This window comes from Wolbachia endosymbiont (group A) of Ancistrocerus nigricornis (genome assembly GCF_947250785.1).
Classification (GTDB): domain Bacteria; phylum Pseudomonadota; class Alphaproteobacteria; order Rickettsiales; family Anaplasmataceae; genus Wolbachia; species Wolbachia pipientis.
The window spans coordinates 519,042-980,414 of the sequence record NZ_OX366348.1 but is presented as its reverse complement, the minus strand read 5'-3'; the positions used below and the strand labels follow the sequence as shown (position 1 = coordinate 980,414).

Sequence of the window (461,373 nt, the reverse complement as noted above, 5' to 3'; positions counted from 1 at the left end):
GTCCAAAAGACGCATCCTATATAAAACAGCAAGGATTCTATACTGATCTGGTTTGTTATTGCTGCTGAGCCCATGAGCGATCCCATATTGAAGGTAAACCCTAAGAACAATTGTGGCCACCAAACATACCGCTTTAATAAAGGGTAAGTAGCTATCATACACATTGAGATTATTCCAAGTATGAGTGTAGTTTTATTAGTTAATAATAAGATTACCAGGGCAATAGACAGTAGCAGTGAAAGTAAAGCCAAAGCCTGCTTTATGTTTAATGCACCACTTGCAAGTGGCCTATATTTTGTTCGTTCAACGTGCGCATCTATTTTTCTATCGAAGATATCATTGATTATGCACCCTGCGGGTCTCATTAAAAATGCACCTATAGTAAACAAAACAAGGAGAAAAAGAACCTGATACGATAGAGAAGTTGAGGCTAAAAGAATACCGCTCAAACTGGGAAATAGCACAAGCCACAAACCCGTTAAACTGTGCAACCTCATTAATGAAAAGTAACGATTGAAATGCATTAATTAAGTGTGATTATGTAATATTTTGCTTACATTAACAAAATTATCGAACGCTAAGTCAGGCTTGAAAACTAGTTCAGGTATAAATCGCAAATCAACATAACACAGTATAGATTTACGTATTGACCATGCAGATTGGTTCATTTCATTAACAACGGTGTTAAGATCACAATTATTCTCAGAAGGATCTCCAGTGCGTCTTTTTTCTGGATCTAAGTAGTCAGCTACTTGAATATTCAATGAAGATAACACAATATATACATCTGCTTTTTTCAAATCTTTACTTAATTTTACGTCAGATACCGCTACATTTTTATTGAACACCTTACCTTCCATTAGAACTCTTGATATTGCTCTATGCAATACCGATGCTATCTTTAGGTTTCTAATTTCCTTTTTCATATCCAGCTACTATAACACCCTTTCTTCTTGCACTAATTGATAAGCTTCCAAAATATCTCCAACTTTAATATCGACATTACCCTCTAGTGATACTCCGCATTCAAAGTTTACACCTACTTCTTTAACATCATCTTTAAATCTACGTAGTGCTTTTAACTTTCCTTCATGCACCAATTTGCCACCACGCATTACCTTAATTAAAGAATCTTTTTTTATGACTCCATCACTTACATAACATCCAATGATATTACCAGCTTTAGATACATTAAATATTTGCCTTACAGATGCAGAACCAACACGAACCTCTCGTGTAACAGGCTTTAACATTTTAGTTAAATACATTCTCATGTCGTCAATGAGCTCGTATATTATGTTATAAGTATGTATTTCTATACCTTTTTGTTTTGCCAAGTCCCTTATTTTTGAGTCCACTTTTACATTAAAAGCTAAAATTACTGCACTTGATGCTTCTGCAAGCAGCACATCTGAATCTGTTATCCCTCCTACTGCTTTGTGTAGGATATTTAATTTCACTTGGTCTTTACCGAGTTTATCAATTGAACTTGATATTGCTTCAATAGAACCAGTTACATCGCACTTTAAAACTACAGATAGTTCTTCTGTTTCGCTGTTATTACGACTGAATATATCTAAATTATTGTCGCCCAAATCTTCTTTCTTTTTCTTGATTAACTCTAGCCTGTATTCAACAATTTCACGCGCCTGCTTTTCAGAATTTACAACAACAAATTTATCTCCAGCATTTGGTACACCATTTAGACCAGTAATTTCAATTGGAGCAGAGGGTAGTGCTGCTTTTTCTCTTTGACCAAGGTGATTAACCATACTACGTACTTTACTGTATGTTGTACCAACTACCAATATATCACCAACCTTTAACGTTCCTTCCTCAACTATCAATGTAGCTGATATTCCTTTCGCTTTATCTATTTTGGATTCTATTACCCATCCAAGTGCTCGACAATCTTCTATTGCTTCTAGCTTCATTAATTCAGCGATTAACAAAATCGTCTCTTCTAGTTTATCTAAATTAGTTTTCTTTTTTGCTGATACTGGCACAATCATAACATCACCACCAAGCTCTTCAGGAATGAGATCATATTGAGGTAAGCTACTCATTACTTTCTCCACATCACCAGGCTCAGATTTATCAATTTTATTAATAGCAACTATAATAGAAACATTTGCTGCTTTTGCATGATTTATTGCTTCAACTGTTTGTTTCATGATTCCATCGTCAGCTGCAACTACTATTACAACTATATTAGTAATATTGGCACCACGTGCACGCATCGCAGTGAACGCTTCATGTCCTGGTGTATCAATAAAGGTAATTTTTTGCTTATCTTTTGTCGTTATTTGATAAGCACCTATGTGTTGAGTTATGCCACCTGACTCTCTTTCTGCAACATTAGATTCACGAAATGCATCGAGCAATGAGGTTTTACCATGATCGACGTGTCCCATAAAAGTGACGATTGGTGGTTTAGGTTTTTTAGGCAGGCTTTCTCTGCCTTCTATAAAAAATAAATCTTTTTCTCTGTTGGTATCGCTCACTCGTTTAGCCGTATGATTAAATTTTTCCACTATTTCACATGCTATATCTGGATCCACCAGATCATCTACTCTATAACTCTCACCGACTTCTTCTTTGAACATTTTTAGCACACTCTTGCTATCTTCTGCCATGCGAATAGATAACTCCCTGATAGTTATTTTGTCTGGTATAATAACTTCTCTTGATATATTTTTACCCTTAGTAAACTTTGACTTTCTACCTCTTATACCAAACCTTTGCTTAAATACAGGGGGTTGTTCAGTTTTTTCATCTATTGCCTGTGCAATTACCAGTTTAGAATGCTTAGAATATATATCTTTGTTGACTTTAAAAGACTTTTTATCGTTGTCCTCATGGTCAATACTATCTTCTTTTGGTTCAACTAAGTGGGTATTACTTAAAACTTGCTTATTTATTTCCTTAGATAAAGCGTCCGCTTCATTTTTCTCGTCAATCTCTTTATTGCTGTCTTCTTTTGCTGTTTTCTCTTTTTCTTCTCTCTGATTTCTTTCTTTCAGCAAAGCAGCATTCTGCACAGCATTAATGCGAAAAATTTGTTCTTTCTCTGTTAAAGAACATAATTTACTCTCGTCAAATAAATTATGTTCTTCTGCATCATGAGATTTTTTTCTTCTTTTTTTTACTACTGTAGCTCCAGTACTTGGGCTAGCTGAAGAGTTTAAATTGAGGTCTAATTTAAGCTTGCTTAAACCTTGGAGCGTTAATTTTTTATCACTGATATCTTCATTATTCATATTATTTTATTATATTAATCCAAGCTTTTTACGTGCTTCTATGATTATTGAATCTACTGTATCTTTTAGATCTTCTTTGCTATCGGATGAGGAAGAGAGTATGCTGCAAAACTCATAACTTGATAAATCTGCTATGTCCTCTAAAGTCTTAATATCATGCTTACTAAGAGCAATTTTATTGTCTATTGATAAAGTTAAATTGATTACATCATCCTCCATACCTAAACTTTTTAGCTCTTCTATTTTTCTATCATTTTCTGCTTTCAGGTACTTATTTGCTCTATTGTGAAGTTCGTTTGCAATATCTTCATTAAAGCCCTCTATTGAAGCAAGCTCTTTAATTGAAGCGCTAGATATGTCTTCTACACTTGAAAAACCTTCTGTTACCAATAGCTGACCCATAATCTCTTCTAAGTTTAAAGCTTCAGCAAATAAAGCTGAACATTGACTAAGTTCTTTACTTCGCCTTTCTGATTCTTGCTGAGTGCTTAATATCTCAATTTTCCATCCAACAAGCTCTGAAGCTAATCTTACATTCTGGCCCTTTTTTCCTATCGCTAAACTCAATTGATCTTCAGCAACTATTAACTCTATGCAATTTTCATTTTCATCAATAATAACCTTCGATACTTCTGCAGGAGTAATGGCTTTAATAACGAATTGACCCAAATCTGAGGAGTAATTTATAACGTCAATTTTTTCACCATTTAATTCGTGTATAATAGTTTTTATTCTATCTCCCTTAACTCCAACACAAGCACCTACTGGATCAATGTTCTTGTCGGGAGAGAAAACGGCAACCTTAGACCTTGAACCAGCATCTCTAGCTATACCTTTAATTGTCACTAATCCGTCAGCAATTTCTGGTATTTCTTGATTTAATAATGCCTCCAAAAAGCCTTCATGAGTCCTAGAAAGAATAATTTGACGTCCATCATCAGAGCGCTTAACAGTCTGTATGTAAGCTTTAACCTTATCACCTTCACGAAATGATTCACCACCAGTTAAATTTCGCAATGGAAGATATGCCCTAGTGCCATTTATGTCTATAATAAGATCTGAATATTCTACTTGTTTAACAATACCATACCTTATTTCTCCCACTTTATCTTTAAACTCCTCATATTGCTTTTTTGACTCTTCATCTTTAATTACTTGAGCAATCTTTTGCTGGGCAATTCTTGCTGAAGCAAGATCAGTGTTAAGAGAGAGCAATTCACTAACAGTATCTCCAACTTTTGCATCTCCTTTTATTAATTTAGCTTGTGTAAGCGTAATTGATTCACACTCAGTATTCTCTTTTTCATTTGATTCATCATCAATAACTTTTAGTTTTCTATATGAAGTAACTTTGCCTGTGTTTCTATCTATATCAACTACAATTTTACTTTTGCTACCATATTTTTGATGAGCCACTGCTTCTATAGCACTTTCTAGTGCCTTTATTACAACATCAAAATCTAAACCTTTTTGAAGTGAAAGCTCTCCTGCTGTTTTTATTACATCAAGGCTTCCAACTATGTTATTCTTGTTACTTTTCTGCTTAACACTGCTTTTACGATTAGCAATCATAATAAATAAATCCAATGTAATTAGTTATAATTATAGCTCCAACGGGCAAAGAACACTATCTTAAATGTTAAATGATTGCTAATTTAAGTCAAGTTTTTTCATGTTTTTGTATAACAAGCAACGCAGGAGTAAAGAATAAAGTTAAAACCGTTGCAGCCAATATTCCACTTGCTATGGTTGTTGAAATGTCAACCCACCACTGGCTTGATGGAGCATCATATGTGATTTGTAGCGTAAAAAAATTGATATTTAACCTGGTAATCACCGGTATTAAACCAAGAACTGTGGTTGCAACGGTAAGCAATATTGGCCTAACGCGAGAAATTGCAGCGTTTATTACACATCGCTTGATGTCATTTTTGTGTACCTTAATTTGATGATGAAAGGCATCAAGCAATAGTATGTTATTATTCACTATAATTCCTGCCAAAGCAATTATCCCCACTCCACACATAACAACTACGAAAACTTGTTGGATAAGAAAGAAAACAAAAAACACACATGTTGTGGATAAAAACACTGCTGTCATTACGATAAATGTATGGTATACATTATTAAACTGTGTCACTAATACCAATATCATTAGTGTAATCGCTAATATAAAAGCCTTTAACAAAAATGCTCCTGATTTTTGTTGATCTTCTTTGTCGCCTTTAAAATCAATTTTTACTCCCTTGTCCCAATCCTGGGCAATAGAATTCTGAATGAACTTTACTCTTTCATCAACAAGATAGCCAGTATCAACGTCAGCAGAGATTGTCACTGTGCGTAATCCATCAATCCTGTTTAGTTTGTTTACCTTTTTTTCGGGAGCATATTTTACTATGTTGCTCATAGGATACGGGCCATTAACTGTATTGATAAAAAGATTGTCTATAGTCTTCATATTGCGGTCCTTTCTGGGGAAACGGAGTACAATATCGATTTCTTCATCCGTGTTATTTGGTCTATATTTTCCAATCAATACTCCATTTGTAACCATCTTTATAAAATCGCCAATGGTTGCAACACTTACTTCAGAGCTTGTAGCCTTACTCTTATCAACACTCATATTCCACTCTATTTCAGGTGCTGATCTGCTATCTTGAATATTTATAAACCCGGATGAAGGTTGGTTCATAATTTCTAGAATTTTCTCTGCTGCTAAATTCAAACTGGATACACTCCCGCTGAGGTTAATTTGTATTGGCTTGTCAGCCGACGGTCCTGGCTTTTCCTCTTGAACATTAATTATTATTCCTTTCATGTCTTGCACACTGCTCCTTATATCATTTAGTATGTGCTTAGCTTTGCGCCTGAAGCGCCAATCCATAAGTTCTAGTTGTATTCTGGCGATAACGTTGTCTGAAAATGCTCCTGATCTAGCATAAGAAACATGAATTTCTTTTTCAATGCTCAAAATGCGTTCTTCCACTTCTTTGAGTATCAGATCTCGTTCTTTGGCTGATAAGCTTTCTTTTGCTTTAACACTGATTAAAATATTATCTGAATCCACTTTCGGAAAAAACTTTACTCCAGGACCAAAAGTAAAGTACAGCACACTAAATGAAAACAAAACGAATACAGTAGCACATACGAATTTTTTAGGATGATCCAAAACCTTCTCTAGCATGCGTACGTAAGCTCTTATTATAGGCCCAGCATTTTTTATTTCACCACTTTCTATAGCACTCATTTTTTTTATTTCTTTTTTTGAAGTTATCGAAGGCTTACCAAATATTGCACCAAGTGTTGGTATAAAAACCAAAGCCATAATGAGCGATCCAGTCAAAGTTAGGATTATTGTAATTGGTATGTACTGCATGAATTTACCAACAGTATCAGGCCAGAATAATAGAGGAAAAAACACTGCTAATTTAGTTAACGTTGATGATAGAACCGGATAAAACATATCACGAACTGAAGTGTAAAAAGCTTCTACTTTGTCCATTCCGCAGATCATCTTTCTATCGGCATATTCGCTGATCACAATTGCATCATCAACCAGCATGCCAACAGCCATAATTAAACTGAAGAGCACAACGATATTTAAGGTTATACCCATAAAGTAAAGAGCTATTATCCCAATGAGAAAGGAACCGGGTATCGAGAGTGCCACAAGAATAGCAATCCTTGTTCCCATAGAAAGCATCATTATGATCAATATTAACAACACAGCAAATATTATGCCGTTTTCCAAGTCATCAAGCACATCGCGGACGTTTTTTGACTGGTCGTTTAAGTACACCACTTTTAAATTTTCAGGTAATTGATCTTTTGCCTTATCCATTAAGTATTTTACTTGATTTACTGTGTCTATTATGTTTTTTCCGTTACGTTTTGAAATTCCTAGCACGACACTAGGTAATCCATTAATGCGAGCAAATCCTTGGTGATCCTCAAACCTAGGGTATACTTTTGCTATATCTTTGATTCTCAAAACTGCATCGCCTTGAGATCTAATAGGAATATTCATAATATCTTCTATATCTTTTAATAACCCTGATATTTTAATCGAATATTTACCGGTATCATTTTCCAGTGACCCAGCTCCCACTAGTCTGTTATTGCTTGATATAGCTTGGAATATTTCGTTTAATTGAATGTTATATTTTGTTAGAACTGTGGGCTCAACTATCACTTCCACTGTTTCTTTACGCATACCTGCCACTTCAACTTTGAGAACATTTGGCAGAGATTCTATTTCTTTCTTTAGCTTGCGTGCTATTTCAGTTAAGGCTCTTTCTGGCAAATTACCAATTAAGCCGACATTGAGTATCGGAAATAAGCTCAAGTTTATTTCATTGATTATCGGAGATTCCGCTTCAACAGGTAACTTCGATTTTATGTTTGAAAGCTTTGAACGGACATTATCGAGCACTTCTTTATTATCATACTCTGTTCCAAATTCGAGTATCATGTGAGCACCATCATTAGTTGCAAAAGCTCTCAATTCTCTTACACCTTCGATGGATCTTAGTTCATTTTCTATAGGAAGCACTAATAGCTTTTCACTATCTTGAGCAGAAATCCCAGGAAGTCCAACAAACACGCTGATTATAGGAATCTGTATACCAGGATTGCTTTCCCTTGGCATTTTTACATAAACGTATGAACCGAAGATAAAAATTACTATAAGTAATAATACCACCGCCCTGTTTCGCTCTATGAGTAAGCTCTGCATGTTGAATGTTAGCTGAATATGTGCGTTTGTACAATATTATAGTCGAGATACATTGCATATTAATTAATCCTTGTGTAGCTTTAAAACTTTACGCAAATAATTAAAATTTTTGCAAAATTGCAAGTATAAGAAAATTTCTGTATAATAATTCTAGAGCAGTATTTGAGAGGTTATTATGGTGGCAATTCTAAATATAACAAAAGGCAAAAATAAAGTTATTGTGTCTGGATTAGCTGGAGCTTTATCAGCTTTAATATTTTTAACAGCAATCCACATTGCCGCAAAGATAGCCATTATCGTTTCTGCTGCTGCAGTTACTTACTTATTACTTTCGCTGATTCATAAAATAAGAACTAAAAAAGAACAGCCTGCTGAAATTACTGGTGTTTCAGGAGATGAAGGTGAAGAAAAAGGTACCGTAAAAGAACCAAAAAGAACTGAAACTGAGCTAGCAGAAGAGCGCATGGAGAAAGGATCACTTGGTGGCCCTATAAATGCGTTTGGCGAACCAATTCTTGATGAATTTAAGAACACTGAAGGCAGTCATTCTGCTGATTATACAAAAACTATGGTAGTACCTGAGAAAATTATTCTTGACATGTCAGATGATAGAAATCCTGCACAAAATAACTCTAGCTCTATAAAGAATCAGATGAAATCTCTCCCTGAACACATGGATGTATCTGGTAATCCACTTCCTGAGCAGCCACCGAGCAACCTTACCAATATAGGGCTTGGATCATCTAAAAGTACGCAGAAACTATCTGCTGCAGACTTGCTATTACAGTATGGGAATGTAAATAATGATGTGAGGAAAGTGCTAGAATGGCCAATTACCTCAAAGGAGTTTAATGGGTTAGGGTTTAACAGGTAGTTGCTATATCAAACTCTCCATCTTATATTGAGGATCAGATGCGATGCCATACACTCTATTTGGCGGAGCAATTTTGTTCTCTATACCAAAAACTATACCTTCAATTATTGCTGTGAGTACTTTTTCAAGGTTACAATCTGTTCCAGGAACACGGTGCTCTAGGCGGCATCTTTTGGAATCGTTGCCAAAATAGGGAATTCTTATCGCAGCAGTTCTGTTATTTACTCCCCAACTAATCGTAGTTGGAGTGTGAATATCCGGATACTGAAATCTTAAATATGAATCATCATTTGGAGCAAAAAACAACATATGTTTTTTCATCATTGCACATAATCCACCAATACTATGAATCAGATAGTCACTGTACTTTTGCTCATTGATATAAAATAAGTTACCGTTATTTGAATTCACGAGATTAACATGCACATTTAATGCACTGCCTGCTCTATCCAAATAAGGCTTTGCTTTAAAAGAAACATTCCCACCTAGTTTTTGTGCTGTTTCAGTAAGTGATTGTTTTGCTAACTCAAAATGCTTAATTAAATTGTAGGAGTTCGTATAACAACCACTTTTTATCTCATACTGATGTGTAGAATTCTCCTTCTCGCAAGAAAATTCAAGAGATGCTATTTTATTTTTGATGCTATTCAGAAATAAGTATTCTTTTTCTATTCCTTCAATGTAAAACTCTAGTTCAATACCGAATACAGCATAACAACTCAAATTACTTAATATAATCATAAATTTGCTTCAGTAAATCTATATTAGGTTAGCTATATTTATATGAATACTTTACTTATTTGCCAGTAAATTTAACATCTTATTTATACATAATGTATTACTGTTTTTAATAGCATGCTTCTAATCCTCGATACAAGCGACATTTACAAATTTTTCATTTTTTTGAAATAAAAATGATCAATTTTAATGTTTTTATACCCTTTACAACCCATCAAAAAATCACCATAATTTTTAGTATGTATTAAGTAGTATTAGCTTTTCATTTTGCAGTAAGCTATTGATTATCTTATATTTTTCTAATTATTGCTTTTTTCTTGGTGTGGTATATGAACTTAACTAGCCCTAAGGTTTCTACTATGTTTTTTGATCAGATTATTACAGTAACGGATCACAATGTTACTTGGGAAAAAATCCAAAATTGTCTTTATAATCTTTATGGAGAAGCAACATATAATAGCTGGCTGAGTTCACTAAAATTTGTCAGTAGCAGAAATGGGGAAGTTCTTTTATCCGTGTCAACAAGGTTTATAAAAGAGTGGATTACAGTTCATTACATGAAAAAAATATTATCATTATGGCAAAGCGAAGATAAAAGTATACGTTCTATTGATATTCAAGTAATTGAGGAGAGGAATTCAAATTTTAATGTTATACTAAAAAACAGAGAGGAAAGTAATCATAATCTTGGTTCGCCGCTGGATCCAAGGTTCACCTTTGATAATTTTGTAGTGGGAAAGCCAAATGAATTAGCATTTACGGCGGCAAAGCGTGTGGCAGAATCTATAGATCCAATATTAGGCAGCAATCCTTTGTTTCTATATGGTGGAGTGGGACTTGGTAAAACACATCTAATGCATGCTATAGCTTGGCACATAGTCAATTCCCCATCAGCAAAAAGAAAAGTGGTGTATTTATCAGCAGAGAAATTCATGTACCAATATATTACAGCGCTGCGAAGCAAAGATATTATGTTATTTAAAGAGCAATTTAGATCAGTAGATGTATTGATGGTAGATGATGTGCAATTTATCAGTGGTAAAGATAGTACACAAGAAGAATTTTTTCACACTTTCAATGCATTGATAGACCAAAATAAACAATTGGTTATATCAGCTGATAGGTCTCCTAGTGATCTTGATGGAGTGGAAGAAAGAATAAAATCACGACTCGGTTGGGGGTTGGTGGCAGATATTAATAAAACAACTTTTGAATTAAGGCTTGGTATATTGCAGGCAAAAGTGGAGCAGATGAATATGTATGTTCCGAAAGATGTCCTAGAGTTTTTAGCAAGGAACATAAAATCTAATATAAGAGAATTAGAAGGAGCATTAAATAAGGTTACCCATACCTCATTAATTGGAAGAAGTATGACGGTAGAATCAGCTAGTGAAACCCTAATCGATCTTCTTAGGTCAAATCATAGGTCAGTCACAATAGAAGAAATACAAAAGAAAGTAGCTGAATTTTTCAATATAAAGGTTGCAGATATGCAATCCAATAGAAGGCTTCGCAGTCTTGCAAGGCCAAGACAAATAGCTATGTATTTTGCCAAAAAATTTACGCAAAAAAGCCTACCAGATATTGGGAGAAACTTTGGTGGCAGAGACCATGCTACTGTTATACATGCAGTAAAACAAGTAGAAAATTTTATAAAGACCGACTCAAAATTTGCTGATGAAATCAATCGATTAAAAAAAATGTTTAAGAGGTTGTCCGGAAACTAGTAAATTCAAGCATATTCCCTCTTTAACATAACCCTACTCATAGCTAGGTATATGAAATTCTCAGTGGATGTTGTGAGTAAATCATACTCCTTCGATAGCCTTCTATTCCTATTAACCCAAGCAAAAGTCCTTTCTACAACCCATCTTCTTGGCTGTACTTTAAACCCTTGTTCTCTTGTTGGTAGTAGCTCAGGTGGCGTATCTTTGTGCACCCAAAATCTACATGGAGGCCTTTTAACAATTTCAATATCTATGTCATATTCTTCCTTTATGTGATTCTTTAAATTTCTTCCTTGGTATCCCATGTCAGCCCACATTTTTTTAACTTTAGTATATTTTGTTCTCATATTGTTTAATGCTATTTTAATACCATCTCTATCATTTTCGTTAGCAGCGCCTACGTAACAACCTAGTATAAAACCCTGAGTGTCTGTAATTATATGCCTTTTTCTACCCTTTACTTTTTTACTTCCATCATAGCCTTTGATCCCCCCTTTTCTGTAGTCTTTACAGATTGACTATCTACTATACAGGCACTCGGCTGCTCATTCCTTCCTATTTTTCTTCTACTATATTTTGTAATTTCATAATTCATTTTCTCAAAAATTCCCTGCTTCTTCCATTGCCTGAACTGCTCATACACAGTCTTCCATAGCGGAAAATCATTTGGTAAATACCGCCATTGACACCCTGTACGCAATACATAGAAAATTGCTTCTAATATTTCTCTTTTGCTATACTTTGGCGGCCTTCCTCCTTTCTTGTATGATACTCTGAAGTGTTTTTCTATTCTTGCCCATTCCCTTTCGCTTAGATCTGTTGGATACTTTTTTCTCATCTTTACCCCGTACTAAAATTTCAGATATTATAGCCTTTTACTTGTTTCCGGACAACCTCTAAGTAGCGTTTTTAAAATAGCTAATAACAAATCCTAAAATGAATCGACTATAGTTTTAATCCGTTTAAGTTTAAAATCTTCTGTTAGCTTCGCAGAATACATTTCCTTATTGTGTTGATTATAGAAGGTAAATTCGTGATCATCTAAATTTAGTATTGCAAAGCCAAAGCCAAAAAAGTTTCTAACCTCGTGTGCTAAGTAGTTTTTACCATTTGAATAGTCAAATTCTACATTTTGATAAACAGATTCTTGATCTTGAGCGTGTAATGATGCACCACCGTTTCCAACTATAATTTGGTCTGGAACATTATCCATTAATAAAATCTGGGCTATATGAATGTGGCCAGAAATTATGGTAGTAACATTGCTTGGAAATTTATCTCCAAAAGCTTCGATTTGTGTAAGATTACCATGGCTTTTTAATGTCAAAAATTCTTTTTTTGGAGATCTCCAAAGCGGTTTATGAGTTAAAAACCACATGGGCTTGTCAGAACTATTTTGTATCAATTTATCAAATTGCCTCTCAAAAGCATCAATTGTGCTTTGGGTTGTAAAAATATCCTCACCGGATGAAGAGTCGAAGATAAAAAATTTCATCGGTCCAGCATCTAAGGACCAACTAGAAACGAAGTTTCCACATTTTTCAGACGAAAAGGGGTATGAATCTAGATACCTGAACCATCCTTCATAAGCTCTATCACAACTCTCATGGTTTCCACGAACAAAAAGGAAAGGGGATTGTGATAAAATATCCTTTGCAGGCTCAAACCAATCAGCGTACCAAACTTCTTTATTATATCCATAAATATCGCCACACTTTTTTGTATTTCTACATTTTGTTTGTCTATAATGATAATCACCAACATGGATAATTAAATCTGGTTTATGAAGGGCGATTGAATCTAAATTTTTTTTTAAAGGCCAGCTATCTACCGAATTACATTCCTGCTGAAATAACATATTTATTCTACAGCCCGTGTCACCAATGAAAGCAATTTTATTAACCTTTTTTGGTAATATAGGAACCCGTAGATCCTCAATACTAATGTTTTTGGCACTTGTTTGTACTGTCAGTTCACAAACTGTTTCGTTATGATCACCATTGTTAATTGAGCTGCGATTCAGCATTTCTGTTTCCTCGCCATCAACATAAACAATGGGACACATGTCATTGTCCGTAATTGCGCGTATGCTTAGTTTATTTTCTGGGATAACTTGAGACCATGTGTATAATATTTGTGCATGGACGAAATGAAAGCTAGTTATAAGAGAGAGAGCTAAAAAAATAAAGATATTAGCTATATTCATTTGTATAAAAACCTAAGTTAAAAATTAGTAGTAAGGGTATCTTAAATGATTAAAATTTATAATCACAAAATTCATAATCAAATTATACAAACAATTTCTAAATTATTCTAGTATCAGATTGACACTCTAGATGAAAAATTCTAAAATGATTAAGTAATTTAAAATAATTATATAAAAACTAGAATATAGTGCGGCCGTGGTGGAATTGGTAGACACGCAGCGTTGAGGTCGCTGTGGCTCATAAGGCCTTGGAAGTTCAAGTCTTCTCGGCCGCACCAGTTTTTATCGCTGTTTAATATGGGTAAAAATGTTTATAGGAAATCAGAGTAGCAATAAGGTAGAAAGAGCTATCAGCGAAATCAGGCGCGGTCGGCCAATTGTAATATATGATGAAAGTAATTACCTATTGTTTGCTGCTGCTGAGGCTTTAGAAAGAGATTTATTTAATCAATACAAGCTTACATCAAGTAATGTATATGTTACTTTAACTTCAAGTAAGGTAAAATACATATCTCAGAATAAAGAACATAACAGCAAACGTCTGTTGGTGAATAATTTTGATGAACTGCTCTATTTAATAAACTGTTCAAAGGAAGATTGCATAAAAGAGTTGCAATGCTCAAAGACAATAGATGAATGTGCTATTGCCTTGCTTAAGTTCTCAGAATTATTGCCATACGCGTTAGTGGCTGATATGACTTTTGAGAATAACCATGAAATGCGAAATTGGTGCGAGAAAAATGACGTTATTGCACTGGACACGTCATTCATAAATAATTTTCAAGAAAATCAGGATGTATATGAAGTGTGCAAAACATCATTATTTTTAAAACAGACTCAAGAAGTAAATATCATATCTTATAGAACCGAAAGTGGTGGAAGAGAACATCATGCAATTATCATTGGCAATCCAGATAAAGATGACGAACCATTAGTGAGAATTCATTCTTCGTGCTATACGGGTGACTTGTTAGATAGCTTGTCATGCGATTGCAGAAGTCAGTTACATCAAGCAATTCAAATGATAGCTGACTCTGGAAGTGGTATTATATTGTATTTGATGCAAGATGGAAGAGGCATTGGTTTAACTAATAAGTTAAGATCGTACAGTATGCAAAGAGGACATAATCTTGATACTGTTGATGCAAATAGAATATTGGGTTTTGAAGATGATGAAAGGAGTTTTGCTGTTGCAGCTAAAATGCTTAAGAAATTGAACATTAACAAAATCCAATTACTTACAAACAATGATAGGAAATTGTCAGAATTGGAAAGTAGTGGTATAGGAGTTACAAAGTGTCTACCACTTATTGTGGAACGTAATAAATATAACGATTCATATATGGAGACAAAGTTTGGTAAATTAGGCCATAGATTAAGAGTTTTTTAGCTTTTTTGCTGTAACTACTTTGTTAATTTGCTATGTTTATTAACATAAGTTAAGATTTTTAGGAATACTAAAATGCTAAGATTTTTTAAGCGAGAAAAAAATACTGAATCCTTAGATAAGGATATAAATTGGAATTCAAACCGCTACAGCACAGTTATTGCTCAAAGGAATATTCTACTTTTATTTGCATTAATATTATTAGCAACGATCTCTATCAGCATATTAGTCATATTTAAAATTAGCACAAGTAGCACTATTGAGCCATTTGTTATAGAAATTGACAAGAAATCAGGAATAGTGCAATTGGTTGATCCTGTCACAGTAAAACAGTATTCTGCAGATGAAGCGCTAAACGATTATTTTATTTCAGAGTATATAAAAGCAAGGGAGGTTTTTGATCCATATCATTATAATTATAACTATTATACAAAGGTGAGGTTGTTTTCCTCACCTAATGTGTATAATGAATTTAGAAATTATGTAGGATCGCAGAATATGGATGATCTTTTTAATTTATATTCAGATACCAAAAGTGAATTTAAAATTCGCTCAATTCAAAAGTTGGGTAACGATGCTCTTCAGGTGAGATTTTTTGTGGAATTTACACGGAAAGATGGAAGTTCTACGAGAAAAAATAAGATAGTTATTATGTCATATAGATATGCATCGCTTGAAATGGATGATCAGCAAAGATATATTAACCCATTAGGATTTCAAGTTATTTCATATAGAGTAGATGATGAATATGTATAGGATATTATTAGTTTTAGCTTTACTTGTAAGTGGCAATTTAAACGCATCCATTAATTATAATGAGCCTATTTCTATAGATAGTAGAATAAAGACTTTTGTGTATAGCCCTAATGAAGTATTTACGGTGGTTTTTAGTCAGGGTTACTATTCTTATATTGAATTTGCGGAAGGAGAAAAAGTTAAAAATATCGCTGTTGGTGATGCATCAAGTTGGAAAATTAATCCTTATGACAATAAATTGCTTATCATGCCATTTGAAGTTAGTAGTCGCACTAACATGATTATTACGACAACTAAAAAAAGAAATTACATTTTTGATTTAATCTCAAGGCCAAACTACGATAAATACCCGGATACTGATGCTAAGAAAGTAGATCACGATTATTCTGCTGAAAAGGATATATCTTACGTAGTACGTTTTTATTATCCTCAAGAAGAAGGTGAATTTGATGTTGATTTAGATGAGGTTTCTTTACCTACTCAAATGCAATATACTACAGACAAGCTAGAAAAAATAATACAAGAAAATGATACGAAGTACAATTATACATATATTGATGAAGGTGGTAATGCGGATATAGTTCCGATCGAGTTATTTGATGATGGTTATTTAACCTATTTAAAATTTAGAAATAATAATAAAATACCTCAGGTTTTTGTAGAAGGGGAGGATAAACCTTGTAAAAGGCTGTTATTTGATGATTATGTTATAATAAAAGGAGTACATAAAAAGCTATTTATGCGTTATGAAGATGGTGAAGTTGAAATTATAAATAGGTCACTTTAGCTGTGGTACATGCAATATGAATAAAGAAAGGCGTAACAATTCAGAAGATGAATCAGAAATAGAGAATAAGGTAGTAACAGTTGGCTCTAATCAAGGTCATAGGGCATTGATGGTCATTATTTTAGTGCTTCTGGCTGGTGGAGTGTATTATCTCTATTTTAGTCCTTCTCCTAAAGAGGGTTCAGAAGTTATTAAAAAAGAGGAAACAAAGCAAAACGTTCAAGAATTGAAAGGAAAGTTGGAACAAGTTCCAGATAATGTAATGGTTCCTGAAAGAATAATAACTGATCCCTTACCACCCTTACCTCCTCTTCCTACACCACTAATCATACCAGAAATAAAACAAATTAGAAAAGAAGAAGTGATGAAAAAAGAAGAAGAGAAACCAAAAGAAACTCCTGTGTCAAATATACCTATTTTGCCAAAGCAAAATTTTCCTTCTAGTAATGTTATGGGCAATTTACCTACCTCGTTTCCTACAATAGGGGGTGGCGGTTATCCTAGAGACAGACGTAGTGCACAGATGTTGACAATTTCAGGTGGTAGTGGAGAGAACAAGGCTGCTGATGCTATTTTATCCGACACTTCAGCACAATCGAGCAAAGCTACCAGAGTAGGAAAGCTTGGTTTAATGATTACTCAAGGTAAAATTATTGATGCTGTTCTTGAAACTGCAATAAACTCTGATCTGCAAGGAATGCTGCGTGCTATGGTGAGTAGAGATGTTTATGCAGAAACTGGTGATACAGTTTTAATACCTAAAGGCTCAAGATTGATAGGCAGTTATTCATTTGACTCGAATGTTGCTAAATCTCGTGTAAATATAAACTGGAATAGAGTGATTCTGCCACATGGAATAGATATTGCAATCTCATCACTTAGTACTGACGAGATTGGTAGAGCAGGAATAGCAGGAATAGTTGATAACAAAATAGTAAGTGCGTTATTCTCTTCGGTGACACTTGCTGGTGTTTCGATTGGTTCTGCTGTTATAGGGCAAAAGGCTTCTAATCTTGTTGATACGCTAACTGTCAGAGATGCAGTAAAGTCTATCACTGCAACCGAAATAGATTTTTCTTCTCTCCAACTCATTATTGACCCAGAAAAGAAGATATCTAGTGACAAATGGAAATTAGGCCTTGGGGCTATCGGAAGAATTCGGAGTGCCAAAAGCAGACAAGATTTACTAAAAATAATGAAAGAGGAAATAGCAAAAGCACTAGGAATTGAAGAAGACGAGGTAAATATAAGCCTGGAAATTGTAAATCAACTGTTAGAACAAATTCAAAGAAAAAGCAAGCCTGTTTATGATGAAGCAATCGGGAAATCAATCGAGGATTTTTCTAAAGATATGCGGGATGTAGTGGGCAGATATACAGATAAAAAACCAACTATTTATGTTGATCAAGGCACTGCATTGAAAGTATTTGTTAACCAAGATACAGTATTTCCTCCACAGGCAATATTAAATCAATGAAATGAACTATGCTGCACTTGATACATATTTGGAGCCATTACAAGGCATATTTCAAGAAGAAGGCGTAAATGAAATATCAATAAATAAGCCAAAGGAAGTATGGATTGAAAATCGCGGTGAAATAAGGTGTGAAAAATTAGAAGTATTCGATCTTAACCATTTGAAATCTCTTGGCAGACTGATTGCTCAAGCTACAGAACAAAAACTTAGCGAAGAAGCGCCGTTACTTTCGGCAACATTACCAAATGGTTATCGTATACAGATAGTATTTCCGCCAGCATGTGAACCTGATAAAGTAGTCATGTCGATTCGTAAGCCTTCTAGCATGCAGTTAGCACTCGATGATTACGAAAAAATGGGGGCTTTTTCTGAAACTGTTACAGAAGCAACTGATAATCCAGTTGACCGTCATTTGGATTTATTGTTAAGGCAAAAAAAAATAAAAGAGTTTTTAGAATACGCTGTAATAAGTAAGAAAAATATTATAATTAGTGGTGGAACTTCCACTGGTAAGACTACTTTTACTAATGCTACTTTGCGTGCTATTCCAGATGAGGAAAGAATTATTACTGTTGAGGATGCAAGGGAAATCGTTTTGAACGATCATCCCAATAAAGTCCATCTAATTGCCTCTAAAGGAGGGCAGGGCAGAGCAAAAGTAACCACTCAAGATTTGATAGAAGCGTGCTTACGTTTAAGGCCAGACAGAATAATAGTTGGTGAGCTCCGTGGAGCGGAAGCTTTTAGTTTTCTTAGGGCGATAAATACTGGTCACCCTGGATCAATATCAACCCTTCATGCGGATAGTCCAACAATGGCCCTTGAGCAAATAAAACTGATGGTTATGCAAGCAAACCTTGGCATTCCTCCAGACCAAATTATACCATACATTAGAAATGTGATTGATATTGTTATTCAGCTAAAAAGAACCGGTGGGGGCAAAAGAAGCATTTCTGAGATATTATTTACTAGATCTGCGAGCGAAAATGCTTAAATTTATACATAAGTTAAGGAAGAGTAGTTTATGAGTAATGGAAATCACCTACGTAATATTCTCATAGGAGGTGTAGTAGCTTTTAGCGTACTTGAGTTTTGCTTCTATCTATCTGGTATATTGTTTGTTCTGTTTGCTGGTGGTCCGGATGCTGTGGATTTTAAGGCAATTAATCCTAGTTTGACGCCTTTCCCTCAAGCTCTTTGGCCAACGATTTTTGATCATATACAATATTGTTGGCATCATCCAGAGTTATATAGCTTTGAGCTCAAAATCACATTAATTATATCTTCTGCACTGCCTATCATTGTTTTAATGATTATCTTATGGAATTTAAGAGAAAGGATAATTGAGTGGCGACCATTTAAAAAGAAGGAATCACTTCATGGAGATTCGCAGTGGGCATCAGAGAAAGACATACGAAAAGCAGGATTAAGAAGCAAAAAGGGATTATTGCTTGGTAAAGATAAAAGAGGATACTTCATTTCTGATGGGTTTCAGCATGCATTGTTATTTGCACCTACAGGTTCTGGTAAGGGTGTTGGCTTTGTAATTCCTAATTTATTATTTTGGACTGACTCGGTAATTGTACACGACATAAAATTAGAAAACTATGAAATAACAAGTGGTTGGCGAGAACGACAAGGACAAAAAGTATACGTATGGAATCCAGCGCAGCCAGATGGAATAAGTCACTGTTACAATCCATTACAATGGATTAGTGAAAAACCTGGGCAGATGGTTGACGATGTGCAGAAAATAGCTAACCTAATCATGCCTGAACAAGACTTTTGGCAGAATGAAGCAAGAAGCTTATTTGTTGGAGTGGTATTATACTTACTTGCTGCACCAGAGAAAGTTAAATCTTTTGGTGAAGTTGTGCGTACGATGCGTAGTGATGACGTGGTTTATAATCTTGCTGTTGCTCTTGATACAATGGGTAAAATACTACACCCTGTAGCATATATGAATATTGCAGCTTTTTTACAAAAAGCTGATAAAGAAAGGTCAGGTGTTGTATCAACCATGAACTCATCACTTGAATTGTGGGCAAACCCATTGATTGATACTGCAACTGCGTCAAGTGATTTTAATATTCTAGATTTTAAAAAGAAGAAAATTACAGTTTATGTTGGTTTAACTCCTGACAACTTGACTAGGCTCAGGCCTTTAATGCAGGTTTTTTACCAACAGGCAACTGAGTTTTTATGTAGAAAATTGCCATCGGATGACGAGCCTTATGGCGTATTGTTTTTAATGGATGAGTTTCCTACACTTGGAAAAATGGAGCAATTTCAAACAGGTATTGCATATTTTCGTGGTTATCGAGTTAGGTTATTCTTAATTGTTCAAGATACTGAGCAGCTCAAAGGAATATACGAAGAAGCAGGGATGAACTCCTTTTTGTCAAACTCGACTTACAGAATAACTTTTGCAGCCAATAATATTGAAACAGCTAATTTAATATCGCAACTTATAGGAAACAAAACTGTACAACAAGAATCGTTGAATAAGCCTAAATTTTTAGATTTAAATCCTGCTTCAAGGTCATTACATATCTCTGAAATACAGAGAGCATTGCTATTGCCTCAAGAAGTTATTATGTTGCCACGTAACGATCAGATAATTTTAATAGAGTCGACTTACCCAATTAAATCAAAGAAAATTTTGTACTACAGTGATACCACCTTCACAAGAAGGCTGCTCAAACAAACTCGTGTGCCTACACAAGAACCATATGACCCAAACAAAGTTCTTTCTGCCGCTGCGAGCAAAGATAAGGTTAATAACGAGGGGAATAATGTTCTTGAGGGACCTAATTCAGTTGATTATCCTGCTGAAACTAAAACCGAAGATGCAGTATATGATGAATCAGATGAATTTGCAGACGAAGATATTGATGATGAAGATATCGACGATAAGTTTGAAGATGATGACGAGGAAGATGAGGATAGGAGCGATGATGGGTTTGATGACGAAGAAGAGGAGGATGAATTTGAAGATGAGGATAAATTAAAAAATGACGAGAAGTAAGGTTAACTTTGCCTATTTTTAGCTCAGAAAAGTGCAAGTTATGCAAATAATTAGGTTTTTCATATTAAGCCATTTTTAATTAATTAGTATTAGATTAGCTATTTTAACTAGGGGAGTAATAATGATTAGTAAAAAAACATTAGCGGTTACAGCATTTGCTTTATTGTTGTCACAACAATCTTTTGCAAGTGAAACAGAAGGGTTTTACTTTGGTAGTGGGTATTACGGTCAATATTTAAATAACACAAGCGTACTAAAAACAAGCACTACAGGTATCAAAAATTTGTCTATAAATGACAGGGGTGCTCAGAACACAGAAGGTCAGTCACTAAGTGAGTATAAAGGAGATTATAATCCACCTTTTGCTGCAAATGTGGCATTTGGTTACACAGGAGAATTGGGTAACAACAGCTATAGGGCTGAATTGGAAGGGATGTATTCTTCTGTAAAAGTGGATAATATTGGTTTAACAAGTAGCCAAATAACTGTTTCATACCTAAAGGAGACTGGTGAGGATCCTAATAAAGAAACTTATCTCTATAGTGCTGCAGTTAGTAATGACCAAATTGAGAACATATCTGTAATGGCAAATGTTTATCATCATTGGAAAAGTGACCGTTTCTCTTTTTCTCCTTACGTTGGTATTGGGATCGGTGCAACAAGAATGACGATGTTTGAAAAACCGTCAATAAGACCCGCAGGTCAATTAAAAGCTGGCTTTGACTATCGCATAAACGAAGATGTAAATATGCATATTGGATATAGAGGTTTTGGTGCTATTGGTAGCGATATTAAGCTTACAGCAAAAAGGTTAGGACAAGTGGTAGACGACCCTAATAATGATAAAAAAAAGAAGCTTAATCCTAGCTCAGGTAGCAAAGTAACTGAGGAAATAAATATAGGTAATCAACTATTTCACACACACGGTATAGAGGCTGGTCTTACTTTCCATTTTGCCAGCAAAGCTTAAACATGTTGCCCTTTAAAAAATGCATAAAACCGTTCCTGTCGTCCTATGGCTTGACCATAGGATCTAGTTAAATATAGATCCAAGTAGTCACGCTACTTGGATGACTAGGTAGAGGGTACTGGGATGATATAGGATAATATGGGATGAAGGCAAAAAAACATTAGCTATGTTCTTTTCACAACAATGCATCTCTTCATTCCCGCTAAGTCATATACATATTCCTGAAAAGCTAATTCGTATGAGGGGATTATTTTGTCAATATTGCTTTGATCTTCACCTATCTCCAATATCGCAAACCCATTTTTTTTAAGGCACTTTCTCAATATTGGAAAAATGCTCAAGTAACAGCTCAAACCATCAATACCACCATCAAGGGCAATTCTTGGTTCCTTTTGCACTTCAGCTTGCAAGTCTTTCAATTTGCTTCTTTTAATATATGGAGGATTACTGATTATAAGATCGAATGAACCTCTGCACTCTGTCCACGAACTTGGAAATATTTTGGCTCTGCTGAGAAGATCATGTTTTTTTGTGTTCTGATAGGCAACTTTATATGCTTCCAAGCTTTTTTCAAAACCGACGCCAACAGCATATTCATACTCACTAAGTACGGATATCAATAAACAACCTGTGCCTGTACCAAAATCTGCAATTTTTAGTTTCTGTTTTTTGTTTGGGTAATATTTTAACACTGCTAGGATTATTGTTTCACTATCTGGCCTTGGATCTAAAACATGCTGGTTAACTATAAAATTTTTACTCCAGAATTCACGATTACCTATTATTTGCGATATTGGATATCTTTCCGCTCTTTTTTTTGTTAATTTCCAAAATAAAAGTTCTTTCTCCATCGGCACTTGATCAGCATGGTTCACAATTATAAATGATCTTTCCACTCCAAGTACGTGCTGCATGATGATTTCACAATCTAAATGTGGTGATTCAACTTTATGTGACGATAATAACTCCGATCCTTCTTGAATTAAAGTGCTGATTGTTTTCATTATTCTAAAAATATGTTTCTTTCAGCCAAAAATAGCAAGATGAGCTTCCAGTTTAGGGTAGCTGCACTAAATCCCAGTGTCAAGCACGCAGCTGTACGAACATTGCAATTTGCAGATCCAAGTAGCTTGACTACTTGGATCCAGCTAAGTTGGTGAGCATAAAAGTATAGCTAATGCGAGCTTTACGTCATACCGTCACGGTATCTCTAGATTCCGCTAACACGTAGCGGGACGACGAGGTCAGGGTTTCATCCTAGTACCTTCTCCTGTCATCCCAGTGCCCTGACTACTTGGATCCAGGAAAAAGAATGGTGTCATCCAAGTAGCCTCCCTCCCCTGTCATCCCAGTGCCCAGACACTGAGATCCAGAAAAGTTTGCTTGTAAGCAAGCAAACTAGCACAGAAAGTGGTTACAACATTTTCGATGAGATTATATGGAAAACTGGATTCCAGTGTCAAGCACTGGAATGACACCTTCCTGCCCAGTTCATGTTGCCATAAATATTAAGAAATTTACCAAGCAAAAAAAAGGCAAAAGAAGCCCTAGTCATTGTCTATTTTCAGTATTGGCGTTTTTTAAGTCTTAAACACTGCAATTTAGCTGCTTTTAAATGCAACTCACCTTAGTTTAAATGTTTAAGAAATTTACTAAGCAAAAAAAAGGCAAAAGATATCCCGTATTAGCTAGTTGTCACTCTCTAATCCTGCAAATTGGCGTACTATACTGTCTTAAACGCTTTATAAGCGCGTTTCAGCTTATATAGGTAAAAACCCAGAAATGTTGTGAAGAAGTAAAGTGTGCATAGTGCAAAAAATTAAAAATAAGACGCCAATTACGTAATACTGTTGTCATTTAATCTGCACAGATTGAAGATAAATGAATACCTTCAGTACCATGATAATGGGGCTGGCGAAGGGTGTCAAGTAAGTTTTTTCGTTTCTACTGAATGACAGTTGTGGCTTGGGAGGTAGTGCAAGAAGTCTACTGATGGCTTTCAAGGCAGTTGAGCTTAATTATTAGAGTAGTAATGTTTATTTTTATATTGACTATTGAGGTTTATTATTTTATAACTAAAAACTTAGTTATTTTAATGAGCTTGAGTTTATAACATATGCCTACGATAAATCAATTAATACGTAAGGGTAGATTAGGATTGACCCATAAGAAAAAGGTACCAGCTTTGGGAGAAAGCAACCCTCAAAGGAGAGGTGTTTGCACTAAGGTGTATACTACAACTCCTAGAAAGCCTAACTCAGCACTCCGTAAAGTAGCCAGAGTAAAAATTAGTGGGTATGGTGAAGTGACGGCTTATATACCTGGTGAAGGTCATAATTTACAAGAACACTCTGTTGTTTTGATACGTGGTGGGCGGGTTAAAGATTTGCCAGGTGTGCGTTATCACATAATAAGAGGTGCCCTTGATCTGCGTGGTGTGCAAAATCGAAAGAAAGCTCGTTCAAAATATGGTGTAAAGAAATCTGGTTAAAGTTTATGGCTCGTCGGAATAAAGCAAAAAAAAGAGAAATAAGTCCTGATTCGCGTTACGGCAGTGTTTTGCTGATGCGTTTCATTAATACAATCATGAAATGTGGTAAAAAATCTACTGCAGAAAAGATTATCTATGACGCTTTGTCTTTAGCTGAAAAGAAAATAGGCGAAGGTGGGTTATCAATTTTTGAGACAGCAGTAGGAAATGTTACTCCTTCTATAGAAGTGCGTTCTCGACGCATTGGTGGTGCAACTTATCAAGTACCTGTTGAAGTTCGACAAGATAGAGCGGTTTCTTTAGCGTTAAGGTGGATTGCTAAAGCAACTTCTGCTGCTCGAAAAAAGAGTGGAAAAACCACTGTTGATTGTTTGCAATCTGAAATACTGGATGCTTATAATAAACGCGGTGGTGCGTTTAAGATGTGCGAAGAAAAATATAAAATGGCTGAAGCTAATAAGGCATTTTCTCATCTTCGTTTTTAATGTTAGCTAATTAATTGTGATATGGAAATTGGAATATCTAAATACAGAAATATAGGGATAATGGCTCACATAGATGCTGGTAAGACTACCACAACAGAGCGTATTTTATTTTATACTGGTAAGCAAAATAGAATTGGTGAAGTGCACGATGGTGCAGCTTCTATGGATTGGATGGAGCAGGAAAAAGAGCGTGGTATTACAATCACATCTGCTGCAACAACATGTTTTTGGAATGATCATAGGGTCAATATAATAGACACTCCTGGTCACGTTGATTTCACTATTGAAGTTGAGAGATCTTTAAGGGTTTTGGATGGTGCAGTTGCTGTATTTGATGGAGTTGCTGGAGTTGAACCTCAATCTGAGACAGTGTGGCGTCAAGCTGATAAATATAGCGTTCCTCGTATCTGCTTTGTTAATAAGATGGATAGAATAGGGGCAAATTTTTATCGATGTGTTGATATGATAAAGACGAAGCTTGGTGCAGCACCTTTAGTTATTCATTTACCAATAGGGAGTGAGAAAGATTTCAAAGGTATAATTGACCTTATTTCTATGAAAGCCATTATATGGCAAGAAGAAACGTTGGGCGCTAAATTTTCTTATGAAGATATTCCTTCTGATTTGCTTGATAAGGCTCAAGAATATCGAAATCTTTTATTAGATGCTGCAGCTGAGATGGATGATGAAGCGATGAATACTTACTTTGAGTCTAATGATCTGCCAGTGGATTTACTGAAAAAATGCGTGAGAAATGGGACCATTAAAGGAAAATTTGTTCCTGTGTTATGTGGATCAGCTTTTAAAAATAAAGGCGTACAACCACTTTTAGATGGTGTGGTTGACTTTTTACCTTCTCCTATTGATGTTGATGTAATTGTTGGAATTGATCCTAAAGATTCAGAAAAGAAAATTGAGGTCAAACCTTCAGAAAAAGAGAAATTTGTTGCTCTTGCATTTAAAGTGATGACGGATAAATTTGTAGGCAGCTTGACGTTTATCCGTATTTATTCTGGTAAATTAAAGTCTAAATCTACCGTTTCAAATGCGTTAAAAAACGAAACTGAAGGGATTGGCAGAATGTTACTTATGCATGCAAATAACCGAGAAGATATAACTGAGGCTAGGGCTGGAGATATAGTTGCTTTAGTTGGGCTAAAGAAAACAACCACCGGAGATACTTTATGTTCTGTTGATTTTCCTATATTATTGGAGCGTATGGAATTTCCTGAGCCTGTTATTGAAATTGCTGTAGAACCTAAAACCACTTCAGATCAGGAAAAATTAGGTATTGCTCTAAATAGGTTGGTTGCAGAAGATCCTTCTTTGAGAATGTCAGTAAATGCGGAAAGTGGCCAGACTATATTGAAAGGCATGGGTGAGCTCCATCTTGAGATTATTGTTGATAGAATGAAGCGCGAATTTAACGTTGAGGCTAACGTCGGTGCTCCTCAGGTTGCATATCGTGAAACTATCACTAAATCTGTTGAAATTGATTACACTCATAAAAAACAATCTGGTGGAGCTGGTCAGTTTGCTAAGGTTAAAATAAAATTTGAACCTCTTGAGCCTGGTTCTGGGTTTCAATTTGAAAGTAAAATTGTAGGTGGTGCTATTCCAAAAGAGTATATTCCTGGGGTAGAAAATGGCTTGGAGTTGATAAAAGAAGGTGGTATAATTTCGGGATTTCCGTTGATTGATTTTAAGGCTACCCTTCTTGATGGTGCTTTTCATGAGGTTGATTCTAGTCCTTTAGCTTTTGAACTTGCTGCTAAAGGTGCTTTTAAAGAGATGGCAAATAAAGCTGGTCCAAAAATGCTGGAGCCTATAATGAAAGTTGAAATCATTACTCCTGAAGAATATATGGGTGATGTTATGGGTGATATAAATAGTAGAAGAGGAAATGTTGCTGATATGCTCGATTTAGGTAATAATAGTAAAATAATTACTGCTTCGGTACCTCTTGCAAATATGTTTGGTTATATCAACGTTTTGCGTTCTATGTCTCAGGGAAGGGCGCAGTATAGTATGCATTTTTCTTGTTATGAGCAAGTGCCACAATATGTGGTTGATGAGTTAAAGTTAGAGTATAATTAAGGGTAATAATTATGACAGCAGTAGTGGAAGTATTTGGAAAGCCGCATGTAAATGTGGGAACAATAGGACATGTGGATCATGGGAAGACGACGTTAACAGCGGCGATAACGAAGCATTATGGAAATTTTGTAGCGTACGATCAGATAGATAAAGCGCCAGAAGAAAGGAAGAGGGGGATAACGATAGCAACAGCGCATGTTGAGTATCAGACGGAAAAAAGGCATTATGCACACGTTGATTGTCCTGGACACGCTGACTATGTAAAGAACATGATAGTAGGTGCAGCACAGATGGATGCGGCGATATTGGTAGTGTCGGGGGTTGATGGGCCAATGCCACAAACGAGAGAGCATATATTGCTGGCGAAGCAGGTAGGTGTTGGATATATCGTGGTGTATATAAATAAAGCTGATGTTGCTGATGCTGATATGATAGATTTAGTAGAAATGGAAGTGAGGGAATTACTGAGTAAATACGGATTTCCAGGGGATGAAGTGCCTGTGGTGGTTGGTTCAGCGCTCAAGGCGCTGGAGGATGACAGCAGCGAATATGGAAAGAAATCAATAGATAAATTGATGGAAAAGTTAGATGAATATGTAGCGGTTCCACCAAGGCCTGTGGATTTACCATTTTTATTGCCAATCGAAGATGTATTTTCGATATCGGGGCGAGGAACAGTGGTAACAGGAAGAATAGAGAAGGGAGAGATAAAGACGGGAGAAGAGATAGAGATAATAGGTCTGAAAGCGACGCAAAAGACGATATGCACAGGTGTTGAGATGTTTAAGAAGTTGCTGGATAAGGGAAGTGCAGGACTCAATGTAGGAATATTGTTAAGAGGAACAAAAAGAGAAGAAGTGGAGAGAGGGCAAGTATTAGCGAAACCGGGGACGATAACACCGCATAGAAAGTTTAAGGCGGAGGTTTATATATTAAAGAAAGAGGAAGGAGGAAGGCATACACCATTTTTTGCGAATTACCAGCCACAGTTTTATTTAAGGACAACGGATGTAACTGGGAGCATAAAATTGCTAGATGGGAAGGAGATGGTAATGCCAGGAGATAATGTGAGTGTAGAAGTAGAATTGCAAGTACCGATAGCAATGGATAAGGGATTGCGTTTTGCGATAAGAGAAGGCGGTAGAACTGTTGGTTCTGGTGTTGTTTCTGAAATTTTGGAGTGAGAGTTTGAGTTATAGGAGTGTAGCTCAATTGGTAGAGCGCTGGTCTCCAAAACCAGAGGTTGTAGGTTCAATTCCTATCGCTCCTGCATTAATGTTGTGGTGGAAATGTTAAAAAGTTTGTGTGGTTTTTTCTGTGATATAAAGCAAGAAATACGAAGAATTGCTTGGGTAAAGAAACAGGAGGTGTTGTCATCTCTATTTGTTGTAATGATTGTTATATTATGCTTTTCGATTTTCTTCTGTTTTGTGGATTTTATGTCTCTTTACGTAATTAAGGCTTTATTTGGAATTATTTATGGAATGTGAATATAAATGGTATATCATTAAAGTTGATTATGGATATGAGCAAAACATACGCGAATTGGTAAGTAATGCTGTTTATTTTAAGGAAGTGTTTATTCCTTATCAAACGGTATGTAATTCAAAGTCTGATATAAAAGAATTATGTGAAGTGTATGTATATATGCATCTGTGTGATGAAAGCAAAAATATTTTGAATCAAACGCCTGGATTCTGCAGTGGCGAATCTGGTGATTTTGAGATGATTTCAGATGATGAGATAAGTTTAAAGTGTAAAGAATTTAATAGATATAAATGGTATATCTTGAGAGTTGCTTCCAATTGTGAAGAGAAAGTGCGCCAACATATATTGGAAAATTCTATGAGATTGGGTGTTAATGATTACTTTAAGGAAGTTTTTATTCCATATGAAGAGCTAAGTGAAGTAGAGTTGAAATCTAAGAAAATTGCTACACGAAGGAAATGCTTTCCTGGTTATGTCTTTTTATACGTGAATTTATGCGATGAAGTATTGAATTTTATCAATAATATACCAAAATCTCTTAAGGTTTATGGATTTTTGAAAAACGGTAATATTCCAAAGGTGATTTTGGATGATGAGATTCACTCAATGTGTAATGCACTTTATAATGCTCAAGAGACAAAGAAGTTAGGTTATGGTTATGAAAAAGGTGAAAAAGTGAAAATTAATGATGGTCTTTTTCAAAATTTTACTGGTAAGGTAAATATGGTAAACGATGAGAAAAAAATTATTAATGTGGAAGTATCGATTTTAGGTAAGCCGACAATAATAGAGCTTGATCTGGCTCAAGTAGAGAAAATAGAGGATTAATTATGAGTGTTATAGTTGCTAAGATTAACTTACTTATGGAAGCTGGGAAAGCAGTTCCAGGACCGAAAATTGCTTCAGTACTTGGTCCACGTGGTATACCTGTTCCTAAGTTTTGTGAAGCTTTTAATAAAGTTACTAGTGCTGCTAACGCTAATTATAAAGTAGGCGATTTAGTAACAGTGCGAATTTCCATAAAGGATGATCGCTCTCATGATTTTACTGTCAGCGGTCCGCCTGTGGCTTATTTACTTAAGCAGGAGGCTAAATTAAGTAAAAGTTCTGGTAATCCTGGTAAAGAATTAGTGGCTAAATTACCTATGTCTGCTATAATTAAAGTAGCAAAGTGCAAGATGGTTGATATGAAAGTGGATAATGAAGATTCAGCAGTGAAAATGGTTGTAGGCACTGCAAAATCTATGGGTATAGAAGTTGTGGAAGGTTAGGTAAATGAATACATATAATGATAATCCTAAGCAGTGTTTGAAGAAGATTGTTGAGTCTGCTTCAGCAAAATTTAATGAATCAGTTGATATTGCGGTCAATTTAGGCGTAGATTCACGTAAATCTGAAGAGCAGGTGCGTGGTACAGTAGTTTTGCCTAAAGGTATCGGGAAGAATATTAAAGTAGCTGTTTTCGCTCAAGATAAACATTTATTAGAAGCTGAAAAAGCTGGTGCTGATATTGCAGGAGGAGAGGATTTAGTTGAAGAAATAAAAAAAGGTAGAAAGTTAGATGTTGATTGGTGCATTACTACTCCTGATTTTATGGCAAAAATCACTCCTATTGCAAAAGTATTGGGTGCTAAAGGGCTGATGCCTAACCCTAAATTTGGTACTGTGACTTCTAACATTGCAGAAGCTATTAAAACCATTAAGTCTGGTCAGGTAAAATTTAGAACAGATAAAAATGGTGTTATTCATGGTAAATTAGGAAATATTAAATTTGATATTGATGACTTGCTAGAAAATTTAAAAGCCTTTCTTAAAGTAATTAAAGATAATAAACCTATTTCTGCGAAAGGAATTTACTTTAAGAGTGTTTTTTTAAATTCAACTATGGGTAAAGCTTATAAGATAGGCAAAGTGGAAGATATAATTTAAGGGAGTGATACCGTGAAGCGTAAAGATAAGGATGAATTTATACAGAGCACAATAAACGTATTTGTAAATAATGATTTCTTGATATTAGTAAATTTTAAATCTATAAATGCTAATGATTCATTAACTCTGAGGAATAGTCTGAAGTCTATAGCAGGTGGGGTATTAGTAGTTAAAAACACTCTAGCGCGCTTGGCTTTGGAAAGGACTGGTAAATTCTCTTATTTATCAGGCAAATTTTCCGGTCCTGTTGCTATTATATACTCTAGTGGCATAGTAGAAGCTGCAAAATTAATAGTTGATTTTACTAATGCTAACAAAGAAAAAATGTCTGTGATTTGCGCAGCTCATTTAAATGAATTGTTAACAGTGGAAGATGTTAATAAACTGGCTAAGTTGCCTTCTCTGGATGAATTGCGTGTTAAAATTATGCGTTTAATATCTTATGATATTCCTGCTCGGTTAGCGTTGTCTATTAATTCATCTTCTATGAGGCTTATGAGAGTTTTGGATTATTATAGTTCTAAAAAATAAATTTGTTGTTAAGTAAGGTGGTAATTATGAGTAATGTAACAAGTGATTTGGTTGATAAAATATTATCTTTAAACCTATTAGAGGCTTCTGAACTTGTAAAAGTTTTAGAAGAGAAAATAGGGTTGCCTGCTGGTTCTTTTCTTGGTGGAGCTGTTGGTGCTGGGGCGCCTATTGGTGATAATGCTGCTGCTCCTGCTGCTCAAGAAAAAGCTGAGTATAAAGTTGTGATTAAAGAAATTGATGCGAGTAAAAAAATAGGAGTTATTAAAGCTGTGAGAGAGGTTAATTCTACATTGGGTTTAAAAGAAGCAAAAGAGTTGGTTGAATCTTTACCTAAAGATTTGACTGCTAATGTTCCTAAAGACGAAGCAGAAAAAATCAAGCAAAAACTTATTGAAGCAGGAGCAACTAAAGTGGAGCTTGAATAATATTTAATGTATTAATTTTATATTGATATAGCTCTTTTAATTAGTTTGGGGTATTTTAATGGTTGATTCTTCTTATATGTACGCTTCTGGTGCTTTTGTTCCTAGAGTTTCTTATTCTAGGTCGATTGATTTAAAAGATTCTTTATTGGATTTGGTTAAGGTTCAAAAAGAATCATATGATTCTTTTACTCCTAAGAATAAGGGTAATGAAAGACTTGAAGTTATCTTTCATACAATCTTTCCAATAAATGATCCTTTGCGTAGGGCTACTATTGAGTTTATAAGTTGTAGGGTAGATGATCCTAAGTATGATGAATCTGAGTGTATAAAGCGTGGTGTAACTTTTTCTGCTCAGGTTATTGCTTCTATACGTCTTGTTGTTATGCAGGATGGTATTTCTCTTGATGAATATAAATCGATTAAAGAGAGTGGAGATCATTCTAAACTTGCAACCGTTGTAAAATCTATAGAAGAGCAGAAAGTCCACTTTTGTGGGTTGCCTATGATGACTGATAAGGGCACTTTCATCATTAATGGTGTGGAAAAAGTTATCGTCTCACAAATGCATAGGTCTCCTGGTGTATTTTTTGATAGCGATAAGGGAAAAACTTACAATTCTGGTAAATTGATCTATTCTGCTAGAATTATTCCTTATAGGGGTTCTTGGCTTGATATTGAATTTGATGTTAAAGACCATTTGTATTTTCGTGTTGATAGAAAAAGAAAATTGCCAATTTCAGTTTTATTAAAGGCGTTGGGTCTATCAAATAATGATATACTCGATAGATTTTATGAGAAAATAAAGTATGTAAAACATAAAGATGGTTGGAAAGTGCCTTTTGTTCCTGATAAATTTAAAGGAGTGAGGCTGCCTTTCGACTTAATGGATATTGAAGGTAATGTGCTGCTTAAAGCTAACGTTCGTATTACCTCAAGACTAGCTAAAAAGCTATATGATAATGAATTGAAAGAGTATCTGGTTCCGTTTAATTCTATATGTGGTTTATTCCTCGCAGAAGATTTAATGGATAGTGCTAGCTCTACGAAAATTTTATCTGCTGGTGAATCTATAAAGCTGGAAGACATAAAGAAGCTTGAGTTATTATCTGTAGATGAAATATCAGTGTTGAACATAGATAATTTGTTTGTTGGACCTTATATATTAAATACGCTTTTCTTAGATGAAAACATGTCTTATCAGGATGCACTATATGAAATATATAGAGTTTTGCGTCCTGGTGAAGTTCCTGTTTTAGAGATAGTAGAAGAGTTTTTCCGTAATCTTTTCTTCAGTCCGGAATATTATGATTTGTCTAACATTGGTAGGTTGAAGCTTAACTCTTACCTTGGATTAAATTATGATGAGGATTTAACTGTTTTAACGCATGAAGATATTATTGAAATTGTGAAAAAAATAGTATTGTTACGTGACGGTCAAGGATCTGTAGATGATATTGATCATTTAGGAAACAGAAGAGTAAGATCAGTTGGAGAGTTTATAGAAAATCAATTTAGAACTGGGTTGTTGAAATTGGAACGCGCAATAGTTGATTCTATGTCCACTTCTAGTTTAGATAAAGTTTCTCCATCTGATTTTATTAATCCAAAAGTGTTAACTAATGTCTTAAGAGATTTCTTCAATTCTTCTCAATTATCTCAATTTATGGATCAGACTAATCCGTTATCTGAAATAACACATAAAAGAAGGTTATCCGCGTTAGGTCCTGGCGGTTTAACAAGAGAACGGGCAGGATTTGAGGTGCGTGATGTTCATCCAACTCATTATGGAAGAATTTGCCCTATTGAGACTCCTGAAGGGCAAAATATAGGGTTAATCAACAGCTTAGCTATATACGCGCGTATTAATAAATATGGTTTCATTGAAAGCCCTTATAGAAAAGTAGTCAATAGGGTTGTTACTGATCAAATTGAGTATCTTTCTGCTATAGACGAAGGCTCACATCATATAGCTGACACTAGCGTAAAGCTTGATGAAAATAATTGCTTTGTTGATGACATGCTATACTGTAGATATGCTGGTAGCTTCGTCATGGTAAGTAGCGACCAAGTTAGTTACATTGACGTATCTCCTAAGCAGGTAATATCAGTTGCAGCTTCCTTGATTCCATTTTTAGAAAATGATGATGCTAATAGAGCATTAATGGGCTCAAATATGCAACGTCAGGCCGTACCTTTATTGAAGCCTACCGCTCCTCTGGTTGCTACTGGTATGGAGTCTTTTGTAGCTTCTGGCTCTGGTGCTGTAGTTTTAGCAAAACGCGATGGCATAGTTGATAGTTCTGATAGTAACTCTATAGTTATACGTGCTTTTGATAAAGAAAGGGTTAACTACTTGGACGTAGATATTTATCATCTAAGGAAATTTCAGCGTTCTAACCATAATACTTGTATTAATCAAAGACCGCTAGTGTGCGTAGGTGATTATGTTAAAAAGGGTGATGTAATAGCTGATGGTCCTGCAATTAACAGTGGTGAGTTGGCGCTTGGTAAAAATTTGCTAGTCGCTTTTATGTCTTGGCAAGGTTATAATTTTGAAGACTCTATTATTATTTCTAGTGAAGTTGTTAAAAAAGATCTCTTTACTTCTATTCATATAGAAGAATTTGACTGTGTTGTACATGATACCCCTTTAGGATCAGAAAAAATAACTCGTGCTATACCTGGTGTTAATGAAGAAAATCTATATCACTTGGATGATAGTGGTATAGTGAAAATTGGTACAAGAGTTGGTCCAGGCTATATTCTGGTAGGTAAAGTTACACCTAAACCTTCTCTTTCATTGCCTCCTGAAACGAAGTTATTAATGACAATTTTTGGTGAAAAGTCATTCGATTGTGCGGATTCCTCTTTATATACATCTCCAGATGTTGAAGGGACAGTAATTGATGTACAAGTCTTTACACGCAGGGGGGTTGAAGAAAATGAAAGGGCATTACTCATCAAACAAAAAGAGATAAATGACTTTGAGGAAGAGCGAGATTATATAATCAATGTTACTAGTGAATATTTCTATGATGAACTGAAGAAACTTCTTATTAATTCTGGTTCTCAAGATCGAGAAAAATTTGACTCTATTGAACGTGAGCAATGGTGGGGTATAGGATTAAAAAACCAATCCATTTCTGAGCAAGTTAAGAGCTTAAAAAAAGATTTTGATGAAAAAGTATCACATGCAATAGCACAGTTTAAGCGAAAAGTAGAAAAATTACATGAAGGTTATGACCTGCCTCAAGGTGTGTCGATGTCAGTAAAAGTTTTCATTGCTGTGAAACATAGTCTGCAACCAGGGGATAAAATGGCTGGTAGACATGGAAATAAAGGTGTGATTTCTCGAGTTGTGCCAGTGGAAGATATGCCTTATTTGGAAGATGGTACTCCTGTTGATATTATTCTTAACCCTCTTGGTGTTCCTTCACGAATGAATGTAGGGCAAATACTGGAAACGCATGTAGGTTGGGCTTGTAGAAAATTAGGGGAAAAGGTAAGTAATATTCTCGATGAGATCAATAAGATCAAAAGTGCTTTTTGCAAGGGAATTAGGTCCCTTAACGATGATAATTTTACACAATTTGCAGTAGCATACCTTGATAATAAAAAAATTGAAAATATTGATGATGATGAAATAACGGCTTCTGTTTTAAATACACCTAATAAGAATGCACTAAATGACGAGTTGAATGAGTTAGTAGAGAACTATTTGAACTCTTGTAAAAGTTCATACAGCAATTTACGTAACTTCCTGATTGAGGTTTATAGCTATGGCAGTAACGTATCTATCTGTAATGATATTCGTAATATTAGTGATAATAATCTCATTGAATTTGCACGCAAATTACGTGATGGCGTTCCTGTTGCTGCACCTGTATTTGAGGGTCCAAAAGATGAACAAATAGCAAAATTATTTGAACTTGCTGGTTTAGATAACTCTGGACAAGCTGTATTATATGACGGTTGCAGTGGTGAAAAATTCGACCGCAAGGTTACAGTTGGTTACATGTACATGCTTAAGTTGCACCACTTGGTTGATGGTAAAATTCATGCGCGTTCAGTAGGGCCTTATAGTTTGGTTACTCAACAACCTCTTGGAGGAAAATCTCATTTTGGTGGTCAGCGTTTTGGTGAAATGGAATGTTGGGCATTACAAGCCTATGGTGCTGCTTATACTTTGCAGGAAATGTTAACTGTGAAGTCTGATGATATTAATGGTAGAGTTAAGATTTATGAATCGATAATAAAAGGTGACAGTAATTTTGAATGTGGAATTCCTGAATCCTTTAATGTGATGATAAAAGAACTACGTTCTTTATGTTTAAATGTAGATTTAAAGCAAAATGATGTAGTGATTGAAGATATATCTCACACTAACATTGCACAACCTTTTAATGAGGTTAGCATATCGATTGCTAGCCCTGAAAGTATTAAGCGTATATCTTGTGGTGAGATAGAAGATGTTTCAACTGCAAATTATCGTACGTTCAAAGTTGAGAAAGGTGGATTATTTTGCCCCAAGGTTTTTGGCCCTGTCAATGACGATGAATGTTTATGTGGAAAATACAAAAAAAGAAGACACAGAGGTCGCATATGCGAAAAATGCGGAGTAGAAGTTACATCTTCTAAAGTAAGAAGAGAAAGGATGGGTCATATAGAGCTTGCATCTCCTGTTGCTCATATATGGTTTTTGAAATCGCTTCCTTCAAGAATTGGAGCATTATTGGATATGTCTCTCAGAGATATTGAGAATATTTTATATAGCGATAATTATATCGTAATAGATCCTCTTGTTTCGCCTTTTGAAAAAGGTGAGATTATTAGTGAAAAAGCTTATAATGAAGCTAAAGATAGCTATGGGATCGATAGTTTTGTAGCTATGCAAGGTGTTGAAGCTATAAGAGGGTTGCTAACGCGCCTTGATTTACATGAAATTAGGAAGGATTTAAGACTAGAATTAGAATCTGTTGCTTCTGAGATAAGAAGAAAGAAAATTATAAAGAGATTGCGTATTGTTGAAAACTTCATTAAATCTGGAAATAGGCCTGAGTGGATGATACTTACAACTATACCTATTTTACCACCTGATTTGCGTCCTTTGGTATCGCTTGAGAGTGGTCGTCCTGCAGTTTCTGATCTGAATCATCATTATAGGACTATTATTAATAGAAATAACAGGTTGAGGAAATTGTTGAGCTTAAATCCTCCTGAGATTATGATTCGTAATGAAAAAAGGATGTTACAAGAAGCAGTTGATTCTCTTTTTGATAATAGTCGTCGTAATACTTTGGTAAATAAAGCTGGTGCTGTTGGATATAAAAAGTCCATTAGTGATATGTTAAAAGGAAAACAGGGTCGTTTTCGCCAGAACCTCTTAGGAAAAAGGGTAGACTACTCTGGACGTTCTGTAATAGTTGTTGGTCCAACTTTGAAACTAAATCAGTGTGGATTACCAAAAAGAATGGCTCTTGAACTATTCAAACCTTTTGTTTACTCAAAGCTTAAGATGTATGGTATGGCTCCAACTATTAAGTTTGCTAGTAAGTTGATAAGAGCAGAAAAACCAGAAGTTTGGGATATGCTTGAAGAGGTAATAAAAGAGCATCCTGTTTTGTTGAATAGAGCGCCTACGCTACATAGACTTGGTATTCAGGCTTTTGAGCCAATCCTTATTGAAGGCAAAGCAATACAGCTTCATCCGCTTGTCTGTACGGCGTTTAATGCTGATTTTGATGGTGATCAAATGGCAGTGCATGTGCCAATTTCATTGGAAGCTCAGCTTGAAGCTAGGGTGTTGATGATGTCCACTAATAACGTTTTAAGTCCTTCTAATGGCAGACCGATTATAGTTCCTAGTAAAGATATAGTACTTGGTATATATTATCTGACTTTACAAGAACCTAAGGAAGATAATTTACCATCTTTTGGTGCTTTTTGTGAAGTTGAGCATTCCTTGAGTGATGGTACTTTACATATTCATTCTAGTATAAAGTATAGGATGGAGTATATTAATAGCAGCGGTGAAACTCACTATAAAACTGTTTGTACAACTCCTGGCCGTTTAATATTATGGCAAATTTTTCCTAAGCATGAGAATCTAGGCTTCGATCTAATAAATCAGATATTAACAGTCAAGGAAATAACTGGTATAGTTGATTTGGTATATCGTAACTGTGGTCAAAGTGCTACAGTGGCATTTTCTGATAAATTAATGGTACTTGGCTTTGAGTATGCCACATTTTCTGGTGTCTCTTTTGGTCGTTGTGATATGGTTATACCTGAAACTAAAGCTACACATGTTGATCACGCGAGGGGTGAAATTAAGAAATTCTCTATGCAATATCAAGATGGGCTAATAACTAGAAGTGAGAGGTATAACAAGGTTATAGATGAATGGTCTAAGTGTACGGATATGATAGCTAATGATATGTTAAAAGCAATATCTATATATGATGGAAATAGTAAGTACAACTCAGTGTATATGATGGTTAACTCTGGTGCAAGGGGTTCTACTTCACAGATGAAACAGCTAGCAGGAATGCGAGGGCTCATGACCAAACCTTCTGGTGAGATTATAGAAACACCTATAATTTCTAATTTCCGTGAAGGATTGAACGTATTTGAATACTTTAATTCTACTCACGGTGCGCGTAAAGGTTTAGCTGACACTGCACTTAAAACTGCAAACTCTGGATACTTAACTCGTCGTTTAGTTGATGTATCTCAAAATTGCATAGTTACAAAGCATGACTGTAAAACAAAAAATGGTCTTGTTGTGAGAGCTACAGTTGAAGGAAGTACTATAGTTGCATCTCTAGAGAGTGTTGTGCTGGGTAGAACAGCCGCAAATGATATATATAACCCAGTGACAAAAGAATTATTAGTAAAAGCAGGGGAATTAATTGATGAGGATAAAGTAAAGCAAATCAGCATTGCAGGTCTTGATGTTGTAAAAATTAGATCGCCTTTAACTTGTGAAATAAGTCCTGGTGTATGTTCTTTATGTTATGGAAGAGACCTTGCAACTGGTAAAATTGTTTCAATAGGTGAAGCAGTTGGTGTTATAGCTGCTCAATCTGTTGGAGAGCCAGGTACTCAGTTAACGATGCGTACTTTTCATATAGGTGGAGTAATGACTAGAGGCGTTGAATCCTCGAATATTATAGCTTCTATTAATGCTAAAATAAAGTTAAACAATAGTAATATAATTATAGATAGAAACGGAAATAAAATTGTGATAAGCCGTTCCTGTGAAGTCGTGTTGATTGATAGCCTTGGTAGTGAGAAGTTGAAGCACAGTGTACCTTACGGCGCTAAGCTTTATGTAGATGAGAGTGGGTCAGTAAAAATTGGCGATAAAGTTGCGGAATGGGATCCTTATACATTGCCTATTATCACGGAGAAGACTGGTACAGTGTCTTATCAGGAATTAAAAGATGGAATTTCGATCACTGAAGTGATGGATGAATCTACAGGAATATCAAGCAAAGTAGTAAAAGACTGGAAATTGCATTCTGGTGGAGCTAATTTACGTCCTCGTATTGTGCTGCTTGACGATAATGGTAAAGTAATGACACTCGCAAGTGGCGTTGAAGCATGTTATTTTATACCAATCGGTGCAGTGCTCAATGTACAAGATGGCCAGAAGGTTCATGCAGGTGATGTTATTACAAGAACACCAAGAGAGTCAGTTAAAACTCGTGATATTACTGGTGGTTTACCGAGGGTTATAGAGTTATTTGAAGCACGTCGTCCTAAAGAGCATGCTATTGTTAGTGAGATAGATGGCTATGTAGCGTTTTCTGAAAAAGACCGTAGAGGAAAACGCAGTATATTAATTAAACCTGTAGATGAACAAATTTCTCCAGTTGAATATTTGGTATCAAGAAGTAAGCATGTAATAGTCAATGAAGGTGACTTTGTACGTAAAGGTGATCTATTGATGGATGGTGACCCTGATCTCCATGATATTTTACGTGTGCTTGGGTTAGAAGCTTTAGCGCACTATATGATTTCTGAAATACAGCAAGTTTATAGATTGCAGGGTGTTCGTATAGACAATAAGCATTTAGAGGTGATCTTAAAACAAATGCTACAAAAAGTGGAAATTACTGATCCTGGTGATACTATGTACTTGGTTGGCGAAAGCATTGACAAGCTGGAAGTTGATAGGGAAAATGATGCTATGAGTAACTCTGGCAAACGGCCTACTCATTATCTTCCTATTCTGCAGGGGATTACTAGGGCAAGTCTTGAAACTAGCTCCTTTATTTCTGCTGCCTCTTTCCAAGAGACAACAAAAGTACTTACAGAAGCAGCATTCTGCGGGAAGAGTGATCCTTTAAGTGGATTAAAAGAAAATGTTATAGTAGGAAGATTAATTCCTGCTGGTACAGGTTTGATTATGAATAAGATCAGAGCACTTTCACTTTGTGATAATGTGGATAAATATGAAAAATATTTTGATATTGAAACTTATGACGAGGAATGGTTGATGGATAATGGTTGTCATTTACACTCTGGTGAGGAAGAGAGCGTAGTGGCATACGATCAGTCGAATTGAGTACAGCTAGTGTGTCTCTTGACCAAAAAAGCCAATAATATTTTCTTTCACTTCTGTGCTATCTGTCATGTTATTTACTCTCACACGAAATTCAGATGAGCCTTGAAGCCCGCTACTGTACCAACCTATGTGTTTGCGGGCCATCTTTATTCCTGTGTCATTTCCATAGTACTCAAGAATATTGTCGTAATGCTCGAGTATGATGCTTAATCTCTCTGAAGCTGTTGGCTCAGAAGTTTCACTTCCACTGAGAAAGTTCATTGCTTGATTAATCAGCCAAGGTTTACCGTAGGCACCACGACCTATCATCACTCCGTCTGCTCCAGATTCTTTGAGAGCATTCTGAATATCATTTAAATTTTTAATATCGCCATTTACTATAACTGGAATTTTCACTTGCTCTTTAACATTTCTAACGAATTTCCAATCTGCTTGACCATTATAAAGCTGCGCTCTTGTTCTTCCATGCACAGTGATCATTTTTGCTCCTAAGTCTTCGGCAATTTTCGCAAGTCTCGGGGCATTGCGATTTTCATCGTTCCATCCAGTGCGCATTTTCACCGTAACTGGCATATTCACTGCTTTGACCACAGCTTCAATTATCTCAGCGGCTTTTTTCTCATCACGCATTAGCGCTGATCCTGCATAACCGTTTACAACTTTTTTAACAGGGCAACCAAAGTTTATGTCTATAATTTTTGCTCCCATGTCCTCGTTTAATTTTGCAGCCTCCGCCATAACATCTGGCTCACACCCAGCAAGCTGCACAGCAGTTAATGCATCGACTTTTGCTTTTTGCAAACTCTGGCGAGTTTGCATAATCATAGCTCTGCTTGCGATCATCTCTGAAACTAACAAACTTGCACCAAGTTTCTTCACAATACTTCTAAACGGATAATCAGTCACTCCAGACATTGGAGCTAAAATAACTGGAGAATCAATTGTCAAATTTCCTATTTGGAGGGGCATAAGGTCAATGGTAATTTTTCATTGATTACATAATGCAACACAAACTTGCATTCTCCCTTGAAATAGAAGACTGAGATGTTTTCGTCCTTGGCGGACGCTTACGATTTCTTAGATCTTCCTTACATTTCTCATCTTCCATAAGCGCTCTTGTAAATTCTTCTCTTTTCTCATTCAAATCAAATTTATATTCTGATAACTTTTTGTCAATTTCGTCAAATGATTTGTCTTCGTTAAGCATTTGTGTAATTTTATGAGCATTTTCTAACGCAAATATTCCACAGTTATACCCGTCACTTTGCTGCTTAGTTGGGGAAATTCTTATGTCTAATACCCATTCCTCTTTTTGCAGTTCTCTTTTAACAATATTTAGCACATTATCTGGCAATTGATTACCAAATGAGTCACAGTAATAAGCTCTAAATTTTTTATCACCTGCATCAAGTTTAATAACCAAAGTTACCCAATGATTGTTGTTAATATGAAGAACCGAAGTAAATATCAATTTAGAATTTTGTTTTAATTCACCTCTATAATTCTGAATAAATTCTTTTGTGAGTTCGTCCCAACCATTAGAATAGCTAGGAGCAAGAAAATAGACATTATTATTACTATGTTCACTTTGTGAGTACCCATACACAACTCTTGCAATATGTGTAATGTCATCATCACATAACCAGTAAGCATAATTTCCTCTGTTTGTCTGATGCACAAGAGTGTCCAAATTTTCATGAAACTCTTTACCACCCAAACCACTATCTTTTGAAGCAATAGAAATTCTGCAACTACTGTTCTCTGAAACAGTTGACCCATCTTCATTATCTGGTCCAGGAAAAATACCACTATCCTCATGTGGAGTTTTTTGCTCACCTTGACTTGCTCTTTTTCCATTAATATAACCCTTCGCTAAGTAAAATAAAGGTTCAACAACCATTTTGTATGCTACTGTAAGAATTGTTCCCATTAAAACCCAAACTACGGGGTTAGAGATGAGCATAGCAAGTGGAAAGGTCAATAGAGGGGATCCTATTACCGCCCCTAAACAGCCAGCAGCGAATGTGGCTGCTAGGCATACACAAGCAGCGTAGATAAGGAATTCCTCACCAGCAAAGTAAGTGCTCTTTTTCTGATTATTTTTTGTAATGCCCAACATACTACACCCTATGAACGCTAAGTTAATTAAATTTAAACAAATTCTAACAAAAAAATCAACCATAATAATTTTAGTAGTATGAGAATATATTGAATATTAAGAGCTTTTGGAGTACAGTAACAATGTTAGTAATAGCACAATATATGCACGATATAGAATATATACGCAAAAACCCTGAAGGATTTGAAAAGGCAATGAAAAGCAGGGGAATTAGAGAATCTACTGCGGAAGAGATATTAGAAATCGATCACGAGAAAAGATCATTAACCACTAAACTGCAGGATTTGAATAGGCAGCGCAATGAAATCACAGAGGAAATAAAAAAGCTTAAAATGAGCAAGAGCCCCTGTGAAGAGCAAATAGAGTTGTCAAAAAGCATCACAAATGAGATAGAGGCAATCAGCTTAAAAGAACAAGCAGAAAAGGATAAGTTAGTGAATGTTTTATCTAACTTGCCGAATATTCCTGCGCAAGATGTGCCAATAGGCGCAGATGAGAACTCTAATTTAGAGGTGAGAAGATATGGAGGAAAAAGACAGTTTGATTTTGTACCAGAATCTCATTATGAACTCGGAGAAAAATTAGGTTTAATGGACTTCGAACAAGCGGCGAGAATTTCCGGATCAAGATTTACGATATTAAAAGGACAGTTAGCTAAGCTTGGACGAGCGCTAATAAATTGTATGCTTGAAATGCATGTTAATGAATTTGGCTATACTGAGGTGTACCACCCGGCTTTGGTGAAAAACGAAGCTATGTATAATGTTGGTCAGCTACCGAAATTTTCTGACGATTCGTATTTAACTACCGACGAATTGAGGTTGATTCCCACAAGTGAAGTGTTTTTAACAAATTTAGTTGCTGACAAAATAATGGAAGAAAAAGAACTGCCTATTCGCTTTACTGCATATTCGGAGTGCTTTCGTAAAGAAGCAGGTAGTGCAGGTCGCGATACCAGGGGCATGATAAGGCAACACCAATTTGGTAAAGTGGAGTTGGTAAGCATCACAACTGAAGACCAATCAAATGATGAGCTTGAGCGTATGACGAGTGTTGCTGAAGAGATATTAAAAAAATTAGAATTGCCATACAGAGTAATGCTGCTTTGCAGTGGCGATATGGGTTTTGCTGCACAAAGGACTTATGACATAGAGGTATGGTTACCTGGGCAAAATAAATATAGAGAAATATCAAGCTGCTCAAATTGTGGTGCATTTCAAGCAAGAAGGATGAACGCTAAATACTCTTCAGAAACTGATAAAAAGATGAAAAAATATATTCACACTTTAAACGGCTCAGCTTTAGCTATAGGAAGAACGATTATTGCCATAATGGAGAATTATCAAAATTCTGACGGGTCGATTGCAATACCAAACGTGTTGCAAAAATACATGAGTAATGATACTGTTATAAGCAAATAATAATTTTGACATATAGAAAAGCGAGGAAATAAAGATGAAGGTTCTGGTTATAGGTTCTGGTGGGCGTGAGCACGCTCTACTTTGGGCTCTAAAAAAATCTCCTATCTTGACTGAGTTATATGTAACTCCTGGTCGCCAAGCTATGAAAGATCTTGGGGCTCTTGTGGATGTAAATATTCAAAATTCAGTGGATGTTACACAATTTTGCAAGAGAGAAAATATAGAGTTGGTTGTTATTGGTCCAGAACAACCAATAATTGATGGGCTTGCTGATGATTTAGTTGCAGAGGGAATAAATGTTTTTGCTCCAAGTCAAGCAACTGCAAAACTTGAGGGATCGAAGTCTTTCACCAAGGGACTATGTAAACGATATGGTATACCAACTGCCAAGTACGAGTGTTTTGTTGATGAAGGGTTAGCTAAAGATTTTGTACGTAGCAATAAAATAAAGTTTCCACTTGTAGTGAAAGCAAATGGAATTGCAGCAGGAAAAGGGGTGGTTATATGTAATACAGAAAGCGAAGCTTTTTCAGCAATAGATTCAATGCTAGTGGAGAAAAAATTTGGTGAATCAGGTGAAGAAATAATCATAGAAGAATTTTTAATTGGAGAAGAAGTAAGTTTTTTTGCTCTTATTGATGGGTTGAAAGTAGTAACTCTTGGGTGTGCAAAAGATTATAAGAGAGTTGATGAAAGTAATGAAAGCCAAAATACTGGAGGTATGGGGTCGTACTCATCACCTTCAATTATAAGTAAGGACATGGAGCAAAAAATTATCCAAAAAATAATATACCCTACAGCTCAAGCATTGGTTAACATGGGTACGTCTTATAAAGGAGTACTCTTTGCTGGTTTAATGATTTGCAAAGATAGCCCAAAACTTCTCGAGTATAACGTTAGATTCGGTGATCCAGAAACGCAATCTATATTACCTAGATTTGATTCAAATTGCGATTTGTTAAAATTGATGTTGTCAGTTGCAGAAGGAAAGTTAAATGTCAAAATGGTGGAACTTAACAACAAATCTACAGTTTGTGTAGTTGTTGCAAGTAAAGGCTATCCGGGTGATTATCAAAAGGGAGAAGTAATTAAAGGATCAGATAAGATTGAAAGCATTCCTGGTGTGTTGGTGTTTCATGCTGGTACTAAATTCGATGAAAGTGGTAACTTAGTTTCCGATGGCGGAAGAGTGCTAAATATAGTAGCAGAAGGGAGCACTATAGAGGAAGCCAAAAGTAAGGTGTACTCAGCATTAAATTTTTTAGAATGGCCAGGGGGCTTCTTCAGATACGATATCGGTAGTTAATGTTAGCTGTCGGTTAGCAGGTGGTTCACAGAAACGAAAAACTTCCTTGACAAACTCCGCCAGCCCCCTTATCATGAAACTGAAGCTATTGTATTTGCTTTCGCCAATCTGCAGATTAAAAGGTAAGGATTACTTAATGTATCGGCGTCTTATGTTCAATTTTTTGCAGTATATAGATACTGTATGTCTTTACAAAACTTCATCTACATCTAGATTTTTATCTAAATAAGCTGAACGCGCTTATAAAGCGTTACAAGACATCAAAAAATGCCAATACTCGACAGAGATAGTAAAAGACTAGCTAATTCGGGGATTCTTTGTCTTTTTTTCTGCTTGGTAAATTTCTTAAACATTTGCAGCATAGGTTAGTTGCAATTAAAAGCAGCTAAATCTTGCTTGTCAAGCGTTTAAAACATAAAAAACGCCAATATTTTAAAGCAGATAATAACCCCAGGGCTTCTTTTGCCTTTTTTTTCATTTGGTAAATTTCTTAAATATTTATGGCTAAACGACAATCGTCATCCCGCAGCGGGATCTAGAGATACCGCGGCGGTATGACGTAGGGAAACCTTTCTTGGGTTAGCTATAAAACTAATCAGCATCTTGTTTAGCACATATAAATTAAGTTTCACAAATATAGTGCTAAACCTTGAAAATATGTTATAGCTACTTCTTCCAATTTAGTGGTGGGTTTTGACAGTACACATGTTATTTTACTAGCTACCAACTCAAGTGTCACAGAAGTTGCAATCATTTTAAATGTCACAGAAGTTGCAATCACTGCATTTATATTCTGTACTTTAACATTTACTCTACTTTCTATTAGAGGCTTTACCCCCCTTACATCATTACGTACAGCAGTATGATTTATTTCATTTTCAATTCCACTACTATGCTGCAACAAGATATCCCCATTAACTTTTATTTCAACATTTTTGTCACTACTACCATTGTTAAAATTTAATCCCTCATCTCTTCTACTTTGTCTTTTTTCTTTTAATTTTAATTCAGTTTCTCTTTTATCAAGGGTAGGAAATGGGATGTGAGTTTTTTCCTGACCATCTTGATTTATAGCTCTTGTTGTATTAAAAGCTTCGTTGCTTTTACATGATATTGTATAAGTAAGTGGTGTGTAGATTTTTTCTTCACTATCTGGATATTTTATAGTTATTGTTGCATTAAGAATGTCTTTCAGAATATCATTTTCTCTAGCTATGTCTAAAATTTTTTGAATAACTTTGCGATCATGTAATGCGGCAAGTAACTTATCAGTTACTTTTTGATTATTTTTATGTTTTATGGTTATTGTTGTGTTAAGAATGTCTTTCAGAATACCGTTTTCTTTAGCTACTCTTAACATTTTCTCAACAGCTATACTATCTTTACGTAGTATAGCATAAGCAAGTGGTGTGCAAGTTTCTTCCTGACCATCTGGATATTTTATAGTTGTTGTTGCGTCAAGAATGTCTTTCAGAATACCGTTTTCTTTAGCTACTCTTAACATTTTCTCAACAGCCATACTATCTTTACGTAGTATAGCATAAGCAAGTGGTGTAACAGTTACTCTCCGACCATCTAGACATTTTATAGTTATTGTTGCGTTAAGAATATCTTTCAGAATACTGTTCTCCTTAGAGATTTTTAAAATTTCTTCAATAGCTATACTATTTTCACGCAGTATAGCATAAGCAAGTAGTGTGTAAGTTACTTCCCGGCTATCTGAATGTTTTATAGTTGTTGTTGCGTCAAGAATGTCTTTCAGAATATCGTTTTCTTTAGCTACTCTTAACATTTTCTCAACAGCTATACTATCTTTACGTAGTATAGCATAAGTAAGCGGTGCGCAAGTTTCTTCATGACCATCTGGACATTTTATAGTTGTTGTTGCATCAAGAATATCTTTCAGAATACCGTTTTCTTTAGAGATTTTTAAAATTTCTTCAATAGTTTTGCTATTTTTACATGATATAGCGTAAGTAAGCGGTGTGTAAATTTCTTTCTGACCATCTAGATATTTTATAGTTGTTGTTGCGTCAAGAATGTCTTTCAGAATATCGTTTTCTTTAGAGACTTTTAAAATTTCTTCAATAGTTTTGCTATTTTTACATGATATGGCGTAAGTAAGCGGTGTGTAAATTTCTTCTTGACCATCTAGATATTTTATAGTTGTTGTTGCGTCAAGAATATCTTTCAGAATACTGTTCTCTTCAGCTGCTACTAGAATTTCTTTAATAATTTTGCCATCCTCCCAGAACATAGCATGAGCAAGTGGTGTGTAAGTCACTTCCCGGTCTAGATATTTCATGGTTGTTGTTGTGTTAAGAATATCTTTCAGAATACTGTTCTCTTCAGCTGCTACTAGAATTTCTTTAATAGCTTTGCTATCCTTCCAGAACATAGCATAAGCAAGTGGCGCGTAAGTCACTTCCTTGTTATCTGGATATCTTATAGTTGCTGTTGTGTTAAGAATATCTTTCAGAATACCGTTCTCCTTAGAGACTTTTAAAATTTCTTCAATAGCTATACTATCTTCATATAGTATAGCATAAGCAAGTGGTGTAACAGTTGCTCTCCGACCATCTGGATATTTTATAGTTGTTGTTGCGTTAAGAATATCTTTCAGAATACCGTTTTCTTTAGAGACTTTTAAAGTTTCTTCAATAGTTTTGCTATTTTTACATAATATGGCATAAGTAAGTGGTGTGCAAGTTTCTTCCTGACCACCTGGATATTTTATAGTTGTTGTTGCGTCAAGAATGTCTTTCAGAATACCGTTTTCTTTAGCTACTCTTAACATTTTCTCAACAGCTATACTATCTTTACGTAGTATAGCATAAGCAAGTGATATAATAGTTGATTCTTTACCCCGATGTTTACTTACTTCCGTAGTAAGAATCCTTTGTTTTTCCTTTTCAGATATTTTTTCTAGTTCTTCAGCAATGCTACTTTTTTTGCCTTCTATTTTTGATGCTAATTTTAAAATACTTTTTTCATCTTTCTCTTTCAATTTCGAATCGTTTACCTGATGAGTCATTTTTTTTCTCAAGGTCTTTCTTATTAAACTAAGCATAACATTTTCTCTCTTCGTGGTTATAATATTTGCTTTTATGAATCAGTTGTGTTGATAATGTATTAATTGCATAGTTCAGACATTGTTTTATAAAGCAAAATTTTAGTAGACCACCTTACAAGAACGTTTCTTGCTAATTCTGAATCCGAAAAAAGGACGCAGTAAAGTTATTTGTAAGGGAAGAATGAAACTTGTAGCTATAGCTAAACTGACTTACGATAATTTGAAAAACCGTCATCCCGCTGCTTGTTAGCGGGATCTAGAGATACCGCGGCGGTATGACGGTTCGCAGTGGTATGACGGTTCGCGGCGGGATGACGATAAGCTCGTCATCCCGCTACATTAATATTGTATTAATAAAAACTTAATAATAATCCTTAATAATATATGAACTAACATGTTTGCAATTTCGTATGACAGAGGAAACAAAAGATGGATATGCTTCCTTATACGTTGCAATTCAGGAAGGTAATATTGAAGCTGCAGAACTACTAATAAAATGTGGCACAAAGGTCAATGATCATTATGAACGCAATCGTACGCCACTGCATATTGCCATCGGACGCAAACAATTAGAAATAGCAAAATTGCTGATAAAAAATGGAGCAAACGTTAATGCAAAAACTCAAAATCATGGTAAAGATGATCTAACACCAATGCACTTTGCAGTTTTTGCAAATACGCCAGAATTTATAGAATTACTAGCTAGCCATGGTGCATTGATTAATGAAAGAGAAAGTACCGAAGGGTATACTCCTCTTCACTTTGCTGCTTTATATGGGAACAAAAATATAATACAAGCCTTAATTGATAAGGGACAAGATATTGAAGATGTGGACAATAATGGGCGAACAGCTCTGTTTTTAGCTGCTAGGCAGTGCACTGAAGCAGAAGATGATAGCAGAATAGAAATTATCAAGTATTTGATAGACAAGCTCAAAGCAGATGTAACAAAGAAAGACAATAATAACAATGCAGTACTCTTTCCTGCCGCTAATAATTGCCCTGGAAAAGTGGTAGAATTCATCATTGAGCAATATATAAAAATCTTTGAGTTAGAGAATTTTATCAACCACAAAAATAATGATGGAATGGATGCTTTGGATATTGCGCTGAATAGTGGAAACGAGAAAGCTATTGAAGTATTAAGATCATATGGAGCAGATATCAAGAATAAGGTAGATGGTAGCATTCAAAAAATTACTGCAGAAAAACCAAGTAGTACCCTAGACAGAGCAGAAAGTGCAGAGGTAGCGCCTCCAATTAAGCAAAGAGTATAAAGCTTTTTATAAAGCGATTATAAATTTCAGTAAGTTGCAGAGGCTCTACAATGGGAAGTGTAGTATGTTAGCAGATACAAATGACTAGATAAATTATATTTCATTAAAGTCATTTATCTTGAAACATAAGCAGGATTTTGTATAGTTGTTTCAATTTGGGTCTGTATATTGAAACAACGCGTGAAAATGACAGGTCATTGTACAAGAGGTATCTAATTCACCGACAAGAATGCTAGATAAAGACACTTACATTTCAATTATTTCACAATTTCTGTATAATCTTAAAAACTCAATTAGTGCGTTATGAAGATAATAATAGGTAATGCTAGTAAGGAATTAGGGGAATCAGTAGTTAACCGGCTAGATGTTCAACCATCCTCTGCTTGGATATCAAAGTTTACCGATGGTGAGGTAAATGTAGAAGTAGCAAATGATCTATATAATCAAGAAGTATATATAATACAATCTCTTTCTCCCCCTGTGAATGATAATCTTATGGAGCTTCTGCTTATAATTGATGCAGTAAATAGATTAGGAGCCAAAAGGATAGTAGTAATTATCCCTTATTATGGATATAGCAGGCAAGATAGAATTATCAAGAACAATAATGTGCAGTCTGCTTTAAGTGCCAAATTAGTTGCAAATCTTATTCAAACTGCAGGTGCAAGTAGCGTTGCAGTTATTGATTTGCACTCAAGTCAAATTGAAGGATTCTTTGATGTACCGATAACTAATTTGAACTGCTTTGAAGCATTTGTTGACTCTATACACACGGAAAATTTGGCAATTGTTGCACCTGATGTTGGAGCAATTGGTAGAGCACGTGCTTTTGCAAAGACTTTAGAGGAAAAGTACAAGATAGGGTTAAGTGATAAGGTTATTGTAGTAGATAAATATAGGGAGAAAGCAGGCACATCTCAAGTAATGAACATAATAGGAGAAGTTGCAAACAAAAATTGTGTCATTGTTGATGATATAGTTGACTCTGGTGGAACATTGTGTAATGCAGCTCTTGCTTTAAAAGGCCACGGAGCAAAGTCCGTAATTTCATGCATCACACATGGCGTGCTTTCAGGAAGTGCAGTTGAGAAAATCTCTTCCTCTTCTTTAGATAAATTAGTGATTACGGATACCATACTTCACAAATTTGAAAAAACTGGTAAAATAGAAGTTGTTTCGGTCGTAGATATTTTAACTCACTTTATCCAAGGAGGTAAAGATGCCAGCTAAGTCAACAGAAGACGTTATTACTTCACTAATAGAATTTGCAAATAAGAGAAAAATAACAATTACCAAAGAAGAAATGCTTAAAATTGCACAGCTTGTAAGGATTAAGTTATCAAATGACGAGATTGATCACTACTCCAAAGAACTGACAATGCTGGATTGGATACATGATACTTTATTGCAAGTTAATACTGAAGGTGTTTCTCCTATGCGTTATGGCAGCATAGACAAGGACATTCATGTACGCGATGATGTTATAAATTCTCAAAACATTAAAAAAGAGATATTGTCCAATACAAAACCTGAGCATGGGTATTTCGTAGTGCCAAAGGTTATAAGCAATTAAAGTAAAATAAGGCTCATATCAAATCTATAATAGATCTACTTTCAAAAATAAGACCAATCCGGTAAAGAAGCATTTGTGGGAGTGGAAACCATTTTTTGATTTTTCTTTACTAAGTCTACTAAATATAGTTTAGAGTTGCTTGGTGATTCTGTTCTTGTAAAAATGATTTCTCTACCATTTGGTAACCATGCCGGGGATTCAATTTTATGCCCCTCTGAAAGCAGACGTTCTTCTTTGCCATCTGGCTTCATAACTCCTATGTAAAATTTTCCTGACTGAATCTTTGTAAAAGCTATCAGATCTCCTTTTGGCGACCAAACAGGCGTAGCATATCTTCCACTTCCAAAACTAATTCTTTTAGGTTTTTTACTTTTGTTAGTAAAATCGATAACGTACAGTTGCTGACTCCCACTTATATCAGAACTAAAAGCCATATACTTTTGATCTGGAGAAAAAGAGGGAGAAGTGCTTATAGCTGAACCTTTAGTAATTTTTTTTGTTCGTTTACTACTTAAATCCAAAGATAATATATTCGTTTCACCACCCAATGAGTGGGAAATTAAAAGAGATTTACCATCGGGAGAAAATCTTGGTGCAGAAACAACTCCTTCAAATGCGCTGATTATTGATTCAGTGTTATCTTTTAAATTTTTTAATATTATATAACTTTTACCATTTGCGTACGAGATATAAACAATGCCCTTTCCATTTGGTGAGAATCTCGGTGTTGACACAAATCTATCGCCATTTGTTAAGTATTTTATATTACTTCCATCTTGATTCATCACAGCAATTTTACGCACAGATTTGTAGTTGCTATCTTTTTCTTCAGCGATATACGTGATTTTTGTGTTGAAGTGCCCTTTCTCACCAATTAATCTATCATGTATCACATCCGAAACGAGGTGACCAATTTTTCTCCAGTCTTTTGCTGGAAAAACAACTGACTGAGTAAGTAATTCTCTTTTTGTAAAAGCGTCAAATAAACGAAATGATAGCTCTAATGCACTACCAGATATTTCGCTTAAACTTACTGTGACTACAGTATCGCTTTTCCAAGATTTAGATTCAGCTTCCGCGCCACGTTTTACATTAAATAAGCCACAATTAGATAAATTTGTTCCTATTACCTTTGCAATATTTTCGCTTAATTCGCTTTCCAACGCTGTTTTACATGTACATTTAGATACAACAAGACCAATGTTACCAACACTGCTTTTTTTTATATCAACATATAAAGCAGCTTTTGTAAAATAAGGAATAAATAACGAAATAAATAACACCAGATGAACGAATAGCTTCATTCATTTCATACCTGTTCTATCTGAACCTCAATTATAGGCCTTTTTAGTAAATATTCCTTTAAGATACTCAATATTGAACTTTCAATCTTATTTTTAATTTTTTTTGTTGGCTGCAAACTAAACAACGACTCAACTTTCTTGACAATTTTCTGTATGGTAGCTGCATCTTCTAGCACTTCAAAAACACCAGGTACAAATACTTTTGGTTTAGCAAGCAATTTATTTTTCTTGTTTACAACTGCTGTTACCACAATAACTCCGGCATCTCTCATTCTTTTACGCATTTTTATAACACTGCTCTCCGGATGACGTAGCAACATACCATCAATACCAAAGTAGTCAACATCAATTGAATCAACCTTTTCTCCGTTCTCCAAATTAACAATATCACCTGGTGCAATCATTATTGCTTTTGCCACACCGCACTCTTTAGCAAATTTTACATGTGCATGCGTGTGAATATATTCGCCGTGAACTGGAATAGACATCTTCGGTTTTATTAAAGAATACATTTCCTTTAGCTCTTCTCTTGTTGGATGCCCAGAAGCATGAACATGCTCTGTTTTTTCAGTAATAACTTCTACCCCCATCTCAATAAAGGCATTGAGCATGTTGTGCGCACGAGTTTCATTTCCAGGAATGATTTTTGACGAAAAGATCATGGTATCACCTTTCTGCATTTTAAATGCTTGATGACTCTTAGCAGCAAGTCTTGCGGTAGCTGCCAGTGGCTCACCTTGACAACCTGTGCAAAGTAGCACCAGTTCTTCCCTTGGAAAATTTACTGCTTCCTTTGCTTCAAGAAACTGAGGAGAATCAGTTAAATAACCACTATCTTGCGCAACTTTCACTATTCTCCATAAAGATCTACCAAGTAAAACTACTTTTCTATTTAGTGCTTTTGCAGCTTGGCTTATCGTTTCAATTCGTGCCACATTTGAAGCGAATAGCGAAACAGCAACTAATTTTTTAGACCGCTTTATTATGTTATAAATATTATTATAAATTTCACCTTCTGACTCAGGGTGATGCTTGCTTAATATATTGGTTGAATCGCAAATTGCTGCAAGCAGGTCACCTTTATCGCCAATTTCTTTTAGACGCTCCATATTAGAAGTTAATCCAACAACAGGTTTTGGATCAAATTTCCAGTCTCCGGTATGGAGTGCACTACCCATTTCAGTGCTAATTAATATTGAATTTGCCTCAGGAATTGAATGAGTTACATTTATAAACTCGACGGTAAAAGGACCCAAATTTATGCTGCCATTTATGTCTACCTCTTTCACAGGCACTATACCTTCCAATCGAAATTCTTTTAGTTTCTCTTTAAGAAAATTAACCGTAAACTTTGTTGTATATATGGAGCACTGCAACTCTTCCCACAAGTGGGGCACTGCACCGCAGTGGTCCTCATGTGCATGTGTAATTATTATTCCAAGTAAATCTTTTTTTCTTTGAGCAATAAAATCTATATCAGCAATGAGCAGCTCAACACCTGGCATAGTTTCATCTGCAAAACCAACACCAAGGTCGATCATAATCCACTTACCTTGGTAATGATATAGGCTAACATTCATCCCGATTCTTCCTACTCCCCCAAGCGGAAGAAATAAAAACTCATTTTTGTTTATATTCATTAAATTTAAATTATTAAAACCTGAGAATAGCAAAACTTCGACCTTAAATAAAGAAATTTATTGCTTTTACATAGTTTTAAGGAACTAAGAAGTTTCTGTTGGCTAATAATAACACTATTGTTAAGTTTTCCATTAATAAGGTCAAAGAATTGCAGGATTAAATGAAAACCCGTAAACAGTTACCCCTTTATGTCATTTAGCAGATTTCTTATTTTTTTTTTACTTTACTAAAAAACCCTTCAGATTGCTGTTGTACACTTGCATTTTCCTCTTCTTCAAGCGCTTTTAATAGTTCAATTTGCTTTTTAGTTAAATTTTTTGGATTTAAAGTCTCAACTATTACCTGTACGTATAAATCACCACGAGCATGTGAGTTCATATATGGCATACCCTTTTCCCTACAACGTAGTTTGGTACCAGTTTGAGTGCCTTCAGGGACCTTTACTTTTATTTTAGCTCCATCAATTGATTGAATATCGATTTCACCACCAAGCACTGCTAGTGTCATTCTTATAGGCACTTTACAGTGTAAATCTGCTTTATTTCTAGCAAAGATTTTATGGAAAATTATTTTCACGTATACGTATAAATCTCCACTTTTTCCACCTTTTGTTCCAGCTTCTCCTTTACCACTTATCCTTACCTTAGCTCCTTCTTCTATGCCTTTTGGAATTGAAACGGATATATTTACTTCATCTCTTCTACGTCCACTTCCACCACATTTCTTACATTTGTTTTGTATTATTTCTCCTTCCCCATAGCATGTAGTACATGTTCTTTCGATGGTAAAAAAGCCTTGTTGAGTTCTAATCCTACCGCTTCCCTGGCATGTGTGGCACTGAACTGGTTTAATTGCTCCTTCGCCACCTGTGCCTTGGCATGTATCACATTTTACATTTGTCACATAATGTATAGGCGCTTGTATTCCTTTAAATGCATCTTCTAAGGTAATTTCAAGATCATAACGTAGGTCTGCTCCAGATACTCCTGTTGTACTTCTTTTTGCTCTCGATCTACTTGCACCACCACCGAATCCTCCACCAAGGAAGTCATTGAATATGTCGCTAAAATCTCCTGCAGAGCTAAAGCCTTGAAATCCACCAGAAGCACCTTCGTGGCCATAACGGTCATAGCCTGCCCTTTTCTCAGAGTCAGACAGAACTTCATATGCAGCTGTTACTTCTTTAAATTTTTCCTCTGCTTCTTGATTGCCAGGATTTCTATCAGGATGATATTTTAATGCTAATTTTTTATACGCTTTTTTTATCTCATCAATACTGGCATTTCTGCCTACTTCCAGCAGATCATAGTAGTCTTTTTTGCTCATATATAATAGTTTAGTGCTTAACCTTTAAAGATAGGTATTACATATATTAATTTCAAGTGTGACTTCTGTTTCCTATAAAATGTGGTGCACCCTGAGCGACTTGAACGCCCGACCTTTTGATCCGTAGTCAAATGCTCTAATCCAACTGAGCTAAGGGTGCTTTCACAAAGTTAACTTTAGCAGGTTTTGTAGCTTGATTCAATTAATTTGGCTAAAAATAAAACTGTTAATTTTTACCACGCATGAACCACTCACAATTCCCAGGGAGAGTAAGGAGGTGGTGCATCACGAGAAGAATATCCATAACCATACACTTGTTTAAGATAGCTATCTACCGCTCTTTCAGCTTTCTCGATATTTTCTGATTCTTCCTCATGCTTCATATGAAAAGCTAAAACACCAGCAAAACATACGAGAGAATTAACGCCAAGGATAGCTAAACCCCACACTGGTAAGACTGGGTAAACAGCACAAGCTACCAAAGCTGCCAAAGAAACAACGCCAACCGCAAATTCTATATTTCTGAACGTTTTAAATTTACTATCCAGGTAATCTATTTTTTCTTCTTTTCTAGCCACTTTTCTGCTGCTGTTATACCAAAAACACATACCAGCATGGAAAGCAACACACACAACTGCAGCTACTATACCCAAAGCTAATAGCTTTCTACTGTCTTCTGATTCTTTTTTATTCTCTTTTCTCCCTTGATGAGTGGTATTACCATTGTTAATATTCGTTATATTATTAACCGTAGTGTGACCACGTCCACCGAATAAAGAATCCATCCAGCATTGTAATAGCAAATAATCCCAAAAGTCTAAACCTCTATTGTGTACATGTATATGTGTAATCTGAGAGCCTGTAGGTTGTGCGTTATTCCCTGCGTTATATTGATCATTTCTGCTTCCTGTATCGTGCCTATTGCTTGAATTTGGATGTGTAAATTCTTCATACACATTTTTAAAATTCTCCTTGCTCCAAGTTAAATTCAGTGTATTATCACAATACTGTAGAAACCATTCAATATTATTATTATTACCTAATTTCTTTATATAGGCTAACGCATACCTTTTTAAAACACTATTACTTGCTACCATAAATACCCTCTTAAGTTAAGATTAAATTAATAAATATTTATTATAACAGGATAACGTCTACTTGTCAACTTGATCCTGATTCAAGTATCCGTTCAGAGTGTGGCAGAAGAACTTATTCAAATAAAGTAGGTGGTAAAATATAAACATTTTATAAAGTGAAAAATGGACTTTTCAGACCACTGCCGAGCTAAAAAAGCCCTGAAAAACGTGATACTTAGGCCACTTCTTGCTTAAGCTGTACAATTTCAGCTTGAGAAAGGCCAGTGGATTCAGCTATTAAATTAACAGATACACCAGCTTTAAGTAAATTTTTTGCAACTTCGATTTTTCCTTTCTCTATACCTTCCTCAAGTTTGTATTCAAGAATGGCTTCTTCTTTCCGCAGATCCATTATTCTTTCTTCATATGCTACTAAATCTTTTTCATTCCAGCTAAACCTGTCTAATTCATCGTAGGCTAACTTTATTATTGGTGATTTTTCTGCTATATTCCTTAGGTCTTCATCTGTAGTTTCATCTGCATACTGTTGTCTAAGTGAAGAAGGTCGCCCCTCCTCACTCGACTTCAAAACCGTACGTGAGACTTTGCGCCTCATACGGCTTCTCTCTAATTTGGTGCTTGTCATGCACACCTCCTGTGTAATTCATCGTGACAATGCCCATGTAACAAAGATAAATTTTTGATCATATTGTTTCGTCTATTCCGGTCTTTATGATGTATTTCTATTATATCATCACTTTCAAACCATAGTCTACAATTACCGCATTTACTTTGTTGTAACTTCAATAGTTTTATTACTCTCGATGGCTTATCTGGTATTTCTCTAAGACGATTACCCCAATATACCCAATCACCATCATATGGAGATCTGGTTTTTTGCACTTTGATATGTCGTTTAATAACATGATCGCTGTGTATAATAAGATGTATCTTGTTACTTGTCATAAAACGCCAGTTATCGTTATTATACTTTTTAAAGTATTTTCTTTTTATCCAGCATTTCCCTTTGTTTGGGTGCCTAAAGACTGCCCACTTCCAGAGCTTTCTATGTATAGTATTATCCAATGAGCTAAAGATTTTACATGAAACTACCGAAGAGTAATATTGACTCCATCCTCTGTTTATTGGATTGAGATTCCTTATTATTACTTCCTGTGGCGCCCCACGCATTTCTCTAAGTTTATGTTTAATAGCAAATGTATGCTGCTTTATAGAATTACGACTTGGTTTTATTAATAATGTGTAACCTTTTTTACTTTCTTTTGTTGGATATTGTCTTATTGAAAATCCAAGAAAATCAAATCCTGGTTTTGTTTCGTCAATGGTTCTTAATGTATGAGAAATTCTTGTTTTAGAGGGCTTTAATTTTAGTCCAATGGTTTCTAACCATTCTTCAACTAAAATTTTTGCTTTAAGAATAATCTCTTCGTTTTCATGTATGATGACAAAATCATCACAGTAGAAAATTACACTAATAGACTTTTGCGCGTTTTTATGCGATATCCTACCATATTTTCTTTTCATGCATTGAAAGAGTTCGTTTGTTAATGCTTTTTTGACATGTTGCTCTAATCCGTGTAATGCAACACAAGCTAGCAACGGTGCCTCCTTGAATTGTACCACGTTTTGTGGATTGAAACTTTCCATCTTCCATAACGCCTGCCCTTAACCATCTTCTTATGATTTTCTTTAACGTTGGTGTGGTTTTCAAGCAGTTTATTATGGTTAATATTGTCAAAACATCCAGAAATATCAGCATCTAATACATATGCTGTTTTCTGTTTTAGCACATCAAATATGGCTTCAATTGCATCATGACATGATCTACCAGGTCTAAAACCATAAGTGTTTGGCTCAAGTTTTTCCTCCCATTCTGGTTCTAAAGCCATTTTTACAAGTGTTTGTGATATAGTAGGTATACCAAGCGGGCGATGCTCCGATGGCTTACCAGGTTTTGGGATTCAGACGCGTCTTGATGGCTTTGCTTTTTCTTTTATATCTAAAGAATATGATAGTTGTAATCTTTCTTTTTGATTAAGATTAGCCTTTCCATCAATACCTGCAGTCTTCTTCCCCCTATTGTCCTGTGTTACTTTCCTAACAGCGAGTGTTTTTGCACTTGTTGATTTGAGCAATAATTTTTGAAGATTATGCATCTTTTTGATATCATTACATTTAGAGGCTTGGTAAATTCGTTTTTGTAGCTTAAATGAAGATTTCTTCAGCTTTCGCCAAGGAATTCCATTCCATTCATACCTAGCTTTTTGCTGGTCCATAACATATTCACTACTATTCACCACTTTACCTTCCAAATTAAAGTGTTTACGTCTGCATATCCCAGATATTACTTTGGGCATTAGCTTCTTAAACAATCCTTCCACATAGCAGCTTGTGGTTGGCTACCTACTTATATTTAATGAATATAAGAGCTTTTATGTGGTTACTCCGTTCCATAGCTTCGTTTCACGTTAAACTTAGATTCCTACTATTTGCCGGAAGCTGGGAACATCAATAACTAAAGTCTTCAATCTTTAGTTCCCCTTTTGCTTCGTACCATTTTGGTCTATGCGTAGTTCAACCTCTTTTCGCATACTATGCTTTGACGACAATTCAAACATAGGTTCCTCTCGTAATCATATCTAACTCTGTTTGCAGGGATTCACCATGAGGTTTAGTGTTACCTGCTTTTATCTCATGCTTGCATCCCAAAGGTTGCCATCCTTTGAAATGTGAGACATACATTATCCCCGATGTCTAGGGAAGATGGAATTTAACCATCACAAAACCACGGCTTTCCGGGTTGCACTGAAGAAAAATAACCAACGATCCACTATGCTTTCTAGCTGTTCTTCCTTATTCTTAGGAAATTTAGGTAGTTCAATAAATACAAATTGAAAATCTTTTAAGTCATGCTCATTGGTTTTCTCATCTCTTATAGTGTGGCTGGATATATAATCAAGCTTATCAGGAAATAAATTACAATTAGAGATAGCAATAAAGAAAACCTTCTTTAAATCAATGTACTTACCAGATTTATCAGCTTGCCTTGAGTAAGCCTTAGCAGCATATAGTTGAGCTCGTTTCTCAAAACCTTTATCACGAGCAAACTGGTCAGGTAAGGAAGCAGTATTACTACTACTCCCTCCCTTAGAAACCTTACTATTACCCACAAATATGAGGTTCATGAGCAAGTCTCCATCCTTCTGCTAGATCAAAGAGACGTCTCCACCCTTTCCAAAGAGTAATTGGTCCTGGTTTTGGGTCGCTTTTTCTTGCTAAATGACCTCCAAGTTCACGAAACGGCTTCTTTTATAGTAGGGGCTATATTTGGACATGGTTTCCTGTGTATTTTAACATATAAAACTTTCCATTCTTCCTCAGCTAATAAGGCAGTACATAGTAATGTTGGGTTAGTTCTTGCAATTGATGTAATAAAGAAAATTCTCCAAGCAATAATGCTCATGACTGTTAAATACCTCATTAATCTTTCTGCTGTTCCAAGTCTACATTCCTCAACTTTGAGACCAGATTTTAAAATCTTATGCAATATCTCTATTTTCCATCTCAAACAATACCAACTAACTTTTTCAACAGCTTCTTCAAAAGTACTGACCGGAAAAAAGCATCCACTCTAGAGGACTTGCTTCGGGAGGAGAGTTTTTTTCAACAACATGAATTGCGTGAAGTTGTAGACTCTGTCGGTTTATATTTTATGTGACCTTCTTTACATTTTATATGGCCTTCATGTGATAAATTTTCCGAATCTAATTTCTAAAAACGCTGTCCTTTTTTGCTTGTTATCTCTAGCAGGGATTTCAACTTCTACTTTTCCAGCGCAAGGGAGGCCTTGGATAAAAGACCATAATTTTTGCTTGTTCCTGGTATGCATGAATTTTTTATTTACATTTCTGTTGTGGCGAGCTCTTACTAAAATTGCTGAGTTAAGATTATGTGCAAGTTCAAAAAAATCATGCATATCTGCTTCTCTGTCACATACAGTTATAGCTTCGGTTTGGGCCAGATCTATAATATTATTTGTTTTCTTTAAACTTTCTAGCCATTTCATACTTTCTTTATCCTCAATATGAACGTTGTTACGATGGCTCTTTAGTCTTTTTTCTTCTTCAGAAATGAGTTGCCTCGAGTAAATCTTTTGATCCAGTATTCCCAGCTTCCGTACTAACAGCAAGGGCTGTATGCATTACTGCTCCTTTTCCAGCAATAGTTCCCAATCCGCTTATGGCTTGAGTATGAAATATAAGTTGTATCTTGAATCACAAGAATTCTTTTATGAGCTTTTGTTCTTTCAACTGTTTTATCAATGTGTGAAGCTAGAATATCGACTTCTTTTACGTTCTCATTTTGAAAAAAACGTTATGCTGCTTTTGCTTCTGACCAACTTCCGCATGCCTCATTAATTGAGCTTTCAGGTAAACTTATCAAACTATCAGCAATCTTTACTAATCGGTCAGTTAATCTTTTATCTCCAAGTACAGCATCTCCAAATTCATTTTTAGCCCATTCATTACTCTCGTTTGCCATTTTTATACCCTCAATATTTGCAAACTTTAATATTGTAATACTTTATTTATAAGTACATTTATATTTGTGGGTAATAGTAAGATTTGATATGCTGCCAACACTTATGTTCAAATTAAAAATGTCATTTATGATACTAGCCACTTCACGCTTTGAGTTTTTGTAAAATCCGCTGAGTGCTGCAATTATAGACTTAACCCTTGGACCAAATGTATCTGGCGTAACACCTTCTGGTAACTTGCTACTTTTTCTTTTTCTGCATCTCCAACAACGACCATGTTCCAATTACTACATAAGGCCTAATTTCCGGAAGATCAACTTTTTGGTGAACATAAGGTTTTTCGCATATTACAAGCTCTCCTCCGCATTCGCAAATATTAGGCAACTCTATTTTTACTACTTTATCCGCTTCCATTGTGGCATGAAAATTTCCTTTATGCCCAACCTGATCGCCAACATTCCTTTCGCTTTTTGGCTTGTCCTTTTTTGTTTTGTACAATTCTTTAGAGCTCGGTAGAGATGAATTTTTCGAGTTTAAACCAAGCCTTTCCTTTAATTCAGCGTTCTCTATCTTTAAAGCTTTATTTTCTGCTTTTAAGTTTTCTATCTCTGCTTTCAGTTTTCCTATTTTTTGCTGTAAATTTTTGCAAAGTTCTAAAAGGTTTACCACATTACCTCACTTTTGCTCTATGATTATCTTTATTATCTTGCTTTGTCTACCTTATTCTACCACTCCGCTGAACGGATACAATTTACTAAACAGAAAAAAAGGCAAAAGAAACCCTAGGGTAGCTAGTTATTCACTATCCATTTTTTAAGTTGGCGTTTTTTAATGTTTTAAATAGCGCGTTTCAGCTTGTGTAGGTAAAAACCTAGAAATATTGTGAAGACATAAGGTGCACATAGTGCAAAAAATTAAAAATAAGACGCCAACTACGTTGTTTTCTTGCTGTTTAATCTGTACAGATGAAGATAACTGAATACCTTCAGTTTCATGATAAGGGGGCTGGCGAAGGGTGTCAAGCAAGTTTTTTCGTTTCTATTTCCAATAAAAGTTTGTTATATGGTTATGCAAGAAGTCTATTATAAATGAAATGAATGTGAAAAATATCTTGTTAGCACTTTTAGTACAAATGATATTCAGTTTGCCGCTATTTGCAGCTGATCCTGTTTTGCTCAACTGCATTAAAACTCCGGAAATATATGACCTTGATGCAAGGCCAAAAAATTTTAGCTCTTCAAACAATTTAAGAAGGAAACCTGGTTCTCCAAATAGTGCAATAGGGGAATTAATACACATAGTGGGTAGAATTACTGATATAAACTGCTTACCAATACAAAATGCTGTAGTTTCTATATGGCACGCGAATTCACGCGGCGTGAACCATTACGATAAGAATATAGAGGATGATCTGAATTTTGCTGGATCAGGAAGGTTTGTAGTGAATAATCTTGGCTATTATAATTTTATTACGATAGCACCTGGTAAAATTGGTGATAGAGCTCCACATATCAACTTTCTAGTTCAACATCCGGATTTTCCAGAATTCACAACGCAAATGTTTTTTGCTGACCATAATTGCGATAATTGCGCTGATCCTGTTCTTGAAGATTTTGTTAGTAATGGGCTTGCAAGCCTTCTCATAACACCATTTACTTACAGTGATCAGGTCATAAAAACCTATACGTTTAACATTACCTTGGGCGGATATAATAAGTTCTCTAATAAAAGATAAAAAACCTTGCATGTAAGGGAGTCCATAGTAAACTTAAGTGTTATTGTACTTAGGATTTATATGAAAAATATCTTACTGATGTTTTTGCTATGTTTTATGTACAGTTTACAATTATTTGCAACGGAGATACCAGCAATGAAAATAACAATTTCTAAAATTTCGCCCGATTTTAAAACAATAGTAATGGGTTTATTTGAAGACAACGAAACCGTAAATGATGGCGGAGTTTTGCAAGGGAAACAGGTCATAGATAATATAAAGCAATTTAGCGATTTCAATGGAAGTTTTGGTGAATTTTTCTCTACTGCTTTGCCAGAAGAAAAAAATGTTATAGTTGTTGGACTGGGTAAGAAGGATGAATGGAATGAAAATAAAGAATTAAATATTGGTGGTAAAATATATTGTGAGCTAAGCAGATTAAAAATTAAAAAAGCAGCGGTTTTAATCGAAGGTAGTGCAGCAAATGTTGCATATGGTGCGTTTCTGCGTAGTTTTAAGTTTGATAAGTATAAAACTAAAAAGGATGAGAAAATTACAGAGGTAGAGGAGATTACCGTATTAGTAAAAGATGAACAATTAAGTAATGCTGAAAGATCATTTGAGCACTTAAGGCAAGAAGGTGAGAGTATATTCCTTGCGCGCTCTTTTATAACAGAGCCTCCTAACATTCTATATCCAGAATCCTATGCTGATCATATAAAAAAAGAACTTACTAAGCTTGGCCTTGAAATCGAGGTGCTTGATAAAAAGCAGATGGAAGAGAAAAAAATGGGAGCCTTGCTTGGAGTTGCACAAGGAAGTAGTAAAGAACCAAAATTAGTAGTGATAAAATGGAATGGAGCTTCTAAAGAACAAAAGCCTATAGCTTTTGTTGGTAAAGGTATAACGTTTGACACTGGTGGAGTATCACTCAAACCTTCACGTGGTATGGAGTCAATGAAATATGACATGGCAGGCTCTGCTACTGTGGTTGGGGTGATGCATGCTTTAGCAGGACGAAAAGCAAAAGTAAATGCGATCGGTGTGGTCGCACTTGCAGAAAATGCAGTGGGTGGTAATGCTCAAAGACCAAGTGATGTAGTAACTTCAATGTCTGGACAAACAATAGAAGTGTTGAACACCGATGCAGAAGGAAGGCTCATACTTGCAGATGCTTTATGGTATACGCAAGATAGATTCTCACCAAAATTTATGATTGATCTTGCAACTTTAACTGGTGCTATAGTGGTTGCACTTGGAAATAACGAATATGCTGGTCTTTTTTCAAATAATGATGAATTAGCAAACCGTCTGATTGATGCAGGAAATGAAGTAAATGAGAAGTTATGGCGTTTTCCTATGAATGAAACTTATGACAAAATTATTGATTCACCGATTGCTGATGTTCAAAACATCGCTCCTGCAGGCTCTGGTGGAGATAGCATAATGGCTGCACAGTTTTTACAGCGTTTTGTGAATGAAACTTGCTGGGCACATTTAGATATCGCAGGCACTGCTTGGCACGAGAAAGGTACTGACATTTGTCCAAGAGGAGCAGTAGGTTTTGGTGTAAGGTTACTTAATAAGTTGGTTGAGAAGTACTACGAAGCCAATGATTAAAGGTCTTTATACTGGATTTATGGCTTAGCTACATGAACGTTTATTTTCGAGGCGCAGCAAATGAAAGTAGCTGATACATATTTCTTTTTTTCTGGATTCCAGTGTCAGCTACTTTCATGACACCCTGACAACCGTCATCCCGCTACTTGTTAGCGGCTGAGATACCGCGAATGAATCGCGGTATGACGGTTCGTGGCGGCGTGACGATAAGCTCGTCATCCCGCTGCTTGTTAGCGGGATCTAGAGATACCGCGGCGGTATGACGTAGGACTGCTGTCATCCCAGTGCCCAGACACTGGGATCCAGTTGAGCTATTTCAACAAAAATACTGCATTTTGAGATGAACGTTTATTTTCACCAGATTATTTACAAGTATAACAATTAAAGTCTGGATTCCAGTGTCAAGCACTGGAATGACACCGTCTTGGATGGAAACCAGTGTTGGCTACTCGGATGACATCATAGGGGCGCTGGGATGACACCCTGACAATCGTCATCCCGCTGCTTGTTAGCGGCTAAGAGATACCGCGGCGGCATGACGTAGGGAAACCGTTTTTTGGGTTAGCTATAACAGTAGTCAGGAAACAATAGCTTAAAAAGAGACTTAGTGTTAAATTTCTAATAGATTACTTATAAAAATAAATCTTATGGAAAGCAGAGCTAAGGCTTGGTTCATTTGGCTGATTAGTAACTTGGTTGTTATATTCAGCAACATGCAGATAATTTATACCTTTATAAGTGTAAATCTCGAAAAGGAACTTGGACTTACAATCGCGCAAGTTGCACTGGCTAATTCAGCATATACTTGGACTTTCGCCATCTTACAATTTTTTAGTGGAGCAACGTTTAATGTTTTTTCCAGTAAAAAAATTTATTTTTTCTCGTTATCAACTATGATCTTGGGGTTTTTTGTCCTTATTAATAGTGACAATTTCTCCCATTTGATTTTGTCTCAAGTGTTGATTGCAACTGGAGCATCATTTGGTTTTATTGGTGCTGCTCACACAAGTAGCATATGTTTTTCCGCTGCCCAATTTGGACTAATGTTTTCACTAGTGCAGACAATTTCAAGCCTTTCTGCTTTGGTAATTCAAATACTGTTCTCTAACTTGCTTGCCGAAGATGCATATTGGAAAAATCTGATTGTATGCATAATACTATTTGGTGTGTTGATATTTGTACTTACGCTTTTTTGTCCAAACACACTTCCAGAAAGCAGCTCAGAAAAGCGCACAATAAAAAGCTCTATGAAGACAGTAATGTGCTCTATATTAACAGTGCTAAAATTAAGAGATATCTGGATAACTTCAGTGGTGGGTGCTATTACTTTTGGAACATTTTTAGCACTTAATACCTTGTGGGCTCCAAGGTTACTGGGCAACTCAGAACTCAATGCAATGGAGTCAGGTATAGCAACTGCAATACTATGGCTTGGTCTTGCAGTTGGTGCTCCAATTGCAGATCGAATCTCAAACTTATTTAAAAATAGGAAACATGTAATTTCTGCTTTTGCTTTATTGCAAGGCGTCTCAATTATTATTTTACTATACAGCCATTTAACAGTCCACGTTGTGTACTTTTGTATGTTAATGTTCGGGTTTTTTGCGGGAGGACATATGCTTAATTTTACTGTCGGCAGCGAGATTGTGAAACGAAAATACATCAGCACATCATCATCCATTATCAATGGATTTATGTTTATTGGCAGTGGAGTTATAGTGTCAATGTTAGCACTTTTTACAGATCATAAAATGGCACTTTTTGCAATATTTGCGATATTGATAGTTGCCGGTATTTTAAATTATGCAACAAAAGAGACATACTCTAAAAAATAAAGTAGCTGAATCTCGATTCGATTGCTATATTATATTTACGTATTGTAATATTTATCAATAATGGATCACGTTACAACAAAAGACACAACAGTAACTAAGGCAACGATAGCTGGAGATATAAACCAAGAAATAGGATTATCAAAGGAAGACTCTGTTTCGATAATAAATGATATATTGGACGAAATAAAGACAAGCTTGGTAAAGGATGGAATAGTAAAAATATCGTCATTTGGAACATTCTTGGTTAAGAAAAAGAAGGAAAGACCAGGAAATATACCAAATACATCGGAGAAAGTGATGATTGAGGCAAGAAATTCAGTTTCTTTTAGGCCTTCAAAAATTATAAAAAAATCAATCAATAATTAATGAACAAGGAAAAATTATTTTATACGATTGGGGAAGTAGCTGAAGAGCTACATTTGGAACAGCATGTTTTGAGATTTTGGGAAGGTCAATTTCATCAAATTAAGCCTACAAAGCGTAAAGGAAGAAGGCTATATGATCGCAAGTGTATAGAGGCCATAAAGAAAGTAAAATACATGCTATATGATAAAGGATATACAATAAAAGGAGTGCAAAAAGAATTTGGTAATGATATAAAAGTCACAAAGAATTTGTTGCAAGAACTCACCGATTTGAGGGACTATTTAACTAGTAAAATAAATAACGAGGAAAGTAACAAGCAGGCGTGAAACACTACGTCTCGCTAAAATTTTGGAGTTTTGTGAGAGTTTAAAATGTGGCATATAGCCTCATTTCTTATGTTATTAGCAATATTAATAGGCTGTGGCCTGCAAAAACCTGCACCTGTGCTGCTTAAAGGCGAAGAATTTTACGGAAAAAGAGATCTGGAATATACAAGAGAGTACCATTTAATTAGGGAGCCTTCAGTGCAAAAAGAAAGTAGAAAAGCCATCATAAATAGGATATACAAAGATAACAATAATACACAAAATGTGGGGGTAAATTGTAAATTTGTAATGCCAGTTAAAGGTTCAGCTACCTCTTCTGATGAAATGTGTAAGGATGGCATAAAAATTGCTGCTCAAAATGGAACGAACGTAGTTTCCTCTGCACCAGGCAAAGTGATATATGTAGGCAAAGGGCTGAGATGGTATGGGAATTTAATTATAGTGGAACACAAAGATAATTACATGACTGTGTACTCCTATTTAAAAAACATACATGTTGAAATTGGCGATAAAGTAAAGCAAGGTCAAGTAATTGGATCTGCAGGTAAATCAAGCACACAAGATAAAGATCCACAGATGTGTTTCACAATACGACATAATGGCCAAGCGGTTGATCCTTTGATGCATATGAACTGTAATTGAATTTGGATTTATATGAAATATGATTTTAAAAGTGTTGAAAAATTTTATCAAGATAAATGGGATTTTTCTGTAAGCAAGAGTGGTAAACAAGAAAAGTGTTACGTGTTGGAAATGTTTCCATATCCATCTGGTAAAATTCATATGGGACACTTACGTAACTATGCAATAGGGGATGTGATAGCGCGTTACAAGAGAGCTAATGGATTTGAGGTTTTGCATCCAATTGGCTGGGATGCGTTTGGATTACCAGCTGAGAATGCAGCAAGGGATAACAATATTAGCCCCGAAACATGGACAAAAGAGAATATAGATAATATGCGTACACAGTTGAAATCTATAGGTCTTTCTTATAATTGGGAGCGTGAACTCTCCACATGTGAGCCTGATTATTACAAACACGAACAAAAATTTTTCCTGGATTTTTTAAAGCATGGGCTTGCCTATCGAAAAGAATCATGGGTTAACTGGGATCCAGTGGACCAAACAGTGCTTGCAAATGAACAGGTGGTTGATGGAAAAGGATGGCGATCAGGTGCAGTTGTTGAAAAACGTAAGTTGTTCCAATGGTTTTTAAAGATTACTGATTTCGCTGAAGATTTACTCAAGTGCCTGCAAAGTTTGAAAAATTGGCCAGAAAAAGTCAAAACAATGCAGGAGCGTTGGATAGGAAAATCTGAAGGAGCAACTATAGAGTTTGAAGTAGTTGGCCTGAATAAGAAATTAAAAGTTTTTACAACTTATCCTCATACTTTGTTTGGGGCTTCTTTTTGTGCAGTGGCAGCAGAGCATCCTATTGTGCAGGATTTAAAGAATGGTTCTTCTGTTGTCATCCCAGTGCTTGACACTGGGATCCAGGAAATAAAATCAAAAAGAGAGAACGATGAAAAAATAGGAGTTTACACCGGATTAAACGTCAAACATCCATTTCTTGATAAGGAATTGCCGCTTTACATAGCGAATTTTGTGTTGATGGAATATGGGGAAGGCGCGATTTTTGGTTGCCCTGCACATGATCAGCGTGACTTTGAATTTGCACAGAAATATAATTTGCCGATAATTCCCGTTATTTCTTCAGCCCACTTAGGTGTCATTCCAGCGCGTGACCAGAATTCTTACAATGGATCCCAGTGTCAAGCTACTCAGATGACAAAGGAGGCGTATACTGGAGACGGGACAATGTTTAACTCCGAATTCTTAAACGGATTAATGGTTAGTGAAGCAAAGGAAGCCATAGTTAAAAAATTTGAAGAAAAAAAAATAGGCAAAAAAACAATAAACTATCGTTTGCACGATTGGGGAGTTTCAAGGCAGCGTTATTGGGGATGCCCTATACCTATCATATATTGCAAAGATTGCGGAACTGTTCCAGTGCCAGAAAAAGACCTTCCTGTAGTTCTACCAATAGATGTAGAATTTACAAGTGGTGGCAATCCGCTGGATAAGCACCCAACTTGGAAATTTGTTGATTGTCCAAAGTGCGGAAAGCAAGCAGAGCGTGAAACTGATACATTCGACACCTTTTTTGAATCTTCCTGGTATTTTGCTGCATTCTGTAGTGAAGATAAATCAATAGACAAAGATGCATGTAATCGTTTTATGCCTGTTGATTATTATATAGGTGGGATAGAACATGCAATTCTGCATTTGCTTTATTCAAGATTTTTCTGCCGTGCTTTAACCAAATGTGGCTATTTTGATATTAAAGAGCCTTTCTCTACTTTAATCACTCAAGGAATGGTCTGCCATGCAACTTATAAAGACGAAAATGGTAAGTGGCTATTTCCCGCAGAAGCAAAAGAATTAATAGCGCGAGGTGCAAAAGTTCAAGTGGGCAAAGTTGAAAAAATGAGCAAATCGAAAAAGAATACAGTTGACCCAAACTTTATCATAGAAAAGTATGGTGCTGATACTGCTCGCTTGTTTGTGTTGTCCGACACTCCTCCGGAGAAAGATATGGAATGGTCCGATGATGGCGTGGAAGGTTGTTCTCGTTATGTAAATAAATTGTGGCGTATGGTCATGCAGCTAAGACCTGTAAATATACACTATGATAATGAAAATGTTATGGGTGGACTTCTAGAGTACAGAAAAAAAATTCATAAACTCTTACACGGACTTACAGATGACTTGGAAAACTGCAGATTAAACTGTGTAGTGGCAAAATTTCGTGAGATGACGAATTTAATAGCTGAAATAGACGTAAAAACTGGAAAATCTCTTATTGATGAAGGTATATGTATATTAATCAGAGTAATCGAACCATTCATACCACATCTAGCTGAAAGCCTATGGCAAGAAATAGGAGGTCAACCTTGGCCAAAAGCTGATGAATCATTATTAGTTGACGATACGGTAACTATAGCAGTGCAAATCAATGGAAAATTACGTACAACAATCAAGGTGGCAATTAACTTACCTCAAGAAGAATTGAAGAAAATAGCGATAGACTCTGTGTCCAGTAAGATCGATCAAAGCAAAGTTCGCACTGTATATGCTGTACCAAATAAGATAGTAAATATAGTTATATAAAAGACCTGAGTAGTACGTTTTATATAATCTGATTTTATGGCTATACTTTTTTTGACATGTAGTTATATCTTTTTTAATATAAAGGATATATACTTATGCATTATATATTTTTTTGTATGAGGAGTTATATGAAAATAAAGAGATTGTGCGTTTTGGCTGTGTTGCTTACTTCATCTCTAGCAGGTGCAGCTAGTAATAGTGCAAGTAAGTCAGAAGATAAGTACTATGCAGGTTTAAACTTTGGTGCTGGTTGGGGTGGTGGCTTTAAAATGAAACCTGGTGTTGTTCTTGGTTACCATTATGACCAAAACTCTAAATTTGAACTTGAGGTTCTCAGTAATATTAAGTCATTAAAGAGCATAGGAGCTAGCTTATTGGCAAACTACCGCTTCTATCCTGACCTTGATATTGATCCCGTTAAACTATATGTCAGCGGAGGTTTAGGAGGATATCTCCAAATAACACCTTTTGGCTTTGGTGTTAGTGATACAGTTGATGGTGATGGCAATAGTTCACAAGAAGAAAAAGAAAAGGAAGAAGAAACACAAGGTGCTCCAGAATCAGGTGGTGAAGCTGCTGGTTCATCTGTAGTAGATAAAATACTGAGTTCTATTTCCTATAAACTAAAGTTAGGTGTTGATTATGAAATTACTCCGCAGATAATTGGTGCAGTTGGTATGACCATAGGTGGGCAACTAAGTGGTATAAAAGCAAAACAAATACCAGATGCAACTCTAGAGATAGGGGTACGTTATAATTTTTAATGCTGCTACTTAGTTCATAAAGGTAGAGACGATGTTGAGGATGAAATAAACAGCATTAAAAAAAATCCGAAAACGTATTTTCGAATATGGTTTTGAACGCTAGCTATAGATTAGAAAAATAACAAGAAAAAGGGTAAACATACTGTAATTGCTGTTGAATGATGGAGTCCATTATTTTAGCACGAAGTAACGAATTCAGTAGAATAAGTTCTTCAAAAATAATTTAAACTTTTATTAGTAGGAGCAGTCTCATGGAATATTATAGCGATCTCACTAAAAGAAACTTTTATAAGTATCGTTGATGAGAAAGGAAAAATTGTTAAGGAAGAAGTTGTTGCAAGAGAAAGTAAGGCAATAGCTGAATTTTTTCTTGGTCAAGGCAAAAATGACCTTACCCAGAAAAAGTGGAGAGAAAGTGTGGAATGTTTTTTACAAAAAGAATGATGCATCAAATTGTTCTGGAATGCAATAGTTAATAGTGACGTTGTTTGTTATAAAAAATTTCTATGTATTCAAATATTGCAGTTCTAGTTTGTTGAGCAGAGTGTTGTGAAGTATCAATAAGTATTTCTCTTTTCAATGAGCTAAAGAAGCTTTCTGCAACAGAATTGTCGTAACAACAGCCTTTATTACTCATCTATATTCTTTACAGCTAAGAGATATTGATACCCTTGCGCAGTATATTGTGAACCTTGGTCACTGTGCAGCAGTAGATTTTTAACAGGTTTACGCCTATTAATGGCCATTAATAAAGAGTTCATAACCAATTGTTTATTTATTGCACTACTCATTAACTACCATACGTGAGAATTATTGCTGCCAAATATAGCCATCCCTCCTTGGTTTTGATGTAAGTAATCCCATACTTTATTTGGTTGATCAACAATAAAGTTTTGATCTAGTATATTGGGAGCTACAGCTCTATTATCTGTTTGTTGTTTTTTAATTTTAAACTTTCTTCTCAGTATAGCCCTGATGTCATTTTTCTGCATAATACTTTGCACCGTTTTCAAATTGCAACTTTTACCCAAAGCCTTCAATTCAGCATGAATTTTAGGAGCTCCATATCTACATTTAGAAACTTGATATATTTTTTGAATAGCTTCGAGTAGCTCTTTATTTGCTGATTCTCTACTGCTTATTTTTCTTGTGGTCCACTTATAGTAGCCACTAGCAGAAAATCCTACATAATTCCTGTACTTTATAGCAGTTACTATATAAAAAAATATTTTACTCTTTTTGACTGGCCAGGGCTTTTTTTTAAATGTCTCTTTCCCTTGTTACTCTTGCTTTGTAAATCAAACCTCTCTTTGTCGTAAGGAGCCATGTTACCTCTACCTGGAAATGCATTTGCCGCTGACTTTTTTTCGTTATATTTCTTCATCCATTTTCCTAATAAACCACCCTTTATTCCTAAATCTCTTGCTATTTTTGTAATTGTTTGACCTGCCTTTCTTTGTTCATTTGCCAGTTTAACAGCTTCCAATTTGAATTCTGCCGTATATTCTCTTACCATTTCTAATCCTCCAAAATTTTATTTTACCCAAAAAAACTCTTTTCTTTCTCTCCACTTTTTCTGGGTAAGGTCAAACAATGACTATGCAAAAAACCTAATAACATGTATAATCTATAAATAATTTCTGAGGTAGATTGTGAAACTAGGTGTTAATATCGATCACGTTGCAACCCTCCGCAACGCACGCGGAACTTCTTATCCAGATCCATTGAAAGCAGCAGAAATAGCCATTGACGCTGGAGCAGACTTTATTACTGTACACTTACGAGAAGATAGAAGGCATATTAGAGATGAAGACGTATTTAACCTAAAAAAAAGCATTAGCACTGAGCTAAATCTTGAAATTGCAGCCACGGAAGAAATGCTTGAAATAGCAAAAAAGGTAAAACCCTATTCGATTAGTATAGTACCAGAAAAAAGAGAAGAATTAACAACCGAAGGTGGCCTGGATATCGTGAATATGCACAGTAAACTTTCTAGTATAATAGAGGAAATGCATAGCTCTAGCATAAAAGTCTCACTGTTTATCGATCCAAATATTGATCAACTAAAATATCTTGAAAAGCTAGGGACAAAACCTGACATAATAGAAATTCACACAGGGGATTACTGTGATAATCCATCAGAAAAAAAGTTACAGTTAATTACTAATGCTGCAGAGTACGTCAATAAATTAGGAATAGAATGCCACGCAGGACATGGCATAACTTATAAACACGCTAAGAAGATGACAAGAATACCTCACATCTCAGCTCTTAACATAGGCCACTATTTAATTAGCGAAGCTGTATTTTACGGCTTACACAGCGTAGTAAAAACAATGAAAATGACAATGTCTAACTAACTGCTGCTTTTTCCTTCTCATTTAAAATACTTAAAAGAGTTTGGCTTGCTTTAAATTTTACCCTTGTCTTTTTAGGAACAGTCATGATCTGACCACTTTGGGGGTTACGACATTGTTTTTCCTGACTGATAGCAGTAGAAAATGTTCCTATTCCATGCAAACGTATTTCACCTTTCCCATGCAGCTCATTCTTTATTATTTTAATAAACGCATCATGAATCTTGCTCAAATCAGATTTTGTTATATCTATATTCTGACTAGAACAATCTTCCTTTAATTGTTTTATTATATCTTCTTTACTCATAAATTACCTTAATATTGAAAAAATCACATAAATAGCATATTATGTTGACACCGATAGTCAACTAAATTCATCACAAAAATAGAGGATATCATACATTTTTGCAAATATTTGTATAATACTTACAAAAAAACACCCCTATAAAATAACTATCTCTTAGAAAATTGACACTTTTTCCGAGCTTTATGTTGACCATATTTCTTACGTTCAACAACACGTGAATCTCTAGTTAAGAACTCACCATTACGTAGTATAGAATGCAAATCTTGGCTTACACTACTTAAAGCTCTGCTTATTCCATGAGCTAGAGCACCTGCTTGACCAGATAGCCCTCCACCTTTTACAGTTGCAAATACATCGTATTTATCTAATGTGGAAGTTGCAACAAATGGCATTTTTACTATTTGGCACACTGACTCTCTTTTAAAATAAGAAATTAGATCGCCTTTTTTGTTAACACTAAATTTTCCACTCCCCGGCTTTATCCATACTCTTGCTACAGATTCTTTTCTTCGGCCTGTAGCATATAAACGACCAAGCGAATCAACTGCTGATTTAATTGTCTTTTCTGACCAATCATTGTTATTTATTGTAGAACTCTTCATTTTTACTCCATTACTTTTTATTTTTACGATTCAAAGAGGCAAAATCTATCTTTTCAGGTTGCTGTCCTTGATGCTTATGCTCTGAACCAGAATAAACATACAAATTTTCAAAGCGTCTACGTGCCATAGGCCCATCATCAAGCATCCTTTTCACTGCCATTTCTATTACACGCTCAGGAAATTTGCCATTTAAAATATTATCTGGAGTAGTTTTCTTCAAACCACCAGAATAACCTGTATGCTTATAGTAAATTTTATCTTTAAGCTTCTTTCCGGTGAAATGCACCTTTTCTGCGTTGATAATAATTACATTATCGCCACAATCCATATGAGGTGTATACTCAGGTTTATGCTTTCCACGTAATAGTGTCGCTACAAATGCTGCAAGCCTCCCTACCACTAATCCTTCTGCATCTATGACAAACCACTTTTTATTGATTTGTTTCTCCTTTAAGAAAAAAGTCTTCATTATTTGATCCAACAATAGTAAACTATGATATACTTAATTTCTCAATAGTGTCAACAATATTAGTTATTGATTATTAAAGTAATTTATGTTAGTAATTGAGCTGCGCAACCAATATGCATAGGAATTAGAATGTTTCGATTGATTATCACACTTGCGATCATTTTTAATACTATAAGTTGCTATGCAACCGATGTGGGAGAAGTGATAAGCAAAGCCATCAAAAATAGCTCAAAAATAAAGTCTCAATTTTACCAATATAAAAGCGCAGAAAAACACTATAAATCTTCTGGGTTAGCTGGATTTTTACCTGACATTAATTTGCAATACAATTTCGATAGTAACTTTAATCTTGATACATCTGAAAAAAAACTTACATTGCGCCAGAAATTAATCGATGGCGGTGGTACCTTTGCCACATTCAGTCGATCAAGCCATCTTCTCAAAGCAGAAAAGATGCGATTTCAGCAATTAAAACAAGAGCTTGCACTTAATGCTGTGAAAGCATATGTTAATGTTTTACAAAAGACAGAAATATTAAAGCTCAGAGAACATAAAGAACGCGTTTCTTTGGAACATTTGTCAGCTATGAAAAAACGCTTTTCCCTTGGAGAGGTAACCAATGCTGAAGTTTTGTTAGCAAAAGCAAAATTTTCGTCTTCTATATCCGAAAGAGTTGATGCTGAAGGTAAATTAAAGTTGGTAAATATTGCTTATTATCATTTGATTGGCGAAGATGCTGATGACCTTTCTGAAGCTAATGATAAACTACCTTCTGTTCCAGAGCTAAATGAATGTTTACAGTTAGCAAAAACCAATAATTTATCTCTAAAAGCAGCAGTTTATCAAAAAAGAGCAGCCGGAATGGAAGTGATTGCTGAAAGCTCTAAGTGGCTTCCTTCTTTAAATCTAAGTGCAAGCAAAAATTTTGGGGAGGATGGTATGAAGGTAGACAAACTATTAGAAAATGTTCATGTAGTTTTTACTCTTGATGTTCCAATCTTTAAGAGAGGAGTTAATGCTTTTGGTGTCAGTAAAGCTAAAATGGATGCAAAAAAATCTACCTACGATTATTATGAAACGGTAAAAAATATAGAACAAGCAGTTGTAAATGCTTGGAATAATGTGTTGACAGCAAAGGCCATTATCAAAGCAAGTCAAGAAGCGGAAAAAGCAGCAGCTCTAGCATTGGAAGGAGTTGAGCAAGAAGTAAACTTAAATTTAAAGAGTACATCTGACCTTTTGGACACTGAAGATGCATTATTTAAAGCACGTTCAGACTTAGTTGAAGCAAAAAGCAATTATGTGATTAGTGTTTACAACTTGCTTTTTATGATAAATAGTATAAACCTCTAAATTTAATGGTATTAGCACTATGCATGATGAACAAGGTAATCAATCTGTAAAAGATATCCTAGAAGATATAAAAAAAGCTATATCGGGTAAAAACGCGAGTAACGATAAAGCAGAAATAAAGGATGAAAATGATGATGTGCTATACCTTGAGGAAGAGTATCCAGAAGAAATAGAAGAAGATGGCAAAAAAGAAAATAATGAAAAAGAGGACATTGATAATGATGACCAAAGTGAGGAAATGGCTTGCAACAATAACCAATTTAATGGCCATAGCTACAATTCAGAAGAAAAAAAAGATATTTATTTGTACGATAATATCCAAATGAGTAATAACAAAGCGAGTAATAGCGGCTTACAAGCGCAAAATAACGATCATCTAATTTTAAAAGAGAATATGGAAGAGATCAAAGCGTTGCTTGGAAAAATGCAAAACGAATTACAGCATAAACAACAAAAAAAAGCGAACCTTACTGTTGAAGAATTAGTTACATCTCTTTTAAAACCTCAGCTCTCAGAATGGCTGAATAAATATCTACATGCACTGGTAAAAGAAGTAGTTGAAAAAGAGCTTAAAGATATAATCAATAATAAGTAGGGTATTAGCAATAAAAACTAGAGTAAAGACGGCTAGAGGCAGAAAACTATCTTCAACAAGGTGGCTACATCGTCATTTGAATGATCAGTATGTGCAAAAAACTAGCAACGATGGTTATAGGTCACGCTCAGCATATAAGCTGGTAGAAATGGATAACAAATTTAAATTATTCCAAGAAGGGCAAAAAATTATTGATCTTGGTGCTTCTCCTGGTGGATGGTCACAAGTTGCATCTCAGAAAGGTGCAAATGTGGTTGCTCTTGACATAAAACCAATGAACGCAATTAATGGAGTAGAGTTTATACAATGTGATATTATCAATGAGTTTGAAATTTTAAGAGAAAAATTCAAGGATCAAAAATTTGATGTAATTTTATCTGACATGGCGCCCGAATCTTGTGGTTTAAAATCGTTGGATCATATCAGAATTATGCTTTTATGCGAAGCAGAGCTCAATTTTGCAAAGCATTTCTTGAGTCATGGTGGCACGTTTGTAGTAAAAATTTTCCAAGGAGAATCTGACAAAGATTTTTGTAACGAGCTAAAAAAAATGTTTAAAACAGTAAAATACTTTAAACCAAAGTCAAGTAGATCTGAATCTACAGAAATGTATTTGGTAAGTTTAGGCTTTATTGGCAGCAAACCTTCTATATAATATTAATCTAGGTAGTCCGCAGAAACAAAAAACTTGCTTGACAAACCTCGCCAGCCCCCTTATCATGAAACTGAAGCTATTGTATTTGCTTTCGCCAATCTGCAGATTAAAAGGTAAGGATTACTTAATGTATCGGCGTCTTATGTTCAATTTTTTGCAGTATATAGATACTGTATGTCTTTACAAAACTTCATCTACATCTAGATTTTTATCTAAATAAGCTGAACGCGCTTATAAAGCGTTACAAGACATCAAAAAATGCCAATACTCGACAGAGATAGTAAAAGACTAGCTAACTCGGGGATTCTTTGTCTTTTTTTCTGCTTGGTAAATTTCTTAAACATTTGCAGCATAGGTGAGTTGCAATTAAAAGCAGCTAAATCTTGCTTGTCAAGCGTTTAAAACATAAAAAACGCCAATATTTTAAAGCAGATAATAACCCCAGGGCTTCTTTTGCCTTTTTTTTCATTTGGTAAATTTCTTAAATATTTATAGCTAAACGACAATCGTCATCCCAGCGGGATCTGGAGATACCGCGGCGGTATGACGGTTCGCGACGGCATGACGAGTTTCTATATATCTTTCGAGGGTTAATTATGAAAAAAATTCAAGCTATAAACGAGTTGTACAGTAGCATTTATGAAGCACTAAAAGCAAACTCTGATTTAAGGAAATATGTTACTAACATTTATGACTACTTACCTAAACAGGTCACCATTCCTTACCTGAGATTGCGTGTAGTGAATTATAATAACCTGCATATGCTGTCCAATTTTGCTACAAAGGCAAGATTTTCATGCGACATATATACTTATCATATAGACAGTATGTTTGCCATTATAAGGCATATTCACTTGATACTTAAGAGCATTGAAGGTTTTAATAATGAGGCCATTTTAGAAAGTAATTGTGCTATGGATCAGCACGATGAAATTTTACATTCAACAATTAATTTTGATATTTTAATAAAAGGAGGTGATAATGAGCAAATTACAGCTAAAAATTAAAGATCATGACAATAATTTTATTGTGTTAAATAATATAAGAAACCTAAGGTTTACTTTGCGTAATAACAGAGAAGAGGTGAAAGATATTTCTTCTTTTGGCTGGAGGAAAGTGCTCGATTGTGCTGGAAGCAGACACATTACGATAAAAATTAATGGAATTTTAGACTCTGTATTAGCTGATGAATTATTACGTAATTCTGCTATGCTAAACTCTAATAATGATTATGAAATTAGTTTTAATGCTAAGGAAAAGATAAGGCTTAGGTGTTCAGTTGAATTGTATGAGAGGTATTATGATCCTGTTACTTTTGACAGCTTTACTGTAGTTTTAACTAGTGCTGAAGTTGTAAACGCTTTTCATTAATGTTAATTTAATTTTTTCATATACAATAATAACTGGTGAGAATTTTAACTAAATTAAAAAAAATCATGAATGACGAAAACCTTTTCGAGGAAGACGGTGATAATATTGAAGAAAATAACGATGATAAAAGAGAGAGAAGTTTAGAAAATGAAAATCAGCAAAATCAAGAAGAACAACACAAAGAGGAAGATAAGCAATACATAATACAGTATATTCAAGACTATTTGAAAGTTTTTGAGGATATTCTAAATCAGATCGACGAAGGAATTGATAATTCGGATAGTTACGAAAGGACTATGCAAATAAAGCGAAGCATAGACAGGCTCATAGAGACTTTATATAGTCAGGCTGCGTCCGAAGATATTGATGCAGAATTTGAAACTACCAAACACACTCGCGATAAATCAGAATCTATGAAAAGAGTTAGAGAGAAGAGAAGAAAGCAAGTGATAGAAGAAGTATTAAGTAGCATGTTTGCCCAGCAACAAAAGGAGCTAATGAACGCTAAACACTTAAGTCATGGACATGAAACAGCAAAAGATGGGGATGTCCACGAAGCAAAGGAAAAAGTGAAGTCTTCAATCAGGGGAGTGTTGTTTTCGGTGATTGCTCATAGGATGGATCCAAGAAGGAGGGCAGGGGAAACTGCTGACGGTAACGAAAAGCAAGCTCATATATATGGCAGGGAAGCAGTTGGTGGAGCTTTAGGTGCATTGTTAAAAACGTTTTTAACAGCAGTTATTGCCGTTGTGCGTGAAATTGCTAAGCCACTTCAGAAACCGGAAACATCTTTTGCAAAACAAGTTGAAGAAAGCAGAAACTCAGATTCACAAAAGGGTCGATCTGTGTAGATTTCTCCTTGTAATAATCTTTCGATTCTACTGTCTGTTAATTCAAATTAGGGTTATAAAATTTTAGAAGCCAGCTCTTATATAACCAATTTATAGCAAGAAATTACGATACAAAAATCAGCGTCCGTTAGAAAATAAACATAACACAGGGTGATAGAGTTGCCTCTATCCATAAGCGTCAGTTAAGCTCAAAATTGTAAGCTTAAAATATGGTTGAATAATTATTAATAATAGTATATAATTATTAACGTTTTTCAGGCATTTTTGTTATGGGTGCGCCAAGTAAGCGTTTAGAATACAGTTGGTGAAAATCCAACTTAGGCAAAGTCTAGCCAACAGCCTAGAACAGACCATTATGCTGCGTGAGGTAACGAGCGTAGTAAAGCTAATGGAATGGACAATATAGGGTGCAATGAAAATTGACCTTACCCAGAAAAAGTGGAGAGAAAGTGTGGAATGTTTTTTACAAAAAGAATGATGCATCAAATTGTTCTGGAATGCAATAGTTAATAGTGACGTTGTTTGTTATAAAAAATTTCTATGTATTCAAATATTGCAGTTCTAGTTTGTTGAGCAGAGTGTTGTGAAGTATCAATAAGTATTTCTCTTTTCAATGAGCTAAAGAAGCTTTCTGCAACAGAATTGTCGTAACAACAGCCTTTATTACTCATCTATATTCTTTACAGCTAAGAGATATTGATACCCTTGCGCAGTATATTGTGAACCTTGGTCACTGTGCAGCAGTAGATTTTTAACAGGTTTACGCCTATTAATGGCCATTAATAAAGAGTTCATAACCAATTGTTTATTTATTGCACTACTCATTAACTACCATACGTGAGAATTATTGCTGCCAAATATAGCCATCCCTCCTTGGTTTTGATGTAAGTAATCCCATACTTTATTTGGTTGATCAACAATAAAGTTTTGATCTAGTATATTGGGAGCTACAGCTCTATTATCTGTTTGTTGTTTTTTAATTTTAAACTTTCTTCTCAGTATAGCCCTGATGTCATTTTTCTGCATAATACTTTGCACCGTTTTCAAATTGCAACTTTTACCCAAAGCCTTCAATTCAGCATGAATTTTAGGAGCTCCATATCTACATTTAGAAACTTGATATATTTTTTGAATAGCTTCGAGTAGCTCTTTATTTGCTGATTCTCTACTGCTTATTTTTCTTGTGGTCCACTTATAGTAGCCACTAGCAGAAAATCCTACATAATTCCTGTACTTTATAGCAGTTACTATATAAAAAAATATTTTACTCTTTTTGACTGGCCAGGGCTTTTTTTTAAATGTCTCTTTCCCTTGTTACTCTTGCTTTGTAAATCAAACCTCTCTTTGTCGTAAGGAGCCATGTTACCTCTACCTGGAAATGCATTTGCCGCTGACTTTTTTTCGTTATATTTCTTCATCCATTTTCCTAATAAACCACCCTTTATTCCTAAATCTCTTGCTATTTTTGTAATTGTTTGACCTGCCTTTCTTTGTTCATTTGCCAGTTTAACAGCTTCCAATTTGAATTCTGCCGTATATTCTCTTACCATTTCTAATCCTCCAAAATTTTATTTTACCCAAAAAAACTCTTTTCTTTCTCTCCACTTTTTCTGGGTAAGGTCAGTCTTTAGGCACCCAAACAAAGGGAAATGCTGGATAAAAAGAAAATACTTTAAAAAGTATAATAACGATAACTGGCGTTTTATGACAAGTAACGAGATACATTTTATTATACACAGCGATCATGTTATTAAACGACATATCAAAGTGCAAAAAACCAGATCTCCATATGATGGTGATTGGGTTTATTGGGGTAAACGTCTGAGAAAAATACCAGATAAGCCATTAAGAGTAATAAAACTATTGAAGTTACAACAAAGTAAATGTGATAATTGTAGACTATGGTTTAAAAGTGATGATACAATAGAAATACATCACAAAGACCGGAATAGACGAAACAACATGATCAAAAACTTATCTTTGTTACATGGACATTGTCACGATGAATTACACAGGAGGTGTGCATGAAAAGCTCCAAATTGGAGAGAAGCCGTATGAGGCGCAAAGTCTCACGTACGGTTTTGAAGTCGAGTGAGGAGGGGCGACCTTCTTCACTTAGACAACAATATGCAGATGAAACTACGGAAGAAGACTTAAGGAAAATAGCAGAAAAAGCACCAATAATAAAGTTAGCCTACGATGAATTAGACAGGTTTAGCTGGAATGAAAAAGATTTAGTAGCATATGAAGAAAGAATAATGGATCTGCGGAAAGAAGAAGGCATCCTCGCTAAAAAACTTGATGAGGGAAAGATTGAAGGAAATATTGAAGTAGCAAAAAACCTACTTAAGGCTGACATCTCTATTGATATTATCTCTCAGACAACCGGCCTTCCTCAAGCTGAGATTAAACGACTTCAGGAAGAAATCACCTAAAAGGCTAATGATCAACGAAAAAATTGTAAGAGAGAACTTAAAAAAAGTCATAGAGCAAAAAAGCGGTAAAGATGTGATCGCTCTTGGCATAATATCCTCAATTATTATTAAAGGTCAAGATGTTGGTTTTGTGCTTGAAGTTGCCGTTAACACGCAAGCAAATGAAGAATTAAGAAGAAATTGTGAGCAAGCTGTTAAAGCTATACCGGGGGTGACAAAAGTGACCGTGGTTGCTACTTGTCAAAAACAAACTGGGCAACAAAAAGCTAAATTACATATCGAAGGAGTGAAAAATATAATCGTTGTGGCCTCTGGTAAAGGCGGTGTGGGCAAGTCCACAGTTGCGCTAAATCTTGCTCTCTCATTAGCAAAGTTAAAACACAAAGTTGCGCTGGTTGATGCAGATATATATGGTCCTTCAATTCCTAAAATGCTTGGCGCTGAAAAATTAAAGCCAGAAATACAGGATAGTAAAGCAATGCCTATAGAAAAGTATGGACTGCATACTATTTCAATTGGCTATTTTATCGATAAAGATCGTGCAGCAATATGGCGCGGACCTATGATTACAAAAGCACTTTATAGTCTGCTAATGGGAACAAAATGGTCCGATATAGAGTATTTGATAATTGATACACCACCTGGAACTGGCGATGTGCATTTAAGTCTTATGGAAAATTTTAACTTAACTGGGGCGATAATAGTTTCAACTCCACAGGAGCTCTCTTTAATCGATGCTCGCAAAATTTATGATATGTTTACAAAGCTCAGCGTACCGGTTATTGGCATTGTAGAAAATATGAGTTATTTCATTCAAAGCGGCTCAAAAATATACATATTTGGAAAAGACGGTGCAAAAAAAATGTCTGAGGAGCTGGGCATCAAACTTCTAGGCAGAGTTCCTCTAGATCCACAAATATGCCATGCTTCTGATTGCGGAAATCCTTTAATGTTAAGTGAGGATTTGGCAGAGATTTATGAAGACATTGCTCAAAGTATAGTTAAACAATAGAATAAGCGTGAGAAACATGCGAATCAAAGTCCTCTTTTGTTAGTTACAAAATAGACTGCTTGCATAACCATTATTTACATGAAAAATTAGCAGCTTTTGTCATTCCAGCGCGTGACGCTGGAATCCAGAAAAAAAGAAGAATGGATCCCAGTGGGCTTTGTTGCATCGCTCTTCGGATAGTAGGTAACGCACAATAAATTTATGAAGCTATCTCAAATTTAGCCATACCAATATCAGTGAACTTATTGAGCAAATAGCATTTAACAAGTAGTTCCTTCTCTCTATTTGTCTCAGATTTATTCCTAAAACTAAACCCGAATGTTTGTTTCAGTCGCGAGAAAAAACTTTCTATATAAGATCTTTTTCCATAACTCATCTCTTTTTTCCACTTCTTTATACTATCTTCATCATATGACTTTATGAGCTTGACTGCAGAATTTCTCTCAGCCATATAGTCTAACTTTGGATGCTCTGCTGCGTTGTTTTTCGGAGGAATTTTCGTTTTTATACCATATTGATTACACAGCTTATAGAGCTTTTCTCTGTCATATGCCCTATCTGCATATAGTACTTTTATGACATACTGAAAATCGACTTCTTTTAGCAAATCACAAGCTCCATAGTGATCAGAGTAGACACCGTTACTGTATTTTACAGCTATGGCTTTTTTGCTGTTTGTATTCAACATTACATGCAATTTTCTTGTCTGTTCATAGCTGCGATACTTTCTATCTTCGCTATTTTCTTTGCTATGACCAGGAGTGTTGTTGTATATACTAATTCCTGTACTGTCTATAGCAATTTCGATATCTTCCATATTATTTTTATCAATTCTGCAATCATTGATCTTAATATTGAGTTTCTTAAACCTTCTTGATGATTGTGAATAGCTGATAACTTGCAAATTTTTCCCAATTTGCTCAAGGTATCCTGCTATAAACCCAACTGTTTGCCTCAGGCCTATTCTAAATAAACAAGTTATTATGTGCACCAAAATTACAACTTTATCGCTATAAATATTGTTGCCACCTGGTATTTTTGGACCATTCTCGTACCACTTTTCTATGGCTTCGTTGATATAATGAAAAATATTTCCTCTTTTTTCTAGAAATTTGTTATATTCGCTATGGTTACTGACCCTCATTTTTTGTGGCATATTTTTTCTTTCAAGGTTAAATGGCTATTTTATAATGAATTTTGTCAGTAGCCACCAGATTTTTTCAGTTGCTATGCAACAAAGCCATCCCAGTGTCAAGCACTGGGATGACACCTTTATGTTTGAGGCAAAACCGGCCATAGCATTTAACACACTGCCTTCGCAAAATGTTCGTACAGTTGTTCGTTACGTGCTGGAATGACAAGGTGGAGTGTCTTTAGATGTCATCCAAGTAGCTGACACTGGGATCTAAAAAATTTAATTTATATATAAAGTTTGTTTAAACTATTTTCAAAACAGATAAAATATAATTTTACAATTAGCGTAAATAAAATGAATTATGATGTAATCATTTCAGGTGGTGGGTTACTTGGTCTTATTACTGCCATTGGCCTCAGTTGTGACTCTGTGTCTGTAGCTGTGATTGAAAAAAATAGTCTACCACGTGTAGTAGATGACAACCGAGCATTTGCTATTTCTCAAGGTTCGAAAAAAATATTGGAAAAATTAGGGATTTGGCAGTTTATAGAAAGCGAAGCTGAGCCAATACTTGATATATGCATATTAGATGCGGTTACTGTGCATTACAATCATAAAATGGTTGGTGAAGAACCAATGGGTTATGTTATTAACAATGCCACTATATGGAATGCAATCAACAATAATTTTTTGAATAAACTAAATATATACTCTCCACATTCCTATAAAACAATTGCTTGTGATTCAGGATATGTGGAAGTTATTCTTGATAATAACCAGGAATTAATATCATCGCTACTTATCTGCGCTGAAGGCAAGAACTCTAAACTACCAGAGTTATTTTCTATACCGACAGCGAAATTTGATTATAAACAAAGTAGCATAGTATTTAATGTAAAGCATGAACTGCATCACCAAAACTTAGCTGTAGAGCGTTTTTTTCCTGGCGGTCCATTTGCAATTCTACCGATAAAGGATGGCTATACTTCTTCGATAGTTTGGACAGAAAAATCTGGAATTTCAAAAATGCTAATGGATCTGTCTGAAGAAGAATTTATTATAGAGCTTAAAAAAAGATTTGGTTCTTATTTAGGAAAGATAAAACTAGAGGGTGAAAGAAAACTTTATCCTTTAAGTTTTGTTTTCGCAAAAAAGTTATATAAGGGTAGAGTTTTGCTTATCGGCGATGCAGCACATTCAATTCATCCAGTTGCAGGTCAAGGGCTTAATCTTGGAATTAGAGATGTAGAAAGTATTATAAAGCACGTAGTTGCCGCAAAAGCATCTGGTATTGATGTTGGCAGTAGTTATTTATTAAAGAAAATTTCACGTAACAGATACTTTGATAATTTTACAATGGCGCTTGCAACTGATGGATTAAATAGGATGTTTTCCAACAGAATATTCTGCGCTAAAGCACTAAGAAATCTTGGCTTGATTGCAGTTGAAAATTCAAATTTCCTCAAAAAACGCTTCATTCGGCATGCTATGGGATTTATATAAATCACTATTTTATAGCTAATGCAAGTCAGGTTTCCCACGGCATACCGCCGCGGTATCTTGGCCGCTAACACGTAGCGGGATGACGAATGTATCTGTTCAGCAGTTGTGTTAAAAGTCAATAGAAAAATTGATGTAGCTGTGGATAAGTACTTTTATCTGTATAAACGTGCTTATCCACAGCTATACTGGCTCTTAGATAGAAACAGACAGAGAGTTATATTCCTCAGTAAAAACCCTGTCATCTCTGACTAAAGAGTTAGCAAGAATAAGCAATTTCCTCATGGCAGCAGTGGAAGCAATTTTATATGGCTTTTTATATTGACTATATAATCTAGTAAAGAAAGGTTTGATATAGGAATTAGGGGGGTAGGGGGGGATGTATGGTCCCAGAGTGTGATGGTATGATAAAATATGAGAAAACAATACCATCAAAGGAGGAATTATGGGACAAATATTACATGGGTGCGCCAAAACAACAGAGACAATTCGTAGAGCAATACAAAATAGTAAAGAGAGCATAGCAAAACTCTCCAGGTACTATAACCTTAATCCAAAAACTATCATTAAATGGAGAAAACGGTCTTTTGCCAAAGACGCTGATATGGGTCCGAAGCATGCAAGATCAACTGTTTTAACTTTAGAAGAGGAGGCTGTAATTGTTGCATTTCGTAAGCATACTCTATTGCCATTAGATGATTGTCTCTACGCTTTGCAAACCTCAATCCCACACTTGACTCGCTCTAGTCTACATCGTTGCTTACAGAGGCACAGCATTAGCAGACTACCAGATGTTGATGGCGAAGTTAAACCAAAAAAGAAATTCAAACAATATCCTATAGGCTATTTCCATATTGATATTGCAGAAGTCAGAACAGAAGAAGGAAAGTTATATTTGTTTGTTGCAATAGATAGAACATCCAAATTTACGTATGTTGAGTTGCATAAAAGTGCTACAAAACCTATAGCTGCTGAGTTTCTACGTAATTTGATTAAAATTTTACCATATAAAATCCACACTATTTTGACAGATAACAGTGTACAATTTACCAACCAAAAACGCCATAAATACGCTTTTCAACATATATTTGATAGAGCTTGTGAAGAAAATGACATTGAACACCGTCTAACAAAAGTTAGCCATCCTTGGACAAATGGGCAAGTTGAGCGTATGAACAAAACTTTAAAGAATGCCACTGTTAAGAAGTATTACTATCAGTCTCACCAGCAACTCAAAGAGCATCTTTATGACTTTGTTATGGCCTACAATTATGCTAAAAGACTCAAAACTCTTAAGGGTCTTACACCTTTTGAGTTTATATCTTTACAGTGGACAAAATCTCCTGAATTGTTCATACTAAATCCACACCATCACACTCTGGAACCATACACTTCCTGTGTTTCGTAATATTATACAATCAAATTGATAAAAGCTGTATTATCTCCTTGCAGCATTAAGTGTATATTTTTTGCTATTTTTTCCACTAAGGGAGTAACATTATCAAAATTTGAAAATTTTGATAACACATAATCTGCTAAGCTTCTTTGATCTTCAGGTCTACCCACTCCAAATCTCAAGCGCCAATAATCGTTGCCAATAAAACTATCTATGGATTTAAGTCCATTATGTCCAGCAGAGCTACCACCTTTCTTTATTTTTATTCTTCCAAGTTCCAAATCAGCGTCATCGTGTATGACAACAATATTATCTAGCGATAATTTGTAAAAATTTCGTATTTTTGCAACAGGGATGCCTGAATTATTCATAAATGAATAAGGCTTTATTAACATGATTTTATTATCATTAATTATGCCAGAGGTTATTAGATAATCGGCTTTTTTAGAGAACGACTGGAAATTCCAATATTTGCAAATTGTATCAACTACGATGAAGCCGATATTATGATAAGTTAACTCATATTGACCACCAGGGTTACCAAGCCCAACTATCAGGTGCACTATTCCTCTGTTTCTGCTTGAGGTTCTTCAACGTCACTATCGGCAGCAGAAATTGTAACAATGGTAAAATTTTCTTCTTCATGAGCTACAAACTTAACACCTTCTGGTAATTTTACATCATTAATATGTATAGACTGGCCAATCATTTTACCGGATAAATCAACTTCAATAACCTGAGGTATTTTATCAGGAGAGCATTTAACAGCAATAGAACGACACAAAACATTAAGCACTCCACCTAATTTGATTCCTGGAGCTTTACTTTCATTCACAAATGATAGAGGTATGTCTATTTTAATTTCACTGCCTTTATCAACAAACTGAAAATCAACATGTTGCACAGTATCCTTTACTACATGCAATTGGATATCGCGAACAAGAGCATATTCCTTTTTGCCCGAAATATTCAGCTCTATCAAATGTGCAGAAAGAGAGCCTGACTTATATTGCTTTGTGAATTCCTTTGCAGACAATGTCAAATTTACATTATCATGGCCCTTTCCATATATGATTCCAGGGATGTTTCCTTTCTTCCTTAGAGAATGCATCGCTTTTGTTTTTGTTATATCACGTAACTCTGCATTAATTGTTACTATTTCCTGTTGCGTCATCGGTTACTCCTATTCAGCTAATCCTTTTAATATAATTTAACAATAATATAACATAAAAATATTTATTTCAAACTTCATTCTTTCATACTAATTGTTTGTGAAAGGATTTATTTAGATATATATTTAAGCTTATTTAACAAGAACTATGGGCATTGACGATAAAGTAGTTTTTAGGATTTATAGACCAACAAGAACTGCAACACAATCTGGTTTAGGTAATACAAATTTCTGGCACCTGAAAATTGAATCTGGCTCTTACTACATTGAACCTTTAATGGGGTGGGTTGGCTCAAAAGATCCAAAAAAACAGATTGTATTAAAGTTTGATTCTCTTGAAAAAGCAGTATTCTACGCAAAAAAACGCAACGTTAAATACATAATTGAAATGCCAAAAAATGTTAAGAGGCTGCCAAAATCTTACGCAAGCAATTTCATACTAAAGTAAGTTGCACAACAAATGGTGTTATGCAAGTAGCTGACACTGCTCTCCTTTGTCATCCCAGTGCCCAGACACTGGGATCCAGGAATTTTATTAAGTTGGTAAGCATAAAAATAGCTGTTTTACGTTAAAATACAATGTTTTTGATGATTATGGAAAGGCTGGATCCCAGTGTCAAGCACTGGGATGACACCATTTGTTGTAAACTCACTTTTACTCTATGGTTATACTACCTTGCCGCTATCCTGAACGGATACAAAGTAAGTTTTATTGTGATGTGCTCATCTGTAAAAAATAAGACTTAATCTCACTGTTGATCATGGATTTTAAGTTGTGCTAACACACTGCGGCCATTTAAAGAGTCAAGATTTTTAACCTGGCTAGCCAGTATTAAAGAGTTATTTTTCAGGTATTTCTTTACAAGGCTTGCAAGTCTTTTTGGATTATTTAAATAGCTCCACTCTGCTTGTAAAACTTTTATATCACTTTGTACTAAATTAATTTCACTTTTTATTTTTATTAGCTCTCTATTTAACGACTGAACATGTAATTTTACCTTAAATAGTCCTACAATGCTAAGAAAAAACATAACTATTGAGATGATGCAGAAAGTTCTCACGACAACCTCTGTATAGCTCTTAGTTTTGCTGAGCGTGAACGCGGATTTGCACTTACTTCTTCTATACTTGCTTCGATCACTTTTTTATTTAGCAGAGAGAATGTCTTGCAATCAGTAGCACATAAATCTTTAAAAAAAGTTTTGACTATACGATCTTCTAAGGAATGAAAGGTGACGACAATTAATTTGCCATTCTCACTTAAAATCTCAGATGCAGCTTTAATACCCTTTTCAAGTTCTCCCAGCTCATCGTTTACCCATATTCTGATTGCCTGAAATGTTCTGGTTGCAGGATCAATTTTGCTTTTTCCACGGAACACCACAGAACGTACAATGTTCGCAAGCTCAAATGTAGTTTTGATAGTTTTCTTCTTCCGTGCACTTACTATTGCTCTTGCGATTTTGCGAGAATGATGCTCTCCTCCGTAGTTATATATAGTATTTGCGATTTCTTCTTCGCGTAAAGCATTAACAAACGTTGAAGCGTTTATATAAGAAGAGTTATCCATACTCATATCGAGTGGACCATCATGTAAAAATGAGAACCCTCTATCTCCGTTATCAAGCTGCATAGATGAAACTCCGATGTCAAAGACCACTCCATCCACTCCGTTTGATGTCATTCCAGCGCGTGACCAGTTATTTTTTCCAGTATCAAGTACTGGGATGACAGGAGATGGCTCAACGCTGCTTAGTATACTTTTAATATTACTAAACTTCTCAATGAATAGTTTTATTCTATCGGGATATCTAACGCTTAAATCATCATAAAACTTAGTTACCGTTTCATCTCTATCAATTGCATATACCTTGCAATCAGCTGACTCCAATATTGCTTTGCTATACCCTCCAGCTCCAAATGTGGCGTCCACGTATATGCCACCATCCTGCGGTGATAGTAGTGATAGCATCTCTTTTAACAAAACTGGAGTGTGTGTCATATCAAAAAATTTAAGTACAGTTGGTGTAGATATCCTACTCTACTCTACTCTTCACATCAATTTTATTTATGTACATAGATTTTCTTGCCAAAATATGGTATCTTATCGGAATATATGAGCAATAATATTAAAATCAAGGTTTAATATTGTTAATATAATATTCACATAACGTTCACATTTTTTTTTATATATAAGATCAAACAGGCTATAGGGAAATTATGCAGCAAATAACAAAAGTAATATTTTCAAGTTTGATTTGTAACACTTTATTGTGGTATGACCACATGCTTTTTGGCCACTTAATAAACATAATAGGTGGTGTGTTTTTTCCATCGGATGATCAACTAACCAGCGTATTGAAGGCTTTTGGAGTGTTTGCAGTGGGTTTCTTAATGAGACCAGTCGGTGCTGCTATATTTGGTCACATTGGTGATAAACATGGCAGAAGAGTTGCCTTATTGCTCTCGATTATATTAATGACTTTATCAACCGTATTAATTGCTTTTGTTCCAGGTTATCAAAGCATTGGAATACTAGCGTCAATGCTGGTAGTGTGTTTAAGATTATTGCAGGGTATATCTCTTGGAGGAGAAGCAGGAAATGCACCATTTTTAATAGAACATGCTCCTAAAAACAAAAAAGGATTTTTTGGCAGCATTGAGGTATTAAGTGCAATTCTTGGTTCAATATTAAGCCTGATAGCGGTACTCATATGCAAAAAAGTATCTGATTTTGAATCTTGGGGGTGGAGATTACCTTTCATTTTCAGTTTAGCAATGGGATTAATTAGCATATATATGAGGTATATACTTGATGAAAGCCCAGAGTATAAAAGACAAAAAAATCCGTCTAAATTGCCACTAAAAGAGTTATTAAACAATTACAAAAAGCCTGTTCTAATATCAATAGGTATTGACTTGGTTGAAAATGCGTCTCTCTATATATATTTGGTATTTTTCAATGTGCTTACGAATAAAATATTAACAGTAAATACTCATTTTAATCATATAGTGGAAATACTGAGTCAAATTGCGCTCGGAGGATTGACAATATTATTTGCTATACTTTCTGATAAGGTAGGAAGAGAAAAAGTTATGAAATTTGCATTTATAGCTTTTGTAATAGTAAGTTATCCAGTTTTTTCAATGTTATGTAGTGGCAATTACTTGCTGGCACACATTCTTTTTATAATTCCAATAGCTGCATCGCTTGGTCCTGTCAGTGCACTTATGTGCGAATTATTTCCAACAAAGGTTCGGTACAGTGGATTTGGTTTATCAAGAAATATAGCTGCTGGATTTTTTGGCGGCCTTGCACCATTTATATGCACAACAATTATCAAGGTTACAGGACAAGAGACTTCAGCTAGTTTTTACATGATTTTCTGTGCATTAATTGGGCTAGTTGCTATATCGCAAATTAAGGGTGAGCTTTCTTCAAAATCACACAAAGTAAACCAAGTATAGTTGCAGTATAGCAGAATTTAAAAAAATCTAATTATAAGGTGGGAAATGCCAATTCTTAGGTGATAATGTGAATATTTCAGCACCATCTTTTGTCACTCCAAGTGTATGCTCAAATTGAGCAGAAAGTGAAAGATCGCGTGTTGTTACTGTCCAGTCATCGAGTTTACTGAGCAGAGTCTCATGTTTTCCAGCATTAATCATTGGCTCTATTGTAAAAAACATACCTTCCTTTAAGACAAGATCTTCATCTTGATCATAGAAATGCACTACATTTGGTGGAGCATGAAAGACTTTTCCTATACCATGTCCGCAGTAGCTGCGTACGATAGAATATCCAAAATCTCTAATATATTTCTCTATAGCAAGCCCTATTTCATTTAACTTATTGCCGGGCTTAACTTGTTTGATTGCTTCCATCAACGCATTATAAGTAGCATCACATAAACGTTTTGCTTTGATTGATGGTTTGCCAACCCAAAACATGCGACTTGTATCACCATGCCAACCATTTAAAATCACCGTGACATCAATATTTAAAATATCTCCATCTTTAAGCGGTTTATCATCGGGAACACCATGGCACACAACTGCATTTTTTGAAGTGCAAATTGATTTTGGATACCCCCTATAGTTTAGTGGTGCTGGAATTGCACCTGCATTAATTATAAAGTCATGGCATAGATCATTTAATTCATTGGTTGTCACCCCTACCTTTACGTACGGTGCAATGAAATCAAGAGTTTCAGCAGCAAGCCTGCCAGCCTTGCGCATAAATTCAAAATCTTCTTGTGAGTGTATAGTTATGTTCATATTTTCCATGTCTTATTGTAATTGGTACGCTTACTCGCAAGTACATAAACATAATAATTTTACATATTATAAAAATAAGTCCTATGGATCCTAGTGTCAAGTCATTTGTATGAAAGGTGGTAAAACAGAAATCTAGACTGTAACTTTTGATTTAACCCAATTATACAATTTACTCATTTTACCATCCTGACCTAAAATACCAGAATTATTTTTATAAAAAGTGTCAACTATTAGCTTTATAGAGCCTATAGCAGCAGAAAATACAGGATTTTTATCATATTCGCCATCAAGACCGCTACAAGACTCAGGGCACCCAATTCGAACTTGCTTATTGAATATATAGCCTGCAATTTCCTTCATGCTTGTGAGTTGACTAGTTCCACCTGTGATCACTACTTTATTAATTGGATCTTTCTGCTCTTGAAATTGCTCTCTTACCATTTCAAGTATTTCTTCAACTCTTGGTCTTATGATGTTAATAAGCTCAGATTTGAATACTTGAGTAGGTTCATCATTTTCGTTGTTTTGCATTGTAATGTACTCATTCTCATCTATTGAAGTTACGATAGTGCTGCCATACAGTATTTTTATATACTCTGCACGTTCTATGCTTGTGCATAGCCCGTAAGCAATATCTCGAGTGATATGAACACCACCAATTGGAACGCTGCTTGCATACACAAGTTTCCCTCTTTTGAAAATTCCAATTGCAGTGCACCCACCGCCTATATCAACAATAGCAGTCCCGAGCTCTTTTTCATCTCCACTCAGACAGGCAAGACCTGCAGAATATGCAGAAGCAATACAACCTGCCATATTTAATCCACCATTATTGGTAATACAGTTTTCAATATTGGTAAGCGCTGGACGCGAAGCAGTGACAACATTAACATCAGCAGATAGTCTTTTTCCGTACAATCCACCAACTTCTTTTATGTCAGTCATGTCATCTAAGTGATATTTTAGTGGTATATTGTGAATGATAACATTGTCTTCAATATATTTCTCAAATGTTTGAAAAACTACACGTCTTATATCACGCTCAGAAATCTCATGGTTAGCTGCAATAATTTCATTATGTACATTGAAAGATGAGATGCCACATCCAGCAATGTTCACATATATCTGATCTATGGTTTCTTCTGATACTTGCTCAGCTAAACCTATAGTTGATGAGATGGAGTAATTTGCGTGTTTTACATTAGTTATCGACCCACCGTTTACACCTTCTGCAATCTTATAGCCCGTTCCTGTTACTTTATAGCTGAAGTTGCCATTTATTTTAACGATTAGACAAATAATCTTTGTTGTACCTATGTCTAAAACAGCAAAAACGTTTCTCTTTGGTTTTGCTATTACTGCAGAGTACATTAGTTAACCTTATTACGCAATTTCATTTAAATTGTAGCTTCCTTTAATAATTTATATTTCTATTATAGATATAGCAACATTTTAATATACACTAAATTATGGACAAAAGGAAAAGCAAAACATAGAATTATAATTTTTATGTCCATATTACCAATTGTAATTGCCCCTGATGAAAGACTAATCACACGTGCCAGTGAAGTAACAGATATAAACGATAAAATTAAAGAATTAGTAAACGACATGTTCGAAACTATGTATGATGCAGAAGGTCTTGGCCTTGCTGCAGTGCAAGTTGGAGTGTTAAAGAGAATTTTTGTTATGGATATTCAGCTAGAAACGATTGAAAATGAGCCAGCAGGATATGGCTCAACTGGCAAATTTTACATGATTAATCCTGAGATTACAGAATTATCCGATGAACAAGTAATTCTCAAGGAAGGATGCCTTTCAATTCCAGAGCAAAGTCATGAAATTAAGCGTCCAAAGTATCTAACTGTGAAATACAGAGACTTAAATAACGAAGAACAGACGCTAAAAGCTAGTGGTTGGCTTGCAAGGTGTATTCAGCATGAATTAGATCACTTAAACGGCATATTATATATTAGACATTTATCTAAATTAAAGTATGATATGGCCATGAAAAAAGCACAAAAGGTTAAAAAGCATTATGAGCAATAAAGACCTAGAATTATTAAAATTTTACCATGAAGTGGGCGTTGATTGCACACTAATGGAGGGTGAAGAGGAAAAAAAATTGGAGAGCAAAGAGAGTGTACAACCCTCTGTTATCCAAACTGGGACCAAGAAGAAAGATGCAGATATGCGCTGGAATGACACTAAAGATGGAAAAGACATGTTTCCAAGTGATTGGATAATTGAAGCAAGGAAACTTGCAGGTAAATGTGGTAGTGTGGATGAATTAAGAAGTGCAGTTGAATCATTTGAAGGTTGTGAGATAAAAAAAACTGCAACTAATACTGTCTTTTCCGATGGTAATCCAAATGCAAAAATTATGCTCGTTGGTGAAGCTCCAGGAGCAAATGAAGACCTTCAAGGCATACCATTTTGTGGTGCAAGTGGAATGTTGCTCGATAAAATGTTAAATGCAATCAATCTTGATCGCACTAAGGTATACATAAGCAATACTGTATTTTGGCGCCCACCTGGCAATAGAAAGCCAACCGACCTAGAGCTTGATATGTGCAGACCATTTGTTGAGAAGCATGTTGCACTGGTTTCACCGCAAATTCTAATTTTAGTCGGGGGAATCGCATGTTATAGCCTTCTTGACAGCACAAAAACTATATCGAATTTGCGTGGCAGATTTCATACGTACACTAACCAATATTTGTCCAATTCAATCACCACAGCCGCTATATTTCATCCAGCTTACCTACTTCGCCAACCGGCACAAAAACGTTTAGCCTGGGAGGACTTGAAGAAGATTAGGGAGTATCTTGATAACACCAATAACTGCACAAATACCTAATAAAGTGGTAGACCTCTTGCATAGTTTTTTGCAGCATGTTAACAATCGTTAGAAACGAAAAAACTTCCTTGACAAACTCCGCCAGCCCCCTTATCATAAAATTGAAGCTATTGTATTTGCTTTCGCCAATCTGCAGATTAAAAGGTAAGGATTACTTAATGTATCGGCGTCTTATGTTCAATTTTTTGCAGTATATAGATACTGTATGTCTTTACAAAACTTCATCTACATCTAGATTTTTATCTAAATAAGCTGAACGCGCTTATAAAGCGTTACAAGACATCAAAAAATGCCAATACTCGACAGAGATAGTAAAAGACTAGCTAACTCGGGGGTTCTTTGTCTTTTTTTCTGCTTAGTAAATTTCTTAAACATTTGCAGCGTAAGTTAGTTGCAATTAAAAGCAGCTTAATCTTGCTTGTCAAGCGTTTAAAACATAAAAAACGCCAATATTTTAAAGCGGATAATAACCCCAGGGCTTCTTTTGCCTTTTTTTTCGTTTGGTAAATTTCTTAATGTTTATAGCTAAACGACAATCGTCATCCCGCAGCGGGATCTATGCTTTGAGATACCGCGAATAAATCGCGGTATGACGTAGAGCTCGCGTTAGCTATACTTTTATGCTTACCAACTCAGTATCCAATCAAAATCCTGGATTTCAGTGTCAAGCACTGAAATGACACCAAAAGGGCTACTGCTGTTTTGGATGGAAACCAGTGTCAGCTACTTGAATCTGCCACGCAAATTGCCTGCAAATTGCAATGTTCGTACAGCTGTGCGTCATGCGCTGGAATGGCATCAAGGGGTAACTTTTTATTTAAACAATGATTGTAAAATGATTATAATAAGAGATCTATTGAAATTTTAAAGTTATTAAATATTGACGCTATATACTTAAGTGTTAAAATAGAATGAAAAGTTTTTAGGAGTTTATATGGCAGCAGGTGGGAAAGCAAAGACAGCTAGTAAAAATAACCCTACTCAGCGTAAGAAAGCTGAGCAAAAAATGTATAAAAATAAACCGGTAAAACCTGTTAGATATATAGATCGTGATTCGCGCATGAATTATATGTCTGCTCAATATGACAACGGCAATCTGGTTGAAGATGAGGTAAGCGGCAATCCTATAAAGTGGGAAGCTGTATAATAGTTGTGGTTAAAGTTACTATTAATTCTAAGGAATGTGAAGTAGAGCATGGGCTCACTATAATTCAAGCTTGTGAAGTCGTGGGCGTTGAAATTCCACGTTTTTGTTATCATGAGCGTTTAGCAATTGCTGGTAACTGCAGAATGTGTTTGGTTGAAGTGGAGGGTGGACCTCCAAAACCAGTAGCCTCTTGTGCAATGCCAGTTGCAGAAGGGATGGTTATTCACACTGATACCCCTAAGGTTAAAAAAGCACGTGAAGGTGTGCTTGAGTTTTTGCTAATTAACCACCCGCTTGATTGCCCAATTTGCGATCAGGGTGGTGAATGCGATTTGCAAGATATCACGATGGCTTATGGGAAAGGAACCAGCAGACTTGATGAGCATAAGAGGGCTGTGCCAAAAAAACACTTCGGACCACTGATTGAGACCGCGATGAATCGATGCATTCATTGCACTCGGTGTGTTAGATTTTTGTCTGATGTTGCAGGTACAAATGAACTTGGAGGAATCGGAAGGGGAGAAAATGTAGAGATTAGCACTTACATAAAAAGGCATATTAGTTCTGAATTATCCGGAAATATCATAGATCTCTGCCCGGTAGGAGCTTTAACTTCAAAGCCTTACTCCTTTACAGCGCGTCCATGGGAGCTATCACATTGCGAAACTATAGATGTACTAGATGCTGTGGGAAGTAGTATTAGAGTTGATTATCGTGGCCCGGAAGTTATGCGAATATTGCCAAGGCTGAGCGAAGAAATAAATGAAGAATGGATATCAGATAAAACCCGCTTTGCCTATGATGGACTAAAAGTTCAGCGTCTTGATCGACCTTATATAAAAAAAGATGGTAAATTAGCCCCAGTTGATTGGAATGAGGCATTAACTGTTGCTGCAAAGAAATTAAAGAATACAAAATCAAATAAAATAGCTGCAATTGCAGGTGATTTAGCAGATTGTGAGTCTATGCTTCTACTTAAAGAAATGATGCAGAAGCTCGGCTCGGGAAATATAGATTGCAGGCAGGATGGTGCAAAACTTATACCAAATAATCGTGGATCGTATGTATTCAATACCACTATTGAAGGTATAGAGAATGCGGATTTGTGTCTGCTTATAAATACAAACCCAAGGATAGAAGCACCGATCATTAACGTAAGATTGAGAAAGAGATATTTACAGGGCAACTTTCCTGTTGCAAGTGTTGGTCCTAACATTGAATATTTGTATCATGTTGAGAAATTGGGCGATAATCCTGATATTTTGAGTGAAATAGCAAATGGAAATCATAAGTTCTGTAAGCTGCTGAGTGCTGCTCAGAGCCCTATGCTGATTATCGGTCAAGATGCATTAGTAAGAGACGATTCTGAATCAATTCTAATTCTAGCTGGCAAAATTGCAGAAGAATTTAACATGGTCAGAGATGACTGGAATGGCTTTAATGTGCTGCATAAAGCTGCAGCAAGAGTTGGTGGGCTAGATATTGGGTTTGTTCCTAAAAAAGGCGAAAGGGATATTAATCAAATATTGGAACATGCAGAAAGTGGTGAAATAGAAGTTGTTTATCTTCTTGGTGCAGATGAAATTGACACATCAAAGTTAGAAAACACATTTGTAATTTATCAAGGTCATCACGGTGATAAGGGTGCACATGTGGCAGATGTTATCTTGCCTGGTGCTGCATATACAGAAAAATATGCAACTTATGTAAACACTGAAGGTCGAGTGCAAAGAACAAATTTAGCTGTATTTCCTCCAGGTGAAGCAAAGGAGGACTGGTTAATTATTAAAAATCTCTCGCAATATTTGGATCTCTCCTTACCATATGATAGTTTATTTGACGTGAGAAAAAAATTAGATACTATCGGTCCACAGTTTAGAAATGCTGATCAAGTGATAAAAAATACATGGGTACCAATCAGCAGTGGTGAAATAAGCTTAAGTAATACACCTTTTACTTTAAAGGAGTGTAATTTTTATATGACGGATTCAATAAGTCGCGCTTCAAAAATAATGGCGGATTGTACTAAGGCTTTTTATGATAACGCTAGTTAATGTTTTATTTATTTTAACGCCTTTTTTACTGCCAGTCTTGGTTTACTTTGAGCATAAAGCCAATTTAGTAATAATGAACAAGGATCCAATTTTAGAATGTAAGCCTTATACGTTGCTACAATTGCGCGCTGATATTGTAACATTATTTGTTCATGTACTGATATTGGCAGGTGGTATATTTCCTGGAGTTATTAAAGATGGATGGAGTTATTTTCCGTTAATAATAATCATGATTTTTTTACTTTCATTCATATTAGGTGATGATGTTAAAATTAAAGATACTAGTTCATGGAATATGTTTAACCTTTTTAGGCAAATTATTGTGGCAGCTGTATGTGGTGCTACAGCTGGTATAGTTTCACGCGGGGTGTATGATAGTTCTAGATTATCAATAATTATAATTGTTATTATTATGTCATTTATATTGTTCAGTTGGTACGTATCGCGCTACTACGCTAAATCGGAAAATGGTAGGTTGCGGAATATGGTTGCTGCTCTTGCTCTAATAACATCATCTGCTTTATCTACTGCGCTTGCTATATTCTTCATTTTGGCGATTATGAATTACTTTTTTGGTTTAGAGTTGTATGCCTTTAATATTTAAAATTATTTTTCTTCTCATTCCACTTTTGCTTTCAGTAGCATATTTGGTGTACTTTGAACGTAAAGTTATTGGTGCAATTCAACTAAGGCACGGCCCGAGTGTAGTTGGACCTTTTGGGCTATTGCAGCCATTTGCAGATGCTATTAAGCTCCTGATTAAGGAGCCGATAATACCATTTAGAGCGAGCACCATACTGTTCATTATGGCTCCAATGCTTACCTTTATCTTGGCATTAATTGCCTGGGCAGTTATAACGTTTGGTGCTGAAGTAATTGTAGAAAATGGCCAGCAAGTAGTTATTCCTAAGGTTATAGCAAATATTAATGTTGGAGTGCTTTATGTGCTAGCTATATCGTCGCTGGGAGTATACGGCGTAATTATTGCAGGCTGGTCAAGCAATTCTAATTATGCATTTCTTGGCGCTATACGGTCGGCTGCTCAGATGATTTCATATGAAGTTTCAATAGGCTTAATAGTTGCTACAGTTGTTGTTACGACTGGCACGTTGAACCTCGGAGAGATGGTGGTAGCGAAACACAATATGCCATTTTGGGTTGATTTGCTACTAATGCCTATAGGAATAATATTTTTTATTTCTTTGCTTGCAGAAACTAATCGTCACCCATTTGATTTACCAGAAGCTGAAGCAGAGCTTGTCTCTGGATATAACGTTGAATATTCATCCATGCCTTTCGCTCTCTTTTTCTTGGGAGAATATGCAAACATGATTTTAGCAAGTGCTATGATGACAATATTCTTTCTAGGAGGGTGGTATCCTCCGTTAGAACTTGGTTTGCTTTATAAAATTCCAGGTTTAATTTGGTTCGTTTTGAAGATAATTATACTTTTATTCGTATTTATTTGGATTAGAGCAACAATACCTCGTTATCGATATGATCAGCTAATGCGCCTTGGTTGGAAAGTGTTTCTGCCAATATCGGTGCTTTGGGTGGTACTCATTTCAGGAGTGTTGCTCTTTACTGGGAATTTACCTGGATCCAATGTTTAATTTTCCAAATAAAAGATTAAGACGCAGGCGCTCGAGCAAATGGGTTCGCAATTTAACAAGTGAAAATAGCTTATCAGTAAATGATTTAGTTTTTCCTCTATTTGTTCACGACAGAGAAGGAACAACTGAACCAATTTCTGGCTTACCAGGCGTAAAGTGTTATTCAATAGATGGATTAGTGTCTATAGTTAAGGAAGCTAAAGATTTAGGAATTAATGCTGTTGCAATTTTTCCTGTAGTTGATAGTAAACTAAAATCTGAAAACGCTGAAGAAGCATATAATTCTGACAACTTAATCTGCAGAGCAATTTGTGCTGTAAAATTAAAGGTACCTGAAATTGGTATTATTGCAGACGTTGCACTGGATCCATACACTATTCATGGCCATGACGGCATTTTAAAAGATAATCAGATGGATGTAGAAAACGATGAAACTATATCAGTACTGTGTAAGCAAGCACTTGCTTTAGCGAAGGCAGGATGTGATATAGTTGCTCCTTCTGATATGATGGATGGTAGAGTAGGAAGAATCAGAAAATCATTAGATGATAACAACTTTCAAGACGTATTAATATTATCTTATGCAGTGAAATACTGCTCTAGCTTCTATGCTCCATTCAGGCAAGTCGTTGGTTCATGTGGGCTATCACATTCTATAGACAAAAGTGGTTATCAAATGGATTATAAAAATGCGCGCGAAGCAATGTGCGAAATTGAAATGGATATAAATGAAGGTGCAGACTTTATTATGATTAAACCAGGTATGCCATATTTAGATATTATCAAAACAGCAAGTGATAAGTTTAATTTTCCGATTTTTGCTTACCAAGTAAGCGGTGAGTACGCAATGATAAAAGCTGCTGCAAATAATGGCTGGCTAGATTATGACAAGGTGATTTATGAATCTTTGATTGGTTTCAAACGTGCGGGTGCAAGTGCAATATTCACTTACGCTGCACTTGATATTGCAAAAAATTTAAGTGCATAAGCCCTATAAAATTATTAAATTTTTGGCGCACGTTCTTCTACTGTTGCTGCATATTACTTAAAGTTTTCCAATACATGTTTTAAGTTGTTGATAAGTCCGTTACAATACAGTATTATAAATAATATAAACCAAGTGTTACTTAGAACATGGGGATTTTTTTTAAATTTTTGGGAAAGATGCTAGGCAAGGTTTTTCCTGCTAAAACAGTAAGCTCTCTTTTAGGAATAGGATATTTACCAAGTTGGCAGAACTATTGGTCTTCTTTTTTAATATTATTTATTGTCGATGTTATATTAATTCTTACATATGGAGGCGAATACTTACTATATAAAATGCCAGACTCAGGAATAGTTGTAGCTGCTGTTTTTACAAAATTGGCAATAGTTATGTTAGTAATGCAATTAATTGGAATATTTATTTTTCATGCTCAAGACCCTTCAGCAAACAGTGGTGAAGAAATAGTAATACAAATAGCGTCAGGGCAAGTACTGACTGTAGCACTTTCAATGCCGGCAATGATGTCGATTTATTATGCTGTAAGTAAACTCTATGGGAATATATGTAAGCAGATGTTTCAATGCCCATTTTGGTTTAATGATTTTATGCACTTTTTCTTTTTTCTTATGATACCTTACGTATTTTTTAATGTCGTAGAAGTGATAAAACCATGGCCAATAAGTTCAATACAGCTCAGCTATAATAATGCAATGTCAATTACATTTGAGGGGATTTTTCACACATTTTATGCGGTGATTTTACTGTATTTAACAGCATTTATATTCTGCGATTTAACTATGCATGATGCAATTGTCCTAAATAAAAGCATAATTCAGTATGTGAGGGAAAGTTCAGCAGTTTTAGGTGATTATTTACATGATACTGTTAAAAAAATAGGTATTGAATAGTACTTATTTATTTATATATTTAGTATAAAAAGTGTACAATTTGTGTGAACTTACAAAGTATAATAAAAGAGTTACAAGATTTTTGGGCTAGTGAAGGATGTGTTATACTTCACCCATACACATCTGAAGTTGGTGCTGGCACATTACATCCTGCAACAATTATGTCTGCAATTGATACAAAACCGGCAAAAATTGCATATCTACAACCAGTAATTAGGCCAGCAGATGGGCGCTATAGTGATAATCCTAATCGTTTGTATCAACATCACCAATATCAAGTTATAATAAAGCCATCTGGTAATAATTTACAAGACGTCTATTTAGATAGCTTAAAAGTTCTTGGCATATCTACAGAAAAATATGATATTAAGTTTGTTGAAGATGATTGGGAAAATCCAAGTGTTGGTGCATCAGGACTTGGTTGGGAAGTTACATGCAATGGAATGGAAGTAACACAGCTTACTTATATACAGCAAGTTGGAGGGATTGACTGCAAGATGATTCCTGGTGAGGTGGCATATGGGTTGGAACGTTTAGCAATGTGCATACAAGGTGTAGATAATGTTTACGATATAATTTGGAACGATAACGGTGTAACTTACGGAAATATTTTTAAACAAAGAGAATATGAATTTTCTTATCTAGCGTTAGACTATTATGATACTAAAGTGGTACAGCAGCAATTCGAAGATACGGAAAAATTGTGTAAGTTCCTTATTGAAAAGGAGCTACCAATGGCAGCCTATGACCAATGTATTAAAACTAGTCACCTACTTAATCTGCTTGATGCAAGAGGTGTGCTTGGTGTGAATGAACGTACAGCTTATATTGGTAAAGTTAGAGAGCTAACAAAAAAATGTTGTGAATTGTACATGAGTAAATAGCGTATGTCGTTGCAGTTATTATTTGAGTGCCTTTCAGAAGAAATACCACCGAGAATGCAGAATGTAGCTGCAACTCAAGTTAAGAGCTGTATTGCCAATGTTTTTAACAAAAATAATGTAAAATTTACATCAATGGAGGTTTTTGTAACGGCACGTCGCATTACCCTATTTGTCGACAACATAAATGCTTTGGAGCTAAAGGATTCCAATAACGAAGTTAAGGGACCAAACATTAACGCACCAAAAAGTGCTATCGAAGGTTTTTTAAGAAAATATCAGAAAAATGAAGAAGATTTGCTCGTTCGAAAAGTAAATAATGAGGATTTTTACTTCATTAAAAGAGAAAGCTGCTCATTTAACATTCAAGAGTTTCTTAAAAATCAACTAGGAGAAATATTAAAAAATTTCTCTTGGCCAAAAAGTATGAGATGGGGCAAAGGAAAAGAAAGGTGGGTTAGGCCAATTAAAAACATTTTATGCATTTTAAATGATGAAATAATACCTGTATCTTTTGCAGGGATTACAGCATCTAACACAACATATGGCCATCGATTTCTCTCAAGTGGTACGGCGCTTACTGTTAAAACACCTAAAGACTATTTTGAATTGCTAGAAAAAAACAGTGTAATTCTCCAAATGGACAAAAGAAAGCAATTTATACTAGATCAGATTAATAAATTCACAAAAGAGCAGAATTTACAACTTGAGAAAAATGATTATTTACTAAATGAATTGACAGGGCTTATAGAGTGGCCAATCGTACTGTTTGGTGAAGTGAATCAAGAAAAGTCATTTGGATTACCGAAGGAAGTAATACTTAGTATAGTTAATACACAACAAAAATACCTTGCTTTAAGTAATGGAAAGAGAATTTCACACTTTGTCACTGTTGTCAACGTCAACAATGGTGAAGTTGTTAAAGGACACGAAAGAATATTAGAAGCACGTCTTGCTGATGCCCAATTTTTAATATCTCAAGATAAAAAGGAAAATCTAGATTATTATGTCAAAAGATTAGGTTCAATATTATTTCATGCTTCACTTGGCAGCGTGGGGGAAAAGGTGAAGCGTATTACGGCTTTGTCAAAGTATATAGCTATATTTATTCCACATGCTTCGCTGATAAAAGTTGAACGTGCTGCATATTTGGCAAAAGCTGATTTGGCAACATCGATAGTAAGAGAGTTTCCAGAATTACAAGGAGTAATGGGTGGATATTATGCTTCTTATTTTCAAGAAGATAGAGAAATAGTGGAAGCTATAACTGAGCATTATAAGCCAATCGGGCCAGAGCAGGAGTGTCCTAAATCTCCTTCTGCAATTGCTGTGTCAATTGCAGACAAAGTGGATGGCTTAGTTGGTTTAATTGCAGCAGGTGAGAAAATCTCTGGTTCGTATGATCAATTTGGTTTGCGGAGAATGACAATTGGTATAATTAGGACAATACTTGAAAATAATTTGCATGTTCCAATTAGGCTAATGATAGACAAGTCAGTATCTTTATATTCAAGGCTTCTATTTAATAAAAATACAGCGTCAGTTGATAAGCCGAATAGAAAACAAATTTCAGAACTAGTATTTAGATTTTGCTTAGAAAGATTCAAGGTTATTTTAAAAAATAGAGATATAAGGCAAGATGTTGTAGATTCAATACTATATAAAATCGATATTAATGATCTGCTGACAGCAGAAAAGCAAACTGTTATATTGGATCGTTATCTTAGTACTCCAGAAGGTGAACAAATTCTAAGCACTTACAAAAGAGTCAGTAACATGATGAGCAAAGCAAGGAAAAGTGATGGCACTACTTATAGTGCATCTTACGGTAAGAGGTTTTTGATTGAAAGTGAAGAAATTGCGCTATCAAATTGTGCTATAACTGCTTGTAAAAACATAAAACAAGCGATAAAAAATAACCACTTTAATGTAGCACTTGATGAACTTGCTGGTTTTGCTCCGTTTATCAATCAGTTTATGGACAGTATAAAGATTAACTGTGATTCTGATAAGCTGAGAAGAAACAGATTATCTTTGCTTGAAAATGTAGTTTCCATCTTTCATTTAGTAGCAGATTTTAACCTCATACAGGTTAAACAATGGATAAATGCTCAGGCAATATAAAGAACAAATCAAATCATCTCCACAATCCTGTGGCGTGTATAAGATGGTTGGAGATAAGAATAAAGTTTTATATGTTGGAAAAGCAAAAAACTTAAAGTCAAGGTTATCCGACTACCTTCAATTCGAAAACCTTTCTGAACGAATTAGAGTTATGCTCTTACAGGTTATTAAGGTTGAAATATTCATCACTGAGAATGAAATCGAAGCACTGCTTCTTGAAGCACAGCTAATAAAATCATTGAAACCACTTTATAATATTGTGCTCAAGGATGGAAAATTTTATCCTTATATAACAATTTCCAAGCACGATTATCCAAGAATAGCAAAATATAGAGGCAAATTTAAGAAAAATGAGTTTCATTATTATGGTCCCTTTACATCTGCCGCTGCTGTTAAGCAAACTATATTGTCATTGCAAAAAGCTTTTCTCCTAAGAGTATGTTCAGATCAATACTTTTCCTCAACAAAAAGACCATGTATTGAATATCAAATTAAGCGCTGCTCAGCACCATGCATAAACAAAATCACAAAAGACGACTACTGCCAATCAGTAAAACAGGCACGAAATACATTGCTTGGAAGAAATAAGGAAGTGAAAGAACAGTTACTTTTCACAATGAGAAAGTGCAGCAGTGAAGAAAACTATGAGCTTGCTGCTATATATAGAGATCGGGTAAAGTTTCTTGAGCAAATTCAAATACAGCACACGGATTTTTCTTTTGAAAAAGATGCAGATTTCTTCAGTATTGTACGTGAAGAGGATCTAGCATGTATTAGTGTGTTATCGTTCAGAAATAAAGACAACTACGGCAGCACTCCTTACTTTGCCGAGAACTGTGGTGATCACTCAAATGATGAAATTTTATCCACCTTTTTGGTCAATTTTTATAATTCAGCTAACATACCTCCAATACAAATTTACGTTCCAGATTCTATTGTGGATAAGGAAATTATAGAACAAGCACTATATAAGGTTGCTCAAAAGCCAGTAAAAGTTCTGCATGCAAAGAATAAAAAAGAGCGTGATTTATTGAAATTTGTTTATGATAACTCTCAGCATAGCTTAGAGCAGAAGCTTATCGATTATAGAAATAACCTAGAAAAGCTTGAGGAGCTTAGCAAAATCTTCTTGTTACCAAATATTCCAAAGCGTATTGAGGTTTATGACAATAGCCATATATTTGGAAACCAACAAATTGGTGTAATGGTTGTTGCAGGGCAGGAGGGTTTTTTAAAAAGTGAGTACAGAAAATTTACTATAAAGGAAAAATTTTCAGGCGATGACTATAAAATGATGAGGGAAGTGCTAACCAGACGTTTCTCCGGCAATATAAAAGGCATAATACCTGATTTTTTACTGATTGATGGTGGACCAGGACATGTTTCCATAGTACAGAATGTACTGGAAGTATTGAATATAAACGTTCCTTTTGCTTGTATGGCAAAAGGTCCTGATCGTAACGCAGGAAATGAAAGATTTTATATGCTGGGCAGGGAAGAATTCAGTCTGGCAAATGACAGCAAAGTCATGCTTTACTTACAATCGCTGCGTAATGAAGCCCACCGTTTTGCGATAACTTCACATAGAAAAAAACGCGATAAACAGTTTATAGTTTCACAATTAAGCAAAATACCCGGCATTGGCAACAAAAGAAAAAAAGCGTTGATGTCTTATTTTGGTTCAGTGAAAAATATAAGCAAAGCTTCTCTGGCTGAAATTCAAAACATACCTGGAATTAGTAAAGGTTTAGCAGAAGTTATTCTTAAACACGTAAATTATAAGAGAGGAGTACTGGAATGACACAAAACCCGTTTTATTATTAGGGAATTTATATCTTAAAACCGCAAAAAAAGGTGTGCGTATTTGTGAAAAAAAATCTCCATAAAATTTGTGAAGCAATGTGGTGGGACTAGTGCGATTCGAACGCACGACCTTCAGATTAGGAGTCCAACGCTCTATCCTGCTGAGCTATAGTCCCGTATTTCCTACCATTCATGTAAAGTTATAGCAAAAAATTCTTTCTTTTCTAGATTTTTTGCATAACCAATTTATGACGACAAAAAACATTTCTGTACTTCTTGAGTATAATGCTATTATATTTAATAACATGGTTTAAGTAAGATTAATGCTAGTTAACAATATTGGTTATTTCTATAACAATCAAAACGACTTTGCTTTAAGCAATATAAACATTAAAGTAAAGAAAGGAAATGTTGCATGTTTATTGGGGCATTCTGGCTGTGGCAAGTCAACAATTTTGAAATTAATTGCGGGGATAGAAAATCCAAAATCTGGAACTATTTTTATAAATGATAGGTTAGTTGCAAGTAATAAGGCATCAGTCGCTATAGAGCATAGAAATATCGGATTGATTTTTCAGCATTCTGCATTATTTCCTCATAAAACAGTAGTAGAAAATATAACCTTTGCTATCCGCAGCTCTTCCAAGAGAGAAAAGCACCTAATTGCATTGGAAATCTTGAAGTTACTCAATATAGAAAAATATGAAAATATGTACCCTAACGCCTTATCTGGAGGACAGCAACAATTAGTTGCAATAGCAAGAGTGATGGCACAAAACCCTGATGTTGTGTTGTTAGATGAACCATTTTCTAATTTAGATATACTGCTCAAGTGCCGAATAAGACAACATATATTGTCCCTTTTTAGAAGTAAAAATATCCCTGTGCTAATGGTAACTCATGACCCGCAAGAAGCATTGAAAGTTGCAGATTTTATCTACGTAATGAAAAATGGTAAAATTATTCAATCAGGAGTTTCTAGCGATATATACCATAAGCCTAAAGATGATACGCTAGCAAAGTTTTTTAGTGAGCTCTCTTCTACTCTACAGTTAAGCGAAAAGTTTCCACTTATTCGCTGCAAGAAAATAATCTAGTTTGGGATTGTTATAAAATAATTAAAAAACCTTGATTTATAATTAAATAAAGGTGATATAATCTATGTGTTACTTGACTTCAGTCAAGTTTTAATATTTAAAGGTCAATATTTTAAATGGAGGTGAAAATGAGTTTAGGACCATGGCAATTGTTTCTAGTCTTAATAATAATTTTAGTTCTGTTTGGTGCAGGCAGATTACCGCAAGTTATGGGTGATTTAGGAAAAGGCATCAAAAACCTTAAACAGGAGCTTAAGGACTCAGAAAAATTATCGTCTAATGAACCAGATCGTTAGCGTCCTCATACTTCGTGACATGCACCTTAGTGCATGTCATCTGTTTAAAAACTTAGTCAGGTTAAAGAATGAAAGAGATGAAGTGTTGGTATGAAATAAATAACAAATATTGAAATACAGCAACAACTATGTTAGCTTAAGAGGAATATTTTATTAAAGGATAATTGTGCAAAAAAGTGAGAAACTAACTAAAGATAAAAAACTAGCTTCTGATATTCTAAAAGAGGTTGCAGATACCAATAACAATGATAGCAATAAAGTAACTTTGTTTGACATTAAAACAGCTTTGCATGAGCGCGGTTTTGGTATTTTAATAATCATCTTCTCCTTGCCGCTATCGGTGCCTATACCGGTTCCACCTGGTTATACAACTATTCTTTCTATACCTTTAATCTTATTCTCACTGCAGCTTCTATTTGGATTTGATTCTCCTTGGATGCCCAGTTGGCTAGAAAGAAGATCTTTTCAGCGTTCAACACTAGCTCTTGTGGTAGAGAAAACTTCCCCTGTATTAGAAAAAATAGAAAAATTCATGAAGCCAAGACTGTCTTTCATTTTCTATGGGCCTGGTGAGAAGATTCTGGCTTTTATGATGTTGCTTTGTGCAATAATAATAGCTCTTCCATTACCTTTTACTCACTTCCTTCCTGCAATTGGCACAACTCTTATTTCACTTAGCATTATGAGTAAAGACGGGTTTCTATCCATATTGGGAGTTTTAGTATCATTGTGCGCGTTGTTGCTTACTCTTGTTGTAATAGTCAAAGGACCACAACTTATAACCGGAGCACTTTCTCTTCTTAAAAGCTTTACAACACTTTAACAAAAGAACGAATTACTAGCGCAAAATGAATAATGCATATTGAAATAAAACAATAATTGTGTTAAGAATTATTTTTATCAAAGGTTTTTCGTGTCAAAAAATGATAAGTTGACTAAAAGTGATAAATTAGCTTCTGATATTCTAAAAGAAGTTGCAGATACCAATAACAATGATAGCGATAAAGTAACTTTGTTTGACATTAAAACAGCTTTGCATGAGCGTGGTTTTGGTATTTTAATAATCATCTTCTCCTTGCCGCTATCGGTGCCTATACCGGTTCCACCTGGTTATACAACTATTCTTTCTATACCTTTAATCTTATTCTCATTACAGCTTTTATTTGGATTTGATTCTCCTTGGATGCCCAGTTGGCTAGAAAGAAGATCTTTTCAGCGTTCAACACTAGCTCTTGTGGTAGAGAAAACTTCTCCAGCATTAAAAAAAATAGAAAAGTTCATGAAACCAAGAATGTCTTTTATTTTCTATGGGCCCGGTGAAAAGATTTTAGCTTTTGTAATGTTGCTTTCTGCATTATCGATAGCTCTTCCATTGCCTCTTACTAACTTCATTCCTGCAATTGGTACGACTCTTATTTCGCTTGGCATTATGAGTAAAGATGGGTTTCTATCCATATTGGGAGTTTTAATATCATTGTGTGGGCTATTGCTTACTCTTGTTGTAGTAGTCAAAGGGCCACAACTTATCATTGGGGCATTTTCTTTTCTCAAAAGCTTCGTATATGGTTAGGCTTTACAACACCTTAACAAAAAAAAAGGAGCTTTTTACACCTATCGATAAAGATCATGTGAAAATGTATGTTTGCGGACCAACAGTATATGACACAGCACATATAGGCAATGCACGGTCTGTTGTTGTGTATGATGTGTTATTTCAGCTACTTAAGTTTTGTTATGGCAAAGTTACCTATGTGCGTAACATAACCGACATTGATGATAAGATAATTAATGCAGCAAGTGAGAAAAATAGCAACATAGAAAGTATAACCACATATTACATTAAAGCTTTTCATGATGATATGGAAAGCATAAATTGTAAAAAACCAACATACGAACCAAAAGCAACGGAAAACGTAGATTATATTATAAAATTAATTGAACATTTGCTGCAATCAGGCCACGCTTATGAATCTGACAAACACGTGTATTTTAATATAGAATCTTACCATGAATATGGTGCTTTATCAGGAAAAAAAACTGATGAATTGGTTCCAGGTAGCAGAGTTGAAGTTAATGAAAATAAAAAGCACCCGGGAGATTTTGTGCTGTGGAAGCCTGCAAGTGATATTGACTACAAACTTTCAAGTTATTGGGATAGCCCATGGGGAGAGGGCAGGCCTGGATGGCATATAGAATGCTCAGCAATGTCATATGCTTACCTTGGCAAAGATTTTGATATTCATGGTGGCGGCATAGATTTACAATTTCCTCACCATGAAAATGAAATTGCACAGAGTAAGTCTGCATTTGCTGGATCAATGTTTGCAAAATACTGGATACATAACGGCTTTCTTACAGTAAATGAAGAAAAAATGAGCAAGTCCTTATTTAATATAGTCAAAGTAAGAGATTTGCTAGATAGTGGAATAAAGGGTGAAGTAATACGCTATGCACTGCTCAAAACTCACTACAGAAAACCACTTGATTGGACAGAAAACGTTATTTCTGATGCACAGGAAACCTTAAACAAATTTTATCGGTTATTACGTGGTTTAGATATAACGAATATTGATGAAAGTAACGCAGAGATTTCTAAAGATTTTATAGACGCTTTAAAAAACGACTTAAACATTCCTGAAGCTCTAGCTATATTACATGAAATGGCTGCAAAAATTAACAAAATGAGTAATGAAAGTGAAAAGCTTAAATTAACTGAGAGTTTTGTTAAGAGTGCCAGATTTATTGGTCTTCTTGAGTCAAGTTATCAAGAGTGGTTTACTGCTGGTGTGAGTCATCAAGAAATAGAAAGATTGATAGATTTAAGAAGAGCAGCAAAACAAAATAAAGATTATAATACTGCAGACAAAATAAGGGACCAGTTGAAACAAATAGGGGTTACAATTTCTGACAATGAAGATGGTACAACAACCTGGTAAATTCATATGGAAAACTACTTCCTGTTATTCACAGATAGTCTAGTATCATCATTAGTCTTACCCATACATCAAGGTTTTGTGTTCAATACCATGCTTTATTTCAGGTCGTATCACACTCCACTACTGATGTTATTTTTTGGAGTACTAGGATCAAGTCTTGGTGGAATAGTTAATTGGTACTTAGGTAAAATAACAATCTCTATACGAAAATCATACCACAAATTAGAAAACGGATATACAATGCCAAAAGTTACAAAAAATTTGCTAATTTTTGCAACTTTATTACTTTCGTGGGTGCCAGCACTTGGAAGTGTGATTCAAATTTTATCAGGTTATTTCAAGTTAAACCTTTATATTCTTGCCCCTTTAATCATTCTATCTAATTTCTTCTATTTGTTATATCTAATACTTACTTTTGGAGTATAACAGCTATAGTACTACAGTTATTAAAGCCCACTTCTGTCATCTTATGCTCTGACAGAAGCGGAGCTATAAATTAAATGCAAAATTTCTAGTAGTCATAGGATGCACCATGAGCTAAAAGTAATTCCACAAGCTCTTGGTGATTATATTTAGCAGCATAATGTAATGCTGTTCTTCCTTCATTATTTTTGGTGTTAATGTCTGCGTTGTGTTTTAGTAGCACCTTAGCTATGTCAACATTTCCCGTCATAGCAGCTAAGCACAATGTAGTGCCTCCATACCTGCTTTTAGCATTAACCTCAGCACCTTTACCAACAAGACACTTTACCGCATCCAACACTCCGCTACATACGGCTAGGTGCAACGGAGTGTCATTAGACCAACTTTTAGCATTAATCTCAGCACCTTTATTGATTAAATATCTCACTATATCCAACTGGCCGTTATAAGCAGCCCAATGTAACAAAGTCCAGTCATATCTGTTTTTAGCATTAACATCAGCACCCTTGCCAACGAAGTATTCTATCACATTTAATTTCCCATTCTGGACTGCTTTATGTAACGGAATATTGCCATCTCCATCCTCAGTATTAAGGTCAGCACCTTTACTAATAAGGTACTCTACTACATCCAATTTTCCACTGTAAGCAGCTCTATGGACAGAAGTGCAGTTATTCCCATCCCTCGCATTAACATCAGCACCCTCACTAACTAGGCACTTTGTGATATTCAATTTTCCGTGGTATGCAGCTAAGTGTAATGGAGTTCCATAATAAAGTGGCTTTGTAGCATTAGCATTAACATCAGCACCTTTGTTAATTAGGCACTTCACCACATCTAGCTCTCCAATACAAGCAGCCAGGTGTAACGGAACCCAGTCATCTTTGCTTCTAGCATTAACATCGGCACCTTTACTAATAAGATGCTCCACTACAGCTAGTACTCCACTCCTAGAAGCATAGTGCAATGGAACCCAGTCATTTTCGCTTCTAACATTAATATCAGCACCTTTACTAATAAGATACTCTACTACTCTCAAATTTCCATTATAAGAAGCGTGGTGTAACGGAGTTTGACCGAGATTGTCCTTAACATTAACAGTTTTTACCAATTCACCTGGGTAATGTCTTTCTATATGTGTTATTATTGCACTAATTGCTTCATAATCACCACTTACAGCAAGGAAGTGTAAAGGTGCACTTTTCTTTATAAAAAGCGGTTCTCCATGTACATAAGATGAGCTGAAATAAAAGTCATCAATCAATTTACCATATTTACTTGCATATCCCCAAATAGATGCAACATGAATTGTACTATCTTTTACTATATTACCACTATTTATTAATTCTAGGGCTTTTCTGAGAACTTCTTCTTCTCGGCCTTCCTTTTGTAAATTTAATTCAGTTACTTCCTGTACTAACCTATGGACATTTAATACACTTTGGTTTTGTTCACCGCCCACCATGGAATATCTCACAAGTAAACGGATGGCTAGCTTTAACTGCTTTTTCTTATAATCACTTACCGAATTTAAGAATATTTCTCTAGCGATTTTATCAGGTGCAAAATAAGCCAAAACATCTAAAATCTCTGAAGCTAACGGTCCATATTGTTCATCACTTCTTACTTTATCCATCGTAACTTCCCAAGCTGTAAAAGTTGTTTTAGTATAGTCGTTATCAATTCCTTGAAATATTTTAGACTTAAGCAACTTCTTAGCTTTCTTTTCATACTCTTTTAGGTAATCACTAATTTTAAACTCCTCTATTATTCTCTGATCTTCAATATATGATATTGCTTGTTGTATAGCTAAAGGAAAGCATTGCAACCTTCTTACCAAATTTTCTATCTCCCGATCTTGCGATTTATCTTTTTTTAGTATATTAAATCCTTTTTTAACAAACTCTATAGCGTCTCTTTGTTCCAATTCTCCTAGCTTTATAACGTCTATTCCCTTTTCCAGTTCCTGATCATGCGAGGTAATCAAAATATGAGGCTTGTTAAGATCAGGAGATAAAGAAAATGGCAAAAATTTACTTATCTTTTTGTACTCTTGAACGTTATCGAAAATGAACAGGCTCCTCCTTCTTGCGAAGAAAGCATATACTTCTCTAACAATAGTTTCTATCGTTTTGTCGTTTCCATACTTATCTTTAGAAGAAATACCTAATCTATCTCTAGCTAACCTTAAGAAAGAATCTTTCATAGCTTCAAAGTTTTCAGCGTCTATCCATATAACATTGCCGTCATAATATCTTCTATATTTACAAGCATATTTTCTAGCTAACTGGCTTTTTCCCATCCCCCCAGGACCACTAATAGACGTTATGTATGAAATTACAGCACCTTTGGGATCGCGTTGTAGCGAATCATGTAGCATTCCCAATTCCTCATCTCTTCCTGTAAATAGTCTGACTGGACCTCTTACATCAAACCAAATCGCTCCTAAAATTTCCTCTCTTATTTTTTCAAAAAACTCCTTTATTTCTTCATGTGATAGAAACTTTCCCTCTCTTGCTTTCATCCAATCCAGAACTTCTACCAGAAAGCGACTATAAACGTTCTTTTTATCGAGATTATTAAATTCTTTTCCCAACTCATTCTCAATGATTTCCGCTAGTTTTATCTCGTTAGGTTGATCTACTGCAAATACTAATTTATCAAAAAATTCCCTTAGAGGTTGTCCGGAAACAAGTAAAAGGCTATAATATCTGAAATTTTAGTACGGGGTAAAGATGAGAAAAAAGTATCCAACAGATCTAAGCGAAAGGGAATGGGCAAGAATAGAAAAACACTTCAGAGTATCATACAAGAAAGGAGGAAGGCCGCCAAAGTATAGCAAAAGAGAAATATTAGAAGCAATTTTCTATGTATTGCGTACAGGGTGTCAATGGCGGTATTTACCAAATGATTTTCCGCTATGGAAGACTGTGTATGAGCAGTTCAGGCAATGGAAGAAGCAGGGAATTTTTGAGAAAATGAATTATGAAATTACAAAATATAGTAGAAGAAAAATAGGAAGGAATGAGCAGCCGAGTGCCTGTATAGTAGATAGTCAATCTGTAAAGACTACAGAAAAGGGGGGATCAAAGGCTATGATGGAAGTAAAAAAGTAAAGGGTAGAAAAAGGCATATAATTACAGACACTCAGGGTTTTATACTAGGTTGTTACGTAGGCGCTGCTAACGAAAATGATAGAGATGGTATTAAAATAGCATTAAACAATATGAGAACAAAATATACTAAAGTTAAAAAAATGTGGGCTGACATGGGATACCAAGGAAGAAATTTAAAGAATCACATAAAGGAAGAATATGACATAGATATTGAAATTGTTAAAAGGCCTCCATGTAGATTTTGGGTGCACAAAGATACGCCACCTGAGCTACTACCAACAAGAGAACAAGGGTTTAAAGTACAGCCAAGAAGATGGGTTGTAGAAAGGACTTTTGCTTGGGTTAATAGGAATAGAAGGCTATCGAAGGAGTATGATTTACTCACAACATCCACTGAGAATTTCATATACCTAGCTATGAGTAGGGTTATGTTAAAGAGGGAATATGCTTGAATTTACTAGTTTCCGGACAACCTCTTATATTCTCTTCTAACTTGCCTTCATTTGTCATTCGCTCAAACTCACGTTGCCATACCTGATTTCTTTCCAATTTTCTTTTTGAGTTTTGATCTGATTTACCTTGAAGTTCTTTTATCTCCTTTTCCAATTCTTCTATTGCTTCTTTTACAGCACTCTTAAATGCCGGTTGCACTATTGAAATCATGTTATCGTGAGTACAAGAGAACTTGTATCTCGTACCGCCGTATTTAAAAAAAATATCACTAGTGCTTATTACTTCAACTGCAATTTCTATTCCCTTGTTTGGTCCCGAAGTTTTTGCTTTCAACTTTTTTATTGTATTTTGTGTTGCACTTTGAGCTAGATCGAAACCGATATTAGTACAGATAGTAAAGTCCTTTAGGTCACCATCTGCAAAATCTGGATTAATTTTAATCTTTAGATATGAAACAAAATATTTTGGAACGCTAAATTCACCACTTTTATTTTTTGAAAGCAATTTACCTACACCGATTTTTTCGCATTCATTTTGCTTGTGTTTGTTTTGTATAAACCTATGTACTATTTTTTCATTTTTCCTATCCTGAAAAACAATATCATCAAAACCCGTAGCTGATTCCATTTCTGTAGCTAAACGGAAAGAATATCCAACATCTACTGCACGTTTGAGAAGCAGCATTACCCACTTTAGTTGGTAGATATCACCATGAAGAGACCGCTTTCTTCCCCAAGCAGGATAAGTTTCAGGCATCCTCAACCTCACATAATTTTAAAAATAGTACCAACAAATGGTAAAAAAGTTATATGTCATGATATACAGATATCGTAACAAAGACCTTGGAATATCTACGAGATGTGCTGTTATGTAAATAAAAAAATGTGACTAATTACTTAATCTCTCACTCAAAATTGAATTCACCACATCAGGGCTGGCTTTTCCTTTGGTAAGTTTCATAACTTCGCCGACAAAGAATCCGTATAACTTTGTTTTACCGCTTTTGTATTCTTGAACTTTATCTTGGTTGTTATTGACGATTGTGTCGATAACTCCTGATATTTGACCTCTATCGGTTATTTGTTTTAGGTCTTGCTCTTCTATAATTAAAGATGCAGGTTTGCCAGTTTCAAACATACTATCGAATACCTGCTTGCCAAGTTTAGCAGAGATTGTTCCATCAACGATAAAATCTAAGAGTTCGGACAAAGCATTTGCTTTGATTGGGGAGCTCACAATATCAATACCTGCTTTATTCAAACGACCAAAAAGCTCTACGGTTAACCAGGTAACGGCGAGCTTTGAATCATGTTTTTTTATCAATTCCTCAAAATAATCAGCAATTGCTTTATCGGAGGTAATGACGTTTGCATCGTATTCATTGATACCCAATTCCTCAATGTATCGCAGCTTTTTTTGATCTGGCAACTCGGGCAAAGATGATTGAATTAAATCAATTTTATCCTGGCTTACCTCAACAGGTAATAAATCAGGCTCAGGGAAGTATCTATAATCGCTTGCATCCTCTTTGCTTCTCATCACTTTTGTTTTTCCCGAAGCAACGTCAAACAATAAGGTATCTTGACTTATTTCTTCTCCACTTTCTAAAATTTCAATTTGTCTTTGTATTTCATAGTCTATAGCTTGCACAATATAACGTATCGAGTTCAGATTTTTTATTTCACAACGAGTGCCAAATGTACTACTGCCTTTTAGGCGGACAGAAACATTTGCATCACAACGAAGTGATCCCTTTTCCATATCACCATCACATGAACCAATGTAACGCAAAATCTGCCTCAATTTTTTCATGCATTCTGCAGCTTCCGCAGATGAACGGAGATCTGGCTCTGAAACAATTTCCATTAAAGCAACCCCTGCACGATTTAACTCTACATAAGTTCTGCTTTCCTCATGAACGCTCTTTCCTGCATCTTGCTCTAAATGAATTCTCGCAATTCTTATTTCTTTTTCATTGTCGTTGATAAATACTCTACCGTTTTTAACTATTGGCTCAAAAAACTGAGTTATCTGGTAACCTTGTGGTAAATCAGGATAAAAATAATTTTTCCGATCAAAGTAAGAATACTTATTAATTTCTGCAGAAAGTGCAAGACCAGTGCGTATTGCTTGCTCTATGCAGTAATAATTTAGTATTGGCAGCGTACCTGGCATTGCCGCATCAACTAGAGAAACTTGAGTGTTATGCTCAGCACCAAATTCCGTTGATGAGCTAGAAAATAGCTTCGTATTAGAAGAAACTTGAGCATGCACCTCAAGCCCAATTACCGCTTCCCAATCCTCTTTCGTCATGTATTTTATTTAAATGATAATCTTAATATTCTGCAAAATTAGCACAAAAAGTCAAAACAAAACTCATGTTAGCTAAGTGGTATGCAGATTGTTTTACCCATAGAAACGGGTTAAATGCAAAAGATTACTTGACAAGCTTCGCCAGCCCTCTTATCATAAAATTGAAGCTATTTATTTATCTTCTCTGTACAGATTAAATGACAAAAAAACTCACGTATCTGGCGTCTCATGTTTAATTTTTTGCACTATGTGCACCTTATGTCTTTATAAAACTTCTACCTACATAAGCTGAAACGCGCTTATAAAGCGTTTAAAACATAAAAAAACGCCAACTTAAAAAATGGATAGTGAATAACTAGCTACCCTAGGGTTTCTTTTGCCTTTTTTTCTGTTTAGTAAATTTCTTAACGTTTATAATTTAGATTAGTTGCGGTTTAAAAGCAACTGAATCGCGGTTATTAAGTGTTTAGAATAAAAAAACGCCATACTTGAAAGTATAATGTAAGTAATTAGCCAACCACGGGGCTTCTTTTGCCTTTTTTTTCGTTTGGTAAATTTCTTAATGTCTGTAGCTAAACGATAACCGTCATCCCGCTACTTGTTAGCGGCCGAGATACCGCGAATGAATCGCGGTATGACGTAGGATTGCTGTCATTCCAGTGCCAAGCACTGGGATCCAGCCTTTATTATTTGGTTGAAATTAAGTCTTCTGGATCCCAGTGTCAGCTACTTGGATGACACCATTCTTTTTCCTGGATTCCAGTGTCTGGGCACTGGAATGACATCCTCCCTTGTGGAGATTGCTCTCAAATCACAATGTTCGTACAGCTATGCAAACACAAAGGTGTCATTCCAGCGCGTGACGCTGGAATCCAGTTGAGCTATTTCAACAAAAATACTGCATTTTGAGATGAACGTCTATTCTCACCAGACTTATTTACAAGTATAACAATTAAAGTCTGGATTCCAGTGTCAAGCACTGGAATGACATCATAGGGGCACTGCCCTTTTGGATGGAAACCAGTGTCAGCTACTTAGATGATACCTTTTTTCTACTTAGTTTGGGTTATGCAAGAAGTCTATTGCATTCCTGAGCAATTTGATTCATTATTCTTTTTGTAAAAAATTTTCTTAACTTTCTCTCCACTTTTTTGGTAAGGTCACTTTAAAGGAAGTCTAATAGATGCTACATAGAAATCCAGATGAGTTTCTAAAGTCTATTCCAAAAGATAAGCGCATAATGTGCCTTGACATGGGAGAAAAGCAAATAGGCATAGCATTTAGCGATAAAACACAGCTCATAGCCACAGCTCATAGCATATATCACAGAAAAAATATGAGCAAAGATTTAGGTTATCTGCATAGAATATTCAAAGAAAATGAATCTGGATCAATGGTAATAGGACTACCATTAAAAATGGACGAGCAAGAAACTAAATGGTGTAAAACTATAATCCAATTCGCAAATAAAATAATAAAAAAATATAAAGTAAATATATACTTACAAGACGAAAGCTTCTCAACATCTATCGCAACTCATACACTAAAAATTACTGGAGTATCAATCACAAAATCGAAAAAAATAGATGATAAAATCTCCGCATGTATTATTTTGCAACGAACGTTAGACAAGATAAATACAATCAAATAGTTTTTCCAGATCTGGAAATCTTCAAACTGAATCCCATATAAAAGTTACTCAACAAAACAAGAACCTTTCGTATAAGCATGACAAATTGCTACAGCAAGAGCGTCAGCAGCATGGTGGCATTTTATACTCAAATTTTTAACTATTTGCTTCACCATAAATATAATCTGATCCTTATCAGCATGGCCATTTCCGGTAATGCTTTTTTTTACATAGTTTGCATCATATTCATTCATAGTTAGCTTTGTTATTTTTAACGCTAAAATTACAACCCCTCTTGCATATCCCAAAGTTAGTGAAGATTTAGGATTTTTATTAACAAAAATTTTTTCTACCGCAGCTTCATTCGGAGAGTATAGGGAAATTACTTTCTTTAATTGTTCAAAAATTGTATGTAGGCGTTCACCTGTACCCAATTTACCATCAGTTGATATGGTACCGCCGCCCAAAAATTCAATATTATTTTTTTCGTTCAGGCTGATAATGGCCCACCCAGTCTTGCTTATTCCTGGATCTAGACCTATTATTTTAACCACTTAATAAACGCTTAACCAATAGACAAACAAAAATAAAAATATCCAGACTACATCTACAAAGTGCCAATACCAGGAGGCAAACTCAAAGCACAAATGGTCCTGAAGTGTAAATTGGCCTTTCCGTGCTCTAAATAAACACACTGATAAAAATATTATTCCTATTATAACGTGTGCGCAGTGAAAACCGGTAATCATATAAAAATTGGATGTATAAATAAGCTTTTCTCCTGTTTCTTGTAGAGAAAAACTCGCTTCATGATACTCTATTGCTTGCACTATTATAAAAAAAACTCCAAGCAATATAGTTATGGACAGCATTTTAATCATGCTCTTTTTATCATTTTTAAGTAAAGAGTGATTTGCCCAAGTAATTGTTGTACCAGAAAGCAATAATATTAATGTATTCATGAATGGTAGTGACCACGGATCAGGTGGCAAAATTCCCTCAGGGGGCCATTCAACTTTTTTTGCAGGAGAAAACGCCTCAAATAAAAAAACTGGATCAAGCCAGGCTTTAAAGAATGAACAAAAGAACACTATAAAAAATACGACCTCCGAGAGAATAAACAAGTACATTGCAAATTTGAGTCCATGTTTTACAATGGCAGTGTGACATTTGTCATAAATGGCCTCCCTTATTACATCTCTCCACCAATAAAACAGCACCCCTGATGCTGCGGAGATTCCCAAAACTAAACAAAACATTCCGACAATTTGTTTATGAAGCGCGCCAACTAATCCAAGTGCAAGAATAAGAATTGCTGCTGATACAGCAATTGGCCAAGGGCTTGGATCCACTAAATGAAAATCATGTTCTTTACTTTTCATAGCATTTTAAAAAATACTTATTAAGGATACAAATTAGCTTAAAATTGTCAATGTTCCTTAGGAAATTGATTGAATCTTGAAAAATTATATGCACCGTTCAAAAAATCTAACACAAATTGTGCAGTTATTCTAAACAACTCAAGCATTCTGCTCTTTTCGTTTTCTCTTGCTCTGCTGCAATATCCATCAACAATATTTTCCAAAATAATGCATCCAGACTTTACTGAATCACTGTAACAAAAATTAAACCAATCCCTATATCTATTATTTTTCTTGAATCTATTTTTCATGCTATCAACGACAGTCTCGTATATAAACATGCAAGAATACAAAACCGTCATAGCCTCATAGGTATTACTATGCGAGATGGATAAAAGAAAATTAGTGAAATTAAAACACTCAAGAGATTTCTTTTCGCGACTTATACCGTACATAGTAAAGTAGTAGTCATATAGCATTCTATTAACAGTCACTACTCTTTGGGCTACTTCAGCAAGCGAGATAATACTACTATAATCTTCCATTTTGGATGCAGTAATTAAGGTGGTACGAATATAATCACCTAAGAACAACGTCTTTTGTTGAGCATAGAATTTGAAGTTCTCTATATTTAGGGTGTTATTCGCTAACTCAACATTAAAAGGATGCTCAATTATATCCTTTAAAAGATTTGACCCGTAACAGCTCCTAATTATGCCACTGAACACTGTAGTTACCGATAAAAGATCAAGTTAACGTAAATAATCCGCTGCTAATATTCTTTGCTAGATATATTAGAGTAATATGCCTCATCCCAAAACATTATTTCTAATTCCAGCCCTTTCTTAAAAAACTCATACATCCTCTTTTTTTCACAGTCACTAGCTTTTTTATATAGCTTATTTGTAATATCAGTAACCTCATCAATTACAGCATTTACTGTTTCGCTACTATAAATGTTGATCCACTCTTTGTATTTGTTATTTTTAACCCCTTTAGTTGTTATCTCATTTACCATATGGCGTATAACGATTTGGTATATGTTAAAGCAAGAATAAGATGCTACTAAAGCTTCATTAACAGAATTGTGATATGCGGCACTCATGAAAAAGTCAGTAAAGGCAGAACAAGCTCTTGACTTTTTGTGATCATCAGATAGATCACAATCTTCAAAATATTTTTTATACTGTTCTCGAACATAAAATGCTCCTTGTGCCAAATTGATTAAACTACTCATCATTTCAATATCATCAACTCTAGCTGCAACAATTAAAAAAGCACGAGCGCAATCTATACAATACAGAAAATCCTGCTGAAGGTAGAATTTGAATTTTTCATAATCTAATGTATTATTTATCAATTCAACATTAAAAGGGTGTTCTTTTATTTTATCAATAAGATCAGAAAACTCTTTTAGAGGTTGTCCGGAAACAAGTAAAAGGCTATAATATCTGAAATTTTAGTACGGGGTAAAGATGAGAAAAAAGTATCCAACAGATCTAAGCGAAAGGGAATGGGCAAGAATAGAAAAACACTTCAGAGTATCATACAAGAAAGGAGGAAGGCCGCCAAAGTATAGCAAAAGAGAAATATTAGAAGCAATTTTCTATGTATTGCGTACAGGGTGTCAATGGCGGTATTTACCAAATGATTTTCCGCTATGGAAGACTGTGTATGAGCAGTTCAGGCAATGGAAGAAGCAGGGAATTTTTGAGAAAATGAATTATGAAATTACAAAATATAGTAGAAGAAAAATAGGAAGGAATGAGCAGCCGAGTGCCTGTATAGTAGATAGTCAATCTGTAAAGACTACAGAAAAGGGGGGATCAAAGGCTATGATGGAAGTAAAAAAGTAAAGGGTAGAAAAAGGCATATAATTACAGACACTCAGGGTTTTATACTAGGTTGTTACGTAGGCGCTGCTAACGAAAATGATAGAGATGGTATTAAAATAGCATTAAACAATATGAGAACAAAATATACTAAAGTTAAAAAAATGTGGGCTGACATGGGATACCAAGGAAGAAATTTAAAGAATCACATAAAGGAAGAATATGACATAGATATTGAAATTGTTAAAAGGCCTCCATGTAGATTTTGGGTGCACAAAGATACGCCACCTGAGCTACTACCAACAAGAGAACAAGGGTTTAAAGTACAGCCAAGAAGATGGGTTGTAGAAAGGACTTTTGCTTGGGTTAATAGGAATAGAAGGCTATCGAAGGAGTATGATTTACTCACAACATCCACTGAGAATTTCATATACCTAGCTATGAGTAGGGTTATGTTAAAGAGGGAATATGCTTGAATTTACTAGTTTCCGGACAACCTCTTACAATTACGTTGTACAGTTCTCCTTCTATTTCGTTATACACTTTATAAGCCTCACAATAAAAATTGAATATAAAAATTATTACTAATGTGGTATAATTATTATGAAAAAGCGTGCTATGCTTTAACAATAAGCTAGTATATAAATATGGGGCTGTAAATCAAAAATTTTAGCAATCTAAAGAAATTTTACTATTACCTTCTATATTGAATTCTCTACGAAGATCAGCAGACAAGTTTATGCTTTCCCAAGAAAATCCACCGTCACTTTCTGACTCTTTACCAAAATGTCCATAACAGGCTGTACGTTTATATATAGGATGATTAAGCGATAAATGCTTGATTATGCCTTTTGTTGATAAATCTATATTATTCTCGATAAACTTTTTAATTACTCTTTCCTCTACCTTATTCGCACCAAATGTATCAATATAGAATGAAGTAGGTTTTGATACACCAATTGCATAAGAAAGCTGCACAAGACAACGTTCAGCCAAACCTGCAAAGACAATATTTTTAGCAAGATATCTTGCCATATAAGCCGCAGATCTATCAACTTTGGTTGCATCTTTTCCGGAAAACGCTCCTCCACCGTGTGGAATATAACCTCCATAAGTATCAACCATAATTTTTCGTCCGGTTAATCCACAATCACTAACCGGTCCACCAATAACAAATCTACCAGTTGGATTGACTAAGAGATTTTCCTCAGGACACATCCATCCTTCAGGTAAAGATGAAACTATGTAAGGGTAAATTATTTCTTTTACTTTTGATTGATCCAAATCCTCAGGGTGCTGTATTGAGACAATAATACTTTCAGCACGTACCGGGAGGTTATTCTCATATGCCAAAGTGATTTGTGACTTTGCATCTGGACCAAGTTTTGCTTCTTTAACTGCGCTCATGATATTTTTCAGAATCGAGTGTGCATAAAAAATGGGTGCCGGCATAAGGTTTTCTGTCTCTGTTGTTGCATAGCCATACATTATGCCCTGATCTCCAGCACCTTGATCCAACCCTATTGCAATGTCATTTGATTGCTCATGCAGCAATATATTTACTTTCACTTTTCTCCAGTGGAACCCATCGTGCTTGTAACCAATATCTTTTATTGTATTCCGTACAATACTTTCAATCCTGCTATTTTTGATGTTAGGCCCAAACACTTCCCCAGCTATAATAACGTTATCTTTGGTGACTAAAGTCTCTATTGCAGCTCGCGCAAAAGGATCAGTAAAAAGGTACTCATCAAGTATTGCATCTGAAATTTGATCTGCTACTTTATCTGGATGACCAGCCGCCACTGATTCACTGGTTACTAAATTTTTATATAAACTCATGTTTTTGCTTATACAATATCAAAACCGCTATAGAAAACACAGTTAGTAACTACTAAATGGTGGGTCTGGGAAGAGTTGAACCTCCGACCTCACGCTTATCAGGCGTGCGCTCTAACCACCTGAGCTACAGACCCATGATTTATTCAAGCTGAAGCTTTCATATTATCTGTAGGCACGATATCAATAAAAGTCTTTTTATTTGCTGATCTTCTAAAGCTGACCCAGCCTTCTATTTTAGCAAAAATCGTATGATCTTTACCTATACCAACATTCTTCCCAGGATGGAATTTTGTGCCTCTTTGGCGCACAATTATGTTACCAGGAATAACCTTCCCATTCTTCTTTATTCCTAACCTACGACCCGCTGAATCTCTACCATTACAGGAACTACCACCTGATTTTTTAGTTGCCATATCTTACCTCTTACTTTTGAAGACTAATTTCATTTATACGAAGAACAGTTATATACTGCCTATGACCAGTTTTCCTACGGTAATTTTTTCTTCTTTTCTTCTTAAAGATTATAATTTTTTCCCCCCTGCACTGCTCCAACACTTCAGCTTTAACAGTAGCATTAGATGAATAAGATAAGCCATTATTTGAAATACAAATCACCTTATTGATTTCCACCTCTTTTTTTTCTTCAGCTTCTAACTTCTCTACCTTTATTATACTACCTTCTTTTACTAAATATTGCTTTCCACCAGTCTCAATTACTGCAAACATGATAAATATAAATTATTGTTATTAACTTTAATCGTAAACGATGTCATATACGCTGTCAATATAAATAAAAAGCATGACTTAACGTTCTTTTTGAGCTACTAAAATACTTCTATCTGTTTTCATCTTTTATCTACCTTTTCTCAGACAGTAGACTTCTTGCATAACCTAAGCAGAAAAAAGGCAAATAGTTATTATAGCTCTAAGTTTACCGACACCGTCATGCAAGTAGCCCCTTCTCCTGTCATCCGAGTAGCTTGACACTGGTTCCTTTATGACGATGTCATCCAAGTGTCAGCTACTCGGATGACAAAAAAAGGAGCACTAGGATGACATCATCCTTTTTTGGGATTCCAGTGTCACGCACTGGGATGACAGCAGTCCTACGTCATACCGCCGCGAACCGTCATACCGCGATTCATTCGCGGTATCTCAGCAATAGATCCCGCTAACAAGCAGCGGGATGACGATTGTCGTTTAGCCATAAACATTAAGGAATTTACCAAATGAAAAAAAAGGCAAAAGAAACCCTAGTCATTGTCTATTTTCAGTATTGGCGTTTTTTAAGTCTTAAACACTGCAATTTAGCTGCTTTTAATTGCAACTAACCTACGCTGCAAATGTTTAAGAAATTTACTAAGCAGAAAAAAAGACAAAGGACCCTCGAGTTAGCTAGTCTTTTACTATCTCTGTCGAGTATTGGCATTTTTTGATGTCTTGTAACGCTTTATAAGCGCGTTCAGCTTATTTAGATAAAAATCTAGATGTAGATGAAGTTTTGTAAAGACATACAGTATCTATATACTGCAAAAAATTAAACATAAGACGCCGATACATTAAGTAATCCTTACATTTTAATCTGCAGATTGGCGAAAGCAAATACAATAGCTTCACTGTTATGATAAGGGGGCTGGCGGAGTTTGTCAAGGAAGTTTTTTTGTTTCTATTCCCAATAAAAGTTTGTTATATGGTTATGCAAGAAGTCTAATATTAAAAATGACACAACAACATAATTAAATTAGACTACTTTATTCTCTTAGTTACTTGCTTTTCTCTTGCTATTGCAAGGCTTTTTTCTGGTACATCCTCAACTATAACACTACCTGCTGCAATTACAGATTCATCATGAATATTAAGCGGCGCAATTAGTGAGCTATTGGCGCCAACAAAGCAATTGCTCCCTATATTCGTTTCATGTTTATTTTTCCCATCATAATTACAAACAATAGTGCCTGCTCCTATATTACTCTCCTGCCCTACTTTAGCATTTCCTATATAACTTAAGTGTTTTATTCTAGTGTTTTGACCAACTTCACTTGTTTTCACTTCCACAAAATTTCCTATTTTTGCCTTATTACCAATTGTTGTGTTTCCGCGTATTCTGGTAAATGGACCGACCTCAGCATTACTTTTAATTAAGCAGTTTTCTAAATGCGAAAATGGCAGTATTTTCGCACCAGACTCTATTTTCACTCCAGTACCGAAAAAAACATATGGGTAAATAACTGAATCTCTGGCAATTTGCGTATCAAGAGAAAAGAAAACAGTCTCTGGTGCAACAAGCGTTACTCCGGAGTCGGTAAAAATTTTTCTTTTATTTTCTTGAAAGTAAAACTCAGCTTTTATAAGGTCATTTCTGTTATTTATTCCCGTTGCTTCTTCTCCACCGGTAATAACGTAACCGACATTTAAATTACTCTTCACTGCAATGGAAACTATATCGGTCAAATAATATTCATGAGTTGAGCTATTGCACTCTATTTTCTCCACCAATTCACGTAAATTCTTTGCATATGCAACCATTATTCCAGCATTGGCAAGAAACTCTTCATGATTATTTTTATCACTCTTTGCTTCTACGATTTCTCTTAAGGAACCATTCTCAATGATTAACCTACCATATTCTTTATTGCTTGCCCTAAAACCTAGGCAAACTAGAGCCTTGCCTTCTAAATAACTAATCATTTTAGTTATTGTGCTGCTTTTTATGAGCGGAGTATCCCCATACTGCACAACAACTATGCTTGAATCTGGCAATTCTCTTAGGTTTCTCATCGCAGTTTTGACCGCATCTCCCGTGCCAAGTGTTAATTCTTGTGTAATTAACTGTATATCCTTAAAACACTTTAGTCTTTCAATTAAAGGCTGATCAACTACAACAGCAATATTTTCAGGATTTAACTGTTTTGCATTGTAAATGACATGCTGGAGCATGGAAAAACTGCCTATTTTGTGTAGGACCTTAGGCAAATCTGAATTCATCCGCCTGCCATGCCCTGCAGCAAGTATAACGAACGTATGAGTTTTACTTATCACTTATCTTAAAGATGAAAAATGAAAACCGTAATGATCAAGCCAGCTGATTTTGTTGTCATAAAAGCTCCTCAAGTCGCTAATTTGATATTTTAGCATTGCAAGCCTTTCTATACCAATGCCAAACGCAAAACCGTTGTATTTAGTATGGTCTATTCCAACATTTTGAAATACATTTGGATGCGTCATACCGCATCCCAGTACTTCTATCCATTTACTACCTTTATAACTTATGTCCACTTCCGCAGAAGGCTCGGTAAAAGGGAAAAAACTATTACGAAAACGTATCTTCAGCCCTTTATCGCCAAAGAACTTATTAAGGAAGTGATGAATAGTAAATTTTAACTGGCCCATATTGACATTCTCATCGACATATAACCCCTCTATTTGATGGAACATAGGGGTGTGAGTTGCATCAAAGTCGTTTCTGTATACTCTACCTGCGGCTACTATTTTAATTGGGAATTTTTTTGTTTTTTCCATGGTTCTAATCTGTACAGATGAGGTGTGAGTGCGCAGTACCATTCTTTTATCATCTATTTTATTCCTTAAGTAGAAGGTATCTTGCTCCTCTCGTGCAGGATGATGACTTGGAGTATTCAGTGCATCAAATACATGAAATTCATCTTCAATGTCAGGGCCATCAACTGCCTTAAAACCCATATGTGCAAAAATAAGCTTTACTTCATTTAGAACCTTACTGAGTGGATGGACCTTGCCAATTTTTTCTGGCCTCGCAGGCAACGTGATATCAACTGCCTCGTTCTGCAATTTAAAGTTAACTTCTTCGGCTTTTAGTATATTCTCCTTATTCATTATAAGCTGATCTAGCTTATTACGTAAAACGTTGATAACTTCGCCTAAATTGCGCTTTTTTCCTGCGTCTTCTATCTCTTTTAAGTTGTCAAAATAAGCTTTAATTACACCCTTTTTTCCCAAATATGATAGCCTAACTTTTTCTAAATCTTGTAAAGAAGAAGCATTCTCAATTTCGGAAACTGCTTTATCTTCAAGTGAAAGTATGTCATCTAATAACTCTTTATTCATCTTAAAAACGCTGGCTTAAACTTTCATTATAGTGAAATTTTAAATATCATCAACAATCCGAAAAATTGCCCTATTCTGATTATTAATTTATTGACTGATTAATCTTTTTTATTTACCTTTGCGTTGATGAATTTGCTGTATCAACTATGCACAACAGTAATACTGAAACTAAGAATAAGTATAAAATAGAGGATTTACCTAAGCTCTTTAAGGAAAAATCCAGAAACATAAGTAAAGCATTTTCTAGCGAAACAATTAAGATCAGTACTATTCGCTCGAGAAGTATTGAAAGTAATATACAAGAATTTTCATTTGAGCTAACAGCAACAGATAAAGACACCTTTAATATAAGATTATTTCGAATAAACTCTTTAATTAATTTTTTCAAAATCTGCCTTTCCCGGGAAAAAAATTTTACAGCCAACATAAAAGTGCCCAAAGAAAGCAGTGAACTATATAATAACTACTGTAAAACTAACAGTTATAAAACTGTAGAAGAATTCGTAAATAGTGCTCCGCCTCAAATCCTTCTGCAGGGCACAACGATAACGCTACAAACAGACGTTGAAAACATTAACCTGGACAACTTGTACCAAATCGAGTTATTTCTAAATGAAAAGCTACAACATGCAGAAAAAACTGAAAATGAAGACAAAAAAGAACAGAGTGAAACTAACCAAAAAAATGCACAAAATAAACAAATCGTACCAGTTACAGGCTCATTTGGCTTCGATGTAACAAATAATGGAAAACAAGTTACACGTGTTTCGATAGTAGTTGCTGCAATGCATGAAAACGTTTTCTGGTTTAGATCTTTTTTCTGTCTACCCAATTTTTTTAATACGTCACAATTCTTTTCCCAACAATTGCCAAAATTTTCTATACAGAGCAACAATATACCATTTGGTGTTATTCCAGCGTTTGACCAGGAAAAAAGAAACATGGATCCAAGTAGTCAAGCTACTCGGATGACAGGGGGTAGTATAGAAAATCCAATACCTCAAGAAGCAGAACAGAATGTAGGTCAAACTACTTCGCACACAGAGTATTTTAAGGCTAACAGAAAAAAGAAGTCAAAAAAGCAGACCAAAGAACTATCAGAGAAAGAAAAACCATTAGCCATAAAACAAGCACAAAATGATGCTAGAGTAGCTATGATAGATAACCAAATTGAGCACAGGGGGAAAAAACTCGATAAAATATTTATTGAAGTGATGAGTGGATACAAAAATCAAGATCCAGAAACATTTTGCAATATTTTCAGCTCAGTATTCAATATTGTTTACTTTCAAGATAAACAATTACATGCAATATTAGAGCCAGGCGAGATATCAGAAGTATTACAGATACTCGAAAGGCCACAACCTCTTAGTAACTCACTTTTAGGTAAAGAATATTTACAAAAACAAGTATATAGAAAAAAAGAGCAATTGCTTAAATTAGTTTCAGGTGTTTATATACAACAACCTTCTCCACAACATGAAAATACTCCTCATAAATCTACAAACCCTTTACCAATTAAAGATCTTTCACCAGCAACAAATGAAGCTAAAACTCTACCACCTACTAACATTACACTCAAATCATCATTAAAAACTGTATTTTCCTCAAAAAAGGCTTATTTTTGTCTATTTATAATAGTAGCATCTGCATCAACACTTTGCTTATGGCATTTTCCGTTAGGAAAAGTGTCAATGTTAAAAGGATTAGTGCCACCAGAAAAAAGAGAAAGTATTGGGCTAGCATTGAACATAGGGTTACCAATATTAACTGCATTATGTGTTCTGAGTTTGGCTTATTTCATATATTCTGAATATTCTATAGAATCTATTGAACAAGTAAGTGAAAACGATCCCCTTTCTCGCGCCTATAGCTAGTGCAGGCTCAGTTTTCCTACGTCATACCGTCACGGTATCTCTAGATCCCGCTAACACGTAGCGGGATGACGAATTTGTCGTTTTTTAAATTGTCGGTAAACCAGAATTACTTTAACTATAACAAAATAGAAATAAGTTGTTGTAAAAAATTTTTCATGGTAAAATTATTTATTTTCACCATATGTTTAAAGGAATTATCACGGATATCGGGACTATAACTGATACTACCACTCACTCCAACTCTGATCAAATTTTCCATATCAAGACACAAAATTTATCCTCTATAAATAAAGGAGATTCAATAGCTTGCTCTGGTGTGTGTTTAACTGTTGTTGATATAATGAGCGATACATTTACAGTCCAAGCATCTCAAGAAACTATGAAGGTTGCTAACTTAAATACGTGGAGAATAGGAAAAAAAATAAATCTCGAACAAGCAATGAGATTAAGCGATAAGATCGATGGCCACCTGGTTCAGGGTCATGTTGATGGGATAGTAAAATTTTTAACAATTAATCAAAATTTAGATTCTCATGAAATCAAACTATCGTGCCCACAAGAATTAATTAAATTTGTTGCAAAAAAAAGCTCCGTTACACTAGATGGGGTTTCCCTCACAGTGAATTCAGTTATTAATCAGGAATTTACAGTAAATATCACTCCCTATACATGGGAAAATACAACTTTTCAGTACAACAAAGTAAATGATTATTTGAATTTAGAAATTGACATGATCGCTAGGTATTTAGATCAATTGATGCAGCATAAATACAATTAATTTTACAACCTTGTTATTTACAACTATTATATCTTGAAAACCATATAGATATAAAACATGCTTTTCGATAGCCTAATTATCTTCATTGTTGTTCTATGCGTAATAATCTCGGTAACTAGAGGCTTTATAAAAGAGCTATGCGCACTAATGTTTCTATTTTTATCGGTCTTTCTGACAGCTAATCACTATGATTTTTTCGCTCCAAATTATAGTAAATATTTTGATTCTAAAGTTACACTAAACATACTTTCTACAATCTCTGTATTTATTATACTTAATCTTATATTCATGATAATAAATAACTGGCTAATGTACATATTATCACCCATAAGGTTGGGGTTTATCGATAGAGTTACTGGAATCTTTCTCGGAGTGCTTAAAGGAATATTGCTCTCTTATGTATTATTTTTTGCTGTGCACTTATATTGCTACACAGTATATGACAAAAAAGAGGGAGAGTATAAAATAGAAGCAGAAGACATATTGCCTAATTGGATAATAAATTCACACTCTTATCAGGCTTTATTTGTGACAGCAGAAGAAGTAATTGACATGTATGTACCAGAGTCGTTGATACTAAAAATAAAAGAGATCGGTGGAGAAATGGTTGATCAAGAAAAACCTAAAAACAATAAAAAAGAAGAGTAAATATTTATTTATAAATATTTTCATTGGGAGTATTCAAAAAGCCATATGTGTCAGGTTAAGAGCACAGAATTTTTTACTGGAAATATTAATTTTGTTTTAGCAATAAATCAACTTAAGGTCATAATATCTTGACATTTATTTAATGTTGCTATATAATAGCTATGTACATTTTGTGTACTATAGCAATAAAATTACCTTGTAATAGGTGTATTGGACCCGAGGGCAGTACTCGGCGCCTCCACCATGTTTTTTAATTATACGGGGGCGATTAAGGATCGACATGCATAGTAAAGATGGTAGCTTTGCTCGGTTAGACACCACCGCTAAGAGTTCATAATTTAAATGCAAACGATAATTTTGCTGCTGAAGAATATCGTGTTGCTGCTTAATTTAGCACAACCGGTTTATTACTAAAGCACGGTTTAGGGAACGCCGGGTAACAGAAGTTCCCCAAAATTTACGTATGTGAAAGTTATATGGAGCAAACAGATTACAAAAAACTGCTTAATTCTGCTAAGTTTCAAGTTATCAAAAAGACTTTAGATGTTATATCAGGTAATGGTTTTATCCCTCACTTAGAAATATTATTTTTCACATATTTTAATGGTGTGACCATGCCAGATCGTTTGAAAAAGTCATACCCTACTCAAATGCTTATTATATTACAGCATCAATTCTATGATTTAAAAGTTTCTGAGGATAAATTTAGCGTCAGTTTGAGTTTTCAAGGAAAACAAGAGCGAATTACTATACCGTTTTTTGCTATTAGTGAGTTTCGTGATAAAATTTCAGGAGATGTTTTAATATTTGACAAAATCAGTATCGACTCTGATAAAGAATACAAAAGTGAAAAATGTACTGAAAAACTATCAAACGGTAGTATTATATCCATAGATCAACTGCGTGATGAGTAACTGCTCATCTTTATAAACAAAAAATATTAATAGAAAAAAGTGGTCTAACTTAAGTAATAGAATAGAGGGTAGATAAATATGCTAAATTTTTAATTATTTATTAACACAGGTGGCAAAATTTTTCTTACGTATCATCAACTTTCTTTATTGAAAAATTAAAAAAAATGTTGTATACTTGTTACAGTAGTAGAGTTCGGTAAAACATATGGCAAATTCAGGCATTAACATAGCTCTTAGCGAAGAAACTTTAAAGCATCTTGCTGAATTATCTGAATTTACTAAACAGCCCGTTCAAGAATTAGCAGGAAAACTATTTAGAGAAGCAGTTGAGCTTGAAATGGAGGATTTTTTAGTATCTAAAATTTCTGATGAGCGTGATGTTGAAGGTGCAGAAACAGTTGATTTTGAAGATATTAAGTGGGATTAGAGCGTTACAAGGTTAAGTCTCTAAAGAGTGTTGTTGAAAAAGATTTACCAAACCTTCCAAAGATAATAAGGCTAAGAGTTCAAAAGGCTATAAAAGAACGTCTTACAGTTGACCCAATAAATTTTGGTGAACCACTACATCATAACTTAAAAGGATGTAGAAGGCTAAGAGTTAGTGACTATCGTGTAATTTACAGAGTAAATCAATTAGATCATATAGTAACTATCACAGAGATAGGACATAGAGATGATATTTATAAGAAATAAATATCAACATTAATATATATTATACACCCCTCCTTCCTTGTCCATTCTCTACTTTAGGTGGCTTTGCGCAGCTCAAAAAATGAAGTTTTTTTTGGTTCAGCAAAAACAACATTTTGAGTTTGAAAAGGCTAAATACTTGTCTTTTATATAACTTTCGTGTAATAGATATGTATGCATCCAATCATATATCTACTCAATACGTTACTTGATCTTTATAGCTTCATTCTAATATGTTGGGTTGTCCTAAACTGGCTGGTTAAACTTAATATGGTGAACATATATAATGAAACTGTCAGTAGCATAATGCACATCTTGAACCAATTGACATATCCACCACTAAAGATTATTAGAAGATATATACCACCGTTCAACGGATTAGATTTATCTATAATGATATTGCTAATAACAGTTCACTTTGTAAAATATACAGTAGCTTACTACTTTAGGTAGATGTTAAAAAAATATCTAAAATCAGCAATATATCTATCCCTTTTAATATATATATATATATCAGTTTTTAGCTATAACTATAAAGATCCTTCCTTAAACACGGCTACAAATGAGGAAGTGACAAATTTAGGTGGAATAGTAGGTTCATATTTAGCTGATATATTGGTTCAATTTCTTGGATTAACTAGTGTTACAATAGCTACAACCATAGTTTACTTGTTGATCTTCAGGTCAGCAAAAATACTGCTGAAAATTCTCTATTTAATATTAATCAATTTAGGGGTATGTGCTATATTACCACAACTTTCGCTAGGCATCACAGCAAGGTACAGACACAGTGGAATAATAGGGAATGCACTCGTTAATAACTGCCCGTTTTATGTATTTGTGATAGTAACATTAATAGGTCTTGTAGGATCTGTTGGTTGGAAGAGAGCAATTTACTCTCTATTCTTCTTATGTAAAAAAATAGCTTGCTTATTTGTAAATGTTCCATTCTTCAGATCACATAAAACTACTGAGTATTCAATTGCACCATTAGTAGTAGAAGAAAAACATAAAACTAAAATCACTACTAAACAACAACCAAAAGAAAGACAGAAAAAAGCCACCAAAGAAATTTTCAGTGAGTTCGAATTTCCAAGCATTCATTTACTTTCCAAAGCAGAGGAGTCTTTGCAGAGAAAACAGCTGAATGAAATGGAGAGCAATAAAAATTTATCTCTGCTGGAACAAGTCCTGAGTGATTTTGGCGTGCAAGGAAAAATTATCAGTGTATGCTATGGGCCGGTTGTGACTTTATACAAACTTGAACCACAAGCTGGTACGAAATCTGCAAGAGTAATTGGCCTTGCAGATGACATTGCACGTTCGATGAGTGCACTCTCTGCACGTATTTCAATAATTCGTGGGCAAAATGCTATGGGAATAGAGTTGCCGAACAAGGAACGGGAAATTGTAATGCTGCGTGATTTGCTTGAATCACCAGAATACCAAAATGCAAACTTAAATCTTCCAATTGCGCTTGGCAAAGAAATAAGTGGAAAACCAGTTATTGCAGATCTAACTAAAATGCCTCACTTGCTCGTTGCTGGAACCACAGGGTCTGGTAAATCAGTTGCGATTAACACTATGATTCTTTCACTCGTTTATCGATTAAGTCCTGACGAATGCAAGATGATAATGATCGACCCCAAAATGCTTGAGCTTTCAATATATGATGCAATACCACATCTAATAACGCCAGTAGTAACAGAGCCAAAAAAGGCTGTAGTCGCTCTTAAGTGGATCGTGAAAGAAATGGAAAACCGCTATCGCATGATGTCGTATTTGAATGTACGCAATGTTATAAACTATAATCAAAAAATCACAGAAGCGATGAATAGTGGAATAGAATTGGAGCGCGTTGTGCAGATTGGCTTTAACTCAACAACAGGCAAACCTCTGTTTGAAAAAATACCAATCAAGATGGAAACATTTCCATATATTGTAGTGATCGTGGATGAAATGGCAGATTTGATGCTTGTTGCCGGCAAAGAAATAGAGTGCTCTATTCAACGCTTAGCTCAGATGGCTCGTGCTGCAGGAATACACATCATAATGGCAACACAACGCCCATCTGTGGATGTGATCACAGGTGTGATAAAGGCGAACTTTCCAACGAGAATCAGTTTTGCTGTTACTTCTAAGATAGATAGCCGTACAATACTTGGCGAACAAGGGGCTGAACAATTGCTCGGCATGGGTGACATGCTCTATATGGCCTCTGGTGGTAAGATCATTCGAGTTCACGGCCCATTTGTAAGTGATAATGAGGTGCAAGATATAGTTGATCATCTGAAAATGCAAGGTGAGCCAAACTACATGGAGGAAATCACTAAAGAAGATGAAAATTCTTCTACAGAGTCACACGATGAAACGGAGGATGAAGAAAATGACCTCTATAACCAAGCAGTGGCCATCATTCAAAGAGATCAAAAAGTTTCAACCAGTTACATTCAAAGGCAGCTTAGAATAGGCTATAACAGAGCAGCAAACATCGTTGAAAGAATGGAAAAGGAAGGTATTGTCAGCGCTCCAAATTACTCAGGGAAAAGAGAGATATTGGTTGAATAACAATCTTGTAATACCTTAATTTAAGTTTCCGCACTTTCAAAAAGCAAGTCAAACAAAATTATTAAAAGGTCAATACATAATGACAGTTAATTTAATAATAATTTAAACATTTGGAATGTAAAATTATAATATATTAATTAGCTAGGAGGTTAAAAATGTCTTTGTGGGAACGTATTATGTATAATTTTAAGGGTCTTGATAAGTTAGCAATAGAAGAATTGCAAAAAAGAGTGGGAGAACTAGAGAAGGTATCAGGGAACTTCGCAGGTTTGGAACAAGAAGTAATCAAACTGTCGGGTGAATTCACGGGAAATTTTAAAGAGCTATTAGGTAAATTCGACGGTTTGAACGATAAATTCGATGGTTTGCAAGAAAAGCTTACAGGCTTGCAAGAAAACTTCACAGGTTTAGAAGAAAAAGTGAAAACACTTACAGAAGCAGTAGCAGATCAAGAAAAAATAATGGCAACTTGTATCATAGTCAGTGCTGTTGCCGCAATAGCGGTCGCTTCTTTTGTTGCATTCTGTATCTATCAGGGAGTTAAGCTTGATAAAGAGAAGAAAAACGACTTATCTAAAGATACGCCAGACGCAAAACTTAGTAATGTAGATACTACCGATGGTACTGAAAAACTACAGAATAACTTAAAAGTTGCAAACATATAGCTGCATAACACTTTTCTTGAAAAGGTGTTACGCAACTTGTAACACCTTACTCTTCTCTTAGTCTGCGTAGGTTTTTTTGATAGCAAACATATCACTTTTTAGAAAAATATTTGTATTGTAAAGTTAGTAAAGATTCTGGTTTACTTAAAGTTTGTTAATTGCTATCTTTTAAAACACGATATTTACTATAGCACCATATGCTTAGGGTTTTTTCTAAAATTTTATTTATATTAATGTTTTTGGTTTCTAGCTTTTTTACTGTGCATAGTGCTGAAGCTAAATCTAAGCTCAGTAAGAGATACATACCTCCTGGTAACCCTGGTGGTGCAAACTTTCATACAGATGAGGATTTTGCTGAGTCATATAAACTGTATGAGAAGCGTAGGGAATTGCTCAAGAAAAAAAAATTACAAGATCGAGCTATAAATAAAGAAGATCTAATCAAAAAATTAAAAGAGAAAAAAATTGCTAGTCTTGATAATGAGCCAAATGACATGGAAGCTTGCATAGTCGACGATGAAGAGAGCACTATGATAAATCAGCATGGTATTAATATCGCACGTTTAAGGGGTGCTGTATTTATAGATCAAGAGTCAGTTTTCCAGTATGAAAATAAGCAGCATGAAAGTGAACAACAAGAAGAGAAGAAAGTTACTTCAACACGAGAAAAGAAAGTTTCTCCTATAAATGTCACTATAAAAGAAACTCCATCAAGAAGAACGTGCTCACATGATTCTATTGCTAATTTGGATAACGTAGATGCTTATAGTTTGAATGGTTCAAGTTCATTTGGCAGTGTAGCTGACACAGTAAAATAGTATCACAATATTGGCCATTAATAATATGCTAGATAAAGACCTGATATTGAATGATAATACATATGAATTATCGCAGATTTCCAGGCACAAAACTCATGTTGTAGAAGTTGGAAAAGTAAAGATAGGCGGAAATAATCCTGTAGTTGTACAATCTATGGCGCTTGGCGTGCATATAGATGCTGATAATATAAAAAGTAGCGCAAAACATTATGCAAAAGAGATAACAGAACTAGCGCGTACAGGTTCAGAATTGGTGCGAATTGCCTTGAACTCAGAGGAGGTAGCAAGAGCAATACCTTATATAGTAGAAGAGATAAATAAAGAAGGTTTTGACGGTAAAATATTGGTAGGCTGCGGTCAATATGAGCTAGATAAATTAGTTCAAGATTATCCAGACAACATCAAAATGCTGGGTAAAATTAGAATCAATCCAGGCAATATAGGCTTTGGCGACAAACGTGATGAGAAGTTTGAAAGGGTGATAGAGTATTCAATAATGCACGATCTTCCGGTTAGAATTGGGGTAAATTGGGGTAGTCTTGATAAATACCTTTTGCAAAAATTGATGGATGAAAACTCTTCGCTTAGTAATTCAAGGCCTTCTGATGTTATACTGCGCAAAGCACTTGTAATGTCTGCTCTTGATAGTGCAAAAAAAGCTGAAGAAATTGGTCTAAATTCAAACAAAATAATCATTTCATGTAAAGTTAGCAAAGTACAAGATTTAATTTTAGTTTATATGGCACTTGCAAAATCTTCCAATTATGCGCTGCATTTGGGTTTAACTGAGGCTGGTATGGGCAATAAAGGTGTGGTAAATACCGCAGCAGGGCTTACTTATTTATTGCAAAATGGCATTGGAGATACAATACGGGCTTCTTTGACTCAACGTCCTGGTGAATCGCGTACTAATGAAGTGGTGGTGTGTCAGGAAATATTGCAGTCTATAGGCTTGCGACACTTTAACCCTCAGGTTAATTCATGTCCTGGTTGTGGGCGCACGAGTAGCGATCGTTTTCGTATATTAACTGAAGAGGTGAATGGCTATATAAAAACTCATATGCCGATGTGGAAGAAAAAAAATCCAGGTGTAGAGCATATGAACATTGCTGTTATGGGATGCATAGTAAATGGTCCTGGAGAAAGCAAACACGCAAATTTGGGAATCAGCTTACCTGGATATGGAGAAAAACCTGTTTCAGCAGTCTACAAAAACGGCAAATATTTCAAAACTTTACAAGGTGATAATGTCTCTGAAGAATTTAAGGCAATTATTGATAATTATGTGAAGAAGCATTACACGTAACCTTTCACGGTTAATTAATAGATAAATCGCAAATAAAAAAGAAAATTAAACCTTGTTTTTCTTTTTTCGTTGGGAATGTTCAAAAAAGTGTGTCAAACCGAAAAAAAAGTAATAAATTGATATAAAAAAAATGGAGGTTTGACTGACCTTACCCAGAAAAAGTGGAGAGAAAGTTTGGAATGTTTTTCACAAAGAGAATGATGAATCAAAATGCTCAGGAATGCAATAGTTAATAGTGACGTTGTTTGTTATAAAAAATTTCTATATATTCAAATATAGCAGTTTTGATATGCTGTTTAGAGTGCCGAGAGGTGTCTATTGGTAACTCCCTTTTTAGAGAACTGAAGAAGCTTTCCACAACAGAATTGTCGTAACAACAACCTTTATAACTCATCTATGTTTTTTATGGATAAGAGATATTGATAACCTTGCGAAGTATATTGTGAACCTTGATCACTATGTAATAGTAGATTTTTGGCAGGTTTACGCTTGTTAACGGCCATTAATAAAGAGTCCATAACCAATTGTTTATTTATTGAACTGCTCATTGACCAGCCAACTACCATGCGTGAATATAGATCGATTATTGTTGCCAAATATAGCCATCCTTCTTTGGTTTTTATATAAGTAATCCCATACTTTATTTGGTTGATCGACAATAAAGTTTTGGTCTAATATATTGGGAGCTACGACTCTACTGTCCGTTTGTTGTTTCTTAATTTTAAATTTTCTTCTCAATATAGCCTGAATACCATTTTTCTGCATAATACTTTGCACTGTTTTTAAGTTGCAACTTTTACCCAAAGCCTTCAATTCAGCATGAATTTTAGGAGCTCCATATCTACATTTAGAAACTTGATATATTTTTTGAATAGCTGCGAGTAGCTCTTTATTTGCTGATTCTCTACTGCTTATTTTTCTTGTGGTCCACTTATAGTAGCCAATAGCAGAAAATCCTACATAATTCCTGTACTTTATAGCAGTTACTATGCTCTTTTATAAAAAAATATTTTACTCTTTTTGACTGGCCAGGGCTTTTTTTTAAATGTCTCTTTCCCTTGTTACTCTTGCTTTGTAAATCAAACCTCTCTTTGTCGTAAGGAGCCATGTTACCTCTACCTGGAAATGCATTTGCCGCTGACTTTTTTTCGTTATATTTCTTCATCCATTTTCCTAATACACTATCCCTTATTCCTAGATCTCTTGCTACTTTTGCAACTGGTTGACCTACCTTTCTTTGTTCATTTGCCAGCTTAACAGCTTCCAATTTGAATTCTGCCGTATATTCTCTTGCCATTTCTAATCCTCCAAAATTTTATTTTACCCAAAAAAACTCTTTTCTTTCTCTCCACTTTTTCTGGGTAAGGTCACTTGGCAACAGTTGCTCTACTTTCTCCTTCATCCAATGCTTCCATTGCTTCCATTGCTTTTTTCCTTAAGTCGTAACTATACGCTGCTGGCATACAAACCCCTCTACCATAAATCCATTCTTACCTTATTGGGATTATTATGAGAAGAGCTATAACTCTATGGGAGGGAAGCAAAATCTGGGATTCGGCCTTAATGGCATTAGCGTTGCATCAGCTTCACCCTCCCTGTGAGGTATTTTAGCTCTAATGCCTCACATCATAAAGATACAAGTGTCAAGCTACTTGGATGACAGGGGAGGGAGGCACTGGGATGACAGGAGAAGGTAGTGGGATGACACCCTGACAACCGTCATCCCGCTGCTTGTTAGCGGGATCTAGAGATACCGCGAATGAATCGCGGCATGACGTAGGACTGCTTTCATTCCAGTGCTTGACACTGGAATCCAGCCTTTCTGCAATCTCATCGAAAACGTTGTAACCACTTTCTATGCTAGTTTGCTTGTGAGCAACCTGGATTCCAGTGTCAAGCACTGGAATGACACCGTTATAAAGGAACCAGTGTCAGCTACTTGAATGACACAGTCTTTGCTTAAACCCGTAACGTTCGTACATTTTGCTAAAAGTTCAAATATCAACATCATGCACATTAAGTGCATTGCTATTAATAAAATCACGGCGTGGTTCAACTATATCACCCATTAATATTGAAAATATGGAATCAGCTTCTTCACAATCTTTTATTTCAACCTTTAATAAAGTTCTAGCCTCAGGATTTAACGTAGTATCCCATAGCTGATCAGCATTCATTTCACCAAGACCTTTAAATCTCTGCAGAGTTAAACCTTTTTTACCATAGTCCATTATTATTTTTGCAAGCGTACTTGGAGAAGTGATTCTTATTTCAGTTTCTTGTGACTTTAAAAATGAATCACCATTAAATAAATTACTTATACCATCAAGCAAACTTAATATGTTTTGCATATCTTTGCCTTCAAGCATACTAAGTGCAAATATATATTTGTCTGCCAATCCTTGAAACAATTTAGAGATATGAATTTCTTTTTCTTCATCTTTTATTTCCACTTCCCAAGTGTATTCGCTGTACATTAACTTCAAATACTTTAATATCTCATCAGCCGATGATAGAGCATTCTTTTTACTTAAAATTAGCAATGACTCTAAGAGATTTTGTGGTATTTCTCTATCATAATTTTTGCTAATATTAGAAGTGCTAACGCATTTATTCAAAATAAGGCGCAAGTTGTTAAATTCTGTAGCTGTACCACTTAGTGTTAATCTTTTAACTGCTGAGTTTATTATATACTCTTCAAAAGTTTCGTCATCTTTAATATAAGTGTCTTTGGCATTCTTTGTAACTTTATAGAGGGGTGGCTGTGCTATGTATAAGTAACCTTTTTCAATAACTTCACGCATATGTCTAAAAAAGAAAGTTAGAATCAAAGTTCTTATATGTGAACCATCAACATCTGCATCTGTCATGATGATAATTTTATGATATCTAGCTTTTTCAATATCGAAGTGTTCACTCCCTATTCCAGCACCAATTGCAGTAATTAAAGAGCCTATTTCTGCAGATGAAAAAATACGATCTAAACTTACACGTTCTACGTTTAGAATTTTTCCTCTTAAGGCAAGCACTGCTTGTGTTTTACGATTACGCCCCTGCTTTGCAGTACCACCTGCTGAATTACCCTCTACTATAAATAATTCCGATAACTCAGGAGCTTTTTCCTGACAATCAGCAAGCTTTCCTGGCAGAGTTGCAATATCAATATTGTTTTTGCTTTTAACTAGCTCGCGCGCTTTTCTTGCAGCTTCTCTTCCTTTTGCTGACCTGATTGCTCTTTCTACTATGCTTGCTGCCAATTTGGGATCAGTTTCAAGGATTGTGCTCAATTTATCAGAAACTATACTTTCTACAACTGCACGTGCTTCAGAACTAACTAGTTTATCTTTTGTTTGTGAAGAAAACTTAGGATCAGGCATCTTAAGAGATAAAACACAAGTTAAACCTTCTCTAACGTCCTCTCCAGTTAAATTTACTTTTGCTTTCTTTAAAAACCCTTCATTAGTTGCATAGGTATTGATACATCTAGTTAGTGCAGATCTAAATCCTGCCAAATGCGTACCACCATCTCGTTGCCGTATATTATTAGTGAAACACAACATATTCTCATAGTAGGAATCATTCCATTCCATCGATATTTCCAAGCTGGTGCCAAGATCTTCTGCATCTCCTTTCATACTGGCAATTTTAGTTACATGTGTCTTATTCTTATCTAAATACTGCACAAAATTTGCTGTACCAAAATTGTCTTTAGATTGATTGCTCTGATTGAAATGAGATTCTGTATATGGTTCATTGCGCAGATCACGTAAAGTAATGTCGATATTTGAATTTAAAAATGCTAATTCTCTTATACGACTTTCAAGCGTTGAGTAACTGAAATTAATGCCATTAAAAGTCTCTGTTGATGGCATGAACGTGACTTTAGTTCCTCTTTTGTTTGTATTTTCGTTGACTACCTTTAAAGGTTCAATAGACTCACCATCTTCAAAACGCATAAAGTGTTCTTTCTTATTGCGCCAAATAATTAATTCCAACCAGCTTGATAATGCATTCACAACTGAGATTCCAACACCATGTAATCCCCCAGAAACTTTATAGGTATTGCTGTCAAATTTACCACCAGCATGGAGTTGAGTCATTATTACCTCTGCTGCTGATATTCCTTCTTCTTCATGAATGTCAGTTGGAATGCCACGACCATTGTCGGTTACTGATACTGAACCATCTTTATTTATGCTAACTTCAATTTTATCACAATACCCAGCTAAAGATTCATCTATTGCGTTATCAACAACCTCATATACCATGTGGTGCAAGCCAGATCCATCGTCAGTGTCACCAATGTACATACCTGGACGTTTCCTTACAGCATCAAGACCCCTTAAGATTTTTATTGCATCGGCATTATAACTATTTTCCATGGTATTGCTTCGTTTATGAATGTTAATTAATATTACATTCATATATGCTGATTAGCAACATTTTTAAACTGATAACCCATATTAAAAGCACAACTTTACGAATGTTTATTTTTGAAGACAGCAAATAGTGTCATTCCAATGTGTCTTCCATAACTGTACGAACATTCATTTTTGAAGGTAAATTGCACAACAGATGATGTCATTCCAGTGCTTGACACTGGAATGGCTTTGTTGCATCGCTAGCTATGATGGATTAAAGATAAAAAAGATGGAGAATATCAGTAGCTTATTATTCTGGTATTTATAACAAGAACGGTCAGTGAATACCCAAATTTGAGTAAAAGAAATTTCACTACCACTCACTAATCCGGCTAAAATTCAAGAATTTCAATGCTTTAGCTATTTTCAATAGAATTAAATTTATTAATGTAAATAATAAATTACTATTCTTAAATTTGATCAGATTGATTGCAAAAAAACAAGATTTTCAATAGGTTACTTATAATCCTAACTATAGTTAGCCTTTCATAAGTAGCGATGCAACAAAGCCCACTGGAATCCAGAAATTTTGCTTATAACTGAGCTGATGAGCTAAAGGTAGTTGTCTTACGCTAAAACAAACGTTTTTAATTAAGTTGCATAGAAGCTGGATCCCAGTGTCTGGGCACTGGGATGACACCCCACTGGTGGGAATTGCTCCCAAACTACAACGTTCGTACAGTTGTGTGTGTCTTCCCATGGAGATTGCTCTCAAATCATAATGCTCATGCAGTTGCATGCTCGACTAATTAACAGAAAAATCTATAATTCAGTTTACGTATTTTCTTATCTCAGCCAAAATCTTATCAGATTGACTTTCGTCTGAATTTAAATCAGCTGCAAAGTGTGTAACATATTTTCCTCCAGGGCCAATAAGGTACATTATTGAAGAATGGTTGATTTCTTCTTCTCCACCAACTTTGCTAGCATATACTTTATACTTTGCAATTACTTCGTCTATTTTTTCTCTTTCACCAGTTAACATTTGTATTCTGTGGTCAAATTGCTGCTGAAATTCTTTAAGTCTTTCCGTGCTATCGCGCTCAGGATCGACTGTGATGAAGAATGTTTGTAGCTTGTTGTTAGTTTTCTCATCTAACTTTGCAAGTGTTTCTGAAATTATTCCAAGGTTCATAGGGCAAATTCTTTTGCATGAGGAAAACCCAAAGAAAATCATCATGTATTTATCTTTAAAATCACTACTGCGCAAGATCTGTCCGTCCTGATTAATTAAAGAAAAATCTCCGCCTATCTTAACTTCTGCGTTGTGAATCGCTGCTGGGGCAAATATGCCTTTTTTAGTGAAATAACAATAACCTAAAAAAACAACTGCTAATGCTGCTAGCACATTAGATAATAATCTTATAAACCTTACCATTAGAATGCTCTCAGTAAAATTGAATTGTATCTTTATTGGTTAACCTATTCAATATATTTATTCCAAAGTGTATTGTTAATTTTGTCTAACAGTTTCTTATGTTCATCAATTTCTTCACTATTTGGTAAATGTTCTCTGGGAGTTAGATTACGTACTTTATGCTGAACGAATGTAGAGTTACTGTCCTGATTGCATTCATTATCAAACAGAAAGGTTTGTAACCCTCCTGTAAGTTCAACATATACCTTTGCAAGCAATTGAGCATCAACTAGTGCTCCGTGCAATTCTCTATTCTCTAGCGATATATCAAAACGCTTACATAATGCATTCAAAGAAGCAGGTGATCCTGAGAATTTTTTCCTCGCAAGAGGTAATGTATCTAGCACTCTGTCTGAGGAAATTAACCTAGCATTCAGCTTGCTTAACTCCATGTTAAGGAACTTAACATCGAATTCAGCGTTGTGAATTACCAAAATATCATTAGATATAAAGTCAAGAAATTCAAGTGCAACATCTGAAAATAATGGTTTATCTTCTAAAAATTCTTCACTAATACCGTGAATCTTAAACGAGTGATAAGGTATATCTCTTTCTGGGTTAAGGTACCGATGGAATACTTTACCTGTTGGAATGCGGTTAATTAATTCCACACACCCTATTTCAATAATTCGATGACCAGATTCAGTGTCAAGACCTGTCGTTTCAGTGTCAAGTACTATTTCGCGTAGCTTGCTTTCCATTTCAAATAAAACTCATCTTACTTATCATTTGTCTTATCGTTACTTGTCTTTTTATAGTGAATAGAAACAAGCAACCAGCTTGGGTCTGATGAATTAACATTTTTTTTGAATTGCCATACATCCTCAACTTTATTAATAGTGGATGTACTACCTGATATTATATCTCCTTCATTGTTCTTAACGAAGTTAATTTGCTCTGAAAGGAAATATACTGCAATAAACACTGCGTTTTTTACTAGCTTTATTTCTAAAACCTTTTGTGAAACGATAGAAACAATTATAGACTCGTGCACCTCTTTACGATGTTTAATCTTCTCTGCGAAATTATCATATAAGTCTTTATCGAGAAGTGGTTTTAACTGAGACAAATTTCCTTGATTGAAACATTTTATTATTAATTCAAAAGCTATGCTTGAACCTTCTATAAAGTGGGAAATAGAAAAATCTTTGTTTTTTTTTAATATTTGTTTATAAGTAACTTTTATTGAATTTTCATCATTGCTATCAATGTAACCCTCAATGTTTTCTACTACATCTTCTCTACTTCGGCTTACATCCAATACATTAGTTAGCTTTTTTAGGTTGAGGTTGGCTGACCTTCCTAAAGAATTATACAAACGTGAAAAAATGAACGCCGCTAATAAAGCATATATTACAAGCTCTATCATAGTAACTCAACTCCTTGGCATATAAAGTATCCGAACATTATTAATTATTAATGAAAATATGTTTTTCATATCAACTTATAATCAGGTTTGCTATTCGTTTGTAAATGAATATATTATATAAGAAAGTATTAAATATCTCAACTTAATTAAAGGAGACGTAAGAAATGCCACAACAAAAAATGAGAATTCACGGTCAATATGTTAAAGATCTATCATTTGAGAATCCGAATTCGCCATTCCTTTCTTCTAGTAAAGCTCCAGATATTAATGTAATGGTTAATATCAATTCAGCAAAATTAGAAGGGACGAAAAACAAAGAAGAAGTGAATGAAGAAAAATCTTTTCATGAAATTACTTTGCATATAGAAGTCAAAGCAACGGTAAAAGATGAAGGCATAAAAGATGGTGTAGCTTTCATTTGTGAGACGAAATATTGTGGCATTTTTTCAATAGAAAATTTAAAAGAGTTGAGTGAGGAAGAGGTAAGACAAGCTTTGTTTATTGGCGGACCTACTTTTCTTTTCCCTTTTGCAAGAGAAATAATTGCAAGAGTTACAAGTAGTGGTGGATTTCCCCCACTGATGCTAGATCCTATAGATTTTGAAACTATGTATGAGCAGCAAGGTCAACAACAAAAAAGTAACGGTAGTAATTCCAATTTTAACTAATATAGTGTGATAGGATGAACAATTCTTTAAATGCAAAAACGACTTTAAACATTGACGGGAAGTCATACAACTATTTTAGCCTAAGTAGTGCTAGTGAATTTTTAGGAATAGATGTGACTAAATTGCCTTGCTCACTTAAGGTTCTGCTTGAAAGTTTATTGCGCAATGAAGATGGAGTAAACGTAAAGCTAGATGACATAAGAGTACTAGCAGACTGCGTTAATAAACACACTAATCACGAAATTAGCTATAAACCAGCAAGGGTGTTGATGCAAGATTTTACAGGGGTTCCTGCTGTTGTTGATCTAGCTTCAATGCGGGACTATGTTAAGAAAAATGGAGGAAACCCAAGCAATATAAATCCGTCTGTACCGGTTGATCTTGTGATTGACCATTCTGTTCAAGTAGATAGTTATGGAAGTGTTTCCGCATTCAGTAAGAATGTTGAGTTAGAAGTAAAAAGAAATTTGGAGAGATATCAATTTTTAAAGTGGGGAGAATCGTCCTTCACAAATTTTAGAGTAGTGCCGCCTGGCACAGGGATTTGCCACCAAGTGAATCTTGAATATTTAGCGCAAGTTGTGTGTAATAATGATGGAGTCATATATCCTGATACTTTAGTTGGTACTGACAGCCATACTACAATGGTTAACGGATTATCAGTTCTTGGTTGGGGTGTTGGAGGCATAGAAGCTGAGTCTGTGATGCTTGGTCAACCAATTAGTATGGTGATTCCAGAAGTAGTTGGATTTAAATTAATTGGCAGATTGTCGGAAGGAGTAACTGCGACCGATTTAGTGCTGATGGTTACCAATATCCTAAGAACAAAAGGCGTTGTTGGTAAGTTTGTAGAATTTTATGGTGATGGTTTAGATTATTTATCTTTGGCAGATAGAGCCACTATAGCAAACATGGCCCCGGAGTATGGCGCAACTTGTGGATTTTTTCCAATTGATCAAAAAACGCTAGATTATTTAAGCTTAACCGGAAGGCCAGAAAAGCTGATTAAGCTAGTTGAGGCTTATGCGAAAGAGCAAGGACTGTGGCGTAGTAGTGACGAGTTAGCATTTTTTGACACACTAGAGCTTAATTTATCAAGCGTGGAGCCAGTAATGGCTGGTCCCAAAAGACCACAAGATAAGGTTTTTCTTTCACAAGTGGCAGAGTCTTTTTCTAAATCATTTTTAGTTAATGAGTCAAAGGAAAGCGATAAACTCCAAGATGGAAGTGTAGTTATTGCAGCAATAACAAGCTGCACTAATACTTCTAATCCAAGTGTGATGATTGCTGCAGGTCTTGTAGCTCGTAATGCAATTAAACTTGGATTAAAATCAAAGCCTTGGGTTAAAACTTCTCTTGCTCCAGGGTCACAAGTTGTAACAGAATATTTAGAAAAGTCTGGATTGCAGGTAGATCTAAATGCTTTGGGTTTTAATCTAGTTGGATATGGTTGCACAACTTGCATTGGGAATTCTGGTCCACTTAATAAAGGTATAGAAGATGGCATTAAAAACAAAAACTTAACCGTTGCTGCAGTTTTATCTGGCAATCGTAACTTTGAAGGAAGAATTCATCCGTTAGTCAAAGCTAATTACTTGGCATCTCCGCCACTTGTTGTTGCATATGCACTTGCTGGTACTGTGCAAATTGATCTGACAAAAGATTCAATATGCAAAGATAAGAATGGAAATGACGTCCATCTCAAGGATATATGGCCAACAAACAATGAAATCGAAGATTGTGTTAAAAATGTGGTAACACGTGAGATGTTTATACAAAAGTATAAGGATGTTTTTTCTGGTGATGAACATTGGCGAAAGATAAAGTGTGAAAAAAGTGAAATCTATAATTGGGATGCAAATAGCACTTACATACAAAATCCGCCCTATTTTGATAATTTATCACCTAAAAATAATAAAATCGATATAAAAGGTGCACAAATATTGGCAATGTTTGGCGATAGCGTAACCACTGACCACATTTCCCCTGCTGGAAATATTGCCTCAAGTAGTCCTGCAGGTATATATTTAAAAAATCTTGGAATTGAGCCACAGGACTTTAATTCGTATGGGTCTCGTCGTGGTAACCACAATGTAATGATGCGTGGGACTTTTGCTAACATTAGAATAAAAAATGAAATGGTAAGCATCGAAGGCGGCTATACAAAATATATTCCTTCTCAAGAAACTATGTCGATTTTTGATGCAGCAATGCGCTACAAGGAAGCTCTCATCATTGTGGCAGGAAAGGAGTATGGCACAGGTTCAAGTAGGGATTGGGCAGCAAAGGGTACTTTATTGTTGGGGGTTAAAGTTGTCATTGCAGAAAGCTTTGAGCGTATACATAGGTCCAACTTGGTCGGCATGGGTGTTCTTCCACTTATATTCCAAAATGGAATAACCAGAAAGATATTTGATGGTAGCGAGGTAATAAGCATAAAAGGTGAAATAGTGCCAGGTGGAAATCTAGAATGCATCATCAAAAGAAAGGATAATTCAAAGCAATCAATTCAACTCAAATGCTGTGTACAAACCGCAACTGAGACTAAATACTTGATGTGTGGTGGAGTGTTGAGCTACATACTTGCACAATCTTTTTGATTTAGTGAAGTTATTGCATGGACTTCTTTTAGCCAGCCCTGATCCCTTTGTAAATAGCAATTTGCTCTGCGCAAAGTTATGATATAATTTCACCATACATATGGTGTCGGAGTATTTTTTGGAGATAATTATATATGATAAGCTCTATACAAGAACCTAATGAACTCAGAAAACGTTTACAAGGATTTTATCGTACTGATGAAAAGAGTTATATACGTTATCTTGTAGAAAAAGCAGAGCTTTCGGCTGATTCAAAAAATAGAATTTATAATATTGCAAAACAAGTTATTGAAAAAATCAAACACAATAAATTAAGTATTGTAGATTCCTTTATGCAGCAATACTCGCTTTCCAATGATGAAGGAATAGCATTGATGTGCCTTGCTGAATCGCTACTTAGAATACCAGATGATTATACAATAGACGAGCTAATCAAAGATAAAATTGCCAATCAAGAATGGAGTAAATATTTAGGATATTCTTCTTCATTGTTCGTCAATGCTTCCACGTGGAGTTTAATGATAGGTAGCAGTATATTGAGAGATAATGAAGGCGATTCGAAGTTCTATTACGCAATTTCTAAGTTACTTAAGAATTTAGGAGAACCGATCATTTGCAAAGCAGTAAAACAAGCAATGTCTATGCTTGGTAATCATTTTGTTGTTGGAGAAACCATAGAAGAAGCTTTAAGGTACGCAAAACTAGATGACAATAGTAAGTTTTTATACTCTTTTGATATGCTTGGCGAAGCTGCTCACACAACTGAGGATGCAGAAGAGTATTTTAATTCATACATGCACTCAATAAAAGCTATAGGTGAATCCACTGAAATAAATGATTGTTTTAAATCCCATGGAATTTCAATCAAACTTTCTGCTTTACACCCACGTTATGAATTTAGTCAATTTGGCCGAATTGCTGGTGAGATATTCACTAAGGTTTTAGAGCTCTGCCGCGAGGCAAAAAAATACAACATTTCACTATGCATAGACGCAGAAGAAACAGAAAGGCTTGAAATTTTCTTAATCTTGTTTGAACAATTACGGCTTGATGAATCACTTTCTGAGTGGGAAGGGCTCGGCTTGGCTGTACAAGCATATCAAAAACGTGCTTTATCTGTTCTTGACTTTGTTGAAGATGTTGCTATCCGATCAAAGCACAAAATTATGGTGAGGCTTGTAAAAGGTGCATATTGGGATTCAGAAATCAAGCGTACGCAAGAATTGGGATTAAATGATTACTCAGTATTTACAAGAAAAAGCTATACTGACGTATCTTACCTCATGTGCGCACAGAAACTTTTGAGTAAACCAAACAGCTTTTACCCATGCTTTGGAACTCATAACGTCTATACTTTTGCTTCTATCATGGAACTTGCTGATAAAAACCACCCTGGATTTGAATTTCAACGCTTACATGGAATGGCAAAAGACTTATATGATTATGCAATGTCAGAGCTTGCAACAAATGTTAGCTGTCGTGTCTACGCACCCGTTGGGGAACATAGTGACTTGTTGCCTTATCTTATAAGACGTCTTCTTGAAAATGGAGCTAATAGTTCGTTTGTTAATCAAATAAGTGATCCTAACGTTAAAATCGATGAGTTAATTTCAGATCCACTGGAAAAAGCTATAAATTTTAATTATGAGCCTCATCCAGGCATTCCATTACCACAAGATATTTTGGGACCAGAAAGAAAAAATTCTTTGGGAATGGATATTAGTGATTCTGTGATAGTCTCACAATTTGCAGATGATATAAAGGGTTTTAGTGAAAAAAAGTGGCAAGTTGGACCAATAATTGATGGAAAGGCACTATTTGATAGTGCTGAATTTATCGAAGTAGTGAATCCTGCACATTTGGAAAATGTAATTGGAGAAGTGTCAAATACAACAAGTGTTCAAGCTTTAAACGCTCTTGAAATAGCACATAATGCTTTTACTGAATGGCAGAATGTTTCAGCAGTAGAGCGCGCTAAATGCCTTGAAAAAGCTGCAGATTTGCTTGAAGAAAGGATGAAAGAGTTGATTTATATTCTGATCGTAGAAGCAGGAAAAATTTTATCTGATGCAATAGCGGAAGTAAGAGAGGCAGTGGATTTCTTACGTTACTACGCAACGATAGCAAAAAATGAACTGAGCGACTGGAAAAAATTGCCAGGGCCAACAGGTGAAGATAACTTCATCTTTTTTGAAGGTAGGGGAGTTTTCCTGTGTATATCACCGTGGAATTTTCCACTTGCTATCTTCATTGGGCAGGTTTCAGCTGCACTTGCAGCAGGTAATGCAGTGCTGGCAAAACCGGCAGAGCAAACGCCGATTATTGCCTATGAAGCTGTTAAGATACTACATGAAGCTGGGATATCAAAAAATGTGTTGCACCTCATTCCTGGGGATGGTGGATATTTAGGCAAAATATTAGTTCCAGACAATAGAATTTCCGGTGTAGCTTTTACTGGTTCAACACAAACCGCTCAAATAATTAATAGAATGCTTGCAAATAGGGATGGTCCTATTGTGCCATTTATTGCTGAAACTGGCGGATTAAATGCTATGATTGTTGATAGCTCTGCTCTCTTAGAGCAAGTGACTACGGATGTTTTGCTTTCTGCGTTTCGCACCGCTGGCCAACGCTGTTCTGCGCTTAGAGTGCTGTTTATTCAAGAGGACATAGCAGAGAAGCAGATAAAAATGATATGCGGTGCAGCGCAAGAACTCAAGATTGGTGACCCAATACAACTTAGTACTGATATTGGTCCAATAATTGATAAAGCATCTATCGATATGCTCACTCAACATACGCAAAAAATGTCAGAGGATAAAGATTCAAATCTGTTATTTAAAGTACCCATGGATACAAATTCTCATAATGGTTATTTCTTTCCTCCATATATTTATGAGATACAAAAAATTTCGCAATTAAAGCAAGAAGTATTTGGTCCTATTTTACATATCATACGTTTTAACAAGTCACGATTAAATGAAGTTATAAGTGATATAAATAGTACTGGATATGGGCTTACGTTTTCTTTGCAGAGTCGTATACAAAGTCAAATTGACACTATAAGTAAAAAAATATCAGTTGGAAATGTCTACATCAACCGTAACCAGATAGGTGCAGCAGTTGGGATACAACCATTTGGTGGTAGAGGACTATCTGGCACTGGGCCAAAAGCTGGTGGTCCTCATTATTTACAGCGTTTTTCTACAGAAAAAGTTGTAAGTGTTAACACTACAGCATTTGGTGGTAACACTACACTTATGTGTTTGGATTAATTTGCGGGCCCTAATTTTTCTTACCCCTAAACTAGACGTTCGTGCAGTTATGTACACAGCGCTAAAACCCGAAAAGGACCAGCTCATGCACTGAAATAAATCGTATCCGTTCAGCCAATGGCGTCAACTTAAGAACTTTCATTAGCAAACTCTCCTAAAGACATGATGGCGTTTAGGCTTATCTACTTTATTGCGGCTGTCCCGGTCGGATTTTAACTTTAGCGCGTATACTTAAAAAGGGCTTGAAAGTTTTTTGGCGCAATAAGTACCTGATAGAGTTTCTGTCTCATTACACTAAATAAAACTGAAAAATTTAAACGATACTCAGTAATTTGATCTGGGTTCCAAGGCCCTTGTGCATCACATATATGAAGCGATAATATATTGCACATGACCAAGTTTGCCCAAAATTCTTGTAATACAGCCTCTCCAGAAAAATTCTCTAACTCTGCTCCTACTTTGAGTCGTTTATAGCACTCCTCTATGTGCCACCTTAACACATAAGCTTTGCTCCAAAGTCTCGGTCAAAAACTCTGTTTCTCAGTTGGCTAATGTCAGCACTATAACTCTTACTTTCTGTCCTTTCATTTTATTTTTTAGCTTTTCATTTTCTAATATAAAATCAAAATCTAATTCGCCAGCGTTCCCATAGCTTACTATAATTTCTTTTTTGCAAGCGAAAAATAAAATCTACTTCCAAATTATAATGCTGCTGAATGAATTTTACTGAAGACGATCATAGATAAATAATAATTTCTCTTGATTTAATAAACGCATTTGAGTGATAACTTCGGGTAATTGCTCTGCCGCCAACGTTTGTTCACCTATATTCCAAGCTGCAAGACGAGCACTGCAAATCAATGAAGTACACAAATCAACAAACAAATTGCCAATGGTGCCTGTTGTTCCATTTGGTTCAAACTCGGATACAATTTCCCCAGAGCTGGGTAATCTCATACCAGAACCATCTGCTGCAATAAGTCTATAGCCTCTCCAACTCAGGTTCATCCTGATAGGCTGTTTGGATGCTTAAATTCTTGAAAGCCTGTATGGCAAATCTTATATCTTGCTTTAGAAAAAGCTTGCTTTGAGGGTACATGTCAATGGCTCCATAAGTTCACATTCTATTCCCAAACTTTTTTTAACTAACTTTAAAATCATAGAAAATACTGTCGAAAAAGGAAGTTTTCTTGTTCGTGTAAAACTCAACACAATGGATTTTCTGAAAAGTTTTCGAGTATATTATATTTTTAATTTGTAGAATAAGGTTTTTTCCTTTTTGCATATTTCACCTAAAAAGGACACATTTTAGACTTCTTTGTTGAAATAAAACAGAAACAAAAGTGCTGTCCCTTGCACTCTTTGGATAATTTAATGATAAAAAATTTGGAGAGAAATTTTATACACTATCGCTGATATTTTTCCTTAAGTTGACGCCATTGTGTGAACGGTTACGGTTTCCCGTCTTCACCATGCTATATAGAAAAAAGTCTGGATTCCAATTTGCATGACAATATGGAGTATCTGCTTCTTTCATCCCAGTGGGATCTTTTATTCCATTTTATCAACAGTTTGTTTTGCAGTATCAAACAATTTTAATCCTATAATCCCGAATGTAACTAAAATAAAGCATATTACTTCGAATAAATTAACTGGTTCATCAAATAGGTAAACTCCAAGTATCGAAGCTCCTATAGCGCCCACTCCAGTCCAAATTGCATAGCATACTCCGATAGGTATAGAACGTGTAGCGAGCGAAAGTAAATATGTACTAAGAGCCATGGAGAGTATGCTAATTATTGATGGTACGAGATGAGTAAATCCATAACTATGCTTAAGTGTTATGACCCAGAACACTTCAATTAGTGACGATAAGAGTAAATATATCCAATTCATGCATAAATTTTTAGGTTTAAATAGAGAGCTTTAGCCCTATGCTTCCTATTACAATTAAAACGATACATAAAACTTGAGATAAATTAATATTCTCTGTGAAAGTGGTTGCACCAATTATAGTTATTCCAATTGTGCATATTCCAGAGGAAACTGCATAGCATACCCTAATAGGTAGAAAGCATGCTGCAAGAGATAAAAAGTAAATGCTAATGATCATAATTACCAATGTTGCAATCGAAGGCACAACTTTAGTAAAACTGTTACTAAACTTTAGCGTTACAGCCCACAGTATCTCTAGGATACTAGACAGCAACAAATACAACCAGCACATTTTCGTAACATTTCAATCTTGTATTGTAACAGAAATTGTTAGTTAAAACTACACTAAAGTGCAATAGATCTCTCTTTCGGAATTGCTTTAATATCAAACTTAAAACAACATCCTAAAAAACTTTTCTACGAAATTCAATTCCTGCACGTCATTTGCTGCATAAAGTGGTGTAGTTTGTTGGTCAATACCTGGTATTTCTACAAAAACTTTGCCCACTTCTTGACCTTTTTTAATGGGTGCAGGTATCATATCTTTATATTCAATACGCACCTTAATTTGGTCATGCAATTTGCGGTTGTAAGTTATGGTAACATCGTTTGCAACTGTAATAGGCACTTTTCTATCTTTTCCATAGAGAACATTTACTTCCTCAACTACGCTGTCTTTAACGAATATTTTCTTAGTGTTAAAATGATTTAAGGAGTATTGTATCAATCTTTTTGCTTCTTCTATTCGCTCTTTCTCAGTGTTTAAACCATTTACGACAGCAAAAATTCTCCTATCATTTCGTTTTGCAGATGCTACAATGCCGTAACCACCAGCATTTGTATAACCGGTTTTTAAGCCATCAACCCCAATATCGTGAAAAAGTAGAAGATTTTTATTCTTTTGTACAATTTCATTATATGTCAAATATTGTTCGGAAAATAAATCATAATATTCAGGAAAATCGGTGAAAATCCTTTTTGCCAGCATTACCAAGTCTTTTGCGTTCATAAAATGATCTTCATCTGGCCACCCGCTTGAGTTGACAAAATGACTGTCATTCAGATTCAAATTTTGTGCAACTTCATTCATTTCAGCCACAAAATTCTCTTCTGATCCTGCAATGCCCTCGGCTAGTGTTATGCAGGCATCATTGCCTGAGACTATTGTAATTCCTTCAAGTAATTCCCTCACCGTAACGGATTGACCTTCTTTCAAAAACATAGAAGAGCCTCTCCTTTCCCACGCTTTTCTACTTACTCGAAATTTATCCTCCATGTGTATTATTCCAGCTTTTAGATAATCGAAGGCTATATATAAAGTCATTAGCTTGCTCATTGAAGATGGGGCCATTTTTTCATCAGAATTATGGTCAAAAATGAATGAGTCTGAAGCTAAATCTAAGACTACTGCTTGCTTTGCTTTGGTTCTAAACTGGTATGAGTATGAAGAAAAAGGAAGTATAAAAACTAATAGCAAAATTACCAATCTGCTTAACATATCTATAATTTTAAATTTATAGTGTACTAATTAATAGTATAATTTTACAGGGGCATTTCAATAGATCTCTTGCATAAAAATTCCTTGACAAACCTCGCCAGCCCCCTTATCATGAAAGTGAAGCTATTTATTTATCTTCTCTGTACAGATTAAATGACAAAAAAACTCACGTATCTGGCGTCTCATGTTTAATTTTTTGCACTATGTGCACCTTATGTCTTTATAAAATTTCTAGGTTTTTACCTAATATAAGCTAAAATGCGCTTATAAAGCATTTAAAACATAAAAAAACGCCAACTTAAAAAATGGATAGTGAATAACTAGCTACCCTAGGGTTTCTTTTGCCTTTTTTTCTGTTTAGTAAATTTCTTAAACATTTATGACTAAAGGTTAGTTGCATTAAAAAGCAGCTAAATCGCGGTTATTAAGCGTTTAGAATAAAAAAACGCCATACTTGAAAGTATAATGTAAGTAATTAGCCAACCACGGGGCTTCTTTTGCCTTTTTTTTCGTTTGGTAAATTTCTTAAATATTTATAGCTAAACGACAACCGTCATCCCGCTACGTGTTAGCGGGATCTCTTGTTAGCGGCTGAGATACCGCGAATGAATCGCGGTATGACGGTTCGTGACGGTATGACGGTTCGCGGTGACATGACGATAACCTCGTCATCCCGCTAGGTGTTAGCGGGATCTATGTTAAGGTATGGCGGTTAAATAAGGGATCTATGTTAAGAGATACCGCGAATGAATCGCGGTATGACGGTTCGTGGCGATATGACGGTTCGCGGCGGGATTCCAGTGTCTGGGCACTGGGATGACAGGAAAAGGGGCTACTTGGATTACAGCAGATCACCTCTTCACAAAAATTTTATCAGTAATACGCATATCAATAATACTCCAATCGCTGAAAGTAAAATCAGTTGTATTGTGTAAGTGGTTTAAATAGTCCCATGCACTATAAGGGTTATCTTCAGGCAGTTTTACTGTGGAATCGTTATCAAGTATGATATTCCATCTTCTATTCCCTATATAAGCAAAAGAAGAAATGTGGTCACTTAATTGAGTTTTACTCTCTAACACATCTCTAACAAATTCTAGGTTTGATAATGAGTTTTGTCCTGTAATTACAACAAGATCATCTATTAAATAGTCATCTACGATCACTTTACCTTCAAAATCAATTACCGAGGTTTTGTTATTATCTTTCCAGAGAGCAAACGGTTTATGCTCATCTATATTAATGTGTAGAGTATTGGGCAAAATTCTGTGAACTCTTACGTGTTTTATCCATCTGCTTACGGATTGTATGTTACCGGCAAGTTTTGAAAGTGATATATACAGGATAGGTTGCGTTCTATCTGTCAAACTTAGAATATCCTTTTTGTTTGTAAATTTATTGCCGCTCACGACTACTTCGTCGATTGAAAATCCACTACTGAGTAATAAACTAGATAGGCAGTCATTATACCAAGTAAAGTAGTAATTAAATCGATTTATTATTTTATCAAGTGAGCTGTAAAGTATTAGCGTAAGAAAAAGTGCTGTGATAATAACCAAGGTACACTTACGCAAAAAACTCCTTTGGCTTCTAGTAATACTGCTCAACATGACTTAAATCCCTAATATTTTTGTGCTGCAAACTATCTTCAATAATAATTTTAACTAATTCATTAAAATTGATTCCTTTTGCCAATTTTGCAATTTCTGGCACTAACGATAACTCAGTAAAGCCAGGATGTGTATTAATCTCAAGCATTTTTAAAGTGTTATTTTTGGGATTATAACGGAAATCTGAGCGGGAAATAGTTTTGCATCCTAAAAATTGATGAACTTTCAGTGCGTGTTCCAAGGTCATTTTATATATATTGTTAGGAATTTCAGCAGGAAATATATGTTCTGTAAATCCATCTGTATACTTTGCTTCATAATCATAGAATTTATTTTTTGGTCGTACTTCTATAGTGCCAATTGCTTCATCCAGCAATACAGCAGTATGTAACTCTATGCCCGGTATGTATTCTTCTACGATCATCTTTTCCATTATAGTAGAACTATTATCTTTCAGTTCTAAGTAATCCTCGTGCGAGAAAATTATGTACACTCCAATACTTGAACCTTCATTAATTGGTTTTAAGACGTACGGATAATCAATTTTAATATTATTTTTTAGTAGATCTTCTCGGCTAATTACATAACCTTTTGGAGTGTCGATACTAAGGGACCGAAATATATGCTTTGACATCACTTTATTCATAGCAACAGCAGAAGCCATAACTCCTGAGTGTGTATATTTTATACCTAAAATCTCCAATAAACCTTGAATGCAGCCATCTTCACCATAAGGTCCATGCAGAGCGATAAAAGCAAGGCCCGAATTAATTTTTCTAAGCTTTTCAGCAATGTTGCTGTCAACATCTATTTCTATTGCATTGTATGAAAGGCTATCGAGCGCCTTCTTTACTGCTTTTCCGCTCATAAGCGATATTTCTCTCTCACAAGAAAACCCACCACTTAAAATTGCTATAGTTGGAACCATAAGCATTCTATGTTTTACTATATAGCATATATAATGGTTACATTAAGCTTATTAAATACCTACTTTGGCTAACTATAAGACCTTCTTACTTTCTTCAAGCACTTTTTTTATCCACTTCAAATAGCGTGCTCGGCAACGGTAGTGGCGTGTTTGCTGCACCTTTATACTGTTCACAGATAAGCTTTTCTAAATCCTCAGCAGATTGTTCTTTTGCTTCTTCTTTTTTCACTACTCCACTAGTTACTAAATCAATTAAGGCTGTAGTGTGTATTATCATTCGATTATTTAGCTCAAATATCTTTTTTGTATCAAGTGAGGGGTTTCTAATTAAGGCAGATAGTGCATGCATATATTTGTCTATATCAGAAAGACTTTTGTTTGTATCATAGTTGCTAGCTAATATATATTCCTTCAAACGCTCAATTTCTTCTGGAGTAAACTTGTAAACTTCATCAAGTTTCCTTATTAAAGATATAGTAAGTATTCTACTTAAAACTCTCAATTCTCTAATAAATTGTATTCCTTCTCCTTCAGGATAAGACATTTCTTCTTTTTTATATTTCTTAAATAATTCTTGATCATAAGACTTTCTGAAATCTGACATCATTGCTAATGCTAACTCTTGTGAACCTAGCTTAAAAACTTCGTTGAAGCTGTTTGCGTTGGCATCTTGTGCACCGCCTGCAGTAATTCCACAACTATAAGAAATCTTTTCAGATAAGCTATGATACTCTTTTATCATCTCTTTCAGCAATATTTTAATATCATCTTCGGTTAACTCTACTGTTGATAATAGATCACATGTTTTTTCAAGATCACCATTCACTTGAAAAAGTAACCCTTCAATCTTTTTAATGGTTTCTCTTTTATTTATACTCATAACTTACCCCCAAGATTTAATGCTAACAGCTAGTTTTATAATCAAATATTTCAAAAGTCAATAAGCCTTTTTCCTTAATCCTTAAGTTAATCGATACTAATTTATCAGCATAACAACTTAGATAACGCAACTATTTTCAGCAACCAAAAACAACAACCCTGAAATACAAAAAGTTTCTTTTCCTTCAGTAGCATTATTCTAAATTTTCATCAAAATAAGCTGTTTTATCCTTTTTTTCCTTATACTCTTCTGCGGTATAGAGGGGTTGCTTCTTAGCTGTGATATTTGGCCATTTTTGTGAGTATTCTACGTTTATGTTGTAAAATGATTTGAAGATTTTTTGTTCACTGTTCAGTAACTCTTCATCTAGTTCTAAAATATCTTTTATGGAATCATCAGTTACAATTGCATCTACTGGACACTCAGGTATGCACACTCCGCAATCAATACATTCATCTGGGTTAATCACGAGCATGTTTTTACCTTCATAGAAGCAGTCAACGGGACATACTTCCACACAGTCCGTATATTTACATTTTATGCATTTATCTGTAACAAAATGCGTCATAAAACACTGTATATTTGTATTATCTTGGGTACACTAAATTGATAAGAAATTCAAGCCTTTTATGAAGATAAATAAATTGAACAACGAAGAATTAGAAGTATGGTTAAGCTTGGCTAGAACTATAGGACCAATAAAGTTTTTTAGTATACTAAGAACACATGGATCGCTAGATGAGGTGTTGAAATATCTCAATAAGGTGGCTAATAATAAGGTGTATGGCATTCAAGATGCACGAGAAGAAATCAATAATGCAGAAAGAATTGGAGCTAAAATTATACCCGCATGTGACCCAGATTACCCTGATCTTTTAAGAAATATCTCTAGTTGTCCTCCTGTAATAACTGCGTTTGGTGATATATCATTATTAAGCCGTGAGATAATTGCAATAATCGGTGGGCGTAACTCTTCGATGAATGGAAGAAATTTTGCCAATAAGTTGGCACTTGATTTAAGCGAAGCTGGTTTTGTTATTGTTTCTGGACTTGCAAAAGGAATCGATACTGCAGCAAACAGTGTAATATACAAAGATCATCCCACTATTGCTGTTACAGCAAGTGGAATTGATGTGGTGTACCCAAAAGAGAATTTTGATCTATACAAAAAAATCACCGAGAATGGCGGATTAATAGTTACTGAGCTTCCATTTGCTACTAAACCAAAGCCTCAGTATTTTCCTCAAAGGAATCGAATTATATCTGGTCTATCGCTGGGTTTTGCAGTGATTGAAGCATCGAAACGTTCTGGCTCTCTAATAACAGCAGATTTTGCTTTAAATCAAGGGAGAGAGGTGTTTGCAGTTTCTGGTTTCCCTTTAGATTCACGCTGTAGTGGTAGTAATTATTTAATTAAAAACGGTGCTAAGCTTATCGAATCCGCTGATGACATAATAGAGAGTATTAGGTTTAGTTTACCTCCGCAGCAAAAAAACCTATTTGATGTTGAGCACCATTTTGTTAACCAAAAACAAGAAAAATTACAACAGGCAAAATCTGTTATAGTTAATCATATTAACTCTGTACCTGTTGATATAGATGAACTTATATTAGCAAGCGGACTTTCTACCAACATAGCTCTAATGGCTCTTTTAGAACTAGAGTTGGAAAACAAAATAGAGCGTTCACCGGGGAATAAAATATCGTTAATTTTCTAGATTACTTTAGCTATGTCGTTTTACTAGATGTTCGTACAGATATAGCTAAAGTGGCTTAGGTTTACCTACAATTTGAAAAACAACAAATTCGTCATTCCGCTACTCGTTAGCGGAATCTATGCTGAGATACCGCGAATGAATCGCGGTATGACGTAGGGAAATCTTTCTTGGGTTAGCTATATATGCTTGACACTGAAATGATGACATTTATCATAGGATTCTTAGTTGCTGATTTTAGAATTGATAAGAGAAAACTTTTTTTCAACTTGTTGTATAATTTTATAAAAGTGATCGAAATCTAAGCTTGCACTGCCAATTAAAACTCCTGATAAATTTGAAATATTTAACAAATTTTCTATATTTTCTGAACTAACTGAACCACCATATATAATGTGTTTTTTACTAGTACACAATTTTATTACCTCTATCACCTCAGTAATTGCATCATTATTTGGCACATGACCTGTGCCTATTGCCCATATTGGCTCATATGCTACGGTATATTCACCGTGTGTTGGCAAGCGGTTTTTACATTGATATTCTATTACTTCTTTTGTTTTTTCATTCTTATAATCTTCTGAATTTTCACCTACACAGATAATTGGGTGTAAGCCTGATTCTATTGCTATTTCCGACTTAAGTTTTATTTCACTATCTTTTTCATTAGCCCTTTCAGAATGCCCAAGTATTACGTAAGTACACCCTAGTTCTTTTAACATTTCTGCGCTAATTTCACCTGTGTAAGAACCGAACTTTTTATGATGGCAATTCTGTGCTCCTATATTAATATTATTGTTCAACTCTATACTGCTTGGAAATGACGTAAAAGGAGGGCAAATCACTAGCTTAGAGGTAATTTCGTTGCTCTTGTTGTTAAGTTTGCCTATAAAGTCAACAAATGAAGAACGCATTCCATTCATTTTCCAATTTGCTACTATTAAAAAGGACATCAACTTTACTTATATGGGCGAGAGTGCCGGCTGTCGGACTTGAACTGACAACCTACTGATTACAAGTCAGTTGCTCTACCAATTGAGCTAAGCCGGCGTTAAACACATTAATAATATACAATTATCAATGAATTTTCGTCAACTAATTTTTAAAATACTGTATAATGAAAATAATATGAAAAAATTTTTACTGAAGCCAAAAAAGAGTCTAGGGCAAAATTTTATTTTATCGAGTGAGATAACAAAAAAAATCGTCGCTTTAGCTGGTAGTCTGGAAAATTTTAATGTCATTGAAATTGGTCCTGGATATGGTGCATTAACAAGAGAAATATTGGTGCATAATCCAAAGTCTCTACTTTCTATAGAAAAAGATAGAGATTTAGTAAAACACCATGACCAACTGCTAAATGAGCATCAAGGAAAGTATAGAATTATAGAAGCGGATCCACTGCATGTTACAGAAGAAGAGCTGATAGAGCGCCCAGTTAAAGTTATTGCTAACTTGCCTTACAATATCTCGGTAGTGTTATTTTTAAAGTGGTTAAATAATATAAAATTTTTTACGAACTTGACATTAATGTTTCAAAAAGAGGTAGCAGATCGCATTACGGCAAGACCCAATTCTAAAGATTATGGTTCCTTATCAGTGCTAAGCCAGTTGCTATGTGATATAAAAAAGGAATTTGATATTGAACCTAAAGAGTTTTTTCCAAGACCAAAAATACATTCTTCAGTAATTACAGTAAATCCTTTGCCTACCCCAAAGTTTGCAGTAAATTTGGAAACCTTAACAAGGTTAACACGTGTCGTTTTTTCTCAAAGAAGAAAGATGCTGAGAAATAGCTTGCAAAATATAACGAACCACGCTGAAACTGTCCTTGAAAACGCTAAATTGAGCGGAAACCAGCGTCCAGAAAACTTAACTATTGAGCAGTTTTGTTTGCTGGCAAATAATGTAGAATGCTTATTTTGCAATAAAATGTATTAGCAACCATATAGCTTTTCTATCTCCTAAAAACAGTTAGAGCTATACAATTAAAGGCTCCTAGCTAATTTTGCCTATTGCAATTTAATTAATTGGCGTATAAGCTTTAAATAAAGCCTATGAAAAAAATGGAAGCTTGTTATTCGTTTGACGATATACTTCTTTTGCCAGCCTATTCTAATATATTGCCTTGCGATGCAGATACAAAAACTTATTTAACAAATAGTATAGAACTAAATATCCCTCTCATATCCTCTGCAATGGATACTGTTACTGAATCGGGCTTTGCAATAGCTATTGCCCAACATGGAGGGATAGGTTGCATACATAAGAATTTATCAATAGATGAACAAGTTTTAGAAGTGAGAAGGGTGAAAAAATATGAAAGTTGGATCGTGTATAACCCAATTACGATTTCACCGGATAAAACAGTTGCGGAAGCAATTTCATTAATGAGAGAGCACAATTATTCTGGCATTCCTGTAGTCGATCAACGCAAGTTAGTTGGAATTTTAACTAACCGAGATGTGAGATTTATTGAAGACCAGAACATGAATGTAAAAGTTTCCGAAGTGATGACAAAAGATAAGTTAGTGACAGTGCGGGAGCAGGGAGTGAATAGTGCCTCAGCAATGAAATTGTTGCATGAAAATAGAATAGAAAAGCTTTTGGTCGTAGATGAAAATTCTTGTTGTATAGGTTTAATTACGGTTAAAGACATTGAAAAATACAATAGATACCCAAATTCATGTAAAGACAGTAAAGGGCGTCTCAGAGTTGCCGCTGCAATTGGCACTGGTAAAAAAGATGGTATAGACAGATGTGAAGCTTTGATCGGAGAAGAAGTTGATGTAGTTGTTGTGGATACTGCTCACGGTCATTCCGAAAACGTTATCAATACCATTAGGGAAATAAAAAAGATGTATCCTAATACGCAATTAATTGGCGGAAACATTGCAACAAAGGAGGCTGCTGAAGCGTTGATTGATGCGGGTGTTGATGCAGTGAAGGTTGGAATAGGACCAGGATCAATCTGTACAACCAGAATAGTTACAGGTGTTGGTGTGCCACAATTCTCTGCAATCAAGAATGTTGCAGAGGCGTGTAGAGCAAGAAACGTCAGACTAATTGCTGATGGTGGGGTAAAATACTCAGGAGATGTTGCAAAAGCTATTGCAGCTGGTGCTGACTCTGTGATGATTGGTTCGATTTTTGCTGGCACTGACGAAAGCCCAGGTGAGATTATTATGTATAAGGGCAGAGCATATAAAGGCTATCGAGGAATGGGATCTATTAGTGCAATGAAACGAGGTTCAGCTAGCCGTTATTTTCAAGATAAAGATTCAAAACTCAAATTAGTTCCACAAGGAGTGGAAGGAAGAGTTCCATTCAAAGGTCCAGCTTCAGGAGTAATCCATCAATTGATTGGCGGATTGCAAGCTGCAATGGGGTATACTGGTAATAGGAATATAGAAGAGATGAAAAAAAATTGTAAATTTGTTACTATTACTGCATCAGGATTAAGAGAGAGTCACGCTCATGATATAGTCATTACACAAGAAGCTCCAAATTATGCTTATCAAACGTCCAATTTGTCAACCGATTCGGAGTAGTCCAGAAAAAGTAGAGAGAAAGTTAAGACGTTTTTGGAGTAAAATAAAACGTTTTTTCAAAATATGACAAATAGAAGAGAATATACAGCAGAATTCAAATTAGAAGCTGTTAAGCTGGTTAAAGAAACAGGTCAAGCAAGTACAAAAATAGCAAAAGATCTAGGTATAGATGGCAGTATGTTAAGTAAGAAAATATGATGGAAAAATGTCTGGAGCATACGCATTTCCAGGCAAAGGCTCCTTATGACAAAGAAAGATTTGATCTAAAAAAAGAGCTAATAAGAGAAAGAGAAATCTTAAAAAAAGCCCTGGGCAAAGAAAAAGAGTAAAGTATTCTTTTATATAGAAATTGCTATAAAACACAGGAACTATGTAGGGTTTTGTACTGGTGGTATGGGTTGCTAAGGAAAAAAGCAGTAAAGAATTAGCAAAAGAAGGGCTTCTAGCAGATATTCAAAAAATACATCAAGCTTCTAAATGCAGATATGGAGCCCCTAAAATTCACGCTGAATTAAAAGCTTTAGGCAAAAATTAAAACAGTACAAAGTGTTATGCAAGAAAATGGCATTAAAGCCAAGTTTAGACGAAGGTTCAAAAATAAAAAACAGCAAATAAGCAACTGAGTTGTGGCTCCGAACACATTGGATCAAAATTTTACTACTGATCAGCCAAATAAAGTTTGGGATTACCTACATAAAAACTAAAGAAGGTTGTTGGCGGCAATAATTGACCTATATTCACGCATGGTGGTTAATGAGTAACATGATAATTAGTTATAGATTCTTTATTGATGGCCGTTGATAAACGCAAACCCGATAAAAATCTGCTGTTACATAGCGATCAAGGGTCACAGTATACCTCTCAAAATTACCAATTTCTATTGAATACAAAAAACATCATTTCCAGCATGAGCCATAAGGGCTGTTGTTACGATAACTCTGTTGCAGAAAAGTTCACTTAAAAGGGAGCTGCTTATTGATACTTCTCGCTCAACAAACCAGAACTGCCATATTTGAATACATAGAAATCTTTTATAACAAATAACGTAGACATTCTACTATTAACTATTGCATTCCTGCACAATTTATTCTCATGATAAAAACGTCTTAACTTTCTCTCTACTTTTTCTGGGTAAGGTCAAATAGAGAATTTTACAAAAATCTATTTTTAACTTACAATCAATTATTACAATTTTAAACCTACAACTTATGTATAACAGACTTATAGTCAAATCTTTTTCAGTATTATGCATCTGTTTATTTGCTTTATACATAACACTGCCAAATTTCTTTGATAATAAGCTTTTTATTTCGAAAAAAAGAATAAACTTAGGCCTTGACCTGAAAGGAGGGGCATCTTTGCTTTTAAACATAGACTTAGACTTCTATTTTAAGGAAAAGCTAAGCATGCTAGCTAACGAAATAAAAGAGACATTGCTAACAAAAAATATTGAATCTAACGTACAAAATAGCGTTATAACTTTAAATAATATTGATGATTATAAAAAAGCATCTGTGTTGATTAATGCGATAAATCCAAATTTAGAGCTAAATAGAAAAGATTCTTCGATTCTCATTTCGTATAAACCCCATTATAAAAATTCTTTGATCAGTGAAGTAGCTGCAGAATCAATAAACAATGTCCAGCGCCGTTTGGACAAACTTGGCACAAAGGAAGTCAGCGTTCAAAAACAAGGGCAGAATAAAATATTAGTGCAGGTGCCTGGAGTAGAAGATACCAAGCAGATAAAATCTCTGCTTGGCAAAACTGCTAAGCTAGCTTTTCATTTGGCAAACACTAACATAGCCAAGGTGCAGGATATAGACCATGAAACCACTGTCATGCTCAAGGATTCTTTAGGTAATTCTTATCCAATATTCCGCAAAACTGAAATAGGTGGTGATTCGCTGGTTAACGCATCAGTTAGATTCGGCAATTTAGGTAAACCGACAGTGCATTTTAAATTTGACAGTATAGCGAGTAAAAGATTCGCGAAAATCACTAAAGAAAATGTAGGAAAGCCTTTTGCAATTGTTCTGGATAACACAGTTTTAACAGTACCTACAATACGTGAGCCAATTTTAAATGGAGAGGGAGAAATTAGCGGTAATTTCACTGAAAAACAAGCAAGCGAACTTGCAATACTTTTAAAATCTGGAGCACTGCCAGCACCACTTAAAATAATTGAAGAAAAAAACATTGGCCCAAGTCTTGGAGAAGAATCAATAAAGGCAGGGGAAATGGCAGCAACAATCTCTATTATAGCCGTGGCTTTATTTATAATCATCACTTACGGCAAATTAGGTGTATTGGCCTCTGTTGCACTTTTTTCTAATGTAGTTCTTATATTATCAATTCTCACTCTGCTTGAAGCAACTCTAACTTTACCTGGAATTGCCGGTATTGCACTTACTGTTGGTATGGCGGTGGATGCAAATGTTTTAATATTTGAGCGAATTCGTGAGGAAATCAAATCTGGCAAGAGAGTGGAACGTGCTATTGAAGAAGGGTTTAAAAACGCTATAAAGACAATACTGGATTCAAATATCACTACATTAATTGCTGCAGGAATAATGTTCATTATTGGCAGTGGAGCAATAAGAGGCTTTTCTGTCACTCTATCAATAGGAATTTTATGTTCGATGTTTTCTGCAATCACAGTCACAAAACTCCTGATAGAGTTGTGTATGAACCCGAAGGAACTAGCGCTTTGAATTAAGGATTTAGATCTCAGTCAACCACCTTCATTCCCACAACGTTATATCCTGAATCAACGTGCAAAATTTCTCCAGTAGTGCCACTACTTAAGTCGCTTAATAAGTATAACGCTGCCTTGCCAACATCCTCTATTGTAACATTGCGTCTGAGCGGAGAGTTATTTCTATTCCATTCTGATATGGAGTGAAAATCGCTTATTCCAGAAGATGCTAAAGTTCTGATTGGACCAGCGGAAATTGCATTTACTCTGATATTTTGTGGCCCGAGATCACATGCTATATATTTTACACTTGCTTCAAGTGCCGCTTTACATAAACCCATAACGTTATAATTTGGCATAACTTTTTCAGCGCCATAATAAGATAAAGTAAGTAAACTACCACCATTTGACATCATTTTTTCAGCCCTTTGCGCTAAAGCAGTAAAAGAATAGCACGATATATGCATTGCATTGAGGAAGTTATCCAGTGAAGTATTGACATATTTACCATCTAACTCATTTTTATCGGAGAATGCTATTGCATGCACCAAAAAGTCAAGAGTACCCCATTTTTTCTCTATTATTTCGAAAGCGTTATCTATGATTTTTTCATTTGAAACGTCGCAGTGTAATATTAGCTCCACATTTAGTTCATCTGCTATTGGTGATAGTTTTTCTTTTATTATTTCATTCTGGTAGGTGATTGCAAGTTCTGCTCCGTGCTCTGAGAGAGTTTTTGCTATACCGTATGCTATTGATCTCTTATTTATTATTCCGGTTATTAATCCCTTTTTGCCTTGTAATAGACTTGTCGTCATAGAACTATCTGTTTTTTTATAATTTGGAATATTAACTAGGTAAAGTCAAGATATCACTATGTTTTAAAATATTTTTTGCAGTAACTTGAAGTCTATAAACAGTAATCTTGATTCTTCTACAACAAAGCCATTCCATATGACATTCTGCCTATACCCAATTAAGCATATTAATAAGTAAGTAAATCTTAATATAATCTTATTATACTTATAAATACGCTGTATAGAATGAAAGTATGGATGATTTCATAACTGCAAGAAGAAAAGATGATGCTGTGGTATCTGTTTGTCAGGATAATAAGAAAAAAAACGTGTTAATTTTAGGGCTCAATCAAGTTGCAAGGGATTTGTTAAAATATGAAGAGAAGAATTTGCTTAATAAGCCATTAATTAATATCTTAAGCACAAGAGCAGCTGACAACGTGAAGAATTATTTAGAGTATACCGAAAATGGACACGATTTACTTGATATACTACCTAAAGTGATAGATTTTTCCTTAATTGATGCTAAGGGAGAAGATATCAGGACAAAAGTAAAAGTTTTCCGCACTGCACAATTTGCCAGTAATAAAATAAATTATGAGCTATTAATACGTGATATCAGTTTGTCCCATAAACTAGGAATCTTTAGAGATAAATATCTAATGGGTAAAAAATATAAAAACCATGACTTATTCGATATACCGGGCAATGAGTCCACTATTCTAGAGTTATACGTTATATTAAATTTTGCCTTTCAACATCAAATTAATGCAGCTATAGGAGTGATTGGCTTAAATAGTAGCTGTAGTGAGACAAATAATGCACTGAAAGTTATCATAGAACATTTTTATAAAAATTGCCGTAGTGATGATTTTCTAGGGTATATTGATGAGAATAAAGTGCTTTTTGTTTTGATTAACTGCGATGTAAAAAGTATATCTAAAATAATTAATCGTATACATTCTGCCATTAATAAGCAGTTATTAAAGCGAAAATTACCAAGTGTATCAATAATTTATGGGAATATAGCTCAAAAACAGGCAGCAAAATCTACCAGCGGTGCCTTCTGAAAAGTTGTTTTTTATTTATATTGAGTTTAAACTTAAATTTTTATAAAGATTTAAGTTTATTTATGAAGTTAAAGTACTACCTGGTAGCACTGCTTTCATCATTGTTTTTGCAGAATAGTGCTAGCTCTAAAACAATTTTGGATAAGGAAATATTTTATGCAGAACTAGACGGAAAAATAGATTTGAGATTCGGCTACGCCTTCAACAGAGATTCTTTCAATGCTAAGCCTAAGGATAAAACTTCAAGTTATTCATACTTGCGCTTTCTTTATTTACAGCAAGTTTATCCAAATACTCAAATGGGGGTTAATGTTAAGGCAGGGGTTTCTGGTATTGCAAACCTAAAAGCGTTAGACATAGAAAAGTTAGACATGGAGGAATGGTATTTTATCATAAAAAACCAGGAACTTGGATCAATTGAATATGGTAAAAGAAGTTTAGTTGGTCAGAGCATGTTAATTAACACTTCAAAAATTTATGCAGCTGCTGGAGGAGTAAATGGTCATTGGACAAACTATGCAAATTTGCGCGGTGATCATAAAAAAGATGGTGACCCTGGATATGATCAAGACAAGGTGTTCTGGGTCAAGCCCAATATTTATAGCGATTATAATGAACTCGAACTAGGGTTAAAACAATCATCAATTAACTACATCTCCCCTGAAATCTATAACTTTCAACTCGGATTCAGTTATGTTCCAGGAAAAAATAACTTACAGTACAGCAATTTAATTGCTGCTGGCCTTTCCTATAAAAACAGCTTGTCAGATGATATAGGTTTTACTACTGCCTTAACTGGTGAATTTGCAAGAGAAAATTTAACTGATTGCTCAGATGGAACTTCTAAAAATTATGAATGCCGTAATCAATTACTGCACTGGAATTTTGGTTTGAAGCTAAAATTGTTCGATCTTGATTGCATTTTTTCGTATGGTAATGGTGGTAAATCTGGTGAGAAGCGTAATCCTGAAATAAATAATACGTATTATATGAATGCAGGTATCGCTTACCATTCTGATTCTTACAAATCAAGCTTAACATATTTTAGTAGTGGTAGGGATATTGCAGGCGAAGGTACAAACGAGTTAACATCATATGCTTTAAGCCTTGAAAATTCTCTTTTTTTAGGTACTTCATACTATTTCGATATTGTAAAGTTTAGTACAAAAGAGCCTAAAATAGAAAATAACAACTCTGGTTATGTGTTCTTGGCTGGACTGAAATTAAGTTTTTAATATTGCCTCCTTCCAACACTCTTTTCTGTCATCCAAGGTAACCGTTCACAGATTTCCACTTAATTTTTCAATCTCACTCATGGAGAGGCCAGTAAACTGACCTTACCCAGAAAAAGTGGAGAGAAAGAAAAGAGTTTTTTTGGGTAAAATAAAATTTTGGAGGATTAGAAATGGTAAGAGAATATACGGCAGAATTCAAATTGGAAGCTGTTAAACTGGCAAATGAACAAAGAAAGGCAGGTCAAACAATTACAAAAATAGCAAGAGATTTAGGAATAAAGGGTGGTTTATTAGGAAAATGGATGAAGAAATATAACGAAAAAAAGTCAGCGGCAAATGCATTTCCAGGTAGAGGTAACATGGCTCCTTACGACAAAGAGAGGTTTGATTTACAAAGCAAGAGTAACAAGGGAAAGAGACATTTAAAAAAAAGCCCTGGCCAGTCAAAAAGAGTAAAATATTTTTTTATATAGTAACTGCTATAAAGTACAGGAATTATGTAGGATTTTCTGCTAGTGGCTACTATAAGTGGACCACAAGAAAAATAAGCAGTAGAGAATCAGCAAATAAAGAGCTACTCGAAGCTATTCAAAAAATATATCAAGTTTCTAAATGTAGATATGGAGCTCCTAAAATTCATGCTGAATTGAAGGCTTTGGGTAAAAGTTGCAATTTGAAAACGGTGCAAAGTATTATGCAGAAAAATGACATCAGGGCTATACTGAGAAGAAAGTTTAAAATTAAAAAACAACAAACAGATAATAGAGCTGTAGCTCCCAATATACTAGATCAAAACTTTATTGTTGATCAACCAAATAAAGTATGGGATTACTTACATCAAAACCAAGGAGGGATGGCTATATTTGGCAGCAATAATTCTCACGTATGGTAGTTAATGAGTAGTGCAATAAATAAACAATTGGTTATGAACTCTTTATTAATGGCCATTAATAGGCGTAAACCTGTTAAAAATCTACTGCTGCACAGTGACCAAGGTTCACAATATACTGCGCAAGGGTATCAATATCTCTTAGCTGTAAAGAATATAGATGAGTAATAAAGGCTGTTGTTACGACAATTCTGTTGCAGAAAGCTTCTTTAGCTCATTGAAAAGAGAAATACTTATTGATACTTCACAACACTCTGCTCAACAAACTAGAACTGCAATATTTGAATACATAGAAATTTTTTATAACAAACAACGTCACTATTAACTATTGCATTCCAGAACAATTTGATGCATCATTCTTTTTGTAAAAAACATTCCACACTTTCTCTCCACTTTTTCTGGGTAAGGTCACTGACTCAATACCCAGTCAATATCCTTTCCACCAGTTCTTTTACTGCCGGTACGTAGCCATTCTCATAAAATGGATCTTGCTTAAATTTGTACACATTGTGCCCGGAAAACATGAGTTCGTTCTCAATATCACCATCGTGTATAACGTTTTGCAGTGTTTTTTGTATGCAAAAACTACGCGGATCTGGCTTTCGTCCTGTTGAATGGTCACCATGATCTTTCCAATTGCTAAACAAACAATGGCTCAAACATCCCATACAATTGATTTGATCTTCTCTTATTTGTTTAAATTTATCTGGCGTCACAAAAATAACAGTTGAATCTGGGGTTTTCATTGCTTCTGTGTACCCTGCTTTAGTCCATGTATTTGCCAGTTCTTTGTCTTTTGCAGTAAGGTAGATCTTCCTACCTCTGCTACCCATTGCAAATTCACTATTGGATTCTTCGCTGGCATTTTCTGAAAAATTTACTTGATGTAATTTTCGTTCCTGTAACTCACGTATAAAATTATTCCTCACCGCAGATGAGTAAAACCCTGTTGGACTGAATTTATTTAAAAATACATCACCTTCTTCTAAAGTGAGTAGCTTCTTTTTCCACTCTGCAGAAATTGGGCTTTCTTTCGTCAAAAGTGGACGAGTGCCAAACTGAAAAGCTATTGGTCCAATTTGCAGATTGTCAAACCAATGTTCCCAATCTTTCAAATGCCACACTCCTCCTGCCATAACAATTGGTGTTTCTGAAAGACCGATCTCGTTCATGAAAGATCTAAGCTCTGCAACTCTTTCAAATGGAGCCTGTGGTAGCTCTGGGTCTTCACTGTTACTCAGTCCATTGTGCCCTCCAGCAAGCCATGGATCTTCATACACTACTCCACCAAGCAAATAGGAAGATATTCTTTGGTAAGCACGCTTCCATAATGCTTTAAAAGCACGCACCGATGAGATAATAGGGTAATAATAAACCTGATATTTAGCTGCAATTTCTCCAAGCCTATAAGGCATACCAGCACCGCAGGTAATACCATGAATCAAACCTTTCGCTCCTTCTAATATGCCATGAAGTACGCGTTCTGCTGCTCCCATCTCCCAAAGTACATTCATGTGTATTCTTCCATGACCTTTTGATATTTCATTTGCTATTCTTGCCTGACTAATTCCAGCTTCAATACTATACTCAATCAATTCACTATGCTTTTCATTTCTTGTTTTGCCTTTATAAATTAGTGGCACTAACTCGCCATTATCATCAATAAGCTTAGCATTTGCACCAGAAAATGTACCCACAGCATCTGCTGCAGCAAATGCTCCGCTTGATCTCCCATCACTAACTGCAATGCCTTTACCACCTTCGATGATTGGCCACACTTCCTTTCCTGAAATTACTATCTTTTTTATCTTATTTTTCAAAACTTCCTCGCAATCTTTCACTCTATTTTACTTAATTACTAAAAAAATGATAGCTGTTTATTTTTTCTTGTATCATTAAAGCTTCTGTAGCTACTCATGCTGTTGTAGTTTGAGAGCAGTTCCCATCGGAAGGGTGTCATTCCAGTGCTTGACACTGGAATCCAGTTTTTGATCAAAAATGTTGCTATAGTGCACAATCAATTTTCCTGGATCCCAGTGTCTGGGCACTGGGATGACACCATAGGGGGCTACTTGGATGACAGGGGAGGGAGGCTGCTGGGATCCTGACAACCGTCATCCCGCTGCTTGTTAGCGGGATCTAGAGATACCGCGGCGGTATGACGTAGAGCTACGTGTTTAGGTTTAATGAATCCACTATATCTTTTACTTGAGAAAAAACATACTCTTTGCTTACACTGGTATCGATAATAAAGTCACTCATCTTCCTTTTCTCCTCAATAGATAACTGAACATCGGAGATTAGATTAAGCTTTTCTTTATCTATGTTGCGTTCGTTAAGTCTTTGAGCTTGCACAACGCTATCTGCATGAACAAAAACAATAAGGTCGCAATATAAATAAAATTTTGTTTCTAATAGAAGTGGCACATCTAAAACTAAAAGTTTTCTATCGATCTTTTTTTCCTTGGCAATAAAAAATTCTAATTCACGCAGCACAGCAGAGTGAACCAAAGATTGAAATTGTTTCCAATTTTCATCGTAGGCTAAGAAATATTTAGACAGTACTGTTCTATCTATTTCACCATTTACTACCACTCCAGGAAAATTTTTCTCTGCATAACTTATTATGCTTTTATCCACTTTATAAAGTTGGTGTACAACAGAATCAGCATCAAATACAACAGCACCAAACTCTTGAAAGCAATTAGCTACAAAGCTCTTTCCTACCCCAATTCCGCCTGTTAGACTTATAATCATATAACAAAATACATTCGACTTCTTTTGAAACTATAGCTAAGGTTTCTCTATATATATTAACTAGATTTTCTAGATCTCAGTGTCAAGCACATAACTATACGAACATTGCAATTTGTAGGTGGTGTTATTCCAGTCTGGAATCTAGCTTTTATGTTGTATAGTGCACAATCAATTTTCCTGGATCCAAGTAGTCAGGGCTACTTGGATAACACCCTACTTAACCGTCATACCGCCGCGGTATCTCTTAGCCACTAACACGTAGCGGGATGACGATTGTCGATAAATCTAAGTTACTTTAGCAACAGTTATTCTCCACTAAATTACTCTGAATTTTGGTTATATTATTTGCGGATTTCACTGCTGAAATCTCAAATTTTGAGCTTGTGTTCAAAAATGATTCAACTGACCTGCCAAAAAAATCATATCTCCATCCCTTGAATAATTTATCTGTCTGTCCAGATATTGACCCGGTTAACTCATCTTTTGAAGAAACTAATTTCCTTGATATGTTACTTTCTTTACATTTACTATCTAAAATAATTGAGAGTATATCAAGTACAGATTTGTCATAATTACTCGATAAGGTGTTGTTTTGCTGCATCCAATTTCTCTCATTTTCATTAAAAATATTCACAAACTCTAGTAAATCCGCATCTTTTATATTTTTTGTATTCCTCTTGAGATCATCTAAAATCTCATCAACATGCTCTACATTTTTTTCAATAAAATCAGCTATTACAGCATTATTGATTATTTTATTACGGTTCATATTATAGCGCTGTGCTAAGGTTTCTTGCCACTCACTAACTGCTTTAACAGTTAGTATCAATCTTGGATTTACTTCATAATTAAATTTAATCCTCTTCCATGCATCTTTTGGGCTATGTAAATACTTATTTATATCAACTATTGATTCCATCTCTTCTTGAAACCAACCCATCCTATTATTTTCTTCAAGTTTATTGCACAATATTTGGTATAGGTCATATAGGTGTACCACGTCGTTTACTGCATAATCTAACTGATCTTCGGACAACGGACGCCTTAACCAATCTGAATTTTTAGCTTTAATTTTATCCAGTGCTATTCCTTGATATTGCTCCACTACTTTTGAGTAACCAATAAAGTCATGATAATAATGACAAAACATAGCAGCAACTTGGGTATCAAAAATGGGAGTGGGAATACATTTAAACACAGTGAGTAAGGATTCTATATCCTGCCGGCAGCTATGAAACACTTTGGTTATCCCCTGATTTAGCATTATTTTCTTAATGAATGATAAATCAATTTCTGGCACTAATGCGTCTACAATAAAACTCTTCTCTCCGTAAGAAATTTGAATTAACGATAATTTTGGGTAGTAGATTAAATTATTTCTAATGAACTCCGTGTCAACTGCTATAAATTTCGGCTTTTTTGCTATTAACTCTTCACATGTATTCTCCAGTTCTGATGTTGTACTAATTAGCATATATTTTTTATTCAGTGGATTTATTTTATAATTTATATTAAATTTTTGCAATTAATGACTTCTTGCAGAACTTTCTATCACTCATTGGCATCACACAAATAGCCTTTTCCATCCCAATCCCAGTGCTTCCTTCTCCTGTCATCCCAGTGCCCTGACTACTTGGATCTAGCAAGCTTTGCTTGCAAATAAGTCTAATACGCGTCGCGTTTTATGCCAAAACACAATTGGAGTTACATGCAAAATAGATCCCAGACTGGGATGACAAAAAAAGGAGCACTGGGATGACAGCAGTCCTACGTCATACCGCCGCGGTATCTCTAGATCCCGCTAACAAGTAGCGGGATGACGATTGTCGTTTAGCTATAAATATTAAGAAATTTACCAAATAAAAAAAAAGGCAAAAGAAGCCCTGGGGTTATTATCCGCTTTAAAATATTGGCGTTTTTTATGTTTTAAACGCTTGACAAGCAAGATTAAGCTGCTTTTAATTGCAACTAACTTACGCTGCAAATGTTTAAGAAATTTACTAAGCAGAAAAAAAGACAAAGAATCCCCGAGTTAGCTAGTCTTTTACTATCTCTGTCGAGTATTGGCATTTTTTGATGTCTTGTAACGCTTTATAAGCACGTTCAGCTTATTTAGATAAAAATCTAGATGTAGATGAAGTTTTGTAAAGACATACAGTATCTATATACTGCAAAAAATTGAACATAAGACGCCGATACATTAAGTAATCCTTACCTTTTAATCTGCAGATTGGCGAAAGCAAATACAATAGCTTCACTATCATGATAAGGGAGCTGGCGAAGGGTGTCAAGTAAGTTTTTCGTTTCTATAGCTACTACCACGATTGTATAGGTAATTCTTCACTTATAATAATGATTCAAGCCTTCAGCTCCTCAAACACTTCACTTGCTCTATTTAAAACAGAATCAGGAAAACCAGCAAGTTTTGCTACATGTATTCCATATGACTCATCTGCAATGCCTTCAATTACTTCATGTAGAAAAATAACCTCTCCGTTCCACTCTCTTATTTTTACACAAAAACATTTCACGTTCTTCAAGTATTTGCTTACTTTAGTTAATTCATGATAATGAGTTGCAAAAATGGCGCGGCACTTATTTACATTGTGAATATGTTCAATCACCGCCTGTGCAATAGATAATCCATCATACACCCCTGTGCCCCTACCAATTTCATCAAGTATCACCAAGGAACGGTCCGTTGCCTGATTTACTATCGTTGCTGTTTCGATCATCTCTACCATGAAGGTAGAATAACCAGCTGTTATATTATCCGTTGCGCCAACCCTGCTGAATATCTTGTCAATCACTCCAATATGTGCACTCTCTGCTGGCACAAATGACCCCATGTGAGCTAAAATTGCAATGAGAGCGTTTTGCCTCAAGAAAGTGCTTTTTCCAGCCATATTAGGACCAGTAATTAGATGTATACCAGCTAAATTGATGCTATTTGCAATGAATTTATCGTTAACTTCAACCACTGGATGTCTTCCGCTACAGATATTGAACTCTTTGCTGTCATCAATAATGGGTTTTACGTAATTATTTTGCACTGCAAGCTCTGCAAATGCGGTTCTAATATCAAGTTTTGCCAAAGCATTTGCAGCAAGAGCAATTTTTTCAGATTCTTTAGCGACTTCACTACACAGTTCACTAAAAATTTTCATTTCTAAGCCGATTGCAGCATCACGTGCCGTAAGAATTTTATTTTCTAGTTCTTTCAATTCATTAGTAGTGTAGCGCATGCTATTTGCTAAGCTTTGCCTATGAATAAATATATCCGAAGTTATTTTGTGATTTGCCGACACTTCAACGTAATAACCAAGTATGTTGTTGTGTAATATTTTGAGTGCGGCAATGCCAGTAAGATCGCGATAAGATTCACGGAGCTTAGTTACCAACTTGTTACTGTTGTTCAATATATAAGATAACTCAGATAATTCTGAGTTGTATTTTGAGTGAATAAATCCTCCTTCTTTCACGGAACTGAGGTTATTATCGAGTATAGCACTATTTAACAGTTCAAATAGGTCTTTATGATTGCCAAGGCTTTTATGTATTGTGCTTAGTTCACTCTCGTCTGATTTTACTGTTATTCCAGCGCGTGACGCTGGCTGGATCTCAGTTTGGATGACATATTGTTGTGGGAGAGATCCATTTTCACCTGATTCAATTTTACATAAGAACTCAGACAATTCTAAAGTCTTTCCTAGGCCTATTTTCAATAGGTTCATATCCTTTGGTGAACCACGCCCTAGTATTAAGCGCGATAAAGACCTTTCAATATCCGGAATGTTAGATAATATCTCTCGTATTTTTCTGCGTGAATCATGATTATTTACAAAAAATTGAGCGGTGCTGAGCCTCAAATTGATTGCCTTGGAGCAAGCAAGGGGTGAAGCGAGCATTTGTTTGAGCAGGCGTCCACCAGAAGCTGTAACTGTATGATCAATAACTGAAATTAGTGAACCTTTCTTTTCACCAAATTGAGTTGAAAACAACTCAAGATTTCTCCTTGCTGAAGCATCAATAAGCATGAAATTTTGTTGCTTATAGGTTTTTGGGAATTCAAGCCTTGGAATAGAGCCCCTTTGTGTTACTCTGACATATTCAAGCAGTGCACCACACGCCATGATTTCTACTTTGCTGAAATTTCCTATACTCCCAAGTTCCCTGATTTTATAAAACTCGCATAATGTTCTGTGAGATTTACTATACTCAAAAAAGCTCTGTGCGTGTTGCGTAATTGATATTTTATAATTTTTTAAAATCGATCTAATTTTTTCATCCTCAGTGAATTTTTCAGAAATTAATAATTCTCTTGGTGATATACGCAATAAATCACTATCTAGAGCTTTCAAACTCGTTAAAGTGTGAAAAAATTTTCCCGTCGATAATTCAAGCCAACTAATAGCATATTCGTCATTTTGTTCAACTATGGATGCGAGATAATTATTGCTTTTATCCTCCAGTAGTGAATCTTCTATAATTGTACCTGGAGTTACAACTCGCACTACATCACGTTTTACTATGGATTTATAGCCCCTCTTTTTTGCTTCATCAGCAGTTTCTAATTGATCACAGATTGCTACTTTGAATCCTAAATCTATTAGCTTGTGCAGGTAAGATTCACTACTGTGTGCTGGCACTCCACACATTGGTATTTCTTGCCCACACGAATTACCTCTCTTAGTGAGCACTATATTCAGCAATTTCGCAGCTTTAATAGCATCATCGAAAAACAATTCATAAAAATCTCCTAGCCTATAAAATAGCAGATGATCTTTGTATTGAGCTTTCAGGTTCAAATACTGCTCCATCACAGGGGTGTTTTTTTCTTTTACGAAGCTCATAATATTTTTTAATATATTGTATTGATAAACGTTATTATAGATTATATTGCACATGTGAATAACATAAATTTTAAATAGGTGTATAGAGGGGAAAATTTAAAACAATTAAATTTCTTGGATCCAAGTAGTCAGGACACTTGGATGACATAAAGAGTAGGAGTATTTGATGACAAAAAAACAAAAACACAGTTGTCATTCCAGCGCGTGACGCTGGAATCCAGAATATCCTAATTACAAGGTTTATTATTTAGTTTGAAAAATACTATAGCTTTTTCTATGTAAGTTGTGGCCCCTTTTTACCATTTGCGACAGTTGTATCATCAACAGATATTTCAGAGCTAACAGTGCTAATAGTTTTTTCTATCGCTTTAGCCTGTTCATAGTCTTGACTCAAAAAATACATGGCCAGTCCAATAGCTATACTAGCAACAAGAGAAGATGCTATCATTACACCTAGTATCATACCACCAGAAAGACTTACTGCAACACACACACCAGCTCCAAGTACAACACCAAGAAAACCACCAATTATTACGCCAGGCACCAAACTGCCTACCATAGCGCTTTCTTTTTTCGTATTAGCTTGTTTTTTCATACTTCTAAGAAACTCCTAAGAACCTTCTTCATCTATCGGCTCCTCTTTCATTAGTATATAACCAAATTCCTTTGCTTTTTTAGTCAAATTTTTGACTACTCTCTCTTTGTAGAGTGTTTCATAATAGTTCATTCCTTTTTCTACATATTCTTGTCCATATTTTAGCATATTATAAAAAATACATGCTAATTTCCTTGCTGTAGCAGTGATCGCTTTTGGTATCCCTAGTCGCTTCTTTAACCTCCTGCAGTATGCACCAAGTGCAGTGTTGCTTCTTGATACACAATGAGCAGCAAGTAGCAAGGCAGTTGCAGCACGATTAACAACTTTACGAGTTCTTGTTCCAATAATTTTCCCTCCTGTAATTTTATTAGCAGGACTTAATCCGAGTCAGGAAGAAAAATGCTTTTCTGTCCTCCATTTATTGTGATTTATACCTGTTTCTGAAATGATAGCCTGTATACTTAATACATCAAGTCCTGGAACTCTAGTAAAATCCATCCCCGTTATTCGATATAAATCTTCATCTACGGCAAAATCTGGACTATTCTTCTGTTTTCTCTTTCGTGTCTTATTCAATGCCCTGTTCTCATTCGACTTTGTTTCAAATGTTTTATAGTAATTTTCTATACTTTTATCACATCCCGTTATTTGCTCTTGAAAAAAAGTATATGCTGCATATTCTTGTTTTAGCACAAACAAGTGTTCCTCTCTATAATCACCAGCTAACGCTTTTGCTATAGTAGACTGATCATTTTTTATTCGTGCATCCCTGAATTTAGCCAATTTCTCAGGATCTCTTTCGCCTTCAATTATAGCTTCAATGATTTTCATACCAGTTATCCCAGTAATATGACTAATAACCTTGTGTAATTGAATATTCATTTGAATTAGCGCTTTTTGCATACGTTGAGTATGTTTAGCTGCATTTTCAATTAGATTAGCACGTTGTCTAACGTAACTACGCAGTACACACATTTGATTATCCGGTCTAAATGATCCTTGAAGCAGTCCATAGCTGTGCAATTGTTGCAGCCATTGACAATCTTGAACATCAGACTTTCTACCAGGCACATTTTTGACATGTCGCGCATTTACTAATTTTACTTCAAATTTATGTGATTCTAATATTTGAAATAAGGGAATCCAATATACTCCAGTTGACTCCATGGCTACAGTTCTAACCTGACACTTTTTTAACCACTTTGCTAAGTTGTGTAGATCTACTGTAAAGCACCCAAATTTTTGGATACGTTGTTCATCTCTTCCTTCAGGTACACATACATAATGTACAGTCGAGCCAATATCAATCCCTGCTGCATCAAGGTTTATTGTTTTTAATTTACTTTTTGCTTCTGCCATATAAAATCCCTCCTATATTATTATGATAAGAAGCACTTCAGCTTGGGACGGTTAGGTTATACAATCTTCTAAACGAGGTAGCCCAAAAAGAACTCCATCAATGGTTTTACCATTTCCCCCAAAACCATGCTTTCAAACGGGCATTTATAGCACCATTGATTGTTTCGGTTATAGCTGCAGAAGCGCTTCTTCATAACACTATACCCAAAGAACATAAAGTAAAGAGGGAGTTTCTTTTTGGTTTTACAGATTTTATCTGTTCTGGGCTTTTAATAAGCACTTCTTTTGTTTTTCCTTGAGCTAAATCTGAAGGAATTTTATTATCCGCGTTTTGTATCAAAGGATTTGCACTATATGTAACAAGCAGGGTGGTTATTTCTTCAGTTTTATTACCTATAACTGCATGATGTAGTAATGTATTTCCCTCTTCATCTTTAAAGTTTATATGAGTACGAAATTCTTCATCTAGATTTCTTATTGGGTTGTTTTTTGCATATATCCCAGATTGTATTGCTCCATCTAAGTATTGTATTACTTGTTCTAGTGATTGCTCGCCAGGATTTTGTATAAAATGAAGCAGAATTTCGTGTACTATCGCTTCCTTTGTAGTTTGTGGGCATTGTAAAGCGTAATTAAATGTCTGTGTAGTAATAACTTCTTCTTTTCTTTTTTTAAGAACAACCCTTAAATCTTCAATCGCCTTTTCACCATCTTTTATTCCAAGAATTATTGAATCCAAATTATTTATCATGCTATCCTCCTTGGTTTGATTGCATTACTCATTAATAAATAATATAATAAATCCTGCTAAAAGTCAAGCAATTAATTAATAAGTTAATATAATCCTCCAAAAGGAGCTCCTTACTTTTTGTTCAGCATGTCCATTGGATCAGACTCTTTAAGCTTGCTGTTTGCTGAATTTATTCATCGCAATAGCTACAATGTGCTATCGAAGTTCTCTGTAATCTTAGTTGGTTCTTCTAGAATATTCAAAATATCAGTTGCACAATAAACCCGATCTCTCTTTCCTTGAGAAGTTTGTGAAACGATGCCTAAATCTTCAAGCTTTACGATTGCTCTTTGGGCTGTTGTAAATACGACACCTAAGTTTTCAACCACTTTCCTTATAGTAAAGTAAGGGTTTAAAGACTACTAACTAAATCATTGTCCCATTCAAATTTTGGTGGCAAGGGGCTTGGTATAAATGCCTGATAACCAGCGAATACTTTGCCTGATGGTGATCCTTTAATATACATTCATTCAACCTAGCACACTATTTTTATAGTATATATTATTTTCAAATAAAGTCAAAAATGAAAATAAGGCTTTATCTTATTTGCGTGCATGAAAATAAGAAACTCTCTTATTATTGATTTTGCTCAAAAACGAAAATAGAAGAAGCTGCTGAACTTTATATATCCTGTTTTTCTGGAGAACTGCTATAAAACTTCTGAGTGAAGTCACTTAATTTTTACACATCTATTGTAGAGTAAGAAGAACCGAATTTGAAACAAAAATGCTAACTGATGCTTGGACTTTACTGACACTTACACTACTTGAAACTATACTTAGTGTAGACAATTTAATCTTTATTTCTCTAGCAATAGATAAGGTACCAAATGCGCTGAGAGAAAGAGTGCGCCTTATGGGCCTTGGATTAGCACTATTAATGCGTTTTGTAATACTATTTTTTACATCATCTATATTGTCAATGCAAAAACCTATATTTCACACTGCATCAGCAAGGGATTTACTTATGATCGCAGGGGGATTATTCCTTATTGTTAAGAGCTCTATGGAGTTACGGGATGACATCTTTGTATGTAAGAAAAATAAAAAGAAAGCAAACGTTAAATCAAAATTTTTTTTAGTTGTGCTACAAATTATATTAATAGATTTAGTTTTTTCGGTTGATTCGATATTAACTGCTATAGCACTAACTTATAACATGGTAATAATTGCTACAGCATTTACATTTTCCATGCTAGCAATGCTGTTTTTATCAAGTTATACCGCCCAGTTAATCAAATCTAACCCAGGGTTAAAAATAATCGCCATTTTATTTATTTTACTTGTCGGTGTGTACCTCATACTTCATGGATTTCATATAGAATTACCAAAAGGATATTTGTATTCTTCATTTATGTTTGCACTGCTTGTGGAAATTATAAGCAAAATAAAGAAAATTAACCGTCATACCGCGATTCATTCGCGGTATCTCTAGATCCAGCTAACAAGCAGCGGGATCTTTTTGATTTACTCCCACTCAATAGTTGCGGGTGGTTTAGAAGTGATATCATAAACAACTCTATTTACTCCGGGAACATTATTAACAATTATACTGCCGACATTGCGTAAAAAATCCCAAAATACTAGCAAGTGTTGATCCTTATCTTCAAATGGAAATGCATCGGCTGTCATACCATCAGATGATGTTACAGCCCTTAAAGCACAAACATATCCATACGTACGACCATCTCCCATAACGCCTACAGTTTTTATTGGTAATAATACAGCAAAAGCTTGCCATATCTTATCGTATAGATCGTAATTTTTCATCGTATTAATATATATTTCATCTACTTCTTGCAATATTTGCACCTTTTCTTTATCGACTTCACTTATAATCCTCACTGCAAGTCCGGGTCCAGGAAATGGATGTTGAAATATTATCTCATCTGAAAGCCCAATTTCTTTTCCAAGTAGCCTTACCTCATCTTTAAAGAGGTAACGTAAAGGCTCCACTAACTTCAGATTCATCTTTTCTGGCAACCCACCAACATTATGGTGAGACTTAATTGTACTAGTGTTGTCTGAGGCATGCCCTGACTCAACTACATCAGAGTAGATGGTACCTTGCATCAAAAAATCCACATCACCTATTTTTTTTGCTTCTTCTTCAAACACTTCAATAAAAGTGTTACCGATAATTTTTCGCTTTTCTTCTGGATCAGTTATTCCCTTCAACCTACTCAAAAATAAATTTGATTTATCAACGTAATTTATCGGAATCTCTTTCAACATAGCGATGGTTTGGTTCTTGCGTAACAACCCAGTATCGATAAAAATACAGTTCAATTGTTTTCCTATAGCTTTATGTGTGAGAGCCGCTGCAACGCTTGAATCAACCCCACCACTTACTGCAGCGATTACTTTTTTCTCTCCTACTACATTTTTGATTTTTTCCTTTTGCTCCTCAATAAACGACTTCATTGTCCAGTCTCTTTTGCAATTTGCAATATCCAAGAAGTTAGAGAGCAATTTACTGCCATTTGTTGTGGGCTTAACCTCAGGATGGAACTGAGTACAGTAAATCTTCCGCTGTTCGTTGACAATCATTGCAATTGTTTGATTTATCACACCTGATGCGATAACAGTAAATCCCTGTGGTATAGTATCAACACTGTCCGCATGGTTCATTAATACATCCACTTCAGAATTAACATCCCAGGTATCCTTTACAATGGGGGATTCTTTTAGTATCTTGATTTTAGTTCTACCAAACTCCTGTTTGAAACTCTCTTTTACTTTTGCTCCAAAATAATGACAAATGAGTTGCTGTCCATAGCATATTCCAAGTATAGGAACGCTTGTTGCCTCATTAAGTTTTATAATTTCATGTACTACTCTACTTGTTTCAGAACAATCATCATTTACAGATTGTGGTCCTCCAGAGAGAATAAACCCATTGAATTTTGATATTGTTTCAAAACTGATGTTGCTTGGAAATATCTCACAATAAACACCCATTCCTCTTACTTGTCTTGCGATAAGCTGTGTAAACTGTGAACCAAAATCAATAATGGCAATTGCTGACAATTTGCTCCTCCATATTATTTAAAATGATATCTGATAATAAAGAAAATAATGGAGTAAGTAAACCAAGACCTGTTTAAAAGCTTTAACGCGTGGTACAAGTTAGCTATATAGCTAATTTTCCTACACCATACCGCTGCGGCGCTAACTAGTAGCGGAATGACAGCAATCTACGTCATACCGCCGCAGTATCTCAGCCGCTAACAAGAGATCCCGCTAACAAGCAGCGGGATGACGAGGTATAAACTTTATCGTCATGCCACCGCGAACCGTCATACCGCGATTCATTCGCGGTATCTCGGCCGCTAACAAGTAGCGGGATGACGATTGTCGTTTAGCCATAAATGTTTAAGAAATTTACCAAATGAAAAAAAAGGCAAAAGAAGCCCCGTAGTTGGCTAATTACTTACATTATACTTTCAAGTATGGCGTTTTTTTATTCTAAACGCTTAATAACCGCGACTCAGCTGCTTTTAAATGCAACTAACCTTAGCTATAAATGTTTAAGAAATTTACTAAACAGAAAAAAAGGCAAAAGAAACCCTAGGGTAGCTAGTTATTCACTATCCATTTTTTAAGTTGGCGTTTTTTTATGTTTTAAACGCTTTATAAGCGCGTTTCAGCTTATGTAGGTAGAAGTTTTATAAAGACATAAGGTGCACATAGTGCAAAAAATTAAACATGAGACGCCAGATACGTGAGTTTTTTTGTCATTTAATCTGTACAGAGAAGATAAATAAATAGCTTCAATTTTATGATAAGAGGGCTGGCGGAGTTTGTCAAGGAAGTTTTTTCGTTTCTATTCCCAATAAAAGTGCGTTATATGGTTATGCAAGAAGTCTATTTACCCATTTGCTTAACTTTCTCTCTACTTTTTCTGAGTAAGGCCGCTATTGGCATGACAGACATTCATCGTAGTCAATATCTGTTTTTTGTTGCAATATTTCACTTTTTTTGAATATGTCATGCGAGACCTTATCGGCTCTCTGCATTGATTGTGATCTGCAGTAATATAAGCTCTTCAATCCTTTTTTCCAAGCAAGCATGTGTATTTTGTGCAAGTAACGTTTATGTACGTTGGCAGGTAAGAACAGATTTACTGATTGAGATTGACAAATATACGAAGTTCTATTACTTGCATGTTCTATAATCCATCTTTGGTCAAGCTCGTACGCTGTTTTAAATGTCAATTTTTCATGCTCACTAAGAAAATCTAAATGCTGAACGGAACCCTCGTTTGTTGAAATTGAAGACCATATTTTATCATTGTCTTGATTTTTTTCTGCTAATAGTTTTTGCAAGAATTTATTTCGCACTACAAATGAGCCTGTAAGTGTCTTTTGTATGAATACGTTTGCTGCGTATGGTTCTATTCCAGGGGAGGTATTACCTGCAATAATGGAGATCGAGGCAGTAGGAGCAATAGCGAGTTTGTGTGTAAACCTTTCCATTAGATCAACTTCTTTGGCATCAGAACATGCTCCCTTTTCTTCTGCTAATTTTTTAGAAACTATATCTGCTTGCTCGCGTAAATACTTAAATATTTTTTTATTCCATTGTTGTGCTGTTACTGATTCAAAAGGAACCATTTTGCTTTGTAAAAATGAGTGAAAGCCCATCACACCAAGACCAATACTGCGTTCTCTGGCTGCAGAATATTTTGCTCGCTGCATTTCATTCGGTGCTTTATTTATGAAATCTTCCAATACATTATCAAGAAAGCGCATTATATCTTCTATGAAGAGTTTATTGTCTTTCCATTCTTCGTAGTACTCAAGGTTTACGGATGATAGACAACACACAGCAGTGCGTGACTTATTCAGGTGATCATAACCTGTGGTTAAAGTTATTTCACTGCATAGATTTGACATCTTGATGTCTAAGTTGAGCTTTTTGTAAGATTCTGGCTTATTGTTATTTGTTGCATCAAGGAAAATAATGTAAGGTTCTCCAGTTTCAACTCTTGCTGTTAATATTTTGATCCATATATCCCGCGCTTTTACAGTTGAAATAACCTTATTGTTGTGAGGGCTTATTAAATTCCATTCTTGATCATTCTCAACAGCCTGCATAAATTTATCTGTTACTATTACAGCATGATGTATATTTAACGCTTTGCGATTTGGGTCACCGCCTGTTGGCTTGCGTAAATCTAGAAACTCTTCTATCTCCGGATGAGATACAGGAAGGTAGACTGCTGAACTTCCTCGCCTTAGGGATCCCTGACTAATTGCAAGCGTTAGAGCATTTTGCACTACAATAAATGGAACAATTCCTGATGTTTTGCCGCTACCCTTTACGCTTTCGCCTATTGAGCGTAAATTTCCCCAATAACTACCTATGCCTCCTCCACGTGCAGCAAGCCAAACATTTTCGTTCCATAGATCAACTATTCCCTGCAAGCTGTCTTCGGTTTCATTAAGAAAGCAAGAGATAGGTAACCCTCTCTTAGTGCCACCATTGCTGAGTATTGGTGTTGAAGGCATGAACCACAAGTTGCTCATGTAGTCATAAAGACGCTGCGCATGTTCTTTATTATCAGAATAGTAATTAGCAATACGTGCAAAGAGGTCTTGATAACTTTCATTTTCTATTAAATACCTGTCTGATAGAACTGCTTTTCCAAAGTCGGTTAATTTGCTGTCCTTTGCGTAATTAATGGTAATGTTATTCATAAAGTTCCTTTTATTCTTTTATTATATATAGGTACTTAAAAGTCATTTTGAGCGATTTTTAAGTTAGGTTTTTCGGATTTTTTTGTTGATGCTGTAATGCAAACAAGATACCGTCAACCTGACTGCCATATATTTTACAGTAACTCATATAACTTATTTGCATATTTATTTCTTTTGCAACATGTTGAACATAACTTTCTGAGTGACGAAAATAGTCTCCTTTGTTTACAAAGTCAATACCTTCACCTTCCTTTCTTCTTATTAAACATACAATAACTCCTTTTTTGCTCGTAGATCTTTTTGCTAATTCCAACTCTTCTTGAAAGTCATGTAGATAATGTAGCACTTCAGCAAAGATAATTACATCATACTGCTGGTTTTTCTCTTGTTTAAGAAACTCTTTCATTTCCATATGTATTAATTCATTGTAAACAGGCTTACCTTTTATAAAGCATCCTCTTGCGATATTTAGCATTCTACTTGAAATGTCAATTCCTGTTATATGGTTTCCAATACTATTTATTTTCAAGAAATGACCACATATTCCAGTTCCACAACCAAGGTCGAGTATATTGAGCTCAGAAGTGGAGTTGTTGAAGATTTTTGTAATTATCATGTGTACAAGTTCATGCCCTCTATATTGTTTGGCAATCAACCAATGCTCAACAAAATATTCACCTGTGTAATCAAAATATTGTCTTATGAGGTTTTTTGGCAATTCTGTAATAGGCGCTGAGTTTGTCATTTTTTTTATATAGTAAGACGCCTCCTCGTGGTCATTATCTGATTTTAGTGCCCTTGTTAAATAATTATAAGCTTTGTTAGTATTCCCTACCGCAAAATGACACCTTCCGATGTTATACCAGACTATAGGTAAATGGGGGTAAAATATGCTAATTAACCAAAATCGTAACTTTGCATCTGATATGCTACCTTTATAAAAGTGATATAAACCGATTTCAATGTTGGTGTTTAACAGGTTCTTAGATTTTTTAAGAAGCACTGTCATTTCTTTATGAAGAGTATTATATTTATTCACAATGAAGTGTTTTACTTTCTTAATATTTAATACGCCAATGAGCTTAGACATACAATTTAAAGCAACGTTTTTTATAAAAGAGAGATTACTTTTCATACGTTAGAAATACTCCGAATGTTTATTATCATTTTTAGGCAATTGATTTTAACACATTTTATCTTACAAAATATCTTTTTTATTAATTTTTACTGTATATATAAGTTTACCACATATTTCTCAGATTATACTGTTTAGGATTGCTAGTATATTGTTGTTGATAATATAAGTAAATGTTTTGTGCAAAAAGGCGTTGACATATTATTTATTAGGTTATAACATATAAAAGATTAATTTAGTTTTTAGATGTTTGACAAGTTTTATGGTAGAGATTAATTTAATCTCAATTCAATTTTAATAATATTTAACTCTGCATATTCTGCATATAGTCGGATAAATAAATTATTAAGAGCACTTGATGGATGCCTTGGCGTTAAGAGGCGATGAAGGACGTGGCAGGCTGCGATAAGCTGTGGGGAATTGTCAACAAATTTTGATCCGCAGATTTCCGAATGGGGAAACCCAACTAGTTTAGCTAGTTATTACGTACTAAGTATGTAAAGCAAACTTGGTGAACTGAAATATCTAAGTAGCCAAAGGAAAAGAAATCAACCGAGATTCTGTTAGTAGTGACGAGCGAAAGCGGAAAAGGCTAGTGATTTAAGAATAAGAATTAGAATACTCTGGAAATAGTAACCATAGAAGGTGATAGTCCTGTATAAGTAGAAATTTTTTAAATCCTTGAGTAGAGCGGGGCACGTGAAATCCTGTTTGAATATGGGGGGACCATCCTCCAAGCCTAAATACTCCTTAACGACCGATAGTGAACAAGTACCGTGAGGGAAAGGTGAAAAGAACCCCGGGAGGGGAGTGAAATAGAATCTGAAATCAAGTGCTTACAAACAGTTGGAGCTCTATATCAATTTATTGATATTTAGAGTGACAGCGTACCTTTTGCATAATGGGTCAGCGAGTTAATCTATGAAGCAAGCTTAAGCCGTTAGGTGTAGGCGTAGCGAAAGCAAGTCTGAATAGGGCGTTTTAGTTTTATGGATTAGACCCGAAACCAAGTGATCTAGTCATGACCAGATTGAAGGTGTGGTAAAACACACTGGAGGATCGAACCAGTTAATGTTGCAACATTATTGGATGAGTTGTGATTAGGGGTGAAAGGCCAATCAAACTTGGAAATAGCTGGTTCTCCGCGAAATCTATTTAGGTAGAGCGTTGTATGTATGTTGTTGGGGGTAGAGCACTGGATAGACTAGGGGGATTCACCGTCTTACCAAATCTAACTAAACTCCGAATACCAACAATTAATTATACAGCAGGCACACTACGGGTGCTAAGTCCGTGGTGAAGAGGGAAACAACCCAGATCACTATCTAAGGTCCCAAAATTACAGCTAAGTGGGGAAGGAAGTAGAAAAACCATTACAGCTAGGAGGTTGGCTTGGAAGCAGCCATCCTTTAAAGAAAGCGTAACAGCTCACTTGTCTAAATAAGTTTTTCTGCGCCGAAAATGTACCGGGGCTAAAGCTGTATACCGAAGATGTGAGTGCTTATTGATTTCGATCAATAGGCGCGGTAGCGGAGCGTTCCGTAAGTCTGTGAAGGTGGTTTGTGAAAACTGCTGGAGATATCGGAAGTGAGAATGCTGACATAAGTAGCGTAAAAGAGTGTGAAAAACACTCTCACCAAAAATCTAAGGGTTCCTACGTTAAGTTAATCTGCGTAGGGTTAGTCGGTTCCTAAGGCGAGTCCGTAAAGGAGTAGTCGATGGCAATTAGGTTAATATTCCTAAACCTCTTAAGTGTGACGGGTTTCGTATTTGTATAGATCTTATTGGATTGATCTATGCTTAAAAGAAGCTCCAGGAAATAGCACTTATATTTATGAGGCCGTACCGCAAACCGACACTGGTGGATGAGTAGAGTATACTAAGGTGTTGAAAGAATGATGTTGAAGGAACTCGGCAAATTATACCTGTAACTTCGGAAGAAGGGTAACCTGCTTTTAGGCAACTATGAGTAGGTGGCACAAAATAGGGAGTAGCGACTGTTTACTAAAAACACAGGACTCTGCAAACACGTAAGTGGAAGTATAGGGTCTGACGCCTGCCCGGTGCTGGAAGGTTAATAGGAAGGGTGCAAGCTCCGAATTGAAGCCCCAGTAAACGGCGGCCGTAACACTGACGGTCCTAAGGTAGCGAAATTCCTTGTCGGGTAAGTTCCGACCCGCACGAATGGCGTAACGATTTCTCCACTGTCTCCAACATCACTTCAGCGAAATTGAATTCCCCGTGCAGATGCGGGGTACCCGCGGTTAGACGAAGAGACCCCGTGCACCTTTACTATAGCTTTACATTGCTATTAAAAGTGTGATGTGCAGGATAGGTGGGAGACTTTGAAGTTATGGCGCTAGCTATAATGGAGTCAACCTTGAGATACCACCCTTTACACTTTTGATATCTAACTATGTTTCATTATCTGGAACTAGGACATTGTATGGTGGGTAGTTTGACTGGGGCGGTCGCCTCCTAAAAAGTAACGGAGGCGTGCGAAGGTAAGCTAGAGCTGGTCGGAAATCAGCTTGATAGTATAATGGCATAAGCTTGCCTGACTGCGAGGCTGACAAGCCAAGCAGAGACGAAAGTCGGTCATAGTGATCCGGTGATTCTGTATGGAAGGGTCATCGCTCAACGGATAAAAGGTACGCCGGGGATAACAGGCTGATGGTGTTCGAGCGTTCATAGCGACGACACCGTTTGGCACCTCGATGTCGACTCATCACATCCTGGGGCTGAAGAAGGTCCCAAGGGTTCGGCTGTTCGCCGATTAAAGTGATACGTGAGTTGGGTTTAGAACGTCGTGAGACAGTTCGGTTTCTATCTGCCGTGGGTGAAGGAAATTTGAGAAGGTCTGACTCTAGTACGAGAGGACCGAGATGGATATACCTCTGGTGTACCAGCTGTTATGCCAATAGCATCGCTGGGTGGCTATGTATAGATGGGATAATTGCTGAAAGCATATAAGCAAGAAACCCTCTTCAAAAAGATTTCCCAATTAAGGCCGTGGAAGACTACCACGTTGATAGGCTAGGTGTGGAAGCATGGTAACATGTGAAGCTAACTAGTACTAATAGCCTGATTGATTTATTTGCTTTCTATATGTGTGTATGCAGTGTTAAATATTAAGTTAAAATTGTTAAGTTAGAAATTTTTATTGACTTGGTGGCTATAGCAAAAATGAACCACCCGATCTCATCTCGAACTCGGAAGTGAAACTTTTTAGCGCTGATGGTACTTGAAAAGGGAGAGTAGGTCGCCGCCAAGTTTATAAAAATTTCTTTGTTAATTAGACAGTAGGTATACTTATATTTTAACTTTCTTGTTTTGTTACTATTCTTTAAGTTTTTACTTTAACTACGATATCTTTTTTTTCTTATATGTTCTTGGTCATTTTCTACATTATTTAGCATTGTTCCTACTTCCCCTAATTGATTCCCTTTTGAAGGAGAATTACTGATTTCTGGTAATATTACATTACCTCCCACTTTTTTAAATAATTCTTCTTGTTGGCGAAATGCTGACCTCCAATCTGTTCCTGTTCCTTTAGGAAGAAATAAGAATTGATACATCTGACCAAAGCCTGTGTTATTTACCTCTTTTATATGCTCTACCATTCACCACACCCATTAACTATTTTTAAAAATTTTACCTATATTATCATAAAAAATATAGTTGTAAATACCTTAGTTGAGATTTTTTTTTATTTTATCTTTTTTAAGCAAATAGTTAGATCTTTTTGTAAATTTTTATAACTTGCTTGCATAATGTTTCTATGAGTTAGTATTATGTAGTAGTGCCCTATATTACTTATATTTAAAATGCTAATTTTAGCAAGCATTCGTAGTTGCCTTTTTATTTTATTTCTTTTTGCTGCTTTTCCGGTTTTTTTACTGATAGCCAGACCTACTCTAATAGTATGAATGTACTTTTCAGGTTCTCTTTCTTTTATAGCGTACAGTGATATATAAAGCCCACGATAAAAAAGACTGTTGAGTGCTAACTTATTTTTGAAAGCAGAAGAAAAATCTTTTTTTTTATACTTACTATGCGCATAATTTGTTACACCCTAATGAACGGCGCCTATTAAGGATTTTTCTTCCAGCTCTTGTTGCCATACGTGAACGAAATCCGTGTCTGCGCTTTCTTATCAAATTTTTTGGTTGAAATGTTCTCTTCATTGTTTTTATATTAATATAATTATTTATTTTAAATTGTTTTACTTTATTGTCAAATAATGGTGAACTTGTATGACATTTTCGTAGAATAAAATTTGATGCATGGAAGAATGAATTCGGTGATAGTCATACCTGTCTTACTAATCCTTTTATTTTGTTTTAGTAGGTTTCAAGAAGTAAATAAGGTTAAATCTTATCTATATCTTAGTTGTGTATGGATGCTAACTTGGTTGTTAGTATTCTATAATAATTGTTTTGTAACTTTTATTTCTATAGCGTTACTTTTTTTCATGCTTGCTTTTATCTTTAAAAATAAAAGAAATAAGATAATAAAACTTTCGTTATTTGTGGCTTTGGCCATATCATTTTTTATCACTTTATTTATAATGCTGTCTATTTTTATTCAATCCATTAGTTTTTTTAATAAAGTAGCTATTTCAGAATTCTTGTTTTGCTTGAAATGGGGCCACAATGTAGCCACTATCAATGAAGAGAAGATAGGATGTTTTGGTATAGCGCCGCTTTTAGTTGGTACATTACTTATAACTATTATAGCAATGTTAGTTGTCGTTCCGCTTGGTTTATTTTCTGCAATATATATTAGTGAATATGCGAGTGAGAAAGTGCGTTATATTGTTAATACAACTTTGCAAGTTTTGTCTGCTATTCCTACGGTTGTATATGGATATTTCGCGGTTGTGTTTTTGTCTTTCTTTATAAAGCAGGTAGCAAATTTTTTTGGTTTAAGTATACACTCAGAAAGTGCCTTAGTTGCCGGTTTATCGATTGGGATAATGATTCTTCCTTTTATTATTTCTTTACTCGAAGATGCCATAAGATCTGTTCCAAAAAGCTTGCGTTATGGCTTCATGGCACTTGGTGCAACTCCAGCGGAAACTATATGGCATATAACAATACCTTATGCAATGCCTACAATTTTAAGTGCAATTTTATTGTCAATTTCAAGAGTGATAGGTGAAACAATGATTGTGCTAATGGCTGTGGGAATCAACGCAAATTTGACTTTTAACCCTCTTAATTCAGTTACTACCATTACCGTGCAGATCGCTACATTACTTACCGGAGATCAGGATTTCAATAGTGTACAAACTCTTGCTGCTTATGCGTTTAGTTTAGTATTGTTTATTATTACTTGGCTATTAAATGCATTTGCATTGTTTGTAATGAAGCGTAACTAGTAAGCGTTTTAATGTTGCAAAATTTCTATTAATAATATAAAATTTATTTTCTTTAGAAGTTCTTTTATGGAATTATAGTGTTAGGTGATAAAAATAAAGAGATGAATATAGGTAGAGCGATTAAGGTAACTCAAGCAGTTGTTGATATAAAATTTGAAGGTGAATTGCCTAAAATATTTAATGCTTTAAAAAGCAAACTAAAATATAAGGATAAGGAGCTGGTTTTAGAAGTTTCGCAGCATATAGGTGACAATATAGTTCGTTGTATTGCTATGGATAGCACAGATGGCATGTCAAGGGGGGATGAATTTGTTGATACAGGTGCACCAATATCGGTGCCAATTGGGCGTTCAACTTTAGGAAGGATTTTTAATGTTGTTGGAGAGCTTATAGATGAGTGTGGTCCACTGAAGGGAAAGTATAACTTAGAGCCTATACACAGAGCACCTCCAAGTTTTACTGAACAGAGAATACAGGAAGAAGTTTTAGTTACGGGAATAAAAGTTATAGATCTTCTTGCACCTTATCTTAAAGGAGGAAAAATTGGCTTATTTGGTGGAGCCGGTGTTGGTAAAACAGTCCTAATAATGGAATTAATTAATAATATAGCAAAAGCTCATAAAGGATTTTCTGTGTTTGCCGGGGTAGGGGAGAGAACGCGTGAAGGTAACGATCTTTATCACGAGATGATCACTTCAAATGTAATAAATATAAATGAGCATGAAAAATCTCAAGCTGTTTTGGTTTATGGTCAGATGAATGAGCCTCCTGGAGCAAGGGCTAGAGTTGCTTTAACAGCACTTACTATGGCAGAGTATTTTCGTGACCGTGAAAACCAAGATGTTCTATTTTTTGTGGATAATATCTTTAGATTTACACAAGCTGGTTCTGAAATTTCTGCTTTACTTGGAAGAATACCGTCAGCTGTTGGTTATCAGCCAACCCTTGCAACTGATATGGGTGCAATGCAAGAAAGAATAGCTTCAACAACTTCTGGCTCTATTACTTCTGTGCAAGCTATATATGTTCCTGCGGACGATTTGACTGATCCAGCCCCAGCAACTACATTCTCTCACCTTGATGCAACCACAGTGTTGTCAAGGCAAATAGCTGAAATGGGAATATACCCTGCTGTTGATCCACTTGATTCAACTTCTCAGTCTTTATCTGCTGAAATCATTGGTGAAGAACATTATAATGTAGCTTCTGAGGTGAAACGTATATTGCAAACTTATAAATCACTGCAAGATATTATCGCAATACTTGGTATGGATGAGCTATCTGATGAAGATAAAATTATTGTTGATAGGGCTCGTAAGATTCAGAAATTTCTTTCTCAACCTTTTCACGTTGCAGAAATATTTACTGGCATGCCTGGTAAATTTGTTTCACTTTCTGATACTGTTTCCAGTTTTAAAGGGATTGTTGAAGGCAAATATGATCACTTACCAGAGGCTGCTTTTTATATGGTGGGGAATATAGATGAAGCAATAAAAAAGGCTGAATTAATACAAGCTGAAGCTAAATAAAAGTTAAAGATTATGAATACTTTTAAAGTGCAATTTTTCTCTCCTGATGATCAAATTTCATTCAGTGGAGTGGTTTCTCTTTCAGTAAATGGGCTCGAAGGGGAGCTTATGATTTTAGCTCACCATGCTCCTTACTTAATTTATTTATTGCCTGGTATGATTACTGTTAAAATGAGTAACCAAACAGAAAAGAAGGTTGTAATTGATAGTGGCGTATTAGAAGTTGCAAATAATAATTGTAGCATTATAACAAGTCAAATTCAGGTTTTTGATCGTGCAATTCATGATGAGAAATCGTTTAAAAATAAGAGAATTAGTATATATTTAAGTTATCTTGATGAGAAGTTTCTTTCTTAGTTATTTTAGGCAAAAAGTCAATTATCATTCAAGTGGCTATAAGATTTTTTCTCAGGGGGCTCTTTTTTGTCATCCCAGAAACCCCGGGGTGTCATCCCAGTGTCGGAGTACTTTAGGTGTATGATCCCAGAGTGTGATGGTATGGGACCATACACCTAATCAAATAAAAATTAAAGAAGGAGAGTTGGTTGTAACGGTTGGAGATAACGACTTTGTTTTACCTGGAATTTACGTTGGATAAACTACAAAAAATAACAGGTAAAAATCAACGTAAATTTAAGATAAATCGATTTTATTAGTATTATCAAATCAAAATCTGTTTTTAATTAATCAATAATACTTTTTTACATATTTTCATCCCCTTTCATGGATTTTTTAATTTTATAGATGATATCTAATATTATTAGAAGCATTGTAAAATATCTTATGAGAAAAGTTATAAAATATATTAGCATTATTGGTATTGCATGTTTAGTATTGTTATTTTTTATATCTAATGTGGAAACACGCGTAAAAACACAGGAAGAACAATTATTCCTAGCTGTAGAAGATGGTAATGCACAAGAAGTAAAACTATTACTCAAAAATGGTGCAGACCCAAATTGACCTTACCCAGAAAAAGTAGAGAGAAAGTTAAGACGTTTTTATCATGAGAATAAATTGTGCAGGAATGCAATAGTTAATAGTAGAATGTCTACGTTATTTGTTATAAAAGATTTCTATGTATTCAAATATGGCAGTTCTGGTTTGTTGAGCGAGAAGTATCAATAAGCAGCTCCCTTTTAAGTGAACTTTTCTGCAACAGAGTTATCGTAACAACAGCCCTTATGGCTCATGCTGGAAATGATGTTTTTTGTATTCAATAGAAATTGGTAATTTTGAGAGGTATACTGTGACCCTTGATCGCTATGTAACAGCAGATTTTTATCGGGTTTGCGTTTATCAACGGCCATCAATAAAGAATCTATAACTAATTATCATGTTACTCATTAACCACCATGCGTGAATATAGGTCAATTATTGCCGCCAACAACCTTCTTTAGTTTTTATGTAGGTAATCCCAAACTTTATTTGGCTGATCAGTAGTAAAATTTTGATCCAATGTGTTCGGAGCCACAACTCAGTTGCTTATTTGCTGTTTTTTATTTTTGAACCTTCGTCTAAACTTGGCTTTAATGCCATTTTCTTGCATAACACTTTGTACTGTTTTAATTTTTGCCTAAAGCTTTTAATTCAGCGTGAATTTTAGGGGCTCCATATCTGCATTTAGAAGCTTGATGTATTTTTTGAATATCTGCTAGAAGCCCTTCTTTTGCTAATTCTTTACTGCTTTTTTCCTTAGCAACCCATACCACCAGTACAAAACCCTACATAGTTCCTGTGTTTTATAGCAATTTCTATATAAAAGAATACTTTACTCTTTTTCTTTGCCCAGGGCTTTTTTTAAGATTTCTCTTTCTCTTATTAGCTCTTTTTTTAGATCAAATCTTTCTTTGTCATAAGGAGCCTTTGCCTGGAAATGCGTATGCTCCAGACATTTTTCCATCATATTTTCTTACTTAACATACTGCCATCTATACCTAGATCTTTTGCTATTTTTGTACTTGCTTGACCTGTTTCTTTAACCAGCTTAACAGCTTCTAATTTGAATTCTGCTGTATATTCTCTTCTATTTGTCATATTTTGAAAAAACGTTTTATTTTACTCCAAAAACGTCTTAACTTTCTCTCTACTTTTTCTGGGTAAGGTCACTACTTGGATGACAGATAGTAGTGCGAAAGTCTCTTACAACTTACTTTTAATTAGTCTAACCCATGCGTGCCAATCCCTCTCACCAAGATTGCTTTCAAAAGATAGGAGATCCTTTACAGCTTTTGAGCAAATTTCTTCACTTGGAATTGATAACTCCTTATTCATTGCTAACGTTAAACATTGAGTTTTGCACACTTGTTCTAAATGATACGAGTAAAACATTGCTTCTTGTATAGTCCGACCACACGTTATAGATCCATGATTACGCATTAACATGACAAAATTTTCTTTCAGATCAGCTATTAACCTCTTTCCTTCTGTATCGCTAAGTGCTAGGGAATTATAATTATGGTAAGAGATTTTATTGTAAAAGTGCAGTGCCCATTGACTTATAGGAAGCAGCCCATCTTTGAGAGAAGAAACCGCTACAATAGAAGGTGTATGCAAGTGAAAAATTGCTTGAATATCTTTCCTTGCTTGATAAACAAAACCATGAATTATATAGCCAGTTCTATTATATTGATATTCTTTGCCTTCAATTACATCTCCATCAAATGATACTTTCATTAACGAACGTTCATCTACTTCATCAAAACGCATACCAAACGGATAAATATAAAACGACTTTTGATCTTCAGAACGCACTGAAAGGTGAGTATATGTATGATCATCGAACTTAAGGTAGGACAAAATCTGATAGGCATAGACTAGATCCCTTTTTACTCTGCTCTTTGTTAACAACACAATCCTCTGTTAGAATCTTCTGAAGGTTTATACGCGAAAAGAGACTTGTAGTAAACTAATAAGTCTATGCCACTCTGTCTTGCTTTCTGAATACCAAACACTTTTGTGTTGTAGCTTGCTTAAAAATAGTTATCGTTATTATAGAGTTTATATACAGAATTTATGTTTTTAAATTACATAATATCTTAACTACAAAAATAATTTTCTATATAATATTTCATATGTTTTAAAGCTTCATTTTTATGTTATTATAAATGTAAGTTTCAAGATTGAAAATAATATGGTAAACATTAACACAAAAAAACAGCCAGCAGGATTTTTCATATATCTCTCTGGCCTTTCGGGAAGTGGTAAACTTTCCACAGCAATAGAATTATCTAATATGATAAACGCATTAATTGTAAATAGTAAGTTCTATAACAATGTTCAAGCTTGCTCTATATACGATGGTGTCTTTGAACGTGATCAAATACCTAAAGAAGTTCAAGATAGAATATATGGCATTATGCAAATTATGCTTCAGGTAATAGAAAATTATCCGATTCACTCAAAAAATTACATATTTATTGATGAGTTGATGGAAAATAATGACCAGAACATGAGGATGTATGATTCAATAGTAAGGCTTAGTAAAAAAATGAACACAGAAATCCTTCCTGTGGTACTTAGGTGTGATCTACCGACATTACAAAAGCGTATTGCATTAAAAAGGCAAAGAAAAAATAGGAAGGTGATTAATCTAAATAGCATTGTAGAGAAATTTAGGACTGACGATTTATTTATACCACCAAGTGCCATAGAGATAGAAAATTCAGATATGAGTATAAAAGAAGTAGCTCAAGAGATAGTAAACCAGATGCACAAGCTTAGTAACATTGCATGTATGCGAAAGAATAGTCTATAATGATTTCATATACTGAGGCTCATTTAAATATAGAGCTTCAACTTCATTTAATTTTTGCTTGTTCTCTAATCTATAACGGACTAATAGCCCTGCATGGCTAGCATTTAAATTGCAATCCATATGTGTACTGCTTGTAGCGTGACACTGGGATCCAGGTGCAGATAGTGGCAATAAATTGAAATCAAATAACTGCGTATAAAACCCTTGAGCATTTTTGACTATAGCTCTGATATTTTTTTTGTTATTCGTACAAAGCAAAGATATTGCGTAGGCTTGAACTTCCAGCGCACTAACTCCGTATAATGGCTTATTTGTAGCAAGATTTATACCTTGTGCAGCTGATATACCAACTCTAATTCCAGTGAAACTTCCTGGTCCAACTACTACCACTAAATGATCTATTTTATCATAATTATAGTTGTGCTTATCAAACAAAGTATTCAGAATTTGAAAAAATGATTCTGCATGATTGTTGCTGGCGGAATTGTGCTCTACAAAACAGTTACCATCATAATCAACTATTGCTATTGAACTACCAATACCTACAGTATCAATCGCTAAAATAGACATTACTTAAGCTTATCATAGAGTTTTGTAAACATTATAGCAAAGGCACCATTACCTATAACGTTTGCTGAAGTGATTATTGGATCAAACACTATATACAGTGCTGTGATTAACGAAAGCATTTCTGGAGAAAATTTGAGGTATTTCTCAAGAATAGGTAGCATTACCATAATTCCTCCTGCCGGAACTGCCACGATAGCAAACTTAAATAACAAAAAATAGAGAAGGAAAGTTACATAGTCTGTTGTGCACAATGAATAACCGGAGGCAATTATCATTGATAATATTATAATAAAAAAGCAATCACCTACTAAATGAAAGCTAGCAGTTATTGGCACAACAGACGATGCTATGTCAGGTTGCTTTACATTTTTTTTGCTTCCTTCAAGAGTAAGCGGCATAGTTGCATTACTAGACATTGTGCTCATTGCAGTAATAAATGCCGGTATCATATTGCCTATACTAGCTATCCAGCTTGTGATCTTGAATGAATTTGCTGCTCCATATAAGAGGAAAACATAAAGGTAGGTTGCAGATGCTATAATAATGAAAATTATTGAGTAATCCTTAAATATTATAGATAAAACTTGATCATGCTGCATTTTTAAAGCAAGCCCAAGTACAAATATTGGAATAATCGGCGTCAAAAACGTCTTCAAAATAAAGAGAGTTAAATCTAACATTTTGTTCGAAAGCTCTCTGCTTTTTTTGGGTAGCAGTGTGGACACTACTATGCTGGACACAAATCCACAAGCAAGGGCATAAAAATTAGAAAGCAATGCAGGCAGTCTAAACGACCATAAGGGAACAATTGTTTCTTCATACGTTATATCTTGTATTGAATAAGTGTTTTGTATGATAAAATGCCCAACAGAATAAGCTATTAAACTTGAAGCCAGATTCGATAAGAAGATCATTATAATAAGTAACAATATGAACTTTATAGCTGACTGCTTAAGATTGTTAACACTGCTAAAGATTAACGCAAAAATAATAAAAGGCATTATAAATAGCAAAACCTCTTTTATACTAAGGCTCGTTGAGTACAAGAAGGTTTTTACTTCCATTGGAACTAAATGACCAAAGAATGCAGCTGAAGTGATGACCGTGAGTAAGATTAATAGTTGTAGCACGTTCTTATATACCAATGTCCTATGGACATATATATGGTAAGTTAGTTGTTAAGTAAAGCAAAACTGTCTAAACTGCACAGCAAATGGTGTAATGAAAGTGGAATGACAAAAAAGAGTGAAATTAGCATTCACTTATTATTCGTGTCATTTTCAGTAAAAGCTTCTTCCCACGTGCCTTGAGTTGCTGCGCGGCTATACTCTGTTACTCTATTTTCAAAGAAATTCGTATGTTCAACGCCATTTAGTATTTCATCAAGCCACGGAATAGGATTATCATTGACATCATATATGGACTCAAGACCTAATTGTATTAACCGTCTGTTTGCTACGTAGCGTATGTAATTGCGCACTTCTTCTGCGGATAGTCCTTCAACATCTCCTAAATCAAAGGCAAGATTTATGAATTCGTCCTCAAGTTCAACGATGGTGCGACATGCAGAATATAATTCCTCTTTAAACTCGTTGTCCCAAATTTCATTATTCTCTTTAATAAATGTATTAAATAACATGATAATTGAATTGGTGTGCAAAGTTTCATCACGGGCTGACCAGGCGATTATCTGCCCCATTCCTTTCATTTTTCCAAAACGTTGGAAATTGAGCAAAATTGCAAATGATGCAAATAACTGCAACCCTTCAGTGAATGCACCAAACACTGCTAGAGTTTTAGCTACATGTTTTTTATCGTGTTTTTTGCTTTCCTCGAATTCCAACATATATTCATATTTCTTTCTCATAGCATCATACTTTAAAAATGCTTGATACTCACTTTCTGGCATGCCAATTGTGTCTAAAAGATAAGAATAAGCTGCAATGTGTATGGTTTCCATATTGGAAAAGCTTGCAAGCATCATGCATATTTCTGTTGGCTTAAATATATTTGAATAATGCCTCATGTAGCAGTTATTTACTTCAATGTCTGCCTGAGTAAAAAATCTAAAGATCTGGGTTAGTAGATTTTTTTCTACACTTGAAAGTTTAGTTTTCCAATCCTTCACGTCATCAGCGAGCGGAACTTCTTCAGGTATCCAATGGATTCTTTGTTGCTGCAGCCACGCATCATACGCCCAAGGGTAATTAAAAGGTTTGTATATTGGATCTGCTTCTAACAATGACATAAGACACCTATTATTTTCTAAAGTAAATATTATATTAAGTGATATTGAGAATCAGTCAATTTAACTTTTTTGAAATTTGACGGCAGATAATTTATTAGTGTATTATAGCTTCAAGTAATTTATCAACAGAAATGCGAGTATTAATATCTTTTATTTTATTATTTACAGTGAGCTGCACTCACACTATTCACAATCACGGAGCTCCTGGCATTAGTGTTGAATTGTGGAGCAAGATAAAAGTAGGTGACGATAAAGAAAAAGTGGTTCACACTTTAGGATCACCAACATTAGTATCAAAGTTCGATGACAATGTTTGGTACTATGTCTCATATAAAATTAAACAAGCCAATTTTTTAGGAAAAAGGAAGTATAGTAGTAAGTCTCTGCAAATTTCATTCGACCAGGACGGTAAAGTTGAAGATACAAAAGAAACTGACATCTTAGAGAGATCTTTGGCTGTTTCTGATTGAAAGTTTGCTCAGATCTTCCTACGTCATACCGCGGTTCATTCCATAACTGTGCGAACATTGCGATTTGGGCCTACCAGAAGGGTGTCATGAAAGTAGCTGACACTAGTTCCTTTATGACGGCAGTGCCCAGACTACTTGGATCCAGGAAACTTAATTGCAAGTAATGCATTGGGTTTGGTAAGTATGGGTTTTGCGTTATAGAATGAAGCACTTTTGGTGAATTTGTAAAGAAAACTGGATCCCAGTGGGCTTTGTTGCATCGCTAGCTATGATGGATTAAAGATAAAAAAGATAGGGAATATCAGTAGCTTATTATTCTGGTATTTATAACAAGAACGGTCAATGAATACCTAAATTTGAGTAAAAGAAATTTCACTACCATTTACCAATCCGGCTAAAATTCAAGAATTTCAATGCTTTAGCTATTTTCAATAGAATTAAATTTATTAATATAAATAACAAATTACTATTCTTAAATTTGATCAGATTGATTGCAAAAAAACAAGATTTTCAATAGGTTGCTTATAATCCTAACTATAGTTAGCCTTTCATAAGTAGCGATGCAACAAAGCCATCCCAGTGTCAAGCACTGGGATGACACCATTTGTTGTAAACTCACTTTTACTCTATGGTTATACTACCTTGCTGCTATCCTGAACGGATACAGTGGGCTTATTAAATTATAGAATTACTTTAGCTATAGAATAAAATCTAGTGTTACTTCACGCCAAATGTGGTGGTGCTGAGTAGGCAAGCCGGTCAATGGGCTACATTTATATACTGCACGCATTGCATTATCTGCTATCGACCTGAAAAGTGGATTATTTCGATAGGAATCACTGTCTGCTACATCCGCCATAATTATCTCGCCTTGACTGGATAACAATAAGTTAATTTTTATATTAAAATTTTCTTTGTAAGCTATGCTTTCAGGAATGCTCCAGCATTTTGTGAGCTTGTCTCTTATAGAGTTAATAATTTCTGTTACAACTAATTCATCCTTTTTGCTCTCAACGCTTTTTTCGTTTCCTATTTCATTTTTTGCCCCTCTAACATCCCTTCTTAGTTTTTTCTCTACACTTTTTTTTCTTTTTGGAATTGGAATGAATTCTTTACCCTCGTTAATAATGACTTCTTCTTGCATTTCGATAATTTGCCTCGGTTGTGCTACAACAGTGTGCTCAACTATTTCTTTTTTCCTTTGTGGTATAGGAACAGCTAACGTATCATTCGTTTGGGCTTTTGTTGAAGATAACGAAAAAAGCAAAAAACAACATAAAGACAAAAAAAGAATATAACTCGAATAGAAAAAACGCATATGTTAAGCAGCTTGTTTTACTGGTTTAAAGCTAATATTGCACGTAAAGTCAATATATTTTAGTTGATGGACGAGTTTGAAGTCAATAAGGAATCCCTTCAAAGCTGAAGGCAAGCGGAAGATTGTCTTCTCGACAGACAAAGGAATTGTATAATGGATTAAAAGGAACCGTATGACAAAAATTATAGCAAAAGAATATACAGAATTTTTAGAGCAATTGAAGGATCATATTGCAACAAACCGTTATAAAGCAGCACTTGCAGTAAATAGTAAGCTTATTTTGCTTTACCACCATATTGGTACAGAGATCCTAAAACGCCAAAAAGAACATACCTGGGGAGCTAAGGTAATTGATCAATTAAGTAAGGATTTGAGAAGTACATTTCCAGAAATGAAAGGCTTTAGCATGAGAAATCTGAAGTATATGCGTAAGTTTGCCGAAGAATATCCTGATGTTGAATTTGTGCAGGAGCCTCTTGCACAATTAACTTGGTATCACAATATCACTCTTTTGGAAAAAATAGAAAGTCATGAAATAAGATTATTTTATGTAAAAAAAGCTATTGAACATGGCTGGTCACGTAACATTATGGTGATGCAGATAGAACTTGGACTACATAAACGTCAAGGAAAAGCAATAACTAATTTTAAAGAAAAATTACCATCTCCACAATCCGATCTAGCACATTACACATTAAAAGATCCGTATATTTTTGATTTTTTAAGTATAGGTAAGGATGCTCATGAAAGAGAAGTAGAAAAAGGACTCGTAGGGCATATGGAAAAATTTCTGTTAGAACTCGGTGAAGGATTTGCATTTGTTGGTAGACAATTTCATTTAGATGTTGGTAATAAAGACTTTTATATTGATTTATTATTCTATCATTTAAAGTTACGTTGCTTCGTAGTGATTGAACTAAAAGATAAGGATTTTAAGCCGGAATATGCTGGTAAAATGAATTTTTATCTTTCTGCAGTTGATGATTTACTGAAGCACTCGACAGATCAACCTTCTATAGGGTTAATCTTATGTAAATCTAAAGACGATGTACTTGCTAAATATACACTCCGAGACATGAACAAGCCAATAGGGCTAGCAGAATATCGAATAACTGAAAATCTACCAGAGAACATAAAAACAGCTTTACCGACGATAGAAGAATTAGAAGCTGAATTATCCAAAATTTCAGACGAGGAAAAGTAATGTTACTAAAATCATTCAAACAATCATTTAGCAAACCAAAAGCTCAGTATGAAATGCATCAGGCTCAGGAAGAAGAGTGGCAGCCAATAACTTACTCTCTCATAGCCTTGAAACTTTGGAAGCAAACAGTAACGGAGTAAGTGATTTTTATGGATTACACGCTCTAGGTGCACTATCCTATATATCATACGGTCAATACACTCTAAATGAGATGGAAAGATGAAGGCATCATTATAGCTGCTAAAAAATACGGCGATAAAAACTTAATTCTTTCTCTGTTTACAAAAAATCATGGAAAGCGCAGGGGATTAACTAAGCTAACAAACAATAGCAATTATAAGTTTCAGATAAGTAATCTATTACATGCAGAATGGAGTGCTAAGTTACCTGAAAATCTAGGTTTTTTTAAGTGCGAATTAATCGAATCTCCATTCCATCATTTCTTTCAAGATAGGTTAAAAAGCATTACTATTGTTTCTTTCTCCTCTATTTTAGAAAAAGTGCTTCCAGAAAGTGAACCCTGTGCCATGCTGTATGACAATTTTCGATATTTCATCGATGTAATTAAACACAACAATCAGTCTTGGCAAAGCCATTATCTTAACTTAGAGCTTCTGCTTCTTACGCAATTGGGATTCAAGTTAGACTTATCCAAATGCGCTGTAACAGGTGTTAAGGAAAATTTACAATTTATTTCTCCAAAAACTGGTAGAGCAGTGTCAAAAAAAGTAGGAGATTATTATGCAGATAAACTCCTACCTTTTCCACAAATGTTACATGATGTATACAATAATAACCTACAAAACAGCTACTCATTCCAAGAATTTCAGTTAGGACTGAAAGTCACAGGATATTTTTTAAATAAGTATCTATTTTTGCAGTTAAACGTGAAATTTCCAGAGCTGAGAAACCTCATGTTGTCGCTTTAATTTTAGCAGTCCTACGTCATACCGCGATTCATTCGCGGTATCTCTTAGCATAGATCCAGCTAACAAGTAGCGGGATGACGAACTTATCGTCATGCCACCGCGAACCGTCATACCGTGATTTATTCACGGTATCTCTTAGCATAGATCCAGCTAACAAGCAGCGGGACGACGGTTGTCAGGGTGTCATCCCAGCGCCCCTATGATGTCATCCCAGTGCCCAGACACTGGGATCCAGAAAAGTTTGCTTGTGAACAAGCAAACTAGCATGGAAAGTGGTTACAACGTTTTCGATGAGATTATATGGAAAACTGGATTCCAGTGTCAAGCACTGGAATGACAAGGTATAAACCTTATCGTCATGCTGCCGCGAACCGTCATACCGCGATTCATTCGCGGTATCTCAGCATAGATTCCGCTAACTAGTAGCGGAATGACGGTTGTCGGCAAACTTAAGCCACTTTAGCTATAGCCAGTAACCACTCTATTTCTACCACTGTTTTTTGCTTTATATAAATATTTGTCGGCACGTACTATAAATTCTTTAATATTGTCAAGGTCAGATTCTTGCATTTCTGCAATTCCAATGCTCACAGTTACATCGTGGGTTGTATTTTTATCCGCAAGTATAAAAGGTTTTTTAGCAATAATTTTTCGTATTCTCTCCGCAATAGTATACGCATCTGATACATTGGTATCTGGCATTACAACAACAAACTCCTCACCACCAAACCTAGCTAGTAAATCTGTCACTCTGATATTTTCAGAAATTCTTTTCTGTATTTGCTTTAAAAGTTCATCTCCAGCACTATGCCCAAAACTGTCATTCACTATCTTAAAATAGTCTATATCAAGTATCATAAGAGACAACCTTCTATCCTTTTCCACAGAGTCCTTAACAATGTTTCTTAAGTGTGCATCAAAATATCTTCTATTATAACAGTTAGTTAATGGGTCCTTTATAGACATTTCCGCATTATTAAATAAATTCATTCTCAAGGCATCTTGATATCTTTTGCGTTTTACTTGCGAATTAACCCTTGCTATTAGCTCACCCTCATCCAAAGGTACTGTTAAATAATCATTAGCACCTACATCAAGTGCTTTTACTAAATTGTTTTTATCATAATCCTCAGAAAGAATCAGAATTGGTGTATAACGTGTTTCCACCTTACTACGAAACTCAGAACACAAACGCAAGCCGTCAGTTTTTGAAAATTGCATATCAGAAATGATCAGGTCGTAACCATTCTCAATACCAACCTTCAATGCTTCCATTGGATCACTCAGTATTTTAATTGACCTAAAGCGTTGCTTTAATATATTATATATCTGCTCTGCTTGATGAACATCCTCATCTATAACAAGTATGTTAGCATCAAAAATCTGATTGGAATAATCCATAATACTGTTTCCTGCGACTCCACCAATCTCAGCGTTAGTTTCTCCTCTCAAACGCAATTCATCGATAATCATCTTTAAGCGTGTGAGAGACTTAATTCGTGCAGATAAAGCAGTTTCGTTTATTGGTTTAGTCAGAAAATCATCCGCGCCAGCATTAATACCTTGCACTCTATCATGAGTATCATGCAGCGCAGTTACCATAATTATTGGAATATGGGTTGTCAAGGGATCATTTTTTAGCTCCTTACAAACTTCAAAGCCATTCATCTTTGGCATCATGATATCAAGTAATATAATATCAGGCTGCTGCTTTGCTACTAAATCTATAGCTTCTTCACCATCATGAGCTACGATAACCGTATAGTACTCTGCTTTTAGTCGAGCTTCTAAAAGCTTGACATTAGATAGTACATCATCTACTACCAGAATCTTTGCTGTCATTATCTTTAGATGTATTATCTATATCATAAGTAGGATAAAGCTTACCATTTTTACCAATTATGTAATTTACTTTCTCAGCATTACATTCTTTATATAAGTCTTCAATTCCGGCATCCTTCAATAACCTCCTAGCTTTTAACTTTACAATTATAAAATACCTATATATAGTCTTAATAAAATCAATAAATACAGGTACCTTATTTTTATCAAGAACAATTATGCTCACTAAAGCTACAACTAAAATTTCTGAAAGACCTATATTGAACATTTTCCTATGAAGCAAGTACTTTAATCCTTCTGATTATAAATATTAATTTGCTTAAATCAAGTTTAGAAGCAACCATCTCATCTAAAAAACTATTATAACGTTCTATGTAGTCCTTATCATTACAAGCCCAGGTTTGAACCTTATCTTCGGGGTTATCAGTAGCTTTTATGACTTTAACAGTTAGCTTGTGATGGTAATTGCTTAAATCGTCCAATAAATCATTAACTAAGCTGCGATCCCAATAAGAAGAGCGGCTTTTCATCTTGATGGCAATTGTTCTAATCAGATCGAATCTTAACAGCGACTTTAACTCAAAGTATATTTTACCAGCATCAAGAATGGACAAAGATGTCTGTTCAGCAACAGATATAATATCCAGTGCATAAGCAAGAACGCACAGGTCAGCAATTTTTTTTGCTAGATCTTTATCTATATTAAGTTCCACTAAAGAAGTGTATCCATGATTATAGACCTTTAACAGGTGTTCATCTAAAACATCATGGCCTAAAGTTTCAATTGCATCTTTAAATTTTGTAACATCATCCAATTCTACAAAGCTAAGATTTTTTACTAACCAAAACGATACTCTGCCAATAAATTTCTGCACGTTCCTCACTATTTGTAAGTATGAGTTAACATCAATTTTTCCATCCAATTCATCAATTTTCTGCCACAGGCTGTTTAAATCATACAGGTGGTTAACAACAATATATATGTTAACCGCTTCTTGTATCTTAATTCCAGTGTTCTCAGCCAAATTATTGATGAATATACAGCCCATTCTATTCACTACATCATTTGCAATGCAAGTAGAGATAATTTCTCTACGAAGTTGGTGTTTTAATATGAAATCCTTAAACTTTGTTACCATCTTTTTAGGAAAATAACCTAGCAAGTAGTCATGAGATATAAGATCTTTTTCAGACAGATCGGAATGTATAATTTCATTTTTTATTGCTGTTCTAGCATAAGACATTAGAACAGAGAGCTGAGGAGAACTGAAACCTTCTGCACCAGTTAACATCCTTGCTATCTCTTCTTCAGTTGGAAGAAATTCTACGCTTCGGTTTAACAGCCCAGATTTTTCTAAACTGAGCAGTAACCTGTGGTGCTGCTCCAATCTCTCTTTAGCTTGCAAACACTCAAGAAGTAATGCTTTTGTTTCAATTTTGTTGTGGTTCTCAAGCACTTTGGATGCAACTTCATCCACCATACTTGCCAGTATTTCATTCCTTTTTTCTAAAGAAATACCCCCTGCTTTCATAGCTGAAACAAATGCAATCTTAATGTTAACTTCAAGGTCTGAACATATCACTCCGGCTGAATTATCAACAAAATCTGCATTGATATATCCACCTCTTTCAGCATATTCTATTCTTCCAAGCTGTGTACAACCAAGATTTCCACCCTCTATAAACATAGAAGCTCTAATATCCTTACCATTTACTCTCAGCTCATCGTTTGCTTTGTCACCGACCATGCTATGATTTTCACTCTTTGCCTTAACAAACGTGCCAATTCCTCCATTCCATATGAAGTCCACTTTTGCTTTCAACAGATATCTAATCAAATCACTTGGAGGTAGCATATCTTCTGTTATATCAAAGCATTTTTTCATTTCTTGAGAAAGATTTACTTGCTTGCTGCTACGCTCAAATACCCCGCCACCCTGAGAGATCAAATCTTTGTTATAATCCATCCAGGTTGAAAATGGTAACTTAAAGAGACGTTTACGTTCTGTGAAACTCTTTTCTGCATCAGGATTTGGGTCAACAAAAATATGCATATGGTTAAATGCGCCGATTAAATGTATATTTTTTGAAAGCAGCATACCGTTTCCAAATAGATCGCCAGCCATATCTCCAATTCCAATAACAGTTGCATCCTGGTAAATATCCTTATTCATTTTCCAAAAATGCCTTTGTGCTGCAATCCATGCACCTCTTGCTGTAATACCCATTTTCTTATGGTCGTAACCTACTGATCCACCAGATGCAAATGCATCGCCAAGCCAAAAGTTATATTCAGAGGCTATCTGGTTGGCATAATCAGAAAATGAAGCAGTTCCTTTATCAGCAGCAACCACGAGATATGGATCATCTTCATCATACCTAATCACATTCTCTGGTGGAATTATTTTACCATCAACCACGTTATCAGTAATATCAAGCATTCCTCTGATAAAACTCTTATAGCACTCAACACTTTTCTCTCTTAAAATATTCTTATCTTTATAAGCTTGCTTTATTACAAACCCACCCTTTGCACCAACAGGGACAATAACCGCATTTTTTGTCATCTGAGCTTTCATGAGCCCCAAAACTTCAGTGCGAAAATCTTCCGTCCTATCCGACCACCTTAAGCCACCACGGGCTAATTTCCCTCCTCTTAGATGTATTCCCTCAAAAAGGTTTGAATAAATATACAATTCACGATACGGACGAGGATCAGGTAAACCATTTATTTTACTTGAGTCAAATTTTGTAGATAAATATGGTTTATCGTCTTGATAATAACTGGTCCTTAAAATAGCCATTATCAAGTTAAATATCGAGCGCAAAACGTAATCATGTGAAACATTGCTGATCTCTTTTAGAAGTTCCTCAATTTTTTCTCTGACAATGTCCGTAGTTTCTGCTCTATCAATGTCTATGTTAGGATCAAATCTTGCATGAAATAGTTGTATCAAATACTTTACTATTTTTGGATGCTCTGAGACTACCTTTTGGATATATTCTGGATTGTAGTTAAATGACGTCTGCTTTAGGTAAGCACTTAACGCTCTAACCAGAAGCACTTCTTTCCACTTGAGCCCAGCAATAATGATCAAACTATTGAAATAGTCATTTTTAATTTCCTTGCTAAACACTTTCGCAAGTGTTATTTCAAATTGCTCTTTTAGAGTAATGTTGTCTATTAATTCATCGACTCTTGACAACACAAAATGGTGTATCCATATTCCGCCGTTAATTTCTATGTAATAGCCATTATGAGATAGAATCTTAGCTCCCAAATTCTTAGTAATTCTTAATATCTTCGATAATTCAAGACCTCCATTGCTCGAAGTGTAAACCTTTAATTGATAATTAAGATTGTCACGAGTAAGTCTTAAATCGACCTCGCTAACTCTTTTTTTCCTCACTATCTCCAATTTTTTCATATCGTAATATGCGTCATGAGGTTCGAAACTCTCTTGATAGCTTATTGGAAATGCCTTGCAATAACGGATGAATATATCCTCAACAGTGCTAAAAGTATTATATAAATTGTCTATAAAACGATCTTCCCATTTTTCCGTAATGTTCCTTAATTTGTTTTCGATACGCAAAACTTCATCATCAGGAACACTAGCGTTTTTAGCCTTTAGCACCACGTGCAATTTCATTAAGTCATATTCGTTTATAATGTGGTGGTTATAAATATCTGAACTTTCTGCATTTATCTCATCCTTCAATATATTGCTTATCTTGAGCATTAGCCTGGAGCTAGCATAACGCATCGGTATCAGCACTATACAACTAGTAAACGCTCCCTTACTTCTTAAGCATAACTTGACTCTTGGTCTTATTGCAAGGGACATAATAGAAGTACAAATTTGAAATAATTCTTCCTCATTAGACTGGAACAATTCATCACATGAGAATACTTGTAAAATATAAATTAGAGCTTTGTTATTGTGGCCCCCGGTTACAAACCCTGCATTTTTTTCTATAACTTTAACTTTATCTCTTATTATTGGAATAGTTCTAATATCTTGGACCTCCGCTACAGAAGTAAATAGCCCGAAAAAACGCCGTTCCTTTACCACATTACCCTGGTCATCAAATTCTTTTACTCCTATACAATTCATGTATGTACGCCGATGGACTATTGAGATTAGATCTGATCTCAATATGTATAGGGAATCAAGGTTTGCAGAAGGAATCAACGTACTTTGACCTACTCTCATCAGGCCAAGGTCCTTTTTGCTGTCACAGACGAGTTTTTCATCTTTACCAGCAATATATTCTTGATAACCTAGAAATACGAAGTTATTATTCTTTAACCAAACTAGAAAATCTTTTTGCTCTTGATTTCGGTCTGGTGTCATTCCAGTGCGTGACACTGGAATCCACGTGTCCTTTTCCTGGATCCCAGCTGGGATGACAGAAAGACTTGCCTCATCAAGTTTCTTGAGCATTAAGTGCCAATCTTTCACAACGCAATTAACCGCTTTCAGCGTTTTCTGTAGAGATTCTTTTAATGTATCAACAAAGCTGTCACTTATACCTTTGATAATTACATATATGACTGACTCTTTGACTCCATTGCTTTCTTCCAAAGAGTAAATCTCGTCTATTAGGCCATCTTTTCTTTTAATGTTAATTATGCTGTTGCTGTAATAGCATATGGTTAAATCGTGCGACTTAATAGTTGCAATAACGGAGTCAACCAAAAATGGCATATCATCGTTTGTTATCTTAATCGTGGTAAAATCGCCTTCTATTCCTGGTATATCATCTATATTGCTTACTACTAACTTACTTTCATCTTTCTCTTTTTGAGAAACAAAATTGTAAGCATCGTTTACAATATATAGCAAAAACTTATCATTGGCTTTTAGGTCGCTTTTATAAACAAAACTATAAAAATACTTAATAAATTTTTTAATTTTTTCTTTATCTTGCTGATTTTCTTGATCAGCTAACTTAAATAAAGACTCAGTGTCAACATTATGATCTATACACATTTTTTTTAACAAAAATACACAGTGAACTTAAACCTTTTTAACTAAGATTTCATTATCAAGAGCGTACACTATTAGCTCATCATTTTCTACTACTTCCCCTGATAAAACTAATTTAGCTAAATTATTTTGAATACACTCTTGTATAACCCTTTTTAAGGGCCTTGCTCCATATTCAGGGTCATAGCCAGTTTGTGCTATTAGTTCTTTAGCTTCCTGCAACAAACTTATACTCAGTTTACGCTTAGCAAGTGTTTTTTGTAAATAAGAAAATTGAACATCTATAATTTTATAGATGTCATCTCTGGTTAAACTGTGGAATATAATAATTTCATCCAGCCTGTTTAAAAATTCTGGACGAAATGCTGATTTAACTATTTGCATCACTTCATTTCTTACAGAATCAACATTCCCTTTTAGCATTATCTCAGCGCCAAGGTTAGAAGTTAAAATCAGTATGGTGTTGCGAAAATCAATTAATTTACCATGACTATCAGTGAGTCTACCCTCATCCAAGATTTGCAGCAATAGATTAAATATATCTGGATTTGCTTTCTCGATTTCATCAAACAGAATAACCTGATATGGCCTTCTTCTTACCGCTTCAGTTAATCTGCCACCTTGTTCATAGCCAACATACCCTGGAGGCGCGCCAATTAGCTTTGAAACAGAATGTTTTTCCATATATTCTGACATATCAAAACGCAGAAGCGCTGATTGATCGTCAAACAGAAATTCAGCTAAGGCTTTCGCAAGTTCGGTTTTACCAACCCCGGTTGGGCCTAAGAATAAGAATGAACCAAAAGGTCGATTAGTATCTTGCACCCCAGAGCGGGAGCGCCTAACTGCATTACTTATCGCTTCTATTGCATCTTTCTGCCCTATTACTCTTCTTCCTATTTCATTCTCCATGTTAAGAAGTTTTTCCTTTTCACTGTGCATCATGTTATCAACTGGAATTCCTGTCCACTTTGAAACAATGTTTGCAATATCATCTCCAGTCACTTCTTTCTTTAAGAAACTATCAGTAACCTTTTCCTGATTTTTTAATTCATTCTCAAGCTGAGGGATCACACCATACATCAGCTCTCCTGCTTTTCCTAAATTTCCACTCCGCTGAGCCAATTCCAGCTCTTTTCTAGCGTTATCTAATTTTTCGGCTGTTTCTTGTATTCTAGCTATTTTATTCTTTTCCATCTGCCATTTGCTGTTCAAGTCAGCAAATTTGCTATTTAGGTTTTCAACCTTCTCATTTATCTTTTTTAAACGCTGTTTAGAATTTTCATCACTTTCTTTTTTTAAAGCCTCTGCTTCAATCTTTAGCTGTATAACCTTTCTCTCAAGTTCATCAATAACTTCAGGCTTGCTATCCATTTCAATTCTCACCCTACTTGCTGCTTCATCAATCAAATCAATTGCTTTATCAGGTAAAAACCTATCTGTTATATATCTATTGGACAACGTTGCAGCAGCAATTATTGCACCGTCTGTAATTCTTATACCATGATGCACCTCATATCTTTCCTTCAAACCCCTGAGTATTGAAATGGTATCAGTTTCAGTTGGTTGAGAAATAAACACAGGCTGGAAACGCCTTGCAAGCGCAGGATCTTTTTCTATATGCTGACGATATTCATCTAAAGTTGTGGCTCCTATACAGCGAATTTCTCCACGCGCAAGAGCAGGCTTCAGCAGATTCGAGGCATCCATTGCACCACTTGTTGCTCCTGCTCCAACTAAAGTATGAAGCTCATCTATAAACAAGATAACTTTTCCCTCCGCTTTCGAAAGCTCATTAATAACTGCTTTTAACCTTTCTTCAAATTCTCCTCTAAACTTTGTTCCAGCGATTAATGCACCAAGATCCAAAGCTAAGACCTTTGCATCATGCAAACCAAGTGGTACATCGTTTGCAACAATTCTATTTGCAAGCCCCTCAACTATTGCAGTTTTTCCAACACCAGGTTCACCGATCAGCACTGGATTATTTTTTGTCCGCCTCAGTGATACCTGCATAGTTCTTCTGATCTCTTCATCACGACCAATTACAGGATCAAGCTTTCCTTGCATAGCAAGCTCTGTAACATCTTTTGTATATTTCTTTGCCGCGTTTAATTTTTCCTCACTGTTTGGCGAGTCCGCACTGCTGCCCTTTCTCATTTCTGCAACAACTGAGTTCAGTTTTTGTGGAGTTACACCATTCTCTGCCAGAATTTTGCCTACAGTATCATCTTTTTGTGCAGTGAGGCCCTGCAGTAAACGCTCGACAGCAACAAATGAATCTTTATTTCTCTTTGCAATACCAATTGAATCTTCAAAAACTTTTGCTATTTCTCTTGAAAGTTGAAGGCCACCACTTCCTGGACCTTCAATTACTGGCAACTTTTTTATTGCGCTATCCACAGCATCAGAAATACTTTGCACACTTCCACCACAAGCGTTTATCAAATCCTGAACTAAACCTGATTCATCTTCAAGCATCACTTTTAGTAAATGCTCAGGCATAAAAATCTGATGCCCAGCTCCCAACGCTTTCATTTGAGCACTTTGAATTAGACTTTTTGCTTTTTCGGTAAATTTATTTAAGTCCATAACACCAGTTAAATTCGTATTTGCTGATGTATATAACAACTGATTTCATAAATTTAAACCTAAAGTTGTTTATTGTTAGGTATGAAATTTAAAACTTTCTTAAAAAAGGAACTATCATAGTAACCATACAAATATCTTGTATCTCAAGACCTTTGGTTTTTGTTGCTGAAAATGGTTGTATTATTTAAGTTATTAACAATATACAATACTAAGTTAATGTAATTTATTTGGAGATGACAGGAAAATTTATTGTAACTTTATATTTTAAATAGAATAAAGTTCTTTTGTTAGTATTGTCCTTTTTGTAAAAAATATTCCTAATTTCTTCATCATTTCTGTGGGTAAGGTCATCTGCTTCTCTACCTCAAGTGGTTAACAAAGTTTCTTGTCACGAGGGACCAAATGGAAATCTGCTCGTTTTCACGCGAATTAATGTTACAAATTCTATACATTTCTTTACAAAATGGCATTCGCTTTCTCCATTATCCTTTACCTGCATTTTCATCAGCGTTCCTTGCGGTTTGCTTGCCATATAGGCGGAAATACAGGCTTACCCTGTTCCTTCTGTCATACAACAGTGGGTTAGGTGACTTCTCTATACCGGTGATTTGCGTACATCCAGAAATGAAAAATGTCACATTACCTTTTGGTCGGAGCTTATCAGCATCTTTAGCTCTTTAATCGTTACGATACTTATGAAGCTTCACTTACGTTCACCATACCACTAAGCCTAGCTCTCCAACCACATGATGCTTGTAGTTTATGCTCCTTTCACGATTGAGCATCTTCTTTTTCAAGAGGAGGTTCATTGTCCGCATCGCTTGGCACCAACCGGTTACCCGATTCGCACTGATGCATAGACTCAGATGGCAAAACATCTGGTTTAATAAGTTTTAGAACTCTTTTAGTTTCTTTCTGAAGGAATTCCTCTCCTTTTAAACAATATGACCGAAGACTTTCAGGTCGCACCATTTCAATAATTAGCTGGGTTCCAGCAGAATCAGTACAGAAAACATCAACAATACTTTGTTTTTTAGAGGCAATCTCAGCATCCATGATAGTGCTGAGAAATTCTATTTCTTCTATTTCATCTTTGCCAGCGAAGCCCAATATATCATTGAGAAAGTGAATGAGAATATCTTTATTTTTCTCAGTGCCAAATATTCTCTTGAACGCGAAATTGTTTTTTGGATCGAGAAATTTCGAAAAGGCCATAATTAAATACAATTAGGAGACGAATAATTATACACTATTTTTCGCAAATGTTCAACCTCTGATTACTCCTTATTCTTTGCCCTTCCTGCACGCTTACGTTCATTTGGATCAAGGAATTTCTTGCGTAAACGTATAGATTTTGGAGTTACTTCCACCAATTCATCATCATCTATATACGCTATCATATCCTCCAGTGTCATTATCTTTGGTGGAGTGAGCTTTATAGCTTCATCACTACCTGAAGCTCTTACGTTTGTTAATTGCTTACCCTTTAACACATTTACCTCCAAATCATTGTCACGGCTATGCTGGCCGACAACCATGCCACAATATACCTTATCCTGTGGCTTAATAAACATAATTCCCCTGTCTTGCAAATTGAAAATTGCATATGCCACAGCCTCACCCTTATCTGTAGAAATTAAAACTCCATTGCGCCTTCCAGAAATTGGACCTCTATGTGGAGCATAACTGTGAAATAAACGGTTAATTATGCCTGTGCCACGAGAATCAGTTAAAAACTCTCCTTGATAACCGATTAATCCTCTTGATGGCACTAAAAACGTTAATCTTGTCCTGCCATTACCAGAAGGTCTCATGTCAGTTACTTCACCTTTACGGAAGCTGAGTTTTTCCATGATGATTCCACTATATTCATCATCTACATCAATTACTACTTCCTCTATAGGTTCAAGTTTTTTACCGCCTTCTTCTTTAAATAACACGCGAGGGCGTGATACCGAAAGCTCAAAACCTTCTCTCCTCATATTTTCAATTAACACTCCAAGCTGTAACTCACCACGCCCACCTACTTCAAATGCTTCACCGCTTGGTGCCAAAGTCACAGTAATTGCAACATTTGTTTCTGCTTCCGCATATAAACGATCCTTTATAGCAGTTGAAGTAAGCTTTGTACCTTCTTGCCCAGCAAAAGGTGAATCATTAACGCTCAGAGTAATCGCCATTGTTGGCGGATCAACTGGAGTTGAGCTTACTGCAGTTGTAACTTCTGGTGCTGCTATAGTATCTGAAACCGAAGCTTCCTCAAGTCCTGCAATTGCAATTATGTCTCCCGCCACAGCTTGTTCTACTGGAATGCGTTTCAAGCCAGAAAATGAGAGCAACTTAGTTAATCTTCCTCGTTCAATTACTTTGCCATCGAGGTCAAGCACCTTAAGATCTGAATTGACTTTTGCAATGCCCTGATAAACCTTTCCTGTCAATATTCTGCCAAGAAACTTATCAGACTCAAGTAGAGTGACCAACATAGCAAAAGGTGCATTTTGATTATAAACAGAAGGTTTTATATAATCTATAACCGTTGAAAATAATGGGCTTAAATCTTTTCTTTCATCAGAAAGCTCCTTAGCACACCAGCCATTTCTACCTGAAGCATACAACACTGGAAAATCTAGCTGCTCGTTGGTTGCATCAAGGTTAAAAAATAACTCATATATTTCATTTAATACTTCATCAATTCTGCTATCTGGTCGGTCGACCTTATTGATTATCACAATTGGCTTCAAATTTGCTTTTAGTGCTTTTGAGAGCACAAATTTTGTTTGTGGCATGGGACCTTCTGCAGCGTCAACCAGCAGCAACACACCATCTGCCATGCACAATACCCTTTCCACTTCCCCACCAAAGTCCGCGTGCCCTGGCGTGTCAATAATATTGATCTTTTCATCGCCCCACATTATTGATGTACATTTTGCAAGTATTGTAATTCCGCGTTCACGCTCTTGATCACCACTATCCATCACTCGTTCTTGAACTTCTTGATTCTCGCGGAATGTGCCACTTTGTTTTAACATGTTATCAAGTAAAGTAGTTTTACCGTGGTCAACGTGTGCGATTATTGCTATATTTCGGATCGATTTAAATTCGTTCATTTTCTATCATTTCAAAATTAATTTAGTAATAAGTATACATAAAATACACTTGGAGTAAATAACTAAAGCTGTGTATAAATGCTGTGTTTCCAAGATATTATAGGATTACTTTGTTAAATATTCCCTACTCCCAGGTTTTGTTATGGGTAGTTGTTTTAATTCACTTGGAAGTTCTTCCTCGCTGTAGTTTTTGATGTTCAGTTCAATCAAAGATATGACAGGAAAAGGCAGTTTCGTTTCACTATTTCTCTTTATCAAAGAAGCTTCAGCAACAACTTTACCTCCTTCCCCTTCTGCACATTCCACTGCTTCAAGTGAAGATTTACCTTTGGTTATTACATCTTCAATGAGCAATATTTTCTCACCCTTTTTGATCTTAAATCCACGGCGTAATTCAAACTTACCATTAACGCGCTCGCAAAACATTGTCTTTATTCCAAGCTGCCTGCCAATCTCATAACCCACAATTATTCCACCAATTGCAGGAGATAATATTAAATCTATGGAGCTATTTAATTCTTTTTTTATTTTATCTGCTAATAATGCGCAAACTTTCATGGCTCTGCTTGGATTTTCAAAAATCTTCGCACACTGTATGTATGTGTCACTATGCAGCCCGGATGATAAAACAAAATGCCCATGCAAAATTGCTTCTGCTTCTTTAAATTCTTTTATTATTAGGTTATTTTCGTCTAATATCATTTTTTAAGTTTCACTATTACATTCTTTATTAATTATCTGAGTGATACAAACATCAGACCACACATTTATTGCAGTTTCAAACATATCGATGATTGTATAAATAGGCAAAATCAGTCCCATAATATGCAGAGGAACATTCATCGACATGAGATAACTGGTTGCCATAAAATAGCACCCCATCGGCACTCCAGCGTTACCAATTGCAGCCCCTGTAGCTAAAAAAATCCATATCAACATTTCGCTTAAGGAAAATACGTATCCGTTCATTTCTGCAACAAACATTACAGTGATTAGTATAAATGCAGCACATGCATTCATGTTAATTGTTGTGCATATTGGTAAAATAAAAGACGATAATTTCTTTGGCACCTTTAGCTTGTTCTGCACACATTCTATAGTTGTTGGCAATGTTGCACTGGATGATTTAGAAAAAAACGCAAGTGTGAGTGCTGGCATAACCCCTTTCAGCGTTTGAATTGGTGATATGCCTTTATACCACATAAATAGCGGTAAAATCAGAAATGCCTGCACAAAATTTGCAGACATTATGCAAACAAAATACCATAAAAGATTGTAGAACTCACTACCGCCTTTTAATTCATGCAAAAAACATGTAATAAAAGACCAAACAGCAAGCGGAATAAATTTTAATAACCCTTGAGCAATTTTAAGTAGCGTATCAAAAAGTGCAGAGAATACTTGATATAATATATCCTGCTTTTCTTTTGAAAGTGAAACAATAGCTCCACCCATCAAAAAAGCGATTAATATGCTACCAATCATATTATTTTCAAGAAAAACTTGCACAAAATTAGAAGGAATGAGTGATTTTAAATATGAAAAATAACTGTGGTTATTGCTGTTAATACTCCCTATTGTATTACTTATGAAATTTTTTCTTGCTGGATCTATTAACAAATAAAACGATAATGCAACAAACGCAGCTATAATAGTTGTAAGCAGAGTATAAAATAGTGTTTTCTTAACTAAGACTTTGATTTCAATTGAGTCTTTGAGCCCGGAAATTGTGGAAACTATGGATAAAAAAACCAGAGGTAAGCTTATTAATTTGAGCAAGCTGATAAAGATATCACTAAATAGCTTTGCTATTTCAAATATGATTTCATTGTTTAGGTAGTAAGCAACTATTGCAAGCAGTATAGAAAAAAGTATTGCAAACTTGTGCATTGAAAATAAAACTTCAAAGTAACATTATACAATAATTTTGCTGTTTTGGAATCAGATTGATAGACAAAATAACTTTACAGATTAGGGAAAGATAAGAGGATGTGTTTATTCGGAGACAGTGTAAGATTTCTTAATTTAAATTTAGGTGCACTTAGCCCATTCTGGTGATAACAAATTGGAATAGATAAGATATGATAACTAACTCTTCTGCGAGTATATAGTTTTGCCGGACACAACAGTACGTACTACGTGTCCTTTTACTTTGCGACCATCGAAAGGAGAATTCTTTGATTTACTAGCAAAGTTGTCAGTTTTAATTTCCCATTCATGATTGAGGTCAACTAAAATTAAGTCTGCAGCAAGGTTTTTTTGTATACGACCACGTGGTATGTGTATTATATCTGCAGGCTTATATGTCAATTTTGCAAGCACATCAAGTAGACCCATTTGCCCACTGTGATAGAGTTCAAGTGAAAGGGGCAGCATTGTTTCAAGACCAACAATACCAAATGCAGCATTTTCAAGTGGTAGATCTTTAGAACTACGATCATGCGGAGCGTGATCAGTTGCAATGCAATCAATCACACCTGTCTTTAAACCTTCAACCATAGCTAAACGATCTTCTTCAGTGCGAAGCGGCGGATTCATTTTTGCAATTGCTCCATGTTGTTTTACTATATCTTCAGTCAAAGTGAAGTGATGAGGGGTTACTTCGCACGTAACATTTAATCCCAAATCTTTTGCACGTTTAATAGCATCAAGTGAATCTTTTGAAGAGACATGTAGAATATGGTAGTGCACATTTTCCATATCCTTCATTAGCAGTATATCACGATTTACCATAACCGATTCTGACGCACTCAAGATCCCCTTTACTCCCAATTCTTCAGAAATTTTACCTTCGTTGATTGCGCCACCAGCAGATAAATTTAAATCTTCTGCATGTTGAGCAATAGGAACATTCAGCATACTTGAATAAAGCAGCGCCTGTCTCATAATCATTGGGTTCATAACTGGCATGCCATCATCGGTGAACCCAACCGCACCTGCTTCCTTTAAAAGTGCCATTTCAGTCAGGTGTTCTTCCGAAGTGGTGATTTTAGCGTAAAATTCAACGTTTACATGTGAAGTTTCAAGTGCTCTATATTTCAAATATTTAGCCAAAATAACGCTATCAATTGCTGGAACAGTGTTTGGCTGACAAACTACAGTTGTAACTCCCCCCGCAGCTGCAGATTTGCTGCCTGTATATATAGTTTCTTTATGTTCCTGGCCTGGTTCACGAAAATGTACGTGAATGTCAATAAGGCCTGGCATTAGAACAAGCCCTTTACAGTCTATTGTTTCATCAACTCCACTTGTTGAAAATAATGATTCACCAAAGTCAACAATTTTATCCCCTTCAGTCAATAATGAACCTTTTATATCAAGTTTAGTTTCCGGGTCGATAATACGAGCATTAGTATACGCAATTTTATAGCCTTCCTTTTGCCCTGTTTGCAACAAATCCCAAGTTTGAGTCATTATATTTGAGTATCGATTATAAAATAAATCTAAAGTTTTTTTAATAAAACACAACCAAATTAAAACACAGACTAAGAGCTGTCTTGAATTAAAGTGCTTTCATTATCCTAAAGATTTGGTTCTTATAACCTAGTTAGCTCAGTTTTAACGTTAATGTGTGAAGCTCTGAGTTCTGTTGAAGGATTTTCCAGCTGAATATCTAGCTCATTCTGTATGTTCGATAAACAAATTAAAGCTGAATCAAAAATTTCATCACACTGCTTTGCTTCATGTATATCATCAATTATTTCCTCGAATTCTTCCACATCATCCATTTCTTGCGGCGCACTTTTTAATATCGCTTTTATTTGGTTTAAGTTTTGACGAATTTTCTCCTGATATCCAACAATTCTCTCTTGATATATATCAATCATTTTTTGACATGCGTTGCCTCTAAATGGATGTTCTTTTTTCTCTTTTATGTAAGAATTTTGAAAGTCTTTACAGTTAAGGATTGCTTCTCTATGTTTTTTTATGTCATTAATTGCGCTGATTATCGACTTATCTATTTTCTTTAAATTTTCTTCCCGTTCTTCTCTTTTAATTATACTTTTGGATTCATTTTTTATCTGGTTCATTTTGTCATACAGGTTTCTGCATCCTTTGTAAGATGCCATTGGTTGTAACATTCCTTCTTTTACACCTTTATTGTAAAAATTCTTCAACTCATCACTTGATAGTATTGTTATAGCATCTTCCCTTTTACCTTGTGATTTAGGATACTTTTTATTCAATAAACTAACATGATTTAACAAGAAATCTCTAACTAGCCCTTCTTTTTTTACTTCGGATAATCTTTCTAGTGTTTCTATATATTTCAGAGTTTCCGCAAAGAGCTGTCCACCAGAGGGAGCAAATCCTTGAAGTGATTTACTCTGTGCTTTACAAAAATCGGTTTGTAAAAAATCTTCAGCTTGTTTTTTTATTACTGAAAGTTCATTAAAGGCTTTTTCTGGATTGATTTTTCTCAAAATACTAATAGCTTTTCTAATCGCTTTTTCTCTCTTTTTATTATCTTGCTTTTCATTTAATATGAGATGTTCAGTTTTGGTAAAAGCATTACCTTGATCACTCTTTGCAATGTTACAAACGATGTTTTTTACAACTTCTTCGGTTGCTGCATAATCTATTTCTTTTGCAAAGCAGTCAACAAATGATTGCCAAACTTTTTTATTAACAAGTTTACTTGTCTTATTTTCAAAATCTTCTATATCTTTGAATCCTAAAATAGTATAGAGATTTTTTTCGATTATTGGTTCGGCATGTTGTTTTGCCACTTTACCTTTTATATTGAATGGAAATTTACTAATCTTAGTTGTACCCACAATGTTACCTCAATATTAACGCTATCTATAAAAGTATAAAGATTTAATATTTAATTTTTAATTTTTAATTAATACTAGCACAGCTAACTACGGGAGCATTATGCTAGCATCAATTAACACTTTAACTTCTAACTTGTCATCAGTAATATTGTTTATATAAAAACTATAATTTTTTATGCCTGAACTTGGGAATATATTGCTATTGCTAGCCTGCTTATTGTCTTTGACATATTTGTTTTTACCGCTTAGTTCTTGTCGGTTTATTACCACTGCCATATTTTTTTGTGTATCAGCGTCAATGGCTATTTTGATCTACTGCCACATTACAAATGATTTTTCACTTGAAAACGTATACTACCACTCACACACAACAAAACCTTTGATCTACAAGATTTGTGGTGTTTGGGGAAACAAAGAAGGGTCCATGTTGCTTTGGACCTTAGTGCTTGTCATGTATTTATTACTAATGGATATTTATATACCTTCTGTCATCCCAGTTTCCCCCTCTGTCATCCCAGTCTCTTCTTCTGTCATCCCAGTGCCCAGACACTGGGATCCAGACAATTTAATTGCAAATGAGTACATCAAATGGCAGTGTAATAAAAACTGGATTCCAGTGTCAAGCACTGGAATGACACCAGAACGAACTAATGGTAGTAAATTAAAAAAAATATCTCTTATCACTCATGGGCTGATTTGCTTTTGTTTTTTGCTGTTCACTTTAATTGAATCCAGCCCCTTCACTAAAATCCCAGGCATTGAAACAGATGGATTGGGTTTTAATCCGATATTGCAGGATATAGGCCTTGCTATTCATCCACCGATATTATATTTGGGGTACCTTGGATTTAGCGTTCCTTTTTCGCTCTCTATAGCTGGATTAATTTTAAATACTGAAGGAAATGTTTGGGCTAAAATTGTCAGGCCTTGGGTACTTATTTCTTGGTCGCTGCTCACTTTGGGCATCAGCTTGGGTAGCTGGTGGGCATATCGCGAACTTGGGTGGGGTGGATTTTGGTTTTGGGATCCAGTGGAAAACGTTTCTTTGATGCCGTGGCTAATTGCAGTAGCGCTGACACATTTGTTGCTCGTGGTACGGAATTTCAATGTTTTAAGGAACTTTGCTATTTTACTTACGCTTACAACTTTTATATTGAGTGTGACTGGAACATTTCTAGTCCGCTCAGGAATACTTACCTCAGTGCACACGTTTGCAGATGACCCAAGATATGGACTATATATATTAGCTCTACTTGGTGTAATTACAGTCAGTAGCTTAGTAATATTTGTAGTATTTACGAGAAAAAATCACACGCCTGCGATGTCATTCCAATGCTTGACACTGGAATCCAGAAAGAAACTTGCTACTCAAGTGACAGAGGGTAGAAGATTCTTTTCACGCTTTACGATGATACTGATGAACAATTTATTATTCATCACTGCCTTTTTCATCGTGTTCGTTGGCACTTTATACCCTACAGTGCTTGAGTATTTAACCGGTGAATTAATTTCAGTTGGAGCACCATATTACAATTCTTTATTTAACTCTATTGCACTAGCTATTCTAGTGCTCACCATGATCGGGCAATACTGCAGTTGGCAGGGAAATAGTCTATTGCCAATATTCCGTGAATATAGATTTTCATTCTGCAGTGCTGCAGCTATTTTGCCGTTTATCTTTCACATGGAGCTAATAATTGTGCTATCAATTACTATCTCCATAGCATTATTAATCTTTGTTTTAGAAGCATACAGTAAAAGAATTCGTTTATTTAAGGTAGCATTTGGTGAATCAATTTTATTAGCAAGAAGAGTTTCTAAGTCCTACTATGCAATGATGCTTGCTCATGCTGGAGTGGCAATTCTAGTGCTTGGTATAGCTTATTCAGTTGGTTGGCAGGAGAAAAAAGAAAATTACTTAAAAATAGGGGATAGCATAACAGTCAATAAATTTAAAGTTACTTTACGCAATATTGAGCTAATAAAAGAAAAAAATTTCCATGCAGTGAGGGGTACAATGGATATCAGGAATTTGCTGAATAATAAGATATTAGGTGAAGTAACTCCTGAATATAGATTTTACCTTGCGGAAGGTCAGAAAAATGTTGAAAGCAGTATCTACCACAATTTGCTTTCTGATATTTATGTTGTAATTGGAGAGATTGATAAGAGTAAGAGCAAAATCGCAGCCAAAGTGCACTATAAACCTGGAATGTCTATAATCTGGCTTGGATCCTTTCTTATCGCTTTTGGTTCGCTCCTTGCTGCTTTTCCTTTTAGTGGACGAGCAAGGATTGTCTAGCTGTCGTGGATTTTATTAACAACGCTCCTAGGTCCAGGGTGCAACGTATGAGAAATTACCGAGCTATAGATACTGATTTGCAAAGGTTAGAACCAAAGAAAGTTATATTTTTTTATTGACAGACCTATATATTACGATATTCACTAAGGGATTAGTGAGTAATGGTTATACAATATGAATGGTGGGGTATCAGGCAAGGAAAAAGTTATACGCACTCCTTTCGATTTTAAGGAGCCTTACAGCGATTGGCGTCAAATTTTTAAACGTCCTAATCAACAGTATAACCCTTCCAACTATGATTCGTCGAGCGAAATAAATGAACACGATATAGAAACTCAAAAGATTGAAGAAGGTGATGGCCATGATTCAGGTATTAGTTCCGATGATGAGGATGACCGGACAACTTATACAGCAGTACAATTAACTAATGATTCTCTTGATAGCCAAAGATATACAGGAATATGCATTCCAACACCAACTGATGGTTGGGTAGGTGAAAATAATCATCAGACTGGTTTATCAGGTGATTTGCCAGACGTGAGTAATAATCCACAAATTTTTGAAAGTACTGATTCAGTACAGCTAGATAATATTGTTTTTAGCAATCTAATTCAGCTTTCCTTGATTAGTCAAGAGCATAATTCTACCTGCAATGATCATGTAATTTGTGATTCAGGTCACAATTCTGACGATGAGGATCAGATTCCAGAGGACTTTCCTTCAAGGAAACGAGTACGATCGATTGAAATTGATCAGTTTGAACCGTTGTACAAGAAGAGGAAAATAGAAGCACAAAATAATCAAAAATATACAGAAAATGTATGTAATCCAACAAATGGTGGTTTGTTAGGTGAAAGTGATAATCCACAAACTTTTGAAAGCGATCCTTTACAGCATGGTAGTAATGGTTTAGGTTATAACTTCAATGGTTATAGTCAAGCAACTTATAGTAAATTAAGTGCTTCAGATCAAGAAGAGGGTCAAGGCTATTCTTTAGGTGGTTCTTGTGAAAATAAAGAAAATTTGACAAAGGGCGCTGGTGGTAGTAATCAGACTTTTGAAGGTGAACAGAAAAGCTCAGAATTTCCGAAAGTTGACAATTGGTCAGATAGTGATGGGAACTCAGAAGATAGTTTGGACTCAAAAAAGGGTTCGTACTATAGTTCAGGTAATCTTGATTCAATGGAGTTAACAGATGATTTGGATTCAGAAAATGATCGGGACCTAGAAGATGATAATCCTTTTCTAAAAGACTCACTTTTTATGAAACTAAAAATGTCGTTAACTCAAAGTAAACAGGATCTGATTGATAAATGCTGTGGGGAGGTGAGAGGTATAACAGAACAAAATGAACAAAAAGATATAAAAATACTCCAGAAAGTATTAAGTGCATAGTAGCTAAATACTTAGAAAAAGAAGTAATGTTAAATTTAAAATGTAGTTGTTGTAACAAAACTGTAACAAATACAGTATTTGAAGAAATAAAAGATCTTACTAGTGGTAGTCATATAAGTAACAGAAGTAACACTTTTGTATTTGATAACTTTCCCTATCAAAGTAAAGATAAAAACTGTAACAAAGAAAGTAAAGGTCAAAACTGTAACAAAGAAAGTGAAGATCAAAACTGTAATAAAGAAAGTGAAGATCAAAACTGTAACAAAAAAAATGAAGTGTCCGAAGAGGACATTATCAAAAGCATTGTTAGTAATTTATTGTTAGAAGGTGGGAAAGTAAAACGCCATAATTTTTTCGATGGGAATGAGTTTGAGCAGATAGTTACTTGTAATGGATTTGATGATGGTCTTTCTGAGAAATGTAAGGAAATTGAAAGCAAGCTAAAAGGTTTAGCATATGAAAGTATTGTAAACAAAAGCAAGCAGACTCAAAATGTATTAGGAGTAGACAAGGATAATAGATATTTTTGTATAGAGTACTCGCAAGATAGTATTGTTGAAGTTGCAGAAATCCTAAACAATGAAAAAGCCAAAGACTTAAATTTAAGAGTTGGCATACTCAAAATTGGAGAAAGTATAGTAAGAGTTGAAAATGTAGAAGAAATAGGGGGAAAAAGAAATTACATGGATGTCTCAAAAGGTGGTATTGAAATGTCTTTTACTACTGAGGTAGGAGAGATAAGTATTTATCTAAGTCCTAGTGAGAAAGGCAGCAATAAAATAAAAGTGGAGATTGATGGGGAAAACAGAGCAAGGCTTAATGAGTTAAAAAATAGGGGAAAAAGTTTAGGGGAAAACTGTCTTTTAGGAGGAAAAAGTGTTGAGGAAGCTATAGAGCATGAAAGTTTTGAAAGATATGGCAGTGTACCTAACACTGCTATGAAGGAACCTAGCTTAGGTTGCGTTGCTAACATAGCAAGGGGGGATAAGCTTGCAGAGATAAAATGATGGGCCAAATTGGCAGTATTTCGCTTTTGTAATGTACTTCAAAATGGTAGTATGCAAGCTAGATAGAACTTAATTGACAGACAAGAATTAACTGATGGAAAAATTGACATAATCAAACAATCACAGAATAAACTAGTGAATTTTTTGAAAAGTATATAAAATTCAAGTTTAAGTAAATAGCATGGCACTTAGACTCATTCCAGACAACCTCGATATCAAGTTTAGTAAATATAGGGATTTGACTGCATTAATTAGCATTATTCTTATCATCTTTTCAATATTCACTGTTGTGCTGCGTGGAGTGAACTTAGGCATAGACTTTGCAGGCGGAATTTTGATAGAGATAAAATCTTCAGATGAGAATCACTCTATTCTCGATGCATTAAAAGAAAATGGTTTTACAGTGCAGAGTTCAAAAGCGGGTGATAATTTAGTCATGCGTTTTAAAGATGAAGGAGATGAAGATAAAATCAAAAAGATAAAAAGCATACTAGAAGAAAAGCTGGGGAGCTCAATAAGCTATCGTAAAATAGACTATGTTGGCCCACAAATAAGCTCAACACAAATATTTGAAGGAATGTTATCCATGTTGATCGCGATTGTTGGAATATTTTTTTACGTTTGGTTTAGATTTAATTGGCAATGTGGATTCAGTGGAATAACAGCACTGATTCATGACGTGATTTTAACTGTTGGTTTTATTAGCCTAACTGGCATTGAGTTTAATATTTCATCAGTTGCAGCTCTCCTTACTGTCATTGGTTATTCAATCAATAACTCAGTAATTATATATGATCGGATTCGAGAGTATCGCAGGAGTGGTAAAAGTGGGCGGATGAGTGAGGTAGTAGATGCAAGTATCAACGCTACATTATTTCGCACTATATTAACTTCTGGTACAACCCTTCTTGCTGCTCTTCCTTTGGTATTAATCTGCACAGATGCAGTGAGAGACTTCAGCTTGATCATTTTTTTTGGTATTTTGATTGGCACTTGTTCTGCAATATTTATTTCTGCTCCTATATTGACCTACAGAGCTTTGATAAGTAGATTGTAGAAGTGTTTAGTCGCGGTATAATATCAACTTATTATCTCTTATAGTGAAATGAAAATACCTTAAAAAGCTCATTCCAAGTAGTGAATGAGACATAGAATGAGTGTTAACGCTTGCCTGTACATCATTAATCAAAAAATTTCCTATTTTAACTTGAGGTATTTGAACCACTCCAGCTTTTATTTGACCTTTCGCAGTTTCATATATTTTAAAATCCTGAACATTTTGTAAGTTAATACCAACATGTAATGCGTCTTTTTGTGATAGAACAATATCGGTTGCTCCAGTATCAAGCAAAAACGTTATATTGCGATCATTGACTTGAGCCTGAATATAAAAGTGTCCATCATATGACTTCGTAAATTCAATACTTCCACTATTCTGACCGCTATTTTGAATTCTTCCTTTATATGGTAAAAAAGTACTGAGAAATCTGTCGCTTAGTTTGTCCCTTTGTGAATCAATAAGCATTGCAGTAGTGGCTATTATTAGCAACCAAATAACTAGATTTTTCACCGCGTTCATATTGTTAAAATTTGAAGCTATTAAAATAAATTTTAAAGATCAGCGTTAAAAGTTATTATTAAAAATAAGTAAATTTCATTGTTTTAGTACAATATTTAGTATACACTTTAAGAAGATATGTTTGATTTAATTTCATGTCAGAAGCAAAAAGTTTAATTTTGGCAGCTATCCTTTCCATGTTAATCATGGTGTCTTGGCGTATTATTTATGATAATTTTTTTAGTACAAACCAAAACCAGCCATTGATTGAAAATATTGAACATATCGAATCTTTTAACGACCTTGCTCCTATAATATACCAAAATCGTTCTGAAATTATTAATTCTACTCGAGAACAGAGGGTTAGTTTAACCAATAACATGATTAAAGGATCAATTTCTCTGAAAGGTGCAAGGTTTGATGACTTAATTTTAACTAATTACCACTTAGAACCGAGTTCTTCTTCTCCACAAGTGGTGTTACTGTCACCTGCAGAATCAAAAGATGTATATTTTGCAGAATTTGGGTGGCTCGATCCGAGTAACAAGATTAAAGTTCCAGATTCTAAAGCAGTCTGGCGAGCAGATAAACTTAATCAAAAAGAGGTCAATTTATCTTGGGACAATGAGAATGGCATTTTATTTAGAATGAAAATTAACCTCGACGATAATTACATGTTTAAAGTTGAGCAAGTTGTTGAAAATAATACAAAGGATAATGTAGTTTTGGTTCCTTATGGTAAAATTAACCGTAAACGTGACAATATCAACGAATCTTATTGGATATCCCATGAAGGAGTACTGGGTGCATTTGATAATAAACTAGAGGAGTGGACATATAAGGATATTTCCAAAAAACATTTAATAAAAGCAAGCACGAGTGAAAAAAATTGGTTTGGTTTTGCTGATAAATACTGGCTCACAGCCATCATACCTGAAAAATCTGATAAAATAAATGTAAGCATTAAACACACAAACGTTAATAATACTGATAAATTCCAAGTAGATTTTGTCAAACCTTACAAGAGCATACTTCCTGGTGCAAGCGTTTCTAATGTGAATTATTTTTTTGCTGGAGCAAAAAAGTTGAATTTACTGGATTCTTATAAGGACACTCTCAATATACCCCTGTTTGATAAAGCTGTAGATTTTGGTGTTCTTTACTTTATAACTAAACCAGTGTTTTTACTGCTTGAATATTTTAACTTCGTTTTAAAAAATTTTGGCTTAGCAATATTATTGCTGACTTTAGTAATCAAACTTTTGATGCTTTCCTTATTTAATAGATCATATATTTCGATGTTTAAGGTAAAAAGCCTGCAGCCTGAATTAACTCGTATAAAAGAGTTGTATAAAAATGACAGCTTAAAGCAGCATAAAGAGACAATTGCATTGTTTAAGAGAAACAACGTAAATCCAATGTCGAGCATTTTTCCCATGCTAATACAAATACCGGTATTTTTTGCTCTATATAAAGTATTATTTGTTACTATAGAGATGAGGCATGCTCCTTTTTTTTTATGGATTAAGGATCTTTCAGCTCCTGACCCAACGAACATCTTTACATTATTTGGGTTGTTTAATTATAACTTTCCTATTTCTATAGCCATTTTACCTATAATTTTCGGTGCCACCATGATAATTCAGCAGAAGCTAAGTGAGAAAGATCAAACCAGTAAAGATGATATTCAAGTAAATGTTATGAAGTTTTTACCTTACATTTCTGTCTTTATTTTTTCTTCTTTTCCTGCCGGCCTGGTAATATATTGGATATTTAGTAATATTATAACTCTAATTCAACAGTCATTAATAAAGTTGTTTTTAACAAAAAAAGTGGTAGTAAATGTCGAGAATACTAATAGTTAATTCGATTTATTATACTGAAATAGCGAACCTTTTGCTTGAAGGTGCAATTGATAAATTAAAAGGCAGTAATGCCAGTTACGATGTAGTTGAGGTTCCTGGTACATTTGAGATACCAGCTACAATTCTTTTTGCAGTCAAGAGTGGGCATACTAATTATGATGGTTATTTAGCTCTTGGGTGCGTAATTCGCGGTGAAACCGATCATTATCAATATGTTTGTAAAGGAGTAATTGAAGGCTTAAATGAGGTTGTTATGCATTATGCAATACCCCTTGGTATGGGTGTAATTACCGCTGACAGCAAAGATAAAGCACTAGTTAGAGCTGATAAAAACAAAAAGAACGTTGGTGGCCATGCAGCCTCAACTGTTTTGCGTATGATAGATTTACACAATAAATTAAAATAATGGAGGAAAAACCAGTAGATAAAAAGTGGCGCATAAAAAGAAGCACGGCAAGATTTCTTGCTGTACAAATTGCTTATTCAAATATTTTCGTAGGTTACAACAAAAGCGCTTTTAAACTGGAAAATTGTGAGCTTAAGGACTACATAAATAAGTTGAAAGATATATTTGAATGTGAAGAATTTGAACATCAGTTCTTAGAAAACTTGTTATATAAGGTTATAAAAAGCAGTGAAGAATATGATAAAATAATAGAGTCTTATTTACACCCAAGTTGGTCCCTTTCACGGTTAAATCTTATAAGCTTATCTATTTTGCGTGTTGCAATATGTGAGTTAGCTAATTGTGATACGCCAGTTCCAGTTGTCATTAATGAATATACTAACATTGCATCTGATTTACTTGATAAACCAAGCGAAATTGGTTTTATTAATGGGTTATTGGATAAGGCAAAAGATGCAGTTAAATTAAATAAAAATCCTTAGCAATTATAGCCAGCAAGCACAAGGTGTCATCCGAGTAGCTGCTGTATGAACATTGTCTACCAGATCCCAGTGCTTGACACTGGGATGGCTTTGTTGCATAGCAACTGAAAAAATCTGGTGGCTACTGACAAAATTCATTATAAAATAGCCATTTAACCTTGAAAGAAAAAATATGCCACAAAAAATGAGGGTCAGTAACCATAGCGAATATAACAAATTTCTAGAAAAAAGAGGAAATATTTTTCATTATATCAACGAAGCCATAGAAAAGTGGTACGAGAATGGTCCAAAAATACCAGGTGGCAACAATATTTATAGCGATAAAGTTGTAATTTTGGTGCACATAATAACTTGTTTATTTAGAATAGGCCTGAGGCAAACAGTTGGGTTTATAGCAGGATACCTTGAGCAAATTGGGAAAAATTTGCAAGTTATCAGCTATTCACAATCATCAAGAAGGTTTAAGAAACTCAATATTAAGATCAATGATTGCAGAATTGATAAAAATAATATGGAAGATATCGAAATTGCTATAGACAGTACAGGAATTAGTATATACAACAACACTCCTGGTCATAGCAAAGAAAATAGCGAAGATAGAAAGTATCGCAGCTATGAACAGACAAGAAAATTGCATGTAATGTTGAATACAAACAGCAAAAAAGCCATAGCTGTAAAATACAGTAACGGTGTCTACTCTGATCACTATGGAGCTTGTGATTTGCTAAAAGAAGTCGATTTTCAGTATGTCATAAAAGTACTATATGCAGATAGGGCATGTGATAGGCACAAGTTTTATAAGTTGTGTAACGAATATGATATAAAGACAAAAATTCCACCAATAAACAATGCGGCAGAACATCCAGAAATAGATTATATGTCTGACAGGAATGCTGCTATTAGGTTAATAAAATTATACGGTGAAGATGGCATGAAAGAATGGAAAAAAGAAGTAAATTATGGGAAAAGATCTTATATTGAAGGGTTTTTCTCAAGATTAAAGCAAATATTCGGATTTAGTTTTAGGAATAAATCTGAGATAAATCGAGAAAAAGAACTGCTAATCAAATGCTATTTGCTTAATAAATTCACTGATATTGGTATGGCTAAATTTGAGATAGTTACATGAATTTACCATAAATCACCATCTCATAAAGTGTGATGCAACAAAGCCATCCCAGTGTCAGCTACTTGGATGACAAGAAAGGGAGCACTGGAATGACATTATCTGTTGTGCAATTTACCTTCAAAAATGAATGTTTGTACAGTTATGTGTCAAGCACTGGGATGACAAGAAAGGGAACACTGGAATTTTTGTTTCAGCATTAGCCATGCATCTAAACAGATACGTTGCCTTGAGAATCGCAACATCCATGCAGTTATGCGCGTAACACTAAAAATCAAAAAAAACAAAGAGGCAGACTTAATCTACCTCTTTTATTTCACTTGGCTATACTGTCTGTTGTTGAGAAGCAACTTGTTCAACAATAAGTGAGCCTAAATAAGTGTTAACCCCTTTAGCACCATCTTTGTCTAAACCTAATGTTTTATTCCACTTTGTTTCATTTACTGCCTCGAACTTACCTTCATCGTTTTTCTCTTTTAGTGAACCTATCTCGAAGAGTAAAGTATTGCCTAGCGTATTGGTAAGCTGATTAATATCAACAATAGTACGGTAGTTCTTGCCTTCTAAGCTGAAGGCTATATAATGTTTACCCTTTTCTACCTTACCTTCTTCATCTTTAACTTGGTTATTCCTTGCCATTTCCTTAAATGTGTCTTTTGTTACTAGCAATGCTGTTTCTTTACCGTTTTTTCTATCGTTATTAACAACAATCTTCGGAGCTCTCAACTCAGATATTTCATTGTTTTTGCTGATAGCGTACATTGCTGAACTAACCAGTGCAACAGCAACAATTGCTAATATACCGATTCCAAGTGGTGTAGCTGCAAAAGCTGCAAGTGGAGCAAGCGTGCAAGTTGAAGACACCCAATATGGTGCTGAAAGTGCTACTGCTGCGCCTATGACATACAAAGAAGTAAGTGCAACAAGTGCAGTATTTGTTTTGTGGAATTGACCACAGTGATTTTTGAAAGCCCAGAACAGATAAAATCTGTAAAACCAAAAAGAAACTCCCTCTTTACTTTATGTTCTTTGGGTATAGTGTTATGAAGAAGCGCTTCTGCAGCTATAACCGAAACAATCAATGGTGCTATAAATGCCCGTTTGAAAGCATGGTTTTGGGGGAAATGGTAAAACCATTGATGGAGTTCTTTTTGGGCTACCTCGTTTAGAAGATTGTATAACCTAACCGTCCCAAGCTGAAGTGCTTCTTATCATAATAATATAGGAGGGATTTTATATGGCAGAAGCAAAAAGTAAATTAAAAACAATAAACCTTGATGCAGCAGGGATTGATATTGGCTCGACTGTACATTATGTATGTGTACCTGAAGGAAGAGATGAACAACGTATCCAAAAATTTGGGTGCTTTACAGTAGATCTACACAACTTAGCAAAGTGGTTAAAAAAGTGTCAGGTTAGAACTGTAGCCATGGAGTCAACTGGAGTATATTGGATTCCCTTATTTCAAATATTAGAATCACATAAATTTGAAGTAAAATTAGTAAATGCGCGACATGTCAAAAATGTGCCTGGTAGAAAGTCTGATGTTCAAGATTGTCAATGGCTGCAACAATTGCACAGCTATGGACTGCTTCAAGGATCATTTAGACCGGATAATCAAATGTGTGTACTGCGTAGTTACGTTAGACAACGTGCTAATCTAATTGAAAATGCAGCTAAACATACTCAACGTATGCAAAAAGCGCTAATTCAAATGAATATTCAATTACACAAGGTTATTAGTCATATTACTGGGATAACTGGTATGAAAATCATTGAAGCTATAATTGAAGGCGAAAGAGATCCTGAGAAATTGGCTAAATTCAGGGATGCACGAATAAAAAATGATCAGTCTACTATAGCAAAAGCGTTAGCTGGTGATTATAGAGAGGAACACTTGTTTGTGCTAAAACAAGAATATGCAGCATATACTTTTTTTCAAGAGCAAATAACGGGATGTGATAAAAGTATAGAAAATTACTATAAAACATTTGAAACAAAGTCGAATGAGAACAGGGCATTGAATAAGACACGAAAGAGAAAACAGAAGAATAGTCCAGATTTTGCCGTAGATGAAGATTTATATCGAATAACGGGGATGGATTTTACTAGAGTTCCAGGACTTGATGTATTAAGTATACAGGCTATCATTTCAGAAACAGGTATAAATCACAATAAATGGAGGACAGAAAAGCATTTTTCTTCCTGACTCGGATTAAGTCCTGCTAATAAAATTACAGGAGGGAAAATTATTGGAACAAGAACTCGTAAAGTTGTTAATCGTGCTGCAACTGCCTTGCTACTTGCTGCTCATTGTGTATCAAGAAGCAACACTGCACTTGGTGCATACTGCAGGAGGTTAAAGAAGCGACTAGGGATACCAAAAGCGATCACTGCTACAGCAAGGAAATTAGCATGTATTTTTTATAATATGCTAAAATATGGACAAGAATATGTAGAAAAAGGAATGAACTATTATGAAACACTCTACAAAGAGAGAGTAGTCAAAAATTTGACTAAAAAAGCAAAGGAATTTGGTTATATACTAATGAAAGAGGAGCCGATAGATGAAGAAGGTTCTTAGGAGTTTCTTAGAAGTTAGCATAAACGACCTCAAATATTAATATGCTTAAATAAAAAAACTGTCATAGTCAAGCTTTTTCGTAAGCTACCTGCCGCTTGAGCCAAAGCCCCCTGCATTGCGACCGGTTTCTTCTGCGCAGAATTCTTCTCTGTCATCCCAAATTACCTGAGATACAGGAGAAATAAGGATTTGTGCGATTCTATCTCCTCTTTTTATTTCGTATGGCTGATTACTTAGATTAATTAGACAAATTTTAACTTCACCTCGATAATCAGAGTCTATAGTGCCCGGAGAATTTAAGACAGTGATTCCATGTTTTGCAGCAAGACCAGAACGTGGGCGGATTTGCCCCTCAAAACCGTTTGGTATTGCAATCACAATTCCAGTTGGAACAAGTAATCTTTCAAGTGGATTTAAAACAGCAGAATCATTCAATGCAGCATAAAGATCCATGCCAGCACTCTGCGTAGTTGCATAACATGGAAGAGACAAGTCTTCTCCGTGTGATAATCTTTTTATTTCTACTTTAATTTTACTTCTTTGCACTCCAATTTACCATCTATGAAGACTCAATTATAGCATGTAAATTGTATCTGCAAAAGTGATAAATGTAAATGATGTCATTCCAGCGCGTGACGCTAGGCCATAAAATTCCTTGACAAGTTCAGTGCTCCTTTTTTTGTCATCCCAGTGCCTCTATGATGTCATTCCAGTCTGGAATCTAGTCCTTATTATGCAGCCACTTGGTTGAAATTAAGTCTTCTGGATCCCAGTGTCTGGGCACTGGGATGACATCATAAGGGCGCTGGGATGACACCCTGACAACCGTCATCCCGCTACTTGTTAGCGGGATCTAGAGATACCGCGAATGAATCGCGGTATGACGTAGATTGTTGTCATTCCAGTGTCAGCTACTTGAATGACACCCTCTTGGTATTCGTGTAGTTGCAAGCAGTATAGCTATAAATCACTCACAATCGATATGCTTGAATTACTCTCAGTAAATAAATCAAGCATAATGTTAGGTATTCTACCATCAACTATGTGAACAACTCCAGCACATTCCTCCGCCATTTTAACGTATGCCATAAGCCTTTCAATAAATTTTTCCCCTTTAATTTTCCCACAATCAATCGATGCATTTAAATTTTTAACAGATATCTTCCTGCCACCAATTTTATCTATTTCTTCATCTGTGTCACTCAAGATTATCATTTTAGATGCAGAAACTGCGATTGCGATTGCGCTTGCAGTGCTATCGGCATCAATATGATATGTTTCCCCATCTTTTCCATGACCAATTGGTGCAATAACTGGTATAAAATCTGATTCTTCAATAAAAAATAATATATCAGGATTGATTTCAGTGGGTCTACCGATGAACCCCATGTCTAATATCTTTTCGATATTATTTGATCTATCTTCTCTAAGCGTAGCGGTTATTTTTTCGGCTTTAATTAAGTTACCATCTTTTCCACATAATCCAATAGCTGAACCACCAGCAGAATTTATATACTGAACAATTTTTTTATTAACTGAACCACACAGTGCCATTTCAATGATTTTCATAGTGTCTTTGTCTGTAAGTCTGATACCATTCACAAACTTACTGTTCATATCCAGCATTTTTAACACTGAGTTAATTTCATATTCTCCGTCATGAATTATTACCGGATTTATACCAAGCTGCTTCAACAAGACAACATTATGCACAAAAGTATTAAATAGTGTTTCATCTAAGATTATTGTACCACCGCATTTAATGACAAAAGTCTCGCCTACAAAGCTAGGTATGTTAGATAGCACTTCAAGTAATATTTCTGCTTTTTGTTCAAATGATACCTCACCCTTTAAAAATTCACTACTCTTCATTTTTTTATCTTGTAAACTTGAAAAACTCATCTCTTACCTTGGTTATTTTATGCTTAACACGGATGCTCATTTGATGAATTGACACATTCTCATTATTAATCCATTTTTGAATATCTTCTATAACAGCACCTAAGCTTTTTTGACTTACTTTATCTATTTTTGTTAGCACAATGTTAAAGTTAATGTTATTATATATTAACCAATAAATGAAGTCTTTGTCTATTTCTTTTAATCCTACCTTGCTATCTATCAACACAAACACTCTTCTTAGATTTTCTCTTTGAATTAGATAATACTCAATTAAGTTTAAATATTGTATAATTTCCTCCTTGCCTGCATGAGAGTAGCCATACCCTGGTAGATCAACAAGTCTGAACTTATCATCGTACATAGAGTAAAAATTTATTTGTCTAGTGCATCCAGGTTTAGAGGAAACTCTGGCAGCTTTTTTGCTGTTTATCAGTAAGTTGATCAGACTGGATTTTCCTACATTTGATCTACCAGCAAACGCAATCTCTGGAGCCGACTCATTTGGTAATGATTTTATATCCGAAGCTCCAAATATGAAATTGCAGTTTGATGTTATCTGTTTTGCCATTATATTCAACTAGAAGGTAGTAGGTATATTATAGTGTTATTGCTTGATATAAGAAATTTTTTATTTCAGTATATATTACTTAGCTAGATCTGTGCTATATGGATATGGAAAATAATTTACAAGACTTAAAGGAAAAATTTAATGATATAGAGAGGAATTTGGAAAATCCTACCAATTTAAGTCAAAAAGAATTCATTACCCTTTCAAAGGAATACTCTGAGCTCAGGCCAATAATCAAGATAATTGATGAATATAACACGCTGAAAGAGGAAATTTCAGACTTAGAAGAAATAATGAAAGATGAAAACAGCGAAGGTGATATAAAAGAGTTAGCAAAAGAAGAATTTTTCGAAAAGCACAAGGTATTATTACCAAAAATAAAAGCAAAATTAAAGTTAGCATTATTGCCCAAAGATGAAGATGACTCAAGAAATGCAATATTAGAAATTAGAGCAGGTACAGGCGGAGAAGAAGCAGCATTATTTGCAGCAATGTTATTTCGTATGTATCAAAAATATGCAGAAAGAAGAAATTGGAAGTTCGAGCCAATAAGCATTTCTAATACAGGTATAGGTGGATATAAGGAAGCTTCTGCACTCATTAATGGAACAGAAGTTTTTGCAAGGTTGAAATTTGAATCAGGAGTGCACAGAGTACAGAGAGTGCCAGAAACTGAATCTTCAGGAAGGTTGCATACCTCTGCCGCTACTGTTGCGATATTACCTGAAGTAGAAGAAGTTGACTTTAAAATAGAAGAAAAAGACTTACGAATAGATGTTTATAGATCCAGTGGTCCTGGAGGGCAATCAGTGAATACAACTGACAGCGCAGTAAGGGTCACCCACTTGCCAACAGGGATAGTTGTGATACAGCAAGATGAAAAATCGCAGCATAAAAATAAAGCTAAAGCGCTCAAAGTATTGAGGGCAAGGCTATACGAAATTGAAAGACAAAAAAAAGAAATGGAAAGGTCAACAATGAGGAAAAGTCAGATTGGCTCTGGTGATCGTTCCGAGCGCATAAGAACATATAATTTCCCACAATCAAGAATAACAGACCACAGAATTAATCTAACTTCACATCGGCTAGAGCAGATTATAAAAGAAGGCGAACTAGATGAATTTATTGAGGCATTAATCTCACGTAATGAAGCAGAAAGATTGGCAGGGGAAAGTTAGCAGCCTACAATGGAATATCTTTATTAATTACATAGGATCTTTTAAACGCAATAGATAGACAGTAAAAACAAGTTCTAGTACTATCGCGGATAAAACAAGAACAGCTACACTAATTGTTTGACCATTGTAAATGTAGCTTGTTAAGCCGATAAAAATAGCCATGATAAAAGCTCTAATGAACGAGACTGCAGAAGAAGCTGTGCCTTTAATTTCAGGGAAAACATTTATTGATGCATTAAAAATCACTGGCTGGAAAATTGCACAACCGATAGAAAAAATAATCATAGACAGTGTTACTAAGTAGAAAGAGTGGGGTACAATTATACTGAATATTACAAGCAATAGAGACCCAATAGCACCCACGCTCGTACCAGAAATTACACACTTTATTGCTCCAAGTTTCTGCAAGATTTTGCCAGCAAATAGACTGATGAGTGAGAAGCACCCAACTATTGCACCTTGATGTAGTGCATAAATAGTGCTAGATAAACCAAAAGTCTTCATATACAGAAAAGGTCCACAAGTAATGAATGACATATACGCAGCAGAAAAGAGGCTTGACATCAAAGACAACGTAACAAACCTCGGATTAGATAGTAGTTTTCTGTAATCTTTCATCGTTTTTTTCAAACTGAAAATATCGCGGTTCTTTTTTGTTTCTGGTAACGCTAAAAGCAGCAAAACCCAAGAGATCAAACAAAGTATTGCAACAGTTGCATAATTACCACGCCATCCTACAATTTCAAAGCCAAAAAATCGACGGTGCAAAAACACAACCAACAGCGCCGATTAATAACAAAGTGTTACCTATGATCATAATTCTCCTTCTGCCATAGCATTCAGACAATGGACCAAAAAACAACCCTCCTATGCAAAAGCCTAGGAAATTATAAGCAATAGTTAATTGAATTATGCCTTCCGGTACGTTAAAATAGTGCACCATATCAGGAAAACTAGGTACGGAAATGTCAATTTCAATGAACTTGGCAATGAGAGACAGGATTAACAGAAATGGTAGTAACATTTGAGATTTTTAATTAATGAATAAAAATATCACATTTAAAGCGTTGAAAGAAAACATTTTTTACTGTTATTAAAATGGTTAGAAACACCTCATGTGAAGGAATGGTGGATAAATTGGACACTAGGGTTAATTAAAGAAAAATATGACAACTATGTTAAAGCTCTTACTCTCTGTCCTAACTTTACTTATTTCCTCTTACTTTTTCAACAGTCCGTCTAAATTACTACAAGCAGTTTAATTTTTAGTAAATATGTCATTATTCAAAAATATGCAAGAAGCTTTACAGAAACTTAACATAATTTTATCATACAAATGTCATTCTTAAGTCCTATGTAAAAACAAATTTTGGCACTAATTTAATTAACTATGAGCTGGATAAATTGGAAAATAAATTTTGTTTACTTTTACAACACCTTAAGATCTAATGTCACTTTATCAATCAAAAATATTACAATAGGCTAGTATGTTCCTTACTCTTTTTCTCAAAATATTACCTATTTATATTACAATATTTATTGGTTACTTAGCAGGAAAATATCTTAAAATTGATAGAAACACTATATCTCAAATACTTTTTTATATAGCTAATCCAATAGTGATTTTATATGGAGTCTCTCATACAGAAGTTAACTTAAAAGTAATTTCTCTGCCGATTTTGATATGGTTTATAGGTAGCACTATGTCCTTATCAGTGTATTATCTTTCTTCTTTTTTATTTAAGGATAACACAAGAAACATATTAGCATTTAGCTCGGGCAGCACAAGTATGGGTTATTTTGGCCTGCCGATTGCCATGGCTTTATTTGATGAAGATTCAGTATCTGTATATGTTGTTTGTTATATAGGAATGGCGCTATTTGAAAACAGCTTAGGATTTTACATAGCTGCAAATGGTATTTATACCGCAAAAGAATGCATATTAAAGTTGTTCAAACTTCCTTCGCTTTATGCGATGGTTCTGGGCTTCTTTTTAAGTATATACGATATACAAATACCTACTTTTTTAACAGATGTTATGATGAATATTAGAAGTACATTTGTCACATTAGGAATGGTGCTACTTGGAGTGAGCATTGCGAATATTGCAAGCTTTAAAATAGATTGGAAGCTTGCTTTGATCACTATTACAGCAAAGTACGTATTCTGGCCACTGTTTGTTTTAGGAATTGTCCTTTTAGACAAGCATGTTATAGGTATATACGATGAGAGCATATATAAAGCACTGATGTTGCTGGCTATTATTCCAGTTTCTGGGTCCAGTATAATACTTGCTAATATTTTGAATTATCAACCAGATAAAGCTACTCTGTTGCTTCTAATCAGTACTGCAGTGGGACTGTTTTATGTTCCACTAATAATATCATTATTTTTTACTAAACTTGTTCCTTTTTGATCAAAAAATTAAGCGCTTGCACAACCATTATTTGGGTAACAACACAAGACATTGATAAAACTTGAATTTATAGCTAAAGCAACTTCTACAATTTGGTAACCCGTCATCCCGCTACTAGTTAGCGCCGCGGCGGTAAATTGACCTTACCCAGAAAAAGTAGAGAGAAAGTTAAGACGTTTTTGGAGTAAAATAAAACGTTTTTTCAAAATATGACAAATAGAAGAGAATATACAGCAGAATTCAAATTAGAAGCTGTTAAGCTGGTTAAAGAAACAGGTCAAGCAAGTACAAAAATAGCAAAAGATCTAGGTATAGATGGCAGTATGTTAAGTAAGAAAATATGATGGAAAAATGTCTGGAGCATACGCATTTCCAGGCAAAGGCTCCTTATGACAAAGAAAGATTTGATCTAAAAAAAGAGCTAATAAGAGAAAGAGAAATCTTAAAAAAAGCCCTGGGCAAAGAAAAAGAGTAAAGTATTCTTTTATATAGAAATTGCTATAAAACACAGGAACTATGTAGGGTTTTGTACTGGTGGTATGGGTTGCTAAGGAAAAAAGCAGTAAAGAATTAGCAAAAGAAGGGCTTCTAGCAGATATTCAAAAAATACATCAAGCTTCTAAATGCAGATATGGAGCCCCTAAAATTCACGCTGAATTAAAAGCTTTAGGCAAAAATTAAAACAGTACAAAGTGTTATGCAAGAAAATGGCATTAAAGCCAAGTTTAGACGAAGGTTCAAAAATAAAAAACAGCAAATAAGCAACTGAGTTGTGGCTCCGAACACATTGGATCAAAATTTTACTACTGATCAGCCAAATAAAGTTTGGGATTACCTACATAAAAACTAAAGAAGGTTGTTGGCGGCAATAATTGACCTATATTCACGCATGGTGGTTAATGAGTAACATGATAATTAGTTATAGATTCTTTATTGATGGCCGTTGATAAACGCAAACCCGATAAAAATCTGCTGTTACATAGCGATCAAGGGTCACAGTATACCTCTCAAAATTACCAATTTCTATTGAATACAAAAAACATCATTTCCAGCATGAGCCATAAGGGCTGTTGTTACGATAACTCTGTTGCAGAAAAGTTCACTTAAAAGGGAGCTGCTTATTGATACTTCTCGCTCAACAAACCAGAACTGCCATATTTGAATACATAGAAATCTTTTATAACAAATAACGTAGACATTCTACTATTAACTATTGCATTCCTGCACAATTTATTCTCATGATAAAAACGTCTTAACTTTCTCTCTACTTTTTCTGGGTAAGGTCACCTCTTTAGGTGCTCCTTTTTTCTTTCTTATACACACAAAAATCATATAGAATTGTAAATACAGCTTTTTTATTCTGATGCTTTTCAATTCTATAGCTCTGGTTGTCTCTCTATTACTATTTTTCTACATTATCGTAAAAAAACTGAGCGAAAAGAAAGCAAACCTTGAGGGTAATTTATGTAAATTAGAGCAAGAACTTCAAGAAACAAAGCAAACTTTGCTTACGAAGAATGAAGAAATAGTTGATTTAAGGGTCAAAAAAGCAGAACTTGAAGTAACTCTGCAAAAAGAACGTGAGGAAAAGAAAAAGGAAATAGAATTACTAACAAAAGCAGAGGAGAGATTAACAAACACTTTTAAAGCGCTCTCTCTTGATGCTTTGCAGACAAATAACAATAATTTTCTGAACTTAGCAAAGGAAGTAATCGATAGTAAATTAAAAGAAACGGAAAGCGATTTCAAAAAAAGACAAGCAACGATCAACGAAGTTGTAACTCCAATAAAAGAAAAATTAGAAAAATTTGATAATGAAATACGCGAGCTGGAAAAAGAGAGGGTAGGGGCCTATGAAGGTTTAAAGGAGCAAATTGGAGCGCTGATGAACCAAACTTCCAGCCTTGCTAATGCCTTGAGAAAGCCTCACATCAGAGGAAAGTGGGGTGAAATGCAACTCAAAAGGGTGGTAGAAATGGCGGGAATGATTGAATATTGCGATTTTTTTACTCAGCCGTCAGTGGTTGATAAAAACGAGGATAATTTATTGCGTCCTGATTTAATAATCAAAATGCCATCTGGAAAGCAAATAATAATAGATGCTAAAGTGCCGCTTGATTCTTACATGGATGCTATATCACAAAATGATTTGCAAATACAAAAGGAGAAATTAAAGAATCATTCCCTGGCAATAAAAAAACACATAAATGATTTGGGTAAAAAAGAGTATTGGAATCAATTTGAAAATACGCCAGAACTTGTGGTGCTTTTCTTAACAGGGGAGGGGGTTTTTAGCGCAGCACTGGAATATGAGCCTGCTTTGATAGAGATTGGAGTGGAAAAAAAAGTGATCATTGCAACACCGATCACTCTAATTGCGTTGCTGAGAGCAATAGCGTATGGATGGAAGCAAGAGATGATAGCTGAAAACGCAAAGAAAATCAGTGAACTAGGTCATATTTTATATGAGCGCATTTGCACAATGGGTGAAAACTTTGATAATTTGCGCAGGAGCTTAAAAAGTGCTGTTGATCATTATAATAAAACTGCTGGCTCTCTTGAAGCAAGGGTGTTTCCTGCTGCTCGAGAATTCAATAAGCTTGGTATACATGCAAAAAATAAAAGTTTAAGTGCTGCAAAGGAATTAGAGTCTTTACCACGCAGTTTACATACTGAGGAGCTGAAAGTAGATTAGGCATCTTAACAGGGAATGTTCAAAAAAGTGTGTCAAACCAAAAAAAAAGTAATAAATTGATATAAAAAAAATGGAGGTTTGACAATGAGTCAGAAAGTAGTAAACAGAACTACCGGTTTGGTAGATTACAAAGAACTGGAAGCAAATATACTGTCATCAATAAGGGAAGGCAGACCATTAACAGGAAGGGATGGAGCATTTACACCATTTATAAAAAAGCTGCTGGAGGCAAGTTTGGAAGGTGAAATAGAAAATCACTTATTAGCTGAAAGTGAAGAGAGGGTTTGGTTGGAAGAAGTGGAGTAGCGAATGGATATACAAAACGCTGGGTCTATATTCAGACTATAGAATAAGGTATTACAAACCGAAAGCATCACCAGCACAATATGTTATAAACTTTGGTAAAGAATCTGCTAGGAAAGCGTAGTGCGGATGCTGCGTTTGACGAGGCGGGAGCTGGAAACGTTAACATGGGAATTTGGATTGAGGCCTATTGTGAAAACAATGGATCAGCCACCAAACCCTAAAGTAGGCGCGCCAGTTCTTGACCCTACATATTTTTTTGAAGGTTAAATCCAGCTTAGGGTCGAGAAACTTAGATAAAGCCATAGCCAAAGTGTTTAAAAATATTAATAATTATACACACAATTATTCAACCATATTTTTGAAGATAGCTATGCCGCCGCGGTATCTCTTAGCCGCTAACAAGTAGCGGGATGACGATTGTTGGTAAATCTAAGTCAGTTTAGCTATAGGCAGCAATTTTCTGTATTTATTTTAAATTGAAGGAAGCTCAAATGAAAGATCATGTTTTGCTAAAAATCACAGAATGCAGTCTAACAGTGAACGGTTACGCTTTTGATCAAAAATGTTGTATAGTACACAATCAATTTTTCTGGATCCAAGTAGTCAAGGCACTGCCTTTGTGTTTGAGGCAAAATCGGCTATAACACTTAACATACTGCCTTTGCAAACAAATGTTCGTACAGTTATGTGTCAGCTACTTGCATGACGCCATTGCCTGAACGGGTACCAATGATTACCTATCAATCTCACCAAAAACTATATCGAGTGAGCCAATAATTGCTGCAACGTCAGCAAGCATGTGTCCTTTTGCCATAAAGTCTAAGGCTTGTAAATGCGCAAAGCCAGGTGCTCTTATTCGGCACCTATAAGGTCTATTGGTACCATCTGAAACTATATACACTCCAAACTCACCTTTTGGTGCCTCAACAACTGCGTAAGCCTCACCTTCTGGTACGTGATATCCTTCTGAATAGAGCTTAAAATGGTGAATCAGAGCTTCCATAGATTTTTTCATCTCTGCTCTTGACGGTGGAGAAATTTTTCTATCTTCAGTTTTTATTTGCCCTTCAGGCATTTTCTCTATGCACTGCTTCACCAAACTGATAGATTGCCTAATCTCTGCCATTCTAACTAGATAACGGTCATAACAGTCGCCATTTTGGCCGATCGGTATATCAAAATCTAGTTGATCATATATCTCATATGGCTGGCTTTTTCGCAAATCCCAAGCAAGCCCAGCAGCGCGCAACATTGGGCCACTAAAGCCCCAATCAAGTGCCTGTTTAATTGATATTTCACTAATTCCTACAGTGCGTTGCTTCCATATCCTATTTTCTGTTAAAAGTTCATCAACATCGTCTATATATTTTGGAAATTGCTCTATAAACTTTGCAATATCCTCAATCAAATCTTCTGGAACATCTGCTGCAATTCCACCTGGCCTGATGTAAGCTGCGTGAAACCTTGCACCTGAAGCTCTTTCGTAAAATTCCAGTATTTTTTCTCTTTCTTCAAAGAGCCATAAAAGAGGGGTCATTGCTCCAACATCAAGTGCTTGAGAAGAAACGTTCAGTAAATGATTTAGTATTCTCGTCAGTTCACAAAACAAGACACGTAAATACTTTGCCCTAATTGGCACTTCACATTGCAACAATTTCTCCACACAAAGTGAATATGCATGCTCTTGTGACATTGGTGATACGTAATCAAGGCGATCAAAATAAGGCAAAGCTTGAAGATACGTTTTATGTTCTATTAATTTTTCAGTACCGCGGTGCAAAAGCCCAATATTGGGATCTGCCCTCTCGATCACTTCACCATCCATCTCTAAAACAAGACGCAACACTCCATGTGCAGCTGGGTGCTGAGGTCCAAAATTTAACATCATTGTCTTTAGATCGGGCATGTCCAGTAGTTTAAGATATTAAAATTGTATAGGCTAAAGTGCGCTCAAAGTCAATAAACTTCTTGCATAGGCTACAACTATCATTCAATAGAAACAAAAACTTTTACAATGGCTAATAAGTGTTGGTAAAACCAAGTCACTTTAGCTATAGAATGACAAAAAAGGTTTGCATTAGCCAAATTTTTAGTTGAAGTAGCATAAGAGGTTAAAGGAAAAGCTTTGTGTTAATGGATTCATTTCAGGTATAGTATAGATAATACCACAATACTTATAAAATGGATCATGTTGTTAATGCGTATAATAGACTTGACACTCCTATAGTCAGGGGAGAAGGGGCATATCTTTTTGATAAAGATGGTAAAAAATATTTAGATTTTGCTGCAGGTATTTCTACAACTTCTTTAGGGCATTGTCATCCATACATTACAGATAAGCTGAAAGAGCAATCGAGCTCATTATGGCACTGCTCTAACATTTTCACTATTCCCGAGCAAGAAAGGCTTGCCGAGCGTTTAACAACCCTTACTTTTGCAGATAAAGTTTTTTTCTGCTCAAGTGGGCTTGAAGCAACAGAAGCTGCAATTAAGTTTATTCGTCGTTACTTTTATTCAAAAGGGCAAGCAAAACGTAATCGTATTATTACAATTGAAGGAGGCTTTCATGGCCGCAGTATTGCTGCAATTTCTGCTGGAGGCAATGAAAAATCACGCGAAGGTTTTGCTCCGCTCCTTTCTGGTTTTGATAAAGTGCCAAGAAATGACATTAAAGCATTAGAAGAAAAAATCAACAATGAAATAGCTGCTGTATTTTTAGAGCCCATACAAAGCGAAGGTGGAGTATATCCACTAGACGTAGAATATCTTCAAAAAGTAAGGGAAATAACAAAAGCTCAAGGAATAATTTTGTGCTTTGATGAAGTGCAGTGCGGATATGGACGCATCGGTTCTTTATTTCATTATCAAAATGTCGGCATTGAACCTGATATGCTAACCTGTGCGAAGGCTATGGGTAACGGTTTTCCTGTAGCTGCATGTTTAGTGAAAGATTATATAGCAGAAGCAATTACTCCAGGAACTCATGGATCAACCTATGGTGGCAATCCACTTGCCATGACTGTTGGTAATGCAGTGCTCGATATAATGCTAAAAGAAGGCTTTTTTGATCATGTTAAAAGAATTAGTAAATATTTAAAAGAAAAGCTGTTGCTTTTAGCTAAAGAATTTCCTGAGATGATTTTAGAAGTTCGTGGAGAAGGGTTACTAATGGGAATAGAACTAGCAACTCTTGTAGCTGATAAAATTATTAGTCGATCTCTTGATAAAGGTTTAATAATAACTAGGGTTTTAAACAACAAAGTAGTAAGGGTAACCCCACCACTTATCATTGAGGATGAGCATGTGAACGCAGCGTGTAATATGCTTTATGATTTGTTTTTTAAGATTAAAGGTATATAAAATTCGGCAATATAAATTCAGGCTTGCAAATGCCTCTCATAACATGTAAAATTAATTTTATTTTTTATCACAATAACATCGTACTTTAATGGATTGGTTATTGGTCTTAGTATCATCAGCAATTTTTGTTTTGTTAGTTTTATCGTTTTTGTTCTCAGGAGCAGAAATAGGCTTAACCTCAATTAGCCGTTCTCGAGTTAATAAGCTAAAGCTAGACGGTAACAAAAAAGCCAGGGTAATAGATCGCTTATTAAATAGGAAAGAATTGACAATAGGAACGGTATTGCTCGGCAATACAATTATTAATATTACTTGCTCTGCTTTATTTACAGCAATATTTATCAATCTTTTTGGAAATGAGGGCATTCTCCTATCAACAATTATAATGACATTTTGTATTTTATTGTTCTGCGAAGTTCTACCAAAAACTTATGCTATTCAAAATCCTGAAAAATTTGCATCATTTTCTGCTTATTTTGTATTGTTTTTTGTAAAGATTTTTTCTCCATTGACACTAGGTATTCAATTTATTGTTAACCTCATCCTAAAATTATGTGGGCTGCATAAAGATAAGGAAGTGATATCTGCAGCGGATGCAATGCGTAATATGATTACTCTTCACCGCAGTGAAGGAACTATGTTGCAACAGGATTTAGATATGCTAAGCAGCATACTTGATTTGGCTGAGACAGAGATATCACAAATTATGACCCATAGAAGAAACCTATTTTCTCTTGATATAGATCGGAATAAAGAAGAGTTAATAAGAGAGATTTTAACCAGCAGTCACAGTAGAGTACCTTTATGGCAGAAGGAACCAGATAACATTGTAGGTGTAATTCACGTGAAAGCTCTAATAAATGCTTTGCGTGAAAAGAATAATAAAGCGGAAGAAGTTGACATTACCCAAGTTATGTCAAGGCCTTGGTTCATACCAGAAAGTACACCGCTCAGCGTGCAACTTCACAACTTCCGTAAGAACAGGAAACACCTTGCATTTGTTATTGATGAGTATGGAGCACTGCAGGGAATTGTAACTCTTGAGGATATACTGGAAGAAATAGTTGGAGAAATTTCGGATGAACATGATTTGATTACGGAGAATTTTATAAAGAAAATATCTGATAATATGTATCACATAGAAGGAAAATCTACTATTAGGGACATTAACAGGCAGTTATACTGGAATCTCCCTGATGAAGAAGCTACAACTCTAGCAGGTATGATTGTGAATGAAATAGAGCGCATTCCTGACGAAGGCGAGGAGTTTTCCATGTATGGTTTTCGCTTTAAGATTTTAAAAAAAGATAAAAATATTATTACTGTTGTTGAAGTGCAAGTAAAAATTGGTAATATTAGTGGCAGCAATTAATTAGTCGAGTTTCATGGAAGATACAGTAAAAATAACGGCTGAAGAGTTGAAGGGTTACATAGAGAGAATCGAAAAACTTGAACAAGAAAAGAGGGATGTGCAAGATCACATTCGTGATGTATATGCAAAAGCCGCAGATGAAGGTTGGGATATAAAAGTGATGAAACAAATTATTAGGCTGAGGAAGATGGATGATGATGACAGAGAGGAACAAGAAATATTGCTTGATACCTATAAACGTGCATTGGGAATGAGCTACGAAGAAGAGTTAAGTGAATAGCAGAATTGTAATTGGAATAAGTGGAGCATCTGGTTCTATTTACGGTGTGCGTATTTTAGAAGCGTTGAAAGACGTCGATTATGAAACTCATTTAGTGATAAGTCGTGCTGGGAAAGTAACTTTAGCTCACGAGATTAAAGAAAAACTTGAAGATATTACATCACTTGCAGATTTTTACTATTCTGAAGAAAAGATTGGAGAAAAAATAGCAAGCGGCTCATTTAAAACCTCAGGGATGATTGTAGCACCATGCTCTATGAAGACAATGTCTGAAATCGCATCAGGTGTTACTTCCAATCTATTGACAAGGGCTGCAGATGTAACGCTAAAAGAAAGAAGAAAGTTAGTTCTTATGGTGCGAGAGTCACCACTGCATCTTGGGCATTTACAAAATATGTTAAAATTAACGGAGATGGGAGCAATTATTGCTCCACCAGTGCCTGCTTTTTATATTAAACCGAAATCGTTGGATGATATTATTAATCATTCTGTTGGCAAAGTATTGGATTTATTTGATATCAAATTACCCGACTTTAAGGAGTGGCAAGGAAGTGACAATTATTATTGATGGTAAAAAAATAGCAAACGACCTATGTGAGAGGCTATCACAAAAAATTGATATTTTAAAGAGAGAGTATAACATTTTTCCTTGCCTGAAAGTAATTCTCATGGGTAGCAATCCAGCAAGTCAGGTTTATGTTCGCAACAAACAGAAAAAAGCAGAATCAATAGGCATAAGTTCTGAGACCATTGTTTTGCCTAATAATATTTTAGAAGATGAATTAATTGAAAAAATCAATGAATTAAATGAAGATCCATCTGTGCATGGCATTTTAGTGCAATTGCCTTTACCAAATCATATTAGTGCAAGCAGAGTAATTAACACAGTAAGTGTTGAAAAAGATGTAGATGGCTTTCATGATGAAAACGTTGGCAAATTAGTTAAAGGTGAAAAAAACTGCCTTATACCTTGCACTCCTAAAGGTTCTTTGCATTTAATTAAGTCAATTGAAGAGAACCTTTCCGGTAAAAACGCAGTGGTAATTGGTAGGTCAAATATCGTGGGCAAGCCAATGTTTTACCTGCTATTGCAAGAAAACTGCACTGTCACCATCTTGCATTCACAAAGCAAGGATTTAGCTGAATATTGCTCTAAAGCGGATATAGTAGTTGCAGCAGTCGGAAAGCCAAATTTTGTTCAAGCAGACTGGATAAAGAAAGGTGCAATAGTGATCGATGTTGGCATAAATAGCGTTAACGTAGGAAAGCTTGTAGGTGATGTTGACTTTGAAGGAATAAAAGGGAAAGCCAAAGCTATGACCCCAGTACCCGGGGGCGTTGGCCCAATGACCATTGCATTTCTAATGATGAATACTGTTATTGCTGCTTGCTTGCAAAAGGGAGTTGATGCTTCTGATTTCATTGGTTGAGGTATGAAGAGGAAAGCTATATGAAGATAGAATGTACCATATCACAATTAATAAAAAATTGAGATTTTTGAAATTCCTCAGTAGTCAAATTTATTAAATATTTAGGATCATCATCTATTCTTTTTTCTCTACAAGTATAGCTAAAGTGGCTTAGGTTTACCTACAATTTGAAAAACAACAAATTCGTCATTCCGCTACTCGTTAGCGGAATCTATGCTGAGATACCGCGGCGGTATGACGTAGGGAAACCTTTCTTGGGTTAGCTATAGTTAGTGGAATTGCAAAGTTTCTAGGCATAAAAAGCTTTGAACCTAATATATGAGCCAAACTTGATTTTCCAACCGTAGATACACCTGTAATAAAAATAATAGTCTTCATTTTGTGAATTTACTTGCTATATGAACTATCGGAGAAATTTTTTTATAGTTTATAGTATCTGACCTTACCCAGAAAAAGTGGAGAGAAAGTTTGGAATGTTTTTCACAAAGAGAATGATGAATCAAAATGCTCAGGAATGCAATAGTTAATAGTGACGTTGTTTGTTATAAAAAATTTCTATATATTCAAATATAGCAGTTTTGATATGCTGTTTAGAGTGCCGAGAGGTGTCTATTGGTAACTCCCTTTTTAGAGAACTGAAGAAGCTTTCCACAACAGAATTGTCGTAACAACAACCTTTATAACTCATCTATGTTTTTTATGGATAAGAGATATTGATAACCTTGCGAAGTATATTGTGAACCTTGATCACTATGTAATAGTAGATTTTTGGCAGGTTTACGCTTGTTAACGGCCATTAATAAAGAGTCCATAACCAATTGTTTATTTATTGAACTGCTCATTGACCAGCCAACTACCATGCGTGAATATAGATCGATTATTGTTGCCAAATATAGCCATCCTTCTTTGGTTTTTATATAAGTAATCCCATACTTTATTTGGTTGATCGACAATAAAGTTTTGGTCTAATATATTGGGAGCTACGACTCTACTGTCCGTTTGTTGTTTCTTAATTTTAAATTTTCTTCTCAATATAGCCTGAATACCATTTTTCTGCATAATACTTTGCACTGTTTTTAAGTTGCAACTTTTACCCAAAGCCTTCAATTCAGCATGAATTTTAGGAGCTCCATATCTACATTTAGAAACTTGATATATTTTTTGAATAGCTGCGAGTAGCTCTTTATTTGCTGATTCTCTACTGCTTATTTTTCTTGTGGTCCACTTATAGTAGCCAATAGCAGAAAATCCTACATAATTCCTGTACTTTATAGCAGTTACTATGCTCTTTTATAAAAAAATATTTTACTCTTTTTGACTGGCCAGGGCTTTTTTTTAAATGTCTCTTTCCCTTGTTACTCTTGCTTTGTAAATCAAACCTCTCTTTGTCGTAAGGAGCCATGTTACCTCTACCTGGAAATGCATTTGCCGCTGACTTTTTTTCGTTGTGTTTCTTTATCCATTTTCCTAATAAACCACCCTTTATTCCTAAATCCTTTGCTATTTTTGTAATTGTTTGACCTGCCTTTCTTTGTTCATTTGCCAGTTTAACAGCTTCCAATTTGAATTCTGCCGTATATTCTCTTACCATTTCTAATCCTCCAAAATTTTATTTTACCCGAAAAAACTCCTTTCTTTCTCTCCACTTTTTCTGGGTAAGGTCAATATACCAGTGCCGAAAATAGTTGACAAAGATTGTGTATACTTATTACAATTGTTTGGGTACCAGAAGTTTTTACGGCAACAAAGTATGCACTAACTATAAGTAAGGAAGACTTTAAGCAGGCAATAAAAAAAATGAAGTAACGTTTAAAAGAGATTGAAGGAGAGAAGAAAAAGGTAAAAGGGAATACGGCAGAAAATGAATCTTATTACAAATAGCATAAAGGGCTTTTATTCTAGTGTTAAATCGGACCTAGATTGGCAAGCCAAACGTAGTCTTATTAGAACATTAGTAAAAGAAGTCAACATTTATCTTGATAAAGTAGATGTAGTATTTAAGATCAAAGAACTTGAAAACCCCGCCCAGAATGGACAAAATCAAAAGATGGTACATTGTCTAAGGGGTCTGGGCACTGGGATGACATCTTTTTTCTTGGTACAAATTACTCTTATGTCTCAATATTTGTACAGTTGTGTTATCGGCTGTTTGATGTTTACAACGCAGAAAGTTCATACGGTTGTAAGTCAAGCGGTAGGATGACAAGATTTTGCAAGGGTATTTTTTTTATAGGAGATGAATATGGAAATTTTTCTTGATAGCGTTGATTTAAATGAAATTAAAGGACTAAAGGAGTTCATTGACGGCATAACAACTAATCCTTCTTTAATAGCAAAGTCCGGGCGTAAAGATAAATACGAGGATTTAGTGCGTGAAATATGCTCTATTATAAAAGGGCCTGTTAGTGTTGAAGTTGTTGCAGATAGCCATGAAGAGATGATCACAGAAGGTCTGAATTTAGCAAAAATTGCTGATAATGTTGTGATCAAATTACCTCTTACACATGAAGGATTAATTTCTTGTAAAAAGTTATGGACAGAGCATAAAATACCTGTTAACATCACATTATGTTTTTCCCCTGGACAAGCACTGCTTGCCGCTAAGGTCGGTGCTTGTTTTATTTCCCCCTTTGTTGGTCGCCTTGATGATATAAGCTATGATGGCTTATCGCTAATAGAAGATATATGTACTATATATTCTAATTACGGTTTTGATACTAAAGTTCTTGTTGCATCAGTGAGAAGCCCAGCGCATGTAATAGAAGCTGCAAGGCTTGGTGCTGATTCAATTACTGTGCCAGCAAAAGTACTTAGACAATTAATTAATCACCCACTTACTGACCAAGGGCTAGCAATATTTGAAAAAGACTGGGGTGTAAAATAATAGACGGTTACAAATGAACATAAAAATTGGCGTATCCGTTCAGGCAATGGCGTCAACTTAAGAGCCTTCATTAGCAAACTCTCCTAAAGACATGATGGCGTTTGCTACCTTATTGCGGCTGCCCTGGTCGAATTTTAACTTTATAGCTAACCCAAGAAAGGTTTCCCTACATCATACCGCCGCGGCGCTAACGAGTAGCGGAATGACGAATTTGTTGTTTTTCAAATTGTAGGTAAACCTAAAGCTATAGAAAAAAAGAAGAACCAGTTTCTTAGTTCTTCATTGACATAATCCACTCCATATGCCATAATAAAATTTTATATCTTGGAGAAGGAAATGACATTAAGGTTAATACTACAAGAAGTCAACAGTAGTCCAGACCTGAGTGCAGAAAATGTAGTTGAGAAAATCAAAGATGAACTACAGCAGAAGCTTCCAGATATCTACAGTGAGTGGGAAAGTAACCAGTTTGATATAAATCACACATTTGAAGTACTTAATTGTGGTTTATTACTTATAGCAGCTAAAAATGGTTGTGGAAAAGTAGTAAAACACCTAATAAAAAGCGGGGCTAATGTTAATGTACAAGATGTATGGAAAAAAACCTCTTTACATTATTCTGCTCAGTATGGGTATACGCAAGTAGTAGAAGTTTTGCTAGAAGAGGGAGCAGACGTTAATGCACAAGATGAAGATAAAGAGATTCCTTTACATGTAGCTGCTGGCAAAAGAGATATAGAAATAGTGCAAATGTTATTGGAGAAAGTGGCAAATGTTAATCTACAGGATAAATCTGGAGGAACTGCTTTGCACTATGCTACATGTAATGCTAACATATGTACTCCTATGAAGGATGATAGTGCAGCAAAGATAGCGGGACTTTTATTACAAAGAGGAGTAGATGTTAATATAAAAGACGAGGATGGAAAAACTCCTTTGCATTATGCTATTGGTTATGAACTTATACAAACAATAGAAATGCTATTAAAAAAAGGTGCAGATGCTAATATAAAAGACAAGGATGGAAGGGCACCTTTATACTATGCTACTCTTAATTATAGTTACCGTAATATAAGGTTAGGAGGAAAACTGCTACTAGATTGTGACACAACTTTACTAGGTAATTTTTATGAACCTTACAAACCTAGTCCAAGGATGGCAAAACTCCTGCTAAATTATGGTGCAAATCCATCATGCATCCATAGACCTAAAGCTATAACAGCAGGAATTACTGTGGGTGTTATATCTGCTGTTGTAGTTCCACTAGTACTTGCCTATGCCACTGCATTACCTGCACTAGCAATAATTGGAATTACTGTAGCATCTGTACTGATAGTTGGTGGTATTACCTATGGAGTTGCATATAAGTCATCAGAGCATTCATTAAACAGTAAGCTAAGTGAGGTTAGCTGCAGTAATGTTGATGGAAATAAACAAACTGTATAACCATAATTATTAGTTCACCACAGTAACCGCACCATGGCAGTGTTTGTATTTCTTTCCGGAGTTGCAAGGACATTTGTCATTTCTTGAGACTTTGGGAAGTCTGCTATTTCTAGCAGAATGTAACCTATTGCCTATCTCTTGGTTGTCTGCCAACTTAAAGTGTGCTAAGCGGTGAATGGTGAGTTCCTTCCATTTTTCAAGCATTGACTCAAACATCAAGAAAGCTTCGCGTTTAAATTCATTCAGTGGATCTTTCTGCCCCATAGCACGTAAGCTTATGCTTTGTCTTAGGCTCTCTAGAACTGAAAGGTGTTCCCTCCATAAATGATCAAGTGTCATTATCATCATTTGCTTCACGATCGTATTCCACAAATCTGTAGTGTGCTGACTGTTGAAATATTTTTCTTTCTCAGTAAAAAATTCTTGTATCTTATCATTTATATAATTCAAAGCTTCTTGTTTATTCAAAAACTTTGCCAAGTCTTCTTTATCAAGCGTTATTCCATACCTTGTATGGAATTCTTTGGCTATATCTTCAACATAATCTTCGTAATAGCCACTTTGGATTATACCTTCTACTACGCTCTCATTTACTTCGCTATACACTTCAAATATATCATTAATTTCGTTGCCTAAGATATTGTTTCTCTGCTTAAAAATAACTTTACGTTGGTTATTGATTACGTCATCAAACTTAAGTAGAGATTTCCGCACGTCATAGTTTCTAGCTTCAACTTTCTTTTGCGCTTTCTCGAGTGCCTTATTGATCCATGGATGATGAATAGCTTCGTTATTCTTTAACCCTACTTTTTGTAAAAAGCTTCTCATTCTATCAGAGCCAAATATTCTCATTAGGTCATCTTCGAGCGATAAAAAGAACTTAGAAAGTCCAGGATCCCCCTGACGACCAGAACGGCCGCGTAATTGATCATCTATTCTCCTGCTTTCATGTCTTTCGGTTCCAACCACACATAAACCACCAGCTTTTATAGCAATTTCCTTATCTTTTTTTACTCTTTCAACTATTTCTTGGTATTTTTTTTCTCTTTCATCAGCATTTTTTATCTTCTTTAGCTCCACCTTTGCAATCATTTCAGCATTTCCACCAAGCTGAATATCAGTTCCACGTCCTGCCATGTTAGTTGCTATAGTGATACTACCTGGCACTCCAGCTTGCGCTATTATGTACGCCTCTTGTTCATGATAACGAGCATTTAATACTGAATGCTTAAGAGAATGGCTTTGCAAAAGCGCAGAAAGCTTCTCAGAGTTTTCGATGCTCACCGTGCCAACAAGGACCGGTTGAAGGCGTTTGTAGCATTCTTCTATAAACTTCAACACAGCATTAAATTTTTCCTTTTCTGTACCGTAAATTTCATCATCAATATCAACTCTTTTTACAGGTACATTGGTTGGAATTTTTACTACATTTAATCTGTATATATCACGAAACTCTTCTGCCTCTGTTGCTGCTGTTCCCGTCATTCCGGAAAGTTTATTGTACATACGAAAGTAATTCTGAAATGTGACCGATGCTAAAGTTTGGTTTTCATGCTGAATTTCAAGATTCTCCTTCGCTTCAAGTGCCTGATGAAAACCATCGGAATATCTTCTGCCCTCCATCATACGCCCAGTAAATTCATCAATAATCACTACCTTGCCATCCTTTACTATATAATCTTTATCAGCAGTAAACAGCTTATATGCACGTAATGCTTGGTCTATATAATGAGTCATTATCATGCTGTCAGTATCATAGAGCGAGGAATTTTCAGGAATGAGATTGTATGACCTTAGTAGTTCCTCCACTCGTGAAATACCATCTTCAGTCAAGAATACCGTTCTACCTTTTTCATCTACTTCATAATCGGAGTCAACTAATTTGGTTACTATTTTATTGATATGCTTATATATCTGATTGTTTTCCTCAACCGGGCCAGAAATAATAAGCGGAGTGCGAGCTTCATCAATGAGTATTGAGTCCACTTCATCAACTATTCCGTAGTGAAAGCCTCTCTGAACCATGTCTTCTTGAGAAAATTTCATATTGTCTCGCAGGTAATCAAAGGCAAGCTCGTTATTTGTGGAATACACGATATCTGCACTGTAAGCCTCTTTCCTCTCTTCGTCTGTCAAGTTATTCGTAATAAACGCAACAGAAACCCCAAGAGAATTATATAATTTGCTCATCCACTCTGTGTCTCGTTTTGCAAGATAGTCGTTAACAGTTACGACATGTACGCCTTTCCCTTCTAAGGAATTTAGATATGCTGCTAAAGTTGCAACGAGTGTCTTTCCCTCTCCTGTTTTCATTTCTGATATCATGCCATTGTGGAGCACCATTCCACCAATCAGTTGAACATCAAAGTGCCTCATGTTAAGAAATCTTCGAGAGGCTTCACGCACAACTGCAAATGCAGGTACGAGAAGATCATTTAACGTTTTCCCATTTTTCAATTCTCGATTGAATTCTTCAGTTTTACCAGCAAGCTCCTCATCAGATAAGCTCTGCATTTCTGTTTCTAATGCATTTATTTGCTGAACAATTTTCCTAAAGGATTTTATTATCTTCTTGTTTGTTGATCCAAATATCTTTCTTATAAAAAAGAATGACAACGTAAAAATAAAAAATATAAGAATGGCTGTCAAAATTAGCGGAGAATCTAGCATAAACTTAAGTAAAGTCTTATTTAATATGAGATTATATTACTAAATGCAGCCTACAGCAATGACATATTAGATTCGGGGAATCTTTATGCTTAAGACAGCAAACAAAATTGACCCTGTTCGGCACTGTTATTACAATGTTAAAGAATCTGTTGCATTATCTTAGGCACTTGGTGACTTTAATTTTTTATAGAAAGAAGTTATTCGTAGGTTTAGTAGGGTATGAATGTAGAAAACAAACAGTCTGAAGTACTTAGTAATCGTACATTTAAGAAGAGAGATGGCACATCAACAGGTGATCATGGTCGCAAGTATGAAGTAAAATTATTAATGCTGTATCTACTTCATGGGTTAAGTAGTAAAATTGACTTTTGGTTAGCATCAAACATAGAAGGTTTTGGAGCCTTTGATGATATTTTTTTTGAGTATAAAGATCAGAAGAACAAATCGAGAATTATCTTGGTTCAAGCTAAGTACTGCAATACACATCGCTCTTCGAAGAATATTACTTTTGAAGATTTGTTTATTGATGGAAATGATAGAAAGCAACAGAAAGAAGATTTCGGGTTAAACAAATATTTTGAATCTCATCCTGAGATTAAGCAAAACCCTGAGTGTAAGAACAGTGATATTACGCTTGTCATTCATACTAATGTCAATGTGAACCTAAAAAAAGGTACAGAGAAACAAGGAAGCGTAGAAACATTAGAGAAGTATCTGGAAGAGTCAAAGTTAACAAATGATAACACTTTAAATATTTATGAAGGTCAAAAAGGAACGTGCTACAAAATAAAAAATCATACTGAACTGAAAAAATACTTCAGTTGTGGTAGTGACGATGAAATAGAAGATTTTTTACTTAGAATAAGGTTTGTAGTTTATCAACCTAATCATTCAAAATTAGATGATATTATTAAGAAAGAAATAGGGAATATATACAAAATATCAGGGGAAGAAGATATTGATACAGTTTTTGTCCGTGTATATGACAAGGTAGGGAAATGGTGGGCACAACAGGGTAGCAAAGTTTCTTATCTAACAAGAAAAGACGATTATTTTAGGGAAGTTATAGAACATCTTTATAGTCTCAAACCTAGAGAAGATCTATTTGAACGGTGGAACATTCCACCTAAAATAGCTAGTGGAAATTTCATTGAACGAGAATATCTCAATGAAGAAATAGTAAATCATCTAAAGACAAAAAATGAGCCAGTTATATTAACTGCTTTGTACGGGTTAGGTGGAGTAGGTAAAACACAGTCAGTGCTAGATTTTATTCAAAAACATGGGAAAGAATACAAGGCAATATGTTGGTTTAATGCAAAAGATGAAGATCAACTACTCAGTGAATATGTTAATTTAGGAAGAAAATTAAATATTATTCACGATGAAGACAACATTTCTATTGCACAGCGAGCTTATTATGTGAAAAACTGGCTAGAAGATTCTAAACGTGAAGGCTGGTTGTTGATTTATGATAATGTATCAAATTATGAAGTCATTTCTAAGCTCAGACCTACAAAAGGCGGCAAAATAATAGTTACGTCTCGTAATACTGAATGGCCACAAGGGAGTATAGGTGTAGACGTTTTTACTCCCCCAGAATCAGAATTATATGTTAAGAAAATTCTAGGCCAGGTTTCAGAAAGCGATAGGCCAAATATAGGTATATTGGCAGAAAAGTTAGGTAGATTACCTTTGGCATTAGCTCAGGCTTGCGCTTACATCAAAGAAAACAAAATGACTATCTCACGTTACTTAGAAATTTATGCAGAAAGGAAGCTTTATTTATTATCTCATAAAACACTACCTAAGGATTCTAACCATGAGCCTGTGTTTATTACTTGGGATATTACAATGGACGCAATTCGTAATGAGTCTAAACTAGCAAGCAAGTTGTTAGTAGCTTGTGCATATTTAGACAATGATATTCCTAAAGATTTGTTAAGAATATTTCCTGAGATTGTAGAGAACAATTCTGAAGAAAAACCTTTTGAAGAAGTATTAGGTATATTATTGAGATATTCGATGCTAGTGTCCAATGAGCAGAGTAGTAGTGTTTCTATTCACTGTTTAGTACAAGATGTAATTAGGCTAAAGTCAAAGGAAAGTGGAAAAATTAAAAAAGATATAAAAACCGTTTTTCAATTATTAAAAGAAAGCTTCCCTGACGACAGTGACAAATTAGAAGATTATGCTAAGAAACGACAGTTGTTACCACATTTAGAAACGTTCTTATCACATATAGATGATTGGCTAGGAAAAAATCCTTTAGAAAAGCAAACAATAGAGAAGGATTATCTTGTGGATTTGTTAATACGAATGAGTGATGGATATTATTACTTGGGTAATCCTAGAAGACAAAAGGAGTCGCTTGAACGGGTTTTACCTATCTTTAGAAAACATTATGGATCTGATCATTTTATAGTCGCCACGGCACTGACAAACCTCGGTATCGCTTGCGGGGATTTAGGTGATCACAAGAAAAAAAAGACGTTGCTTGAACGGGCTTTACCTATTTCTGAGAAACATTATGGCCCTGACCATTTCGAAGTTGCTGCCATACTGACAAACCTAAGTAGTTCCTACGGGACTTTAGGCAATCATGATAAACAAAAGGAGCTTCTTGAAAGGACTTTAACAATTAAAGAGAAACATTATGGCCCTGACCATTTCGAAGTTGCTAGGACACTGGCAAACCTTGGTAACTCTTATAGGGCTTTAGGTACTCCTCAAAAAGCAAAAGAGTTGCTTGAACGGGCTTTACCCGTCCTTAAGAAACACTACAGTCCTGATCATCCTGAAGTTGCTATACCACTTGCAAATCTTGGTATTGCCTATGGTGCGTCAGGTAATCATGAAAAAAAAAGGAGTTGCTTGTGCGGGCTTTAATAATTCAAGAGAAACATTATGGCCCTGATCATTTTATAGTTGCTAAACTACTGACAAACTTAGGTGGCGTTTACATAGTTTTAGGCGATCCCAAGAAAGCAAAAACGCTGCTTGCACGAGCTTTAATAATTCAAGAGAAACATTATAGCTTTGGTCATTCTGGAGTTGTTAAAACACTGATAAATCTAGGTAATGCTTATGGAGATTTAGGTGATCACAAGAAAAAAAAGGAGTTGCTTGAACGGGCTTTACCTATTTCTGAGAAACATTATGGCCCCGATCATTTCACAATTGCTATAGCACTAACAAACCTCGGTATCGCTTATGGGGATTTGGGTGATCATAAGAAACAAAAGGAATTGCTTGAACGGGCTTTAGCAATTAATGAAAAACGTTATGGCCCTGACCATTTCGAAGTTACTGCCATACTAACAAATCTCGGCACCGCTCATTATGCTTTAGGTGATCCTCAGAAAGCAAAAGAGTTGTTTGAACGGGCTTTAGTTATCTTTAAGAAACATTACGATTCTGACCATTTTGAAATTGTTAAACCACTGGCAAACCTGGGTATCGTTTATGGTACTTTAGGTGATCCTCAAAAGGCAAAAGAGTTGCTTGAACGAGCTTTAGTAATTCAAGAGAAATATTATAAACCTAATCATTTTGAGGTTGCTAGGACACTAGTGAATCTAGGTAATGCTTACAGGAATTTAAGTGATCCTCAGAAGGCAAAAGAGTTGCTTGAACGAGCCTTAGTAATTCAAGAGAAACATTATGGCCCCAATTATTTTGAAGTTGCTATTACACTAACAAACCTTGGTGTCTTTCATGGGGATTTAGATGACTACGAGAAACAGAAGGGGTTACTTGAACGGGCTTTAGCAATTAATGAACAACATTATGGCCCCGACCATTTCGAAGTTGCTAGGACACTAGTGAATCTAGGTAACGCTTACAGGGATTTGGGTAATCCTCAGAAAGCAAAAGAGTTGCTTGAACGAGCCTTAGTAATTCAAGAGAAACATTATGGCCCCGATTATTTTGAAGTCGCTATTACTCTGACAAACCTTGGTATCTCTCATGTGGATTTAGGTGACTATAAAAAACAAAAGGAGTTACTTGAACGGGCTTTAGCAATCAAAAAGAAACATTACAGGCCTGACCATTTTGAAGTTGCTAGAACACTGGCAAACCTCGGTAATTCTTATAGGGTTTTAGGTAATCCCCAGAAGGCAAAAGAGTTGCTTGAACAGGCTCTAGCAATTCGAAAGAAACATTACGGCCTCGACCATTTTGAAGTTGTTAAATTACTGGCAACCCTCGGTATCGTTTATGGCACTTTTGGCGATCATCAGAAAGCAAAAGAGTTGTTTGAACGAGCTTTACCTATTTTTGAGAAACATTATGGCTCTGGTCATGTTCAAGTTGCCAAACTACTGGCAAATCTTGGTATTGCCTATGGCGCTTTGGGCGATCACAAGAAACAAGAGGAATTGCTTGAACAGGCCTTGCCTATTTTTGAGAAACATTATGGCCCTGATCATCCGGAAGTTGCTAAACTGCTGGCAGAACTAGATGACATTTAGGTTTTTAGCAATACTGGATTAACAACAATTCATTTGAGCTACACTTCCAAAACTAATCTATTTGGATCTTCTATATAATTTTTTATTTTAACGAGGAAAGTTACTGCTCCTTTGCCGTCAACTATTCTGTGATCGTAAGAGAGAGCAATGTACATCATAGGTCTGATTTCTACTGCATTACCAACAGCAACTGGCCTGTTTTGTATTGAATGCATTCCAAGTATTCCAGATTGCGGAGGGTTTATTATCGGAGTGGAAAGAAGTGAACCGTATACTCCACCGTTTGAGATGGTAAATGTTGCACCTTCCATTTCTGATACTTGTAATTTACCCTCACGAGCTTTTTTGCCAAGAGCAACTAAAGTCAACTCAATTTCTGCAAATGACATCTGATCGGCACCCCGAATAACTGGTACAACAAGACCTTTGTCGGTGCCAACAGCAACACCTACGTCATAGTAATGTTTATATATGATTTCATCGCCTGAGATTTCAGCGTTAATTTCAGCAATTTCTTTCAATGCTTGCACCGCTGCCTTTATAAAAAACGACATAAAACCAAGTTTTATTCCATATTTTTTTTCAAAGGCGTCCTTATATTTTGCTCTTAGATCCATGACATTCTTCATGTCAATTTCATTGAACGTGGTCAGTATTGCAGCAGTATTTTGCGATGCTTTCAAACGAGCGGCAATTACTTGCCTTATTTTGCTCATTTTTACTCGTTCCTCTCTTTGCTCTCCATTTACTACACTTTTTGGCAATTCATATTGTTTTATTGCAGGTTGTTCAGCTTTGTTCATATGGCCTATCACATCTGCTTTTGTTATTCTGCCTCCCATGCCAGTTCCTTTGACGCTTTCTGCACTGATTGCATTTTCTTCCATAATTTTACGAGCTGATGGAGCATCTTTTTTAGCAGCACTTTCGCTTTTATCTTCTTTTCTCGCTTCCTCTTTTACTTCTCCCATGGAAAGCTTCGCTAACAATTGATCAGGACTTATTACATCATCTTCTTTTATAAGAAATTCAGTTATTTGCCCTGAAGCTTCTGCAGTTAATTCGAGTGCTGTTTTGTCAGTTTCAATTTCAAAGATCAAGTCATCTACTTTTACTGCTTCTCCAATACCCTTCTTTATTTTTACTATACCTTCTGTAACTGATTCACCACCAAGAGTTTTTGGTGCTCTGATTTCTATAATTTTGCTCATAAAACAACTTCCGTATAAAACTTTCTATAGATTTATACATGAAAAGAGACATGTAATAAACTAATAAATTCATTGAGGCTCTTATCATTTAGAAGTGACAAACGGATAACATATTCCCAAATGTCATTCCAGCACGTGACGCTAGGCCATAAAAATTCCTTGACAAGCTTTGCCATCCCCCCTATCATGAAACTGAAGCTATTTATTTATCTTCGCAATCTGTGCAGGTTAATGACAAAAAACTTAGGGTATTTGGCGTCTCATGTTTAATTTTTCGCACTACGTGCATCGCATGTCTTTAAAAATTTTTAGGTTTTTACCTATATAAGCCGAAACGCGCTTACAAAGCGTTTAAGACAGCAAAAAACGTCAAATTGACAAGGGAGAATTTGAATGCTAGCTACTACGGGGTTTCTTTGCCTTTTTTCCTGCTTAGTAAATTTCTTAAACACTTGCGATGTAGGTTAGTTGCAAGTTAAAAGCAGCTAAATCGCTCTTAATCAAGCGTTTTAGAATAAAAAAAACGCCGATATTTTAGTACATAGTAAATAGCCAACCACCACGGGGCTTCTTTTGCCTTTTTTTTCGCTTGGTAAATTTTTTAATATTTATAGCTAAACGACAACCGTCATCCCGCTGCTTGTTAGCGGGATCTAGAGATACCGCGAATGAATCGCGGTATGACGGTTAAATAATTCGTCATCCCGCTACGTGTTAGCGGGATCTAGAGATACCGTGACGGTATGACGGTTCGCGGTGGTATGACGATAAGGTTTATACCTTGTCATGCAAGTACTAGAATCCAGTAAGCTTATTTATGCATATAAAAGGTTATTATTTTGTAAAGTCAAAGTTGCTTTTGGTTTTAAGTTAAAGTACAATAAATGCAAAGGTTTATATAATGAATTAAACTGGATCCAAGTAGTCAGCTACTTGAATGACATCAGACAAACAATCGTACACATGCTAGTCAAAATAGGTACCAGAGGAAGCAAGCTTGCAGTTGCCCAGGCTTTGGAAGCAAAACAAAAGTTGCTGGATTCTTTTCCTAACTTATCTATTGAAATTGTTAAAATAAAAACTTCTGGAGATAAGTATGCAAACGCAAATCTTGCTGAAATAGGAGGCAAAGGATTATTCATTAAAGAAATTGAGACTGAATTGCTCGAAAATAATATAGACATGGCAGTTCATTCGCTAAAAGATATGCCTGCGTTTTTCTCAGGGGGTTTAACAATTCCTTGTGTTTTAGAAAGGCTAAGTTCATGCGATGCGTTTATTTCTCATAAACACAATAGCCTTGAGTCTTTGCCACAGCAGGCTACTATTGCCACTTCTTCAATAAGAAGAAAAGTTCAGTTGTTAAATGTTAGACCAGATTTAAATATAGTACCGCTACGTGGAAATGTAACAACCAGATTGCAAAATCAAAGTTTTGATGGAATAATTCTAGCTGAAGCAGGACTCATAAGATTAGAAAAACATCACTTGATTACAGAGGTATTGCCACCAAAAGTTATGTTAAGTGCAGTGGGGCAGGGGGCGGTTTGTATTCAATGTAGAAGGAATGATGTAAAAATTATCGATCTTTTAGAGAAAATTAATAATAATATGTCTTTTATAGGAGTGAAATCAGAGCGCAGTTTTATGAAGACAGTGAATGGTTCATGTTTTACACCACTTGCAGCTTTGGCTGAATATGTGAGCGAAAATATGCTACACCTTCGTTGTATGTTAGCAAGTGGAAAAAATATATACTTCACTGAGCGCACTTCATTTATAGAAGATGCGGAGAAAATGGGTATGGATGCAGGATTAGAGTTGAAATCAAAATGCTTATAAGCTTACCTAAAGTACGTGGAATCTATCGTTATGATGTCTTAATGTCTAAAGCGACGTGGTTAAATGTTGGTGGACGAGCTGATGTATTATTTAAACCATGTGATATTGAAGATTTAACATACTTGATTAAAAATACTGAACTGCCAGTTAGCGTTATTGGTGCAACATCCAACATAATAGTGCGAGATAGTGGCATTCGAGGAATAACAGTAAAATTAGGTAAGGAGTTTGCATATATTAAAAGTAAGGGTAACAACTCTATTGTAGCTGGGGGAGCTGTGCTGCTCAGCAACCTTGCTCACTTTGCGGGAAATCAGCAGATTAGTGGGTTGGAGTTTCTAGTTGGAATTCCAGGAACAGTTGGTGGCGGAATAGAAATGAATGCAGGTGCATATGGTAGTGATATCGCAAGTGTTGTACAATCCATAAAAGCAGTGAATCTAGAGGATGGAAACCTATATGAGTTCTCCAACGAAGAAATGGGGTATTTTTACCGTGGACATAGCCTAAAAGGAAATTGGATTTTTGTTGAAGCTGAGTTTAAAGGAGTAAACTCAGAGTATGAGCTTATACTGCAAAGGTTAAAGGAAGTTATTGAGAGGAAAAATAAAAGCCAGCCAATAAGAGGAAAAACTGCTGGGTGCATATTCAAAAATCCAAAAAACTACCGAGCATGGGAGTTAATTGATAAATCTGGCTGCCTAGGGTTAAATATTGGTGGAGCTAGAATCTCTAAGAAACATTGTAACTTCTTGCTCAATTACGATAATGCAACTGCATCTGACTTGGAAAACCTTGGCAACAAAGTAAAAGGTGCAGTAAAGGATAAATTTAATGTTGAACTTGAGTGGGAAATAAGGGTTTTGGGTAGCTATTAGATAGTTTTTATAGCTTATGTATATTCGTTCAGGAGAACGGCAAATAAGGTAAACAAGTAATCTAAAAAAATAATCATAGAGAAACCGTGAGGTAATGTGGTTAATCTTGTAGAACTTTGCAAGAATCTAGAGAGAAAAATAGCAAAGTTAGAGGTTGTCCGGAAACTAGTAAATTCAAGCATATTCCCTCTTTAACATAACCCTACTCATAGCTAGGTATATGAAATTCTCAGTGGATGTTGTGAGTAAATCATACTCCTTCGATAGCCTTCTATTCCTATTAACCCAAGCAAAAGTCCTTTCTACAACCCATCTTCTTGGCTGTACTTTAAACCCTTGTTCTCTTGTTGGTAGTAGCTCAGGTGGCGTATCTTTGTGCACCCAAAATCTACATGGAGGCCTTTTAACAATTTCAATATCTATGTCATATTCTTCCTTTATGTGATTCTTTAAATTTCTTCCTTGGTATCCCATGTCAGCCCACATTTTTTTAACTTTAGTATATTTTGTTCTCATATTGTTTAATGCTATTTTAATACCATCTCTATCATTTTCGTTAGCAGCGCCTACGTAACAACCTAGTATAAAACCCTGAGTGTCTGTAATTATATGCCTTTTTCTACCCTTTACTTTTTTACTTCCATCATAGCCTTTGATCCCCCCTTTTCTGTAGTCTTTACAGATTGACTATCTACTATACAGGCACTCGGCTGCTCATTCCTTCCTATTTTTCTTCTACTATATTTTGTAATTTCATAATTCATTTTCTCAAAAATTCCCTGCTTCTTCCATTGCCTGAACTGCTCATACACAGTCTTCCATAGCGGAAAATCATTTGGTAAATACCGCCATTGACACCCTGTACGCAATACATAGAAAATTGCTTCTAATATTTCTCTTTTGCTATACTTTGGCGGCCTTCCTCCTTTCTTGTATGATACTCTGAAGTGTTTTTCTATTCTTGCCCATTCCCTTTCGCTTAGATCTGTTGGATACTTTTTTCTCATCTTTACCCCGTACTAAAATTTCAGATATTATAGCCTTTTACTTGTTTCCGGACAACCTCTTATTAAATTTCAATTACTAAATGAATTTATCACTTTCACTTCCGTATTTTCCAGCGATTCACCGTAAGTCACTGCTTTTAGGTAAAACTTTTTTCCCCTTTGCACTTCGAAAGATATTACTGAATCATCAAGCAGAGTAAATTTTTCACCTGCGGTGTGCTGATACTCTTTGGTGCCCTCTTGCCCTCTAATTAGGTTGCTAAGCTTATATTTATTTTTATCTATAAGTTCGGCACTCTGAAATTTTACTATCTCTTTTCCAACCAGTGCTAAATTGCTTACATTTATAGTACTAACATTAGTGCTTGTAAAACCCTCTTCTGTCATCCCAGTGCCCAGACACTGGGATCCAGGAGAAATATGGTCAAGCGCTGGAATGACACCATCACTTAAATAATGGTTATATGAAGAACTCAATACACCAAAACGTAACACTGCTATAAGCCCCTCGTCGGTAGATTCCATTACATATCCGTAAGTAGACTGCTTGTTTGTGCTTGCGATAGGCTTATAATCCTTATCGTTGTACGAAATAAAGAGTGTTGCTCCTTTCCAATTCTTTTCCTCGCTAATTAAAGTAAAGCTTGTGGTATTATCTTTAACATGCGGTAAATCTATCATTTCTATGATGGTTTTGCTAACGTGAGAGGGAGGGTATTCCTTCAGCATAAGTGACCTTGTTGAAGGAAAAGAGAGCTTATATATAGAGCGATCATAACCAACGCCAATTACTTGAATGGACATGCTTTCAAATTTCGTTTTTATAATTCTCACCGTATGCTTTTTCTCACCGTCTAAAATCGTTATTACATCACTTGGCACAAGCCACGCATATTTTATCGACAGCTTGAAATTGTATATATTTCTCTCTTGCCACGAAGAATAAAGTAAAACCTCAGCTATATTTTGCGCCTCTCCCTCCTCCATAATGAGTGGTATTTCAACTATTATAGCAGTGCCTTGCTTTGGCAACTCAGCATATTTAACATCAATTGGATAGCCAAAATTGCGGTTAAAGTAAACGATGTTAACTTTATTGTTTAAATCCAGTTGACTAATATTAACAAGTTGCATCGACTTTGAACTGTTATTGAAAACCATTTCACCAATTGGCATTACAGTTGTAACTCCCCTGCCCTTTTGGACAAATTTCAGTTTAGAGTCCTGTTCAACCACATCAAAAAAATAGCAACTTTGCAGCATTTTAATAATTGAACGTACCGATTGCTGGTCATTTATTACATATCCAGACAATAATCCTTTAACATCACTCGTATCGAACTGATCGCTTTTTAAACCTGCTTTTTGTAATAGATCCGATAAAACATCGGAAATATTAAGCTGTGAAAGCTTTCCCTGAATCCAATGTCCTGTCTGCCAATTATGGCAGTCAGTCCACATATCACACAAATTGGGGAAATAAGGAAATGGCCTTGCATCCCATGCCCAGAGAAACATTTTTTCTACCATTTCCGAGCTTTGCCACTTCTTTAGCGTTCCTTCAATTGCAATTTTTTGCGAAAGAAAGCTCACCTCTCCGTTTGAATATCGTGGATATTTGCTCTCTATGCTGCCTTTATCAACAAACACATTTGGCTCATTAGTGCAGCCGTTCATACTGGGAAATCCATACTCAGTAAACCATATTTTTTTCATTTTTGGTTGCCATTTCGTTTTACTACCACCTGGATTTATGTGAGTTTCACTCCACCATTTCTCTATATTTTTCCACGCATACCTGCTGTCGTTATACTTTACTTTTTCAGGTTCACTCTTTGAGTAATCATAGAAATAATCATACCCCACTCCACTGCTCCAACCACCCATTACATCTTCCGCGGAATAACCAAAAGGAGGCTCTGGACCATCAGTCAGTGGAAAATAAGCATCTATGCCAACAACGTCGATATACTCTGAAGACCACAGTTCATCCATATTATACCAACCATCATATGAATGGTATTCGCTCCAATCTGCAGCGTAGGTAACTGTTACTTCTTTTCCAAGATTAAGTTTTATCTGTTTTGCAAGTTTGACCAGCTCTATCACCACAGGATAATTACCTTGAGCATCTTTTACTCTGGTAAGCTGGACAAACTCAGACCCGATGATAAACCCTTCCACTTTAGTTTGTTTGGCAATGCTTGCATAATGCTCTATAAATTTGTTATATTGATTCTCAAAAAAATCACTTATATCCCCAGGGGTCCCGCTCAATTTTCCTCGCCACTCTTTGTTCTTTGTGTCAAGTAAGGGCATTGGATAGAGCATCACCTTGTAGCCTCTGCTGTGTAGCTCTTCTATATATCTTATCAACGCTGCATCACTAACTGTGCCACCATACCTTGGGTTTCCACTCGCATCTTTTGAAATTAGCTGAGCATTATCTCTGGTTACACCCCCTACTTGCCAATCATCAGGTAATATTGCGGAATCATCTTGAAATTCAACTGCAGGATATATTTTACAATCTTTAATGTTCAGATCATTCACAAACCAATTGACTACCACCGACACCAACTCAACATTTGGCAAATCTTCTTTTAATTGATCCAAAGAAAGCATTGCATCGCTCTTTTTAGTGTGGTTGTTGTGATTTACCCTTTGCGCCAGCCCATATGGGATATATTGGTTGCTGCTTATTTTCTCTTGCGCGATTTTCTTCTGTATTTTTGTATCATATACAAACTCACCTGAACCTGGTATGATATTGATATTCCGAATATTTTCCGCTATTGAAAACCCAACGGGCTTTAATGCAGTTCGCACTTCAAATGTAAATATCGGGACGCGATTGTTATAGTCTGCTAAAGGAAAATTCTTGATGACTATGTAAGATATTCCCCTATAAGCCGGCACATTCCCCTCTCCTTCAATTGATGACATAAATGGATCAGGATTTTGGTCTTCTCTGCCGCTGTAAAAAGTATAATCTATTTCATCAAAGCTAAGTGATGTTGTATCTGCCCAGATTCTGTTTAATTTTTCTACTTTCCCCTTGCAGATCGCAATTGCAAGCGTTGCGTAGTAATTATATGTAACGTTCATACCTCTTCCAATTTTGCTTTTGGTGGTTATCGCCTCTTCTTTTATTGGCTGTGACCAAATAATGTTCCCTGCAACACGAGCAGTGCCATAGATAATTGGAATCGTTCTGCCGTAGGTTGAGGTTTGAACTTGCAGATTTTTTAGTCTCGCACCATGCGTTACTTTTTGCTCGGCATCAAGGCCGAACATTGCCCCATCTAGCTGTGCACCAAGAAGAGCACCGAGTTCTGAGCCGATAATCCGGCCAATTGGACCAAAAATGCTGCCTGCTTGACCAAAAATTGATGATAAAATTATTGTAGACATGGTAATCCTCCTTTTGATAGATTTTTTTGAAATTGTTGAGAGAAGATCCAAGTGTCACGCTACTTGGATGACAAGAAAGTGGTACTGGGATGACAGATACTATGATAAGAAATTCAGCAGCTTACAATGGATAGTTGAAGTTTTTAATTAAGAAAAGCACACAAGTAAATCGTGTAGCTATAGTTATTGTAAGCAACAATGAAAAAGTGCGGAAGTGAAAAATTTATGTTGATTTTATATTAATTTTTAGTACAATTTAGCATTATAATCTGGGGGTACCAATGAAATTTGAAATGTCGGAAGAAAATAGTAAAAGAGTCTTGTCTGGTACAAAATGGATTACTAATGTTGGTCAAAACTATCTTACATCACTGAATAATAGCACTAAACCAACTAGTTCTGGAAAAAAATTAATCAATGCTTTTTTACTTGTTCCAATCATCGTGCCTACTGCTATAACAGCATTATCTCTTAGCTTAACTATGCTTTTTTTGAATGCTGTTAATGTTCAAAAAGATGATTCTAAATTATCTAAAGTAATAAAGTTTATAGTTAGCTCTCTAATCTATATAGCTGCTACCGTGGTTTTAATTCCGTGCATTGTATTAAATCTAATAATTTCACTGATACCTGGTCTTATTTTTTATTACATTAATAAAGACATGTTTAGTCAAAAAGACATAGAAAACAGTCAAGGTCAACCAGTAAATAAAGTTGAGATAAGTAATGATAAAGAATACAATGAGCGTGTTGAAAAAGAAGCTAGCATATTAGGAACTGACCAACATCAAAATAATGAAGAGCACGAGCAAAATGAACTAAGGAGTAATAGTCAAAGTAATTCAGAACAACACCATTCAGCATATAATCAAGCATTAGTAAGTAATGGTCAACTACATAATCAACCGAATGTAGAAGTAATATCTCGAGAAGTGGGTAATACGCGATTTGTAGACCAGACTGTTATAGCAAAGGATATAAATAATGATGGTATACGAGATGGTGGAATGATGATGCGAACAGTTGGAAATGATCGTAACTTCACTGCTTGTGGTGTTGTTACCGGAAATGCTACTAATAAACAAGAAGGTTTCGCTACTGCTATGGGGTTTTCATGTAACATTGTTGAAAATGGAATAGATTTCTAACTTGGCTACAGTATGCGCACTGGAACTGACAAAAAGCAAGCAATTAAACATCTTAAGCAAAGTGAATCAGCGCGAACTTTGCTATCTGGTGATAGTGGAATATTGTCTATAGAGCAGTTTGGTAGCTCACAACGAAAGCAGTAATTATTTCACCAGCGGCAAAGTAATACCATGCTGATTCATATATTTTCCTTTCATATCATCATATGATTTCTCGCATTCACTTTCGCCGCTTAAAAATACGAATTGGCATGCGCCTTCATTAGCGTAAATTTTCGCAGGAAGTGGAGTGGTGTTTGAGAATTCGAGTGTGACATGACCTTCCCATCCAGGTTCTAAGGGAGTAACGTTTACTATAATTCCACATCTTGCGTAAGTTGATTTACCAACACAAATGACCAGTACATTCCTTGGTATACGAAAATATTCCACTGTACTTGCAAGCACAAAGCCATTTGGTGGAATTATACATACGTCTGTTTCCTTATCTATGAAACTATTCTCAGAAAAATTTTTAGGGTCCACGATAGCTGAATTAACATTAGTAAAAATTTTAAATTTATTATCCACTCTTGCATCGTAACCATAAGATGATAGTCCGAAAGATATAACACCTTTGCTGCTTTTGTGGTTCACAAAAGGTTCTATCATTCCAAAATTTTCAGCTTTTTCTCTTATCCATTTATCTGGCATAACTGCCATAATTGCCCCTTAAAGTTGTGTAATACTTACAATAATATAAAATAAAATTTAAATGTAAACTGTAGCTTTTGTCATGCAATTAAAGCTTTTCAGTTTGATTTTTTATTACAATAATTAGATTTATGTTCTTAACTAAAAATAATGCTTAGAAACTTTCTCCTGATTTTTGTATTCGTATTATTCACGCCGCTATCAAATGCTGATGCCAGGAAATACATCAGAATTGTTGGATCTTCAACTGTTTTTCCTTTTATCTCGTTTATAGCCGAAGAGTTCAACCGTGTATTCTCCTTTAAGACTCCAGTTGTGGAATCGATAGGAAGTGGATCAGGATTCAAAATGTTTTGCTCAGGAATAGGGGAAGACACGCCAGACATCACCACTTCATCTCGCCCTATGAAGGAAGTAGAAAGAGAACTATGTAAAAGGAATAAAATTAATGAAGTGATAGAAACCATCATTGGCTATGATGGAGTTGTCATTGCAAATTCAAATCAAAGCCATAGATTTGATTTCACAAAGAAGGACTTATTTGAAACTTTATCTGCATATTCTCAAGAAAATGATAAATTAGTAAAAAATAATAAGAAGTTTTGGTCTAATGTCAATCAAGCCTTACCAAAAACAGAAATTGAAATTTATGGTCCACATCAAAATACAGGTACATACGAAACTTTGGTTAATTCTATTATGCTTGATCAATATTCATGCATGAACTCGAGAATTTTCAAAGAGAATTATAAAGATCAGGAAGAAAGAAAGAAAGCATGTGGTAATATAAGGGATGACGGAAGGTATATAGAAGTTGGAATTAATGAAAATATAATAATACAAAAATTGAAAAGTAACAAGAACGCCTTAGGGATATTTAGTTTCAGCTTTTTAATGAGGAATCAAGATAAAATACAAGGGAGCACAATTGCAGGAATTGAGCCAACTTACGAAAATATATCATCGGGAAAATATATATTAGCAAGACCTCTATACCTTTACATAAAGAGGGAACACTTGGATACTGTTGATGGATTAAGAGAATTCGTAAAAGAAATTATAGATTCAATCGGTATTGAAGGTGGGTACCTATCTAGGCTTGGTCTAATCCCACTTTCAAGTGAAGACATGAAAAAAGCTTCAGCAAAAGTTTATGATATAACGTGACGGTCTTTTATATTCTTTGTCCCAGCGCGGCGCGCTGGGATGACATTATTAACGTTGTACTTCTGTAAACGTTCTTTCTACACTTGGATCTTCTAAAACCTTAGCAATACCAGCACCCATTAATATAACTGCTGCCAAAACTGTTAAAGCCAGTGCAACTACAGGATACGCTAGCACATAGGCTGCAACAGTACCAACTGCGCACAGTCCAACAACGCCCAGAGCAATTTTCCCTTTGTGTTCACTCCAGAAGGTTGTTTCGTTCTTTTCTGGGGTTTTGTTGTCTGCAGTTGGTGCAGAGTTTACGGTGTTTTGATCTAGATCAGTGTCATCTATAAAGTTAAGATCATCATTCTCAGACGGATCCTGATTGATTTCTTGTGAAAATCGAGTCGCATACTCTTTATCCCATGCTATCTGATCATTAATCTTGGCATTATCTAGTTCATTTTTACTAAGTTTTTCCTCAAATTCTTGAATCAAATCTTGAAAGCATTGCTCACATACTCCAGGTATTTTAGCAAAACGTTTTTGTGCACATGTAAGTTTATCCATTACATAGTTATTTCCATTGGGCTCGAACCCAAGGAGCCCTGGAGAAGCAGCATCAAACATTAATTTAAAGCTTTCTTTTATCTTTTCCACATCTTCTTGGTTCAATTCTTCACTATATTCAACTTTCAGAGGATAAACTAAAAGGGCATCTACTCTTCCACTACTCCAATATACCTCTCGCTCTAAAACCCTTTCTACATCTTCACCACAATTCTCTAATGCTGCTTTAACTTGATCAATATCAAGGTTTTCTATTGCTTCTTGTAAGTTGGAATCAAGATCCTTTACCCTCTCGTGCTTTTCTATTTCTTGAATAACTCGTGCAAGAGCAAAATATTCTGTGCTATTATAGTCAATTTTTCCTTGAAAGCGTTTAAGATCATCTATTGTATCCGCAAAATATGGTTGACCTTCAAAAAATTCTATTACCTTGTAATCACACAAAAAATCATGAGTTTTTTGATCAGCTTTCTGCTAAATTAGTTCAATGATCTTTACTTGAGCTTTAATTGTAATGCTACAACACATAACAAAATCTAAAATGGTACCTTTGTCACTAGTCAAAGTCCCCTCGTGGCTCAAAACTGCTTGTATATCATTATGTTCATTATCGTCGAGTACGTTCTGGACTTCTTGAACACTGCCATTCCAGACTGCCTGTCTTAATGAACCTAGAATTTCTTCTTGTGCATCAGTTAATTCAACCATATCTTACCTCTAATAAAAATTTAATTATCACACATATTTACAAGTAAATCAAGTATATTGTTAATAACTGTTAATAAAGGCCAACAAAGTGCTTGACGTTAGAGTAGCTTTTATGGCTTTGTATAGCGAGGAAGTAACTCTATGAAAAATCATCAACGTTTACAAAATTTGCGTTCAATTGTATTTATTGTGGGAATATTCCTATTGCTGTTTAGCTTAGCAATGCTTATTCCTGCTATTACCAATAAGTATCTCAGCTACGAATGGAAAAATTTTCTCGCTGGATTCATAATTACCTGCACATCTGGCGCAATTTTTATTTTACTCGGTAAATTAAGTAGATTGCATGGAATGCCAGCAATTTTTGCGATTACTAGTTGCACCTGGATTGCCTTGTCTCTGTTTGCAGCTATTCCTTTCTATTTTGATAATCTGAGCTATGTTGATGCATTGTTTGAAACGATATCTGGCATCACAACCACAGGAGCAACTATATTTAATGATATTGAAAAGCAATCTCCGGGAATACTGCTGTGGAGAGCAATGCTACATGGCATGGGGGGTTTTGGTGTAATCACTTTAGGAATTGCAGTTTTTCCTATGTTTAAGGTTCTCAGCCTAAATAATTTACTTTATTCTGAATATTCAGATGCTACCAAAAGGAAGTTGCCGAACACGCGAAGCGTAGTAATTCATGTTACGGCAATATATTATGGCTTAATTTTGTTATGTATATTTTCCTATTATCTAGCTGGTATGCCACTATTTGATGCAATATGTCACGGAATGTCTGCTGTATCAACTGGTGGATTTGCTAACTATAATGATTCTATAGGGCACTATAATAATCCCATACTAGAAGCCATAACGATCGTTTTTATGATTTTGGGTTCTCTGCCTTTTCTTAGCTATTTAAAAATCATAAGACGGTTAGACATTTGCTATGATGAGCAGGTCTCTTACTTTTTTAAGATAGCTATTGTTTCATCTTTATTTGCTTGTTTTTGGTTGTATAAAAATGTTGATTTAGGAGTGTCATTATCATTTAGATGCAGCACATTTACCATCACTTCCTTGATTACGTCAACTGGTTATGCAATCTGTAATCATATAGATTGGAGTTTCATTTCAGTCTTAGCTTTTTTTCTCACCTTTGTTGGTGGATGTAGTGGTTCTTCAAGTGGTGGTGTCAAAATCTTCCGCTTGATTGTTCTTTTAAGGTCTATAAGAAATTACTTTTACCTTTTATTAAACCCTGATGCAGACAATGGAGTAAAATTCAATGGAAAAACCCTGGAGAATGATGAAGTTCACTCTGTCTTTATATTTTTTGCAATTTTCATGTTAACGTTTACCATTTCATCAATAGTGATGTCTTACTTAAGCAATGCAGACTTTATAACTAGCATCAGTTCAGTCTCTGCAACGCTTACAAACTCTGGCCCGGGATTTAGTAATTTAATAGGTCCTTCGGGTAATTATTCCTCTTTCAGTAATGAAGTAAAATTATTTCTATCGTTTTTAATGCTGCTTGGCAGACTTGAAATATTGCCAATCTATTTTTGTATAGGCAATTTATTCTTATTTAATAGAAAGAAATAGTTGGTGAAGTTGTGAAATTTGATATTATAGCTAAACTGACTTACGACAATTTGAAAAACCGTCATTCCGCTACTCGTTAGCGGAATCTATACCGCGAATAAATCCACAGATGTACGAACATTGTGATTTGGGCACACCAGGAAGAATGTCATCCAAGTAGCCCCTTTCTCGTCATCCCGCTACTTGTTAGCGGGATCTATGCTAAGAGATACCGCGAATGAATCGCGGCATGACGGTTCGCGGCGGTATAGCTATAGATAGTATTAGCTATTTAATAAAAAGATCGTAGCTAAACCAAGAAATATAAAAGCTGAGAGAATATCAGTTGTTGCCGATGTTAGGATTGAAGAAGAAACGGCAGGGTCAGACTTTAAGCGATGAAGCATTATAGGAATGAAAGTTCCGATGAACGTTGCAATAATTGACATCATAATCATGGAGACCACAAAAATCATCTCCACTTTGAAGTTGTGAAACCTTATTGCTAACACTACTAATGAAATAGTAGATAAGATCACCCCGTTTATAAGACCTATTAAAAATTCTTTCATCAGTATTCTTTTTGCATTTTGCTCAGTTAGATATTTTGTTGCGATTGCCCGGATGGTTAGCGTTACTGTTTGGGATCCTGCATTTCCGCTCATTGATGCAATTATCGGCATGATTATTGGCAGCACTATAAAACTTTTTATTACATCATCGAAAAAGCCAACTACTATGGAACACATTGTTGCAGCTAAGAGGTTAAACAGTAACCAAAGTAGCCTTTTAATTATAGTTTTATGTATAGGGGCATTTATATCGGCTTTAGAAGATACACCGCTTATTTTGAGTACATCCTCTTCTGTTTCTTGTTGAACAACTTTTATCACATCTTCAATTAAGATCACACCAATAATTTTACCATTCTTATTTACTACCGGAGCCGATAATAGAGAGTAATCTTTAAATATTCTTGCTACTTCCTCTTGGTCTATTCCAGTTTTAATGATTTTTATGTCATGATCCATTATCTCTTTTATTATTGTGTCTCCTGAGTGAGATATTACCTTATTTAAATTAACACTGCCTATAGGCTCTAATTTTGAGTTGATAATGAATATCTGGTGAAATTTTTCTGGTATTTTTTTATAGTTGCACACAAATTCTGTCAGTTGATTTATTGTCCAATAATATGGAGCTATAACCATATCTTTATGTATTAACCTTCCTGCACTTTCTTCTGGATATGATAGCAACTCCTCTACCGATTTCTGAGTTTTGCTGGGCAAATAGTAAAGTATATTTTCTACAGACTTTCTATCTAAATCTTTCACTATGGTTACTATATCTTCTACATCAAGGAGCATTAGTAACTTTGCTGTATTTTCTATTCCCAATGTTTCTATGATCTCTATTTGTAAATCTGGCACTACATGCACTAGGGCATCACTTAACAAATGTTGATCGAGGATATTAACTAATTTCTCCCTGTGATCACTGATCGAAGTAGATAAAAAATAAGCTAACTGAACACTGTCTATCGTTTTTACAATATTACGAACATTCTCTAGCTTCTCGTTATCAAGTGACTCTATTAAGTCATCAATAGCCTTTTTGTCTAAACCATAATGGGAACTTATTTCAATATTCATTACTTTACCTTGTTTTTTAATAAATATACGCGCTTGATTTCCTTAAACATTAAAGTATAATGAAATTATTTAAATTAACTATCATATGGTTAAATTTCTATTTTGTTTACTGTTATTGTTATTGATAGTAAATATATTAAAATCTAAAGTATAATGAAAACTTATCCAGAAATTCTTGAACACTTTCAAAGCTTAAATAAAAGTATTTCTCTTATCAGGAGGTGTCTTTGACATAGAAAAATTAAAGTTGCGTCTTGAAGAGCTTGACTCCCAAGCGTCGAATGATGACCTATGGCAAGATAACCAAAAAGCACAAGAAGTTTTAAAAGAACGTTCTAAAATTAAAAATGACGTAGAGTCGTTTTTAAAGCTGGAAAGCGATTACAACGATGCCATCAGCTTAATGAAGTCTGCTATTGATGAAAATGATGAAGAATTTTTCTCTGAAGTTGAAAATGAATTAGCTAAGCTAGAGAAATTAATCAAGTATAAAGAAACAGAGTCCTTATTTACTGGTGAAGCAGATAATAATAACTGCTTTTTAGAAATCCACTCAGGAGCTGGTGGAACAGAGAGCAATGATTGGGCTGAAATGCTGATGCGCATGTATGTAAGGTGGGCAGAAATTTATCATAACTTTAAAGTTGAAGTTGTAGAAAAATTAGAAGGAGAGTCAGTTGGTATAAAGTCTGCAATGATAAAAATCGTTGGAGAAAAAGCTTATGGGTGGGCAAAAAGTGAAAGTGGAATTCACAGGCTGGTTAGAATATCGCCATTTGATGCAAATGGTAAACGTCATACCAGTTTTGCAAGTGTAGGAGTAACTCCAGTGATAGAAGATTCAATTGATATTGCTGTGGATGAAAAGGATCTAAAGATCGACACCTATCGTGCTTCCGGAGCAGGAGGTCAGCATGTGAACAAGACTGAAAGTGCGGTACGCATTACGCATATTCCAACTGGTGTTGTAGTTCAATGCCAAAATGGTCGTTCTCAACACAGAAATAAAGATGAGGCGTTAAAATTACTTAAAGGACGTTTATACCAAATTGAACTGGAAAAAAAAGAACAGAAAATGGCTGAAGAATATGGTAAAAAATGCGATATAGGCTGGGGCAATCAGATCAGATCGTACGTTATGCATCCATATCAAATGGTGAAGGATTTAAGAACCGGACATGAAGTGGGCAATATAAATTCTGTTTTTGATGGTAATATAGATTGTTTCATAGTTAGTGTGCTTACTAAGCAAAATTAGGTAGGGTTGACTTTCTTGCCATAATATATGATAATTAAAATATTGTTAAAGTAGGAGTAAAGTTATGGCGATTAAATATGATCAGTGGAAAAGTGACCTTACCCAGAAAAAGTGGAGAGAAAGTGTGGAATGTTTTTTACAAAAAGAATGATGCATCAAATTGTTCTGGAATGCAATAGTTAATAGTGACGTTGTTTGTTATAAAAAATTTCTATGTATTCAAATATTGCAGTTCTAGTTTGTTGAGCAGAGTGTTGTGAAGTATCAATAAGTATTTCTCTTTTCAATGAGCTAAAGAAGCTTTCTGCAACAGAATTGTCGTAACAACAGCCTTTATTACTCATCTATATTCTTTACAGCTAAGAGATATTGATACCCTTGCGCAGTATATTGTGAACCTTGGTCACTGTGCAGCAGTAGATTTTTAACAGGTTTACGCCTATTAATGGCCATTAATAAAGAGTTCATAACCAATTGTTTATTTATTGCACTACTCATTAACTACCATACGTGAGAATTATTGCTGCCAAATATAGCCATCCCTCCTTGGTTTTGATGTAAGTAATCCCATACTTTATTTGGTTGATCAACAATAAAGTTTTGATCTAGTATATTGGGAGCTACAGCTCTATTATCTGTTTGTTGTTTTTTAATTTTAAACTTTCTTCTCAGTATAGCCCTGATGTCATTTTTCTGCATAATACTTTGCACCGTTTTCAAATTGCAACTTTTACCCAAAGCCTTCAATTCAGCATGAATTTTAGGAGCTCCATATCTACATTTAGAAACTTGATATATTTTTTGAATAGCTTCGAGTAGCTCTTTATTTGCTGATTCTCTACTGCTTATTTTTCTTGTGGTCCACTTATAGTAGCCACTAGCAGAAAATCCTACATAATTCCTGTACTTTATAGCAGTTACTATATAAAAAAATATTTTACTCTTTTTGACTGGCCAGGGCTTTTTTTTAAATGTCTCTTTCCCTTGTTACTCTTGCTTTGTAAATCAAACCTCTCTTTGTCATAAGGTGCTACATCTGGAAATGCATTTGCCGCTGACTTTTTTTCGTTATATTTCTTCATCCATTTTCCTAATACACTATCCCTTATTCCTAGATCTCTTGCTACTTTTGCAACTGGTTGACCTACCTTTCTTTGTTCATTTGCCAGCTTAACAGCTTCCAATTTGAATTCTGCCGTATATTCTCTTACCATTTCTAATCCTCCAAAATTTTATTTTACCCGAAAAAACTCTTTTCTTTCTCTCCACTTTTTCTGGGTAAGGTCAGAAATTTAATGATCCAGGATATACTCCTTTGTTAAGGGAGATTGAGCATTTTCGAATATTTCTTGAGTGCTTCCAGACTCAACAATTCTGCCATTATGAAAGAAAATTACACTATCAGATAACTTTTTAGCTTGCTTCATTGAATGAGTCACCATAATTATAGTAAATCTTAATTTCAGCTCTTGTATAAGATTTTCGATTGCATTGGTTGCCATTGGATCAAGAGCAGAGCACGGTTCATCCATTAATAAAATAGTTGGCTTCACTGCAATTGCGCGAGCGATGCATAGCCTCTGTTGTTGGCCACCGGATAAATTGAGTGCGCTATCTTGCAATCTGTCCTTCAATTCTTCCCATAAACCAACCTTGGTTAAACTATTTTCCACCATCTCATTCAATTTTTGCTTATCCTTCGCCATACCATGCAATTTTGGCCCACAAGCAACATTATCATATATTGATTTTGGAAAAGGATTTGGCTTTTGAAATACCATACCAACTTTTGCTCTAAGTAGTACAACATCCATATCGCGTGAATATATATCACCCAGCCCATCGATATCTAATTCACCAACAGTTTTGCAACCTGGTACATAGTCATTCATACGATTAAAACAACGCAAAAATGTTGATTTACCGCACCCGGATGGTCCGATAAAAGTAGTAACTTTTCTTTTATAAATATTCAAATTTATATCGAATAAAACTTGCTTAGAGCCGTACCAGAGATTTAAATCTTTAACAGAGGCACGTGTATTGCTCATATCACATCCTGCATTGAATAGAGCCCCGGAATTTCTCTTTTATTTTCGTATAGCCATACTGCTGCTTGAACAGCTCCTCTAGCAAATGTTGTGCGATCAATTGCTTTGTGGTTTAGTTCTATCCGTTCATCAGAATTAACAAACATCACGCTGTGATCTCCTATTACTCCACCTCCACGAGATACTGCAAAACCTATTCCCCCCTTTTTCCTTATGTTTGAACCACTATGTAAATATTGATTGGACTGAAAATCCACTTTTGAAGCGTTAGCAATTGTTTTGCCAAGTTCTATAGCTGTTCCAGATGGTGAATCCTTTTTTAAGTTATGATGCATTTCCCAAATCTCAACGTCATATTCATTACCTAAAAGCTCAGCAGCTTTTTTTACCAATTTCAGCAACACATTAACCCCAACACTCATATTTGCTGACCATAATATTGGAACTTCAGCAGCATATTCTTTCAAATCGACACCTTCTATTCCAGTTGTGCCACTAACCAGCGGTGTTTTAAATTTTACAGCTGCTTTAAGGCAGTCTAACATACATTCTTTAGTTGTAAAATCTATTACAACGTCAGATGACTCAAATATGCCACTAATAGAACTTGTAACTTTAATTCCTAGATTGGCTATAATTGGTCCAATATCTGAATCTATGTACTTACTACCTGAACGGGCAACAGCACCTGCTATTTCCACTTTGGTATTTGTAATTAATTCATTGAGTATTTTTTTGCCCATTCTGCCTAAGCAGCCTATTACTCCAACTCTGATTTTCATAAAGCTTTTTACGTTTATTAAGAATGTTAGGCCTTTTTTTAAGCTCTGTCACTTCTGATCTATATTCTATAGCTGTACGAACACTGCAATTTCAGATCCCAGTGCCTTGACCACAACTATTGCAATATGGTACATAGTGAACGATGTCATTCCAGTCTGGAATCTAGCCTTTCTGCAATCTCATCGAAAACGTTTTTCTATGCTAGTTTGCTTGCTTACAAGCAAACTTTTCTGGATCCCAGTGCGTGACACTGGGATCTAGCCTTTATTATTTGGTTGAAATTAAGTTTTCTGGATCCCAGTGTCAGCTACTTTCATGACATCATTATAAAGTAAAATGAGATCCCAGTGTCTGGGCACTGGGATGACAAGAATAGGGCACTGGGATCTAGTGGGCTCAAACTACAATGTTTGTACAGCTGTGATCTATATTCTATAGCTGAATAATTTAACAATTCAAAATGAATACATATCCTATTGAGCTCTATATTACATACCAGGTTGCTTTGCCTTTTCCATGCTGAGTGATGTGATTACTCTTTACGAGATTAGATACGTGCTTCTTTAAGGTATTGCAGTTTGCTTTAGTAATATTTTCCAAATCCTTAATTGTAAGACGTCCATGTTTGCTGAGTAGTGCTAATACTTTAGCAGAAAGTGGTGGTAAATAGAGATTTAACACTTTTTCATGTGACACCTTTTGTTCAAGATGAAATTTTTGCTTTTGTAGTGACCTTAAAAAGAATATAAGCCATGGATTAAAATCATAGCTGCTCGTCTTCAAGGATTGTTGAGTACGACGCAAAGCTAAGTAGTAACTCTCCTTATTACTTTCAATTATACTTTCAAGGGAACTGTAAGGTACATAGATATACCCTAACTTTAGTAACAAGAAAGTTGTGAGAATGCGTGATAATCTGCCATTTCCATCCTGGAAGGGATGAATAGCTAAAAAAGTAACTATAAAAATGCCAATAATTAATAGAGGGTGTAACGATTTCACCTCTAATTGCTGGCTAGTCCAATAAATAAGTTCTTGCATTTGTGTTGCTGTCTCAAATGGAGAGGCTGTTTCAAAAACTATGCCCAAGCTTTTTCCAGATTCATCAAACGCTTCAACATGATTGGGGAATTTTTTATATTCTCCCATGTGCCTTTGATCTTTATATGAAAATTGTAAAAGCCAGATGTGAAACTGTTTTATAGTGTTTTCTGTAAATGGCATCTTGTTAAAGTTTTGAAATACTTCTTCACACACATACGCATATCCGGCTATTTCTCGTTCATCTAGAGAACGAAATGAACGTGTATCAAGTTTGGATAGTAATTGCTCAACTTCACGGTCTGATAATCTTGCCCCTTCAATACGAGTAGAAGAACCAATACTTTCAATTGTTGCAATTTTCTTGAGCATTTGTAAACGTTCTGGAGCTAAATTACCAAACAATTGCCATGCTCCTTTAAATTCATCAATTTCAGCAACTAATTTTAACATTTCAGGTGTTATTACAATTTTTGAAATGTCAAACATATCTGTATTTTTATCTAGTTATATTCAATTATATTCGAAAATATCCTATTAGCAAAGAATACTTGTGAGACACACACTAAAGAATGAATTTTGGTAGGCATAAAAGCAGCTATTTTATGTTAAAATACAACATTTTGATGAAATTATAAGAAAGGCTGGATCCGAGTAGTCAGCTACCCGTCAGTGCATGTTGAAAAATCATTTTATGATCTAAATCAGTTTTTTTACAGGTAACTTCTAAGCTTATCAATTTTTCCAAGATCTTCTTAAGTTCTGAAAGTTGCAAACTTTTCAAATGAGATTTAAAACTCTGCAATTGTTTAAAAAACAATGGAGGGCTTAGCTGATCAATCGCAGCCTGCTCACTCATTCCACCTTGCACTGACAGCAAAACGTTTTCAAGGCGTAGGAAATAATTTGATATAATGTGAATTAGTGCTATCGGTGAAAAATTTTCTTGCGATATCAATGCATCAGAAATTCTAATGAAACGCGACATATCTTTACTTGCTATGGCAGAGCATAGATCATCAAGTGTAGCATAGTCGTTGCCGGAAGTTGAAAAGCATAATTCTATATCAGTAAGTTTTAGGTCTTTTCTCTCCCCTAAGTATAAAACTAACTTCTCAAGTTCTGAACATATAGGCAGCTTGCTATGATTAAAGTAAGATTGCAAATGGTAGATTATCTCATTTGTGCATTTTATATCATTTTGTTTTAAGTAACTTGATATAATGTCATAAAGATTGCTGTTGCTGTCCTTATAGCAAGCAATCACACCAAAAATTTTTGAACTCTCCATATAACTTTTAGTCGCAGAATTATATGGAAGATCATTTGCTACCATCATTACATAATGACCACTTGCGTTATAATCCAATACATTTTTTAACTCCTTGGATATACCTCCACTCACATTTATCAGCTTAATTAATTTTTTGCTGGTAAACATCGAAACGTTTGCCAATTCAGAAAACAGTAAACTGGGTGACTTATGCACTATTGCAAAATCCATCACCTGAACTGAATACTCACCCAAATTAGCAATTATTTCTTGTACATAAAAATCAACCCTACTGTTATCACTTCCATGAATTAACACACCACGTAAAGCATCAGGTTTCTCTAGGAATTTTTTAACTTTGGATGGTGTGACCCTCATGCTATCTATATGATATAATTCTCATTTGACTGTACATGAGTATCCAAAGACTCTGAGTCTCCTTGTGCAATATTATGCACATCACCTGCTACATCATCTGACTCTTCTGTTTTTCCTGTAATATAATTATAAAATTTTTTCACAGGTTGAGATATATATTTGGAAAAAAATCCTTCTTCGCTCATATTGCTTACTCCATAAAATTAACAACTTATCATTAGCATATAAATAATAGTATAGCAAAAACTATTTTGTGCTAAGATAGTGATGTTTTATAATGAGTATATTACAAAATTATTAACATTCGAGATCAAAATTAAGCCAACCTGCTTAATACTAGCCTTATAAAATAAGCGATAATTAAATATACCGCTGCAACAAGTATAATTGCAGGTCCAGTTAACAAATCAAAACTTGCAGATAACATGAGACCTGATATCCCAGAGATCACAGAAAAAACTGTTGCAACAATAATCATCTGCATTGGAGTTTTCGAAATGAGCCTTGCAGATGCTGCTGGTATTAGCAAAAATGCAGCAATGAGTAATATTCCTATTAGTTGGGCAGCAATTGCTATAAATGTAGCAAGAGTGATTAAAAATTCTAGTCTAACAAAGGTAACATTAATTTTTTCAACTACTGCTAAATCTTGATTAATTGAAATCATTAACCAATAACGCCATCTAAATATTAATATCAAAGTAACTACTGCAGAGGTTAAAAAAATCAATACTATATCACTTTGATCGAGCGTTAATATATCACCAAACAGTGAGCTAATAATACTATTATTGCCAGATGGAAGAAAAGACATAAGTATTAAACTCGATGATAAAACTACATTGGTAACAATGTTCAATATCGTATCAGCAGAATATAATCTGTTAAAATTAAGAGAAAGTAGTATAGCAAATGTAATTGCAATGAGCATTATGCTAAGCGATGGGCTAATCTTAAAGATTAAAGCAAGTGCAACACCAAGCAACGAAGAATGGGACAAACTATCACCAAGATAAGATAACCTTTGCCATATCATAAACGATCCTAAAGCGCCTGTTACTAGGCTAATTACAACTACTGCAACTAGACTATTGATGAAAAAGTCCTGGGTAAGCATGCTATATGGCTATTAGATAACTGACAACAAATCTATCTTCGGATATCAGAATATTATGGGTTCTGCATGCAGAACCTGTTGTCATAAATTCAAAATTTAAACCTTTTTGTTCCATAAGATAGGACTTCACTGAAGAACTTAGTATATTGCGTGTTTTACCAGTACCTATTAACAAAATTTCTATTTCCTCTGTTAAAAAAGATTCAAAATACTCCTTGCTGTTTATATCACTTTCTTTCAATTTTATCACCTTTTCAGGAAAAATTATAATTGAGCCGCAATATTCTCTATTATTCACCAAAAATTTTCCTTCCCTGTAACCATTTATAAGATTTTTATTCTCGGAAATTAAGGGCATAAGTCAAACTATTAATTGAGTGTCACATACCCACCATTCTGGTTGCTTTTTTCCGATATTAACTGCAGCAGCTTTTGCATTTTCCTCACTATCGAATATTCCAAAACATGATACACCACTGCCTGACATGCGAGAAAGTATAGAGCCTTCTTGTGACTCAAGTGTTGATATCACATCCTTAATTTCAGGTACAAAGCTTATTGCTATTTCTTGAAGATCGTTTCTCGTCTCTTTAAGAAACTTCAACAAATCCTTTTCAGCGTCATCGCTCCATTTAATTGGCTCAGAAAATTTTCCTTCATGTTTGGAAAATACCTCTGGTGTACTCAAAAACCTTTTTTTCGGTTTCACAAGCACCACATTTGTAGGTAAAGAGAATTTTTTAATGTGGCATAATTCTTCGCCAATACCTCTAACAAAAACTGGCTTGCTATCTACGCTTGCGGGAACATCAGCACCAACGTTTAAGGCTATTTCATTTAAAATCGTCCTATCAATCTCCCACAGCTTCCCTAGCGTACGTACCACAGCTCCAGCATCTGAGGATCCGCTACCAAGTCCTGCAGCAATTGGTATGTTTTTTACAACCTTTACAGTGACTTTAGTGCGTACAGGAGCATGCCTAAGCAGCAGATTAACCGCTTTCATTACAGTGTTATACTGGTTATTTATTCTAGACTCGGAGTTTATAAATTCAACTGTAGAGTTATCGTATCTAGAATCCTTCTCACCTACTTTTATTTCCAAAAAATTAGAGAGATTAGCAAAGACAAATAAACCTTCAATCAAGTGATACCCTGTTTCTTTTTTGTCTACAACATGCAAAAAAAGATTGATTTTTGCAGGCGCCTTTACACAAAAACTTTTCATTATATATCTTCACTAACACTATTTTTACATTATATGTATAATGCTATTCTAGTCAACTTTTATAAGGTTCTCGCACTTCTGATGAGATCAAATGCCATAAATCCTAATTTCTCTGTGTGGGTAAATGCGTCCGCTGGTACAGGCAAAACAAAAATCTTAATAGACAGAGTATTGAGACTTTTATTAGAAAACAAAAGAAATATTCTTTGCTTAACATTCACCAATGCTGCAGCAAACGAAATGGAGAATCGCATTCACAGCATACTCAGTAAGTGGGCAATATGTTCAGATAGTGTGTTGGCAGCAGATCTAGAACAACTAGATTTCTTTCCAATGTCATCCCAGTGCGTGACACTGGGATCCAGAAAAAATAAAGATTATTTAACAAGAGCAAGAAGGCTTTTCTCTGAACTGGAAAATCTTGGTCTAACTATACAAACCATACACGCTTTCTGTTACAAATTAATCTCCAGCTTTCCTATAGAAGCTGGCATTGCTCCAAATTGGACGCTGAGTGAATGTAAAGAATTACATTCCATCATATTCAATAAAGTGCTTCATAACGAAACTGTGCAGGATGATATCAACCTTATTGCAACTGAAATTGATGAAAATAAACTACGCGATTTGCTTTATACTTTATGTGTAAAAAGATCAGCGTCAGCAAATGATTCGAAATATATCAAAGATAAATTGAGCGCCCCAGATGAAATTCATGACTTACAGAGTGAAACAATTGAGCACGTGGAAAGACTAGCCGAGATATTAAGTGAAGGCAGTAAAAGAGATCAGAGTTATAGTGAAATACTTTATTCTACTGTCATCCCAGCTGGGATCCAGAAGAAAAGAACCAGCGTCACGCGCTGGAATGACACTAAAGTAGAAAACCTAGCCAAGGTCTTTTTAAAATCAGAATCGCACGAAAAAAAGAGCATATCATCCATTGCAACAAAAAGTATTTTGGAGAAATTCAAAGATGCAGAGCAAATAATAGAGAGCGTTCAGAATGTAGTATTTACCCATATAAGAGACATGAACTCTTATCAAATATTCAAGAGAACCAGTAGCTTACTTGGTGTATTTAAAGTATATGTTGATTTGTATAATAGTGAAAAATCAAAAAATGCACTGCTTGACTACAATGATATAATCAACTTAGCAACAAATCTTCTTAGCAATCCAAACTATAAAGATTGGATATTGTTTAACTTGGATCAAAAAATAGATCACATCCTTGTTGACGAGGCACAAGACAATAGCATCAGCCAGTGGAAAATTATAACAAATCTCTGCGATGAATTTTTTGCCGGTAATGATGAAAAGCGAACCTTATTTGTTGTTGGTGACGTAAAACAATCCATATACAGATTTCAAGGAGCAAATCCCCATCTATTCAACTATATGCAACAATACTTTCATACGAAAACTGGTGGTAGAGATTGGATATCATGCCAACTTGAAAAGTCATTTCGCTCAACTCCAGAAGTTTTGATGCTTGTAGATAGAATATTTAATAACTTCCGCGCAGAAATATCTTTTAATGATAATGAAATAAAACATGTTCCACATAGAGAAAATGACCAAGGATATATTGAAATTTGGCCAGCGTTACCAAGGCGCAAAGAGAAAGAACAGCGAGCTTTACAAATTCCTCTGACATGCAAGGAAGGTTATACAATAGCAGATCGATTACTTGCTCAAACAATAGCTAACAGAATTCACAATTGGTTAAATGAAGGGCGAATTTTAGTCGCTAAAGATCGCCATATAGAGCCAAGAGACATTATGATTTTGGTGCGACAACGAAACGTGTTAGTTGATTACATAATAAGCGAACTTAAAAAAGCAAATGTGCCAGTTGTAGGCCGGGATTATTTTAGAATTATGGACTATATAGCCGTGCAGGACTTAATAGCTTTGGCCGAATTTTTACTCCTCCAGGCAAATGATTTAGCTCTTGCAAATGCTTTAAAATCACCGCTATTTAATTTTACCGAGGATGATTTATTTAACATTGCATACGACCGTAAAGAGCATTCACTATGGGAAAGAATTCAGGATTATTCTGTGGTTATCTATAGTGAATTAAACTATCTCATTAACTTATCTCGCATAGAGTCTCCTCTTGCACTATTTACACATATATTGCGTACAGGTAAGAAGAAATTTGCTGCAAGGCTAGGTCTTGAGTGCTTTGAGGTCCTAGACGAATTTATGAACCTCGTGTTGCAATTTGAAAACCCATCTCTTCAAGCGTTTGTTCAATGGATCAAGGAGAATAATCCGGAGATTAAGAATGATATGCAATCAGAACGCAATGCTGTGCGAATAATGACAATTCACAAATCAAAAGGTCTGCAAGCTCCCATAGTATTTTTGGTTGATACAAACACAGTGCCAAGAAACAGTGAAAGCATTATCTTTGATGGAACAGAAGTGCCATTTTGGTGTGGAAAAAACAACAACGCTTATTGCGATCAAGTAAAAAGAGAGAAAAAACTAGAGGATTATAATGAATATTTGCGTTTATTATACGTAGCACTCACGCGTGCTGAAGATGAGTTATACATCTTAAGTAAAGAGCCAGTGCAAAAGGGCTCTTGGTATGATCTAATCACTAAGTATGGAGAACCATATGAAAAGAAACAAAGGGGTTTACGGCCAATATTTAAAGAAAAAGTTGAAGTATTATGCGTGAATGCAAACTACCCTTACATTTATAAAAAACGTGATTACTTTGACGTTCCGGTCATTTCCCTTCCACCAGCTTTAGCCCACTCTTCGGTGTCATCCCAGCGCGTGACGCTGGAATCCAGTGAAAAAGAAGGAGCAGAATGGATCCCAGTGTCAGCTACTTGGATGACAGATGGTTATGCAAGAGGCCTGATTATTCACAGCATATTGCAGTATATGCCCAAGATAGAAAAAGAAAGGAGAAAAAATTGGGTCAGAAAATACCTTGATAACATCAGCGAAGATAAGGATGAAATTTACAGTAAAATATTAGCCTTTAATGAAAAATATGGCTATTTGTTTGACTTGGAAGGCAAATCAGAGATTACACTGAGTGGAACAATTGATGGCAAGTCAGTATTAGTACGACTAGATAGGCTATGCATAACGCAAGATAAAGCAATCATAATTGACTACAAATCACACCGTAACGTTTCTGTTTCCTTATTAAATGAAATAAAAAAACAGATGTTAATCTATAAAACCTTAGTACAAGAAATATATCCAAACAAGCAAGTAGAGTGCGTGGTTATTTGGGTGGAAGATTTAACCATTCAATCTGACTTTTAACGAAACTTGATTGCAAGAAATAGCTGCTACGTCATACCACCGCGAACCGTCATCCCGCCGCAGACCTTCATACCGCGATTCATTCGCGGTATCTCAGCCGCTAACACGTAGCGGAATGACAGCAGTCCTACGTCATACCGCTGCGGATAGATCCCGCTAACAAGTAGCGGGATGACGAATTACTTAACTGTCATACCACCGCAAACCGTCATACCGCCGCGGTATCTCAGCCACTAACAAGTAGCGGGATGACGAATTACTCAACCGTTATCCTGCTGCTCCTTTCTCGTCATCCCGCTACGTGTTAGCGGGATCTCAGCATAGCTATCTTAAAGCTAAGTAATATAAGTCAATCCAGCTAGGATTCTTTTGATTGATCAAATTAATTTTCCACTGCCTTGGCCATTCTTTCAGGCGCCTTTCTCTTGCAATAGCTAAACTTATATCTTCAAACTCTTCAAAATATACAAGTTTATTTACATTATATCTTGATGTAAAACCTGAAACAATTTTGTTTTTGTGTTCCCAAATCCTCTTGATCAAATTTGCAGTTACACCAATATATAATGTGCTATTAGCTTTATTTGTAAGTATATAGATATATGATAACTTCATCTTAATCGTTTATAGCTAAAGTAACTGAGGTTTACCAACATTATACTACACCATCATACCACAATAAAACTTACCGTCATACCACCGCGGATAGATCCCTCTAACACGTAGCGGGATGACGAGTTACTATACCGCGGCGGTATCTCAGCCGCTAACAAGCAGCGGGATGACAGCAATCTACGTCATACCGCGATTCATTCGCGGTATCTCTTAGCCGCTAACACGTAGCGGAATGACGATTGTCGGTAAATCTAAGTTACTGTAGCTATAAAGGCTTTCACAACAACCTATTTTCCTTGAAACTAAAATAGCTACTGAATGTAATAATAATGTGGTCTATTAATTCTATTCCTATACTTTGGCAAGCTTCTGCTAGTTGTCTAGTGAGAGATATATCGCTATTTGAAGGTTGTGTATCTCCGCTTGGATGATTGTGAGATATTACAATGGATGTTGAACCAATCAAAAGTGCGCGCTTGATGATCTCTCTGACATAAAGAGGAGTTTGATCTACTGTACCAATATTTTGCAAGTCTTCCGCTATTAGACGATACTTTTTATTCATATAGATGACACGAAAATTTTCCTTATTGAGGCTTCCTATACTTATTCTTAAATAATCAAGCAATTTTTCCCAGTTATCGATTACAGGCAGGTTTTTTATTTCTTCTCTTGCAGAACGAACAAAGGCTTGTTTTACACAAAAGATGGCAGATATCGCTGCATTGCTGACATCATCAACGTTTTGCAGCGCTTCCAGGTCAGCATTAAAAACTTTATTTAAGCTGCCAAAACTTTCTATCAAACTCTTTGCCACCGGTTTTACATCAATTCTACTATATGCTGAATATAAAATGTGCTCTAAAACTTCATAATCAAGTAATGATTGTCCATTATCTAAAATAATTTTCTCTCTTAGGCGCTTTCTATGCCCCTTTTTGTAATTTTTCATCATCAATGAATTGCTTATCTCTTGTATAATAAGAAATTAGATTTTTAAGTAAAATATTTAATAAAGCGCATGACGCACAATTGTAAGAACATTCATTTTTAAAGACAGCAAATGGTGTCATGAAAGTAGCTGACGCGAGCTCTACGTCATACCGCCGCAGACCGTCATACCGCGATTCATTCGCGGTATCTCATCCGCTAACAAGAGATCCCGCTAACAAGTAGCGGGATGACGAATTACTTAACCGTCATGCCACCGTGAACCGTCATACCGCGATTCATTCGCGGTATCTCTAGGTCCCGCTAACAAGTAGCGGGATACTTGATCTTTACAGGGATGACGGTTGTCGTTTAGCTACAAACATTAAGAAATTTACCAAATGAAAAAAAAGGCAAAAGAAGCCCTAGTCATTGTCTATTTTCAGTATTTGGCGTTTTTTAAATCTTAAACACTGCAATTTAGCTGCTTTTAAACGCAACTCACCTTAGTTTAAATGTTTAAGAAATTTACTAAGCAGAAAAAAAGGCAAAAGAAACCCCGCGTTAGCTAGTTGTCACTCTCTAATCCTGCAAATTGGCGTACTATACTGTCTTAAACGACTTATAAGCGCGTTTCAGCTTATATAGGTAAAAACCCAGAAATGTTGTGAAGACATAAGGTGCACATAGTGCAAAAAATTAAAAATAAGACGCCAACTACGTTGTTTTCTTGCTGTTTAATCTGCACAGATGAAGATAACTGAATACCTTCACTATCATGATAAAGGGGCTGGCGAAGGGTGTCAAGTAGTTTTTAGCTCTGCCTTCTAAGGCTTTTACTCGTGACAACCACTGTGCCTGCGATCTTATCGTGCCAAGTTTGACAGCGTTTGTTGAAATTTGACCATAAAAAGCCCAAGAACAATGGTGCAACTGACAATATAAAGGAAAAAAATCTCTTTGTTGCTTGTTTTAGGGTCATCTTTTCGAAAGTTTGTGCATCCACAACTCTAAGCCCAAATAATAGTTTTCCAGGTGTAGTAGCAAACTTTACCCACATATATATTACATAGCAAAAGAGCATAATAAACTGGACTATTTGATTTAGAATCATTAATTTTACAAGTCTACTCTGCATTGCCTTTTCTTCTATAGAAAGTGGCACTTGCATTGGGGATTTTGCAGCAACTTGGCTGAATATTTTGCTATCCTCTGAGTTTGTAAAGAGCTGATTAAAGGCTTGGCTGCAAAACTGCAAGAACAAAACGATAATAATTAAATCAAGCAATACTGATATATAGCGCCTGAGGCCCGTTACATAACATATCCCATTTTCATCTTTCTTTACCTTTTGAATAACATTTATAGAAGAAAAAATAGAAAATAAACGATTAAAAAATTTATGTAACATATATATACTTTCCAATATTTAACGTGCCCCTGGCCGGACTTGAACCAGCATGCTTTTGCAAGCAACAGATTTTGAGTCTGCCGTGTCTACCATTCTACCACAGGGGCATTAAGTTTTAATGCTATAGGCAACACGGAATTAGTCAAATTTTTTTGCCTTTACATCTTTCAAATGAGGACTAAATATTCTACAATAATCAACAGTTACTCTCAAAACTTAAAATGAATGAATTAGCCAATCTCCTCAGTTCAAGAAGTGTAGACAAGGAAATATGTAAATTACCGCATAATTTAGAAGCTGAACAGATGCTTATTGGTGCAATGATTCGTGATAATAGAATCTGTGATGCAGTTGAAGACACAATTACAGCAGAAAATTTCTATGATCCACTGCATCAAAGTATTTTTACGCAAATATCTAAAACCAGAAAACATGGCATAGTTGCCAATGAACTGAGCCTTAAAATGTTTTTTGAAAACGACCAAGCATTTACCGAGTGTGGTGGGGTAGAGTACTTAGCAAAGCTTGCAGCGAAGGCAAGTATTGCACTTGATATTTATAGTTTGACTAGAATAATCCGTGATACTTACTTAAGGAGATGTTTAATTAAGCTCGGGCAAGAAATAGTTGGTGATAGCTACAACTACGATATTGAAAATCCTGCACAGGCGCAAATTGAACAAGCAATGACAAAATTGTTCAATTTGGCAGTAAAAAAACAAGGTGAGAAAACATATATAAAACTTGCAAGTTCAATTAAAGATGTAGTTGAGAAGATCAGCACACTGAAAAATAATCCAGAAGCGCTAGGCGTTACAACCGGACTTCAAGATCTAAATCAGCTTCTTGGTGGTCTACAAAAATCTGATTTATTAATTTTAGCTGCAAGGCCTTCTATGGGTAAAACAGCATTGGCGCTAAACATCGCACTTAATGCTTGTAAGATGTTGCAAAAAAGAGCAGATAAGCAACACTATGTAGCGTTTTTCTCGCTTGAAATGTCAGCAGAGCAATTAACTGCAAGGCTGATCACTATAGATTCAGGAATTAGTTATTATAAGGCATTAACCGGGAGAATTAGTGATTTTGAATTGCATGAATTTATCAATACTAGTACAGAATTATCTGAACTGCCTTTCATCATAGATGACACCCCTGCGCTATCAATTAGTGCCCTTCGCACCAGAATACGCTTGCTGTATCAATTATATAATGTAGAAGTGGTATTCATTGATTATTTGCAGCTAATCAGAGGAACAACAAAAAGGAGTAATGAAAATAGAGTGCAAGAAATCTCGGAAGTGACGCAGGGTTTGAAAGCAATTGCAAAGGAGCTAAATATTCCCATTGTTGCACTATCTCAGCTCTCTCGTTCTGTTGAGCAGAGGGATGATAAAAAACCACAACTTTCTGATTTACGTGATTCAGGGAGCATAGAGCAAGACGCAGATATAGTAATGTTTCTCTATAGAGAAGAGTATTATGAACTAAGAAAACAGCCAAATGAAGGAAACAATAAACATCGGGAATGGCAAGAGAAAATGGAAAAAATTAGAAACATTGCAGAGCTCATTATTGCGAAGCAGAGAAATGGACCAATTGGCAGTGTGAAGCTATATTTTGACTCTAACAGAGGTGCATTTAAAGATTACACGGAAAGGCATAGTTCATAGCTTGGCAGCAATCTTCTTGTTCCCAAGTTTATCAATTATTTTTTTTTATGTAAAGATAGCTTGACAACTTCTTAAAAATCCTTTTATAATGGTATTATATTTTATAATACGTGAGATGATGAATAAAAACAATGTACCCTATCTTATAGCTGGTGCTCTGGCTACTGCAAATTTGTTAGCATCGGGAGTGTTTGCTGCAGCTCCTTATATTGGTTTCTTAGCTCCAGTTGCAGCATTAAGTGTTGGCCTGCCATTTATTATTGGTTATGCTGTGTTTTCTGTTGTAACTATTGCACTTTCGTATAGTGAGAACAAAACAAATTCTGAGTTAAAAAATAAAATGAAAGCTCAAGAGCAAACAATTTCTGGGCAAAAAACTTAACTAGCTAAAAAAGAAGCGGAAGTAAAAGCTAAAGAGGAAGAAAATTCTAAGTTAAAAAATAAAGTAGAAGCTCAAGAGGAAGAAAATTCTAAGTTAAAAGATCAAGTACGCACTCAAAAGCAGAAAAGTTCTGAGCAAAAAACTCAACTAGCTGAAAAAAATAAAAAGATAGAAGAAGACAAATTAAAAGTGGCAATTGCTGATGGCACTGTTCAGCTTGCAAAAGGAACAGTTAATAGCGCTGTTTGGTTTGCAAAAGAAGCAGTTAATGGTGTCTTGTATTCTGGCAAATATGCTTACGATAATTATGTGCCATCAACTGAGTCTACAAAAGGAACACTTAGTGGTATTGGAGGTGGCTTGAAAAATACTTATGATGCGTCAATTGCATCTGTAAGAGGAGCACTTAACAGCGTTGGAAGCAGCTTGTACAGTAGGATTTATGGTACTAAGGTTTCTAGTCCGGAAGAGCAGTTTAAGCGTGAAGATGGATCTAAACCTAGCATGCAAGAACTAACTCGTTTGGATTATTTAAATCTTGAGGTTCTTTCCAGTGAGCAAAAGCAACGAGCTAATAGTTTGGATTATTTAAATATTGATAACGTTCCTAAGCAACCTGATCATTTAAATGTTGATGCTGCTAAAAGTTATTTAATGAGTCTTTCTGAGGATCAGGATGTATTTTATGATGCAGAATCTGGTGATGAAAAAGGTACTGAGATTTCTAGCCCAGAAAGTCAGCCAACTAAAGAAGAAAATGGTCAAGGCTGGTTTGCATGGAGCCTAGGAAAGGTTAAGTCGGCAATGACTGAAGTAGTAGTGATAGATGCTGATGTTACTAAACCATATTTTGCTAAAGTAACTAAGGCACTTGCCACCTAACTTGAATATGTAGACAGCGGTGTGCACCGTTGTTAACTAAAGATAATCCCATCCAGGAGAAATAGTTTTTACACTATTTCTCCTCTTTAGCATCAACCCTCAAAAAAACCGGCGTAGGTTTAGGCAGCGTAATGCCTAAGCTTACGCATGCGTTGCACAGAGATTTTAAATCTTGTTGCTCTTTCGGGATTTGCAGTTGATCAAGTATCATTTCCGCTGACCTCGGGACAATTGGCTGCAATAAAATGCCTATTATCCTGATATATTCCAGTAACTTGTAAATTACTAAATTCATGCGCTCTCTGTCAGTTTTGCTTAGTGTCCAGGGTGCACTTTTGTCTATGTAGGCATTTGCTTCAGAAGAGATGTTGATGATTAGAAGTATGATATGGTTAAATTCATACTTTGATAAATGGTCTATCACTTGACCTAGTATAGCTTTGCAATTTGGCAAACTTTCTTCACCTTTAAGTAGGCTTTGATCGATTGTTGGTACAATTCCAGAACATTGCTTGTGTAAAAATGAAATTGTTCTTTGTACTAAATTGCCTATGTTGTTTGCCAGTTCTGAATTTATCCGGCTGATCATATTTTTCTTACTAAAGTTACCATCCTGGCCGAAGCTTGCTTCCCTGAGGAGAAAATAGCGTAGCTGATCAACACCAAACTCTTGAGCGAGGCCAATTGGATCTATGACATTACCAAGGGACTTGGATATTTTCTCTCCCTCGTTCAACCACCAACCATGAACTGCAATTTGTTTTGGCAGTGGCAGGTCTGCTGCAAGGAGAATCGCTGGCCAATATACAGCATGAAAGCGCAATATGTCTTTACCGATTACATGAACGTTGAAAGAGTTGTCAGCTAGGTTTGCAGCGCTTGACACTGGAATCTGCGTTTTCCCTTGGTTTGGTGTCATTCCAGTGCTTGACACTGGAATCTGTGTTTCTGGTTCTGCCCAAAACCTCTTATATTCCTCACCTTCAGTACTAGGGAAACCTATTGATGTAAGATAATTGGTTAATGCATCTATCCAGACATAGATTACGTGTTTGTCATTACCTGGTACTTTTATTCCCCAGTTAAAACTAGTGCGAGAGATTGAGAGGTCAATGAGCCCTGATCTTACAAACGATATCACTTCATTTCTTCTGCTCTCAGGAAAGATAAAACTTGGCTGATTTTTATAGAGTTCCAGTAATTTTTCTTGCCAGTTTGATAAGCGAAAAAAGTAACTCTCTTCTTTTATCCACTGGACCTCAGCACCTGTTGGTGCTTTGCCATCTATCAGCTCTGACTCCTGATAAAATGCTTCATCACGAACTGAATACCAACCCGAATAGGAATCCAAATATATTTGCCCTCTCTCTTCAAGTCTATTCCATAAAGCTATAACTGCTTTTTTGTGACGTTCCTCCGTAGTGCGAATAAAATCGTCATACTCAAAATTCATGAACTTAGCCAATTCTTTAAATGAAACGCTCACTTCATCTGTAAATTCTTTTGGCTGCATTTCCTTTGCTTTAGCTGCTTTTTCTATTTTTTGTCCATGTTCATCTGTACCGGTGGTAAATTTGACATTTTTCCCAGCTAGTTTCATGAACCTTGCCACCACGTCACACAAGAGAGAAGTGTATGCATGACCAATATGCGGCTTATCGTTTACGTAATATACTGGCGTGGTGATGTAAAAGTTCTCGAATTGTTCCATGGTTTAGCATTTTGATAAAAATCAACTGAGTTAATTATAGTATTAAAAAGGCAGTAATAAATAAATATTGATTGGGTTAAGCATAATTTTTGAAAAAAGCTATTTACTGAAATTTTATTAAAATAAGAAACAATCAGGCATGATTATTGAAAGCCCAGAACAGATAAAATCTGTAAAACCAAAAAGAAACTCCCTCTTTACTTTATGTTCTTTGGGTATAGTGTTATGAAGAAGCGCTTCTGCAGCTATAACCGAAACAATCAATGGTGCTATAAATGCCCGTTTGAAAGCATGGTTTTGGGGGAAATGGTAAAACCATTGATGGAGTTCTTTTTGGGCTACCTCGTTTAGAAGATTGTATAACCTAACCGTCCCAAGCTGAAGTGCTTCTTATCATAATAATATAGGAGGGATTTTATATGGCAGAAGCAAAAAGTAAATTAAAAACAATAAACCTTGATGCAGCAGGGATTGATATTGGCTCGACTGTACATTATGTATGTGTACCTGAAGGAAGAGATGAACAACGTATCCAAAAATTTGGGTGCTTTACAGTAGATCTACACAACTTAGCAAAGTGGTTAAAAAAGTGTCAGGTTAGAACTGTAGCCATGGAGTCAACTGGAGTATATTGGATTCCCTTATTTCAAATATTAGAATCACATAAATTTGAAGTAAAATTAGTAAATGCGCGACATGTCAAAAATGTGCCTGGTAGAAAGTCTGATGTTCAAGATTGTCAATGGCTGCAACAATTGCACAGCTATGGACTGCTTCAAGGATCATTTAGACCGGATAATCAAATGTGTGTACTGCGTAGTTACGTTAGACAACGTGCTAATCTAATTGAAAATGCAGCTAAACATACTCAACGTATGCAAAAAGCGCTAATTCAAATGAATATTCAATTACACAAGGTTATTAGTCATATTACTGGGATAACTGGTATGAAAATCATTGAAGCTATAATTGAAGGCGAAAGAGATCCTGAGAAATTGGCTAAATTCAGGGATGCACGAATAAAAAATGATCAGTCTACTATAGCAAAAGCGTTAGCTGGTGATTATAGAGAGGAACACTTGTTTGTGCTAAAACAAGAATATGCAGCATATACTTTTTTTCAAGAGCAAATAACGGGATGTGATAAAAGTATAGAAAATTACTATAAAACATTTGAAACAAAGTCGAATGAGAACAGGGCATTGAATAAGACACGAAAGAGAAAACAGAAGAATAGTCCAGATTTTGCCGTAGATGAAGATTTATATCGAATAACGGGGATGGATTTTACTAGAGTTCCAGGACTTGATGTATTAAGTATACAGGCTATCATTTCAGAAACAGGTATAAATCACAATAAATGGAGGACAGAAAAGCATTTTTCTTCCTGGCTCGGATTAAGTCCTGCTAATAAAATTACAGGAGGGAAAATTATTGGAACAAGAACTCGTAAAGTTGTTAATCGTGCTGCAACTGCCTTGCGACTTGCTGCTCATTGTGTATCAAGAAGCAACACTGCACTTGGTGCATACTGCAGGAGGTTAAAGAAGCGACTAGGGATACCAAAAGCGATCACTGCTACAGCAAGGAAATTAGCATGTATTTTTTATAATATGCTAAAATATGGACAAGAATATGTAGAAAAAGGAATGAACTATTATGAAACACTCTACAAAGAGAGAGTAGTCAAAAATTTGACTAAAAAAGCAAAGGAATTTGGTTATATACTAATGAAAGAGGAGCCGATAGATGAAGAAGGTTCTTAGGAGTTTCTTAGAAGAACAATGAGAAATTTTCTTGTAATTCTATTTATAGTTTTCTATGCATTTGATGCACACGCTGATGGAGCAACAGATGTAATGTGTAATGTAATAGGTTACGTTCATGGAATAGGTGGACCAATGATTACAGTGGTAATAATTGGTTCAAGCTTACTTGCAATATTTGGCAGAATGCCTTGGCCTGCACTTTTCGCACTGGGTATATTTGTTGCTGTGTTTTTTGGTGCTCCTCAAATTGTAACAAAGGTAACAGAAAAAGAAGTTTGTTGTCTTTTTAAAGGTCAAACCTTGGAGAATGGAAAGTGTGTTGCTGCTCCTGGATATGAACGTGTAGGTACAGGTTATGCTTGTCGTTCCGGTTGGGCGCTAACTAATAAAGGCTACTGTATAAAAGCTGGCCAAGATCCTTCAAAGTATTGGAAGTGAAAATGGTGCTTTTATAGAGTTAAATCTAACAAACCGCAGAGTATATAATTAACATCCACGCCTTTAGTTAGATTCCACTCACGCTTTATTACGTTGTACTCCATGCCAGCCATGTTTTGCAGCGTTACATTATTTTCTCTTAAGTGATTTGCAATTTCTGACGGCTTGAGAAATTTATTCCAGTTATGTGTACCTTTTGGCAGCCAATTTAATATGTACTCTGCACCAATTATTGCAAGACAAAAGGATTTAATAGTTCTATTTATTGTGGATATAAAGATTAACCCCTCCGGTTTTAGCAGTTCTATCGCTTTTTTCATGAAAAGCTCTAAATTATCCACATGTTCAACTACTTCCATCAGCAGAACCACGTCGTACTTCTTGTCATTGCTTAGCTCTTCAATGCTGGTGTGTATATATTCTATATTTAACCCTACTTTTTTTGCATGTGAATGCGCTACTTTTATGTTTTCTTCACATACATCTATTCCCACAACGTTAATGCCAACGCGTGCCATTGACTCTGACAAAATGCCACCACCGCATCCAACATCAAGCAATGATAATTCTTTCAAATTGCATTTTTTTAACTCTTTTATTTTCTCAATAATGTAAGATACTCTAACAGGATTCATCATGTGCAATGGTTTGAATTTGCCGTTCTCATCCCACCACTGGCCTGCCATTTTAGCGAATTTTGATATTTCATCTTCGTTATAAGTTTTTGTTTTTTTTTTCTTAGAGGTTATATTGCTGAGTTTATCAAGGCGTTTTTTATGTCTGCTTTCTTTTGAAAATTCTGTTTCGAGGAATTGTTTGACTATGTCTTTTGCTAATCCACTCGCAGTAAACCCTGCACCAAAACACAGTACATTTGCGTTGCCATGCTCGCGAGCTAATTTTGCGATCTCAACACTGTTACATAAAGCAGCGTAGATTCCTTCAAAACGATTTGCCACAGTACTCATGCCCAAACCTGTACCACAAATTAATATCCCATAATTTGCTTTTTTGCTTGTTATATCTTCTACAACTTTAACAGCATAGTTTGGGTAATCTACACACTTTTGCTTAGCAGTGCAGCCTTGATCTACTACTCTGTAACCTAGGGCTTCCAGGTAAGGTTTTATTTCTGATTTTAATTCATAACCAGCATGATCTGAGGCAATTGATACTATACCTAACATATAAGAAATAAGGACATTTTATATGGGTTTGAACTTTCTGTCAAGTCATTCAATGCTTCTGACCTTTTGGGAGTTCTAAAGCTATAGCTAAGGTTTTCCTACGTCATACCGCAATTCATTCCACAACTGTACGAACATTGTGATTTGAGAATAATCTCCGCCAGGAAGGGTGTCATCCCAGTGCTTTGGCACTGAGATCCAGAAAACTTAATTTTAAATAAGTACACCAGATAGCTGTATAATAAGAACTGGATTCCAGTGTCAAGCACTGGAATGACACCTTCTGTATAAATATTAAGAAATTTACCAAACGAAAAAAAAGGCAAAAGAAGCCCCGTGGTTGGCTAATTACTTACATTATACTTTCAAGTATGGCGTTTTTTTATTCTAAACACTTAATAACCGCGATTTAGCTGCTTTTAAGCCGCAACTAATCTAAATTATAAACGTTAAGAAATTTACTAAACAGAAAAAAAGGCAAAAGAAACCCTAGGGTAGCTAGTTATTCACTATCCATTTTTTAAGTTGGCGTTTTTTAATGTTTTAAATGCTTTATAAGCGTATTTCAGCTTGTGTAGGTCAAAACCCGGAAATTTGATAAAGACATAAGGTGCACATAGTGCAAAAAATTAAACATGAGACGCCAGATACGTTGAGTTTTTTTGTCATTTAATCTGTACAGAGAAGATAAATAAATAGCTTCAGTTTCATGATAAGGGCGCTGGCGAGGTTTGTCAAGGAAGTTTTTTGTTTCTGTGGGCTACCTGGATGACAGGATTGCTCTTGAATTTGTATAGCTACATTGTCGGTAAATCTAAATTGCTTTAGTTATAGAAATAAATTTCGAGTCAGATGTGTATAAATTCTATATAATTTTTATCCTACTACTAATTTAACAAGATGGATCATATAGATATTATAAAATCAAAATTATTATTATCCGACATAGTAGGTAAAAAAGTCAGATTAATAAAAAGAGGAGATAGTTTTGTTGGGCTCTGTCCATTTCATAACGAAAAAACCCCATCTTTTTCGGTGAGCAATACTAAGGGGTTATATTACTGTTTTGGTTGCTTGGCTAGTGGTGATGCATTTGAATTTATTTCACAAACTGAAGGATTAAGCTTTAAAGAAGCATTGGAAAAATTAGCATCGGTTACAGGTGTTGAACTGCCCAAAAATCTTAGTATTACAAAAGAGGACAATAAACTATTTTTAGCGCTTGATTTAGCTGCAAATTGGTTTGCACAAAAAAATCAAGGTGTTGTAGATTATTTAAAGCAGCGTAAGATTTTACCTAAAATCATAGATAAATTTAAGATAGGTTATGCACCAAGCTCTGGTTTGAAAGAGTATTTAAACTCTTCAGGTATTGAAGACAGAATTTTGATTGATATTGGATTAGTAAACAAAAATTTTCATGATTATTTTTATGACCGGCTGATATTTCCTATACAGAGCATTGCAGGGAGAGTTATTGGTTTTGGCGGACGTGCGCTAAGTTCTGAGCAACAGCCGAAATATTTAAACAGTCCAGAGAGTCAGCTCTTCAAGAAGAGGGAGAATTTATACGGATTAAACTTTGCTTTAAGCGAAATACGTAAAAAACAGCACATACTCGTTGTTGAAGGATATATGGACGCTATAGCGCTACATCAAGCAGGAATTAGTAATGCAGTTGCTCCGCTTGGTACCGCAATTTCTGCAGAACAGATAAAAAATCTATGGAGATTTGCTAAAGAAATCTCCATCTGTATGGATGGCGATAGTGCTGGACGTCATGCTGCTACTCGAGTTGCAGAACTTGCTCTGCCAATATTAGAGCCTGGATACACGTTAAAGTTTGTGACTTTGCCAAGTAATAAAGATCCATACGATATATGTAACGAACTGGCATACAAGAAAGAAGACGTGTTGACTGCTCTTGACCATTCAACAAAACTGCATTCTGAATATTTATGGCATCACATAATCGATAGCAATTTGCAAAATTATGAAAAATTTGCTCCGGAAAAATATTCAATTCTTGAGCACAAGTTCATGGAATATGTAAATACTATTAGCAACAGCAGTATTAGAAGGTATTACAGAGATTATTTTTACAATAAGGCTAGTGAACTAAGAAGTAGCTTCAAAAAACAGATTTTTAATAGTAAAACTAGAGCAACAAAAGGTGAGTATCTTCATAACAAGTCTCCAGAGCTAATTGAAGCAGAGCAAAATCAGGCCGTAATTTTGCGTATAGCCGTAGAATTTCCTGAAATCTTGAACCGTCCTATATTTTTTGAGCAATTTTCTCATTTTGAATTTACTAATGAGATGAAAAGATTACAACAGCGTATAATTGATGTAATAAGTAACAAAAGCAAACTCGATAAAGAGGCTTTGTTACAAGAATTGAAACAGTTTAACGTTATAAAGTATGTATTTGAAAAAACTAGTGTACTAAATAGCCAACTGAACGAGAGAAAATCTGCAGAAATTGTGTGGAATAATATAGTGTTACTAAAAGAGTTAAATGCATTACGAAAAGAAAGAACCGAGGCGAGGCTGAGCGGTAATCTTGACTTAGAGGAAAGGTTGATAGAACAAATAAAGCAAATAGAAAGCAGTATACAAGAAATGCAAATGGAGTTTATTGAAAAGTAGATATCGTCTCGTTAGTCAACAAGAAAATTACAAAATAAGACAATATTTTACATAAGATTGAAATTTTTAACTAATTAAGCCTTCCTCTAACAGCTTTGCCCTGTAGTTTTTGATATGGTTAGGATCACTTGAAAATGTATAATTTTTGTAGTTAGCTCTGCTGTGCATATAAAGTTTACTATTGACTTTTATCACATTATCTCACATTATCTCACATAATATGCATGTGAGAAGAATATGAACTGGAAGAATTTTCGTCTTAGTACGCGTCTCAACCTAGAAGGGCCTGTAATTGAGCAAGTGTACGAGTTAATTACTGCAGTTGATAGTGTTAAAAATAGCTGGCAGATAACGAAAAAACTACTACCACAAACAATTGAAAGATTAACTCATTCAGTTATTGTTACATCTTCTGGCGCTTCTAACCGTATTGAAGGAAATCGTCTAACCGATAAAGAAGTTGAGGATCTATATAAAAACCTACGTGTCAAAAAATTTAAAAATAGAGATGAGCAAGAAATTGCTGGCTACTTAGAAATGCTTAAACTAATATTTCATGATTATACGGATATTCCAATTAGTGAGTCATCAATATTGCACATTAACAACCAGATGCTACTTTATAGTGAAAAAGATTTGTATCATAGAGGAAAATACAAAGCAAGTTCTAATAGAGTTGAGGCAAAAGATCAGAATGGAAAAGTTGTTGGTATAATTTTTGATCCCACACCACCTTACCTTGTTAGAAAGGAAGTACAAGAGCTTATTGATTGGTATCACTGGTCCTTAAATAATAAATTGAAGCATCCTCTTATTATTATTGCTAACTTTGTTTTTGAGTATCTGGCAATACACCCTTTTCAAGATGGGAATGGCAGAACTAGTAGATTGATGACTAATTTAATGCTGTTGCAGCAGGGTTATGATTTTGTATCTATTGTATCACATGAAAAGATAATTGAAACTAACAAACTTGATTACTATTTAGCGCTTAATAAAACACAAAGTAGCTGGAAAAGTAGCAAAGAAGATATTTCCCCATGGTTAATATTTTTTCTTAATGTGCTCAAAACGCAAGCAAATGAGGCGCATTATATTCTTGAGAGGGAGAATACTGAATATTTATTATCAAGAAAACAATTATTCTTCTGGGAATGGGCACTTAGCCTTGCAGATAAAGAATTTAGTAGAAAAGATGCTATAGAAGCTCTAGGATTTCCTCCAAGAACAGTAGAGGCAATTACAAAGAAACTGCTAGGGATGAAATACTTACAGCGTCTTGGAGAAGGCAAAGCCACTAGATATAAAGTTATTATTTAAAAGTTTTAGTATGTTTTTCGAGATTTTTTTAAATCCAGTCTTATGCACAACTTTGTTTGCAATTTTATTCGATTAAAAATTGCATTTTAGCAATAAAAAACTTACTTATTATAGGAAAATCTTGTGTTTGTTCTCATATAAAACTATTTATGGAGTGACAATGGTACATGTATTATACTTACATTTCTGATTCGAAAATTTATGCAGTTGTTTCTAACAAGATTGGTCAACAAATTCTATTGTTTAAAGATGAGAAATAAAGTAATCATCATTTCCAGTATTGCTTTTATTCTACTGTTTTTTATCAGTAGTGCATTTTTAAAAAAAGATCAGGCGGTTCATAGCGATAATGCAACTAGTAGCTTTTCAGTAAAAACTCAAGAATGTGCGCCGCAAAACCGCACTATATATTTAAATTTTTCTGGTACAGTAAATCCCTTACATAGAGCTAGCCTTGTCTCAAAAATAAGTGGTAAGATTATTGCTATTTATTTACCTGATGGTGAAAAGGTAAAAAGAGATGATGTAGTGTTAAAGATAGAAGATTATGACAGGATTGAGCAAGCTCAGAAAGCCAAAGCTTTATTAAAGCAGCGTGAAATTGAGTATGATTCCTCTCACAAACTGAATAAAAAAGGCTATGGGGCACAAATACAAGTAGAAGCAGCTTTTACTGCGTTACAAAGTGCAAAAGCTGACCTAAAAAGGCTAGAATTGGATTTAGAAAATACTGCAGTCACATCTCCTATAGATGGTTATATTGATAAAATCAATGCAAACGAAGGGGATTTTGTTAATGCTGGGCAAAAAATAGCTGACGTGGTTAATTTCGATCAAATTCTTGTAGTGTTATACGTTTCGGAAAATGAAGTAAATAAAATAGAGCTAGGCAGCACAGCTCAAATTAATTTGCTGGACGGAAAAGAATTGGCAGGTGAAGTAAGTTTTATTAGTAAAATTGCTGAGCCTAAAACTGGGTCTTATAGGGTAGAAGTAAAGGTAACTAATAATAAAATGATATCCTTGCAGGGACTAACTGCCAACGTAAGGCTACCTTCAGGCGAAAGATTTGCATATAAAGTTCCTTCTTCAGCCCTGAGCTTAAGTGACGAGGGTGCTCTTGGAATAAAGATTGTTGATGACAATAATTATGTAGTATTTGCACCAATAGAAATTGTTGATCATGAGAGCGATGGGGTTTGGATAGTAGCAAATAACGAAGATAAACCCATAAAGTTAATAGTATTGGGCCACCTATTTGTTAAGCCTGGTGATAAGGTTTAAGACATAAGATCCTTTGACCTTACCCAGAAAAAGTGGAGAGAAAGTGTGGAATGTTTTTTACAAAAAGAATGATGCATCAAATTGTTCTGGAATGCAATAGTTAATAGTGACGTTGTTTGTTATAAAAAATTTCTATGTATTCAAATATTGCAGTTCTAGTTTGTTGAGCAGAGTGTTGTGAAGTATCAATAAGTATTTCTCTTTTCAATGAGCTAAAGAAGCTTTCTGCAACAGAATTGTCGTAACAACAGCCTTTATTACTCATCTATATTCTTTACAGCTAAGAGATATTGATACCCTTGCGCAGTATATTGTGAACCTTGGTCACTGTGCAGCAGTAGATTTTTAACAGGTTTACGCCTATTAATGGCCATTAATAAAGAGTTCATAACCAATTGTTTATTTATTGCACTACTCATTAACTACCATACGTGAGAATTATTGCTGCCAAATATAGCCATCCCTCCTTGGTTTTGATGTAAGTAATCCCATACTTTATTTGGTTGATCAACAATAAAGTTTTGATCTAGTATATTGGGAGCTACAGCTCTATTATCTGTTTGTTGTTTTTTAATTTTAAACTTTCTTCTCAGTATAGCCCTGATGTCATTTTTCTGCATAATACTTTGCACCGTTTTCAAATTGCAACTTTTACCCAAAGCCTTCAATTCAGCATGAATTTTAGGAGCTCCATATCTACATTTAGAAACTTGATATATTTTTTGAATAGCTTCGAGTAGCTCTTTATTTGCTGATTCTCTACTGCTTATTTTTCTTGTGGTCCACTTATAGTAGCCACTAGCAGAAAATCCTACATAATTCCTGTACTTTATAGCAGTTACTATATAAAAAAATATTTTACTCTTTTTGACTGGCCAGGGCTTTTTTTTAAATGTCTCTTTCCCTTGTTACTCTTGCTTTGTAAATCAAACCTCTCTTTGTCGTAAGGAGCCATGTTACCTCTACCTGGAAATGCATTTGCCGCTGACTTTTTTTCGTTATATTTCTTCATCCATTTTCCTAATAAACCACCCTTTATTCCTAAATCTCTTGCTATTTTTGTAATTGTTTGACCTGCCTTTCTTTGTTCATTTGCCAGTTTAACAGCTTCCAATTTGAATTCTGCCGTATATTCTCTTACCATTTCTAATCCTCCAAAATTTTATTTTACCCAAAAAAACTCTTTTCTTTCTCTCCACTTTTTCTGGGTAAGGTCACTACTGCTATTCCACGTCAAGAACAACCATAAGTTCATTAGGGTTCACATAACCTAAAGCATTTTTTGCTTGCTCATCAAGCAGATCTAAATCTAAGCTTTTTTCATATAAGCCAAATACTTTGTTGTCCAACTTTTCCTTTTCAGAAGAGACATCCTTTAGCAAAAGTTTATTGTACTCGATTTCTTTTTTTAAATCGATTAACGTCAATAAGCCACGTTTACCTGTAATTGTGCTAATGCTGAAATATAATGTAAGGGAAGAAATGAGTAAGGCTGCGCTTAAACACAGTAACTTTTGCTTCTTTTTAGATATAAGCACCGTACTTTCACATATAAAAAATATATAACATGAAAAGGTGAACAAAAAGCTAAGAACCTTGACGCGCTTTACACCTTGGCTTTACCTTATTTATAATGTAAATCTTACCACCCCTTTTCACAACTTTACAATTTTTATCTCTGTTACGATGAGATTTTAGCGACCCTTTGACTTTCATATCTATAGTAAGAATTAAATTACTTTACATTATAATCACTTATCAAGAGTTAGTCAATTGATAACATTTTATTAAAATATTGTATAATTGTTGCTGATACTTCTTCGATCGACTTTTGCGTGACATCGATAATTGGCCAGTTATTCTGTTTAAAGAGCTCCTCTGCTTCTTTAATTTCCTTTTCTACTTTCTCAGGGTTAGCATATATATTATTATCTTCGTTGTTAATTGAAGTAAGTCTATTTTTGCGTATTTCTATTAGCCTACTTACGTCTATTGTTACCCCTATCGTTAGTTTATTTTTTAATTTTGCCAAGTCAACATAAAAGGGTACTCCACTAACAAAAGGAATATTTGCAACTTTATAGCCTCGGTAAGCTAAATACGTACTGGTGGGAGATTTTGATGTACGTGAAACTCCAACCAAAATTATATCTGCTTTATCAATATCTTGAATATTTTGTCCATCATCATGATTAATAGTGTAGTTTATTGCCTCAATGCGCTGAAAATATTCGTTATTTATCTCAGTATGCAAGTCAAGCTTTTCGTCTTTTTCAATTTCAAGATAAGACGAAATTTCTCTAATAATATGTGATAATATTGCTCTATAGGGAATTTTCAACTTTATACAGTTATCTTTTAGATATTTTCTTAGCTCATCATCAGTAATAGTGCATATAACAAAATTATGCTCATCACTTTTCCTATTAATTTCCTCCAGAATTTTGTCAATCTGCTCTTCTCCTTTTACAAAAGACCAAACATATTCGATCGTTTCTACAGAACGAAAGTGTTTCAGAGCTGATTTTGCAACTGATATAACAGTTTCACCACTTGAATCTGATACTAAGTGTAGATTAAGCTTTTTAAGGGTCATATACTAAAAATAATAGCTAGCAATCTGCTACTGAAATTATGCTAATTTGTTGACCTACGTAAATATAGAAAAACTATCCTGTTGATAAAACTCAAACTAATTGGTAAATTCTTAACACAATTATTCTCAAAACGAATGTTTTTATTAAAGCCTACAAATTTCTCTTATTTTTCTAAGAAAGCTCTACCTTGGCTTGGGGTTATTTGTTTCGCATGTTTTTTAATTGGAATGTCTTTGGCGTTATTCTTCTCTCCAGAAGATTATAAACAAGGAGAAATTGTACGAATCATGTACATTCATGTGCCTTCTGCATGGCTTGCTCTTGGAATATATGGATTAATTGCATCACTTGGTTTCATTTCATTGGTATGGAACAATAGCATTGCTAGTGTCTTGGCACATGCTGCTGCTCCTGCAGGGACAGTCTTTTCGGCAATATGCTTAATCACAGGCAGCATCTGGGGAAAAGGAACCTGGGGCACTTGGTGGGTATGGGATGCAAGGCTTACTTCAATGCTGATTTTATTTTTCCTATATGTTGGCTACCTTTCATTGTGGAGCGCTTTTGATAATGAAGCGAGGGCAGAAAAATCAGCAGCAGTATTTGCCATCTTTAGTGCTATAAATATTCCTATAGTAAAATTTTCCGTGAATTTATGGTCCACTCTCCATCAGCCAGCAAGCATTTTGAGAAAAGGTGGAATAGCAATAGAAAGTTCCCTGCTGTTGCCACTGGTTGCAATGTTTATGTTTTGTGCCACATTTTTTTTAGTAGTGTGGATACTGTATTCACTTTACTTAATTAATTTATATAAGATAAAGAGAGAAATCAGTATGCGGTATTAGGCCGAGAGATGAAAATAGAACACACCACATCACCAAGTAGCAAAGACATTGAATTCCTACTCAAAAAGATTAATGAAGAAACCGTTGATAAAGGTACGTGTAACCCATTTGCTTTTTTTATTCGCGATGATACTGAACAAATTATTGTAGGTTGTAGCGGTTTTGTTATCTATGGTTCAATTTACACTGACTTGCTTTGGGTGCACTCTGATTATAGAAGAAAAGGTATGGGAAAGCAGCTAATGGAAGAAGTTCATGATTATGGTCGTGAGATGCACTGTAAAATAGCAACCGTTGCAACCATGAATTTTCAAAAAGCGAAAGTATTTTATGAAAAGCTTGAGTATAAGTGTGATCTTGTACGTCCAGGGTATGTTAACATGTATATTTTTGAAGAAAGTGTTGTGAGATGCACTGTAAAATAGCAACCGTTGTAACCATGAACTCTAAAATATTTAAAGAGCCTACTAATATCTTTAAGGTAAATGTTCATGTGATTCCGCAGAATAATTCTGTTTTTTGATTCTATCTGTCCATTTATCATTTTCTATATCTTGTTTGTTGGTTGCTTTTTTTTCTTGCTCAACAATTGCCTTATCTATCTCCTTATGAATTGCATCAATTGCATTAATCGCACCTCCTTTTTTGTATACTTCGCTTTTCCCTTCAATAATTAACTTAATAAAAGTATTTACAACAGACTGCACTTGATTATGATTAACCTGACCTTTTGTCAAAGAAGGTAAAGAGCCTAATTCCATCAATACTTCTGGTGCTGTTTTATCTTGAGTGGAAAGTCCTAAATTATCTGCTACTTTACTTATTAATAACTCTCTGTGTTCTTTATTATCTTCCAATTTAGCATAATCACTCAATAAATCTATAACGGTAGATACTCTGACTTCAACAACATCATCAACATCTTCATCTTCTAGAGCAACTCCTGACCCCAATAACCTCTCTCTGAGATTTTCGCTTAAAAGCCCAGAACAGATAAAATCTGTAAAACCAAAAAGAAACTCCCTCTTTACTTTATGTTCTTTGGGTATAGTGTTATGAAGAAGCGCTTCTGCAGCTATAACCGAAACAATCAATGGTGCTATAAATGCCCGTTTGAAAGCATGGTTTTGGGGGAAATGGTAAAACCATTGATGGAGTTCTTTTTGGGCTACCTCGTTTAGAAGATTGTATAACCTAACCGTCCCAAGCTGAAGTGCTTCTTATCATAATAATATAGGAGGGATTTTATATGGCAGAAGCAAAAAGTAAATTAAAAACAATAAACCTTGATGCAGCAGGGATTGATATTGGCTCGACTGTACATTATGTATGTGTACCTGAAGGAAGAGATGAACAACGTATCCAAAAATTTGGGTGCTTTACAGTAGATCTACACAACTTAGCAAAGTGGTTAAAAAAGTGTCAGGTTAGAACTGTAGCCATGGAGTCAACTGGAGTATATTGGATTCCCTTATTTCAAATATTAGAATCACATAAATTTGAAGTAAAATTAGTAAATGCGCGACATGTCAAAAATGTGCCTGGTAGAAAGTCTGATGTTCAAGATTGTCAATGGCTGCAACAATTGCACAGCTATGGACTGCTTCAAGGATCATTTAGACCGGATAATCAAATGTGTGTACTGCGTAGTTACGTTAGACAACGTGCTAATCTAATTGAAAATGCAGCTAAACATACTCAACGTATGCAAAAAGCGCTAATTCAAATGAATATTCAATTACACAAGGTTATTAGTCATATTACTGGGATAACTGGTATGAAAATCATTGAAGCTATAATTGAAGGCGAAAGAGATCCTGAGAAATTGGCTAAATTCAGGGATGCACGAATAAAAAATGATCAGTCTACTATAGCAAAAGCGTTAGCTGGTGATTATAGAGAGGAACACTTGTTTGTGCTAAAACAAGAATATGCAGCATATACTTTTTTTCAAGAGCAAATAACGGGATGTGATAAAAGTATAGAAAATTACTATAAAACATTTGAAACAAAGTCGAATGAGAACAGGGCATTGAATAAGACACGAAAGAGAAAACAGAAGAATAGTCCAGATTTTGCCGTAGATGAAGATTTATATCGAATAACGGGGATGGATTTTACTAGAGTTCCAGGACTTGATGTATTAAGTATACAGGCTATCATTTCAGAAACAGGTATAAATCACAATAAATGGAGGACAGAAAAGCATTTTTCTTCCTGGCTCGGATTAAGTCCTGCTAATAAAATTACAGGAGGGAAAATTATTGGAACAAGAACTCGTAAAGTTGTTAATCGTGCTGCAACTGCCTTGCGACTTGCTGCTCATTGTGTATCAAGAAGCAACACTGCACTTGGTGCATACTGCAGGAGGTTAAAGAAGCGACTAGGGATACCAAAAGCGATCACTGCTACAGCAAGGAAATTAGCATGTATTTTTTATAATATGCTAAAATATGGACAAGAATATGTAGAAAAAGGAATGAACTATTATGAAACACTCTACAAAGAGAGAGTAGTCAAAAATTTGACTAAAAAAGCAAAGGAATTTGGTTATATACTAATGAAAGAGGAGCCGATAGATGAAGAAGGTTCTTAGGAGTTTCTTAGAAGATTGTTTTACACATTTAGGACAGCAAGCTTTGTATGAGTCAAAGAATAAGTCATACCTGGTGCAGATATTAAAACAGCAACCAGACAAACTCTATGGTATTGGTGAAGGACAATTTGTAGGGGAGATGTTGATTTTGGAGGTGAGTGTCTTTGATGTATTGCAACCAATGGTAGGAGATATCTTTATTATTGGTAACCGTAGATACAAAGTACACTCACCGCCACTCAGAGATAACTCTGGAATGATCTGGAAAATTCAAGCGTCAGGGGTGTAGATGCGTATTAACATCGAAGTCACCGGTAGTATTGAAAAGGTAATACAAAGTATAGATGCTGAAAGGAAAAAAGTGGAAAAAGCAACGGTGAGGGCATTAAACAAAACAGCACTATGGGTAAGATCGCAAACTGTCAAACAAGTTAGCGAAGAAAAACAAATACCAAAAAAAGCAATGAGAAAAAAGTTAAGTGTGGATAAAGCAAATAGAAAGCGTTTATGGTCGATAGTGAAGCTCAGTTCGCAGTGGATAGGAGTAGCAAAACTTGGGAGCATAAAACAGACAAAGATAGGAGCAAGGGCAGGAAGCCGTATGTATGAAGGAGCATTTATAGCAACGATGAAAAATGGTCATATAGGAATCTTCAGACGAAGGTATATGACACCGTTACCAATAGATGAAATTAAAGTAAGAGGTTGTCCGGAAACAAGTAAAAGGCTATAATATCTGAAATTTTAGTACGGGGTAAAGATGAGAAAAAAGTATCCAACAGATCTAAGCGAAAGGGAATGGGCAAGAATAGAAAAACACTTCAGAGTATCATACAAGAAAGGAGGAAGGCCGCCAAAGTATAGCAAAAGAGAAATATTAGAAGCAATTTTCTATGTATTGCGTACAGGGTGTCAATGGCGGTATTTACCAAATGATTTTCCGCTATGGAAGACTGTGTATGAGCAGTTCAGGCAATGGAAGAAGCAGGGAATTTTTGAGAAAATGAATTATGAAATTACAAAATATAGTAGAAGAAAAATAGGAAGGAATGAGCAGCCGAGTGCCTGTATAGTAGATAGTCAATCTGTAAAGACTACAGAAAAGGGGGGATCAAAGGCTATGATGGAAGTAAAAAAGTAAAGGGTAGAAAAAGGCATATAATTACAGACACTCAGGGTTTTATACTAGGTTGTTACGTAGGCGCTGCTAACGAAAATGATAGAGATGGTATTAAAATAGCATTAAACAATATGAGAACAAAATATACTAAAGTTAAAAAAATGTGGGCTGACATGGGATACCAAGGAAGAAATTTAAAGAATCACATAAAGGAAGAATATGACATAGATATTGAAATTGTTAAAAGGCCTCCATGTAGATTTTGGGTGCACAAAGATACGCCACCTGAGCTACTACCAACAAGAGAACAAGGGTTTAAAGTACAGCCAAGAAGATGGGTTGTAGAAAGGACTTTTGCTTGGGTTAATAGGAATAGAAGGCTATCGAAGGAGTATGATTTACTCACAACATCCACTGAGAATTTCATATACCTAGCTATGAGTAGGGTTATGTTAAAGAGGGAATATGCTTGAATTTACTAGTTTCCGGACAACCTCTAAACACGCAAGCTCGGAAAACAATGAAAGAGTTAGCCGAAAATGGAGTAGAGAGAGTATTTGAGAAATATTTTCACCAACAGTTAGAATATATAAAGTAATGTTTTGGAGAGATCTACATCAGAAAATTTGTACAATGCTAAAGGAAGAAATACCAGAGATACAGACATGTGAAGTGTATCCAACGATAAGAAGGGAAATAGTAGCGCCAGCGGTATTTGTAGAATTGTCAAGTTTAGAGCAAGGAAAAGATCCAGGAACAGAGGAGTTCGCGCTGAGAGCAAGATTTGAAGCAAGAATTGTAGTTGATAGTACAGTAGAGAATGCCTCGATAATTGTGAGATCATTAGCAGCAGAAGTAGCAAGAGTAGTAAACAAAAATACTTGGAACGTGAAAAATATTGCACCTGGAGAGTTTTTATCAGCAGGAGGAGATGATTTTAAACCAGAGTTGGATGCATATTTAGTGTGGTTGGTAGAATGGGTACACGAGCTACATACAGGGGAATCAATATGGTCAGAAATTGGGGTTATACCACATACGATAAGTGTTGGCGAAAATTTTAGAGCATAATTTTGCGATTGCAGAGCTAAATAGAAGGCTAGCGAACATTATTCGTATAGGTCTAGTTAAAGAAGTAGACTATGAAAAAGCAAGAGTAAGGGTCAAAGTAGGAGAATTTTTAACAGATTGGTTACCATGGATAACTTATCGAGCTGAAAGCTGGTCACCACCGAATATTGATGAACAGGTAGTAGTGTTATCGCCGTTCGGGGAATTATCATTAGGAGTGGTGTTACCGGCAATATATCAGGAGAAATATCCCCCTCCGGAGAATAAAAAGGAAATAAATAGTGCAAAATTTCAAGATGGGACAAAGTTATCGTACGATAAAGATAAACATCATTTAGAGATAGATGTAATAGATAAAATAACGCTAAAAGTTGGGGAATCAAGTATAGAAATGACAAAAAAGGGAATAAAACTCAAAGCAAAAAGAATAGATCTAAACTAGTATATGGGTAAAGCAATCGTTTGTGTAGGAGATTATTGCAGTGGAATACCAGCACATGTTTGTATGAGTGGTAGTAACGATGTTTTTGTAAACGGTAGATCTGTGTGTCGAAAAGGAGATATCTTAACTATGGGAGAGACACTAACGCAAGGATCAAACAGCGTATTTGTTAATGATATTGGCATAACAAGAACCGGTGACTTGGCATCGTGTGGTTTTCATGTGATGGGTGATAGCAAAAATGTATTTGCAGGGTAAAAAAGATGCGTGGTATGAGTGCTACTAGTGGGAAGGAACTGGAAGGTTTAGATCATCTGAAACAATCAATAATTAATATTTTGACCACTCCGGTTGCTAGTAGAGTTATGCGCAGGGAATATGGATCGAGGTTACTTGAATTAGTAGATAAGCCAGTAAATCGTGATTTTACGTTAGAAATTTATGCGGCAACAGCGGAAGCACTAGAAAAATGGGAAAAAAGATTCAAGTTAGAAAAAGTAAAAATCACAGAAGTAAAAGAAGGGAAAGTAACGCTTGATTTAGAAGGATTGTACTTGCCAAGTGGAAAAAATATTCGCTTTGACGGGGTTGTGGTATAAAGATGGAGCAGCCAAATATTATCGAACCACTGAACTTTGAAGAGATTTTTTCTCGGATGAAAGAAGAGTTAGTGAAGCGTGATGCAAGCTTTACAGCATTAGTAGAAAGTGACCCAGCGATGAAGGTATTAGAAGTCGCAGCATGGCGAGAACTTTTGCTCAGAGAAAGAATAAACGAAGCGGTAAAAAGTAATTTACTTAAGTTTGCGACGGGAGAAGATCTTGATAATTTAGCTGAGTTTTATGGAGTTGAAAGAGAAAAAGAAGAGGATGACGAACGCTTTAGAAAAAGAATTAAAGCAAAAATAGTTGGCTCAAGCACTGGAGGAAGTAAAGAGCATTATCGATTTCATGCACTTTCAGCAGATAGTAGAGTAAAGGATGCGCTGGTTGAATCAAAAGTGCCAGGGAGTGTAGAGATCTCGATTTTATCCACGGAGTTATCCACAAATGGCATAGCATCTGAAGAACTACTGGATATTGTAGGAAAGCAAGTCACCAGGGATGATATAAGGGTATTAACAGATACGATAACAGTAGTTGGTTGCAATATTATTGAAATAGATATCCACAGCAAAATTAGCATTAAAAGACCAGACATTATTGAAACAGTGAAGAAGAGATTTATAGAAAAATTTGAAACAACAAAAAGATTAGGATGGAAGGTGACAAGGTCGTGGATAATAGCCAATTTGTTTATGGAAGGAGTAGAAAACGTGGAATTAATAGAGCCAAAGGAGGATGTTGTGGTACTGGGAAATGAGTGTGCTATTTTGCAAAGCTTAAATATTGAACTAATGGGTAAAAGTTAATGTTATTACCGCCAAACGCAACAAAGCAAGAAAAAGCATTAGTAGAGGCTATTGATTACAAAGTAGACCATGGTTGCATTAGAGGGTTTAAATTTAGCCCAGGGGAAAAAGTATTGCCATGGATAATAGAGGAATATGGTCTAGAAGAGATTCTGCGTTGGGCAAAAGAGAAAAGAAGAGCGATAAAAGAAGGGGTAGAATTTCAGCGTTTAAGAGGAACACCAGCATCGCTGAAAATAGCATTAAAATGGGCAAGTATAGATGATATTACAATTATTGAAGAGCCACCCGGTAAACACTTTTTTGAGTTGCAGGTAGGGATAAGAGATGTACCGAATGACTTCTTCGTTGATGCAGTTGTAGAGCTGGCAAAACTATCATTACCTGCAAGATCACGGCTAATGAGGATTTTTAACGATTATTACAACGTTGATAGGTTTATTTTAGACGAAAGTTTTTTTGGCAGTTTGTTATCGGATTATTCAGGGGTAAAAATAGAAAAAGATGGACCAGTATTATCATTTGGTCGGAAGAACACATTTGAGCTAAAAATCTTAAATCCAACTTTTAAGTTTGGTACTTTTCGAGTTCATTACGAGCAAGCATTAAGTAATGATCTGTATAGGCTAGATGTAGCAATACTTGGAGAAACCGAACCTCACACAAAGAATTATAACGGTATTTATGAAAGAAATCATGTGTGGTATAACTTCAAAGCGCTATATCCGCTACCACAGAGCTTATTACCGGCAATTAAGTTTGCGAAAGCGCAAGTTATATTATCGGATAGTTGGGATTTAGGAGACATAAATGCGTGCTTTCCAGTTAGTAGCGTAGAAGAAAGAGGAAATAAATTTGTATTGGGAAGTAGCAAACTATCTGAAGAACTGTGGAATTTAAAATACAAGCCAATTTTAGAAAGATTTTTTGCCGTTCACCACTATCAAGTAAAGAATTTCTCTACCCCCAAAATAATAAGATTTAGCGTAGCAGAACACTACATTCATTTTGAAAACGAATTGGATTCAAAGCAAAAAAATGCAACATACGAGCTAGAAAACTACATTTTAGTATTTTACGGAGGCGTTTCAACTTGGCACGAACATCGGCATTTGAACAGGTCGTGGAAAGAAAGACAGCCCATATGCTTAATATACTAAACATATATATTTATATCTTCATATACTATATTAGTATTTAGTTAAAAAAGGTGTACTACGCGAAAAAAGACTTGCCTTTTTATACTAAAACACGCATAACTTAAATAGTAGCAAGTAAACAAAAAAAATTGATCTTGCACTAAAGAGAGCCAAATTGGCGTATGTTTTTATAGTGAGGTGTGTAATGAGGTTTAGCAAGGAAAAGAGAGAAGCTTTTAATAAGTCATTTTATGAATTATTAGACAACTCGTTTAAGAATATTAATGAAAAAGATGAAAAAGGGGAAACGATACTACATAAGGCAGCAAGAATGTCGACAAGAAAAAAAGTAAGTTTTCTAGTCAGGAAAGGAGCGGATGTCAATGCGAGAGATAACAGGGGTTTTACACCGCTCCATTGGGCAGTATCGGCGAAACGTCTAGAGAACGTGAAAGAGCTGATAAGATCAGGAGCGGAAGTAAATGCTACTGAAGGAATTAGCAAATATACGCCACTGAATCTTGCGTGTATGGTATGGGCAGAAAGGATAATAAAAGAGCTAGTAAAAGCAGGAGCGGCCGTTAATCAGCCGGATAAATTTGGTAATACACCAATGTATTGGCTAATGGACAATGAAAAGAATAAAGAGGTGAAGAAATTCCTGGAAAAGCAAGGAGGTGTAGTAAGAGATAGACCAGAGATATGTGATGAAATAGTGGAGTCGGTTGGAGAAATGGTAGATGTATGGAGTAGAAAATTTTTACCGAAGTTAAAAGGGAAGGTGGTAAGTTTAGAAGAAATAAGAAAAAGAGATGAGTCGCTAATAATAGAAGATTTTAACAACGTAATAAGCAGGGTAGTGGGCAAGATGAACACTCTGATTAAAGAATTTGATGAAAGATAGATAGTTGAGGTATATTATGGTAAAGTTTAACAAAGAAACAAAAAATGCTTTTGATAAGTTACTGAAAGCAATATCAGAAGAAAACATAAAAGGAAAAGATTCAGGTGGTTGTACGGCATTGCACCGAGCAGCACAAGTGTCAAACCCAGAAGTAATAAAGTTATTAATAGAAAAAGGTGCAGGTATAAACGATAGAAACAATAGAGGCGAGACACCGTTGCACCTAGCAGCATTTTTAGGAAAGAGAAAGAATGTGAAAGCACTGATAGAGAAAGGAGCCGAGGTAAATGCAAAGTCGAACAACAAAGCAGTACCACTACACTTAGCCTGTTTAGCAGGGAGGAAAGGAACAATAGAAGAGTTAATGAAGGCGGGAGGAGATCTTGATACAGTAGATAAATTTGGATGTAGTCCACTAAACTATGCGAAGATTTACCAGAAGGTAACGAATTTTCTAGAGAAAAGGGGAGTGAATATGAGAGATGTGGCGGTGATGTATGGAGAAGCAAACAAGGCAATAGAGGAGATAATGGAGAAACGAAACGTAAATGAATTACAACTGCAGGAGGTAGATTTAACAGATTAAACATATAGATTTATATCTTAATATAATATGCTGAAAAAATATGTATATTTTGTAAAAAAAAACTTGCTTTTTATGCCAAAACAGCCCTAAGTGAAAAAGTAGCTAGTAAACAAACAAGATTTGCTAAGCGCTAAAGTGAGCCAAATTGGAGCCACTTTATATTGCATTAATAGCTGAGGAACTTATGGTAAAATTTAGTAAGAAAGAAAGAGAAGAATTTAATAAGTCATGGAAAGAAGTATTAGATAACTCAATAGAAAATATTAATAAAAAAGACACGAAAGGGAGGACGATATTGCATTACGCGGTGGGAATGCCAGATCCAAAAAAAGTGAGGTTATTAATCAAGAAAGGAGCAGATATAAATGTGGCGGATGCGGGACAATATAGACCACTGCACTTAGCAGTCATGGGGCAACGTGTAGAAAACACAAAAGAGCTGATAAAGGCAGGAGTGGAGGTAAACGCAGTGGAACGAAGTAGCAAATTTGCCGCGTTACACCTTGCGTGCATGGTAGCAGAGATAAAAATAGTAGAAGAGCTAGTAAAAGCGGGAGGGAATGTGGAACAAAAAGATAAATTTGGCAAGACCCCAATGGATTATGCGAGAAATAATAAAGAGATAAAAGAAGTGTTAGAGAACGTAAAAATGGCAAATAAACAGAGAGAGTTCATAGAAAGAATAAGGGTTGTATCGGAAAGTACGACAGCAGGTGTGATAGTGGCAAAGGAAGAGCTAGAAACTGTGGATGAGAAAGTGCTATAGCGTTTTAAAAATTCAGAAGGGCTGTGTTTGAAAAGGTGATTATATGGAAAAAAAAGTAGAAAAAGAGGTAAAATGTTTAGAGAAAAAACCACTAGCAGAACTGAAAAAAATATGGAAAAAGGTATTTGGGGAAGAGGCACCTAGACACTCAAAGAAATACCTGATACCAAGATTGGCGTATAGGTTGCAGGAGAAAACGTATGGAGAAATATCAAGAAAAGGAGCAAAAAGACTAGAATACCTGGCAAATCGGCTAGAACAGGGGAAAAGAATAAGTAGTGATAAACTGCCAGTGGAGGGAACGGAGTTGATACTAGAAAGAGGTGAGGAAACGCATGCGGTATTGGTAACAGATACTGGTTTAATCTACCGAGAAGAGTTTTATACGTCATTATCAGCAGTAGCAGGGAAAATAATGGGAATGAGTTATAACGGACCGCTCTTGTTTGGAATGAGAGAAAAGGAGAAAAAATGCTAAAAGAAGTAAGATGCGCAATATATACGAGAAAATCAAATGAGGATGGACTAGAACAAAAGTTTAATAGCTTGGACGCACAAAGGGTAGCATGTGAAAAATACATAAAGAGCCGAGAAGGGTGGATAGCATTAGCAAAAAGGTACGACGATGGTGGATTTTCAGGAAAAAATTTAGAAAGACCAGCGATAAAGGGATTGTTTGAAGATGTAAAAGCCGGAGAGGTAGACTGCGTGGTAGTATACACGTTGGACAGGTTATCAAGGGAAACGAAGGATTGCATAGAAGTAACGTCATTTTTTAGAAGGCACCGGATAAGTTTTGTAGCAGTGACGCAAATATTTGATAACAACACACCAATGGGAAAATTTGTACAAACAGTGTTATCAGGAGCGGCACAGCTAGAAAGAGAAATGATAGTAGAGAGAGTAAAAAATAAAATAGCAACATCGAAAGAGGAAGGATTATGGATGGGAGGGAATGTGCCACTAGGGTATGATGTAAAAGAGAAGGAATTAATAATAAATGAAAAAGAAGCAAAAGTAATAAAGCATATATTTGAGAGATATATGGAGCTGAGATCAATGGCAGAATTGGCAAGAGAGTTAAATAGCCAAGGGTACCGAACGAAATCAGATATTTTTAAAAAGGCCACGGTAAGGAGGATAATAACAAATCCGATATATATGGGAAAAATACGGCATTATGAGAAGCAGTATAAAGGAAAGCATGAGGCAATAATAGAAGAAGAAAAATGGCAAAAAGCGCAAGAATTGATAAAGAATCAACCATATCGAAAAGTAAAATATGAGGAAGCGCTGCTAAAGGGAATAATAAAGTGCAAGAGCTGTAGTGTAAACATGACGCTGACATACTCAAAAAAAGAAAATAAAAGGTATCGATATTATATATGCAATAACCATTTAAGAGGAAAAGGTTGCGAGTCGATGAACCGAACAATAGTCGCCGGAGAAGTGGAAAAAGAAGTAATGAAGAGAGCTGAACTCTTATATGAAAATTGGGAAGAAAGGGGAGAAAGAGAATGGAAAAATTTAAGTTTCAGAGAACAGAAAGAAGCAGTGAAAAAATTAATAAAGGGAGTAATGGTGAAAGAAGATGGAATAGAGGTGCATTCTGAGTCAGAGAAGACATTTATAGCAATGAATTTAAAGAAGAAAGGAAACAAATGCACGGTAGTAGAACCAGAAGGCAAAACAAACAATGCGCTACTGAAAGCAGTGGTAAGAGCCCATCTGTGGAAACGGCAGCTAGAAGAAGGAAAATATAGAAGTGTGAAAGAGCTGAGCGTTAAAATTAATATAGGTACAAGACGTATACAGCAAATTTTAAGGTTAAATTATTTAGCTCCAAAAATTAAGGAAGACATAGTAAATGGGAGGCAGCCAAGTAGTTTGAGGTTGGTTGATTTAAGGGAAATACCGATGCTGTGGAGTGAGCAGTTGGAGAAGTTTTATGATCTTAATTTACAAAAGAAATAGGAGAAAAACATTATGAGAACACCGAAAAAAATATGGAAAGATATTGCTGAAAAGCTTAGAAATAAAAAAGGTACCACTACCGCAAAAGGAGCTGATATGGAGATGCCGGCAGATGTTGAGGAAGTTAAAGTTGAAATAAAAAAGCAAACCAATACAGTTTACAGAAACTGACACTAAATTATGTAATATAAATAGTGAAGATCTTCAACCTATATGTGAAAACAGCGAAAAAGCGCAAGTAGAAACTACTGTAGAGCCAACTTCCGTTGATAGAGCTGACAGCCCATCTTCCGCTGAACCATGTTTTAATGGTGATGCTGCAGACAAAAACCTATCAGCAAAAGCACTGCAACAAAGGCAAGCAATCATATTTGGTAGTGTTGGTGCGGTGTTATTGGTAAATTGTGTTGCATTGTATATCATGAAAATGCCTGTAGTAGCAGCGGTTGTGGGAATAGTTGGATTAGCGTGTATAGGTTTTGCGCTGTATAATATCATAAATCCCAACACCAAGCTCGAGAAAGTGGAAGATGTAGAACAACTGGATCCACAAAATCTTAAAGCTAGTGGTATGCTTGAAAGATCATAAACATCAAGATAATTTCTTTAGAAAATCTCTTAAGCTGTTAACTTAACATCACCATGAAATTTTGAACATTTCCATTTCACCCTAAGCACGGCTTACTGTTTCTTCGAGACTTGGGGCTCTTCTCCTTTCTTCACGCTCTATCCAAGAACTCTTTTTTGTTTGGCCATTAGATTGACTCATAGCCTCAGAACGTATCAATTTTCCAGACCTTTCAAAATAGCCTTGTTCAATAGCATTGTAGACCAGACACCCACCAAGCGAGCAATTCTCACCTAATTCTTCTTTACAATTTTTGAACTTTTCCAGTATTTCCTTTTTATTACTCACTTCTACTATTATTTTATCTTTATCTTGTTTGTCAGGGTACAAATTAACTTCTAATTCTCCTTCACTGGTGTAGAAAGTCAATGCTATATCACTATTATCCGCAAGGTCTGTGTAATTCCTTATACCATTTTTCGTTATAATTTCTACCTCACTTTTACCGATCTTTATTATATCTCTTCCGTATTCTATTTCTCCTTGAGTTAGCCATAAACGCCTTGCTCCATCTGTAATCTTCGCAATATCTATTTTGCTGTTCTCTGAGTATTCTAAGTAAAAAGTAGAATTATCCATTTTTACATTTTTTACTCTACCATTAGCTGCACTTTTAACAATTTTCATAAACTTTAAAGTATTATTGATATACTTACCACAAGCTTCTTTCACATTGGTTGTGTGGTCTTTAAATTCTGACTCCAGTGTATTGATTACATCTATACTACTTAAGTTATGAAACACTGCTCCTCTTGATAACAATTTATATACTATATCACTAGTAACTTCTATCTGATTTGCAATTTTAGAACTCTCTTTTAATGCACTAATTTTTTTTATTACATGATCTGTAAAATTACATGCATCTTGGTACGCCACTTTATCTGGACGAATAGGAAAGTTAAACCTTATTCCAGACCGTATAGCTTGGTCTACAACTTCTTCCAGTTGTTTCATATCTTGAGCTCGATGTACTTTATCAAAAAATTCATTTAGCTTCTTCTTCTGGTCTGGTATTAAATCATCCCATAGGGTCCTGGATTTAGGCAAACATTTTTCCCTGCTATAGTCTTTTTGGTCAGTTGCTCCTGCTTTCAAAAGTAAGTCTTCTACTTCAGCAGCAGCTTTAGAAACAAAAAAAATATCTCTGGCATGTTGCAACACTATTGACTTTCCTTCTTCATCATGAAAATTTAAAACCACTTTTAGATCTTGGTCACCCTCATGTTTATCCAAAAACTCTTTTAGATTTTTAACTGTTTTAGCATGGGAACATTCGCGCATTATACCATGTAATTCTTCATTCAACCTCTTTTGATTATCAGTTGGAAAGTATTTTTTAATATGGTATTGATGATTATCAATTGCAATTTGTAGTGGGGTTTTCCTTGTTTCATCAAGTACATCGCACTTAGCTCCATTCCATAGGAACGATTCTATACTGCTGCTATAACCAAGGCCAGCAGCATAATGCAAAGGTGTTTTCCCTTCAATATCCTGTGCATTAGGATTAGCTCCTGCTTTTATAAGGTAACCTATACCATCACCGCTAGACCCAATAGCAGCATAATGTAAGAGTGTCTGTCCTCTATCATTCTTTATATTAGGATTAGCTCCTGCTTCTATGAGTAAACATGCAGCAGATACATATTCTTCGGCTAACCTCCCTCCATATTCTACAGCCATACTTACTACTGCATGCAATACTGTCAATCCAGATTCTCCTCTTTTAAGGTTAAGAACAGTTTTCAGATCGTCCTTATTTCTTTCTAAAAATCTATGAACTTTTGAACTATAGCTATAACTATCCCTACCACCAGTATCTGGAGATCCGCTGAGAATATTTAATAATTTTTTATTTAACTTCTTTTGATTTTCTGTTAAATCAGATTCATCACAAAACCATGCATGCATTAAATTAGTAGTACATAAACCTTTAGCAGAATCTATCAAAGTATCAATACCATGTGTGAAGAAACATTCTCTGATCAATTCATGCTCATTATCCTCTAGGGACCACTTCTTTTCTTCTAGCCAATCTTGCCATTCTTTCAATTTTATCGACACGTCCAAATTTTCCCATGTTAGCTGTTTTTTGAATTCTTCCCATTCTAGCTGTTCCTCTCCTCCCTCAAGTTCTAGCCGTTTTTCCCATCTTTTCATCTTTAGGTATTCTTCCCATTCTAGTGGCTGTTTTTTGAATTCTTCCCATTCTAGCTGGTTCTTCAATCCTTCCGATTCTAGCTGTTCTTCGAACCTTTTCAGCTTTAGGCGTCTTTTAAATTCTTTCTGTTCGCTCAATTTTTCCGACACGTCCAAATTTTCCCATGGTGACTGTTTTTTGAATTCTTCCCCTTTTTCCTGTTCTAACCATTTTTCATCTCCTGGATTTGTTTCAAAAGCCTGCTTAAACTCAATATCTTCATTTGACATGCTTTCCCTCTGATCTATCAAAAATATTACGTATAATACATAGCACAAATAAAAGCTAATGCAAGAATAGTTTTTCTCACTTTAGTATTTTTTAGCTTGATATCCATAAACTTCACTGACATTGACCTCTGAGCCTACTATGCTTCTGCTTGTTAATTAGCCATGCAAAAAAGCCTGCCAGATTAACAACATTGTGCCTATTTTAGTATCACTGTCATAAAAATATAAAGAGGTTGTTTACCTGCTGTGGTTACTCCTCATCGTCATAGTCAGGATATTGTGGAGGAGCTTTTCCTTGCTTTTTAGTAACTTTTGGATATCTTTTTCCAACCTCTGCTTCAATGATACCACAACATTCTACTAAGAATTCCCAATTATCACCATAATCAAAAAGAAAAATCATTTTTTTATCTGACTCAAAAACCTTATAGATATAAGAATTTCTGACGCTTTTTTCATTAGGCATAACAGTCAGACTAGAATCAGTATCATAAAATAAAGTGTATACTTCATTACTTTTATAAATATCATTTATATTACTATAAAAACCAAATGAATGATCTAATTCAAAATTAAAAGCATCTATGATAATCTCTGCAAATTTATAAAGACTAGATGTACCTTTCAATGCCATTTCACGATAGATTTTTTTGTTTAGAGAAACTTTAAATAGGTATACTTTTCCTTTCTTATCCACCCAATTTACCTTTAACTTATACTGAATTAACCAGTAGCAAAAAAATAACACAAGTCAAGCTTAATGCATAAACTTTAAATAACTAGTGGCAACAACAATTTAATTATTTACTTTCTAAAAAACACGAAAAAGTACGTACCTTTGTGAGAACAATTTAAATAAAAGCGGCGTTGTGAAAATAAAAACGTAAAATTGTTGCAACGAAGTTGGGCAAATTAGTTCATACCTAAATGTGGCAAAAGTAGGCTAATATAGCTGATTTTGCAATATAATAAAATTATTATAAAGAAAAGTTCGAACGATACACTTGGTAGATCAACGCATCCCAAAAAAACTTGTTCTCACGGGTGTTACTTATGCTTTCTCGAAGCATTTAGGTTTTCTACATAATATACGCTCAATTAATAGCAACGTGTTTAAAAATAAAGATTAATTTACAGATAAAAATTGTTGCAAAGATATATTGAGATTCGTATCATTTAGGATATGTTATTTTGTGATAAAATAAATGGGTAAAAGAAAAACAAATGCTTCCTTCTGCATAAGCCATCTGGAGGCAACTAGTATCTATAATAGTTTAAGCAAAGTAGAATTCGATAGTGATGATTCAGGTAATCCTTTAACATGGGCAGATAATCTTAATATAGATAGTTTTATGAATCAGGCAATTGGAAAAGGTGAACTTGCCTACTACATTGCTCCCGTTTGTCCTGGTCTTAATCATGATGATTATATTCTAAACGTACTTCAGCATGTTTGTAAAAGGAGAACCAGAGATGGTTCTTGTATAAATGATCATTATGATATTGAATTAGATAAGCCTTTTGTTTCTATAGTTAATATTGCAAGTGTTTTTGCTAATAAACCTCAAAATGTTAACAAAGAAGGGGGATCTCACTGGGTCGGTTGGGTGTTGCTGCCTAAAAAATATACAAATGTAAGTGGTAAAGTAATAGAGAATAATAAGTATAGAGTTTATTTTTTTGATTCTCTCGCTAAACATAAACTTCCTAAGAAACTTGTACAAAGTATGACCGGAATGATAGAAAGTGAAGATTTTCACGAACTTTCCCACGTGTATTCAGAATTTGAGAGATTTGTTCCCCTTTGTTCAAAAGATGAAATAGATTTTATTGATACTCATGATATTACAGGACAACAAAGGAATTCTGCTGACTGTGGTTGGTGGGCTTGTTATTATGTATTGATGACCGTGTATACTGGGGATGTAGAATTTCTCAAAAAATTGCAAGGAAGAGGATTATCTGCAAAGCCTTTACGGAGTATAATGAATTTGCAGGAATCCATTATGAATGAAGGCGAAAGAAGCAAACGAAGAGACTCTTTTTATGAAGGCAGGTTACTTACCGGTTCATTATCCGCTGGGCATGACTTATTAACTTATATGGTTGTTTTTTCTTCGCGTTTTGTTGTTGTCTTTGAAAGGCATTTTCTAGAATTTTCTAAAAGGTTGCTTGAGGGAAGATATAAGGAAGGCAAGTATGCTGTGCTTTTCAACAGAGTCATTCCTGCCTTCTCTAATCCTTATGATTTTTTACCTTATGATAAAAGTTACTTCACCTCTCTGACATGTGGCTTACAATGGATAGCGACTTCTATCTCAAAATTTTTTCAAAAGAAAAAGGTTGAATCTTTAGCTAGCAAGATACACAAGTTTTATGTCAATCAGCCAGATGCTAGGATTATGTTCATTAAGGTTGCTATGCATATTTTTATTGCTTATGAGGAGCAATTTGCAAGGGAAAAAGAATTATCAGGGAAAGATAGAATCTATAATTCAATCTATGATTTAGCAGATGATGCTGTGAACAGGATAATAGACTACTTTGCCTCAAATACTGAAACTGAATTTAATATCGAGGAAATGCTCAAAGGGGTTATACATGGTAATTCAAAAAGGTACAGATCCGTTGTTTCTGGGATTCCTAATTTTCAAAGAGGACATAAGACCTTTGTTTCTACTGCAAAATTCATTTCTGCTCCAGGGATAAAGCATGATAAAGATTATTACCAATTAGAATTAGACTCTAATGTCGAGGAATTATCATCATGGGGGTTTCGTGATCTCTTTCCTGGGGAGATTAATCGTTGCGTAATTCGTGATGGGACTTTATGCTTCCTAGAATTGCCCCATCTGGTTTACAGAGAAGTAGAAGTTGATGAAAAATCGAGGTACAAATACTGTCTTACAGAAGAAATGTGTTTCAACCAAATACCTCGTGTTCACTCTTCTTTGGAAAATGCTAATTGGCAGATTACTGGAGAGTTAAAATTTTTGGCAAAAGAGATTTTGGAGGTTTGTAATCGTGAGTTTAGTTCTGATTTAGACCCTGTACAACATGCTGGAGGTGAGGAGGATGTTAATGGTCATGAAGAGACACAGATTTTTCCAACCAATTTGTTTTTGCTGATGAAGCCAACAACTTCGTTTTTCAATAAGATGTCCTCCACGAATATAGTTTCGCCAGAGGAAAAGTTACATTTTTTTGCGAAGGTGCTCTTATCGAGTTTTTTGTTCTTGGTAGAAAAGCTTGTACTTCCAGATCAGCTCGTACTATTCCGCTCGAACACGCCTCATCAATGTGCTCAAGGTTTATCTGCTTCTAGAATAAAAGAGATCAAGAATTTTTCCAGATTAATGCAATCCCTGCCTTTTGGTGATTTAGAAAAATGCCTCTTAAGGTCTGGGGTTAGGCTTTTTCAAGGCTTCGAAAGACCGTTTCAGTCTGTTACGGAATGTCAATCAAACGCTAAAGTAATAGCAACTCTATCATCTTGTGCCGCTTTTAGAATGGTGGACTATATTTCAAAAAATTTCAATATTCAACATTTATCATGTGATTTGATGGTGGAAGCTGCCCTTTTAGGTGGTTGTGATGAAGGGTCATCACCTTTGTTTTGTGTAAAAAGTGGTGATAGCAGTGTGAACACTAATGAAATATATGATAAAACACCCGTATTTGTATCAGAAGGGGAAATATTCTCATATTCCGAAAATTTTATTATCAAACATGGCACTAGGTTGCCTTTCAATTTTGAGAAAAAGGGAAGTCAATCTTCTTCCCAGCATCGCAAAATCTTTATGGTAGATGTAAATAACTTTTCTCAGCAGCAACCTCATAAGTATGTTTTACAAAACATTGATGTTGTAAACAAATGTAATTTAATAATGGAAGAAATGTTGCGTGATGAACGAGCTCAGAAGTCCGATATACTTCCTGTTGCGCAAAAGTGCTCTGAAGTACTTGATGCAACGCAAAATCTCCACGCTAAAGTCGATACTCTTCTAGCCTACGCGAGATATGCGTTCCCAGGTGTTGATGGTAGAGGGGGACCTGATGATGGTAGAGGAGGTCCTGGTGGTGGTCCAGGGGGACCTGATGATGGTAGAGGAGGTCCTGGTGGTGGTCCAGGGGGACCTGATGATGGTAGAGGAGGTCCTGGTGGTGATACGGAGAGTTCTGGTGATTCCTCTATCAGTTCCCTATCAGAAAAAATCGGAAACACCTTCTTGACTTCACATAATAACGAGGAGTCGCTATGTCACTTAAGTATAAAACGCAAAAGTGATTCACCTGAGGACTGTAGTAACAAAAGGAAGAAATATGTTAAAGAAACGGGGGAAAGAGGTTCGCAACCTGTCTGGTTTGGAGTTAGAGATCCAGTATCGTTTTTTACTGGAAGAGAAAGAGAATTAGAGGATTTACATAGTAAAATGCAGAGTAGTTCGAAGAGATTATCGCTCGTGTCACGAATGCTATGTTTAGTTGGGTTGGGTGGTATTGGTAAAACTCAGTTAGCTAGGAAGTATATAAAAAAATATGCCAAGGATTATAATGAAAATGTGATATGGATAAACTCCGTAAGTAAGGCAAAAATTGTAGAATCTTTTCTTGAGCTTGACAGAGATCATGGGTTGAATTTCTCTACACCAGCTACTGGTGAAAAGGTGCAGCCTATAGAGATCATTGTTAAAAAGGTGTTTAGTTTTTTTGCAACTAACAAAAGTTTGTTTATTTTTGATAACCTTGACAAGATTGAAGATATAAGTTGTTTTTTGCCATTGAATATTCAATATTCAGGGAATAGCTGGCCTCATATTTTGATTACTTCTCGTAATCGAGACTGGGCAGGGGAAATGGAGCGTCTAGAACTAGGGCTTATGAGTTACCAAGATGCTGTTATATTTGTAAAGAATGGATTAGACATAGAGGATGAATCTCAAGAAAAGATAGGAATTTTGCTGGAAAAACTACAATATTTCCCTTTAGCGATTCAGCAAGCAATTTCGTATATCAGAGATCGAAGATTAGTAGATAAGTTTGGTATTGATGATTATTTAAACCTATATGTGATCGATAAGAAGAAGCTTCTTAGTTATACTTTACTTTCTGATATTAATAACGAATATTTCCATACGACTCTTGTGACGTGGAAAATCACAGTAGATAAGATAAAAGGTAATCAAGAATATGGGAGGCTTGCTTTGGATATCCTTCATGTTATCTCCTACCTTGGGTCAGATGATATTCCCGTAGAGCTGTTTTTAAGTTTAGTAGAAAAAGATAACAGTGAGTTGAAGTTTTCCATCCGGATGCTTGTGGCAAGTTCTATAGTAGATATCACAAAGGAGAAAAGCTCGGTGAGTGTTCATCGGTTGGTTCAAGAAACAACGAGACTAATATTAGAGGAACTAGGTAAAAGCAAAGAAGTTATGAAAAAGACTTTTGGATTACTCATGGATTTTCTCTTTGATAGTACTGGCATCGGTGAGGTTTATGGTAGGGAAAAGCAATTTTTGAAACACTCGGAAGAGTTGTTTTTCCATATGGGTGATTGGCTAGTAAAAGAGAGTGGAGACAAAAAAACGCTAAGAGAAGATTACCTGTCGTTACTCAAATTGATACCTAACTCTCATCCTGATTGTTGTAGCTTCGCAAGACAAAAACAATTATACGAAAAGGCTCTGCCTATTCTTACTCAGCTTTACGGACCTGAGAGTCTTGAGGTAGCTGAAGTGCAAGAGGTCCTTGCTAGAATATATGAGGTTTTTGGTGAGTATGAGAAGCAAAAGAAGTACCTTCAAAAGTGTTTGTTTGTTTTTACAATGTTTTATGGATCTGATACTTCTAAGGTGGCTGAGGTAATGAAAAAGCTAGCAATAGCTTGTGAGGATTTGGGTCATCATAAGGAGCAAGAGGCGTATATAAAAAAGGTTCTGCCTACTCTGATAAGGATTTATGGCCCTGAGCATATTGAAGTAGCTGAAATGCGAGAGAGCCTCGCTGCAGCATATGAATGTTTAGGCAACCATAGGGAGCAGAAGGAGTGTCTTGAATGTCTTTTACCTGTTTTTGAAAAGGTTCCTGGATATAGCGATAAAGTAACTGAAGCCTTGGAAAAGCTAGCTCAAGTCTCTGTGTTTCTAGATGATATGCAAGGTGAACAGAAGTATCTTGAATGCCTTTTACATCACGTTATGAAGGTTGGTCACGATAAAGTTCCAAAATTAGCTAAAATAGTCGTAAAACTTGCTGTTTCCCATAGAGATTTAGGCAATTATGATAGGTGCATCTACTATCTTGAGGATCTTTTGCGTTATTTTATCACGTTTTTTTCCTATGATAGTCACGAAGTAGCTAATTTGTTGATTGAGATTGGTAAAGCTCGTTATCTTGTACGTGACGATGAAGGAAGTCAAAAGTATTTTCTAAATGCTTTCTTCATTTTCGAAAAGATTGCTTGCCCTGATAATCTTGGTAATTTTGTACTAGCTAGAGCGATGGTAGAATTTAGTGAATCTGCTAAGAATTCAGTTAGTAGTGAAGATATTATTGAAGCATTCTCTAATGAAGTAATAAAACCCAGTGGAGTGCGTAAGAGTTGTAGTAATCCTAAGGAGAGATTTGATAGGATTGTGGACATGTTGAGTAATGGCAAACTAGATTTGCTGGTAGATATCCTCAGCTCATGTTCGTATGATCCTTCTAGTGTATTTGATGAAGCATCAGTGACACACTTTGAAAAGACGTACAGTCCCGGAGTGTGATGGTATGATAAAATATGAGAAAAAAATACCATCAAAGGAGGAGTTATGGGACAAATATTGCATGGGTGCGCCAAAACAACACAGACGATTCGTAGAGCAATACAAAATAGAAAAGAGAGCATAGCAAAACTCTCCAAGCATTATAAACTTAATCCAAAAACTATTATTAATTGGAGAAAACGTTCATTTACGAAAGATGCTGATATGGGTCCAAAGCGTCCAAGATCGACTGTTTTAACGCTAGAAGAGGAAGCTATAATAGTTACATTTCGCAAGTATACACTACTGCCACTAGATGATTGCCTTTACGCTCTGCAGTCTACAATTCCGCGTTTGACTCGCTCTAGCTTGCATCTTTGTTTACAAAGACACAACATTAGCAGATTACCAACTGTTGATGGAGAAGTTAAGTCAAAAAAGAAATTCAAACAATATCCTATCGGTTACTTTCATATTGATATTGCTGAAGTTAGAACTGAGGAGGGCAAATTACATTTGTTTGTTGCTATTGATAGGACATCCAAATTTACCTATGTTGAGTTGCGTAACAGTGCTACAAAACCCATAGCTGCTGAGTTCTTACGTAATTTGATTAGAATTTTACCGTATAAAATCCATACTATAGCTCTTTTTACAATAATCCGAACAGACCGTAATATGCTACTGGCCTGCTATAGCCATAAACACATATCTTATCGCATTCGGACTATTATAAGAAAGGCTATATTTTGACAGATAACGGTATACAATTTACAAACCAGAAGCGTCATAAGTATGCTTTCCAACACATATTTAATAGAGTTTGCGAAGAGAATGTTATTGAACATCGTTTGACAAAAGTTAGCCATCCTTGGACAAATGGGCAAGTTGAGCGTATGAATAAAACTTTAAAGGATGCTACAGTTAAGAAGTATTACTATCAATCGCACCAGCAACTTAAAGAACACCTTTATAACTTTGTTATGGCTTATAATTATGCAAAGAGACTCAAAACTCTTAAGGGTCTTACTCCTTATGAATTTATATGTTATCAGTGGACACAGTCTCCAGAATTATTTATACTAAATCCACACCATCACACTCTGGGACCATACATCTTAGAGCCCAAAGTTATTTAAGTAATGCTTCTATTCAAAGCCATGTAACTCAGGATAGGAATTTTAGGCTACCTTAACTTTTCGATCTCATTGAAAGGAAGGTCAGTGATTTTAGAGATAACATCAATAGGAACACCGGCTTTGAGTGAGTTTTTAGCCACTTCGATTTTTTCTTCTAGTCTACCTTCTAGTCTACCTTTATGAGTAGCATCATCGAGTTTTTGAGCGAGGACAGCCTGTTCATCACGAATACGCTTGATCTCTTGTTCATAGGCAATAAATTCTTTTTCAGACCAGTTGAATCTATTTAGTTCTTCATAAGCTCTTTTAATTATTAGATCACTTCCTATTATTCTTTCTAGCTCTTCTTCACTAGTTTCATCTGCATATCTAAAGAAGTAGATCCATTTCTCAACAATACTTGAAAGCTGATCTTCCTTCGTTTTTGTAAATTTAGGTAATTCAATAAATATAAAGTAAAAATCTTTCAAATCATGTTCATTAGTGTCTTCATCTCTAATAGTATGTTTTGATTTATACTCAGACTTATCAGGAAATAAAATACAATCTGCTATAGCAATAAAGATAATTTCCTTAAGGTCATGGTATTGATCACCCTTACTAGCTTGTCTTGAATAAGCTTTAGCAGCGTAGTATTGGGCACGTTTTTCGAAGCCTTTGGTTTTAGCGACCTGCATTTCGACTATCACTTGTAGCCCACTTTCGTCTCTACAAAGAACATCAACAATGCTTTGTTTTTTAGAGGCAATATCAGGGTCTTGAATAGTACTTAAAAACTCTATACCCTTTATTGCACTTTTTCCGGTGAAGCCAAGGATGTCATTGAGGAAGTGAATGAGAATATCCTTATTTTTTTCAGTACCAAAGATACGCTTGAACGATATATCATTTTTAGGATCGAGGAACTTCGAAAGAGCCATAGGAAATTCACTTAAAAAGTATTAATAATTGTACACAATCGTGAAGAAATATTCAACTAAAATTCAAACATAGAAAGAAGCATCCCTTTTGTATATCTTTATTTGGTAGTATTAACCTATATAATATCTATTTCTGTATGGCAAAGCATACTACTGTTTCCATAAGGTACCAAATAGCGCAAAAAGTAAGGATCTGGAGGTTAAAGCGAAAATATACTCTGAAAGACTTAGTAGACAAAACAAGCATAAACTATCACACGCTGCTAAGATATGAGCAAGGAACATGTGGTATTCCAGTTGAAAAGTTAAAAATCATAGCAGAGTCGTTATCAATCCCTATTAGAAATCTCTTTCCAAGACGAAAAGTACTAAAAGAAAACAGTTGTTTTGACGAAGCTAGGAGCCAGGAAATGTATAATTTCATAGAAAAAACAGGAGGACGCAAAGCAATTTACGCATTAACCAAATCTATCCGAGCTGAGGAAGAAAGTAATGTAAAAGCAGCAAGAATAAGAATTGCAAAGAATCTAGTTAAGGCGGGGTTTGATACTGAGATTATCTATCGAGCAACAGGCTTATCAACTGAAGAATATGCTGATAAAGAGAGACACGAGCCAAACGGAGGACAAGAGATAAAAAAGTGGAGAATAATAAGGGGATATACGCAAAGCAAAAAAGCTAGATATATGACCCTCACAGATACATCACTACGAACAAGACTATTTTAAGTGAAAGGTTATGGGAAATAGCAAAAGAATCATCAGTGAATGCTGAAGATCTGATAAAGGAAGAAGATAATTATGAAGATGGTGAAGGAGAAAATGAATTATTAAGTTTGGCAAGAGAATATAGAAAAATTGACAATCAAGAATCACGAGATGAGCTAAATATATGGGTAGAATTTTTATTGCAAAGAAAGCAAATTTACAAAGAGAAGATTAATAAAATAGAGGGAATGAAAGTTGTAAATAATTTACTTCAGTTAGGTTTTTCTACTGATGTTATTCCTAAAATAGTAACAACTTCTTTTACATAAAGAATTAATTTTCAATTAGATAAAATAAGTATCTGTTAGTATCTTAATATTTTGATGAAAAAATAAGTAAAAAAGATTTAAAAATTGATTTGACTTCACTCGGAAGCTATGGCTTTATGCCAAGACTGCTAAAAAAGTAGCAGTAAACAATTAAAAACAATTTGTTATTAACGAGGAGTATATTTTATGAATAATAGTGAAAAACTTACAGAAGAAATAGAGAGAGTACTACAAAGCGGAGGAGGAAGTGCTCTATTTGATCGCGAAATAGTGGCAGTGCTTCTAGGAGCAGTTCATGACAGAAAGCAAGCACAAGATGTGACTAAAACTTTAATGGATAATTGCCCAGGAATAGGAGAAATTTTAGGGCGAGAAATCGATGACCTGAAAATAATAGACGGAATGACTGAACATGCAGCCGCAGCAATTGAATGTGTTAAAGAAGCTTACAAGAGGGCACTAAGAGAAGGGTTAAAGAGAGGCCCTGTAATGGATAGCCAAGAAAAGCTCATAGAATATGTAAGGGTAAGTATAGGCTTTTCAGCAAAAGAAGCTGTCCAGATAATATATTTGGATACACAGTACCGTTTGATAAGAGACGAAGTGTATTTTGGTACAATAGATGAGGTGCACCTATCTGAAAGGAAAGTGGTAAAAAAGGCATTATCAATGGAGGCAGCATCGATAATATTAGCTCACAACCATCCAGGAGGGAGTTTAGAACCATCAGAAGATGATAAAGTTATGACTAGAGAATTAGTGTCAGCATGTCAAGGGGTGGGAATTGAGCTAGAGGATCACATTATTGTGACGGACAAAGGATATTGCAGCTTTAAGGAAAGAGAGCTGTTATAAAGATGGATGCCAAATTTTTCAGGTTTGGGAAGTTTGGCTACCACTGCTAGTGGAAACAATACGAAATATGAATATAAGTGCTTTAAGAAAAGCGTATTTCTATAGCTGAGATTTGGAAAAAGACATAACAAAAGTTGTAAAACATACAAGATCTTTGTATAACTTGCATATTAAGTTATAATAAACGAATAAAAGCCCAAAAAGCTCTATTCTTTTGTTATAAATAGTTGCAAACCATACAAGATCTTTCTAATATTTGTATATTAAGTTAATAGTAAAGCAATAAATTGCGCTATAGACTTAGATAATATGCTTAATATAGGAGGCTTATATGGCTAGTAAAAAAATTACAATGGTTCGAAAAGACCCAAATAAAAAGAATCGTAAGTTCAATATTAACCGCAAGTTATTGGGCAAAATATTTAGTGCTCTTGAGGGCATTGATATACAACCGTCTAACTTTGTGAGCAAAATTAATAACCAGAATCCTGGAGGTACAATGCCTTCCCCTAGTAGAGATGGTCGCGAAAACCAAATAAACTTCGAAGAAGGACTTGACCGTATTTATGGCACAAAACCAGCAAGTAATCAAGAAGATTATCCAGAGGGGTTAAATCCATTTGCCTCAGGCCTGCAAAAAATAAAGCTAAGTGCAAGGGAAAATAAAAAGTTGAGCTGGTTTAAAAGTGCAGTGGTAAAAGCAGGCAGCCCAAAAGAGATGCATAAGGTTGTGGATCAAGCTCTATCTGCTGGAATAAGGATAAATGCATGTCATGAAGGAGAATGGAGTTTTTCCGAGTATGTGATATTAGGCACACATTTTCACAAAGTCAAAAAAGGTGAACTAAAAAAAATAATGCGTGAATTAATGCTGAAGGGTGCAGAGTTTCATGACAGGCTATTGCAGAATGAGCTGGTAGGTGAAACTTATAACGAACTGCAAAAAGAGGTGCAGCCACAGCTAGACAAGCAACTTGAAGAACTGAGGAAAGTCGGTGAAAGTGCTGTTCAAAAAGGAGCTGTAATAGATGTGGAAATAGACAATACAACATCGTATACGGAATTTTCTGAGGGTAGCACAGTAGAGCCTGCAAAAGTAATAGAAGGCTTAGGTCTAAACAGATGTAACATCATAAAAATAGGCAATAGAGAATTTGAAGTCAAAAACGAGAAAGGAGGTGAGAGAAATTACACTGATATATCGGACAATAGCGTTTTTGAGGTAACATTTCCAACAAGCATTGGTGGACTAAGAGTTATACTGTACCACAAAGCAGAAAACGACCACCAAGTACAGGTAAGAGTAGCAGATACAGAAATGTGGTCTGAACTACAAAAAAGAGGTGAAATAATAGGAAAAGGTTGCCTCTTTGGGGGAACGACAGTCAAAGAGGAGATAAGGGCGGATCACTCAAGTGAAACACTGTCGTGGGTAAATAGGGCATGTGGAGGTAGCCAAGAAGCATTTAGGAAACGTTAAACAAAGGACTTCCTTCTCAAATTGGACTGCGTAAAAGCTTTATATAAATCGCAGTCCAAGCCGAGCTCTTCCAATAAACATAAGCTAAATTTAATCTTTTGACAAAGTAGGTTATAGCAAAAAGCCTATTAACAGGGTATACATGTTTATTTCCGTAAAACCGTTGCGGCATGGCAAATATCTCTATAAGATACAAAATAGCGCAAAAAGTAAGAAGCTGGAGGTTAAAAAGAAAATATACCGTAAAAGACTTAGCAGGCAAAACAGGTATAAACTATCATACGCTGCGAAGATATGAACTAGGGGTATGTGGCATTCCAGATGAAGAGTTACAAACAATAGCAGACGCATTATCAGTTAGTTTTAGTGATCTACTTCCTAGACAAAAAGTACTCAAAGAAAATCGTTGTTGTGATAAGACTCAATGGATGTCCAATTTCATAGAAAAAACAAGGGGAAGCAAGGCAATCTACGCATTAACCAAATCTATCCGAGCTGAGGAAGAAAGTGCTATAAAAGCAGCAAGAATAAGAATGGCAAAAAATATGCTCAAGTTAGAATTTGATGCTGATATTATCTACCGAGCAACAGGCTTATCAGTTGATGAATATGAAAATAAAGAAGAAAAAAGTTCTAAGCGTTCCAACAAGAGGGATGGAATGAAAAAGTGGAGGATAATACGGGGATATACTCAAGAGGAATTAGCGAAGGAGCTTGGTATAGGAGGTCCACAGATACATTACTATGAACAAGGAAGCACCATGTTCGGTGAGAGGTTATGGGAAATAGCAAGAAAATTATCAGTGAATGCTGAAGATCTGGTAGCGGAAGAAAACTGTTGTGAAGACGAAGATACAGATAGTGAAGGAGAAAAAGAGCTATTAAGCTGGGCGAGAGAGTTAAAAAAAATTAACAATCAAGAATCACAAGATGAACTGGATATATGGGTAGAATTTTTATTGCAAAGAAAGCGAATTTATAAAGAAAAGATTGATAAAATAGAGGGAATCAAAGTAGCAAATAATCTACTTATACTAGGTGTTTCTGCTGATGCTATTTCTTCAATAACTAGCTTGACTGTTGAGGAAATTGCGCAACTTACGCTCCCAACGGAATTAAAACTATGATAATTTATATAATATATTATGATATAGATGAAAATAGTTAATCTATTTAAGATTTCTCTGAAGTTTTGCTTGCGGCTTTTTCTTTTACCGGTTCAACCGATACATCTTGAATTTCCTCTTCCGGCTTGTTTGGTTCGGCTACTTCTTTAGATTCTGCTGCTAATTTGCGTTGTTTGATAAACTTCTTCAATGTTTTGACTGCGATAAAGTTTATACTGAAAACACATGCAGAAGTTACCGCTAATGCTGGCAAGGGAGCTAAACTGAATGTTGGTAAAATTGCCACGATTGTAGCAGATGTTAGTAAAAATGCTAGTCTTTTGCTCCCGATTATCTTGTTTTTCTTGGACTTTATGGGGTTTAGGCTTTTTATTTTCCCTTTTAGCTTTTTGAAGCCTTTTTTGAATATGTCACCCTTTTTCAGCTCTTTTTCTACGGGTTTTGCTTTCTTTATTTTAAAGCTTTTTATTTTTTCTTTTATTCCTTTTTTATCTTTTTTTGCTTTAGAGGTTACTTTCGAGCATAGGCTAGGTTTCATCACAATTTCAGAGAGCGGTTTTGGCTTATCGTTTGAAGTTTTAGCTTCTTGCCCCTTAGCATGTTTTTTGGGCGAAATTATGTTTTTTAAACCTTTCTTTGCTTTGTGGTATAATTTCTTTAGTTTGCTTGGCATCGTTCAATATTGCAGAATCTATCTATTACTTCCTGGTTGTCCTCTATCATTGCCTTTGCCTCTTGCTGAAGAGATTTGATATTTTTTGATGTAATATTATCCATGTCAGGTGATGCTATTTTTAATTGCGATTGTATTCTTACGTATCTATTGCCTATTACTTGATTCATCTGATAATTTACGCAGTCCAATCCAGAGGCAAACATCACATTTAACAAAGGTTTTATCCAGCTTATTTTTCCAAATCTCCTTGAATTAGCTATACTTCTATCTGTTCTTCCAGTACCTATCGATAACAGTAGAGTATCATCATTTGGAAATAACCTCTTACCACTTGCATATGCACAAGCCGCTGGATTATTAGCAAACACTCCGCCATCTATCAACACTCTCTCTGTTTGGCTAATTTTTAGACGTTTTGGTGTAAAGTACGTTGGGGCAGCTGTTGTAGCTCTGAGTGCATCTTTCAACTTAATGTTTTCTTCTTTCCAACTTTTGAAGAAAAACTCACAACTATTGTGAATGTCATAACTGGTGAGCAGTAGATTACTCGCAACATCGGCCATAGTACTTTCACCAAAGTATTTGTTGAGAATAAATTCCATATTTCTATACGAGTACTGAGAACCACTCAGCCAAGAAGCAATTGATTTTCTCCAAAATGATTATTGAAAGCCCAGAACAGATAAAATCTGTAAAACCAAAAAGAAACTCCCTCTTTACTTTATGTTCTTTGGGTATAGTGTTATGAAGAAGCGCTTCTGCAGCTATAACCGAAACAATCAATGGTGCTATAAATGCCCGTTTGAAAGCATGGTTTTGGGGGAAATGGTAAAACCATTGATGGAGTTCTTTTTGGGCTACCTCGTTTAGAAGATTGTATAACCTAACCGTCCCAAGCTGAAGTGCTTCTTATCATAATAATATAGGAGGGATTTTATATGGCAGAAGCAAAAAGTAAATTAAAAACAATAAACCTTGATGCAGCAGGGATTGATATTGGCTCGACTGTACATTATGTATGTGTACCTGAAGGAAGAGATGAACAACGTATCCAAAAATTTGGGTGCTTTACAGTAGATCTACACAACTTAGCAAAGTGGTTAAAAAAGTGTCAGGTTAGAACTGTAGCCATGGAGTCAACTGGAGTATATTGGATTCCCTTATTTCAAATATTAGAATCACATAAATTTGAAGTAAAATTAGTAAATGCGCGACATGTCAAAAATGTGCCTGGTAGAAAGTCTGATGTTCAAGATTGTCAATGGCTGCAACAATTGCACAGCTATGGACTGCTTCAAGGATCATTTAGACCGGATAATCAAATGTGTGTACTGCGTAGTTACGTTAGAGGTTGTCCGGAAACAAGTAAAAGGCTATAATATCTGAAATTTTAGTACGGGGTAAAGATGAGAAAAAAGTATCCAACAGATCTAAGCGAAAGGGAATGGGCAAGAATAGAAAAACACTTCAGAGTATCATACAAGAAAGGAGGAAGGCCGCCAAAGTATAGCAAAAGAGAAATATTAGAAGCAATTTTCTATGTATTGCGTACAGGGTGTCAATGGCGGTATTTACCAAATGATTTTCCGCTATGGAAGACTGTGTATGAGCAGTTCAGGCAATGGAAGAAGCAGGGAATTTTTGAGAAAATGAATTATGAAATTACAAAATATAGTAGAAGAAAAATAGGAAGGAATGAGCAGCCGAGTGCCTGTATAGTAGATAGTCAATCTGTAAAGACTACAGAAAAGGGGGGATCAAAGGCTATGATGGAAGTAAAAAAGTAAAGGGTAGAAAAAGGCATATAATTACAGACACTCAGGGTTTTATACTAGGTTGTTACGTAGGCGCTGCTAACGAAAATGATAGAGATGGTATTAAAATAGCATTAAACAATATGAGAACAAAATATACTAAAGTTAAAAAAATGTGGGCTGACATGGGATACCAAGGAAGAAATTTAAAGAATCACATAAAGGAAGAATATGACATAGATATTGAAATTGTTAAAAGGCCTCCATGTAGATTTTGGGTGCACAAAGATACGCCACCTGAGCTACTACCAACAAGAGAACAAGGGTTTAAAGTACAGCCAAGAAGATGGGTTGTAGAAAGGACTTTTGCTTGGGTTAATAGGAATAGAAGGCTATCGAAGGAGTATGATTTACTCACAACATCCACTGAGAATTTCATATACCTAGCTATGAGTAGGGTTATGTTAAAGAGGGAATATGCTTGAATTTACTAGTTTCCGGACAACCTCTTAGACAACGTGCTAATCTAATTGAAAATGCAGCTAAACATACTCAACGTATGCAAAAAGCGCTAATTCAAATGAATATTCAATTACACAAGGTTATTAGTCATATTACTGGGATAACTGGTATGAAAATCATTGAAGCTATAATTGAAGGCGAAAGAGATCCTGAGAAATTGGCTAAATTCAGGGATGCACGAATAAAAAATGATCAGTCTACTATAGCAAAAGCGTTAGCTGGTGATTATAGAGAGGAACACTTGTTTGTGCTAAAACAAGAATATGCAGCATATACTTTTTTTCAAGAGCAAATAACGGGATGTGATAAAAGTATAGAAAATTACTATAAAACATTTGAAACAAAGTCGAATGAGAACAGGGCATTGAATAAGACACGAAAGAGAAAACAGAAGAATAGTCCAGATTTTGCCGTAGATGAAGATTTATATCGAATAACGGGGATGGATTTTACTAGAGTTCCAGGACTTGATGTATTAAGTATACAGGCTATCATTTCAGAAACAGGTATAAATCACAATAAATGGAGGACAGAAAAGCATTTTTCTTCCTGGCTCGGATTAAGTCCTGCTAATAAAATTACAGGAGGGAAAATTATTGGAACAAGAACTCGTAAAGTTGTTAATCGTGCTGCAACTGCCTTGCGACTTGCTGCTCATTGTGTATCAAGAAGCAACACTGCACTTGGTGCATACTGCAGGAGGTTAAAGAAGCGACTAGGGATACCAAAAGCGATCACTGCTACAGCAAGGAAATTAGCATGTATTTTTTATAATATGCTAAAATATGGACAAGAATATGTAGAAAAAGGAATGAACTATTATGAAACACTCTACAAAGAGAGAGTAGTCAAAAATTTGACTAAAAAAGCAAAGGAATTTGGTTATATACTAATGAAAGAGGAGCCGATAGATGAAGAAGGTTCTTAGGAGTTTCTTAGAAGATATATGCTCCATACTCTTGGTAAAGTTCAACCAAATCATTGGCAGAGTATTGAAGTTTATTGCTTTTACAAAGTCCAGCAACAATAATCCCACCGGTTGAGGTGCCTGCCATTAAATCAAAAATCTGGGAAATTGGCTTTTTTGTCCTAGATTCAATTTCTGCAAGAATAATGGCAGGTATTATCCCTCTAATGCCACCTCCATCTACAGATAAAATGTACTTTTTCACTGTAAAATTTATTTGTGTTTGTGAATAGCTTCAAGTTCGTTGACTTCTTCAGTGAGGTTTTTCACTCTCTCTTCAAGTCGATAGACTATTTCGATTAGTTCTTGGTTTTTTTCTATAAATTTATCATGGATGTGTACACGTAAGTCAAGTTTTGCCAACCACCATATGAATCCTACAGTCTGTAGAACTATTGTTATTATTACCGCTATTGGGATTTTTTGCTTTTTCATGTGAAAATATTAACTTGTTATGGATAGTTTTAGAAGTTTATATACAGATTATAGAAAACTTACAGCTTTAGTGATTACTTTTTGTTGATTCGTATCGGTCCTCTGCTTCTGCAAGTAGCTTTATTATTTGATCATAGGGCTTGTCTTTATTGTGTCTTGACCTTAGTGCGGCAATTCCTCTTGGTGTCTTTCCGTTATTATCTATGATATTAGGGTTTGCTCCTTTCTCTAATAAAAACTCGATAACCTCTAAGTTTCCCGAGTGTGTAGCATTATGTAGTGCTGTACTTCCATACTTACTAGTAACATGTATATTTGCTTCTTTATCCACTAAAAATCTTACAACTTTTAGACATCCTGAATTTGATGCATAGCCAAGAGGTGTTAAACCAGAAGACCCTATTTCATCAACATATACTACATTTTTTCCTACCAAAAGCTCAATAACCTCATAACTGCAGCTTTCAGCCGCTGTCTGTAATATTTTCCTATAATAGGAGTTAGCTCTAGATTTTTGATAGCAATATGTAATAACAATACATACCATTAATATTATAAACCATACAAAATGTATTTTTTCTTTTTCATTACATTTCAGTTGACTCATATTCAGTAGTTTCTTTACATTGAACAGACTATATACTTATTTTTCCTTAACATCGTTTTCATTTACTTAAAGATGCTGATAATATGGTAAAATAACCTGAGCTATTTAAAGTATGCTCCGCTCTATTAATTATCCATTCACCATCCACCGCTTGATTAAAACCTATAAGACTAAGTTTAGCTTCTGCGAATAACTCCGGATTACCAGGCATAGTTATATCTAAAGTTTCATTGTTACGCTTCAATTGTTTTAATTTGGCATTTGCTGCACTTAGTGCTGACTCTGCATTTGAGTAAAGTTCCAGCATAATATAACTTGGTTCACTGCTACCAACTGTTTCTTTAATAGTTTCGCCCTTTTCATAGCTATGCCATTTTGCTACTACTGAATTATACTTATCACGTACGGTAAAATGCACTTTCCAATTAATTGTGTCTTGAGGTCTAATAGTCATTGTTCCTAAAGCTCTTCCTGTGGCTGATTTTGCCATATTCTTTGAAATAAACAATATATACCCACCAGCTAACTTTGCCATTGCTTCACGCTCTGTTGCAATCTTTGTTAACAGACTTATATCACTTTCATCTACCTGATTAATGTGGGGTATTAATACATTCTTAAATTCCTCAGCAACTTTATGTCCATATCCATGTTTTTGAGCTATTTCTTTCACTAAGTTTTCTATGGTAATTTGATGCCATTCTTTTGATACTTTTGCCTTCAAAGATATTCTTAAATTTGTTGCATGAGCTTTGATTAGTAGAGTCTTAGGTGGACTTTGTATTGTAACTTCGTTGACTGTATATATGCCCATTGGAAAGATTCCAATTTCCTTATAACCTAGTGCTATGTTTAATTCATTTGGAATTTCTACATTTTCATTACCATAATCAACACATACCTCTGCAACATCATCTATAGTACCAGATTCATCAGTAAGATGCACTGATATTACATGATCTTTTATTCCCTCAATGCTAAATTCAGGTTTCATTTATTCCCACACTTTTAACTTTGATTTTTTTAATTGCTCTTGTATTAAAGGCAGTTTAATCCTTAACCCAGATGGTAAAGAACCACTATACTCTGCAAGACCAGGATTAGCCTCTAAAACTACTTCCACTACTCCTCTAGTTGCTCCATAATGCCTCCAGCAAATTAGATCTATCATCTCTCCTTCCTTACTCCAGTAATATGTTGCCATTTTTAGTTAAATCTCCTCAAACTTAAACTAAACTCAACCTTTTTTGGTAATCCACAAGGAAAAAATGATGTTTGTTTTTTCTCTATCCGTACAATCACAAACCTCCCTAAAACATTACCTAAACTGTCTACTAAAGTATGTGGTTCTTCTGCTTCTTTCATACTTTTTAATTGATTTAAATCATTGAGATTATGGAAATAAATTACTCCTTCTAAGTCTATATTTTCTGTGCCTTGGCCAATATTTTGTAATGAAGGTATTTTACCAATGCACTCAATTGTACTCCAACGATTTTCTTTACTGCACCTTACACTTGTTGGAGAAAGCTTATGTTGACCAAGTGATAGCATTAGTAAATTGGTTCTATTGAATCAAACAGAACGTCTCGCGATTTTTCTCTTATTCTTTTTATTACTGCATCAGCAAGACTACGTACATCTTGGTTAGGTTCTGCTTTTATACTTATATTAAATGTAAAAGTTTGATTGAAAATTTTTTGTTCACACTTTTCACAGTCTTTTAAAACTTTCTCTGAATTATCTGCTACAGAACCTTTTTCTGTAATTACACTGGCACTTTCAATCATATTCGTTCTACTATTCGAAATTCCACTAAAAGCATTATTGTGCAGTAAAGGATTTCCTTTACTAAAAACATTATTTTTACTGATTATCTTAGTTGTACCGCCTATTTTTGCTTTTACTGGTTTCTCTAATGCTTTTATTGGACTATCATTAAACAATTTTCCCAAACCAATCCAATTTTCTATAGGTTTTGCAATTGATTTCCAGATACTTGAGAAAAAGTCCTTTACCTTTTGCCAATTAGCGATTACAAGCGCTGCACCAACTGATAGTCCAGCAACAGCAGCTCCTATAGGATTGGTAACCACGGCTAACGTTAAGGCTTTCAGTCCCATGATTACTGCTGGAATTACTCGAGCTGATAACGAAGTTAATACTGGCAAAAGTGTTCCGTGTAAAATAGCCTTAAAAGTTAATATTCCACCTCCAGCCAATGCAAATGCATAACCAAAACCTACCACTGCAATCTTGCCAATAATAAGAGCTGAAATTATGCTCATAACTCCTGTGGTCAAAATTGGACACTTCTCTGCGAACCAAGCTATACCTATAGATATAGACCTCAAAATCTTACTTATCCAATTTAAAGGAGGTAGCATAACTGACCCTAAGTTCATTCCTAGCTCTGCTATTGTATTTTTAAGTAGCTGCAAATTATTTGCTGTAGTACTTGCACGGTTATTAAATTCCTTTTGCGTAGATTTGTTATACTTTTCTTTATCAGCCACAAAATCTATTGCTTTTTTATATTCTTCCAAACTTCCAACTATTAATGCAATATCATCTTGATATTCTTGACCAAAGAGATTTAGAAGGATTTGTGAACGTTCCTGTCTATCTACTTTTTCTAGAGTTTCAAAAAAATAAAGTAGAGCGTTTTGCCCGTTTTCAGCAACCTTTTGTGACATTTCCTCTGCAGTGATACCTATCGATTCCAATGCTGCTTTGAACTCTTTTCCTTGCCCTTCAGCAGTTTGAAGTTTAGAAAGCAGAGCATTGACAGCAGTTGCTACTTTTTCAGGTTGTTTACCTAAACTAACGAAGGCATTTACTAAACTACTTGTCTGATTAATATCTAAACCAAATTGTTTTGCATTACCACCCACTCTAGCAAGTGCTTCAATCATATCGTTTGCCTTAGCTGCAGTATTATCTGATAGGTAATTTATAACATCACCAACTCCTTCCATCTTCTCTACTGCAATTCCATAAATGTTAGCGATTTTAGCTATGGAATCACCAGCTTGTTCGGCAGACATATCAAATGCTGTGGCCATTTTAGCTACTGTTGTGGTAAATTCAAGTAGCTTACCTTTGTTGATACCAAGCTGTCCACCACTTGCAGCTATTTGTGCTAACTCTGCAGCTGCTAATGGTATTTCACGGGATAATTTCTTCAATTTTTGAGCAAATTCTTCAGCTTCGTTTGTACCAGAAGTAAAGTCTACGACCTTTTTAATATCAGCCATGGCACTTTCAAAGTCAATCGCAACTTTAATTGGAGCTGCAAGTGAAAGACCTAGTCCTATAGTCTCCATTGCTTGTGATCTATAATGCGCTTTTTTTGCCAAAGCATTTTGCTGTTTTTGTATTACAGATCCTAATTTACTGTATTTTCCTTTTAGTACTTCAATAGATGAACCAAGTTTAGTTTGATCTCTCACTAAAGATTTGACATCCTTTCCACTTTTCCTGATTTCTTCATTTAATGTGTGAAGAGCATCTCTCTTTTTGATATAAGCCTCTTTTGCTTTTGATGCTGATGCTTTCAATTTTTCAAATTCATTTCTCAGTGCTTTGCTTGGCTCTTTTTTTTCCTTCTTCTCTTTAGCAATTGCTGCGGCTGATTCTTTTGCTTTCTTCTCCGCTTCCTTCCAATTCTTCATAGCTTCAAGGGCATCATGATTTAGTTGCTTAAATTTGGAAACCGATTTCATTGACGAATCAAGCTGCTTTATACTATCACCCAACTTAGAAAGCTTTGCTGCACTACCTGTCATTGCACTATTAAAACTGCCATCTAACGTTGCACCGATCTTTATTGAAAGCATTGACATTTTTTTGTTACTCCTTCACTTACTTCTAACCACTTTAGAAACTCTTTTATACTCATATTAATAATTTGCTCAATTCCACTTCCTGTTGTTGAGCTAAGTTTTAAAATATTGAATCTTAACTCCTCTGTTCCAGCGGCGACAAAAAATCTTTTAGTACCTTTTGTATTTCTACATAATCTTTAATACATAAATCTTCAACTACTTCTTTTGGCACAGATGCTAGATTAGCAATTAAAGCTACCTCTTTCAAAGCTTCGCCTTCTATGCGTTCTATAGCAAGTAAATCTCTTACTTTAGGTTCACGCATCGATAACTCTGAGACAGAAATTCCATCAACTGTAATTGGGTTGTTTAGTGTTATAGTGTGCATTATTGCCTCCTTAAAATAAAATTTCGAAATCTTTTCATATGCCTAAAACCGTTTGTAGCAAAGCCATCTGATCCACACCATTTATCTTTCTAATCATATTTTCAGCATCGATTTCTATTAATTCATTACCACCTATAGTAAGTTTATAGTAATGAGCAGCTACAGTACACTTCAGCGTTGCTTTTTCAGCAGGTTTCCAGTTACCAAAATCAAATTCTTTAAAAATGCCTCTTAAATTGATTATTACTGCTTCAATATCATTACTACCACTCCCTTGCATTCCACCTCTGAGTGTCAAAGAAACTGAATTCCCATTTATTAGACCAAATAGCCTAAAGAGTTCTGTATCGTATTCAGAAAAAGTGAAATCTGCTTCAAGCTTTTCCATGCCCATATCAATATTTATTGGAATATCCATACCACCAGCTCTGTACTCTTCGGTTTTTATGGTAAGCTTCGGCAAGGTTATTTCATCTATTTTTCCTGCATAACCCCGGCCATCAACAAATACGTTAAAATTTCTCAGTATTTTCGGTAACACTTTGCTTTCTCCTAACTTATTACACTATTATTTACGAGATGAGATTTGAATGTTATTTGCTCAGCCGGATATGGTAGTGTAAATTCGAAATCAAAATATACTTTCCCGCTTGCAATATTTGTTGGTGTATTGAGCTCTGGAGTTGCATAACATTTTCCGCTAATAATCGCTCCTTGTACTTTTAAATTGGCCAAATAAGAATTCACCCCCTCAATCACATCATCTATATAAGTTTTGGTGATATTGCGATCAACTGCCCATAAATGAGCTCGAAGTAGACTATCATTGATTAAATCTGCAGTCCTTCTCACTGACAGAAAAGCCCATTTTGAGTCATTTGAACATGTTCTATTTCCCCAAAGCCTATAGCCGTTTTGATGAATTATCGTTGTTACTTCATTTTCATTTAAGTGGTTTGCTCTACAATTTGCATAACCTAAGCTAAAATCAATAGGCCTGCTTGTGCCAACAATACCATTTATCTCTTTATTTGAAGGTGAATGCCAGAAGCCTTGTTCGCTGTCTATTTTAGCTATTAAACCAGCTACAAATGGACTCGATGGCAAGATTTTTTCTTTTCCTTCAATAAATAACTTAATCCATGGGTCAACTACGTAAACTCTTGAGCTGCCTACACTTTTTCTCCATTTTATTGCTTCTTCATCATTAGTATTTGGTCCGTCTGCAACAATAATTGCTCTTAATTTTTCTGCTATGGAAATTAAAGCACTCACTACTGGATTTACTCCATCTATTTCAGGTAACTGATGAGTAAACTGAGGTGCAATTAATATTCTTGGAGCAACATGAACTATACTTTCACTACTGAGGAATGCCTCTATCCCTTGATATTCTCCAGTCTCTTTATCAACTCCACCGATTATACTTTGAATAGTTTCACTTTCTTTGAGCTTTGGATCGCTGTTTTCACTTTCTTTAACTCGAATAACTACTACTGTTGCACCAATCTGGGAAAATATTCCATTTATTGCAGAAGGTAAACTGCCACTCTTTCCGAGCTTTGCTGCTTCCTTTAAGCTTCCTGCAACTAACACTGGTTTATTTAGCGGAAATTTTTGCTCATCTGCTTCAGGTGCAGTACCAATTACACCTATCACTGATGATTTAGCTGTACGTACTGTCTTTGCTCCTGAGGTTACCTCAATAACATTTACGCCATGTAAAAATTCTTCAGCCATTTCTTTGTATTTTTTTCCTGAAATCATCTAGCAAAGTCTGTAGCTCATTTTCACTTTTGGCTTCTTCAATCTTTCTTTTGGCTAAATCTTCAAGCTCTTCACATTTAATTATTGCTTTTACTGCTTTTTTCACTTTTTCCTCAATTATTCTTGCCATTTCAATAACCGTAATACCACGGACTTTTGCTAAAGGTTCTATAATTTCTTTATCCTTTTCATCTATAGATTCTGGTGCTGCTAGAATGCTTTTTGCGGCTTCCGCTTGAATCTCATAAGATTTAGCTTTTTGGTGAGAATGACCTGCATATTGGTGAGTATGATTATCATAATAGAAACGCATACTATCAAATGCACAAAGCTTCGCATTATCCAGTAACTCCTTTTGTATATCTTCTTTAGTACGCTGAGCAATTTTTCCTCCTTCTGTTAAACAATAGCTTTTTTGCCAATCAAAATCTTCTGGTGCTTCATACCAATCATTTTCAGTTGGCTTGCTTTCAAGTGTTGTTGTTTCTACTTGTTTATCATTTTCAAATCTAATGTAGATAGACATTGTTTGTTACCTCCAAATCTCATACGTGTTAGATAATCCTGGACATTGCCAACCCCTGAGCGTCCTTTCCACATCTACCTCAAGCCCTGTGGTGAGAAAATTGCTACGTATGTTATAAATCCCCCACTGAATAAATTGACCATAGTTGTGTACATAATTTGATGCAAGCATACCTTGACTAACTTGTGTTCTGGAATACAGATAAGATGATGTGTAAAGTAATATTGCAACTGTTTTTCCTGCTGGAATCTCCACATTACCAGATCCGGCTAACTTGCTATCAGAACTCGTGTATTGGTAAACATTTTTCCATACTATTTTTGAAATACTTGATTTATTAGAATTAGTGTTATCAGGAGTTCCCACAAATAATCCTGCTCCCCCATACTCCGTACTCGAATACGATGATCCAACAAATTCCATTGTCTTATTTATGTTCACATTGGTTGTATTTTTTACAAATACTACTCCAAGTGCAGCATACGGGTAATAGTATATCTCATCATAACTACCCGAAAAACTTTTTGTGCATAACTCTCCGTAAATAAATGTTCCTTTACTTCCCTCTATAAAACTTAGTTGTCTTGGCCGATAAAAACTAACGTAATCTGTATTGTACGTATGGCTACCTGCTAGTAGTTGTAACATATAGTCAGTTTTTGTTATATCACTACTCCACTTTCCAAGCTCTGTCGTAAAAGTTCCGTGGCCAAAATAATTATTTTTTCTGCCAAGTACACCAAATAAGAAAGGTAATGACCCTGGTTCAACCATGTTGCGCTTTCTTATTTCATTTATAAGAGACGCTTTTAACTGTTCATCCCGAGTTTTTACCTCATTCAGGATGTTTTCAATTCGAGTTTCTATTTCCCTAATAATTGATGAGCCACTTGGCACATCATTAACAGTACGGAAGTTATTCACTAAACCTTTAAGACCATCTTTATGACTGTTACTAATGCTATTTATTGCTGCAATATTGGCATTCTTTCTCGTATCAAGTAGCGATAAATTTGTTGTTCCTTTTTCATCAATTCTCTTTAATAACTGCTTCTCTGATTCAGAGATCACTGCTAAAGAACTAGCTTTTTTATTATCCAGATCAGTTAAGTGTTTTTTTGCACTATCAAGAAGTTCTTTTAGCTTACCATCTGTCATCTGTACAATTTCAGAAACTGCACTTTTGTCGATTATTGATTCCAATGCTTTAGCAAGATATGCTAATTGATCTGGTGTACTGTTTTCTGCTAAATCCTTAAGCCTCTTTTGTAGTGCATCAATTATTTCTTTTACTTTAGTCATTTGCGCAATATCAGAAATAGCTTTTTTATCTGCTATCAATTCCAGCGATTTTGCAAGATATGCCAGTTGATCAGGTGTGCTACTTACTGCTAAATCCTTTATCCTTTGATGTAACGCTTCTATTGCTTCTTTCATTCCCAAAAATTCAAAAAAGTTTCAAATCTAAATCGTTCAAAATTACTTTTAAGTTGATTATGTTTATTTTCTCTATTACTCATATCCTCATCTACTTTTTCTATAGCTCTGCGAATACGTACTACATCTTCCACTGCAATATTCTCTGGGTGTGGCAAAGGATATCCGCGCCTCGTTTCATCATTTGGCATTTTCTTACGTTATAACAACCCGCAAGTTTTTTACCTTTGGCCGATAAATAACCGTTCCACTTAAAACCAATTTTACCCTTGTTTCATTGCTATTAAAGTTTGTTAGTACATGAGTTCTCTCCACCCAATTTTCCCCAATAGGTTTTCCTGATGTTAAATTTACTAATTGCCATCCTTTGACGCTTTGTTCCACATATGCTTTAACATCTGCAGTGCCAGGTATTAGCGCATCATAGGTAATTGTTATCTTAGTGTTAGCTCCTGCTGTAATGCTCCTTGTAACATAATCTCCGGACTCTGAAAGATTACCTAGAACTAGCTGTAACCCAGGATAGAGAACAGGACTTTTTTCTTTTGCACCTTTTAAATTTGCCTTTACTGTTAACTCTCCAGATAGTCTTTCACGCAGCGCGAGCGGCAAATTATCAGACAAAAAGTTTTCTTTCCCTTCTTCATCTGTTAAGATAAATTCTACATTGGTATCAAATGCTACTTTTTCAACATTTGTTAAAACTATTAAATCTGATACGTTGTTTGCAGTGACTTTACCAAGATCAATAACATGAGAATTTTCACTAAATTTTGCAGCTAGTAGTCGAAACGTTAAATCTAAATTTTGATGCGGAGTCCAGGTACTTGCATTACTTGATGATAGTAATACTCCTACTTGATATGGCTGACTCGTTACCCAGCGGCTATTTACTACATCATATTTGCCAAGCTCTGCTATTTTTACTGCTGTATCTGCATCATCGGTTAGCAAAACTATTGCATATTCTCTGCTAGATTCACACCAGACAGGAGACCAAGTTATACGTGTTGCTGTGCCATCTATCTTTATATCTTTTGGCTCAATATAGCTTTCAGCAATGACAGTCTGCGAGGGCATTCCCACTGCTGTTTCTCTAATCTGCACAACAACACGTTTTTTGCCTTTATTTACAAACCATAGCTCCACGCCTCCTATGTGTCTGCTCTCATTTAGCGTAAATGTTTGGGCTAAAGGATCAACTCGTCTTGCTGCGATCACTCTTCTTCTTTCTTCTATGGTAATAGTTTTTTTACCAGTATAAGTTGCCTCTCCATAGCTTCCTTTATCCCCATAAAACTGTACTAATTTAGTACCTGCTGGAATGTTTGCTGGGATTTTTATCTTTCCACTTATTCGTCCTTGATTTTCCACTTTTTTCCTCTATGGTATGGGTTGAATGCTTAGGCCATCAAATTTTACTTCCTTAAGCTTTTCACCAGTTGCAAAACCTTCAATCTCAAAATTTTGAGTTGCTTCTCGCATAAATTCAGTTTCGTATGAGGTACTTGACAGCAGCTCTGTTGTTTCTTTAACATTAAACACTCTGGTTACTGGACTTTTCCAATTCGTAGTAACCTCCGTCCAGTGATCTATATTTTTGTTCATGGTAACTTTTGCCGGGACTGGGTCAAAAGCTTGATATGGATTGATCTTTTCTCCTTTGGTCTGTAAAAGCTGCTCCAGTACCGGTTCAAGTTCATATGGCAACAAATAAGTTTTTTCTCCTCCATCAATATCAGCAATCGTTACATCTATTGGTAAAATTAGTTCCTTATTTACTATTGCTGCAGACTGCAAAATTCCTTGATCGCGCATATCATCATCAAAGAATGAATCAACAAATACTCCTTTTTTGGTGGTAGGTTCTCTTGAATTTGCATCATTGCGTAGACGTTCCTCTGCAACCAGCGCATAAAGATCATTTATTCCTTTTTTCATTGCTTCAAGCTCATTCATCGGTACAGCATGAATAGCATTATTCACTATTTTTACCCCTTCGCCTTTTTTCCACGTCTGATGAATGTAGCAGAGCAAAAGTTGTCCACTAGGCGCTCTAGGCATTGATGGTCGCCAAGGGTGAGAAATTCCTTTTATTCTTCTTACCACTCCTTTGCTATCGATAGTAATTAAATCATAGCGGGGCATTTTCCAGGTGTAATCAATCAGAACCAAGCTGTTATCAACTGCTCCTTTTACTTTGCATCCCTGTTCACTTATATCTTCAGGGCTTACATGAGTACGACAGCGGTAGGTTATTTGATAACTACTTCCAGGAGCTGGTTCTTTACCTGGTAATGACCAATCAACGTTTCCTGCGTTTAATTTGTAATCTATACTATTTTCATAAATAACATTGCCTTGTTTAACTTGAATAATCTCAAGTACTGCAGAGTCAGGTATCGGATCAATAGCTCCAGAGTATGAACCATGAGTAACAGTAATGGTTTTCTGAACAGTTATATCTACTTTTTTAATTTCACTTATTGGAAAATCATTAACCTTCAGTTCCATTACTCTTTGGCTATTTGGCTGAAAAGTATGTGGTTCTGATTCAACTGATTTTATATCCGGATCTTCATCAAAAGAAACACGAATACTGTGAGGAAGTTCAATCTCATAGCCATCAACATGAGCTTTGCCCTCATTAATCACAAATATTTTTTTTCCTCCTTCTCCCTCTTCCTTTTGCAGGAACATTACTTCAAGACCATTTACGACGTAGGAACCATTTGCTTCTTTGTCATAACGAGCAAGAGCAGTAGTTACTATGTTTGCTTGTGGAGGTGGTGAATGTTCTATTAATACTCCATTTTCAATGTTATAGATTGGATAAAACTCTCCTTCAGAAAAACGTGGAGAAAGACCTTCTGCTTGATAACCCCAAATGGTGGAAACTTTAAGCCTTGCAGCTCCTACTTCCTGATAATTTCTTGTACCAATAGCAGGATCACGAAGGTTTTCATCCTCAAGTTCTGTAATCGTAGATTCTACATAATAAACACCTATGCGAACTGTGGTACTCAGTGGAATAACAAATTCTTCTTTTTCAACTTTTCTAACTGCACCGCGCAGATAGATTTTTCCTCCCTCAAGTGTAACTTTACCAGTTTCTCTATCTATAATACAATTGCTTCCTGTTATAACATCACCATCACGAAATATTGCATCGCCTATGCCTTTAATCTTAGAGAGAGCATACTCCTGAGTCTCGTTTAGTTCTGCAGACTGTAGACCTCTTCCTGCTAGAAACAAGCTTTTTTCGTATTCTTTGTCAGGATTAAAGCGGTTATAATAGGCGTTTAAAGTCATTTAATGCTAGAAAAATTCAAAAAGTTACAACAAATGAAAAAGTTTCCCGAGTTGCAGCAGTTCTGATAAGTGGTACGGTATGTTCCAAAATCAATAAAATCCCATGTTCTTCTATATCTTGAGGTTCAAAATATCTCTGTCCTTCAGGTAATTCTTCTTTTATTTTAGTACCAACCATAACCCCTAGCTCTCTGATTACTTGATTTGCTGCATCCGTGAAATCGAAAGTAAATTTGAGATAGAGATTATTAGTTGGTACATTTGAGGGCCTAAACCTTCCAGATGGAGTTATAAGTTCACCGTTTTCATCACCTGTGCAGAATAGCACTTCGTCTGCAGTACGTCTGCCAAGTTCATTGAGCAGTTTTTCAGAAGTTATCAGCTCTGGTGGTGTGCTTTCACTATACTCTACAGTAACTTTATCACTTACTGGAATAGAGCTATTTTCCGTAAGTTTTATTACACCAGTACTGCCATTAACTGTATAGTCAATACTTGGCTGATAAGTTGTTTGCCCTGTAAAAACCTTCACATCTTTAATAGGTTGACGATCAAAAATAGGTTGATGATCAAATTTTATTTCACCCTTAACGAAAGTTTTTTCTACTTTGTGGCTACTTTCCCAACTTGAATCACCTGTTCCCCAAGCAAGATGGATAGATTGCTTTTTGATGCTGGCTGCTATTGCTGCTCTTCCTGACTGTGTGAGTATTGACATTTTTAATTAAGCCCCCTATATTATATATGTACGGTGAGTTCAAAATTCGTCCGCAAAAATCAAAATATTTTTTTATATCAGAAAAATTTTTTAGGAGAATAGCTCAGCTCCACAGCTAAACTTTCCAACGCCGCGAGCAAATGGTCCGCTAGGAATGTCAAGCCATTTATCTTCTTTTGAACCAGTAGCCATTCCCTTAACCAGCTTCCGTGTTTGTAACAGCTCTTGAACTATACGCTCCATTCTATCTCTTCCTATACTGTGAAACTCCTCAGGTAGTCTATGCCGCTGTTTATACACTCCTGTACTTCCTGTATGGGTAAATGGATGTCCAGAAATTGCTGCTCGTGTAATTGCAGTTATAAGATGCTGCTTTGAATCTTTTTCGTTCATATTTTTTATTCTTAATCTTTCAGTTATGTCCTCTAACAATCCTGTTTCTTCATTTCTTAAATAAGTGCGTAAAGTGCGATCAGCCAAACCGTTTGCTTTAACAATTGCTCCATAAAATAATGCGTTCTGTCTTACAGATTCTCCTATTGATTTAAAAATTGTCGGTTTAGCTGTATCTTCCACAGACCAAAAAGCGTATGAACACCTAACACCATTAACAAGAGCAGATGTACCTCTAATGGCATCACGTGCTTGCTCAACAGTCGATATAGGTTTTTCACTTTTTGGCTTTCTCATATGATGAGCAGTAATTATTGATGCTCCAGTGCTACCTGCTAAATCAGATAATAAAGACATCAAATAATCGCCTACGGCTGGGTCAGTATTTAAATCAGCGTGCACAAATGATGCAAGTGGATCAAATACGATTAATTTTAAGTTTTTTATTTTATTAAGTTGTTTTGTTATCAATTCAAATTCAGGAGAAGTCTCTATAACTTTACCTGAAACACTCTTTATGATTGTAAGTGATCCACTAACATTTGGTAATGGTACAATAAAGAGCCTATCCTTATATTTTAATCTCTCGCATTGTGAGTCAAGACGCTCTAAACGACGATGTATTTCACTCATATCATCTTCTGCAGAGAATATTACAACAGATCCATGTTCAGTAACTAAAGGACCAAAACCACATGGCTGATCTTTTCTACTCGCAACTTTCAGTGCTAAATCAAGCAGAAGCATACCTTTACCAGTATCTCCCATTGCAGCTAGAATAGATGTCACTCCTAAAGGAAATAACCCTTCAACAAGAAACTTTTGCTCCGGTACTGGACCTATAAAACGTTCTACGCTCCATTCTTGAATATTAAGCAATTGCTTAACGATGATTTTTTTCGAGTTATTTTCAATGAATTCAGGAATATTCATCTTTTCTTCTATACCATCAGCTGAATCCCATCCCTTTGGTTTATTCTCCGGTATTTCAAGAAGAGTAAGTGATAAAACACCAAGAAAAGTAAGCTTTTTCACAACTTTCTCAGCATATTGTTTACCTGGTTCATCATTGTCTGGCCAAATAATAACATGCTTGCCCTTAAGTGGTGACCAGTCTGTTTTTTCTATTGGTGCATTTGCTCCTAACATTGCAGTTGTGGCAGTCATACCTTGCTCTATCAGAGCATCTGCACACTTTTCACCTTCAACTAAAATCACCTTATCAGATTTCACGATACCTGGAATATTATATAAAGGCCTGGTCTCTGGTAGAGTAAAACTAGACCTTTTTACATCAAAAGGAAGATATCTTTTTCCTGAATCAGTGTTATAACGATAAACTGTAACAATCACTTGATCACTTTCATCGTAATAGTTCCATGATGCCGTTGGTTGCCCCAGAGTGTTATTTTTTTCCGAATAACCAATCCACTTAGCAATATCTTCTATCGTATCAGTAAATTGATTTTTTCCAGTAACAGCAGCCCAAAGATCAAAAATATCTCCTCCTTCTTCGGTAGAAAAATCATGCCATAATCCGGCTTTACTGCCAGTTAACTCCACTATCATACTTTGTCCTTTATTGCCTTGTAGATCACCTACATAGAACTTATCACCACGAAAAGTTCCTCTTGGCAGTAAATAAGAAAGACATGACCTTATATTTGATAGGAGTTGAGTTCTTAATTGTTCTTTCTTCCCTAATAATTTATAATGTCCATTTCTTTGTGAACAATAAATATCCATACCTACCTGAAGAATTTTTATGTTCTAGCTATAACGTTAGCAGTTTTCCAACATCCATTAATCTTATTGATGAATTTTGTTGGTATAGATCTACCGTTTCTAAGTTCATATACTACTTGTAAGATATTTGTACGTTTATTGGGTTGAAATATTACTATTCCAGATGTATAAAAACTTCTTAAAGCGTTAGCACCAACGAGAGCTTGAAATGGATTCTTTTCCAATGTAGAGGTAGATACTTTTTTGGTGTGATTTATGATGATTATTCCAGCCATAGGATTAATCTTGGAACGTAGTTTTTCTATTGCATGCTGCAGACCATAGTTAACGGAATTATAAGGAGAATCAATCACAACTAAATCAAACTTTTCCTCTACCATATTTTTTATTTTTTCTATACCTTCTTCATTTAAGGTCAAATTCATCTTGTTCGTCACAACTAAGTTTTCTGTTGCTAAATGAGGAAGTTTGTTGAGTTGTTGTATACGTTCTCTAATGTAATCATATTCCATTTCGTTTTGTAGATAGAATATTTTTAGTGGTCTTGTAGGCTTCATGCCAAGAAATGATCTTCCTGCTGCCAGATGTACTAATAGAGAAAGAAGAAAATGACTTTTGCCAATCTTTGGAGTACCACCTATGACCAAAAGACCACCTGGTGTCAAAATTCTTGGGCCTATTATATCTTTTGGCATTGGTGATTTATCGTTTAAGTAATGGTTTACAGAAAATGCTTTTTCTTCGTTTTGTTTTTCTTGTAATATGGAACTTCTTTCATCTTTACCGTTCAACCATGTTTCAGCAGAATCTATATTACCTTTAACTAAAGTCCAAAGGTCTATTATATTTCCTTTCTTTTCTTCGATCAGGTTGTACCAATTTCCTGCATTTTCTCCTTCCATTTCAACTATTATCTTATTTCCATTTCTACTGCCAATATAGAATTTATCTTGGTAAGATTTGCCTTCAGGTAACAAATAAGATAAACAATCTTTGATGTTATTAATTAATAATGATTTTATTTTCAAAGCATTTTTAGATGAAAAATCCATAAAATTCTCCTTGTTTATTCCAAATTTGTTCAACATATTTTTTAGACGTTTAAAGTCAAGATTAGCCAGCTCACAAACAGTTTCAAAAGATCGTGAGCGAATCCATTGACAAGCCTCTTTTTTAAGTTTAGGGTTTTTTCCTGCTGCATCCTGAATAGCTCTAGTAATAACAGCAGCCCACAACTTTCCTTCGTCATACTTCAAAATGGCAACCAATCATCTTGAAAACTTTTTTGTAATTCTGGAGTAATAACTGTAGTAATCCTATTTCTATCTCCGTATGTATTATTAGTTTCAACGCCTACTTTTACTGTAAACTCTAAATCGTTGAAATCAGCTATAGAGTTTATTCTTCTAGCGGTAACTGCTTTCTCTGAAGTGTCATTTGCATGAATATTTCTGGATGATTCCAAAATACTACGCAGCATAGAACGTCCAGATTCTCCCCAGATGTCTTCTTCACCTTCTGCTTTGCCATTTTTGATACCTATAATCTGAAAAATCTTGCGTTTTGCATATGGGCCTTCAGTGACGGTAAATTCTACATTTAAATAGATACTGCCAGTAGTGTAGTTTTTAGTGAACCAATTTTCATAACCTCCAGGCTTTATTGCCATTTTTACCTTGACTATTGTACCTTTCGGTATTAAACTGCTCTGCAGTTTTGCATTATTAAAATCAGTTAAAAAATCTTGTAGCATACGCTCTCCTATAAGTTGACTTTAAAGTGAAAGTTAGCTATTCCATTAGCTGCCAATGACCATTTATCTTATCGACAAGTTTGTTTGGCACGCGTTCACCATTGCGAAGCTCAAATACTATCTGGCGTGCACTGCTTTCTTCATCATGAGCAAACATCACCATACCAGTACTGTAAAATCCACGTAAAGATCCAGCACCACTTAGGCCTTGAAATGGATCTTCTTCGAGCATCTTTTTCGATAATTTTTTTGTATGATGAGTGAGTACAATACAAGCATCTGGATTGACAGCACTGCGTAGCTTCTCAAGAGTCTTTTGCAGAAAGAACAGCATAGCACTATTATCATTTTCATTCCCATATTCACTGCTAAAGATGTTACGTAATGGATCTATGGCCAAAACATCAGGTTTAAAGCGTTCATTTACAATCTCCTTAATTTCACTTATTTCATCATGATTAAATGATAAGTGCACTTTTGGCGTAATGATTAAGTTGTTAGCAGCTACATTCAAAAGTTCATTATCAAGTTGTTGCAAACGTTCTTTCATATATTCATATTCAATTTCAGTTTGCATGTAGAAAATTTTTAAAGGTCTATTTGAAGCCATACCAAGAAAAGAAACACCTGCAGCCATATGAACGAGCCATGAAATCAAAAAGTCGCTTTTGCCGATTTTAGGTGGGCCACCCAGTACCAATAAGCCTCTTTTTGTTAAAATTCTTGGTGAGATTATATCCTCTGGTGTTGGCGATCGATCGTCCAAGTATTCTTTCACACTGAAAAAAGGAATTTTTTGACCAATAGTTAAAAAGTTTTGTAGCATATAATAACCTCCTATATGTTGGGCGTGACAGGTTGAATTGCAAAAGCTTTAGTTTTAATTTTTGTAAGAAGTTTTCCTAGATGCGGTTCTTCAACCATATTAAGGCAACCACTTCGATCTTTAGCAGGATATCCCCAAGAATTAATCGTCTGACAGACAAATGAACGAACCTCTGTACCATCATCTTTCTTGATTCCAACCATACTAATTACTTCGTCAACTATCCCAGGAATTTCACTTGCAGTTTTAGCTCCTTCACATTGAGGTAGCCAAGTCGAGCGATTGAAATCATCGAGGTATTGTCCAAGAGTTCCAACTGTAATGATGTCTTTATTTGGAATATGTTGAAACTGATTGAGCCAAGCTATCATCTCTTGAGCAAGTAACCCGTAAGCAGCTCTCATACCTTGTTTTCCTGATCTTTCAGAAAAAGCTTCAGGTTGCATTTTTGCCCATAATAGACATAAACGAGAGGCTACTGTAATACTATCGATAAAAACACATCGATACTTGAGAAACTCTGAAGAAAGCTCTTTGTATTTACTGGATACATGCTCATAGTGTCTTTGGCTATACGCTGAGTCAGATTTTAACGCAGGATTAGGACCACCTATGAGACATGCAATATCTCTTGCCTCATTCCAAGTACGAATACTTACAGAATCCCCTTGCCAATCTTGAACAGCAAGTAAACCTGCCTCAAAATCAAGACAAAGTGTTGGTTCATTTATGGTCTTTAAGAGACTAGTTTTACCTATACCATAAGGACCAAAGATGACCATTTTTATACCTGTTTGAACTTTTAGCCGTTCATTGCTGTTCATTATTTTCATTTTTCTCCCAGTACCTAAATATATATGTACGATGACCTAGGCAATTCGTCCGCAATTTGCAAAAAAAAATTTTTGAGCAAATATAATCGAGAGCTTATAACTTCTCTAAAACTGAGAATTTATTGCGTATTCGTTCTAGTGTGCGATAGATAGTTGTCTTTGGTATTTTGGTTATTACAGAAACTTCAGTAATAGTAAATACCTTAAGTAATTGACATAAATTACTATCTTTTTCAGACAAAGTTGAAATTATATTATTTATATCAGTGCGAATTATCGCTTCGATTTCCGAGTTCCTATGATCTGGAATATCGTCGTTTATATCATCAAAAGTTATATTAAGTTTTAGACATAACTGATTGCGTAACATATTGCGAGCACAATAATTAGCTAATCTAGCAACGAAAGTACTAAAACTACTTCTTTTCTCATCGTGCCGGTTAAGATATTGCCAAACCTGACAAAAAAGCTCTTGTTCTATATCTTCGAGACTTTCGTTAATAAAACAGCTTTTGGATTTAAGGCGCGAAGCTTGAAATCTCACATATTTAACAATTGTAGAATCGATTCCTTGATAAGAATTCTTCATAAAAACTCCAAAAGTTTCATGAATAGAGATTTTTACCAAGACTTTGTATGACTAATTTATTATAAAAAAGTAGTAATAATTTTTTTATCTAAAAGAATAAAATCTTTAAAAATTAAAATAAGATTTAAACGTTTTGATACACTACTGAAGCTACTTTTTCATAGGTAAAAAACTACCAATTTCGTACCTAATTTCTGAATTACTAATTAGTATTTCAGAAAGCAGTAATCGTTAAGTTATTGATAATATTGTCTTTTTTATGTTCTATTCCTAAAAGCCGTTTCTAAAGTTAAGTGGCTAAAATCGGCCAGTGAAGAGGATTTACGGATTACTGAAGTCTTATATATATTATATATATATTTAAATACAGGTAAAATATAATATATGATAATATAATAATATAAATATTGGCGTAATATAAGTTATGTAAAATAGTTATTAAGATAAGTAAAAACTCAAATGGCAGGATATGAAATTTTTTTTAATTTTTTTTCAAAATTGCGGACGAATTTGCGAGTCATCGTACATATATATTATACAGGGCATTGAACTTTAATTACACAAAGGAGTTTTTGTACGTCAATCTTAACGCTAGATCTCGGCAAGCAAACAGGCTGGGCAATTCTAACAGATGGAATAATTGAAAGTGGGAGCAAAAGCTTTCATGGTAGTCGTTTCAGCGGAGGTGGAATGTGTTTCTTAAACTTTTGCAATTGGCTCAATTCTTTGAAAGACATTTCTGCAGTGTACTTTGAGGAGGTGAGAAGACATTTAGGAACTGATGCAGCCCATTGCTACGGTGGGTTTCTTGCAGTGCTGTCTGCTTGGTGTGAAGAGAACAATATTCCCTACCAAGGTGTTAATGTTAAAACTATAAAACGCTTTATAGCAGGCAAAGGCAATGCAAGTAAGAGTGAAGTTATTGAAGCGATACGTGAAAAAAGTTTTTCACCTAGAGATGATAATGAGGCCGATGCTTTGGCATTAATGTTCTATATTAGTAAAGATATTAATAAGACGAAAAATCCATAAAAAGTGGGTCCTTTCAGCCAGAATGGCGGATTTGGTGGGTTCAACCCCAGGCCTTCTTTAGCGTCAGAGATATTTTGAATATTAACTTTTTAATTATTAAGGATTTAAATTATATGAATTTAGCAATCCACTACTATCCTGTTGAAAACCTCGTCGAATATAAGCGTAATCCTCGTAAAAATGATGATGTAGTAAATAGAATGTGTGCTTCAATCAGGGAATTTGGCTTTCGTATACCAATAGTTGCAAAAAGCGATGGAACTGTGGTTGATGGTCATTTAAGACTTAAAGCAGCAAGAAAACTTGGTATGGAGAGTATTCCAGTGGTCTTAAGTGATAATTTAAATGAACCACAAACTAAAGCTTTTCGGTTACTGGCAAATCAATCAGCTAACTGGGCAAAGTGGGACGATGAGCTTTTGAAAGTGGAAATTCAAGAGTTAGAAGATTTGCAGTTTGATCTTAAAATGACTGGATTTGAATTGGAAAAAGTTCAACGTTTTCTCGATGATTTTGATGGAAAAGAAGAAGTAGAAAGAGGAGTTTTGGAGTTAATTGATAAAAAGGTAGAAATAGCAAAACCAGGGGATTTATGGATTTTAGGTGATCATAGAATCTATTGCGGTGATAGCTGCGTAGTTGAATCATTTAAAGCAGTATTAGATGATAAAATGGCAGATATTACTGTTTTTGATCCTCCATATAACGTTGATTATGGTAGTAGCCAGGAGAGAGAAGATAAAAAAATATTGAATGATAATCAAGGTGAAAAGTATGAGCTTTTTCTCTACGACATCTGTTCCAATATTTTAGCATATACGAAAGGAGCAATTTACATCTGCATATCATCATCAGAGTTTTCAACGCTGCAAAAAGCATTTGAGGAAGCAGGAGGAAAATGGTCAACATTTATCATTTGGGCAAAGAATCATTTTACGCTAGGCAGGTCTGATTATCAAAGACAATACGAAGCAATGCTCTATGGATGGAAAAGCGGCAATAAACGTGAGTGGCATGGAGGTAGAAATCAAAGTGATCTATGGTTTTATGATAAGCCAATACATAACTCACTGCACCCAACAATGAAGCCAGTAGAGCTAATGGAGAAAGCAATAGTTAATAGCAGCAGACCTGGGGATACTGTACTTGATCCATTTAGCGGTTCTGGCAGCACACTGATTGCATGTGAGAGAACAGGAAGAATTTGCAGAACAATAGAGCTAGATTCAAAATTTGTAGATGTAACGATAAAACGTTGGCAAGTATACACAGGTAGGGAAGCAATTCTTTCTGGTACTGGCAAAACTTTTGCACAAATTCAAGAAGAAAAACAGCAATAAAGGGGCAAAAGAAGTGGAAAAGATCACACAAACGGAATGGGCAAGAGAGATAGGAGTTTCAAAGCAATATGTCTGTTATTTAGTAAAAAAAGGAATAATTGAGTTGGAGAATGGTTTGGTAAATAGAGAACAAGCAAATGAAGCAGTAGCGGCAATAAGAGATCCAAGTCAGCCACTTAGGAGGAAAAATCCAGAAAACGAAAATACAAGTAACCTTTCCACGATGTTGCTAAAAACTCGAATAAAAAATGAAATGGAACGAGGTAAACTTCTTGAGGCGAAAGCTAAGGCTGAGATTGGTGAACTTGTAGCAGTAGAGGAAGTAAAGCGCGATGCATTTAATGTAGCAAGAGTTGTACGTAATAATTTGCTTAATATTCCAAATAGAGTTTCAGCACTGCTTGCATCACTGAGTGACACTGAAAAGATTCATATGGCGCTAACCGAAGAGATTACAAACTCATTACAAGAATTATCTAATATTAAGTTTTAAATAATGTCTGCTAACTTAAGTTTAGAATTAATAAAGTGTCTTATTAATCAACCAGGAGTGGATGTAAATGTTAGAGGATTAAATGGGAAAACCCCACTACATTATGCAGTAGAAATTAACGAGCTTAGTATGGTTGCTCTCTTACTAAATAGGAAAAATATTAATCCACTGATCACTGATGATAATGGTAAAAGTGCGCTGGATTGTGCAAGAGAAGAGATATTACAAGCACTAATCAATCACAAATATGGATTGGAGAAAGATAGCTTACTTCACTTAGCTGCGATGTTGAATGAAGCAAATGCTGTAAGGTTTTTACTCGACAAAGGGACTAATGTTAATGAGCAGAATGCTTTACTACATACACCGTTACACTTAGCGGCAGGAGCTGGGCATGAACAAATAGTAGAAATTTTAATTAGAGAAGGAAATGCGGACAAAGATGTTCTTGATGCGAGAAATCATGCAGCAATTCATTATGCAGTAAACAACAAGAAGCTAGGAGTAGTAAAATTACTTTCAAATCTTGGTGCGAATGTTAATGTAGTTGGCAGCGGCAGAAATGCAATGAAATTATCTTCTTTGCACGTAGCTATAAGTAGTAGTAATTACGACGAAAGGGACTTATGTTTAGATATTGTAAGATGCTTAATAAATGTTCCTAATGCTGGGGTTAACTTACAAGATTATGAAAATAAAACGCCACTACATTATGCTGAAAGGCTGAAAACAATAGAAGTTTTACTAACGCGAGAAGATATAGATCCTTTAATTAAGGATGATAATGGCAAGACACCATTTTGTTATGCAAAAGAAGCAAATAGATTAGATATAGTAAAGATTTTAGCAAGTAATAGATACGGAGCTGATAAAAACAGTTTGCTTCATTTAGCTGCCAGAAAAGGATATGAAGACCTAATAGACGGTATTCTTGGTGAAGGAGTTGAAATAGATGCTGTAGATGAGAGTGGAAAAACGGGAATTTATGTTGCTGTAAAGCATGGTCACTTTAACGTAGTAAAGTTGTTGCTAAAGAGAGGAGCAGATGCCACGGATGTTTTTCAGTATGCAATAATAACGAACAACGCAAAATTAATAAAATTACTGAGCAAAGAGAAGGAAATAGTGTTATTTGGAAGACAGAAGAACTTTCCAACATTTCATTTATTGAGCAATAAATATTTTGAAGAAAGGAAAATAGCAGACAAAAAAATAAAGAAATATATCAATATCGTCTGTGTTTCTATAACAGTATGTGCAATAGTGATAGTGGGAATTTACCCTAACATTATAGCTGCGGTAATGGTGGGAATAGTTGCGCTCATAGCTGCAATAGCAATGAGTAATTTAACTCAGAAGTACATAGAAGAAGCACTTGAAAAGAAAATGTTTATTGAACTCGAAAGTGAGAAAACAAGTGAGTGCAGTTCTATTTTAAGTGATGTTGAGGTATCATCTAATGATGGTGAAGAGCTAGCGATATGATATATGCTACATCTTTTTCTGAAGGTTTAAAGCCAGATCCACTACTTAAAGTGTCAGAGTGGGCGAATGAGTATCGAGTTTTAGCGCCAACTGCAGCATCAGAGCCAGGTAAATGGAGAACAGAAAGAACTCCTTATTTAAAAGAAATCATGGATTCACTTTCTCCGTCCTCACCAGCAGAAAAAGTAGTATTCATGAAAGGAGCGCAGATTGGAGGAACAGAAGCTGGTAACAATTGGATAGGCTATATTATAGATCAGACTCCTGGTCCAATGTTAGTTGTGCAGCCAACAGTTGAAATGGGAAAGCGTTGGTCAAAAGGAAGATTTGCGCCGTTAATAGAGAGTACGCCATGTTTAAAGAGTAAAGTAAAAGACCCAAGGTCAAGAGACTCAGGCAATACTGTACAAAGTAAGGAATTTCCAGGTGGAATAGTAGTAATAACCGGAGCAAATAGCAGTGTAGCACTGAGATCTATGCCAGTAAAATATCTCTTTCTTGATGAAATAGACGCCTATCCAGGAGATTCAGGTGGTGAAGGAGATCCAGTGCTGCTCAGTATTGCTCGAACTAATACATTTGCACGGCGAAAGATTTTTTTAGTATCAACACCAACGATTCATGGAATAAGCAGAATTGAGAAAGAATTTGAAGCAACAGATAAGCAGTACTTTTTTGTACCATGTCCGTATTGTAATTACTATCAAGTTCTAAAATGGTCACAAATTAAATGGGAAAACAACGACTCAAGAACAGCACATTATGTCTGCACTGAATGTAGCGGCAAAATAGAAAATCATCAAAAGACAGAGATGCTTGAGCGTGGAGAATGGAGACCTACTAATAGAGTAAAAGGTGAGAAAAAAGGATTTCATCTTTCAAGTCTTTATAGTCCAGTAGGCTGGTATAGCTGGACTCAAGCAGTAGAAGATTTTCTTCATGCAAAAGAAAGTGAACAATTACTAAAAGTATGGATAAATACTACGCTTGGAGAAACCTGGGTAGACAAAGGAGAAGTACCAGATTGGAAGCAATTATTTAACAGGAGAGAATTTTTTCCCGTAGGCACAGTACCTAGGAGAGAAGTGGTGCTTACTGCAGGAGTAGATGTCCAAAAAGATCGTTTAGAAGTAGAAGTTGTAGCATGGGGAAAAAGCCGCGAAAGTTGGTCAATAGAATACCGAGTATTTGAAGGTGATACTGGAAGAGGAGAAGTATGGGGAAAACTCTCTGAGCTCTTAAATCATCATTTTATCGGTGAAAATGGTCTTGAATACATGATAAGTATGATGGCGGTTGATGCTGGGTATGCGACACAAGAAGTATACAATTGGGTAAGAGGTCATCAAGGCTCTGGAAGAGTAATGGCAGTGAAAGGTGTAAATAAAGCTCTAGTACCACTTAGCAGCCCAAGTAGAGTAGATATAACAGTTGGTGGTCAAAAGCTAAAAAGAGGAATAAAGCTCTGGCCAGTAGGAGTATCGATATTAAAGTCAGAGCTTTTTCAATTACTTAATGTTTTAAAGGACGGTGAAGAAGCTCCAGCAGGATACTGTCATTTTCCCGAGTATGCACCTGAATATTTTAAGCAGCTAACGGCAGAGCAATTAGTCAGCAAAGTAGTAAAAGGTTATACCAAACAAGAGTGGCAAAAGGTAAGAGAAAGAAATGAAGTATTAGACTGTAGGATTTATGCAAGAGCAGCATCGATAGCACTGGGAATAGATAGATGGCCAGAGAGTAAATGGAATAGTTTAAGTGAAAAACCAGAAAGTAAAAAATCAAAGAAAATAGTGAAAAGCAAATGGATCAGCGAGTAGTAAATGTATAACGAAGATTATCTAATTCAAGTTGAACAAGCAATAAAGAAGCTTCAGAGTGGCGAAAGAGTGGTATCAATTGCATATGGTGACCATGTGGTGAGATATGCTGAAGTTCAGATAAATGATTTGCTCAGCCTCAGACAACGCATCAAAGGTGAACTAAAGATTGCTGGAATGAAGCCTAAACGAAAGATTATTTTTGCAACAAATAAAGGAGTTATATGAGGGAAAATTTTCTGAGAAAAGTTGTAAAAGAGGAATATTCTGAATTTTTAGAGCAATTAAAAACTTTTATAAAACTATGGGAGAATAGAGAGAGTCCAGTAAATGGAATAATAGATTTGTCACATTGGCAAGAAAATGTGAATTTTAAGCTAGACAAAGAGAATGGTATAGTTGGAGTAATTCACAAGGCAACACAAGGGCTAAAATATGTGGATTCAAAGTATGCGAAGAGAAGAAAGAAAGCTGAAGAAGAAGGATTACTCTGGGGAGCATATCATTTTGGCACAGAAGGAAACGGCAAGAATCAAGCTGATCATTTTCTAAAAACGGTAGGCGAAAGCAAAAATACCATACTTGCGCTGGATATTGAAGAAAACAAAAGTGGCAAAAATATTGCAGTTAAGCAAGCTGAGGAATTTGTAAAGAGAGTTGAAGAAGTAACAGGAAGATTACCCCTAATTTATGGCAGTAGCTATTTTCTTAAGGATTTTGCCACGCCAACTTTGACAAAATGTCCATTATGGATAGCAAGCTGGAGAAAAGAGCTCACATTACCAAAAGGCTGGAATGATTGGATTTTATGGCAATATACTGACGGTAAAACAAATCCAGAGCCACATGAAGTAGAAGGAATCGGAAAATGTGACAGAAATAAATTTAACGGAACTTTGAAAGAATTAAGAGAATTTTGGTTAGTATGATGCTGAAAAATTTCAAACAACTATTTAGTAAGCCAAAAATCAAAAGTTCTGCTTGGGATGCAGCAGGCTCAGGAAGAAGAGTAATGTATTGGCAGGGGGAAACAGGAAGTATAAACAATTTACTCTCTCAAAGCCTTGAAACTTTGCGTAGTAGATCACGTGATATGGTAAGAAAAAATCCATATGCAGCAAATATAATTGATACAATAGTAAGTAACTCGATTGGAACAGGAATAAAACCACAATCAAAGGCAAGAGATGGAGAATTTCGAAAGAAGGTGCAAGAATTATGGCTAAGATGGACAGATGAAGCAGATAGCTGTGGAATAAGTGATTTTTATGGATTACAAGCTCTAGTATGCAGAAGTATGATAGAGGGAGGAGAATGTTTTGTACGTTTAAGAACGAGAAAGCTGGAAGATAGATTTTCTGTGCCATTACAACTGCAAGTACTTGAGTCTGAACATTTAGATAATAAAACAAATCAAACTTTAGGAAATGGTAATGTAATAAGAAACGGGATTGAGTTTAACAAGCTTGGGCAAAGAGAGGCATATTACTTATTTAGAGAACATCCAGGAGAAGGTTCGTTTGGAGAGTCAGTGAGAGTACCAGCAAACGATGTTTTACATATTTATAGACCACTAAGACCTGGTCAGATTCGAGGAGAGCCATGGCTTTCGAGTATACTTCTGAAACTTTATGAGCTTGATCAATATGATGATGCAGAGCTGGTGAGAAAGAAAACTGCAGCAATGTTTGCTGGATTTATTACGAGACTCGATCCAGAAGCAAATATCATGGGAGAAGGTGAAAGTAATGAGCAAGGAGTAGCACTATCAGGTTTAGAGCCTGGAACAATGCAGCTTTTAGACCCAGGAGAAGATATAAAATTTTCAGAACCATCGGATGTTGGAGGAAGTTATGAAGCATTCATGAGACAGCAACTGAGGGCAATAGCAATAGGTACAGGAATAACATATGAGCAGCTAACAGGAGATTTAACAGGTGTTAATTATTCATCCATTCGAGCAGGGCTGATAGAGTTTCGCAGAAGGTGTGCAATGTTACAGCATAACGTGATAGTGTTCCAGTTTTGTAGACCTATTTGGAATAGATGGCTAGAATTAGCAGTGCTTTGTGGAGAACTGAGTATAGATGAAAAAGTAGTAAAAGCAGCGAAAGAAGAAGTAAAATGGATACCACAGGGATTTGATTGGGTGGATCCACTGAAAGATCAGCAAGCACAACAAATGGCAGTAAGAAATGGATTTAAGAGTCGATCGGAAGTAGTATCAGAAATGGGTTACGATGTTGAAGAAATTGACCAAGAAATAGCAGAAGATCAAAGACGTGCAAGCGAACTGGGCTTAAGTTTTGATTCTGAGGTTACTGCAAATCAAGAGGTGATATGAAACAACAATGGCTAAACAGATGTGTAATGGTAGAACCAAGGAGTTTTGAGTTACTGTCACTACAAACAGGAAAGCAGCCTATCTTTAAAAATATGAAACATGCAGTAAGAAATAGTGAAAGAGGAATAATACCGATACATGGCATTTTAACTAAAAAACCTGGTGCATTTGATGAAATGCTCGGAATGACATCATATGAGCAAATAGAAGAACAAATTACACAAGCATTAGCAGATAGTAGCATAGAGACAATTATACTGGAAATAGATAGCCCCGGAGGAGAGGTAAACGGTATATTTGACCTAGCTGACTTTATTTATGAATCAAGAGCAAAAAAGAGGATAATAGCGATAGCAAATGATGATGCATATTCTGCTGCGTACGCTATAGCCTCTAGCGCTGAAAAGGTATTTGTGAGCAGAACCTCAGGAGTAGGAAGCATAGGGGTAATTGCAAGTCATATAGATCAAAGTGGATTTAATGAAAAATGTGGAATAAAATATACCACAGTATTTGCAGGAAGTAGAAAAAATGATTTAAATCCACATGAGCCAATGACGTCTGAAAGTCTGGAAAGCTTACAAAAAGAAGTAGACCGACTATATGAAATGTTTGTGCAGCTAATAGCGAGGAACAGAGGTCTTTCAATTGAAAAGATTCGATCAACGGAGGCAGGGCTATATTTTGGCGAGAGAGCAATAGAAATAGGTCTTGCAGATGGAATTACAATTCTTTCATCTATTAATAAAAACAGGAGTATTACTATGAATGAACAAACTACAACTGACCTAGAAACTGATAATTTAACTAAGTATCGTACTGAAGTTCTTGAATTAATACGTTTATGTAACTTATCACGAATGCCAGAGAAAATAGAAGAATTTATAGAGCAAGGCGTAAGTATTGAGCAAGCCAGGGAAGTTTTAATGGAATTACTTGCAGAGAGAACGAAAAAGACAGAGATACTGAGTGCAATACCGCAGAATTCAGGAGAAGAGTTGATGATGGAGGTAGCAAGGACTAGAGCGCAATCAAGTATTTAAGTTTTTTTATAACCGCCGCGTACAACAATTACAAACATGGCGGTAAAACTAAAGGGGAAAATAAATGAGGAAATTTTATGAGTTGTATAATCGAACAAAATAATCTAGGTGACTTATTAAAGTATGAGGCATCAAGTCTATATTCAAGAGACCAAATAACGGTAGCCAAGGGACAAAATCTTAAACTTGGTACAGTTGTTGTGATAAGGATAACATGATTAAGATAATAAATCCAACTGCAACAGATGGTACACAAACAGCAATAGGTGCGATAGTAAGTGATGTAAATGCGACAGAAAATGTCAAAGCAGTAATCATTACACGTATAGCAATGCTAGCAGATCATGCAATTGTGTGGCCAACAGGTATCACTGAAGAGCAAAAAGCTGCAGCAATAAAGCAACTTGAAGGACGAGGGATCATTGTCCGCAAGGGAGTGTAACTTAAATTAATAAGGGGGAAAAAGAATGCAAAATCCATTTACGAATACAGCATTTAGCATGACGGCACTAACAAATGCGATGAATATATTGCCGATAAATTATGGACGTGTTGAAAATTTAAATTTGTTTCCAAGTAGGTCAGTAAGATTTAGACATATTACGATAGAAGAACACAACGGAGTGTTAAGTTTACTACCAACGCAAGTACCCGGAGCACCAGCAACAGTAGGAAAAAGAGGAAAAAGAAAGGTAAGAACATTTAAGATTCCGCACATTCCGCATGATGATGTAGTGCTGCCAGAAGAAGTACAAGGAATAAGGGCATTTGGATCAGAGAGTGAACTTAAAGCGCTTGCAGATGTAATAACTGATCATTTGCAGCTAATGAGAAACAAACATGCAATAACATTAGAGCATTTGCGAATGGGAGCGCTCAAAGGAATAATTTTAGATGCTGATGGGTCAGAATTATTAAATCTGTACAACGAATTTGAAATAACACCAAAAGTAGTAAATTTTGCCCTTGGAACAGCAACAACTGACGTAAAACGTAAGTGTCTGGAAGTACTCCGGCACATAGAAGATAATCTAAGTGGTGAATATATGACTGGAATTCATGCCTTGGTAAGCCCTGAGTTTTTTGATGCATTAAGTTCTCATGCTAAAGTAAAAGAAGCATATGAAAGATGGCAAGAAGGAGCAGCACTTCGAAATGATATGAGGTCAGGATTTACGTTCTGTGGCATAACATTTGAGGAATATAGAGGGCAAGCAACTGACCCTGAAGGAATCGTGAGAAGATTTATAGAAAGAGATACAGGGCACTGTTTTCCAGTAGGAACAGCAAGCACATTTACAACATATTTTGCACCAGCAGATTTTAATGAGACGGTAAATACTCTTGGACAGCCACTCTATGCAAAACAAGAGCCAAGAAGATTTGATAGAGGAACTGATTTACATACGCAGTCGAATCCATTGCCAATGTGCCATCGTTCGGGAGTTTTGGTAAAAATTAGTTCTAGTTGATGAATATAGGAAAATTATTGGAAGATTGTTTTGAGCATTTAGGAGTGGAAGCCACATATTGTAATAAAAATAAGGAGGGCATTCGTAGAATAAAAGTGCTAATTAAACGTCCTGAGACTACGTACTCTCTAGGTGCAGATGGAGCATTAACTCAGCAAATTGCTTCTATAGAAATACGTGATCAGGACGTTACTTCCTTTAGCATAGGTGATTATATCAAGATTGAAAAAAGGTTCTACAAGATTTTTGAACCACCGTTAAAAGATTCTTCGAGTGAAATATGGAAAATTGAGGCAATAGAAAATGTTTGATATTAAAATTAGTAACAATATTAATGAAATAGTCTACAATATTGACGAAAAAGAGCAGAAAGTAAAACTGGCAGCTATAAAAGCACTAAATAGAACAGCACTATGGTTAAAAGCGCAAGCAGCTAAGGAAATCAGTGAGGAAAAGAAGATAAAATTAAGTTTGATAAGAAAGAGATTAAGAATTTTTAAGGTGAAAACTAGCAGATTAGAAGTGTTAATTAGAGCAAATCTCTACGAAATTAGAGCATCGACAATTGGCAAAATACAAAAAACAAGAAGAGGATCGAAAGTAGGAAAGCATGAGTTTATAGGAGGATTTGCAGCGGTTATGCCAAAAGGAAATAGCGGTATGTTTAAACGTGAAGGAAGAGTAGCATTGCCAATAAAGGAAGTTAAGTTGCCACTAGAACCTGAGGCTTCAAGGATAATAGGGAATCTTGTTAATTATGAAGTTGAAAAGGTATTTGAAAAATTCTTCCACCGCGAATTAAGTGACATTACACCTATATGAATTGGCAAGATTTACATCAAGCAATTTGCAGCACACTGAAGGAAGAAATACCGGCTATACAGACATGTGAAATTTATCCATCGATAAGAAAAGAATTAGTAGCGCCAGCGGTGTTTGTGGAACTTAGCGGATTTAAAAAAGGACATGATCCCGGAACAGAAGAATTAGCGCTGAAAGCAAGATTTGAAGCGAGAATTGTAGTTGATGGAACAGTCGAGTATTCCTTGTTAGTTGTAAGGTCATTAGCAGCAGAAGTAGCAAGAGTAGTAAATAAAAATACTTGGAACGTGAAAAATATTTCTCCTGCTGAATTTCTCTCTGCAGAGCCTGATGGATTTAGACCCGAATTAGATGCATATTTGGTGTGGATGGTTGATTGGAGTCATCAGCTTCATTTAGGTAAATCGATATGGACAGAAAATAAGATTAAGTCACATACGATTATAATAGGAGAAAATGTTAGAGAGTAATTTTGCTATTTCAGAGCTGCAAAGAAAGTTAGCAAACATTATACGAATAGGAGTTGTAAAAGAAGTAGATTATGAGAAAGCAAAAGTAAGAGTACAAATAGGAGAACTTTTAACAGATTATTTACCTTGGATAACAAGTAAAGCAGGAAAAGATAGAGATTGGTTTCCGCCAGATATCGATGAACAGGTTGTGATATTTTCTCCTTTTGGTGAACTATCATTAGGAGTGGTATTAGGAGGAATATATCAGGAAAAATACGCTGCACCAGAGAATAAAAAAGAAATAAACAGTATAAAATTTCAAGATGGGACAAGGTTGTTGTACGATAAAGATAAACATCATTTAGAGATTGAAGTAGTAGACAAAATAACACTGAAGGCTGGGGAATCGAGTATAGAAATGACAAAGAGCGAAATAAGCCTAAAAGCGAAAAGAATAAATCTAAATTGAGGAAAAGGTGAAGATAGTACATCTAGGAAATCAGTGCGGAGAAGCTATACCGCATTTCTGTATTAGTGGCAGTAACAATGTTTTTGTGAATGGTAAGCCAGGTTGCCGTAAAGGAGATAATTTTACAGAAGGAAGAGTATTAATTGAAGGATCAAAAACAGTTTTTGCCAATGGGTTTGGAGTGGGAAGAGTTGGTGATATGGTTTCTTGTGGTTCCAAGGTGATCAGTGGTAGCAATAGTACATTTGTAGGCTAAGAGTGAAAGGAATGAATAAAGAAACAGGTAAGGAATTAGAAGGAATAGAACATCTGAAACAATCAATAATTGATATACTGACCACTCCTATTAACAGTAGAGTAATGAGGAGAGATTATGGGTCAAGACTATTTGAATTAGTAGATAAGCCAATAAATAGAGATTTAACTTTGGAAATCTATGCAGCAGTAGCAGAAGCTTTGGAAAAATGGGAAAAGAGGTTTAAATTGGAAAAAGTAAAAATTACAGAAGTAAAAGAGGGAAAAGTAATTCTTGTACTTGAAGGTATTTATCTTCCAGAAGGCAAGTTCATAGATATTAGCGGAATAGTTGTTTAGAAATGCAGACATCTAATATTATTCAAAAACTAAGCTATGAGGAAATATTTTCGAGAATGAAGGAAGAGTTAGTGAAAAGTTTTACAGCATTAGTAGAAAGTGACCCAGCGATGAAGGTATTAGAAGTAGCAGCATGGAGGGAATTGTTACTAAGACAAAGAATAAACGAAGCTGTAAAAAGTAATTTACTTAAGTTTGCAATGGGAGAAGATCTTGATAATTTGGCTGAGTTTTACGGAGTAGAGAGGGAAAAAGAAGAAGATGATGAAAGATTTAGAAAGAGGGTAAAAGCAAAAATAAAAGGCTGGAGTACAGGAGGAAGTAAAGAGTATTATCGTTATCATGCACTGTCAGCAGATAGTAGAGTTCAAGATGCGTTAGTAGAATCGCCTACACCAGGTAAAGTGCAGATTTCAATCTTATCAACACAATTATCCACAACTGGCATGGTGTCAGAAGAGCTACTAGAAATTGTAAAAAAGCAGTTTATTAGAGATGATATAAGGGTTTTAACAGATACAGTAACAGTAATTGGTTGCAATATTACGGAAATAGATATTCACAGCAGAGTGAGCGTAAGTCCTGTAATATCAGAGGAAGAAATTAAGAAGCAGTTTATTAAGAAGTTTGAATTAGCAAAAAGATTAGGGTGGAGTGTAACAAGATCGTGGATAATAGCAAACCTATTTGTAGAGGGTGTAGAAAATGTGGAATTAATCGAGCCAAAAGAGGACGTTGTAGTACCAGGAAATGAGTGCGCTGCATTAAGAAATTTAAAGGTTGAGTAATGTTATTGCCACCAAATGCAACAAAACAGGAGAAAGAGCTAGTAGATGCGATAGATTATAAAGTAGATATCCAAAGAGGGTTTAAGTTCAACCTGAAAGAAGAAACATTGCCGTGGATAATAGAAGAATATGGTTTAGAAGAGATACTGCGCTGGGTAAAAGATAAAAGAAGAGCGATAGTAGAAGGAGTAAAATTTCAAAGACTGAGAGGAACATCTGCATCACTAAAAATAGCACTAAAATGGGCAAATATAGAAGATATTACAATTATCGAAGAACCACCTGGTAAACATTTTTTTGAACTGCAGATAGGGATAAGGGATGTTCCAAATAACTTTTTTGTAGATGCGGTTGTAGAGCTTGCAAAACTATCGTTACCAGCAAGATCGCGGCTAATGAGGATTTTTAATGATCACTATAACGTTGATAGGTTTATTTTAGATGAAAGTTTATTTGGAAGTTTGTTGTCAGACTACTCTGGTATAAAAGTTGAAAAAAATGGGCCAGTGTTATCGTTTGGAAGAATAAATTTTTTCAGTTCTAGAGGTCCGTTAGTAGAGATTGTAGACAACTATTTAAGAGAGCATTATGAACAAGCATTTAGTAATGACATATATCGGTTGAATGTAGCAGTGCTTGGGGAAACAGAGCCTCACACAAGGAATTACAAAGGCATCTATGAAAGAAATCATCAGTGGTATAACTTAAAAGCACTACATCCACTACCACAGAGCTTATTGCCAGAAATAAAGTTTACAAAAGCACAGATAGTATTATCAGACAGTTGGAGGTTAGGAGAAATAAACGCATGTTTTCCAGTTGGTAGTATAGAGGAAAGAGGGAATAAATTTGTATTGGGAAACGATACACTTTCAGGGCAACGTTGGAATTTAAAACACAAACCAATTTTAGAAAGGTTTAGCGTTACCCATGATTATAAAGTAGAAAATTATACTGATCAAAAGATCACAAAATATGTTTTAGCAGAACACACCATTTACTATAAAAACGACTTAGATTCAGAGCAAAAAGACTCAATACACGAATTAGAAAATCATATTTTAGTATTTTATCCGGGAGTACTGAAGTGGCATGAACATCGACATTTGCACAGAAGTTGGAAAGATAGTCGAATAATATCTCTAATAAGTTAAGTGCTTATATTTAGATACTCATATATTATATTAATAATAGGTAAAAGTGTATGAAATAAAAAGAAAAAGACTTGCTTTCTCATGCTAAAAAGGACATAACTTGAATAGCAGCAGGTAAACATAAGAAATTTATCTAGCGCTAGAAAAGCTAATTTTGTGAGGTATGAAATGAGTTTTAGCAAGAGTAAGTTTTTTAAAGAAGTATCAAGTAACGGGTTTAAAAACATTAATAAAAGAAATGAAGAAGGAGAAACGATATTACACCAAGCAGTAGAAATCTCTGATTACAAAACAGTGAGATTATTAATAAAAAAAGGAGCAGAGGTAAATGCAAGAGATAAAAATGGTTATACACCTCTACACTGTGCAGTATTCGCAAAGAGTTTAGAAAATGTAAAAGTGCTGCTAAGATCGGGAGCAGAAGTAAATGCCACTCAATATGTCACTGGATGTACGCCACTGCACTCTGCGTGCAAAATAGGAGGAGCAGGAGTTGAAATAATAAAAGAGCTAGTAAAGGCCGGAGCTGAAGTTAATCAACTGAATAAATATGGTGCAACACCAATGTACTATATCTGGGAAAGTGAAAAGTATTGTCTATGTGATAGCAAAGAGAGTGAAAAGGCAAGTAAATTTTTAAGAGAAAAAGGGGGAGTAACAAAAAGTAGAGAACTGACGTGCTATGGAATAGAGGTGCTAGTGGGAGAAATAGCAGACATGTTGAATGGAAGCTACATGCCGGAGCTAAAAATAATAGAGATAGGAGAAATAAGGAAGAGAGACAAATCGCTAATAAAGAAAGAATGTCAAAATTTAGCAAGCAAGATAATCAGCCAAGTGAATGAAATGATAGATGAGGCAGAAAATGTAGTAGTAAGAAAGGCTTAAAAAAGGGACTTAATTTTAAAGAAAGGTGGAGGTAGTTATGGTAAAGCTCGGTAAAAAAGAGGAGTCACTATTAGAGAACTCGTTTAAAAATATTTATGAAAGAGACGAGAATGGAAGAACAGCTCTGCATTATGCAATAAACGCAAAAACAGTGAGGGTATTAGTTGAAAAAGGAGTGAATGTAAATGCAACAGATGTAGGAGGATATACAGCACTGCACCTAGCGGTAACGGAGAAACGTCTAGAAATCGTGAGGGAATTGATAAAATCAGGAGCAGACGTAAATGCTGAGGAATATGGAAATAAATGCACACCGCTGCATCTAGGATGTATGGTAGGTGAAAAAGAAATAGTGGAAGAGTTAGTGGAGGCAGGAGGAGAAATAGAGCAAGAGGATGAATGTGGGATGACGGCAATAGATTATGCGAAAAATAGTAAAGAAGTAACTGAAGTATTGAAGAAAGAAACGGACAGAATTGAAAAGTTATTTATGAGAGGCTGAAAACATGGAGGAAGAAATAGAAAAGAAAGTAATGAATTTAGAGAGAAAACCTTTGGGTGAGCTGAGAAAAATATGGAAGAAGGTATTTGGGAAAGAAGCGCCTAGATACTCAAAGAAATATCTGATACCAAGATTAGCTTATAGAATGCAGGAAAAAGCGTATGGAGAAATGTCAAGAAAAGGAGCAAAAAGACTGGAGTATCTGGCAGATCGGCTAGAGAAGGGAAAAAGAATAAGTAGTGACAAACTTCCAGTAGCAGGAACAGAGCTAATATTAGAGAGAGGAGAAGAGACGCATGCGGTAATGGTAACAGATAAGGGTTTAATCTACAGAGAAGAGTTTTACACGTCATTGTCAGCAGTAGCCGGAAAAATAATGGGAATGAGTTACAATGGGCCGCTTCTATTTGGAATGAGAGATAAGGAGAAAGAATGCTGAAAGAGGTAAGATGTGCGATATATACTAGGAAGTCAAATGAAGATGGTCTAGAACAAAAATTTAATAGTCTTGATGCGCAACGTGTAGCATGTGAAAAATATATAAAAAGCCGAGAAGGATGGGTAGCATTGGTAAAAAGGTACGATGATGGTGGATATTCAGGGAAAAATTTAGAAAGACCAGCAATAAAGGAATTATTTGAAGATGTAAAAACAGGAGAAGTAGATTGTGTAGTAGTATATACGCTAGATAGGCTATCAAGAGAAACAAAAGACAGCATAGAAGTAACGTCATTTTTTAGAAGGCACCGAGTAAATTTTGTAGCAGTAACACAAATATTTGATAATAATACGCCAATGGGAAAATTTGTACAAACGGTATTGTCAGGAGCAGCACAACTAGAAAGAGAAATGATTGTAGAAAGAGTAAAAAATAAAATAGCAACATCAAAGGAGCAGGGGTTATGGATGGGTGGAACTTTACCGCTTGGATATGATGTAAAAGATAAAGAATTAATAATAAATGAAAAAGAAGCGAAAATAGTAGGGCACATATTTGAAAGATATTTGGAGCTAAAATCAATGGCAGAATTGGCAAGGGAGCTAAATAGTCAAGGTTACAGAACAAAATCAGATATCTTTAAAAAAGCGACAGTGAGAAGAATAATAACAAATCCAATATATATGGGAAAAATACGGCATTATGAGAAAGAGTATGAGGGAAAGCATGAAGCAATAATAAAAGAGGAAAAATGGCAAAAAGCGCAGGAATTGATAAAGAATCAACCATATAGAAAGGCGAAATACGAGGAAGCGTTGCTAAAGGGAATAATTAAGTGCAAGAGCTGTGGTGTAAATATGACACTAACGTATGCAAAAAAAGAAAATAAAAGGTACCGATATTACGTGTGCAATAACCATTTAAGGGGAAAAGGTTGTGAATCAATAAACAGAACTATAGTAGCGGGAGAGGTGGAAAAAGAAGTGATGAGAAAGACAGAGCAGCTATATGAAAAACGGGGAGAAAAGACCGAAGAAAAATGGAAAAATTTAAGTTTTGGAAAGCAGAAAGAAGTAGTGAAAAAGTTAATAAAGGGAGTAATGGTTAAGGAAGATGGAATAGAAGTGAGTTCTGAATCAGAGGAAAAGTTTATACCAATAAAGAAGAAAGGAAACAAATGCACAGTAGTAGAGCCAGAAGGAAAAACAAATAATGCGCTACTGAAAGCAGTGGTAAGAGCCCATTCCTGGAAACGTCAGCTAGAAGAGGGAAAATATGGAAGTGTGAAGGAACTGAGTGCCAAAATTAATATAGGTACAAGACGCATACAACAAATTTTAAGATTAAATTATTTAGCTCCGAAGATTAAAGAAGACATAGTGAATGGGAGACAGCCAAGAGATTTAAAATTAGTTGATTTGAGAGAAATACCGATGCTGTGGAGTGAGCAATTGGAGAAATTCTACGGTCTTGATTTATAAAAGCAACAGAAAAGGGCCATGCCAAAAGATGTTGAGATTGATATAGAAAAGTAAATCAATGTTACAGAATCAATTATATGAAAATATCAATGTAAATGATGAAGATTTTAGCATATCAGATGCAATAGTGATAAAAAATGTATCCAATTTTAGCTGCATATTTTAATGGTAGATTTGGAGGAAAATTCTGTAAACATCAAAAAAAGCAATACTCTAAACCACAGCACACAACTCCAGAAAGTAGTACATGTTGAGCAATCTATAGCCCCTTTTGAATCTGAGAGTGTACTTGAAAATCCATAAACATTAAGTAAACTTTTTAAATAAAATAGTTTCTTTTTCAACTTACTAAATAAACTTCTCCCATCATTGCTGTGTAACAAATCATATACAAAGCTATGGTCTACTTACAAGCAGTGCCTTCTGTTGATGAGATGCTTTTTCTATTTTTAACTCATCCATACTACAGCTTGGCAAGCTTGAATAGAACAAGGAATCTTTTTGTTCTTGTGTTTGTTTTGCCAAGACCTTATTTCTATAAAGTAGGGGTTGAAAATGATCATGGCCTCCATTTACCATATGTAAGACACTATTGTGACTATAATCTATCTTACATGCTTTTGATCCTGAGCTATCTATTAACTGATGCAAGAACGGATCTTGTTGCTTATCAATAGTGTGCAATGGATTACTCTCTGCAACATGCAATTTCACACCATACTTACTACAAAGTACTCTGCCCTCGATATCGTAACGTCCCCAAAATTCATTCTTTCCAATGCTATTGATATATTGGTTACACGTAATTCCACGATTTACGAACTCACCTTCAACCTCATCAAAGTCATTGCCAATTTTACTTATAAACCACTCTGGAGGATTGTCTTGCGCAAATCTCTTACACTCATTCCTTAACTGCTCTACAGTAACTTTGATTCCCTTCTGTTGTTCTAGACTTTGCCTGAATGAATCAAAAAAACAGCTTCCATTATTGATTGCGTGCCCTAAATAGAAGTCATCAGGTATGTTTGATTTTTGCTCTTTATCACCTTGTTTTTCTACCTTTTCAATAATTTCTTCCTCTAAACCAAAAATCTTACTCCAGTTGTATTTACCTTCTAACCCCAATTTTTTACTTTCCTTTTCTGCTGCTTTAGCTAAGTCTGTTTTAGAAATATCCCCTTTTTCTTCATAGAACCTAGATAAAGTTTTAAAGATGTCTATCAGGTAAGTTTTTATGTCAAAATTCTTCTCCTTTTGTACAATATTAGACTCAATATTGCGTAAATCTTGTAATAACTTATGCCTTCTAGCAATTTCCTCCATAGAATCCCTTCTTAACTCTTCACGTTCTGTCCATTTGTTGTTAGACTCGCTTATTACTTCAGGACGCATTAATTTTCTAGACCTTTCAAAATATCCCTGTTCAATAGCATTGTAGACCCAGTAGTCACCGAGCGCGCAATCATTGCCTAACTCTTCTTCGCGACCTTTGAATTTTTCTAATATTTCTTCTCTATTACTCACTTCTACTATAATCTTGCTTTTATCCTGTATGTCAGGATACAGTCTAAGGTCTATATTTCCCAAACTAGTATAGAAAGTTAATACTATATCGCTGCCTTCTGTAAGATCTGTGTAATACCTTATGCCGTTTTCGGTTATAATTTCCACCTCACTTTTGCCAATTTTTATTATATCCCTTCTATATGATTCCTGAATTAGTTCCAGATTTCTTGTTCTATCTGTGATTCTTGCAACATCTATTATACTATCCTCTGAGTATTCTAAGTAAGATACATTATTATCGATTTTTCCATCATATAGTTGACCGCTGGTAGCAGCCTTTGCAATTCTAAAAAATTCCTCAGTATTACTAACATACTCTAAATGAGCACTGATCATATTAGCCTTATGAGCTTTGAACTTTAATTCTATTGTATCAATGACTTTTAAACTTTCTGACCTTTTTAACTTTGCTCCTCTTGATATTAATGTACATACTATATCACTGGCAATTCCATAGCTTCCTTCTAGCTGAGCAATTTTTTCTAGTACGTGATCTGCAAAGTAATAATCTTTGTCTTTAGCAAAATTTAATCTCATTCCAGAAGCTATAATCTCATTTACAACTTCTTGTAATTCAATCATGCTTTTAGCTTTTACTACCTTACTTAAAAACTCATTGCGTTTAGCAAGGTAATTTATTTGATAAATCTCTGATAAAAAACTATCGCATTTTTCATAATTGTCTTGTTTTTTACCTATAAAATCAGCTGCTCCTGCTTTTAAGAGCAAGGCTTTTACATTAGGAAATTGACGAGATGGCGAATCAAGAAGTACTGAACTATCATCCTTAACATTTAAAACTATCTTTAAGTCGTTGTCATTTTCATATTGATTTAAAAACTTTCTTAGATTTTCAACCTCTGGATCATAAGCATTATCCCAATCTTCATCAAAACTTGTAGCGAGAAGCATTTTACCTAGTTGCTCTCTTAATTTTTTTTGACTATTAGTTAATAAACATCCTATAATGTTGTCATTATCAATTGCAACTTGCAGTGGAGTTTTTCCATCGTTATTTTTTATGCTTAAATCAGCTCCTTTGCTTATGAGCAAATCCATAGTTTTTCTGCTTTGATCACTACACTTAGCAGCATAATAGTGTAAAGGTGTGTTACCTTTTTCATCTTGTATATTTGGATCAGCTTTTGCATCTAAGAGATACCCAAGATCTTCATATCCACTAGAATAAATAGCAGTATCATGCAAAAGTGTTTTACCTTTATTATCCTGCATATTTAGATCAGCACCAGCTTTGAGAAGAGAAGGAATAATTTCGTCGTATTCGAGAAACACGTTCAATATTGTTGTTCCTAGATGCCCTCTTTTTAGATTAAGAACGTACTTCAGGTCTTTATTTTTCTCGTTACTTTCTAAAAACTGCTTAAGATTTGAAAATGAGTCATAATTTCCCATATTAAAATCTTTTATAATACTATTGAGTAATTTTTGATTTAACTTTTTTTGACTCTCTTCCAGTCCTAAGTTAGGTGCATGAATAAGCCACTCATCTATTAAATTCTCTAAGTATTTTTTATCATCTATCAAACTTCTATCAGCCCAAAATAAATCTCGCTTAATGAATTCATAATAACTATCTACTGGTAATTCAGTTGCTTCTGTTTTTGGGCTACCTATTTCTGAACACTCTTGTCCAGCACTTAGGTCACACTTCAGTTTTTGCTCATCAGTGTGTTTGCTTTGTTCACTGATAGGTTCTGCAATATATTTTACTGACCCTGTACCCATATTACCTGCTAGCTCTAGATATAGAATATATTATATAGAATGTGTAGTATGTGTCAAGCTAATTTCAACATAATCTTTTTACTACTCATATTTTTGTTAAGTTTTTATGGTAAGTACTGCTAGGTTAAAAGTTGTTTATTACTGGAAGTTTTAGCCGATTTTACTATAGATCAACAAAATTGAGAACACCAGCTATATTTAATATATAGGAATATGATGCTTTAAAGGAGTACAAAAACTGCTGAAGCTTATACAGTAACCTGCGGAGCCACTTCAGCAGAATAAACAAACATATGCTAGTATTAGTAGAGAATTATTTATAAGTCAACTAACTTTTTAAAAAAATATTTTAGTGAAGATACCATGCTAGCTAGTGTTATAAGGAATTGAATTATTTACTCCTTCAAAAAAGGTCATACATTTGCGAGAACAAGCCACGTAAAATAAGGTTATAAAAATAGAAGCTTGAAATCTTTGCAACAAAGTTATGCAAAATAGTTCGTATGTAGATATGGATGAAATGGGCTAATATTGCTAGTTTTAGCGTATAGCAAAGTCAGAATATAAAAAAGTTCGTATGGTACACATGGTAGTCCAATCCATCCCAAAACAAACTCTTCTCACGACCCTTGGTTTTGAATGCTGGAAATGGTTGTGTTATTTGAGTTAGTGGTAATTAATGTTAAAGAGTGAAAATTAGTTTATTTGGAAATAAAAGGAAAATTCATTGCAATTCTATATTTAAAATAGAATAAAGCTCTTTTTGCATCATGTATTAATAAAAAAATATATTTTTTTGCGTATCCTTTCGTTTTAATTAATATGAAGTGATATGACACCTAATGTAGAGTTTAAAGATAATCACGGCACATCAATATCAAATTTGGAAAATGTTAAAATTATAACCTTGAGCGATGAGAAAGGTAATAAGTATACTTTAGATGCAAGCAATGGTAGTCTGGAATTAAAATATAAACAAGATGGTCAAGGTGAAATAAGCTATAAAGTAGGAGGTTTAGCGGCAGCTTTTAAAAGTCTACTTGATATGAAAAGTACTAACAATGATGAACATACAGTACTTGAAGAGAAGTTAGCAGAAAAGTCCATAGTGGAGGCGATATTTTATGCAAAAGATTTTGATAAGGGTGATAGAATCTCTAACTTGATACTAGATAGTACATTTTCTAGGCGAGATGTTCTGCCTGCTTACCTAAATAAAAAGGCTGATGTTGAAAATGTATATACTAAGGAAGAAGTAGATGAAGGATTAAATAAAAAGGTTGATGTTGAAAATGTATATACTAAGGAAGAAGTAGATGAAGGATTAAATAAAAAGGTTGATGTTGAAAATGTATATACTAAGGAAGATACAGATAGAGGATTTATTTCTCGTGACAGTGACGGAATCAATAGATTAGCAAGGGAATTATTTTATAAACATGATCCCAATGCAACTTCAATTTTAGTTAATACATTAGGGAAGCTTCTTGATGAAAAATATGAAATATATGGTGATAATAAAACAGCAAAAGATTTTTTGGCAGAAAAGGGTAATTTTGCTAAAGCTGATGGCTCTAATATAAAAATTTTAGAATTCACGAAAAAAATACTTGATGCAACAGAGGATATAGGAGATGGGAAAAAGAAATCAATTTTAGTGGAGAAATTAGGCAGATTTCTTGATCAAACTGCTGATAACGAAAATGCTTATGATGGTAAGATAGCAAAAGCTTTTTTAGGAGACAAGGGGGTGCAGGGATCAAAAGGTGCAGATGGTCCTCAAGGTCCGGCAGGTAGAGATGGAAAAAGCCCATCAATTGAGGAAGTCGCTGTACAGCTACTTACTGATGAAAATAAAGATATATTGGGAAAAACAGTACTTGATATAACTGATAGCACTGGTCAAAATCTTGCTACTCATGTTGCTAATAAAATAAATCTTAATTCGCAGGATTTTATAAATAAAGCTGATCCAATAAAACTCGCTGAGTTGCTTTTTAATAAAAGTAACTTAGATCAACTTGCAGCCAAAAAGATTGCCGAAGATAAAGTTAGCTCGTATAAGATTTCTGAACTAGTATTTAACGATGCTAAGAATGCACTAGCAGAGAATTATCAGTGGGATCAAAAGAGCTTTATTGAAGATATAATAAAAAATGTCGGCACTTCTAGGTTAGCTGAGTTGTTATTTAATGCTGGCAGTATAGAGAAAGGTGAAGCAAAAAGAATTACTGAAGGGAAGGTTAGCCCTGAAAAATTAGCTGAATATTTGTTTAATGCAAGTGGCTTAGGCGATAATATAGATGAGTCGAAGACGTTAGTCAATAACGTAACTCAGCACCTTTTGAATACCAAGGTAGATGAAATAGGGAAAGCGGTTGTGAAGGATAATGAAAATAGAGAGATCTTAGCAGGTAGTCGTATTTTGCAGGAAGGAGTGGCAGAAAAATTAATTAGTAGCAACACAAATAAATTGGGACAAGCTATTCTGAATGTGAAAAACAAATTTGGTAATGACGCAAAACCTGTGCTGGAAACTCATCTTGCCAATAACAGCAGCTTTCAGGAAGCTGTGGCAGGAAATCAAGATTTAAGGACTGCAGTAACAGCTAATTTTGGGAGCAATAGAGATTTTTGCAATATTGTAACAAGAGATCTTAGTAGAGATGAAGAAAGTCTGTTAATTGATAGGCTGCCTTTTTATGAAATTCCAGATGATCCAAATGCTCCGCTTTCTTGGAATTAGTAATGTAATTTTTGCTAGACCAACCGATTCCAAGAAAAATTGTTCTCACGCTTGCTGGTTTTGGGTGCTGGAAATGGTTATATTGTTTAGGTTTTTAACAGTATATATTGCTAAATTAGTAGCAATATATTAAAGACTTTCATCAAAAATTATTCCATAAAAAATTTCTAAATAGGGGTTGATAAGTTTTAAAAATGGAGTATTGTACTGAGTAGGAAAATAGTTTTTTTTATATAGTTTATGAAAGATCAAACGAGCCTTACAACGGATTTTACGCATGCTATAGAAAATGACGACTTTAAACGGTTGGAGGAATATATTGATCAACATATTGATAAATATAATGTTAATCGTGAACTTTTAGATAAGTTGCCTTTGCTGTCCTGGGCTGCCTGTAAAAATAGTGTAAATGTAGCTCAACTTCTTCTTAGTATTGGTGCTGATATTGACATTAGATGTGACCAAAATTGGACACCTCTACACTATGCTGTTAGTGCAGGTCAATACGATATGGTTAGATTTCTTGTTGATCAAGGTGCCAGCATTTTAGCTAAGGATAATAATGTTAAGACACCTTTACGCATAGTAAATGAGCTTGGTAACACAGAAGTAGCAAACTTTTTGAGAGCAAAGCTAGATAAATATTTATTTTCTGCTATAGAAAGAAAAGATATTAGAAAGGTTAGTGATTTTCTTGATGGAGGTGCTAATATTGAGGCTAAAGGTATAAACAATCAAACGCCTTTGTGTGTAGCTTCTTGTAAGGGTAATTTGTATGTCCTTAAACTTCTTCTCAGTAGAAATGCTAAGGTTAACGTTCAAGATGATAGTAGAAAAACACCTTTACATTATGCTGCTAGGGAAGGTCATTCAGATGTAGCTGAACTTCTTCTTGGCCGTGGTACTATGATTGATGCTGAAGACTGTTTTGGTATGGCTCCTCTACACTATGCTGCTTACCACAATAGAAAAAATATGGTTAGCTTTCTTATAAAACAAGATGCCAAAATTGAGGCCGTGGATAAAGAAGCTAAAACACCTTTACATTATGCTGCTGGGAAAGGTCATTTAGATGTAGCTGAACTTCTTCTTGACCGTGGTGCTATAATTGATGCTGAAGACCGTTTTGGTATGACTCCTCTACACTATGCTGCTTGCTACAATAGAGAGGATGTGGTTAGCTTTCTTATAAGCCGAGATGCTAAAGTTGAGGCCATGGATGAAGAAGATAAAACACCTTTACATTATGCTGCTGGGGAAGGTCATTTAGATGCAGCTAAACTTCTTCTTGACCATGATTCTATAATTAATGCTAAAGACCGTTTGGGTATAGCTCCTCTACACTATGCTGCTTACTACAATAGAGAGGGTATGGTTAGCTTTCTTATAAGCCAAGGTGCTAAAGTTGAGGCCATGGATGAAAAAGCTAGAACACCTTTACATTATGCTGCTAGGGAAGGTCATTTAGATGTAGCTAAACTTCTTCTTGAATGTGATGCTATAATTGATGCTAAGGACTGTTATGATCGGGATCCTTTATATTATGCTGATTCGTATAATAAATTAGATGTAGTTAGACTGCTTGAAGGTAGGAATGGTGTGAACACTTGTAACCCTCTTACTAATTTTTTAAGTGCATGTATCCATTCCCCTATTGCTCGTTACTTCGGAAGTGTTTGCGTAGAAGGAGCGCCAATTTTATACAGAAGGCAACGTGCCTCTGCAATTGATCACAATGCTTTGGAAGGTAGTTTACGACTCTTCAGTATCTGTAAAGGAGGAAGAGAAGGTATAGATAAAACACGTTTCAATAAAGAGATTAGTTATCTACATGAAAATGCTTATTTGTATGATGTTTTACTGTTACAAGATGAGGAAAATCAAAACACACTTTTGCATGTGGTTATTAAAGAAAATCAGGTTGATCTTGTAAAAGAACTTTTGTGTATTCTTAAGGAGCCATATCGTTCGAATAAGGTGTATAAGTGCAAGTATTTTGAAGATAAGCAAGAAAATGAAAAGCCGCTTTCTAAAGTTATTAATTCTAAGGATAAAGACGGAAAAGATGCAATTACTCTGGCTATTGAAGGTAATGACCCAGAATGTATTTCGGCTCTTTTCAAGTATTTAACTTATGAAAATATTAACAGAAGGAAAGATGTTAAAAGCGATTACACACCTCTACATGAAGCTGTGCGTTCTAGAAGTAGTAACGCAATTAGTGCGCTTCTAAAATCAGAGCATGTAAACGTTGAGCTCATAGATGGAAGATCTTACAGAGCATGGAAATATGTTAATAATGAAGAAACAAAACAATTGTTTATTAGGTATTATAGTGATAAAATTAATGATTTGCGTAAAGAATTAGCACATTGCAATGAAAAATTAGCGCAAGTCGAGTATTTCCTGTGCAGAACAAAACTTGCTTTTGTATGCTCTGCAGCTTTTGGCTCTTGTCTTAATATGTATAAAAATTTTCATGATGCAATAAGTGGAGATATGCCAGGTGTTACCATTCATCCTCTCTTGTTGTTATTTTCTAGTGCTACAGGTCTAATAGTGTTGTGTAATCATTTTATCGATTTAACACTTTCAAAGTATAAAGAAGAAAGTGTTAGCTTGCAAAAAAAATTGGACAGTTTTAGAGAAGCAAGAGATAAGTTGGAAAATAAATTACTTCATTTTCAAGAAGGTACATCTCAGGGTATTAGGACGAATTCAATTTCTACGCAACTATCTGATTATGATGACGTACCTGGAACATTAGAATCACCTACCTCTATAAAGAGCTTTGAAAGCTCAGCAAAGGTATCCGTTTATAACCTGCCTAAGGAATTTAAGTAGCCTAATTTAGTAAGTACATAGAAGTAATCATATTAAAGAAGATATTGGTTTTTGAAGTAAGAGGAGAAAGCTCACAATCTTTGCTCATGTGTCTAAATTGGAGAACCAAGAGAAAGTTTGTTCCACAATAGAGATGTTCAAAAAAGTGTGTCAAATCAAAAAGAAAGTAATAAATTGATATAAAAAGGTGAAATAGAAAACCACTTATTGGCTGAAAGTGAAGAAAATAATAGAAAAAATGGGAGAAATGCAAAGGCTTTACGTACAAGTGCAGATTCATTTGAACTTTTAACACCAAGAGATAGAGAAGGAACCCCAAATAGTCAAAAAAAGGCAAATAAATTTACATCCAGGGCTTGAAACGAAGATTTTAAGCACATTTGCAAGACCAATCGATTTCCAAAAAAATCTTCTCATGCTAGCTGGTTTTTATTGCTGAAAGTGGTTGTATTATTTAGGTTCTTAGTAATATTTAATATTAAATTAATAGTAATTCATTAAAAATTTTCATCAAAAATTATTTCAAAAAAATTTTAAATTAGGGGTTGACAAGTTTTAAAAGTGGAGTACTATTCCTGAAATACATTAGATTACTAATTTTTTATGGTATGTAAGTGTGTGATGGCTAAGGTAATTTTACTTTTGTGAGCGGGCTATGTTATGTGAGGGCATTCCAGAATTCTTGTTTGAGGGAAGATGGTCCTTTCTGTGTTGCTTGAGGAAAGAAAAAAGCTCAGGGTAAGAGTGGCTTGTTATAGTGTGATTGCTTAGTTAAGTTAGGTAAGTTTTTATAAATGTGGAGGGACAAATGACTTTAAACAATGATGATTTATTAGTTAGTGCTGCAGGAGCAGGACGCCTTAGTGACGTTAGAGAACTTCTTGAGAAAGGGGCTAATATTGAAGCTAGAGATAGTGATGGTTACACATCTTTGCATAGGGCTGCTGAAGGAGGTCATTTAGAGATAATTAGATTTCTTATAGATAAGGGGGCTAACATTGGAGCTAAAAATAAGGATGGTGGAAAACCTTTAGATGTAGCAAATACCTCTCGTCAGTCAGAAGTAGTAAACTTTTTAGGACCAAAGCAAAGTGAGTATGATAGACTTTTATTTGCTGCTGTAGAAAGTGGGAATGTTAGTGAAGTTACAAATCTTCTCAATATTGGAGCTAGTATTGAAGTTAAAGGTGTAGAAAATGCGGAGTTTAGGTTAGCCCGTTATGTAAAAAGAATTATGGAGATGAGTAATTACCATAATGTTCATTCGGAAAAAAAATCTGAGCTTGAAAGGATAAAAGGAGAATTACCAGAGTCAGTAAAGAATGCAGTATTTTCATCGGAGGTATGTATTAAAAGTGTTTACTATAGTAATGAGTATTTATATCCTGCTAGTGATTATCTTAGCCATGATAGGGATAGAAGGAGAGTATTTACTTGAAGGCCAGGGGGCAAAGATAGTTCATGTCAATGGAAATTTGAACCTGAAGGTAACAACATATATATAAAAAGCACTTATTTTAATGAGTATTTATATCCTGCTGGTAATGGTCTTAGCCATGATAGGGATAGAAGGAGAGTATTTACTTGGAGGCCAGGGGGCAAAGATAGTTCATGTCAATGGAAATTTGAACCTGAAGGTAACAACATATATATAAAAAGCACTTATTTTAATGAGTATTTATATCCTGCTAGTGATTATCTTAGCCATGATAGGGATAGAAGGAGAGTATTTACTTGGAGGCCAGGGGCAAAGATAGTCCATGTCAATGGAAAATTGAGGATTGTGGATCTACTCGCAAGAAGCGTGATGTACAATATAGTATTACAAAAGAAGCTAAGTGTGATCTATCTTATGATAATGCATCAGACAATTCATCGCAAAGTGACGAAATAGGCTATAACAAAATAGGAGCTACAAGCGGAGCAAGTAAGCCGTCTTCATGGATAGATGCTGTTAAAGGTGTTTTTCAGTTTATCTCTTCCCCTTTAAGGGCTGCGTTGCCTTCATTTTCAGAAAATAGCTCTAGCCGTTCTGGTACAGCAGGAAGTAGCTCCAATCATTCTGATACAGTAAGAAACCCAAATATCCAATATACTAGCCAATTTAGTCGTGAAGTTTGTGCGAGTAATAATGCTAGCTTGATGTTTTTCTTGTTACAAGCTTTTCTAGATAAAAAGTGTCCTCTTCCTAAGTTTTCTGATGTTAATCCTGTAAAGGCTCTTTTTTACACATCGGATATTATAAAGTCGTTCAAGGAAGTATTAGAGAAGCAAGCTGAATCGAAAGGTGGTATAAAAATGCACCGCTTAGATATTAATTTTGAGAAATTATTTGAGAAGATTAATGAAAAAATTAGGAGTGGTGAATTTAATGAAATTTCAGGGATTTTAAAATCATACGCAGAGGAAGCATTGCCTGGTAGAGAACCCGGAGATCCCGGTAGATTAAGTCCGAAAAAGTTTGATAAGTTTATGGCTGAATTTAATAGAAGAATAGACCCAGTAATAAATCAATTAATGCAACAAATGTTAAGCAGATTAGAAGTGAGTGACGTAAAAGAACAACAAATAAGCTTGGAGCCTAAAAGTTATCTAAATAATACTTCTGTTCAATGTCATTTAACTCAAGCTAGAGGTCAAGGTAAAGTATTAATTCCTTAATTTTTGAATTTCATCTATCGAAAGGCCGGTAATTTGAGCGATAACATCAATAGAGACACCGGCCTTAAGTGAGTTCTTTGCCACTTCGATTTTCTCTGCTTTTCTGCCTTTTTCATGTCCGATTTGGATGCCTTCTTCTTTACCTTCTTCTCTACCTTTTTCAGTAGCATCATCAAGTTTTTGAGCGAGGACAGCCTGTTCATCAAGAATACGTTTTATTTCCTGTTCATAGGCAATAAATTCTTTTTCTGACCAGTTGAATCTATTTAGCTCTTCATAGGCCTTTTTAATTATTACATCACTACCTATTATTTTTTCCAGCTCTTCTTCACTAGTCTCATCTGCATATCGAAAAAAATAAACCCATTTTTCAACTATATTTTCCAACTGATCTTCCTTATTCTTTGGAAATTTTGGCAACTCAATAAATATAAAATAGAAATCTTTTAGATCATGCTCATTAGTGTCTTCATCTCGAATAGTATGCTTTGATTTGTACTCAGATTTATTAGGAAACAGTACACAATCTGCTATAGCAATGAAGATAATTTCCTTAAGGTTATGATACTGGTCACCTTTATCAGCTTGCCTTGAGTAAGCTTTAGCAGCATAGTATTGGGCACGTTTTTCAAAGCCTTTAGTTTTAGCGACCTGCATTTCGCAAATGTATTGAGCACCTGTAGAATCTCTACAGAGAACATCAACAATACTTTGCTTTTTAGCGGCGATATCGGGGTCTTGAATAGTACTTAAAAACTCTATATCCTTTATTTCATTTTTACCAGTAAAGCCAAGAATATCATTGAGGAAGTGAATAAGGATATCTCTATTTTTTTCAGTACCGAAGATACGCTTAAACGATACATCATTTTTGGGATCAAGAAACTTAGAAAAAGTCATAAGAAAGAACCTTAAAAAGCATTAATAATTATACATAATTCTGAAGAAATGTTCAAGTTTTTTATTTTTTTAAGTTTTGAATGCGTTGATGAAAAAAATGTCTCCCATAGATGGCTTTAGAATGCTACTACGCACCTTAGACGTCCTTTTGTACATCTTTTATTAACCCTTCTATAAAGCGCCTTAAAAGGCCGGCAAATGGATGCTATGAGTTTGGAGCTGTAGGAGACATCAAAGATACCCTTTTTGGTGTATAAAAATACGAATCTACGACAACATCGTTTAAAGAAATTAGCAGCTATTAATATCTTCTACCTTTTCATAAAAAAATAAACAAAAAAAAATTGAAAATTTGATTTGACTTCACCCAAAAGCTATGGCTTTATGCCAATACTGCTAAGAAAATAACAGTAAACATTTAAAAATAATTTATTATTAGTGAAGGGTATATTATATGAACAATAAGAATAAAAGTAAAGATCGTAAAAAAGAAATAGAGTTCCGAATTGACCTTACCCAGAAAAAGTGGAGAGAAAGAAAGGAGTTTTTTCGGGTAAAATAAAATTTTGGAGGATTAGAAATGGCAAGAGAATACACGGCAGAATTCAAATTGGAAGCTGTTAAGCTGGCAAATGAACAAAGAAAGGTAGGTCAACCAGTTGCAAAAGTAGCAAGAGATCTAGGAATAAGGGATAGTGTATTAGGAAAATGGATGAAGAAATATAACGAAAAAAAGTCAGCGGCAAATGCATTTCCAGATGTAGCACCTTATGACAAAGAGAGATTTGATTTACAGAAAGAGTTAGCAAAAGTAACAAGAGAAAGAGACATTTTAAAAAAAGCCCTGGCCAGTCAAAAAGAGTAAAATATTTTTTCATAAAAGAGCATAGTAAACACTATAAAGTGCAGGAATTATGTAGGGTTTTCTGCTAGTGGCTACTATAAGTGGACTACAAGGAAAATAAGCAGTAGAGAATCAGCAAATAAAGAGTTATTAGCAGATATTCAAAAAATATATCAAGCTTCTAAATGTAGATATGGAGCTCCTAAAATTCATGCTGAATTAAAGGCTTTGGGTAAAAGTTGCAACTTAAAAACAGTGCAAAGTATTATGCAGAAAAATGGTATTCAGGCTATATTGAGAAGAAAATTTAAAATTAAGAAACAACAAACGGACAGTAGCTCCCAATATATTAGACCAAAACTTTATTGTCGATCAACCAAATAAAGTATGGGATTACTTATATAAAAACCAAAGAAGGATGGCTATATTTGGCAACAATAATCGATCTATATTCACGCATGGTAGTTAATGAGCAGTTCAATAAATAAACAATTGGTTATGGACTCTTTATTAATGGCCGTTAACAAGCGTAAACCTGCCAAAAATCTACTATTACATAGTGATCAAGGTTCACAATATACTTCGCAAGGTTATCAATATCTCTTATCCATAAAAAACATAGATGAGTCATAAAGGTTGTTGTTACGACAATTCTGTTGTGGAAAGCTTCTTTAGCTCATTGAAAAGAGAAATACTTATTGATACTTCACAACACTCTGCTCAACAAACTAGAACTGCAATATTTGAATACATAGAAATTTTTTATAACAAACAACGTCACTATTAACTATTGCATTCCTGAGCATTTTGATTCATCATTCTCTTTGTGAAAAACATTCCAAACTTTCTCTCCACTTTTTCTGGATAAGGTCAAAAAAAACGCCGATATTTTAGTACATAGTAAATAGCCAACCACCACGGGGCTTCTTTTGCCTTTTTTTTTATTTGGTAAATTTCTTAATGTTTATGGCTAAACGACAATCGTCATCCCGCTACTTGTTAGCGGGATCTATGCTTTGAGATACTGCGAATGAATCGCGGTATGATGGTTAAGTAAGGGATCTATGCTAAGAGATGCCAAAGACCTTCATGAAACTTTGCCCATTTGGCTTCTCTAAAGATTTCGTTTACAGAATCTAGTAACTCAGCTATGCAGAATAAAAAAAGTTTGTATGGTATACAAATAGTGTGTTTTTTTTATAATTATTTTCTATAATACATAAACCTTTGGTCCAAGCTGTAAATGCCACCATAGGCATTAAAAGTTAATTAACAAACTGCAATGTATAATGAAATAAAGAAACTTGTAAGACTTTGATCTTACAGATTATAAACTTGTCATAAAGTTTAATAGTGTCTGTTACTGCTTTTAGGTGTGAGGCTAGAGGGTTATTAGCAGTAACAGACACTATTAAACTTATTATAGAATTTACTTAAAGTAAATACTTAATTTAAAATATTATAATATTTTTACTTACAATAGATTTATGTAAATGCTTTTTTCCTCAATTAGTATTGTACTATTATACTTGTTGAATGCTAAAAAATTATTAACCATCACTAATCTCTATTTGCATAGTAAGTTTATATATACTATTATACAGTATATCACTTAGTTTTATAGCAAACAAACAAAAGATATGGTGAAGTTATTTGCACTATTGATAATATTTTACTCAAATATATCTGTTGCCTCTGCTCCTACTTCCTGGCAATTTGGATTTCCTGCTCCTGCAACTGAAGTAATGGAGGCTGTAGTTAGGTCACATTCGTTTGTGATGCTTGTGATGGTTACAATAATGCTTTTTGTGTGGGCGCTGCTTGCTTATATAGCGTTTCGCTTTCGTAAAAGCAAAGTAACAAGCATAAGTAAAACTACCCATAGTGTTCCTTTAGAAATTATTTGGTTTGTTATACCAACTATCATTGTTGGAATATTAGCCTTTGAAAACGCTAAATTACTGAAGCTACAGGAAGAAATACCGAAAGCTGATATAACACTGAAAGTTATTGGCCATCAATGGTATTGGAGTTACCAATATCCAGAATATCAAGGTGTGTCATTTGATAGTTATATTAAGGGAAAAGAAGACTTTATCGAAGGAGATTTAAAGCTATTCTCTGTTGATAACAACATCATTTTACCCGTTAATACTAACGTTCGTTTACAAGTTACAGCAGGAGATGTGATACACAGTTGGGGAGTACCGGCTTTCGGTGTAAAAATTGATGCGATACCAGGTAGGCTGAATGAGGCGTGGTTTAATATCAAAAAGCCTGGTGTTTATTATGGGCAGTGCTACGAATTGTGTGGTCAAGGCCATGGATTTATGCCAATTGTTGTTGAAGCAGTAAGCAAAGAAGATTTTAATAAGTGGATTGAAAATAGAAAATTAGTGAGTTAAATTTGGAGTATAGATATGAGTGACGTACCAAAGGGCATAAAGCGTTGGTTGTTTTCCACCAATCATAAAGATATAGGGACACTGTACATTATTTTTTCCATATTAGCTGGAATTATTGGTGGATTATTATCGGTGATTATTCGCACTCAGCTAATGCACATTAATATACTTAACAATAACTATCAATTATATAACGTAATGGTTACAGGGCATGCGTTGATAATGGTGTTTTTTATGATAATGCCAGCCCTCATGGGAGGATTTGGTAACTGGTTTGTACCTCTCATGATTGGCGCACCAGATATGGCATTTCCTCGTATGAATAATTTAAGTTTTTGGTTATTAGTGTCATCTTTTATTTTGCTCATTCTCTCAGTGTTTATTGGTGAAGGTCCAGGTACAGGTTGGACTTTATATCCACCTCTATCACAGGTAATGTCCCATCCAAGTGCAGGAGTTGACATTGCTATACTTGCACTTCATGTTGCTGGTATGTCGTCAATTGTTGGGGCGATCAACTTTATAGTTACTATATTTAACATGCGCACAAAAGGAATGTCATTAACTAAGATGCCACTGTTTGTTTGGTCTGTCTTGCTAACAGCATTTATGTTGATTGTTGCCTTACCAGTGCTTGCCGGTGCTATAACTATGCTTCTTACTGATCGCAATATTGGTACTTCCTTTTTTGATCCTGCCGGTGGCGGCGATCCTGTGTTATTTCAACATCTATTTTGGTTTTTTGGTCATCCAGAAGTTTACGTAATTATTTTTCCTGCATTTGGCATCATAAGTCAGGTTGTATCAACTTTTTCTCACAGACCTGTATTTGGTTACATAGGGATGGTTTATGCAATGATAGGTATAGCAGTATTTGGCTTTATGGTTTGGGCTCACCATATGTTCACTGTTGGGCTTAGTGCTGACGCTGCTGCATTTTTTAGCACTACCACAATTTTTATCGGTGTTATAACTGGTGTAAAAGTCTTTAGCTGGATTGCAACTATGTGGGGTGGAGCAATTGAGTTTAAGACCCCTATGCTATTTGCACTAGGTTTTATTTTCATGTTTGTTGGCGGTGGCATAACGGGAATAATTCTTTCTCATGGTGGAATAGATAAGCTCCTGCACGACACCTATTATGTTGTTGCTCACTTCCATTATGTCATGTCACTTGCTGCATTATTTGGAGCTTTTGCTGGCTTTTATTATTGGATTGGTAAAATGTCGGGTAAAAAATATAATGAGCGCTTAGGTCAAATCCACTTTTGGCTTACTTTTATTAGCACCAATATCACTTTTTTACCTCAACATTTCTTAGGATTAGCTGGTATGCCAAGGCGTATACCTGATTATCCTGATGCGTTTATCCCTTGGAATTATATATCCTCAATTGGTTCGTATATGTCCTTTGTTTCAGTTATGTTTTTTGTGTTTATAGTTATACATCTTTTTAAATGGGGCAAGAAAGCTGGAGATAATCCTTGGGAAGGTGACACCTTGGAATGGACGGTATCTTCACCACCGCCTTTTCATACTTTCGAAAAGCCACCAGTGGTAAAATAGAATGTACACAAGTGTTTTGCTAAATGTTGAATCAACAATACTGGATTTTTGGCGTTTGCTGAAGCCAAGGATAATGTATCTTGTGGTATTTACTGCAGTTGCTGGTATGGTTACTGCACCAGGTAGTATGCACCCTTTTCTAGCACTAATATCTCTTATATGTGTTGCTCTTGGCTCAGGATCTGCAGGTGCTATAAATATGTGGTATGACAGAGACATAGATCTGCTCATGGAAAGGACAAAAAACCGCCCTATACCCTCAGGTAGAGTTTCTGCAGAAAGTGCGCTTGAATTTGGTATAACTCTTGGAATATTGTCAGTATTTATCATGGCAATAGCAGTAAACTATATTTCTGCTGCTTTGCTTGCTGTTAGCATATTATTTTACGTTTTCATATATACAATTTGGCTAAAAAGGCGTACTCCGCAGAATATCGTTATCGGTGGTGCAGCAGGTGCTTTCCCTCCAATGATTGGCTGGGCAGCTGTGACTAATTCTGTAAGTTGGGAAAGTTTCATTTTATTTTTAGTAATTTTTATGTGGACTCCACCACACTTTTGGGCCCTATCTTTAAATAAGTCTGAAGACTATGCAAAGGCATCGATTCCAATGTTCAATATTGTTTATGGTCCGGAAAAAACAAGAAAATATATATTAATTTATAGTGTTTTGCTGGTGCTAACTAGCTTGCTTCCGGCTCTATTTTTGAAAAAGGCTTTACTTTATCTAAGCATGGCAACCTTTGAAGGTTGCGTTTTTATTTGGTACGCTGTATCTGTTATGAAGTTCAAGAATCACAGCTCACAGAAAAAAATGTTTTCTTATTCAATTTCTTATCTATTTTCCCTATTCGCCAGTATTATTTTTTGTTCTATTGATTTATTTTAGTTATGAAAGAACGGCAGAAGCATAAAAACTATTTTTTACTTTTCCTTTTGGTAATGCTCGTTGTCACACTTTTTTTTGTTTCTATAATAAAATTTAAAGGTGCAGCTTAAACTACCTTTAGAAATTGTGCTTTCATAAAAGCAACTATATACTTTGTTAACCGATATAAACAAAGATGAGTAAAAAAGAAGTGACAATATATACGGATGGGGCGTGTTCTGGTAATCCTGGAGCGGGAGGATGGGCAGCTATCATATTATTTCAAGATTACAGAAAAGACATTTATGGTAGAGAAGAAAATACCACAAACAATAAAATGGAGTTAACAGCGGTGATCAATGGGCTGAAAGTATTGAAATTTTCTTGTAATATTAATTTATATACGGATAGTCTTTATGTTAAGCATGGCATAACAGAATGGATAAATAAGTGGAAAATGAATGGCTGGAAAACAAGTAATAAAAAATCAGTAAAAAATATGGAATTGTGGAAAGAGCTAGACAACGTTGCTTCACAACACGAAATTGATTGGAAGTGGGTTAAAGCACACAGTGGCGATAAGTATAATGAGGAGGCTGATAGTTTAGCGAGAAAAGCAATAATCGATGCTTAAAAAAATTACTATATTATTTTCCGTAGTTTTATTGTTCATATTGTGCTTCTTTATTTTTTTAAAGCCTTTAGAAATCAATATTAATTATATTAATTTTTATGTTAAACATAAAATATCAAAAATATTTGTTGGCTCAAGCGTTAATATGGAGAATACCTCAGTTGTTTGGCAGAAAGGTAGCAAAGATCCGTATTTAGTCATTACAGATTTGGCAATAGCAAACCCTAATTTTACTATAAAAGTTCCTGAGCTTTTTGTACATTTTAAGTTAAGTTCCTTATTTAAAGCTAGCACAAATCTCTCTCAGGTTTCAGCTGATAATGTGCATGTATGTATCAATCAGAAAGAAGCTGACTTTAAAGCAGTAAATTTTAATCTGCAAAACTCAGTAAAAACAATAAGGGAATTTTTTTTTGACTTAAGTGCGGATTCAAAAATTGAATTTACTAACATCGCTATTGATAAAAGCACAGAAGATGAATTTTTTATTGATAAATTATATATAGGGAAGGGGGAAGATTTTAATGTTTTAGATATTCATGTGAATACAAAAGATGGAAAGGGATTTTTGGATGATTTATCAATTACGATAAAAAATCGCAACAATTTGCTAAATGTGTACGGGACATTTTATGATCTAAAATTGGGACTATTGAGCAAGTTTTCTACATTAGTTAAAAGCTACAATTTGGACAAAAATATAGGATTCAAAGGAAGCTTCTCAGTGAAAATTAATAAAAAGGATGAAATTGTAGATGGAAATATATACGTATTAAATACAGAAAATTATTTGAACAAAAATTTGGCCTTAACTAATGTAAATATAAATTTAACATATAGTAATGGAATTATTAGTGTAAAAAACTTCCATTTTAAGTTAAATGACACGTATCTCTCTTTAATAGGCAAAATGAACTTTAGTACAAGTCATGCTTTGCTTAGAATTAATATTAGTAAGTTTGCTGCAAAAGATTTATGTACTTATGTACCAGATGGTGTAGTGAATAATAAATTTAAAAGCTGGTATTGTGATAATATTGATGGGGATGTTTTAAATACCATTGTAAGTTTCAATGGCAAAATTAACAATTTGGTTGATGACGATCTGTCAGACATTGTAATTGTTGCTGATATAGAAAACGGTAGCGTAAAATTTGATGAAGATTTTGAGCAAGTAAAGGAATTAAAGGGTGATTTGATCATCAAGAATAACAATCTTAAAATTACTGTAAATAGTGCTAAGTTTCAGAATTTCACTATTAATGGTGGTGATATTGAAATGAAATCTCTCAATAAGGAAAATTCAGTTCTAACCATTAATGGCCAAGCTGTAAGTGATGCGTATGGTTTATATGAGCCTATAAGATTTAAGCTGGATGATGTGGTGAAGGTTGAAAGGGATAAAGTCAGTGGAATGGCAAAATCTATATTTAATTTTCGCATTTTTAATCTAAATGCTGATGACAAAAAAGTAGACTTCTCAGCAAATTTTCATTCTGAAATTGACAATTTGGCCGTCTATAATGCAAGTCTTGGTAAATATGATATTAAGCTTAGTTTTGGCAGTGACTTTATAGATTTAAATGGTAGTGGTATGGTGAATAACACACAGCTATTATTTGACCTGAAAAGTAGCAATAGGAATAAAATCTTCGCCTGGAATTTGACCGGAGATTTACCCGCTCAAATACTTAATTTTGATGAAAATATAGGTGGCTATGTTAATGCAAATATAGAATCGGTGATAAATCAAGATAAGACTGGACATGTTAATGGTAATATGGATTTATCAGAGCTTGAATCACGTTCAAGTTATTTTGGGTGGAAAAATCGTTTTGAAGATCACAATAAAGTTTTGTTCTCTGTAAAATTAAAAGGTGCCGATGAATTGTTAATAGACAGATTAGATGTTATAGGAGATGACCTAGATATAAAATTCAGCGGAAGAGTAGAAAATGGAAATTTATATTTAAATTCTAGTAGCTTTAAATTGCCTGATAATGATTTTAGTATAGAAATTGAATCAGGTAAGGAGAGAAATGTTATAACTGTTCATGGTGAGGAAATTAACTTAAGTGATATTTTAGGCTTGCTTGGTAAAAACAGTAATGGATTAAACAAAGATATAGAGATTAGTATGAATGTTGACAATGTAATGATGAAAGAAGGCATCGTTATCAAAAATGCTAAGCTGAATGTAACCTGTACTAAAGGTAATTGCAATGGAAGTCAATTTACAGGACAGTTTCTAGAAGATAGCAGCAACATACTAGCGGAATACAGTGGAATAGGGCTCGAAATATATGCGGATAATGCAGGTATACTTTCGCGTTCCTTAGGCATTAGTAAATCAATTAAAAACGGCAAATTGTCTTTTTATCTCTCTCCTCAGAGAGAAAGTGGAGAACATTATGGTACGTTATCCATTAGCAATTTCTACATCAAAGATGCTCCACTACTTACTACTTTATTGTCGATGTCTTCATTGCCTGGCATTGTAAATGCCATAAAAAATGAAGGTGTATACTTTTACAAATGTAATGCACCTTTTTCATACAAAGATGGCACTATTGAAATTGAAGAATCTTGGCTTGAAGGGGCGGAGTTAGGTATTAGCACTGGTGGTAAGCTCGATATTAAAGATTATAAATTCCAGGTTGCAGGACAAGTAATACCAGCATATTCAATTAATAAATCTTTGTTAAAAATTCCTATAATTGGAAAACTTCTTACTGGTGGGAAAAGTAGGGGAATCGTTTCAATAGACTATAAAGCAAGTGGTGATGACAAAAACAATAACGTATCTGTTGATCTTATCTCTTCGCTAACTCCAAACCTATTAAAGAGGTTATTGGGAGTGTTTGATCGCATTATGACAAAAACTAACGAAAGTGGCTTAAAAGGTGGCGTGAAAAAGAAATTTGGTTCGATATGACCAAAAGGGAAGTTATTTAACAAAATTATGGACAAAAATGCAAGAATTTCAGAATGATCTACCTGGTTTTTTATTTAGTTGTTTAAGTAATACCACTCCCTTTAACCTCTCTATATTTGCTGAACAACTAAAAAGGGTAGGGGGGTGGTTGTAAATTGTATCTGTTCAGCAGAGTGGCAAAATAAGGTAGACGAGAAAAGACAACTATAGGAACAAATGGGTGTCATGCCAGTGCGTGACACTGGTTTCCATCCAAAAGGGTGTCATTCCAGTGTCAGCTACTTTCATGACATCGTTTACTATGTGCCATATTGTAATGTTCGTACAGTTGTGGAATGAATCGCGGTATGACGTGTTGCTTGGGTCAGCTATAGTATAAATATACTAGGGGTTATAGTTTTCTTATGCTGCCTTTTTGTTATTAGACAACCACAATATAAAGGAGTGAAACGGATGCAAACAGTAGTGCATTTCTGCACCAAACGTATTACCTTTAACGAATAGTAAAATGTGAGATTTTTTGGAACTACCGTGGAGCAATTGCTCCACGGTTTCATTCTACTTAGAATCCACCCATGCCACTCATTTCTCCTGCACCCATAGGAGATGAAGCATTTTCTTTGCTTGGTACATCAACTATCATAGATTCAGTAGTTATCAGCACACTCGCAACAGATACCGCTGTTTCAAAAGCAATACGCACCACTTTTGCTGGATCAATCACACCAGCTGTAAACGCATTAGCATAATTCATAGCCTCAACGTTGTATATAAGCTCTTTATCATTCTGCTTAATCAAATAGTCAATTATAACAGCAGATTCAAGACCAGCATTTTTGACTAACCTTCTAATTGGAGCACTGAGAACTTTCTTGATAATGTTTATGCCTATTTGTTCCTCGTCACTTGCACCTTTTAATTTGTCGAGAACAGATGAAGCATAAAGAAGCGCAACCCCACCACCTGGAACTATACCTTCTTCAATTGCAGCTCTTGTTGCATGCAGCGCATCTTCGACTCTATCTCTACGTTCTTTAACTTCCACTTCAGTTGCTCCACCAACTTTGAGCACAGCAACGCCACCTGATAATTTCGCTAAACGTCCTCTTAGCTTTTCTTTATCATAATCAGAAGTTGAAGTTTCAATTTGAGATTTAATCTGCTCGATTCTAGCTTTCACACTGTCAGAATCGCTATTTTCGCTGACAACTGTGGTATTATCTTTAGTAATTTTAACATTTTTAGCCGTACCAAGATCATCAAGCGTGAGATCTTCCATCTTGATTCCAAGTTCATCTTTTATGACGTACTTAGCACCAGTTAAAGTTGCTATGTCTTCGAGCATCTCCTTTCTTCTGTCACCAAAACCTGGAGCTTTTACTGCAGCAACTTTTAAACCACCACGCAATTTATTGATAACTAAAGTGCTTAATGCTTCACCTTCGATATCCTCTGCAATAATAACCAAAGGTTTACCAGATTTAACAATAGCTTCAAGAATAGGAAGTAAAGGTTGAATAATATTTAATTTTTTCTCTGTAATTAATAGATAAGGATTATCAAGCTCCACGATCATTTTTTCATTATTTGTAATAAAATACGGAGAGAGATAACCGCGATCAAATTGCATGCCAGTAGTCAGCTCAACTTCTAACTCTTTTGAACCTTTACTCTCTTCAACAGTTATTACACCCTCTTTTCCAACTTTTTTCACGGAATCAGCGATACTGTTACCTATATCCTTATCACCATTTGCAGAGATTATTGCAACTTGTGCCACTTCGTCTATTTTCTCTAGAGAAATTGTACGAGACATTGACGCAATTTCCTTTAATATTACATCTTTTGCCTTCTGTATTCCGTTTTTAATACCAACACGATCGTTTCCAGCAGCAATTGATTTTGAAGCTTCCATTATCATGTTGCTAGTTAGTATTGAGCACGTTGTTGTACCATCACCAACTTTATCGTTACATTGAGAACAACTTTGTGCAAAGATGCTTGCTATCGCAGCGTTTAATGGTTTTTCAGGCTTGATACCCTTCATCACCTTATAACCATCTTTTGTAATTTCTGGTGCTCCATAGGGCTTATTAATCCCTACTGTTTTTCCTCTAGGTCCTGCAGTTATTGCTACCGTTGAATCCACTATTGCTGCAACTTCACGAAAGGCTTCTTGCAACTGCTCACCTGATACTACTACATTAGTCATTTTTATCACCTCTTGTTAATAAAAAATTTAGAAAACTATAATAAAATTACTTACAATGCACTATGTCGTGCTTTGTTTTAGTTTAGTAAAATAAAGACTGCTACTTAATGACAGCAAGTATATCGGACTCTTTCATCACGATAAGCTTCTCATTATTATGTTCTATTTCTGTACCAGCCCATTGGCGATAGAACACTTTATCACCAGCTTTCACAGTTAAAGTTACGCGTTCGCCACTTGAATTGCGTGAACCTTCACCAATTGCTATAACTTCACCTTTAGTAGGTTTCTTTTCAGCACTTGATGGAAGCACAATTCCACCTTGCTTTTCTTCGCTAATAGGCTTGATCAGCACGCTATCATCTAATACATTTAAACTTATACTTGACATTTGTTTTTCCTCATCAACAAATTAACTTATGAGTTTATATATATATACTCGTAAGTTAGATTTCAAGGGCTGGAGCTTGTAAAATATGCACGCCATTATAAAATATGCACGCCAAAAGCAGTTTCTAAAAGAGCCTAATGTTATATAATAAAATTTAGATTTATTTATAGAGATTTCATGAGTTATATACCATTTTTAAGTCGTGGTGTGATAGTGCTATATGGGCCTGACACTAGAGATTTTCTGCAGGGTATTATAACCAATGATATTAATAAGTTGGATAGCCAAAAAGCCATTTACTCTTTATTGCTTAGCCCTCAGGGAAAATATCTATATGATTTTTTTCTTATTGAATATGGTAAATACACCCTCTTAGAGTGCGAAAACATGCACTTGCAGCAAATAATCGAGAAACTGGATTTGCTTAAAACTTACTTGAGAGTGAAGATTAAAGACGTTAGCGCACTATATAAGGTTGGAGTTTTGTTTAATACTAAGTTGGCGGAGTGTAGTGGTAAGTCACAAGTTATTTTTCAAGATCCAAGGCACAAGCTGCTAGGAATGAGGATCATACATAAAGATGAAATAAAAGAGCCGGTTGGGGATTTTACTCAGTATGAAAAAGTCAGAATTCAAAATCTCGTTCCAGATGGAGCGAAAGATATGGTGCAGAATTCATCGTTTCCGCTGCAATTTTTAATCGATAAAGTAAACGGTATAAGCTTTAATAAGGGGTGTTATATAGGTCAGGAAGTTGTAAATCGAATGAGCAGACAAGAAATATTCAGAAGAAAACTTTACCTTGTTGAGGGGGATAACGCACTTCCAGATATTGGCACTAAAGTGACAAATGAAAACAATGAGGAAATAGGGGAACTGCGCTCTAGTGTAGACAACATTGGATTTGCATTGCTTAATACTGGAAAGAGCCATGCAAATTTATATGCAGATGGAGTTAGGTGCGTTAAGACGTTGAAGTCTTAAGGTAGCGCATATAGAAACGAAGAACTTGCTTGACAAACTCCGCCAGCCCCCTTATCATGGTATTGAAGGTATTCAGTTATCTTCATCTGTGCAGATTAAACAGCAAGAAAACAACGTAGTTGGCGTCTTATTTTTAATTTTTTGCACTATGTGCACCTTATGTCTTCACAACATTTCTGGGTTTTTACCTATATAAGCTGAAACGCGCTTATAAGTCGTTTAAGACAGTATAGTACGCCAATTTGCAGGATTAGAGAGTGACAACTAGCTAACACGGGGTTTCTTTTGCCTTTTTTTCTGCTTAGTAAATTTCTTAAACATTTGCAGCGTAGGTTAGTTGCATTCAAAAGCAGCTAAATTGCAGTGTTTAAGACTTAAAAACGCCAATACTGAAAATAGACAATGACTAGGGTTTCTTTTGCCTTTTTTTTCATTTGGTAAATTTTTTAATGTTTATGGCTAAACGACAACCGTCATCCCGCTGCTTGTTAGCGGGATCTCTTGTTAGCGCCGCGGCGGTATGACGGTTCGTGGCGGCGTGACGATAAGCTCGTCATCCCACTGCTTGTTAGCGGGATCTAGAGATACCGCGAATGAATCGCGGTATGACGGTTCGCGGCGGTATGACGGTTCGCAGTGGCATGACGATAAGCTCGTCATCCCGCTACTTGTTAGCGGCTAAGAGATACCGCGAATGAATCGCGGTATGACGGTTAAGTAGGGTGTCATCCCAGTGTCACGCACTGGGATGACATTATAGGAGCACTGGGATGACACCCTCTTGGATGGAAATCAGTGTCAGATAATTTCATGACACCAGTTGTTGTAAACTCACTTTTTCTCGATTTTTTGGTTTATCTTGTCTACCTATTTTGCCACTCTGCTGAACAGATACACTCAACTAATGGTCAATACATCTTCTATTAAAAATTGTACAAATTCATTGCCATTCCAGTAATTCATAGAGATTTTACCCAAAATAGCTTTAACATTACCCTGCATGATAGCAGAGCCAAGATGAGTATTTGCAGAACGAAATGCAATAGCTCTTACCATAACATTATCATCAGCAATAAAACATTTTATATGGTCAACTCCTATAACTTCAGGCTTTCTTATCTTTGCTCCTTGGATAATAAACCTTGGTTCAGGATTTCCAACTCCAAATGGTCCCAAGCGTTGCAGTTGGTTCCACAGAGATAAGTTTATTGCTTTAGCAGTTACTATACTATCAGCTTTTAAAGTTTTCTCATTTATAGAGTTTGAAAATCTTTCAGTAAAAAAATCATGCAAATCATTTATTTTGTCTTCTTTAATTGAAAATCCTGCCGCCATACTATGGCCACCACCTTCAATAATCAAATTTATAAACTTTGCGGAAAGGACTGCAGCACCGATATCAACTCCCAAAATTGATCTACAGCTTGCTTTTCCTATTCCATTATTTAAAGATATCACTACTGTTGGCAAGTGAAACTGCTCCTTTAGCCTTGATGCAATTATACCAATTATTCCCTGGTGCCAATTGCCACTTGTCATTATAAAATTCGCACCTGATTGGGCAGACTTTTCCGCTTGTGCTGTAGCTTCCAAGAGAGCCTCATTTTCTAACACTTTTCTTGCATTATTCAAATCTATTAATTTTAGCGCGATTGAATGTGCCTCTTCATCATCATCGGTGGAAAGCAACCTTGCACCAAGCGATGCTTCTCCAATTCTTCCTCCAGCATTTATGCATGGCCCAATACTAAACCCTAATCGAGAAACACTTGGTTTTTCAAGGATTCCCAAAGCATCAAATAAAACACGCAAGCCAACGTTTTTTCTTGTTGACATAACTTTTAATCCTTGTGAGACAAGTGCTCTATTGAGGCCTGTGATCTGCATAACATCACAGACAGTTCCCAGGGCAACCAAATCCAACAGATCAAATAAATCTGGTTCTTTTTTGTTGGTAAAAAATCCTTGCTCACGTAGGCTTTTATTAAGAGCAACAATTAGCAGAAATGACACTCCAACTGCTGCTAGGTTATTATAAGGAGAGCTCTCATCAAGGCGGTTTGGATTCACAACTGCTACGGCGCTTGGTAATTTTTCCGTACCAAGGTGATGGTCAACAACTATAATATCAAGACCAAAAGCCTTTGCATCTTCTATTGGTTGATATGCAAGCGTACCACAATCAACGGAAATACATAAATCAATTCCATTCTTTTTAAGTTGTAATAAAGCATCTGTGTTTAATCCATAACCCTCATCAACACGATCTGGAATGTAGATTATAGAGTGTATATCGATTGCTCTCAGGTACCTGTTAATCAATGCTGACGACGTTGCACCATCAACATCATAGTCACCAAATATTGCAAGGTTTTCATCATTTTTTATTGCCCGTATTATACGAGAAACAGCTTTATCCATATCAAGAAGGTGAAAGGGATCTGGTAATAGCGATCTGATTAGTGGATATAAGAAGTCGCTTGCATTTTCTATGTTAACACCACGAGTAACCAATATTCTTGCTAATATTTCTGGTAACTCAAATCTCTGTGTAAGAGTTAAGATTTGCCTTTGATCTGCTTCTTGCAACTTCCACAATGCATTTGTTATGCTGCGCTTTTCAATTTCAAGTAGCATATTCTTTCTTTGTAAATAAAACTACTTTACCAGAATTTTTAAGCTTGTTCTATAATTGTATTAGACTTCTGCATAACCTAAACTAAGTAGAAAAAAGGTATCATCTAAGTAGCTGACACTGGTCTCCATCCAAGAGGGCAGTAGCCCCTTCGGTGTCATTCCAGCGCGTGACCAGGTCTTTTTAGCTATCATAGGATGACAGAAGCAGACACTCCACTTTGTCGTTCCAGTGCCTCCTTTTTTTGTCATTCCAGTGCCTTGACTATTTGGATCCAGGAAAAAGAATGGTGTCATCCCAGTGCCCCTATGATGTCATCCAAGTAGCCTCCCTCTCCTGTCATCCCAGTGCTCCTTTTTTTGTCATCCGAGTAGCTGACACTGGGATGGCTTTGTTGCATAGCAACTGAAAAAATCTGGTGGCTACTGACAAAATTCATTATAAAATAGCCATTTAACCTTGAAAGAAAAAATATGCCACAAAAAATGAGGGTCAGTAACCATAGCGAATATAACAAATTTCTAGAAAAAAGAGGAAATATTTTTCATTATATCAACGAAGCCATAGAAAAGTGGTACGAGAATGGTCCAAAAATACCAGGTGGCAACAATATTTATAGCGATAAAGTTGTAATTTTGGTGCACATAATAACTTGTTTATTTAGAATAGGCCTGAGGCAAACAGTTGGGTTTATAGCAGGATACCTTGAGCAAATTGGGAAAAATTTGCAAGTTATCAGCTATTCACAATCATCAAGAAGGTTTAAGAAACTCAATATTAAGATCAATGATTGCAGAATTGATAAAAATAATATGGAAGATATCGAAATTGCTATAGACAGTACAGGAATTAGTATATACAACAACACTCCTGGTCATAGCAAAGAAAATAGCGAAGATAGAAAGTATCGCAGCTATGAACAGACAAGAAAATTGCATGTAATGTTGAATACAAACAGCAAAAAAGCCATAGCTGTAAAATACAGTAACGGTGTCTACTCTGATCACTATGGAGCTTGTGATTTGCTAAAAGAAGTCGATTTTCAGTATGTCATAAAAGTACTATATGCAGATAGGGCATATGACAGAGAAAAGCTCTATAAGCTGTGTAATCAATATGGTATAAAAACGAAAATTCCTCCGAAAAACAACGCAGCAGAGCATCCAAAGTTAGACTATATGGCTGAGAGAAATTCTGCAGTCAAGCTCATAAAGTCATATGATGAAGATAGTATAAAGAAGTGGAAAAAAGAGATGAGTTATGGAAAAAGATCTTATATAGAAAGTTTTTTCTCGCGACTGAAACAAACATTCGGGTTTAGTTTTAGGAATAAATCTGAGACAAATAGAGAGAAGGAACTACTTGTTAAATGCTATTTGCTCAATAAGTTCACTGATATTGGTATGGCTAAATTTGAGATAGCTTCATAAATTTATTGTGCGTTACCTACTATCCGAAGAGCGATGCAACAAAGCCATCCCAGTGTCTGGGCACTGGGATGACATCTTTTTTCTTGGTACAAATTACTCTTATATCTCAATGTTCGTACAGTTAGTGCGTGACACTTGTATCTTTATGATGTGAGGCATTAGAGCTAAAATACCTCACAGGGAGGGTGAAGCTGATGCGACACTAATGCCATTAAGCCAGATTTTGCTTCCCTCCCATAGAGTTAAAGACTGAACAGTATCTTTTGGAATTATATCCCGTATTACAAGGTTAGTCTAAACTCTCAGTTTATTTATAGTCTTGGAGGCAATTTTATGCAAGTAAATGCTATTTTGGGTGTGGATATTTCAAAAAAGAAATTTGATGTTTGTTTGTTAGTGGACAGTAAAAAACGACACAAAGTCTTTCAAAATAATCAAGATGGTTTTGCAAAACTTGTAGTTTGGTGCAATGGCCATGGAGCAAATCTTACTCATTTATGTCTTGAAGCAACTAGTTGGTATGGAGAAGATTTGGCTACTTTTATGCACGATTTAGGACATAATGTCAGTATAGTAAACCCAGAAAGCTTTTGGCAAAAGTGAGCTGCTCAGAAATAAGACAGATAAATCAGATGCAGCTATGATAGCTAGATTTTGTATCGCCAACAAACCTGCTCTTTGGAAGCCCATTGCACCTGAAATGAGGCATTTGAGGGAGCTTTACCGTTGCATGCAATCGCTAAAAGATGATAAGGTGCAACAGACAAATCGCTTGGAAAACAAAAATATGCATTCCAGTTGCAAAGAAGCTATATCTAAAGTAATTTTGGCAATAGAGGAGCAAATTATTGTTCTCGAAAAAGAAATTAATGAGCATATAAATAACTATCCACATCTAAAAAATATGGTGGAAAACCTTAAGACTATAAAAGGTATAGGATATCTTACTGCTGTTGCTGTTGTCGCAGAAATGCCATCAGTTGATAACTTTGACAATGCTAAACAATTTACAGCTTTTGCTGGTCTAAATCCAGGACATTATCAATCGGGATCGTCAGTAAGTAAGAGAAGTTGCATATGCAAAATAGGATCTGAGCGTATTCGAAAAGCTCTTTATATGCCAGCTATAGTAGTCAAAAACCATAATAATCATTTTCAAAAGTTTTGTCAGCGTCTAGCAAGTAAAGGCAAATGTCCAAAAGTCATAGTTCTTGCGTTAATGCGAAAATTAATGCATGTCTTTTTTGGTATTCTTAAAAATAATCAACCATTTAATTGTAATTTTGTTGGATAATTTGTTTGACAGCAGAGACAGTATCTGGGATCTAAATTTTTTATGCGAAACCATTATGTTTATATACTTGTAGGCCCAAGTTCCTCACATAGTGAACAAAAAAGTAAATGAGATTCCAGTGTCACGCGCTGGAATGACACCTACCCCATGAGAACTCTATTTTTCATACCACTCATTTATAAGTTTATTGATATCAGAATCTATAAAATCCTTTAATGGTTGCCTGATTTTTATCTCAACATTTTTAGGGATGCACCTATCTTTACATATCGCATAATTTATATGGAAGTTAAGGTCAATATACCCTTGATTTAAAAATATATTCATCTTAAAGGGAAATAATACCATATCCTCATATACGTTACTTACAAACGTCTCTCTCCCTACTTTATCTTTATGTTCCTTTGGAATAGGCCAGTGAATATTTATATCTGATGCATTACCTTTGTAACTAATAGACGTGGGAAGGCCAAAATCTCCAGGATCTTTATAATATATGTGCCAGCCTGGTTCTACTGTAACCTTTATTGCACCTTTAAGAGTGAAGCTTGCTTCATTTATCTCGCCAATAAGTAAATCAAATTTTGCAATTTCCTCGTCAGCATATAGTTGAGCGCAAGAAAAAAATAAAAATAATATTAAATATATATATATTTTCATTAAGGTAAATTTCTCCTTTTATAGAGAAAGTAATTTAGATTTTAATTATTATATTTAATAGTATTATATAGATTATTTATTAATATAGCATTATGCTATAGCTAAACTGACTTACGACAATCTGAAAAACGACAAATTCGTCATTCCGCTACTTGTTAGCGGAATCTATGCCGAGATACCGCGAATGAATCCACAACTGTACGAACATTGTGATTTTGGCCCATAAGGAGGGTGTCATCCCAGTGCTTGACACTGGGATGGCTTTGTTGCATCACACTTTATGAGATGGTGATTTATGGTAAATTCATGTAACTATCTCAAATTTAGCCATACCAATATCAGTGAATTTATTAAGCAAATAGCATTTAGTTCTTTTTCTCGATTTATCTCAGATTTATTCCTAAAACTAAATCCGAATATTTGCTTTAATCTTGAGAAAAACCCTTCAATATAAGATCTTTTCCCATAATTTACTTCTTTTTTCCATTCTTTCATGCCATCTTCACCGTATAATTTTATTAACCTAATAGCAGCATTCCTGTCAGACATATAATCTATTTCTGGATGTTCTGCCGCATTGTTTATTGGTGGAATTTTTGTCTTTATATCATATTCGTTACACAACTTATAAAACTTGTGCCTATCACATGCTCTATCTGCATATAGTGCTTTTATGGCATGCTGAAAATCAACTTCTTTTAGCAAATCACAAGCTCCATAGTGATCAGAGTAGACACCGTTACTGTATTTTACAGCTATGGCTTTTTTGTTGTTTATATTCAACATTACGTGCAATTTTCTCGTTTGCTCATAGCCACGATATTTTCTGTCAGTGCTATTTTCCTTGCTGTGACCAGGAGTGTTGTTGTATATACTAATTCCTGTACTTTCTATAGCAATTTCGATATCTTCCATATTATTTTTATCAATTCTGCAATCATTTATCTTAATATTAAGTTTCTCAAACCTTCTTGATGCTTGTGAATAGCTGATAACTGCCAAATCTCTTCCTATTTGTTGCAAATACCCTTTTATAAACCCGACTGTTTGTCTTAAACCAATTCTAAAGAAACTGACGATTATATGCACCAAAATCACAACTTTATCACTATAAATATAGTTGCCGCCCTGCATTTTTGGACAATTCTCGTACCAATTTTCTATGGCGTCATTGATATAACAAAAAATGCTTCCTCTTTCTTGGAGAAATTTGTTATATTCATGGCAGTTACTGACTCTCATTTTTTGTGGCATATTTTTTCTTCAACAGTTAAATGGCTATTTATAATGAATTTTGTCAGTAACTGCCAGTTCTTTTCACTTGAGCGATGCAACAAAGCCCACTGGGATCCAGAAAATTTGATTGTGTACTATACAACATTTTCGATTAAAAGCTGGATTCCAGTGTCAAGCACTGGAATGACATCACAGGGGCACTGGAATTTTTGTTTCAATATTTGTACATTAGCCATGCATCTGAACAGATACTGTAAATTAGCTATATTACATTAGCCCATCAGATGAGTTGTAATGGTTATAATTGTCTGATAAGTGATCTCTAACATCGTGACCTAACTCATTGGCATCAGGCTTAACTTCGTGATCTAACTCATTAGCATCGAGCTTAAACAAAGAAGGATTATCATCAGATTGTTGATTAGACTCTTTCTCTTTCGACCCAAATAACCATGAAAAGAGTGATGAGATAGAATCAATAATGGATTTAATTGTTGAAAAAATATTGGATAAGAAATTACTGGGTTGCTGAGTATCCTCTTCGGCTGATTCTGGTTCAGGCTCTTTTCCTGCTGTGTCATCCACATCTTCTTCAGGTTTACTTCTGCTTATAAGTGTCTTATCTAACCATTTGAATATATTCTTGTCTAGATTATGAAAATACATTTGACTTATCTCCTTATTTTCATCAACGTAAATCACTAAAGTTGTATTCTCATTCCCCAATCCATCACATTCACTAACGAGCGATTCATGAGAGTTCTTAATGTCTTTGATAAATTGAAGTTTTTCTTCTTCTGCTGAAAGATAATCTCTGTGTTCTGCTCTATAAGTGGTGCCTTTGTATTTAAAACTAAACATTGATTCACGATCTTCATATTCATCTAGTCCAGAATTCTTGACACGTTGTATAATTTGAAATTTCTCTGCTTCTGAAAGGTCCTTGAGGTATATACTACCAGTTGTATCTTTATATTTAAATTTAAACATCCATCCATGGTCTTCATATTCATCTAGTCCAGAACTCTTGACACGTTGTATAATTTGAAATTTCTCTTCTTCTGAAAGGTTTAGGCGGTATACACTACCAGTTGTACCTATGTATTTAAAAATAAAACTCCATCCATCGTATTTATATTCATCTACACCCATCTGCTTGCAAATAGCTTTATAATTTTTTTCTTCTACTTCTCGTCCAACAACATTTGCTATGAGTTCAGTATCCAGAATACTCAAAGTTTGGACTGTTGCCGATGGTGAAAAACACAATTGAAATATGTGGCCTAGCTCATGACCTAGAACAAAATCCATGGCACTTTGCTTATATGTCAGAATATTCTGACAATCTGTTACTCCTCGTGTAATATATCCTGGACCACCATCTTCATCTAAGCCGAGAAGATTGTTATACTTTGTATAATCGCTTCTATTATTAAAAATGTGAACCGTTATATTGTAACTTGCATTACTATTTTTCAAGCAAAACTTTTCTTTAAATGCTTCATAGGCAGTTTTAATGTCTGTTTCTATTTGGTTTTGTTCCTGCTCAGATAAGTTGTCGTATTTTATAGTACAATTTATATACCCGTATTTAACGGTAAAGCTGTTAGACAAAACATCATGTATATTTGTGGAAAAATAATTGAACTGCTTTGACTCAGCTTCCTTATACAATTGATGCCCATATTTATCCCTAGAATACTTTGGTAGTTTAGGTACTTTGGCAATTAAGTTTTTGTTACTATCAAAAAAAGAAATATCAGAATTACCAATCCTAAAATCCTTTATAGATTGCCCGCAAGTGCCATCATTTGCACAATCATGATTATCTTTCTTATTAAACCATGCGTTGGTGTATTTTTCCATTTTGATACCTCACTACCAAACCTTACTATATTATTATCTTGGTAAAAATCATAATAATTCGTTAACTTGTATTTTAAATCTGTATCAAATGTGCTTTTCTCGTAAGGTATCAATTGTGAAGTAATTAACTTTATTTGTTTAAAATTTTGCTAAAATAGCTCTTTTTATACTATGTTTTATATAGCTAAACTGACTTAGATTTACTGACAATTTGAAAAACAAAAATTCGTCATTCCGCTACTAGAGGTTGTCCGGAAACAAGTAAAAGGCTATAATATCTGAAATTTTAGTACGGGGTAAAGATGAGAAAAAAGTATCCAACAGATCTAAGCGAAAGGGAATGGGCAAGAATAGAAAAACACTTCAGAGTATCATACAAGAAAGGAGGAAGGCCGCCAAAGTATAGCAAAAAAGAAATATTAGAAGCAATTTTCTATGTATTGCGTACAGGGTGTCAATGGCGGTATTTACCAAATGATTTTCCGCTATGGAAGACTGTGTATGAGCAGTTCAGGCAATGGAAGAAGCAGGGAATTTTTGAGAAAATGAATTATGAAATTACAAAATATAGTAGAAGAAAAATAGGAAGGAATGAGCAGCCGAGTGCCTGTATAGTAGATAGTCAATCTGTAAAGACTACAGAAAAGGGGGGATCAAAGGCTATGATGGAAGTAAAAAAGTAAAGGGTAGAAAAAGGCATATAATTACAGACACTCAGGGTTTTATACTAGGTTGTTACGTAGGCGCTGCTAACGAAAATGATAGAGATGGTATTAAAATAGCATTAAACAATATGAGAACAAAATATACTAAAGTTAAAAAAATGTGGGCTGACATGGGATACCAAGGAAGAAATTTAAAGAATCACATAAAGGAAGAATATGACATAGATATTGAAATTGTTAAAAGGCCTCCATGTAGATTTTGGGTGCACAAAGATACGCCACCTGAGCTACTACCAACAAGAGAACAAGGGTTTAAAGTACAGCCAAGAAGATGGGTTGTAGAAAGGACTTTTGCTTGGGTTAATAGGAATAGAAGGCTATCGAAGGAGTATGATTTACTCACAACATCCACTGAGAATTTCATATACCTAGCTATGAGTAGGGTTATGTTAAAGAGGGAATATGCTTGAATTTACTAGTTTCCGGACAACCTCTAAAGTAAGTGCTAGAATTAATATACAGGTATTAATGGTAGAGATATAGCATGTCAAAGGAAATGGTCAATGCGTTGAAAGCTGAAGTGAAGAAGCTCAAATATGCTGATTTCAAAGCTAACACTTGGGACGAAGTAATTTCTGGTGAGGGAACATATAAGGACCTTAATAGAACACACGGCCTTGCTATTAACGGACAAAAAATAACTAACGAATTTATTAACAATCTGTATTCAAAACATAAAAATCTAATTCTACGGGATGAAAACGGAAAAGGGAATTATCGTCCATTTCTCAGACAAATTTTTACAGAAATGTTTAAACACGTTGGTGCAACAATTCCCAATAACTCTATTATTGAGGAGTTAATAAATAACTATTATCAGGGAGGATATACTCATTTTCTTCCTAATGATATGAGTCAAGCTCTTGGATCTTTTCATTTGTCAACGCAAAGCAACTGTATGACAAGAGAGTATATTATGGATTGTCGTGAACCCAATTGTATAAAGCTTAGTTTTAGCATGAAATATACAAAAATGCTTAACTATGATGATTGTACATATATCGAAACACCAGGTTTTTGCAGTTCAGCGGAGTTTAAACTGAAATGTGAAGATAAAAATGTAACATATGAAGATGGTAAAGTACTTCTTACCATTCCTAAAGAGCTAAAAAACTACAAAGTAAGTGGTAAGAATTTGTTTGATGTTATTGTTGAATATTTTCAGAAGCTTTGCGAAAAATTGGGCTTTAAATTTGAGACAAAAGTGGAACATAGCCTTGGTGAACCACTAAAGGTAGTAAGTGAGGCAAATGCATCTTCTGTTGAAGACTTAAAGCTTAAAGTGAATAATCAAAGGTAAGATATTGAAATTCGTGCTTTTCATGATTTTAGCTTAAGATTTCAGTGTCAAAGCACATAACTGTACGAACATTGTGATTTGAATCCACTAGGAGGGTGTCATCTAAGTAGCCTCCTTCTCCTGTCATCCCAGTGCCATGACTACTTGGATCCAGAAACTTAATTGCAAGTAAGTAAACTGCTTTGATGAAATTGTATAATGGAAACTAGATCCAAGTAGTCATGGCACTGCCCTACTGGATAGAGCCTTCACAGGCTTTTTCTTGAATAGCTACTCTTAATTTCAGTAGTTAATTTAATATACTAATGAAAAAAATACATTATAATTAAGTATATTTAATCCAGTAAATCATTAAGTGAAAACAGCTCTTTCGCAAAATATCATCTCTCTTATTATGATATTGTCTGTAGCAATTGTCGATATGGCAACTGACCTATACTCAGTTGCACTACCAAGCATTGCCAATTATTTTAAAGTAGAAGGCAGTGTAGTGCAGCTTACAATTAGCTTAAATCTAGTTGGATTTGCGGTATCTGGCTTAATTTATGGTCCATTATCGGACCATTATGGTAGGCGTCCAATGATGCTGATTGGTATGACAATTTTTACTTTGGCAAGTGTCATGTGTTATATAGCCGACAGTATTATGCTCTTGATACTAATTCGCTTCATACAAGGGGCAGGAGCTGGTGTTGCAGGTGTTGTTGGGTATGCAGCAATAAGGGATATGTACTCGGGTAGTGAATACTCGAGAGTAATTTCAAAATTAAATATGGTTGTGGCACTCTCACCTGGAATAGCTCCAGTGGTGGGCAGTTATATAATTTCACATGGGTATCATTGGAAATTTTTGTTTTTTATTATGTCACTCGCGGCAATTGCTATACTTATTTTTATCTACTTTAAGTTACAAGAAACACTCACTGTAAATAAAAATGAAACCAGTATAACTAACATAACTACTAATATCTTCAAGCAATATATATCAATATTTAGAAATTATCGTTTCCTTGGGTTTTCAGCCATTCATGGATTAACTTTCATGTGGCTTTGGGCATACATTGCTAACTACCCGTTCATATTTGAATCGATGGGCATTGAAGTACAGTATTTTGGCTACCTCATATCGATCATAGTCATATTTTACATAATTGGAACTTTAATTAATAGAAGGTATGTACCAAAAGTAGGGGTTAGCAAAATGCTAATAATAGGTTTGGTGTTACCGATAATATCCGATAGTTTATTGGTATATTTTTATTTCGCGGACAAGTTGAATATATTCATTCTTCAAACTGCTTGGATTCCAGCTAATATCGGACTTGCATTAATAATAAGCAATAACGTAACTTCTGCTTTAGAAACGATCAAAGGTATAGGGCTTGGTAGTGCAGTTCTCTCATTCTGCAATATGATGTTTGGGGCTATTGGAATATATATAGTAGGAAAATTTTTTCGCTATGGTATTTTACCAAATTTACTATTAACAATAGCATGCTCTACAATTGCAATTCTTATGTACAGCCAGCTCAAATGTACTGAAAAACACAGGGAATAACCATTATTTGCGTGATCCAGAGCTCATGGGTTATTAATGACTTTATCATGATAATATAATTTTACAGGGGGTGAGAGCTCATAGATTATTAACGACTTTATCATAACAATATAGTTTTACAGGAGGTATGGGATGAGTAATTTACAAAGTATAAATAATGATTGGTTTTCTGCTGTTATAAAAGGTAATACTAATAAAGTAAAGCGTCTAATAAGTGAAGGAGCTGAGGTTAATGCAGTAGATGAATATAAAAGGACTCCTTTACATTATGCTGCTACGAATGGCGATGCAGAGATAGTAAAAGATCTATTGGATAATGGGGCAGATGTTAATGCAGTAGGTCAAGATAAAAAGACTCCTTTACATTGGGCTATTGCACATGGCCGTAAAGATGCAGTAGATGCCCTACTGAAAGTAAAAGGGATCGATGTTAATGCACAAGATAAAGATGGAAAGACTCCTTTACATTGGGCTGTTGAAAATGGCCATAAAGAGGAAGTAGAAATTTTACTAAGTAATGGGGCAAATGTTAATGCAGTAGATAAAGGTGGAAAGACTTCTTTACATTGGGTTGCTGAAAATGGCCATAAAGAAGTAGCAGAAGCCCTACTGCAAGTAAAAGGGATCGATGTTGATGCACAAGATAAAGATGGAAAGACTCCTTTACACTTTGCTGCTGAAAGTGGTTATCAGCAGGTGGTGCAAGCTCTATTGGATAAAGGGGCAAATGTTAATGCAGAGGATGATAATGGAAATACTCCTTTAGGTTTAGCCGCTGATGAAGAAATAAAAACTCTATTGCAATCCGCAGAAGAATCTGATGATGCTAGTCCAGTATTGCAAGATGATGAAGAAGAAAGCCAAGTTCCACAAAATGCTGCTTTATTTGAGGCTGTTGAAAGAGGTGATATTGATGGATTAAAGCGTCTAATAAGTGAAGGAGCAGATGTTAATGCTTTAGATGGAAACAGATTTACTCCTTTACGGCATGCTATTGCCAAAGGAAACAAAGATATGGTCTCGCTTTTAATTGATAGCAAAGCAGATGTTAATGCACAGTCTGAAACTGGACGCGCTCTTTTACATGTTGCTGTTGACGAAGCCAACAAAACGCAACCACTCGATACAAGCATAATAGAAGCTCTATTAAAAGTAGAAGGAATCAACGTTAATGCAGTAGATAAAGATGGAAAGACTCCTTTACATGAAGCTGCTAAAAGTTACAATCAGCAAATAGTAACAGTTCTATTAGAAGCAAAAGGAATTTATGTTACTCCACTAGATAATACTCGCAGCACTCCTTTAAATCTTGCCTCTCAACAAGGCAGGCAACATATAGTAAAAATTCTAGAAGAAACGCAAAAGGACATCGAAGTTTTGTATTCAGCCGTTAAAAGTGATAATTATGAGGAAGTTCAAAGTCTATTAAGTAAAAAAGTAAACGTTAATTCAATAGACAACGATGGAAAAACTCTTTTACATTTTGCTGCTAGAAAGGGCAATGTAGAAATAGTAAGAGCTCTAATACAAACAGGGGCAGATGTTAATATAGCAGATAAAGATGGAAGGGTTCCTTTATTTGAAGCTGCTTTCTATGGTCATAAAGATGCAACTGAAGTTTTATTAAATAATGGAGCAAAGGTTGATACAGTAATGGAATCACTTCTTCAGAGTATGATGGAATATAATTACAATAGTAGCCATAAAGATGTAGTTAAAGCTTTATTAAACAAGGGAGCAAATGCTGATGCAGTAGATTCATATGGACATACTCTTTTGCATTGGGCTGCTAGAGAAGGTTATACGGATATAGCAGAACTTTTATTAGAAAAAGGAGCGAATGTTAATATACAAGATAACGATCTATGGACTCCTTTACATTTTGCTACAAAAAATAAAGTGTTTATGGGTTATGCAGATCGTCCAGCAAACGCCTCTGCGGAAACAGTAAAATTCTTAATAAAAAAGGAGCAGATGTTAATATAGAAAATGAAGATGGAAATACTCCTTTCAAATTAGCCACTGATGAAGGAATAAAAACTCTATTGCAACCAGCAGAAAAATCTGATGATAGTTCAGCGGGTGGATCATCGACAGATAGTGAAGGGGGTCAAGAGGAAGAAAAACGAGTAGGTGATGATACTGAACTACAATCAGATAATAGCAAAGAAGGGGAAAAAACCAGCACCACCAGTGCAGAACAAGGAACTGATGTACAAGACAACGATGTAGGTCCTGTTGCTTCCACAGAACCTGCACAAACAGAAGAACAGCCGAGCTCTTTTTTTGGTAGTTTGTTTAGTATACTTATGAAGCCTTTTTCATTAATTGCATCATTTTTTGGTGGTTTTTTTTCATGGTTGTTTGGGTCTGACGAAGAAAAGTCTGACACACAACCTTATGATGATTCTTCTTCACCTGGGGTCGATCAATCAGTTGAACAAAATAATGGTGATCATAATGACCAGAGCAATGTGATTTGATAGTGATCTTCTACCGGAAAAGGTGTCATCCCAGTGCTTGACACTGGGATGGCTTTGTTGCATCGCTAGCTATGATGGATTAAAGATAAAAAAGATAGGGAATATCAGTAGCTTATTATTCTGGTATTTATAACAAGAACGGTCAATGAATACCTAAATTTGAGTAAAAGAAATTTCACTACCATTTACCAATCCGGCTAAAGTTCAAGAATTTCAATGCTTTAGCTATTTTCAATAGAATTAAATTTATTAATATAAATAACAAATTACTATTCTTAAATTTGATCAGATTGATTGCAAAAAAACAAGATTTTCAATAGGTTGCTTATAATCCTAACTATAGTTAGCCTTTCATAAGTAGCGATGCAACAAAGCCCACTGGGATCCAGGAAACTTAATTGCAAGTAATGCATTGGGTTTGGTGAGTATGGGTTTTGCGTTATAGAATGAAACACTTTTGGTGAATTTGTAAAGAAAACTGGATCCCAGTGTCAAGCACTGGGATGACACCGTCTTGGATGGAAAACTGGATTCCAGTGTCAAGTGCTGGAATGACATCCTCTCTAAGTAGCCTCCTTCTCCTGTTATCCCAGTGCGTGACACTGGGATCTCATTTTACTTTATGATGATGTCATGAAAGTAGCTGACATTGGGATCCAGAAGACTTAATTTCAACCAAATAATAAAGGCTAGATCCCAGTGTCACGCACTGGGATGACAAAAAAAGGAGCACTGGAATGACACCATCTTGGATGGAAATAACGTCACGCGCTGGAATGACAAAGAAGAGTGGGCTTTCATATGGTTATGCAAGAGGTTTACTGAATGCAACCTAACTTCTCACACACACATTTTACCACATGATCAGCGTTGATATTAAAATGCTCATAAAGTGTTTTATAAGGTGCTGATTCTCCGAAGCTTTTCATGCCAATAAATATACCGTTTGAACCTATGTATTTATGCCAACCCATTTCACTTCCGGCTTCAATTGCAACTTTAATGCTGTCATTATTTAATATTGCCGCTTTATATTCATCGCTTTGCTCGTCAAAAAGCCTCCAGCATGGCATAGAAACAATCCTTGTACCTATACCCTTTTCCTGCAATTTCTCCCTTGCTTCAACTGCAATTTCAACCTCGGACCCCGTAGCAAATATCGTCACTTTTAATTCTTTTGAACATTCACACAAAATATATGCACCAAACTTCGATAAATTAGCAGATTGATCGATATCAGAGTAGAACTTGCGCATGTAACTTACGTTTTGCCTTGAGAGCGCAAACAGTGCTGGAGATTCTTTCTTTTCGAGTGCAATGCTAACACACTCCAGAGTTTCAACTGCATCGGCTGGCCTAAAAACATATAGATTTGGTATAGCACGCAAAGAGGCTAAATGCTCTATTGGCTGATGAGTCGGGCCATCTTCTCCCACTCCAATTGAGTCGTGAGTCATGACATACATAACCTGCTGCTTCATCAGAGCTGAAAGACGTATAGCAGGACGACAATAGTCGGAAAATACCAAAAAAGTGCCGCCATAAGGAAGAATCGCGCCGTGAAGTGCCATACCATTCATACATGCTGCCATAGCGTGCTCTCTCACTCCATAGTGGACATAAGAGCCACTATAATTATTGCTATTTATTACCTGCATGTGCTCATATTTAGTGCAATTTGACCCGGTAAGATCAGCAGAACCGCCGATTAATTCCGGCATAGACTCAGTTAAAAGTTCCATTACTCTGCCGAAAGAAGATCGAGTAGCTTCGTTTGGCATTAGCTCACATATTTGTTTCTTCAGGTCAGCTAAAACACCAGCGATATTATCTGGTAGATGTTTATCTAACCGTCTTTGAAGTTCTGCATGATACCCTGTCATCCCAGCATTCTCTTCTGTCATCCCAGTACTCTCTCTTGTCATCCCAGTGCTTGACACTGGGATCCATTCTTTTTCTTCTTTCCTGGATTCCAGCGTCACGCGCTGGAATGACATCGTGTAGTTTTGTTTTGCTCTCTCAACAGTTTTCTTCCAGGCATTTTTCACATCTTCTGGTACATGGAATGGTTCATAATTCCAGTTTAATTTCTCTCTCATCTGTTTTATGTCTTCCTCCGAAAAAGCACCACTGTGAACAGAGGATGTGCCAGCACGGCTTGAAAATTTTCCGATAATAGTTTTGCAGCAGATCATTGTAGGTTTATCAGACTTTTTTGCTTGCTCTATTGCAAGGGATATGGCATCAAAATCATGGCCATCAATTTTGTCAACATTCCACCCATACGCTAAGAAGCGTTTCTCTACATCATCAGAACAGGAAAGGCAAGTAGCGCCATCTATAGAAATATCATTATCATCAAAAAGAGCTATAAGCTTATTCAATTTAAGATGCCCAGCAAGTGATGCTGCTTCATGGCTTATTCCTTCCATAAGACAGCCATCCCCTAGCATCACATAAGTGTAGTGATTGATTCTAAACTGCTTTTCAAGTATCGATTCAGCAAGTGCCATGCCAACAGCAGCGGCAAACCCCTGACCGAGCGGGCCTGTTGTTGCCTCTACCCCGGAAGTCAAGCCGAACTCTGGATGACCTGGGGTCTTGGATCCCATTTGTCTGAAGTTTTTTAGCTCATCTATGCTAATATAACCTGTCAAATATAATATTGAGTATAGTAACATTGACCCATGACCGTTTGATAAAACAAAGCGATCTCTATTGAACCATTTAGAATCATCAGGATTATGATTCAGATATTTAGCAAACAAAACAGTTGCAACATCTGCCATGCCAAGTGGCATACCTGGGTGTCCAGAGTTTGCTTTTTGTACTGCATCAATTGATAAAAAACGGATGGCGTTTGCCATAGATTTTAAATGTGAATGATTCATGTGTTAATAGAAAAACTTAAAAATGAAGTATAAAAGATTATATCAGCAAAAACAAGTTGACACTGAGTGCTAAAATCCTTAATAATCTAAAGTTAAATCGTGAGAGTTTTTATATGACAACTGTTATCACTAGAAAGTATAGGATTAGCCGTAGACTTGGTGTAAATTTATGGGGTAGAGCTAAAGACCCAGTAAACAAAAGGAAATACCCTCCAGGTCAACACGGTATTCTTGGATTCAAGAAGTTATCCGACTTTGGTAAGCAGTTTGCTGCGCATAAGAAATTTAAGTTTTACTATGCGATTTCAAGTAAGCAGCTCAGACGTACATTTTTAGATGCTTATAACAGAAAGGGTTATACGGCTGATAATTTTATCGGTATCTTAGAATCGAGATTAAGTTCTGTTTTATACCACTCTGGTCTTGTTCCAACAATTTACTCAGCAAAGCAGCTCATATCTCACAAGCACGTTACAGTTAATGATAAGGTGGTTAACATATCGAGTTATCGAGTGAAGCCAGGTGATATAATAAAAATAAGAGAAAGGGCAGCAAAAATCCCTGTAGTAGTAGAGGCTGAACAAAAACAAGAGCGCAAGGCTCCGGATTATTTAGAAGCAGATAGTAAAGAGCATTCAGTGAAGTATTTGAGGTCACCTCAATATTCTGAGGTTCCTTATTCAGCAGACATGGAAGTCAATTTAGTAGTAGAGTTTTACTCTAGATAGATAAAAAAAGCCCGTGTGGCGGAATCGGTAGACGCAGCGGACTTAAAATCCGTGGGTTTTGCGACCTTGGGAGTTCAAGTCTCCCCATGGGCACCAATTTAACTTAGCAGATAAATACAAAAAAGTATGAAATGGCTTGATATAGAAGATATTGTGGAAGCTCTGGAGGAAAAATTTCCAAATGAGAATATAATTAGTATCAGATTCACTGAGCTTAAAAAAAAGGTCTTGAGTTTAGAGGAATTTGATGATGATGAAAAACGCTGTAACGAAAAAATACTCGAAGCTATTCAAGCAGCTTGGATTGAGGAAAGATTAACCGCATAGCAATAAACCATACGCAAACGTGATTTCTATTACAATTTGCATATTGATTATGCTATTTTTTGGATCTAGCCTGGCAAGTTAATAATAATTTAACTAATTACAATTAAAACAGCTATAAGGTTAATTATGAGGTAAAGATGACAGCACAAAATTTGGTAAATGGAACGATCTTGGCAAGTGCTACGTTGAGATAAGTTTTGCATAAAAATACTGCTTTTACGGTGTGAGGCCAGAGGGTAGAGCCTTTGTAAAGCAGTTAGAAGGTTGTCATCTAAGTAGCGTGACCAGAGCTAGATTCCGCGAACACGCCGCGGAATGACGACTATGCAATATGCGTTGCGGAGTGACGATTATGGTCATACCGTCACGGTATCTCACAAACATGTAGCAGTAATGACAAAATCTCAAGTTATATGTATACTTTTATATTATCTACCTACTAAAAAAACAGAAAAATGCTCAAACGTAGCGGTCCAAAAAAATTAAAGTCTATAATTGAAAACTATGCATTAAAATGCATGAAAAATAAGATTAGTAAAAATGAAATACGTCTTATTTTAAACTGGCGAAATATAGTAGGGAAAGAAATAGCAGAGTGTACAAAACCGAAAAAGATCTCATATGCACAGAATATAAATTCGGGTGTATTGCATCTGGTAGTAACAAATGGCAGTAAAGCATTGGAAATTCAGCATATGATTTCTCTTATAATAGAAAAAATTACGATATTTTTTGGTTATAAAGCAGTATATGGTATAAAAATTAAGCAAGAGAGTATTGACTATTTGACTATATAAGGTAATCTAAGTACATAGAATAATTTGGTATATTGAAGTGAGTAGAGTTTGTGAATTAACAAATAGAAAAAAATCTTTTGGTAATAAGGTATCACATTCGAATCGTAAAACAAAGCGTACCTTTCTTTTAAATTTACATAAGGTTACGTTGACAAGTGATATATTGAATAAAAAGTTTAGATTTCGTGTGGCAACAAGAACTTTGAGAACTATAGATTACAAAGGTGATTTAGATGCTTTTTTGCTCAACACAAGAACGATTAAACTAAGTGAGAAAGCGCAGAAGATAAAAAGAAGGTTGAAAAAAGTTTTAGTAAAGCAAGAGGTAGAGTTAGCAGTTTCAGATGCATAGCAAACCTCAATGGCTCAGAGCAAAAGCTCCGACCGGTGAAGTATTCAATGAGACCTTAAACATCGTTAAACTGCATAACTTGCATACAGTGTGCGAAGAGGCTGCATGTCCAAATATTGGTGAATGTTGGAATAAACGTCATGCTACTGTGATGATTCTTGGTTCTGTTTGCACTCGTGCTTGTGCATTTTGCAACGTTGCAACTGGCATTCCTGATAAACTAGACCCTCATGAGCCAGAAAATTTAGCAAAAGCGATAAAAAAGTTAAACTTAAAACATGTTGTCATTACTTCTGTTGATCGTGATGATTTGCCAGATGGTGGCGCAAATCAGTTTATACAGTGCATAGAAGAAATTAGAAAGATAACTTCAGAAACAACAATAGAGATTTTAACTCCTGATTTTTTAAATAAGAAAGGAGCATTTGAAGCAATTGCTGTTGCATCACCTGATGTCTATAACCACAATATTGAAACAGTGCCGAGATTGTATGCAAAAATAAGACCACGAGCTCGCTATTTTCATTCACTATATTTGCTGAAGATGGTAAAGCAGATTAATCCTAAAGTTTTCACAAAGTCAGGGCTTATGGTTGGTCTTGGAGAAACAAAAGAGGAAATACTGCAGGTTATGGACGATTTGCGCAGTGCTGAGGTTGATTTTATTACAATTGGTCAATATCTACAACCAACTCCAAAACATGCAAAACTTGATAGGTATGTTACCCCAGAAGAGTTTGAGCATTATAAATACATTGCTTACTCCAAAGGGTTCCTAGTGGTTGCATCAAGCCCACTAACTCGGTCATCATACCACGCTGAAGAAGATTTTAACAGGCTCAAGGCCTGTCGTTGACATTTGTGTTAATTCAAATTAATTTTTACTAATTATAAAGGGGTTTTTACGTAATGTCTACTATAAAAATCGAGAAGAAATCACAATTAGTTAAAGAGGTATTCGATTCCGTGGCAAGTTGCTACGACACCATGAATGATATAATGAGCCTCGGAATGCACAGATTATGGAAAGATAAGATGGTAAATAGTGTGCATTTTACAAAAAACTCTAAGGTTTTAGATGTTGCTGGAGGAACTGGAGATATAGCAATAAGAGTAGTAAGAAAAGAGCCAAGTGCTAAGGTTACAGTATGCGATATAAATCAAAACATGCTAAACAGAGGACGTGATAAAGCTATAAATTCAAACCAAATTAATTTTGATTGGGTATGTGCAAGTGCAGAAAGTTTACCATTTGAAGACTCCGAATTTGATTATTGCACAATAGCTTTTGGCATTCGAAATGTTTCTGACCGCAAGAAGGCTTTAAATGAGGCGCACAGGGTATTAAAACCACATGGGAAATTTATCTGCTTAGAATTTGCCCCTATGCACTATCAAAATGAGATATTTACCAAACTTTATGACTTATATTCATTTAAAGTAATTCCTAAAATTGGCAGCATAGTTGCTAAAGACAAGAGTTCTTATGAATATTTAGTGAGGAGCATTAGAGAGTTTCCAACTCAGGCTGATTTTAAAATGGAAATTGAAGAGGTAGGCTTTAAGAATGTTGAGTTTCATAATATGAGCTATGGAATAGTGGCATTACACATTGGAACAAAATGAATATTAAACTCTGGTATAGAACGCTGGATTATTATCTCATCCTTCCAGTGTTTTTTTTGCTCACTATAAGCTTCATTCTTGTTTATTCAGCAAGCCCTGTAATTGCGCAGCGTCTTTTTCTGCCACAGGATTATTTTATACGGCGCCATACAATTTATATAGTCCTGTCACTAATTACCTTGGTGACATTTTCTTTTCTCAACACAAGAACTATACTTAACCTCTCATTCGCAGGTTTCATTTTATTTACTATTCTAGTAGCAATTGCGATAATACTTGGTATAGAGGTAAAAGGTGCGAAACGATGGTTACATATTGTCAAAATTTCTGTTCAACCATCTGAGTTCGTAAGGCCATTTTTTTCTGTTGTTATAGCTAGTATCTTGGCCAGCGAAATGAGGTTTAAAATGCACATATCAATCATAATATTTCTGTTAGTTTTTGTGTTGTTACTTTTGCAACCTGATTTCAGTATGTCCATGCTTTTAACATATTCTTTTATTGGTCAAATGTTTATTGCATGTATACCATTTTTATACTTTCTATGTATAATAGGAGTGGTCACAACTGGAATTACCACGGCTTACTTATGTCTCCCGCATATAAAGCAAAGGATTTACAATTTTGTCTTTTTTGCGCAGCGCGATAACTTTCAAGTCACAAAATCATTAGAAGCATTTAAAAGAGGTCAATTAACTGGAGTTGGACCTGGTGAAGGTAGCGTAAAAGCCTCTCTTCCTGATTGTCATACAGATTTTGTGTTTTCTGTTTTAGCAGAAGAATTTGGTTTGATTACGTGCTTAGCCACATTGATGTTATTTGGTATCATTTCCGCCCGCTTGCTTTACGTTGCATATAGGGAAAATGAATTATTTAATCTGTTAGTGATTCTCGGTATCTCAATTCAATTCATCACACAATTCATAATAAACATAGGGGTAACATTGAGTGTTTTTCCAACCACCGGCATAACCCTGCCACTACTTAGCTATGGTGGTTCTTCTCTTTTATCTTCGAGCATCGCACTTTGCATAATGCTGTCTTTTAGTAGAAACCAAGCTATCGCATTAAAGTTTCGTGAGCGTGTTATGCTTGGAAGGTATATGGACTAAACTTGTACCGCTCACAACTATTATTGGTATCCCTCCAAAATGGGTATCTGTTCAGATGAGTGGCAAGAGATATTATGAAATCTGAAAGAGTTATGTGGAAATTTTTCAGAAAATATTCCACTGACATGCTGAACAACAAATACATCACTATGTCGTTTATCGCAAAAACTTATATTTTTCGTAACCATTCACACTTAATTCTGCAATTCTTTGATCTCACTCATAGAAAGACCATTAGTTTGAGCTATAATATTAAAAGAAACACCTGCTTTAAGTAGATTCTTTGCGACTTCAATTTCCCTCTCTTTTCTACCTTCCTCTTTAGCAAGATCAAGTCTGTATTCAAGAATGGCTTCTTCTTTGCGCAGATCCATTATTCTTTCTTCATAAGCTATTAGATCTTTTTCATTCCAGTGAAACTTATCTAATTCATCATATGCTAGCTTTATTATTGGTGATTTTTCCGCAATTTTTCTGAGATCTTCGTCCGTTGTTTCATCTGCATATTTGAAAAAAAATAGCCAACGGTCTACTACACTTTCTAGTTGTTCTGCTCTACTCTTAGGAAATTTTGGCAGCTCTATGAAGATAAATTGAAAATCTTTTAAGTCATGTTCATTGGTTTTCTCATCTCTTATGGTATGGCTAGATATATAGTCAAGCTTATCAGGGAATAAGGTACAATTTGAAATCGCGATAAAGAAAATCTTCTTTAAATCAACGTATTTACCAGATTTATCAGCTTGTCTTGAGTAAGCCTTAGCAGCATAAAGTTGTGCACGTTTTTCAAAGCCTTTATCACGAGTGAGCTGCATCTCAATTATATACCTGTTCCCACTAGAATCCCTGCAAAGAACATCAACAATGCTTTGTTTATCAGAAGCAATTTCAGGGTCCATAATGGTGCTTAAGAATTCTACTTCTTGTATAGTGTTGACTTCAGTACATCCTAAAATATCGTTCAAAAAATGAATAAGAATATTCTTATTTCTCTCAGTACCAAATATTTTTTTAAATGTTAGGTCCAATTTTGGATCGAGAAATTTAGAAAGAGCCATAGTAAAAATACTGAGAAAAGATTAATAATTATACACTATTATTAACAACTATTCAACCATATTTTTAAGTATAGCTATACCGCCGCGGCGCTAACACGTAGCGGGATGACGAGGTTATCGTCATTCCACCACGAACCGTCACACCGCCGTGGTATCTTTAGATCCCGCTAACACGTAGTGGGATGACGAGCTTATCGTCACGCCGCCACGAACCGTCATACCGCCGCGGTATCTCTTAACATAGATCCCTTACTTAACCGTCATACCTTAACATAGATCCCGCTAACACGTAGCGGGATGACGGTTGTCGTTTAGCCATAAATATTAAGAAATTTACCAAACGAAAAAAAAGGCAAAAGAAGCCCTGGGGTTATTATCTGCTTTAAAATATTGGCGTTTTTTATGTTTTAAACGCTTGAAAAGCGAGATTCAGCCGCTTTTAATTGCAACTAACTTACGCTGCAAATGTTTAAGAAATTTACTAAGCAGAAAAAAAGACAAAGAATCCCCGAGTTAGCTAGTCTTTTACTATCTCTGTCGAGTATTGGCATTTTTTGATGTCTTGTAACGCTTTATAAGCGCGTTCAGCTTATTTAGATAAAAATCTAGATGTAGATGAAGTTTTGTAAAGACATACAGTATCTATATACTGCAAAAAATTGAACATAAGACGCCGATACATTAAGTAATCCTTACCTTTTAATCTGCAGATTGGCGAAAGCAAATACAATAGCTTCAGTTTCATGATAAGGGGGCTGGCGGAGTTTGTCAAGTAAGTTTTTTGTTTCTGCGAGCTACTACCCTTTCTTGGTGGACTAAAATCACAACAGCTGCAGAACCTAAATTGCTTCATACTACACCTTTCCCCTTTCCCCTGAAACTAAAATCTATATACTTAACTTTAGAAACTTTAAAATAAGATGCGATCTAATATTAGGCAGTTATTTTACTATATAAAGCCTAATCTATCTTATTTCATCATAGCTTTTATTGCAGTTTTATTTTCAGCCTTAACGATCCTCCTCTTTGGCAGAGGCTTAAGCAATATAATTGATTCTGGCACAGAGCACGATTTTACTACCAAACTATTAGTTGCAATACTTATAGTTTTAGCCATTTCTCTCACTGCATTTACTCGGTTATATTTCATTGGCATTGGCAGCGAGAAAGTTATCGCAAGAATCAGATATGACTTATATAGCAGTATCACTAACTTGCAACCAAGTTTCTTTGAGAACACAGGCGTACAAGATGTTATCTCAGCGTTAATTACTGATACCTCTGTGCTGCAATCAATAATAAACAGCAGCTTACTAACCATATTACGAAATTTTGTGATTCTGATTGGCAGTGTTGCTATGTTATTATATACAAATATACAACTAACTGCGTATGCAGCCGCAATAATACCTATACTACTCATTATCATGACCTCACTTGGAAAAAAAGTGCGTAGCTATGCACGCTTTGCTCAGGATAAATTAAGTGAGCTTGCGTCATTTAGTGAGGAAAATTTTAGATCTATAGTGACTATCAAATCGTTTGTACTCGAGGAAAACGAAAAAATCCGTTTTAAGGAACATTTAAACTCAGTATCAAAATCATACGTAAAATTAGTACTCTTGCGTGCTATTTTAGTAACTCTAGTTATCACGTGTGTGATAGGTTCACTAGTTGTTTTGCTCTTTTTTGGTATTAAAGAAGTCTTAAGCAATAATATAACTATTGGAGAACTCTCCTCATTTGTGTTTTATTCAGCGCTCGCAGCAGGAGCTATAAATAATTTGAGCGATAATATCAGTGATTTACAACGAGGTCTTGGAATAGTAGAGCGTTTATTTGAATTTAAAAATATGAAAAGCTCTATAGCAGATCCCGATGATCCTATAAAAATTTGTAGTGTTCAAAAGGGAATTTCGTTTAATGGCGTAACATTTTTTTATGCTGATAAGCCAGCATTAGATAACGTATCATTTTCTATAGAGGCAGGTCAAGCAGTATCAATTGTTGGACCATCTGGCAGTGGTAAAAGCACCATTTTAAAGCTTCTGCTCCGTTTTCATGATCCAAACAAAGGTAGCATTACTATCGATGGGTACAATATTAAGTCAATTGCGCTAAATGACCTCAGATCGTTGTTTGGCTTAGTGCCACAAGATCACATGATATTCTCTTGCTCAATAATGGAAAATATACTATATGGCAAACCAGGTGCCGAATATGAGGAAGTGAAGCAAGCAGCCATCAGCGCTTATGCGATGGAATTTATTGATAAGCTGCCTGATAAATTTGATACATTTGTAGGAAAAAGAGGATTAAAACTTTCTGAAGGACAAAAACAACGTATTGTAATAGCAAGGGCCATACTCAACAATCCTCAGGTTTTAATACTGGATGAAGCAACCTCTGCCCTTGATTACAAAAGTGAGAACCTCGTGCAAAAAGCATTGAGCAAGTTAATGCAAAACAGAACAACAATCGTAATTACACACAGGCTATCAACCGCACTCAAGACTGACAAGATTATAGTAATTAATCATGGAAAAGTAGAAGAAGTAGGCACTCATGACTCTCTAATAAGTAAAGACGGGCTATATGCAAAACTGGCGAAGATACAGTGGAATTGAAAGAGAATTTAAATCATACCGTTAGTTGATATGCTAGATTTATAATTAAAATTATTAAATTTTTAATTTTATTATTTTATAATGGTTCCATAGTTATCCGGAAATTTCGTGATCTGTAGTTTCTTTCATTCACGTTATATTCATAGCTTGTTCTATCTTAATGTAATTCCAATTTTGACTGTATAGGAGGTCTCTATGTTAAAACATAACTATAGTGATAAAATCAATAATCGCTATTCATATACTAACAAATTTTCTTATAGTGATGAGGGTGTAGACGAGACGATCAAGGATAAAATCACAACTGAAGATCAGGTAGTAACTGATGATGTTGAAGAGCCTGATGCTGGTAATGATGGTTACAGCGAAGGTATGGCTTTCTCTTACCATGGTTACGGCAACGACTTAATATAAACTCTGATCCAGGAAGATAAAATAGTTAAGATAAACCTTCAACTAGTCCCACTTATTCACTATACTGCTATAGATTTTATAGCAATATAGTGAATGAACATTTTTAAGCAGATTTCTTCTCTAATCTTTAGTAAATTGAATGAGTTGAAACAAAGGGGTGTTATAAGCACAAGTGCAGCAAACTTTATCATAGAGCCTCCAAGCAATAGAGTCCATGGAGACATTTACACAAATGTTGCTATGGTGCTTGCAAAGCATGAAAAGAAGAATCCCATTGAAATTGCAGAGGTTTTAGCCAAAGAATTTGAACTTTTTGATGAAGTTGCAAAAGTGGAAATAGCAGGCTCTGGTTTCATCAACATGCACTTAAAAATAGAAGTGTGGCATGGAATTTTAAAACAAATAAATGAGCTAAAAACAGAGTTTGGCACCCTAGATATAGGGAACAATCAGGCCATTAATGTTGAATTTGTATCTGCAAATCCAACTGGTCCACTGCATATTGGTCATGCAAGAGGGGCAGTATTTGGTGACGTTCTGGCAAATTTATTGAAAAAAGTTGGTTATAAAGTTACTAAGGAATACTATATTAATGATGCTGGAGCGCAGATAGATACGCTAATTCGGTCAGTATATTTGCGGTATAAGGAAGCTCTGGGAGAAAAAATCAGCATCGAAAAAGGTTTATACCCAGGTGAATATTTAAAACCAATAGGGACTGGGCTGGCCAAAAAATATGGCGCAGAGCTTCTAGAAAAGCAAGATAATCAAGTGATTAGAGACTATACTTTAAGTTCTATCTTAGAAATCATAAAGGAAGACATGAACTTACTTGGAGTAAATCATGATGTTTTTACTTCAGAGTATGAGCTACAAAAAAGTGGCAAAATTGAAGAGAGTATAAAGATATTGTCTGACAAGGGTCTAGTGTATGAAGGGTACCTGGAGAAACCAAAAGGCAAAGAAAGCGAAAATTGGACTTCCAGAAAAGAGATGCTATTTCGCTCTACAAAATTTGGTGATGACGTTGACCGTGCATTGAAGAAAGAGGACGGCAGTTGGACTTATTTTGCCTCGGATATCGCTTACCATTTTGATAAGATATCGCGTGGTTTTAACAATATGATCGTAGAGCTTGGTAGTGACCACGGCGGTTATGTCAAAAGACTCAAAGCAGTCGTCTCTGCGCTCAGTGATGATCAAGCAAAAATAGAGGTAAAACTGCATAATATTGTGAATTTTTTCGAGAACGGCAAACCTGTTAAGATGTCCAAAAGATCAGGAAACTTCCTAACAGCAAGAGATGTAGTGGAAGAAGTTGGCAGGGACATAACTCGTTTTATAATGCTAACACGCAAGAATGATATGGTCTTGGACTTTGATTTTGCTAAAGTTAAAGAACAGTCAAAAGACAACCCTATTTTTTACGTGCAATATGCGCATGCTCGTGCTCATTCGTTAATGCGTAATGCTCCAAAAGAGCTCCCAACAGCAGATCCTTCACTTTTAAGGACAGGTGGAGAGCTCTTCCTCATAAAAACCTTAGCAAAGTGGCCAGATGTGGTAGAAATTGCAGCAAGGCTTTGTGAGCCACACAGAATTACTTTCTACTTACTTGAAGTTGCAGAAGCGTTTCACGTTTTATGGGGGTATGGCAAGAGTGATTTAAACATGCGTTTCATACTGGAAGACAACTTAAACCTCACCGCTGCAAGAATGTTTCTCGTGCAGGCCTTAGCACACGTCATCGCTTCTGGACTTTCTATCTTCAATATAGAGCCTTTGGAAGAGATGAGTTGATTTTTTTATGCAAGATTGTTTTTTCAACGAATAGAGAAGTTGACAAAATTAAGTAAAAATGTTATAGTTTATAGTAGTATTTTCTGGTTAATATATGGCTCACAGTCAAAAAAAGCTCAATGTTAATGTAAGTTTTGACAGTAAATTGGCTCAGTATCTTACAGAAATGGCAGAGACTCAAAATAAAACTATTCCTGAAGTTTTAGTAGATTTAGTGGAAGAAGAGTTCGAAGAAGATGTAGAGCTATCCAAAATAGCTGACGATCGCCTCTCTGAAGGTGAAGAAGAAGTAGAGGATGATGAAAACATCTGGAAATAAAACTTACACTATAAAATTCTTAAAAAATGTTATTGAAAAAGAAATTCCAGCTCTTCCGGCAAAGATTAAATTAATGGTTCAGGAGGCCATAAAGAAACGCCTTACAGTTGATCCTTTTAATCTAGGAAAGCCTTTATGTCATAGCTTTAGAGGGCAATATAGGATAAGGGTTAGCAACTACCGTATAATTTACATCATAAATCATTCAGAACGTAAAGTACTTATTACTGCAGTGGGGTATAGAAAAAACATTTACAAACACAGAAGATTACACAATTAAAAATATAAGAAAGATCTCACCGCTGCAACTTGTCCAAGCCTTAGCACACGTCATTGCTTCTGGACTTTCTATCTTTAATATAGAGCCGTTAGAAGAAATGAGTTGATTTTTTTTTGTTACAATATGTAATGATCAAAATATTATTCAAAGTAGGGTAAAGTTATGACAATCAGTTTTAGGGAGTATTCAACTGTATTCACTGAAGTTGCGGAACAGACAGATTTAAATGGAAATAACATAATTGAAAGAATAAAAGGGCATTAGCATAGATCCCGCTAACAAGCAGCGGGATGACGGTTGTCAGGGTGTCAGGCTAGTACCTTCTCTTGTCATCCCAGTGCCCAGACACTGTGATCCAGAAAAGTTTGCTTGTGAACAAGCAAACTAGCATGGAAAGTGGTTACAACATTTTCGATGAGATTATATGGAAAACTGTATTCCAGTGTCAAGCACTGGAATACATCACAGGGGCACTGGAATGACACCCTTTACGGGCTCTTAAATTGCAACTATAAATGTTTAAGAAATTTACCAAATGAAAAAAAAGGCAAAAGAAGCCCCATGGTGGTTGGCTATTTACTATGTACTAAAATATCGGCGTTTTTTTTATTCTAAAACGCTTGATTAAGAGCGATTTAGCTGCTTTTAACTTGCAACTAACCTACACCGCAAGTGTTTAAGAAATTTACTAAGCAGGAAAAAAGGCAAAGAAACCCCGTAGTAGCTAGCATTCAAATTCTCCCTTGTCAATTTGACGTTTTTTGCTGTCTTAAACGCTTTGTAAGCGCGTTTCGGCTTATATAGGTAAAAACCCAGAAATTTTTAAAGACATGCGATGCACGTAGTGCGAAAAATTAAACATGAGACGCCAAATACCCTAAGTTTTTTGTCATTAACCTGCACAGATTGCGAAGATAAATAAATAGCTTCAGTTTCATGATAAGGGGGTTGGCGAAGGGTGTCAAGTAATTCCGTTCCTTATGGGTAAAAAAAGAGAAACTCTAAGTTGCAGCCGCACAATGTTTCTCTTTTCTGCTGTTGATGATTATTTCGCCTATTGTAACTGCCGCTAGAATAAAGCAATAATATACCTGTGTTAATAAAGAAATAGGTGATACAGAGGCGATGCTACCTGCTAGCAATAGTTGGGAACCATAAGGTAAGATACCTTTTGTAGCACAAGCAAAAACATCTAATAAGTATGCGCTGCGATGTGGCGCAATACTGTGTTTTTGTGCAAGCCTTTTTGCAATGCCACCACTTAGTAAAATAGCAATGGTATTATTGGCAACTAAGGTAGTAAACATAGACGCAATTCCTGCTATCACAAATTCAGCTTTAGTTTTTGTGATATTGCTTTCATCGATGAGTTTATGCAACGCTTTTTGACCTTGCTTGTACATTATATGGCTCAATCCACCGATAAATAGAGCAAATATCACTATTTCGTTTACTTTTTTGAAACCGTCATACACGTCATGAGGAAATTGAATGATAGCATAGTCAAAAAAAGTTATTCCTAGCACACCAGCAATAATTATGTTTATAGTTATTGTTACTAAAGTGGCGACTTCAAGCAGCCCCATGATTATTAAAGAAATGTAAGGAATAATTTTTATTATAGAATAATAATCTAAATTTGATATAGAAATAATTTTTGTACTATTTGAGGCAACTGCTAGGTAGATGAGTGTTATAATGCTGGCAATAAGTGCAACTTTAGAGTTCATTTTAAGTTTATCTTTTGCTGAAGCTTCCTGTGAAGAAACAGATGCAATGGTGGTATCAGATATCATCGAAAGGTTATCGCCAAACACGGCACCACCTACTACAGTTGCAGTTCCTATTTCGAGACCAAAAGCTCCACTTTTTGCCAGATTAACAGCTATAGGTACCATCAGCGCAACAACTCCCATAGATGTGCCAATTGCAGTTGAAATAAAAGCAGAAGCCAAAAATACTCCAGGCAGCAGTAATCTTGCTGGAAGGAAATTAAGAATTAAATTAGCAACAGTGTCTGCGCTACCGATTGATTGAGTCACCGCAGAAAATGCTCCAGAAAATAAAAAAATTAAACACATAGTAAGGGTGTTTTTGTCACCCATGCCCTTGATAACAGTATCGATGTTATGCTGAATTTTATTTGTACCACGTGAGACAGCAAAAAATAGTGCTGGTAATAAGCAGATTACTGGTGAAACCTGATGAAGTGGATTATCAGTTCCGATAAAAGAAAAATAAGCACCACTTCCAAGATACAAGATTAAAAAAATAATCAAGGGGACAAAAGCTGTCATTTTACTGTACCTAAACTTATAACTATAACTAATTAAGTGGTTTTAAGCAAGTTTGGTTTTCACTAGTTCTACAGGAAGTCAATAGCAGAGTTTTAAACTTCATATTTAATCTACTAAATAAATAGCACATGTAGCTTATTGCTTGACAATAGGATCTAATTGTTGTCTAGATTCCAGCATCACGCGCACAACTGTACGAACATTTGTTTGCGAAGAAATGTTATAGCTGGTTTTGCCTCAAACACAAAGATGTCATCCGAGTAGCTGACTACTTGGATCCAGAAAATTTTGCTGCGAGTAAGCAAATTTGTTTGGTGAGCATAGAAAGTGGAATGTGTAAGCGCAGCCTCAACAGGTTGTCATCCAAGTAGCTGACTACTTGGATCCAGATTGGATACTGAGTTGGTGAGTATAAAAGTATAGCTAACGCGAGCTCTACGTCATACCGCCGCAGAATAATTAACCGTCATACCGCGATTCATTCGCAGTATCCCTTCGCGGTATCCCTTAGCCGCTAACAAGCAGCGGGATGACGAGCTTATCGTCATGCCACCGCGAACCGTCATACCGCGATTCATTCGCGGTATCTCTAGATCCCGCTAACAAGCAGCGGGATGACGGTTGTCGTTTAGCTATAAATATTTAAGAAATTTACTAAACAGAAAAAAAGGCAAAAGAAGCCCCGTAGTTGGCTAATTACTTACATTATACTTTCAAGTATGGCGTTTTTTTATTCTAAACGCTTAATAACCGCGACTCAGCTGCTTTTAAATGCAACTAACCTTAGCTATAAATGTTTAAGAAATTTACTAAACAGAAAAAAAGGCAAAAGAAACCCTAGGGTAGCTAGTTATTCACTATCCATTTTTTAAGTTGGCGTTTTTTTATGTTTTAAACGCTTTATAAGCGCGTTTCAGCTTATGTAGGTAGAAGTTTGATAAAGACATAAGGTGCACATAGTGCAAAAAATTAAACATGAGACGCCAGATACGTGAGTTTTTTTGTCATTTAATCTGTACAGAGAAGATAAATAAATAGCTTCAGTGTTTATGATAAGGGGGCTGGCGGAGTTTGTCAAGCAAGTTTTTTATTTCTAGCGGTTGTTGCCAAAAACTATACAAGAAGTCTATTGAAATTACGTATATCAATCGTTGTAAAATCACACAATTGCTCTGTAGAGCTATGCCCTGTAATAATTACTATACCATTTTGCTCAGAGCGTATTGAGATTAGGTTCAGCACTAATTCACACGTTGCACTATCAAGATTACAAAATGGTTCATCTATCAGCCAAACGTTTGCATTAGAAATCAAGAGGCGAGCAAGCGCAACTCTCCTTTTCCAGCCTGCAGAAAGTTCGCCATATCTAATATTAAGTACAGGTTGCAACTGCAAGCAACAAATAGCTGCCACAATCAATTCTCTAGTATTTCGTATTCCTGCCCAGAATTCTACGTTTTGAGCAACAGTTAAGCTATCTTTACAGGCATTCTTATGGCCTATATAGACCATAGAAGATATATAGGATTTTGGATCATCATATATATCTTTTCCGCAGTGCCTTATATTGCCTGATACCGGCGGTAAAAGTCCAGATAAACTTCTAATTAAGCTGGTTTTACCACTACCATTTGGACCAGTGATTAGAATCTTTGATTTTAGCTCAGCTTTAAAACTGAGATTCTTAAATAGTACCTTATTATTACGAGTGCAGGATAAATTTTCACATTCAAGCATGGATTATCTGCCCTTTCCCTTATGTTTACCTTGAGTTGAAGCCTGAGCTTTTACAAACAGCTCCCAAAATCCTTTCTGTCCGCCTTCTCTATGTATCAATTGTGCAAAACGCTGCATTAAACCATTACCCATCATAACCATCTTTGTCCATTTACCTACCGGTTTTGCTATGTCAACTATTTCTGGATCTTCTTTATAAACTTGCACATCTTTTTGTTTCTCGCGTAGCGTTTCTTGTTGTTTCATCAACTCTTTTTGCTTATTTTTTTGATATAATTCATTGAATTTTCTGTCTTCTTCCCACTCTTCTTTAAAAACTTTTCTAGGAAATATGATTTTTCTAATGCGATTTTTGTATATTTTTCTCAAAAAGAGAAATACTGCAGCTACAGCAAGTAATGTTACGCTATATAATATGATCTGTGTAAGTGGCATTTCCTGTATCTAATTCATTAAAAATACCCTTACTATTATACCATAATTATGGAAATTGTGCAATTTTTTTGCGGGTAAAGACAGTATAAAAGTAATACTGCTCTATTTCGTAAATTGGACAAATATCTGAGAATGGGCTTGTATGTAGTAAGGTTTATTTCTATACTTTTTAAAGAATTTAGAAGTGAAACAAATATGAACTGCTACAAGACTCACACGTGCAATGAATTAAGGAAGAATGATGTAGGAAAGGAAGTTACCCTCTCTGGATGGTTATACCGTAAGCGCGATCACGGTAACCTAATCTTTGTTGATTTAAGAGACTTCTATGGAATCACTCAACTAGTATTGAATAATGACAAAGACTTTTTTGATGAGATATCAAATTTAAAATTGGAGAGTATAATTACTGTTACAGGAATAGTTGAAGCTAGAACTGAAGATACGGTAAACACCTCTATCGCAACTGGGGAAATTGAGGTTGTAGTTAGCAATTTGCACGTTGAATCGGAAGTCGAGTTCCACCGTGATGAAGAAATAGCGAAAGAAGAAAGAAGTATATTAGCGAGCATTGCTGGCGAACAAGAATATCCGGAAAATATGAGATTTAAATATCGTTTTCTTGATTTAAGGCGTGAAAAAGCCCGCAACAATATTATTCTGCGCTCACAAATTATTGCAGAACTCCGCAAGCTCATGATAGAGCGAGGATTTTTAGAGATTCAAACTCCAATACTCACTGCTTCCTCTCCTGAAGGAGCACGCGACTACCTAGTGCCAAGCAGGCTAAATCCTGGCAAGTTCTATGCATTGCCACAAGCTCCGCAGATTTTCAAACAGTTGCTCATGGTCTCAGGGTTTGATAAATATTTCCAAATCGCACCGTGTTTTCGTGATGAAGATGCAAGGGCTGACCGTTCTCCGGGAGAGTTTTATCAGCTAGATCTTGAAATGTCTTTTGTAACTCAAGAAGACATCTTTCAGATTATTGAGTCTACCTTATATAGAGTGTTTGCTAAATTTTCTCGTAAGTCTGTTGATAAAGATTTTCCACGTATTACATATAAAGAAGCAATGCTTAAATATGGTTCTGATAAGCCAGATCTGCGCAATCCACTATTAATCAGCGATGTTACAGAAATTTTTCGTGATTCAGGGTTCAATATTTTCAAAAGCAATATTGAGCGTGGTATGTTAGTGAGAGCCATCCCTGCACCTAAAACAGCAGAGGAACCACGCAGCTTCTTTGATAAAAAGATAGAACATGCGCAAAAAGAATTCGGTGCTAAGGGTCTCGGATATATAACGTTTGATAAAGATGGAACTGCGAAAGGCCCAATTGCTAAATTTCTTGATGAAAATAGGCTAAACCACATAAGAGAAGCAACAAACATAGAGCCAGGAGATAGTGTATTTTTTGCTTCTGACAAAGAGAATGAGGCGGCAAACATTGCAGGAAAAGTACGCACTCTTTTAGGGTCAGAACTCAGTCTTATAGATGATAATATCTTCAAGTTTTGTTGGATAATTGATTTTCCATATTTTGTATATGACGATAAAAGTAAAAAAATAGATTTCTTTCATAACCCATTCTCCATGCCACACGGTGGTCTGAAAGATTTAGAGGACAAAAATCCACTGGATATCCTTGCTTACCAATATGATCTTGTTTGCAATGGAATAGAACTGTCAAGTGGGGCGATTCGTAATAACAAACTGGATATCATGTATAAAGCTTTTGCCATTGCAGGTTATAGCCGGGGAGAAGTTGATACAAGATTCGGTGCACTTGTACGTGCATTCAGATTTGGTGTTCCTCCTCATGGTGGAATAGCACCAGGAGTTGATAGAATAGTTATGCTGCTTGCTGATGAGCCAAATATTCGTGAAGTAATCTGTTTTCCTATGAACCAGCAAGGTGAAGATGTTCTAATGGGTGCTCCTTCCAAGGTGGAGGATAAGCATTTACGTGAATTATCCTTGAAGGTTATTGAATGAAAAATTTTATAGCAAGGAGCACCGGTTAATGATATATTAGGTTATGTTAAATTGAAAGACCATGAATAATATCCAAAAAGCAATACTATCGGGCATGATCTGTAACATGATTGTGTGGTATGAACTCACTCTTTTTGGAGTATTAACAGATACAATCATCAACGTTTTTTTCCCATCAGAAGATCATTATTTGAGTACACTCAAATTCCTTGGTGTTTTTGCAATTGGTTTTGCGTTTAGACCAATTGGTGCAGTAATTTTTGGTTATATGGGAGATAAGTATGGCAGAAGAAAGACTTTACTTACTTCAGTAATATTAATTTCAATATCATCCACAATTATGGGAATTATACCTGGGTATAAAGAAATAGGGTTGCTTTCACCTGTATTGCTTGTGTTTTGTAGAATAGTGCAAGGAATAACTGCAGGAGGTGAAACAAGCATTAATACAGCATTTACGATAGAGCATTCAAAAGATAAAAAAAATCTAGGTTTCTTAGGAAGTATGAAGCCCTTTAGCGGAGCCCTGGGAACGCTCTTATGCATAACAATGATATTTATCTGCAAAAGAGTTACAGGTGAGAACTATGAAATATGGGGATGGAAGTTGCTTTTTTATTTTTGCTTTTTTTTGGGGACAATAGGTTTTTTAACTAGGTACATATTAAAAGAAAGCTTAGCATATAAAACTAATAAGTACGCTAATAATTTAGCACATTCACCATTGTTAGAACTAGTAAGAAACTATAAAAGACCGCTTATTATTTCAATCAATCTGGGAATTGCTCAGAATGCAATTGTCTACGCAGCAATAATGTTTTATAATATATCAATAAAAGAGCTAGTTATTTTATCTATTAGTGTTAAAGATTTAATGAGGATAGTAATACAGGTTGTATTTGCAGCATCTGCGGTACTTTTTGCAATTTTATCTGATAAAGTTGGAAGAAAACGCGTAATGATTCCTGTACTGATTATGCTATCTCTGATTGGTACATGTGTATTACCATTATTATCTTCCGTTAACCACTATGTCGTAATAATAACTTACTTATTGATTACTATACCAGTAGGTGCATCTTTTGGAATATATGGTTCTGTTATTTGTGAACTGTTTCCAACAAAAGTAAGATGCACTGGCGTAAGCTTAGCAAATAATATATCTGCAGGAATTTTTGGTGGCCTTTCTCCATACATATGCATGTGGCTTATAGAAAAAACCGAAACAAAACTTGCAGCAGGCATTTATCTTACTGCCTGCGCATTAATTAGCCTAATATCTGTGCTTCAAATTAAAGCCAAAGACAGAAAAGTTGATTGGTGAAATCGTTTCAGTCGAAAAATAGCGCTTCAATGGATTTTTCGATGTGTTTAGTGATAGGAGCGGTGATAGTGATTTCTTTATTGTTTGGCAGTTTTAAAGATAAAGAATGCGAATGAAGGTGAATTTTATTTGCTATCCCATCAATAAAAGCTTTTTTACCACCATATTTACCGTCACCAAGAATAGGGCAATTTATATGAGCTAAATGTGCACGTAACTGATGGGTTCTGCCGGTAATTGGTTGTAATTTTAAATAAGCAACATTGTGTTTGGATTTTGCTATAATTGAAAAATGCGTAGTGGCATTCTGAGGTGAATTTTCATCAACGACCACTTTTTCTTGACCTGAAACATATTTTTTCACCAATGGATAGTCTATTGTTCCACTATCCTTGCTAGGTATGCCAGAAGTTAATGCTAAATAAGTTTTTTTTACTCTTCGTCCTTTAAATTCTTCCATAAGGTATCTGGCAACATTAGCGTTGCGTGCGAATATTATCACTCCACTCGTATCTCTATCTAGCCTATGGACAATTTTAAATGTTTCTCCCTCTCTTATTTGGTCAAGCAAATCACTCATGCTAATCTTTACTTTTACGCCACCTTGAACGATGACCCATGCGGGTTTGTTTATAGCTAGTATATATTCGTCTTCATATAATATGTTCTCTCTTAGTAGATTCACTAACTTTTCATTATATTTGCGATCAGAATTAGCGTTTTCAATATAATTCAAGTGCTTCAGCGTTATAGTTTGCCCAGAATTTACTCTATCACTGGACTTTGCTTTGCAATCATCAACTTTGATTAATCCTTTCCTTAAAGATTTTTCAATTACAGATTGCTTTAGATCAGGAAAGATTCTTCTGATGTACCTATCCAGCCTAACGTTATCGTCTTCTATTAATATGGTTTTTATACTTTGTAGCATTCCATTATTTATAATGAATATCTAGTGAAATGTCAATTATTGGTGTCATTCCAGTGTCAAGCACTGGAATGACACCGAAGGGGCTACTGCCGTCATAAAGGAACCAGTGTCAGCTACTCGGATGACAGGAGAAGGAGACTACTGAGATGACAGCTAGCCTGACAACCGTCATCCCGCTGCTTGTTAGCGGGATCTAGAGATACCGCGAATGAATCGCGGTATGACGGTTCGCGGCGGCATGACGTAGAGCTTGCGTTAGCTATACTTTTATACTCACCAACTCAGCTGGATCCAAGTAGTCAGAGCACTGGGATGACAAAAAAAGGAGGGCACTTGGATGACGGGAGAAGGAGCTATTTGGATGACATCGTTTACTATACAATGTTTGTACAGTTCTGGATAAAAAAATTAGCTAACAAATTTATAAACATCAGTATACAGCTCATCAACGCTTGGTTCTTTACTATTTTTGGCAAAATCTTCCGACTTTTTTACTAAATCACGTATTTCCTTATCAATTACTTTGCACTCTTCTTCTGAAGCCATTTTATTATCTGTCATGTATTTCTTTAAAGTGCTTATAGGGTCATGATTTTGCTTCATATCTTCAACTTCTTCTTTTAAGCGATAAGTAGCAGGATCTGACATTGAGTGACCGCGATATCGATATGTCTTCATTTCAAGCAGGATAGGCCCTTTTCCGCTGCGTGTGTGTTCCGCTGCTTCGCTTGTAGCCTCATAAACAGAGAAAAAATCCATTCCATCAACTTGTTTTCCAGGAATACCAAAACTTTCTCCTCTTTTATATAACTCTGTTACTAAAGTTGACCTTTGCACGGAGGTTCCCATTGCGTATTCATTATTTTCTATGATGTAAACCACAGGCAACTCCCACAAAGATGCCATATTAAACGATTCATATACTTGTCCTTGATTTGCAGCACCGTCGCCAAAATATGTAAATACCACATTATCTTTTTTCTTATATTTATTAGCAAATGCTATTCCTGTGCCAATTGGAACTTGTGCTCCCACTATTCCATGCCCGCCGAAGAATTTTTTTTCAACGTCAAATACGTGCATCGAACCACCTTTACCTTTCGAGCATCCTGTTTCTTTGCCGGTAAGCTCTGCCATTACAACATTTGGATCAGAATCACATGCGAGCATTAAGCCATGGTCTCTATAACTTGTGATAAAAGCGTCACCTAATTTTGATGCAGCTTGAGTTCCAACTGCAACTGCTTCTTGTCCTATTGATAGGTGACAGAACCCGCCTATTAATCCCATCCCATATAATTGTCCTGCTTTTTCCTCAAATCTGCGTATGAGTAGCATTTTCCTGTAGAATCCAATTATCTGTTCTTTAGTGAAATTTTCTGCTTTCATATCGATTTCTTTTTCATTAAACTAACACAATACCAGGAATTTTAAATTTTTGCTAATGAACTATTACCACTGGCTTGAGGCTTTTCACGTTATCTCTGTTATCATGTGGATGGCAGGTATGCTTTATTTACCCAGGCTTTATGTCTACCATGCAACTGTAAAACCGGGATCGGAAAATGATAGCTTGCTTCAAACAATGGAAAAGAGGCTACTTAGATATATCATAAACCCTGCAATGCTTTTCTCACTTGGTCTTGGAATTACACTAATGGTTATTAGGGAAGCATATCGTGAAGGATGGTTTCATGTAAAAGCATTTGCAATACTTTTGATGTTAATTATTCATATGCTACTTGCAAAATATAGGAAAAATTTTGCAATGGGTTCGAATAAGAAGTCACATATTTATTTTCGCGTTTTAAATGAAGCAGTTACAGTATTGATAATAGTTATAGTTATTATGGTTGTTGTAAAACCTTTTTGACTGACCTTACCCAAAAAAAGCAGAAAGCTCGTATCTGTTCAGATGCATGGCTAATGTACAATACTGAAATAAAAATTCCAGTGCTCCCTTTCTTGTCATCCCAGTGCTTGACACTGGGATCCAGCTTTCTTTACAAATTCACCAAAAGTGCTTCATTCTATAACGCAAAACCCATACTCACCAAACTCAATGCATTACTTGCAATTAAGTCTCCTGGATGCCAGTGTCAAGCTACTCGGATGACACCATTCTTTTTCCTGGATCCCAGTGTTAGCTACTTGCATGACACCATTCTTTTTCCTGGATCCCAGTGGGCTTTGTTGCATCGCTAGCTATGATGGATAAAGATAAAAAAGGTAGAGAATATCAGTAGCTTATTATTCTGGTATTTATAACAAGAACGGTCAGTGAATACCTAAATTTGAGTAAAAGAAATTTCACTACCACTCACTAATCCGGCTAAAATTCAAGAATTTCAATGCTTTAGCTATTTTCAATAGAATTAAATTTATTAATATAAATAATAAATTACTATTCTTAAATTTGATCAGATTGATTGCAAAAAAACAAGATTTTCAATAGGTTGCTTATAATCCTAACTATAGTTAGCCTTTCATAAGTAGCGATGCAACAAAGCCATCCCAGTGTCAAGCACTGGGATGACAAGAAGAGGGCACTGCCCTCTTGGATGGAAGCCAGTGTTAGCTACTTTCATGACACCCTGACAACCGTCATCCCGCTACTTGTTAGCGGGATCTAGAGATACCGTGATGGTATGACGTAGGGGTTGCCGAGAACTTGTCATCCCAGTGCTTGACACTGGGATCCAGTTTTTCGTATAATTTTGTCAAAATCTATTGTGCTAGCAAGTTCACTAGCGTCACGCGCTGGTCTGTTAGACATTTACGTGTAGGGTGAAGAAATTTTGAAAAAGACATACCAAATATGAAAGGCCTATATATTAAAACTTACGGCTGTCAGATGAACGTTTATGACTCCGTTTTAATGGAAAATGTAATTAAACCTTTGGGGTTCAACGTTGTTAGTGATGCAGGGAAAGCCGATTTAGTGATACTGAATACTTGTCACATTAGAGAGAAGGCAGCAGAAAAACTTTACTCAGAGCTTGGGAAGATTCATTCGTTACGAAAAGAAATGACTATAGTGGTGGCTGGGTGTGTAGCGCAAGCAGAGGGAGAAGAAGTGTTCAGAAGGGCTCCTTTTGTTGATATTGTTGTTGGTCCGCAGAGTATCGCTACCTTACCGGAGCTGATAGTCAAAGCAAGCAGAAGTAAAGGTCATGTAATAAACACTGATTTTCCTGAAGTTGCAAAGTTTGATAAATTGCCAGATGAATGCTATGGCAATAGCCAGGGGTCTTCTGCGTTTCTTGCCATACAAGAGGGTTGTGATAAATTTTGTACGTTTTGTGTAGTGCCCTATACTCGTGGAGCTGAGTATTCACGGCCAGTGAATGAAATATTTCGTGAAGCATTGAAATTAGTTGCAAATGGGGCAAATGAGATCAATTTGCTTGGTCAGAACGTCAATGCTTACCATGGGGAGTGCGAAGGGGAAGTGTGGGATTTAGGAAAATTAATTAGTCATATTGCTAAAATTGAAAAGCTAGAGAGGATTCGTTATACAACTTCTCATCCAAGAGATATGCATGAATCTCTCTACTTGGCACATGCGGAAGAGCCAAAGCTCATGCCGTTTGTTCACCTGCCTGTGCAGTCTGGTTCGAATAAAATATTGCACGCGATGAACAGGAAACACACTGCAGAGGAGTATTTGGAAATAATAGACAGATTTCGCAAATTGAAACCTGAAATCGAATTTTCTTCTGATTTTATTGTTGGTTTTCCTGGAGAAACCGAAAAAGATTTTGAAGAAACTATGAAATTAGTAGAAAAAGTTAGATATGCTCAGGCTTATAGTTTTAAATACAGCCCAAGACCAGGCACACCGGGAGCGGAAAGAAAAGATCAAGTACCAGAAGAGGTTAAAACAGAGCGCCTTCTTCGTTTACAGAAATTAATTAGTAAGCAACAACTTGAGTTTAACCAGAGTATGGTAGGTAAAACTATACCTGTTCTATTTAGCGATAAAAAAGGTAAACACCAAAACCAAATTATTGGTAAAAGCCCATATATGCAATCAGTGTGCATTGATGATTCTGAAGATAAATACAGGGACAAAATAGTAAATGTGAAAGTGTTGGAAGCTCGGCAGAGTAGTTTGCTGGGGTGTGCATTTCACTGATTTTAAGCAGCGTTAAATATAAATCTTAAGCAAAGAGTATTGAAAAAATGCAATCATAATCTTTTTCAAAAGTTACAAAGTTTAATTGCTACCTCTGCTGAACGGGTACCTTAAACCTACAAATTTGAGCTTACCTATATCAATTTTTTGTACAAGATGAGTTAGTAACAACTTTATGTATAAAATTGAAGAAGAATAAAAATACAATAACGAGCATTAAATTAAATATTCCCACCTTTAAAAAACCCTCTTTATATATTTCTAAAGATTCTAAATAATTTATTTTACCATTTACTGAAGGAACTGACATAAATTTTGATATTGCAACTCCGGCTAGGTTAGAAAACGCTAATGACAGCATTACTATACCCATCACTACTCCTCTAAGGTTTTTGGGGGCTAGTGTAGTTGCTTGTTCTTGGACTAATGGAGCAATACATAATTCTCCCAGTCCCATAAAGGAGATAGCAATTATTAAATATAAGTATTCTACTTTACCTTCAATGTTAGAGTTTAAACATCCTATGTACAGTGTGAAAAAACACATAGCCATTGTCAGAAGGCCAAGGGTAAACATGGAAGTTGCATATTTTTGCTTAAACTTCATGTATGTTCCAAAAAGAAAGCCAAATATTATAATTGACACAGGATTTATGGCTTGAGAAACTGAAGCTGGGATTGTTATACCTAATACATTGTTAATAACGTTTCTTTCGGTGAATAAGTTAACCAAAGAGCCAAGCTGCATTTCTAAAGCAAAAAAACACAAGAAAAATACCACAAGAATAGATAATGCCACTAATTTTCGTCTTTGTTCTGCTGATAATTTAGATATTATATAAATAAATATGCCCAGAGCTGTTATTCCAATAAATATGAGCATATTAGTAAAAAATTCACTATGTATAAGCATTTTAGCAATTATTGATGATGACAGAAAGCTTCCTATCAATACTATACCAAAAATTTTAATCCCTAATATGCGCTTATTCATAAGCTCTGGATAAGGAGAAAGGCCGCTATCTCCTAAAAGATTCTGAAATTTGAGAAAAAAGATTAGCCCTATAGACATCCCAATACCAGCTAAACCAAAGCCGTAGTGCCAGCCAAACAAGTGGGCTACATAACCACATGAAATAGAAGCCAATATTGCTCCAATATTCACACCTACGTAAAATAAAGTAAAGCCTCTGCTACGTTCAGGATCGTCTTTGCCATAGCATGAACTAAGTAAGTTAGTTACGTTCCCTTTAAACATACCAGTACCTATGGCTATTAGAGATAAACCTAAATATAATAAACCTGGTTCAAACTTAACCAATGACATGCAAGCATGACCTGCTATCATCACTATCCCTCCAAGCAACACCATGTTGCGGAATCCCATCAACTTATCAGCTAAAAAACCTCCAAGTATTGGTATAGCATAACCTGTTGCAGCAAATAATGAGTAAATAGTAAAGGCCCTCTCATCAGTGAAACCTAAGTGAGAAGTCAAAAATAGGACCAAAAGTGCCCTCATTCCATAGTAAGAGAAACGTTCCCACATTTCAACAAAGCACAACATTTTTAAAAATTGTGGAAACTTATCTGTCTTCTGATCCATAAAATACCCCTAAAGCTTGGGTTAATGTTAAGTAAAACAATAAAAACTGCAAGTAAAACTTAAAAAAAGGTATTGGAAGCTCGGCAGAATAGTTTGTTGGGGTGTGAGCTACGGAAATATTTTTGAATTTGTAATTTTTCAGAAAGCCCTATATTCTTTAGTTTTACATAGCGAACATGAAGTCAAAGCATTATCCTGATACAGTAAGTAGTCCTGATTTTTTATCGTTAGAAAAGGAAATCATAAAATTTTGGCAGGAAAACAAAGTTTTTGAGCGGTCAGTTGAAGAACGTTCCAAGGATAATTGTTTTGTCTTTTACGATGGGCCTCCGTTTGCAAATGGACTTCCGCATTATGGACATTTACTCACTGGTTTCATCAAAGACGCATTTGCAAGATATCAAACTATGCTTCAAAAAAGGGTTGAACGTAGATTTGGCTGGGATTGCCATGGATTGCCGGCTGAGATGGGTGCAGAAAAAGAACTTGGAATATCTGGTAGAACTGAGATAGAGAAGTTTGGTATAGATAAATTTAACGATCATTGCCGTACTTCTGTGATGAAATTTTCATCAGAGTGGGAGAAGTATGTAAATAGGCAAGCAAGGTGGGTAGACTTTCACAATGACTATAAGACTATGGATAAATCATTCATGGAGTCGGTCATGTGGGCATTCAAGCAGCTTTATGATAAGGGTCTGGTGTATGAATCAGTGCGCGTTGTACCATATAGCTGGGCATGCGAAACTCCATTATCTAATTTCGAAACAAGGCTTGATAACGCGTATAGAGAAAAAGTTAGCAAAGCTGTAACTGTTGCATTTGAGCTTTTAGAAAACCCACAGCAATTTAAAAGTGTTAAACGAAAGTGTAAATTACTTGCTTGGACTACAACTCCTTGGACGTTGCCGAGCAACTTGGCTTTAGCAATAGGAAAAGATATTAAGTATTGTGCAGTGTCAGTCCACCCTTTGATGTCATTCCAGCGCGTGACGCTGGAATCTATTTCTGGATCCCAGTGTCTGGGCACTGGGATGACAGGGAGTAGTGAAGGAAGTTCAATGAATGGTGAAATATACATTTTTGCTGAAAGCTACTTAGAGAAATTTATCAGCCACTCTGAACAAAACAATATTCCATATGAAAACTGCAATATAAAACTTAAAGCGAATGATCTTGCAGGTCTTTCTTACAAACCACTGTTTGACTATTTTAAAGACACAAAAAATGCATTTCGCGTTTTTATTGCTGATTATGTGACGGAAGAAGACGGTACTGGCGTTGTGCATACTGCTCCTGGATTTGGTGAGGAAGATTTTTACCTTTGCCAAAGCCATGATATTCCAGTTATTTGTCCAATTGATAACAGTGGAAAATTTACTGCTGAAGTTTCAGATTTGGCAGGGGTTCATGTTTTTGATGCCAATGATACAGTAATAAAAAAATTGAAAGGGCAGGGAAGTTGGTTTAAGACTGAGCAATATATTCACAATTATCCACACTGCTGGAGAACTGACACTCCTTTGATCTATCGAACTATGCCTTCTTGGTATGTTGCTGTTACAAAATTCAAAAGCAGAATGGTAGAGCTAAATAAGAGAGTTAATTGGATACCAAACCACATTAGAGATGGTCAATTTGGAAAATGGCTTGAAGGGGCACACGACTGGTCAATTTCACGCAATCGATTCTGGGGTACGCCAATCCCTGTATGGAAATCAGATGATGCGAGATATCCAAGAGTAGATGTATATGGTTCAATAGAAGAACTGGAGAGAGATTTTAATGTTAAAATAGACGACTTGCACAGACCATTTATCGATACTTTAACAAGACTAAATCCTGATGATCCAACAGGAAAATCAGTTATGCGCCGTGTACCTGACGTGTTTGACTGCTGGTTTGAATCTGGCTCGATGCCATTTGCGCAAATCCACTATCCGTTTGAAAATAAGGAGTGGTTTGAATCTGCGGATTTTATCACTGAATACATAGCGCAAACCAGGGGGTGGTTTTATACGCTCTTTGTATTGTCCACTGCTTTGTTTAATAGGGAACCATTTAAGAACTGCATATGCCACGGTGTTGTTTTGGATGTAAAAGGGCAAAAATTGTCCAAACGTTTGAATAACTATGCAGATCCAATGGAGGTTTTTGATAGATACGGTTCTGATGCACTGCGTTTTCTTATGCTTTCTGGATCTATTGTTTGTGGTGGTAATTTGCTACTCGATAAAGAAGGAAACTCAATACGAGATGTTCTGAAAAACGTAATAAAACCTATTTGGAACAGTTATCACTTTTTTACTATGTATGCAAATGCAGATGGAATTAAAGCTGAAGTTTGTAAGGATTATCAAAGCACTATTGATCGTTACATGATTTCCAAGTGTTTTGAAGCTGTAGAAGGTATCCAAGCTTCTATGAACAACTATAACTCCCAAGAGGCTTGCAAAATTTTAATGAACTTTTTTGAAGTGCTAAATAATTGGTATATTCGTCGCAGTCGCGAGCGTTTTTGGAAAAGTGATTTGGATCAGGATAAAACTGATGCTTATAATGTTCTATATACGGTTTTTTATTACATACTAAGAGCTGCAGCTCCTTTGTTGCCACTTATAACAGAGAATATATGGCAAGGGCTTAAGTATGAAGAAACATCTGTTCATTTGGCTAATTTTCCACAATTAGAGAAGTTTGATAGTCAGCTCATTGCCAAGATGGATTTGGTGAGAGAGATATGCAACTCTGCACTCTCTATTAGAAACACTTTTAACATACGTATCAGACAGCCACTTGGCAGTATGATCATTTATCATCAGTCTTCCTGTAGTTTTCTTGAAGGTGAGCCGTTTTCTGTCATCCCAGAGCTCTCTCCCGTCATCCCAGAGTTCTCTCCTGTCATCCGAGTAGCTGACACTGGGATCCAGAAAGAAAAAAGTGCTGGAATGACACCAAGCATGAATGAATATCAAGAGATGATAAAAGATGAGGTAAATGTAAAAAAACTGGAGTTAGTAAACAGACTTGAAGATATTGCATCACTAGAGTTAAAGCTAAGTTTTCCCCTGCTTGGAAAGAGAATACCAGATAAAATTAAGAAACTAGTTCAATATGTCAAAGAGGGAAAATGGAAGCAAGTTGAAAATGAGCAAGTTTTTTTAGGTAATGAGTCAGAAAATTGCATCATAGAAAAAGGCGAATATGAACTATTGTTAAAAGCAAACAGTGAATATTCCTCTGTATTTGATAACAATAAAGGGATTGTCATTCTAAATACTGAACTAAATGATGAATTAATTCTAGAAGGGCTTGCAAGAGATGTCGTGAGGCTCATTCAGGAAACCAGGAAACAAGCTGATTTTCATATGTCCGATAGAATCAGAGTAATAATCAAAACAGAAGATGAGAAAATTAAGGAAGCAATAAATACGTGGATTGAATATATAAAAGAGCAGACCCTTACCTTATCTTTGGACATTAATACAGAAATTGGAACTAACTTTTATTTTAAGGAGTACCAAAATTTGATAGTTGGTATTAGGTTAAATTATTAGTAGTTGAAAGTTGTCATTGTTTATGCTATACTTAGGTTACTTGAGGTAAGGTTATGGTATGCATGCTGTTGTAGATTGTAAGAAAGTTGTTGACTTAAATAACAATAGTGATGATTTAGGTAAAGTAGAATCTATTTCCAATGTTACTTTGGAAGAGGAAGAGTCTTTTGATGCTATGGAAGCTGTTTCTAATGTAGAAGAAGGGAATGATTTAGGTCTTGCTACTTCAGAAGAGGAAGAAGAATTTTTTGATGCTGTGGAAGAACAAGAGCCGTTAGCTAATTTTAACGTTCCATTCAGTATATTTCATTATAAAGATTATAACTCTGATTTTTTTACTTCTTGGTATAATATATCAAGTAGAATATTTAAAGAGGTAAATCGAGCTTGCCCGGAGAAGAAAGTATTAAATTTAGCTCTATCAGTTTTAATGTTTCCTTATATAGTTTTCACTGCGTTAGGATTAGCCGTATATAATAAATTAAAAACAAATGATAAGACACAAATCAGTTCAGAGGAGAATAAAACAAAAAAAAGTGAAGTAAGTGAAAGTACAGCAAAAAGATTGGCATATGGTGTTCTTGCTGCAATAGTGATTCTTGTTAATATCGCTGTGCTTGCAGCATTACTTATTCCTGCAACACTCGCTTTGGCTACTTTTTATCTTTTAAATAAAAAATTATCTCATTTTTTGATTGCTGCTATTAAAATAAGTAATGGGTTATGTCAAAATGAACACCAAAATATTGAGGTGTCTTTTCATGAGATAGAGGCTATTGAAGCAGACATTAAGTGGAATATGGAAGTTAAGTTTCCACCGCAATTTAAACAACTACTTAGAGATTTATACGAAGATAAAGATGGTAGTTGGTTTAATGTTGCACGTGATTCAGAACATAATACCATACTGAAATTATCAGCTAATATCCACTTAAAAAATGGTCTTAAGCCTTTACGTAATGAGATCAAGAATGTGCTTGCAACTTCTATTCAAGAATTTGCGAAGACTATGGAAGAACTGATAAAGCTAGAAAAGAAAGAGATTACATATGATAAATTGAAGGAATTGTTGGACGAATTCAGGTTAAAAGTGGTAAGTAGCATAGATTTTAAGTTGACAACTCACTTAATGTACAACGCCTATCAAGTTGCCTTTATACAAGCAGTTAGGTTTCAGCTGGATAGACGGAAAGAAGGTTTTTCACTGGAAGATGAGATAAAAAATTCTTTAGTGAGACAGGAATTAGAGAGTCAAGGTAAGGAATTACCAGGTGAGAAAGAAATGATAATAAGAGATCTGAAAAAAGCAGGAGCAAAATTACCGGATGTTTTAGATGATAGTGAGCTTCCTATATTTAAAGCAGAATGGAAGCGGCTTAAAGAAGAAGGGAAGATAGCTAAGAGAACAATTATTGATGTTTATAAATATATACATAGTAGAGAAACAGAGACAGCTCTAGGTAATGCTAAAGAAGAGATTAATCTTTTAAAAAAAGAAGGACAAAAAAGATATATTAGGATACATGAAAAATTGAAAGAAATATATGGAGATGTAAAAAAGAATAATTTAGCAGGTGATGTTTTAAGAAGAAGGTTAGAAGGTCTTTTTAAGTTCGAGTATGATGATCAAGAAGTTGAGCAAAGGCTAGTAAAGTCAGTAATGAAAAAAGCCAAGGGTGAGTTAGGCCTATTAGGCATGCTCAGCTTAATAGACCAGTTTCGGGATTTAGAAAAGGAGATAAAAGGTTCTTTGAGTGAGAATTTAAAAGAAGCTTCAGATAAAGTAAATGCTTTTGTAGCAAAGATATATTTAGAAATAACGAAATGCAAAATACAAAATGTACTCAAAGGCCAAGCAAAGGGTATAGAGGATTCATGTAAGCTGTTAGAGGAAAAGGAGCCGGATTTAGTACAGAGGATTAATGCGCACCGAGCGGAAATTGCAGAATGCTTAGAGCAACCTATATCGTTAAGGAAAGTAATAGAAGAAAATGAGGATTTAAACAAATATTTAGAAGGTGAGCGAAATAGGAAAGGAGAACAGCATCCAAGTACAAAATTAATAGAGAAGCATTTGAAAAATAACCAAGAAATTCTCAAAGCATTAAAACAGTTAGAATTAGAAGAAAAAGGATTGTTGATAAATGAAGAAACAAAAAATGATTATATAGAAGAACTAGAATCTCGCGAAAAAATAAAGTTTGCAATAATAGAGGATGATTTACTGAAGGAGTTCGAGCGTGAAACTTTTAACGAAGAAGCAGTTAAGAAGTTGTTAGAGGAAGCGGAACTTGAATACTATTTGGCAGAAAAATGCATAAAAAGTCCTGTGATAAAAACAAAAAATAATATCAAGCACTTTTATCAAGGTTTATTGTCTCCTTTGATAGATAATTTGACAAAAGATATAATAAATAATATACCAGGAAATAGTGAAGGTTGTATACAGAAAGTTAAGAACTGGAGTAAAGTTATGTTTGGTGCAATAAAGATTGGAGCATCAAATGCTTATAAAGAGACTACAGAGAGAAAAGCGTTAAATGTGGCACATAATACTTATAAAGAAGGAGAGACATTTCTTCAATGTTTTCAGTTAAATTATGAAGGTGTTGGAGCCTTTTTAGGTAATTTATTTTCTGATGATGGGGTAACATTTAAAAATGATGTGTGGCCTAAAATAGAAGAGCATTTGCATGGAATGTGGGATAGATTTTTCAAGGATATTGAATTCAATATTGGAAATAAATTGGATGAAGTAAGTGTGACACAGCAACGGCAGGAAACTATGATTGTGACTCAACGATAAGTTCTCAAAGTTCCTCCGGTATTTTCACATACTAAATTAACTATAGCACTTGATTCTTTTTGGATCTCTTTTTCAGTTAAAGTGTGAGTTGGAGAGCAGAAAGTAACTGACAATGCTATAGACATCTTATTCGATTCTATATTATTTCCATGGTATACGTCAAATACTAAAACTTCTGTGATGAGCTCTGAGCTTTTTTTTACCACATTGATTATGTTACCTACTTTCACATCCTTATTTACAATAAATGCAAAATCACGTTTTACACTTTGGTATTTATAATCGATAAATTTCTTTCTACTTACAGGTAAATTTTCAATATTTTCTAATATCACCTCAAAACCTACAACTTTTTGCTTGATGTCAAAAAGATCTAATATATTAGGATGCAACTCTCCAAAATAACCTGCTACTTTATTCTTAAAAGAGAGAGTGCCTGACTTTCCTGGGTGGTAATGTTCTTTTTCTGCTCTCTCTATCGTTAAATTATCGCAATTGACGTTAAAAAACTCCAAAGCTGCTATGCAATCAGCCTTTGCGTCAAAAACATCTACTTTCCTATTAGTATTATAATGGTTTCGCGGTAAATTATTTCCTGTTCTTATTCCACTTAAAACATGTTTAGACTGAGCTTCACCATCGTAAATCGGCCCGATTTCGAAGATTGCAAGATCAGATATTCCATGGGCAATATTATCAGCAGTAACTTGCAATAAATTTGGCATAATACTTGGTCTCATTATATTAAAGTTATTGTTAAACGGATTATCGATGATAAATAACTTATTCGAGTAACCAAATTTTTCAGCTGTTGATTCACTCATAAACGACCAGGTTAGCACTTCATGAAACCCTCTGTTTGTCATCAAAATACGCAAATTGTCGTATGTACTATCTACTTCTTCAACATTATTTGGTAGTGGTTCTTCTTTTATTTTGTCATAGCCGTATATCCTTGTTACTTCTTCAATTAGGTCAACCGGTATTGTCACGTCCGGTCTCCAGCTTGGTACTTGTACATTCCAATTGCCTTCGGTTTTTTTATCAATATTAAACCCTAGTTTCGTCAAGATATCGAACACTTCATCAGGCAATACAGATACACTTCCAAACTTGTTTACATCTTGGTAATCAAAGCTCACCTTGGTGTCAGCCCTATCTAAGCTGCCAGCAGACACTACGCTTGAGGCTTCTCCACCACATAAATCCAGAATCATTTTAGCTGCAAGGTTGAGTCCATCAAAAGTAAATTCGGGATCAACAGAACGTGCAAATCTGTAACTAGCGTCTGTGGAGATGTTTATTTGCCTTGCAGATTTAGCGATAGATATAGGGTCAAACCAAGCAGACTCTAAAAAGATATCAGTAGTTTCAAGTGTACATCCACTGCACTTTCCACCTATAATTCCAGCAACTCCATGAATATTTTTATCACCTGCAATAACGCTCATGTCTTTGTTTAATAAGTATTCTTTACCGTTTAAACCAGCAAATTTTTCTCCGTCGTTTGCTTTGCGTACTGTGAGCTCTCCTTCTATTTTTTTTGCATCATACGCGTGCATTGGGCGGCTGAAAGATATCATAATATAGTTCGTGATATCAACTATTGTAGAAATGGAGCGCATTCCTATCGATTCCAATTTATCTTTTAGCCACTTTGGGCTTTCTTGATTTTTTACATTGGCGATGTATATTCCACTAATAAAACTTTCTCCGTCAGTAACTTCAACATCGATTGGTGAATTTATGGAGCTGGTAAGTTGTGGAATGCTTAAAGTCTTTAATGTTCCAATTCCAGTTGCAGCAAGGTCGCGAGCTATTCCATAAATGCCTAAGCAATCTCCACGGTTTGGAGTAACATTTATATCAATTACAGGGTCACAATTGAAAAATTTATCCCCTACTTTATAATCATCGGAAAGCTCGATTATTCCTTCACTTTCCTCTTGAACCAACGCAAGTTCAGAAGCAGAGCAGAGCATCCCTTCACTTAGCACTCCTCGTATTTTTGTAGGCTTGATTGTGAAATCACTTTCTGGCAATGTGCTACCAAGAGATGCAAGCACAGTTTTCATACCTTCTCTAACATTGTTTGCTCCGCAAACTATTTGTAGAATTTTACTTCCGTCATCTACTTTACATAATTTTAATTTATCAGCATTTGGATGCTGTATCACCTCTAATACTTCTGCAACAATAAAACCAGCTAATTTGGTATTGTCGATCACATCTTCTACTTCTAACCCTATGTGAGTTAATTTATCGGTAATTTCTTCTAAACTAGCATTGGTTTCTAAATACTCCAGTAACCAAGATAACGTGAATTTCATCGATCTAACAAGAAACAAAAAAGTTATTGTAATATAAAATGTAGTGCTTTTAAAGCTTGTTGTAGTGGAATACTTCTTATTGCATTGTTGAGTCCTATGTAATAATCGCGAGTATCTTCGTCAAGGAAACAATCTACTGATTCGATGTATCCGTTACCAAATTCCTGCTCCAAATTTAAAGGATGATTAGTGTTAATAAAATCTATTTCGTTCATTATATACCTCACTAAAAATTAAATTATAATCAAAATAAGATATTAAGTCAAGATATTGAATAATTTAACAAGATTAGTAAATTTTAAAATACAGAGCTGACTGTAATTAACATTCTAATTACATATTTTGTTAATATGTTAATGTTATAATAATACAGAGCCTTATCTTAATTCTTGACTTTGTCCTATAAAATTCATACTTTATTTACTGTTTATAATTCAGATTAAAATGGCATTAAATCCGCTGGAACAGTTTAAAGTATATACGGTAATAGAGTTACCTAGGTTATTTGGGTATGACGTAAGCTTTACCAATTCATCTCTTTTCACGATGATTTCGGTGATATTGGTGATACTCTTTTTGCTTTTTGGAATAAAGAAGGGGGCAGTAATACCAGGATATTTGCAAGCTGCAGTTGAGTATGTATATGATTTTGTTATTTCAATAATAGAAAATAACACTGGAAGCAAAGGCTTGCAGCACATTCCATTGATATTTACAGTGTTTATTTTCATTTTATCGTGTAATTTAGTTGGTGTTCTTCCTTATAGTTTCACGGTCACAAGTCATGTGATAGTCACCTTCGCTTTATCGATGGTGGTTTTTATTTATATAACGATTGTTGGATTTAAAGAAAGGGGAGTAGAATTTTTACGCATATTGCTACCAAAAGGAACTCCTTCGTGGCTTGCACCTATAATAATTATTATTAAGTTGTTTGCTTATTTAGTAAGGCCGGTTAGCCTATCAATAAGGCTTGCAGCAAATATGATTGCTGGTCATACAATCATCAAAGTGATAGCAGGGTTTATTGTAAATATGAACATATTTTTCACTCCTGCGCCGTTTTTGTTCATAATTGCATTGATAGGATTTGAAGTATTTGTTGCAATTTTACAAGCTTATATATTTACTATATTAACATGTGTATATTTGTCAGATGCAGTAAAGTAATTGACTTCCTTGTAGAATATTTTACAATTATATTATAAAGAAATAATTAAAGGTAATATATGGATTTAGTAGCTTTAAAATTTATAGCAATTGGTTTAGCTGTGTTTGGAATGCTCGGCGCTGGTTTAGGTATAGCTAATATCTTCTCTGCTATGTTAAATGGGATTGCGAGAAACCCTGAATCAGAAGGTAAAATGAAAAGTTATGTTTATATTGGTGCTGCCATGGTTGAAATCATGGGATTGCTTGCGTTTGTACTTGCAATGTTATTAATATTTGCTGCTTAACAGATGCCACAGCTTGATGTTTCAACCTTCTTTTCTCAAGTTTTTTGGTTTTTAATTTTTTTCTCTTCACTTTTTTTCGTAGTAAGTTGTTTATTTTTGCCAAAGTTAGATGAAATAATAAGCACTAGAAGTAAAGAAGTATTGGGTTCTTTTAATAGTTCTGTTCATCTTTTAAGACTTACGGAAGATCAGATTACCAAGTATAACGCAGCTTTAACCCAAGCTAGAATACAGGCAAAAAAAATCATAGATGATGCACTTGCTCAGGTAGAAGAAATGAGAGCTAATGTTAAGAATATATTAGAAGAGGAAGATAAAAAAAAGAGCAAGCTTATTGAAAAAAAAGTGGCAGAATTTAAATCTGAATATACTGATCAGTTAAAACAAATGGCTACTAGTATTGCTTTAATTTATTATACTAAATTGACTAATTCTGAAATTGAAGAGGAATTTATTGCTGACTTGGTGTCCAAAGAATTTTAGGGGTTTTTATGTCTACATCACTGATTATCGGTCTTGCCTTCTTGGTAAGTTTTGTCCTTTCGTATAAATTGCTAAAGAAAGTGATAAAAAATGCGCTTAACAATAAGCGTAACAAAAGCAAATTTTCAAGTGAAGAAACTGAAAAATTCAGGAAAGATATGTTGGAGTATTACAAAAAATCTTCTAAAAAATACAAAGAATTAGATGCAGAAGTTAATAAAATGATGAATGAAGCACTTGATAAAGCTAATAGTATCATTAAGCACAATAGACAGCAGCTAGATCAGACATTAGATGACAATGCCCATTCTAACTTGAAGAAAGTCACTGACCAAGTTGAAAAAGCTCTTGGAGATTTACAGGCTAACACAGCGAATATAGCTGCTGATGCTGTAAAAAAAATAATGCATGAACGTAAAGATGATAAGCGTAGTAGCGAGGTCATATCTTCATTTTCACGTGACTTAAATAAAAAATTGCATTAGGTTCAATGCAACAATTGCCTATACTTCAAGCTGATAATGTAGAAAAAATTAAGTTTGATTCTAGTTTGTGCAAAGAGCCAGAGAAACTTTTTTACTATAAATTTAATATAATTCCTTGGCAAAAATTAAATAATACTACTTTTTTTATGGTTGAAGACACAAGCCGAGATATCAACCGTTGGGTCGAAGCTCATTACGGTATTGACTATGTATTAATAAAAGTGGATAGCGAACAGATTTTAAATCTTCTTAACTCGCACTTTGGTATTTCAGAATTTGCAAGCAACTACTTATATTACAAGAATCCTAATTTTTCAGCCAAAAGCATTAAACTAAGCTCAATATTTTTTGCTTCTTTCTTTATTGTAACTTCAATTTTAACACTAACAGAGAAATATACATATTTTGCTTTGATGTTGATATTTATAATCGGATGTTCTAGCTATTTATTCAAGTTTATAGCTACAATTTTTAACTTATGTGAAACCTCCAACTAAAAAGTGGATTATAGTAAGCTGAGTGAAGAAGATTTTCCTATATATACTATTTTATTGCCTGCTTTTAAAGAAAGTGCAGTGATAGAGCAATTGGTTGAAAGCATTGAAAGTTTGGATTATCCAAAATCAAAATTAGATGTGAAGCTTCAGGTAGAAAGTGATGACCAAGAAACGCTAGCAGCTATAGAAAAGTACACTTTACCGCAGTATTTTGAAGTAATAAAAGTGCCTCATTCTTTGCCTAGAACAAAAGCCAAGTCATGCAATTATGCTATGAGCTTTGCTAGAGGAAA

General features: G+C 35.3%; 388 protein-coding genes, 8 tRNA genes, 2 rRNA genes, 1 other RNA gene and 38 pseudogenes (2 of these 437 running past the window's edge). 248 read left to right on the top strand and 189 right to left on the bottom strand.

Annotated elements, in window-relative coordinates; translation table 11 throughout:
- The 5 genes from ubiA to OOK90_RS04915 all read right to left on the bottom strand — a co-directional run.
- On the bottom strand, nucleotides 1–524 hold the 5' portion of the coding sequence (ubiA, locus tag OOK90_RS04935) for a 4-hydroxybenzoate octaprenyltransferase (protein ID WP_182319897.1). Its footprint begins 334 nt before the window's first position; 524 of the gene's 858 nt are visible here — the first part of the coding sequence; the start codon lies at nucleotides 522–524; its stop codon lies off the left edge, out of view.
- A gap of 3 nt (nucleotides 525–527) precedes the next feature.
- A complete protein-coding gene (locus tag OOK90_RS04930; RefSeq protein ID WP_209472402.1) occupies nucleotides 528–926 on the bottom strand; it encodes a ribosome-binding factor A in 399 nt (132 codons plus the stop codon).
- Between the two features lie 9 nt (nucleotides 927–935).
- Nucleotides 936–3,260, bottom strand: coding sequence for a translation initiation factor IF-2 (infB, locus tag OOK90_RS04925; protein WP_264705815.1), 2,325 nt, complete (start codon nucleotides 3,258–3,260; stop codon nucleotides 936–938).
- Between the two features lie 9 nt (nucleotides 3,261–3,269).
- The gene (gene nusA / locus OOK90_RS04920; RefSeq protein ID WP_070357032.1) at nucleotides 3,270–4,832 is read right to left on the bottom strand and encodes a transcription termination factor NusA; all 1,563 of its coding nucleotides are present in this window, start codon (nucleotides 4,830–4,832) and stop codon (nucleotides 3,270–3,272) included.
- 88 nt (nucleotides 4,833–4,920) lie between these two features.
- Nucleotides 4,921–7,995 carry an efflux RND transporter permease subunit gene (locus OOK90_RS04915; protein WP_319803537.1) on the bottom strand — a complete coding sequence of 1,025 codons (3,075 nt, stop codon included), beginning with the start codon at nucleotides 7,993–7,995 and terminating at the stop codon, nucleotides 4,921–4,923.
- A gap of 175 nt (nucleotides 7,996–8,170) precedes the next feature.
- On the opposite strand from OOK90_RS04915, the gene OOK90_RS04910 reads away from it, so the two are divergent.
- On the top strand, nucleotides 8,171–8,869 hold the full coding sequence (locus OOK90_RS04910) for a hypothetical protein (protein WP_264705813.1): 699 nt from the start codon (nucleotides 8,171–8,173) through the stop codon (nucleotides 8,867–8,869).
- Between the two features lie 3 nt (nucleotides 8,870–8,872).
- Here the strand turns inward: OOK90_RS04910 and OOK90_RS04905 are convergent, their stop codons facing one another.
- Complete coding sequence (locus OOK90_RS04905; RefSeq protein ID WP_010963182.1) at nucleotides 8,873–9,610, bottom strand: type I glutamate--ammonia ligase; 738 nt, start codon at nucleotides 9,608–9,610, stop codon at nucleotides 8,873–8,875.
- A gap of 326 nt (nucleotides 9,611–9,936) precedes the next feature.
- Between OOK90_RS04905 and dnaA the strand changes: the two genes are divergently transcribed.
- On the top strand, nucleotides 9,937–11,334 hold the full coding sequence (gene dnaA, locus OOK90_RS04900; protein ID WP_264705812.1) for a chromosomal replication initiator protein DnaA: 1,398 nt from the start codon (nucleotides 9,937–9,939) through the stop codon (nucleotides 11,332–11,334).
- A gap of 5 nt (nucleotides 11,335–11,339) precedes the next feature.
- Here dnaA and OOK90_RS04895 read toward each other — a convergent pair.
- Together OOK90_RS04895 and OOK90_RS04890 are read right to left on the bottom strand one after the other, a co-directional pair.
- A pseudogene (locus OOK90_RS04895) lies at nucleotides 11,340–12,172 on the bottom strand (IS5 family transposase).
- A 93-nt stretch (nucleotides 12,173–12,265) separates the two neighbouring features.
- The gene (locus OOK90_RS04890) at nucleotides 12,266–13,540 is read right to left on the bottom strand and encodes a metallophosphoesterase (RefSeq protein ID WP_209473146.1); all 1,275 of its coding nucleotides are present in this window, start codon (nucleotides 13,538–13,540) and stop codon (nucleotides 12,266–12,268) included.
- A gap of 190 nt (nucleotides 13,541–13,730) precedes the next feature.
- Between OOK90_RS04890 and OOK90_RS04885 the strand changes: the two genes are divergently transcribed.
- The 8 genes from OOK90_RS04885 to OOK90_RS04850 all read left to right on the top strand — a co-directional run bounded on the left by OOK90_RS04885 (nucleotide 13,731) and on the right by OOK90_RS04850 (nucleotide 21,945).
- Nucleotides 13,731–13,818, top strand: a tRNA-Leu gene (locus tag OOK90_RS04885).
- A gap of 29 nt (nucleotides 13,819–13,847) precedes the next feature.
- Complete coding sequence (locus tag OOK90_RS04880; RefSeq protein WP_264705811.1) at nucleotides 13,848–14,930, top strand: GTP cyclohydrolase II; 1,083 nt, start codon at nucleotides 13,848–13,850, stop codon at nucleotides 14,928–14,930.
- 72 nt (nucleotides 14,931–15,002) lie between these two features.
- Nucleotides 15,003–15,683: a VirB8 family type IV secretion system protein gene (locus OOK90_RS04875; RefSeq protein WP_151807683.1), complete on the top strand. Its 681-nt coding sequence runs from the start codon at nucleotides 15,003–15,005 to the stop codon at nucleotides 15,681–15,683.
- On the top strand, nucleotides 15,670–16,470 hold the full coding sequence (virB9, locus tag OOK90_RS04870; protein ID WP_174515708.1) for a P-type conjugative transfer protein VirB9: 801 nt from the start codon (nucleotides 15,670–15,672) through the stop codon (nucleotides 16,468–16,470). The genes OOK90_RS04875 and virB9 overlap by 14 nt, the downstream gene beginning before the upstream one ends.
- 16 nt (nucleotides 16,471–16,486) lie before the next feature.
- Nucleotides 16,487–17,947 carry a TrbI/VirB10 family protein gene (locus tag OOK90_RS04865; protein WP_264705810.1) on the top strand — a complete coding sequence of 487 codons (1,461 nt, stop codon included), beginning with the start codon at nucleotides 16,487–16,489 and terminating at the stop codon, nucleotides 17,945–17,947.
- Between the two features lies 1 nt (nucleotide 17,948).
- Entirely contained in the window at nucleotides 17,949–18,941 is a 993-nt protein-coding gene (gene virB11 / locus OOK90_RS04860) for a P-type DNA transfer ATPase VirB11 (RefSeq protein ID WP_010962302.1), read from the top strand.
- A gap of 30 nt (nucleotides 18,942–18,971) precedes the next feature.
- Nucleotides 18,972–20,975 (top strand): type IV secretory system conjugative DNA transfer family protein, encoded by a 2,004-nt coding sequence (locus OOK90_RS04855; protein ID WP_264705809.1) that lies wholly within the window; start codon nucleotides 18,972–18,974, stop codon nucleotides 20,973–20,975.
- A gap of 121 nt (nucleotides 20,976–21,096) precedes the next feature.
- Complete coding sequence (locus tag OOK90_RS04850) at nucleotides 21,097–21,945, top strand: P44/Msp2 family outer membrane protein (protein ID WP_264705808.1); 849 nt, start codon at nucleotides 21,097–21,099, stop codon at nucleotides 21,943–21,945.
- 164 nt (nucleotides 21,946–22,109) lie between these two features.
- On the opposite strand, the gene prmC is transcribed toward OOK90_RS04850, so the two are convergent.
- The gene (prmC, locus tag OOK90_RS04845) at nucleotides 22,110–22,949 is read right to left on the bottom strand and encodes a peptide chain release factor N(5)-glutamine methyltransferase (RefSeq protein WP_010962305.1); all 840 of its coding nucleotides are present in this window, start codon (nucleotides 22,947–22,949) and stop codon (nucleotides 22,110–22,112) included.
- Nucleotides 22,950–24,061: 1,112 nt separating this feature from the next.
- On the opposite strand from prmC, the gene rpsL reads away from it, so the two are divergent.
- The 12 genes from rpsL (at nucleotide 24,062) to OOK90_RS04785 (ending at nucleotide 39,966) form a co-directional block, all read left to right on the top strand.
- Complete coding sequence (rpsL, locus tag OOK90_RS04840; RefSeq protein ID WP_006279787.1) at nucleotides 24,062–24,436, top strand: 30S ribosomal protein S12; 375 nt, start codon at nucleotides 24,062–24,064, stop codon at nucleotides 24,434–24,436.
- A 5-nt stretch (nucleotides 24,437–24,441) separates the two neighbouring features.
- Complete coding sequence (rpsG, locus tag OOK90_RS04835) at nucleotides 24,442–24,921, top strand: 30S ribosomal protein S7 (protein WP_007549313.1); 480 nt, start codon at nucleotides 24,442–24,444, stop codon at nucleotides 24,919–24,921.
- Nucleotides 24,922–24,942: 21 nt separating this feature from the next.
- The gene (fusA, locus tag OOK90_RS04830; protein ID WP_010962308.1) at nucleotides 24,943–27,018 is read left to right on the top strand and encodes an elongation factor G; all 2,076 of its coding nucleotides are present in this window, start codon (nucleotides 24,943–24,945) and stop codon (nucleotides 27,016–27,018) included.
- Between the two features lie 11 nt (nucleotides 27,019–27,029).
- Nucleotides 27,030–28,202, top strand: a complete 1,173-nt coding sequence (gene tuf, locus OOK90_RS04825; protein WP_264705807.1) for an elongation factor Tu — start codon at nucleotides 27,030–27,032, stop codon at nucleotides 28,200–28,202.
- 13 nt (nucleotides 28,203–28,215) lie between these two features.
- Nucleotides 28,216–28,288, top strand: a tRNA-Trp gene (locus OOK90_RS04820).
- A 19-nt stretch (nucleotides 28,289–28,307) separates the two neighbouring features.
- On the top strand, nucleotides 28,308–28,508 hold the full coding sequence (gene secE, locus OOK90_RS04815) for a preprotein translocase subunit SecE (RefSeq protein ID WP_022626186.1): 201 nt from the start codon (nucleotides 28,308–28,310) through the stop codon (nucleotides 28,506–28,508).
- Nucleotides 28,498–29,334, top strand: coding sequence for a transcription termination/antitermination protein NusG (gene nusG, locus OOK90_RS04810; RefSeq protein WP_070356705.1), 837 nt, complete (start codon nucleotides 28,498–28,500; stop codon nucleotides 29,332–29,334). Before secE ends, nusG begins: the two co-directional genes overlap by 11 nt.
- Before the next feature lie 2 nt (nucleotides 29,335–29,336).
- Nucleotides 29,337–29,777 (top strand): 50S ribosomal protein L11, encoded by a 441-nt coding sequence (locus OOK90_RS04805; RefSeq protein ID WP_006279541.1) that lies wholly within the window; start codon nucleotides 29,337–29,339, stop codon nucleotides 29,775–29,777.
- Between the two features lie 4 nt (nucleotides 29,778–29,781).
- Complete coding sequence (gene rplA / locus OOK90_RS04800; RefSeq protein WP_264705806.1) at nucleotides 29,782–30,435, top strand: 50S ribosomal protein L1; 654 nt, start codon at nucleotides 29,782–29,784, stop codon at nucleotides 30,433–30,435.
- Nucleotides 30,436–30,447: 12 nt separating this feature from the next.
- Complete coding sequence (gene rplJ, locus OOK90_RS04795) at nucleotides 30,448–30,966, top strand: 50S ribosomal protein L10 (protein WP_006279539.1); 519 nt, start codon at nucleotides 30,448–30,450, stop codon at nucleotides 30,964–30,966.
- Nucleotides 30,967–30,992: 26 nt separating this feature from the next.
- Nucleotides 30,993–31,394: a 50S ribosomal protein L7/L12 gene (gene rplL / locus OOK90_RS04790; protein ID WP_007551887.1), complete on the top strand. Its 402-nt coding sequence runs from the start codon at nucleotides 30,993–30,995 to the stop codon at nucleotides 31,392–31,394.
- Between the two features lie 58 nt (nucleotides 31,395–31,452).
- Nucleotides 31,453–39,966 carry a DNA-directed RNA polymerase subunit beta/beta' gene (locus OOK90_RS04785; RefSeq protein ID WP_264705805.1) on the top strand — a complete coding sequence of 2,838 codons (8,514 nt, stop codon included), beginning with the start codon at nucleotides 31,453–31,455 and terminating at the stop codon, nucleotides 39,964–39,966.
- A gap of 6 nt (nucleotides 39,967–39,972) precedes the next feature.
- Here the strand turns inward: OOK90_RS04785 and dusB are convergent, their stop codons facing one another.
- Together dusB and OOK90_RS04775 are read right to left on the bottom strand one after the other, a co-directional pair.
- Nucleotides 39,973–40,935: a tRNA dihydrouridine synthase DusB gene (dusB, locus tag OOK90_RS04780; protein ID WP_010962313.1), complete on the bottom strand. Its 963-nt coding sequence runs from the start codon at nucleotides 40,933–40,935 to the stop codon at nucleotides 39,973–39,975.
- Between the two features lie 25 nt (nucleotides 40,936–40,960).
- Nucleotides 40,961–42,085, bottom strand: a complete 1,125-nt coding sequence (locus tag OOK90_RS04775) for a C48 family peptidase (RefSeq protein ID WP_264705804.1) — start codon at nucleotides 42,083–42,085, stop codon at nucleotides 40,961–40,963.
- 143 nt (nucleotides 42,086–42,228) lie between these two features.
- On the opposite strand from OOK90_RS04775, the gene serS reads away from it, so the two are divergent.
- Both serS and purD read left to right on the top strand, forming a co-directional pair.
- Nucleotides 42,229–43,506 carry a serine--tRNA ligase gene (gene serS, locus OOK90_RS04770; RefSeq protein WP_038198549.1) on the top strand — a complete coding sequence of 426 codons (1,278 nt, stop codon included), beginning with the start codon at nucleotides 42,229–42,231 and terminating at the stop codon, nucleotides 43,504–43,506.
- A 34-nt stretch (nucleotides 43,507–43,540) separates the two neighbouring features.
- Nucleotides 43,541–44,812 (top strand): phosphoribosylamine--glycine ligase, encoded by a 1,272-nt coding sequence (gene purD / locus OOK90_RS04765; protein ID WP_264705803.1) that lies wholly within the window; start codon nucleotides 43,541–43,543, stop codon nucleotides 44,810–44,812.
- A gap of 628 nt (nucleotides 44,813–45,440) precedes the next feature.
- On the opposite strand, the gene OOK90_RS04760 is transcribed toward purD, so the two are convergent.
- Nucleotides 45,441–47,882, bottom strand: coding sequence for a WD_0033/WD_0034 family tandem repeat-containing protein (locus OOK90_RS04760; protein ID WP_264705802.1), 2,442 nt, complete (start codon nucleotides 47,880–47,882; stop codon nucleotides 45,441–45,443).
- Between the two features lie 413 nt (nucleotides 47,883–48,295).
- Here OOK90_RS04760 and OOK90_RS04755 point away from each other — a divergent pair, with 413 nt between their 5' ends.
- From OOK90_RS04755 to gatC, 3 genes are all read left to right on the top strand, one after another.
- A complete protein-coding gene (locus OOK90_RS04755; RefSeq protein WP_264705801.1) occupies nucleotides 48,296–49,162 on the top strand; it encodes an ankyrin repeat domain-containing protein in 867 nt (288 codons plus the stop codon).
- 303 nt (nucleotides 49,163–49,465) lie between these two features.
- Nucleotides 49,466–50,392 carry a ribose-phosphate diphosphokinase gene (locus tag OOK90_RS04750; RefSeq protein WP_264705800.1) on the top strand — a complete coding sequence of 309 codons (927 nt, stop codon included), beginning with the start codon at nucleotides 49,466–49,468 and terminating at the stop codon, nucleotides 50,390–50,392.
- Entirely contained in the window at nucleotides 50,382–50,735 is a 354-nt protein-coding gene (gene gatC / locus OOK90_RS04745; protein WP_010962323.1) for an Asp-tRNA(Asn)/Glu-tRNA(Gln) amidotransferase subunit GatC, read from the top strand. The genes OOK90_RS04750 and gatC overlap by 11 nt, the downstream gene beginning before the upstream one ends.
- A gap of 41 nt (nucleotides 50,736–50,776) precedes the next feature.
- Here the strand turns inward: gatC and OOK90_RS04740 are convergent, their stop codons facing one another.
- The 12 genes and pseudogenes from OOK90_RS04740 to OOK90_RS04685 form a co-directional block, all read right to left on the bottom strand.
- Complete coding sequence (locus tag OOK90_RS04740) at nucleotides 50,777–52,039, bottom strand: Tol-Pal system protein TolB (RefSeq protein ID WP_006279726.1); 1,263 nt, start codon at nucleotides 52,037–52,039, stop codon at nucleotides 50,777–50,779.
- A 5-nt stretch (nucleotides 52,040–52,044) separates the two neighbouring features.
- Nucleotides 52,045–53,679 carry a ribonuclease J gene (locus OOK90_RS04735; RefSeq protein ID WP_264705799.1) on the bottom strand — a complete coding sequence of 545 codons (1,635 nt, stop codon included), beginning with the start codon at nucleotides 53,677–53,679 and terminating at the stop codon, nucleotides 52,045–52,047.
- Between the two features lie 208 nt (nucleotides 53,680–53,887).
- Entirely contained in the window at nucleotides 53,888–55,006 is a 1,119-nt protein-coding gene (dnaJ, locus tag OOK90_RS04730; RefSeq protein ID WP_264705798.1) for a molecular chaperone DnaJ, read from the bottom strand.
- A gap of 82 nt (nucleotides 55,007–55,088) precedes the next feature.
- Nucleotides 55,089–55,166 (bottom strand) — tRNA-Arg (locus tag OOK90_RS04725).
- Between the two features lie 91 nt (nucleotides 55,167–55,257).
- Nucleotides 55,258–56,103, bottom strand: a complete 846-nt coding sequence (locus tag OOK90_RS04720; RefSeq protein ID WP_264705797.1) for a hypothetical protein — start codon at nucleotides 56,101–56,103, stop codon at nucleotides 55,258–55,260.
- 214 nt (nucleotides 56,104–56,317) lie between these two features.
- Nucleotides 56,318–56,629: pseudogene (locus tag OOK90_RS04715) on the bottom strand (Rpn family recombination-promoting nuclease/putative transposase); the annotation flags it as partial.
- Nucleotides 56,630–56,724: 95 nt separating this feature from the next.
- Complete coding sequence (locus tag OOK90_RS04710; RefSeq protein WP_197907114.1) at nucleotides 56,725–57,750, bottom strand: group II intron maturase-specific domain-containing protein; 1,026 nt, start codon at nucleotides 57,748–57,750, stop codon at nucleotides 56,725–56,727.
- Nucleotides 57,696–58,013 carry a reverse transcriptase/maturase family protein gene (locus tag OOK90_RS04705; RefSeq protein WP_264706180.1) on the bottom strand — a complete coding sequence of 106 codons (318 nt, stop codon included), beginning with the start codon at nucleotides 58,011–58,013 and terminating at the stop codon, nucleotides 57,696–57,698. The genes OOK90_RS04710 and OOK90_RS04705 overlap by 55 nt, the downstream gene beginning before the upstream one ends.
- A 51-nt stretch (nucleotides 58,014–58,064) precedes the next feature.
- Entirely contained in the window at nucleotides 58,065–58,460 is a 396-nt protein-coding gene (locus tag OOK90_RS04700) for a reverse transcriptase N-terminal domain-containing protein (protein WP_264329422.1), read from the bottom strand.
- A gap of 450 nt (nucleotides 58,461–58,910) precedes the next feature.
- A pseudogene (locus OOK90_RS04695) lies at nucleotides 58,911–59,213 on the bottom strand (PD-(D/E)XK nuclease family transposase); the annotation flags it as partial.
- Nucleotides 59,214–59,265: 52 nt separating this feature from the next.
- A pseudogene (locus OOK90_RS04690) lies at nucleotides 59,266–60,645 on the bottom strand (IS4 family transposase).
- Between the two features lie 54 nt (nucleotides 60,646–60,699).
- Nucleotides 60,700–61,312, bottom strand: a pseudogene (locus OOK90_RS04685) (DUF6444 domain-containing protein); the annotation flags it as partial.
- A 424-nt stretch (nucleotides 61,313–61,736) separates the two neighbouring features.
- Here OOK90_RS04685 and OOK90_RS04680 point away from each other — a divergent pair.
- The 8 genes from OOK90_RS04680 (at nucleotide 61,737) to OOK90_RS04645 (ending at nucleotide 70,439) form a co-directional block, all read left to right on the top strand.
- Nucleotides 61,737–62,378, top strand: coding sequence for a protocatechuate 3,4-dioxygenase (locus tag OOK90_RS04680; protein WP_010962336.1), 642 nt, complete (start codon nucleotides 61,737–61,739; stop codon nucleotides 62,376–62,378).
- A gap of 135 nt (nucleotides 62,379–62,513) precedes the next feature.
- On the top strand, nucleotides 62,514–63,977 hold the full coding sequence (locus OOK90_RS04675; RefSeq protein ID WP_233395611.1) for a leucyl aminopeptidase: 1,464 nt from the start codon (nucleotides 62,514–62,516) through the stop codon (nucleotides 63,975–63,977).
- A 647-nt stretch (nucleotides 63,978–64,624) separates the two neighbouring features.
- Nucleotides 64,625–65,812 (top strand): MFS transporter, encoded by a 1,188-nt coding sequence (locus OOK90_RS04670; RefSeq protein ID WP_141456806.1) that lies wholly within the window; start codon nucleotides 64,625–64,627, stop codon nucleotides 65,810–65,812.
- A 60-nt stretch (nucleotides 65,813–65,872) separates the two neighbouring features.
- A complete protein-coding gene (locus OOK90_RS04665) occupies nucleotides 65,873–66,178 on the top strand; it encodes an integration host factor subunit alpha (RefSeq protein ID WP_264705796.1) in 306 nt (101 codons plus the stop codon).
- Complete coding sequence (locus tag OOK90_RS04660) at nucleotides 66,178–66,504, top strand: MerR family transcriptional regulator (protein ID WP_006279880.1); 327 nt, start codon at nucleotides 66,178–66,180, stop codon at nucleotides 66,502–66,504. Before OOK90_RS04665 ends, OOK90_RS04660 begins: the two co-directional genes overlap by 1 nt.
- 45 nt (nucleotides 66,505–66,549) lie before the next feature.
- Nucleotides 66,550–67,146, top strand: a complete 597-nt coding sequence (locus tag OOK90_RS04655; protein WP_006279879.1) for a murein hydrolase activator EnvC family protein — start codon at nucleotides 66,550–66,552, stop codon at nucleotides 67,144–67,146.
- Nucleotides 67,147–67,158: 12 nt separating this feature from the next.
- Nucleotides 67,159–69,675, top strand: a complete 2,517-nt coding sequence (gene leuS, locus OOK90_RS04650; protein ID WP_264705795.1) for a leucine--tRNA ligase — start codon at nucleotides 67,159–67,161, stop codon at nucleotides 69,673–69,675.
- A gap of 128 nt (nucleotides 69,676–69,803) precedes the next feature.
- Nucleotides 69,804–70,439, top strand: coding sequence for a hypothetical protein (locus tag OOK90_RS04645; protein WP_264705794.1), 636 nt, complete (start codon nucleotides 69,804–69,806; stop codon nucleotides 70,437–70,439).
- A gap of 429 nt (nucleotides 70,440–70,868) precedes the next feature.
- Here the strand turns inward: OOK90_RS04645 and OOK90_RS06765 are convergent.
- Nucleotides 70,869–71,955: pseudogene (locus OOK90_RS06765) on the bottom strand (IS3 family transposase).
- A gap of 136 nt (nucleotides 71,956–72,091) precedes the next feature.
- On the opposite strand from OOK90_RS06765, the gene OOK90_RS04620 reads away from it, so the two are divergent.
- Complete coding sequence (locus OOK90_RS04620) at nucleotides 72,092–72,799, top strand: pyridoxine 5'-phosphate synthase (RefSeq protein ID WP_006279877.1); 708 nt, start codon at nucleotides 72,092–72,094, stop codon at nucleotides 72,797–72,799.
- Here OOK90_RS04620 and OOK90_RS04615 read toward each other — a convergent pair.
- The 3 genes from OOK90_RS04615 to rplM form a co-directional block, all read right to left on the bottom strand.
- Nucleotides 72,792–73,103, bottom strand: a complete 312-nt coding sequence (locus OOK90_RS04615) for an HU family DNA-binding protein (RefSeq protein WP_010082594.1) — start codon at nucleotides 73,101–73,103, stop codon at nucleotides 72,792–72,794. The two genes, OOK90_RS04620 and OOK90_RS04615, sit on opposite strands and share 8 nt — an antisense overlap.
- A gap of 146 nt (nucleotides 73,104–73,249) precedes the next feature.
- Nucleotides 73,250–73,705 (bottom strand): 30S ribosomal protein S9, encoded by a 456-nt coding sequence (gene rpsI, locus OOK90_RS04610; protein WP_006279875.1) that lies wholly within the window; start codon nucleotides 73,703–73,705, stop codon nucleotides 73,250–73,252.
- Nucleotides 73,706–73,715: 10 nt separating this feature from the next.
- Nucleotides 73,716–74,174: a 50S ribosomal protein L13 gene (gene rplM, locus OOK90_RS04605; protein ID WP_010082596.1), complete on the bottom strand. Its 459-nt coding sequence runs from the start codon at nucleotides 74,172–74,174 to the stop codon at nucleotides 73,716–73,718.
- Nucleotides 74,175–74,303: 129 nt separating this feature from the next.
- Between rplM and OOK90_RS04600 the strand changes: the two genes are divergently transcribed.
- The 6 genes from OOK90_RS04600 (at nucleotide 74,304) to OOK90_RS04575 (ending at nucleotide 78,999) form a co-directional block, all read left to right on the top strand.
- A complete protein-coding gene (locus tag OOK90_RS04600; protein WP_010082597.1) occupies nucleotides 74,304–75,527 on the top strand; it encodes a TolC family protein in 1,224 nt (407 codons plus the stop codon).
- 19 nt (nucleotides 75,528–75,546) lie between these two features.
- Nucleotides 75,547–76,122: a PopZ family protein gene (locus OOK90_RS04595; RefSeq protein WP_010082598.1), complete on the top strand. Its 576-nt coding sequence runs from the start codon at nucleotides 75,547–75,549 to the stop codon at nucleotides 76,120–76,122.
- Nucleotides 76,123–76,198: 76 nt separating this feature from the next.
- Nucleotides 76,199–76,777 carry an RlmE family RNA methyltransferase gene (locus tag OOK90_RS04590; protein WP_264705793.1) on the top strand — a complete coding sequence of 193 codons (579 nt, stop codon included), beginning with the start codon at nucleotides 76,199–76,201 and terminating at the stop codon, nucleotides 76,775–76,777.
- Nucleotides 76,778–77,373: 596 nt separating this feature from the next.
- Nucleotides 77,374–77,784, top strand: a complete 411-nt coding sequence (locus OOK90_RS04585; RefSeq protein WP_209473187.1) for a DUF3168 domain-containing protein — start codon at nucleotides 77,374–77,376, stop codon at nucleotides 77,782–77,784.
- A complete protein-coding gene (locus OOK90_RS04580; protein ID WP_209473189.1) occupies nucleotides 77,759–78,148 on the top strand; it encodes a phage tail tube protein in 390 nt (129 codons plus the stop codon). The genes OOK90_RS04585 and OOK90_RS04580 overlap by 26 nt, the downstream gene beginning before the upstream one ends.
- 65 nt (nucleotides 78,149–78,213) lie before the next feature.
- Nucleotides 78,214–78,999, top strand: a complete 786-nt coding sequence (locus OOK90_RS04575) for a hypothetical protein (RefSeq protein ID WP_264705792.1) — start codon at nucleotides 78,214–78,216, stop codon at nucleotides 78,997–78,999.
- A 463-nt stretch (nucleotides 79,000–79,462) separates the two neighbouring features.
- On the opposite strand, the pseudogene OOK90_RS06760 reads toward OOK90_RS04575, so the two are convergent.
- Nucleotides 79,463–80,549, bottom strand: a pseudogene (locus tag OOK90_RS06760) (IS3 family transposase).
- 154 nt (nucleotides 80,550–80,703) lie between these two features.
- Here OOK90_RS06760 and OOK90_RS04550 point away from each other — a divergent pair.
- From OOK90_RS04550 to OOK90_RS04540, 3 genes and pseudogenes are all read left to right on the top strand, one after another.
- The gene (locus tag OOK90_RS04550; RefSeq protein WP_264705791.1) at nucleotides 80,704–81,027 is read left to right on the top strand and encodes an HNH endonuclease signature motif containing protein; all 324 of its coding nucleotides are present in this window, start codon (nucleotides 80,704–80,706) and stop codon (nucleotides 81,025–81,027) included.
- Nucleotides 81,028–81,122: 95 nt separating this feature from the next.
- Nucleotides 81,123–81,434: pseudogene (locus OOK90_RS04545) on the top strand (nuclease/transposase family protein); the annotation flags it as partial.
- A 7-nt stretch (nucleotides 81,435–81,441) separates the two neighbouring features.
- Nucleotides 81,442–82,446, top strand: a complete 1,005-nt coding sequence (locus OOK90_RS04540; protein WP_264705789.1) for an Mrp/NBP35 family ATP-binding protein — start codon at nucleotides 81,442–81,444, stop codon at nucleotides 82,444–82,446.
- A gap of 199 nt (nucleotides 82,447–82,645) precedes the next feature.
- Here the strand turns inward: OOK90_RS04540 and OOK90_RS04535 are convergent, their stop codons facing one another.
- Together OOK90_RS04535 and OOK90_RS04530 are read right to left on the bottom strand one after the other, a co-directional pair.
- Complete coding sequence (locus tag OOK90_RS04535) at nucleotides 82,646–83,602, bottom strand: IS5 family transposase (protein ID WP_209472359.1); 957 nt, start codon at nucleotides 83,600–83,602, stop codon at nucleotides 82,646–82,648.
- Nucleotides 83,603–83,626: 24 nt separating this feature from the next.
- Nucleotides 83,627–83,755 (bottom strand): hypothetical protein, encoded by a 129-nt coding sequence (locus OOK90_RS04530; protein WP_256437790.1) that lies wholly within the window; start codon nucleotides 83,753–83,755, stop codon nucleotides 83,627–83,629.
- Between the two features lie 180 nt (nucleotides 83,756–83,935).
- On the opposite strand from OOK90_RS04530, the gene ubiH reads away from it, so the two are divergent.
- Entirely contained in the window at nucleotides 83,936–85,084 is a 1,149-nt protein-coding gene (ubiH, locus tag OOK90_RS04525) for a 2-octaprenyl-6-methoxyphenyl hydroxylase (RefSeq protein ID WP_209473195.1), read from the top strand.
- Nucleotides 85,085–85,526: 442 nt separating this feature from the next.
- A complete protein-coding gene (locus OOK90_RS04520) occupies nucleotides 85,527–86,489 on the top strand; it encodes an IS481-like element ISWpi4 family transposase (RefSeq protein ID WP_264705788.1) in 963 nt (320 codons plus the stop codon).
- Between the two features lie 2 nt (nucleotides 86,490–86,491).
- On the opposite strand, the gene pth is transcribed toward OOK90_RS04520, so the two are convergent.
- On the bottom strand, nucleotides 86,492–87,040 hold the full coding sequence (gene pth, locus OOK90_RS04515; RefSeq protein WP_065094970.1) for an aminoacyl-tRNA hydrolase: 549 nt from the start codon (nucleotides 87,038–87,040) through the stop codon (nucleotides 86,492–86,494).
- Nucleotides 87,040–87,651 (bottom strand): 50S ribosomal protein L25/general stress protein Ctc, encoded by a 612-nt coding sequence (locus OOK90_RS04510; RefSeq protein ID WP_010962412.1) that lies wholly within the window; start codon nucleotides 87,649–87,651, stop codon nucleotides 87,040–87,042. The genes pth and OOK90_RS04510 overlap by 1 nt, the downstream gene beginning before the upstream one ends.
- 145 nt (nucleotides 87,652–87,796) lie before the next feature.
- On the opposite strand from OOK90_RS04510, the gene OOK90_RS04505 reads away from it, so the two are divergent.
- Nucleotides 87,797–88,096, top strand: a complete 300-nt coding sequence (locus tag OOK90_RS04505; RefSeq protein ID WP_065094969.1) for an NADH dehydrogenase ubiquinone Fe-S protein 4 — start codon at nucleotides 87,797–87,799, stop codon at nucleotides 88,094–88,096.
- Nucleotides 88,097–88,397: 301 nt separating this feature from the next.
- Here OOK90_RS04505 and ftsL read toward each other — a convergent pair whose 3' ends face one another.
- Together ftsL and rsmH are read right to left on the bottom strand one after the other, a co-directional pair.
- Complete coding sequence (gene ftsL / locus OOK90_RS04500) at nucleotides 88,398–88,709, bottom strand: cell division protein FtsL (RefSeq protein WP_007548286.1); 312 nt, start codon at nucleotides 88,707–88,709, stop codon at nucleotides 88,398–88,400.
- Nucleotides 88,706–89,650 (bottom strand): 16S rRNA (cytosine(1402)-N(4))-methyltransferase RsmH, encoded by a 945-nt coding sequence (gene rsmH, locus OOK90_RS04495; RefSeq protein ID WP_209473203.1) that lies wholly within the window; start codon nucleotides 89,648–89,650, stop codon nucleotides 88,706–88,708. The genes ftsL and rsmH overlap by 4 nt, the downstream gene beginning before the upstream one ends.
- Before the next feature lie 218 nt (nucleotides 89,651–89,868).
- On the opposite strand from rsmH, the gene OOK90_RS04490 reads away from it, so the two are divergent.
- Nucleotides 89,869–91,116 (top strand): MFS transporter, encoded by a 1,248-nt coding sequence (locus tag OOK90_RS04490; RefSeq protein ID WP_264705787.1) that lies wholly within the window; start codon nucleotides 89,869–89,871, stop codon nucleotides 91,114–91,116.
- 27 nt (nucleotides 91,117–91,143) lie between these two features.
- On the opposite strand, the gene map is transcribed toward OOK90_RS04490, so the two are convergent.
- Both map and ftsA read right to left on the bottom strand, forming a co-directional pair.
- Nucleotides 91,144–91,926 carry a type I methionyl aminopeptidase gene (gene map, locus OOK90_RS04485; protein ID WP_141456790.1) on the bottom strand — a complete coding sequence of 261 codons (783 nt, stop codon included), beginning with the start codon at nucleotides 91,924–91,926 and terminating at the stop codon, nucleotides 91,144–91,146.
- A 132-nt stretch (nucleotides 91,927–92,058) separates the two neighbouring features.
- Complete coding sequence (ftsA, locus tag OOK90_RS04480) at nucleotides 92,059–93,297, bottom strand: cell division protein FtsA (protein ID WP_010962406.1); 1,239 nt, start codon at nucleotides 93,295–93,297, stop codon at nucleotides 92,059–92,061.
- 138 nt (nucleotides 93,298–93,435) lie between these two features.
- On the opposite strand from ftsA, the gene def reads away from it, so the two are divergent.
- From def to uvrC, 12 genes are all read left to right on the top strand, one after another.
- Entirely contained in the window at nucleotides 93,436–93,975 is a 540-nt protein-coding gene (gene def / locus OOK90_RS04475) for a peptide deformylase (protein ID WP_264329787.1), read from the top strand.
- Complete coding sequence (locus tag OOK90_RS04470) at nucleotides 93,965–94,786, top strand: uracil-DNA glycosylase (protein WP_209473207.1); 822 nt, start codon at nucleotides 93,965–93,967, stop codon at nucleotides 94,784–94,786. The genes def and OOK90_RS04470 overlap by 11 nt, the downstream gene beginning before the upstream one ends.
- Nucleotides 94,787–95,447: 661 nt before the next feature.
- The gene (locus tag OOK90_RS04465; RefSeq protein ID WP_038250894.1) at nucleotides 95,448–95,654 is read left to right on the top strand and encodes a hypothetical protein; all 207 of its coding nucleotides are present in this window, start codon (nucleotides 95,448–95,450) and stop codon (nucleotides 95,652–95,654) included.
- Nucleotides 95,655–95,720: 66 nt separating this feature from the next.
- Nucleotides 95,721–95,933: a hypothetical protein gene (locus tag OOK90_RS04460; RefSeq protein ID WP_264705786.1), complete on the top strand. Its 213-nt coding sequence runs from the start codon at nucleotides 95,721–95,723 to the stop codon at nucleotides 95,931–95,933.
- Between the two features lie 5 nt (nucleotides 95,934–95,938).
- Nucleotides 95,939–97,987: an NADH-quinone oxidoreductase subunit NuoG gene (gene nuoG / locus OOK90_RS04455; protein ID WP_353289349.1), complete on the top strand. Its 2,049-nt coding sequence runs from the start codon at nucleotides 95,939–95,941 to the stop codon at nucleotides 97,985–97,987.
- A 73-nt stretch (nucleotides 97,988–98,060) separates the two neighbouring features.
- Nucleotides 98,061–98,591 (top strand): hypothetical protein, encoded by a 531-nt coding sequence (locus OOK90_RS04450; RefSeq protein WP_264705784.1) that lies wholly within the window; start codon nucleotides 98,061–98,063, stop codon nucleotides 98,589–98,591.
- Entirely contained in the window at nucleotides 98,575–99,600 is a 1,026-nt protein-coding gene (gene nuoH / locus OOK90_RS04445) for an NADH-quinone oxidoreductase subunit NuoH (protein WP_264705783.1), read from the top strand. Before OOK90_RS04450 ends, nuoH begins: the two co-directional genes overlap by 17 nt.
- Nucleotides 99,593–100,588 carry a porphobilinogen synthase gene (hemB, locus tag OOK90_RS04440; protein ID WP_264705782.1) on the top strand — a complete coding sequence of 332 codons (996 nt, stop codon included), beginning with the start codon at nucleotides 99,593–99,595 and terminating at the stop codon, nucleotides 100,586–100,588. The genes nuoH and hemB overlap by 8 nt, the downstream gene beginning before the upstream one ends.
- Nucleotides 100,589–100,734: 146 nt before the next feature.
- Complete coding sequence (locus OOK90_RS04435; protein WP_138265045.1) at nucleotides 100,735–101,493, top strand: phosphatidylglycerophosphatase; 759 nt, start codon at nucleotides 100,735–100,737, stop codon at nucleotides 101,491–101,493.
- Nucleotides 101,494–101,537: 44 nt separating this feature from the next.
- The gene (locus tag OOK90_RS04430; RefSeq protein ID WP_209473214.1) at nucleotides 101,538–102,377 is read left to right on the top strand and encodes a glycine--tRNA ligase subunit alpha; all 840 of its coding nucleotides are present in this window, start codon (nucleotides 101,538–101,540) and stop codon (nucleotides 102,375–102,377) included.
- A 3-nt stretch (nucleotides 102,378–102,380) separates the two neighbouring features.
- On the top strand, nucleotides 102,381–104,498 hold the full coding sequence (gene glyS / locus OOK90_RS04425; RefSeq protein ID WP_264705781.1) for a glycine--tRNA ligase subunit beta: 2,118 nt from the start codon (nucleotides 102,381–102,383) through the stop codon (nucleotides 104,496–104,498).
- Nucleotides 104,482–106,299: an excinuclease ABC subunit UvrC gene (gene uvrC, locus OOK90_RS04420; protein WP_209473218.1), complete on the top strand. Its 1,818-nt coding sequence runs from the start codon at nucleotides 104,482–104,484 to the stop codon at nucleotides 106,297–106,299. The genes glyS and uvrC overlap by 17 nt, the downstream gene beginning before the upstream one ends.
- A 101-nt stretch (nucleotides 106,300–106,400) precedes the next feature.
- On the opposite strand, the gene OOK90_RS04415 is transcribed toward uvrC, so the two are convergent.
- Nucleotides 106,401–106,477 (bottom strand) — tRNA-Arg (locus OOK90_RS04415).
- Nucleotides 106,478–106,624: 147 nt separating this feature from the next.
- On the opposite strand from OOK90_RS04415, the gene OOK90_RS04410 reads away from it, so the two are divergent.
- The 6 genes from OOK90_RS04410 (at nucleotide 106,625) to OOK90_RS04385 (ending at nucleotide 111,056) form a co-directional block, all read left to right on the top strand.
- The gene (locus tag OOK90_RS04410) at nucleotides 106,625–107,398 is read left to right on the top strand and encodes an ABC transporter ATP-binding protein (RefSeq protein ID WP_006280146.1); all 774 of its coding nucleotides are present in this window, start codon (nucleotides 106,625–106,627) and stop codon (nucleotides 107,396–107,398) included.
- A 128-nt stretch (nucleotides 107,399–107,526) separates the two neighbouring features.
- On the top strand, nucleotides 107,527–107,694 hold the full coding sequence (tatA, locus tag OOK90_RS04405) for a twin-arginine translocase TatA (protein WP_006013840.1): 168 nt from the start codon (nucleotides 107,527–107,529) through the stop codon (nucleotides 107,692–107,694).
- A 166-nt stretch (nucleotides 107,695–107,860) separates the two neighbouring features.
- Complete coding sequence (locus OOK90_RS04400) at nucleotides 107,861–108,517, top strand: exopolysaccharide biosynthesis protein (protein ID WP_010962397.1); 657 nt, start codon at nucleotides 107,861–107,863, stop codon at nucleotides 108,515–108,517.
- Nucleotides 108,518–108,607: 90 nt separating this feature from the next.
- Nucleotides 108,608–109,264, top strand: coding sequence for an exopolysaccharide biosynthesis protein (locus OOK90_RS04395; protein WP_209473222.1), 657 nt, complete (start codon nucleotides 108,608–108,610; stop codon nucleotides 109,262–109,264).
- Nucleotides 109,257–110,630 (top strand): cysteine--tRNA ligase, encoded by a 1,374-nt coding sequence (gene cysS / locus OOK90_RS04390; RefSeq protein ID WP_209473224.1) that lies wholly within the window; start codon nucleotides 109,257–109,259, stop codon nucleotides 110,628–110,630. The genes OOK90_RS04395 and cysS overlap by 8 nt, the downstream gene beginning before the upstream one ends.
- Nucleotides 110,631–110,636: 6 nt before the next feature.
- Nucleotides 110,637–111,056, top strand: coding sequence for a YqaA family protein (locus tag OOK90_RS04385; RefSeq protein ID WP_209473226.1), 420 nt, complete (start codon nucleotides 110,637–110,639; stop codon nucleotides 111,054–111,056).
- Between the two features lie 85 nt (nucleotides 111,057–111,141).
- Here the strand turns inward: OOK90_RS04385 and OOK90_RS04380 are convergent, their stop codons facing one another.
- Nucleotides 111,142–113,649: an ankyrin repeat domain-containing protein gene (locus OOK90_RS04380; RefSeq protein ID WP_264705780.1), complete on the bottom strand. Its 2,508-nt coding sequence runs from the start codon at nucleotides 113,647–113,649 to the stop codon at nucleotides 111,142–111,144.
- 139 nt (nucleotides 113,650–113,788) lie between these two features.
- Here OOK90_RS04380 and OOK90_RS04375 point away from each other — a divergent pair.
- Nucleotides 113,789–114,621 (top strand): IS5-like element ISWpi1 family transposase gene (locus OOK90_RS04375; RefSeq protein WP_094189578.1). Its coding sequence is split into 2 segments (ribosomal slippage): nucleotides 113,789–114,158 and nucleotides 114,158–114,621, totalling 834 coding nucleotides; the frame shifts between segments, so codons are not numbered across the junction.
- On the opposite strand, the gene OOK90_RS04370 is transcribed toward OOK90_RS04375, so the two are convergent.
- Together OOK90_RS04370 and gatB are read right to left on the bottom strand one after the other, a co-directional pair.
- A complete protein-coding gene (locus tag OOK90_RS04370) occupies nucleotides 114,596–115,378 on the bottom strand; it encodes a hypothetical protein (RefSeq protein WP_264705779.1) in 783 nt (260 codons plus the stop codon). The two genes, OOK90_RS04375 and OOK90_RS04370, sit on opposite strands and share 26 nt — an antisense overlap.
- A gap of 132 nt (nucleotides 115,379–115,510) precedes the next feature.
- Nucleotides 115,511–116,935 carry an Asp-tRNA(Asn)/Glu-tRNA(Gln) amidotransferase subunit GatB gene (gene gatB, locus OOK90_RS04365; RefSeq protein ID WP_264705778.1) on the bottom strand — a complete coding sequence of 475 codons (1,425 nt, stop codon included), beginning with the start codon at nucleotides 116,933–116,935 and terminating at the stop codon, nucleotides 115,511–115,513.
- Between the two features lie 694 nt (nucleotides 116,936–117,629).
- Here gatB and OOK90_RS04360 point away from each other — a divergent pair.
- Both OOK90_RS04360 and ruvX read left to right on the top strand, forming a co-directional pair.
- Nucleotides 117,630–117,815, top strand: a complete 186-nt coding sequence (locus tag OOK90_RS04360) for a hypothetical protein (RefSeq protein ID WP_138264918.1) — start codon at nucleotides 117,630–117,632, stop codon at nucleotides 117,813–117,815.
- A 303-nt stretch (nucleotides 117,816–118,118) separates the two neighbouring features.
- Nucleotides 118,119–118,586, top strand: a complete 468-nt coding sequence (gene ruvX, locus OOK90_RS04355; RefSeq protein WP_209473142.1) for a Holliday junction resolvase RuvX — start codon at nucleotides 118,119–118,121, stop codon at nucleotides 118,584–118,586.
- A 44-nt stretch (nucleotides 118,587–118,630) separates the two neighbouring features.
- On the opposite strand, the gene ruvC is transcribed toward ruvX, so the two are convergent.
- From ruvC to OOK90_RS04335, 4 genes are read right to left on the bottom strand one after another with little or no spacing between them, the layout of a single operon-like run.
- Nucleotides 118,631–119,119 (bottom strand): crossover junction endodeoxyribonuclease RuvC, encoded by a 489-nt coding sequence (ruvC, locus tag OOK90_RS04350; protein WP_209473140.1) that lies wholly within the window; start codon nucleotides 119,117–119,119, stop codon nucleotides 118,631–118,633.
- A complete protein-coding gene (locus tag OOK90_RS04345; RefSeq protein ID WP_264705777.1) occupies nucleotides 119,120–119,947 on the bottom strand; it encodes a cytochrome c oxidase subunit 3 in 828 nt (275 codons plus the stop codon).
- A gap of 47 nt (nucleotides 119,948–119,994) precedes the next feature.
- Nucleotides 119,995–120,654, bottom strand: a complete 660-nt coding sequence (locus tag OOK90_RS04340) for a TenA family protein (RefSeq protein ID WP_010962391.1) — start codon at nucleotides 120,652–120,654, stop codon at nucleotides 119,995–119,997.
- Nucleotides 120,655–120,698: 44 nt separating this feature from the next.
- On the bottom strand, nucleotides 120,699–121,286 hold the full coding sequence (locus tag OOK90_RS04335; protein ID WP_223823049.1) for a TenA family protein: 588 nt from the start codon (nucleotides 121,284–121,286) through the stop codon (nucleotides 120,699–120,701).
- 115 nt (nucleotides 121,287–121,401) lie between these two features.
- Between OOK90_RS04335 and OOK90_RS04330 the strand changes: the two genes are divergently transcribed.
- Nucleotides 121,402–122,234 (top strand): IS5-like element ISWpi1 family transposase gene (locus OOK90_RS04330; RefSeq protein ID WP_094189578.1). Its coding sequence is split into 2 segments (ribosomal slippage): nucleotides 121,402–121,771 and nucleotides 121,771–122,234, totalling 834 coding nucleotides; the frame shifts between segments, so codons are not numbered across the junction.
- Nucleotides 122,235–122,427: 193 nt separating this feature from the next.
- On the opposite strand, the gene metK is transcribed toward OOK90_RS04330, so the two are convergent.
- The 6 genes from metK to pheS all read right to left on the bottom strand — a co-directional run bounded on the left by metK (nucleotide 122,428) and on the right by pheS (nucleotide 127,683).
- Nucleotides 122,428–123,600 (bottom strand): methionine adenosyltransferase, encoded by a 1,173-nt coding sequence (gene metK, locus OOK90_RS04325; protein ID WP_182282475.1) that lies wholly within the window; start codon nucleotides 123,598–123,600, stop codon nucleotides 122,428–122,430.
- Nucleotides 123,601–123,657: 57 nt separating this feature from the next.
- A tRNA-Ile gene (locus OOK90_RS04320) sits at nucleotides 123,658–123,734 on the bottom strand.
- A gap of 9 nt (nucleotides 123,735–123,743) precedes the next feature.
- Complete coding sequence (gene rpmA / locus OOK90_RS04315) at nucleotides 123,744–124,013, bottom strand: 50S ribosomal protein L27 (RefSeq protein WP_006279564.1); 270 nt, start codon at nucleotides 124,011–124,013, stop codon at nucleotides 123,744–123,746.
- 10 nt (nucleotides 124,014–124,023) lie between these two features.
- Entirely contained in the window at nucleotides 124,024–124,326 is a 303-nt protein-coding gene (rplU, locus tag OOK90_RS04310) for a 50S ribosomal protein L21 (RefSeq protein ID WP_006279565.1), read from the bottom strand.
- 1,020 nt (nucleotides 124,327–125,346) lie between these two features.
- Nucleotides 125,347–126,639 (bottom strand): bifunctional UDP-N-acetylglucosamine diphosphorylase/glucosamine-1-phosphate N-acetyltransferase GlmU, encoded by a 1,293-nt coding sequence (gene glmU / locus OOK90_RS04305; protein WP_264705776.1) that lies wholly within the window; start codon nucleotides 126,637–126,639, stop codon nucleotides 125,347–125,349.
- A complete protein-coding gene (gene pheS, locus OOK90_RS04300; RefSeq protein ID WP_264705775.1) occupies nucleotides 126,640–127,683 on the bottom strand; it encodes a phenylalanine--tRNA ligase subunit alpha in 1,044 nt (347 codons plus the stop codon). It lies immediately after the preceding gene.
- 146 nt (nucleotides 127,684–127,829) lie between these two features.
- Between pheS and OOK90_RS04295 the strand changes: the two genes are divergently transcribed.
- The 12 genes from OOK90_RS04295 (at nucleotide 127,830) to ispG (ending at nucleotide 137,947) form a co-directional block, all read left to right on the top strand.
- The gene (locus OOK90_RS04295; protein WP_138264796.1) at nucleotides 127,830–129,560 is read left to right on the top strand and encodes a hypothetical protein; all 1,731 of its coding nucleotides are present in this window, start codon (nucleotides 127,830–127,832) and stop codon (nucleotides 129,558–129,560) included.
- Between the two features lie 181 nt (nucleotides 129,561–129,741).
- Entirely contained in the window at nucleotides 129,742–130,338 is a 597-nt protein-coding gene (locus OOK90_RS04290; RefSeq protein WP_010082169.1) for a riboflavin synthase, read from the top strand.
- A gap of 57 nt (nucleotides 130,339–130,395) precedes the next feature.
- On the top strand, nucleotides 130,396–130,986 hold the full coding sequence (locus tag OOK90_RS04285) for a CvpA family protein (protein ID WP_010962383.1): 591 nt from the start codon (nucleotides 130,396–130,398) through the stop codon (nucleotides 130,984–130,986).
- Nucleotides 130,987–131,110: 124 nt separating this feature from the next.
- Nucleotides 131,111–131,441, top strand: a transfer-messenger RNA (tmRNA) gene (gene ssrA / locus OOK90_RS04280).
- A gap of 21 nt (nucleotides 131,442–131,462) precedes the next feature.
- A complete protein-coding gene (locus OOK90_RS04275) occupies nucleotides 131,463–131,900 on the top strand; it encodes a ClpXP protease specificity-enhancing factor SspB (RefSeq protein WP_006279412.1) in 438 nt (145 codons plus the stop codon).
- A gap of 205 nt (nucleotides 131,901–132,105) precedes the next feature.
- Nucleotides 132,106–132,327 carry a hypothetical protein gene (locus OOK90_RS04270; protein WP_006279415.1) on the top strand — a complete coding sequence of 74 codons (222 nt, stop codon included), beginning with the start codon at nucleotides 132,106–132,108 and terminating at the stop codon, nucleotides 132,325–132,327.
- Nucleotides 132,318–132,593, top strand: a complete 276-nt coding sequence (locus tag OOK90_RS04265; RefSeq protein ID WP_209472686.1) for a type II toxin-antitoxin system RelE family toxin — start codon at nucleotides 132,318–132,320, stop codon at nucleotides 132,591–132,593. The genes OOK90_RS04270 and OOK90_RS04265 overlap by 10 nt, the downstream gene beginning before the upstream one ends.
- A 171-nt stretch (nucleotides 132,594–132,764) precedes the next feature.
- A complete protein-coding gene (locus tag OOK90_RS04260) occupies nucleotides 132,765–133,043 on the top strand; it encodes a YggT family protein (protein ID WP_264705774.1) in 279 nt (92 codons plus the stop codon).
- Nucleotides 133,044–135,158 (top strand): FtsK/SpoIIIE family DNA translocase, encoded by a 2,115-nt coding sequence (locus tag OOK90_RS04255; RefSeq protein ID WP_264329772.1) that lies wholly within the window; start codon nucleotides 133,044–133,046, stop codon nucleotides 135,156–135,158.
- 155 nt (nucleotides 135,159–135,313) lie between these two features.
- Nucleotides 135,314–135,823 carry a hypothetical protein gene (locus tag OOK90_RS04250; protein WP_209472690.1) on the top strand — a complete coding sequence of 170 codons (510 nt, stop codon included), beginning with the start codon at nucleotides 135,314–135,316 and terminating at the stop codon, nucleotides 135,821–135,823.
- Nucleotides 135,824–136,020: 197 nt separating this feature from the next.
- Nucleotides 136,021–136,641, top strand: a complete 621-nt coding sequence (locus OOK90_RS04245) for a TRP75-related protein (protein WP_070356736.1) — start codon at nucleotides 136,021–136,023, stop codon at nucleotides 136,639–136,641.
- A gap of 25 nt (nucleotides 136,642–136,666) precedes the next feature.
- Nucleotides 136,667–137,947: a flavodoxin-dependent (E)-4-hydroxy-3-methylbut-2-enyl-diphosphate synthase gene (gene ispG / locus OOK90_RS04240; RefSeq protein WP_264705773.1), complete on the top strand. Its 1,281-nt coding sequence runs from the start codon at nucleotides 136,667–136,669 to the stop codon at nucleotides 137,945–137,947.
- Between the two features lie 186 nt (nucleotides 137,948–138,133).
- Here ispG and OOK90_RS06755 read toward each other — a convergent pair.
- The 8 genes and pseudogenes from OOK90_RS06755 to OOK90_RS04185 form a co-directional block, all read right to left on the bottom strand.
- Nucleotides 138,134–139,244, bottom strand: a pseudogene (locus OOK90_RS06755) (IS3 family transposase).
- A gap of 346 nt (nucleotides 139,245–139,590) precedes the next feature.
- On the bottom strand, nucleotides 139,591–139,848 hold the full coding sequence (locus OOK90_RS04215) for a hypothetical protein (protein WP_010962372.1): 258 nt from the start codon (nucleotides 139,846–139,848) through the stop codon (nucleotides 139,591–139,593).
- A gap of 93 nt (nucleotides 139,849–139,941) precedes the next feature.
- A complete protein-coding gene (gene gyrB, locus OOK90_RS04210; RefSeq protein WP_264705771.1) occupies nucleotides 139,942–142,329 on the bottom strand; it encodes a DNA topoisomerase (ATP-hydrolyzing) subunit B in 2,388 nt (795 codons plus the stop codon).
- A gap of 95 nt (nucleotides 142,330–142,424) precedes the next feature.
- Nucleotides 142,425–142,547, bottom strand: a complete 123-nt coding sequence (locus tag OOK90_RS04205) for a hypothetical protein (RefSeq protein ID WP_010962370.1) — start codon at nucleotides 142,545–142,547, stop codon at nucleotides 142,425–142,427.
- 299 nt (nucleotides 142,548–142,846) lie between these two features.
- Nucleotides 142,847–143,107: a hypothetical protein gene (locus tag OOK90_RS04200; protein WP_010962369.1), complete on the bottom strand. Its 261-nt coding sequence runs from the start codon at nucleotides 143,105–143,107 to the stop codon at nucleotides 142,847–142,849.
- 30 nt (nucleotides 143,108–143,137) lie between these two features.
- On the bottom strand, nucleotides 143,138–143,746 hold the full coding sequence (locus OOK90_RS04195) for an SCO family protein (protein WP_010962368.1): 609 nt from the start codon (nucleotides 143,744–143,746) through the stop codon (nucleotides 143,138–143,140).
- Nucleotides 143,747–143,790: 44 nt separating this feature from the next.
- The gene (gene dnaQ, locus OOK90_RS04190) at nucleotides 143,791–144,486 is read right to left on the bottom strand and encodes a DNA polymerase III subunit epsilon (RefSeq protein ID WP_264705770.1); all 696 of its coding nucleotides are present in this window, start codon (nucleotides 144,484–144,486) and stop codon (nucleotides 143,791–143,793) included.
- 17 nt (nucleotides 144,487–144,503) lie between these two features.
- Entirely contained in the window at nucleotides 144,504–145,154 is a 651-nt protein-coding gene (locus OOK90_RS04185; protein WP_264705769.1) for a Tim44/TimA family putative adaptor protein, read from the bottom strand.
- A 164-nt stretch (nucleotides 145,155–145,318) separates the two neighbouring features.
- Between OOK90_RS04185 and secB the strand changes: the two genes are divergently transcribed.
- From secB to putA, 3 genes are all read left to right on the top strand, one after another.
- The gene (secB, locus tag OOK90_RS04180) at nucleotides 145,319–145,822 is read left to right on the top strand and encodes a protein-export chaperone SecB (RefSeq protein WP_006279761.1); all 504 of its coding nucleotides are present in this window, start codon (nucleotides 145,319–145,321) and stop codon (nucleotides 145,820–145,822) included.
- 14 nt (nucleotides 145,823–145,836) lie between these two features.
- Nucleotides 145,837–148,422, top strand: coding sequence for an aconitate hydratase AcnA (acnA, locus tag OOK90_RS04175; RefSeq protein ID WP_264705768.1), 2,586 nt, complete (start codon nucleotides 145,837–145,839; stop codon nucleotides 148,420–148,422).
- Between the two features lie 134 nt (nucleotides 148,423–148,556).
- Nucleotides 148,557–151,697 carry a bifunctional proline dehydrogenase/L-glutamate gamma-semialdehyde dehydrogenase PutA gene (gene putA, locus OOK90_RS04170; RefSeq protein ID WP_264705767.1) on the top strand — a complete coding sequence of 1,047 codons (3,141 nt, stop codon included), beginning with the start codon at nucleotides 148,557–148,559 and terminating at the stop codon, nucleotides 151,695–151,697.
- Nucleotides 151,698–151,838: 141 nt separating this feature from the next.
- On the opposite strand, the pseudogene OOK90_RS04165 reads toward putA, so the two are convergent.
- The 8 genes and pseudogenes from OOK90_RS04165 to OOK90_RS04130 all read right to left on the bottom strand — a co-directional run bounded on the left by OOK90_RS04165 (nucleotide 151,839) and on the right by OOK90_RS04130 (nucleotide 159,116).
- Nucleotides 151,839–152,982, bottom strand: a pseudogene (locus OOK90_RS04165) (transposase).
- 266 nt (nucleotides 152,983–153,248) lie between these two features.
- Nucleotides 153,249–153,593: a DMT family transporter gene (locus OOK90_RS04160; RefSeq protein WP_006279756.1), complete on the bottom strand. Its 345-nt coding sequence runs from the start codon at nucleotides 153,591–153,593 to the stop codon at nucleotides 153,249–153,251.
- A gap of 16 nt (nucleotides 153,594–153,609) precedes the next feature.
- A complete protein-coding gene (locus OOK90_RS04155; protein WP_010082606.1) occupies nucleotides 153,610–153,924 on the bottom strand; it encodes a DMT family transporter in 315 nt (104 codons plus the stop codon).
- A 99-nt stretch (nucleotides 153,925–154,023) separates the two neighbouring features.
- Entirely contained in the window at nucleotides 154,024–155,130 is a 1,107-nt protein-coding gene (locus OOK90_RS04150) for a D-alanyl-D-alanine carboxypeptidase family protein (protein ID WP_264705766.1), read from the bottom strand.
- An 851-nt stretch (nucleotides 155,131–155,981) separates the two neighbouring features.
- Complete coding sequence (locus OOK90_RS04145; RefSeq protein ID WP_264705765.1) at nucleotides 155,982–156,740, bottom strand: cell division protein FtsQ/DivIB; 759 nt, start codon at nucleotides 156,738–156,740, stop codon at nucleotides 155,982–155,984.
- Nucleotides 156,721–157,674 carry a D-alanine--D-alanine ligase gene (locus OOK90_RS04140; RefSeq protein WP_264705764.1) on the bottom strand — a complete coding sequence of 318 codons (954 nt, stop codon included), beginning with the start codon at nucleotides 157,672–157,674 and terminating at the stop codon, nucleotides 156,721–156,723. Before OOK90_RS04140 ends, OOK90_RS04145 begins: the two co-directional genes overlap by 20 nt.
- A gap of 88 nt (nucleotides 157,675–157,762) precedes the next feature.
- Nucleotides 157,763–158,548 (bottom strand): hypothetical protein, encoded by a 786-nt coding sequence (locus tag OOK90_RS04135; protein ID WP_264705763.1) that lies wholly within the window; start codon nucleotides 158,546–158,548, stop codon nucleotides 157,763–157,765.
- A gap of 193 nt (nucleotides 158,549–158,741) precedes the next feature.
- Entirely contained in the window at nucleotides 158,742–159,116 is a 375-nt protein-coding gene (locus OOK90_RS04130; protein ID WP_077188509.1) for a ferredoxin family protein, read from the bottom strand.
- A 61-nt stretch (nucleotides 159,117–159,177) separates the two neighbouring features.
- On the opposite strand from OOK90_RS04130, the gene dprA reads away from it, so the two are divergent.
- Nucleotides 159,178–160,266 (top strand): DNA-processing protein DprA, encoded by a 1,089-nt coding sequence (dprA, locus tag OOK90_RS04125; protein WP_264705762.1) that lies wholly within the window; start codon nucleotides 159,178–159,180, stop codon nucleotides 160,264–160,266.
- A gap of 221 nt (nucleotides 160,267–160,487) precedes the next feature.
- Here the strand turns inward: dprA and OOK90_RS04120 are convergent, their stop codons facing one another.
- Both OOK90_RS04120 and OOK90_RS04115 read right to left on the bottom strand, forming a co-directional pair.
- The gene (locus OOK90_RS04120; protein ID WP_209472714.1) at nucleotides 160,488–161,216 is read right to left on the bottom strand and encodes a triosephosphate isomerase; all 729 of its coding nucleotides are present in this window, start codon (nucleotides 161,214–161,216) and stop codon (nucleotides 160,488–160,490) included.
- 24 nt (nucleotides 161,217–161,240) lie between these two features.
- Nucleotides 161,241–161,313 (bottom strand) — tRNA-Thr (locus tag OOK90_RS04115).
- A gap of 78 nt (nucleotides 161,314–161,391) precedes the next feature.
- Between OOK90_RS04115 and rsmA the strand changes: the two genes are divergently transcribed.
- From rsmA to OOK90_RS06750, 3 genes and pseudogenes are all read left to right on the top strand, one after another.
- On the top strand, nucleotides 161,392–162,204 hold the full coding sequence (gene rsmA, locus OOK90_RS04110; protein WP_264705761.1) for a 16S rRNA (adenine(1518)-N(6)/adenine(1519)-N(6))-dimethyltransferase RsmA: 813 nt from the start codon (nucleotides 161,392–161,394) through the stop codon (nucleotides 162,202–162,204).
- 116 nt (nucleotides 162,205–162,320) lie between these two features.
- Nucleotides 162,321–163,814 (top strand): IMP dehydrogenase, encoded by a 1,494-nt coding sequence (guaB, locus tag OOK90_RS04105; RefSeq protein ID WP_065095043.1) that lies wholly within the window; start codon nucleotides 162,321–162,323, stop codon nucleotides 163,812–163,814.
- Nucleotides 163,815–163,877: 63 nt separating this feature from the next.
- A pseudogene (locus OOK90_RS06750) lies at nucleotides 163,878–164,858 on the top strand (IS3 family transposase).
- Between the two features lie 46 nt (nucleotides 164,859–164,904).
- Here OOK90_RS06750 and OOK90_RS04085 read toward each other — a convergent pair.
- Nucleotides 164,905–165,186, bottom strand: a complete 282-nt coding sequence (locus tag OOK90_RS04085) for a hypothetical protein (RefSeq protein ID WP_039964338.1) — start codon at nucleotides 165,184–165,186, stop codon at nucleotides 164,905–164,907.
- On the opposite strand from OOK90_RS04085, the gene secD reads away from it, so the two are divergent.
- Nucleotides 165,086–166,528 (top strand): protein translocase subunit SecD, encoded by a 1,443-nt coding sequence (secD, locus tag OOK90_RS04080; protein ID WP_458693999.1) that lies wholly within the window; start codon nucleotides 165,086–165,088, stop codon nucleotides 166,526–166,528. The genes OOK90_RS04085 and secD overlap by 101 nt on opposite strands.
- Nucleotides 166,529–166,544: 16 nt before the next feature.
- Here secD and OOK90_RS04075 read toward each other — a convergent pair whose 3' ends face one another.
- Nucleotides 166,545–167,330, bottom strand: coding sequence for an enoyl-ACP reductase FabI (locus OOK90_RS04075; protein ID WP_006280349.1), 786 nt, complete (start codon nucleotides 167,328–167,330; stop codon nucleotides 166,545–166,547).
- A gap of 233 nt (nucleotides 167,331–167,563) precedes the next feature.
- Between OOK90_RS04075 and OOK90_RS04070 the strand changes: the two genes are divergently transcribed.
- The 3 genes and pseudogenes from OOK90_RS04070 (at nucleotide 167,564) to OOK90_RS06745 (ending at nucleotide 170,871) form a co-directional block, all read left to right on the top strand.
- Nucleotides 167,564–168,379, top strand: coding sequence for a PAS domain-containing protein (locus OOK90_RS04070; protein WP_010962355.1), 816 nt, complete (start codon nucleotides 167,564–167,566; stop codon nucleotides 168,377–168,379).
- Between the two features lie 62 nt (nucleotides 168,380–168,441).
- Nucleotides 168,442–169,614 carry a porin gene (locus OOK90_RS04065; protein WP_264705760.1) on the top strand — a complete coding sequence of 391 codons (1,173 nt, stop codon included), beginning with the start codon at nucleotides 168,442–168,444 and terminating at the stop codon, nucleotides 169,612–169,614.
- A 170-nt stretch (nucleotides 169,615–169,784) separates the two neighbouring features.
- Nucleotides 169,785–170,871 (top strand): annotated as a pseudogene (locus OOK90_RS06745) (IS3 family transposase).
- Nucleotides 170,872–170,919: 48 nt separating this feature from the next.
- On the opposite strand, the gene OOK90_RS04040 reads toward OOK90_RS06745, so the two are convergent.
- From OOK90_RS04040 to OOK90_RS03995, 10 genes and pseudogenes are all read right to left on the bottom strand, one after another.
- Nucleotides 170,920–172,323, bottom strand: coding sequence for an NAD(P)H-dependent flavin oxidoreductase (locus tag OOK90_RS04040; RefSeq protein ID WP_138265073.1), 1,404 nt, complete (start codon nucleotides 172,321–172,323; stop codon nucleotides 170,920–170,922).
- A 90-nt stretch (nucleotides 172,324–172,413) separates the two neighbouring features.
- A complete protein-coding gene (locus OOK90_RS04035) occupies nucleotides 172,414–172,614 on the bottom strand; it encodes a hypothetical protein (RefSeq protein WP_209473407.1) in 201 nt (66 codons plus the stop codon).
- 58 nt (nucleotides 172,615–172,672) lie between these two features.
- On the bottom strand, nucleotides 172,673–173,260 hold the full coding sequence (gene coaE, locus OOK90_RS04030; protein WP_006280338.1) for a dephospho-CoA kinase: 588 nt from the start codon (nucleotides 173,258–173,260) through the stop codon (nucleotides 172,673–172,675).
- Nucleotides 173,261–173,555: 295 nt separating this feature from the next.
- A complete protein-coding gene (locus OOK90_RS04025) occupies nucleotides 173,556–174,734 on the bottom strand; it encodes a ribonuclease D (RefSeq protein ID WP_010962422.1) in 1,179 nt (392 codons plus the stop codon).
- A 37-nt stretch (nucleotides 174,735–174,771) separates the two neighbouring features.
- The gene (locus OOK90_RS04020) at nucleotides 174,772–174,906 is read right to left on the bottom strand and encodes a hypothetical protein (protein WP_010962423.1); all 135 of its coding nucleotides are present in this window, start codon (nucleotides 174,904–174,906) and stop codon (nucleotides 174,772–174,774) included.
- A 711-nt stretch (nucleotides 174,907–175,617) separates the two neighbouring features.
- On the bottom strand, nucleotides 175,618–178,113 hold the full coding sequence (mutS, locus tag OOK90_RS04015; protein WP_095742633.1) for a DNA mismatch repair protein MutS: 2,496 nt from the start codon (nucleotides 178,111–178,113) through the stop codon (nucleotides 175,618–175,620).
- Nucleotides 178,114–178,387: 274 nt separating this feature from the next.
- Complete coding sequence (locus OOK90_RS04010; protein WP_264373863.1) at nucleotides 178,388–178,708, bottom strand: hypothetical protein; 321 nt, start codon at nucleotides 178,706–178,708, stop codon at nucleotides 178,388–178,390.
- Nucleotides 178,709–178,723: 15 nt separating this feature from the next.
- Nucleotides 178,724–180,070: pseudogene (locus OOK90_RS04005) on the bottom strand (IS110 family RNA-guided transposase).
- A 190-nt stretch (nucleotides 180,071–180,260) separates the two neighbouring features.
- On the bottom strand, nucleotides 180,261–180,821 hold the full coding sequence (locus tag OOK90_RS04000) for an ankyrin repeat domain-containing protein (RefSeq protein WP_264705759.1): 561 nt from the start codon (nucleotides 180,819–180,821) through the stop codon (nucleotides 180,261–180,263).
- 185 nt (nucleotides 180,822–181,006) lie between these two features.
- Nucleotides 181,007–181,189, bottom strand: a complete 183-nt coding sequence (locus tag OOK90_RS03995) for a hypothetical protein (RefSeq protein WP_006279522.1) — start codon at nucleotides 181,187–181,189, stop codon at nucleotides 181,007–181,009.
- 397 nt (nucleotides 181,190–181,586) lie between these two features.
- Here OOK90_RS03995 and OOK90_RS03990 point away from each other — a divergent pair, with 397 nt between their 5' ends.
- Entirely contained in the window at nucleotides 181,587–182,294 is a 708-nt protein-coding gene (locus OOK90_RS03990; RefSeq protein WP_038199715.1) for a TerC family protein, read from the top strand.
- A gap of 32 nt (nucleotides 182,295–182,326) precedes the next feature.
- On the opposite strand, the gene guaA is transcribed toward OOK90_RS03990, so the two are convergent.
- From guaA to OOK90_RS03975, 3 genes are all read right to left on the bottom strand, one after another.
- Nucleotides 182,327–183,889 (bottom strand): glutamine-hydrolyzing GMP synthase, encoded by a 1,563-nt coding sequence (guaA, locus tag OOK90_RS03985; RefSeq protein ID WP_010962427.1) that lies wholly within the window; start codon nucleotides 183,887–183,889, stop codon nucleotides 182,327–182,329.
- Nucleotides 183,890–184,776: 887 nt separating this feature from the next.
- Complete coding sequence (locus OOK90_RS03980) at nucleotides 184,777–186,561, bottom strand: ribonucleoside-diphosphate reductase subunit alpha (RefSeq protein ID WP_209472729.1); 1,785 nt, start codon at nucleotides 186,559–186,561, stop codon at nucleotides 184,777–184,779.
- A gap of 58 nt (nucleotides 186,562–186,619) precedes the next feature.
- The gene (locus tag OOK90_RS03975; protein WP_264705758.1) at nucleotides 186,620–187,696 is read right to left on the bottom strand and encodes a methyltransferase domain-containing protein; all 1,077 of its coding nucleotides are present in this window, start codon (nucleotides 187,694–187,696) and stop codon (nucleotides 186,620–186,622) included.
- A gap of 335 nt (nucleotides 187,697–188,031) precedes the next feature.
- On the opposite strand from OOK90_RS03975, the gene OOK90_RS03970 reads away from it, so the two are divergent.
- Together OOK90_RS03970 and rrf are read left to right on the top strand one after the other, a co-directional pair.
- Nucleotides 188,032–190,797, top strand: a 23S ribosomal RNA gene (locus OOK90_RS03970).
- A 66-nt stretch (nucleotides 190,798–190,863) separates the two neighbouring features.
- Nucleotides 190,864–190,970 (top strand): 5S ribosomal RNA (gene rrf / locus OOK90_RS03965).
- A gap of 85 nt (nucleotides 190,971–191,055) precedes the next feature.
- Here rrf and OOK90_RS03960 read toward each other — a convergent pair.
- The 3 genes and pseudogenes from OOK90_RS03960 to rpmH all read right to left on the bottom strand — a co-directional run bounded on the left by OOK90_RS03960 (nucleotide 191,056) and on the right by rpmH (nucleotide 191,883).
- Nucleotides 191,056–191,319 carry a hypothetical protein gene (locus tag OOK90_RS03960; RefSeq protein ID WP_077188558.1) on the bottom strand — a complete coding sequence of 88 codons (264 nt, stop codon included), beginning with the start codon at nucleotides 191,317–191,319 and terminating at the stop codon, nucleotides 191,056–191,058.
- An 86-nt stretch (nucleotides 191,320–191,405) separates the two neighbouring features.
- Nucleotides 191,406–191,681 (bottom strand): annotated as a pseudogene (gene rnpA, locus OOK90_RS03955) (ribonuclease P protein component); the annotation flags it as partial.
- Nucleotides 191,682–191,748: 67 nt separating this feature from the next.
- Nucleotides 191,749–191,883, bottom strand: coding sequence for a 50S ribosomal protein L34 (rpmH, locus tag OOK90_RS03950; protein WP_006279898.1), 135 nt, complete (start codon nucleotides 191,881–191,883; stop codon nucleotides 191,749–191,751).
- Nucleotides 191,884–191,990: 107 nt separating this feature from the next.
- Between rpmH and pstC the strand changes: the two genes are divergently transcribed.
- The 4 genes from pstC to OOK90_RS03930 all read left to right on the top strand — a co-directional run bounded on the left by pstC (nucleotide 191,991) and on the right by OOK90_RS03930 (nucleotide 195,571).
- Nucleotides 191,991–193,079, top strand: coding sequence for a phosphate ABC transporter permease subunit PstC (pstC, locus tag OOK90_RS03945; protein ID WP_264706179.1), 1,089 nt, complete (start codon nucleotides 191,991–191,993; stop codon nucleotides 193,077–193,079).
- Nucleotides 193,080–193,180: 101 nt separating this feature from the next.
- Nucleotides 193,181–194,608 (top strand): F0F1 ATP synthase subunit beta, encoded by a 1,428-nt coding sequence (gene atpD / locus OOK90_RS03940; protein ID WP_010962432.1) that lies wholly within the window; start codon nucleotides 193,181–193,183, stop codon nucleotides 194,606–194,608.
- A gap of 12 nt (nucleotides 194,609–194,620) precedes the next feature.
- Nucleotides 194,621–194,965 carry a F0F1 ATP synthase subunit epsilon gene (locus OOK90_RS03935; RefSeq protein ID WP_250295150.1) on the top strand — a complete coding sequence of 115 codons (345 nt, stop codon included), beginning with the start codon at nucleotides 194,621–194,623 and terminating at the stop codon, nucleotides 194,963–194,965.
- Nucleotides 194,966–195,391: 426 nt separating this feature from the next.
- Complete coding sequence (locus OOK90_RS03930; protein ID WP_223823054.1) at nucleotides 195,392–195,571, top strand: ankyrin repeat domain-containing protein; 180 nt, start codon at nucleotides 195,392–195,394, stop codon at nucleotides 195,569–195,571.
- Nucleotides 195,572–195,664: 93 nt separating this feature from the next.
- Here OOK90_RS03930 and OOK90_RS06740 read toward each other — a convergent pair.
- Both OOK90_RS06740 and OOK90_RS03910 read right to left on the bottom strand, forming a co-directional pair.
- Nucleotides 195,665–196,645, bottom strand: a pseudogene (locus OOK90_RS06740) (IS3 family transposase).
- A gap of 105 nt (nucleotides 196,646–196,750) precedes the next feature.
- On the bottom strand, nucleotides 196,751–197,461 hold the full coding sequence (locus OOK90_RS03910; protein WP_264705757.1) for a class II aldolase/adducin family protein: 711 nt from the start codon (nucleotides 197,459–197,461) through the stop codon (nucleotides 196,751–196,753).
- 280 nt (nucleotides 197,462–197,741) lie between these two features.
- Here OOK90_RS03910 and OOK90_RS03905 point away from each other — a divergent pair, with 280 nt between their 5' ends.
- The gene (locus OOK90_RS03905) at nucleotides 197,742–198,365 is read left to right on the top strand and encodes an AAA family ATPase (RefSeq protein WP_264705756.1); all 624 of its coding nucleotides are present in this window, start codon (nucleotides 197,742–197,744) and stop codon (nucleotides 198,363–198,365) included.
- Here OOK90_RS03905 and tsaB read toward each other — a convergent pair.
- From tsaB to OOK90_RS03890, 3 genes are all read right to left on the bottom strand, one after another.
- On the bottom strand, nucleotides 198,360–198,935 hold the full coding sequence (gene tsaB, locus OOK90_RS03900; RefSeq protein ID WP_010962437.1) for a tRNA (adenosine(37)-N6)-threonylcarbamoyltransferase complex dimerization subunit type 1 TsaB: 576 nt from the start codon (nucleotides 198,933–198,935) through the stop codon (nucleotides 198,360–198,362). The genes OOK90_RS03905 and tsaB overlap by 6 nt on opposite strands.
- Entirely contained in the window at nucleotides 198,935–200,065 is a 1,131-nt protein-coding gene (locus tag OOK90_RS03895) for a cation:dicarboxylate symporter family transporter (RefSeq protein ID WP_209472733.1), read from the bottom strand. The genes tsaB and OOK90_RS03895 overlap by 1 nt, the downstream gene beginning before the upstream one ends.
- A gap of 128 nt (nucleotides 200,066–200,193) precedes the next feature.
- Nucleotides 200,194–201,183, bottom strand: coding sequence for a ribonucleotide-diphosphate reductase subunit beta (locus OOK90_RS03890; protein WP_264705755.1), 990 nt, complete (start codon nucleotides 201,181–201,183; stop codon nucleotides 200,194–200,196).
- Between the two features lie 131 nt (nucleotides 201,184–201,314).
- On the opposite strand from OOK90_RS03890, the gene OOK90_RS03885 reads away from it, so the two are divergent.
- Nucleotides 201,315–201,653: an outer membrane protein assembly factor BamE gene (locus tag OOK90_RS03885; protein WP_006279908.1), complete on the top strand. Its 339-nt coding sequence runs from the start codon at nucleotides 201,315–201,317 to the stop codon at nucleotides 201,651–201,653.
- A gap of 472 nt (nucleotides 201,654–202,125) precedes the next feature.
- On the opposite strand, the gene OOK90_RS03880 is transcribed toward OOK90_RS03885, so the two are convergent.
- Together OOK90_RS03880 and OOK90_RS03875 are read right to left on the bottom strand one after the other, a co-directional pair.
- A complete protein-coding gene (locus tag OOK90_RS03880) occupies nucleotides 202,126–202,272 on the bottom strand; it encodes a hypothetical protein (protein ID WP_155975170.1) in 147 nt (48 codons plus the stop codon).
- A 78-nt stretch (nucleotides 202,273–202,350) separates the two neighbouring features.
- Nucleotides 202,351–202,971, bottom strand: a complete 621-nt coding sequence (locus OOK90_RS03875; protein WP_264705754.1) for a hypothetical protein — start codon at nucleotides 202,969–202,971, stop codon at nucleotides 202,351–202,353.
- A 172-nt stretch (nucleotides 202,972–203,143) separates the two neighbouring features.
- Between OOK90_RS03875 and OOK90_RS03870 the strand changes: the two genes are divergently transcribed.
- The 4 genes from OOK90_RS03870 to OOK90_RS03855 all read left to right on the top strand — a co-directional run bounded on the left by OOK90_RS03870 (nucleotide 203,144) and on the right by OOK90_RS03855 (nucleotide 205,441).
- Complete coding sequence (locus tag OOK90_RS03870; RefSeq protein WP_038199734.1) at nucleotides 203,144–204,175, top strand: PDDEXK nuclease domain-containing protein; 1,032 nt, start codon at nucleotides 203,144–203,146, stop codon at nucleotides 204,173–204,175.
- A gap of 76 nt (nucleotides 204,176–204,251) precedes the next feature.
- A complete protein-coding gene (locus tag OOK90_RS03865; protein WP_007548499.1) occupies nucleotides 204,252–204,398 on the top strand; it encodes a hypothetical protein in 147 nt (48 codons plus the stop codon).
- Entirely contained in the window at nucleotides 204,382–205,104 is a 723-nt protein-coding gene (recO, locus tag OOK90_RS03860; RefSeq protein ID WP_010082260.1) for a DNA repair protein RecO, read from the top strand. The genes OOK90_RS03865 and recO overlap by 17 nt, the downstream gene beginning before the upstream one ends.
- A 172-nt stretch (nucleotides 205,105–205,276) precedes the next feature.
- Complete coding sequence (locus OOK90_RS03855; RefSeq protein ID WP_010962440.1) at nucleotides 205,277–205,441, top strand: hypothetical protein; 165 nt, start codon at nucleotides 205,277–205,279, stop codon at nucleotides 205,439–205,441.
- A gap of 122 nt (nucleotides 205,442–205,563) precedes the next feature.
- Here OOK90_RS03855 and OOK90_RS03850 read toward each other — a convergent pair whose 3' ends face one another.
- The 11 genes and pseudogenes from OOK90_RS03850 to OOK90_RS03800 all read right to left on the bottom strand — a co-directional run bounded on the left by OOK90_RS03850 (nucleotide 205,564) and on the right by OOK90_RS03800 (nucleotide 222,693).
- Nucleotides 205,564–206,946 carry a PleD family two-component system response regulator gene (locus OOK90_RS03850; RefSeq protein ID WP_264705753.1) on the bottom strand — a complete coding sequence of 461 codons (1,383 nt, stop codon included), beginning with the start codon at nucleotides 206,944–206,946 and terminating at the stop codon, nucleotides 205,564–205,566.
- Nucleotides 206,918–207,214 carry a Sec-independent protein translocase subunit TatB gene (tatB, locus tag OOK90_RS03845; protein WP_209472739.1) on the bottom strand — a complete coding sequence of 99 codons (297 nt, stop codon included), beginning with the start codon at nucleotides 207,212–207,214 and terminating at the stop codon, nucleotides 206,918–206,920. Before tatB ends, OOK90_RS03850 begins: the two co-directional genes overlap by 29 nt.
- Nucleotides 207,215–207,218: 4 nt before the next feature.
- Nucleotides 207,219–211,943, bottom strand: coding sequence for an NAD-glutamate dehydrogenase (locus tag OOK90_RS03840; RefSeq protein WP_264706178.1), 4,725 nt, complete (start codon nucleotides 211,941–211,943; stop codon nucleotides 207,219–207,221).
- A 27-nt stretch (nucleotides 211,944–211,970) separates the two neighbouring features.
- Nucleotides 211,971–214,532: an ATP-dependent chaperone ClpB gene (clpB, locus tag OOK90_RS03835; RefSeq protein ID WP_209473398.1), complete on the bottom strand. Its 2,562-nt coding sequence runs from the start codon at nucleotides 214,530–214,532 to the stop codon at nucleotides 211,971–211,973.
- 969 nt (nucleotides 214,533–215,501) lie between these two features.
- Nucleotides 215,502–215,747, bottom strand: a pseudogene (locus OOK90_RS06465) (PD-(D/E)XK nuclease family transposase); the annotation flags it as partial.
- A gap of 62 nt (nucleotides 215,748–215,809) precedes the next feature.
- Nucleotides 215,810–217,639 carry a translational GTPase TypA gene (typA, locus tag OOK90_RS03825; protein ID WP_264705752.1) on the bottom strand — a complete coding sequence of 610 codons (1,830 nt, stop codon included), beginning with the start codon at nucleotides 217,637–217,639 and terminating at the stop codon, nucleotides 215,810–215,812.
- A 105-nt stretch (nucleotides 217,640–217,744) separates the two neighbouring features.
- On the bottom strand, nucleotides 217,745–218,341 hold the full coding sequence (gene pyrE / locus OOK90_RS03820; RefSeq protein WP_264705751.1) for an orotate phosphoribosyltransferase: 597 nt from the start codon (nucleotides 218,339–218,341) through the stop codon (nucleotides 217,745–217,747).
- 3 nt (nucleotides 218,342–218,344) lie between these two features.
- Nucleotides 218,345–219,529, bottom strand: coding sequence for a dicarboxylate/amino acid:cation symporter (locus OOK90_RS03815; protein WP_010082165.1), 1,185 nt, complete (start codon nucleotides 219,527–219,529; stop codon nucleotides 218,345–218,347).
- Nucleotides 219,530–219,727: 198 nt separating this feature from the next.
- Nucleotides 219,728–221,053: a dihydroorotase gene (locus OOK90_RS03810; protein ID WP_022626228.1), complete on the bottom strand. Its 1,326-nt coding sequence runs from the start codon at nucleotides 221,051–221,053 to the stop codon at nucleotides 219,728–219,730.
- Nucleotides 221,054–221,175: 122 nt separating this feature from the next.
- Nucleotides 221,176–222,417, bottom strand: coding sequence for a hypothetical protein (locus OOK90_RS03805; RefSeq protein WP_006279654.1), 1,242 nt, complete (start codon nucleotides 222,415–222,417; stop codon nucleotides 221,176–221,178).
- Nucleotides 222,418–222,504: 87 nt separating this feature from the next.
- Nucleotides 222,505–222,693 (bottom strand): hypothetical protein, encoded by a 189-nt coding sequence (locus tag OOK90_RS03800; protein WP_022626229.1) that lies wholly within the window; start codon nucleotides 222,691–222,693, stop codon nucleotides 222,505–222,507.
- Between OOK90_RS03800 and OOK90_RS03795 the strand changes: the two genes are divergently transcribed.
- The 3 genes and pseudogenes from OOK90_RS03795 to secF all read left to right on the top strand — a co-directional run bounded on the left by OOK90_RS03795 (nucleotide 222,614) and on the right by secF (nucleotide 228,178).
- Complete coding sequence (locus tag OOK90_RS03795) at nucleotides 222,614–224,719, top strand: cytochrome c-type biogenesis CcmF C-terminal domain-containing protein (RefSeq protein ID WP_458693998.1); 2,106 nt, start codon at nucleotides 222,614–222,616, stop codon at nucleotides 224,717–224,719. The genes OOK90_RS03800 and OOK90_RS03795 overlap by 80 nt on opposite strands.
- A 174-nt stretch (nucleotides 224,720–224,893) precedes the next feature.
- Nucleotides 224,894–227,121: pseudogene (locus OOK90_RS06560) on the top strand (hypothetical protein).
- Between the two features lie 181 nt (nucleotides 227,122–227,302).
- Nucleotides 227,303–228,178 carry a protein translocase subunit SecF gene (secF, locus tag OOK90_RS03780; RefSeq protein ID WP_010082185.1) on the top strand — a complete coding sequence of 292 codons (876 nt, stop codon included), beginning with the start codon at nucleotides 227,303–227,305 and terminating at the stop codon, nucleotides 228,176–228,178.
- Between the two features lie 6 nt (nucleotides 228,179–228,184).
- Here the strand turns inward: secF and OOK90_RS03775 are convergent, their stop codons facing one another.
- Nucleotides 228,185–228,700, bottom strand: a complete 516-nt coding sequence (locus tag OOK90_RS03775) for a TIGR02281 family clan AA aspartic protease (protein ID WP_006279648.1) — start codon at nucleotides 228,698–228,700, stop codon at nucleotides 228,185–228,187.
- Nucleotides 228,701–228,834: 134 nt separating this feature from the next.
- On the opposite strand from OOK90_RS03775, the gene yidC reads away from it, so the two are divergent.
- The 5 genes from yidC to OOK90_RS03750 all read left to right on the top strand — a co-directional run bounded on the left by yidC (nucleotide 228,835) and on the right by OOK90_RS03750 (nucleotide 232,761).
- Nucleotides 228,835–230,544 carry a membrane protein insertase YidC gene (gene yidC / locus OOK90_RS03770; protein WP_264705747.1) on the top strand — a complete coding sequence of 570 codons (1,710 nt, stop codon included), beginning with the start codon at nucleotides 228,835–228,837 and terminating at the stop codon, nucleotides 230,542–230,544.
- Nucleotides 230,522–230,950, top strand: coding sequence for a 6,7-dimethyl-8-ribityllumazine synthase (locus tag OOK90_RS03765; RefSeq protein WP_006279647.1), 429 nt, complete (start codon nucleotides 230,522–230,524; stop codon nucleotides 230,948–230,950). The genes yidC and OOK90_RS03765 overlap by 23 nt, the downstream gene beginning before the upstream one ends.
- Entirely contained in the window at nucleotides 230,950–231,432 is a 483-nt protein-coding gene (nusB, locus tag OOK90_RS03760; protein WP_264705746.1) for a transcription antitermination factor NusB, read from the top strand. Before OOK90_RS03765 ends, nusB begins: the two co-directional genes overlap by 1 nt.
- A gap of 172 nt (nucleotides 231,433–231,604) precedes the next feature.
- Entirely contained in the window at nucleotides 231,605–232,561 is a 957-nt protein-coding gene (locus OOK90_RS03755) for an IS5 family transposase (protein ID WP_264329805.1), read from the top strand.
- A 32-nt stretch (nucleotides 232,562–232,593) separates the two neighbouring features.
- Nucleotides 232,594–232,761 carry a hypothetical protein gene (locus OOK90_RS03750; protein ID WP_167471207.1) on the top strand — a complete coding sequence of 56 codons (168 nt, stop codon included), beginning with the start codon at nucleotides 232,594–232,596 and terminating at the stop codon, nucleotides 232,759–232,761.
- A 121-nt stretch (nucleotides 232,762–232,882) separates the two neighbouring features.
- Here OOK90_RS03750 and OOK90_RS03745 read toward each other — a convergent pair whose 3' ends face one another.
- Nucleotides 232,883–233,467: a hypothetical protein gene (locus OOK90_RS03745; protein WP_264705745.1), complete on the bottom strand. Its 585-nt coding sequence runs from the start codon at nucleotides 233,465–233,467 to the stop codon at nucleotides 232,883–232,885.
- 328 nt (nucleotides 233,468–233,795) lie between these two features.
- Here OOK90_RS03745 and OOK90_RS03740 point away from each other — a divergent pair.
- Nucleotides 233,796–235,142 (top strand): annotated as a pseudogene (locus tag OOK90_RS03740) (IS110 family RNA-guided transposase).
- A gap of 84 nt (nucleotides 235,143–235,226) precedes the next feature.
- Here OOK90_RS03740 and dut read toward each other — a convergent pair.
- From dut to yihA, 3 genes are all read right to left on the bottom strand, one after another.
- On the bottom strand, nucleotides 235,227–235,688 hold the full coding sequence (dut, locus tag OOK90_RS03735; protein WP_006279458.1) for a dUTP diphosphatase: 462 nt from the start codon (nucleotides 235,686–235,688) through the stop codon (nucleotides 235,227–235,229).
- A gap of 414 nt (nucleotides 235,689–236,102) precedes the next feature.
- Nucleotides 236,103–237,014, bottom strand: coding sequence for an acetylglutamate kinase (gene argB, locus OOK90_RS03730; RefSeq protein WP_209473400.1), 912 nt, complete (start codon nucleotides 237,012–237,014; stop codon nucleotides 236,103–236,105).
- A 4-nt stretch (nucleotides 237,015–237,018) separates the two neighbouring features.
- Entirely contained in the window at nucleotides 237,019–237,612 is a 594-nt protein-coding gene (gene yihA / locus OOK90_RS03725; RefSeq protein WP_010962460.1) for a ribosome biogenesis GTP-binding protein YihA/YsxC, read from the bottom strand.
- 98 nt (nucleotides 237,613–237,710) lie between these two features.
- On the opposite strand from yihA, the gene prfA reads away from it, so the two are divergent.
- Nucleotides 237,711–238,790, top strand: coding sequence for a peptide chain release factor 1 (gene prfA, locus OOK90_RS03720; protein ID WP_264705744.1), 1,080 nt, complete (start codon nucleotides 237,711–237,713; stop codon nucleotides 238,788–238,790).
- A gap of 27 nt (nucleotides 238,791–238,817) precedes the next feature.
- Here the strand turns inward: prfA and OOK90_RS03715 are convergent.
- Nucleotides 238,818–239,814: pseudogene (locus tag OOK90_RS03715) on the bottom strand (MFS transporter).
- Between the two features lie 16 nt (nucleotides 239,815–239,830).
- Between OOK90_RS03715 and OOK90_RS06735 the strand changes: the two are divergent.
- The 6 genes and pseudogenes from OOK90_RS06735 to OOK90_RS03675 all read left to right on the top strand — a co-directional run.
- Nucleotides 239,831–239,973, top strand: a pseudogene (locus tag OOK90_RS06735) (N-acetyltransferase); the annotation flags it as partial.
- 304 nt (nucleotides 239,974–240,277) lie between these two features.
- Nucleotides 240,278–241,207, top strand: a complete 930-nt coding sequence (locus OOK90_RS03705; RefSeq protein WP_006279391.1) for an AEC family transporter — start codon at nucleotides 240,278–240,280, stop codon at nucleotides 241,205–241,207.
- A gap of 209 nt (nucleotides 241,208–241,416) precedes the next feature.
- Nucleotides 241,417–242,397: pseudogene (locus OOK90_RS06730) on the top strand (IS3 family transposase).
- Nucleotides 242,398–242,570: 173 nt separating this feature from the next.
- Complete coding sequence (locus OOK90_RS03685; protein WP_038199773.1) at nucleotides 242,571–243,902, top strand: DNA recombination protein RmuC; 1,332 nt, start codon at nucleotides 242,571–242,573, stop codon at nucleotides 243,900–243,902.
- An 84-nt stretch (nucleotides 243,903–243,986) separates the two neighbouring features.
- A pseudogene (locus OOK90_RS03680) lies at nucleotides 243,987–244,181 on the top strand (IS256 family transposase); the annotation flags it as partial.
- 589 nt (nucleotides 244,182–244,770) lie between these two features.
- On the top strand, nucleotides 244,771–244,914 hold the full coding sequence (locus OOK90_RS03675; RefSeq protein WP_153296793.1) for a hypothetical protein: 144 nt from the start codon (nucleotides 244,771–244,773) through the stop codon (nucleotides 244,912–244,914).
- A gap of 27 nt (nucleotides 244,915–244,941) precedes the next feature.
- Here OOK90_RS03675 and OOK90_RS03670 read toward each other — a convergent pair whose 3' ends face one another.
- Nucleotides 244,942–246,114 (bottom strand): NADH-quinone oxidoreductase subunit D, encoded by a 1,173-nt coding sequence (locus OOK90_RS03670; protein ID WP_264705740.1) that lies wholly within the window; start codon nucleotides 246,112–246,114, stop codon nucleotides 244,942–244,944.
- A 275-nt stretch (nucleotides 246,115–246,389) separates the two neighbouring features.
- On the opposite strand from OOK90_RS03670, the gene OOK90_RS03665 reads away from it, so the two are divergent.
- From OOK90_RS03665 to folD, 5 genes are all read left to right on the top strand, one after another.
- Nucleotides 246,390–247,568 carry an aspartate aminotransferase family protein gene (locus tag OOK90_RS03665; RefSeq protein ID WP_006280246.1) on the top strand — a complete coding sequence of 393 codons (1,179 nt, stop codon included), beginning with the start codon at nucleotides 246,390–246,392 and terminating at the stop codon, nucleotides 247,566–247,568.
- Between the two features lie 88 nt (nucleotides 247,569–247,656).
- Nucleotides 247,657–248,940, top strand: coding sequence for an HlyC/CorC family transporter (locus OOK90_RS03660; protein ID WP_010962674.1), 1,284 nt, complete (start codon nucleotides 247,657–247,659; stop codon nucleotides 248,938–248,940).
- Between the two features lie 13 nt (nucleotides 248,941–248,953).
- On the top strand, nucleotides 248,954–249,220 hold the full coding sequence (locus OOK90_RS03655) for a DUF2312 domain-containing protein (protein WP_010082293.1): 267 nt from the start codon (nucleotides 248,954–248,956) through the stop codon (nucleotides 249,218–249,220).
- Nucleotides 249,213–249,788 carry a UbiX family flavin prenyltransferase gene (locus tag OOK90_RS03650; RefSeq protein ID WP_010082294.1) on the top strand — a complete coding sequence of 192 codons (576 nt, stop codon included), beginning with the start codon at nucleotides 249,213–249,215 and terminating at the stop codon, nucleotides 249,786–249,788. Before OOK90_RS03655 ends, OOK90_RS03650 begins: the two co-directional genes overlap by 8 nt.
- Nucleotides 249,772–250,650, top strand: coding sequence for a bifunctional methylenetetrahydrofolate dehydrogenase/methenyltetrahydrofolate cyclohydrolase FolD (gene folD, locus OOK90_RS03645; protein ID WP_264705739.1), 879 nt, complete (start codon nucleotides 249,772–249,774; stop codon nucleotides 250,648–250,650). The genes OOK90_RS03650 and folD overlap by 17 nt, the downstream gene beginning before the upstream one ends.
- Before the next feature lie 480 nt (nucleotides 250,651–251,130).
- Here the strand turns inward: folD and OOK90_RS06725 are convergent.
- Nucleotides 251,131–252,241, bottom strand: a pseudogene (locus OOK90_RS06725) (IS3 family transposase).
- A gap of 270 nt (nucleotides 252,242–252,511) precedes the next feature.
- Between OOK90_RS06725 and OOK90_RS03620 the strand changes: the two are divergent.
- The 3 genes from OOK90_RS03620 to OOK90_RS03610 all read left to right on the top strand — a co-directional run bounded on the left by OOK90_RS03620 (nucleotide 252,512) and on the right by OOK90_RS03610 (nucleotide 254,980).
- Nucleotides 252,512–252,853 (top strand): hypothetical protein, encoded by a 342-nt coding sequence (locus OOK90_RS03620; RefSeq protein ID WP_264705736.1) that lies wholly within the window; start codon nucleotides 252,512–252,514, stop codon nucleotides 252,851–252,853.
- Between the two features lie 39 nt (nucleotides 252,854–252,892).
- Nucleotides 252,893–253,534, top strand: coding sequence for a fructose-6-phosphate aldolase (gene fsa / locus OOK90_RS03615; RefSeq protein ID WP_007552982.1), 642 nt, complete (start codon nucleotides 252,893–252,895; stop codon nucleotides 253,532–253,534).
- Nucleotides 253,535–253,870: 336 nt separating this feature from the next.
- Nucleotides 253,871–254,980, top strand: coding sequence for an ankyrin repeat domain-containing protein (locus OOK90_RS03610; RefSeq protein ID WP_209472768.1), 1,110 nt, complete (start codon nucleotides 253,871–253,873; stop codon nucleotides 254,978–254,980).
- Between the two features lie 9 nt (nucleotides 254,981–254,989).
- Here OOK90_RS03610 and secA read toward each other — a convergent pair whose 3' ends face one another.
- Nucleotides 254,990–257,650, bottom strand: a complete 2,661-nt coding sequence (secA, locus tag OOK90_RS03605; protein ID WP_264705735.1) for a preprotein translocase subunit SecA — start codon at nucleotides 257,648–257,650, stop codon at nucleotides 254,990–254,992.
- A gap of 219 nt (nucleotides 257,651–257,869) precedes the next feature.
- On the opposite strand from secA, the gene OOK90_RS03600 reads away from it, so the two are divergent.
- Together OOK90_RS03600 and OOK90_RS03595 are read left to right on the top strand one after the other, a co-directional pair.
- Nucleotides 257,870–260,539 (top strand): tetratricopeptide repeat protein, encoded by a 2,670-nt coding sequence (locus OOK90_RS03600; RefSeq protein ID WP_264705734.1) that lies wholly within the window; start codon nucleotides 257,870–257,872, stop codon nucleotides 260,537–260,539.
- Nucleotides 260,527–262,125 carry a tetratricopeptide repeat protein gene (locus OOK90_RS03595; RefSeq protein ID WP_209472774.1) on the top strand — a complete coding sequence of 533 codons (1,599 nt, stop codon included), beginning with the start codon at nucleotides 260,527–260,529 and terminating at the stop codon, nucleotides 262,123–262,125. Before OOK90_RS03600 ends, OOK90_RS03595 begins: the two co-directional genes overlap by 13 nt.
- A gap of 38 nt (nucleotides 262,126–262,163) precedes the next feature.
- Here the strand turns inward: OOK90_RS03595 and odhB are convergent, their stop codons facing one another.
- Nucleotides 262,164–263,336, bottom strand: a complete 1,173-nt coding sequence (odhB, locus tag OOK90_RS03590; RefSeq protein WP_010962667.1) for a 2-oxoglutarate dehydrogenase complex dihydrolipoyllysine-residue succinyltransferase — start codon at nucleotides 263,334–263,336, stop codon at nucleotides 262,164–262,166.
- Nucleotides 263,337–264,299: 963 nt separating this feature from the next.
- On the opposite strand from odhB, the gene hemC reads away from it, so the two are divergent.
- Together hemC and murB are read left to right on the top strand one after the other, a co-directional pair.
- Nucleotides 264,300–265,178 carry a hydroxymethylbilane synthase gene (hemC, locus tag OOK90_RS03585; protein WP_010962666.1) on the top strand — a complete coding sequence of 293 codons (879 nt, stop codon included), beginning with the start codon at nucleotides 264,300–264,302 and terminating at the stop codon, nucleotides 265,176–265,178.
- Complete coding sequence (gene murB / locus OOK90_RS03580) at nucleotides 265,169–266,056, top strand: UDP-N-acetylmuramate dehydrogenase (RefSeq protein WP_264705733.1); 888 nt, start codon at nucleotides 265,169–265,171, stop codon at nucleotides 266,054–266,056. Before hemC ends, murB begins: the two co-directional genes overlap by 10 nt.
- A 174-nt stretch (nucleotides 266,057–266,230) precedes the next feature.
- Here murB and OOK90_RS03575 read toward each other — a convergent pair.
- Nucleotides 266,231–267,063: pseudogene (locus OOK90_RS03575) on the bottom strand (IS5 family transposase).
- A 69-nt stretch (nucleotides 267,064–267,132) separates the two neighbouring features.
- The gene (locus OOK90_RS03570; RefSeq protein WP_264705732.1) at nucleotides 267,133–270,477 is read right to left on the bottom strand and encodes a glycoside hydrolase/phage tail family protein; all 3,345 of its coding nucleotides are present in this window, start codon (nucleotides 270,475–270,477) and stop codon (nucleotides 267,133–267,135) included.
- Between the two features lie 281 nt (nucleotides 270,478–270,758).
- Between OOK90_RS03570 and OOK90_RS03565 the strand changes: the two genes are divergently transcribed.
- Together OOK90_RS03565 and OOK90_RS03560 are read left to right on the top strand one after the other, a co-directional pair.
- A complete protein-coding gene (locus OOK90_RS03565; protein ID WP_264705731.1) occupies nucleotides 270,759–271,625 on the top strand; it encodes a hypothetical protein in 867 nt (288 codons plus the stop codon).
- A gap of 12 nt (nucleotides 271,626–271,637) precedes the next feature.
- A complete protein-coding gene (locus OOK90_RS03560; protein WP_264705730.1) occupies nucleotides 271,638–271,769 on the top strand; it encodes a hypothetical protein in 132 nt (43 codons plus the stop codon).
- On the opposite strand, the gene dcd is transcribed toward OOK90_RS03560, so the two are convergent.
- Nucleotides 271,770–272,327 carry a dCTP deaminase gene (gene dcd / locus OOK90_RS03555; RefSeq protein WP_264705729.1) on the bottom strand — a complete coding sequence of 186 codons (558 nt, stop codon included), beginning with the start codon at nucleotides 272,325–272,327 and terminating at the stop codon, nucleotides 271,770–271,772.
- Between the two features lie 141 nt (nucleotides 272,328–272,468).
- Here dcd and OOK90_RS03550 point away from each other — a divergent pair, with 141 nt between their 5' ends.
- Nucleotides 272,469–273,485, top strand: a complete 1,017-nt coding sequence (locus OOK90_RS03550; RefSeq protein ID WP_264705728.1) for a substrate-binding domain-containing protein — start codon at nucleotides 272,469–272,471, stop codon at nucleotides 273,483–273,485.
- 48 nt (nucleotides 273,486–273,533) lie between these two features.
- Here OOK90_RS03550 and OOK90_RS03545 read toward each other — a convergent pair whose 3' ends face one another.
- Complete coding sequence (locus OOK90_RS03545; RefSeq protein WP_264705727.1) at nucleotides 273,534–274,484, bottom strand: hypothetical protein; 951 nt, start codon at nucleotides 274,482–274,484, stop codon at nucleotides 273,534–273,536.
- Between the two features lie 30 nt (nucleotides 274,485–274,514).
- Nucleotides 274,515–274,748, bottom strand: a complete 234-nt coding sequence (locus tag OOK90_RS03540) for a hypothetical protein (RefSeq protein ID WP_264705726.1) — start codon at nucleotides 274,746–274,748, stop codon at nucleotides 274,515–274,517.
- A gap of 141 nt (nucleotides 274,749–274,889) precedes the next feature.
- Between OOK90_RS03540 and OOK90_RS03535 the strand changes: the two genes are divergently transcribed.
- The gene (locus tag OOK90_RS03535) at nucleotides 274,890–276,350 is read left to right on the top strand and encodes a TrkH family potassium uptake protein (protein WP_209472862.1); all 1,461 of its coding nucleotides are present in this window, start codon (nucleotides 274,890–274,892) and stop codon (nucleotides 276,348–276,350) included.
- A gap of 263 nt (nucleotides 276,351–276,613) precedes the next feature.
- Here OOK90_RS03535 and mgtE read toward each other — a convergent pair whose 3' ends face one another.
- The gene (gene mgtE, locus OOK90_RS03530) at nucleotides 276,614–277,984 is read right to left on the bottom strand and encodes a magnesium transporter (protein WP_264705725.1); all 1,371 of its coding nucleotides are present in this window, start codon (nucleotides 277,982–277,984) and stop codon (nucleotides 276,614–276,616) included.
- Nucleotides 277,985–278,137: 153 nt separating this feature from the next.
- On the opposite strand from mgtE, the gene prfB reads away from it, so the two are divergent.
- Nucleotides 278,138–279,242, top strand: a protein-coding gene (prfB, locus tag OOK90_RS03525) for a peptide chain release factor 2 (RefSeq protein WP_151808105.1) whose coding sequence is annotated in 2 segments (ribosomal slippage) — nucleotides 278,138–278,212 and nucleotides 278,214–279,242 — 1,104 coding nt in all. Because the reading frame shifts where the segments join, the coding sequence is not laid out codon by codon here.
- Nucleotides 279,243–279,378: 136 nt separating this feature from the next.
- Here the strand turns inward: prfB and OOK90_RS06720 are convergent.
- From OOK90_RS06720 to OOK90_RS03465, 9 genes and pseudogenes are all read right to left on the bottom strand, one after another.
- A pseudogene (locus OOK90_RS06720) lies at nucleotides 279,379–280,456 on the bottom strand (IS3 family transposase).
- 78 nt (nucleotides 280,457–280,534) lie between these two features.
- Nucleotides 280,535–281,293, bottom strand: a complete 759-nt coding sequence (gene pstB / locus OOK90_RS03500; protein WP_006280935.1) for a phosphate ABC transporter ATP-binding protein PstB — start codon at nucleotides 281,291–281,293, stop codon at nucleotides 280,535–280,537.
- A complete protein-coding gene (dapB, locus tag OOK90_RS03495) occupies nucleotides 281,290–282,075 on the bottom strand; it encodes a 4-hydroxy-tetrahydrodipicolinate reductase (RefSeq protein WP_010962542.1) in 786 nt (261 codons plus the stop codon). The genes pstB and dapB overlap by 4 nt, the downstream gene beginning before the upstream one ends.
- Before the next feature lie 484 nt (nucleotides 282,076–282,559).
- Nucleotides 282,560–283,606, bottom strand: a complete 1,047-nt coding sequence (locus tag OOK90_RS03490; protein ID WP_010082541.1) for a Fic family protein — start codon at nucleotides 283,604–283,606, stop codon at nucleotides 282,560–282,562.
- A 169-nt stretch (nucleotides 283,607–283,775) separates the two neighbouring features.
- Nucleotides 283,776–284,768 carry a DNA polymerase III subunit delta gene (gene holA / locus OOK90_RS03485; RefSeq protein ID WP_264705724.1) on the bottom strand — a complete coding sequence of 331 codons (993 nt, stop codon included), beginning with the start codon at nucleotides 284,766–284,768 and terminating at the stop codon, nucleotides 283,776–283,778.
- Between the two features lie 5 nt (nucleotides 284,769–284,773).
- Nucleotides 284,774–284,953 carry a hypothetical protein gene (locus OOK90_RS03480; RefSeq protein ID WP_264705723.1) on the bottom strand — a complete coding sequence of 60 codons (180 nt, stop codon included), beginning with the start codon at nucleotides 284,951–284,953 and terminating at the stop codon, nucleotides 284,774–284,776.
- Between the two features lie 131 nt (nucleotides 284,954–285,084).
- Nucleotides 285,085–285,885 carry a metal ABC transporter permease gene (locus tag OOK90_RS03475; protein WP_264705722.1) on the bottom strand — a complete coding sequence of 267 codons (801 nt, stop codon included), beginning with the start codon at nucleotides 285,883–285,885 and terminating at the stop codon, nucleotides 285,085–285,087.
- Between the two features lies 1 nt (nucleotide 285,886).
- Complete coding sequence (locus tag OOK90_RS03470; protein ID WP_209472851.1) at nucleotides 285,887–286,243, bottom strand: Mth938-like domain-containing protein; 357 nt, start codon at nucleotides 286,241–286,243, stop codon at nucleotides 285,887–285,889.
- Between the two features lie 3 nt (nucleotides 286,244–286,246).
- Entirely contained in the window at nucleotides 286,247–287,113 is an 867-nt protein-coding gene (locus OOK90_RS03465; RefSeq protein ID WP_209472850.1) for a 4-(cytidine 5'-diphospho)-2-C-methyl-D-erythritol kinase, read from the bottom strand.
- An 81-nt stretch (nucleotides 287,114–287,194) separates the two neighbouring features.
- On the opposite strand from OOK90_RS03465, the gene OOK90_RS03460 reads away from it, so the two are divergent.
- The gene (locus OOK90_RS03460) at nucleotides 287,195–290,416 is read left to right on the top strand and encodes a UvrD-helicase domain-containing protein (protein ID WP_264705721.1); all 3,222 of its coding nucleotides are present in this window, start codon (nucleotides 287,195–287,197) and stop codon (nucleotides 290,414–290,416) included.
- A 324-nt stretch (nucleotides 290,417–290,740) separates the two neighbouring features.
- Here the strand turns inward: OOK90_RS03460 and OOK90_RS03455 are convergent, their stop codons facing one another.
- The 4 genes from OOK90_RS03455 to OOK90_RS03440 form a co-directional block, all read right to left on the bottom strand.
- Nucleotides 290,741–291,031: a GIY-YIG nuclease family protein gene (locus OOK90_RS03455; protein WP_010082530.1), complete on the bottom strand. Its 291-nt coding sequence runs from the start codon at nucleotides 291,029–291,031 to the stop codon at nucleotides 290,741–290,743.
- Between the two features lie 277 nt (nucleotides 291,032–291,308).
- Nucleotides 291,309–291,983 (bottom strand): RadC family protein, encoded by a 675-nt coding sequence (gene radC / locus OOK90_RS03450; RefSeq protein ID WP_010962534.1) that lies wholly within the window; start codon nucleotides 291,981–291,983, stop codon nucleotides 291,309–291,311.
- Nucleotides 291,984–292,775: 792 nt separating this feature from the next.
- Nucleotides 292,776–293,372 carry an RDD family protein gene (locus OOK90_RS03445; RefSeq protein ID WP_190321214.1) on the bottom strand — a complete coding sequence of 199 codons (597 nt, stop codon included), beginning with the start codon at nucleotides 293,370–293,372 and terminating at the stop codon, nucleotides 292,776–292,778.
- A 24-nt stretch (nucleotides 293,373–293,396) separates the two neighbouring features.
- Nucleotides 293,397–293,479 (bottom strand) — tRNA-Leu (locus OOK90_RS03440).
- Nucleotides 293,480–293,593: 114 nt separating this feature from the next.
- Between OOK90_RS03440 and OOK90_RS03435 the strand changes: the two genes are divergently transcribed.
- From OOK90_RS03435 to OOK90_RS03425, 3 genes are all read left to right on the top strand, one after another.
- Entirely contained in the window at nucleotides 293,594–295,045 is a 1,452-nt protein-coding gene (locus OOK90_RS03435; RefSeq protein WP_015589094.1) for a replicative DNA helicase, read from the top strand.
- A 115-nt stretch (nucleotides 295,046–295,160) separates the two neighbouring features.
- On the top strand, nucleotides 295,161–295,427 hold the full coding sequence (locus OOK90_RS03430) for a hypothetical protein (protein ID WP_264705720.1): 267 nt from the start codon (nucleotides 295,161–295,163) through the stop codon (nucleotides 295,425–295,427).
- A gap of 189 nt (nucleotides 295,428–295,616) precedes the next feature.
- The gene (locus OOK90_RS03425; RefSeq protein ID WP_264705719.1) at nucleotides 295,617–296,309 is read left to right on the top strand and encodes a hypothetical protein; all 693 of its coding nucleotides are present in this window, start codon (nucleotides 295,617–295,619) and stop codon (nucleotides 296,307–296,309) included.
- Between the two features lie 73 nt (nucleotides 296,310–296,382).
- Here OOK90_RS03425 and metG read toward each other — a convergent pair whose 3' ends face one another.
- Complete coding sequence (gene metG, locus OOK90_RS03420) at nucleotides 296,383–298,020, bottom strand: methionine--tRNA ligase (protein WP_209472839.1); 1,638 nt, start codon at nucleotides 298,018–298,020, stop codon at nucleotides 296,383–296,385.
- A 419-nt stretch (nucleotides 298,021–298,439) separates the two neighbouring features.
- On the opposite strand from metG, the gene OOK90_RS03415 reads away from it, so the two are divergent.
- Together OOK90_RS03415 and OOK90_RS03410 are read left to right on the top strand one after the other, a co-directional pair.
- On the top strand, nucleotides 298,440–299,786 hold the full coding sequence (locus tag OOK90_RS03415; RefSeq protein ID WP_264373686.1) for an IS110 family RNA-guided transposase: 1,347 nt from the start codon (nucleotides 298,440–298,442) through the stop codon (nucleotides 299,784–299,786).
- Nucleotides 299,787–299,804: 18 nt separating this feature from the next.
- Nucleotides 299,805–300,227 (top strand): TrbC/VirB2 family protein, encoded by a 423-nt coding sequence (locus tag OOK90_RS03410; protein WP_244663072.1) that lies wholly within the window; start codon nucleotides 299,805–299,807, stop codon nucleotides 300,225–300,227.
- A gap of 11 nt (nucleotides 300,228–300,238) precedes the next feature.
- Here OOK90_RS03410 and ubiG read toward each other — a convergent pair whose 3' ends face one another.
- Entirely contained in the window at nucleotides 300,239–301,414 is a 1,176-nt protein-coding gene (gene ubiG, locus OOK90_RS03405; protein WP_264705718.1) for a bifunctional 2-polyprenyl-6-hydroxyphenol methylase/3-demethylubiquinol 3-O-methyltransferase UbiG, read from the bottom strand.
- 195 nt (nucleotides 301,415–301,609) lie between these two features.
- Here ubiG and OOK90_RS06545 point away from each other — a divergent pair.
- The 4 genes and pseudogenes from OOK90_RS06545 to OOK90_RS03385 all read left to right on the top strand — a co-directional run.
- Nucleotides 301,610–301,699: pseudogene (locus OOK90_RS06545) on the top strand (WPE palindromic element domain-containing protein); the annotation flags it as partial.
- Nucleotides 301,700–302,314: 615 nt separating this feature from the next.
- Nucleotides 302,315–304,063 (top strand): DNA primase, encoded by a 1,749-nt coding sequence (gene dnaG, locus OOK90_RS03395; RefSeq protein ID WP_209472835.1) that lies wholly within the window; start codon nucleotides 302,315–302,317, stop codon nucleotides 304,061–304,063.
- Between the two features lie 237 nt (nucleotides 304,064–304,300).
- Nucleotides 304,301–305,383: a Fic family protein gene (locus OOK90_RS03390; protein ID WP_209472833.1), complete on the top strand. Its 1,083-nt coding sequence runs from the start codon at nucleotides 304,301–304,303 to the stop codon at nucleotides 305,381–305,383.
- A gap of 201 nt (nucleotides 305,384–305,584) precedes the next feature.
- Entirely contained in the window at nucleotides 305,585–306,667 is a 1,083-nt protein-coding gene (locus tag OOK90_RS03385) for an efflux RND transporter periplasmic adaptor subunit (RefSeq protein WP_174515936.1), read from the top strand.
- 57 nt (nucleotides 306,668–306,724) lie between these two features.
- On the opposite strand, the pseudogene OOK90_RS06715 reads toward OOK90_RS03385, so the two are convergent.
- The 4 genes and pseudogenes from OOK90_RS06715 to OOK90_RS03350 form a co-directional block, all read right to left on the bottom strand.
- Nucleotides 306,725–307,811: pseudogene (locus OOK90_RS06715) on the bottom strand (IS3 family transposase).
- Between the two features lie 79 nt (nucleotides 307,812–307,890).
- The gene (locus OOK90_RS03360; protein ID WP_010962526.1) at nucleotides 307,891–308,205 is read right to left on the bottom strand and encodes an FtsB family cell division protein; all 315 of its coding nucleotides are present in this window, start codon (nucleotides 308,203–308,205) and stop codon (nucleotides 307,891–307,893) included.
- 49 nt (nucleotides 308,206–308,254) lie between these two features.
- On the bottom strand, nucleotides 308,255–308,383 hold the full coding sequence (gene ykgO / locus OOK90_RS03355; RefSeq protein ID WP_006279631.1) for a type B 50S ribosomal protein L36: 129 nt from the start codon (nucleotides 308,381–308,383) through the stop codon (nucleotides 308,255–308,257).
- Between the two features lie 49 nt (nucleotides 308,384–308,432).
- On the bottom strand, nucleotides 308,433–309,263 hold the full coding sequence (locus OOK90_RS03350; RefSeq protein ID WP_006280267.1) for a pyruvate, water dikinase regulatory protein: 831 nt from the start codon (nucleotides 309,261–309,263) through the stop codon (nucleotides 308,433–308,435).
- Between the two features lie 135 nt (nucleotides 309,264–309,398).
- Here OOK90_RS03350 and ccmC point away from each other — a divergent pair, with 135 nt between their 5' ends.
- Nucleotides 309,399–310,109, top strand: a complete 711-nt coding sequence (gene ccmC, locus OOK90_RS03345) for a heme ABC transporter permease CcmC (protein ID WP_010962525.1) — start codon at nucleotides 309,399–309,401, stop codon at nucleotides 310,107–310,109.
- A gap of 8 nt (nucleotides 310,110–310,117) precedes the next feature.
- A complete protein-coding gene (locus OOK90_RS03340) occupies nucleotides 310,118–310,534 on the top strand; it encodes a GNAT family N-acetyltransferase (RefSeq protein WP_264705717.1) in 417 nt (138 codons plus the stop codon).
- 51 nt (nucleotides 310,535–310,585) lie between these two features.
- Here the strand turns inward: OOK90_RS03340 and OOK90_RS03335 are convergent.
- Nucleotides 310,586–311,092, bottom strand: a pseudogene (locus tag OOK90_RS03335) (hypothetical protein); the annotation flags it as partial.
- A gap of 266 nt (nucleotides 311,093–311,358) precedes the next feature.
- Between OOK90_RS03335 and OOK90_RS03330 the strand changes: the two are divergent.
- From OOK90_RS03330 to OOK90_RS03250, 17 genes are all read left to right on the top strand, one after another.
- Nucleotides 311,359–312,705: an IS110 family RNA-guided transposase gene (locus OOK90_RS03330; protein WP_264373686.1), complete on the top strand. Its 1,347-nt coding sequence runs from the start codon at nucleotides 311,359–311,361 to the stop codon at nucleotides 312,703–312,705.
- A complete protein-coding gene (locus OOK90_RS03325; protein WP_209473009.1) occupies nucleotides 312,689–312,994 on the top strand; it encodes a head-tail joining protein in 306 nt (101 codons plus the stop codon). The genes OOK90_RS03330 and OOK90_RS03325 overlap by 17 nt, the downstream gene beginning before the upstream one ends.
- Nucleotides 312,995–313,438 carry a phage tail protein gene (locus tag OOK90_RS03320; RefSeq protein WP_244663090.1) on the top strand — a complete coding sequence of 148 codons (444 nt, stop codon included), beginning with the start codon at nucleotides 312,995–312,997 and terminating at the stop codon, nucleotides 313,436–313,438.
- 27 nt (nucleotides 313,439–313,465) lie between these two features.
- Nucleotides 313,466–314,298, top strand: a protein-coding gene (locus OOK90_RS03315; protein WP_094189578.1) for an IS5-like element ISWpi1 family transposase whose coding sequence is annotated in 2 segments (ribosomal slippage) — nucleotides 313,466–313,835 and nucleotides 313,835–314,298 — 834 coding nt in all. Because the reading frame shifts where the segments join, the coding sequence is not laid out codon by codon here.
- Nucleotides 314,295–314,423 (top strand): hypothetical protein, encoded by a 129-nt coding sequence (locus OOK90_RS03310; RefSeq protein ID WP_264705715.1) that lies wholly within the window; start codon nucleotides 314,295–314,297, stop codon nucleotides 314,421–314,423. Before OOK90_RS03315 ends, OOK90_RS03310 begins: the two co-directional genes overlap by 4 nt.
- Nucleotides 314,423–314,896, top strand: coding sequence for a hypothetical protein (locus tag OOK90_RS03305; RefSeq protein WP_264705714.1), 474 nt, complete (start codon nucleotides 314,423–314,425; stop codon nucleotides 314,894–314,896). The genes OOK90_RS03310 and OOK90_RS03305 overlap by 1 nt, the downstream gene beginning before the upstream one ends.
- Nucleotides 314,883–315,338: a phage baseplate assembly protein V gene (locus OOK90_RS03300; RefSeq protein WP_264706177.1), complete on the top strand. Its 456-nt coding sequence runs from the start codon at nucleotides 314,883–314,885 to the stop codon at nucleotides 315,336–315,338. Before OOK90_RS03305 ends, OOK90_RS03300 begins: the two co-directional genes overlap by 14 nt.
- 3 nt (nucleotides 315,339–315,341) lie before the next feature.
- Nucleotides 315,342–315,596, top strand: a complete 255-nt coding sequence (locus tag OOK90_RS03295) for a PAAR domain-containing protein (RefSeq protein ID WP_264705713.1) — start codon at nucleotides 315,342–315,344, stop codon at nucleotides 315,594–315,596.
- A gap of 5 nt (nucleotides 315,597–315,601) precedes the next feature.
- Entirely contained in the window at nucleotides 315,602–315,937 is a 336-nt protein-coding gene (locus tag OOK90_RS03290; RefSeq protein WP_264705712.1) for a GPW/gp25 family protein, read from the top strand.
- 2 nt (nucleotides 315,938–315,939) lie between these two features.
- Entirely contained in the window at nucleotides 315,940–316,749 is an 810-nt protein-coding gene (locus tag OOK90_RS03285; protein ID WP_264705711.1) for a baseplate assembly protein, read from the top strand.
- Nucleotides 316,749–317,909: a phage tail protein gene (locus OOK90_RS03280; RefSeq protein WP_264705710.1), complete on the top strand. Its 1,161-nt coding sequence runs from the start codon at nucleotides 316,749–316,751 to the stop codon at nucleotides 317,907–317,909. Before OOK90_RS03285 ends, OOK90_RS03280 begins: the two co-directional genes overlap by 1 nt.
- Before the next feature lie 184 nt (nucleotides 317,910–318,093).
- Nucleotides 318,094–318,792, top strand: coding sequence for an ankyrin repeat domain-containing protein (locus OOK90_RS03275; RefSeq protein ID WP_264705709.1), 699 nt, complete (start codon nucleotides 318,094–318,096; stop codon nucleotides 318,790–318,792).
- A 16-nt stretch (nucleotides 318,793–318,808) separates the two neighbouring features.
- Nucleotides 318,809–319,378, top strand: a complete 570-nt coding sequence (locus tag OOK90_RS03270) for an ankyrin repeat domain-containing protein (protein ID WP_264705708.1) — start codon at nucleotides 318,809–318,811, stop codon at nucleotides 319,376–319,378.
- 184 nt (nucleotides 319,379–319,562) lie between these two features.
- A complete protein-coding gene (locus tag OOK90_RS03265; protein WP_319803536.1) occupies nucleotides 319,563–320,144 on the top strand; it encodes an ankyrin repeat domain-containing protein in 582 nt (193 codons plus the stop codon).
- A gap of 43 nt (nucleotides 320,145–320,187) precedes the next feature.
- Nucleotides 320,188–320,622 (top strand): DUF2924 domain-containing protein, encoded by a 435-nt coding sequence (locus tag OOK90_RS03260; RefSeq protein ID WP_264705707.1) that lies wholly within the window; start codon nucleotides 320,188–320,190, stop codon nucleotides 320,620–320,622.
- Nucleotides 320,616–322,118 (top strand): recombinase family protein, encoded by a 1,503-nt coding sequence (locus OOK90_RS03255; protein WP_209473001.1) that lies wholly within the window; start codon nucleotides 320,616–320,618, stop codon nucleotides 322,116–322,118. The genes OOK90_RS03260 and OOK90_RS03255 overlap by 7 nt, the downstream gene beginning before the upstream one ends.
- Nucleotides 322,119–322,130: 12 nt before the next feature.
- Complete coding sequence (locus OOK90_RS03250) at nucleotides 322,131–322,289, top strand: hypothetical protein (protein WP_209472999.1); 159 nt, start codon at nucleotides 322,131–322,133, stop codon at nucleotides 322,287–322,289.
- Between the two features lie 33 nt (nucleotides 322,290–322,322).
- Here the strand turns inward: OOK90_RS03250 and OOK90_RS03245 are convergent, their stop codons facing one another.
- The 3 genes from OOK90_RS03245 to OOK90_RS03235 form a co-directional block, all read right to left on the bottom strand.
- The gene (locus tag OOK90_RS03245) at nucleotides 322,323–322,616 is read right to left on the bottom strand and encodes a hypothetical protein (RefSeq protein ID WP_209472997.1); all 294 of its coding nucleotides are present in this window, start codon (nucleotides 322,614–322,616) and stop codon (nucleotides 322,323–322,325) included.
- 172 nt (nucleotides 322,617–322,788) lie between these two features.
- On the bottom strand, nucleotides 322,789–325,179 hold the full coding sequence (locus tag OOK90_RS03240; RefSeq protein WP_264705706.1) for an ankyrin repeat domain-containing protein: 2,391 nt from the start codon (nucleotides 325,177–325,179) through the stop codon (nucleotides 322,789–322,791).
- A 250-nt stretch (nucleotides 325,180–325,429) separates the two neighbouring features.
- Entirely contained in the window at nucleotides 325,430–325,876 is a 447-nt protein-coding gene (locus tag OOK90_RS03235; RefSeq protein ID WP_264705705.1) for a plasmid pRiA4b ORF-3 family protein, read from the bottom strand.
- 508 nt (nucleotides 325,877–326,384) lie between these two features.
- Here OOK90_RS03235 and OOK90_RS03230 point away from each other — a divergent pair.
- Together OOK90_RS03230 and OOK90_RS03225 are read left to right on the top strand one after the other, a co-directional pair.
- On the top strand, nucleotides 326,385–331,946 hold the full coding sequence (locus tag OOK90_RS03230) for a tetratricopeptide repeat protein (protein ID WP_264705704.1): 5,562 nt from the start codon (nucleotides 326,385–326,387) through the stop codon (nucleotides 331,944–331,946).
- A 45-nt stretch (nucleotides 331,947–331,991) separates the two neighbouring features.
- Nucleotides 331,992–333,064: pseudogene (locus OOK90_RS03225) on the top strand (integrase core domain-containing protein).
- A gap of 47 nt (nucleotides 333,065–333,111) precedes the next feature.
- On the opposite strand, the gene OOK90_RS03220 reads toward OOK90_RS03225, so the two are convergent.
- The gene (locus OOK90_RS03220) at nucleotides 333,112–333,984 is read right to left on the bottom strand and encodes an Rpn family recombination-promoting nuclease/putative transposase (protein WP_264705703.1); all 873 of its coding nucleotides are present in this window, start codon (nucleotides 333,982–333,984) and stop codon (nucleotides 333,112–333,114) included.
- A gap of 137 nt (nucleotides 333,985–334,121) precedes the next feature.
- Between OOK90_RS03220 and OOK90_RS03215 the strand changes: the two genes are divergently transcribed.
- From OOK90_RS03215 to wmk, 5 genes are all read left to right on the top strand, one after another.
- Entirely contained in the window at nucleotides 334,122–334,712 is a 591-nt protein-coding gene (locus OOK90_RS03215) for a helix-turn-helix domain-containing protein (RefSeq protein WP_264705702.1), read from the top strand.
- 35 nt (nucleotides 334,713–334,747) lie between these two features.
- Nucleotides 334,748–335,020 (top strand): transcriptional regulator, encoded by a 273-nt coding sequence (locus tag OOK90_RS03210; RefSeq protein ID WP_264705701.1) that lies wholly within the window; start codon nucleotides 334,748–334,750, stop codon nucleotides 335,018–335,020.
- 186 nt (nucleotides 335,021–335,206) lie between these two features.
- Complete coding sequence (locus OOK90_RS03205; RefSeq protein ID WP_264705700.1) at nucleotides 335,207–335,875, top strand: JAB domain-containing protein; 669 nt, start codon at nucleotides 335,207–335,209, stop codon at nucleotides 335,873–335,875.
- Nucleotides 335,876–336,206: 331 nt separating this feature from the next.
- Entirely contained in the window at nucleotides 336,207–337,355 is a 1,149-nt protein-coding gene (locus OOK90_RS03200; RefSeq protein ID WP_319803535.1) for a hypothetical protein, read from the top strand.
- A gap of 170 nt (nucleotides 337,356–337,525) precedes the next feature.
- Nucleotides 337,526–338,482 carry a WO male-killing family protein Wmk gene (wmk, locus tag OOK90_RS03195; protein ID WP_264705699.1) on the top strand — a complete coding sequence of 319 codons (957 nt, stop codon included), beginning with the start codon at nucleotides 337,526–337,528 and terminating at the stop codon, nucleotides 338,480–338,482.
- A gap of 46 nt (nucleotides 338,483–338,528) precedes the next feature.
- Here the strand turns inward: wmk and OOK90_RS03190 are convergent, their stop codons facing one another.
- Both OOK90_RS03190 and OOK90_RS03185 read right to left on the bottom strand, forming a co-directional pair.
- The gene (locus OOK90_RS03190; protein ID WP_264705698.1) at nucleotides 338,529–339,155 is read right to left on the bottom strand and encodes a hypothetical protein; all 627 of its coding nucleotides are present in this window, start codon (nucleotides 339,153–339,155) and stop codon (nucleotides 338,529–338,531) included.
- Nucleotides 339,140–339,820, bottom strand: a pseudogene (locus OOK90_RS03185) (patatin-like phospholipase family protein); the annotation flags it as partial. The gene OOK90_RS03190 and the pseudogene OOK90_RS03185, both read right to left, overlap by 16 nt.
- Nucleotides 339,821–340,096: 276 nt before the next feature.
- Here OOK90_RS03185 and OOK90_RS03180 point away from each other — a divergent pair.
- The 3 genes and pseudogenes from OOK90_RS03180 to OOK90_RS03170 all read left to right on the top strand — a co-directional run.
- A pseudogene (locus tag OOK90_RS03180) lies at nucleotides 340,097–340,507 on the top strand (IS110 family transposase); the annotation flags it as partial.
- Nucleotides 340,508–340,564: 57 nt separating this feature from the next.
- Nucleotides 340,565–341,397 (top strand): IS5-like element ISWpi1 family transposase gene (locus OOK90_RS03175; protein ID WP_094189578.1). Its coding sequence is split into 2 segments (ribosomal slippage): nucleotides 340,565–340,934 and nucleotides 340,934–341,397, totalling 834 coding nucleotides; the frame shifts between segments, so codons are not numbered across the junction.
- Between the two features lie 23 nt (nucleotides 341,398–341,420).
- Nucleotides 341,421–342,362 (top strand): annotated as a pseudogene (locus OOK90_RS03170) (IS110 family RNA-guided transposase); the annotation flags it as partial.
- Nucleotides 342,363–342,372: 10 nt separating this feature from the next.
- On the opposite strand, the pseudogene OOK90_RS03165 reads toward OOK90_RS03170, so the two are convergent.
- From OOK90_RS03165 to OOK90_RS03060, 22 genes and pseudogenes are all read right to left on the bottom strand, one after another.
- Nucleotides 342,373–342,606, bottom strand: a pseudogene (locus tag OOK90_RS03165) (patatin-like phospholipase family protein); the annotation flags it as partial.
- A gap of 8 nt (nucleotides 342,607–342,614) precedes the next feature.
- A complete protein-coding gene (locus OOK90_RS03160; protein ID WP_019236453.1) occupies nucleotides 342,615–342,836 on the bottom strand; it encodes a hypothetical protein in 222 nt (73 codons plus the stop codon).
- 67 nt (nucleotides 342,837–342,903) lie between these two features.
- Nucleotides 342,904–343,443: an ankyrin repeat domain-containing protein gene (locus OOK90_RS03155; protein WP_264705697.1), complete on the bottom strand. Its 540-nt coding sequence runs from the start codon at nucleotides 343,441–343,443 to the stop codon at nucleotides 342,904–342,906.
- A gap of 58 nt (nucleotides 343,444–343,501) precedes the next feature.
- Nucleotides 343,502–344,437 (bottom strand): phage late control D family protein, encoded by a 936-nt coding sequence (locus OOK90_RS03150; protein WP_141456742.1) that lies wholly within the window; start codon nucleotides 344,435–344,437, stop codon nucleotides 343,502–343,504.
- Nucleotides 344,438–344,647 (bottom strand): tail protein X, encoded by a 210-nt coding sequence (locus OOK90_RS03145; protein ID WP_141456743.1) that lies wholly within the window; start codon nucleotides 344,645–344,647, stop codon nucleotides 344,438–344,440.
- Nucleotides 344,648–344,649: 2 nt separating this feature from the next.
- A complete protein-coding gene (locus tag OOK90_RS03140; protein WP_264705696.1) occupies nucleotides 344,650–344,997 on the bottom strand; it encodes a phage tail protein in 348 nt (115 codons plus the stop codon).
- Nucleotides 344,997–347,288 carry a phage tail tape measure protein gene (locus OOK90_RS03135; protein ID WP_264705695.1) on the bottom strand — a complete coding sequence of 764 codons (2,292 nt, stop codon included), beginning with the start codon at nucleotides 347,286–347,288 and terminating at the stop codon, nucleotides 344,997–344,999. Before OOK90_RS03135 ends, OOK90_RS03140 begins: the two co-directional genes overlap by 1 nt.
- A gap of 115 nt (nucleotides 347,289–347,403) precedes the next feature.
- Nucleotides 347,404–347,658: a phage tail assembly protein gene (locus OOK90_RS03130; RefSeq protein WP_264705694.1), complete on the bottom strand. Its 255-nt coding sequence runs from the start codon at nucleotides 347,656–347,658 to the stop codon at nucleotides 347,404–347,406.
- Nucleotides 347,659–347,692: 34 nt separating this feature from the next.
- On the bottom strand, nucleotides 347,693–348,199 hold the full coding sequence (locus OOK90_RS03125) for a phage major tail tube protein (RefSeq protein ID WP_264706158.1): 507 nt from the start codon (nucleotides 348,197–348,199) through the stop codon (nucleotides 347,693–347,695).
- 11 nt (nucleotides 348,200–348,210) lie between these two features.
- Entirely contained in the window at nucleotides 348,211–349,398 is a 1,188-nt protein-coding gene (locus OOK90_RS03120; protein ID WP_174515985.1) for a phage tail sheath subtilisin-like domain-containing protein, read from the bottom strand.
- A complete protein-coding gene (locus OOK90_RS03115; protein ID WP_155968663.1) occupies nucleotides 349,391–349,951 on the bottom strand; it encodes a hypothetical protein in 561 nt (186 codons plus the stop codon). The genes OOK90_RS03120 and OOK90_RS03115 overlap by 8 nt, the downstream gene beginning before the upstream one ends.
- Before the next feature lie 6 nt (nucleotides 349,952–349,957).
- Nucleotides 349,958–351,388: a hypothetical protein gene (locus OOK90_RS03110; RefSeq protein ID WP_022626305.1), complete on the bottom strand. Its 1,431-nt coding sequence runs from the start codon at nucleotides 351,386–351,388 to the stop codon at nucleotides 349,958–349,960.
- Nucleotides 351,385–351,579 carry a hypothetical protein gene (locus OOK90_RS03105; RefSeq protein WP_010962688.1) on the bottom strand — a complete coding sequence of 65 codons (195 nt, stop codon included), beginning with the start codon at nucleotides 351,577–351,579 and terminating at the stop codon, nucleotides 351,385–351,387. Before OOK90_RS03105 ends, OOK90_RS03110 begins: the two co-directional genes overlap by 4 nt.
- 4 nt (nucleotides 351,580–351,583) lie before the next feature.
- A complete protein-coding gene (locus tag OOK90_RS03100; protein WP_070356855.1) occupies nucleotides 351,584–352,762 on the bottom strand; it encodes a hypothetical protein in 1,179 nt (392 codons plus the stop codon).
- Between the two features lie 9 nt (nucleotides 352,763–352,771).
- A complete protein-coding gene (locus OOK90_RS03095; protein ID WP_190321279.1) occupies nucleotides 352,772–354,700 on the bottom strand; it encodes a DUF4815 domain-containing protein in 1,929 nt (642 codons plus the stop codon).
- Nucleotides 354,701–354,716: 16 nt separating this feature from the next.
- Complete coding sequence (locus OOK90_RS03090; protein ID WP_264706157.1) at nucleotides 354,717–355,418, bottom strand: hypothetical protein; 702 nt, start codon at nucleotides 355,416–355,418, stop codon at nucleotides 354,717–354,719.
- A 90-nt stretch (nucleotides 355,419–355,508) separates the two neighbouring features.
- Nucleotides 355,509–357,557, bottom strand: coding sequence for an AAA family ATPase (locus OOK90_RS03085; RefSeq protein ID WP_264706156.1), 2,049 nt, complete (start codon nucleotides 357,555–357,557; stop codon nucleotides 355,509–355,511).
- A 17-nt stretch (nucleotides 357,558–357,574) separates the two neighbouring features.
- Nucleotides 357,575–358,825 carry an AAA family ATPase gene (locus OOK90_RS03080; protein ID WP_244953444.1) on the bottom strand — a complete coding sequence of 417 codons (1,251 nt, stop codon included), beginning with the start codon at nucleotides 358,823–358,825 and terminating at the stop codon, nucleotides 357,575–357,577.
- On the bottom strand, nucleotides 358,810–359,310 hold the full coding sequence (locus tag OOK90_RS03075; RefSeq protein ID WP_264375362.1) for a hypothetical protein: 501 nt from the start codon (nucleotides 359,308–359,310) through the stop codon (nucleotides 358,810–358,812). Before OOK90_RS03075 ends, OOK90_RS03080 begins: the two co-directional genes overlap by 16 nt.
- Before the next feature lie 37 nt (nucleotides 359,311–359,347).
- Nucleotides 359,348–360,136: an AAA family ATPase gene (locus tag OOK90_RS03070; RefSeq protein ID WP_182158718.1), complete on the bottom strand. Its 789-nt coding sequence runs from the start codon at nucleotides 360,134–360,136 to the stop codon at nucleotides 359,348–359,350.
- 11 nt (nucleotides 360,137–360,147) lie between these two features.
- A complete protein-coding gene (locus OOK90_RS03065) occupies nucleotides 360,148–360,969 on the bottom strand; it encodes an ATP-binding protein (protein WP_264706155.1) in 822 nt (273 codons plus the stop codon).
- Nucleotides 360,970–361,063: 94 nt separating this feature from the next.
- Nucleotides 361,064–361,558 (bottom strand): sigma-70 family RNA polymerase sigma factor, encoded by a 495-nt coding sequence (locus tag OOK90_RS03060; RefSeq protein WP_264706154.1) that lies wholly within the window; start codon nucleotides 361,556–361,558, stop codon nucleotides 361,064–361,066.
- A 582-nt stretch (nucleotides 361,559–362,140) separates the two neighbouring features.
- Between OOK90_RS03060 and OOK90_RS03055 the strand changes: the two genes are divergently transcribed.
- From OOK90_RS03055 to OOK90_RS02945, 23 genes and pseudogenes are all read left to right on the top strand, one after another.
- Nucleotides 362,141–362,590 carry a crossover junction endodeoxyribonuclease RuvC gene (locus tag OOK90_RS03055; protein ID WP_038228276.1) on the top strand — a complete coding sequence of 150 codons (450 nt, stop codon included), beginning with the start codon at nucleotides 362,141–362,143 and terminating at the stop codon, nucleotides 362,588–362,590.
- A gap of 113 nt (nucleotides 362,591–362,703) precedes the next feature.
- Complete coding sequence (locus OOK90_RS03050; protein ID WP_264706153.1) at nucleotides 362,704–363,930, top strand: DNA modification methylase; 1,227 nt, start codon at nucleotides 362,704–362,706, stop codon at nucleotides 363,928–363,930.
- A gap of 13 nt (nucleotides 363,931–363,943) precedes the next feature.
- Nucleotides 363,944–364,423: a hypothetical protein gene (locus OOK90_RS03045; RefSeq protein ID WP_006280180.1), complete on the top strand. Its 480-nt coding sequence runs from the start codon at nucleotides 363,944–363,946 to the stop codon at nucleotides 364,421–364,423.
- Nucleotides 364,424–364,426: 3 nt separating this feature from the next.
- A complete protein-coding gene (locus OOK90_RS03040) occupies nucleotides 364,427–365,908 on the top strand; it encodes an ankyrin repeat domain-containing protein (RefSeq protein WP_010082188.1) in 1,482 nt (493 codons plus the stop codon).
- Nucleotides 365,905–367,728 carry a phage terminase large subunit family protein gene (locus tag OOK90_RS03035; protein ID WP_012673198.1) on the top strand — a complete coding sequence of 608 codons (1,824 nt, stop codon included), beginning with the start codon at nucleotides 365,905–365,907 and terminating at the stop codon, nucleotides 367,726–367,728. The genes OOK90_RS03040 and OOK90_RS03035 overlap by 4 nt, the downstream gene beginning before the upstream one ends.
- Before the next feature lie 3 nt (nucleotides 367,729–367,731).
- Complete coding sequence (locus tag OOK90_RS03030; RefSeq protein WP_114517459.1) at nucleotides 367,732–367,956, top strand: gpW family head-tail joining protein; 225 nt, start codon at nucleotides 367,732–367,734, stop codon at nucleotides 367,954–367,956.
- Complete coding sequence (locus tag OOK90_RS03025; protein ID WP_264686595.1) at nucleotides 367,953–368,657, top strand: glycoside hydrolase family 25 protein; 705 nt, start codon at nucleotides 367,953–367,955, stop codon at nucleotides 368,655–368,657. Before OOK90_RS03030 ends, OOK90_RS03025 begins: the two co-directional genes overlap by 4 nt.
- Nucleotides 368,654–370,072 carry a phage portal protein gene (locus tag OOK90_RS03020; protein WP_264706152.1) on the top strand — a complete coding sequence of 473 codons (1,419 nt, stop codon included), beginning with the start codon at nucleotides 368,654–368,656 and terminating at the stop codon, nucleotides 370,070–370,072. Before OOK90_RS03025 ends, OOK90_RS03020 begins: the two co-directional genes overlap by 4 nt.
- Nucleotides 370,069–371,115, top strand: a complete 1,047-nt coding sequence (locus OOK90_RS03015) for a S49 family peptidase (RefSeq protein WP_264706151.1) — start codon at nucleotides 370,069–370,071, stop codon at nucleotides 371,113–371,115. The genes OOK90_RS03020 and OOK90_RS03015 overlap by 4 nt, the downstream gene beginning before the upstream one ends.
- 77 nt (nucleotides 371,116–371,192) lie before the next feature.
- Nucleotides 371,193–371,557: pseudogene (locus OOK90_RS03010) on the top strand (head decoration protein).
- 25 nt (nucleotides 371,558–371,582) lie between these two features.
- Entirely contained in the window at nucleotides 371,583–372,587 is a 1,005-nt protein-coding gene (locus OOK90_RS03005; protein WP_264706150.1) for a major capsid protein, read from the top strand.
- Complete coding sequence (locus tag OOK90_RS03000; protein ID WP_141457308.1) at nucleotides 372,587–372,898, top strand: head-tail joining protein; 312 nt, start codon at nucleotides 372,587–372,589, stop codon at nucleotides 372,896–372,898. Before OOK90_RS03005 ends, OOK90_RS03000 begins: the two co-directional genes overlap by 1 nt.
- On the top strand, nucleotides 372,891–373,409 hold the full coding sequence (locus OOK90_RS02995; protein WP_264706149.1) for a phage tail protein: 519 nt from the start codon (nucleotides 372,891–372,893) through the stop codon (nucleotides 373,407–373,409). The genes OOK90_RS03000 and OOK90_RS02995 overlap by 8 nt, the downstream gene beginning before the upstream one ends.
- Nucleotides 373,406–373,879, top strand: a complete 474-nt coding sequence (locus OOK90_RS02990) for a hypothetical protein (protein ID WP_264706148.1) — start codon at nucleotides 373,406–373,408, stop codon at nucleotides 373,877–373,879. Before OOK90_RS02995 ends, OOK90_RS02990 begins: the two co-directional genes overlap by 4 nt.
- Entirely contained in the window at nucleotides 373,866–374,330 is a 465-nt protein-coding gene (locus tag OOK90_RS02985) for a phage baseplate assembly protein V (protein WP_174515816.1), read from the top strand. The genes OOK90_RS02990 and OOK90_RS02985 overlap by 14 nt, the downstream gene beginning before the upstream one ends.
- Before the next feature lie 7 nt (nucleotides 374,331–374,337).
- The gene (locus OOK90_RS02980) at nucleotides 374,338–374,586 is read left to right on the top strand and encodes a PAAR domain-containing protein (RefSeq protein ID WP_264706147.1); all 249 of its coding nucleotides are present in this window, start codon (nucleotides 374,338–374,340) and stop codon (nucleotides 374,584–374,586) included.
- A gap of 2 nt (nucleotides 374,587–374,588) precedes the next feature.
- Nucleotides 374,589–374,924 carry a GPW/gp25 family protein gene (locus tag OOK90_RS02975; protein WP_264706146.1) on the top strand — a complete coding sequence of 112 codons (336 nt, stop codon included), beginning with the start codon at nucleotides 374,589–374,591 and terminating at the stop codon, nucleotides 374,922–374,924.
- Between the two features lie 2 nt (nucleotides 374,925–374,926).
- The gene (locus OOK90_RS02970; RefSeq protein WP_264706145.1) at nucleotides 374,927–375,712 is read left to right on the top strand and encodes a baseplate assembly protein; all 786 of its coding nucleotides are present in this window, start codon (nucleotides 374,927–374,929) and stop codon (nucleotides 375,710–375,712) included.
- Nucleotides 375,712–376,866, top strand: a complete 1,155-nt coding sequence (locus tag OOK90_RS02965) for a phage tail protein (RefSeq protein WP_264706144.1) — start codon at nucleotides 375,712–375,714, stop codon at nucleotides 376,864–376,866. The genes OOK90_RS02970 and OOK90_RS02965 overlap by 1 nt, the downstream gene beginning before the upstream one ends.
- A 168-nt stretch (nucleotides 376,867–377,034) precedes the next feature.
- The gene (locus OOK90_RS02960; RefSeq protein WP_264706143.1) at nucleotides 377,035–377,754 is read left to right on the top strand and encodes an ankyrin repeat domain-containing protein; all 720 of its coding nucleotides are present in this window, start codon (nucleotides 377,035–377,037) and stop codon (nucleotides 377,752–377,754) included.
- 37 nt (nucleotides 377,755–377,791) lie between these two features.
- Nucleotides 377,792–378,256, top strand: coding sequence for an ankyrin repeat domain-containing protein (locus tag OOK90_RS02955; RefSeq protein WP_264706142.1), 465 nt, complete (start codon nucleotides 377,792–377,794; stop codon nucleotides 378,254–378,256).
- 4 nt (nucleotides 378,257–378,260) lie between these two features.
- The gene (locus OOK90_RS02950) at nucleotides 378,261–378,695 is read left to right on the top strand and encodes a DUF2924 domain-containing protein (protein ID WP_264706141.1); all 435 of its coding nucleotides are present in this window, start codon (nucleotides 378,261–378,263) and stop codon (nucleotides 378,693–378,695) included.
- Nucleotides 378,689–380,176 (top strand): recombinase family protein, encoded by a 1,488-nt coding sequence (locus tag OOK90_RS02945; protein WP_264706140.1) that lies wholly within the window; start codon nucleotides 378,689–378,691, stop codon nucleotides 380,174–380,176. The genes OOK90_RS02950 and OOK90_RS02945 overlap by 7 nt, the downstream gene beginning before the upstream one ends.
- 396 nt (nucleotides 380,177–380,572) lie before the next feature.
- Here the strand turns inward: OOK90_RS02945 and OOK90_RS02940 are convergent, their stop codons facing one another.
- Complete coding sequence (locus OOK90_RS02940; protein ID WP_264706138.1) at nucleotides 380,573–383,491, bottom strand: ankyrin repeat domain-containing protein; 2,919 nt, start codon at nucleotides 383,489–383,491, stop codon at nucleotides 380,573–380,575.
- An 832-nt stretch (nucleotides 383,492–384,323) separates the two neighbouring features.
- On the opposite strand from OOK90_RS02940, the gene OOK90_RS02935 reads away from it, so the two are divergent.
- From OOK90_RS02935 to OOK90_RS02915, 5 genes and pseudogenes are all read left to right on the top strand, one after another.
- Nucleotides 384,324–386,237, top strand: coding sequence for a hypothetical protein (locus OOK90_RS02935; protein ID WP_264706137.1), 1,914 nt, complete (start codon nucleotides 384,324–384,326; stop codon nucleotides 386,235–386,237).
- 240 nt (nucleotides 386,238–386,477) lie between these two features.
- Complete coding sequence (locus OOK90_RS02930; RefSeq protein ID WP_264706136.1) at nucleotides 386,478–389,081, top strand: ankyrin repeat domain-containing protein; 2,604 nt, start codon at nucleotides 386,478–386,480, stop codon at nucleotides 389,079–389,081.
- Between the two features lie 183 nt (nucleotides 389,082–389,264).
- Nucleotides 389,265–389,484 (top strand): annotated as a pseudogene (locus OOK90_RS02925) (transposase); the annotation flags it as partial.
- 405 nt (nucleotides 389,485–389,889) lie between these two features.
- Entirely contained in the window at nucleotides 389,890–390,519 is a 630-nt protein-coding gene (locus OOK90_RS02920; protein WP_264706135.1) for an ankyrin repeat domain-containing protein, read from the top strand.
- Between the two features lie 296 nt (nucleotides 390,520–390,815).
- Nucleotides 390,816–391,742, top strand: coding sequence for a hypothetical protein (locus OOK90_RS02915; protein WP_015589129.1), 927 nt, complete (start codon nucleotides 390,816–390,818; stop codon nucleotides 391,740–391,742).
- Here the strand turns inward: OOK90_RS02915 and OOK90_RS02910 are convergent.
- A complete protein-coding gene (locus tag OOK90_RS02910) occupies nucleotides 391,731–392,642 on the bottom strand; it encodes an Rpn family recombination-promoting nuclease/putative transposase (RefSeq protein WP_015589128.1) in 912 nt (303 codons plus the stop codon). The genes OOK90_RS02915 and OOK90_RS02910 overlap by 12 nt on opposite strands.
- Nucleotides 392,643–393,222: 580 nt before the next feature.
- Here OOK90_RS02910 and OOK90_RS06710 point away from each other — a divergent pair.
- The 7 genes and pseudogenes from OOK90_RS06710 (at nucleotide 393,223) to OOK90_RS02870 (ending at nucleotide 402,233) form a co-directional block, all read left to right on the top strand.
- Nucleotides 393,223–394,316, top strand: a pseudogene (locus OOK90_RS06710) (IS3 family transposase).
- Nucleotides 394,317–395,126: 810 nt separating this feature from the next.
- On the top strand, nucleotides 395,127–395,891 hold the full coding sequence (gene coxB / locus OOK90_RS02895) for a cytochrome c oxidase subunit II (protein ID WP_264706134.1): 765 nt from the start codon (nucleotides 395,127–395,129) through the stop codon (nucleotides 395,889–395,891).
- 15 nt (nucleotides 395,892–395,906) lie between these two features.
- Entirely contained in the window at nucleotides 395,907–397,457 is a 1,551-nt protein-coding gene (gene ctaD, locus OOK90_RS02890; RefSeq protein WP_264706133.1) for a cytochrome c oxidase subunit I, read from the top strand.
- A 1-nt stretch (nucleotide 397,458) separates the two neighbouring features.
- Nucleotides 397,459–398,346, top strand: coding sequence for a heme o synthase (locus OOK90_RS02885; RefSeq protein WP_155968887.1), 888 nt, complete (start codon nucleotides 397,459–397,461; stop codon nucleotides 398,344–398,346).
- A gap of 175 nt (nucleotides 398,347–398,521) precedes the next feature.
- A complete protein-coding gene (gene rnhA / locus OOK90_RS02880; RefSeq protein ID WP_151807582.1) occupies nucleotides 398,522–398,959 on the top strand; it encodes a ribonuclease HI in 438 nt (145 codons plus the stop codon).
- On the top strand, nucleotides 398,952–401,894 hold the full coding sequence (locus OOK90_RS02875) for a DUF3971 domain-containing protein (protein WP_264706132.1): 2,943 nt from the start codon (nucleotides 398,952–398,954) through the stop codon (nucleotides 401,892–401,894). Before rnhA ends, OOK90_RS02875 begins: the two co-directional genes overlap by 8 nt.
- A 216-nt stretch (nucleotides 401,895–402,110) precedes the next feature.
- Nucleotides 402,111–402,233 carry a hypothetical protein gene (locus tag OOK90_RS02870; RefSeq protein ID WP_255703183.1) on the top strand — a complete coding sequence of 41 codons (123 nt, stop codon included), beginning with the start codon at nucleotides 402,111–402,113 and terminating at the stop codon, nucleotides 402,231–402,233.
- A 223-nt stretch (nucleotides 402,234–402,456) separates the two neighbouring features.
- Here the strand turns inward: OOK90_RS02870 and groL are convergent, their stop codons facing one another.
- Together groL and OOK90_RS02860 are read right to left on the bottom strand one after the other, a co-directional pair.
- Nucleotides 402,457–404,106, bottom strand: a complete 1,650-nt coding sequence (gene groL, locus OOK90_RS02865) for a chaperonin GroEL (protein WP_264706131.1) — start codon at nucleotides 404,104–404,106, stop codon at nucleotides 402,457–402,459.
- A gap of 100 nt (nucleotides 404,107–404,206) precedes the next feature.
- Nucleotides 404,207–404,488 (bottom strand): co-chaperone GroES, encoded by a 282-nt coding sequence (locus OOK90_RS02860; protein ID WP_173862895.1) that lies wholly within the window; start codon nucleotides 404,486–404,488, stop codon nucleotides 404,207–404,209.
- 186 nt (nucleotides 404,489–404,674) lie between these two features.
- On the opposite strand from OOK90_RS02860, the gene ygfZ reads away from it, so the two are divergent.
- Complete coding sequence (gene ygfZ / locus OOK90_RS02855; protein ID WP_015589111.1) at nucleotides 404,675–405,481, top strand: CAF17-like 4Fe-4S cluster assembly/insertion protein YgfZ; 807 nt, start codon at nucleotides 404,675–404,677, stop codon at nucleotides 405,479–405,481.
- 897 nt (nucleotides 405,482–406,378) lie between these two features.
- Here the strand turns inward: ygfZ and recJ are convergent.
- Together recJ and OOK90_RS02845 are read right to left on the bottom strand one after the other, a co-directional pair.
- Nucleotides 406,379–408,118 (bottom strand): single-stranded-DNA-specific exonuclease RecJ, encoded by a 1,740-nt coding sequence (recJ, locus tag OOK90_RS02850; RefSeq protein WP_264706129.1) that lies wholly within the window; start codon nucleotides 408,116–408,118, stop codon nucleotides 406,379–406,381.
- A gap of 60 nt (nucleotides 408,119–408,178) precedes the next feature.
- Nucleotides 408,179–408,412 (bottom strand): hypothetical protein, encoded by a 234-nt coding sequence (locus OOK90_RS02845; protein WP_010962507.1) that lies wholly within the window; start codon nucleotides 408,410–408,412, stop codon nucleotides 408,179–408,181.
- Nucleotides 408,413–408,589: 177 nt separating this feature from the next.
- On the opposite strand from OOK90_RS02845, the gene OOK90_RS02840 reads away from it, so the two are divergent.
- From OOK90_RS02840 to OOK90_RS06705, 3 genes and pseudogenes are all read left to right on the top strand, one after another.
- Nucleotides 408,590–409,546, top strand: coding sequence for an IS5 family transposase (locus OOK90_RS02840; protein ID WP_209472359.1), 957 nt, complete (start codon nucleotides 408,590–408,592; stop codon nucleotides 409,544–409,546).
- 7 nt (nucleotides 409,547–409,553) lie between these two features.
- Nucleotides 409,554–409,700, top strand: a complete 147-nt coding sequence (locus tag OOK90_RS02835) for a hypothetical protein (RefSeq protein ID WP_190321476.1) — start codon at nucleotides 409,554–409,556, stop codon at nucleotides 409,698–409,700.
- A gap of 179 nt (nucleotides 409,701–409,879) precedes the next feature.
- Nucleotides 409,880–410,840 (top strand): annotated as a pseudogene (locus tag OOK90_RS06705) (IS110 family transposase).
- A gap of 156 nt (nucleotides 410,841–410,996) precedes the next feature.
- On the opposite strand, the gene OOK90_RS02820 reads toward OOK90_RS06705, so the two are convergent.
- The 3 genes from OOK90_RS02820 to OOK90_RS02810 all read right to left on the bottom strand — a co-directional run bounded on the left by OOK90_RS02820 (nucleotide 410,997) and on the right by OOK90_RS02810 (nucleotide 414,602).
- Nucleotides 410,997–411,500 carry a protein-disulfide reductase DsbD domain-containing protein gene (locus tag OOK90_RS02820; RefSeq protein WP_015589109.1) on the bottom strand — a complete coding sequence of 168 codons (504 nt, stop codon included), beginning with the start codon at nucleotides 411,498–411,500 and terminating at the stop codon, nucleotides 410,997–410,999.
- A 312-nt stretch (nucleotides 411,501–411,812) separates the two neighbouring features.
- Nucleotides 411,813–412,754, bottom strand: a complete 942-nt coding sequence (locus tag OOK90_RS02815) for an IS5 family transposase (RefSeq protein ID WP_264706128.1) — start codon at nucleotides 412,752–412,754, stop codon at nucleotides 411,813–411,815.
- Between the two features lie 249 nt (nucleotides 412,755–413,003).
- Entirely contained in the window at nucleotides 413,004–414,602 is a 1,599-nt protein-coding gene (locus tag OOK90_RS02810; protein ID WP_264374374.1) for a hypothetical protein, read from the bottom strand.
- Between the two features lie 302 nt (nucleotides 414,603–414,904).
- On the opposite strand from OOK90_RS02810, the gene OOK90_RS02805 reads away from it, so the two are divergent.
- The 5 genes from OOK90_RS02805 to OOK90_RS02785 all read left to right on the top strand — a co-directional run bounded on the left by OOK90_RS02805 (nucleotide 414,905) and on the right by OOK90_RS02785 (nucleotide 420,668).
- Nucleotides 414,905–415,737, top strand: a protein-coding gene (locus OOK90_RS02805) for an IS5-like element ISWpi1 family transposase (protein ID WP_209472412.1) whose coding sequence is annotated in 2 segments (ribosomal slippage) — nucleotides 414,905–415,274 and nucleotides 415,274–415,737 — 834 coding nt in all. Because the reading frame shifts where the segments join, the coding sequence is not laid out codon by codon here.
- Nucleotides 415,738–415,811: 74 nt separating this feature from the next.
- Nucleotides 415,812–416,627 (top strand): hypothetical protein, encoded by an 816-nt coding sequence (locus OOK90_RS02800; RefSeq protein ID WP_022626257.1) that lies wholly within the window; start codon nucleotides 415,812–415,814, stop codon nucleotides 416,625–416,627.
- A gap of 394 nt (nucleotides 416,628–417,021) precedes the next feature.
- Nucleotides 417,022–418,185 (top strand): multidrug effflux MFS transporter, encoded by a 1,164-nt coding sequence (locus OOK90_RS02795; RefSeq protein WP_010082551.1) that lies wholly within the window; start codon nucleotides 417,022–417,024, stop codon nucleotides 418,183–418,185.
- 132 nt (nucleotides 418,186–418,317) lie between these two features.
- Nucleotides 418,318–420,171: an ankyrin repeat domain-containing protein gene (locus OOK90_RS02790; RefSeq protein ID WP_264706127.1), complete on the top strand. Its 1,854-nt coding sequence runs from the start codon at nucleotides 418,318–418,320 to the stop codon at nucleotides 420,169–420,171.
- Between the two features lie 59 nt (nucleotides 420,172–420,230).
- Nucleotides 420,231–420,668, top strand: a complete 438-nt coding sequence (locus tag OOK90_RS02785) for a hypothetical protein (RefSeq protein WP_264706125.1) — start codon at nucleotides 420,231–420,233, stop codon at nucleotides 420,666–420,668.
- A 351-nt stretch (nucleotides 420,669–421,019) separates the two neighbouring features.
- On the opposite strand, the gene OOK90_RS06635 is transcribed toward OOK90_RS02785, so the two are convergent.
- Entirely contained in the window at nucleotides 421,020–421,271 is a 252-nt protein-coding gene (locus tag OOK90_RS06635; protein WP_264373793.1) for a hypothetical protein, read from the bottom strand.
- A gap of 215 nt (nucleotides 421,272–421,486) precedes the next feature.
- A complete protein-coding gene (gene tkt, locus OOK90_RS02775; RefSeq protein ID WP_209472884.1) occupies nucleotides 421,487–423,559 on the bottom strand; it encodes a transketolase in 2,073 nt (690 codons plus the stop codon).
- A gap of 113 nt (nucleotides 423,560–423,672) precedes the next feature.
- Between tkt and rpsD the strand changes: the two genes are divergently transcribed.
- The 8 genes from rpsD to OOK90_RS02735 all read left to right on the top strand — a co-directional run bounded on the left by rpsD (nucleotide 423,673) and on the right by OOK90_RS02735 (nucleotide 428,501).
- Nucleotides 423,673–424,287 (top strand): 30S ribosomal protein S4, encoded by a 615-nt coding sequence (rpsD, locus tag OOK90_RS02770; protein WP_010962555.1) that lies wholly within the window; start codon nucleotides 423,673–423,675, stop codon nucleotides 424,285–424,287.
- 9 nt (nucleotides 424,288–424,296) lie between these two features.
- Nucleotides 424,297–424,383 (top strand) — tRNA-Leu (locus tag OOK90_RS02765).
- Nucleotides 424,384–424,413: 30 nt separating this feature from the next.
- On the top strand, nucleotides 424,414–424,614 hold the full coding sequence (iscX, locus tag OOK90_RS02760; protein ID WP_007552114.1) for a Fe-S cluster assembly protein IscX: 201 nt from the start codon (nucleotides 424,414–424,416) through the stop codon (nucleotides 424,612–424,614).
- Between the two features lie 455 nt (nucleotides 424,615–425,069).
- Nucleotides 425,070–425,411: a DUF721 domain-containing protein gene (locus OOK90_RS02755; RefSeq protein WP_010082513.1), complete on the top strand. Its 342-nt coding sequence runs from the start codon at nucleotides 425,070–425,072 to the stop codon at nucleotides 425,409–425,411.
- A 37-nt stretch (nucleotides 425,412–425,448) separates the two neighbouring features.
- Complete coding sequence (rpmB, locus tag OOK90_RS02750) at nucleotides 425,449–425,763, top strand: 50S ribosomal protein L28 (RefSeq protein WP_006279619.1); 315 nt, start codon at nucleotides 425,449–425,451, stop codon at nucleotides 425,761–425,763.
- On the top strand, nucleotides 425,756–426,619 hold the full coding sequence (lipA, locus tag OOK90_RS02745) for a lipoyl synthase (RefSeq protein WP_010082514.1): 864 nt from the start codon (nucleotides 425,756–425,758) through the stop codon (nucleotides 426,617–426,619). The genes rpmB and lipA overlap by 8 nt, the downstream gene beginning before the upstream one ends.
- Before the next feature lie 53 nt (nucleotides 426,620–426,672).
- On the top strand, nucleotides 426,673–427,389 hold the full coding sequence (ubiE, locus tag OOK90_RS02740) for a bifunctional demethylmenaquinone methyltransferase/2-methoxy-6-polyprenyl-1,4-benzoquinol methylase UbiE (protein ID WP_264706123.1): 717 nt from the start codon (nucleotides 426,673–426,675) through the stop codon (nucleotides 427,387–427,389).
- Nucleotides 427,386–428,501, top strand: coding sequence for an FtsW/RodA/SpoVE family cell cycle protein (locus OOK90_RS02735; RefSeq protein WP_264706121.1), 1,116 nt, complete (start codon nucleotides 427,386–427,388; stop codon nucleotides 428,499–428,501). The genes ubiE and OOK90_RS02735 overlap by 4 nt, the downstream gene beginning before the upstream one ends.
- A gap of 194 nt (nucleotides 428,502–428,695) precedes the next feature.
- Here OOK90_RS02735 and OOK90_RS02730 read toward each other — a convergent pair whose 3' ends face one another.
- Nucleotides 428,696–429,559: an Rpn family recombination-promoting nuclease/putative transposase gene (locus OOK90_RS02730; RefSeq protein ID WP_264706120.1), complete on the bottom strand. Its 864-nt coding sequence runs from the start codon at nucleotides 429,557–429,559 to the stop codon at nucleotides 428,696–428,698.
- 920 nt (nucleotides 429,560–430,479) lie between these two features.
- Between OOK90_RS02730 and OOK90_RS02725 the strand changes: the two genes are divergently transcribed.
- From OOK90_RS02725 to OOK90_RS02705, 5 genes are all read left to right on the top strand, one after another.
- Nucleotides 430,480–432,186 carry an ABC transporter ATP-binding protein gene (locus OOK90_RS02725; RefSeq protein ID WP_209472893.1) on the top strand — a complete coding sequence of 569 codons (1,707 nt, stop codon included), beginning with the start codon at nucleotides 430,480–430,482 and terminating at the stop codon, nucleotides 432,184–432,186.
- Nucleotides 432,187–432,381: 195 nt separating this feature from the next.
- Entirely contained in the window at nucleotides 432,382–432,600 is a 219-nt protein-coding gene (locus OOK90_RS02720) for a hypothetical protein (protein WP_010962563.1), read from the top strand.
- Nucleotides 432,601–432,693: 93 nt separating this feature from the next.
- Nucleotides 432,694–434,400, top strand: a complete 1,707-nt coding sequence (gene argS / locus OOK90_RS02715; RefSeq protein WP_010962564.1) for an arginine--tRNA ligase — start codon at nucleotides 432,694–432,696, stop codon at nucleotides 434,398–434,400.
- Nucleotides 434,401–434,494: 94 nt separating this feature from the next.
- A complete protein-coding gene (locus OOK90_RS02710) occupies nucleotides 434,495–434,719 on the top strand; it encodes a hypothetical protein (RefSeq protein ID WP_010962565.1) in 225 nt (74 codons plus the stop codon).
- Complete coding sequence (locus OOK90_RS02705; RefSeq protein WP_233395579.1) at nucleotides 434,697–434,999, top strand: type II toxin-antitoxin system RelE family toxin; 303 nt, start codon at nucleotides 434,697–434,699, stop codon at nucleotides 434,997–434,999. The genes OOK90_RS02710 and OOK90_RS02705 overlap by 23 nt, the downstream gene beginning before the upstream one ends.
- A 1,001-nt stretch (nucleotides 435,000–436,000) precedes the next feature.
- On the opposite strand, the gene OOK90_RS02700 is transcribed toward OOK90_RS02705, so the two are convergent.
- The 3 genes from OOK90_RS02700 to OOK90_RS02690 form a co-directional block, all read right to left on the bottom strand.
- Complete coding sequence (locus OOK90_RS02700; RefSeq protein WP_006280467.1) at nucleotides 436,001–437,296, bottom strand: Na+/H+ antiporter NhaC family protein; 1,296 nt, start codon at nucleotides 437,294–437,296, stop codon at nucleotides 436,001–436,003.
- Between the two features lie 1,113 nt (nucleotides 437,297–438,409).
- Entirely contained in the window at nucleotides 438,410–439,033 is a 624-nt protein-coding gene (gene ccmA / locus OOK90_RS02695) for a heme ABC exporter ATP-binding protein CcmA (protein WP_007548816.1), read from the bottom strand.
- 3 nt (nucleotides 439,034–439,036) lie between these two features.
- Nucleotides 439,037–439,468: a hypothetical protein gene (locus tag OOK90_RS02690; RefSeq protein ID WP_174515653.1), complete on the bottom strand. Its 432-nt coding sequence runs from the start codon at nucleotides 439,466–439,468 to the stop codon at nucleotides 439,037–439,039.
- A 195-nt stretch (nucleotides 439,469–439,663) separates the two neighbouring features.
- Between OOK90_RS02690 and aspS the strand changes: the two genes are divergently transcribed.
- Nucleotides 439,664–441,466, top strand: a complete 1,803-nt coding sequence (gene aspS / locus OOK90_RS02685; RefSeq protein WP_264706118.1) for an aspartate--tRNA ligase — start codon at nucleotides 439,664–439,666, stop codon at nucleotides 441,464–441,466.
- A gap of 61 nt (nucleotides 441,467–441,527) precedes the next feature.
- On the top strand, nucleotides 441,528–442,790 hold the full coding sequence (locus tag OOK90_RS02680; protein WP_006280528.1) for an MFS transporter: 1,263 nt from the start codon (nucleotides 441,528–441,530) through the stop codon (nucleotides 442,788–442,790).
- A gap of 7 nt (nucleotides 442,791–442,797) precedes the next feature.
- On the opposite strand, the gene OOK90_RS02675 is transcribed toward OOK90_RS02680, so the two are convergent.
- Together OOK90_RS02675 and pdhA are read right to left on the bottom strand one after the other, a co-directional pair.
- Nucleotides 442,798–443,721, bottom strand: a complete 924-nt coding sequence (locus tag OOK90_RS02675; RefSeq protein ID WP_264706116.1) for an RluA family pseudouridine synthase — start codon at nucleotides 443,719–443,721, stop codon at nucleotides 442,798–442,800.
- Nucleotides 443,722–444,129: 408 nt separating this feature from the next.
- Nucleotides 444,130–445,110 (bottom strand): pyruvate dehydrogenase (acetyl-transferring) E1 component subunit alpha, encoded by a 981-nt coding sequence (pdhA, locus tag OOK90_RS02670; protein ID WP_006279887.1) that lies wholly within the window; start codon nucleotides 445,108–445,110, stop codon nucleotides 444,130–444,132.
- A gap of 55 nt (nucleotides 445,111–445,165) precedes the next feature.
- Here pdhA and hemJ point away from each other — a divergent pair, with 55 nt between their 5' ends.
- From hemJ to miaB, 3 genes are all read left to right on the top strand, one after another.
- Nucleotides 445,166–445,594, top strand: coding sequence for a protoporphyrinogen oxidase HemJ (gene hemJ / locus OOK90_RS02665; RefSeq protein WP_010082641.1), 429 nt, complete (start codon nucleotides 445,166–445,168; stop codon nucleotides 445,592–445,594).
- A 53-nt stretch (nucleotides 445,595–445,647) separates the two neighbouring features.
- Nucleotides 445,648–445,926: a hypothetical protein gene (locus tag OOK90_RS02660; RefSeq protein WP_138265071.1), complete on the top strand. Its 279-nt coding sequence runs from the start codon at nucleotides 445,648–445,650 to the stop codon at nucleotides 445,924–445,926.
- A 613-nt stretch (nucleotides 445,927–446,539) separates the two neighbouring features.
- Nucleotides 446,540–447,859, top strand: coding sequence for a tRNA (N6-isopentenyl adenosine(37)-C2)-methylthiotransferase MiaB (gene miaB, locus OOK90_RS02655; protein ID WP_010962578.1), 1,320 nt, complete (start codon nucleotides 446,540–446,542; stop codon nucleotides 447,857–447,859).
- Between the two features lie 139 nt (nucleotides 447,860–447,998).
- Here the strand turns inward: miaB and OOK90_RS02650 are convergent, their stop codons facing one another.
- A complete protein-coding gene (locus OOK90_RS02650; RefSeq protein WP_264706114.1) occupies nucleotides 447,999–449,465 on the bottom strand; it encodes a peptide MFS transporter in 1,467 nt (488 codons plus the stop codon).
- A 176-nt stretch (nucleotides 449,466–449,641) separates the two neighbouring features.
- On the opposite strand from OOK90_RS02650, the gene OOK90_RS02645 reads away from it, so the two are divergent.
- Together OOK90_RS02645 and OOK90_RS02640 are read left to right on the top strand one after the other, a co-directional pair.
- Complete coding sequence (locus OOK90_RS02645; protein ID WP_209472907.1) at nucleotides 449,642–453,022, top strand: class I tRNA ligase family protein; 3,381 nt, start codon at nucleotides 449,642–449,644, stop codon at nucleotides 453,020–453,022.
- 58 nt (nucleotides 453,023–453,080) lie between these two features.
- The gene (locus tag OOK90_RS02640; RefSeq protein WP_264706113.1) at nucleotides 453,081–455,828 is read left to right on the top strand and encodes a coiled-coil domain-containing protein; all 2,748 of its coding nucleotides are present in this window, start codon (nucleotides 453,081–453,083) and stop codon (nucleotides 455,826–455,828) included.
- On the opposite strand, the gene pheT is transcribed toward OOK90_RS02640, so the two are convergent.
- Complete coding sequence (gene pheT, locus OOK90_RS02635; RefSeq protein WP_209472911.1) at nucleotides 455,819–458,158, bottom strand: phenylalanine--tRNA ligase subunit beta; 2,340 nt, start codon at nucleotides 458,156–458,158, stop codon at nucleotides 455,819–455,821. The genes OOK90_RS02640 and pheT overlap by 10 nt on opposite strands.
- Before the next feature lie 23 nt (nucleotides 458,159–458,181).
- Nucleotides 458,182–458,373, bottom strand: coding sequence for a hypothetical protein (locus tag OOK90_RS02630; protein WP_264706111.1), 192 nt, complete (start codon nucleotides 458,371–458,373; stop codon nucleotides 458,182–458,184).
- Between the two features lie 229 nt (nucleotides 458,374–458,602).
- Here OOK90_RS02630 and OOK90_RS02625 point away from each other — a divergent pair, with 229 nt between their 5' ends.
- From OOK90_RS02625 to OOK90_RS02600, 5 genes and pseudogenes are all read left to right on the top strand, one after another.
- Nucleotides 458,603–459,328, top strand: coding sequence for a F0F1 ATP synthase subunit A (locus tag OOK90_RS02625; RefSeq protein WP_155968396.1), 726 nt, complete (start codon nucleotides 458,603–458,605; stop codon nucleotides 459,326–459,328).
- Between the two features lie 59 nt (nucleotides 459,329–459,387).
- Nucleotides 459,388–459,615 carry a F0F1 ATP synthase subunit C gene (locus OOK90_RS02620; RefSeq protein WP_006014985.1) on the top strand — a complete coding sequence of 76 codons (228 nt, stop codon included), beginning with the start codon at nucleotides 459,388–459,390 and terminating at the stop codon, nucleotides 459,613–459,615.
- A 3-nt stretch (nucleotides 459,616–459,618) separates the two neighbouring features.
- The gene (locus tag OOK90_RS02615; protein WP_010962584.1) at nucleotides 459,619–460,098 is read left to right on the top strand and encodes a F0F1 ATP synthase subunit B family protein; all 480 of its coding nucleotides are present in this window, start codon (nucleotides 459,619–459,621) and stop codon (nucleotides 460,096–460,098) included.
- Nucleotides 460,099–460,106: 8 nt separating this feature from the next.
- Nucleotides 460,107–460,583 carry a F0F1 ATP synthase subunit B family protein gene (locus tag OOK90_RS02610; RefSeq protein WP_065094793.1) on the top strand — a complete coding sequence of 159 codons (477 nt, stop codon included), beginning with the start codon at nucleotides 460,107–460,109 and terminating at the stop codon, nucleotides 460,581–460,583.
- Between the two features lie 14 nt (nucleotides 460,584–460,597).
- Nucleotides 460,598–461,373: pseudogene (locus OOK90_RS02600) on the top strand (glycosyltransferase family 2 protein); it runs 823 nt beyond the window's last position.

What these genes read in the sequence shown, in the direction of transcription:
- OOK90_RS04930 (WP_209472402.1), bottom strand. Translation starts at nt 926, where the DNA reads ATGAAAAAGGAAATTAGAAACCTAAAGATAGCATCGGTATTGCATAGA.
- infB (WP_264705815.1), bottom strand. Translation starts at nt 3,260, where the DNA reads ATGAATAATGAAGATATCAGTGATAAAAAATTAACGCTCCAAGGTTTA.
- nusA (WP_070357032.1), bottom strand. Translation starts at nt 4,832, where the DNA reads ATGATTGCTAATCGTAAAAGCAGTGTTAAGCAGAAAAGTAACAAGAAT.
- OOK90_RS04915 (WP_319803537.1), bottom strand. Translation starts at nt 7,995, where the DNA reads ATGCAGAGCTTACTCATAGAGCGAAACAGGGCGGTGGTATTATTACTT.
- OOK90_RS04910 (WP_264705813.1), top strand. Translation starts at nt 8,171, where the DNA reads ATGGTGGCAATTCTAAATATAACAAAAGGCAAAAATAAAGTTATTGTG.
- OOK90_RS04905 (WP_010963182.1), bottom strand. Translation starts at nt 9,610, where the DNA reads ATGATTATATTAAGTAATTTGAGTTGTTATGCTGTATTCGGTATTGAA.
- dnaA (WP_264705812.1), top strand. Translation starts at nt 9,937, where the DNA reads ATGAACTTAACTAGCCCTAAGGTTTCTACTATGTTTTTTGATCAGATT.
- OOK90_RS04890 (WP_209473146.1), bottom strand. Translation starts at nt 13,540, where the DNA reads ATGAATATAGCTAATATCTTTATTTTTTTAGCTCTCTCTCTTATAACT.
- OOK90_RS04880 (WP_264705811.1), top strand. Translation starts at nt 13,848, where the DNA reads ATGTTTATAGGAAATCAGAGTAGCAATAAGGTAGAAAGAGCTATCAGC.
- OOK90_RS04875 (WP_151807683.1), top strand. Translation starts at nt 15,003, where the DNA reads ATGCTAAGATTTTTTAAGCGAGAAAAAAATACTGAATCCTTAGATAAG.
- virB9 (WP_174515708.1), top strand. Translation starts at nt 15,670, where the DNA reads ATGAATATGTATAGGATATTATTAGTTTTAGCTTTACTTGTAAGTGGC.
- OOK90_RS04865 (WP_264705810.1), top strand. Translation starts at nt 16,487, where the DNA reads ATGAATAAAGAAAGGCGTAACAATTCAGAAGATGAATCAGAAATAGAG.
- virB11 (WP_010962302.1), top strand. Translation starts at nt 17,949, where the DNA reads ATGAACTATGCTGCACTTGATACATATTTGGAGCCATTACAAGGCATA.
- OOK90_RS04855 (WP_264705809.1), top strand. Translation starts at nt 18,972, where the DNA reads ATGAGTAATGGAAATCACCTACGTAATATTCTCATAGGAGGTGTAGTA.
- OOK90_RS04850 (WP_264705808.1), top strand. Translation starts at nt 21,097, where the DNA reads ATGATTAGTAAAAAAACATTAGCGGTTACAGCATTTGCTTTATTGTTG.
- prmC (WP_010962305.1), bottom strand. Translation starts at nt 22,949, where the DNA reads ATGAAAACAATCAGCACTTTAATTCAAGAAGGATCGGAGTTATTATCG.
- rpsL (WP_006279787.1), top strand. Translation starts at nt 24,062, where the DNA reads ATGCCTACGATAAATCAATTAATACGTAAGGGTAGATTAGGATTGACC.
- rpsG (WP_007549313.1), top strand. Translation starts at nt 24,442, where the DNA reads ATGGCTCGTCGGAATAAAGCAAAAAAAAGAGAAATAAGTCCTGATTCG.
- fusA (WP_010962308.1), top strand. Translation starts at nt 24,943, where the DNA reads ATGGAAATTGGAATATCTAAATACAGAAATATAGGGATAATGGCTCAC.
- tuf (WP_264705807.1), top strand. Translation starts at nt 27,030, where the DNA reads ATGACAGCAGTAGTGGAAGTATTTGGAAAGCCGCATGTAAATGTGGGA.
- secE (WP_022626186.1), top strand. Translation starts at nt 28,308, where the DNA reads ATGTTAAAAAGTTTGTGTGGTTTTTTCTGTGATATAAAGCAAGAAATA.
- nusG (WP_070356705.1), top strand. Translation starts at nt 28,498, where the DNA reads ATGGAATGTGAATATAAATGGTATATCATTAAAGTTGATTATGGATAT.
- OOK90_RS04805 (WP_006279541.1), top strand. Translation starts at nt 29,337, where the DNA reads ATGAGTGTTATAGTTGCTAAGATTAACTTACTTATGGAAGCTGGGAAA.
- rplA (WP_264705806.1), top strand. Translation starts at nt 29,782, where the DNA reads ATGAATACATATAATGATAATCCTAAGCAGTGTTTGAAGAAGATTGTT.
- rplL (WP_007551887.1), top strand. Translation starts at nt 30,993, where the DNA reads ATGAGTAATGTAACAAGTGATTTGGTTGATAAAATATTATCTTTAAAC.
- OOK90_RS04785 (WP_264705805.1), top strand. Translation starts at nt 31,453, where the DNA reads ATGGTTGATTCTTCTTATATGTACGCTTCTGGTGCTTTTGTTCCTAGA.
- dusB (WP_010962313.1), bottom strand. Translation starts at nt 40,935, where the DNA reads ATGCCCCTCCAAATAGGAAATTTGACAATTGATTCTCCAGTTATTTTA.
- OOK90_RS04775 (WP_264705804.1), bottom strand. Translation starts at nt 42,085, where the DNA reads ATGTTGGGCATTACAAAAAATAATCAGAAAAAGAGCACTTACTTTGCT.
- serS (WP_038198549.1), top strand. Translation starts at nt 42,229, where the DNA reads ATGCACGATATAGAATATATACGCAAAAACCCTGAAGGATTTGAAAAG.
- purD (WP_264705803.1), top strand. Translation starts at nt 43,541, where the DNA reads ATGAAGGTTCTGGTTATAGGTTCTGGTGGGCGTGAGCACGCTCTACTT.
- OOK90_RS04760 (WP_264705802.1), bottom strand. Translation starts at nt 47,882, where the DNA reads ATGCTTAGTTTAATAAGAAAGACCTTGAGAAAAAAAATGACTCATCAG.
- OOK90_RS04755 (WP_264705801.1), top strand. Translation starts at nt 48,296, where the DNA reads ATGACAGAGGAAACAAAAGATGGATATGCTTCCTTATACGTTGCAATT.
- OOK90_RS04750 (WP_264705800.1), top strand. Translation starts at nt 49,466, where the DNA reads ATGAAGATAATAATAGGTAATGCTAGTAAGGAATTAGGGGAATCAGTA.
- gatC (WP_010962323.1), top strand. Translation starts at nt 50,382, where the DNA reads ATGCCAGCTAAGTCAACAGAAGACGTTATTACTTCACTAATAGAATTT.
- OOK90_RS04740 (WP_006279726.1), bottom strand. Translation starts at nt 52,039, where the DNA reads ATGAAGCTATTCGTTCATCTGGTGTTATTTATTTCGTTATTTATTCCT.
- OOK90_RS04735 (WP_264705799.1), bottom strand. Translation starts at nt 53,679, where the DNA reads ATGAATATAAACAAAAATGAGTTTTTATTTCTTCCGCTTGGGGGAGTA.
- dnaJ (WP_264705798.1), bottom strand. Translation starts at nt 55,006, where the DNA reads ATGAGCAAAAAAGACTACTATGATCTGCTGGAAGTAGGCAGAAATGCC.
- OOK90_RS04720 (WP_264705797.1), bottom strand. Translation starts at nt 56,103, where the DNA reads ATGGTAGCAAGTAATAGTGTTTTAAAAAGGTATGCGTTAGCCTATATA.
- OOK90_RS04710 (WP_197907114.1), bottom strand. Translation starts at nt 57,750, where the DNA reads ATGGAAAGTTTCAATCCACAAAACGTGGTACAATTCAAGGAGGCACCG.
- OOK90_RS04700 (WP_264329422.1), bottom strand. Translation starts at nt 58,460, where the DNA reads ATGCCCAAAGTAATATCTGGGATATGCAGACGTAAACACTTTAATTTG.
- OOK90_RS04680 (WP_010962336.1), top strand. Translation starts at nt 61,737, where the DNA reads ATGAATGTGAAAAATATCTTGTTAGCACTTTTAGTACAAATGATATTC.
- OOK90_RS04675 (WP_233395611.1), top strand. Translation starts at nt 62,514, where the DNA reads ATGAAAATAACAATTTCTAAAATTTCGCCCGATTTTAAAACAATAGTA.
- OOK90_RS04670 (WP_141456806.1), top strand. Translation starts at nt 64,625, where the DNA reads ATGGAAAGCAGAGCTAAGGCTTGGTTCATTTGGCTGATTAGTAACTTG.
- OOK90_RS04665 (WP_264705796.1), top strand. Translation starts at nt 65,873, where the DNA reads ATGGATCACGTTACAACAAAAGACACAACAGTAACTAAGGCAACGATA.
- OOK90_RS04660 (WP_006279880.1), top strand. Translation starts at nt 66,178, where the DNA reads ATGAACAAGGAAAAATTATTTTATACGATTGGGGAAGTAGCTGAAGAG.
- OOK90_RS04655 (WP_006279879.1), top strand. Translation starts at nt 66,550, where the DNA reads ATGTGGCATATAGCCTCATTTCTTATGTTATTAGCAATATTAATAGGC.
- leuS (WP_264705795.1), top strand. Translation starts at nt 67,159, where the DNA reads ATGAAATATGATTTTAAAAGTGTTGAAAAATTTTATCAAGATAAATGG.
- OOK90_RS04645 (WP_264705794.1), top strand. Translation starts at nt 69,804, where the DNA reads ATGAAAATAAAGAGATTGTGCGTTTTGGCTGTGTTGCTTACTTCATCT.
- OOK90_RS04615 (WP_010082594.1), bottom strand. Translation starts at nt 73,103, where the DNA reads ATGAGTAAAGAAGATATAATAAAACAATTAAAGGAAGATTGTTCTAGT.
- rpsI (WP_006279875.1), bottom strand. Translation starts at nt 73,705, where the DNA reads ATGAAGAGTTCTACAATAAATAACAATGATTGGTCAGAAAAGACAATT.
- rplM (WP_010082596.1), bottom strand. Translation starts at nt 74,174, where the DNA reads ATGAAGACTTTTTTCTTAAAGGAGAAACAAATCAATAAAAAGTGGTTT.
- OOK90_RS04600 (WP_010082597.1), top strand. Translation starts at nt 74,304, where the DNA reads ATGTTTCGATTGATTATCACACTTGCGATCATTTTTAATACTATAAGT.
- OOK90_RS04595 (WP_010082598.1), top strand. Translation starts at nt 75,547, where the DNA reads ATGCATGATGAACAAGGTAATCAATCTGTAAAAGATATCCTAGAAGAT.
- OOK90_RS04585 (WP_209473187.1), top strand. Translation starts at nt 77,374, where the DNA reads ATGAAAAAAATTCAAGCTATAAACGAGTTGTACAGTAGCATTTATGAA.
- OOK90_RS04580 (WP_209473189.1), top strand. Translation starts at nt 77,759, where the DNA reads ATGAGCAAATTACAGCTAAAAATTAAAGATCATGACAATAATTTTATT.
- OOK90_RS04575 (WP_264705792.1), top strand. Translation starts at nt 78,214, where the DNA reads ATGAATGACGAAAACCTTTTCGAGGAAGACGGTGATAATATTGAAGAA.
- OOK90_RS04550 (WP_264705791.1), top strand. Translation starts at nt 80,704, where the DNA reads ATGACAAGTAACGAGATACATTTTATTATACACAGCGATCATGTTATT.
- OOK90_RS04540 (WP_264705789.1), top strand. Translation starts at nt 81,442, where the DNA reads ATGATCAACGAAAAAATTGTAAGAGAGAACTTAAAAAAAGTCATAGAG.
- OOK90_RS04535 (WP_209472359.1), bottom strand. Translation starts at nt 83,602, where the DNA reads ATGCCACAAAAAATGAGGGTCAGTAACCATAGCGAATATAACAAATTT.
- ubiH (WP_209473195.1), top strand. Translation starts at nt 83,936, where the DNA reads ATGAATTATGATGTAATCATTTCAGGTGGTGGGTTACTTGGTCTTATT.
- OOK90_RS04520 (WP_264705788.1), top strand. Translation starts at nt 85,527, where the DNA reads ATGGGACAAATATTACATGGGTGCGCCAAAACAACAGAGACAATTCGT.
- OOK90_RS04510 (WP_010962412.1), bottom strand. Translation starts at nt 87,651, where the DNA reads ATGACGCAACAGGAAATAGTAACAATTAATGCAGAGTTACGTGATATA.
- OOK90_RS04505 (WP_065094969.1), top strand. Translation starts at nt 87,797, where the DNA reads ATGGGCATTGACGATAAAGTAGTTTTTAGGATTTATAGACCAACAAGA.
- rsmH (WP_209473203.1), bottom strand. Translation starts at nt 89,650, where the DNA reads ATGACACACACTCCAGTTTTGTTAAAAGAGATGCTATCACTACTATCA.
- OOK90_RS04490 (WP_264705787.1), top strand. Translation starts at nt 89,869, where the DNA reads ATGCAGCAAATAACAAAAGTAATATTTTCAAGTTTGATTTGTAACACT.
- map (WP_141456790.1), bottom strand. Translation starts at nt 91,926, where the DNA reads ATGAACATAACTATACACTCACAAGAAGATTTTGAATTTATGCGCAAG.
- ftsA (WP_010962406.1), bottom strand. Translation starts at nt 93,297, where the DNA reads ATGTACTCTGCAGTAATAGCAAAACCAAAGAGAAACGTTTTTGCTGTT.
- def (WP_264329787.1), top strand. Translation starts at nt 93,436, where the DNA reads ATGTCCATATTACCAATTGTAATTGCCCCTGATGAAAGACTAATCACA.
- OOK90_RS04470 (WP_209473207.1), top strand. Translation starts at nt 93,965, where the DNA reads ATGAGCAATAAAGACCTAGAATTATTAAAATTTTACCATGAAGTGGGC.
- OOK90_RS04460 (WP_264705786.1), top strand. Translation starts at nt 95,721, where the DNA reads ATGGCAGCAGGTGGGAAAGCAAAGACAGCTAGTAAAAATAACCCTACT.
- OOK90_RS04450 (WP_264705784.1), top strand. Translation starts at nt 98,061, where the DNA reads ATGAACAAGGATCCAATTTTAGAATGTAAGCCTTATACGTTGCTACAA.
- nuoH (WP_264705783.1), top strand. Translation starts at nt 98,575, where the DNA reads ATGCCTTTAATATTTAAAATTATTTTTCTTCTCATTCCACTTTTGCTT.
- hemB (WP_264705782.1), top strand. Translation starts at nt 99,593, where the DNA reads ATGTTTAATTTTCCAAATAAAAGATTAAGACGCAGGCGCTCGAGCAAA.
- OOK90_RS04435 (WP_138265045.1), top strand. Translation starts at nt 100,735, where the DNA reads ATGGGGATTTTTTTTAAATTTTTGGGAAAGATGCTAGGCAAGGTTTTT.
- glyS (WP_264705781.1), top strand. Translation starts at nt 102,381, where the DNA reads ATGTCGTTGCAGTTATTATTTGAGTGCCTTTCAGAAGAAATACCACCG.
- uvrC (WP_209473218.1), top strand. Translation starts at nt 104,482, where the DNA reads ATGCTCAGGCAATATAAAGAACAAATCAAATCATCTCCACAATCCTGT.
- OOK90_RS04410 (WP_006280146.1), top strand. Translation starts at nt 106,625, where the DNA reads ATGCTAGTTAACAATATTGGTTATTTCTATAACAATCAAAACGACTTT.
- tatA (WP_006013840.1), top strand. Translation starts at nt 107,527, where the DNA reads ATGAGTTTAGGACCATGGCAATTGTTTCTAGTCTTAATAATAATTTTA.
- cysS (WP_209473224.1), top strand. Translation starts at nt 109,257, where the DNA reads ATGGTTAGGCTTTACAACACCTTAACAAAAAAAAAGGAGCTTTTTACA.
- OOK90_RS04385 (WP_209473226.1), top strand. Translation starts at nt 110,637, where the DNA reads ATGGAAAACTACTTCCTGTTATTCACAGATAGTCTAGTATCATCATTA.
- OOK90_RS04370 (WP_264705779.1), bottom strand. Translation starts at nt 115,378, where the DNA reads ATGCCTGAAACTTATCCTGCTTGGGGAAGAAAGCGGTCTCTTCATGGT.
- gatB (WP_264705778.1), bottom strand. Translation starts at nt 116,935, where the DNA reads ATGACGAAAGAGGATTGGGAAGCGGTAATTGGGCTTGAGGTGCATGCT.
- ruvX (WP_209473142.1), top strand. Translation starts at nt 118,119, where the DNA reads ATGCTACATAGAAATCCAGATGAGTTTCTAAAGTCTATTCCAAAAGAT.
- OOK90_RS04345 (WP_264705777.1), bottom strand. Translation starts at nt 119,947, where the DNA reads ATGAAAAGTAAAGAACATGATTTTCATTTAGTGGATCCAAGCCCTTGG.
- metK (WP_182282475.1), bottom strand. Translation starts at nt 123,600, where the DNA reads ATGAGTTTATATAAAAATTTAGTAACCAGTGAATCAGTGGCGGCTGGT.
- rpmA (WP_006279564.1), bottom strand. Translation starts at nt 124,013, where the DNA reads ATGGCAACTAAAAAATCAGGTGGTAGTTCCTGTAATGGTAGAGATTCA.
- rplU (WP_006279565.1), bottom strand. Translation starts at nt 124,326, where the DNA reads ATGTTTGCAGTAATTGAGACTGGTGGAAAGCAATATTTAGTAAAAGAA.
- pheS (WP_264705775.1), bottom strand. Translation starts at nt 127,683, where the DNA reads ATGAATAAAGAGTTATTAGATGACATACTTTCACTTGAAGATAAAGCA.
- OOK90_RS04295 (WP_138264796.1), top strand. Translation starts at nt 127,830, where the DNA reads ATGCACAACAGTAATACTGAAACTAAGAATAAGTATAAAATAGAGGAT.
- OOK90_RS04290 (WP_010082169.1), top strand. Translation starts at nt 129,742, where the DNA reads ATGTTTAAAGGAATTATCACGGATATCGGGACTATAACTGATACTACC.
- OOK90_RS04285 (WP_010962383.1), top strand. Translation starts at nt 130,396, where the DNA reads ATGCTTTTCGATAGCCTAATTATCTTCATTGTTGTTCTATGCGTAATA.
- OOK90_RS04275 (WP_006279412.1), top strand. Translation starts at nt 131,463, where the DNA reads ATGGAGCAAACAGATTACAAAAAACTGCTTAATTCTGCTAAGTTTCAA.
- OOK90_RS04270 (WP_006279415.1), top strand. Translation starts at nt 132,106, where the DNA reads ATGGCAAATTCAGGCATTAACATAGCTCTTAGCGAAGAAACTTTAAAG.
- OOK90_RS04260 (WP_264705774.1), top strand. Translation starts at nt 132,765, where the DNA reads ATGCATCCAATCATATATCTACTCAATACGTTACTTGATCTTTATAGC.
- OOK90_RS04255 (WP_264329772.1), top strand. Translation starts at nt 133,044, where the DNA reads ATGTTAAAAAAATATCTAAAATCAGCAATATATCTATCCCTTTTAATA.
- OOK90_RS04250 (WP_209472690.1), top strand. Translation starts at nt 135,314, where the DNA reads ATGTCTTTGTGGGAACGTATTATGTATAATTTTAAGGGTCTTGATAAG.
- OOK90_RS04245 (WP_070356736.1), top strand. Translation starts at nt 136,021, where the DNA reads ATGCTTAGGGTTTTTTCTAAAATTTTATTTATATTAATGTTTTTGGTT.
- ispG (WP_264705773.1), top strand. Translation starts at nt 136,667, where the DNA reads ATGCTAGATAAAGACCTGATATTGAATGATAATACATATGAATTATCG.
- gyrB (WP_264705771.1), bottom strand. Translation starts at nt 142,329, where the DNA reads ATGGAAAATAGTTATAATGCCGATGCAATAAAAATCTTAAGGGGTCTT.
- OOK90_RS04200 (WP_010962369.1), bottom strand. Translation starts at nt 143,107, where the DNA reads ATGCAACTGCATGAGCATTATGATTTGAGAGCAATCTCCATGGGAAGA.
- OOK90_RS04195 (WP_010962368.1), bottom strand. Translation starts at nt 143,746, where the DNA reads ATGGTAAGGTTTATAAGATTATTATCTAATGTGCTAGCAGCATTAGCA.
- dnaQ (WP_264705770.1), bottom strand. Translation starts at nt 144,486, where the DNA reads ATGGAAAGCAAGCTACGCGAAATAGTACTTGACACTGAAACGACAGGT.
- OOK90_RS04185 (WP_264705769.1), bottom strand. Translation starts at nt 145,154, where the DNA reads ATGATAGAGCTTGTAATATATGCTTTATTAGCGGCGTTCATTTTTTCA.
- secB (WP_006279761.1), top strand. Translation starts at nt 145,319, where the DNA reads ATGCCACAACAAAAAATGAGAATTCACGGTCAATATGTTAAAGATCTA.
- acnA (WP_264705768.1), top strand. Translation starts at nt 145,837, where the DNA reads ATGAACAATTCTTTAAATGCAAAAACGACTTTAAACATTGACGGGAAG.
- putA (WP_264705767.1), top strand. Translation starts at nt 148,557, where the DNA reads ATGATAAGCTCTATACAAGAACCTAATGAACTCAGAAAACGTTTACAA.
- OOK90_RS04160 (WP_006279756.1), bottom strand. Translation starts at nt 153,593, where the DNA reads ATGAATTGGATATATTTACTCTTATCGTCACTAATTGAAGTGTTCTGG.
- OOK90_RS04155 (WP_010082606.1), bottom strand. Translation starts at nt 153,924, where the DNA reads ATGTGCTGGTTGTATTTGTTGCTGTCTAGTATCCTAGAGATACTGTGG.
- OOK90_RS04150 (WP_264705766.1), bottom strand. Translation starts at nt 155,130, where the DNA reads ATGTTAAGCAGATTGGTAATTTTGCTATTAGTTTTTATACTTCCTTTT.
- OOK90_RS04145 (WP_264705765.1), bottom strand. Translation starts at nt 156,740, where the DNA reads ATGTTGAGCAGTATTACTAGAAGCCAAAGGAGTTTTTTGCGTAAGTGT.
- OOK90_RS04140 (WP_264705764.1), bottom strand. Translation starts at nt 157,674, where the DNA reads ATGCTTATGGTTCCAACTATAGCAATTTTAAGTGGTGGGTTTTCTTGT.
- OOK90_RS04135 (WP_264705763.1), bottom strand. Translation starts at nt 158,548, where the DNA reads ATGAGTATAAATAAAAGAGAAACCATTAAAAAGATTGAAGGGTTACTT.
- OOK90_RS04130 (WP_077188509.1), bottom strand. Translation starts at nt 159,116, where the DNA reads ATGACGCATTTTGTTACAGATAAATGCATAAAATGTAAATATACGGAC.
- dprA (WP_264705762.1), top strand. Translation starts at nt 159,178, where the DNA reads ATGAAGATAAATAAATTGAACAACGAAGAATTAGAAGTATGGTTAAGC.
- OOK90_RS04120 (WP_209472714.1), bottom strand. Translation starts at nt 161,216, where the DNA reads ATGTCCTTTTTAATAGTAGCAAATTGGAAAATGAATGGAATGCGTTCT.
- rsmA (WP_264705761.1), top strand. Translation starts at nt 161,392, where the DNA reads ATGAAAAAATTTTTACTGAAGCCAAAAAAGAGTCTAGGGCAAAATTTT.
- guaB (WP_065095043.1), top strand. Translation starts at nt 162,321, where the DNA reads ATGAAAAAAATGGAAGCTTGTTATTCGTTTGACGATATACTTCTTTTG.
- OOK90_RS04085 (WP_039964338.1), bottom strand. Translation starts at nt 165,186, where the DNA reads ATGTTTAAAAGCAAAGATGCCCCTCCTTTCAGGTCAAGGCCTAAGTTT.
- OOK90_RS04075 (WP_006280349.1), bottom strand. Translation starts at nt 167,330, where the DNA reads ATGACGACAAGTCTATTACAAGGCAAAAAGGGATTAATAACCGGAATA.
- OOK90_RS04070 (WP_010962355.1), top strand. Translation starts at nt 167,564, where the DNA reads ATGGATGATTTCATAACTGCAAGAAGAAAAGATGATGCTGTGGTATCT.
- OOK90_RS04065 (WP_264705760.1), top strand. Translation starts at nt 168,442, where the DNA reads ATGAAGTTAAAGTACTACCTGGTAGCACTGCTTTCATCATTGTTTTTG.
- coaE (WP_006280338.1), bottom strand. Translation starts at nt 173,260, where the DNA reads ATGATTATAAGTCTAACAGGCGGAATTGGGGTAGGAAAGAGCTTTGTA.
- OOK90_RS04025 (WP_010962422.1), bottom strand. Translation starts at nt 174,734, where the DNA reads ATGCTAATTAGTACAACATCAGAACTGGAGAATACATGTGAAGAGTTA.
- mutS (WP_095742633.1), bottom strand. Translation starts at nt 178,113, where the DNA reads ATGAGCTTCGTAAAAGAAAAAAACACCCCTGTGATGGAGCAGTATTTG.
- OOK90_RS04010 (WP_264373863.1), bottom strand. Translation starts at nt 178,708, where the DNA reads ATGAAAAAACAAGCTAATACGAAAAAAGAAAGCGCTATGGTAGGCAGT.
- OOK90_RS04000 (WP_264705759.1), bottom strand. Translation starts at nt 180,821, where the DNA reads ATGATAAATAATTTGGATTCAATAATTCTTGGAATAAAAGATGGTGAA.
- OOK90_RS03990 (WP_038199715.1), top strand. Translation starts at nt 181,587, where the DNA reads ATGCTAACTGATGCTTGGACTTTACTGACACTTACACTACTTGAAACT.
- OOK90_RS03980 (WP_209472729.1), bottom strand. Translation starts at nt 186,561, where the DNA reads ATGAATAACATTACCATTAATTACGCAAAGGACAGCAAATTAACCGAC.
- OOK90_RS03975 (WP_264705758.1), bottom strand. Translation starts at nt 187,696, where the DNA reads ATGAAAAGTAATCTCTCTTTTATAAAAAACGTTGCTTTAAATTGTATG.
- OOK90_RS03960 (WP_077188558.1), bottom strand. Translation starts at nt 191,319, where the DNA reads ATGGTAGAGCATATAAAAGAGGTAAATAACACAGGCTTTGGTCAGATG.
- rpmH (WP_006279898.1), bottom strand. Translation starts at nt 191,883, where the DNA reads ATGAAGAGAACATTTCAACCAAAAAATTTGATAAGAAAGCGCAGACAC.
- pstC (WP_264706179.1), top strand. Translation starts at nt 191,991, where the DNA reads ATGAATTCGGTGATAGTCATACCTGTCTTACTAATCCTTTTATTTTGT.
- atpD (WP_010962432.1), top strand. Translation starts at nt 193,181, where the DNA reads ATGAATATAGGTAGAGCGATTAAGGTAACTCAAGCAGTTGTTGATATA.
- OOK90_RS03935 (WP_250295150.1), top strand. Translation starts at nt 194,621, where the DNA reads ATGAATACTTTTAAAGTGCAATTTTTCTCTCCTGATGATCAAATTTCA.
- OOK90_RS03930 (WP_223823054.1), top strand. Translation starts at nt 195,392, where the DNA reads ATGAGAAAAGTTATAAAATATATTAGCATTATTGGTATTGCATGTTTA.
- OOK90_RS03905 (WP_264705756.1), top strand. Translation starts at nt 197,742, where the DNA reads ATGGTAAACATTAACACAAAAAAACAGCCAGCAGGATTTTTCATATAT.
- tsaB (WP_010962437.1), bottom strand. Translation starts at nt 198,935, where the DNA reads ATGTCTATTTTAGCGATTGATACTGTAGGTATTGGTAGTTCAATAGCA.
- OOK90_RS03890 (WP_264705755.1), bottom strand. Translation starts at nt 201,183, where the DNA reads ATGTCATTGTTAGAAGCAGATCCAATATACAAACCTTTTAATTACCCT.
- OOK90_RS03885 (WP_006279908.1), top strand. Translation starts at nt 201,315, where the DNA reads ATGCGAGTATTAATATCTTTTATTTTATTATTTACAGTGAGCTGCACT.
- OOK90_RS03875 (WP_264705754.1), bottom strand. Translation starts at nt 202,971, where the DNA reads ATGCGTTTTTTCTATTCGAGTTATATTCTTTTTTTGTCTTTATGTTGT.
- OOK90_RS03870 (WP_038199734.1), top strand. Translation starts at nt 203,144, where the DNA reads ATGACAAAAATTATAGCAAAAGAATATACAGAATTTTTAGAGCAATTG.
- recO (WP_010082260.1), top strand. Translation starts at nt 204,382, where the DNA reads ATGAGATGGAAAGATGAAGGCATCATTATAGCTGCTAAAAAATACGGC.
- OOK90_RS03850 (WP_264705753.1), bottom strand. Translation starts at nt 206,946, where the DNA reads ATGACAGCAAAGATTCTGGTAGTAGATGATGTACTATCTAATGTCAAG.
- tatB (WP_209472739.1), bottom strand. Translation starts at nt 207,214, where the DNA reads ATGTTCAATATAGGTCTTTCAGAAATTTTAGTTGTAGCTTTAGTGAGC.
- OOK90_RS03840 (WP_264706178.1), bottom strand. Translation starts at nt 211,943, where the DNA reads ATGTGTATAGATCATAATGTTGACACTGAGTCTTTATTTAAGTTAGCT.
- clpB (WP_209473398.1), bottom strand. Translation starts at nt 214,532, where the DNA reads ATGGACTTAAATAAATTTACCGAAAAAGCAAAAAGTCTAATTCAAAGT.
- typA (WP_264705752.1), bottom strand. Translation starts at nt 217,639, where the DNA reads ATGAACGAATTTAAATCGATCCGAAATATAGCAATAATCGCACACGTT.
- pyrE (WP_264705751.1), bottom strand. Translation starts at nt 218,341, where the DNA reads ATGATATTAGACGAAAATAACCTAATAATAAAAGAATTTAAAGAAGCA.
- OOK90_RS03815 (WP_010082165.1), bottom strand. Translation starts at nt 219,529, where the DNA reads ATGCACAAGTTTGCAATACTTTTTTCTATACTGCTTGCAATAGTTGCT.
- OOK90_RS03810 (WP_022626228.1), bottom strand. Translation starts at nt 221,053, where the DNA reads ATGACTCAAACTTGGGATTTGTTGCAAACAGGGCAAAAGGAAGGCTAT.
- OOK90_RS03800 (WP_022626229.1), bottom strand. Translation starts at nt 222,693, where the DNA reads ATGGCAGTGGTAATAAACCGACAAGAACTAAGCGGTAAAAACAAATAT.
- secF (WP_010082185.1), top strand. Translation starts at nt 227,303, where the DNA reads ATGGCACTTAGACTCATTCCAGACAACCTCGATATCAAGTTTAGTAAA.
- OOK90_RS03775 (WP_006279648.1), bottom strand. Translation starts at nt 228,700, where the DNA reads ATGAACGCGGTGAAAAATCTAGTTATTTGGTTGCTAATAATAGCCACT.
- yidC (WP_264705747.1), top strand. Translation starts at nt 228,835, where the DNA reads ATGTCAGAAGCAAAAAGTTTAATTTTGGCAGCTATCCTTTCCATGTTA.
- OOK90_RS03765 (WP_006279647.1), top strand. Translation starts at nt 230,522, where the DNA reads ATGTCGAGAATACTAATAGTTAATTCGATTTATTATACTGAAATAGCG.
- nusB (WP_264705746.1), top strand. Translation starts at nt 230,950, where the DNA reads ATGGAGGAAAAACCAGTAGATAAAAAGTGGCGCATAAAAAGAAGCACG.
- OOK90_RS03755 (WP_264329805.1), top strand. Translation starts at nt 231,605, where the DNA reads ATGCCACAAAAAATGAGGGTCAGTAACCATAGCGAATATAACAAATTT.
- OOK90_RS03750 (WP_167471207.1), top strand. Translation starts at nt 232,594, where the DNA reads ATGCAACAAAGCCATCCCAGTGTCAGCTACTTGGATGACAAGAAAGGG.
- argB (WP_209473400.1), bottom strand. Translation starts at nt 237,014, where the DNA reads ATGAAGAGTAGTGAATTTTTAAAGGGTGAGGTATCATTTGAACAAAAA.
- yihA (WP_010962460.1), bottom strand. Translation starts at nt 237,612, where the DNA reads ATGGCAAAACAGATAACATCAAACTGCAATTTCATATTTGGAGCTTCG.
- prfA (WP_264705744.1), top strand. Translation starts at nt 237,711, where the DNA reads ATGGATATGGAAAATAATTTACAAGACTTAAAGGAAAAATTTAATGAT.
- OOK90_RS03705 (WP_006279391.1), top strand. Translation starts at nt 240,278, where the DNA reads ATGTTCCTTACTCTTTTTCTCAAAATATTACCTATTTATATTACAATA.
- OOK90_RS03685 (WP_038199773.1), top strand. Translation starts at nt 242,571, where the DNA reads ATGCTTTTCAATTCTATAGCTCTGGTTGTCTCTCTATTACTATTTTTC.
- OOK90_RS03675 (WP_153296793.1), top strand. Translation starts at nt 244,771, where the DNA reads ATGTTGTATAGTACACAATCAATTTTTCTGGATCCAAGTAGTCAAGGC.
- OOK90_RS03670 (WP_264705740.1), bottom strand. Translation starts at nt 246,114, where the DNA reads ATGCCCGATCTAAAGACAATGATGTTAAATTTTGGACCTCAGCACCCA.
- OOK90_RS03665 (WP_006280246.1), top strand. Translation starts at nt 246,390, where the DNA reads ATGGATCATGTTGTTAATGCGTATAATAGACTTGACACTCCTATAGTC.
- OOK90_RS03660 (WP_010962674.1), top strand. Translation starts at nt 247,657, where the DNA reads ATGGATTGGTTATTGGTCTTAGTATCATCAGCAATTTTTGTTTTGTTA.
- OOK90_RS03655 (WP_010082293.1), top strand. Translation starts at nt 248,954, where the DNA reads ATGGAAGATACAGTAAAAATAACGGCTGAAGAGTTGAAGGGTTACATA.
- OOK90_RS03620 (WP_264705736.1), top strand. Translation starts at nt 252,512, where the DNA reads ATGAATCTTATTACAAATAGCATAAAGGGCTTTTATTCTAGTGTTAAA.
- fsa (WP_007552982.1), top strand. Translation starts at nt 252,893, where the DNA reads ATGGAAATTTTTCTTGATAGCGTTGATTTAAATGAAATTAAAGGACTA.
- OOK90_RS03610 (WP_209472768.1), top strand. Translation starts at nt 253,871, where the DNA reads ATGACATTAAGGTTAATACTACAAGAAGTCAACAGTAGTCCAGACCTG.
- secA (WP_264705735.1), bottom strand. Translation starts at nt 257,650, where the DNA reads ATGCTAGATTCTCCGCTAATTTTGACAGCCATTCTTATATTTTTTATT.
- OOK90_RS03600 (WP_264705734.1), top strand. Translation starts at nt 257,870, where the DNA reads ATGAATGTAGAAAACAAACAGTCTGAAGTACTTAGTAATCGTACATTT.
- odhB (WP_010962667.1), bottom strand. Translation starts at nt 263,336, where the DNA reads ATGAGCAAAATTATAGAAATCAGAGCACCAAAAACTCTTGGTGGTGAA.
- hemC (WP_010962666.1), top strand. Translation starts at nt 264,300, where the DNA reads ATGCTAGTCAAAATAGGTACCAGAGGAAGCAAGCTTGCAGTTGCCCAG.
- murB (WP_264705733.1), top strand. Translation starts at nt 265,169, where the DNA reads ATGCTTATAAGCTTACCTAAAGTACGTGGAATCTATCGTTATGATGTC.
- OOK90_RS03570 (WP_264705732.1), bottom strand. Translation starts at nt 270,477, where the DNA reads ATGTCTACAATAATTTTATCATCAATTTTTGGTCAAGCAGGCAGCATT.
- OOK90_RS03565 (WP_264705731.1), top strand. Translation starts at nt 270,759, where the DNA reads ATGAAATTTGAAATGTCGGAAGAAAATAGTAAAAGAGTCTTGTCTGGT.
- OOK90_RS03560 (WP_264705730.1), top strand. Translation starts at nt 271,638, where the DNA reads ATGCGCACTGGAACTGACAAAAAGCAAGCAATTAAACATCTTAAGCAA.
- dcd (WP_264705729.1), bottom strand. Translation starts at nt 272,327, where the DNA reads ATGGCAGTTATGCCAGATAAATGGATAAGAGAAAAAGCTGAAAATTTT.
- OOK90_RS03550 (WP_264705728.1), top strand. Translation starts at nt 272,469, where the DNA reads ATGCTTAGAAACTTTCTCCTGATTTTTGTATTCGTATTATTCACGCCG.
- OOK90_RS03540 (WP_264705726.1), bottom strand. Translation starts at nt 274,748, where the DNA reads ATGGTTGAATTAACTGATGCACAAGAAGAAATTCTAGGTTCATTAAGA.
- OOK90_RS03535 (WP_209472862.1), top strand. Translation starts at nt 274,890, where the DNA reads ATGAAAAATCATCAACGTTTACAAAATTTGCGTTCAATTGTATTTATT.
- mgtE (WP_264705725.1), bottom strand. Translation starts at nt 277,984, where the DNA reads ATGAATATTGAAATAAGTTCCCATTATGGTTTAGACAAAAAGGCTATT.
- pstB (WP_006280935.1), bottom strand. Translation starts at nt 281,293, where the DNA reads ATGAGCAATACACGTGCCTCTGTTAAAGATTTAAATCTCTGGTACGGC.
- dapB (WP_010962542.1), bottom strand. Translation starts at nt 282,075, where the DNA reads ATGAAAATCAGAGTTGGAGTAATAGGCTGCTTAGGCAGAATGGGCAAA.
- OOK90_RS03490 (WP_010082541.1), bottom strand. Translation starts at nt 283,606, where the DNA reads ATGTTTGACATTTCAAAAATTGTAATAACACCTGAAATGTTAAAATTA.
- holA (WP_264705724.1), bottom strand. Translation starts at nt 284,768, where the DNA reads ATGAGGGTCACACCATCCAAAGTTAAAAAATTCCTAGAGAAACCTGAT.
- OOK90_RS03480 (WP_264705723.1), bottom strand. Translation starts at nt 284,953, where the DNA reads ATGAGCGAAGAAGGATTTTTTTCCAAATATATATCTCAACCTGTGAAA.
- OOK90_RS03475 (WP_264705722.1), bottom strand. Translation starts at nt 285,885, where the DNA reads ATGCTTACCCAGGACTTTTTCATCAATAGTCTAGTTGCAGTAGTTGTA.
- OOK90_RS03470 (WP_209472851.1), bottom strand. Translation starts at nt 286,243, where the DNA reads ATGCCCTTAATTTCCGAGAATAAAAATCTTATAAATGGTTACAGGGAA.
- OOK90_RS03465 (WP_209472850.1), bottom strand. Translation starts at nt 287,113, where the DNA reads ATGAAAAGTTTTTGTGTAAAGGCGCCTGCAAAAATCAATCTTTTTTTG.
- OOK90_RS03460 (WP_264705721.1), top strand. Translation starts at nt 287,195, where the DNA reads ATGAGATCAAATGCCATAAATCCTAATTTCTCTGTGTGGGTAAATGCG.
- OOK90_RS03455 (WP_010082530.1), bottom strand. Translation starts at nt 291,031, where the DNA reads ATGAAGTTATCATATATCTATATACTTACAAATAAAGCTAATAGCACA.
- radC (WP_010962534.1), bottom strand. Translation starts at nt 291,983, where the DNA reads ATGAAAAATTACAAAAAGGGGCATAGAAAGCGCCTAAGAGAGAAAATT.
- OOK90_RS03445 (WP_190321214.1), bottom strand. Translation starts at nt 293,372, where the DNA reads ATGTTACATAAATTTTTTAATCGTTTATTTTCTATTTTTTCTTCTATA.
- OOK90_RS03435 (WP_015589094.1), top strand. Translation starts at nt 293,594, where the DNA reads ATGAATGAATTAGCCAATCTCCTCAGTTCAAGAAGTGTAGACAAGGAA.
- OOK90_RS03430 (WP_264705720.1), top strand. Translation starts at nt 295,161, where the DNA reads ATGATGAATAAAAACAATGTACCCTATCTTATAGCTGGTGCTCTGGCT.
- metG (WP_209472839.1), bottom strand. Translation starts at nt 298,020, where the DNA reads ATGGAACAATTCGAGAACTTTTACATCACCACGCCAGTATATTACGTA.
- OOK90_RS03415 (WP_264373686.1), top strand. Translation starts at nt 298,440, where the DNA reads ATGGCAGAAGCAAAAAGTAAATTAAAAACAATAAACCTTGATGCAGCA.
- OOK90_RS03410 (WP_244663072.1), top strand. Translation starts at nt 299,805, where the DNA reads ATGAGAAATTTTCTTGTAATTCTATTTATAGTTTTCTATGCATTTGAT.
- ubiG (WP_264705718.1), bottom strand. Translation starts at nt 301,414, where the DNA reads ATGTTAGGTATAGTATCAATTGCCTCAGATCATGCTGGTTATGAATTA.
- dnaG (WP_209472835.1), top strand. Translation starts at nt 302,315, where the DNA reads ATGGATCATATAGATATTATAAAATCAAAATTATTATTATCCGACATA.
- OOK90_RS03390 (WP_209472833.1), top strand. Translation starts at nt 304,301, where the DNA reads ATGAACTGGAAGAATTTTCGTCTTAGTACGCGTCTCAACCTAGAAGGG.
- OOK90_RS03385 (WP_174515936.1), top strand. Translation starts at nt 305,585, where the DNA reads ATGCAGTTGTTTCTAACAAGATTGGTCAACAAATTCTATTGTTTAAAG.
- ykgO (WP_006279631.1), bottom strand. Translation starts at nt 308,383, where the DNA reads ATGAAAGTCAAAGGGTCGCTAAAATCTCATCGTAACAGAGATAAAAAT.
- OOK90_RS03350 (WP_006280267.1), bottom strand. Translation starts at nt 309,263, where the DNA reads ATGACCCTTAAAAAGCTTAATCTACACTTAGTATCAGATTCAAGTGGT.
- ccmC (WP_010962525.1), top strand. Translation starts at nt 309,399, where the DNA reads ATGTTTTTATTAAAGCCTACAAATTTCTCTTATTTTTCTAAGAAAGCT.
- OOK90_RS03340 (WP_264705717.1), top strand. Translation starts at nt 310,118, where the DNA reads ATGAAAATAGAACACACCACATCACCAAGTAGCAAAGACATTGAATTC.
- OOK90_RS03330 (WP_264373686.1), top strand. Translation starts at nt 311,359, where the DNA reads ATGGCAGAAGCAAAAAGTAAATTAAAAACAATAAACCTTGATGCAGCA.
- OOK90_RS03325 (WP_209473009.1), top strand. Translation starts at nt 312,689, where the DNA reads ATGAAGAAGGTTCTTAGGAGTTTCTTAGAAGATTGTTTTACACATTTA.
- OOK90_RS03320 (WP_244663090.1), top strand. Translation starts at nt 312,995, where the DNA reads ATGCGTATTAACATCGAAGTCACCGGTAGTATTGAAAAGGTAATACAA.
- OOK90_RS03305 (WP_264705714.1), top strand. Translation starts at nt 314,423, where the DNA reads ATGTTTTGGAGAGATCTACATCAGAAAATTTGTACAATGCTAAAGGAA.
- OOK90_RS03295 (WP_264705713.1), top strand. Translation starts at nt 315,342, where the DNA reads ATGGGTAAAGCAATCGTTTGTGTAGGAGATTATTGCAGTGGAATACCA.
- OOK90_RS03290 (WP_264705712.1), top strand. Translation starts at nt 315,602, where the DNA reads ATGCGTGGTATGAGTGCTACTAGTGGGAAGGAACTGGAAGGTTTAGAT.
- OOK90_RS03285 (WP_264705711.1), top strand. Translation starts at nt 315,940, where the DNA reads ATGGAGCAGCCAAATATTATCGAACCACTGAACTTTGAAGAGATTTTT.
- OOK90_RS03280 (WP_264705710.1), top strand. Translation starts at nt 316,749, where the DNA reads ATGTTATTACCGCCAAACGCAACAAAGCAAGAAAAAGCATTAGTAGAG.
- OOK90_RS03275 (WP_264705709.1), top strand. Translation starts at nt 318,094, where the DNA reads ATGAGGTTTAGCAAGGAAAAGAGAGAAGCTTTTAATAAGTCATTTTAT.
- OOK90_RS03270 (WP_264705708.1), top strand. Translation starts at nt 318,809, where the DNA reads ATGGTAAAGTTTAACAAAGAAACAAAAAATGCTTTTGATAAGTTACTG.
- OOK90_RS03265 (WP_319803536.1), top strand. Translation starts at nt 319,563, where the DNA reads ATGGTAAAATTTAGTAAGAAAGAAAGAGAAGAATTTAATAAGTCATGG.
- OOK90_RS03260 (WP_264705707.1), top strand. Translation starts at nt 320,188, where the DNA reads ATGGAAAAAAAAGTAGAAAAAGAGGTAAAATGTTTAGAGAAAAAACCA.
- OOK90_RS03255 (WP_209473001.1), top strand. Translation starts at nt 320,616, where the DNA reads ATGCTAAAAGAAGTAAGATGCGCAATATATACGAGAAAATCAAATGAG.
- OOK90_RS03250 (WP_209472999.1), top strand. Translation starts at nt 322,131, where the DNA reads ATGAGAACACCGAAAAAAATATGGAAAGATATTGCTGAAAAGCTTAGA.
- OOK90_RS03245 (WP_209472997.1), bottom strand. Translation starts at nt 322,616, where the DNA reads ATGATATTATACAGCGCAAAACCTATACACGCTAATCCAACTATTCCC.
- OOK90_RS03240 (WP_264705706.1), bottom strand. Translation starts at nt 325,179, where the DNA reads ATGTCAAATGAAGATATTGAGTTTAAGCAGGCTTTTGAAACAAATCCA.
- OOK90_RS03230 (WP_264705704.1), top strand. Translation starts at nt 326,385, where the DNA reads ATGGGTAAAAGAAAAACAAATGCTTCCTTCTGCATAAGCCATCTGGAG.
- OOK90_RS03220 (WP_264705703.1), bottom strand. Translation starts at nt 333,984, where the DNA reads ATGGCTCTTTCGAAGTTCCTCGATCCTAAAAATGATATATCGTTCAAG.
- OOK90_RS03215 (WP_264705702.1), top strand. Translation starts at nt 334,122, where the DNA reads ATGGCAAAGCATACTACTGTTTCCATAAGGTACCAAATAGCGCAAAAA.
- OOK90_RS03205 (WP_264705700.1), top strand. Translation starts at nt 335,207, where the DNA reads ATGAATAATAGTGAAAAACTTACAGAAGAAATAGAGAGAGTACTACAA.
- OOK90_RS03200 (WP_319803535.1), top strand. Translation starts at nt 336,207, where the DNA reads ATGGCTAGTAAAAAAATTACAATGGTTCGAAAAGACCCAAATAAAAAG.
- wmk (WP_264705699.1), top strand. Translation starts at nt 337,526, where the DNA reads ATGGCAAATATCTCTATAAGATACAAAATAGCGCAAAAAGTAAGAAGC.
- OOK90_RS03190 (WP_264705698.1), bottom strand. Translation starts at nt 339,155, where the DNA reads ATGCCAAGCAAACTAAAGAAATTATACCACAAAGCAAAGAAAGGTTTA.
- OOK90_RS03160 (WP_019236453.1), bottom strand. Translation starts at nt 342,836, where the DNA reads ATGAAAAAGCAAAAAATCCCAATAGCGGTAATAATAACAATAGTTCTA.
- OOK90_RS03155 (WP_264705697.1), bottom strand. Translation starts at nt 343,443, where the DNA reads ATGAGTCAACTGAAATGTAATGAAAAAGAAAAAATACATTTTGTATGG.
- OOK90_RS03150 (WP_141456742.1), bottom strand. Translation starts at nt 344,437, where the DNA reads ATGAAACCTGAATTTAGCATTGAGGGAATAAAAGATCATGTAATATCA.
- OOK90_RS03145 (WP_141456743.1), bottom strand. Translation starts at nt 344,647, where the DNA reads ATGGCAACATATTACTGGAGTAAGGAAGGAGAGATGATAGATCTAATT.
- OOK90_RS03140 (WP_264705696.1), bottom strand. Translation starts at nt 344,997, where the DNA reads ATGCTATCACTTGGTCAACATAAGCTTTCTCCAACAAGTGTAAGGTGC.
- OOK90_RS03135 (WP_264705695.1), bottom strand. Translation starts at nt 347,288, where the DNA reads ATGTCAATGCTTTCAATAAAGATCGGTGCAACGTTAGATGGCAGTTTT.
- OOK90_RS03130 (WP_264705694.1), bottom strand. Translation starts at nt 347,658, where the DNA reads ATGCACACTATAACACTAAACAACCCAATTACAGTTGATGGAATTTCT.
- OOK90_RS03120 (WP_174515985.1), bottom strand. Translation starts at nt 349,398, where the DNA reads ATGGCTGAAGAATTTTTACATGGCGTAAATGTTATTGAGGTAACCTCA.
- OOK90_RS03115 (WP_155968663.1), bottom strand. Translation starts at nt 349,951, where the DNA reads ATGTCTATCTACATTAGATTTGAAAATGATAAACAAGTAGAAACAACA.
- OOK90_RS03110 (WP_022626305.1), bottom strand. Translation starts at nt 351,388, where the DNA reads ATGAAAGAAGCAATAGAAGCGTTACATCAAAGGATAAAGGATTTAGCA.
- OOK90_RS03105 (WP_010962688.1), bottom strand. Translation starts at nt 351,579, where the DNA reads ATGCCAAATGATGAAACGAGGCGCGGATATCCTTTGCCACACCCAGAG.
- OOK90_RS03095 (WP_190321279.1), bottom strand. Translation starts at nt 354,700, where the DNA reads ATGACTTTAAACGCCTATTATAACCGCTTTAATCCTGACAAAGAATAC.
- OOK90_RS03090 (WP_264706157.1), bottom strand. Translation starts at nt 355,418, where the DNA reads ATGTCAATACTCACACAGTCAGGAAGAGCAGCAATAGCAGCCAGCATC.
- OOK90_RS03085 (WP_264706156.1), bottom strand. Translation starts at nt 357,557, where the DNA reads ATGGATATTTATTGTTCACAAAGAAATGGACATTATAAATTATTAGGG.
- OOK90_RS03075 (WP_264375362.1), bottom strand. Translation starts at nt 359,310, where the DNA reads ATGCTACAAGATTTTTTAACTGATTTTAATAATGCAAAACTGCAGAGC.
- OOK90_RS03070 (WP_182158718.1), bottom strand. Translation starts at nt 360,136, where the DNA reads ATGCTACAAAACTTTTTAACTATTGGTCAAAAAATTCCTTTTTTCAGT.
- OOK90_RS03065 (WP_264706155.1), bottom strand. Translation starts at nt 360,969, where the DNA reads ATGAAAATAATGAACAGCAATGAACGGCTAAAAGTTCAAACAGGTATA.
- OOK90_RS03060 (WP_264706154.1), bottom strand. Translation starts at nt 361,558, where the DNA reads ATGAAGAATTCTTATCAAGGAATCGATTCTACAATTGTTAAATATGTG.
- OOK90_RS03050 (WP_264706153.1), top strand. Translation starts at nt 362,704, where the DNA reads ATGAATTTAGCAATCCACTACTATCCTGTTGAAAACCTCGTCGAATAT.
- OOK90_RS03040 (WP_010082188.1), top strand. Translation starts at nt 364,427, where the DNA reads ATGTCTGCTAACTTAAGTTTAGAATTAATAAAGTGTCTTATTAATCAA.
- OOK90_RS03035 (WP_012673198.1), top strand. Translation starts at nt 365,905, where the DNA reads ATGATATATGCTACATCTTTTTCTGAAGGTTTAAAGCCAGATCCACTA.
- OOK90_RS03030 (WP_114517459.1), top strand. Translation starts at nt 367,732, where the DNA reads ATGTATAACGAAGATTATCTAATTCAAGTTGAACAAGCAATAAAGAAG.
- OOK90_RS03025 (WP_264686595.1), top strand. Translation starts at nt 367,953, where the DNA reads ATGAGGGAAAATTTTCTGAGAAAAGTTGTAAAAGAGGAATATTCTGAA.
- OOK90_RS03020 (WP_264706152.1), top strand. Translation starts at nt 368,654, where the DNA reads ATGATGCTGAAAAATTTCAAACAACTATTTAGTAAGCCAAAAATCAAA.
- OOK90_RS03015 (WP_264706151.1), top strand. Translation starts at nt 370,069, where the DNA reads ATGAAACAACAATGGCTAAACAGATGTGTAATGGTAGAACCAAGGAGT.
- OOK90_RS03005 (WP_264706150.1), top strand. Translation starts at nt 371,583, where the DNA reads ATGCAAAATCCATTTACGAATACAGCATTTAGCATGACGGCACTAACA.
- OOK90_RS03000 (WP_141457308.1), top strand. Translation starts at nt 372,587, where the DNA reads ATGAATATAGGAAAATTATTGGAAGATTGTTTTGAGCATTTAGGAGTG.
- OOK90_RS02995 (WP_264706149.1), top strand. Translation starts at nt 372,891, where the DNA reads ATGTTTGATATTAAAATTAGTAACAATATTAATGAAATAGTCTACAAT.
- OOK90_RS02990 (WP_264706148.1), top strand. Translation starts at nt 373,406, where the DNA reads ATGAATTGGCAAGATTTACATCAAGCAATTTGCAGCACACTGAAGGAA.
- OOK90_RS02985 (WP_174515816.1), top strand. Translation starts at nt 373,866, where the DNA reads ATGTTAGAGAGTAATTTTGCTATTTCAGAGCTGCAAAGAAAGTTAGCA.
- OOK90_RS02970 (WP_264706145.1), top strand. Translation starts at nt 374,927, where the DNA reads ATGCAGACATCTAATATTATTCAAAAACTAAGCTATGAGGAAATATTT.
- OOK90_RS02965 (WP_264706144.1), top strand. Translation starts at nt 375,712, where the DNA reads ATGTTATTGCCACCAAATGCAACAAAACAGGAGAAAGAGCTAGTAGAT.
- OOK90_RS02960 (WP_264706143.1), top strand. Translation starts at nt 377,035, where the DNA reads ATGAGTTTTAGCAAGAGTAAGTTTTTTAAAGAAGTATCAAGTAACGGG.
- OOK90_RS02955 (WP_264706142.1), top strand. Translation starts at nt 377,792, where the DNA reads ATGGTAAAGCTCGGTAAAAAAGAGGAGTCACTATTAGAGAACTCGTTT.
- OOK90_RS02950 (WP_264706141.1), top strand. Translation starts at nt 378,261, where the DNA reads ATGGAGGAAGAAATAGAAAAGAAAGTAATGAATTTAGAGAGAAAACCT.
- OOK90_RS02945 (WP_264706140.1), top strand. Translation starts at nt 378,689, where the DNA reads ATGCTGAAAGAGGTAAGATGTGCGATATATACTAGGAAGTCAAATGAA.
- OOK90_RS02940 (WP_264706138.1), bottom strand. Translation starts at nt 383,491, where the DNA reads ATGGGTACAGGGTCAGTAAAATATATTGCAGAACCTATCAGTGAACAA.
- OOK90_RS02935 (WP_264706137.1), top strand. Translation starts at nt 384,324, where the DNA reads ATGACACCTAATGTAGAGTTTAAAGATAATCACGGCACATCAATATCA.
- OOK90_RS02930 (WP_264706136.1), top strand. Translation starts at nt 386,478, where the DNA reads ATGAAAGATCAAACGAGCCTTACAACGGATTTTACGCATGCTATAGAA.
- OOK90_RS02920 (WP_264706135.1), top strand. Translation starts at nt 389,890, where the DNA reads ATGACTTTAAACAATGATGATTTATTAGTTAGTGCTGCAGGAGCAGGA.
- OOK90_RS02910 (WP_015589128.1), bottom strand. Translation starts at nt 392,642, where the DNA reads ATGACTTTTTCTAAGTTTCTTGATCCCAAAAATGATGTATCGTTTAAG.
- coxB (WP_264706134.1), top strand. Translation starts at nt 395,127, where the DNA reads ATGGTGAAGTTATTTGCACTATTGATAATATTTTACTCAAATATATCT.
- ctaD (WP_264706133.1), top strand. Translation starts at nt 395,907, where the DNA reads ATGAGTGACGTACCAAAGGGCATAAAGCGTTGGTTGTTTTCCACCAAT.
- OOK90_RS02885 (WP_155968887.1), top strand. Translation starts at nt 397,459, where the DNA reads ATGTACACAAGTGTTTTGCTAAATGTTGAATCAACAATACTGGATTTT.
- rnhA (WP_151807582.1), top strand. Translation starts at nt 398,522, where the DNA reads ATGAGTAAAAAAGAAGTGACAATATATACGGATGGGGCGTGTTCTGGT.
- OOK90_RS02875 (WP_264706132.1), top strand. Translation starts at nt 398,952, where the DNA reads ATGCTTAAAAAAATTACTATATTATTTTCCGTAGTTTTATTGTTCATA.
- OOK90_RS02870 (WP_255703183.1), top strand. Translation starts at nt 402,111, where the DNA reads ATGGGTGTCATGCCAGTGCGTGACACTGGTTTCCATCCAAAAGGGTGT.
- groL (WP_264706131.1), bottom strand. Translation starts at nt 404,106, where the DNA reads ATGACTAATGTAGTAGTATCAGGTGAGCAGTTGCAAGAAGCCTTTCGT.
- ygfZ (WP_015589111.1), top strand. Translation starts at nt 404,675, where the DNA reads ATGAGTTATATACCATTTTTAAGTCGTGGTGTGATAGTGCTATATGGG.
- recJ (WP_264706129.1), bottom strand. Translation starts at nt 408,118, where the DNA reads ATGCTACTTGAAATTGAAAAGCGCAGCATAACAAATGCATTGTGGAAG.
- OOK90_RS02845 (WP_010962507.1), bottom strand. Translation starts at nt 408,412, where the DNA reads ATGACACCATTCTTTTTCCTGGATCCAAATAGTCAAGGCACTGGAATG.
- OOK90_RS02840 (WP_209472359.1), top strand. Translation starts at nt 408,590, where the DNA reads ATGCCACAAAAAATGAGGGTCAGTAACCATAGCGAATATAACAAATTT.
- OOK90_RS02820 (WP_015589109.1), bottom strand. Translation starts at nt 411,500, where the DNA reads ATGAAAATATATATATATTTAATATTATTTTTATTTTTTTCTTGCGCT.
- OOK90_RS02815 (WP_264706128.1), bottom strand. Translation starts at nt 412,754, where the DNA reads ATGCCACAAAAAATGAGAGTCAGTAACTGCCATGAATATAACAAATTT.
- OOK90_RS02810 (WP_264374374.1), bottom strand. Translation starts at nt 414,602, where the DNA reads ATGGAAAAATACACCAACGCATGGTTTAATAAGAAAGATAATCATGAT.
- OOK90_RS02800 (WP_022626257.1), top strand. Translation starts at nt 415,812, where the DNA reads ATGTCAAAGGAAATGGTCAATGCGTTGAAAGCTGAAGTGAAGAAGCTC.
- OOK90_RS02795 (WP_010082551.1), top strand. Translation starts at nt 417,022, where the DNA reads ATGATATTGTCTGTAGCAATTGTCGATATGGCAACTGACCTATACTCA.
- OOK90_RS02790 (WP_264706127.1), top strand. Translation starts at nt 418,318, where the DNA reads ATGAGTAATTTACAAAGTATAAATAATGATTGGTTTTCTGCTGTTATA.
- tkt (WP_209472884.1), bottom strand. Translation starts at nt 423,559, where the DNA reads ATGAATCATTCACATTTAAAATCTATGGCAAACGCCATCCGTTTTTTA.
- rpsD (WP_010962555.1), top strand. Translation starts at nt 423,673, where the DNA reads ATGACAACTGTTATCACTAGAAAGTATAGGATTAGCCGTAGACTTGGT.
- iscX (WP_007552114.1), top strand. Translation starts at nt 424,414, where the DNA reads ATGAAATGGCTTGATATAGAAGATATTGTGGAAGCTCTGGAGGAAAAA.
- OOK90_RS02755 (WP_010082513.1), top strand. Translation starts at nt 425,070, where the DNA reads ATGCTCAAACGTAGCGGTCCAAAAAAATTAAAGTCTATAATTGAAAAC.
- lipA (WP_010082514.1), top strand. Translation starts at nt 425,756, where the DNA reads ATGCATAGCAAACCTCAATGGCTCAGAGCAAAAGCTCCGACCGGTGAA.
- ubiE (WP_264706123.1), top strand. Translation starts at nt 426,673, where the DNA reads ATGTCTACTATAAAAATCGAGAAGAAATCACAATTAGTTAAAGAGGTA.
- OOK90_RS02735 (WP_264706121.1), top strand. Translation starts at nt 427,386, where the DNA reads ATGAATATTAAACTCTGGTATAGAACGCTGGATTATTATCTCATCCTT.
- OOK90_RS02730 (WP_264706120.1), bottom strand. Translation starts at nt 429,559, where the DNA reads ATGGCTCTTTCTAAATTTCTCGATCCAAAATTGGACCTAACATTTAAA.
- OOK90_RS02725 (WP_209472893.1), top strand. Translation starts at nt 430,480, where the DNA reads ATGCGATCTAATATTAGGCAGTTATTTTACTATATAAAGCCTAATCTA.
- OOK90_RS02720 (WP_010962563.1), top strand. Translation starts at nt 432,382, where the DNA reads ATGTTAAAACATAACTATAGTGATAAAATCAATAATCGCTATTCATAT.
- argS (WP_010962564.1), top strand. Translation starts at nt 432,694, where the DNA reads ATGAACATTTTTAAGCAGATTTCTTCTCTAATCTTTAGTAAATTGAAT.
- OOK90_RS02710 (WP_010962565.1), top strand. Translation starts at nt 434,495, where the DNA reads ATGGCTCACAGTCAAAAAAAGCTCAATGTTAATGTAAGTTTTGACAGT.
- OOK90_RS02705 (WP_233395579.1), top strand. Translation starts at nt 434,697, where the DNA reads ATGATGAAAACATCTGGAAATAAAACTTACACTATAAAATTCTTAAAA.
- OOK90_RS02700 (WP_006280467.1), bottom strand. Translation starts at nt 437,296, where the DNA reads ATGACAGCTTTTGTCCCCTTGATTATTTTTTTAATCTTGTATCTTGGA.
- ccmA (WP_007548816.1), bottom strand. Translation starts at nt 439,033, where the DNA reads ATGCTTGAATGTGAAAATTTATCCTGCACTCGTAATAATAAGGTACTA.
- OOK90_RS02690 (WP_174515653.1), bottom strand. Translation starts at nt 439,468, where the DNA reads ATGCCACTTACACAGATCATATTATATAGCGTAACATTACTTGCTGTA.
- aspS (WP_264706118.1), top strand. Translation starts at nt 439,664, where the DNA reads ATGAACTGCTACAAGACTCACACGTGCAATGAATTAAGGAAGAATGAT.
- OOK90_RS02680 (WP_006280528.1), top strand. Translation starts at nt 441,528, where the DNA reads ATGAATAATATCCAAAAAGCAATACTATCGGGCATGATCTGTAACATG.
- OOK90_RS02675 (WP_264706116.1), bottom strand. Translation starts at nt 443,721, where the DNA reads ATGCTACAAAGTATAAAAACCATATTAATAGAAGACGATAACGTTAGG.
- pdhA (WP_006279887.1), bottom strand. Translation starts at nt 445,110, where the DNA reads ATGAAAGCAGAAAATTTCACTAAAGAACAGATAATTGGATTCTACAGG.
- hemJ (WP_010082641.1), top strand. Translation starts at nt 445,166, where the DNA reads ATGAACTATTACCACTGGCTTGAGGCTTTTCACGTTATCTCTGTTATC.
- OOK90_RS02660 (WP_138265071.1), top strand. Translation starts at nt 445,648, where the DNA reads ATGTACAATACTGAAATAAAAATTCCAGTGCTCCCTTTCTTGTCATCC.
- miaB (WP_010962578.1), top strand. Translation starts at nt 446,540, where the DNA reads ATGAAAGGCCTATATATTAAAACTTACGGCTGTCAGATGAACGTTTAT.
- OOK90_RS02650 (WP_264706114.1), bottom strand. Translation starts at nt 449,465, where the DNA reads ATGGATCAGAAGACAGATAAGTTTCCACAATTTTTAAAAATGTTGTGC.
- OOK90_RS02645 (WP_209472907.1), top strand. Translation starts at nt 449,642, where the DNA reads ATGAAGTCAAAGCATTATCCTGATACAGTAAGTAGTCCTGATTTTTTA.
- OOK90_RS02640 (WP_264706113.1), top strand. Translation starts at nt 453,081, where the DNA reads ATGCATGCTGTTGTAGATTGTAAGAAAGTTGTTGACTTAAATAACAAT.
- pheT (WP_209472911.1), bottom strand. Translation starts at nt 458,158, where the DNA reads ATGAAATTCACGTTATCTTGGTTACTGGAGTATTTAGAAACCAATGCT.
- OOK90_RS02630 (WP_264706111.1), bottom strand. Translation starts at nt 458,373, where the DNA reads ATGAACGAAATAGATTTTATTAACACTAATCATCCTTTAAATTTGGAG.
- OOK90_RS02625 (WP_155968396.1), top strand. Translation starts at nt 458,603, where the DNA reads ATGGCATTAAATCCGCTGGAACAGTTTAAAGTATATACGGTAATAGAG.
- OOK90_RS02620 (WP_006014985.1), top strand. Translation starts at nt 459,388, where the DNA reads ATGGATTTAGTAGCTTTAAAATTTATAGCAATTGGTTTAGCTGTGTTT.
- OOK90_RS02615 (WP_010962584.1), top strand. Translation starts at nt 459,619, where the DNA reads ATGCCACAGCTTGATGTTTCAACCTTCTTTTCTCAAGTTTTTTGGTTT.
- OOK90_RS02610 (WP_065094793.1), top strand. Translation starts at nt 460,107, where the DNA reads ATGTCTACATCACTGATTATCGGTCTTGCCTTCTTGGTAAGTTTTGTC.